The sequence below is a fragment of the Acidiphilium multivorum AIU301 genome (genome assembly GCF_000202835.1).
Lineage (GTDB): Bacteria > Pseudomonadota > Alphaproteobacteria > Acetobacterales > Acetobacteraceae > Acidiphilium > Acidiphilium multivorum.
In genome coordinates this window covers 1,092,794-1,550,369 of sequence record NC_015186.1, presented here as the reverse complement: position 1 = coordinate 1,550,369, position 457,576 = coordinate 1,092,794, and the positions used below count along the sequence as shown (strand labels likewise).

Annotated in this window: 406 protein-coding genes, 10 tRNA genes, 4 pseudogenes and 1 other annotated feature (1 of these 421 only partly in view); of the genes and pseudogenes, 208 read left to right on the top strand and 212 right to left on the bottom strand. The window is 68.3% G+C overall.

Translation table 11 applies throughout. The features are described from left to right. Positions 1-99 precede the first annotated feature (99 nt). The 10 genes from ACMV_RS06775 to ACMV_RS06730 all read right to left on the bottom strand — a co-directional run bounded on the left by ACMV_RS06775 (position 100) and on the right by ACMV_RS06730 (position 11,784). Entirely contained in the window at positions 100-1,356 is a 1,257-nt protein-coding gene (locus ACMV_RS06775; protein ID WP_013639947.1) for an ABC transporter substrate-binding protein, read from the bottom strand. 106 nt (positions 1,357-1,462) lie between these two features. Continuing rightward, on the bottom strand, positions 1,463-2,653 hold the full coding sequence (locus tag ACMV_RS06770; protein ID WP_007422033.1) for a hypothetical protein: 1,191 nt from the start codon (positions 2,651-2,653) through the stop codon (positions 1,463-1,465). A gap of 37 nt (positions 2,654-2,690) precedes the next feature. Continuing rightward, on the bottom strand, positions 2,691-3,800 hold the full coding sequence (gene aroC, locus ACMV_RS06765) for a chorismate synthase (RefSeq protein ID WP_007422034.1): 1,110 nt from the start codon (positions 3,798-3,800) through the stop codon (positions 2,691-2,693). Between the two features lie 74 nt (positions 3,801-3,874). Continuing rightward, positions 3,875-5,740 carry a sulfate adenylyltransferase subunit CysN gene (gene cysN, locus ACMV_RS06760; protein WP_007422035.1) on the bottom strand — a complete coding sequence of 622 codons (1,866 nt, stop codon included), beginning with the start codon at positions 5,738-5,740 and terminating at the stop codon, positions 3,875-3,877. Next, entirely contained in the window at positions 5,740-6,666 is a 927-nt protein-coding gene (gene cysD / locus ACMV_RS06755) for a sulfate adenylyltransferase subunit CysD (protein WP_007422036.1), read from the bottom strand. Before cysD ends, cysN begins: the two co-directional genes overlap by 1 nt. Positions 6,667-6,822: 156 nt before the next feature. Continuing rightward, on the bottom strand, positions 6,823-8,349 hold the full coding sequence (locus tag ACMV_RS06750) for a Do family serine endopeptidase (protein ID WP_011942157.1): 1,527 nt from the start codon (positions 8,347-8,349) through the stop codon (positions 6,823-6,825). 219 nt (positions 8,350-8,568) lie between these two features. Beyond that, complete coding sequence (locus tag ACMV_RS06745; RefSeq protein WP_011942156.1) at positions 8,569-9,276, bottom strand: pirin family protein; 708 nt, start codon at positions 9,274-9,276, stop codon at positions 8,569-8,571. Between the two features lie 80 nt (positions 9,277-9,356). Then, entirely contained in the window at positions 9,357-9,806 is a 450-nt protein-coding gene (locus ACMV_RS06740) for a MarR family winged helix-turn-helix transcriptional regulator (RefSeq protein WP_007423051.1), read from the bottom strand. Positions 9,807-9,818: 12 nt separating this feature from the next. After that, entirely contained in the window at positions 9,819-10,697 is an 879-nt protein-coding gene (locus tag ACMV_RS06735) for a universal stress protein (protein WP_013639946.1), read from the bottom strand. 46 nt (positions 10,698-10,743) lie between these two features. Then, positions 10,744-11,784: a rod shape-determining protein gene (locus ACMV_RS06730; protein WP_013639945.1), complete on the bottom strand. Its 1,041-nt coding sequence runs from the start codon at positions 11,782-11,784 to the stop codon at positions 10,744-10,746. A 275-nt stretch (positions 11,785-12,059) separates the two neighbouring features. Here ACMV_RS06730 and ACMV_RS06725 point away from each other — a divergent pair, with 275 nt between their 5' ends. After that, complete coding sequence (locus tag ACMV_RS06725; protein ID WP_048858383.1) at positions 12,060-12,314, top strand: YMGG-like glycine zipper-containing protein; 255 nt, start codon at positions 12,060-12,062, stop codon at positions 12,312-12,314. A gap of 65 nt (positions 12,315-12,379) precedes the next feature. Here the strand turns inward: ACMV_RS06725 and ndk are convergent, their stop codons facing one another. After that, entirely contained in the window at positions 12,380-12,802 is a 423-nt protein-coding gene (gene ndk / locus ACMV_RS06720) for a nucleoside-diphosphate kinase (RefSeq protein WP_011942152.1), read from the bottom strand. Between the two features lie 94 nt (positions 12,803-12,896). On the opposite strand from ndk, the gene ACMV_RS06715 reads away from it, so the two are divergent. After that, positions 12,897-14,765, top strand: coding sequence for an ABC-F family ATP-binding cassette domain-containing protein (locus ACMV_RS06715; protein ID WP_013639942.1), 1,869 nt, complete (start codon positions 12,897-12,899; stop codon positions 14,763-14,765). Positions 14,766-14,775: 10 nt separating this feature from the next. Here ACMV_RS06715 and ACMV_RS06710 read toward each other — a convergent pair whose 3' ends face one another. Beyond that, on the bottom strand, positions 14,776-16,026 hold the full coding sequence (locus ACMV_RS06710) for an AmpG family muropeptide MFS transporter (protein WP_013639941.1): 1,251 nt from the start codon (positions 16,024-16,026) through the stop codon (positions 14,776-14,778). 196 nt (positions 16,027-16,222) lie between these two features. Between ACMV_RS06710 and ACMV_RS06705 the strand changes: the two genes are divergently transcribed. Together ACMV_RS06705 and typA are read left to right on the top strand one after the other, a co-directional pair. Further along, entirely contained in the window at positions 16,223-16,705 is a 483-nt protein-coding gene (locus ACMV_RS06705) for a flagellar export chaperone FliS (RefSeq protein ID WP_013639940.1), read from the top strand. Positions 16,706-16,848: 143 nt separating this feature from the next. Next, on the top strand, positions 16,849-18,681 hold the full coding sequence (gene typA / locus ACMV_RS06700; protein WP_007422590.1) for a translational GTPase TypA: 1,833 nt from the start codon (positions 16,849-16,851) through the stop codon (positions 18,679-18,681). Between the two features lie 66 nt (positions 18,682-18,747). Here typA and ACMV_RS06695 read toward each other — a convergent pair whose 3' ends face one another. Genes ACMV_RS06695 through ACMV_RS06670 form a run of 6 tightly spaced genes read right to left on the bottom strand, consistent with a single transcriptional unit; the run spans position 18,748 to position 25,763 of the window. Continuing rightward, positions 18,748-19,572 carry an aldo/keto reductase gene (locus ACMV_RS06695; protein ID WP_007422591.1) on the bottom strand — a complete coding sequence of 275 codons (825 nt, stop codon included), beginning with the start codon at positions 19,570-19,572 and terminating at the stop codon, positions 18,748-18,750. 1 nt (position 19,573) lies between these two features. Further along, positions 19,574-20,620 carry a WD40 repeat domain-containing protein gene (locus ACMV_RS06690; protein WP_013639939.1) on the bottom strand — a complete coding sequence of 349 codons (1,047 nt, stop codon included), beginning with the start codon at positions 20,618-20,620 and terminating at the stop codon, positions 19,574-19,576. Beyond that, positions 20,617-21,579: a CobW family GTP-binding protein gene (locus ACMV_RS06685; RefSeq protein WP_007422593.1), complete on the bottom strand. Its 963-nt coding sequence runs from the start codon at positions 21,577-21,579 to the stop codon at positions 20,617-20,619. Before ACMV_RS06685 ends, ACMV_RS06690 begins: the two co-directional genes overlap by 4 nt. Next, positions 21,576-22,877, bottom strand: a complete 1,302-nt coding sequence (locus ACMV_RS06680) for an O-antigen ligase family protein (protein WP_013639938.1) — start codon at positions 22,875-22,877, stop codon at positions 21,576-21,578. Before ACMV_RS06680 ends, ACMV_RS06685 begins: the two co-directional genes overlap by 4 nt. Positions 22,878-22,884: 7 nt before the next feature. Then, positions 22,885-23,967, bottom strand: a complete 1,083-nt coding sequence (locus ACMV_RS06675; protein WP_013639937.1) for a glycosyltransferase family 4 protein — start codon at positions 23,965-23,967, stop codon at positions 22,885-22,887. Beyond that, a complete protein-coding gene (locus tag ACMV_RS06670; RefSeq protein WP_013639936.1) occupies positions 23,964-25,763 on the bottom strand; it encodes a PHA/PHB synthase family protein in 1,800 nt (599 codons plus the stop codon). Before ACMV_RS06670 ends, ACMV_RS06675 begins: the two co-directional genes overlap by 4 nt. A 62-nt stretch (positions 25,764-25,825) precedes the next feature. On the opposite strand from ACMV_RS06670, the gene ACMV_RS06665 reads away from it, so the two are divergent. From ACMV_RS06665 to ACMV_RS21465, 8 genes are all read left to right on the top strand, one after another. Then, entirely contained in the window at positions 25,826-26,479 is a 654-nt protein-coding gene (locus ACMV_RS06665; RefSeq protein WP_011942143.1) for an OmpA family protein, read from the top strand. After that, positions 26,476-27,687, top strand: a complete 1,212-nt coding sequence (locus ACMV_RS06660) for an LL-diaminopimelate aminotransferase (protein WP_007423251.1) — start codon at positions 26,476-26,478, stop codon at positions 27,685-27,687. Before ACMV_RS06665 ends, ACMV_RS06660 begins: the two co-directional genes overlap by 4 nt. Further along, positions 27,684-28,973: a homoserine dehydrogenase gene (locus ACMV_RS06655; RefSeq protein WP_007423250.1), complete on the top strand. Its 1,290-nt coding sequence runs from the start codon at positions 27,684-27,686 to the stop codon at positions 28,971-28,973. Before ACMV_RS06660 ends, ACMV_RS06655 begins: the two co-directional genes overlap by 4 nt. 30 nt (positions 28,974-29,003) lie before the next feature. Then, positions 29,004-29,990: a class II fructose-bisphosphatase gene (gene glpX / locus ACMV_RS06650; protein ID WP_007423249.1), complete on the top strand. Its 987-nt coding sequence runs from the start codon at positions 29,004-29,006 to the stop codon at positions 29,988-29,990. Beyond that, positions 29,975-31,759, top strand: a complete 1,785-nt coding sequence (gene recJ, locus ACMV_RS06645) for a single-stranded-DNA-specific exonuclease RecJ (protein ID WP_013639935.1) — start codon at positions 29,975-29,977, stop codon at positions 31,757-31,759. The genes glpX and recJ overlap by 16 nt, the downstream gene beginning before the upstream one ends. A gap of 37 nt (positions 31,760-31,796) precedes the next feature. Next, positions 31,797-31,872 (top strand) — tRNA-Glu (locus ACMV_RS06640). A gap of 605 nt (positions 31,873-32,477) precedes the next feature. Continuing rightward, positions 32,478-33,677: a glycosyltransferase gene (locus ACMV_RS21470; protein WP_231844499.1), complete on the top strand. Its 1,200-nt coding sequence runs from the start codon at positions 32,478-32,480 to the stop codon at positions 33,675-33,677. 78 nt (positions 33,678-33,755) lie between these two features. Then, entirely contained in the window at positions 33,756-34,637 is an 882-nt protein-coding gene (locus tag ACMV_RS21465) for a glycosyltransferase family 4 protein (protein WP_231844498.1), read from the top strand. Between the two features lie 155 nt (positions 34,638-34,792). Here ACMV_RS21465 and ACMV_RS06630 read toward each other — a convergent pair whose 3' ends face one another. From ACMV_RS06630 to ACMV_RS06615, 4 genes are all read right to left on the bottom strand, one after another. After that, a complete protein-coding gene (locus tag ACMV_RS06630) occupies positions 34,793-35,899 on the bottom strand; it encodes a hypothetical protein (RefSeq protein ID WP_007424375.1) in 1,107 nt (368 codons plus the stop codon). Positions 35,900-35,961: 62 nt separating this feature from the next. After that, positions 35,962-37,890: a glycosyltransferase gene (locus tag ACMV_RS06625; protein WP_011942138.1), complete on the bottom strand. Its 1,929-nt coding sequence runs from the start codon at positions 37,888-37,890 to the stop codon at positions 35,962-35,964. Between the two features lie 3 nt (positions 37,891-37,893). Continuing rightward, on the bottom strand, positions 37,894-38,709 hold the full coding sequence (locus tag ACMV_RS06620; RefSeq protein ID WP_011942137.1) for a hypothetical protein: 816 nt from the start codon (positions 38,707-38,709) through the stop codon (positions 37,894-37,896). After that, the gene (locus tag ACMV_RS06615) at positions 38,706-40,496 is read right to left on the bottom strand and encodes a cellulose biosynthesis cyclic di-GMP-binding regulatory protein BcsB (protein WP_231844497.1); all 1,791 of its coding nucleotides are present in this window, start codon (positions 40,494-40,496) and stop codon (positions 38,706-38,708) included. Before ACMV_RS06615 ends, ACMV_RS06620 begins: the two co-directional genes overlap by 4 nt. A 668-nt stretch (positions 40,497-41,164) precedes the next feature. On the opposite strand from ACMV_RS06615, the gene ACMV_RS21460 reads away from it, so the two are divergent. Both ACMV_RS21460 and ACMV_RS06610 read left to right on the top strand, forming a co-directional pair. Continuing rightward, positions 41,165-41,557 (top strand): PAS domain-containing protein, encoded by a 393-nt coding sequence (locus tag ACMV_RS21460; RefSeq protein WP_013639931.1) that lies wholly within the window; start codon positions 41,165-41,167, stop codon positions 41,555-41,557. A 6-nt stretch (positions 41,558-41,563) separates the two neighbouring features. Beyond that, positions 41,564-42,898 (top strand): methyl-accepting chemotaxis protein, encoded by a 1,335-nt coding sequence (locus tag ACMV_RS06610; protein ID WP_269447794.1) that lies wholly within the window; start codon positions 41,564-41,566, stop codon positions 42,896-42,898. Positions 42,899-43,047: 149 nt separating this feature from the next. Here ACMV_RS06610 and ACMV_RS06605 read toward each other — a convergent pair whose 3' ends face one another. The 4 genes and pseudogenes from ACMV_RS06605 to ACMV_RS06580 form a co-directional block, all read right to left on the bottom strand. Further along, entirely contained in the window at positions 43,048-44,781 is a 1,734-nt protein-coding gene (locus tag ACMV_RS06605) for an IS1634 family transposase (RefSeq protein ID WP_013634984.1), read from the bottom strand. A 273-nt stretch (positions 44,782-45,054) separates the two neighbouring features. Then, complete coding sequence (locus tag ACMV_RS06600; RefSeq protein ID WP_011930570.1) at positions 45,055-46,095, bottom strand: IS110 family RNA-guided transposase; 1,041 nt, start codon at positions 46,093-46,095, stop codon at positions 45,055-45,057. Between the two features lie 194 nt (positions 46,096-46,289). Next, positions 46,290-47,615 (bottom strand): annotated as a pseudogene (locus ACMV_RS19735) (IS3 family transposase). Further along, positions 47,166-47,282, bottom strand: a sequence feature (AL1L pseudoknot). (Overlaps the previous pseudogene by 117 nt.) Positions 47,616-47,802: 187 nt before the next feature. After that, positions 47,803-48,750 carry a LysR family transcriptional regulator gene (locus tag ACMV_RS06580; protein ID WP_013639927.1) on the bottom strand — a complete coding sequence of 316 codons (948 nt, stop codon included), beginning with the start codon at positions 48,748-48,750 and terminating at the stop codon, positions 47,803-47,805. Positions 48,751-48,878: 128 nt separating this feature from the next. Here ACMV_RS06580 and ACMV_RS06575 point away from each other — a divergent pair, with 128 nt between their 5' ends. Beyond that, positions 48,879-49,310 carry a DoxX family protein gene (locus ACMV_RS06575; RefSeq protein WP_011942129.1) on the top strand — a complete coding sequence of 144 codons (432 nt, stop codon included), beginning with the start codon at positions 48,879-48,881 and terminating at the stop codon, positions 49,308-49,310. Between the two features lie 341 nt (positions 49,311-49,651). On the opposite strand, the gene ACMV_RS06570 is transcribed toward ACMV_RS06575, so the two are convergent. Next, positions 49,652-50,692, bottom strand: coding sequence for an IS110 family RNA-guided transposase (locus tag ACMV_RS06570; RefSeq protein ID WP_011930570.1), 1,041 nt, complete (start codon positions 50,690-50,692; stop codon positions 49,652-49,654). A gap of 268 nt (positions 50,693-50,960) precedes the next feature. On the opposite strand from ACMV_RS06570, the gene ACMV_RS06565 reads away from it, so the two are divergent. From ACMV_RS06565 to ACMV_RS06555, 3 genes are all read left to right on the top strand, one after another. Further along, positions 50,961-51,389 carry a transposase gene (locus tag ACMV_RS06565; RefSeq protein WP_013639925.1) on the top strand — a complete coding sequence of 143 codons (429 nt, stop codon included), beginning with the start codon at positions 50,961-50,963 and terminating at the stop codon, positions 51,387-51,389. Further along, entirely contained in the window at positions 51,341-51,742 is a 402-nt protein-coding gene (locus ACMV_RS21150; protein ID WP_081479267.1) for an IS5 family transposase, read from the top strand. The genes ACMV_RS06565 and ACMV_RS21150 overlap by 49 nt, the downstream gene beginning before the upstream one ends. 152 nt (positions 51,743-51,894) lie before the next feature. After that, positions 51,895-52,536 (top strand): Imm5 family immunity protein, encoded by a 642-nt coding sequence (locus ACMV_RS06555; RefSeq protein ID WP_041664652.1) that lies wholly within the window; start codon positions 51,895-51,897, stop codon positions 52,534-52,536. 1 nt (position 52,537) lies between these two features. Here ACMV_RS06555 and ACMV_RS06550 read toward each other — a convergent pair whose 3' ends face one another. The 4 genes from ACMV_RS06550 to lepA all read right to left on the bottom strand — a co-directional run bounded on the left by ACMV_RS06550 (position 52,538) and on the right by lepA (position 56,343). Continuing rightward, positions 52,538-52,882 (bottom strand): Arm DNA-binding domain-containing protein, encoded by a 345-nt coding sequence (locus ACMV_RS06550; protein WP_013639922.1) that lies wholly within the window; start codon positions 52,880-52,882, stop codon positions 52,538-52,540. Between the two features lie 151 nt (positions 52,883-53,033). After that, positions 53,034-53,123: transfer RNA gene (locus tag ACMV_RS06545), tRNA-Ser, on the bottom strand. A gap of 53 nt (positions 53,124-53,176) precedes the next feature. Continuing rightward, positions 53,177-54,532: a DNA recombination protein RmuC gene (locus ACMV_RS06540; RefSeq protein WP_013639921.1), complete on the bottom strand. Its 1,356-nt coding sequence runs from the start codon at positions 54,530-54,532 to the stop codon at positions 53,177-53,179. Positions 54,533-54,537: 5 nt separating this feature from the next. Continuing rightward, complete coding sequence (gene lepA, locus ACMV_RS06535) at positions 54,538-56,343, bottom strand: translation elongation factor 4 (RefSeq protein ID WP_011942124.1); 1,806 nt, start codon at positions 56,341-56,343, stop codon at positions 54,538-54,540. A 265-nt stretch (positions 56,344-56,608) separates the two neighbouring features. Between lepA and ACMV_RS06530 the strand changes: the two genes are divergently transcribed. From ACMV_RS06530 to ACMV_RS06500, 7 genes are all read left to right on the top strand, one after another. Further along, positions 56,609-59,440, top strand: a complete 2,832-nt coding sequence (locus tag ACMV_RS06530; RefSeq protein WP_013639920.1) for a bifunctional transaldolase/phosoglucose isomerase — start codon at positions 56,609-56,611, stop codon at positions 59,438-59,440. 119 nt (positions 59,441-59,559) lie between these two features. Further along, on the top strand, positions 59,560-60,564 hold the full coding sequence (gene gnd / locus ACMV_RS06525) for a phosphogluconate dehydrogenase (NAD(+)-dependent, decarboxylating) (RefSeq protein ID WP_011942122.1): 1,005 nt from the start codon (positions 59,560-59,562) through the stop codon (positions 60,562-60,564). Then, positions 60,561-62,165, top strand: a complete 1,605-nt coding sequence (gene zwf, locus ACMV_RS06520) for a glucose-6-phosphate dehydrogenase (RefSeq protein ID WP_013639919.1) — start codon at positions 60,561-60,563, stop codon at positions 62,163-62,165. Before gnd ends, zwf begins: the two co-directional genes overlap by 4 nt. Next, on the top strand, positions 62,162-62,980 hold the full coding sequence (locus tag ACMV_RS06515) for a Cof-type HAD-IIB family hydrolase (RefSeq protein WP_013639918.1): 819 nt from the start codon (positions 62,162-62,164) through the stop codon (positions 62,978-62,980). The genes zwf and ACMV_RS06515 overlap by 4 nt, the downstream gene beginning before the upstream one ends. Continuing rightward, entirely contained in the window at positions 62,980-63,717 is a 738-nt protein-coding gene (gene pgl, locus ACMV_RS06510; protein ID WP_013639917.1) for a 6-phosphogluconolactonase, read from the top strand. The genes ACMV_RS06515 and pgl overlap by 1 nt, the downstream gene beginning before the upstream one ends. Before the next feature lie 14 nt (positions 63,718-63,731). Next, entirely contained in the window at positions 63,732-65,006 is a 1,275-nt protein-coding gene (rpiA, locus tag ACMV_RS06505; protein WP_013639916.1) for a ribose 5-phosphate isomerase A, read from the top strand. A gap of 15 nt (positions 65,007-65,021) precedes the next feature. Beyond that, the gene (locus ACMV_RS06500; protein WP_013639915.1) at positions 65,022-66,806 is read left to right on the top strand and encodes a glycoside hydrolase family 15 protein; all 1,785 of its coding nucleotides are present in this window, start codon (positions 65,022-65,024) and stop codon (positions 66,804-66,806) included. Between the two features lie 24 nt (positions 66,807-66,830). Here ACMV_RS06500 and ACMV_RS06495 read toward each other — a convergent pair whose 3' ends face one another. From ACMV_RS06495 to ACMV_RS06485, 3 genes are read right to left on the bottom strand one after another with little or no spacing between them, the layout of a single operon-like run. Beyond that, a complete protein-coding gene (locus ACMV_RS06495) occupies positions 66,831-67,892 on the bottom strand; it encodes an isocitrate/isopropylmalate dehydrogenase family protein (protein WP_013639914.1) in 1,062 nt (353 codons plus the stop codon). 31 nt (positions 67,893-67,923) lie between these two features. Then, a complete protein-coding gene (locus tag ACMV_RS06490) occupies positions 67,924-69,324 on the bottom strand; it encodes an MFS transporter (RefSeq protein WP_007421743.1) in 1,401 nt (466 codons plus the stop codon). Between the two features lie 60 nt (positions 69,325-69,384). Beyond that, positions 69,385-70,752, bottom strand: a complete 1,368-nt coding sequence (locus tag ACMV_RS06485; RefSeq protein ID WP_013639913.1) for an MmgE/PrpD family protein — start codon at positions 70,750-70,752, stop codon at positions 69,385-69,387. Positions 70,753-70,848: 96 nt separating this feature from the next. Here ACMV_RS06485 and ACMV_RS06480 point away from each other — a divergent pair, with 96 nt between their 5' ends. Both ACMV_RS06480 and ACMV_RS06475 read left to right on the top strand, forming a co-directional pair. Next, positions 70,849-71,556, top strand: a complete 708-nt coding sequence (locus tag ACMV_RS06480) for a GntR family transcriptional regulator (RefSeq protein WP_007421744.1) — start codon at positions 70,849-70,851, stop codon at positions 71,554-71,556. Positions 71,557-71,560: 4 nt separating this feature from the next. After that, on the top strand, positions 71,561-72,715 hold the full coding sequence (locus ACMV_RS06475; RefSeq protein WP_013639912.1) for a 2-methylaconitate cis-trans isomerase PrpF family protein: 1,155 nt from the start codon (positions 71,561-71,563) through the stop codon (positions 72,713-72,715). Positions 72,716-72,718: 3 nt separating this feature from the next. Here the strand turns inward: ACMV_RS06475 and ACMV_RS06470 are convergent, their stop codons facing one another. Continuing rightward, positions 72,719-73,366, bottom strand: coding sequence for a 2OG-Fe(II) oxygenase (locus ACMV_RS06470; protein WP_013639911.1), 648 nt, complete (start codon positions 73,364-73,366; stop codon positions 72,719-72,721). After that, positions 73,359-73,982 (bottom strand): 2OG-Fe(II) oxygenase family protein, encoded by a 624-nt coding sequence (locus tag ACMV_RS06465; protein WP_013639910.1) that lies wholly within the window; start codon positions 73,980-73,982, stop codon positions 73,359-73,361. Before ACMV_RS06465 ends, ACMV_RS06470 begins: the two co-directional genes overlap by 8 nt. A 412-nt stretch (positions 73,983-74,394) precedes the next feature. Between ACMV_RS06465 and ACMV_RS21145 the strand changes: the two genes are divergently transcribed. The 9 genes from ACMV_RS21145 to ACMV_RS06420 all read left to right on the top strand — a co-directional run bounded on the left by ACMV_RS21145 (position 74,395) and on the right by ACMV_RS06420 (position 86,840). Continuing rightward, positions 74,395-75,708: a beta strand repeat-containing protein gene (locus ACMV_RS21145; protein WP_172637325.1), complete on the top strand. Its 1,314-nt coding sequence runs from the start codon at positions 74,395-74,397 to the stop codon at positions 75,706-75,708. Positions 75,709-76,060: 352 nt separating this feature from the next. Next, a complete protein-coding gene (locus ACMV_RS06455; protein ID WP_013639908.1) occupies positions 76,061-77,263 on the top strand; it encodes an alkane 1-monooxygenase in 1,203 nt (400 codons plus the stop codon). Between the two features lie 3 nt (positions 77,264-77,266). Continuing rightward, the gene (locus ACMV_RS06450; RefSeq protein WP_013639907.1) at positions 77,267-78,337 is read left to right on the top strand and encodes a 2Fe-2S iron-sulfur cluster-binding protein; all 1,071 of its coding nucleotides are present in this window, start codon (positions 77,267-77,269) and stop codon (positions 78,335-78,337) included. Between the two features lie 32 nt (positions 78,338-78,369). After that, positions 78,370-80,946, top strand: a complete 2,577-nt coding sequence (locus ACMV_RS06445) for an acyl-CoA dehydrogenase (protein WP_013639906.1) — start codon at positions 78,370-78,372, stop codon at positions 80,944-80,946. Next, positions 80,946-82,346, top strand: coding sequence for a 3-oxoacyl-ACP reductase (locus tag ACMV_RS06440; RefSeq protein ID WP_041664651.1), 1,401 nt, complete (start codon positions 80,946-80,948; stop codon positions 82,344-82,346). Before ACMV_RS06445 ends, ACMV_RS06440 begins: the two co-directional genes overlap by 1 nt. 1 nt (position 82,347) lies before the next feature. After that, on the top strand, positions 82,348-83,280 hold the full coding sequence (locus ACMV_RS06435) for a MaoC family dehydratase (RefSeq protein WP_013639904.1): 933 nt from the start codon (positions 82,348-82,350) through the stop codon (positions 83,278-83,280). An 11-nt stretch (positions 83,281-83,291) separates the two neighbouring features. Continuing rightward, the gene (locus ACMV_RS06430) at positions 83,292-84,578 is read left to right on the top strand and encodes an acetyl-CoA C-acetyltransferase (RefSeq protein ID WP_013639903.1); all 1,287 of its coding nucleotides are present in this window, start codon (positions 83,292-83,294) and stop codon (positions 84,576-84,578) included. Positions 84,579-84,589: 11 nt separating this feature from the next. Beyond that, positions 84,590-86,308, top strand: a complete 1,719-nt coding sequence (locus ACMV_RS06425; RefSeq protein ID WP_013639902.1) for an AMP-binding protein — start codon at positions 84,590-84,592, stop codon at positions 86,306-86,308. Continuing rightward, a complete protein-coding gene (locus ACMV_RS06420; RefSeq protein WP_007424737.1) occupies positions 86,301-86,840 on the top strand; it encodes a DUF4442 domain-containing protein in 540 nt (179 codons plus the stop codon). Before ACMV_RS06425 ends, ACMV_RS06420 begins: the two co-directional genes overlap by 8 nt. Positions 86,841-86,855: 15 nt before the next feature. On the opposite strand, the gene ACMV_RS06415 is transcribed toward ACMV_RS06420, so the two are convergent. The 4 genes from ACMV_RS06415 to ACMV_RS06400 all read right to left on the bottom strand — a co-directional run bounded on the left by ACMV_RS06415 (position 86,856) and on the right by ACMV_RS06400 (position 92,366). Beyond that, positions 86,856-88,271 carry an aldehyde dehydrogenase family protein gene (locus tag ACMV_RS06415; RefSeq protein ID WP_007424736.1) on the bottom strand — a complete coding sequence of 472 codons (1,416 nt, stop codon included), beginning with the start codon at positions 88,269-88,271 and terminating at the stop codon, positions 86,856-86,858. 25 nt (positions 88,272-88,296) lie between these two features. Beyond that, positions 88,297-89,922: a GMC family oxidoreductase gene (locus ACMV_RS06410; protein ID WP_013639901.1), complete on the bottom strand. Its 1,626-nt coding sequence runs from the start codon at positions 89,920-89,922 to the stop codon at positions 88,297-88,299. Between the two features lie 114 nt (positions 89,923-90,036). Further along, positions 90,037-91,377, bottom strand: coding sequence for an OmpP1/FadL family transporter (locus ACMV_RS06405; protein ID WP_011942103.1), 1,341 nt, complete (start codon positions 91,375-91,377; stop codon positions 90,037-90,039). 422 nt (positions 91,378-91,799) lie between these two features. After that, positions 91,800-92,366, bottom strand: coding sequence for a YceI family protein (locus ACMV_RS06400; RefSeq protein WP_007424733.1), 567 nt, complete (start codon positions 92,364-92,366; stop codon positions 91,800-91,802). 518 nt (positions 92,367-92,884) lie between these two features. On the opposite strand from ACMV_RS06400, the gene ACMV_RS21455 reads away from it, so the two are divergent. Beyond that, on the top strand, positions 92,885-94,102 hold the full coding sequence (locus ACMV_RS21455) for a hypothetical protein (RefSeq protein WP_011942100.1): 1,218 nt from the start codon (positions 92,885-92,887) through the stop codon (positions 94,100-94,102). A 95-nt stretch (positions 94,103-94,197) separates the two neighbouring features. Next, on the top strand, positions 94,198-95,880 hold the full coding sequence (locus ACMV_RS06390; protein WP_013639899.1) for a ShlB/FhaC/HecB family hemolysin secretion/activation protein: 1,683 nt from the start codon (positions 94,198-94,200) through the stop codon (positions 95,878-95,880). A gap of 68 nt (positions 95,881-95,948) precedes the next feature. On the opposite strand, the gene ACMV_RS06385 is transcribed toward ACMV_RS06390, so the two are convergent. The 4 genes from ACMV_RS06385 to ACMV_RS06370 all read right to left on the bottom strand — a co-directional run bounded on the left by ACMV_RS06385 (position 95,949) and on the right by ACMV_RS06370 (position 99,493). Next, positions 95,949-96,146: a hypothetical protein gene (locus tag ACMV_RS06385; RefSeq protein ID WP_013639898.1), complete on the bottom strand. Its 198-nt coding sequence runs from the start codon at positions 96,144-96,146 to the stop codon at positions 95,949-95,951. Positions 96,147-96,278: 132 nt separating this feature from the next. Further along, positions 96,279-96,602, bottom strand: a complete 324-nt coding sequence (locus ACMV_RS06380; protein WP_007423579.1) for a hypothetical protein — start codon at positions 96,600-96,602, stop codon at positions 96,279-96,281. Between the two features lie 136 nt (positions 96,603-96,738). After that, positions 96,739-97,359: a hypothetical protein gene (locus ACMV_RS06375; RefSeq protein ID WP_013639897.1), complete on the bottom strand. Its 621-nt coding sequence runs from the start codon at positions 97,357-97,359 to the stop codon at positions 96,739-96,741. Positions 97,360-97,420: 61 nt separating this feature from the next. Beyond that, positions 97,421-99,493 carry an EAL domain-containing protein gene (locus ACMV_RS06370; RefSeq protein ID WP_007424656.1) on the bottom strand — a complete coding sequence of 691 codons (2,073 nt, stop codon included), beginning with the start codon at positions 99,491-99,493 and terminating at the stop codon, positions 97,421-97,423. A gap of 116 nt (positions 99,494-99,609) precedes the next feature. Between ACMV_RS06370 and ACMV_RS06365 the strand changes: the two genes are divergently transcribed. Continuing rightward, positions 99,610-99,798 carry a DUF6726 family protein gene (locus ACMV_RS06365; RefSeq protein ID WP_081479229.1) on the top strand — a complete coding sequence of 63 codons (189 nt, stop codon included), beginning with the start codon at positions 99,610-99,612 and terminating at the stop codon, positions 99,796-99,798. 104 nt (positions 99,799-99,902) lie between these two features. On the opposite strand, the gene ACMV_RS06360 is transcribed toward ACMV_RS06365, so the two are convergent. Further along, a complete protein-coding gene (locus ACMV_RS06360) occupies positions 99,903-102,071 on the bottom strand; it encodes a malate synthase G (protein ID WP_013639896.1) in 2,169 nt (722 codons plus the stop codon). Between the two features lie 190 nt (positions 102,072-102,261). Here ACMV_RS06360 and ACMV_RS06355 point away from each other — a divergent pair, with 190 nt between their 5' ends. Beyond that, positions 102,262-103,035, top strand: coding sequence for a ferredoxin--NADP reductase (locus tag ACMV_RS06355; RefSeq protein ID WP_007424659.1), 774 nt, complete (start codon positions 102,262-102,264; stop codon positions 103,033-103,035). An 80-nt stretch (positions 103,036-103,115) separates the two neighbouring features. On the opposite strand, the gene ACMV_RS06350 is transcribed toward ACMV_RS06355, so the two are convergent. Next, on the bottom strand, positions 103,116-103,379 hold the full coding sequence (locus ACMV_RS06350; RefSeq protein WP_013639895.1) for a hypothetical protein: 264 nt from the start codon (positions 103,377-103,379) through the stop codon (positions 103,116-103,118). A gap of 31 nt (positions 103,380-103,410) precedes the next feature. Here ACMV_RS06350 and ACMV_RS06345 point away from each other — a divergent pair, with 31 nt between their 5' ends. Next, on the top strand, positions 103,411-104,028 hold the full coding sequence (locus ACMV_RS06345) for a DUF6969 family protein (RefSeq protein WP_007424660.1): 618 nt from the start codon (positions 103,411-103,413) through the stop codon (positions 104,026-104,028). Between the two features lie 33 nt (positions 104,029-104,061). Here ACMV_RS06345 and kdsA read toward each other — a convergent pair whose 3' ends face one another. The 4 genes from kdsA to tpiA all read right to left on the bottom strand — a co-directional run bounded on the left by kdsA (position 104,062) and on the right by tpiA (position 107,938). After that, positions 104,062-104,889, bottom strand: coding sequence for a 3-deoxy-8-phosphooctulonate synthase (gene kdsA, locus ACMV_RS06340; RefSeq protein ID WP_007424661.1), 828 nt, complete (start codon positions 104,887-104,889; stop codon positions 104,062-104,064). Further along, positions 104,886-106,517, bottom strand: a complete 1,632-nt coding sequence (locus tag ACMV_RS06335; protein ID WP_007424662.1) for a CTP synthase — start codon at positions 106,515-106,517, stop codon at positions 104,886-104,888. The genes kdsA and ACMV_RS06335 overlap by 4 nt, the downstream gene beginning before the upstream one ends. A gap of 67 nt (positions 106,518-106,584) precedes the next feature. Further along, on the bottom strand, positions 106,585-107,067 hold the full coding sequence (gene secG / locus ACMV_RS21965; RefSeq protein ID WP_011942093.1) for a preprotein translocase subunit SecG: 483 nt from the start codon (positions 107,065-107,067) through the stop codon (positions 106,585-106,587). 109 nt (positions 107,068-107,176) lie between these two features. After that, positions 107,177-107,938, bottom strand: coding sequence for a triose-phosphate isomerase (tpiA, locus tag ACMV_RS06325; protein WP_011942092.1), 762 nt, complete (start codon positions 107,936-107,938; stop codon positions 107,177-107,179). 111 nt (positions 107,939-108,049) lie between these two features. On the opposite strand from tpiA, the gene ACMV_RS06320 reads away from it, so the two are divergent. Genes ACMV_RS06320 through ACMV_RS06295 form a run of 6 tightly spaced genes read left to right on the top strand, consistent with a single transcriptional unit; the run spans position 108,050 to position 115,591 of the window. Beyond that, positions 108,050-109,936, top strand: coding sequence for a peptidylprolyl isomerase (locus tag ACMV_RS06320; protein WP_013639894.1), 1,887 nt, complete (start codon positions 108,050-108,052; stop codon positions 109,934-109,936). A 10-nt stretch (positions 109,937-109,946) separates the two neighbouring features. Further along, complete coding sequence (gene trpE / locus ACMV_RS06315; RefSeq protein WP_013639893.1) at positions 109,947-111,461, top strand: anthranilate synthase component I; 1,515 nt, start codon at positions 109,947-109,949, stop codon at positions 111,459-111,461. Further along, on the top strand, positions 111,458-113,092 hold the full coding sequence (locus ACMV_RS06310; RefSeq protein WP_013639892.1) for a bifunctional anthranilate synthase component II/anthranilate phosphoribosyltransferase: 1,635 nt from the start codon (positions 111,458-111,460) through the stop codon (positions 113,090-113,092). Before trpE ends, ACMV_RS06310 begins: the two co-directional genes overlap by 4 nt. Positions 113,093-113,096: 4 nt before the next feature. Further along, positions 113,097-113,909 carry an indole-3-glycerol phosphate synthase TrpC gene (trpC, locus tag ACMV_RS06305; RefSeq protein ID WP_007423145.1) on the top strand — a complete coding sequence of 271 codons (813 nt, stop codon included), beginning with the start codon at positions 113,097-113,099 and terminating at the stop codon, positions 113,907-113,909. Then, positions 113,906-114,382: a cyclic pyranopterin monophosphate synthase MoaC gene (gene moaC, locus ACMV_RS06300; RefSeq protein ID WP_007423144.1), complete on the top strand. Its 477-nt coding sequence runs from the start codon at positions 113,906-113,908 to the stop codon at positions 114,380-114,382. The genes trpC and moaC overlap by 4 nt, the downstream gene beginning before the upstream one ends. Positions 114,383-114,385: 3 nt before the next feature. After that, positions 114,386-115,591, top strand: a complete 1,206-nt coding sequence (locus ACMV_RS06295) for a molybdopterin molybdotransferase MoeA (protein ID WP_013639891.1) — start codon at positions 114,386-114,388, stop codon at positions 115,589-115,591. Between the two features lie 89 nt (positions 115,592-115,680). Here ACMV_RS06295 and ACMV_RS06290 read toward each other — a convergent pair whose 3' ends face one another. The 4 genes from ACMV_RS06290 to rho all read right to left on the bottom strand — a co-directional run bounded on the left by ACMV_RS06290 (position 115,681) and on the right by rho (position 119,374). Then, positions 115,681-116,079: a DUF4149 domain-containing protein gene (locus tag ACMV_RS06290; RefSeq protein ID WP_007423740.1), complete on the bottom strand. Its 399-nt coding sequence runs from the start codon at positions 116,077-116,079 to the stop codon at positions 115,681-115,683. Between the two features lie 10 nt (positions 116,080-116,089). Beyond that, a complete protein-coding gene (ahcY, locus tag ACMV_RS06285; protein ID WP_011942088.1) occupies positions 116,090-117,397 on the bottom strand; it encodes an adenosylhomocysteinase in 1,308 nt (435 codons plus the stop codon). A 76-nt stretch (positions 117,398-117,473) separates the two neighbouring features. Then, positions 117,474-118,097 carry a LysE family translocator gene (locus ACMV_RS06280; RefSeq protein ID WP_011942087.1) on the bottom strand — a complete coding sequence of 208 codons (624 nt, stop codon included), beginning with the start codon at positions 118,095-118,097 and terminating at the stop codon, positions 117,474-117,476. A 2-nt stretch (positions 118,098-118,099) separates the two neighbouring features. After that, complete coding sequence (gene rho / locus ACMV_RS06275; RefSeq protein ID WP_007424843.1) at positions 118,100-119,374, bottom strand: transcription termination factor Rho; 1,275 nt, start codon at positions 119,372-119,374, stop codon at positions 118,100-118,102. A gap of 243 nt (positions 119,375-119,617) precedes the next feature. On the opposite strand from rho, the gene ACMV_RS06270 reads away from it, so the two are divergent. From ACMV_RS06270 to tldD, 3 genes are read left to right on the top strand one after another with little or no spacing between them, the layout of a single operon-like run. Then, entirely contained in the window at positions 119,618-120,721 is a 1,104-nt protein-coding gene (locus tag ACMV_RS06270) for a COX15/CtaA family protein (RefSeq protein ID WP_011942086.1), read from the top strand. Then, positions 120,718-121,794 carry a COX15/CtaA family protein gene (locus ACMV_RS06265; protein ID WP_013639890.1) on the top strand — a complete coding sequence of 359 codons (1,077 nt, stop codon included), beginning with the start codon at positions 120,718-120,720 and terminating at the stop codon, positions 121,792-121,794. The genes ACMV_RS06270 and ACMV_RS06265 overlap by 4 nt, the downstream gene beginning before the upstream one ends. Continuing rightward, positions 121,791-123,242, top strand: coding sequence for a metalloprotease TldD (gene tldD / locus ACMV_RS06260; protein WP_013639889.1), 1,452 nt, complete (start codon positions 121,791-121,793; stop codon positions 123,240-123,242). Before ACMV_RS06265 ends, tldD begins: the two co-directional genes overlap by 4 nt. 61 nt (positions 123,243-123,303) lie before the next feature. Here tldD and ACMV_RS06255 read toward each other — a convergent pair whose 3' ends face one another. The 3 genes from ACMV_RS06255 to tkt form a co-directional block, all read right to left on the bottom strand. Next, positions 123,304-124,497 carry a phosphoglycerate kinase gene (locus ACMV_RS06255; protein ID WP_011942083.1) on the bottom strand — a complete coding sequence of 398 codons (1,194 nt, stop codon included), beginning with the start codon at positions 124,495-124,497 and terminating at the stop codon, positions 123,304-123,306. Beyond that, positions 124,497-125,510 carry a type I glyceraldehyde-3-phosphate dehydrogenase gene (gene gap / locus ACMV_RS06250; protein WP_007424838.1) on the bottom strand — a complete coding sequence of 338 codons (1,014 nt, stop codon included), beginning with the start codon at positions 125,508-125,510 and terminating at the stop codon, positions 124,497-124,499. Before gap ends, ACMV_RS06255 begins: the two co-directional genes overlap by 1 nt. Positions 125,511-125,574: 64 nt before the next feature. Then, positions 125,575-127,608 carry a transketolase gene (gene tkt / locus ACMV_RS06245; protein WP_011942082.1) on the bottom strand — a complete coding sequence of 678 codons (2,034 nt, stop codon included), beginning with the start codon at positions 127,606-127,608 and terminating at the stop codon, positions 125,575-125,577. A gap of 279 nt (positions 127,609-127,887) precedes the next feature. Here tkt and ACMV_RS06240 point away from each other — a divergent pair, with 279 nt between their 5' ends. Beyond that, positions 127,888-129,639: an ABC transporter ATP-binding protein/permease gene (locus ACMV_RS06240; protein WP_013639888.1), complete on the top strand. Its 1,752-nt coding sequence runs from the start codon at positions 127,888-127,890 to the stop codon at positions 129,637-129,639. A 12-nt stretch (positions 129,640-129,651) separates the two neighbouring features. Here the strand turns inward: ACMV_RS06240 and ACMV_RS06235 are convergent, their stop codons facing one another. The 7 genes from ACMV_RS06235 to ACMV_RS06205 all read right to left on the bottom strand — a co-directional run bounded on the left by ACMV_RS06235 (position 129,652) and on the right by ACMV_RS06205 (position 139,685). Continuing rightward, positions 129,652-130,557, bottom strand: a complete 906-nt coding sequence (locus tag ACMV_RS06235) for a glycosyltransferase (RefSeq protein ID WP_007424835.1) — start codon at positions 130,555-130,557, stop codon at positions 129,652-129,654. After that, positions 130,554-131,459: a dTDP-4-dehydrorhamnose reductase gene (rfbD, locus tag ACMV_RS06230; protein ID WP_013639887.1), complete on the bottom strand. Its 906-nt coding sequence runs from the start codon at positions 131,457-131,459 to the stop codon at positions 130,554-130,556. Before rfbD ends, ACMV_RS06235 begins: the two co-directional genes overlap by 4 nt. A 1-nt stretch (position 131,460) precedes the next feature. Next, a complete protein-coding gene (gene rfbC, locus ACMV_RS06225) occupies positions 131,461-132,015 on the bottom strand; it encodes a dTDP-4-dehydrorhamnose 3,5-epimerase (protein ID WP_007424379.1) in 555 nt (184 codons plus the stop codon). Next, the gene (gene rfbA / locus ACMV_RS06220; protein WP_013639886.1) at positions 132,012-132,893 is read right to left on the bottom strand and encodes a glucose-1-phosphate thymidylyltransferase RfbA; all 882 of its coding nucleotides are present in this window, start codon (positions 132,891-132,893) and stop codon (positions 132,012-132,014) included. The genes rfbC and rfbA overlap by 4 nt, the downstream gene beginning before the upstream one ends. After that, entirely contained in the window at positions 132,890-133,945 is a 1,056-nt protein-coding gene (gene rfbB / locus ACMV_RS06215) for a dTDP-glucose 4,6-dehydratase (RefSeq protein ID WP_039888972.1), read from the bottom strand. The genes rfbA and rfbB overlap by 4 nt, the downstream gene beginning before the upstream one ends. A 337-nt stretch (positions 133,946-134,282) precedes the next feature. Beyond that, entirely contained in the window at positions 134,283-138,026 is a 3,744-nt protein-coding gene (locus tag ACMV_RS06210) for a glycoside hydrolase family 99-like domain-containing protein (RefSeq protein ID WP_013639884.1), read from the bottom strand. A 15-nt stretch (positions 138,027-138,041) separates the two neighbouring features. Further along, positions 138,042-139,685, bottom strand: coding sequence for an amidase (locus tag ACMV_RS06205; RefSeq protein WP_013639883.1), 1,644 nt, complete (start codon positions 139,683-139,685; stop codon positions 138,042-138,044). 74 nt (positions 139,686-139,759) lie between these two features. Between ACMV_RS06205 and ACMV_RS06200 the strand changes: the two genes are divergently transcribed. Further along, positions 139,760-140,941: an FAD-binding domain-containing protein gene (locus ACMV_RS06200; protein WP_013639882.1), complete on the top strand. Its 1,182-nt coding sequence runs from the start codon at positions 139,760-139,762 to the stop codon at positions 140,939-140,941. Between the two features lie 7 nt (positions 140,942-140,948). Here the strand turns inward: ACMV_RS06200 and ACMV_RS06195 are convergent, their stop codons facing one another. Continuing rightward, the gene (locus ACMV_RS06195) at positions 140,949-141,725 is read right to left on the bottom strand and encodes an SDR family oxidoreductase (protein ID WP_013639881.1); all 777 of its coding nucleotides are present in this window, start codon (positions 141,723-141,725) and stop codon (positions 140,949-140,951) included. A 118-nt stretch (positions 141,726-141,843) separates the two neighbouring features. On the opposite strand from ACMV_RS06195, the gene ACMV_RS06190 reads away from it, so the two are divergent. The 10 genes from ACMV_RS06190 (at position 141,844) to ACMV_RS06145 (ending at position 153,179) form a co-directional block, all read left to right on the top strand. Next, positions 141,844-143,484 carry a fatty acid--CoA ligase gene (locus ACMV_RS06190; protein ID WP_013639880.1) on the top strand — a complete coding sequence of 547 codons (1,641 nt, stop codon included), beginning with the start codon at positions 141,844-141,846 and terminating at the stop codon, positions 143,482-143,484. A gap of 124 nt (positions 143,485-143,608) precedes the next feature. Continuing rightward, positions 143,609-145,108, top strand: a complete 1,500-nt coding sequence (locus ACMV_RS06185; RefSeq protein WP_007424084.1) for an MmgE/PrpD family protein — start codon at positions 143,609-143,611, stop codon at positions 145,106-145,108. Between the two features lie 19 nt (positions 145,109-145,127). Then, on the top strand, positions 145,128-146,279 hold the full coding sequence (gene prpC / locus ACMV_RS06180; RefSeq protein WP_013639879.1) for a bifunctional 2-methylcitrate synthase/citrate synthase: 1,152 nt from the start codon (positions 145,128-145,130) through the stop codon (positions 146,277-146,279). 10 nt (positions 146,280-146,289) lie between these two features. Then, on the top strand, positions 146,290-147,204 hold the full coding sequence (prpB, locus tag ACMV_RS06175) for a methylisocitrate lyase (RefSeq protein WP_013639878.1): 915 nt from the start codon (positions 146,290-146,292) through the stop codon (positions 147,202-147,204). 27 nt (positions 147,205-147,231) lie between these two features. Beyond that, entirely contained in the window at positions 147,232-148,407 is a 1,176-nt protein-coding gene (locus ACMV_RS06170) for an acyl-CoA dehydrogenase family protein (RefSeq protein ID WP_013639877.1), read from the top strand. Then, positions 148,404-149,501 (top strand): enoyl-CoA hydratase/isomerase family protein, encoded by a 1,098-nt coding sequence (locus ACMV_RS06165; RefSeq protein WP_011941653.1) that lies wholly within the window; start codon positions 148,404-148,406, stop codon positions 149,499-149,501. Before ACMV_RS06170 ends, ACMV_RS06165 begins: the two co-directional genes overlap by 4 nt. A 75-nt stretch (positions 149,502-149,576) precedes the next feature. Then, a complete protein-coding gene (gene mmsB / locus ACMV_RS06160) occupies positions 149,577-150,476 on the top strand; it encodes a 3-hydroxyisobutyrate dehydrogenase (protein WP_013639876.1) in 900 nt (299 codons plus the stop codon). Positions 150,477-150,517: 41 nt separating this feature from the next. Next, complete coding sequence (locus tag ACMV_RS06155; protein WP_013639875.1) at positions 150,518-152,239, top strand: AMP-binding protein; 1,722 nt, start codon at positions 150,518-150,520, stop codon at positions 152,237-152,239. A gap of 35 nt (positions 152,240-152,274) precedes the next feature. Then, complete coding sequence (locus ACMV_RS06150; protein WP_013639874.1) at positions 152,275-153,042, top strand: SDR family NAD(P)-dependent oxidoreductase; 768 nt, start codon at positions 152,275-152,277, stop codon at positions 153,040-153,042. Positions 153,043-153,104: 62 nt separating this feature from the next. Then, positions 153,105-153,179, top strand: a tRNA-Val gene (locus ACMV_RS06145). 145 nt (positions 153,180-153,324) lie between these two features. On the opposite strand, the gene mutL is transcribed toward ACMV_RS06145, so the two are convergent. Continuing rightward, positions 153,325-155,073, bottom strand: a complete 1,749-nt coding sequence (mutL, locus tag ACMV_RS06140) for a DNA mismatch repair endonuclease MutL (RefSeq protein ID WP_007421838.1) — start codon at positions 155,071-155,073, stop codon at positions 153,325-153,327. Between the two features lie 59 nt (positions 155,074-155,132). On the opposite strand from mutL, the gene ACMV_RS06135 reads away from it, so the two are divergent. Continuing rightward, positions 155,133-156,041 carry an alpha/beta hydrolase gene (locus ACMV_RS06135; RefSeq protein WP_011941658.1) on the top strand — a complete coding sequence of 303 codons (909 nt, stop codon included), beginning with the start codon at positions 155,133-155,135 and terminating at the stop codon, positions 156,039-156,041. Here the strand turns inward: ACMV_RS06135 and ACMV_RS06130 are convergent. The 4 genes from ACMV_RS06130 to ileS form a co-directional block, all read right to left on the bottom strand. Continuing rightward, complete coding sequence (locus ACMV_RS06130; RefSeq protein WP_013639873.1) at positions 156,001-157,230, bottom strand: MFS transporter; 1,230 nt, start codon at positions 157,228-157,230, stop codon at positions 156,001-156,003. The two genes, ACMV_RS06135 and ACMV_RS06130, sit on opposite strands and share 41 nt — an antisense overlap. A 91-nt stretch (positions 157,231-157,321) precedes the next feature. Further along, positions 157,322-157,891, bottom strand: coding sequence for a DUF3035 domain-containing protein (locus ACMV_RS06125; protein WP_011941659.1), 570 nt, complete (start codon positions 157,889-157,891; stop codon positions 157,322-157,324). Further along, the gene (gene lspA, locus ACMV_RS06120; protein ID WP_013639872.1) at positions 157,888-158,421 is read right to left on the bottom strand and encodes a signal peptidase II; all 534 of its coding nucleotides are present in this window, start codon (positions 158,419-158,421) and stop codon (positions 157,888-157,890) included. The genes ACMV_RS06125 and lspA overlap by 4 nt, the downstream gene beginning before the upstream one ends. After that, the gene (gene ileS / locus ACMV_RS06115) at positions 158,418-161,246 is read right to left on the bottom strand and encodes an isoleucine--tRNA ligase (protein ID WP_013639871.1); all 2,829 of its coding nucleotides are present in this window, start codon (positions 161,244-161,246) and stop codon (positions 158,418-158,420) included. The genes lspA and ileS overlap by 4 nt, the downstream gene beginning before the upstream one ends. Before the next feature lie 249 nt (positions 161,247-161,495). Here ileS and ACMV_RS06110 point away from each other — a divergent pair, with 249 nt between their 5' ends. The 6 genes from ACMV_RS06110 to ACMV_RS06085 are packed head-to-tail and all read left to right on the top strand — an operon-like array spanning position 161,496 to position 167,362. Continuing rightward, positions 161,496-162,380 carry a protein-methionine-sulfoxide reductase heme-binding subunit MsrQ gene (locus ACMV_RS06110; protein ID WP_013639870.1) on the top strand — a complete coding sequence of 295 codons (885 nt, stop codon included), beginning with the start codon at positions 161,496-161,498 and terminating at the stop codon, positions 162,378-162,380. Between the two features lie 53 nt (positions 162,381-162,433). Further along, complete coding sequence (locus tag ACMV_RS06105) at positions 162,434-163,693, top strand: hypothetical protein (RefSeq protein ID WP_013639869.1); 1,260 nt, start codon at positions 162,434-162,436, stop codon at positions 163,691-163,693. Continuing rightward, entirely contained in the window at positions 163,690-165,003 is a 1,314-nt protein-coding gene (locus ACMV_RS06100) for a hypothetical protein (RefSeq protein ID WP_013639868.1), read from the top strand. The genes ACMV_RS06105 and ACMV_RS06100 overlap by 4 nt, the downstream gene beginning before the upstream one ends. Continuing rightward, entirely contained in the window at positions 165,000-166,283 is a 1,284-nt protein-coding gene (locus ACMV_RS06095; protein ID WP_013639867.1) for a Ni Fe-hydrogenase III large subunit, read from the top strand. Before ACMV_RS06100 ends, ACMV_RS06095 begins: the two co-directional genes overlap by 4 nt. Next, on the top strand, positions 166,276-166,770 hold the full coding sequence (locus ACMV_RS06090) for an NADH-quinone oxidoreductase subunit B family protein (RefSeq protein ID WP_013639866.1): 495 nt from the start codon (positions 166,276-166,278) through the stop codon (positions 166,768-166,770). The genes ACMV_RS06095 and ACMV_RS06090 overlap by 8 nt, the downstream gene beginning before the upstream one ends. Continuing rightward, positions 166,763-167,362 carry a ribonuclease HII gene (locus ACMV_RS06085; protein ID WP_013639865.1) on the top strand — a complete coding sequence of 200 codons (600 nt, stop codon included), beginning with the start codon at positions 166,763-166,765 and terminating at the stop codon, positions 167,360-167,362. The genes ACMV_RS06090 and ACMV_RS06085 overlap by 8 nt, the downstream gene beginning before the upstream one ends. 19 nt (positions 167,363-167,381) lie before the next feature. Here ACMV_RS06085 and ACMV_RS06080 read toward each other — a convergent pair whose 3' ends face one another. From ACMV_RS06080 to ACMV_RS06065, 4 genes are all read right to left on the bottom strand, one after another. Beyond that, a complete protein-coding gene (locus ACMV_RS06080; protein WP_007423156.1) occupies positions 167,382-167,675 on the bottom strand; it encodes a hypothetical protein in 294 nt (97 codons plus the stop codon). Positions 167,676-167,898: 223 nt separating this feature from the next. Continuing rightward, positions 167,899-169,683, bottom strand: a complete 1,785-nt coding sequence (locus ACMV_RS06075; protein ID WP_231844495.1) for a Hint domain-containing protein — start codon at positions 169,681-169,683, stop codon at positions 167,899-167,901. Positions 169,684-169,866: 183 nt separating this feature from the next. After that, complete coding sequence (locus ACMV_RS06070) at positions 169,867-170,730, bottom strand: prephenate dehydratase (protein WP_007423154.1); 864 nt, start codon at positions 170,728-170,730, stop codon at positions 169,867-169,869. Continuing rightward, positions 170,727-171,470 carry a 3-deoxy-manno-octulosonate cytidylyltransferase gene (locus tag ACMV_RS06065; protein ID WP_007423153.1) on the bottom strand — a complete coding sequence of 248 codons (744 nt, stop codon included), beginning with the start codon at positions 171,468-171,470 and terminating at the stop codon, positions 170,727-170,729. Before ACMV_RS06065 ends, ACMV_RS06070 begins: the two co-directional genes overlap by 4 nt. Positions 171,471-171,562: 92 nt before the next feature. Between ACMV_RS06065 and ACMV_RS06060 the strand changes: the two genes are divergently transcribed. From ACMV_RS06060 to ACMV_RS06050, 3 genes are read left to right on the top strand one after another with little or no spacing between them, the layout of a single operon-like run. Next, on the top strand, positions 171,563-172,987 hold the full coding sequence (locus ACMV_RS06060; protein ID WP_007423152.1) for a c-type cytochrome: 1,425 nt from the start codon (positions 171,563-171,565) through the stop codon (positions 172,985-172,987). Next, positions 172,984-173,754, top strand: coding sequence for an inositol monophosphatase family protein (locus ACMV_RS06055; RefSeq protein ID WP_007423151.1), 771 nt, complete (start codon positions 172,984-172,986; stop codon positions 173,752-173,754). The genes ACMV_RS06060 and ACMV_RS06055 overlap by 4 nt, the downstream gene beginning before the upstream one ends. Beyond that, on the top strand, positions 173,751-174,191 hold the full coding sequence (locus ACMV_RS06050) for a GNAT family N-acetyltransferase (protein ID WP_011941667.1): 441 nt from the start codon (positions 173,751-173,753) through the stop codon (positions 174,189-174,191). The genes ACMV_RS06055 and ACMV_RS06050 overlap by 4 nt, the downstream gene beginning before the upstream one ends. A 6-nt stretch (positions 174,192-174,197) precedes the next feature. Here the strand turns inward: ACMV_RS06050 and ACMV_RS06045 are convergent, their stop codons facing one another. From ACMV_RS06045 to ACMV_RS06015, 7 genes are read right to left on the bottom strand one after another with little or no spacing between them, the layout of a single operon-like run. Continuing rightward, positions 174,198-175,262, bottom strand: a complete 1,065-nt coding sequence (locus ACMV_RS06045) for a tartrate dehydrogenase (protein ID WP_013639863.1) — start codon at positions 175,260-175,262, stop codon at positions 174,198-174,200. Next, complete coding sequence (locus ACMV_RS06040; RefSeq protein WP_007423148.1) at positions 175,262-176,671, bottom strand: APC family permease; 1,410 nt, start codon at positions 176,669-176,671, stop codon at positions 175,262-175,264. The genes ACMV_RS06045 and ACMV_RS06040 overlap by 1 nt, the downstream gene beginning before the upstream one ends. 52 nt (positions 176,672-176,723) lie before the next feature. Next, positions 176,724-177,611 carry a lysophospholipid acyltransferase family protein gene (locus tag ACMV_RS06035; protein WP_007423147.1) on the bottom strand — a complete coding sequence of 296 codons (888 nt, stop codon included), beginning with the start codon at positions 177,609-177,611 and terminating at the stop codon, positions 176,724-176,726. Then, on the bottom strand, positions 177,608-178,555 hold the full coding sequence (gene lpxK / locus ACMV_RS06030; RefSeq protein WP_013639862.1) for a tetraacyldisaccharide 4'-kinase: 948 nt from the start codon (positions 178,553-178,555) through the stop codon (positions 177,608-177,610). The genes ACMV_RS06035 and lpxK overlap by 4 nt, the downstream gene beginning before the upstream one ends. Continuing rightward, complete coding sequence (locus ACMV_RS06025; RefSeq protein WP_013639861.1) at positions 178,555-179,793, bottom strand: 3-deoxy-D-manno-octulosonic acid transferase; 1,239 nt, start codon at positions 179,791-179,793, stop codon at positions 178,555-178,557. Before ACMV_RS06025 ends, lpxK begins: the two co-directional genes overlap by 1 nt. Beyond that, the gene (locus tag ACMV_RS06020) at positions 179,778-180,497 is read right to left on the bottom strand and encodes a lysophospholipid acyltransferase family protein (protein WP_049796628.1); all 720 of its coding nucleotides are present in this window, start codon (positions 180,495-180,497) and stop codon (positions 179,778-179,780) included. Before ACMV_RS06020 ends, ACMV_RS06025 begins: the two co-directional genes overlap by 16 nt. After that, positions 180,494-181,438: a LysR substrate-binding domain-containing protein gene (locus tag ACMV_RS06015; protein WP_013639859.1), complete on the bottom strand. Its 945-nt coding sequence runs from the start codon at positions 181,436-181,438 to the stop codon at positions 180,494-180,496. Before ACMV_RS06015 ends, ACMV_RS06020 begins: the two co-directional genes overlap by 4 nt. A 157-nt stretch (positions 181,439-181,595) precedes the next feature. Between ACMV_RS06015 and ACMV_RS06010 the strand changes: the two genes are divergently transcribed. The 12 genes from ACMV_RS06010 to ACMV_RS20790 all read left to right on the top strand — a co-directional run bounded on the left by ACMV_RS06010 (position 181,596) and on the right by ACMV_RS20790 (position 196,691). Further along, the gene (locus ACMV_RS06010) at positions 181,596-181,955 is read left to right on the top strand and encodes a DUF883 family protein (RefSeq protein WP_007422910.1); all 360 of its coding nucleotides are present in this window, start codon (positions 181,596-181,598) and stop codon (positions 181,953-181,955) included. A gap of 30 nt (positions 181,956-181,985) precedes the next feature. Then, positions 181,986-182,402 carry a hypothetical protein gene (locus ACMV_RS06005; RefSeq protein ID WP_011941673.1) on the top strand — a complete coding sequence of 139 codons (417 nt, stop codon included), beginning with the start codon at positions 181,986-181,988 and terminating at the stop codon, positions 182,400-182,402. 94 nt (positions 182,403-182,496) lie between these two features. Beyond that, a complete protein-coding gene (mreC, locus tag ACMV_RS06000) occupies positions 182,497-183,354 on the top strand; it encodes a rod shape-determining protein MreC (protein WP_007422912.1) in 858 nt (285 codons plus the stop codon). A gap of 19 nt (positions 183,355-183,373) precedes the next feature. Next, positions 183,374-183,901 carry a hypothetical protein gene (locus ACMV_RS05995; protein ID WP_007422913.1) on the top strand — a complete coding sequence of 176 codons (528 nt, stop codon included), beginning with the start codon at positions 183,374-183,376 and terminating at the stop codon, positions 183,899-183,901. A 7-nt stretch (positions 183,902-183,908) separates the two neighbouring features. Then, a complete protein-coding gene (gene mrdA / locus ACMV_RS05990) occupies positions 183,909-185,789 on the top strand; it encodes a penicillin-binding protein 2 (RefSeq protein ID WP_007422914.1) in 1,881 nt (626 codons plus the stop codon). Further along, positions 185,786-186,946, top strand: coding sequence for a rod shape-determining protein RodA (gene rodA / locus ACMV_RS05985; protein WP_007422915.1), 1,161 nt, complete (start codon positions 185,786-185,788; stop codon positions 186,944-186,946). The genes mrdA and rodA overlap by 4 nt, the downstream gene beginning before the upstream one ends. Positions 186,947-187,152: 206 nt before the next feature. Continuing rightward, complete coding sequence (hmpA, locus tag ACMV_RS05980; RefSeq protein WP_013639857.1) at positions 187,153-188,382, top strand: NO-inducible flavohemoprotein; 1,230 nt, start codon at positions 187,153-187,155, stop codon at positions 188,380-188,382. Positions 188,383-188,476: 94 nt separating this feature from the next. Further along, complete coding sequence (locus tag ACMV_RS05975; RefSeq protein ID WP_035185675.1) at positions 188,477-189,445, top strand: cyclase family protein; 969 nt, start codon at positions 188,477-188,479, stop codon at positions 189,443-189,445. A gap of 10 nt (positions 189,446-189,455) precedes the next feature. Next, positions 189,456-191,102 (top strand): class I adenylate-forming enzyme family protein, encoded by a 1,647-nt coding sequence (locus ACMV_RS05970; protein WP_013639855.1) that lies wholly within the window; start codon positions 189,456-189,458, stop codon positions 191,100-191,102. Between the two features lie 68 nt (positions 191,103-191,170). After that, a complete protein-coding gene (locus tag ACMV_RS05965) occupies positions 191,171-195,682 on the top strand; it encodes a Hint domain-containing protein (RefSeq protein ID WP_013639854.1) in 4,512 nt (1,503 codons plus the stop codon). 168 nt (positions 195,683-195,850) lie between these two features. Beyond that, a complete protein-coding gene (rpsD, locus tag ACMV_RS05960) occupies positions 195,851-196,465 on the top strand; it encodes a 30S ribosomal protein S4 (protein ID WP_007423933.1) in 615 nt (204 codons plus the stop codon). 82 nt (positions 196,466-196,547) lie between these two features. Further along, positions 196,548-196,691, top strand: a complete 144-nt coding sequence (locus ACMV_RS20790; protein ID WP_154653534.1) for a hypothetical protein — start codon at positions 196,548-196,550, stop codon at positions 196,689-196,691. Positions 196,692-196,760: 69 nt separating this feature from the next. Here the strand turns inward: ACMV_RS20790 and panB are convergent, their stop codons facing one another. Both panB and ACMV_RS05950 read right to left on the bottom strand, forming a co-directional pair. Further along, complete coding sequence (panB, locus tag ACMV_RS05955) at positions 196,761-197,573, bottom strand: 3-methyl-2-oxobutanoate hydroxymethyltransferase (protein ID WP_011941678.1); 813 nt, start codon at positions 197,571-197,573, stop codon at positions 196,761-196,763. 38 nt (positions 197,574-197,611) lie between these two features. Beyond that, complete coding sequence (locus tag ACMV_RS05950) at positions 197,612-198,235, bottom strand: carbonic anhydrase (protein ID WP_007423931.1); 624 nt, start codon at positions 198,233-198,235, stop codon at positions 197,612-197,614. A 390-nt stretch (positions 198,236-198,625) separates the two neighbouring features. Between ACMV_RS05950 and ACMV_RS05945 the strand changes: the two genes are divergently transcribed. From ACMV_RS05945 to ACMV_RS05895, 11 genes are all read left to right on the top strand, one after another. Continuing rightward, positions 198,626-199,468 (top strand): helix-turn-helix transcriptional regulator, encoded by an 843-nt coding sequence (locus ACMV_RS05945; RefSeq protein ID WP_013639853.1) that lies wholly within the window; start codon positions 198,626-198,628, stop codon positions 199,466-199,468. A gap of 205 nt (positions 199,469-199,673) precedes the next feature. After that, positions 199,674-202,556 carry a xanthine dehydrogenase family protein molybdopterin-binding subunit gene (locus tag ACMV_RS05940; protein ID WP_331429015.1) on the top strand — a complete coding sequence of 961 codons (2,883 nt, stop codon included), beginning with the start codon at positions 199,674-199,676 and terminating at the stop codon, positions 202,554-202,556. Then, positions 202,553-203,371, top strand: a complete 819-nt coding sequence (locus ACMV_RS05935; protein ID WP_013639851.1) for an FAD binding domain-containing protein — start codon at positions 202,553-202,555, stop codon at positions 203,369-203,371. The genes ACMV_RS05940 and ACMV_RS05935 overlap by 4 nt, the downstream gene beginning before the upstream one ends. Beyond that, positions 203,368-203,886, top strand: a complete 519-nt coding sequence (locus ACMV_RS05930; protein WP_007422483.1) for a (2Fe-2S)-binding protein — start codon at positions 203,368-203,370, stop codon at positions 203,884-203,886. The genes ACMV_RS05935 and ACMV_RS05930 overlap by 4 nt, the downstream gene beginning before the upstream one ends. Next, a complete protein-coding gene (locus ACMV_RS05925) occupies positions 203,879-205,432 on the top strand; it encodes an AMP-binding protein (RefSeq protein WP_007422484.1) in 1,554 nt (517 codons plus the stop codon). Before ACMV_RS05930 ends, ACMV_RS05925 begins: the two co-directional genes overlap by 8 nt. Then, positions 205,429-206,226, top strand: a complete 798-nt coding sequence (locus tag ACMV_RS05920) for an enoyl-CoA hydratase/isomerase family protein (RefSeq protein ID WP_011941683.1) — start codon at positions 205,429-205,431, stop codon at positions 206,224-206,226. The genes ACMV_RS05925 and ACMV_RS05920 overlap by 4 nt, the downstream gene beginning before the upstream one ends. Positions 206,227-206,350: 124 nt before the next feature. Then, positions 206,351-207,034: an OmpA family protein gene (locus ACMV_RS21910; protein WP_011941684.1), complete on the top strand. Its 684-nt coding sequence runs from the start codon at positions 206,351-206,353 to the stop codon at positions 207,032-207,034. Between the two features lie 12 nt (positions 207,035-207,046). Beyond that, positions 207,047-207,370 (top strand): putative quinol monooxygenase, encoded by a 324-nt coding sequence (locus ACMV_RS05910; RefSeq protein WP_013639849.1) that lies wholly within the window; start codon positions 207,047-207,049, stop codon positions 207,368-207,370. 83 nt (positions 207,371-207,453) lie between these two features. Beyond that, positions 207,454-207,915 (top strand): nuclear transport factor 2 family protein, encoded by a 462-nt coding sequence (locus ACMV_RS05905; protein ID WP_007423309.1) that lies wholly within the window; start codon positions 207,454-207,456, stop codon positions 207,913-207,915. Between the two features lie 15 nt (positions 207,916-207,930). Continuing rightward, positions 207,931-208,506, top strand: a complete 576-nt coding sequence (locus ACMV_RS05900) for a TetR/AcrR family transcriptional regulator (protein WP_013639848.1) — start codon at positions 207,931-207,933, stop codon at positions 208,504-208,506. A gap of 39 nt (positions 208,507-208,545) precedes the next feature. After that, positions 208,546-209,442 (top strand): LysR family transcriptional regulator, encoded by an 897-nt coding sequence (locus tag ACMV_RS05895; RefSeq protein ID WP_007423307.1) that lies wholly within the window; start codon positions 208,546-208,548, stop codon positions 209,440-209,442. A gap of 13 nt (positions 209,443-209,455) precedes the next feature. On the opposite strand, the gene ACMV_RS05890 is transcribed toward ACMV_RS05895, so the two are convergent. Continuing rightward, on the bottom strand, positions 209,456-210,853 hold the full coding sequence (locus ACMV_RS05890; protein WP_013639847.1) for an aminotransferase-like domain-containing protein: 1,398 nt from the start codon (positions 210,851-210,853) through the stop codon (positions 209,456-209,458). Positions 210,854-211,097: 244 nt separating this feature from the next. Between ACMV_RS05890 and ACMV_RS05885 the strand changes: the two genes are divergently transcribed. The 7 genes from ACMV_RS05885 to ACMV_RS05855 all read left to right on the top strand — a co-directional run bounded on the left by ACMV_RS05885 (position 211,098) and on the right by ACMV_RS05855 (position 216,959). After that, a complete protein-coding gene (locus ACMV_RS05885; RefSeq protein WP_231844494.1) occupies positions 211,098-211,550 on the top strand; it encodes a DUF983 domain-containing protein in 453 nt (150 codons plus the stop codon). Further along, on the top strand, positions 211,547-212,101 hold the full coding sequence (locus ACMV_RS05880; RefSeq protein ID WP_011941690.1) for an HPP family protein: 555 nt from the start codon (positions 211,547-211,549) through the stop codon (positions 212,099-212,101). The genes ACMV_RS05885 and ACMV_RS05880 overlap by 4 nt, the downstream gene beginning before the upstream one ends. 119 nt (positions 212,102-212,220) lie before the next feature. Next, on the top strand, positions 212,221-213,612 hold the full coding sequence (locus tag ACMV_RS05875) for a methyl-accepting chemotaxis protein (RefSeq protein ID WP_231844493.1): 1,392 nt from the start codon (positions 212,221-212,223) through the stop codon (positions 213,610-213,612). A gap of 55 nt (positions 213,613-213,667) precedes the next feature. Next, positions 213,668-214,345 (top strand): leucyl/phenylalanyl-tRNA--protein transferase, encoded by a 678-nt coding sequence (gene aat / locus ACMV_RS05870; RefSeq protein WP_007423019.1) that lies wholly within the window; start codon positions 213,668-213,670, stop codon positions 214,343-214,345. A 180-nt stretch (positions 214,346-214,525) separates the two neighbouring features. Further along, a complete protein-coding gene (locus ACMV_RS05865) occupies positions 214,526-215,365 on the top strand; it encodes an ABC transporter substrate-binding protein (protein WP_007423018.1) in 840 nt (279 codons plus the stop codon). A 5-nt stretch (positions 215,366-215,370) separates the two neighbouring features. Further along, positions 215,371-216,195, top strand: a complete 825-nt coding sequence (locus ACMV_RS05860) for an amino acid ABC transporter permease (protein WP_013639844.1) — start codon at positions 215,371-215,373, stop codon at positions 216,193-216,195. After that, on the top strand, positions 216,192-216,959 hold the full coding sequence (locus ACMV_RS05855; protein WP_013639843.1) for an amino acid ABC transporter ATP-binding protein: 768 nt from the start codon (positions 216,192-216,194) through the stop codon (positions 216,957-216,959). The genes ACMV_RS05860 and ACMV_RS05855 overlap by 4 nt, the downstream gene beginning before the upstream one ends. Positions 216,960-217,018: 59 nt before the next feature. On the opposite strand, the gene ACMV_RS05850 is transcribed toward ACMV_RS05855, so the two are convergent. From ACMV_RS05850 to ACMV_RS05835, 5 genes are all read right to left on the bottom strand, one after another. Further along, complete coding sequence (locus ACMV_RS05850; protein ID WP_013639842.1) at positions 217,019-218,056, bottom strand: carbohydrate kinase family protein; 1,038 nt, start codon at positions 218,054-218,056, stop codon at positions 217,019-217,021. 7 nt (positions 218,057-218,063) lie between these two features. Next, on the bottom strand, positions 218,064-219,050 hold the full coding sequence (locus ACMV_RS05845; RefSeq protein ID WP_007423014.1) for a beta/alpha barrel domain-containing protein: 987 nt from the start codon (positions 219,048-219,050) through the stop codon (positions 218,064-218,066). 281 nt (positions 219,051-219,331) lie between these two features. Next, the gene (locus ACMV_RS20785; protein ID WP_154653533.1) at positions 219,332-219,472 is read right to left on the bottom strand and encodes a hypothetical protein; all 141 of its coding nucleotides are present in this window, start codon (positions 219,470-219,472) and stop codon (positions 219,332-219,334) included. Next, positions 219,456-220,019, bottom strand: a complete 564-nt coding sequence (locus tag ACMV_RS05840) for a hypothetical protein (RefSeq protein WP_007423013.1) — start codon at positions 220,017-220,019, stop codon at positions 219,456-219,458. Before ACMV_RS05840 ends, ACMV_RS20785 begins: the two co-directional genes overlap by 17 nt. 80 nt (positions 220,020-220,099) lie before the next feature. Then, positions 220,100-220,324, bottom strand: coding sequence for a hypothetical protein (locus ACMV_RS05835; RefSeq protein WP_013639841.1), 225 nt, complete (start codon positions 220,322-220,324; stop codon positions 220,100-220,102). Between the two features lie 263 nt (positions 220,325-220,587). Here ACMV_RS05835 and ACMV_RS05830 point away from each other — a divergent pair, with 263 nt between their 5' ends. Further along, positions 220,588-221,517, top strand: coding sequence for a glycine betaine ABC transporter substrate-binding protein (locus ACMV_RS05830; RefSeq protein WP_013639840.1), 930 nt, complete (start codon positions 220,588-220,590; stop codon positions 221,515-221,517). A 51-nt stretch (positions 221,518-221,568) separates the two neighbouring features. Here the strand turns inward: ACMV_RS05830 and ACMV_RS05825 are convergent, their stop codons facing one another. The 9 genes from ACMV_RS05825 to ACMV_RS05790 all read right to left on the bottom strand — a co-directional run bounded on the left by ACMV_RS05825 (position 221,569) and on the right by ACMV_RS05790 (position 226,606). Continuing rightward, positions 221,569-222,681 (bottom strand): ShlB/FhaC/HecB family protein, encoded by a 1,113-nt coding sequence (locus ACMV_RS05825; RefSeq protein WP_013639839.1) that lies wholly within the window; start codon positions 222,679-222,681, stop codon positions 221,569-221,571. Between the two features lie 159 nt (positions 222,682-222,840). Next, positions 222,841-223,071 carry a hypothetical protein gene (locus ACMV_RS05820; protein WP_231295355.1) on the bottom strand — a complete coding sequence of 77 codons (231 nt, stop codon included), beginning with the start codon at positions 223,069-223,071 and terminating at the stop codon, positions 222,841-222,843. Continuing rightward, positions 223,068-223,190 (bottom strand): hypothetical protein, encoded by a 123-nt coding sequence (locus ACMV_RS21795; protein WP_256379477.1) that lies wholly within the window; start codon positions 223,188-223,190, stop codon positions 223,068-223,070. Before ACMV_RS21795 ends, ACMV_RS05820 begins: the two co-directional genes overlap by 4 nt. Continuing rightward, complete coding sequence (locus tag ACMV_RS05815) at positions 223,174-223,716, bottom strand: hypothetical protein (protein WP_007423126.1); 543 nt, start codon at positions 223,714-223,716, stop codon at positions 223,174-223,176. The genes ACMV_RS21795 and ACMV_RS05815 overlap by 17 nt, the downstream gene beginning before the upstream one ends. A gap of 702 nt (positions 223,717-224,418) precedes the next feature. Then, positions 224,419-224,495, bottom strand: a tRNA-Arg gene (locus ACMV_RS05810). Between the two features lie 52 nt (positions 224,496-224,547). Next, positions 224,548-224,859 carry an ETC complex I subunit gene (locus ACMV_RS05805; RefSeq protein WP_007423125.1) on the bottom strand — a complete coding sequence of 104 codons (312 nt, stop codon included), beginning with the start codon at positions 224,857-224,859 and terminating at the stop codon, positions 224,548-224,550. A 26-nt stretch (positions 224,860-224,885) separates the two neighbouring features. Then, positions 224,886-224,959: transfer RNA gene (locus tag ACMV_RS05800), tRNA-Pro, on the bottom strand. Positions 224,960-225,006: 47 nt separating this feature from the next. Next, positions 225,007-225,492 (bottom strand): DUF192 domain-containing protein, encoded by a 486-nt coding sequence (locus tag ACMV_RS05795; protein ID WP_013639837.1) that lies wholly within the window; start codon positions 225,490-225,492, stop codon positions 225,007-225,009. A 19-nt stretch (positions 225,493-225,511) separates the two neighbouring features. After that, positions 225,512-226,606, bottom strand: a complete 1,095-nt coding sequence (locus ACMV_RS05790; RefSeq protein ID WP_013639836.1) for an acetoin utilization protein AcuC — start codon at positions 226,604-226,606, stop codon at positions 225,512-225,514. Positions 226,607-226,651: 45 nt separating this feature from the next. On the opposite strand from ACMV_RS05790, the gene ACMV_RS05785 reads away from it, so the two are divergent. Beyond that, complete coding sequence (locus ACMV_RS05785) at positions 226,652-228,232, top strand: peptide chain release factor 3 (RefSeq protein WP_013639835.1); 1,581 nt, start codon at positions 226,652-226,654, stop codon at positions 228,230-228,232. A 404-nt stretch (positions 228,233-228,636) separates the two neighbouring features. Here the strand turns inward: ACMV_RS05785 and ACMV_RS05780 are convergent, their stop codons facing one another. The 4 genes from ACMV_RS05780 to ACMV_RS05765 all read right to left on the bottom strand — a co-directional run bounded on the left by ACMV_RS05780 (position 228,637) and on the right by ACMV_RS05765 (position 232,204). Next, on the bottom strand, positions 228,637-229,830 hold the full coding sequence (locus ACMV_RS05780) for an IS91 family transposase (protein ID WP_013639834.1): 1,194 nt from the start codon (positions 229,828-229,830) through the stop codon (positions 228,637-228,639). 4 nt (positions 229,831-229,834) lie between these two features. Beyond that, a complete protein-coding gene (locus ACMV_RS05775) occupies positions 229,835-230,692 on the bottom strand; it encodes a tyrosine-type recombinase/integrase (RefSeq protein ID WP_231295272.1) in 858 nt (285 codons plus the stop codon). 275 nt (positions 230,693-230,967) lie between these two features. After that, positions 230,968-231,384: a hypothetical protein gene (locus tag ACMV_RS05770; RefSeq protein ID WP_013639833.1), complete on the bottom strand. Its 417-nt coding sequence runs from the start codon at positions 231,382-231,384 to the stop codon at positions 230,968-230,970. Positions 231,385-231,508: 124 nt separating this feature from the next. Then, positions 231,509-232,204 carry a PEP-CTERM sorting domain-containing protein gene (locus ACMV_RS05765; protein ID WP_013639832.1) on the bottom strand — a complete coding sequence of 232 codons (696 nt, stop codon included), beginning with the start codon at positions 232,202-232,204 and terminating at the stop codon, positions 231,509-231,511. A gap of 314 nt (positions 232,205-232,518) precedes the next feature. Here ACMV_RS05765 and ACMV_RS05760 point away from each other — a divergent pair, with 314 nt between their 5' ends. The 7 genes from ACMV_RS05760 to kdpC all read left to right on the top strand — a co-directional run bounded on the left by ACMV_RS05760 (position 232,519) and on the right by kdpC (position 239,647). Continuing rightward, positions 232,519-233,136: a hypothetical protein gene (locus ACMV_RS05760; RefSeq protein ID WP_013639831.1), complete on the top strand. Its 618-nt coding sequence runs from the start codon at positions 232,519-232,521 to the stop codon at positions 233,134-233,136. A gap of 76 nt (positions 233,137-233,212) precedes the next feature. Then, positions 233,213-234,772 (top strand): lysine--tRNA ligase, encoded by a 1,560-nt coding sequence (locus tag ACMV_RS05755; RefSeq protein WP_007421354.1) that lies wholly within the window; start codon positions 233,213-233,215, stop codon positions 234,770-234,772. A gap of 152 nt (positions 234,773-234,924) precedes the next feature. Continuing rightward, on the top strand, positions 234,925-235,119 hold the full coding sequence (locus ACMV_RS21285) for a potassium-transporting ATPase subunit F (RefSeq protein WP_013639830.1): 195 nt from the start codon (positions 234,925-234,927) through the stop codon (positions 235,117-235,119). A gap of 5 nt (positions 235,120-235,124) precedes the next feature. Next, positions 235,125-235,265 carry a hypothetical protein gene (locus ACMV_RS20775; RefSeq protein WP_154653532.1) on the top strand — a complete coding sequence of 47 codons (141 nt, stop codon included), beginning with the start codon at positions 235,125-235,127 and terminating at the stop codon, positions 235,263-235,265. A 21-nt stretch (positions 235,266-235,286) separates the two neighbouring features. Then, positions 235,287-236,984, top strand: a complete 1,698-nt coding sequence (kdpA, locus tag ACMV_RS05750) for a potassium-transporting ATPase subunit KdpA (RefSeq protein ID WP_011941712.1) — start codon at positions 235,287-235,289, stop codon at positions 236,982-236,984. Between the two features lie 11 nt (positions 236,985-236,995). Continuing rightward, positions 236,996-239,032, top strand: coding sequence for a potassium-transporting ATPase subunit KdpB (kdpB, locus tag ACMV_RS05745; RefSeq protein WP_013639829.1), 2,037 nt, complete (start codon positions 236,996-236,998; stop codon positions 239,030-239,032). Positions 239,033-239,047: 15 nt separating this feature from the next. Continuing rightward, positions 239,048-239,647, top strand: a complete 600-nt coding sequence (gene kdpC, locus ACMV_RS05740; protein ID WP_007425088.1) for a potassium-transporting ATPase subunit KdpC — start codon at positions 239,048-239,050, stop codon at positions 239,645-239,647. A gap of 321 nt (positions 239,648-239,968) precedes the next feature. Here kdpC and ACMV_RS21140 read toward each other — a convergent pair whose 3' ends face one another. Further along, positions 239,969-240,286, bottom strand: coding sequence for a hypothetical protein (locus tag ACMV_RS21140; RefSeq protein ID WP_172637324.1), 318 nt, complete (start codon positions 240,284-240,286; stop codon positions 239,969-239,971). 477 nt (positions 240,287-240,763) lie between these two features. Between ACMV_RS21140 and ACMV_RS05735 the strand changes: the two genes are divergently transcribed. After that, on the top strand, positions 240,764-243,367 hold the full coding sequence (locus ACMV_RS05735) for a sensor histidine kinase (protein ID WP_013639826.1): 2,604 nt from the start codon (positions 240,764-240,766) through the stop codon (positions 243,365-243,367). Beyond that, on the top strand, positions 243,364-244,059 hold the full coding sequence (locus tag ACMV_RS05730) for a response regulator (RefSeq protein WP_013639825.1): 696 nt from the start codon (positions 243,364-243,366) through the stop codon (positions 244,057-244,059). Before ACMV_RS05735 ends, ACMV_RS05730 begins: the two co-directional genes overlap by 4 nt. Here ACMV_RS05730 and ACMV_RS05725 read toward each other — a convergent pair. Continuing rightward, positions 244,044-244,976 (bottom strand): LysR substrate-binding domain-containing protein, encoded by a 933-nt coding sequence (locus ACMV_RS05725; RefSeq protein WP_231844492.1) that lies wholly within the window; start codon positions 244,974-244,976, stop codon positions 244,044-244,046. The genes ACMV_RS05730 and ACMV_RS05725 overlap by 16 nt on opposite strands. A 76-nt stretch (positions 244,977-245,052) precedes the next feature. Here ACMV_RS05725 and ACMV_RS05720 point away from each other — a divergent pair, with 76 nt between their 5' ends. From ACMV_RS05720 to ACMV_RS05700, 5 genes are all read left to right on the top strand, one after another. After that, a complete protein-coding gene (locus ACMV_RS05720; RefSeq protein ID WP_011941720.1) occupies positions 245,053-245,802 on the top strand; it encodes an SDR family NAD(P)-dependent oxidoreductase in 750 nt (249 codons plus the stop codon). A gap of 29 nt (positions 245,803-245,831) precedes the next feature. Further along, positions 245,832-246,728 carry a transketolase gene (locus ACMV_RS05715; RefSeq protein WP_013639823.1) on the top strand — a complete coding sequence of 299 codons (897 nt, stop codon included), beginning with the start codon at positions 245,832-245,834 and terminating at the stop codon, positions 246,726-246,728. Continuing rightward, positions 246,728-247,732, top strand: coding sequence for a transketolase family protein (locus tag ACMV_RS05710; protein ID WP_011941722.1), 1,005 nt, complete (start codon positions 246,728-246,730; stop codon positions 247,730-247,732). Before ACMV_RS05715 ends, ACMV_RS05710 begins: the two co-directional genes overlap by 1 nt. A gap of 51 nt (positions 247,733-247,783) precedes the next feature. After that, positions 247,784-248,800, top strand: coding sequence for a TRAP transporter substrate-binding protein (locus ACMV_RS05705; protein WP_013639822.1), 1,017 nt, complete (start codon positions 247,784-247,786; stop codon positions 248,798-248,800). A gap of 157 nt (positions 248,801-248,957) precedes the next feature. Continuing rightward, positions 248,958-250,763 carry a TRAP transporter large permease gene (locus tag ACMV_RS05700; protein WP_231844491.1) on the top strand — a complete coding sequence of 602 codons (1,806 nt, stop codon included), beginning with the start codon at positions 248,958-248,960 and terminating at the stop codon, positions 250,761-250,763. A 9-nt stretch (positions 250,764-250,772) separates the two neighbouring features. Here ACMV_RS05700 and ACMV_RS05695 read toward each other — a convergent pair whose 3' ends face one another. The 3 genes from ACMV_RS05695 to ACMV_RS05685 are packed head-to-tail and all read right to left on the bottom strand — an operon-like array spanning position 250,773 to position 253,542. Beyond that, positions 250,773-251,522: a platelet-activating factor acetylhydrolase IB subunit gene (locus ACMV_RS05695; RefSeq protein ID WP_007422549.1), complete on the bottom strand. Its 750-nt coding sequence runs from the start codon at positions 251,520-251,522 to the stop codon at positions 250,773-250,775. Continuing rightward, entirely contained in the window at positions 251,519-252,694 is a 1,176-nt protein-coding gene (locus ACMV_RS05690) for an MFS transporter (RefSeq protein WP_013639820.1), read from the bottom strand. Before ACMV_RS05690 ends, ACMV_RS05695 begins: the two co-directional genes overlap by 4 nt. Continuing rightward, positions 252,694-253,542, bottom strand: coding sequence for an undecaprenyl-diphosphate phosphatase (locus tag ACMV_RS05685; protein ID WP_013639819.1), 849 nt, complete (start codon positions 253,540-253,542; stop codon positions 252,694-252,696). Before ACMV_RS05685 ends, ACMV_RS05690 begins: the two co-directional genes overlap by 1 nt. A gap of 277 nt (positions 253,543-253,819) precedes the next feature. On the opposite strand from ACMV_RS05685, the gene ACMV_RS05680 reads away from it, so the two are divergent. Next, entirely contained in the window at positions 253,820-254,863 is a 1,044-nt protein-coding gene (locus tag ACMV_RS05680) for a glycosyltransferase family 2 protein (protein ID WP_013639818.1), read from the top strand. Here the strand turns inward: ACMV_RS05680 and ACMV_RS05675 are convergent. Genes ACMV_RS05675 through ACMV_RS05665 form a run of 3 tightly spaced genes read right to left on the bottom strand, consistent with a single transcriptional unit; the run spans position 254,858 to position 257,830 of the window. Continuing rightward, positions 254,858-255,295 carry a SufE family protein gene (locus ACMV_RS05675; RefSeq protein WP_007422545.1) on the bottom strand — a complete coding sequence of 146 codons (438 nt, stop codon included), beginning with the start codon at positions 255,293-255,295 and terminating at the stop codon, positions 254,858-254,860. The genes ACMV_RS05680 and ACMV_RS05675 overlap by 6 nt on opposite strands. Continuing rightward, entirely contained in the window at positions 255,292-256,545 is a 1,254-nt protein-coding gene (tyrS, locus tag ACMV_RS05670) for a tyrosine--tRNA ligase (protein ID WP_011941729.1), read from the bottom strand. Before tyrS ends, ACMV_RS05675 begins: the two co-directional genes overlap by 4 nt. Before the next feature lie 43 nt (positions 256,546-256,588). After that, a complete protein-coding gene (locus tag ACMV_RS05665; RefSeq protein WP_231844490.1) occupies positions 256,589-257,830 on the bottom strand; it encodes a glycosyltransferase family 87 protein in 1,242 nt (413 codons plus the stop codon). Positions 257,831-257,928: 98 nt separating this feature from the next. Between ACMV_RS05665 and ACMV_RS05660 the strand changes: the two genes are divergently transcribed. Next, positions 257,929-259,005: an anhydro-N-acetylmuramic acid kinase gene (locus ACMV_RS05660; RefSeq protein WP_013639816.1), complete on the top strand. Its 1,077-nt coding sequence runs from the start codon at positions 257,929-257,931 to the stop codon at positions 259,003-259,005. A 12-nt stretch (positions 259,006-259,017) separates the two neighbouring features. Here the strand turns inward: ACMV_RS05660 and topA are convergent, their stop codons facing one another. The 6 genes from topA to ACMV_RS05630 are packed head-to-tail and all read right to left on the bottom strand — an operon-like array spanning position 259,018 to position 266,336. Continuing rightward, positions 259,018-261,693 carry a type I DNA topoisomerase gene (gene topA / locus ACMV_RS05655; protein WP_013639815.1) on the bottom strand — a complete coding sequence of 892 codons (2,676 nt, stop codon included), beginning with the start codon at positions 261,691-261,693 and terminating at the stop codon, positions 259,018-259,020. 18 nt (positions 261,694-261,711) lie between these two features. Continuing rightward, positions 261,712-262,833 (bottom strand): DNA-processing protein DprA, encoded by a 1,122-nt coding sequence (dprA, locus tag ACMV_RS05650; RefSeq protein WP_013639814.1) that lies wholly within the window; start codon positions 262,831-262,833, stop codon positions 261,712-261,714. After that, positions 262,830-263,408, bottom strand: coding sequence for a glycerol-3-phosphate 1-O-acyltransferase PlsY (plsY, locus tag ACMV_RS05645; RefSeq protein WP_007424319.1), 579 nt, complete (start codon positions 263,406-263,408; stop codon positions 262,830-262,832). Before plsY ends, dprA begins: the two co-directional genes overlap by 4 nt. Next, entirely contained in the window at positions 263,405-264,691 is a 1,287-nt protein-coding gene (locus tag ACMV_RS05640) for a dihydroorotase (protein ID WP_007424318.1), read from the bottom strand. The genes plsY and ACMV_RS05640 overlap by 4 nt, the downstream gene beginning before the upstream one ends. Continuing rightward, on the bottom strand, positions 264,684-265,619 hold the full coding sequence (locus ACMV_RS05635) for an aspartate carbamoyltransferase catalytic subunit (protein WP_013639813.1): 936 nt from the start codon (positions 265,617-265,619) through the stop codon (positions 264,684-264,686). Before ACMV_RS05635 ends, ACMV_RS05640 begins: the two co-directional genes overlap by 8 nt. 45 nt (positions 265,620-265,664) lie before the next feature. After that, positions 265,665-266,336, bottom strand: coding sequence for a S24 family peptidase (locus ACMV_RS05630; RefSeq protein WP_013639812.1), 672 nt, complete (start codon positions 266,334-266,336; stop codon positions 265,665-265,667). A 253-nt stretch (positions 266,337-266,589) separates the two neighbouring features. Between ACMV_RS05630 and ACMV_RS05625 the strand changes: the two genes are divergently transcribed. Next, positions 266,590-266,820, top strand: coding sequence for a hypothetical protein (locus tag ACMV_RS05625; protein ID WP_007424315.1), 231 nt, complete (start codon positions 266,590-266,592; stop codon positions 266,818-266,820). Between the two features lie 80 nt (positions 266,821-266,900). Continuing rightward, a complete protein-coding gene (locus ACMV_RS05620; RefSeq protein ID WP_013639811.1) occupies positions 266,901-267,701 on the top strand; it encodes a carbon-nitrogen hydrolase family protein in 801 nt (266 codons plus the stop codon). Between the two features lie 10 nt (positions 267,702-267,711). Here ACMV_RS05620 and ACMV_RS05615 read toward each other — a convergent pair whose 3' ends face one another. After that, positions 267,712-268,920: a DNA methyltransferase gene (locus ACMV_RS05615; protein ID WP_231844489.1), complete on the bottom strand. Its 1,209-nt coding sequence runs from the start codon at positions 268,918-268,920 to the stop codon at positions 267,712-267,714. A gap of 235 nt (positions 268,921-269,155) precedes the next feature. Between ACMV_RS05615 and ACMV_RS05610 the strand changes: the two genes are divergently transcribed. Then, positions 269,156-269,230: transfer RNA gene (locus ACMV_RS05610), tRNA-Thr, on the top strand. A gap of 271 nt (positions 269,231-269,501) precedes the next feature. Here the strand turns inward: ACMV_RS05610 and ACMV_RS05605 are convergent. The 3 genes from ACMV_RS05605 to ACMV_RS05595 all read right to left on the bottom strand — a co-directional run bounded on the left by ACMV_RS05605 (position 269,502) and on the right by ACMV_RS05595 (position 273,928). Beyond that, positions 269,502-270,518, bottom strand: coding sequence for a ribonucleotide-diphosphate reductase subunit beta (locus ACMV_RS05605; RefSeq protein WP_013639809.1), 1,017 nt, complete (start codon positions 270,516-270,518; stop codon positions 269,502-269,504). Between the two features lie 42 nt (positions 270,519-270,560). Further along, on the bottom strand, positions 270,561-272,447 hold the full coding sequence (locus ACMV_RS05600; protein WP_007424311.1) for a ribonucleoside-diphosphate reductase subunit alpha: 1,887 nt from the start codon (positions 272,445-272,447) through the stop codon (positions 270,561-270,563). 278 nt (positions 272,448-272,725) lie between these two features. Next, the gene (locus ACMV_RS05595; RefSeq protein WP_013639808.1) at positions 272,726-273,928 is read right to left on the bottom strand and encodes a pyridoxal phosphate-dependent aminotransferase; all 1,203 of its coding nucleotides are present in this window, start codon (positions 273,926-273,928) and stop codon (positions 272,726-272,728) included. A gap of 141 nt (positions 273,929-274,069) precedes the next feature. Between ACMV_RS05595 and ACMV_RS05590 the strand changes: the two genes are divergently transcribed. The 3 genes from ACMV_RS05590 (at position 274,070) to ACMV_RS05580 (ending at position 276,020) form a co-directional block, all read left to right on the top strand. Beyond that, positions 274,070-274,144: transfer RNA gene (locus ACMV_RS05590), tRNA-Gln, on the top strand. Between the two features lie 181 nt (positions 274,145-274,325). Further along, on the top strand, positions 274,326-275,207 hold the full coding sequence (locus tag ACMV_RS05585) for an ABC transporter permease (protein WP_007424309.1): 882 nt from the start codon (positions 274,326-274,328) through the stop codon (positions 275,205-275,207). 3 nt (positions 275,208-275,210) lie between these two features. Next, the gene (locus ACMV_RS05580) at positions 275,211-276,020 is read left to right on the top strand and encodes an ABC transporter ATP-binding protein (protein ID WP_007424308.1); all 810 of its coding nucleotides are present in this window, start codon (positions 275,211-275,213) and stop codon (positions 276,018-276,020) included. 57 nt (positions 276,021-276,077) lie between these two features. Here ACMV_RS05580 and ACMV_RS05575 read toward each other — a convergent pair whose 3' ends face one another. Genes ACMV_RS05575 through argH form a run of 4 tightly spaced genes read right to left on the bottom strand, consistent with a single transcriptional unit; the run spans position 276,078 to position 281,234 of the window. Further along, positions 276,078-278,381: a DUF4175 family protein gene (locus ACMV_RS05575; RefSeq protein WP_013639807.1), complete on the bottom strand. Its 2,304-nt coding sequence runs from the start codon at positions 278,379-278,381 to the stop codon at positions 276,078-276,080. Continuing rightward, positions 278,381-279,697 carry a diaminopimelate decarboxylase gene (gene lysA / locus ACMV_RS05570; protein ID WP_013639806.1) on the bottom strand — a complete coding sequence of 439 codons (1,317 nt, stop codon included), beginning with the start codon at positions 279,695-279,697 and terminating at the stop codon, positions 278,381-278,383. The genes ACMV_RS05575 and lysA overlap by 1 nt, the downstream gene beginning before the upstream one ends. Next, positions 279,694-279,822 (bottom strand): hypothetical protein, encoded by a 129-nt coding sequence (locus ACMV_RS21790; RefSeq protein ID WP_256363794.1) that lies wholly within the window; start codon positions 279,820-279,822, stop codon positions 279,694-279,696. The genes lysA and ACMV_RS21790 overlap by 4 nt, the downstream gene beginning before the upstream one ends. Beyond that, on the bottom strand, positions 279,819-281,234 hold the full coding sequence (argH, locus tag ACMV_RS05565; protein ID WP_011941745.1) for an argininosuccinate lyase: 1,416 nt from the start codon (positions 281,232-281,234) through the stop codon (positions 279,819-279,821). The genes ACMV_RS21790 and argH overlap by 4 nt, the downstream gene beginning before the upstream one ends. A 28-nt stretch (positions 281,235-281,262) precedes the next feature. On the opposite strand from argH, the gene ACMV_RS05560 reads away from it, so the two are divergent. The 4 genes from ACMV_RS05560 to ACMV_RS20590 all read left to right on the top strand — a co-directional run bounded on the left by ACMV_RS05560 (position 281,263) and on the right by ACMV_RS20590 (position 284,174). After that, positions 281,263-281,865: a TlpA family protein disulfide reductase gene (locus ACMV_RS05560; protein WP_011941746.1), complete on the top strand. Its 603-nt coding sequence runs from the start codon at positions 281,263-281,265 to the stop codon at positions 281,863-281,865. A gap of 75 nt (positions 281,866-281,940) precedes the next feature. Then, positions 281,941-283,170 carry an argininosuccinate synthase gene (locus tag ACMV_RS05555; protein WP_007423029.1) on the top strand — a complete coding sequence of 410 codons (1,230 nt, stop codon included), beginning with the start codon at positions 281,941-281,943 and terminating at the stop codon, positions 283,168-283,170. Positions 283,171-283,182: 12 nt separating this feature from the next. Continuing rightward, on the top strand, positions 283,183-283,572 hold the full coding sequence (locus ACMV_RS05550; RefSeq protein ID WP_007423030.1) for an energy transducer TonB family protein: 390 nt from the start codon (positions 283,183-283,185) through the stop codon (positions 283,570-283,572). Between the two features lie 74 nt (positions 283,573-283,646). After that, positions 283,647-284,174, top strand: a complete 528-nt coding sequence (locus ACMV_RS20590) for a YMGG-like glycine zipper-containing protein (protein ID WP_041665246.1) — start codon at positions 283,647-283,649, stop codon at positions 284,172-284,174. A 105-nt stretch (positions 284,175-284,279) separates the two neighbouring features. On the opposite strand, the gene der is transcribed toward ACMV_RS20590, so the two are convergent. From der to ACMV_RS05530, 3 genes are read right to left on the bottom strand one after another with little or no spacing between them, the layout of a single operon-like run. Beyond that, positions 284,280-285,635: a ribosome biogenesis GTPase Der gene (gene der / locus ACMV_RS05540; RefSeq protein WP_013639804.1), complete on the bottom strand. Its 1,356-nt coding sequence runs from the start codon at positions 285,633-285,635 to the stop codon at positions 284,280-284,282. Next, positions 285,632-286,978 carry a PQQ-like beta-propeller repeat protein gene (locus ACMV_RS05535; RefSeq protein ID WP_231295361.1) on the bottom strand — a complete coding sequence of 449 codons (1,347 nt, stop codon included), beginning with the start codon at positions 286,976-286,978 and terminating at the stop codon, positions 285,632-285,634. Before ACMV_RS05535 ends, der begins: the two co-directional genes overlap by 4 nt. Before the next feature lie 11 nt (positions 286,979-286,989). Then, entirely contained in the window at positions 286,990-287,658 is a 669-nt protein-coding gene (locus ACMV_RS05530) for a tetratricopeptide repeat protein (RefSeq protein WP_013639803.1), read from the bottom strand. Positions 287,659-287,806: 148 nt separating this feature from the next. On the opposite strand from ACMV_RS05530, the gene ACMV_RS05525 reads away from it, so the two are divergent. Next, complete coding sequence (locus tag ACMV_RS05525) at positions 287,807-288,160, top strand: hypothetical protein (RefSeq protein WP_013639802.1); 354 nt, start codon at positions 287,807-287,809, stop codon at positions 288,158-288,160. 157 nt (positions 288,161-288,317) lie between these two features. On the opposite strand, the gene rpsA is transcribed toward ACMV_RS05525, so the two are convergent. Then, positions 288,318-290,045 (bottom strand): 30S ribosomal protein S1, encoded by a 1,728-nt coding sequence (gene rpsA, locus ACMV_RS05520; protein WP_007423283.1) that lies wholly within the window; start codon positions 290,043-290,045, stop codon positions 288,318-288,320. Positions 290,046-290,348: 303 nt separating this feature from the next. On the opposite strand from rpsA, the gene ACMV_RS05515 reads away from it, so the two are divergent. Genes ACMV_RS05515 through ligA form a run of 3 tightly spaced genes read left to right on the top strand, consistent with a single transcriptional unit; the run spans position 290,349 to position 295,016 of the window. After that, entirely contained in the window at positions 290,349-291,272 is a 924-nt protein-coding gene (locus ACMV_RS05515; RefSeq protein WP_007423282.1) for an outer membrane protein assembly factor BamD, read from the top strand. A 19-nt stretch (positions 291,273-291,291) separates the two neighbouring features. Next, a complete protein-coding gene (gene recN / locus ACMV_RS05510) occupies positions 291,292-292,971 on the top strand; it encodes a DNA repair protein RecN (RefSeq protein ID WP_013639801.1) in 1,680 nt (559 codons plus the stop codon). Continuing rightward, positions 292,968-295,016, top strand: a complete 2,049-nt coding sequence (ligA, locus tag ACMV_RS05505; protein ID WP_013639800.1) for an NAD-dependent DNA ligase LigA — start codon at positions 292,968-292,970, stop codon at positions 295,014-295,016. Before recN ends, ligA begins: the two co-directional genes overlap by 4 nt. A gap of 39 nt (positions 295,017-295,055) precedes the next feature. Here ligA and dksA read toward each other — a convergent pair whose 3' ends face one another. Both dksA and ACMV_RS05495 read right to left on the bottom strand, forming a co-directional pair. Next, positions 295,056-295,472, bottom strand: a complete 417-nt coding sequence (gene dksA / locus ACMV_RS05500; protein WP_007421674.1) for an RNA polymerase-binding protein DksA — start codon at positions 295,470-295,472, stop codon at positions 295,056-295,058. Between the two features lie 121 nt (positions 295,473-295,593). Beyond that, positions 295,594-295,992, bottom strand: a complete 399-nt coding sequence (locus tag ACMV_RS05495) for a flagellar assembly protein FliX (protein ID WP_013639799.1) — start codon at positions 295,990-295,992, stop codon at positions 295,594-295,596. A 106-nt stretch (positions 295,993-296,098) separates the two neighbouring features. Between ACMV_RS05495 and ACMV_RS05490 the strand changes: the two genes are divergently transcribed. From ACMV_RS05490 to ACMV_RS05475, 4 genes are read left to right on the top strand one after another with little or no spacing between them, the layout of a single operon-like run. Next, positions 296,099-297,253 carry a flagellar basal body P-ring protein FlgI gene (locus tag ACMV_RS05490; RefSeq protein ID WP_013639798.1) on the top strand — a complete coding sequence of 385 codons (1,155 nt, stop codon included), beginning with the start codon at positions 296,099-296,101 and terminating at the stop codon, positions 297,251-297,253. Beyond that, entirely contained in the window at positions 297,250-297,663 is a 414-nt protein-coding gene (locus ACMV_RS05485) for a rod-binding protein (protein WP_011941756.1), read from the top strand. The genes ACMV_RS05490 and ACMV_RS05485 overlap by 4 nt, the downstream gene beginning before the upstream one ends. Next, positions 297,660-298,067, top strand: coding sequence for a hypothetical protein (locus tag ACMV_RS05480; RefSeq protein ID WP_013639797.1), 408 nt, complete (start codon positions 297,660-297,662; stop codon positions 298,065-298,067). Before ACMV_RS05485 ends, ACMV_RS05480 begins: the two co-directional genes overlap by 4 nt. A gap of 51 nt (positions 298,068-298,118) precedes the next feature. Further along, positions 298,119-299,132: a glycosyltransferase family 4 protein gene (locus tag ACMV_RS05475; RefSeq protein ID WP_013639796.1), complete on the top strand. Its 1,014-nt coding sequence runs from the start codon at positions 298,119-298,121 to the stop codon at positions 299,130-299,132. A 36-nt stretch (positions 299,133-299,168) separates the two neighbouring features. Here ACMV_RS05475 and ACMV_RS05470 read toward each other — a convergent pair whose 3' ends face one another. From ACMV_RS05470 to ACMV_RS05425, 10 genes are all read right to left on the bottom strand, one after another. Further along, positions 299,169-300,875: an ATP-binding protein gene (locus ACMV_RS05470; protein ID WP_013639795.1), complete on the bottom strand. Its 1,707-nt coding sequence runs from the start codon at positions 300,873-300,875 to the stop codon at positions 299,169-299,171. A 216-nt stretch (positions 300,876-301,091) separates the two neighbouring features. Beyond that, a complete protein-coding gene (locus ACMV_RS05465) occupies positions 301,092-301,724 on the bottom strand; it encodes a VC0807 family protein (protein ID WP_007421681.1) in 633 nt (210 codons plus the stop codon). Then, positions 301,721-303,646 (bottom strand): S9 family peptidase, encoded by a 1,926-nt coding sequence (locus ACMV_RS05460; protein ID WP_013639794.1) that lies wholly within the window; start codon positions 303,644-303,646, stop codon positions 301,721-301,723. The genes ACMV_RS05465 and ACMV_RS05460 overlap by 4 nt, the downstream gene beginning before the upstream one ends. Before the next feature lie 236 nt (positions 303,647-303,882). After that, a complete protein-coding gene (locus ACMV_RS05455) occupies positions 303,883-304,674 on the bottom strand; it encodes an ABC transporter permease (protein WP_013639793.1) in 792 nt (263 codons plus the stop codon). Next, positions 304,671-305,270 (bottom strand): ABC transporter ATP-binding protein, encoded by a 600-nt coding sequence (locus ACMV_RS05450; protein ID WP_013639792.1) that lies wholly within the window; start codon positions 305,268-305,270, stop codon positions 304,671-304,673. Before ACMV_RS05450 ends, ACMV_RS05455 begins: the two co-directional genes overlap by 4 nt. Positions 305,271-305,274: 4 nt before the next feature. Further along, a complete protein-coding gene (locus tag ACMV_RS05445) occupies positions 305,275-306,681 on the bottom strand; it encodes a dipeptidase (protein WP_013639791.1) in 1,407 nt (468 codons plus the stop codon). A gap of 65 nt (positions 306,682-306,746) precedes the next feature. Next, positions 306,747-307,034 (bottom strand): 4a-hydroxytetrahydrobiopterin dehydratase, encoded by a 288-nt coding sequence (locus ACMV_RS05440; protein WP_007421687.1) that lies wholly within the window; start codon positions 307,032-307,034, stop codon positions 306,747-306,749. Continuing rightward, a complete protein-coding gene (locus ACMV_RS05435) occupies positions 307,031-307,669 on the bottom strand; it encodes a uracil-DNA glycosylase family protein (RefSeq protein ID WP_085947336.1) in 639 nt (212 codons plus the stop codon). The genes ACMV_RS05440 and ACMV_RS05435 overlap by 4 nt, the downstream gene beginning before the upstream one ends. A 2-nt stretch (positions 307,670-307,671) precedes the next feature. After that, a complete protein-coding gene (locus ACMV_RS05430) occupies positions 307,672-308,331 on the bottom strand; it encodes a glutathione S-transferase family protein (protein WP_013639789.1) in 660 nt (219 codons plus the stop codon). A 9-nt stretch (positions 308,332-308,340) separates the two neighbouring features. Beyond that, on the bottom strand, positions 308,341-309,222 hold the full coding sequence (locus ACMV_RS05425; RefSeq protein WP_231295364.1) for an alpha/beta hydrolase: 882 nt from the start codon (positions 309,220-309,222) through the stop codon (positions 308,341-308,343). 205 nt (positions 309,223-309,427) lie between these two features. Between ACMV_RS05425 and ACMV_RS05420 the strand changes: the two genes are divergently transcribed. The 13 genes from ACMV_RS05420 to rpe all read left to right on the top strand — a co-directional run bounded on the left by ACMV_RS05420 (position 309,428) and on the right by rpe (position 321,500). Continuing rightward, positions 309,428-309,667, top strand: a complete 240-nt coding sequence (locus ACMV_RS05420) for a hypothetical protein (protein WP_013639787.1) — start codon at positions 309,428-309,430, stop codon at positions 309,665-309,667. 48 nt (positions 309,668-309,715) lie between these two features. Further along, positions 309,716-310,552 carry a dihydropteroate synthase gene (gene folP, locus ACMV_RS05415; protein WP_013639786.1) on the top strand — a complete coding sequence of 279 codons (837 nt, stop codon included), beginning with the start codon at positions 309,716-309,718 and terminating at the stop codon, positions 310,550-310,552. A gap of 75 nt (positions 310,553-310,627) precedes the next feature. Continuing rightward, complete coding sequence (glmM, locus tag ACMV_RS05410; RefSeq protein WP_011941804.1) at positions 310,628-311,998, top strand: phosphoglucosamine mutase; 1,371 nt, start codon at positions 310,628-310,630, stop codon at positions 311,996-311,998. Between the two features lie 8 nt (positions 311,999-312,006). After that, on the top strand, positions 312,007-312,825 hold the full coding sequence (gene thiD / locus ACMV_RS05405; protein ID WP_013639785.1) for a bifunctional hydroxymethylpyrimidine kinase/phosphomethylpyrimidine kinase: 819 nt from the start codon (positions 312,007-312,009) through the stop codon (positions 312,823-312,825). A 39-nt stretch (positions 312,826-312,864) separates the two neighbouring features. Continuing rightward, the gene (locus tag ACMV_RS05400; RefSeq protein ID WP_007422828.1) at positions 312,865-313,287 is read left to right on the top strand and encodes an organic hydroperoxide resistance protein; all 423 of its coding nucleotides are present in this window, start codon (positions 312,865-312,867) and stop codon (positions 313,285-313,287) included. 136 nt (positions 313,288-313,423) lie between these two features. Beyond that, a complete protein-coding gene (locus tag ACMV_RS05395) occupies positions 313,424-314,635 on the top strand; it encodes an AAA family ATPase (RefSeq protein ID WP_007422829.1) in 1,212 nt (403 codons plus the stop codon). A gap of 252 nt (positions 314,636-314,887) precedes the next feature. Next, a complete protein-coding gene (locus tag ACMV_RS05390; protein WP_013639784.1) occupies positions 314,888-315,955 on the top strand; it encodes a class 1 fructose-bisphosphatase in 1,068 nt (355 codons plus the stop codon). Continuing rightward, entirely contained in the window at positions 315,952-316,827 is an 876-nt protein-coding gene (locus ACMV_RS05385) for a phosphoribulokinase (protein ID WP_007422831.1), read from the top strand. The genes ACMV_RS05390 and ACMV_RS05385 overlap by 4 nt, the downstream gene beginning before the upstream one ends. Positions 316,828-316,875: 48 nt before the next feature. Then, positions 316,876-317,955 carry a class II fructose-bisphosphate aldolase gene (gene fba / locus ACMV_RS05380; RefSeq protein WP_011941806.1) on the top strand — a complete coding sequence of 360 codons (1,080 nt, stop codon included), beginning with the start codon at positions 316,876-316,878 and terminating at the stop codon, positions 317,953-317,955. A gap of 26 nt (positions 317,956-317,981) precedes the next feature. Then, positions 317,982-319,463, top strand: coding sequence for a form I ribulose bisphosphate carboxylase large subunit (locus ACMV_RS05375; protein ID WP_013639783.1), 1,482 nt, complete (start codon positions 317,982-317,984; stop codon positions 319,461-319,463). A gap of 12 nt (positions 319,464-319,475) precedes the next feature. Next, a complete protein-coding gene (locus ACMV_RS05370) occupies positions 319,476-319,904 on the top strand; it encodes a ribulose bisphosphate carboxylase small subunit (RefSeq protein WP_007422834.1) in 429 nt (142 codons plus the stop codon). An 11-nt stretch (positions 319,905-319,915) separates the two neighbouring features. Beyond that, positions 319,916-320,836, top strand: a complete 921-nt coding sequence (cbbX, locus tag ACMV_RS05365; protein WP_013639782.1) for a CbbX protein — start codon at positions 319,916-319,918, stop codon at positions 320,834-320,836. Next, the gene (gene rpe / locus ACMV_RS05360; RefSeq protein WP_013639781.1) at positions 320,823-321,500 is read left to right on the top strand and encodes a ribulose-phosphate 3-epimerase; all 678 of its coding nucleotides are present in this window, start codon (positions 320,823-320,825) and stop codon (positions 321,498-321,500) included. Before cbbX ends, rpe begins: the two co-directional genes overlap by 14 nt. Before the next feature lie 12 nt (positions 321,501-321,512). On the opposite strand, the gene ACMV_RS05355 is transcribed toward rpe, so the two are convergent. Beyond that, the gene (locus tag ACMV_RS05355) at positions 321,513-322,796 is read right to left on the bottom strand and encodes an amidohydrolase family protein (protein WP_013639780.1); all 1,284 of its coding nucleotides are present in this window, start codon (positions 322,794-322,796) and stop codon (positions 321,513-321,515) included. After that, positions 322,793-323,380, bottom strand: a complete 588-nt coding sequence (pdxH, locus tag ACMV_RS05350; RefSeq protein WP_007422839.1) for a pyridoxamine 5'-phosphate oxidase — start codon at positions 323,378-323,380, stop codon at positions 322,793-322,795. Before pdxH ends, ACMV_RS05355 begins: the two co-directional genes overlap by 4 nt. 102 nt (positions 323,381-323,482) lie before the next feature. Here pdxH and fabI point away from each other — a divergent pair, with 102 nt between their 5' ends. Then, the gene (gene fabI / locus ACMV_RS05345; RefSeq protein WP_007422838.1) at positions 323,483-324,319 is read left to right on the top strand and encodes an enoyl-ACP reductase FabI; all 837 of its coding nucleotides are present in this window, start codon (positions 323,483-323,485) and stop codon (positions 324,317-324,319) included. 46 nt (positions 324,320-324,365) lie between these two features. Here fabI and ACMV_RS05340 read toward each other — a convergent pair whose 3' ends face one another. The 4 genes from ACMV_RS05340 to ACMV_RS05325 are packed head-to-tail and all read right to left on the bottom strand — an operon-like array spanning position 324,366 to position 327,128. Further along, complete coding sequence (locus ACMV_RS05340) at positions 324,366-324,560, bottom strand: hypothetical protein (protein WP_007422840.1); 195 nt, start codon at positions 324,558-324,560, stop codon at positions 324,366-324,368. A gap of 54 nt (positions 324,561-324,614) precedes the next feature. Next, a complete protein-coding gene (locus ACMV_RS05335) occupies positions 324,615-325,379 on the bottom strand; it encodes an ABC transporter permease (protein ID WP_007422841.1) in 765 nt (254 codons plus the stop codon). Then, complete coding sequence (locus ACMV_RS05330; RefSeq protein WP_013639779.1) at positions 325,376-326,116, bottom strand: ABC transporter ATP-binding protein; 741 nt, start codon at positions 326,114-326,116, stop codon at positions 325,376-325,378. Before ACMV_RS05330 ends, ACMV_RS05335 begins: the two co-directional genes overlap by 4 nt. A gap of 1 nt (position 326,117) precedes the next feature. Continuing rightward, positions 326,118-327,128 (bottom strand): ABC transporter substrate-binding protein, encoded by a 1,011-nt coding sequence (locus ACMV_RS05325; protein WP_007422843.1) that lies wholly within the window; start codon positions 327,126-327,128, stop codon positions 326,118-326,120. Positions 327,129-327,200: 72 nt separating this feature from the next. On the opposite strand from ACMV_RS05325, the gene ACMV_RS05320 reads away from it, so the two are divergent. Then, positions 327,201-327,536 carry a DUF1491 family protein gene (locus ACMV_RS05320; RefSeq protein ID WP_007422844.1) on the top strand — a complete coding sequence of 112 codons (336 nt, stop codon included), beginning with the start codon at positions 327,201-327,203 and terminating at the stop codon, positions 327,534-327,536. A gap of 56 nt (positions 327,537-327,592) precedes the next feature. Here the strand turns inward: ACMV_RS05320 and ACMV_RS05315 are convergent, their stop codons facing one another. The 15 genes from ACMV_RS05315 to ACMV_RS05245 all read right to left on the bottom strand — a co-directional run bounded on the left by ACMV_RS05315 (position 327,593) and on the right by ACMV_RS05245 (position 342,893). After that, positions 327,593-328,417: a formate/nitrite transporter family protein gene (locus ACMV_RS05315; RefSeq protein WP_011941813.1), complete on the bottom strand. Its 825-nt coding sequence runs from the start codon at positions 328,415-328,417 to the stop codon at positions 327,593-327,595. Between the two features lie 241 nt (positions 328,418-328,658). Next, entirely contained in the window at positions 328,659-328,889 is a 231-nt protein-coding gene (locus ACMV_RS05310) for a formate dehydrogenase subunit delta (RefSeq protein ID WP_007422846.1), read from the bottom strand. Then, complete coding sequence (gene fdhD / locus ACMV_RS05305) at positions 328,879-329,706, bottom strand: formate dehydrogenase accessory sulfurtransferase FdhD (RefSeq protein ID WP_007422847.1); 828 nt, start codon at positions 329,704-329,706, stop codon at positions 328,879-328,881. The genes ACMV_RS05310 and fdhD overlap by 11 nt, the downstream gene beginning before the upstream one ends. Continuing rightward, a complete protein-coding gene (gene fdhF / locus ACMV_RS05300) occupies positions 329,703-332,543 on the bottom strand; it encodes a formate dehydrogenase subunit alpha (protein WP_011941814.1) in 2,841 nt (946 codons plus the stop codon). Before fdhF ends, fdhD begins: the two co-directional genes overlap by 4 nt. Positions 332,544-332,555: 12 nt before the next feature. Beyond that, complete coding sequence (locus ACMV_RS05295) at positions 332,556-334,106, bottom strand: formate dehydrogenase beta subunit (protein WP_007422849.1); 1,551 nt, start codon at positions 334,104-334,106, stop codon at positions 332,556-332,558. Beyond that, entirely contained in the window at positions 334,106-334,579 is a 474-nt protein-coding gene (locus tag ACMV_RS05290; RefSeq protein WP_011941815.1) for a formate dehydrogenase subunit gamma, read from the bottom strand. Before ACMV_RS05290 ends, ACMV_RS05295 begins: the two co-directional genes overlap by 1 nt. Positions 334,580-334,719: 140 nt before the next feature. Beyond that, a complete protein-coding gene (locus ACMV_RS05285; protein ID WP_007422852.1) occupies positions 334,720-335,619 on the bottom strand; it encodes a LysR family transcriptional regulator in 900 nt (299 codons plus the stop codon). Further along, the gene (locus ACMV_RS05280) at positions 335,616-336,689 is read right to left on the bottom strand and encodes an alcohol dehydrogenase (protein WP_007422851.1); all 1,074 of its coding nucleotides are present in this window, start codon (positions 336,687-336,689) and stop codon (positions 335,616-335,618) included. Before ACMV_RS05280 ends, ACMV_RS05285 begins: the two co-directional genes overlap by 4 nt. 83 nt (positions 336,690-336,772) lie before the next feature. Further along, positions 336,773-338,080: a bifunctional folylpolyglutamate synthase/dihydrofolate synthase gene (locus ACMV_RS05275; protein WP_013639778.1), complete on the bottom strand. Its 1,308-nt coding sequence runs from the start codon at positions 338,078-338,080 to the stop codon at positions 336,773-336,775. Then, positions 338,077-338,946, bottom strand: coding sequence for an acetyl-CoA carboxylase, carboxyltransferase subunit beta (gene accD / locus ACMV_RS05270; protein ID WP_007422854.1), 870 nt, complete (start codon positions 338,944-338,946; stop codon positions 338,077-338,079). Before accD ends, ACMV_RS05275 begins: the two co-directional genes overlap by 4 nt. A gap of 10 nt (positions 338,947-338,956) precedes the next feature. Next, positions 338,957-339,460: a hypothetical protein gene (locus ACMV_RS05265; RefSeq protein ID WP_007422855.1), complete on the bottom strand. Its 504-nt coding sequence runs from the start codon at positions 339,458-339,460 to the stop codon at positions 338,957-338,959. Between the two features lie 52 nt (positions 339,461-339,512). Further along, positions 339,513-340,253, bottom strand: coding sequence for a gamma-glutamyl-gamma-aminobutyrate hydrolase family protein (locus ACMV_RS05260; protein WP_013639777.1), 741 nt, complete (start codon positions 340,251-340,253; stop codon positions 339,513-339,515). Between the two features lie 21 nt (positions 340,254-340,274). Beyond that, entirely contained in the window at positions 340,275-341,489 is a 1,215-nt protein-coding gene (locus ACMV_RS05255) for a multidrug effflux MFS transporter (RefSeq protein ID WP_011941819.1), read from the bottom strand. A gap of 118 nt (positions 341,490-341,607) precedes the next feature. Beyond that, positions 341,608-341,997, bottom strand: a complete 390-nt coding sequence (locus tag ACMV_RS05250) for a YidH family protein (RefSeq protein ID WP_007422858.1) — start codon at positions 341,995-341,997, stop codon at positions 341,608-341,610. Then, positions 341,994-342,893, bottom strand: a complete 900-nt coding sequence (locus tag ACMV_RS05245) for a branched-chain amino acid aminotransferase (RefSeq protein ID WP_007422859.1) — start codon at positions 342,891-342,893, stop codon at positions 341,994-341,996. Before ACMV_RS05245 ends, ACMV_RS05250 begins: the two co-directional genes overlap by 4 nt. A gap of 207 nt (positions 342,894-343,100) precedes the next feature. Between ACMV_RS05245 and ACMV_RS05240 the strand changes: the two genes are divergently transcribed. From ACMV_RS05240 to ACMV_RS21785, 4 genes are all read left to right on the top strand, one after another. Beyond that, positions 343,101-343,619 (top strand): MarR family winged helix-turn-helix transcriptional regulator, encoded by a 519-nt coding sequence (locus ACMV_RS05240; RefSeq protein ID WP_007422860.1) that lies wholly within the window; start codon positions 343,101-343,103, stop codon positions 343,617-343,619. Further along, positions 343,616-344,311 carry a response regulator gene (locus ACMV_RS05235; RefSeq protein ID WP_011941820.1) on the top strand — a complete coding sequence of 232 codons (696 nt, stop codon included), beginning with the start codon at positions 343,616-343,618 and terminating at the stop codon, positions 344,309-344,311. The genes ACMV_RS05240 and ACMV_RS05235 overlap by 4 nt, the downstream gene beginning before the upstream one ends. Beyond that, positions 344,308-345,633, top strand: coding sequence for an ATP-binding protein (locus ACMV_RS05230; RefSeq protein WP_013639775.1), 1,326 nt, complete (start codon positions 344,308-344,310; stop codon positions 345,631-345,633). Before ACMV_RS05235 ends, ACMV_RS05230 begins: the two co-directional genes overlap by 4 nt. A 236-nt stretch (positions 345,634-345,869) precedes the next feature. Next, complete coding sequence (locus ACMV_RS21785; RefSeq protein ID WP_269447785.1) at positions 345,870-347,351, top strand: glycosyltransferase family 4 protein; 1,482 nt, start codon at positions 345,870-345,872, stop codon at positions 347,349-347,351. Here ACMV_RS21785 and ACMV_RS05220 read toward each other — a convergent pair. Further along, positions 347,308-348,015: an SIMPL domain-containing protein gene (locus ACMV_RS05220; protein WP_013639774.1), complete on the bottom strand. Its 708-nt coding sequence runs from the start codon at positions 348,013-348,015 to the stop codon at positions 347,308-347,310. The two genes, ACMV_RS21785 and ACMV_RS05220, sit on opposite strands and share 44 nt — an antisense overlap. Positions 348,016-348,279: 264 nt before the next feature. Between ACMV_RS05220 and ACMV_RS05215 the strand changes: the two genes are divergently transcribed. Continuing rightward, a complete protein-coding gene (locus ACMV_RS05215; protein WP_013639773.1) occupies positions 348,280-349,812 on the top strand; it encodes a DEAD/DEAH box helicase in 1,533 nt (510 codons plus the stop codon). Then, on the top strand, positions 349,809-351,035 hold the full coding sequence (locus ACMV_RS05210; protein ID WP_007423737.1) for an acyl-CoA dehydrogenase: 1,227 nt from the start codon (positions 349,809-349,811) through the stop codon (positions 351,033-351,035). The genes ACMV_RS05215 and ACMV_RS05210 overlap by 4 nt, the downstream gene beginning before the upstream one ends. Positions 351,036-351,087: 52 nt before the next feature. Here ACMV_RS05210 and ACMV_RS05205 read toward each other — a convergent pair whose 3' ends face one another. After that, a complete protein-coding gene (locus ACMV_RS05205) occupies positions 351,088-351,924 on the bottom strand; it encodes an N-acyl amino acid synthase FeeM domain-containing protein (protein ID WP_007423736.1) in 837 nt (278 codons plus the stop codon). A gap of 279 nt (positions 351,925-352,203) precedes the next feature. Here ACMV_RS05205 and ACMV_RS05200 point away from each other — a divergent pair, with 279 nt between their 5' ends. Genes ACMV_RS05200 through ACMV_RS05175 form a run of 6 tightly spaced genes read left to right on the top strand, consistent with a single transcriptional unit; the run spans position 352,204 to position 360,066 of the window. Next, positions 352,204-354,438, top strand: coding sequence for a putative bifunctional diguanylate cyclase/phosphodiesterase (locus tag ACMV_RS05200; RefSeq protein WP_148361047.1), 2,235 nt, complete (start codon positions 352,204-352,206; stop codon positions 354,436-354,438). A 51-nt stretch (positions 354,439-354,489) separates the two neighbouring features. Beyond that, a complete protein-coding gene (locus tag ACMV_RS05195; RefSeq protein ID WP_007423290.1) occupies positions 354,490-354,960 on the top strand; it encodes a GatB/YqeY domain-containing protein in 471 nt (156 codons plus the stop codon). Then, a complete protein-coding gene (dnaG, locus tag ACMV_RS05190) occupies positions 354,957-356,786 on the top strand; it encodes a DNA primase (protein WP_013639771.1) in 1,830 nt (609 codons plus the stop codon). Before ACMV_RS05195 ends, dnaG begins: the two co-directional genes overlap by 4 nt. Positions 356,787-356,828: 42 nt before the next feature. Then, on the top strand, positions 356,829-358,745 hold the full coding sequence (gene rpoD, locus ACMV_RS05185) for an RNA polymerase sigma factor RpoD (RefSeq protein WP_007423767.1): 1,917 nt from the start codon (positions 356,829-356,831) through the stop codon (positions 358,743-358,745). 9 nt (positions 358,746-358,754) lie between these two features. Further along, positions 358,755-359,354 carry a GNAT family N-acetyltransferase gene (locus ACMV_RS05180; RefSeq protein WP_013639770.1) on the top strand — a complete coding sequence of 200 codons (600 nt, stop codon included), beginning with the start codon at positions 358,755-358,757 and terminating at the stop codon, positions 359,352-359,354. Positions 359,355-359,391: 37 nt separating this feature from the next. Beyond that, a complete protein-coding gene (locus tag ACMV_RS05175; RefSeq protein ID WP_013639769.1) occupies positions 359,392-360,066 on the top strand; it encodes an RluA family pseudouridine synthase in 675 nt (224 codons plus the stop codon). On the opposite strand, the gene ACMV_RS05170 is transcribed toward ACMV_RS05175, so the two are convergent. Genes ACMV_RS05170 through ACMV_RS05160 form a run of 3 tightly spaced genes read right to left on the bottom strand, consistent with a single transcriptional unit; the run spans position 360,019 to position 363,686 of the window. Further along, positions 360,019-361,392, bottom strand: a complete 1,374-nt coding sequence (locus ACMV_RS05170) for an alpha,alpha-trehalose-phosphate synthase (UDP-forming) (RefSeq protein WP_013639768.1) — start codon at positions 361,390-361,392, stop codon at positions 360,019-360,021. The two genes, ACMV_RS05175 and ACMV_RS05170, sit on opposite strands and share 48 nt — an antisense overlap. Positions 361,393-361,394: 2 nt before the next feature. Then, the gene (gene otsB, locus ACMV_RS05165) at positions 361,395-362,144 is read right to left on the bottom strand and encodes a trehalose-phosphatase (RefSeq protein ID WP_231844488.1); all 750 of its coding nucleotides are present in this window, start codon (positions 362,142-362,144) and stop codon (positions 361,395-361,397) included. A 24-nt stretch (positions 362,145-362,168) separates the two neighbouring features. Continuing rightward, positions 362,169-363,686, bottom strand: a complete 1,518-nt coding sequence (locus ACMV_RS05160) for an ArnT family glycosyltransferase (RefSeq protein ID WP_013639766.1) — start codon at positions 363,684-363,686, stop codon at positions 362,169-362,171. Positions 363,687-363,806: 120 nt separating this feature from the next. On the opposite strand from ACMV_RS05160, the gene ACMV_RS05155 reads away from it, so the two are divergent. From ACMV_RS05155 to ACMV_RS05145, 3 genes are read left to right on the top strand one after another with little or no spacing between them, the layout of a single operon-like run. Further along, positions 363,807-364,451, top strand: coding sequence for an SCO family protein (locus ACMV_RS05155; protein ID WP_007424409.1), 645 nt, complete (start codon positions 363,807-363,809; stop codon positions 364,449-364,451). Next, positions 364,451-364,885: a copper chaperone PCu(A)C gene (locus ACMV_RS05150; RefSeq protein WP_007424407.1), complete on the top strand. Its 435-nt coding sequence runs from the start codon at positions 364,451-364,453 to the stop codon at positions 364,883-364,885. Before ACMV_RS05155 ends, ACMV_RS05150 begins: the two co-directional genes overlap by 1 nt. An 8-nt stretch (positions 364,886-364,893) precedes the next feature. Next, positions 364,894-365,274 (top strand): c-type cytochrome, encoded by a 381-nt coding sequence (locus ACMV_RS05145; protein ID WP_007424406.1) that lies wholly within the window; start codon positions 364,894-364,896, stop codon positions 365,272-365,274. 58 nt (positions 365,275-365,332) lie between these two features. On the opposite strand, the gene ACMV_RS05140 is transcribed toward ACMV_RS05145, so the two are convergent. The 4 genes from ACMV_RS05140 to gatC are packed head-to-tail and all read right to left on the bottom strand — an operon-like array spanning position 365,333 to position 369,244. Next, positions 365,333-366,022, bottom strand: a complete 690-nt coding sequence (locus tag ACMV_RS05140; RefSeq protein WP_013639765.1) for an SCO family protein — start codon at positions 366,020-366,022, stop codon at positions 365,333-365,335. Further along, the gene (gene gatB / locus ACMV_RS05135; protein ID WP_013639764.1) at positions 366,019-367,482 is read right to left on the bottom strand and encodes an Asp-tRNA(Asn)/Glu-tRNA(Gln) amidotransferase subunit GatB; all 1,464 of its coding nucleotides are present in this window, start codon (positions 367,480-367,482) and stop codon (positions 366,019-366,021) included. The genes ACMV_RS05140 and gatB overlap by 4 nt, the downstream gene beginning before the upstream one ends. Next, positions 367,479-368,960 carry an Asp-tRNA(Asn)/Glu-tRNA(Gln) amidotransferase subunit GatA gene (gatA, locus tag ACMV_RS05130; RefSeq protein ID WP_013639763.1) on the bottom strand — a complete coding sequence of 494 codons (1,482 nt, stop codon included), beginning with the start codon at positions 368,958-368,960 and terminating at the stop codon, positions 367,479-367,481. Before gatA ends, gatB begins: the two co-directional genes overlap by 4 nt. Beyond that, positions 368,957-369,244 carry an Asp-tRNA(Asn)/Glu-tRNA(Gln) amidotransferase subunit GatC gene (gene gatC / locus ACMV_RS05125; RefSeq protein ID WP_007424402.1) on the bottom strand — a complete coding sequence of 96 codons (288 nt, stop codon included), beginning with the start codon at positions 369,242-369,244 and terminating at the stop codon, positions 368,957-368,959. Before gatC ends, gatA begins: the two co-directional genes overlap by 4 nt. 46 nt (positions 369,245-369,290) lie before the next feature. Between gatC and ruvX the strand changes: the two genes are divergently transcribed. The 9 genes from ruvX (at position 369,291) to ACMV_RS20770 (ending at position 375,047) form a co-directional block, all read left to right on the top strand. Beyond that, the gene (gene ruvX / locus ACMV_RS05120; protein WP_013639762.1) at positions 369,291-369,767 is read left to right on the top strand and encodes a Holliday junction resolvase RuvX; all 477 of its coding nucleotides are present in this window, start codon (positions 369,291-369,293) and stop codon (positions 369,765-369,767) included. A 24-nt stretch (positions 369,768-369,791) separates the two neighbouring features. After that, positions 369,792-370,121, top strand: coding sequence for a hypothetical protein (locus ACMV_RS05115; RefSeq protein ID WP_013639761.1), 330 nt, complete (start codon positions 369,792-369,794; stop codon positions 370,119-370,121). Between the two features lie 24 nt (positions 370,122-370,145). After that, positions 370,146-370,904, top strand: coding sequence for a glycosyltransferase (locus ACMV_RS05110; RefSeq protein WP_013639760.1), 759 nt, complete (start codon positions 370,146-370,148; stop codon positions 370,902-370,904). A gap of 100 nt (positions 370,905-371,004) precedes the next feature. Next, complete coding sequence (locus ACMV_RS05105; protein ID WP_013639759.1) at positions 371,005-371,541, top strand: lysozyme; 537 nt, start codon at positions 371,005-371,007, stop codon at positions 371,539-371,541. A 335-nt stretch (positions 371,542-371,876) separates the two neighbouring features. Further along, positions 371,877-372,317 carry a hypothetical protein gene (locus tag ACMV_RS05100; protein WP_013639758.1) on the top strand — a complete coding sequence of 147 codons (441 nt, stop codon included), beginning with the start codon at positions 371,877-371,879 and terminating at the stop codon, positions 372,315-372,317. A gap of 10 nt (positions 372,318-372,327) precedes the next feature. After that, on the top strand, positions 372,328-372,468 hold the full coding sequence (locus ACMV_RS21440; protein ID WP_013639757.1) for a glycoside hydrolase family protein: 141 nt from the start codon (positions 372,328-372,330) through the stop codon (positions 372,466-372,468). Positions 372,469-372,977: 509 nt separating this feature from the next. After that, complete coding sequence (locus ACMV_RS05090; protein ID WP_011941839.1) at positions 372,978-373,520, top strand: hypothetical protein; 543 nt, start codon at positions 372,978-372,980, stop codon at positions 373,518-373,520. 719 nt (positions 373,521-374,239) lie between these two features. Further along, a complete protein-coding gene (locus ACMV_RS05085; protein ID WP_041664648.1) occupies positions 374,240-374,506 on the top strand; it encodes a hypothetical protein in 267 nt (88 codons plus the stop codon). 97 nt (positions 374,507-374,603) lie between these two features. Then, entirely contained in the window at positions 374,604-375,047 is a 444-nt protein-coding gene (locus ACMV_RS20770) for a hypothetical protein (protein ID WP_148361054.1), read from the top strand. 145 nt (positions 375,048-375,192) lie between these two features. On the opposite strand, the gene ACMV_RS05080 is transcribed toward ACMV_RS20770, so the two are convergent. Then, positions 375,193-376,581, bottom strand: coding sequence for an IS4 family transposase (locus ACMV_RS05080; protein WP_013639304.1), 1,389 nt, complete (start codon positions 376,579-376,581; stop codon positions 375,193-375,195). Between the two features lie 74 nt (positions 376,582-376,655). Between ACMV_RS05080 and ACMV_RS05075 the strand changes: the two genes are divergently transcribed. Continuing rightward, positions 376,656-377,246 (top strand): hypothetical protein, encoded by a 591-nt coding sequence (locus ACMV_RS05075; RefSeq protein ID WP_154653530.1) that lies wholly within the window; start codon positions 376,656-376,658, stop codon positions 377,244-377,246. 253 nt (positions 377,247-377,499) lie between these two features. Here ACMV_RS05075 and ACMV_RS05070 read toward each other — a convergent pair whose 3' ends face one another. Then, positions 377,500-379,509, bottom strand: a complete 2,010-nt coding sequence (locus ACMV_RS05070) for a phospholipase C (RefSeq protein WP_231844487.1) — start codon at positions 379,507-379,509, stop codon at positions 377,500-377,502. A gap of 138 nt (positions 379,510-379,647) precedes the next feature. Continuing rightward, the gene (locus ACMV_RS05065; RefSeq protein ID WP_013639751.1) at positions 379,648-380,046 is read right to left on the bottom strand and encodes a lytic transglycosylase domain-containing protein; all 399 of its coding nucleotides are present in this window, start codon (positions 380,044-380,046) and stop codon (positions 379,648-379,650) included. A gap of 80 nt (positions 380,047-380,126) precedes the next feature. Between ACMV_RS05065 and gspG the strand changes: the two genes are divergently transcribed. Continuing rightward, entirely contained in the window at positions 380,127-380,564 is a 438-nt protein-coding gene (gene gspG / locus ACMV_RS05060; protein WP_041664647.1) for a type II secretion system major pseudopilin GspG, read from the top strand. 7 nt (positions 380,565-380,571) lie between these two features. Here the strand turns inward: gspG and ACMV_RS05055 are convergent, their stop codons facing one another. The 10 genes from ACMV_RS05055 to ACMV_RS05010 all read right to left on the bottom strand — a co-directional run bounded on the left by ACMV_RS05055 (position 380,572) and on the right by ACMV_RS05010 (position 390,168). Beyond that, entirely contained in the window at positions 380,572-381,369 is a 798-nt protein-coding gene (locus ACMV_RS05055) for a type II secretion system protein GspK (protein ID WP_013639749.1), read from the bottom strand. A gap of 2 nt (positions 381,370-381,371) precedes the next feature. After that, the gene (gspD, locus tag ACMV_RS05050; protein ID WP_013639748.1) at positions 381,372-383,648 is read right to left on the bottom strand and encodes a type II secretion system secretin GspD; all 2,277 of its coding nucleotides are present in this window, start codon (positions 383,646-383,648) and stop codon (positions 381,372-381,374) included. Positions 383,649-383,671: 23 nt separating this feature from the next. Continuing rightward, the gene (locus ACMV_RS05045; RefSeq protein WP_013639747.1) at positions 383,672-384,181 is read right to left on the bottom strand and encodes a hypothetical protein; all 510 of its coding nucleotides are present in this window, start codon (positions 384,179-384,181) and stop codon (positions 383,672-383,674) included. Then, positions 384,178-384,777 carry a type II secretion system protein GspM gene (gene gspM / locus ACMV_RS05040; protein WP_013639746.1) on the bottom strand — a complete coding sequence of 200 codons (600 nt, stop codon included), beginning with the start codon at positions 384,775-384,777 and terminating at the stop codon, positions 384,178-384,180. Before gspM ends, ACMV_RS05045 begins: the two co-directional genes overlap by 4 nt. Then, complete coding sequence (locus tag ACMV_RS05035) at positions 384,764-385,762, bottom strand: PilN domain-containing protein (protein WP_013639745.1); 999 nt, start codon at positions 385,760-385,762, stop codon at positions 384,764-384,766. Before ACMV_RS05035 ends, gspM begins: the two co-directional genes overlap by 14 nt. A 103-nt stretch (positions 385,763-385,865) precedes the next feature. Then, positions 385,866-386,462 (bottom strand): prepilin-type N-terminal cleavage/methylation domain-containing protein, encoded by a 597-nt coding sequence (locus ACMV_RS05030; RefSeq protein ID WP_013639744.1) that lies wholly within the window; start codon positions 386,460-386,462, stop codon positions 385,866-385,868. Then, a complete protein-coding gene (locus ACMV_RS05025) occupies positions 386,459-386,827 on the bottom strand; it encodes a type II secretion system protein (protein WP_011941851.1) in 369 nt (122 codons plus the stop codon). Before ACMV_RS05025 ends, ACMV_RS05030 begins: the two co-directional genes overlap by 4 nt. Then, a complete protein-coding gene (locus tag ACMV_RS05020; RefSeq protein WP_013639743.1) occupies positions 386,811-387,278 on the bottom strand; it encodes a GspH/FimT family pseudopilin in 468 nt (155 codons plus the stop codon). Before ACMV_RS05020 ends, ACMV_RS05025 begins: the two co-directional genes overlap by 17 nt. Further along, entirely contained in the window at positions 387,262-388,482 is a 1,221-nt protein-coding gene (locus ACMV_RS05015) for a type II secretion system F family protein (protein ID WP_013639742.1), read from the bottom strand. Before ACMV_RS05015 ends, ACMV_RS05020 begins: the two co-directional genes overlap by 17 nt. 12 nt (positions 388,483-388,494) lie before the next feature. Next, positions 388,495-390,168 carry a GspE/PulE family protein gene (locus ACMV_RS05010; protein ID WP_013639741.1) on the bottom strand — a complete coding sequence of 558 codons (1,674 nt, stop codon included), beginning with the start codon at positions 390,166-390,168 and terminating at the stop codon, positions 388,495-388,497. A gap of 69 nt (positions 390,169-390,237) precedes the next feature. Between ACMV_RS05010 and ACMV_RS05005 the strand changes: the two genes are divergently transcribed. After that, positions 390,238-390,996 (top strand): prepilin peptidase, encoded by a 759-nt coding sequence (locus tag ACMV_RS05005; protein ID WP_013639740.1) that lies wholly within the window; start codon positions 390,238-390,240, stop codon positions 390,994-390,996. Positions 390,997-391,115: 119 nt separating this feature from the next. Continuing rightward, positions 391,116-393,956, top strand: a complete 2,841-nt coding sequence (locus tag ACMV_RS05000) for a bifunctional YncE family protein/alkaline phosphatase family protein (protein ID WP_231844486.1) — start codon at positions 391,116-391,118, stop codon at positions 393,954-393,956. Between the two features lie 281 nt (positions 393,957-394,237). Here ACMV_RS05000 and ACMV_RS04995 read toward each other — a convergent pair whose 3' ends face one another. The 8 genes from ACMV_RS04995 to ACMV_RS19695 all read right to left on the bottom strand — a co-directional run bounded on the left by ACMV_RS04995 (position 394,238) and on the right by ACMV_RS19695 (position 404,501). Then, positions 394,238-396,565: a TonB-dependent receptor gene (locus tag ACMV_RS04995; RefSeq protein WP_007421347.1), complete on the bottom strand. Its 2,328-nt coding sequence runs from the start codon at positions 396,563-396,565 to the stop codon at positions 394,238-394,240. A gap of 223 nt (positions 396,566-396,788) precedes the next feature. Next, positions 396,789-397,010: a hypothetical protein gene (locus ACMV_RS04990; protein ID WP_007421346.1), complete on the bottom strand. Its 222-nt coding sequence runs from the start codon at positions 397,008-397,010 to the stop codon at positions 396,789-396,791. Next, positions 397,007-397,585, bottom strand: coding sequence for a hypothetical protein (locus ACMV_RS04985; protein WP_007421345.1), 579 nt, complete (start codon positions 397,583-397,585; stop codon positions 397,007-397,009). Before ACMV_RS04985 ends, ACMV_RS04990 begins: the two co-directional genes overlap by 4 nt. A gap of 481 nt (positions 397,586-398,066) precedes the next feature. Then, positions 398,067-398,465 carry a type II toxin-antitoxin system VapC family toxin gene (locus tag ACMV_RS04980; RefSeq protein WP_041664645.1) on the bottom strand — a complete coding sequence of 133 codons (399 nt, stop codon included), beginning with the start codon at positions 398,463-398,465 and terminating at the stop codon, positions 398,067-398,069. Further along, on the bottom strand, positions 398,462-398,728 hold the full coding sequence (locus ACMV_RS04975; RefSeq protein ID WP_013639737.1) for an AbrB/MazE/SpoVT family DNA-binding domain-containing protein: 267 nt from the start codon (positions 398,726-398,728) through the stop codon (positions 398,462-398,464). The genes ACMV_RS04980 and ACMV_RS04975 overlap by 4 nt, the downstream gene beginning before the upstream one ends. A gap of 94 nt (positions 398,729-398,822) precedes the next feature. Further along, a complete protein-coding gene (gene dsr1 / locus ACMV_RS19700; RefSeq protein ID WP_081479228.1) occupies positions 398,823-402,638 on the bottom strand; it encodes an anti-phage defense-associated sirtuin Dsr1 in 3,816 nt (1,271 codons plus the stop codon). 16 nt (positions 402,639-402,654) lie between these two features. Then, positions 402,655-403,671 (bottom strand): IS1595-like element ISAcr1 family transposase, encoded by a 1,017-nt coding sequence (locus tag ACMV_RS04970; protein WP_007421341.1) that lies wholly within the window; start codon positions 403,669-403,671, stop codon positions 402,655-402,657. Between the two features lie 467 nt (positions 403,672-404,138). Continuing rightward, a complete protein-coding gene (locus ACMV_RS19695; protein ID WP_081479227.1) occupies positions 404,139-404,501 on the bottom strand; it encodes a plasmid mobilization protein in 363 nt (120 codons plus the stop codon). A 359-nt stretch (positions 404,502-404,860) separates the two neighbouring features. Here ACMV_RS19695 and ACMV_RS21135 point away from each other — a divergent pair, with 359 nt between their 5' ends. Further along, complete coding sequence (locus ACMV_RS21135) at positions 404,861-405,229, top strand: TraK family protein (RefSeq protein WP_158320255.1); 369 nt, start codon at positions 404,861-404,863, stop codon at positions 405,227-405,229. A gap of 161 nt (positions 405,230-405,390) precedes the next feature. Continuing rightward, positions 405,391-405,498, top strand: a pseudogene (locus ACMV_RS21130) (IS5/IS1182 family transposase); the annotation flags it as partial. Between the two features lie 63 nt (positions 405,499-405,561). Here ACMV_RS21130 and ACMV_RS04965 read toward each other — a convergent pair. The 5 genes and pseudogenes from ACMV_RS04965 to repC form a co-directional block, all read right to left on the bottom strand. Continuing rightward, the gene (locus ACMV_RS04965) at positions 405,562-405,813 is read right to left on the bottom strand and encodes a hypothetical protein (RefSeq protein ID WP_041664644.1); all 252 of its coding nucleotides are present in this window, start codon (positions 405,811-405,813) and stop codon (positions 405,562-405,564) included. A 270-nt stretch (positions 405,814-406,083) separates the two neighbouring features. Further along, complete coding sequence (locus ACMV_RS04960; protein ID WP_013639732.1) at positions 406,084-407,274, bottom strand: hypothetical protein; 1,191 nt, start codon at positions 407,272-407,274, stop codon at positions 406,084-406,086. Positions 407,275-407,592: 318 nt separating this feature from the next. Then, positions 407,593-408,033: pseudogene (locus ACMV_RS04955) on the bottom strand (IS5 family transposase); the annotation flags it as partial. Positions 408,034-408,424: 391 nt separating this feature from the next. After that, a complete protein-coding gene (locus tag ACMV_RS04950; protein ID WP_013639729.1) occupies positions 408,425-409,252 on the bottom strand; it encodes an IS5 family transposase in 828 nt (275 codons plus the stop codon). Positions 409,253-409,455: 203 nt separating this feature from the next. Next, positions 409,456-410,310, bottom strand: a complete 855-nt coding sequence (gene repC / locus ACMV_RS19690; RefSeq protein WP_013639728.1) for a replication protein C, IncQ-type — start codon at positions 410,308-410,310, stop codon at positions 409,456-409,458. Positions 410,311-410,681: 371 nt separating this feature from the next. On the opposite strand from repC, the gene ACMV_RS04945 reads away from it, so the two are divergent. Continuing rightward, complete coding sequence (locus tag ACMV_RS04945) at positions 410,682-411,953, top strand: IS256 family transposase (RefSeq protein ID WP_013639726.1); 1,272 nt, start codon at positions 410,682-410,684, stop codon at positions 411,951-411,953. 83 nt (positions 411,954-412,036) lie between these two features. Here the strand turns inward: ACMV_RS04945 and ACMV_RS19680 are convergent. After that, positions 412,037-412,573: pseudogene (locus ACMV_RS19680) on the bottom strand (AAA family ATPase); the annotation flags it as partial. Between the two features lie 3 nt (positions 412,574-412,576). Next, on the bottom strand, positions 412,577-412,717 hold the full coding sequence (locus ACMV_RS19675) for a helix-turn-helix transcriptional regulator (protein WP_456236367.1): 141 nt from the start codon (positions 412,715-412,717) through the stop codon (positions 412,577-412,579). 36 nt (positions 412,718-412,753) lie between these two features. Here ACMV_RS19675 and ACMV_RS21125 point away from each other — a divergent pair, with 36 nt between their 5' ends. Continuing rightward, entirely contained in the window at positions 412,754-412,897 is a 144-nt protein-coding gene (locus ACMV_RS21125) for a hypothetical protein (protein ID WP_172637312.1), read from the top strand. A 324-nt stretch (positions 412,898-413,221) separates the two neighbouring features. On the opposite strand, the gene ACMV_RS04940 is transcribed toward ACMV_RS21125, so the two are convergent. Then, on the bottom strand, positions 413,222-414,955 hold the full coding sequence (locus ACMV_RS04940) for an IS1634 family transposase (protein WP_013639724.1): 1,734 nt from the start codon (positions 414,953-414,955) through the stop codon (positions 413,222-413,224). A 273-nt stretch (positions 414,956-415,228) separates the two neighbouring features. Further along, the gene (locus ACMV_RS04935; RefSeq protein ID WP_011930570.1) at positions 415,229-416,269 is read right to left on the bottom strand and encodes an IS110 family RNA-guided transposase; all 1,041 of its coding nucleotides are present in this window, start codon (positions 416,267-416,269) and stop codon (positions 415,229-415,231) included. 426 nt (positions 416,270-416,695) lie between these two features. On the opposite strand from ACMV_RS04935, the gene ACMV_RS19665 reads away from it, so the two are divergent. Both ACMV_RS19665 and ACMV_RS20755 read left to right on the top strand, forming a co-directional pair. Continuing rightward, positions 416,696-417,642 (top strand): IS630 family transposase gene (locus ACMV_RS19665; protein ID WP_085947335.1). Its coding sequence is split into 2 segments (ribosomal slippage): positions 416,696-417,035 and positions 417,035-417,642, totalling 948 coding nucleotides; the frame shifts between segments, so codons are not numbered across the junction. A gap of 92 nt (positions 417,643-417,734) precedes the next feature. Continuing rightward, positions 417,735-418,262 (top strand): hypothetical protein, encoded by a 528-nt coding sequence (locus tag ACMV_RS20755; RefSeq protein ID WP_148360952.1) that lies wholly within the window; start codon positions 417,735-417,737, stop codon positions 418,260-418,262. Here the strand turns inward: ACMV_RS20755 and ACMV_RS04920 are convergent. The 8 genes from ACMV_RS04920 to gpmI all read right to left on the bottom strand — a co-directional run bounded on the left by ACMV_RS04920 (position 418,259) and on the right by gpmI (position 427,686). Further along, positions 418,259-419,473 carry a tyrosine-type recombinase/integrase gene (locus tag ACMV_RS04920; protein ID WP_013639720.1) on the bottom strand — a complete coding sequence of 405 codons (1,215 nt, stop codon included), beginning with the start codon at positions 419,471-419,473 and terminating at the stop codon, positions 418,259-418,261. The two genes, ACMV_RS20755 and ACMV_RS04920, sit on opposite strands and share 4 nt — an antisense overlap. Before the next feature lie 307 nt (positions 419,474-419,780). Beyond that, entirely contained in the window at positions 419,781-421,343 is a 1,563-nt protein-coding gene (gene guaA / locus ACMV_RS04915; protein WP_007424436.1) for a glutamine-hydrolyzing GMP synthase, read from the bottom strand. A gap of 72 nt (positions 421,344-421,415) precedes the next feature. Then, complete coding sequence (locus tag ACMV_RS04910; protein ID WP_011941859.1) at positions 421,416-422,081, bottom strand: dienelactone hydrolase family protein; 666 nt, start codon at positions 422,079-422,081, stop codon at positions 421,416-421,418. 2 nt (positions 422,082-422,083) lie between these two features. Further along, positions 422,084-422,578 carry an RNA pyrophosphohydrolase gene (locus tag ACMV_RS04905; RefSeq protein ID WP_007424438.1) on the bottom strand — a complete coding sequence of 165 codons (495 nt, stop codon included), beginning with the start codon at positions 422,576-422,578 and terminating at the stop codon, positions 422,084-422,086. Continuing rightward, a complete protein-coding gene (locus ACMV_RS04900) occupies positions 422,575-423,540 on the bottom strand; it encodes a divergent polysaccharide deacetylase family protein (RefSeq protein WP_013639718.1) in 966 nt (321 codons plus the stop codon). The genes ACMV_RS04905 and ACMV_RS04900 overlap by 4 nt, the downstream gene beginning before the upstream one ends. 4 nt (positions 423,541-423,544) lie before the next feature. Further along, positions 423,545-424,918 (bottom strand): S41 family peptidase, encoded by a 1,374-nt coding sequence (locus ACMV_RS04895; RefSeq protein ID WP_007424440.1) that lies wholly within the window; start codon positions 424,916-424,918, stop codon positions 423,545-423,547. Positions 424,919-424,990: 72 nt separating this feature from the next. Continuing rightward, a complete protein-coding gene (locus tag ACMV_RS04890; RefSeq protein WP_013639716.1) occupies positions 424,991-426,169 on the bottom strand; it encodes a murein hydrolase activator EnvC family protein in 1,179 nt (392 codons plus the stop codon). Then, the gene (gene gpmI, locus ACMV_RS04885; RefSeq protein ID WP_007422527.1) at positions 426,169-427,686 is read right to left on the bottom strand and encodes a 2,3-bisphosphoglycerate-independent phosphoglycerate mutase; all 1,518 of its coding nucleotides are present in this window, start codon (positions 427,684-427,686) and stop codon (positions 426,169-426,171) included. The genes ACMV_RS04890 and gpmI overlap by 1 nt, the downstream gene beginning before the upstream one ends. A gap of 96 nt (positions 427,687-427,782) precedes the next feature. On the opposite strand from gpmI, the gene ACMV_RS04880 reads away from it, so the two are divergent. Genes ACMV_RS04880 through ACMV_RS04870 form a run of 3 tightly spaced genes read left to right on the top strand, consistent with a single transcriptional unit; the run spans position 427,783 to position 430,558 of the window. Beyond that, positions 427,783-428,556 (top strand): TatD family hydrolase, encoded by a 774-nt coding sequence (locus ACMV_RS04880; RefSeq protein WP_013639715.1) that lies wholly within the window; start codon positions 427,783-427,785, stop codon positions 428,554-428,556. Then, positions 428,553-429,356 carry an MBL fold metallo-hydrolase gene (locus ACMV_RS04875; protein WP_007422526.1) on the top strand — a complete coding sequence of 268 codons (804 nt, stop codon included), beginning with the start codon at positions 428,553-428,555 and terminating at the stop codon, positions 429,354-429,356. Before ACMV_RS04880 ends, ACMV_RS04875 begins: the two co-directional genes overlap by 4 nt. Next, on the top strand, positions 429,353-430,558 hold the full coding sequence (locus ACMV_RS04870) for an aminopeptidase (RefSeq protein WP_013639714.1): 1,206 nt from the start codon (positions 429,353-429,355) through the stop codon (positions 430,556-430,558). Before ACMV_RS04875 ends, ACMV_RS04870 begins: the two co-directional genes overlap by 4 nt. 16 nt (positions 430,559-430,574) lie before the next feature. Here ACMV_RS04870 and ACMV_RS04865 read toward each other — a convergent pair whose 3' ends face one another. The 4 genes from ACMV_RS04865 to carA form a co-directional block, all read right to left on the bottom strand. Beyond that, entirely contained in the window at positions 430,575-431,771 is a 1,197-nt protein-coding gene (locus tag ACMV_RS04865) for a threonine ammonia-lyase (RefSeq protein ID WP_007422524.1), read from the bottom strand. Between the two features lie 4 nt (positions 431,772-431,775). Continuing rightward, on the bottom strand, positions 431,776-432,249 hold the full coding sequence (gene greA, locus ACMV_RS04860; RefSeq protein WP_007422523.1) for a transcription elongation factor GreA: 474 nt from the start codon (positions 432,247-432,249) through the stop codon (positions 431,776-431,778). A gap of 81 nt (positions 432,250-432,330) precedes the next feature. After that, positions 432,331-435,576 carry a carbamoyl-phosphate synthase large subunit gene (gene carB, locus ACMV_RS04855; RefSeq protein ID WP_011941866.1) on the bottom strand — a complete coding sequence of 1,082 codons (3,246 nt, stop codon included), beginning with the start codon at positions 435,574-435,576 and terminating at the stop codon, positions 432,331-432,333. Positions 435,577-435,578: 2 nt separating this feature from the next. Beyond that, entirely contained in the window at positions 435,579-436,922 is a 1,344-nt protein-coding gene (carA, locus tag ACMV_RS04850; protein WP_013639713.1) for a glutamine-hydrolyzing carbamoyl-phosphate synthase small subunit, read from the bottom strand. 134 nt (positions 436,923-437,056) lie between these two features. Here carA and mutS point away from each other — a divergent pair, with 134 nt between their 5' ends. From mutS to nuoG, 18 genes are all read left to right on the top strand, one after another. Beyond that, complete coding sequence (mutS, locus tag ACMV_RS04845) at positions 437,057-439,705, top strand: DNA mismatch repair protein MutS (RefSeq protein ID WP_013639712.1); 2,649 nt, start codon at positions 437,057-437,059, stop codon at positions 439,703-439,705. A 1-nt stretch (position 439,706) separates the two neighbouring features. After that, entirely contained in the window at positions 439,707-442,523 is a 2,817-nt protein-coding gene (locus ACMV_RS04840) for a [protein-PII] uridylyltransferase (RefSeq protein WP_013639711.1), read from the top strand. Positions 442,524-442,699: 176 nt separating this feature from the next. Continuing rightward, positions 442,700-444,664: an autotransporter domain-containing protein gene (locus ACMV_RS04835; protein WP_231844485.1), complete on the top strand. Its 1,965-nt coding sequence runs from the start codon at positions 442,700-442,702 to the stop codon at positions 444,662-444,664. Between the two features lie 117 nt (positions 444,665-444,781). Beyond that, a tRNA-Leu gene (locus tag ACMV_RS04830) sits at positions 444,782-444,863 on the top strand. Positions 444,864-444,930: 67 nt separating this feature from the next. Further along, entirely contained in the window at positions 444,931-446,253 is a 1,323-nt protein-coding gene (tig, locus tag ACMV_RS04825) for a trigger factor (RefSeq protein ID WP_013639709.1), read from the top strand. Positions 446,254-446,410: 157 nt separating this feature from the next. Beyond that, complete coding sequence (clpP, locus tag ACMV_RS04820) at positions 446,411-447,040, top strand: ATP-dependent Clp endopeptidase proteolytic subunit ClpP (RefSeq protein WP_007422419.1); 630 nt, start codon at positions 446,411-446,413, stop codon at positions 447,038-447,040. A gap of 144 nt (positions 447,041-447,184) precedes the next feature. Continuing rightward, on the top strand, positions 447,185-448,441 hold the full coding sequence (gene clpX, locus ACMV_RS04815; protein ID WP_011941871.1) for an ATP-dependent Clp protease ATP-binding subunit ClpX: 1,257 nt from the start codon (positions 447,185-447,187) through the stop codon (positions 448,439-448,441). Positions 448,442-448,576: 135 nt separating this feature from the next. Continuing rightward, positions 448,577-451,018 carry an endopeptidase La gene (gene lon, locus ACMV_RS04810; RefSeq protein WP_007422417.1) on the top strand — a complete coding sequence of 814 codons (2,442 nt, stop codon included), beginning with the start codon at positions 448,577-448,579 and terminating at the stop codon, positions 451,016-451,018. 193 nt (positions 451,019-451,211) lie between these two features. After that, on the top strand, positions 451,212-451,475 hold the full coding sequence (locus ACMV_RS04805; protein ID WP_007422416.1) for an HU family DNA-binding protein: 264 nt from the start codon (positions 451,212-451,214) through the stop codon (positions 451,473-451,475). Between the two features lie 78 nt (positions 451,476-451,553). Then, a tRNA-Val gene (locus tag ACMV_RS04800) sits at positions 451,554-451,625 on the top strand. A 325-nt stretch (positions 451,626-451,950) separates the two neighbouring features. Further along, positions 451,951-452,027: transfer RNA gene (locus tag ACMV_RS04795), tRNA-Asp, on the top strand. Positions 452,028-452,211: 184 nt separating this feature from the next. Continuing rightward, positions 452,212-452,577 (top strand): NADH-quinone oxidoreductase subunit A, encoded by a 366-nt coding sequence (locus tag ACMV_RS04790; RefSeq protein WP_007422415.1) that lies wholly within the window; start codon positions 452,212-452,214, stop codon positions 452,575-452,577. A 75-nt stretch (positions 452,578-452,652) separates the two neighbouring features. Continuing rightward, a complete protein-coding gene (locus tag ACMV_RS04785) occupies positions 452,653-453,213 on the top strand; it encodes a NuoB/complex I 20 kDa subunit family protein (protein ID WP_007422414.1) in 561 nt (186 codons plus the stop codon). After that, positions 453,206-453,847 carry an NADH-quinone oxidoreductase subunit C gene (locus ACMV_RS04780; RefSeq protein WP_007422413.1) on the top strand — a complete coding sequence of 214 codons (642 nt, stop codon included), beginning with the start codon at positions 453,206-453,208 and terminating at the stop codon, positions 453,845-453,847. The genes ACMV_RS04785 and ACMV_RS04780 overlap by 8 nt, the downstream gene beginning before the upstream one ends. Then, positions 453,844-455,064 carry an NADH-quinone oxidoreductase subunit D gene (locus ACMV_RS04775; RefSeq protein ID WP_011941872.1) on the top strand — a complete coding sequence of 407 codons (1,221 nt, stop codon included), beginning with the start codon at positions 453,844-453,846 and terminating at the stop codon, positions 455,062-455,064. The genes ACMV_RS04780 and ACMV_RS04775 overlap by 4 nt, the downstream gene beginning before the upstream one ends. Before the next feature lie 3 nt (positions 455,065-455,067). Further along, a complete protein-coding gene (locus ACMV_RS04770) occupies positions 455,068-455,679 on the top strand; it encodes a complex I 24 kDa subunit family protein (protein WP_007422411.1) in 612 nt (203 codons plus the stop codon). A gap of 1 nt (position 455,680) precedes the next feature. After that, on the top strand, positions 455,681-456,976 hold the full coding sequence (gene nuoF, locus ACMV_RS04765; protein WP_007422410.1) for an NADH-quinone oxidoreductase subunit NuoF: 1,296 nt from the start codon (positions 455,681-455,683) through the stop codon (positions 456,974-456,976). A gap of 67 nt (positions 456,977-457,043) precedes the next feature. Further along, a protein-coding gene (gene nuoG / locus ACMV_RS04760) for an NADH-quinone oxidoreductase subunit NuoG (protein WP_013639708.1) crosses the window boundary here: on the top strand, positions 457,044-457,576 show its 5' end (the start). 1,528 nt of this gene lie beyond the right edge of the window; the window shows 533 of its 2,061 coding nt (coding positions 1-533); the start codon lies at positions 457,044-457,046; its stop codon lies beyond the right edge, outside the window.

The following is a 457,576-nucleotide window of genomic DNA, read 5'->3' as shown; positions in this document are numbered from 1 at the left end:
GGCCCCGCGCCGCGAAGTCCAGACCGGGCGGCAGGAAAAACCCGCGGCCGGAGGATGGCCTCCGGCCGCGGGCCGTTCGGGTCTGGCCGGCGGGACGGGCTATTTCGAGCCCGGCAGCTTCACGAAGCTCGGGAATTTCGGCTTCGCGTTGGCGAGATCCGCCGGCCAGATGACCTTCTGCGTGCCGTCCTGCCACTGGACGTCGATCCACCGGACGTGGCCCTTGCCATAGACGATGCCGTTGGCGAAGCGCGCCTTCGGCCCGTTGAACTGCATCGGCCCCTCGGTGCCGACGCGGTCGGTCTTGGCCAGGGCGGCGACCAGCGGCCCCGCCTTGGTCGATTTCGCCCGTTCGATCGCGGCGGCGAGGGCGTACATCGCGTCATACGTGGTGAAGCCGGTATAGGCCGGCGAGGTGTGGAATTTCGCCTGGTAGGCCTTCATGAACGGCTGCGTCTTCGGCGTGATCGCCACCCCGGCGGCGGCCGGCGCGATGGTGATGACCCCCTGGGTTGCCCCGTTGGTCGCTTTCCAGAAGGTGGTCGAGGTTGCCTGCGAGCTGATGCCCATCAGCGGGATCGGCACGTTCTGCTCGGCCCACTGGGTGGTCGGCTTCACGCCGACATGGGCCCAGCCGGTGATGATCACGTCCGGGTGCATCGCCTCGATCTGCTGGTAGATCGGGGTGAAGTCCGAGGTGTTGGGCGCGAAGCGGATATCCTTCAGCACCTTGAGCCCGGCTTTCGGCAGGCATTTGTTGAAGCCGGCGTCGAGCGGCAGGGTCCAGGCGGCGTCCTCGCTCATGACGACCGCGGTCTTCATGTGGAGCTTGCCGACGAGGACGGATTTCGCCGCATCGCAGATGTTCTGCGCGAGTTCGCCGGAATTCAGGTTGGGCTCGAAGATGTATTTGTGCTGGGCGTAGTTGGCGTGCACGAATTCCGTGAGCTTGTTCGACGCGGCGCCGGTGATGAGGAACGGCTCGTGCATGCGCGCCGCCCAGGGTTCGAGCGCCAGGCCCACCTCGCTGGTGAAGTCGCCGACGATGGCGACCGCGTGGTCCTCCCTGACCATGCGCTGGAACGAGCGGATCGCGTCCGTCGTGGAATTGTGGTTGTCCTCGATGACGAGCTTGATCGGCCGCCCGTTCACGCCGCCCTTGGCGTTGATTTCCTCGGCGGCGAGGGTGGCGCCATCGGCGATGGAACGGCCGGGAATCGATCCGAGCCAGGCGGTGATGCCGACCACGATGGGCTTCGGCTTGGCGTGGGCCAGCAACGGGAGTGCCGTCAGCGCGGCGACGGCAAGGATGCCCACGGAGTTGCGCCGCACCCGGCGCACGGTTCCAGAACTCATGTTTCTCTCCCCATTATGGTGGCCGGTGCGGTGACCGGCACGGGGAGACTGGGCCGAAGGTGACCCTTTGACAACCCTTGGCGAGGATCGGACCCGCCGGGCGCGTTCAGCAAACCGAGAGCACGGCGGGGGCGAGGGCCGGCAGCTTGCCGGCGGGATGCGTCGGGTTGCGGAAGCGCAGCGCATCGGCACCGTCCACGGCGCAGAGTTCGATCCGCGAGGTGCAGGTGACGGCGACGACCGGCCTCGCCTCGGGGAAGGTGAGGAACTGCCTTGCCTCGCCCTCCAGCGCGAGCTGCTCGCGCAGGAGGCGCCATTCCAGCCGGTCGGTATCCTCGATGAACATCGCGAGGATGCCGGGGCGGGTGCCGGTCAGCCGCGACGGCGCCAGGGCGGCGAGGCGGTTGCGCATGGCCACCGCCACCTCGTTCTCGCTGCCGGCGCGGGCGGCGAGGACGAAGACGCCCTGGCCGTCGCCGGTGACGGCGAGATTGGCCTCGGGGCCGAATTCGTGGCGCAGGCGGTTCATCAGCCCGTTCTCGCTGGCCTGGGCGGCGGCGAGCATCAGCGGGTCGAGCCGGAGGACGGCGGCCTCGTCGTGATCCGAACGCCTGGCCGAGGCGAGCATGAAGTTGATCCGCCGGTGCAGTTCGGCGAGGGCCTCGGTGCCGTCGGTCCCCGCCTCGCGCAGGCCGCGGGGGAGGGTCATTTTCAGCAGGTAGCGGCCGGGATGCGCGGAGAGCCAGGTCTGCAGGTCGGGGTCGATCCGGTCCATCAGCCGCATCCAGGCGGCGCGATGCACGAGGCGGCCGGCCTCGGCGGAGAGCGTGTCGCAGGCGATTTCCACCGCCGCGCCCTCGCGCGTGGCCAGCAGGTCGAAGCTCGCGCCGTCCTCGAGCCCGGCGAAGGCGACCTCGAACCCCATCGCGCGGTGGCGCTCGGCGGTATCGTGCAGGTGGAGCAGCGGGATCAGCGTGCCGTCATCCTCCAGCGCCGCGGCGAGCGCGGCCTCGAAGCGGACGCGCCCGGCATCGTCGAGCCCGGCGGCGAGGGGTTCGAGCGCCGCGACACGGGCGGCGAGAACATGGTCCACCGGCGCGAGGGGCAGGTCGCGCGCGACTTTCTCCGCGGCGAATTCGGCGGCGTGGCGCAGGGCGACCAGCCGGCCGTAACGGGGGCTCGACGCCGCCTCGTCATGCAGGCGCTCGATGCGCGCCGCCCAGGATTTTCGGCCGGCACGCTCGATCAGGGCGTTGACCTGGGTCCGGATGCCGGCGGGCGCGCGTGAATTGTTCATGGACAAATCGTCTACCTCACGTCACGCCCGGCCGCTATCACTTTTTTGCCAGCGGCAGGCGCCCGGCGCCGGTTTCGCCGCACTGGGCGCGGTGCAGCAGCAGCTGGTCGGCCAGAACGCAGGCCATCATCGCCTCGCCGACCGGCACCGCGCGGATGCCGACGCAGGGATCGTGCCGGCCCTTGGTCTGGATATCGACCTCGTCGCCATCGGAATCGACGCTGTGGACCGGGGTTAGAATCGAGCTGGTTGGCTTCACCGCGAAGCGGACGATGACGGGCTGGCCGGTCGAGATGCCGCCGAGCACGCCGCCGGCATGGTTGGCGAGGAAGCGCACCGTGCCGTCCTCGTTCATCCGCATCTCGTCGGCGTTCTCCTCGCCGCGCAGGGCGGCGGCGGCGAAACCGTCGCCGATCTCGACACCCTTGACCGCGTTGATGCTCATCATCGCCGCGGCGAGATCGGCGTCCAGCTTGGCGTAGACCGGCGCGCCGAGGCCGGGGGAGAGGCCCTCGGCGACGACTTCCACCACGGCGCCGAGCGAGGAGCCGGCCTTGCGCACGGCGTCGAGCTCCTCGGCCCAGGCCTTCGCGGCCTCGGGGTCGGGGCAGAAGAAGGCGTTGCGGTCCACCTCGTCCCAGTCGAAGCGGGCGCGGTCGATCGCGTGCCGGCCCATCTGCACCAGCGCGCCGCGGATGCGCACGCGCTCGCCGAGGATCTTGCGGGCGATCGCGCCGGCGGCGACGCGCGTCGCCGTCTCCCGCGCCGAGGAGCGGCCGCCGCCGCGCGGATCGCGGACCCCGTATTTCCAGTGATAGGCGATGTCGGCATGGCCGGGGCGGAAACGGTCGGCGATGTTGGCGTAGTCCTGCGAGCGCTGGTCGGTGTTCTCGATCTGCAGGGCGACCGGCGTGCCGGTGGTGACACCGCCATGGACGCCGGAGAGGATGCGGACGATGTCCGGCTCGCGGCGCTGGGTGGTGAAGCGGGACTGGCCGGGCCGTCGGCGGTCGAGGAAGGGCTGGATGTCCGCTTCCGAGAGCGGGATGCGCGGCGGCACGCCGTCGACGACGCAGCCGATCGCGGGGCCGTGGCTTTCGCCCCAGGTGGTGACGCGGAAGAGATGGCCGAAACTGTTGTACGACATGCCGGCTTATAGGCGCCGGCGGCGGCTCTCGGCTAGTGTTCTCCGGCCGCGCGGGGCGGCCGGAGACGGGGCCGTCAGAGGCCGAGGCCGAGTTGCGGGCGCAGCGCGGCGAGGAGCGCTTCGGCCAGCGCGTCGGGGTCCGCCGTTGTGGTGCGCAGGTGGAATTCGGGCGCTTCCGGCGGTTCGTAGGGGCTGTCGATGCCGGTGAAGTTGCGGATCTCGCCGGCATCGGCCTTGCGGTAGAGGCCTTTCGGGTCGCGCTGGCGGCAGACCTCGATCGGCGTGTCGACGAAGACCTCGTGGAACAGGCCGGGCTCGACGAGTTCGCGCGCCATGTTGCGCTCGGCGCGGAAGGGCGAGATGAAGCTGACCAGCACGATCATGCCGGCATCGGCGAAGAGCTTCGCCACCTCGGCGACGCGGCGGATGTTCTCCACCCGGTCGGTATCGGTGAAGCCGAGGTCGCGGTTGAGGCCGTGGCGGACATTGTCGCCATCGAGCAGGTAGGTGTGCGCGCCGAGCAGGTGCAGCTTCGTCTCCAGCGCGTTGGCGATGGTCGACTTGCCGGAGCCGGACAGGCCGGTGAACCAGAGGATCGCCGGGCGGTGGCCGTTCAGCGCCTCGCGGGCGGCGCGGTCGATGGTCAGCGCCTGGCGGTGGATGTTGCTCGCGCGGCGCAGCGGATGGCGGATCATGCCGGCGGCGACGGTGGCGTTGGTCATCCGGTCGATCAGGATGAAGGCGCCGGTGCGCGGGTTCAGCGTGTAGGGATCGAAGGCGACCGGGGTGGCGAGGGCGACATTGACCGAGCCGACCTCGTTCAGCGTGAGCGAATCGGCGGCGAGTTCGTCGAAATTGTTGACGTTGACCTTGTGCTTGATGCGCGAGACGACGCCGGAGACCGTCGCGGTGCCGAGCTTGACGATATAGGGCCGGCCGGCGAAGAGCGGCGCCTCGGCCATCCAGACGAGGTCGGCGGCGAACTGGTCGGCGACGTCCGGCCGGGCGCCGGGACTGGCGAGCACGTCGCCGCGGGAGAGATCGACCTCGTCGGCGAGGGTGAGGGTGACGGCATCGCCGGCGCGGGCGGCGGGGCGGTCGCCATCGGCGGTGACGATGCGGGCGATGCGGGTGAGCTGGCCGGAGGCGGCGACCACCACCTCGTCGCCCGGCTTCACCTCGCCGCCGGCGAGCGTGCCGGCATAGCCGCGGAAATCGGCGTCCGGCCGGTTGACCCATTGCACGGGGAAGCGGAACGGCCCGGCGCCGGTGCCGCCGGGCTCGATGGTCTCCAGATGCTCGAGCAGGGTGGGGCCGTCATGCCAGGGCATGCGCGCGCTGCGATGGACGACGTTGTCGCCATGGCGGGCGGAGAGCGGGATCGGGGTGATCGTCTCGAAATGGAACCGCGCGGCGAGGGCGCGGAATTCCTCGGCGATGGCGTCGAAGCGCGCCTGGTCGAAGCCGATCAGGTCGATCTTGTTCACCGCGAGGACGACGTGGCGGATGCCGAGCAGGTCGGCGATGAAGGCGTGCCGGCGGGTCTGGGTCAGCAGGCCCTGGCTCGCGTCGACGAGCAGGATGGCGAGCTGCGCGGTGGAGGCGCCGGTGGCCATGTTGCGGGTATACTGTTCGTGGCCGGGCGTGTCGGCGATGATGAACTTGCGCCGCCTCGTCGCCATGAAACGGTAGGCGACGTCGATCGTGATGCCCTGCTCGCGCTCGGCCTCGAGCCCGTCGACGAGGAGGGCGTAGTCGATATTGGCGCCGTCGGTGCCGTATTTGCGCGAATCGCGTTCGAGGGCGGCGCGCTGGTCGTCGGGGATGTTGTCGGTGTCGAACAGCAGCCGGCCGATCAGGGTGGACTTGCCGTCATCGACCGAGCCGCAGGTCAGCAGGCGCAGCAGCGAGCGGGAGGCGGTCGTGCTCATCTCGTTCATCAGAAATATCCCTCGCGCTTCTTCTTTTCCATCGCCGCCGCATCGTCGTGGTCGATCAGCCTTCCCTGGCGCTCGGAGACGCGGGATTCGCGCATTTCGGCGAGCACCGCCTCGAGCGTTTCGGCATCGGACTCGATCGCGGCGGTGAGCGGGTAGCAGCCGAGCGTGCGGAAGCGGACCCTGCGCAGCTGCGGCACCTCGCCGGGGCGGAGGGGGAGGCGGTCGTCATCGACCATCAGGAGCTGGCCGCCGCGCTCGACCACCGGGCGCTCCTTCGCGAAATACAGCGGCACGACGGGGATGTTCTCGCGGGCGATGTAGTTCCAGATATCCGCCTCGGTCCAGTTGGAGAGCGGGAAGACGCGCATGGTCTGGCCGGGGGCGAGGCGGGTGTTGAACAGGTTCCAGATTTCCGGCCGCTGCGCCTTCGGGTCCCACCCGTGGCCGGCGGTGCGGACCGAGAAGATGCGCTCCTTGGCGCGGGATTTTTCCTCGTCGCGCCGGGCGCCGCCGAAGGCCGCGTCGAACTGCAGCTCGTCGAGCCCGGCCTTCAGCGTTTCGGTCTTCATCACCTGCGTGTAGGTCGAGGCGCCGTAGTCGAACGGGTTGACGCCGCGGGCGGCGGCCTCGGCGTTGTGGCGGACGATGAGGCGGAGGCCGAGGCGCCGCACCGTTTCGTCACGGAAACGGATCATCTCGCGGAATTTCCAGCCGGTATCGACATGCATCAGCGGGAAGGGCGGCTTCGCCGGGTAGAACGCCTTCATCGCCAGATGCAGCATCACCGAGCTGTCCTTGCCGATCGAATAGAGCATCACCGGGTTGCGGAACCCCGAAGCGGTTTCGCGGATGATCTCGATGCTTTCCGCCTCGAGCGCCGCGAGATCGGCATCGAGCGCGCCGGTTGCAATGTCGGTCATGGTCATGACGGCCCCGTTTCCGTAAGGAATATCCTTTCGAAAACAGAAACGCCTCCGGCCCGCAAGAGCCGGAGGCGAATTGAGCAGAAACCGGTTCCCGGCCGGGCCGCGGAGAGTATGCTGTGCCCCGCTTGCCCGGCCGGGCGGAAAAACGGTTCGCCCTTACTTGCCGGCCTTTTCCTTGGGCAGCGGCACCGCGACGAACAGGGCCTGGTTGCCGCGCATCACCCGCAGCGCGATCGCCTTCGCCTTCGCGGCTTCTGCCTTGCGGATCGCGGCGACCGCCTGGTCGGGGTTGTTCACCGTCATGCTGCCGACGCCGACGATGACGTCACCCGAGCGCAGCCCGGCCTCGTCGGCCGGGGAGTTCGGCGCGACATGGGCGATCAGCGCGCCCGAGACATTGTCCGGCAGGTTGAGCTGCTGACGGGCGGCATCGCTCAGCGGGGCGAGGGAGAGGCCGAGTTCCGGCTTGTGCATGGCCGGGCCGCTCTGGCTGCCGCCCGGCGCGAACGCCGCCTCGGCATTGGCCGGCATCTTCTCGACGCGCAGGTTCAGCTCGTGCGACGCGCCGCCGCGCAGATAGGTGATGCTGGCCTTGCCGTCCGGCTTGATGCCGGAGATGGCGAGGGCGAGTTCGCGCGGGTCGCGCACCATCTTGCCATCGACCTTGGTGATGATGTCGCCGGGCTTCAGGCCGGCCTTGGCCGCCGGCCCGTTCGGCATGGTCTCGGCGATCAGCGCGCCGTCGGCGCGGCCGTCATGCACGGGAACGCCCATGGCCTGGGCCATTTCCGGCGTGATCGTCTGCACCTGCACGCCGATGAAGCCGCGGGTGACGTGGCCGGACTTGATCAGCTCGTCGGCGATCCGCCTGACCATGTCGGAGGGGATCGAGAAGCCGATCCCGACCGAGCCGCCGGACGGCGTGAGGATCGCGGTGTTCACGCCGATGACCTCGCCGCGCTGGTTGAGCAGCGGGCCGCCGGAATTGCCCTCGTTGATCGGCGCGTCGATCTGGATGAAGCTGTCGTACTGGCCGTCGCCGATGTCGCGGCCGAGGGCGGAGACGACGCCGGTCGTCACCGTTTCGGCGAGGCCGAACGGGTTGCCGATCGCGATCACCCACTGGCCGGGCACGACCTTCGCCGAGTCGCCGAGCTGCAGGTAGGGGAAGGGCTTGTCGCGCTTGACCTTGAGCACCGCGAGATCGGTGCTCGGGTCGGTGCCGACGATCTTGGCCGGCAGCTTCGATCCGTCGGACAGCGTGACGAACACCGACTTCGCGTTCTTCACCACGTGATTGTTGGTCACGATGTAGCCGTCGGACGAGATGAAGAAGCCCGAGCCCTTGGCTTCCACGGCCTGGGGCTGCTGCGGCTGCGGAAAGGGGAAGGGGAAGGCGAAGGGCATGCCGGGCGGCATGCCGTTCTGCGCCTGCGTGTTGTCGGCCTGCTGGACCTTGAGATGCACGGTCACCGAGACGACCGCGGGGCTGACGTCCTTGACCAGGGGGGCGAAGCTCGGGATCGGCTTGAAGTCCTTCTGGACTTTCGACGTGGCGTCGAACGCCTTGTCGTTGGCGAAGGCGCTGTCGAGCGAAATCGCGGCAAGCGTGCCGCCGGCCAGCATGACGGCGGTGAGGGCAGCGAGCTGCCCGGGCCGGCGGCGGGCGAGGAACAGTTTCATTCAGTCTATCCTTCTTGTTCGGCCGGCGGCGCCGGCGGGAGATGGGCCGCCCCGCAAGGGGGCGCGAGATGCGCCGCCGGGAGCGTCGCAGCAGGCAGGGCGCCGATCCGATACAGTATCCATTCCGCAGGCGGGACAGTTCCCGAAATGGATCGATCGCCCGTATGCGGATATAGCGCGGTTCCTAAACAGCACTATCCCGGCCCCATGAAACTCGTTTCATTCTCGAACATCGACAAGGACGAGTTCCGTTTCTTCCGTGCCGGCCTCGATCACGATCGCGCGTTCCCCGCTCACCGCGACACCGTCGCGCGCGGCGGCGGCCCGCCCGTTGACGGTAACCGCGCCGGTGGCGGGGACGAGATAGGCCGCGCGGCCCGGCGCGATCTCGTGGGTCACGCGTTCGCCGGGCGCAAGACGCGCGGTGAGCACGGCGGCGTCCGCATGCAGGGGGAGCGCGCCGGCCTCGGCATCGCCGGCCCGGCCGCCGGCCAGCACGAGCAGGCCCGAGCCGGCCGCGCGCGGAAAGGCGCGCGTGGCCCAGCCGGGTTCGACGCCGCGGCGGTCCGGCATGATCCAGATCTGGAACAGGCGGGTGGGTTCGTCCTCGAGATTGTATTCGGCGTGGACGATGCCGGTGCCCGCATGCATCACCTGCACGTCGCCGGCGCGGGTGACGCCGCGATTGCCGAGATTGTCCTGATGGGTGATGGCGCCCTGGCGGATGAAGGTGACGATTTCCATGTCGCGATGCGGATGCGGGTCGAAGCCCGTCTGCGGCGCGACCTCGTCGTCGTTCCAGACGCGCAGCGCGCCCCAGCCCATGCGGGCGGGATCGCGATAGCTGCCGAAGCTGAAGTGGTGATGCGCGTTCAGCCATTCGTTGCGGAAACGGCCGATCGAGTCGAAGGGGCGGATGTCGATCATCGTCTTTCTCCTGCACGACCCACCGCGGTGAGGCGTGATATTATTCGATATCGAACGATATAGGCCGCCTCGACCGGCGTTCAATCCCCGGCCGCCGCCAGGCCGAGCCGGCGCAGCAGCGCATCGAGCGCCGCGAGATCCTTGCCGTCGAGCCCGCCCATCGCGGCGGCGATGTCGCCGGCGTGGCGGGGGAACAACTCCTCGATGAAGCGCCGGCCATCGGCGGTGAGGACGACCCGGACGCTGCGGCGGTCTTCCGGGCACTGGACGCGCTCGACAAGGCCGCGGCGGGCCAGCTTGTCGATCACGTCGGTCAGGTTGCCGGGGCTGGTGAGGAGCTTGCGGGTAAGGTCGCGCTGGGTGAGGGGGCCGAGATGCAGCAGCGCCTCGAGCACGCCGAGCTGGACATGGGTCAGGCCGGCGGCGGCCAGCCGCGCCTGCGTGCGGGCGAGAACGGCGTGGCTGGCCCGCATCAGCTTCACATAGGCCCGGACCGCCGCTTCCGTGGCCTCGTCCTCGACGCCGAACATCCGCGCGCCTGTCTACCGGTTCATCAGCACCGCCAGCCGCGCGTGCTCGAGGACATGCCGCGTCACGCCGCCGAGGATGAGCTGGCGGAGGCGGGAATGCGAATAGGCCCCCATGGCGAGCAGGTCGGCGCCGAATTCGGTGACGGCGGCGAGCAGGCCGGCGCCGGCGCTGCGGTCGATGGCGCGGAACTCGGTGATGTCCGCGGCGATGCCGTGCAGTTCGAGATAGCTGGCGAGCTGGTCGGCGGCGGGACCCTGGCGCTGATAGTCGTTCGAGTGGAAGATGCGGACCTGCTGCGCGCCGGAGAGCCAGGGCAGCACGGAGGCGACGGCCGAGGCGCTTTCCGCGGTGCCGTTCCAGGCGATCGCGATCCGGGAGCCGATCATCTCGGCCGGCTCGACCGGGGCGATCAGCGCCGGGCGGCCGGAATCGAACAGCACGGCGTGCAGCGCGTCGGCGGAGGCGACTTCCTCGGCCGATTTCGGATGCGGGACGACGATGAGATCGGACAGGCGCGCCTCGCTGGCGACGAGTTCCTCCTCGCGGCCGACGATCGAGCTGAACCAGGCACTGGCCTGGCCGACGGCGCCGCTGGCGTCGCGCACCGGCGCGCCGACGGCGATGCCGTGGGCCGCGGTTTCGGCGTCGAACAGCGCCGACAGCGCCCTGGCCTCGGTGTTGCCCTCCTTCTCGGTGGTCGCCATCATCTCCTCGATCATGGCGCCGGAGAGCCCTTCGCCCGCGAGGGGGGCCACATCGCGCGTGTCGGTGCGGACGTGAAGGGCGTGGACATGGGCCCGCCAGCGCGCCCCGAGCATCAGCGCCGTGCCGAGCGCGGCACGGGCGGAAGCGACGCCCGCGAGGGGCAGCAGGATCTTGCGGATCGCCATGTTCAGTTCCTCCAGACCGCTACGATGCACACCCCGGCGCCGGCGATCAATACATCGTCGACAGCACGGAGCGCAGACGCTTGAGTTCCTCGAGCGCGCGGCCGGTTCCCTTGGCGACGCATTGCAGGGCCTCGTCGGCGACGACGACCGGCAGGCCGGAGGCATCGCGCAGCACGTCGTCGAGGCCGCGGAGCAGCGCGCCGCCGCCGGTCAGCACGATTCCCTTGTCGACAATGTCGCCGGCGAGTTCGGGCGGCGTGTTCTCGAGGGCGACCTTCACGGTCTCGACGATCTGGCCGACCGGCTCGGCGAGGCTCTCGGCGATCTGCGCGCGGGTGACCCTGACCTCGCGCGGGACGCCGTTGATGAGATCGCGGCCCTTCACCTCGTGCCAGTCATTGTCGGTCAGCGGGTCGGCCCAGGCGGCGCCGATGTCGAGCTTGATCTTCTCGGCCGAGGATTCGCCGATCAGCAGGTTGTGGCCGCGGCGGAGGTAGGAAATGATCGCCTCGTCCATCTTGTCGCCGCCGACGCGGACCGAGCGGGCATAGACGATGCCGCCGAGCGAGATCACCGCGACCTCGGTGGTGCCGCCGCCGATGTCGACCACCATCGAGCCCGAGGGCTCGGTGACCGGCAGGCCGGCGCCGATCGCCGCGGCCATCGGCTCCTCGATCAGCAGCACCTTGCGCGCGCCGGCGCTCTCGGCACTTTCCTGGATGGCGCGGCGCTCGACCGCGGTGGAGCCGGAGGGGACGCAGACGATGATCAGCGGCGAGGCGAAGCCGCGCCGGTTGTGCACCTTGCGGATGAAGTGCTTGATCATCTCCTCCGCCACCTCGAAATCGGCGATCACGCCGTCGCGCAGCGGGCGGATGGCGGAGATGTTGCCCGGCGTGCGGCCGAGCATGTGCTTGGCCTCCTCGCCGACGGCAAGCACCTGCTTGCGCCCCTTCACCTCGGCGATCGCGACCACAGAGGGTTCATCAAGAACGATGCCGCGCCCCTTCACGTAGACGAGCGTGTTGGCGGTGCCCAAGTCGATGGCCATGTCGGCGGACATGAGCCCGAGAAGCCTGGAGAGCATGAAATCCTTTCCGCGCGGCCAGGCCGGGTTCGGGTGTGATCCCGGGCACTGGTTCCCAGTCAAGCAATGGTTCAACAACGTGGTCTGGTAACGCACCCTTCCGGGAGTGTCGATGCAGGGGCCGGATTACAGGCTGTAAACGCGGTTCACAAGGCTGCGGAGCGGCGATGCCACGAAGTCGCCCGATTGTCGCCGTTACAATGCCGACATGCGGGGGCCATGCAGTCGCAACGCGAAACCCTATATCGCTTGAAACAAAACAAGGAGATCCCGAAATGACTGTGAGATCGAAACAGGTGCTAATCGTTCCCGTGCTGCTCTCGGTGGTGGCGCTGGGGCTGGCGGGTTGCGGCTATACGCCCGGCCAGCGGGCTCTCTCTGGCGGCGCGATCGGCGCGGGCACCGGTGCGATCCTGGGGGCTGCGACGGGCGGCTCGGCGGCGACGGGCGCGCTGATCGGCGGCGCCGTGGGCGCGATCGGCGGCGCGGTGACCAATCCGAACCAGGTCAATCTCGGCCGCGCGCCCTGAGACCCGCGTGACCGCGGCATGAAAAAGGGGGCCCGAGGCCCCCTTTTTTGCATGTGCCGGTCAGATCAGCCGACGATCTCGACGCCGGCGAAGAAGAAGGCGATTTCCTGCGCCGCGGTGTCCGCCGCGTCGGAGCCGTGGACGGAGTTCGCCTCGATGTCCTCGGCGAATTCGGCGCGGATGGTGCCGGCCTCGGCCTTCCTGGGGTCGGTCGCGCCCATGATCGCGCGGTTGCGGGCCACGGCGTCGTCGCCTTCCAGAACCTGGACGACGACCGGACCCGAGGTCATGAAGCTGACCAGCCCGGCGAAGAACGGACGCTCCTTGTGGACGCCATAGAACGCCTCGGCCTGGTCCTTGGTCAGGCGGATGCGCTTCTGGGCGACGATGCGCAGACCCGCTTCCTCGAACTTCGCATTGATGCGGCCGGTGAGGTTGCGGCGCGTGGCGTCGGGCTTGATGATCGAGAGGGTGCGTTCGGTTGCCATGGGGAGCCTCGTGTCTGGAGTTGAGCCGTCGCGCGCGCCCTTACAGGGCCGGGCCGGGGTGGGCAAGTCCCGGCTTGTGCGATAGCAAGCGGCCATGAGCCTGTTGCGGATCGAAGACCTGTCCTTTTCCATCGCCGGCCGCGCCCTGCTGGAAGGGGCGGGGCTGGTCGTCGATCCCGGCCGCAAGGTCGGCCTGATCGGGCGCAACGGCGCTGGAAAATCCACACTTCTGAAGCTGATCGCCGGCACCCATGCGCCGGATGGCGGCAGCATCCGCCTGGCCAGCCGCGCGCGGCTCGGCACGGTGGCGCAGGAGGCGCCGGCCGGTTCGGTCACGCCCGCCGCCGTCGTGCTCGCCGCCGATACCGAGCGCGGCGCGCTGCTCGCCGAGGCCGCCAGCGCCGAACCCGAGCGGCTGGCGGCGATCCATGAGCGGCTGATCGCGATCGATGCTGAATCGGCGCCCGCGCGGGCCGGGGCGATTCTCGCCGGGCTCGGGTTCGACGAGGCGGCGCAGAACCGGCCGATGTCGAGCTTTTCGGGCGGGTGGCGGATGCGCGTCGCGCTCGCCGCCGCGCTGTTCGCCGCCCCCGACCTGCTGCTGCTCGACGAGCCGACCAACCATCTCGATCTCGAGGCGACGCTGTGGCTGGAGACCTGGCTCGCCCGCTTCCCCGGCGCGGTGCTGATGGTCTCGCACGACCGCGACCTGCTCGACCGCGCGGTGGACTCCATCGCCCATCTCGACCGCGGCAGGATCACGCTGACGCCGGGCGGCTTTGCCGAATTCGTCCGCATCCGCACCGAGCGGGCCGAGCAGCAGAACCGCGAGGCGGCGCGGATCGCCGCCCAGCGCGCCCACATGCAGGCCTTCGTCGACCGCTTCCGCGCCCAGGCGACCAAGGCGCGGCAGGCGCAGTCCCGCCTCAAGGCGCTGGCGCGGATGCCGGTGATCGACACGATCGTCGAGGACGCGCCGACGCGGTTCAGTTTCCCGGAACCGCGGCCGCTCTCGCCGCCGCTGCTCGCCCTCGACCGCGCGACGCTGGGCTATGACGGCAAGCCGGTGCTGCGCGAGGTGTCGCTGCGGATCGACATGGAGGACCGGATCGCCCTGCTCGGCGCCAATGGCAACGGCAAGTCGACCCTGGCCAAGGCGCTGGCCGGGCGGCTGGAGCCGATGGCGGGGACGTCGTTCCGCACGAGGGGCATCACCGTCGGCTATTTCGCGCAGCACCAGGAGGACGATCTCGACCTCGTGGACACGCCGCTCGGCCATCTCGCCCGCGCGCTGCCGAAGGCGACGGTGACGGAACTGCGCGCCCAGGCCGCGCGGTTCGGCCTCGACGCCGACCGGGTGGAGACGGTGGTCGGCCAGCTTTCCGGCGGCGAGAAGGCGCGGCTGCTGCTCGCCCTCGCCACGCGCGACGCGCCGCAGGTGCTGATCCTCGACGAGCCGACCAACCATCTCGACATCGATGCCCGCGAGGCGCTGGTGCGCGCGATCACCGATTTCGCCGGCGCGGTGGTGCTGGTGACCCATGACACGCATCTGCTCGACCTCGTGGCCGACCGGCTGCTGCTCGTCGCGGACGGGCGGGTTGCGGCCTATGACGACGATCTCGACTCCTATCGCCGGCTGATCACCCAGAAGCCGTCCGGCACCGCCGAGCGCAAGGCGGCGCCGGCGGCGAAGGACGACCGGCGGGCCCGCGCCGTCGCCCGCGAGGCGACCGCGCCGCTGCGCAAGGCCGCGCGCGACGCCGAGGCGGCGATCGGCCGGCTCGAGGCGGAGAAGCGGACGCTGATGGCGAAGCTGGCCGATGCCGGTTTCTATGCGCGGGCGAAGCCGGAGGAGATTTCGGCGATCAATATCCGCCTCGCCGCCATCGCCGGCGAGATCGAGGTCAAGGAGGCGGCCTGGCTGGAGGCCGAGGCGGCGCTGGAGGCGGCGGCGGGCTGACCGCCGCGGCTCATTCCGCGGCGAGGGCGGCCGGCGCGGGCGGATAGCGGCGCAGGATGTAGAGCATCACCGCCATCGCCGGCAGCGCCGAGATCACGGTGAATTCGTAGAAGGGCAGCCAGCCCATCGCATGGGCGAGGACGCCGGAGAAGCCGCCGATCGTGCGCAGGGCGAGGGCTGCGACCGAGGAGAGCAGGGCGTATTGCGTCGCGGTGTAGGCCTTGGTGCAGAGGCCGGAGAGATAGGTGATGAAGGCGGCATCGGCGATGCCTTCGGCGAAGCTCTCGGCGACGCTGGTCGCCAGCAGGATGTGCGGCAGATGCGGGTAGAGGCCGAGCAGCGGGTACAGAATCAGCGTGAGGGTCTGGAAGGCGCCGGCGGTGAGCAGGGCGCGGCCGACGCCGAGCCGGGCCACGGCGACGCCGCCGAGCGCCGTGCCGGCGAGGACGGCCACCAGCGAGGGCGGGCCGTTGGCGATGGCGATGGTCGCGCGGTCGAAGCCGAGATGGGTGTAGTAGGGCGCGAGCATCACCCCGGCCAGCGCCTCGCCGAGGCGGAACAGGATGACGAAGACGAGGATGATCCAGGCGCCCTCGCGGCTGAGGAAATCGGCGAGCGGGGCGATGACCGCCTCGCGGAAGCGGGCGCCGATCGAGACCGGCCCGCGCGCCGGCGGCGGGGCGGGTTCGGCGCAGGCCAGCGTTGCGGCGGCGCCGACGAGCTGGAGCGGCACCATCGCGAGGATCGCGACATGCCAGCCGGTGACGGTGGACAGGGCGATGACGCCGGAGCCGGAGATCAGCATCGCCGCGCGATAGCCCCAGACATAGCCGGCGGTGGCGGCGCCCTGCAGGTGCTGGGGGAAGAACTCGATCCGCCAGGTGTCGATCATGATGTCCTGGCTGGCCGAGAGGAAGGCGACGAGGCCGCCGGCCAGCAGGGTGGCGGCCAGGGCGTGCGCCGGGCGGGTGAGGGCGAGGGCGAGGACGGCGGCGGCGAGGCAGAGCTGGATCGGCAGCAGCCAGCCGCGCCTGCGGCCGAGCGCGCGGAAGGGGCGCGGCGGGCGGAACTGGTCGAGCGCCGGCGCCCAGAGGAACTTGAGCGAATAGGCGATGCCGAGATTGGCGGTGAAGCCGATCGCCTCCAGCGGCAGGTTGGCGCGGGCGAGCCAGAGCCGCAGCGTGAAGCCGGACAGGGCGAGCGGCAGGCCGGAGGAAAAGCCGAGCAGGCCGATCAGGGCGATGGCGCGAATCCGGTTCATGACGCCAATTGCCAGCGCTGCACCGGCTGCCGTCAAGCCGGGGGCGGGAATTCGTGACAACGGTTTAATCGTGCGGTGACGCGGGCATGGTTGCCCCGCGCCGTGCCGGACCCAAAGTTGCACGCCGGGACCGCTGTCGCGCGCCTGCGCGGCGGCGCGGTGCCGCAGGGGCGGCATTTCGAGGAAGGAGACCATCATGAAGACCGTTCTGCTGACTGGTTTTGCGCTGGCCCTGACGGGGGGCATGGCGCTCGCGCAGGCGCCGGCCCCGACCCGCATGGGCGGATCCGTGCCCTATGACGCCTCGGCCGGGACCTATCTCGGCATCGCCGGGCAGGCGGTCGCGGCGCATCAGGCGACGCGGGCGCGGGTCGCGCTCGGCCGGGCGGAGACGGACCTGCTGACCAACTCCTATGTGCAGGGCAGTGTGAACGGAGCGATCCGCACACCGGCGATCGATGCGGTGCGGCGGGCCCGCAGCGCCGTCGAGAGCGGCGACTACGAGCAGGCGCGCATGCTGATCCATCGGGCGATGACGATGATCGACCACCCGGCCGGCGCCGGCATGCCGATGCCCGCGCCGGGCGGCGGTTCGGCGATGCCGGCGCCGGGCGGCAGCGGAATGCCCGCGCATGGCGGCGAGCCGATGATGCCGGCGCCGGCACCCTCGGCACGATAGGCGCCGGGGCCGCGCTGGCCGGGCAGGGGGACGGCTTCGGCCGTCCCTTTTTCATCTCTTCATATCCCGTCTGCGTCACGAAGCTCGCTTTTGCACTGCAAAACGTGTAGAGGAGCCGCGTTGAACCCCGAAAGACCCGAATCATGACCGAGACCAAGCTGCGCAACGTGGCGATCATCGCCCATGTCGACCATGGCAAGACCACGCTCGTGGACAATCTTCTCAAGCAGTCCGGCTCGTTCGGCGCGCATCAGCAGGTGGCCGAGCGCGCGCTCGACCGCAACGACCTCGAGCGCGAGCGCGGCATCACCATCCTCGCGAAGTGCACCGCCGTGCAGTGGGGCGACGTGCGGATCAATATCGTCGACACGCCGGGCCATGCCGATTTCGGCGGCGAGGTCGAGCGCATCCTGAACATGGTGGACGGCGTGGTCGTCCTCGTCGATGCCGCCGAGGGCGTGCTGCCGCAGACCAAGTTCGTCGTCGGCAAGGCGCTGGCGCGCGGGCTGAAGCCGATCGTCGTCGTCAACAAGATCGACCGCCCGGATGCCCGCGCCGACGAGGTGCACAACGAGGTGTTCGACCTGTTCGCCGCCCTCGGCGCCAATGACGAGCAGCTCGATTTCCCGATGCTCTATGCCTCCGGCCGCCAGGGCTGGGCGACGCCGACGCTGGACGGGCCGCGCGAGAACCTCTCGCCGCTGTTCGACCTGATCGTGAGCCATGTGCCCGAGCCCGGCCTCGACGCCGACGCGCCGTTCGCCATGGTCGCGACCATCCTGGAGAGCGACAACTTCCTCGGCCGCGTGCTGACCGGCCGCGTCGAGCAGGGGCGGGCGACCGTGAACATGCCGGTGCGCGTCATCAGCTTCGACGGGCGCGCGGTGGAGACCGGGCGGCTGACCAAGCTGCTCGCCTTCCGCGGCCTGGAGCGCGTGCCGGTGGACGAGGTTTCGGCCGGGGACATCATCGCCGTGGCCGGCCTCAAGGAGGCGACCGTGCCGGATACGATCGGTGCCATGGAGATCGGCGCCGCGCTGCCGGCGATCCCGATCGACCCGCCGACGCTGTCGATGACCTTCCGCATCAATGACGGCCCGCTCGCGGGGCGCGAGGGCAAGAAGGTGACGTCGCGGCAGATCCGCGACCGGCTGTTCCGCGAGGCGGAGGGCAATGTCGCGATCCGCGTGACCGACTCCACCGAGACCGAGGCGTTCGAGGTGGCCGGGCGCGGCGAGTTGCAGCTCGGCGTGCTGATCGAGACGATGCGCCGCGAGGGCTTCGAGCTGACGATCGGCCGGCCGCGCGTGCTGACCCGTGACAACCCGGAGACGGGCGCGCGCGAGGAGCCGATGGAAGAGGTGCTGATCGACGTGGACGAGCCGTATTCCGGCGTCGTCGTCGAGAAGATGAGCCGGCGCAAGGGCGAGTTGCAGGATATCCGCCCCTCGGGCGGCGACAAGCAGCGGCTGACCTTCCACATCCCGAGCCGCGGGCTGATCGGCTATCACGGCGAGTTCCTGACTGATACGCGCGGCTCCGGCGTGATGAACCGGCATTTCATCGGTTACGGCCCGTGGAAGGGGACGATCGAGGGGCGGCGCAACGGTGCACTGATCGCCAATGCCGATGGCGAGAGCGTGCAATACGCGCTGTTCTACCTGCAGGAACGCGGCACGCTGTTCATCGGCGGCGGCGAGAAGGTTTACGAGGGCATGATCATCGGCGAGCACAGCCGGGAGAACGACCTCGACGTGAACCCGATCAAGGAGAAGAAGCTCACCAATATCCGCGCCGCGGGCAAGGACGACGCGCTGCTGCTGACGCCGCCGCGCCGGATGAGCCTGGAGCAGGCGATCGCCTATATCGAGGATGACGAGCTGGTGGAGGTGACGCCGGGCGCGGTGCGGCTGCGCAAGCGGCATCTCGATCCGCACGCGCGCAAGAAGGCCGAGCGGGCGTCCGACGCCGCCTGATCCGGCGGCGGTAGCCTTCAGAACGGGGTGAGGCCGGCCGGCGCGACAACGCCGGCCGGTTTTTTTTCAGTCCCAGTCCGGCGCGAAGGCCGGATCGACGAAGCGCTGGTTTTTCGGCAGGGCGGCGAGGGCGGCGCGGTCCTCGTCATCGAGGGTGATGGCGAGGGCGGCGAGGTTGGCGCGCTGGGTTTCCTCGCGCGCGGCCTTGGGGATTGCCGCGACACCGTCCTGGTCGAGCAGGTATTTGAGGGCGACCTGCGCCGGCGTTGCGCCATGTTTCGCGGCCACCTCCGCGAGCGCCGGATGGTCGCCGAGCCGGCCCTGGGCGAGCGGGCAATAGGCGGTGACGGTGATGCCGTGGGCCCGCGCGTAGTCGAGCACCGCGTCCTGCCCGAGCAGGACGTGATATTCCACCTGGTTGCAGGCGATCTCGGCGCCGATCGCCTCCACCGCCTGGCGCATCAGCGCGACGGTGAAGTTCGACACGCCGATATGCCGCACCAGGCCTTCATGTTTGAGATGCGCCATGGTGGCGAGGACCGCGGCGAGATTCATCGAGGGCGAGGGCCAGTGGATCAGGAAGAGGTTCACATGGTCGGTGCGCAGCTTGGCGAGGCTGGCCTCGATGGCGCGGCGCACGCCGTCCGGCGTGAGGTTTTCGTACCAGACCTTGGTGGTGAGGAAGATCTCGTCGCGCGGGATGCCGCTTTCGGCGAGGGCGGCGCCGACGGCCTCCTCGTTGCCGTACATCTCGGCGGTGTCGATATGGCGATAACCGAGCGCTAGCGCGCGGGTGACGGCGGCGGTGCAGTCGCGCCCGCTCATCCGCCAGGTGCCGAGACCGAGCTTGGGCATGGCGAGCGCGCCGCCGGTGATGGGCATGCTGGTCATGTCAGTCCTTTCGCGAGAAATCGATCAGGGCAAGAAAGCCGGACTCCGTGCCGAAGGCGAGATGGGCGCCGTTCGGACTCCAGCCGAGGGCGGAGACCGCGCCGCGCCCGGCGGCGGCGACGGGCAGGATGCGTTCGCGCGCGATGTCGGCCACGACGACCGAGCCGTCGGCGAAGCCGGCGGCGACGACCTCGTGCTGCGGATGGCAGGCGACGCGGCGGACCACCGTTTCGCCGGCGGCGAGTTCGAGCGGCGCCTTGCCCATCGGCCCGCCGCCGAAGAACGGCCAGATCACGATGGCCTCGGCGCCGGCGGTGGCGAGCCACTTGCCCGAGCGGGTGAAGTCGAGCGATTCGGGCTTTGTCGGGTAGCCGCTCATCCGCATGTGCTGGCCGTCGGGCAGTTTCCAGCCATGCAGCTCGTTTTCCTGCATGGTGGTGACCATCGCCTCGATATCGGGATGCAGGGCGATGGCGAGATGGCTGCCCTTCCATTCGAAGACCTGCGGCTTCGCGTTCTCGGAGCGCACGAACCAGAGCGAGGCGCCGTTGTAATGCGCGGCGGCGAGGCGGCGGTGCTTCGGATCGAGCGCCATGCCGGCGACGGTCGAGGGATGCGCGAGGGTGCGGAGTGTGGCGCCGGCGGCATCGAGCAGGTGGATCGTCTTGCCGACCGCGGCCGCCCGCAGCGGCGCCTTGCGGTCCGGCACGGTGAGAACGTGCTCGACCCATTTCATGCCGAAGCTGGCGAGTTCGGTGCTTTCGCCCGTTGCGGAATCGAGGCGTTTCAGCGCGCCGTCATCGCCGCCGGAGCAGAAGCCGCTTTGGTCGATATCCGGCGCGAGGGCGAGCACCGCGCCGTCGTGGCAGGCGTGTTCGGCGAAGTCGCCGCCGGCGAGGCCGCGCAGCACGATCCGCCCGTCACCGAGTCCGGCGGCGAGGGTGCCGCCGGCGCGGTCGAAGGCGAGGGCGGTGACGAACTCGGCGCAATCGTGAGAGACGCCGCGCACACGGAGCATCTCGTCCGCGTCGGTGACCATGCCGCTCATTCGGCGATGCAGCTTTCGAAGCCGCGGCGCAGCATCGGCCGGTTGAGATCGCGGCCGATGAAGACGATGCGGCTTTCGCGTTCCTCGCCATCCTTCCACGGGCGGATGAAATCGCCATCCGCCATCATGTGCACGGCCTGGAAGGCGAAGCGGCGATCCTCGCCGGCGAAGGCGAGGATGCCCTTGGTGCGCAGAATGTCCTGGCCCTGGGTGGCGAGGATGCCGCCGATCCAGGCGTTGAACAGCTCGGGGTCGAGCGGCTTCTTCACCGAGAGGCTGATGCTGCTCATGTGCTCGTCATGGGTGTGGGAATCCTCCTCGAGGAAATCCGGCACGGATTGCAGCACGCGGTCGAGGCTGAAGGCGTTGATGCCGAGCAGGCGGTCGGCCGGCACGTCGGCGCGGGTCGTGTGGTGGATCTGCGCGAAGCGGTTGATCGTGCGGATTCGCGCCTCGACATCGGCGAGTTCCTCCGGGGTGACGAGGTCGAGCTTGTTGAGCACGATGACGTCGGCGAAGGCGATCTGGTCCTCGGCTTCCGGCGCGTCGGCGAGGCGGGCGGGCAGGTTCTTCGCGTCGACCACCGTGACGATCGCGTCGAGCCTCGTCTTCGCCTTCACGTCCTCGTCGACGAAGAAGGTCTGCGCGACGGGGGCGGGGTTGGCGAGGCCGGTGGTCTCGACGATGATGCCGTCGAAGCGGTTGCGGCGCTTCATCAGCCCGCCGATGATGCGGATCAGATCGCCGCGCACGGTGCAGCAGATGCAGCCGTTGTTCATCTCGAAGACTTCCTCGTCGGTATCGACGACGAGGTCGTTGTCGACGCCGCGCTCGCCGAACTCGTTGATCACGACGGCGTATTTGCGGCCGTGATCCTCGGTGAGGATGCGGTTGAGCAGGGTGGTCTTGCCGGCACCGAGAAAGCCGGTGAGGACGGTGACGGGAACGAGATCGCTCATGCGGGAGATCCTGTCGTGGTGGGGCGTATCGTTGCTTCGGGATATAGGCAGGCGGGCTCGGGCGGACCAGAGCGCGGCAGGGCGAGGCCGAGGCCGAGCATGACGAAGAGCCAGCCCGCCATCGGCAGCACGGCGAAATTGTCGGTCGAGGCGAGCGGCCAGGCATAGGTCAGCACGCCGATGAAGGCGCCGAGCGCCATCGGCCGGCGCATGATTCCGCGGCCGAGTGCCAGCAGCCAGGCCGCGTTCATCGCGGCGAACAGCACGAGGCCGATCAGCCCGCCATCGAGGGCGGCCTGGAGATAGAAATTGTGCGGATGGATGTTGCAGGCGCCGCGCTTCAGGCTGGTCGGCCCGATGCCGAGCGCGGGGAGGCCGCGATCGAACCGCGGCTCGGGGCAGAAATCGCGGAAGCCGTTGAAGCCATAGCCGCGCAAGGGGGCGTGCTCGATCATCACCGTTGCCCGCGTGTAGAGTTCGCCATAGGGGCTTTTCGCGAAATGGCTGACCTGGCGGCCGGTCTCCAGCACCAGCTTGTCGAAACTGGGCGGCGAGACCAGTTTCAGCGCCGGGATCGCGAGCACGATCAGCACGCCGAGGCCGATCGCCGGCAGGCGGATCGGCCGGAAGGCGAGGGCGGTGACGGCGAGGCCCAGCAGCGCCAGCGCGAAGGGCATGCGCTGGCCGATCACCAGCGTTGTCGCGAAGCCGAGCCCGCCGACGGCGGCGGCCGCGAGTTTCGGCGCGGTGCCCCGCCGCGCGATCAGCGCCGCGATGACGGGCAGGGCGGTGAGAAACAGCAGGTGGCTGAACGGCGGGCCGGCGCGCGGCGCCCAGAACGGGCCGGTGAGCGCGCCGTCGCCCCAGCGGTGGTCGCCGAAGATGTTCACGCCGAAAATCTCCTGCTGCCAGCTTTGCAGCAGGATCCAGGCTTCGCAGGCGGCAAGGGCGAGCCAGAACCGGGTGCGCGCGGCCGGTGTATCGAGCACCCAGTGGCCGAGGGCGGCGGCGAGCACCAGCAGGCGGATCAGCACCAGCGCCTGGGTGAAGGATTTCCAGCCGCCCGGCCCGAGGCCGAGGGCGGGGATCGGCGTCGAGCAGATCATCACCGCGATCCACCAGAGGCAGCCGAACACGAACCAGGGCTGCCGCGCCCAGCGCCAGTCGCCGGTGCGGGCGGCGTGGACGAGGAACAGGATATCGACCGCGCCCATCGCCAATTCGGCGCCGGCGCGGGCGTAAAGCAGGCCAAACGGCAGGATCAGGGCGGCGATGAGGGCGGCGCGTTGCATGGTCATGCCCCGCTCATACCGGCGTTTCGGCGTCGCGCAACCGCTGCAGGCGGGCGGCGATGACGGGCGTGTCGAACAATTGCGCGCGGGCGCGGCCGGCGGCGGCGAGGCGGTCGCGGGCCGCGTCGTCGCCCGCCAGACGCAGGAAGGCGGCTTCCAGCGCGGCGGCGTCGCCGGGCGGCACCAGCAGCCCGGCCTCGCCCACCACTTCCGGCAGGCCGCCCGCCCGTGTCGCGACCAGGGTGGCGCCGGCCGCCATCGCCTCCAGCGCGGTCAGGCCGAAGGGTTCGGGCCAGCGGCTCGGGACCGCGACGATCGCGGCGCCGGCCATCGCCGCCAGAACCTCGTCGTGCGGCCGGTAGCCGTCCCAGGCGATGCCGGCGGCGCCGGCGCGGGCCCGCATCTCGCGCACGAACGGGGTTTCCGGACTGTCCGGCCCGAAGCGGTCGCCGCCGATGATGCGGGCGGACCAGCCGGGCAGGCGCGGCAGGGCAGCGGCGCTGGCGGCGATGAAATCGGCGATGCCCTTGCCCTCGACGATGCGGCCGGCGAACAGGATTTCGCGCCGCCGCGCATCGGGAGGTGCCGGCAGTTCGGCGAGGGTGAGCGGGTTGTGCAGCGTGACGAGGCGGGCGGTGTCGGCAAGGCCGGTCGCGTAGCGGGCGCGCAGATGATCGGAGACGCAGACCACGGCGTGCAGGCGGCGCAGCGTGCCCGCCCGCGCCGCCGGGCTGGTGAGGCCGCGCATCGTCGTCGGTTCGTTGTGCAGGAACAGCATCACCCGGCTACCGGGCAGCAGGCGCGCGGCAAGCCGGGCGAGGCGCGGCTGCTGGTGGATGTCGATGCTCGCCGGGCGGAGCCGCCGCAGCCGGCGCAGCACGCCGGCATTGTAGGCGAGCGGCGCGCGGAAGCGGACCGGATCGCAGGCAATGCCGGGAAAGCCCGGCTCCGCGCAGGCGGCGCCGATGACCGAGGCACCGGTGGCGGCCGCGAGCCGCCGGACGACCAGGGCGATCGCGCCGGCCCGGCCGGGGACAAAGGCTTCGCTGGCGGGCAGCACCATCGCGATGCCGCCGGCCGCATCCGGCTGGTTCAAGCCGATCGGACTTTCACGTAATCGCCGGGGGCATCGGCGAGGGCGGGGAGGGCGCCGTCGCCGGGTGTGCGGGCGGGAACCTCGCCGCGGCCCTGTGCGGCGATCCAGCGCTGCCAGTCCGGCCACCAGGAGCCGGCCACCTCGGTCGCGCCGGCGAACCAGTCCTCGGCGTTCGCCGGCAGGGTGGCGTTGACGAAATGGTTGTATTTGCCGCTGCCCGGCGGGTTGATCACGCCGGCGATATGGCCGGAGGCGGCGAGCACGAAGCGCTTCGGCCCGGCCATCAGCTGCGTCGCGCGGTAGGTGCTGGCCCAGGGGGCGATGTGGTCCTCGCGGCAGGAGAGGAAGTAGACCGGCACCTTGATCCGCCGGAGATCGACCGGCGTGCCGTCGAGGGTGATGGCGTCCGCCTGGCTCAGCAGGTTCCTCTGGTACATGTTGCGAAGATAGAACGAGTGCATCGCCGCCGGCATGCGGGTGGAATCGGAATTCCAGTAGAGCAGGTCGAAGGGGAAGGTCTCGTTGCCGAGCAGGTAGTTGTTGACCACGAAGCTCCAGATCAGGTCGTTCGAGCGGAGCATGTTGAAGGTGGTGGCCATCGCCGAGCCTTCGAGATAGCCGCGCCGGTTCATCCGGTCTTCCAGCGCGGCGAGCTGTTCCTCGTCGATGAAGACGCCGAGTTCGCCGACATCGGCGAAATCCGTCAGCGTGACGAGGAAGGTCGCGGACTTGATCCGGCTGTCGCGCCGGCGGGCCATCACCGCGAGGGTGGCGGCGAGCAGCGTGCCGCCGAGGCAGTAGCCGATCGCGTTCACCTGGCGCTCGCCGGTGGCCTGCTCGATCGCGTCGAGGGCGGCGAACACGCCGAGTTTCATGTAGTCGGCGAAATCCTTCTCGGCGAGGCGCTCGTCCGGGTTCACCCAGCTCGCGACGAAGACGGTGTGCCCCTGCTCGACGGCCCAGCGGATGAAGCTGTTCTTGGGGCGCAGGTCGAGGATGTAGAACTTGTTGATCCAGGGCGGGAAGATGACCAGCGGGGTCTTGTGCGCCGTCGTGGTCGCCGGGGCGTACTGGATCAGCTCCATCAGCTCGTTGCGGTAGACGACCTTGCCCGGCGTGACCGCGATGTTGCCGCCGACGCTGAAGGCCTCGGCGTCGGTCATGCGGATGTGCAGCTGGCCGCGCCCGGCCTCGAGATCGCGCAGCAGGTTCGACAGGCCGCGCAGCAGGTTTTCGCCGCCGGTCTCGGCGGTCTTGCGCAGGACCTGGGGGTTGGTCAGGGCGAAGTTCGACGGGCTCATCGCGTCGACGAACTGGCGCGCGTAGAAATCGACCTTCTGCGCCGTCTTCGGATCGAGCCCGTCGACGCGGCGGACCACATCCTGCACGAAGCGGGCCGAGAGCAGGTAGCTCTGGCGGATGAAGTCGAAGATCTCGTTTTCCTTCCATTCCTCGTGCTGGAAGCGCTTGTCGCGCGGGTCCGGCGGCACCACCGGCTGGGTCTCGATTCCCATGATGCGGCGGGTCGAGTGCTGCCAGAGCGTGACGTAATCCTGCCAGAAGCCGATCTGCGCCTCGATCAGCGACGCGGGATTGGCCATCAGCCGGGCCATCATCTCCATGAACGCGCTGCCGATGTTGAGCGGATCGATCGCGACATCGGCCTCGTGCTGGCGTTGCAGCCATTCGGCCACAATGCGCTGCGATCGGGCCGCGATATCGGCCATGGTGCGGGAAAAAGCGGCGGGATCGGGAAGGTTTGGGGCTTCCGTCCGCGGATTTTGCTGTTCGGCCATCGACGCTCCTTCCGGCTCCGGGATGCAGGCGCTAAGGTTGGTGGCGCAAGCGAGGAGCCGAAGTGACCTATAGCCAGATTCCGCCCACCCCTGAAACCCCGAGTCGAATCGTCGCCGTAATGGCCGCGCTCGCGGTGATCGCGCTGTCGGGCTGCGCGGCCTACAGCCCGGCGGCGCTGCTGCACCGCTACGAGGGCGGGGTGATCAGCTCGGGGCCGCCGCCCGCGCCGGGGCTCGATTCGCCCTGGCCGAACCTGGCTTCGGTGCCGCCGCGGCCGACATCGATTTCCCCCGCCGATCAGGCGGCGCTGCGCGGGCGGCTGGAGGCGGCGAATCGCGGCCAGAACCTCATGGCTGGCCATGAGCCGCCAGCCCCCGCCGCGGCGCCGCCGCCGCCTTCCGTGCCGCCGCTGCGTCTCGGCTTCCGGCCGCGCGAAGCCGTGCTGTCGCCGGCGCAGATCGCGCTGCTGGGCGCGTTCGCGGCGCGGCGCGCCGGGCGCCCCATTGCCGCAATCGGGTTTGCGCCAGGGCGTGATCCGGCCGGCTTGCGGCTCGCCCTTCTGCGCGCGACGGCGATCGCCAACGCGCTCGAGGTCGCCGGCGTGCCGGCGGCAGACATTCGCCTCGAAGCGCTCGCCAGCGGTCGCGGCGGTGCGGCACAGATGTTATACCCCCGCCACAAACCCACCACACCGGACGCTCAGGACCGATCATGACCGAGGAATTTCACCGCATCCGCCGCCTTCCACCCTATGTCTTCGCGGAGGTGAACCAGGCGAAGGCGGCCGCGCGCAACCGGCGCGAGGACATCATCGACCTCGGCATGGGCAATCCCGACAGCGCGACGCCGCCGCATATCGTGGCCAAGCTGGTCGAGACCGTGGCCGACCCGCGCAGCCACCGCTATTCCACCAGCAAGGGCATTCCCGGCCTGCGGCGCGCGCTTGCCGCGTATTACGACCGCCGCTTCGGCGTGAAGCTGAACCCGGAGACCGAGGTGATCGCCACACTCGGCTCGAAGGAGGGGCTGGCCAACCTCGCCAACGCGATCACCTCGCCGGGCGACACGATCCTGGTGCCCAACCCGTCCTACCCGATCCACCAGTTCGGCTTCATCATCGCCGGGGCCTCGGTGCGCTCGGTGCCGGCCACGCCGGATGACGAGATGCTGCGCGCGCTCGACCGCGCGGTGCGGCACTCGGTGCCGAAGCCGACCGCGCTGATCGTGAATTTTCCTTCAAATCCAACGGCGTATCTCGCGACGCTGGATTTCTACAAGGAAATCGTCGCGTTCGCCCGCAAGCACGAGATCTTCATCCTGTCCGATCTCGCCTATGCCGAGATCTATTTCGAGGGCGAGCCGCCGCCCTCGGTGCTGCAGGTCGAGGGGGCGAAGGACATCACGGTGGAATTCACCTCGATGTCGAAGACCTATTCGATGCCGGGCTGGCGCATGGGCTTCGCCGCCGGCAATCCGCGGCTGGTCGCGGCGCTCGCGCGCATGAAGTCCTATCTCGACTACGGCGCCTTCACGCCGATCCAGGTCGCGGCGACGGCGGCGCTGAACGGGCCGCAGGACTGCGTCGAGCAGATGCGCACGCTCTACCGCGAACGGCGCGACGTGCTGATCAAGGGACTCGCGCAGGCAGGCTGGGACGTGCCGAGCCCGGCGGGGTCGATGTTCGCCTGGGCGCCGATTCCGGAGCGCTTCGCGCATCTCGGCTCGGTCGATTTCGCGAAGCTGCTGCTGGAGCGCGCCAAGGTCGCGGTCGCGCCGGGGATCGGCTTCGGCGAGTATGGCGATGGCCATGTCCGCATCGCGCTCGTCGAAAATACCCATCGGCTCCGGCAGGCGGTGCGGAACATCCGCGCCTTCATGGCACCGGGCAATGCGCCCAACCAGCAGGAGAGCGTCTCGGCATGAATGGTGAACTGTCGGTCGGGATCGCCGGGCTGGGGACGGTCGGCGCCGGGGTCGTGCGGCTGTTGCAGGAGAATGCGGCGATCATCGCCGCGCGGGCCGGTCGGCCGGTGCGCGTGGTGGCGGTGTCCGCGCGGGACCGGACGCGGGATCGCGGGGTGTCGCTCGAGGGTATCCGCTGGGTCGAGGACCCGCTGGTGCTCGCCACCGATCCGGCCGTGGATGTCGTCGTCGAGCTGATCGGCGGTGCTTCAGGTGCCGCGCGGGACCTGGTCGAGGCGGCCCTGGCCGCGGGCAAGCCGGTGGTGACGGCGAACAAGGCGCTGATCGCGCAGGCGGGCGGCGACCTCGCGGGGTTGATCCGCGGCGGGCCGGGCATCCGCTTCGAGGCGGCGGTGGCGGGCGGCATTCCCGTCATCAAGGCGCTGCGCGAGGGGCTCGGCGCCAACCGGATCGCCAGCGTGTCCGGCATCTTCAACGGCACCTGCAACTACATGCTCACGCGGATGCGCGACGAGAAGATGGAGTTCGCCGACGTGCTCGCCGAGGCCCAGGCGCTCGGCTATGCCGAGGCCGACCCCTCGGCCGATATCGACGGGGTGGATACCGCCCACAAGCTGGCGATCCTCGCGGCCATCGCCTTCGGCCGCCAGGTGGATTTCGGGGCGGTGCATGTCGAGGGCATCCGCCGGATCAGCGCGGTGGATATCGCCTTCGCCGACGAGCTCGGCTACCGGATCAAGCTGCTCGGCATCGCCCGCGCGAGCGAGGCCGGAATCGAGACCCGCGTGCATCCGGCGATGGTGCCGGAGAACTCGGCGCTGGCGAAGGTGGATGGCGTGAACAACGCGGTCGTGATCAGCGGCGAGCCGGTGGGCGATATCGTGATCCAGGGGCGCGGCGCCGGGGCGGGGCCGACCGCCTCGGCCGTGGTGGCCGACCTGATCGACCTTGCCCGCGGCCGGCAGACGCCCATGCTCGGCATGGCGCCCGATGCGCTGCGCAGCGAGGCCTCGGTGCCGATGGCGGCGCATCGCGGGGCCTATTGCCTGCGGCTGATGGTGCTGGATCAGCCCGGCGTGATCGCCGATGTCACCGCGGTGCTGCGCGATCACGGCATCTCGCTGGAAACGATGCTCCAGCGCGGCCGCAGCCCGGGCGATGTGGTGCCGGTTGTGATCATCACCCATGAGACTGACGAGGCCGCGATGGCGGCGGCGCTGGTGCAGATCGCCGCACTGCCGGCGGTGCAGGAGCCGCCGGCGCTCATCCGCATCGAACAGGCCTGATCGACGCTCGACCCGCAGGAGACCGCGAAGATGGACAACGCCAAGACCCCGGCCCAGTCGGACCGTAACCTCGCCCTCGAACTCGTGCGCGTCACGGAAGCCGCCGCGCTCGCGGCCTCGGCCTGGATCGGCCGGGGCGACAAGAACAGCGCGGATGGGGCTGCCGTCGGCGCGATGCGCCAGGCGTTCAACGCGGTCGCGATCGACGGTGTCGTCGTGATCGGCGAGGGCGAGATGGACGAGGCGCCGATGCTCTATATCGGCGAACGCGTCGGCGCCGGCGGACCGGAGATGGACATCGCCGTCGATCCGCTCGAGGGCACGACCATCGCCGCCAAGGGCGCGCCGAACGCGATCGCGGTGATCGCGCTGGCGGAGCGCGGCAACTTCCTGCACGCGCCGGATATCTACATGGACAAGATCGCGGTTGGTCCCGATCTGCCCGAGGGGGTGGTGGCGCTGGATGCGCCGGTTGAGGAAAATCTCCGCAACCTCGCCCGCGCCAAGCGGTGCGACATTTCCGACCTGATGGTCTGCACGCTGGAGCGCGAGCGCCATGCCGAGCTGATCGCGCGGTGCCGCGAGGCCGGCGCGCGGATCACCCTGATCGGGGATGGCGACGTTTCGGGCGTGATCGCGGTGGCGCAACCCGAGGCCGGGATCGACATCTACATGGGCTCGGGCGGCGCGCCGGAGGGCGTTCTCGCCGCGGCCGCGCTGCGCTGCACCGGCGGGCAGATGCAGGGACGGCTGCTGTTCGAGGACAGCTCGCAGATCGACCGGGCGAAGGGCATGGGCATCGCCGATCCGTCGCGGCTCTACCAGGTTCACGAAATGGCGGCGGGCAACGTGATGTTCGCGGCGACCGGCGTGACCACCGGCCCGATGCTGCGCGGCGTGCGGCGGTATGCGACCGGCGCGGTGACGCACTCGATCGTGATGCGGTCGAAATCCGGCACCGTCCGCTATATCGAGGCGCATCACAACTTCCAGACCAAGCCGTGGACGCCGGCCTGAACGGGGCGGCGCCGGCTTTCGGGGTCGAACGCAGCCTGACCGGCCGGCGCTGGCTCTGGCGCCCGGCCGCGGACCGCACGGCGCAGGCCATCGCCCAGCGCTGCGGCGTGCCGGACGTGATCGGCCGGCTGCTCGCCGGGCGCGGCGTGATGCCCGATCATGCCGCGGATTTCCTCGAGCCGACGCTGCGCGCCTATCTGCCCGATCCCTCGGCGCTGACCGACATGGATGCCGCGGCGGCGCGGATCGCCGATTCAGTGCAGCGCGGCGCGACCATCGCGATCTTTGGCGATTACGATGTCGACGGCGCCTGTTCGGGCGCGCTCATGGCGCTGGGCCTTGGGGAACTTGGCGCGACGACCATCAATTACGTGCCGGATCGGCTCCGCGAGGGCTACGGGCCGAACGCGCCGGCGCTGCGGGCGCTTGCCGGGCAGGGGGCGGAACTGGTCGTCTGCGTCGATTGCGGAACGGCGGCGCATGAGGCGCTCGCGGCGCTCGACGGCCGGGCGGATGCCATCGTTCTCGACCATCACAAGAGCGAGGGGGCTCCGCCCGCCATCGTGGCGACGGTGAACCCGAACCGCGCTGACGATGCGTCGGGCCTCGGCAACGTTTGCGCGGCGACGATCAGCTTCCTCACCCTCGTCGCCGTGCAGCGCGAACTTCGCCGGCGGGGCTTCTTCGCGACGCGGCGCGAGATCGACCTGCTGTCGATGCTCGACCTCGTCGCGCTTGCGACGGTCTGCGACGTGATGCCGCTCACCGGCCTCAACCGCGCGCTGGTGACCCAGGGGCTGAAGGTGATGGCGCGGCGGGAACGGCCGGGAATCGCGGCATTGCTCGACGTCGCGCAGGTGAGGGAGGCGCCGGGCACGATGACCTGCGGCTTCGCGATCGGCCCGCGGATCAACGCCGCCGGCCGCATCGCCGAGGCGGATCTCGGGCTGCGCACGCTGCTCGCCGCCGAGCCGGCGACGGCGATGGTGCTGGCGCGCCGCCTCGACGAGATCAACCGCGAGCGCCAGGCGGTGGAGGCCGGGCTGCTGGACGAGGCGATGACCGACGCCGAGGCCCAGTTCGCCGCCGGCGCGCCGGTCGCGCTGGTTGCCGGCGAGCAATGGCATCCGGGCGTGGTCGGCATTGTCGCCGGCCGGATCAAGGAAACCTTCAACCGTCCGGCCCTGGTCGCGGGAATCGCGGAGGGCAGGGCGGTGGGTTCTGGCCGCTCGGTGCCGGGGGTCGATCTCGGCAGCGCGATCATCGCCGCGCGCGAGGCGGGGCTGCTGATCAAGGGCGGCGGCCACGCCATGGCCGCGGGTTTCACGGTGGAAGCCGGTCGGATCGAGGCGCTGCGCGGCTTCCTCGCAGAGCGGTTGGCGGTGGCCGCGACGCTGCCGGACGCGGCCGATCTGCCGATCGAGGGCATGGCGGCTGTCGGCGGGATCGACGAGGCGCTCGCCGCGGCGATCGGCCGCGTCGGGCCGTTCGGCGCCGGCAACGAGGAGCCGGTGTTCGTGGTGCCGCGGGCGCGGGTCCTGCGGGCGGACCGCATCGGCCGGAACGAGGCGACGATCCGCGCCTTCGTCGAGGGCGAGGCCGGTGGCCGGCTGAAGACGATCCTGTTCCGCGCCGGAGACGGCGACCTTGCGGCCGCGCTGGCCCGTCCGGGCGGCGCACCGCTCAATCTTGCAGGTCACATCCGCGCGGAACAATGGAATGGCAGAACCTCGGTCAGCCTGATCCTGATCGACGCCGCTCCCGCTTGACCTGCCCCCACCACTCGGCTACCCACACTTTCAGAAAGTCCCGTTCGTCTAGAGGCCTAGGACGTCGCCCTCTCACGGCGATAACAGGGGTTCGAATCCCCTACGGGACGCCACTTGCGATGGATCTGGGCACCGTCAATCGCACTGGGTTCATGATCCCACCCGATGGCTGCTGCCAGGGCTGAACGCCGACCGTCGATGCTCACGGTGCCGGTCTCCACCATGATTTCGCTGACGAACATCCGCAGATAGGCTTTAGATAGGCTTTCCGGAACGCCGGATCGTCGTTGTGCATCGCCTGTCTCATGACTGACCGGCCCCCAGCGCCAGACACTGCGCCGCCGCCAAGGCCGGAGGTGAAATTGCACCAACTTTCAACCCCGACCACTCAGTGGGGGCCGGTCATGTCTTCGAAAGCGAACTGAATCACAACCCGATAAAATCGCTCAACTATCTTTTTTGGTCCGGCTCTTGGGAACTGGAGACCCATGGTCGCTGGACCGGTGTGGCTGCGATCATCCCGGCGGGTGTGCTCGATGGTGCCACGGTCCTGGTTGGGTGAGTGGTGTCGCCGCCTATCCGATCACGGAGGACGACAAGCATTGCGATATCGATAACAGATAGTTAGTTCAAGTGAATTAGTGAATAACTAACGACACCCTCTCCTCCGAGAGGCGCGCCTATTATCGATATGCGTATTGATCATAAGGGGATTTTGATGGCTGATAGGAAGACGATCTGCCTGAACATGATCGTGAAAAACGAGATGGCCAATCTCGCGCGTTGTCTTGGCGCTGTTGCACCGTGGATTTCGGCTTGGGTTATCGGCGATACCGGCTCGACTGATGGGACGCAGGATTTTATCCGTTCGTTCTTTGCCGAGCGCGGCATTCCTGGTGAGTTGCATAGTTTTCCGTTCGAGAATTTCGCGCAGGCTCGCAACGAGGCGCTGGCACATGCTTATGCGACACCCATCGAGTACGATTATCTATTGCTGAATGATGCCGATAAGGAACTCGTCGTCGACGACCCCGACTTCCAGCAAAAACTCCAAGCCCCATGTTACGATTTGCTGCAGCATGCGGGCATCAGCTATTGGAATGCCCGACTTGTTCGCCGGAATGCCGGAGCGCTGTATCATGGTGTCACGCATGAGTATCTCGCCGTCGATGGCGATCGCCAGCGGCTTGATGGCGTGTGGTTCAAAGACCATGCAAGCGGCGCCAACCGCGTCGACAAATTTGAACGCGATATCCGGCTGCTGACCGAGGCGTTGGCCGATGATCCTGAGAACGCCCGTTATGTGTTCTATCTCGCCCAGAGCTACCGAGATGCCGGACGGTTGACTGAGGCCGTCGAGGCCTACGCCAAGCGGGCAACGATGGGCGGTGGGGATGAGGAAGCGTGGTATGCGCGGTTGCAGGAGGCCCGTTGTCTTCTCCGTCTCGGTGACGACGGCGGATTCGTGCGCCAATCGCTGGCCGCCTTCAGCCAACGCCCACACCGTGCAGAACCGCTGTACGATCTCGCGCGTTACCACCGGGAGCGCAGCCGAACCGAAGCGGCGGCGCTGTTTGCAGAACAAGGGATTGCGCTAGGATATCCTGACCGCGACACGCTGTTTATCGAGGATTACATTTTCGATTGGGGGCTGCGCGAGGAACTGTCGATTGCGGCGAATTATTCGCCCGGTCCAGCGCGTAAGGCGCGCGGTGCTGCGGCGTGCAACTGGCTTGCACAAAGCGCCGACGTTCCTGAACATGTGCGTTCCCTAGCCCAATACAATCTGCAATTTTATCCAAAGGCAGCGGACGAGGTGGCAGCGGACGGATCGCAGCGCGCCGCGACCATAGGCGACGGAAATAAAATCGACATACATCGTGACGTGGGTAGATCGCGGCTTTCGCCCACAGATTAAGCCGACGCCGTGCGGCAATTTCATCCTGTCACCTCAGCTGCTGATTCGAAAAAGTCTACATGGGTCCCGCAGACGCCAATGGCTGGGACTGAGTTGATGGTTGGTGGCCTGAAGCAACGGATGGCTCAGGAACTCGATCGCATCAACCTTCAAATCAACCACCCCGGCAGCGAAAAGGACTCCAGGCCGCGTGTGGTCTGGATACACCATGACGTCAACCAGGAATGGGTTCAATGGTGTTCAGACAAGGCGACTGTCGATTTGGTCGACTGTTTTGTTTTTGTCTCCCACTGGCAGCGTGAACAATATCTCAAGACATTCGGGCTACCGCCGGAACGTTGTGTGGTGCTGCGCAATGCGACTGACGTCAACGCATCGCCGCGGCGATGGGAAGCAGCTCCTGTTTGGCGTTGTGCTTATGCTAGCACGCCGTTCCGCGGTCTTTCCGTACTTCTCGACGCCTGGGAACACATCAACCCAGTCAATGCCGAACTGCACGTCTGGTCGTCCATGAAACTTTATCTTGGCGACGACGGCCCTTACAGCCATCTCTATGAACGAGCGCAAGCGTTATCAGGTGTGTTTTATCATGGTATCGTCCCTAATGCCGAACTACGCATGGCGCTTCGGGACATGCATTTTCTCACCTACCCCAGCACATTCGCGGAGACCTCATGCCTTGCGGTGATTGAAGCGATGGCTGCGGGCTGCCGGGTGATTTGCCCGTCGCTCGGCGCACTGCCAGAAACCACAAGCGGATTTGCGCACGTCTATCCTTGGACGGTTGACGCCAACGCACATGCAGCGACCTTTGCCGCAAAATTGCGCGAGGAATTTGATAATCCGTGGAACGGTCAGCCAGAGCGATCGCTCGCCCAGCAGGCTCATTTTGCCGAAGAGTACGATTGGTCACGCCGTGTATGCGAGTGGCGGCAATTGATTGAAAAATTGTGCAATTAATCAAACGAGACGACAACCTATTTGATAATTTTCTTGTGTTGTTAAGGTTATAAATGATGATGGAAATCTCAATCGTAACGGGCTTTTTTGATATAGGAAGGGGCGAATGGCTGGAAGGATCAGCAGACGATCATCAACACACGATCAATGGCCCCTTATGTCAGCAATATGTGGCGCAAGTGAGCAAGTCCGGAGTCCTGCCACAAAAGTGGCGCCGCCCATCCGAAGGATGTTCCGGCCAGTGACAGCAATACCCAGGCCGCTCGCTCGCCGTGGCGCAGGCTCGCTGTGGCGGTCCAGCTGGCGACCGCAGCCAGGCTGCAGGCAACGACGACGATTGGTGCGTCGAGGTGCCAGAAATATGTCGCCAGGGCGCCTGAAATCGGCGGCAGCAATAAGGCCGCAAGGGCCGTGGCCGGTTGGGTTTGCTCCCGCCGGTTGAGCCCGAGGCGCCAGATGATCAGCCAGCTTCTTGGCGCGATAGTTGCGCACATCAGCGCCAGCGCGACAAACGCTGCCGTGAACTGGCCGCCAAAAGAGGCCAACCAGGCGCTGTGAAGGACTTCCTGTGGAGCCGCCCCGTGCAGGATCGCGTTCCATACAGCGATCGCTTCGGCAGGCGGGCGCCCGAACATTGCACCGCTTAATATCATCGACGATACGACAATGAAGCCTGGCAGAAGTGCAATGGTGAATAGCGCGACCGCGGCGGAAATGCTGTTCATTTCGCGAAAGGCGAGGGGCAGCACGATTAATGTGGGCGCTACCCAGTAGATCGCATTTGGCCAGAGGACGAACATCGCGGCGACGCCAACTCCGAGCAGTATAAGTGCCCGCGTATCGGCGATCGCTTCGACGCGATCGATCGCCAGAATCAGGAGTCCCACCACGATCGTGTAAAAGATCATTGGTGCTCCGCTGGTCGCGATGATGACGATCACCGGGTTCGCGCTGGTGACAAGAATACCCGATGCCGCCAAACCTGGTGACCAACCGCGTTGTATGAGATCACGCGCCAGAAGCCCCTGCGCCAGAGCGGTGGCCGTTATTGTGATGACGACCATCGAGGATGGGCCGCATCCCGGTATCAGGTGCAGAAGATTGATCATCACAAACATCGGCCATTGCCCGGATAGCAACATCTGCGAGTTGGCGTGATTCCAGGACTCGCGCAGGGCGGGCTCGATCGCGCCGGCAAGCAGGAGCTTGTGGGCGGCCGCGGCGAACAACAAGAACGACGCCCCGCCGACGACCAGCGCCACTCGCCACGCACGCGTGACCAGGGGGCCGGAAGCGCGGACCTGGATGTGGTTTGCGCCGCTACTCACTGTGCCTCACTTCCCGTGGCGGAACCCGCCTTGAGGCTGGCAATGGTTTCCTGAGTGCGCGAGGACGTTCCGTGGGTTGTCTTTTCCCAATAATGAGGGTTGGTGATGAGTTGCAGGAGTGCCTTGTAGGCCGCCACGGAGTGCAATACCCAATAGGCAGGGGCAAGCAGTCCCCATGGAACCAACCCGTACCAGCGACGCTTCGCGACAGCGACGATATTGAAATACACGTACATCGCGTTGCCCACCATCAGATCGAACAGCGCAAGCACCAGAACGGGCCCCGGGAAGAAGCCGGCCACGGCCGATCGCCCAACGATGACCGAGACGAGAAACATGATCCAGAGCAACGGATTGATCAGCGCGGTCATCGGGGGGAAGCCGATGAACATATGGAAGCCGAGAAATCCGACCGGCCCCAGCCGCCGGTAAAGCTCGACCGGCCGGCGCATATGCACGAGCCATGTCTGCATATAGCCCTTGATCCATCGGCTGCGCTGGTTGATCCAGCTGTGCAGGACGCCGTTTGCTTCCTCGAATGTTGTGGAATTGACCACGGCCACCCGATAGCCAGCCTGCGTGAGGCGGATGCCAAGATCGGCATCCTCGGTGACGTTGTAGGGATCCCAGGCGCCGAGTTCGTGCAGCACCTCGGTTCGGAAGTGGTTCGACGTGCCGCCGAGGGGGATAGGTATGTTCAGCCGGTACAGGCCGGGCAGCAGATAGTCAAACCATTGGCTATACTCGAGTGTGAACATCCGGGTCAGGAAATTGTCATCACGGTTGAAATAGTTGAGCCGTGCCTGAACGCAGGCGACCTCGGGGCCGGAGGCATTGAACAGCGCGACAACCTTGCGCAGCTGGTCGGGTTCAGGGCTGTCCTCGGCGTCGAAAATCACGGTGTATTCGCCGCGCGCGAAGCGAAGCGCATAGTTGCACGCCTTTGGCTTGGTTTTCGGCTGGCTGTCCGGAACCCGGATGATCTCGAAAAGATCCTCAGCACCGAGGGCCTTTGCTGCCTCGATCGTCTCGGTGTCGCCGGCTTCGAGCACCAGTTTCACATCGAGCTTCGCCCGCGGATAATCGAGGCGTCGGATCGAATCGACCAGGATCGGCAATACTTCAGCCTCGCGATACATCGGAACAAGAACGGTGAAGACCGGGAGATCCCCGTCCTTGAGTGCGGCGAGTTCGCTCGCATTGACGGATATATCGGTCCGCCTCCCGCTTCCGACGATCGTGAGGACACCGCGGAACGCGAACAGGGACGCATACAGTGCGGAAACCGTCGCCATGATGCCGAGCAGCGTCAGGCGGGGGGCCAGGCCCAGGGCGAGCAGGAGCGCAAGACCAATCCCCACCGCGACGGTCTTCTGGCCCGCCGAAAGCGTGACTTTTGCCGAGAGTTCCGGATTCCGGTTGAACAGCGCCTCGCGCGCCGCTTCGCTCAATTCTGGATCAAATATCCGTTGAACGGCCCAGATCAAATCGAATTTCGACGTGATCACGAACTCGACGTGACAGCCCGGCATGCGTTCGCGCATGAGGGCGCGGATCGCAGGATCCTCGGGATTCAGGGTTGCGATCACCACAACGCCGTCCGGCTGGCGCCGCCAGGGAATAAACAGGTGACGCAGGTAAAGGTCATGCTCGGCTTCGGCAAGCAGCGTGTGATCGCACGGACTGGCCCGGAGATCGACAAGCGGCAAACCCGATGCGGCGGATAGTTCTCGTGCCCATCGCAAGCTGGTGACGCGATACATCGCGCTCAACACGTCTGGCAGACTGACGCGCCAGGCATAGGCGGTATGGATCGCCTCGTCCCGTTGCAAGGGGGTGACGCTGCCCGCTTGCACCAGGCGGTCGAGTGCTGCCAGATCGCGAGCGGAAGGCGGCCGCCATGGTGGCCGGCCCGAAGCGGGCATGCGTCAGAACCTCAGCCAAACGGCAAGAAAGCCAGCATTGCCGAGAGCGACGTTTCGCCCACCGGCGTCATGCCATAGGCCTGCCTGCACAGCGACATGATGAGTAAGGTCATGCACCACGGAAAACGCGACGCGGTAGAGATTGTAATCCGATCCGCCGGGCGCGGCCGTGCCGACGCTGATCGTGTTGAAGCCTTGCGCGAGCAATAACCAGCCTCGCCGAGGGCGAATACCGATCGTCCCGTCGGCACGGATCTGATCGGCCCAGCCATCGACTTCCATCCGATAGCCTGCTTCGAGATCGGTATAGCCGGACCAGCCACCGGGCAGGCGAAAGGCATGGCCAAACAGCACGCGGCCTTCATATTCGGCGCCTGGCTGGGCAAGAACGGGGGAGGCCGGACTTTGCACGCCGGGGATGCCCAGTTGCCCCTGTACCGAGATCACGTTCCATGCGTCGCGCCACACCGCATAGCGTGCCCAGAGGTTGAATTGCACGAAGCCGGTGGCCCCACGGGTGCCCGGCAGGTTCGACTGTATCACTTCCTGAGCCCTGGGTTGGAAACCCAGAGTCAATCGTGGAGTGAGCCCATATTCGATGTAGGGAGACAACTCATATTGCACATAGCGGCCTCGCCCGGCCGGCTGGCCGAACTGGCCATAGCCCTGGGTCGCCGCGTGATAGTCGCTGAACGTCTCGATCGCGAGCCAGTGCCCGACGGGCTCGGGCCAGGCACCCGCTCTGGCGGCGGATGTTGTTGCGGCGGTGCCGGCGATGACAAGCGCCGCCAGCCGCCATGCCGGCATTATTCTCCTCATCGACGGTGTCTCCGCCGCGCGAGAATCACGACGAGAGCGACAGCGATGAGCAACCAGATGACCGCAAAGAGCTCCCGACGCCAGGCCGCGACGATGCCCGCCACGCTGGCGACGGCAGAACCGTGGAAGTCCGCCCGGTATGTGGCCGTCTCGAAGGTCGCTGGCGGTCCCGATCCATCATAGAAGGCGATGTTACCATCGCCGGGCAACACAGCCTGAGCCAGGCTGGATCGTGGGCCGGGAGTCAACCACAGTCCCGGAACGCCCGTCTTGGTCGCGACCAGCTGGAGAACGGTCAATTTAGGAATATGCGGCAGCTCTATCGCTGCCGACCGGCCGGGAAGCGAAAGCTTTCGGGCGGCGTGCGGCGCCCGAGGTTGCGGCAGCGGCGCCTGTGCCACCACATCATCGGGCTTGTCAGCGATCAGCAGGAACGGACGGGTCGGTGGTCCGTTCGCGGCGATGACATTGATGGCGATCGGATTGACCTCATGGTTGCCCAGCAACTGCGCGACGAGCGGCAGGGTCGGGCCGAGTGCCGCCGCCGGCAGGTCGGTCAGCACGGGAACCGAGCCGCCGCCCGCAGGGGAAAACCCGTTAAACCTTGTCGGCCGGCGCGGGCCATTCCCCAGAACCAGTTCGGTATTGTTCATGAGGGTGAAGTCCACCCCTGCAGGCTGCGAGCACACTTCGGTGTGGCCAAGCCGGCTCAGTTGCAAGGTGACGGGCGCCCCTGCCGACAGAAGTCGCTGGGGCAGATCGATCCGCACATGGTCAAGCCTCACGGCGCCCCGAAAGGCTCGGCTCCAGACGACGTTGCCGCCCACCAGCAAGGTAACGGCCTCGGCGTCGCCTGGTGGAAGGGCGGCGCCTCTCCCCTCCAGAATTACGGCAGTGACGTGCCTGTTGACCGGCAGGGACGCCGGAACGAGAGGAATTGGCAAGGTTCTGGTGCCGGATACCGTCACCGTTTTCGAGGCGATGCCAAGCGCTCCGAGTGTGACAGCATCGGCCCCCTGACGTTTGGTGGCGGCGCTCGCCAGCGTCGCCGTGACGCCTGCCGAGCGAATGCCGGCGGTCAGTTGATCGGCCACCACGAGACCGCGCGCCGCGGCGGGCGAGCCGACGACGATCTGGGATTGACCATCGGTGCCGGTCTCGACGTTTGCCACATCGTGTTTCGGGTCATTGGATGGGTCGATCCGGATCGATGCGTCGGGCTGATCGGAGACGAACGGCGTGATTCCGCGCTCGACAAGCGCGGTGGACAGAATGAGCGCACTATCGATGTCGGCGAGGCTCGGCTGTGACGGCAGCGCGATCGTCACGGGTGTCGAAAGTCCGCGCCAAGCGGTTCCGACGCCTGCCTTGCCGCCGGATGGCGTGAAGCCGGTATTTGCGGCGATGCGGATCCATGTGCTTGCCGGAGAGCGGCCGCCGCAGTGACCGCGCCGGACCGGCGGCAGTGTCTCGATAAAGGTCAGGCGCAGAAAGGAGGATTGCCCTGTCACAAGCGAGGCCGGAATCGTGATGCGGATGGGCGAACCGGCGTCGCTGGCGGGAACGGTATCCACCGGCGTGCCATTGGCCTCGACGGTCAGCGCCGCACCGGCACCAAGTGTACTCGCAGCCATGAAACGCAGGGTCAGGTCGCCCCCGATGGCCCCCTGAGTGACCGGCATGAACACGCTGGCATGGAGGTGGTCACTCCTCAGGGTAATGCCCTGGGGAAATCCGAGATCCCGTATTGTGTTGGCATCTGCGATACCACAAACCAGATTGGGCATGAGGCCAACCATGGCCAGTATGGCACCGTAGAGGCATTTGGGCCGGAAGGAGCGGGGAGGCTGGGTTGGAGATTGTGTGCAGTTGACGCGTTCGTCGCGTAATCTCAAACTGATCACAGATTATTCCCACAAGACGATATTTTAAGACCAAAACATTAGCTGTCTAATTTAATATCTTTTTTATCAAAATGAGTAAAGCCTGATCGAGAATGTTGACTCGAAATTTGAACGTTTCTGGCTTCAATCATGATTTCGCAGCTATCCGCCGGCCTCGTCGCGCTGAACCGCGGCGTACGCGCTCACCCATCTCGAAGCTAAAGGGGTTCGGTGGCCGATCCACAACGCTGATGTTTGCGGCTTCGCGACGGTCCGAGACCAAAGAAACCGTTCGGAACATCTCGCCAGTGCGCCGGAACGGCTGCGCTGACAACCTCGATCTGGAACGCCTCCGATCCCATCGCATGTAGCGCCTTGTCTATTTGATAGTCGCGGCATCTTTGGCCGAATGACATGATAGTCAGCGTGCAGCATGAAAATATCAGATTCCGGTAATACATTGTTAAGGAGACCCGGATAGAAGTTTTATTTAATAAAATAGATCAATCAATAAAAATGGGAATTGTTTCGTGGTTATTGGGAAGCTACGTCAAATCTCTGACAAAAGCAGGATGTTTGATGCCATTGGAAACTCCTTCGGCATCATCGGTTTCAAACCCGACGGCACGATCATCGACGCCAACGACAGTTTTCTCCGTTTGATGGGCTACGGCGCCGCCGACATCATCGGGCGCCATCACCGTATTTTTGTAACCGTAACCGAGCGCGACAGCGCCGCCTACGGCGAGTTCTGGCAGCGCCTGCGCGGCGGCGCCTTCTGCTCCGGCGAGTTCCGCCGCATCGCCAAGTCCGGCCACGATGTCTGGCTCCGCGCCTCCTACGTCCCCGTCCGCAACCGCGCCGGCAAGGTCGCGAAGGTGGTCAAGGTCGCCCTCGACATCACCGCCGAGAAACGGGCCGCCGCCGAAAACGAAAGCATCCTCAACGCCATCGAGCGCTCCTAGGCCGTCATCAAGTTCGCGCTCGACGGCACCATCCTCGAAGCCAACGACAACTTCCTTCGCGTGATGGGTTACGCGCGCGACGAGATCGTGGGCCGCAAGCACAGCATGTTCGCTACACCAGCATACGCCGCCAGCCGCGAATACCAGGCCTTCTGGGAACGCCTGCGCCAGGGCGAATTCATTGCTGGTGATTTCGAGCGCGTGGGCAAGGGCGGCCGCCACGTCTGGCTCCAGGCCACCTACAACCCGGTCTACGACGCCGAGGGCAAGGTCACGAAGGTCGTCAAGTTCGCGGTCGACCTCACCGAACGCATGGCCGAGGTCGGCCTCGTCGGCGACGCCCTCGAACGCGTCTCCGAAGGTGATCTCACCGCCTCCGTCGACCGCCAGCTGATCCCCTCGCTCGACAAGCTCCGCATCGACTTCAACACCGCCGCCAGCCGCCTCGCCGAAAGCGTCAACGGCGTCCGCCAGAGCACCGACGAAATCAATCTCGGCGTCGCCGAAATCGCCGAAGCCGCCGAGGATCTCGCCCGCCGCACCGAACAGCAGGCCTCCACCCTGGAGGAAACCTCATCCGTGCTCGACAGCGTCACCACCGGCATCCGCCGCACCGCCGACAACGCCTCCAAGGCCGCCAGCGCCGTCGACGCCACCAACAACGCCGCCCGCAAGTCCCACGCCATCGTCGGCGAGGCCGTGGTCGCCATGAACCGCATCGAAACATCCGCCCGCGAAATCGACCAGATCATCGGCCTGATCGATGAAATGGCCTTCCAGACCAACCTCCTCGCCCTCAACGCCGGGGTCGAGGCCGCCCGCGCCGGCGATGCCGGGCGCGGCTTCGCCGTCGTCGCCTCCGAGGTCCGCGCCCTCGCGCACCGCTCCGCCGATGCCGCCAAATCCATCAAGCTGCTCATCGCCCGCTCCTCCGAACAGGTCGGCAACGGCGTCCGCCTCGTCGGCGAAACCGGCACGGCACTGGATACCATCCTCGGCCACGTCACCGACCTGCACGGCCTCGTCGGCGAAATCGCCACCGCCGCCGCCGAACAGGCCGGCAGCCTCGCCGAAATCAACGCCGCCACCGGCCAGATGAACCAGGCCGTCCAGCAGAACGCCGCCATGGTCGAGCAGACCTCCGCCGCCACCCACTCCCTGCGCGAGGAAATCAGCCGCCTCGCCGGCCGCGTCTCCGGCTTCCGCACCGCCCACGCCGCACCCGCCTACGCGGCACCCGCCCACGCGGCACCTGCCCACGCGGCACCGACAGCATCCGCCCCCATCGCCCCGGCCCGCACCCCGCCGCGCCGCGCGCGCCGCGTCGCCGAACCCGCCTGACCCGACAGGCCCGATCCCGCCCGGCCGGGGCCGGGCGGGGCCCCCCACTGGATGAGAGAAATTGCTCTTTACTTTAGTCTGAAGTTTTCACTGGTTTGAATGCAAACTCCCCGCATTTATCGACAACGTTTCTGATCAGGTTTTGACGGTTACTGGACACGCATGGGGTCGATCCCGATCAGGGCGAAGGCGGCGGTTTGCAGCGGCGTGGGGTTTGCCAGGGTGGTGAAGGTGGCGTTCGGGGCCTTGGGCAGGGCCGCGGTGTTCAGGGTCTGGGTGGCAAGATGCGCCATCAGGTCGGCGAAGCTTGAAATCGGCAGGTTCTGGTCGTTGCGGCGTCGCCCGCGCTTGCGATCGGCGGCCGGGGATGTCGATGCGGGGGCAACCGGCGATAAGCGTTCGGTCTCAGCTCCCGGGCGGTCGTGATCCTGGAACAGTAGGGGCTTGAGGGCGTCGCGCAGATGCCACTCGACGTAATAGGCCATCATGCAGAGAAAGACGTGGGCACGCACCCGCGGTGAGAGCCAGTGATGCACCGGGCGGATCGCGAGATCGACCGATTTGAGGGTCCGGAACGCCCGTTCCACCCGCGAAAGGTCCTTGTAGGCTGACACGGCTTCGGTCTCGCTCATGACGTCCGCGCTCACACTGGTGCGGATGACATAGATGCCGTCGAGGGCCGCCTCGCGCGCGATGCTGGCGGCGTTGCGCTGGAAATCGAAGCGGCTGGCGGTGATGGTGAGATCGAAATGCTTGGCCATCTTGCGCTGGTTGATCACCGCCCCCACCGCCAGCCCGATCGCGGCCTCGCCATGAAGAGGAGCGCGTTTGCGCCGTGTCGCATCCCGGATCCGCGCCAGTTCCGTCTCGGTGGCCACGAGCAGCGCCTCGCGCTTGCGCCGTCGTTCGGTCGCAAGGGCCGCGTTGCGACAGGCGATCAGCCGCTCGCCCGGATAATCGGGCGACGTGATCGCGGCGATATCGCGCTCGTCGAACAGCGACATCTGCAGCGGTCCCTCGGCAAGATCCTGGATCTGCCCCGCGCGCAGGCAGCTGATCCAGTCCAGCCCCGCCGGCTTGATCGTCTCGCGGATCCGCGCCGTGGTGATCATCCCGCGATCACCCACCAGGACGACGCGCTCGAGATGGAACCGCCGCTTGAGTTTCTCCACCTGCGCGGCGATCGTCGCCGGATCGGCGGTGTTGCCTTCGAACACTTCCACCGCGATCGGCCGCCCCTCGCGATCGCACAGCAGGCCATAGACGATCTGTGGCCGATCGGGCCGGTGATCGCGGCTGTATCCGTGGTGTGCCAGTTCGCAATGCCGGCCTTCGAGGTAGGATGAACTGACGTCGTAGAGCACCAGCGTGCCGTCGCGCAGATGGCGCCTTGCAAACTGCCGCTCGATCCGGCCCTGCTGCGCGCCCAGCCAGTCCAGTGCGGCGTAGATCTCGCGCTCTTCAATGGCGCCGAGTTCGAGGATCTCGCCGAGACTCGATGTCGCGGTCTGCGGGTTCAGACCGCGCAGGGTCGAGAGCTTCGAGCCCGGTGCGATCACCCGACCCGCGATCAGCGCCAGGGCAAGATCGCGCTCACGCGACGCCCTCCGGCCCAGCAGGCCGGGAATCTCAAGCTTGCGCATCATCCCGAGTGCCGCCGCCACATGACCGTGCGGCAGCGAGCGCCGGATCTCGAGTGCCTGATCGGCACCACCGACCACCGCGCCACCCGCGAGAAGCGCACGCAGCCCATCGATCAGCTCCGGCGGCATCTGGCTCAGATTGGCGATGGTGCGTTTATGAACCTTGCGACCCTCGCGGAAACTCTCCCGCAACAGCACGGCCGGCGCCGATCGGCCATTCGGAACCACGTCAATGAACATGGAGGCAGGGAACGTATGGCCCGCCCCGTCCGCAAGGGGTGATTTTCATCTGGCTCTAATCAGTCTGCTTCAACGTATCCGGTCTCGGGCTTCGAACCCGGCCAAGATGGAGATCCGCGCGGCCTGATCCTCATAATCACACCGGCCTCGGAGGCCGTTCACTGCGTCAGGTTTTCAAGCCGCCGTTCGACTGTCAGGCCATCTTCCTTTCACCTCACGCAGACATCGACTGCCCTTTCGCGCCCAACTGTGAGCGCTGTTCGGGCGATTCCGTCATGCGGCCGCAGCCGCCGCTTCGAATTGGGCGTCGTAATCGCAACCGTGCGCCAAAACGGCCCATGCAATCCGAGCCAGCTTCGCGGCCAGCGCGACTACGACCACGTTCTTATGCGCTCGATCGAGCAATCCCCGCGCCCAGCGGCCCAACGGCGTATCGCGTTCGACAAGATAAGGCAGCGCCGCTCGTGCGCCATGGATCAAGTTCTTCCGCAAATAACGATTGCCGCGTTTGCTGATGCCGAGCAGGCGCGGTTTTCCACCCGTTGTCATTTGCCGTGGAACGAGCCCCAGCCACGCCGCCATGTCCCGCCCACGTTTGAATGCATGCGCCTCGCCGACCGCCGCCGCCAGCGCCGTAGCGTTTATCGTTCCAATTCCTGGGATTTTGGTCAAACGTCGCACAGCCACGTCGTCACGAGCCAACTGAACGAACTCGGCGTCGAAGCCGGTGATCCTCTGGTCGAGTGAACGCCATTCCGCCCGAAGATCTTCGATCAACGTCCGGATGCGCGGGCTCAACGCGGCAAAACCGCCATCTTCGGCCAATGTCTCAAGCTCGGCTTCCAGTTTCCTCCGGCCTTGCGGAACGACGATCCCTCGCTCCAGCAGCAACGCCCGCAAGTGATTGATCAGCGCCGTCCGTTCCGAGACGAGGCGCTCCCGGGCTCGGTGCAAAGCCTGGAGATCAGATTGGTCCTGGCTCTTCACAGGCACGAAACGCATCGTTGGCCGCGTCGCAGCCTCTGCGATCGCCTCCGCGTCGAGATCATCGTTCTTCTGCGCCTTCACGTACGGACGGACATATTCCGGCGACATCAGCCGCACCTCGTGGCCCCGCGCGGCGAAAATCCGCCCGAGGTGATGAGCGCCGCAACATGCTTCCATTGCCACAATGCACGACCCAAGCTCGCCAACGAAACTTTCCAACGTTCCCCGCCGAAGTCTCCGCCTCAAAACAACCCGGCCGGCGGCGTCCATGCCCACCACGCTGCAAGAGTTCTTCCCAAGATCGATGCCGAGAATCATGATATCCATCGGTCTGCTCCTCTCTCCAAACCAGCGGCGATCCTACCAGATCGCCACGAGAGGGGCGGGCCATCCCATAATCACATACCGAGACGCGCCGCAAGCCCCATGTATGGACACAAACAGAATACAGAAAAACAGCGCTACGCAAGGAAATCCGCCATGTTCAGGTTATTCTGAAGTAAAAACTTCAGTTTAGTGACTTACAGTAAGCCGCGCGGGGTTTGCCGGAGGCCATTCGGGTTAAGCCAAGCGGCGATCTTCATCTGGTCGAGTGTGGCGAAATATCGTTGTTCGGCTTCGGCGGGCGGGATATTGCCGATCGGCTCGAGAAGGCGTCTGTGGTTGAGCCAGTCGACCCATTCGAGGGTTGCGAACTCGACGGCCTCCAACGATTTCCACGGCCCGCGACGACGGATGACCTCGGTCTTGTAGAGGCCGTTGATGCTCTCGGCGAGAGCGTTGTCCTAGCTATCGCCGACACTGCCGACGGACGGTTCGATGCCGGCCTCCATCAGGCGCTCGGTGTATTTGATCGAGACATACTGGCTGCCCCGGTCGCTATGATGGACGAGGCCGCCGCTACGTACCGGACGTCAGTCGTGAAGAGGCTGTTCCAGGGCATCGAGGACGAAACCGGCATGCGCCGTGCGGCTTACCCGCCAGCCGACGATACGCCGGGCGAATGTATCGATGACGAACGCCACATACACAAAGCCCTGCCAGGTCGCGACATAGGTGAAGTCGGAGACCCGGAGCATGTTCGGCGCCGGCGCCTGGAACTGGCGGTTGACGCGGTCCAGTGGGCAATGGGCCGTCTTGTCGCCGATCGTCGTCCTGACCGGCTTGCCGCGGACCGCGCCTTGTAATCCCATTGTGCGCATCAACCGCTCCACCGTGCGGCGGGCAACGGCGCATCCTTCCCGCCACAACTGCCGCCAGACCTTGCGCGCATCGTAGACCCCGAAATTCTCCGCGAACACGCGCCGAATATCCGCCGCAAGCGCCTCATCCCGCCGTGCGCGTTCTGACCGCCTCTCGCGGTTGGCCTGCTTCGCTACGTGCTCGTGGTCGGTCGATGGGGCGATCGGCAGCACCCTGCAGATCGGCTCGACCCCATAGGCCCCGCGGTGATCATCGATGAACGCAATCATGGCTTGAACCGGCGGTCGAGCTCCGCCTGGGCAAAATAGGCCGACGCCTTGCGCAGGATCTCATTCGCCTGGCGAAGCTCGCGGTTCTCGCGTTCCTGCGCCTTCAGCTTCGCAGATACTTCCGACGGAACACCAGGCGCACGGCCGCTGTCGCGATCCGCCTTCTGCACCCATTCACGCAGCGTATGAGGCGAGCAGCCAAACTTCGCCGCGATCGACAACATCGCCCCCTCCGCAGCATTCCACATTCCAAGGCAGGCGGAACCTTGGCTGCTTCGCCCAGCGCGACGGATGTTCGCCCTCGTGCTCCAGCACCATTCGCACCGCACGCTCGCGGACTTCAGCAGAAAACTTGTTCGTCGTCGGACTCGTCATGGCTCCATCCCATTTGGGAGTTGGAGCCTCCGGCAAACCCGGGGCGGTTCAGGTTGGTTGCCCGAATTCAAGCCAAGGCCGCGCCACTTGTCGTGCGTACCGCTTGTGCGCCTGTCCTGGCGCTGGAAGCTCGGCATCATAAAACCTCGGCACCCATCGCCTCGGCTGAATGGACGCTTGGTATCCGTCAGCAGGGATCGTCCGCCGAATTGTCAAACATTCGGCCAGAGGACCATGGGGCGTTTGCGAAGTGATGCCAGAGGAAGTCGATTACGGCGGTGACACGCGCTGGTCGTAAGCCGCTTGGTGGCGTGACGATATTCAAGGCGATGGGTGGCATCGACCAATCGGCCATCGCCACTTCGAGCCGGCCCGCGGCGATGTCCTCAGCCGCCATGAACTCCGGCTGCACCGCGAGCCCTCGTCCTGCCACCAGCATTGGCCTCAGCGCATCGGCGTTATTGACCCTCAGGGGGCCACCCGGAACAACATCGACCTCCTCGCCCGTCGCATGGCGGAAGTGCCATCGACTAGATGAGGGGAGATAGGCATAGCCAAGGCAGACATGTTTTGCGAGGTCGCCTGGATGTTCTGGCCGACCTCGCCTTTCGAAATATTCCGGTGCGCCAACCAATAGGCGGCGGACACGACAAACGCGACGGGTCCGCAGGGCTGAATCTGGAAGAGCCGCAATTCTGATCGCGATGTCGAACCCGCCACCAACCAGATCGACGACTTCATCGGCCAAATGTAGGTCGACCGAAAGTTCCGGATACGTTTCGAACAGTTCCGGGAGGAGCGGCGCCACGTGCGCAATCCCGAATGACATTGGCGCGGTCAGTCGGACCAGGCCACTAGGTGCAGTGGCTTGGTCCATCGCCTCCGTCTCCAGGGCCTCGCCTTCTGTCAGGATCCGGCCGGCGCTCCTGGCCGCGCGACGGCCGGCTTCGGTCAAGGAAAGGCGACGGGAGGTCCTGTTCAACAGCGCGGTGCCGATCCGTGCCTCGAGGCGGGAGATCGCCTTCGACACTGTCGGCTTCGAAATTCCCAGCTCACTAGCCGCTCGGGTGAAGGACCTGGTCTCAGCGACTTTGGCGAACAGCGCCCAGGCTTCTAGGTCGGGTAAACGACGCATGGCAATATCCAGAAATTATGAGTTTCGATTATTTCTCTTTTTTATCTCTTCTGCCAGGCAGATATTCGCCGCGTCAATACATCAACAACCGGCTCGCCCAACCGGCGGCCCAATCGCGGAGATCATCCATGGCTACTTTCGGTGCTGACAGAATTAAGAACGAGACCATCCTCGCCGCCCGGCTCCTCCTCGTCACGCTGTTTCTTGTCTTCGGGTGGAGCAAACTCACAAATTATGGTGGGACCGTCGCCTATATGGCGCAAACTGGGGTCCCCCTCCCGTCGCTTGCGGCACTTGTTGCGATTGCGGTGGAGTGCTTTGTGTCGAGCGCCATCGTGATCGGCCTCTTTACTCGGCCTCTCGCGCTGTTGATGGGAGTATACACCCTCGCCACCGGTTTCCTCGCCCATCATTACTGGACGATGACCGGTGCGGCACATTTCGAAAACGAGATTAATTTCTACAAGAACGTCAGCATCTTGGGAGGATTTCTGTTGCTCTACATCGTTGGAGCCGGCAGGTATTCGCTCGATGCAAAATTCGGCCTTGAAGTGAAGTGAGAGCCGGTCCGGCAATATCTTCGCCGAGCGATTTCAGTCCCGGCCATCGTGTATCTGTCCGTCTTCGCAAACGAACTGAACGTATGGCCCGCCCCGTCCGCAAGGGGTGATTTTCATCTGGCTCTAATCAGTCTGCTTCAACGTATCCGGTCTCGGGCTTCGAACCCGGCCAAGATGGAGATCCGCGCGGCCTGATCCTCATAATCACACCGGCCTCGGAGGCCGTTCACTGCGTCAGGTTTTCAAGCCGCCGTTCGACTGTCAGGCCATCTTCCTTTCACCTCACGCAGACATCGACTGCCCTTTCGCGCCCAACTGTGAGCGCTGTTCGGGCGATTCCGTCATGCGGCCGCAGCCGCCGCTTCGAATTGGGCGTCGTAATCGCAACCGTGCGCCAAAACGGCCCATGCAATCCGAGCCAGCTTCGCGGCCAGCGCGACTACGACCACGTTCTTATGCGCTCGATCGAGCAATCCCCGCGCCCAGCGGCCCAACGGCGTATCGCGTTCGACAAGATAAGGCAGCGCCGCTCGTGCGCCATGGATCAAGTTCTTCCGCAAATAACGATTGCCGCGTTTGCTGATGCCGAGCAGGCGCGGTTTTCCACCCGTTGTCATTTGCCGTGGAACGAGCCCCAGCCACGCCGCCATGTCCCGCCCACGTTTGAATGCATGCGCCTCGCCGACCGCCGCCGCCAGCGCCGTAGCGTTTATCGTTCCAATTCCTGGGATTTTGGTCAAACGTCGCACAGCCACGTCGTCACGAGCCAACTGAACGAACTCGGCGTCGAAGCCGGTGATCCTCTGGTCGAGTGAACGCCATTCCGCCCGAAGATCTTCGATCAACGTCCGGATGCGCGGGCTCAACGCGGCAAAACCGCCATCTTCGGCCAATGTCTCAAGCTCGGCTTCCAGTTTCCTCCGGCCTTGCGGAACGACGATCCCTCGCTCCAGCAGCAACGCCCGCAAGTGATTGATCAGCGCCGTCCGTTCCGAGACGAGGCGCTCCCGGGCTCGGTGCAAAGCCTGGAGATCAGATTGGTCCTGGCTCTTCACAGGCACGAAACGCATCGTTGGCCGCGTCGCAGCCTCTGCGATCGCCTCCGCGTCGAGATCATCGTTCTTCTGCGCCTTCACGTACGGACGGACATATTCCGGCGACATCAGCCGCACCTCGTGGCCCCGCGCGGCGAAAATCCGCCCGAGGTGATGAGCGCCGCAACATGCTTCCATTGCCACAATGCACGACCCAAGCTCGCCAACGAAACTTTCCAACGTTCCCCGCCGAAGTCTCCGCCTCAAAACAACCCGGCCGGCGGCGTCCATGCCCACCACGCTGCAAGAGTTCTTCCCAAGATCGATGCCGAGAATCATGATATCCATCGGTCTGCTCCTCTCTCCAAACCAGCGGCGATCCTACCAGATCGCCACGAGAGGGGCGGGCCATCCCATAATCACAATCCACTGAAATCGCTTAGCTACCTTTTGCGGTCTGGCTCCAAGCTGACCAATTCCAACGAAGCTGGAGAAGAGTGCCATAAAGTCGTCGATCACTAGGCCGTGTGGACGGAATCCCTGATATGAGGATTTGACCGATTCCCGAGCCGGGAATTGTTCGGATCACTGCGTGACCGGCAACGGAGGGTCGGGCATGCTGACGGGAATGACGGAACAGGATTGGTCTGTGGTGCTGAAGGTTTTTGACGCGGCCCAATCGAGCCGTGGCGAGCCGGGGCATGACGACCGGAAATTTCCGGAAGCGGTGCACTATTTCACTGTCCATAGCATCACGTGGCGGGCCCTGCCTGCGGAATTTGGCAAATGGAACAGCGTATGGAAGCGGTTCTGGCGGCTGAGCCGCTCCGGGGTGTTCGAGGCGTTCTTTCAGCTTCTCGCCGAATACAGCCAGACCGCGCATCTGGTGCAGTTTTTCGACAGCACAACGGCGCGCGCCCACGTCTCCGCCGCCGGGGCAAAAGGGGGCAGCAGGGCCAGGCCCTTGGCCGCTCGCGTGGCGGCTTCCCGACCAAAATTCACCTCAAGACCGATCTCGACGGCCACCCGCCCGACTTCCACCTGACCGGCGGCGAAGCCAGCGATACCACCGAGTTCGAGACCTCGCTCGATATCGGACCCGACATCCGTCCGCGTATCGTGGTGACCGACAAGGGCTACGACAGCCGCGCCAACCGAGTGGCAGCTCGCGCGCGCGGCATCACCCCGGTCATCCCGCGTCGCGAAAATTCCAAGGAAAGAGGCCAATTCTTCCCGAAGCGGTTATACCGCCGACGCGCACGCATCGAGCAGACGATCGGCAAACTCAAACGCTTCAAACGCATCGCCATGCGCTGCGACAAGACCGCAACCAGCTACGCCGCCTTCATCAGCTTCGCTTGCGCACTGATATTGGTTAAATCCGTCCACGCGACCTAACGAGCCCATCGGTGTTACAAAGCCGATGTGTTCCGACTCCGAACGTATTTTTCAAAGCTCGCGATGTCGAGCGGGGAAGGCCAGACGGTCACCGATCCGGACGGAACATGGACTTTCGGGGCTGATGGAACGATCACAGGCCGAAATCATGAATGGCGATTGCGAGGCATCAATTGACGAATTCTCTTACGCTCGCACGCAACATTGATATTGCCCGGCATGAGCTGGAAGCAAGCGGGCGCGTCAGCCTGCCTAGGAGGCGTGCGATCTGGCGCGCGATGTATCCCGATATCGAAACCAAACAAGGGCGCGATGTTGGCCATCGCCGACTTGTTCTGCTGGATATTCTCGCGGTCCAGCGCGTAATGCCGCTTTGGCGCGCGGTCTTTCCGACTGATAACTCGCCAGCTTTGATGCTGCGAATTGCTCTTGATACCGCCTTCGATCGTACGGATCCGGTACTGGCTGAAAAAACCCGCGATTCGCTTTATGTCGATATCGTCGAGAACCGGAGCTATGCGAAAGGTCAGGAGACGGCAATGTTTGTCGGCCATGCGGCTGCCAACACCATCATTACTGCCGTCTTCCAGGGGGTTCCGGATGCAGATGCCGAAATCGATGACGATGATCTCGATCCGGAAGGTTTCGAGCCGAGCATGCTTGCAGCCGCGGCGGAGGCCGGCGGATTACCCTGGTCCGAAGCCACCGACCGGAAAAAAGAACGCGCCTTCTGGGACTGGTATCTAGGGAGTGCCATCAGAAGAGCCTGTGAAATGACGGGAAACGAGGTTTAGCCTACCTTCCCAAATTAGTGTCGATGTCACGGATTATCGAACGACGACTCGTAGAAAACCGCTCATAATTGGCCGCCTCGGCGCGCAGTTGCCTGCGCACCAGCGAGGGATCGCGGCCGGCGCGCAGCCCGGCCCGGGCCTCGTCGCGCGCATCCCGCGCTGCGGAGAGCATCACCTCGGGGTAGGGGCCGATGCTGAGCAGCTTCTCCTTGCCGCCGATCTTGTAGCGGAAGCGCGAGAGCTTTCCTCCGGCGGGCGTGACCAGCAGGAACAAGCCATTGGAATCAAACATCTTGTACGGCTTGTCTCGGACCTGCGCCTTGCGGACGGCGATGTCGGTGAGCATACCCCTGCCTCCTGTCCCATACCCCACATCCGACCCCGAAGTGCCCCGGGATTGGGGGGTATCTCGTGAGACGGATTAGGACACCGTCGCGGAGGAAAGTGAAGAGATTTCAGGTGGTTGAGGCTGATTGAGATCGCGTGAAACGCGAAACTGGCGGAGGGAGTGGGATTCGAACCCACGGTACGTTTTCACGCACACACGCTTTCCAAGCGTGCGCCTTCGACCGCTCGGCCATCCCTCCGGCGCCGGGGCTTCATAGCCAACAACCGCGCCGGGCTCAAGCGGGGGGCAGCGTTATTCCTCGGCGGTGTCGAGGCCGAGCAGGGCAGGGGCTTGGGTGGGGTCGAGCTCGTCGATGTCGCGCAGCTTGCGGCCGACGGCGCGGATGCGGACCTGGGTGCTGTCGATCCCCTTCGAGAGCTGTTCGGCGCGTTTCGCCAGCGCCTCGATGCTCTCGCCGAGCTTGCCCCATTCGAGCTTCACCGCCGAGAGGATGCGGCCGATTTCGCCGGCGCGGCGCTCGAGCTGGACGGTGAAATGGCCAACCCGGATCGTGTGCAGCAAGGCGGGCAGCAGGCTCGGGCTCTGGATCAGCACCCGGTGCTCGCGCTGCACCTGCTCGACCAGGCCTGGAATCCGGGCGACCTCGGCGAACAGGCCTTCGCTCGGCAGATACAGGATCGCTATATCCGTGGTGCGCGGGGGGCGGATGTATTTCTGGGCGATCTTCTTCGCCTCGTCGCGGATGCGGGTGCTCAGCGCCCGCAGCGCCTGGGTTTCGCCGTCGCGGTCGCCTGCCTCGGCGGCGAGCAGCAGGCGGTCGTAATCCTCGGTCGGAAATTTCGCGTCGATCGGCAGCCAGACGGGCTGATCCCCCTCGCGCACCGGCATGCGCAGCGCGAATTCCACCGCCTCGGCGCCGTTCGGATCGGCGCGGAAATTGGCTTCGAACGTGCCGGGCGGCAGCGTGTCGTCCAGCGTCTGGCGGATCTGCGCCTCGCCCCAGCCGCCGCGCGATTTCACGTTGGCGAACAGCCGCTTGAGATCGCCCACCTGGGTGGCGACCGACTGCACCTGGCCGATCGCCTGCTGCACCTGGGCGAACTGCTCGGCCACGCGCTGGAAGCTCTCGCCGATTTTCTGCTCCAGTGCTGATTGCAGCTTCTCGTCCACCGCGGCGCGCATCGCGTCGAGCTTGGCCTCGTTGCCGGTGCGGATTTCATCGAGCTTCTGCTCGACGCGGCCGCGCAGCGCCTCCTGCCCCTCGCGCAGGGCCAGCGAGACGCCGGCGAGATCGCGGTTCATGCGATCGGTGAGCAGGGTCTGGCTCTCGGTCAGCCGGGCAATCGCGGCCATGGTCTCGCTGAGCCCCTGGGCGCGGCCGGCCTGTGCCGCCGATTCCGCCTCGGCCAGCTTGCCAGTGAGCAAAATGGACAGTTCGCTCATCGCGCCGTGCAGGCGCGCGAGCTGCTCGCCCTGCGCCCGCGCCCCGTCCTGCACGCGGTCGAACGCCTCGCGCAGCCCGGCGCGGGACTGTTCGGCGATCTCGCCGCGCAGGGCGGCGATCTGGCGGGATTGCAGGACCGCGAGGACGACGAGGATCGCGGCGCCAAGGGCGGCGATGGTGGCGGCGATGGCGGCGGGGAGCACTGGGCTCAGGCGTCCATCTTCAGCGCCGCGAGGAAGGCGGTCTGCGGGATTTCGACCTTGCCGAACTGGCGCATCCGCTTCTTGCCCTCCTTCTGCTTCTCCAGCAGCTTGCGCTTGCGGCTGATGTCGCCGCCATAGCACTTGGCGGTGACGTCCTTCGACAGCGCGCCGAGGGTTTCGCGGGCGATCACCCGGCCGCCGATCGCCGCCTGGATGGCGATCTTGAAGAGCTGCCGGGGGATCAGGTCCTTCAGCTTGGCGCAGATCGCGCGGCCGCGGGTGTCGGCGACGGAGCGATGGGCGATGAAGGCCAGCGCGTCCACCGGCTCCTGGTTGACCAGGATGGAGATCTTCACGAGGTCGCCCTCGACATAGTCGTCCATCTGGTAGTCGAAGCTGGCATAGCCGCGGCTGACCGATTTCAGCCGGTCATAGAAGTCGAACACCACCTCGTTGAGCGGCAGCCGGTAGACCGCCATGGCGCGGTTGCCGACATAGGTGAGGTCGACCTGCTGGCCGCGGCGCTCGTTGCAGAGGGTGAGGACGGCGCCGAGATAGTCGTCCGGCACCATGATGGTCGCGCGGATCCAGGGCTCCTCGATATGGTCGATGACCGAGCCGTCCGGCATGTCGGCCGGGTTGTGCAGCTCCATCATCTCGCCGCTGGTCTTGTAGAGCCGGTAGACCACCGAAGGGGCCGTCGCGATCAGGTCGAGATCGAATTCGCGCGACAGACGCTCCTGGATGATCTCGAGATGCAGCAGACCGAGAAAGCCGCAGCGGAAGCCGAAGCCGAGCGCCGCCGAGGTCTCGGCCTCGTAATGGAAGCTCGCATCATTGAGCCGCAGCTTGGCGAGGCTGTCGCGCAGCTTCTCGAAATCGTCGGCATCGACCGGGTAGAGCCCGCACCAGACCACCGGGATCGACGGCTTGAAGCCGGGCAGGGGTTCGGTGGCGGGGGCGCGGTCGTCGGTGATCGTGTCGCCCACGTTGCAGTCGGCCACCGTCTTGATGGCGGCGGTGATGTAGCCGATCTCGCCGGGGCCGAGATCGGCCTGCGGGGTGAGCTTGGGCGAGAAGGTGCCGACCTGGTCGATGGTGTGGACCGCGCCGGTCGACATCATGCGGACGCGCTGGCCCTTGCGCAGCCGCCCGTCGCGCACACGGACGAGGATGATCACGCCGAGATAGGAGTCATACCAGCTGTCGACCAGCATGGCCTTGAGCGGCGCCGTCTCGTCGCCCTTCGGCGGCGGCAGGCGGGTGACGAGCGCCTCCAGCACCGCCTCGATGTTGAGGCCGGTCTTGGCGGATATTTCCACCGCGTCCGACGCATCGAGCCCGATCACGTCCTCGATCTGCTGCTTCACCCGCTCGGGTTCGGCGGCCGGCAGGTCGATCTTGTTGAGCACGGGGACGATCTCGTGATTGGCGTCGATCGCCTGGTACACGTTCGCCAGCGTCTGCGCCTCCACGCCCTGCGAGGCGTCGACCACCAGCAGCGAGCCCTCGCAGGCGGCGAGCGAGCGGCTCACCTCATAGGCGAAGTCGACATGGCCGGGCGTGTCCATCAGGTTCAGGACGTAGGTCTTGCCGTCCTTCGCCTTGTAGTTGAGGCGCACGGTCTGCGCCTTGATGGTGATCCCGCGCTCCTTCTCGATGTCCATGTTGTCGAGCACCTGCTCGGTCATCTCGCGGGCGGAGAGCGCGCCGGTGGTCTGGATCAGCCGGTCGGCCAGGGTCGACTTGCCGTGGTCGATATGGGCGATGATTGAGAAGTTGCGGATCAGTTCGGTGGGGGTCGAGGTCATGCGCGCTGTTTAATCGAGATCGGGGCGAATGTCAGCTTCATTGCGCGGAAGGCGGCCCCGCTTCGATATGTCGGGTCCATCGTACCATTGAAAAGAACGATCGGTTGCGCCAAACCTGCCTTCAGTCACAGAACGGTGACAAGCCGAGACGGGACGTGACATCGGCGGCGGGCTTTCCCATCTCTCGACAGGATCGGCAAACAGCCGATAAGCCTGCTCCGGCACCGGACCGTCGTCCATCACGACCTGCGTTGAGGAGATCCGCATGAACCCCCTGAAACAACTCGCTGAAGCCGGGCAGGCGCCCTGGCTCGACTTCGTCCAGCGCGGCCTGATCGAGGGGGGAGAACTCGCCACCATGGTCGCGCGCGACGGGCTCAAGGGGGTCACCTCCAATCCGGCGATCTTCGAGAAGGCGATCGCCCATGCGCCGGAATACGGGGAGGCGTTCCAGCGCTTCGTCCGCGAGCGCGACTGCGCGCCAATGGAGATCTACGAACACCTGGCCATCGCCGACATCCAGGCCGCGGCGGACACGCTGGCGCCGGTCCATCGCGAAACCGGCGGTCGCGACGGCTTCATCAGCCTCGAGGTCTCGCCCTACCTCGCGAACGACACCCAGGGCACGATCGACGAGGCGCGCCGCCTGTGGGCCGCGGTCGACCGCCCGAACCTGATGATCAAGGTGCCGGCGACCTCGGCCGGAATCCCCGCGATCCACACCCTGATCGGCGAGGGGCTGTCGATCAACGTCACCCTGCTGTTCGCGGTGCCCCGCTACGAGGCGGTGGCGCAGGCCTATATCGCCGGCCTTGAGGATTATGCGGCAAAGGGCGGCGACGTGTCGAAGGTGGCGAGCGTCGCGAGCTTCTTCGTCAGCCGGATCGACACCGTGATCGACCGTGAATTGCAGGCGAGGATCGATGCCGGCGGCCCGGCCGGCATCCTGCAGCCGCTGCTCGGCCAGGCCGCGATCGCGAATGCCAAGCTCGCCTACGAGAGCTTCCGCAGGATTTTCGCGGGCAAGGCGTGGGAGGCGCTGGTCGCGAAGGGCGCGCAGGTGCAGCGCCTTCTCTGGGCCTCGACCGGCGTCAAGAATCCCGACTATCCGGACACGCTCTACGTCGAACGGCTGATCGGCCGCGACACGGTGAACACGATGCCGCCGGCCACGATGGACGCGTTCCGCGACCACGGCTCGGTCGTGCATGACGCCGTCGAACAGGATATCGAGGGCGCCTATGCCGCGCTGCATGCGATCGAGGAGCAGGGCATTTCGCTCGCGACCGTCACCCATGACCTGGTCGAGGATGGCGTGCGCCAGTTCGCCGAGGCGTTCGACAAGCTGCTCGGTGCGGTCGCCGAAAAGCGCGAGGCGCTGGTCACGGTGAACGCCGCGCGCATCGAGGCGCCCGAGGATATCGTCCACGCCGTGAACGAGGCCGCCGCCGGCTGGCGGGCGGATGGCGTGGTCCGGCGGCTCTGGGCCGGCGACGCCGCGGTCTGGACCGGCGCCGACGAAGCCGACTGGCTCGGCTGGCTCGACATCGTCGGGCAGGAGCACGCCCATGTCGGCACGCTGGTGCGCTTCGCCAACGCGATCCGCGAGGGCGGCTTCACCCATGTCGCCCTGCTCGGCATGGGCGGATCGAGCCTCGGGCCTGAAGTTCTCGCCACCAGTTTCGGCCGTCAGGCCGGCTGGCCGCACTTCCACATGCTCGACAGCACCGATCCCGCCCAGATCCGCGCGCTGGAGCGGAAGCTCGATCTGGCGAAGACGATGTTCATCGTCTCGTCGAAGTCCGGCAGCACGCTGGAGCCGAACATCATGCTCGCGCATTTCCGCGCCCGCATGATCGAGACCGCGGGCGAGGCGGCGTGGTCGCGGCACTTCACCGCGGTGACCGATCCGGGCTCCTCGCTCGAACAGGTCGCGAAGCACGAGCGTTTCGCGCATCTCTTCCATGGCGTGAAGTCGATCGGCGGGCGCTATTCCGTGCTGTCGAAGTTTGGCCTGGTGCCGGCGGCGGCGATGGGGATCGACGTGTCGGACTTCCTGGTCCGGACCTCCCACATGGTCGCCTCCTGCGCCGCGAGCGTGCCGGCGGATCGCAATCCCGGCGTGCGGCTCGGCCTCCTCCTCGGCACCGCGGCGACGCGGTTCGGCCGCGACAAGGTGACCATCGTGACCTCGCCGCGCATTGCCGGTCTCGGCGCCTGGCTCGAACAGCTCATCGCGGAATCGACCGGCAAGCAGGGGCGCGGACTCATCCCCGTGGATGGCGAGGCGCTCGGCGAGCCCGCCGCCTATGGCAAGGACCGCGTCTTCGCGCAGCTCGTGCTCAAGGGCGATGAGGACAAGGCTCAGGATGCGAAGCTCGCAGCACTCGCGAAAGCGGGGCATCCGGTGGTGCGGATCGTGCTCGATGACGTCGCCCAGATCGGTCAGGAATTCTTCCGCTGGGAGATGGCGACCGCGGTCGCCGGCGCCATCATCGGCATCAACCCGTTCGACCAGCCCGACGTCGAGGCGAGCAAGATCAAGACCCGCGCGTTGACCGATGCCTATGAGAAGGGCGCGCCCGTCGCCGCCCCCGATCCGGTGTTCCGCGAGAACGGCATCGCCGTCTACGCCGACCCGGCGAACGCCGAGGCGCTCGGCCGTCACAACACTTTGTCGGCCTGGCTGAAGCACCATTTCCAGCGCGCCCACGCGGGCGACTATATCGGCCTGCTCGCCTATATCGAACACACGCGGGCGCACGAGGCGAAGCTGGAGGCGATTCGCCTGCGGTTGCGCGATGCCCGCAAGGTCGCGACCTGTGTCGGCTTCGGCCCGCGCTTCCTGCACTCCACCGGGCAGGCCTACAAGGGTGGGCCGAACAGCGGCGTCTTCCTGCAGATCACTGCCGATGACGCGGCGGATTTCGCCGTGCCCGGCCACCGCTACAGTTTCGGCCAGGTGAAGGGGGCGCAGGCGGAGGGAGATCTCGGCGTTCTCGTCGAACGCGAACGCCGGGCCATCCGCGTTCACCTTGCCGAGGTGGACGCGGGGCTCGCCGAACTGGAGAAGGCCATCGACCACGCCTTCGCTTGAATCTTGCGGGCGCGCAGCTCCGCGCCCGACCGGAGACCATTGACGAGCGTCATGCCCGGCGGCCCCGCGTCGTGGGACCGTCAGCGGCATGGCGCGGCAACAGGAACGGAGACAGAGCCATGAAGATTGGTGTGATCGGCCTTGGCCGGATGGGCGCCAACATTGTCCGCCGGCTGATGCGAGACGGCCACGACTGTGTGGTTTTCGACAAATCGGCAGAATCCGTCGAAAAGCTCGAGAAGGAAGGGGCGACCGGCGTGCGCGATCTCGCAGGCCTCGTGAAGGCTCTGGAGCCACCGCGTTCGGTCTGGGTGATGCTTCCGGCCGGGCAGGTGACGAGCGAGACCGTCGACGCGCTCGGCGACCTTCTCGGGCAGGATGACGTGGTCATCGATGGCGGCAACAGCTTCTATCGCGACGATATCGCCCATGCCGCGCGGTTGAAACGCAAGGGCATCCATTTCGTCGATGTCGGTACCTCGGGCGGAGTCTGGGGGCTCGAACGCGGCTACTGCATGATGATCGGGGGCGACGACGCCATCGTCTGGCGGCTCGACCCCGTGTTTCGAACCCTGGCGCCGGGGCGTGGGGAAATCGAACCGACGCCGGGGCGCGAGGGACGGGACGAGCGTGCCGAGCTTGGCTACATCCATGCCGGCCCGAACGGCGCCGGGCATTTCGTGAAGATGGTGCACAACGGCATTGAATACGGGTTGATGCAGGCCTATGCGGAAGGCTTCGCGATCCTGCGCAACCGCTGCGCCGATGCGTTGCCCGAAGCCGAACGCTACGACCTCGATGTCGCCGACATTGCCGAGGTGTGGCGGCGCGGCAGCGTGATCTCGTCCTGGCTGCTCGACCTGACCGCCGCGGCACTGGCGCGCGACGGGGCGCTTTCCGACTACAGCGGCTATGTCGAGGATTCCGGCGAGGGACGCTGGACGATCAACGCCGCGATCGAGGAGGCGGTTCCGGCCGATGTGCTCACCGCCGCACTCTATGCGCGGTTCCGCTCCCGGCTCGATCATACGTTCGGCGAGAAGATCCTGTCTGCCATGCGACAGGGCTTCGGCGGTCATGTCGAGCAGGGACCGGCTGCTGCCAAGCAGGGAGGTGGCGCATGAACCTGCTGGCAAAACACCCGCTCCGGTCAGAGGCCGGATCCTCCGGCGCCGCCTCGGCCTCCCCCGCGGGCCCCTGCAGCGTCGTGATTTTCGGTGCCGCGGGGGATCTGACCAAGCGGCTGCTGGTGCCGGCGCTCTACAATCTTGCGAATACCGGCCTGGTGCCCGAGAAGTTCGGCCTGCTTGGCGCCGATATCGCCGACCTCGACGCAAAGCACTGGACCGGCTCGCTGCGCGAGATGCTGGAGAGCTTCGTCGGCGATCCGGAAGCCGAAGACCAGATCAAGCAAGTTGACGACGCCGCATGGGATCGCCTGACGGCGCATGCCGATTACGTTCAGGGTGATTTCACCAGGGACGAATTCTACGAAACCCTGAAGTCCCGCCTCGAAGCGATCGAAAATTCGCAAGGCACGGGCGGCAACCGGCTGTTCTACCTTGCGGTGGCCGACCGGTTCTTCGCACCGATCGTCGAGCATCTGGGCAAGGCCGGCCTCGTGACCGAGGATGAGTCGGGCGGGGGGACGTGGCGGCGGATCATCATCGAAAAGCCGTTCGGCCACGACCTTGCATCGGCTCAGGACCTGAACCGACGGCTTCTGAGCGTGGTCGACGAGCGGCAGATCTACCGGATCGACCATTTTCTTGGCAAGGAAACCGTTCAGAACATCATGGCGTTGCGGTTCGGCAACGGAATCTTTGATCCGCTCTGGAATCGCGATCGAATCGACCATGTGCAGATCACCGTCGCCGAGACGGTCGGCGTCGAGGGACGGGCGAAATTCTACGAGCAGGCCGGCGCGTTGCGCGACATGGTGCCGAACCACGTCTTCCAGCTCGTCGCCATGGTGGCGATGGAACCGCCGGTTGGTGTGCGGGCCGAGGCGATCCGCGACAAGAAGCTGGAACTCTTCTCCGCCATCCGCACCTTGCGTCCGGAGGATGCCGTGCGTGGCCAGTATGGCGCGGGCGAGGTGTCCGGCCAATCGGCGCGCGGCTATCGCGAGGAGCCAGGTGTTGCTGCGGACTCGAATACCGAAACCTATGTCGCGTTGCGGCTTGCCATCGACAACTGGCGCTGGGCCGGCGTGCCGTTCTACATTCGCACCGGCAAGCATCTTTCCGAGCGGATGACCGAAATCGCCATCCGTTTCCGCAAGCAGCCGCTTGCGCCGTTCCAGGGCGCATCGCTCGATGGCCTGCCGCCGAACTGGCTGGTTCTGCGCATCCAGCCCGATGAAGGCATCGCCATCGAGTTCGAGGTGAAGCAACCCGGCCAGACCATGCGGCTGGCGCCCGCCCGGATGCAGTTCAGATATCGTGACCGTTTCGAACCGGAACCGAACGTCGGCTACGAAACCCTTCTGTATGATTGCATGATCGGCGATCAGACCCTGTTCCAGCGGGCAGACATGGTCGAGGAGACGTGGCGTGTGGTCGGCCGTGTTCTGGAAGCCTGGGGCAGAGACCGAGCCGCCGATTTCCCGAACTACCGCAGCGGCAGCGCGGGACCGGATGCGGCGGACAAGCTGCTTGCGGATGATGAGCCGACGCGGCGCTGGCGACCGGTCGCGCTCGATCCGGCGGAGAGCGGGCAATGAGCCGCGCGGTCGATCTCGTGATTGCCGATGTCGATGGCACCCTGGTCACCAATGACAAGCGCCTGACGGCGGCGACGAAGCAGGCGGTCGATGCGCTTCGCGAGGCGGGCATCCGCTTCGCGATCACCAGCGGGCGGCCGCCGCGCGGCATGCGGATGCTGAGCGAACCGCTCGCCATCGACACGCCGCTGGCCGGGTTCAACGGTGGCGTGATGATGGCCCCCGATTTCAGCCGCGTCGTCGCCTCGCACGACCTGCAGGACGACGTGATCGGCAAGGCCATCGATCTGCTCGATGACCATGGCCTCGATGCCTGGGTCTACACGCATGATCGCTGGCTGGTCCGCGATGCCGCGGCGCCGCATGTCGATCGCGAACAGCGTACCGTCGCGTTCGAGCCGGAGACCGTCGAGCGCTACGATGTATCGTCTCTTCATGGCGTCGTGAAGATCGTCGGGGTGACCGATGACGCCGAGCGTATGAAATCCTGCCTTGCCGCCGCGCACAAGGCGTTCGGTGACGGCGTGACGGCGGACTGCTCGCAGCCCTATTATCTCGATATCACCAGCGCACATGCGAACAAGGGCGCGGTGGTGGATGCGATGTCGAGCGAGCTCGGCATCCCGCACGAGCGTATCGCGACCATCGGCGACATGCCGAACGATGTTGCCATGTTTGCCCGCAGCGGCCTTTCCATCGCGATGGGCAATGCCGATGACAGTGTCAAGCGGAAGGCGGATCATGCCACACGCGGCAATGAGGAAGATGGCTTTGCCGAAGCGATGATGCGCTTCGTGCTCGAGGGGAGACGCTGATGAAACCTGTGCGTGGCGAACTCGTCGTCGTGCCCGATGCGAAGGCCTTCGCCGAATACGGAGCGCGCCTCTTTGCGGAAGAGGCCGCCGCCGCGCGCGGCCGGTTCGTGGCCGGCCTCGCCGGCGGATCGACGCCGCGGGCATTGTACGAACGGCTGGCTGCTGCGCCCTGGCGCGACAGCATCGACTGGACACGCATCGATCTCGTTCTCGGCGATGAGCGGTTCGTCGCGCCGGATGACGACAAGAGCAATGTCCGAATGATCCGCGACGCCCTGACCGCGCATCTGCCGGCGGCGCCCCGCCTGCATCAGGTGCCGTTCGACGGGATGACGGTCGATCAGGCCGCCGCGGCATATCAGCGGGATCTGGCCGAGGTCCATGGCGCAGCGACTCTCGATCCTTCGAGGCCATTCTTTGATCTATGCCTGCTTGGCATGGGCGATGACGGTCATACCGCGTCACTTCTGCCCGGTCAGGACGATCTGCTCGGTGAACGGCAACGCTGGGTGATTCCGGTGACCAAGGGACGCCCGGAAGCGCGCGTCACGCTGACCTACCCGATCCTCGAAAGCGCGCGGGTCGTGGTGTTTCTCGTCTCCGGCGCCGGCAAGCGCGACATGCTCGATCGCGTCCTGAGCGGTTCGGATCGTGACGTGCCCGCCGCCCGCCTCAGGCCGGTCGGACGCCTGATCTGGCTCGCGGATCGCGATGCCGCCGGACGATGGGCGGACTGAAGGGGGCACATCGCATGGGAACCGATTTCGAAAATGGCAAGCGTGCGGCCGCGCGGCTGGCCGTCGGTCTCGTCGAATCCGGAATGCGCGTCGGCCTCGGCACGGGGTCAACCGCCGCCCATTTCATCGATCAGCTCGGCGCACGCGTCCGCGCCGAAGGGCTCGACATCGAATGCGTCGCGACATCCGATCTCACGGCAGCCAGGGCGGAGTTCCTCGGCCTGCGCCTCGTGCCGCTCGATGGTTCCCTCGATCTTGCGGTTGACGGAGCCGATGAGGTGGAGTTCGGAACGCTCCGCCTGATCAAGGGGCTGGGTGGTGCCCTGCTGCGGGAAAAGCTGGTGGCGCAATCGGCACGGCGCTTTGTCGTCATCGCCGACCGGAGCAAGCTGGTGACACGGCTCGGCGCGCATTCGAAACTGCCAGTCGAGATCGTCCGCCATGGCGCGGACCGCACCTGTGCCAGGCTCGCCGAACTGGATCTTGCGCCCGTTCTGCGCGCGAATGCCGGCAGTCCCTTCGTTTCGGATGGCGGCCACTTCATTGCCGATTGCACCATGCCGAAAGGCATCGTGCCCGAAGCCGTCGAGTCTGCCCTCCGCTCGATTGCCGGCGTTGTCGGCACCGGCCTCTTCCTGTCGGGTTCCGCCTGCGCGATCATTGGCTATCCCGATGGCTCGACCCGCCAGTTCGATGGCGACGCGGTCTCCGCGGCCGGCCTCGCACCCGCCGCGGCCACGCTGCGTTGCCTCGGCCTGCCGAAGCCGAACATTCCGCCACTGATCGCCGTGATGGGTGTTTCCGCATCCGGCAAATCCACGATCGGGCTTTTGCTGGCGGAACTTCTGGGCGTGCCGTTCTGCGATGGCGACGATCTGCATCCGGAGTCGAACCGGGAGAAAATGCGCTCCGGCCGTCCGCTCGACGATGAAGACAGGATGCCCTGGCTGCATCGCATCGCCATGCGCCTTGCGGAATGGCGGACGAGACGATGCGGCGGCGTCATTGTCAGCTCTCTTCTGACGCGGCGTTATCGCGATCTGGTGCGCGGCGGTGCTGGCCCGTTCACGCTGGTGCATCTCGATGGATCGCGCGATCTGCTGGCCGCGCGCATCGCCGCACGGCGCGGTCACTTCATGCCGGCATCCCTGCTCGACAGCCAGCTCGCGGCGCTCGAGCCGCCGCAGGCCGGAGAGGATGCGATTGTCGTCTCGATCGATGAGTCTCCCGTCGGCATCGTGCGGAGCATCATGTGGTCGCTGCAGGCTGGCCAGGTTTCAGCAAACTAGCGAGGGGAGGGCGCGATGAGCCTGAGAATCGAGGATTACGCAATCATCGGAGACCGGCAGACAGCGGCCCTTGTCGGCAAGGACGGCTCGATCGATTTTCTTTGTCTGCCACGGTTCGATTCCGATCCGTGCTTCGCGTCGCTGCTTGGAACGCGCGAGAACGGGCGGTGGCTGATCGCACCGGCTGCATCGCCCCTGCGGGTGGAGCGGCGTTACCGCCCCGAGACCCTTGTGCTTGAAACCGACTTTCATATCGATGACGGCGTGGTGCGGGTGACCGACTGCATGGTCCCCCACCCGCATGACACCACGCGGCTGGTCCGCATGGTGAGCGGCCTGTCCGGACGAGTGGAGATGCGGCTGGACATCGTGTTCAGATTCGGCTTCGGCCGCGTCGTACCCTGGGTGCAGCGGCTGCCCGGCCATGAAGGTTTCGTGGCGGTCGCCGGACCCGACATGGTCGTGGTCTGGGGCGACGTGCCGATGACCGGCCGCAATCAGCACACGGAAGCGCAATTCACAATCGAGGCGGGTGAGGAATTCCTGTTCGGCCTCGAATGGTTGCCCTCGCACAAGCGGGTGCCACATCGTTTCGATATGAAAATGGGAATCGAGCAGGCGTCAGACCGCTGGCGCAGCTGGGCGCAGCGCGCGCCGGTCAGTGGGCGCTGGGCCGAAATCGTGCGGCGGTCGCTCATCACGCTCAAGGCCCTGACACATTGGGAAACCGGCGGAATCATAGCGGCGGCGACGTCTTCGCTGCCCGAGCAACTCGGCGGCGAGCGCAACTGGGATTACCGGTTCTGCTGGCTGCGCGATGCGAGTTTCACACTCCAGGCGCTGATGAATGCGGGGCACCGGGACGAGGCACATGCGTGGTCGCGCTGGCTCGATCGTGCGATCGCCGGTGGTGCCGAGGACATCCAGATCATGTATGGCGTGGCCGGCGAGCGCCTTCTGACCGAACGCGAGATCGACTGGTTGCCAGGCTATGAAGGTTCAAAGCCGGTCCGTGCCGGCAATGCGGCCGCGGGCCAGCGTCAGCTCGACGTCTTCGGTGAACTGATGAATGCTCTCTATCAGGCACATGTCGGCGGGGTGCGGCGGGATGAGAACAGCTGGAACATCCGCCTCGTCCTGCTTGAAACCCTGGAGAAGATCTGGGCCGAGCCGGACGAGGGTATCTGGGAAGTGCGTGGCGGCCGCCAGCAATTCGTCCACTCCAAAGTGATGGCCTGGGTCGCGTTCGACCGGGCGATCCGCTCCGTCGAGGATTACGGCTACGACGGTCCGGTCGAACACTGGCGCGCGATCCGCCAGCAGATTCACGATCAGGTCTGCCAGAACGGCTTCGACGCGGAGATGAACAGCTTCGTTCAGGCCTATGGCTCGAAGGCGCTGGATGCGAGCCTGCTGCTGCTGCCGATCGTCGGCTTTCTACCGCCCGACGATCCGCGCATCATTGGCACCGTCGCCGCGATCGAACGGCATCTTCTGCAAGATGGATTCGTGCGCCGTTATGACACCGAAACAGGAAAGGATGGATTGACCGGCAATGAAGGTGTCTTTCTCGCGTGCAGTTTCTGGCTGGTCGACAATTACGTGATGATGGGCCGGCGCGCGGATGCCGAAGCCCTGTTCGAAAAGCTGGTGGCGTTGCGCAACGACGTCGGATTGTTCGCCGAGGAGTACGACACGGTCAACCGGCGACAGATCGGCAATTTCCCCCAGGCATTCACGCATGTTGCGCTCGTGAACGCAGCGCTCCGCCTGAGCGAGGAGGGGCAGGACGCCGGATAGCGCGCCCGCCCCCCGGGCGCGTGCTCAACTCTCGGTCATCGCCTCGATAATCGCCGAGCCCATGCCTGCGGTCGTCCCCTGACCTCCCAGATCGGGGGTCAGCGCGCGGCGCCCCTCGATCACGTTTGCCACGGCCTGCTCGATCAGGTGCGCCGCGGCGGTTGCCGCGGGTTCGGCATGGCGGCGGCCGAGCCAGTCGAGCAGCATCTGGCCTGACATGATCATTGCATAGGGATTGGCGATCCCGCGCCCTGCGATGTCAGGTGCGGAACCGTGTGTCGCCTGCGCCATCGCATGGCGCGGCCCGGCGCACAGGCCTGCCGCCATCCCGAGACCGCCGACCAGGCCGGCGGCCTCGTCGGTCAGGATGTCGCCGAACATGTTCGTGGTCACGACGACGTCGTAGCGCTGCGGGGTCATCACCAGGCGCATCGCAAACGTGTCGACGATTGCCTCGTCATAGGTCACATCGGGATATTCCGCCGCCAGCCTGCGACATTCCTCGGCGAACATGCCGCAACCGAGCTTGAACACGGTGTCCTTGTGCACGGCGGTCAGATGCCGGCGGCGCGCCCGTGCCAGTTCGAATGCCGCCCGCGCGACTTTCGATGACCCGTTCCGGGTGATGACCCGCACGGAGATCGTCACGTCCGGCGTTGGCCGAAACTCGCCCGAACCGGCGACGACGTTGCGGTCCGGCTGGAAGCCCTCGTTGTTTTCCCTGACGATGACGAGATCGACGCCCTGATGCAGGCAGGGCAGCGCGGCATGGGACTTCACCGGCCTGATATTCGCGAACAGGTCGAAATGCTTGCGCAGCAGCGGATGCGGGTTGATCGCCTCAGGTATCTTCGGATAGGCCATGTGCCCGATCGGGCCAAGCAGCCACCCATCCAGGGCGTCGAGCCGCTCGATGGTTCCGTCCGGCAGGGTGGAACCCAGGCTGTCAAGCGCCGCCCGGCCGATCGGGATATCCTGCCACTCGATCGCGAGCCCGGTCCGGGCCGCGGCGGCCTGCATGACCCTGACAGCCTCCGGCACGATTTCATGCCCGATATCGTCGCCGTTGAGTATGCCGATCTTCATTATCTCGATTGCCTTCTTTGCAGTTTTGGGTTCAGGGAGACAGGATTTCCAGGCTCTGCCCGTTCGTCCGCGGGCCGAACAGGCCGACCGAAAGGATGATCGCCAGCATGCCGAGGCCGATCATCACGAACACCCCGGCCGGGCCGAATCCCGCCAGCAGGTCGGCGACCCAGTAGCCGATGAAGATCGAACTCACGCGGCTCCAGGCGAAGGTAAAGCCCACGGCTCGCGCGCGGATGCGGGTTGGAAACAGCTCCGCCGCATAGGGATGGAAAATCGCGATCATCCAGTTGTTTCCGAGCGCGATCAGCGCGCCGCTGATGATCACCAGAGCCACCGTATGCGCGTGGACAAATGCGATGCCGCTCACGCCGATCAGCACCGCCGTGCCGACGAGCTGCCACTTGCGCTCGATCCGTTCCGCGAAGATCGTGCCGCAGATCGCGCCGACCGGCGCGAGCAGGACGATCATCGTCGTGTAGTAGAGCGAGTGGATGATCGTGAATCCCTGTTTGACCAGCAGCATCGGAACGAAGGCGGTAAACCCGAACACCGCGATGGTCTGCGCGAACTGGAAGATCGAGATCATCAGCGTGCGCGGCAGGTAGAAGGAGGAAAACATTTCGCTCCAGTGTCCGCTCGCGGCCGTCGCGTCGGGCACATCGGCGACGGGATCGGGCAGCTTCCTGCCGGTTTCCGCCTCGATCCTCGCCTCGATCGCCGCGACGACGCGGTCCGCCTCGTCGTAGCGGCCATGCACTTCGAGCCAGCGCGGCGATTCCGGAAGCCCGCGCTGAACGAACATGACCACCACGCCGCTGAGGGCGCCGATCGCCACCACCCAGCGCCAGCCGGCGATGCCGAACGGCGCCGCGGGAACCAGCATGGCCGCGAGGAAGGCCGCCACCGGTATCGCGGTGAGCACGAAGATGAACGACGCCGCCATGTAGCGCCCGCGGGCCGCGCGGGGCGTGAGCTCGGTCAGAAAGCTGTCATTGTTGATGAGCTGCATCCCGACCGCGAGGCCGGCGACGAAGCGCGCGGCATCAATCGCCGCGGGGTTCGACAGGAAGGCGATGGTCAGCTGCGCAAGCGAATAGACGGCCATGGAATAGACGAAGATCGCCCGCCGGCCGAACCGGTCGGAGATGAAGCCGAACCCGGCCGTGCTCAGCAGCATGCCGATGAAGAAGCTGGCGAGGAAGCTCGCAAACAGGTGCGGATCGAACATGCTGCCGGGCTTCGCGACGAAAATGCCCGCGCGCACGAGGCCGAGCGAGATGAAGCCCGGCATGAAGAGTTCATAGAACTCGAACCAGCCACCGGCCGCGATACGCCCGACCAGCCCGACCAGATGCCGCGATGGCGGCAGGCGGTCGATGCGCGCCAGCACGGTATGTCGCGCTGCCGTCCTGTCCAGAACCTGTTCCATGATCGTTTCCTCCTGTTCAAGCCTTGTTGTTCTTTTGCGCGGGCGCGAGAGGCGGAATCCCTAGCGGGTTGACGCCTCGGCAATGAGCGAGACGTCATCGAGCGCTTCGAGGCGCCAGCAGAGATCGATGAGCCGCCTGATCGCGTCGTCATCGAGGTGTGGTGCGGCAAGTCCGGTGAACTTGCGTTCAAGGTCGCGGTCGGACATCGGCCGCGCCAGGCTGCCGATCGCGTGGTCGATCCGGATCTCGGTCGTGGTGCCGTCGGTGCGGGTCAGCACCACCTGCGCCGCATCGGCCGGCATGGCGGTGTCGACCGTCGCGTTCACCCGGCCGCGCAGGGCCACGATGGCCGGATCGTTGACGGCGCGGTCGCTGAACTGCTCCTCGCCGCCATCGCCTTCGGTCAGCGCCACCGCGGCGGCATGATAGATGCTGAACTTGCCCTCGAGCCCGCTTTGCGGCGCGGTCTTGCCGGTCAGTTCCAGCACCAGCGGATGGACGCGCAGCGCGACCGAGCGGACGCTTCCCGCGTCCACGCCGTGCTCCTCGCGAAGCTGGATGCAGGCATCGATCACCGGATGCATCACGATGCCGCAGGCGAACGGCTTGTAGGTGTTGGCCAGGATCTCGAACTGTGACCCCAGCCCTTCGGTGATCTCGCGCGCGTCGTGCCGGGTGCTGAGGACGTTCATCCAGCCCCGCTTCGCCTCCAGCGCCTGCGGCGAACTCGTATAGCCCTTCGCGGCGAGCAGGGCCGCCGTCATGCCGTTCTGCGCCGCGCGGCCGGGATGGAAACTCTTGGTCATGCTGCCGAACATCTCGCGCAACCCGACCGGCTGGCTCGCCGCGATGCCGAGCGCCCAGGCCATCCGCTCGCCGTCGAGCCCGAGGATCCGCCCGATCGCGGCGGCCGCGCCGAAGGCGCCGACCGAGCCGGTGATATGCCAGCCGACATCGTAGTGCTCGGGATAGACGGCATTGCCGATCCGGCACTCCGCCTCGATGCCGACGACCAGCGCATTGACGAAATCGCGCCCCGAAATCGGCTGCACGCCCGCATAGGCCAGCAACGCGCTCGCGACCGGCCCGGCGGGATGGATCACGGTGCGCAGATGGGTGTCGTCGAAATCGAAGACATGCGAGCTGATCCCGTTGATCAGGCTGGCGTTCAGCGGATCGAGGCGCTCGGTGCGGCCGGCAACGACCGAGCGGCCCGGCCCGGCGAACGGCGAAAGCGCCGCGATCGCGGCATCGACGGCCTCGTGGCGGCAGCCGCCGATCGCGCAACCAAGCCAGTTGAGGAAGGTGCGGGCGGCTTCCTTGCGCACCGGCGCTGGCAGCGTCTCCGGCGATGCGGCGGCGGCGTATTCCGCCAGGATGCGGGTGACGGGGACCACCTTGCCGGCTGGTGGGGCGTGGTCGGGCATGCAGATCCTCCTTGGTGGTTGAATCGTAGTATTGTCGACAATCGACAATATGGCAACCTCTTGGCGAAACCCCGTCGGCACGGCAATAACGGACCCATGAACGCGCCCCTCAACCACCTGCGGATCCTCCAGACCCGGTCGGTCGCCGACCTGGTGCGGGAAGAAATCATCGGCCTGATCAAGCGCGGTGACCTCGTGGCCGGCGACAAGCTGAGCGAACAGAGCTTCGCCCAGCATTTCAACGTCAGCCGCGCGCCGATCCGCGAGGCATTCCGCGCGCTCGAGGAAGCGGGCCTTGTCAGGCTGGAGAAGAACCGCGGCGTGTTCGTCCGCGAGATCCGCGAGCCCGAGGCGCACGAACTCTACGAACTGCGCGCGACGCTCGATGAAATGGCCGGCCGCCAGCTCGCCCCGCGCGTCACCGGCGAGATCCTCTCCGAACTCGACGGCTGGCTCGCCCGCCTCGCCGATGCCGCGCGGGCCGGCGACATGGCCGCCTATTTCCCGTTGAACATCGGCTTTCACGACCGTCTGGTCGAGCTGACCGGCAATGCGACCCTGATCGAATTCTATCGCAAGCTGATCGACCGGATGCACCTGCTCCGCCGGCGCAATTTCGACGAGGGACAGGGCAGCGCCGGCTCGCAGGAGGAGCACCGCGCGATCGTCGCCGCCCTCGCGACGCGCCATCCCGACCGTGTGGCGGCGGCGATGCGCGCGCATGTCGAGAACGGCTATCGCCGGCTGACCGGCCAGGCGCTGGTCCCGGGTCCGGCATCCGCCGCGCCGGCGGCATCGGGCTGATCCGGTGGCGCTCCGGGCAATCCGCGCCGTGTTCATGCGCGGCGGCACCTCGAAGGCGCTGATCTTCCGCGCCGGCGATCTCCCCGCCGATCGGGCGGACTGGGCGCCGATCTTCCTCGCCGCGATGGGCTCGCCGGACCCGGCGATGCGCCAGCTCGACGGCATGGGCGGCGGCGTGTCCTCGCTGTCGAAATGCTGCGTCGTCGGCCCGCCGAGCCGGCCGGATGCGGATGTCGACTACACGTTCGCGCAGGTCGCGATCGACCGGCCGGAGGTCGATTACGCCAGCAATTGCGGCAACATGTCCTCGGCGATCGGCCCCTTCGCGGTGGATGAGGGGCTGGTCGCCCCGCCTGCGGGGAACGAGGCGGTGGTGCGCATCCACAACACCAATACCGGCAAGATCATCGTCGCCCGGTTCCCGATGGAAGATGGCCGCGCCGCGGTGACGGGTGACCTCGCGATCGACGGCGTCGCCGGCACCGGGGCACCGATCCGCCTCGATTTCACCGATCCCGGCGGTGCCGGCACCGGGCGCCTGCTGCCGACCGGCAACCTGACGGACCGGCTCGATGTGCCGGGCCTCGGGCCGCTGCGCGTCACCCTGATCGACGCCGCCAATCCCTGCGTGCTGGTCGCCGCCGCCGATCTCGGGATGACCGCGACCGAAACGCCGGCGGCGATGGAGCGCGACACCGCGCTGATCGCCGGGATCGAGGCGCTGCGGCGCGCGGCTTCGGTGCGGATGGGCCTGGCCGCCGATCTCGAGGCGGCGGCGCGGATCATCAGCGTGCCGAAAGTGGGCATTCTCGCGCCGCCGGCGGATGCGCCCGTCCTGTCAGGGGCGGTGCAGACGGCCGCGAGCGTCGACATTCTGGCGCGCATGATGTCGTCCGGCCAGCCGCATCGCGCGGTGCCGCTGACCGGCGCGCTCTGCCTCGCCGTGGCCTGCCGGCTGCCCGGCACCGTGGCGCATGACCTGGTCCGGCCGGGCGAGGCGGCCGATCCGGTGCGGGTCGGCCATCCTTCCGGCGCGATCCTCGTCGCCGCCGGCGTATCCTCAGGGCCGGACGGGCCCCGGGTCTCGCACGCCACCGTGTTCCGGACCGCGCGGCGGTTGTTCCAGGGCGAGGTGCTCCATGTCGGCCCGCGTTTGTAGGAGCTACGCCACCTTCCGGTCGGGGAAGGCGAGTTCGTGGCGCGAGCGCCAGTCCGGTGTCACGTAGTTCACGATCAGCGAGCGCCGCACCCCGCTGATCGGCCGCTGGCGGAACCCGTGCCAGGTGTTTTCGCCGGGGATGAAGATCAGCCCCGCGTTGCGACGGGCCGGGGCCGAGCCGACATATTCGTCGGGCGAGGCGAAGATGTCGGTGCCCCAGTCCTCGCCGGCCGGCGGATCGGCCAGATAGACCAGCATGGTGAAGAACTTGGCGCCGATATCGGTATGCGGTTCGAGCCAGAATCCATCGCGGTCCTGGCAGTATTCGATCCTCAGCAGGCTGCCGCCGAGATCAACGCCGCACATCGCCTCGATCGCCGCGATCGTGTCCGGCGCCTGCCACGCGGCCGCGAGCGCCCCGCAGACCGGATGCCGCGCCTGTTCCTCCGGCGCGAAGAAGCGGCGGGTGGAATTGTGCGTCTCCCGCCGCCCCGCCGTCTCGCCGATCTCGGGCGGCGGAAAGGGCAGGGCGAGGATGGCGCTCACGGCCTCGCCGGGCAGCACCTCGGCGAGCAGCCAGTGCCGGTAGGGTTCGGTGCGGGCATCGGCCCCCGCCAGCGCGCGGCGGATCGAGGCGGCGGCGTCAGACATGGCTCAGCACCCGCTTTGCCTGGGCCGAGAGCCGGTGACGCATCAGTTCGCGCTGTGCGGTCAGGCTCGATGTCATCCAGTTGATCATCACGTAGCGGCGCACGCCGACGAAGGGTTCGTGGCCGTGGAACGACCGGTCCGAGCGGCGGAACATCACCAGCGTGCCGAGCAGCGGCGGCACCTCGGCCAGCATGTCGTCAAGATTGTCCGGCCCGCGCAGCAGCCGCAGCCGGCCGCCTTCGGCTTCCCATGCCTCGTTGAAATAGAGCAGGGCGGTGATCAGCTTGGCCTCGCTGTCGGTATGGATGCGGCCGTCGCGCTCGCGGGCGCGGCCGCGCAGGGTGATCATGGTCGGCCGCCCGGTGAGATCGACGCCGAACTTCTCCGAGACGGCGGCGGTGATCTCCCTGCCCGTGAGCTCGTCGATCAGCGCCCGGAACAACGGCCCCGGATCGGTCGCCTCGAGCGGCAGAAGTCCCGGAACCTCGATCCGGGGAAAGTCCTGCAGCACGGCCCGCGCCTGCTCCCGGGCAATGAAATGCGGTGTCACCAGATACTGGAAGGGGGCTTCGGTGAGCGGTGTCGCCCGGAAGGCATCGAGATCGAGAATCGCCATGAAATCGTCATCCGCCAGATTTGACGTCCGGTTAGCCGGGCCCTCGGGCGGGTTCATTGACATGAATCAACACATGCCGGCGGCGGCCATCGCGCCAGGTGCCATCGTGAGTTGTGTCATTCATGCAGTCTGAAACCGAAAGGTGAAAAACGACCGCAAACATTGTGTCAAATTTTCAATCCTTGGTTGATGAAAACCGTCGTGAAGTAACCGTTGATACATAAAGTTCCGATAAATAATGCGATAGTGAAATTTTTTTGCTAATTGTCGCTAAAATTGAAACTAATTTCCGCCGGTCATGGTAAGCACACCTGCAGGGCGTGGCAGTTCAAATGTCATCGCCCGCCATCCGAACGCCCGGAAACAGGTGCGGGTCAGGATGAATTTGAACACGCGCGAGGAGTTTCTTTTAATGTCCATGTCCATTCGCAAGACGTTATCTTCGGCTCTGTTCTGCACGGTCTGCCTGGGTTCCGTGCTGGCGCTGGCCGGCTGCGGGTCCAGCGCGACCTCGCCTGCGGCGGGCGCCGTCACCGGGGCTGCCGGCAGCTCCACCGCGAGCGCGGGCGGCGGCTCGACCGGCGGCTCCGGCCTCGGCTCGGGCGGCGGTTCGACCGCGAGTTCCGGCGGCTCGGCGACCGGCGCCATCGCCACCACCAGTTCGGTATCGGGCGACGCGACGGGTGGTCTCGTCACCACGCTCGGCAATACGGTGTCGACGGTCGGCACCCAGCTGTCCTCGACCGGCTCGACCACGGGTGGCCCGCTCGGCGCGATCGTGGACGGTCTCGGCGGCACGGTGACCCAGACGGGCGACCTGCTGAGCGGCACCGGCTCGACCCTGACCACCAGCGGCCTCACCGGCCTGCCCGTCGTCGGGCCGACGGTCACCGGCGTCGCCGACGCGGTCGATCCCGTCACCAACGCGCTCGCCGATGTCACGGTCCTGAACACATCGACCGGTTCATCGACCGTGACTCCGCTGCTCAGCGCCAATGTGCTGAGCACGTCACCGCAGCCCAATGCCCCGGTTCAGGTCGGCGTGCTGTCGAACGGGCAGGTGGTTCAGCTCAAGGTAGGCTCGCTCAACACGGCGACGCTGCCGGTGGCCTCGACGCTGCTGGCGACGGCGAACCAGAGCCTGGGCGGCGCCGTCGGCGGCGGGGTGGACACGCTGGCCAATGGTGCCGGCAACGTGCCTGTGCTGGGCGGGGCGGTGAACGGCGCGCTGGTGACGGCGAGCAACGCGATCGGCGGCACGAGCACGCCGGGCGGCACGTCGCTTGGCCAGACGCTGACGAACCTGACGGGTTCGGTATCGGGCGCGCTCGGCACCGGTGCGGCGACGCTGACCGGCGCCACCGGCACGGCGGTCGGCTCGCTGCCCTCGACCTCGCCGCTGGGCGGCGTGACCGGCTCCGGCCTTGGCACGGTGACCGGCGTGGTCGGCCAGGTGATCAACACGGCGACCAGCGCCCTGCCGGTCGGCGGCTCGACCACCAGCGCCACCGGCGCGCTCGCGCCGATCACCGGCACGCTCGCCACGGCCACCAGCACCCTGCCCACGGGCGGTTCGACGACCGGCACGACCACCCTGTTGGCACCGGTGACCGGCGCGGTAACGGCGGTGACGGGCACGCTCTCCAGCGCCACGGGAACCACGGGCAGCACGAGCCCGCTTGCGCCCGTGACCGGCCTTCTGCCCGGTTTGACAAGCAAGCTGTAAGACCGCGTGAGGGGCGGCGCCGTCAGCGTCGCCGCCCCGGCCGGCTTCGTCATGCCGGCGCCATTCCTGAAGCCCGGCCTCTAGATCTCTCCGCGCCGGCGCATGCCTCTGCCGAGCGCGGCTGGCTGCGGCGATTTGCAGGTGATCCTCCGCGTCGTCGGCAGCGTGCCGGCCCGCAAATGTGCCGCGACAGGCACTGCTCCCGCAGCGCTCGGGGCAATCGTCATAAATTGATCAAAATCCCAAAAACAGGATTAATTCGCCTAAACTATCCAAAAAATAACTTGCATCAGGGCAAAACTATCGTTTACGTCAACGTGCTCTCCAAAACATAAACAGGAGCGTCCAGCCCATGCAAGCCACAGCAAGATCGCTTTCGATCACCGCCATCGCCGTCGTCTTCACCGCCCTGATGACATTGGGCGGGTGGCATTATTTCATTGCCGCGGCGATCATCACCGCCGTCTTCGTCGGTCTCGACCTCGTCGGCGGCATGGAACTTTCGGACCCCGTCTATCGCAACCCGACGCAGATGAACCTCCAGCTCTATCTCGTCCTGCCGCTGATGGTGGTCTACCTCGTCTTCTACGCCTGGTTCCTTGGCGGCTATCTCGGCATCCGCGGCGACACGCTGGGGCTCGGCCACGCCTATGCGGCGCTGACCGGCGTCGACCTGCTCGCCGCCCGCGCGCATGTCACCCTGATCGAGCTCGTCGTCGGCGCCTATGCGCTCGGCACGATCTGGGCGGGATTCGGCACCGTGGTCGGCCACGAACTCACGCACCGCACATGGAGCCGGCCGGCCATGCTGGTCGGCCGCTGGCTGCTGGCGCTCACCTCGGATGCGAGCTTCTCGATCGAGCATGTCTACGGACACCACGCCAATCTCGGCACGCCGAAGGACCCGGCCACCGCCTATCGCGGCGAATCCGTCTATCACTTCATCGTCCGCTCCACCCTCGGGCAGATCGCCGGCGCCTGGCACATCGAGGCGGCGCGGCTGAAGCGCCTCGGCCGACCGGTCTGGAGCCCGCGCAACCGCATGTTCACCGGCTGGCTGATGACCCTCGCCTATGCCGGACTTTTTCTCCTCTTCGCCGGCTGGGTCGGCGTCGCCGTCTTCTTCGCGACATCGCTGTTCGGCAAAAGCTATCTCGAGGCGGTCAACTACATCGAGCATTACGGCATCGTCCGCGTGCCGGGCGCGCCGATCGAACCGCGGCATTCGTGGAACTGCAACCATCGCGTCTCGTCCTGGCTGCTGTTCAACCTCACCCGCCACTCGCATCACCACGCCATGGGCGACAAGCCCTATTGGGAACTCCGCTCCTATCCGGACGCGCCGATGATGCCGTTCGGCTACCTGACGATGATCTATCTCGCGCTGGCGCCCTCGGTGTTCCGGCGCATCGTCCACCCGCTGGTGCTCGACTGGGACCGCCGCTACGCGATCCCCGCCGAATTCCCGCTGATCGAGGCGGCGAATGCCCGCAGCGGCGTGCCCGAGTTTGCCGCCTCGCGCGCGCATCTCGCCACCCTGGCCGCGGCGGAGTAACCGATGGGGCTGCTCGACCGTCTCTTCGGCGGCAGGCAGGGCGCGGCGAGCGTCCGCGTCCTGCCCGCGGATCTCAGCTTCGACGTGCCGCCGAAGCAGACCATCCTGCAGGCCGCGCTCGACCAGGGCATCGCCTATCCGCACAGCTGCCGTGTGGGCTCCTGCGGCACCTGCAAGACCAGGCTGGTCGAGGGCGAGGTGCGCGAACTCACCGACAAATCCTACCTCCTGACCGACGAGGAGATGCGCGCCGGCGTCATCCTCGCCTGCCAGTCGGTGCCGAAGGGCCCGGTCGTTCTCGAGAACGACCGGCTTTCCCTCGGCGGCCCCCGGCATGACGTGATCGCCGCCCGCGCCAGCATCGCAGCACTCGACCGCATGACGCCGGACATCATGCGCCTGTCGGTGACGCTCGATGCCCCGCTCGCCTACACCGCCGGCCAGTATGCCGAGCTGGCACGGCCCGGCGACGAGGCGCGGCAGTTCTCCTTCATCGACCCGCCCTCCGGCCCGGCGGCGACCACCGCCCGCTTCTTCATCCGCCACGTCCCCGGCGGCGCCTTCACCTCCTGGCTGTTCGAGGCGGCACGCCCCGGCGACACGCTCGACCTGCGCGGCCCGTTCGGCGATTTCTGGCTCCGCCCCGGCACCGCCCCCATCGTCGCCATCGCCGGCGGATCGGGGCTCGGCCCGGTCAAGGCGGTGCTCGAACAGGCGCGGGCCGACCGCGTGCCGCGCGACGCGATCCTGATTTTCGGCGTCCGCACCAGGGCCGATCTCTACGCGCTCGACGAGATTTCGCTTCTCACCCGCAGCTGGATTTCCCGTTTCACCTTCGTGCCGGTCCTCTCGGCCGAGCCGGCCGACTCGGACTGGTCCGGCGCGCGGGGCTTCGTGCACGAGCATCTCGCCGCGCTCGGCGTGGCACTCGCCGGCCATCAGGCCTATCTCTGCGGTCCGCCCGTGATGATCGACGCCGCACTGCCGGTGCTGCGCGCGGCGGGCATCGCGGCGGCCGACATTCACTACGACGCCTTCACCGACCGCTCGACCGGCGCGATCGCCGCCGCCTGAGCGACGGCGGCCCGGAAAGGGAGATTGACGACATGGACTTGATCACTGCCCTCTGGTGGCTCGCCGGCATCGCCGGCGCCGGCGCCCTCATTGCCGCGCGCCGCCCCGCGCGGCTGTTTCTTGCCGGCCTCGTGGCCTGGCTGGTCATCGGCTGGCTGATCGGCGCCGCCGGCTGGATCGCGAGCATCATCCTGCTGGTCGTCATCGGCGCGCCGGCGGCCCTGCTGTCGGCGACCGGCACCCGCCAGCGCCTGCTCAGCCGCCGCCTGCTGCCGGTGTTCCGCCGCATCATGCCGAAGATGAGCGAGACCGAGCGCAGCGCCATCGAGGCCGGCTCCGTCTGGTGGGATGCCGAGCTCTTCGCCGGCCGCCCCGACTGGTCGAAGCTGCTCGCCACCCCGAAGCCGGTGCTCAGCCCCGAGGAGCAATCCTTCCTCGATAACGAGACCGAGCGCCTCTGCGACCTCGCCAATGACTGGGACAGCACCCAGATCTGGCAGGACATGCCGCCCGCCGCCTGGGACTATGCCAAGGAAGCCGGCTTCCTCGGCATGATCATCCCCCGATCGTATGGCGGCAAGGGCTTCTCGGCACTCGCGCATTCCGCGGTGGTCACCAAGCTCGCCACCCGCTGCTCGGCCGCGGCGGTCTCGGTCATGGTGCCGAACTCCCTCGGCCCGGCCGAACTTCTCCTCCATTACGGCACCGAGGAGCAGAAGAACCACTATCTCCCGCGCCTCGCCCGCGGCGAGGACGTGCCCTGCTTCGCCCTCACCAACCCCTATGCCGGCTCCGACGCCGCCTCGATCACCGACACGGGCATCGTCGTCCGCCGCATGTGGGAAGGCCGCGAGACCCTCGGCTTCCTGGTCTCCTGCGACAAGCGCTACATCACCCTCGCCCCGGTCGCGACCGTGGTCGGCCTCGCCTTCCGCGTCCGCGACCCCGAAGGCCTGCTCGGCGACAATCCCGAGCCCGGCATCACCTGCGCGCTGATCCCGCGCGCGCATCCCGGCCTCGAGATCGGCCGTCGCCACTGGCCGCTCAACGCCGTCTTCCAGAACGGCCCGATCCGCGCGCACGAAATGTTCGTCCCGGTCGACATGGTCATCGGCGGCCATGCCCAGGTCGGCAAGGGCTGGCGCATGCTGATGGAATGCCTCGCCGCCGGCCGCGCCATCTCGCTGCCCTCCTCGGCCACCGGCGCGGCCAAGATCGCCACCAACGGCACCAGCGCCTATGCCGCCATCCGCCGCCAGTTCAACATGCCGGTCGGCCGGTTCGAGGCGATCGAGGAGCCGATGGGCCGCATGGGCGGCCACCTCTACGCCATGGACGCCACCCGCAAGCTCTCCACCGTCGCCATCGATATCGGCGAGAAGCCCTCGGTCATCTCCGCCATCGCCAAATACCACATGACCGAACGCGGCCGCATGGTGGTGGCCGATGCGATGGACATCGCCGGCGGCAAGGCCATCTGCATGGGCCCCGGCAACTTCCTCGCCCGCGCCTGGCAGCAGATCCCGATCGCGATCACGGTCGAGGGCGCGAACATCATGACCCGCAGCCTGATCATCTTCGGCCAGGGCGCGATCCGCTGCCATCCCTACATCCTCAGGCTGATGCACGCCGGCGCCGAGAGCGACGGCCGCAAGGCGCTGCGCGACTTCGACCGCGCCTTCTTCGGCTACATGGGCTTCGTCGCCAGCAACGCGCTGCGCGCCGGCCTCGCCGGTCTTGGCGTCCGCCGCCGCGCGCCGAAAGGTGCGGCGCCCGAACTCGCCCGCTACTACCGCGCGGCCGACCGTCTCTCCGTCGTCCTCGCCCTGTCGTCGGACATCGCGATGGCGACCCTCGGCGGCGCGCTCAAGCGCAAGGAAAGCGTCACCGCCCGCCTCGGCGACGTGCTGAGCCAGCTCTACATCCTCTCCGCCGTGCTCAAGCGCTACGAGGATGACGGCCGCCCCGGCGCCGACCTGCCGCTGGTCCACTGGGCCGCGCAGGACGCCCTGCACCGCGCCCACACCGCCCTGCGCGAGCTCTACGCGAACTACCCGATCCGCCCGGTCGGAATTGCGCTCCGCCTGCTGTGCTTCCCCTTCGGCGTGCCGGCCGCGGCACCCTCCGACCGCCTGCATGCCGAGATCTCCGCGCTCCTGCGCGAGATGGGGCCGACCCGCGCGCGTCTTTTCGAAGGTGCGTGGCAGCCGCGCCCGGACATCGAGCCGCTGCTCGGCGCCCTCGAACCCGCCGCGATGGCCTATCCGCGCATCGAGGCGATCGAGCGCCGCCTGAAGGACTCGATCCGCGCCGGCACCATCGGCCGCCTGCCGCAGGCCCTGCCGCTGCTCGTCGACTGGGCCGGCGAGGCGCGGCAGAAGGGCCTGATCGACGCGGAGGAGGCCGAACTGATCCGCACCTTCGCCGACAACGCGGCGAAGGTCATCGCGGTCGATGATTTCCCGCAGGATTTCGGCATGGCGGAAGCCCTGCAGACCCGCGCCGCCTACTGGGCCGAGCGCGATGGCGGCGAGGCGCCCGGCATCGCCCGGATCGGCAGGGGCGGCGCGAAGGCGCGGTCGTCGCGCGCACCGACGGCGGCCGAATGATGGCTGACCGCTACCTCGCCTTCGCCAACCGGCCGGTCGGCCGCTTCCTCACCGGCCGGCTGGGGCTGCCGCAGCCCCGTCCGCTGTTGCGCCACGCCGAGGGGCAGCCCGCGGTGATCGGCCCGGTCCTCGCCGGCTCCGCCCCCGGCGGCCGTCTCGCCGAGGCCGTGGTCGCGACCCTCGCCGGTACGCCGGCCGCGATGCTGTTCGAGGGCGATGCCGCCGACTGGCCGGGTCTCGCCGCCCGCCACGGCGTCATGGCGGCGCGCTTCCTGCCGGGGCAGAGCGGGCGCGCCGGTTCGGCGGTGTTCGATGCGACCGGTATCGCCGATCCGGCCGGGCTCGACGCGCTCTACACCTTCTTCCACCACTGCGTCCGCGAGATCGCGCCGGACGGCCGCATCGTCGTCCTCGGCGCGCCGCCGGAAACCTGCGCCGACGCCGATGCAAGGATTGCCCAGCGCGCCCTCGAAGGCTTCACCCGCTCGCTCGGCAAGGAGGCGCGGCGCAACATCGCGGTGCAGCTCGTCCGCGTCGCCGCCGATGCCGATGCCGCCGCGCTCGACAGCACGCTCCGCTTCTTCCTCTCCCGCCGCAGCGCCTATGTCTCGGGACAGGTCGTCCACGTCGCGGCGCCGGTCGTGGACCTGCCCGAAGCCGCGCCGCGCGCCCATCGGGGCCGCCGCGTTCTCGTCACCGGCGCCGCCCGCGGCATCGGTGCCGCCATCGCCGAAGCCTTCGCCCGCGAAGGGGCGAAGGTCGTCGCCCTCGACGTGCCCCAGGCCGGGGCCGACCTGCTGTCCCTCGCCCAGCGCCTCGGCGGCAGCCGCCTCGCCCTCGACATCACCGATCCCGCTTCGGATGCCGTGATCCTCGAGGACGCCGCGACCCATGGCGGCTACGACGTCGTCGTCCATAATGCCGGCATCACCCGCGACCGCACCATCGCCCGCATGAGCCGCGCCGAATGGGACCAGGTCATGCAGGTCAACCTGCTGGCCCCGCTGCGCATCACCGAAGCCCTGCTCGGCGCCGGCGCGCTCGGGCCCAACGGCCGCATCGTCGGCGTCTCCTCGATCGCCGGGATCGCCGGCAATCTCGGCCAGACCAACTATGCCGCGACCAAGGCCGGCGTGATCGGCATGGTCGATGCGCTCGCCCCGCGCCTTGCCGCGCGCGGAGCCACGATCAACGCCGTCGCCCCCGGCTTCATCGAGACCCGGATGACCGCCGCCATCCCCTTCGCCATCCGCGAGGCCGGACGGCGGATGAACGCGATGGGGCAGGGCGGCCTGCCGGAAGATGTCGCCGAGACCATCCTCTGGCTCGCCGAGCCGCGCAGCGCCGGGGTCAACGGCAACATCGTCCGCGTCTGCGGCCAGAGCCTGCTGGGCGCCTGAGATGGAGGCCTTCCCGATCCCGGCCGGCAACATCGCGCCCGCGCCGGACCCCGATCCCTGGCGCGCCGCGCCGCAGGAAACGCTGAAGGCCGTGCCCGCCGCCGGCGCCATCCGCCGCCGGGCCCTTGCCACGCTGCTCCGCCGCGGCGCCGCCGGCGCGCCCGATCCCGTGGTGCTCCGCCGCCGCGCCGTGATCGACGCCCGCCGCGCCCATGCCTACGCCGCGCTCTGCGGCTTCGGCGAGCGCTGTGGCATCCCGCCGACCTTTCCGCACCTCCTCGGCTTCCCGCTGCACATGGCGCTGCTGCTGCGCCCCGGTTTTCCTTTCCCGGTCATCGGCCTCGTGCATCTGGAAAACACCATCCGCCAGCACGTCCGCCTCGAGTCCGCAGACGCGCTGGAGATCGAGGCCCGCTTCGCCGGCTGGCTCGCCCACGACAAGGGGCAGGCCCTCGCGATCGACACCCGCGCGCTCCGTGCCGGCAGCCTCGTCTGGGAGAGCCGCAGCGTCTATCTCCGCCTCGGCGCGCGCGACATCCGGGGCCGCCCGCACCAGCCGGTGGCGACGCCGGATGTCCCGCTCTCCACGATGCTGCGGCTCGACCTGCCGGCCTCCCTCGGCCGGCGCTACGCCACGGTCTCGGGCGATGCCAACCCGATCCACACCTCGGCGGCGGCGGCGCGGCTGTTCGGCTTTCCCCGGCCGATCGCCCACGGCATGTGGAGCAAGGCCCGCGCCATCGCCGCCCTGCTGCCAAATGCCCCGGTCGAGACCCTCACCGCCGCGATCGCCTTCAAGACTCCCGCCTTCCTGCCCGGCGGCGCCTGCCTGATGGCCGGCCCGCCCGGCGGCACCCGCCTGATCGAACTGCGCGACCGGCGCGAGACGAAGCCGCATCTGCGCGGCACGCTCGCCTTCCGCGCCGCCGCCTGATGGAGACATCAATGCTCACCGCCCCCTCGCTCCGCCGCGTCGCGATCATCGGCGGCACGCGCATTCCCTTCGCCCGCGCCAACACCGCCTATGCCGAGGCCTCCAACCAGGACATGCTGACCGCCGCCCTGCAGGGCCTGGTCGACCGCTACCGCCTCGGCGGCGAACGGCTCGGCGAGGTCGTCGCCGGCGCCGTGCTCAAGCACAGCCGCGACTTCAACCTCACCCGCGAGGCGGTGCTCTCCACCACGCTCGGCCACGACACCCCGGCCTATGACATCCAGCAGGCCTGCGGCACCGGGCTCGAAGCGGCCCTGCTGGTCGCCAGCAAGATCGCCCTCGGCCAGATCGACGCCGGCATCGCCGGCGGGGTCGACACCACGTCCGACGCGCCGATCGCGCTCAACGAAAAGCTGCGCAAGCTGCTGCTCAAGGCCAATCGCGGCCGCACCACCGCCGAGAAGGTGAAAACCCTCGCCGGCATCCGCCCGTCCATGCTGCTCCGCCCGGCGCTGCCGCGCAACGCGGAGCCGCGCACCGGCCTGTCGATGGGCGAGCATTGCGAGCAGATGGCGAAACGCTGGCGCATCCCCCGCGCCGCCCAGGACGAGCTCACCGTCGCAAGTCATCGCAACCTCGCCGCCGCCTACGGGCGCGGCTTCTTCAACGATCTCATCGTGCCGTTTCGCGGCCTGACGAAGGACGGCAATCTCCGCCCCGACATCGACCCGGCGAAGCTCGCGGCGATGCCGCCGGTGTTCGACCGCAAGGGCGGCACCATGACCGCCGCCAACTCCACCCCGCTGACCGACGGCGCCGCCGTCGTCCTGCTCGCCTCCGAGGAGTGGGCGCGCGCGCGGAACCTGCCGATTCTCGCCTATCTGCGCGCCGGCGAGGCGGCGGCCGTCGATTTCGTCGATGGCGAGGAAGGCCTGCTGATGGCGCCCGCCTATGCCGTGCCGCGCCTGCTCGGCAAGCTCGGCCTCGCCCTGCAGGATTTCGATTTCTACGAAATCCACGAGGCTTTCGCCGCCCAGGTGCTCTCGACCCTGGCCGCCTGGGAAAGCCCCGATTACGCGCGCGACCGCCTCGGACTCGACGCCCCGCCAGGCGCCATCGACCGCGCGCGGCTCAACGTCAACGGCAGCTCGCTCGCCACCGGCCATCCCTTCGCCGCGACCGGCGGGCGGATTCTGGCGACGCTGGCGAAGATGCTGGCCGAAAAGGGCGCCGGGCGCGGCCTGATCTCGATCTGTGCCGCGGGCGGGCAGGGTGTCGTCGCAGTGGTGGAGCGCTGAGGGAAAGTGATATGACCGATACGATGCAGGACAATGTCCAAACCGACGGAATCTGGTTCGCCTCCTACCGCGAAGGGGTGCCGCACGACATTGGCGACGAGCTCGCGCGCACGCCGTCGCTCAACCACATGCTCGAAACCTGGGCGCGGACCTATGCCACGCGCGAGGCCTTCGTCAGCATCGGCACGCCGATGACCTACGCCGAAACCCACGCCCGCGCCCGCGCCTTCGCCGGCTTCCTGCAGGCGCGCGGAATCGCGAAGGGCGACCGCGTCGCGATCATGATGCCGAATTCCCTGCAATACCCGATCGCGGTGTTCGGCACGCTGCTCGCCGGCGGCACGGTGGTCAACGTCAACCCGCTCTACACGGCGCGGGAACTGAACCACCAGCTGCGCGACAGCGGCGCGAAACTCCTCGTCGTGTTCGAGAACTTCGCCCGCACCGCCGAACAGGGCCTCGCCGGCACGGCGGTCGAGACGGTGGTGCTCACCGGCATCGGCGACCTGCTCGGCGGCCTCAAGGGCCCGGCGCTGAACTTCGTCCTCCGCCACGTCCAGAAGGCGGTGCCGAAGCATGGGCTGCGCGCGCGGCGCTTCCGTGCCGCCCTGGCGGAGGGCCGCCGCGCCGGCCTGCGCCCGGTCGAGCTCGGCCACGAGGACATCGCCTTCCTGCAATACACGGGCGGGACCACCGGCGTCGCCAAGGGGGCGATGCTCACCCATCGCAACATCATCGCCAACGTGCTGCAGGCCTTCGCCTGGAATGGCGACCAGTTCCACGGCGAGGGCGTGAACAATCTCACGCTGCTGCCGCTCTATCACATCTTCTCACTCACCGTTAACCTGTTCATGTTCATGGCGCTGGGCGGGCGCAACGTGCTGATCGCCAATCCGCGCGACACCAAGCGGGTGATGGGCATCATCCGCAACGAGAAGTTCGAGGGCATGGCCGGCATCAACACGCTGTTCAACAGCTTTCTCGACAACGAGGATTTCCGCCGGCTCGACTTCTCGAAGCTGCGCCTCGTCATCGCCGGCGGTGCGGCGACGCAGGCCGAGGTCGCGAAGCGCTGGCAGGAGGTCACCGGCCGGCCGATCAGCGAGGGCTACGGGCTGACGGAGTGTTCGCCGATCGTCTGCACCAACCCGATCGATCTCGACCATCCCGAACGCATGAGCTTCAACGGCACCGTCGGCCTGCCGCTGCCCTCGACCGAGGTCCGGCTGCGCCGCACCGACGGCGCCTGGGCCGGCATCGGCGAGGCGGGCGAGGTCTGCGTGCGCGGCCCGCAGGTGATGCGCGGCTACTGGCAGCGCCCGGACGAGACCGCCCGGGTGCTCGATGCCGAGGGCTGGCTCGCCACCGGCGATATCGGCATCATGGACGAGCGCGGCTTCCTCCGCCTGGTCGACCGCGCGAAGGACATGATCCTGGTCTCCGGTTTCAACGTCTATCCCTCCGAGATCGAGGAAGTCGTGATGATGCATCCCGACGTAATCGAGGTCGCCGCCTTCGGCGTGCCGGACGCGGCCTCCGGCGAGCGCGTCAAGATCGTGGTCGTCCCGCGGTCCGACACCCTGACCGAGGCCGAGCTGCTCGCGCATTGCCGGCGCAACCTCACCGGCTACAAGATGCCCAAGATCGTCGAGTTCCGCCACGAGGAGCTGCCCAAGACGCCGGTCGGCAAGATCCTCCGCCGCGAATTGCGGGCCCAGCACGATGCCTGACGGCGCGCGTCCGCCGGGCGACGCGGCCGGGCAGGGGCCCGATCGCGGCACCCTGCTGCACCGCGTCGGCGTCACCCCCGGGCGGATGCGCTGGGGCATGAACCTCTACCCGCCCTACCTGTTCTCCGGCATCCGCATCGATTCCATCTCGGCGGACTGGCGCCACTGCCGTGCCCGCATCGTGCTGCGCTGGTACAACCGCAACGCCGTCGGCACGATCTTCGGCGGCACCCTCTTCGCCGTGACCGACGGCCCCTGGGCGCTGATGCTGATGCGCCTCCTCGGCCCCGACTACTATGTGTGGGACCGCGCCGCCGACATCGAATATGTCAGCCCCGGCCGCGGCACCGTCTTCACCGAGTTCGCGATCCCGCCGGAACGCGAGGCCGAAATACGAACCGCCGCCGCCGGTGGCGAAAAGGTCGAGCCCTGGTTCGGCAACGAGATCCGCGACGCCGCCGGCACCCTCGTCGCCCGCGCCCGCCGCCAGCTCTACGTGCGGCTGAAGCCCCGGGCGCGCCCGCTCTCCTGAGCGCGCCCGGCCCGCTCAGGCCAGCCGCAGCACCGATTTCACCATCATCCGCACCCGCTTCGTATAGGGCGGGAACAGCATCGGCGTCGCCGAGGCCACATCCCTCAGCACCGCCCGCTCGTGGCTGAAGGCGCGGAAGCCGTAGAACCCGTGCGCGTTGCCGATCCCCGAATTGTTCACCCCGCCGAAGGGCAGGTTGCCGTGCAGGAAGTGCAGCATCGTCGTGTTGATGCCCACCCCGCCCGACGAGGTCTCGCCGATCACCCGGTCGGTGAAGCGCCGGTCGCGCGCGAAGAGATAGAGCGCCAGCGGCTTCGGCGCCGCGTTGATCGCCTCGATCGGCTCGGCGGCGTCGCGGAAGCGGATCACCGGCAGCACCGGGCCGAAGATCTCCTCCTGCATCACCGCCGACTCCCGCGGCGCGCCGGAAACGAAGGCCGGCGCGATCAGCCGCCGCGCCCGGTCCGCCGCCCCGCCCTCGACAGTCGCGCCCCGGCCGCGCGCATCGTCGAGCAGGCGCAGGATGCGGTCGAAATGCCGCTCGTTGACGATCCGCCCGTAATCCGCCCCCGGCGCCGCGCCATACATCCGCGCCGTCTCCGCCCGCACCCGGCGCACCAGCTCGTCATGCACCGCCTCATGGGCATAGAGATGGTCTGGCGCGATGCAGGTCTGCCCGCAATTGGTGAACTTGCCCCAGGCGATCGCCTTCGCCGCCTTCGCGAGATCCGCTCCCGCATCGACGATGACGGGCGACTTGCCGCCAAGCTCCAGCGTCACCGAGCTCAGGTGCCGCGCCGCCGCCGTCATCACCACCTTGCCGATCGCCGGGCTGCCGGTGAAGAAGATGTGGTCGAACGGCAGGTCGAGCAGCGCGGTGGCGATCGCGGCGTCGCCCTCCCGCACCGCCACCTCGTCCGGCGCGAAGATCTCCGCGAGCATGGCGGCAAGCGCCGCCGAGGTCGCCGGCGCCATTTCCGAGGGTTTCAGGATCGCGGTATTCCCCGCCGCGATCGCCGAGGCCAGCGGCCCGAGCGCCAGGTTCACCGGATAGTTCCACGGCGAGATGATCAGGCACACGCCGCGCGGCTCGTGGCGAATTCGCGCCCGCGTGCCGAAGGTGGTCAGCGTCGGCGCCGCGCGCTGCGGCTTCATCCACGATTTCAGATGCCGCCGCGCGTGGCGGATTTCCGAAAGCACCGGCAGGATCTCCGACAGGTCGGCCTCCGCCTCGGGCTTGCCGAGATCTTCCTGCAGCGCGGCGTAAAGCCGGGGCCGCCAGGCCTGCACCGCCGCCTCCAGCGCCCGCAGCTTCGCGATCCGCGCCTCCGCGCCCGAACTGCGGAGCGCGATCGCCCGCGCCTGCTGGCGGGCGAACAGCGTATCCAGCCCCGCGACACCATCCGGCATCATCGTCTCGATCATGTCCATTCCCACTCTCCTTGCTTCGGTCGCTTCAGACCATTGCCGCCGCCGGCTCGTTGCGCTCGGCGCGGATGAACCCCGCCGCCTTCTCGCCGATCACCATGCAGGGCGCGTTGGTATTGCCGCCGATCAGGCGCGGCATGATCGAGGCATCGGCGACCCGCAGCCCGTCGATCCCCCGCACGCGCAACCGGTCGTCGACCACGGCCATCTCGTCCTGGCCCATCCGGCAGGTGCCCACCGGATGATAGATGGTTTCCGCCGAGGCGCGAATGAAATCGACCAGCGCCGCGTCGTCCTGGCGCGCCGGCCCCGGATCGATCTCCCGCCCGCCGCTGAGGGCGGCGATCGCCGGGCTCGCCATGATCCGCCGGCCGAGCTTCAGCCCCGCGAGCAGCTCGCCGAGGTCGTCGGCATGGCTGAGATAGGCGGGATCGATCACCGGCTCGGCGAACGGGTCGGCGGAGCGCAGCGTGATGCTGCCGCGGCTCTTCGGCCGCAACTGGCAGCAATGCAGCGTCATCCCGTGGCCCCAGACCGGCTTGCGCCCGTGGTCGCGCAGGATCGTCGGCAGGAAGTGGAACTGGATTTCCGGCCGCCGCGATTCCGGCGTCAGCCGCGCGAACCCGCCCGCCTCCGCCGCGTTGGACTGGAACATCCCGGTCCCCTTGCGGCGATACTCGAAGAACGCCGCAACCGCGCGCGGCAGCGTGTTGCCCGCCACCCCCACCGAATTGCCGCTCCGGTCGGGCACGATCACCGACACGTCGAGATGGTCCTGCAGGTTGGCGCCGACGCCCGGAAGCTCATGCGCGAGTTCCACCCCGGCCCGCGCCAGCGCCGCCCGCGGCCCGATGCCCGAGAGCATGAGCAGTTGCGGCGAGTTGATCGCCCCGCCGCACAGGATCACCTCCCGCCGCGCCCCGATCCGCCGCATCGCCCCGCCGATCCGCACCTCGACGCCCACAGCCCGCGTCCCTTCGAGCAGCACCCGCGCGACATGCGCGCCGGTCTCGATCCGCAGGTTCGCCCGCTGGCGTATCCCGTCGAGGAACGCGCGGGAGGCGGAAAACCGCTTTCCATCCCTCTGCGTCACCTGATACGGGCCAACGCCCTCCTGCACCGCGCCGTTGAAATCCGCATTCGCCGGCAGCCCGGCCTCGACGCCGGCGCGGACGAACGCCGCCCCCAGCGGATTCGGATTGCCGAGATCGGCGACATTGAGTTCCCCCGCATCGCCGTGGAACGCATCCGCCCCGCGCTCGTTGCGCTCCATCGCCCGGAAGAGGGGAAACACGTCGTCCCACCCCCAGCCCGGCGCGCCGAGATCCCGCCACTCGTCGTAATCCTCGGGATGGCCGCGCATGTAGATCATCGCATTGATCGACGACGACCCGCCCAGCGTCTTGCCGCGTGGCCAGTAGAGCCGCCGGCCGTTCAGTTCCGCCTGCGGCGCGGTGTAGTAATACCAGTTATAGGTCCTGAACCGCAGCAGGCCGACAATGCCGAGCGGCGTGTCGATCATGCGCGACTTGTCCGGCTTCCCGGCTTCCAGCAGGCAGACGCGGACCTGCGGATCGGCACTCAGCCGGTTGGCGATCACCGCACCGGCCGAGCCGGCGCCCACCACCACGTAATCGAAACTCTCGCTGCTCACGCCTTGATGTCTCCTCCGTTGATTGCGCCCGCCGCCGGCGGCGGGAGCCGTTGCGGCCGGCGGCGGGGCGGGATGTTTGCCATCCTCTGTGCGGGCACGAAACGTGCGGGTGGTTCAGAAACTCATGACCACGCCGGTCGAGAACACGTTGGCGCTCAGCGAATATGTGCCGTCCAGCGTGCCTGAATAGGTCGTCTGCGTTGTCCCGTTCGGTTGCAGGCCGACGCGGGTCTGGCTGATCGATCCGTTCTGGACGAAGATGTGCTGGTAGCCGGCCATCAGCGTCGCGTTCGGCAGCAGCCTGAAGCTCATGCCGGCGCTGAGCGAGGTGCGGTTCGCATCCGGCAGCAGATCCTGGCGGTATTTCGAAGTGACCGGGCTCTCGTCGTATCCGGCGCCCCCCATCAGCGTCAGCCGCTTCGTCGCCCGGTAATCGAAGCCGACGCCGACCGTCCAGCTGTTGCGGTAGTCGAACGGCGTATAGATCGCGCCATGGGTGAAATTCGCGGTCGACGGGTCGCTGATGATCAGCGACTGCTGCTGCGCCCAGTTGGTCCATTGGGCGCTGGCCATCACCGCGAGCCGCGGCGTCAGCCGCTGATAGACCCCGAAGGAGATCTGCTGCGGGAAGGTCCATTTGTCGGACGCGCTCGAGGCTGCGGGCGGCAGGCCGCCGAGCGAGGTCAGCAGCGAGTCCACCGCCGGCGGCACGATCGAGGGCAGCTGGATGCCGATCCGCTCGACGCCCTTCACGCTCTGGCTGATCCGCGAGCGGTAGTCGAGGCCGATCCGCGTGCCCGGCGCCGGGCGGTACATCACGCCGGCATTGTAGCCGAAGGCGTAGCTCTTGCCCGAGAACTGGCCGGCGGCGGGTTGCAGCACGCCGAGATTCTGGTCCAGGGCCAGGATGTTCTGGAAATAGTTGATCTCCGGACCGAAGCCGATCGAGAGGGTCCTGGTGATCGGAATCGCCAGCGACAGCCCGACCTGGATGGTGGTCAGCAGCGCCTCGGTGCCCTGATACTGGCCGACGAACCCGGGCCGATACTTGATCCGCCCGCCGATCGGCGTGGTGACCGAGAAGCCGAGCTTCATCCCGTGCGGCAGGCTGATGACGCCGAAACTCCCCGGCACCAGCGTGGATTCGACGAAGCCGGACGACGTGCCCTGGCCGAAATAGGGTTCATCGGTCCCGCTGAATTTCGATCTTATGTCGTAATAGTTGAAGGCGCCCTCGAACTGGTTGCCTTTCAGCATCACGAGTCCGGCCGGGTTGTAGAAGGCTGTCGAGGGCGTGGCGCTGACCGTCGCGCCGGCATAGGAGCGGGCGACCATTCCGGTGCTCTGATCGGCCAGGCCGAGCCCGGCCGCCTGCGCCAGACCGGGCACGGCGAGCGCAACGAGCAACGCGATCTGCGAGGAATTACGACAAATTAGAATTTTTCTTTCTTTCATTGACGATCTCCCAAAAAAGATATTTCCGTTTCATACCGTCAATTGACGTAATGGGCAACAACGAATCGTATGCTTGCCAGAACCGGCCGACCCATCGTCGTGCCAAGACATGCAAGGGCGGCAGAAAGTCACGCAAGCGGTGCCCGAAAGTAAAACCGAAGAATTCCGTGTCGAACGGGCAGCAAAGGAAAGCGCAACTCGCCTCCCGCAAGATGAATGTTTCGAAACGGTTCGTAACATGACAGCGCCTCCCGCAGCCCTCCGGCGTCAGGCCTTGCCGGAGCGGCGGCTGGCTGTGCCGGCATCTGTCATGCGCCGGCAGATGCGCGGGCCGATCATGCTCGGCCACGCGCCGTGTTACGGAAACAGCGGTCCCTTGCGGCCTGCTCGCGCAAGGCCGCGCGGGACTTCCGCGGGCCGGCTCAGTTCGCCGGCTTGGGCGGCTTGCCGGTCAGCGAGATGTCGTTCGTGACGGTGATCACTTTGCCGACCATCAGCTTCAATCCGTCGAGTCCCCAGTTGTAGCGGTCGAGTTTGCCGACCGAGTCGAATCCCACCAACTTGCCGTTAGCCATCCGCTCGGTGAGTTTCATGGCGAACGGATGGGTCTGCCCGTGCATGGTCAGCTTGCCGTCGAGTTCCGTGCCGTTCTTCGCGCAGTCGCCGATATAGCTCGTCTGCGGATACTGTTTCGGATCGAGGAATGCCTTCGACATGACCTGTCCCCGCACGATCGCGTTGGGCAGCGCGAGGCTGCTGGTCACGAACGTGACGTCGATGTGGCAGGTCTTCGCGGTGGGATCGAAGGTGAGCGTGCCGGAAAGCTGGCGATAGGTGCCGGTGATCGTGAACAGCACCGCGGTCGAGTGCGTCTGCGACAACATGTTGCCCGGCGTGAGTTGCAAGAGTTCGTTCCCCGCACGCGCCGTCCCGGCAGCTGCCATCATCCCGCCCAACGCGAGGGCAGCGCAAGCCGCGATCCGCTTCATGATTGTTTCCTCCATATATAACGATATGTGGCAAAACATGCCATATACGTAAAGGACAAACAACTCTTTTTAGATGGAATCCACATAAATTGAACAAATGTTAATAATCGTCATAACAATTCTCCGGAAAATACAATCGCTGACTGCACGTTATGCGGGTGCGCTAAAACCCTCGGTTGTCATTTTGTTATGAAATGGCTGGTCGTGTCCAGGGGCAGTTCGGAGGTCCACGTGCGGCCGCCGTTACGGAGGGCGGCTTGTGATGCGCCGGCTGGCGGCATGCCCACGATGACAGCCTAACCTGCTGAAATATAACGATATCAATTCGATATTTTTTACTTGGTCTGGAATTTTATTTCTTTTTTGGAAAAAGTTATGAAAATTGAAACCAATCCGCGCAGATCGTGGTATGATGTTTCATAAGGTGACAAAGTAGTTGTCGCCTGTGACATTCCGACTCCCCTGAGACGCGGGCTAACGGAATGGATTTTGAAAACGCGCGAGGAGTTTTTTTAACAATGAGCAAGTCTATACGGAAGGCGACGTCCAGGGCGCTGATGTGCACGGTCGGGCTCGGCTCCGCGCTGGCGCTGGCCGGCTGCGGTTCGAACGGCGGGTCGATGGCCAGCACGGGCGGCACCAGCGGCACGGGAGCCGGCGTTGTCAGCACGGCCAGCACGACCGCCGGAGCCGCCGCGGGCGCGCCGGTGAGCACGGCCGGCAACACGGTGGCCTCTGCGGGCACCCAGTTGTCGTCGCTCGGCACCAAGACCGGCGGCCCGGTCGGTTCGATCGTGAACGGTCTCGGTGGCACCGTCACCCAGACGGGCGACCTGCTGAGCAGCAACGGTTCGACGCTGAGCACCAGCGGCCTCACCGGCCTGCCCGTCGTCGGGCCGACGGTCGCCGGCGTCGCCGACGCGGTCGATCCCGTCAGCAACGCCCTCGCCAATGTCAGTGTGTTGAACACCTCGACGGGTTCGCCCAGCGTGACGCCGCTGATCAGCGCCAACGTGCTGAGCACGACGCCGCAGGCGAATTCCCCGGTGCAGGTCGGCGTGCTGTCGAACGGGCAGGTGGTTCAGCTCAAGGCGGGCTCGCTCAACACGGCGACGCTGCCGGTGGCCTCGACGCTGCTGGCGACGGCGAACCAGAGCCTGGGCGGCGCCGCCGGCGGCGGGGTGGACACGCTGGCCAACGGCGCCGGCAACGTGCCCGTGCTGGGCGGGGCGGTGAAGGGCGCGCTGGTGACGGCGAGCAACGCGATCGGCGGCACGAGCACGCCGGGCGGCACGTCGCTTGGCCAGACGCTGACGAACCTGACGGGTTCGGCATCGGGTGCGCTCGGCACCGGCGCGGCGACGCTGACCGGCGCCACCGGCACGGCGATCGGCTCGCTGCCCTCGACCTCGCCGCTGGGCGGCGTGACCGGCACCGGCCTTGGCACGGTGACCGGCGTGGTCGGCCAGGTGATCAACACGGCGACCGGCGCCCTGCCCACCGGCGGCTCGACCACCAGCGCCACCGGCGCGCTCGCGCCGCTCACCGGCACGCTCTCCACGGTGACCGGCGCGCTGCCCACCGGCGGCTCGACCGGCGGGGCCGCGACCGAACTGGCGCCGACCGCCAGCACGCTGACGAGCGCGCTGACCGGCGCGCTGGGGAGCGCCGGCGGCGGCTCAAGCCCGCTGGCGCCCGTGACAGGCGTCCTCTCGACAGCGACAAGCCAGCTCTAAGTCTGGAAGAGGGCGGCGGCGCAAGCTGCCGCCCTTGCTGTCTCTGCATGTGATCTGGGATCGGGCGGCTTGCGGACGGGACTGTGAGAACAAAAATGACGGGTACTTTCGGGGCGCGACGCGGGACCCGCGGCGCGGTTGGCCTTGGCGTGCCGGCGATACTGCTGCTGGCCGGCCTGGCACCGGCGGCGCGGGCGCAGCTGGCGCCGCATATCATCAACCAGAACGAGCTCGGGCAGAGCGTGCGGCTGCCCAACCTGGCGAAGGAGCAGGTGCCGAAGCAGAAGCCGCCGACGCCTTCGGTGTCGGGCATCTCGCCGTTCGTGCTGCGCGGGGTGCGGGTCGAGGGCGCCACGACGCTGCCGCCCGCCGCGGTGGCGGCGACCTGGCGGGGGATGGTCGGGCATCGCGTCGGCAGCGCGCAGCTTTCGGCGATCCTGATCGCGATCGGGCGGCTGTGCCAGCATCAGGGGCTGGCGCTCTATTCGGTGTCGCTGCCGCAGCAGAACTTCGCCGGCGGCCAGGTGGTCGTGCGGGTGATCGAGGGGCATGTCGGCGCGGTCACGATCGAGGGCAACACGAAGGGCGCGAGTCTCGGGCTGCTGAAGCATTACGCGGCGCGGATCGTCGCGGACCAGCCGCTGCACCGGGCGACGCTGGAGCGAAACCTGCTGCTGATGCAGTCGATTCCCGGCCTCAAGGTGGGCAGCGAGCTGCGGCCGATGCCGGGGCAGCCCGGGGTCGTGCGGCTGCTGCTGGGGATTCATCGCCGGACGGTGGAGGCGGGGTTCGACGTGAACAATGCCGGCGACCGCCAGCTCGACATCGTGCAGGGCACGGCGAACGTGACGGTGAACGGGCTGTTCCGCCAGGGCGAGCGCGACCAGCTGGTATTCGGCGCGCCGGCGAGGATCCGCCGCTACCAGTATTACGGGATCGTGCATCAGGAGCCGATCGGGACCAACGGGACGACCGTGACCGTCACGATGGGCGAGCTGATCACCCATCCGGTCGGGGCGATCAATTCGGGGACGGCGCAGATCGCGAGCGTGCGGCTGTCCGACCCGCTGATCTATACGCAGACCCGGCAGCTCGATGCCTCGGTGGAGGCGGACTACCTGAACAGCAACGAGGCGCTGCTCGGGCAGACGGCGGTCTCGGAGCGGACGCGGACGCTGCGGGAAGGGCTGATCTTCGCGCGGGCGGGGGACTGGAACGGGATCGACAGCGGGTCGTTCACGGTGAGCGAGGGGATCAACGCGCTGGGGGCGCGGCGCGGCAGCCTCGCCTATGGCGGGCCGGGCTTCACCAAGTTCGACGTGAGCCTGGTGCGGCTGCAGGCGCTGCCGAAATCGTTCTTCCTCACCGTGCGGGCCAACGCCCAGTACGCGCTGAACCATCTGCCGGGGAGCGAGCAGTTCCTGTTCGGCGGCAGCGAGTTCGGCCGGGCCTATCCGGCGGCGGTGATGGCGGGCGATAGCGGGATCGAGATGTCCGCCGAGCTGAGCCACAAGCTGCCCTTGCTCCAGCACGTCGCGCCGAAGCTGATCTCGGGGCTGGCGGCGTTCGGCTATGCCGACTGGGGCCGGATCTGGAACCGGCAGACGATCTACCAGTATCCGGTGGATACCGGCGCATCGGCCGGCGGTGGCGTGCGGATGCTGCTGCTGCGCCATTTCGAGCTGACGCTCGGCGCCGGCAACGAGCTGGTGAAGCCGCGCGAGGCGGCGAAGCTGGAGCGCTGGCGCTTCCTCTTCGCCGTCTCGGGCCGGTTCTGACCCCACGGCCCCGTCGCTAGGGCGGGGCCGGGATCGCGATCAGAGCATCATCTGATCGGATGGAGTGCTCAGTGCTGGGCTTCGAGCTGGTGGATCCGGTTCAGCTGATGCTGGAAGACCGCCCGGCCGCCGGACTGCGCGGATGAGGCCGAGGCGGAGGTCAGTTGCGCCTGGCCGGACGGGCCGGCGACATCCGCGCGGGCGGCGAGCGGCGCCAGGGCGGCCAGCATGGTCAGGGCGGTGACGGCGATTGCAAAAGTACGCATCGGAAAACTCCTTGTTCATGTCGCGGGGATCGATCCCCGCCTTGGTTCCGGAGGTGGCGATGCGGCGGCGGCGGCGGAACGTGCCGGTTCAGGCTAAGTCTCATGCCGTTTACGCATGGAACGGGGCGCGGGTCAGTGCCCGTCGTGGTCGTCGTCATGGTCGCCATCGTGGTCGCCGGCGCGATCTCCATCGTGATCGTCGTCGTCGAACCGGTCGTCATCGTCGGCATGCTCGTCGTCCGGGGCATAGTCCGGGTATTGATAGATGGGGCCGTAGGCCGGACCGTAGCCGGCGCCGTATCCGTAGGGCGCGCCGTAGCCGAAGGATGGCGGGGCATAATAGGCGGAGCCGCCATACGGCGCGCCGGCGGTCGTGGTGCAGCCGGCCAGGCCGAGGACGGCGATGCCGAGCGCGGCCAGGATGAGCGCGGGAGCGAAAGGCGCGATCCTGTCCATGTCCGGCAGATTGGTCCGGCGGGGGCGGAGTCCAGAGCCGCCACATCAATCCTGCTTGAGCGGACGCGCGGGGCCGGGTTGCGGAATTATATCGTTTTGTGAACGTAACGATAAGGGCGTGCCGGGATGCGGCTGCTCAGGCGCGAAACGCGGCGGCGCGGGACGGACGGAAGGGACGGCGGCGTGGCGGCCGCGGGCGCGAAACCGGCGCGGCTTCGGGCGGGTCTGGCTGTGGCCGAACCGCGGCCGGGCGGGGTGGGCGCAAAGGCGGCGCCGGGCGGGGCAGTCGCAGCGAAGGCGGCGGGCGGAGGCCGAGCAGGTGGCAGAGCGGGCGGAGCGCGCGGCCGGTGGCGGGGCGGGCTTCGAGCAGCGCCGCCATCTCCGGTTCGGCGAGAAGGTGGGCGAGTTGCGCCGTGACGCCGGCGAGTTCGGGCAGGGCGCGGCGCAGCCAGAACCGGCCGCGCGGCAGGGGGCGCGGTGTCGCGGGGCGTTTGGTGTCGGGCGCCGGGCGGCGCGGAGCGAAATTGCGGCAGCGCGGCGGCGCCGGGGGGCGGAGCAAAAGAATGGCGAAGCGGGCGGCGAGGCGGCGCAGCCGGGTCCAGACCAGCACGATCAGCGCGCCGGTCAGGCCGCGCGCCAGGCCCTTCGCCGCCAGCACCTCGCACAGCGCGGCGACGATCGCCTCGAGGCGGGCGGCCAGGGCAGCGCCGTCGGGATACAGGGCAGCGGCGTCGGGGTGTGGTGCTGCGGCGTCCATGCCAGCAGAGCACCACGAAGGGCGGGGGGTGGGCAAGACGAAGCCGGGCGCGGCCGGCGATTCAGCCGTCGCTGCCGGCTTCGGCCAGTTCGTCGAACCAGAGCAGGGTGAGTTCCTGGACGATGCGGCCGCGGATTTCCTCGTGCGAGGAAAACTCGCCGGCGAAATGGCGCTCGACCAGCGGGCCGACGCGGGCGGCGGCCTCGGGGCGGGCGCCGAGATAGGCGGCGATCCTCGCCTCGGCATCCACCGGGCCGAGGGCGCGGCGCTCGGACTGGGTCTGCTGCGCGCGCATGCACCAGCCGAGATAGGCGGCGAGGGCGCCGAGCGCGGTTTTCGGCGCGGTGACCTCCACCTTGTAGCGGAACCCGCGATGCCATTCGACGAGCCGGTCCAGCGGCATCGGCCGGGCGATGCCGTAGCCCTGGCCGTAATCGGCGCCGAGAATGGCGGCGGCCTCGACCATGCCGGCATTGGCGAGGCCCTCGACGGTCAGCTTCATGTCGAAGGAATGGGCGAGGCGGGTGAGGTAGAGGATGAATTCGAGCGCCCGTTCGGGGCGGTAGAGCGCGCTCTGCACCAGGGCCTGGTCGATCTTCACGTCGTCGAAGCCGAAGCGGTCGAGGCGGAGGAGGGAGCTGTGGCCGGAGCCGAGATCGTCCTCGGCGATGCGGATGCCGGCGTCGCGGATGCGGCGGAGGAAATCGTGCTGCACGGTTTCGTCCACCCCGAAATCGTGGCCCTCGAGGATTTCGAGCTGGATCTGGTGGGGCAGCAGGCCGTGCGCGCGCATCCTGGCGAACAGGATGTCGATGAAGCGGGGATCGCCCATGCCCTCGGCGGGGAAGTTCAGGGCGATGGTGACATCGGTGCCGAGGGCGGCGACCTCGCGGCAGGCCTTCGCTCCCTCGTCGAGCCCGATCGCGAAGAGGCGGAAGAGATCCTCCGAGCCGAAGGCGGGCATGAAATGCTTCGGCTCGACGATGGCGTCGTCCTCGCCGATCAGCCGGGCGAGGCCTTCGAGCTTGCGCAGGGCGCCGTCGTCGAGGTCGATGATCGGCTGGAAATGGAAGGTGACGCGGCCGGAATCGAGCAGGCGGCGGTAGCGCTGGCGCTCGTGCAGGGGGATGACCGGGGCGCGGCTGAAGCGCTGCACCGCGTGGCTCAGCATCTGCTGCAGATGGAGGAGGAAATTGTAGATGCGCGGGGCGGAGAAGAAGCGCGGCACCCCGGCATAGAGGCTGAGCAGGGCGATGGTGCGGTCGGCCTCGTTCAGGATCGGCACCGCGGCGCTGGAGCGGAAGCCGAGCTGGCGGCCCAGCTCGTGCCAGGGACGGTTTTCAGCCTCGATCGACCAGGCATCCGAGCAGATGATGCGGCTCTCGCGCCAGGCGCGGCCGCCGGGGCCGCGGCCGGCCTCGAGATCGGGGTCGATGCTGATCCGCGGCACCTCGCCGGACTCCATGGCCTGGTGGTAGCGCGGGCCGGCGGCGCCGGCGGAGGCCTCGATCTGCAGTTCGCCCTCATGGTCGACCCGGGCGAAGAAGGCGGAGACCGTGCCGGTGAAGCCGCCCAGCAGTTCGAGCACGCCGGTGACGAGGTCGTTGAAGTTGGTCGATTCGAGGGCGAGGGTCTCGCATTGCGCGAGGGAGGCGGCGATTTCGGCCTCCAGCTCCTCGTAGCCGGCGAACTGCTCGCGCAGGTCGGCGAAGATGCGGTGGCAGACGATCGCGGCGGCGGCCTCGCGCGCCTCGCTTTCGGGGACGGTGGCGCGGATCGCCTGCTGGAGATTGGATTGCAGGTGGCTGTAGAGCTGGATCAGCCAGCGCGGGCGGATGCCGAGCTGGCCGTGCAGGCGGCCGAGCCGGCGGGCGGTGGCGCGGTGATCGGCGTCGGTCAGGCGGTCCGAGAGGATGAAACCGACGTAATTCCGCAGTTTATTTTGCAGGCCGACAAATTCCGTGTCGCTGAGATGGCGCAGGGTTTCGGCCATGTCCGGTTCGTCGGCGAGGAATTTATAGAAATCATCGGCCATGTGGGCGGACAATGCTTCCGCGATCGGCCGGATGACCGCCAGATTTTGTTGTGCCGCATAATCATAGGCGAAAGCGGATCGATTTTGACTGGACACCATGACTGAAACATTAGCGTAACTAAATGAGAATGTCTCCACATTTCTGAGACACAATCTGCCGGTATGGACGCGGTAGGGTGGGAGTGGTTCAGTCTGGGGGGATGAGCACGAATGTGATGAAATGGATCGGGACGACGGCGCTGCTGGGTCTGGTGGCCGGGGCGCTGTCGGGATGTGGGCTGGTGGCGGCGCCGTGCCGGGTGACGTCGGCGGGGCTGAAGATCGTCCCGCTGGTCGGGCCGGTGGCGGCGGCGCCGACCGATACCTGCGCCAACGTGATCGACCCGACGCCGACGCGGAGCTGAGTTTCTGCTCCGTTCCGCCTGACACATTCCGCGGCCCGTGAGGGCGCGGGGAGTGCCGGCCGCCGCGCCCGGTGCGGACGCGGCGGCGGTGGAGGCGCGAAAAATCAGGCGGAGGCTTTGGCCTCGCGCCGGCGGTCGTGCAGGATGAACTCGGTGTAGCCGTTCGGCTGGGTGCGGCCCTTGAAGACGAGGTCGCACGCCGCCTGGAAGGCGACGCCGTCGAAGCCCGGGGCCATGTTGCGGTAGGCCGGGTCGCCGGCGTTCTGGCCATCGACCACCGCGGCCATGCGCTTCATCGTCTCCATCACCTGCGCCTCGGAGACGATGCCGTGGTGCAGCCAGTTGGCGATGTGCTGGGCGGAGATGCGAAGGGTGGCGCGGTCTTCCATCAGCGCGACGTTGTGGATGTCCGGCACCTTGGAGCAGCCGATGCCCTGGTCGATCCAGCGGACGACATAGCCGAGGATGCCCTGGGCGTTGTTGTCGAGCTCCTGCTGGATGTCCTCCGGCCGCCAGTTCGGGCGATCGGCCAGCGGGATGGTCAGCAGGTCGGCGAGGGAGCCCATCGGGCGGGCGGCGAGCTCGGCCTGGCGGGCGGCGACATCGACCATGTGGTAGTGCAGGGCGTGCAGCGTGGCCGCGGTGGGCGAGGGCACCCAGGCGGTGTTGGCGCCGGCGCGGGGGTGGCCGACCTTCTGTTCGAGCATCGCCGCCATCGCGTCGGGCGCGGCCCACATGCCCTTGCCGATCTGGGCGTGGCCGGGCAGGCCGCAGACGATGCCGATATCGACGTTGCGGTCCTCATAGGCCTTGATCCAGGGCGTGTTCCTGATCTCGTTCTTGCGGATCATCGGGCCGGCCTCGATCGAGGTGTGGATCTCGTCGCCGGTGCGGTCGAGGAAGCCGGTGTTGATGAAGAAGATGCGGCTGGCGGCGGCGGCGATGCAGGCCTTGAGATTGGCCGAGGTGCGGCGCTCCTCGTCCATGATGCCCATCTTCAGCGTGTCCGGCGCGAGGCCGAGCAGGGATTCGGTCGCGGCGAAGAGGCCGTTGGCGTAGGCGACCTCGTCGGCGCCGTGCATCTTCGGCTTGACGATGTAGACCGAGCCGGCGCGGGAGTTGCGCAGGCCGGCGGTGCGGCGGATGTCGTGCAGGCCGCAGAGGGAGGTGACCACGAGGTCGAGGATCGTCTCGGGGATCGGCTTGCCGGCGGCGTCGAGCACGGTGTCGGTATAGATGTGGTGGCCGACATTGCGGACCAGCATCAGCACGCGGCCGGGGAGGGTGAGGGTCGAGCCGTCCGGCGCGGTGTAGGCGCGGTCGGGGTTGAGGGCGCGGGTGAAGGTCTTGCCGCCCTTCTCGACCTGTTCGCTGAGCGTGCCGGCCATCAGGCCGAGCCAGTTGCGGTAGACCAGCACCTTGTCCTCGGCATCGACGGCGGCGACGCTGTCCTCGGCGTCCATGATCGTGCTGATCGCGGATTCGACGATGAGGTCGGCGACGCCGGCCTTGTCGGTGCGGCCGATCGGGCTGGTCGGGTCGATCGCGATCTCGACATGCAGGTTGTGGTGGCGGAGCAGGACGGCGGTGGGGGCGGCGGGCTCGCCGCGATAGCCGGCAAACTGGGCGGCGTGCTTCAGGCCGGTCTCGCCGCTTTCGAGCACGGCGGCGAGATGGCCGTTATGCACGCGCCAGGCGCGGACATCGGCGTGGCTGCCGGTGGCGAGCGGGAAATGATCGTCGAGGAAGGCGCGGCCGCGGGCGACGACGGCGGCGCCGCGCTGCGGGTTGTAGGCCTTGCCGCGCTCGAGGCCGCCGGACTCCGGAATCGCGTCGGTGCCGTAGAGCGCGTCGTAGAGGCTGCCCCAGCGGGCATTGGCGGCGTTCAGCGCGTAGCGGGCGTTCATCACCGGCACGACGAGCTGCGGGCCGGCGATGGCGGCGATTTCGGGATCGACGCGCTCGGAGGTGACCTTCACGTCGCCGGGCTCGGGCCTGAGGTAGCCGATCTCGCGCAGGAAGGCCTCGTAGGCGGCGGGGTCGACCGGCTGGCCGCGGCGGGAGCGGTGCCAGTCGTCGATCGCGGCCTGGAGACGGTCGCGCTCGGCGAGGAGCTCGGCGTTGCGGGGGGCGTGACGGGCGATGAGGCCGGCGAAACCCTGCCAGAAGGCGCCGGACTCGATCCCGGTGCCGGGCAGCGCCTCGGTCTCGATGAACTGGTGAAGCTCGGCGGCGACGCGCAGGCCCGCCGCGTCCACATAGGTCTGGCTCATGGGTTCGTCTCCTTGGTCTGCGCGGGTTTTGGCCAAAGCGGCCCTCCTTGTCGAGAGGGCGGCGAGGCCCGCTGCGCCGGCCGGGGCAGACTTGTGACGGGCGGGGTTGATATCGACCGCCCCGTCCGTAATTAAGTTGATCGATCAGGGCCGGCCGGCGGCCGCACGAGCGACGGAGTCTTCGCGACAGATGAGCGCCTTCAATACCGAGACCGTCACGCAGGTCCATCACTGGACGGACCGGCTGTTCAGCTTCACCGTGACGCGCGACCCGGCGTTCCGCTTCGTCGCCGGGCAGTTCACCATGATCGGGCTCGAGGTCGAGGGCAAGAAGCTGCTGCGCGCCTATTCGATGGCCAGCGCCAGCTATGACGACCATCTGGAATTCTTCAGCATCAAGGTGCCGGACGGGCCGCTGACCTCGCGGTTGCAGCACGTGAAGCCGGGCGACCCGGTGCTGGTGGGGCGCAAGCCGACCGGCACGCTGCTCGCCGACAACATGCACCCCGGCGAGCGGCTCTACCTGCTCGGCACCGGGACCGGGCTGGCGCCGTTCATGAGCATCATCCGCGAGCCGGACATCTACGAGCGGTTCCGCCAGGTGGTGCTGATCCATGGCTGCCGGCATGTCAGCGACCTCGCCTATGAGGAATACATCACCAAGATCCTGCCGGCGGACGAGTTCATCGGCGCGCAGGTCTCCAAGCAGCTGCTGTATTACCCGACGGTGACGCGCGAGCCGTTCCGGCATAACGGGCGGATCACCCAGATTCTCGAAACCGGCAATTTCGGGCCGGGGATCGACCTGCCGCCGCTCGGGCCGAAGGACGACCGGGTGATGCTGTGCGGCAGCCCCGCCTTCCTCGACGACATGACGACGCTGCTGGAAGTGCGCGGCTTCACCGAGGGCAGCTCGTCGCGGCCGGGCGAATACGTGATCGAGAAGGCCTTCGTCGAGAAATAGCGCGCCGCTTTGCGGTGCCGTGAATCCGCCTCCATCTGCCTTGACCGCGATGGGTTCCGCGCTACGTGCAGGGCACCTATTCAGAAGGAGGAATATCCGATGCCCGAACGCAAGACCATCAGCCGTGCCGCGCTGACCCTGGGCTCCGCCGTCGCCATCGCCGGGCTCGCCGCGGCGCTGCCGGCGCAGGCCGCCACCAGCGGCAGCGGCATGTGCTCCGGCGCGAAGGCCACGAAATCGTCGAAATCCGGCATGTCGAACGGGTCGGGCATGTCGAACGGATCCGACATGTCCAAGGGGTCGGGCATGTCGAACGGATCGGACATGTCCAAGGGATCGGACATGTCGAAATCCGGGAAGTGCTCGTCGAAATAGATGGATGACGCGCGGCTGCTGGCGGCGGCCGGGCTGGTCGCCGCGCTGCGCGAGGCCGAGGCGGGGGGCGGCAACCTGATCGCCGCCCTCGTCGGCGACGATCCCTTCGTCGCCTTCCGGCACTACCCGGAGGAGGATGCGTGGGACGAGGCGAGCCGGGCGCAGTTCTATTTCCACGCCCATGATTCCGGCACGCGCGCGGCGGAGGCCGGGCATATCCATTGCTTCCACCGGCCGGGCGGGCGGCATTCGGCGGCGGCGCCGCATCACCTCGTCGCCATCGTGCTCGATGCCACCGGGCGGCCGGCGGGGCTGTTCACCACCAATCGCTGGGTGACGGAGGAGGTTTTTCTCCCGGCGCCGGCGGCGCGGGCGGTGGCGGCGCGCTATGCGCCCTCCGGCGGGGACGTCGCCAGCCGGGTGGTGGCCGGGGTGTTCGGCCTGTATCGCGGCGAGATTATGCAGCTGCTGACGGAGCGGGATGCGGCGCTGGCGGAACGGCGGCGGCTGCGGCCGGACGCCGATCCGCTGGAGGACCGGGAGCTGGAGATCCTTTCGCACCGCGCCATCGACCTGGAGGCGACGCTGTCGGACCTGCGGCGCGGGTTGCCGGAATAGGGCTGCCCGAACAGGGGGCGGCGGAAGCCGGCGTCAGGCGGATTTGGCGAGACGGTCGAACTGTTGCAGCCGGGCGAGCAGGGCGGGCATCTCCGCCAGCCTGATCATGTTCGGCCCGTCGGAGGGTGCGTGGTCGGGGTCGGGATGGCACTCGATGAAGACCGCGGCGCAGCCGACCGCGAGCGCCGCGCGGGCGAGGATCGGGGCGAATTCGCGCTGGCCGCCCGAGGCGGTGCCCTGGCCGCCGGGCTGCTGGACCGAATGGGTCGCGTCGAACACCACCGGGTAGCCGGTCTGCGCCATGATCGGCAAGGCGCGCAGGTCGGAGACCAGGGTGTTGTAGCCGAAGGAGGCGCCGCGCTCGGTGAGCAGGATGCGCTCGTTGCCGGTGCTGGCGATCTTGGCGGCGACGTTGCGCATGTCCCACGGCGCCAGGAACTGGCCCTTCTTGACGTTGATCGCCCGCCCGGTATGGCCGGCGGCGAGCAGCAGGTCGGTCTGGCGGCAGAGGAAGGCGGGGATCTGCAGCACGTCCACCGCCTCGGCGGCGGGGGCGCACTGGGCGGCGTCGTGCACGTCGGTCAGCACGGGGATGCCGAATTTCGCCCGGATATCGGCGAGGATCTGCAACCCCTGCGCCATGCCGACGCCGCGGCCGGCGGTGAGCGAGGTGCGGTTGGCCTTGTCGTAGCTCGACTTGAAGATCAGGCCGATGCCGAGTTCGCGCGTCATCGCCGCGAGCGCGCCGGCGACCTCGCCCGCATGCTCCGCGCTCTCGATCTGGCAGGGGCCGGCGATGAGGGTGAAGGGCAGGTCGTTGCCGACGCGCAGCTCGCCGATCTCGACCGTCTTCATGATCATACCAGCCTCATCTGCTTGACCGCCGCCTCGATGAAGCCGGCGAAGAGCGGGTGCGGGTCGAAGGGTTTGGACTTCAGCTCGGGGTGGTACTGCACGCCGATGAACCAGGGATGGTCGGGGTATTCGACGATTTCCGGCAGCAGCCCGTCCGGCGAGAGGCCGGAGAAGCGCAGGCCGGCGGATTCCAGCCGCTCGCGGTAGTGGATGTTGACCTCGTAGCGGTGGCGGTGGCGTTCCTCGATCGTCGCGGCGTCGCCATAGACGGCGCGGACCAGGCTGCCCTCGACCAGGGTGGCGGCATAGGCGCCGAGGCGCATGGTGCCGCCGAGATCGCCCTCGGCGGCGCGGCGCTCGATCTCGTTGCCGCGGGCCCATTCGGTGAGCAGGCCGACCACCGGCACCTCGCAGGGGCCGAACTCGGTGGAGGAGGCGCCGGGCAGGCCGGCGAGGTTCCGCGCCGCCTCGATCACCGCCATCTGCATGCCGAAGCAGATGCCGAGGAAGGGGACGTGGCGCTCGCGGGCGAAGCGCACCGCCTCGATCTTGCCGCCGGTGCCGCGCTCACCGAAGCCGCCGGGGACGAGGATGCCGTGCACCCCGTCGAGCCGGGCGACGGCGCCGGGCTGCTCGAAGATTTCGGAATCGACCCAGTCGAGCCGGACCCGCACCCGGTTGGCGATGCCGCCATGGGTCAGCGCCTCGCCGAGCGACTTATAGGAGTCGAGCAGGTTGGTGTATTTGCCGACGACGGCGATGGTGACCTCGCCCTCGGGGTTGCGCACCGTCTCGACGATGCGGCGCCAGCGGCCGAGATCGGGCTCGGCATCGTGCGGCAGGCCGAAATGGCGGAGCACCTCGCGGTCGAGCCCGGCCTCGTGATAGGAGATCGGCACCTCGTAGATCGTGCCGACATCGAGGGCGGGGACCACCGCCTCGGGGCGGACATTGCAGAACAGCGCGATCTTGCGGCGCTCGCCCTCGGGGATCGGCCGGTCGCAGCGGCAGATCAGCATGTGCGGCTGGATGCCGACATTCAGCAGTTCCTTGACGGAATGCTGGGTCGGCTTGGTCTTCAGCTCGCCGGCGCTCGGGATGTAGGGCACCAGGGTGAGGTGGACGAACATCGCATCGTGCGGGCCGAGCTCGTTGCCGAGCTGGCGGATGGCTTCGAGGAAGGGAAGGCTCTCAATGTCGCCCACCGTGCCGCCGATCTCGACGAGGACGAAATCGAGCCCGGCGGTCTCGCGCAGGATCGCCTGCTTGATGGCGTCGGTGATGTGGGGGATGACCTGCACGGTGGCGCCGAGATAGTCGCCGCGGCGCTCGCGGGCGATGACCTCGGAATAGATGCGCCCGGTGGTCGCGTTGTCCGACTTGGTGGCGTGCACGCCGGTGAAGCGCTCGTAATGGCCGAGATCGAGATCGGTCTCGGCGCCGTCGTCGGTGACGAAGACCTCGCCGTGCTGGTACGGGCTCATCGTGCCCGGATCGACGTTGAGATAGGGGTCGAGCTTGCGCAGGCGGACCGAATAGCCGCGCGCCTGCAGCAGCGCGCCGAGGGAGGCGGAGGCGATACCCTTGCCGAGCGAGGAAACCACGCCGCCGGTGATGAACACATACCGGGTCATGGGCTTCCGCCATAGCAGAGGGCGGCGCGGTGCAAAACCCCGCGCCGGGCAGATGAGGGCGCGCGCATTACTGCCTTGTCGGCGCCGGGGCGCTCTGCGCGGGTTTCGACGGGGCCGGCACCGGCGAGGCGGGCTTCGGCGTCGCCGTATTCGGCGCGGCGGAATTCGGTGCGGCGGGGGCCGGCGCGGCGGGCGGGGTGGTCGCGGGCGTCGATTCGCCGGGGATGGGCGGCAGCGGGGCGAGCGGCGAGGCCGGGGCCGCCTTCTTCGCGGGGCTTGCCGGCGGCGGCGCGTTCAGGATCGATTCGGCCGAGCCGCCGCCGCCATGCCGGTAGAGCAGGGCGAGGACGAGCGAGAGCACCATGAACAGAGTCGCCAGCACCGCGGTGACGCGGGTGAGCAGGTTGGCGGTGCCGCGCCCGGTCATGAAGCTGCCCATGCCCTGGCTGGTGCCGAGGCCGAGGCCGCCGCCCTCGCTGCGCTGGATCAGCACGACGCCGATCAGGGCAATGGTGATGAACGCCTGGAGGACGAGCAGAACGGTGATCATGGGAGCGTGGCGGCCTTTCGGAGTGACGCGCGGGTTCTAGAGCATCAGCCCGCCGGATGGAACCATCCGGCGGGGCGGGGATGCCCGATTGTCGGGTCGACGGCGTCCTCTAGTCCCGCGCCGCGGCGGAGGCAATCGCCAGGAAGTCCTCTGCCTTGAGGCTGGCGCCGCCGACCAGGGCGCCGCCGACCTCGGGCAGGGCGAGCAGGGACGCGGCGTTCGAGGGCTTGACCGAGCCGCCGTAAAGGATCGGCATCGTCGCGCCGGCGGCGCCGAGCTGGCGGCGCAGGGCGGCGCGGATCGAGGCGTGCATCGCCGCGACGTCCTCCTCGGTGGGGGTGCGGCCGGTGCCGATCGCCCAGACCGGCTCGTAGGCGATGATGCCGGGGGCGACGACGCCGGGGACGGTCTGGCCGGCCAGCTCCTCCGGCAGGCTGCCGGCGAGCTGGGCGCGGACCACGGTTTCGGCCTCGCCGGAATCGCGCTCGGCCTCGGTTTCGCCGACGCAGATGATCGGGACCAGGCCGGCGGCGATCGCGGTGCGCGCCTTCTCGCGCACGGTCGCGGAGGATTCGGCGTGATCGGCGCGGCGCTCGGAATGGCCGAGGATGACATGGGTGGCGCCGAGCTCGGCCAGCAGGTCGGCCGAGAGGTCGCCGGTATGCGCGCCGGAGCGCTTCACCGCGCAGTCCTGCGCGCCGAGGGCGACCGGGGCGCCGTCGAGGGCGGCGCGCAGCGGGGCGATCAGCGGCGCCGGCGGGCAGACCAGCAGCTCCGCGCCCGGGGAGGCGGGACGCAGGGCGGCGGCATAGGCGGCAATGCCGGCGAGGGTGCCGTTCATCTTCCAGTTTCCGGCGATCAGCTGGGGCATGCGCTTGTCCTCCTGACGTGGCGCGACCGAGGTAGACGAGGCGGGGCCGGGTGGCAATCGGGCGCGCCCGTGGTAAGACGCGGCTTTCCCGCTGGATGAGGGTTCTGCCGCATGCTTTCGATGATCCGCCAACTGCTCGACAACTGGATCGTGCGCGCGTTTTTCGTCGTGCTGATCGGCGTGTTCGTGTTCTGGGGCGTCTCCAGCGTGGTGATGGGCATCGGCGCGTCCGACGCGATCGCGACGGTGGGCGGGCAGCCGATCAAGATCGAGGCGGTGAATGCCGCCTACCAGCGCACGCTGAACGCCTATGCGACGCAGAACAGCGGCCGCGAGCCGAGCAAGGGCGAGCGCCGGCTGTTCGCCGACCAGGCGCTGGGCACCGCGATCGACCGCGCGGCGATGGAGCTGGAGGCGCGACGGATGGGGGTGGTGGCACCGCCCGCGGCGATCCGCCAGCAGGTCTTCGCGATTCCGGCGTTCCACGGGCCGGACGGCAAGTTCGACAAGGCGACGTTCAACGCTGTGCTCGCCAACCACAACCTGACGCCGGCGGCGTTCATGGCGGAGATCGCCAGCGGGCTGAAGACGTCGCAGATCATCGATGCGGTGACCGCCGGGGTGAGCGCGCCGGCGCCGCTGGTGGACCAGATCTTCGCCTATGCCGCGCAGGAGCGGACGGTGCAGTTCGCGCAGCTGCCCTTCGCCGCCGCCAACCCGCCGCCGGCGCCGGCCGAGACCGTGCTGCGGCGCTACTGGCGGGATCATCCGGGGCGGTTCTCGACGCCGGCGCTGCGCGATGCGGACGTCGTCGTGCTCTCGCCGGCGCTGATCGCCAGGGGCGAGGCGGTGTCGCAGGCGGAGATCGCGGCGCAGTACCAGCAGGAGAAGGCGAAATTCGCGCAGACGCCGACGCGGACCGTCGAGATCATCACCGCGGAGGATGCGAAGAACGCCGCGGCGCTGGCCAAGGCGTGGAAGGGCGGGGCCGACTGGGCGGCGATGCAGAAGGCGGCCGCCGCGGCGACGGCCACCGCCATCGTCATGACCGACGCGAAGCCCTCCGACCTGCCCTCGGCCACGCTGGCCAAGGCGGCGTTCGCGGCGACGCCGGGCGAGGTTTCCGCGCCGGTGAAGGGGGCGCTCGGCACCTATGTGTTCAAGGTGACGAAGGCCGTCGCCGGCGGCGACAAGCCGCTCTCGGCGGTGGCGGACCAGATCCGCGCCGAGATCCAGCTGCGCAAGGCGCGCAACGTGGTGGACAACACGCTGAGCCACCTGCAGGACGCGCTGGCGGGCAGCACGGCGCTCGGCAAGCTGCCGGCGAGCCTGCATCTCGCCAAGGCGCGGGTGAGCGTGGACCGCGAGGGCATGACGGTGGACGGCAAGCCGGCGGGGATTCCCGGGCCGGCGGCGCTGCGGCAGGCGATCGTCAAGGCGATTTTCGCCACCGCGCCGGGCAACACCCCGCAGGCGGTGAGCGGGCCGGGCGACAGCTATTACGCCATCGCGGTGCACCGGATCATCAAGCCGGCGCTCAAGCCCTATGACAAGGTGAAGGCCGACGTGCTGGCCGACTGGACCGGCGCGCAGGTGGAGCGGCAGGAGGAGGTGGCGGCGGCGAAGCTGCTGACCGCGGTGAAGGGTGGCAAGACCCTGGCGGCGGCGGCCTCGGCGGCGGGGCTGACGGTGACGACCTCGGCGCCGATGACGCGCGCGAAGCCGGCCAAGGGCGTGCCGCCGCAGCTCGCCCAGGTGGCGTTCAGCCTGAAGAAGGGCGCGCCCACCATGGTGCAGACGCAGGAGGGCTTCGTCGTCGGCGTGGTGAGCGACATCGCCGAGCCGAAGCCGGGCAGCGATGCGGCGTTCCACCAGCGGGTGGCCGATTCGCTCGGCCAGTCGATGCAGGAAGACGTGCTGCAGACCTATGCCGCGGCGCTGCGCCAGCGCGACCATGTGAAGATCAACACGAAGCTGCTGAACCAGATCAGCAATTGAGGCCAGCGAGATGACATCCGAGACCGACCAGCACGCCCGTTTCCGCGCCGCCTACGATGCCGGGCGGGGCGCGCTGGCCTGGCGACTGCTCGCCGCCGACCTGATCACGCCGGTCGCCGCCTTCCTCAAGCTCGCGCACGGCACGGCGCATTCCTTCCTGCTCGAGAGCGTCGAGGGCGGGGCGGCGCGCGGGCGCTATTCGGTGATCGGCTTCGCGCCGGACCTGATCTGGCGGTGCGACCGCGGCCAGGTGAGCGTGAACCGCGACCCGGCGGCGGACGCGGAAGGCTACGCGGCCGATCCGCGCCCGGCCTTCGAGAGCCTGCGCGACCTGATCGCGGCGACGCGGCTCGACCTGCCGGACCACCTGCCGCCGATGACCGGCGGGCTGGTCGGCTATCTCGGCTATGACATGGTGCGGCTGATGGAGGAGCTGCCGGCGGTGAAGCCGGACGTGCTCGGGATTCCCGACGCCGTGCTGATGCGGCCGGGGGTGTTCGCGATTTTCGATTCGGTGCGCGACGAGATCACGCTGGCCGCACCGGTCTGGCCGCGCGCGGGGGTTTCGGCGGCGGAGGCCTGGAGCCTCGCGACCGGGCGGATCGAGGCGGCGATGGCGGCGCTCGACCGGCCGACGCCGGCGCTGCCCGGCCATGCCGCGCCGGCCGGGCCGGCGACCTCGAACATGAGCGAGGACGAGTTCCGCGCGATGGTGCTGCGGGGCAAGGACTACATCGCCGCCGGCGACGTGTTCCAGGTGGTGGCGAGCCAGCGCTTCGAGCAGGAATTCACGCTCCCGCCCTTCGCGCTGTATCGCTCGCTGCGGCGGATCAACCCGGCGCCGTTCCTGTTCTTCCTCGATTTCGGCGCCTATCAGGCGGTCGGCTCCAGCCCGGAGATCCTGGTGCGGCTGCGCGACGGCACGGTGACGATCCGCCCGCTGGCCGGCACGCGCCGGCGCGGGGCGACGCGCGCCGAGGACGAGGCGCTGGAGACCGAGCTGCTGGAGGACCCGAAGGAGCGCGCCGAGCACCTGATGCTGCTCGACCTCGCGCGCAACGATGTTGGCCGCGTCGCCGAGATCGGCTCGGTCAACGTGACCGAGAGCTTCGTGATCGAGCGGTTCTCGCACGTGATGCACATCTCCTCGAATGTCGAGGGCCGCATCCGGCCCGAGGCGGACGCGCTGGACGCGCTGATCGCCGGCTTCCCGGCGGGCACGCTCTCGGGCGCGCCGAAGGTGCGGGCGATGGAGATCATCGAGGAGTTCGAGCCCAGCCGGCGCGGGCTCTATGGCGGGTGCATCGGCTATTTCGCCGCCAACGGCACGATGGATACCTGCATCGCGCTGCGCACCGCGCTGATCAGGGACGGGCGGCTCTATGTCCAGGCCGGGGTCGGCATCGTCGCCGATTCCGACCCCGACGCCGAGCTCGCCGAGAGCCACGCCAAGGCGCGCGCGCTGTTCCGCGCCGCCGAGGATGCCGGCCAGTACGTCACCCCCAACGAGGCGCCGGCCCGATGATCCTGCTGATCGACAACTACGACAGTTTCACCTTCAACCTCGTCCAGTTCTTCGGCGATCTCGGGGCGGAATGCGCGGTGCACCGCAACGACCGGATCAGCGTGGAGGAGGCGCTGGCGATGCGGCCGGAGGCGATCGTGCTCTCGCCCGGGCCGTGCACGCCGAACGAGGCGGGGATCTGCCTCGACCTCATCGCGGCGGCGGCCGGCAAGGTGCCGATTCTCGGCGTCTGCCTCGGGCACCAGGCGATCGGCCAGGCCTTCGGCGGGCGGGTGGTGCGCGCGCCGGTGCCGATGCATGGCAAGATCTCGCCGATCCGGCACCAGGGCTCGGACGTGTTCGAGACGCTGCCCGACCCGTTCGAGGCGACGCGCTATCACTCGCTGATCGTGGAGCGCGAGGGGCTGCCGGAGACGCTGATCCCCACCGCCTTCACCGAGGACGGGCTGATCATGGGGCTGCGGCACCGCGACCTGCCGATCTTCGGCGTGCAGTTCCACCCCGAGAGCATCGCCACCGCGCACGGGCACACGCTGCTGCGCAACTTCCTCGGCATCGCCCGCGGGCGGAACCAGGGGCCGGGCGAGATCCTCGCCGATCTCAAGCCGGTGCTCGACCGGCTGGGGCGGGGCGAGACGATGTCCGAGGAGCTGGCCGAGGCGGCGTTCGGCGCGGTGATCGACGGCAAGGCGAATGACGCGCAGATCGCCGGGATGCTGATGGCGATGCGGGTGCGGCGCGAGACGGTGGCGGAGCTGACCGGCGCGGTGCGGGCGATGCGCGCGCGGATGCGGCCGATCGCGGCGCCGCCGGGGGCGATCGATGTCTGCGGCACCGGCGGCGACGGCGTGGGCACGCTCAACATCTCGACCGCGGTGACCTTCGTGCTCGCCGGCGCCGGCGTGCCGGTGGCCAAGCACGGCAACCGCGCGCTCTCCTCGCGCGCCGGGGCGGCGGATGTGCTGGCCGCGCTCGGCGTACCGGTGGAGCCGCCCTTCGAGAGCCTGGCGGCGATCCTGCGCGAGGCGGGCTGCGTGTTCCTCTACGCGCCGCGCCACCATGCCGGGCTGCGCCACGCCGCCGCGGCGCGGATCGCGCTCGGCACCCGCACGATCTTCAACCTGCTCGGGCCGCTCGCCAACCCGGCCTCGGTGAAGCGGCAGCTGGTGGGCGTGTTCGACCCCGCCTGGGCGCGGCCGATGGCGGAGACGCTGGCCGGGCTCGGCACCGAGCGGGCGATGGTGGTGCATGGCCAGGGGCTGGACGAGCTGACCATCGCCGGGGAGAGCCATGTCGTCTCGCTCGAGGGCGGGCGGATCGTCGAGATGAGGGTGAGCCCGGAGGATGCCGGGCTCGCCCGCGCGCCGCTGGAGGCGATCATCGGCGGCGATGCCGCGCACAACGCCGCGGCGCTGCGCGACCTGCTCGCCGGCGCGCCCGGCGCCTATCGCGACGCCGTGCTGCTGAACGCGGCGGCGGCGCTGATGGTGGCGGGACGGGCGGAAACCCTGCGCGAGGGCGCGGCGCTGGCGGCCCGCGCGATCGATGACGGTGCCGCGGCGGCGGCGCTGGAGCGGCTGCGCCGCGCCGGCGCCGGGCCGCAAGCGGCGACAACCCGGGAAATGGCCTGATCCGATGAACGACAAGATCGAACACGACGTGCTGAAGACGATCTGCGCCGACAAGCTGGCCGAGGTGGAGGCGGCGAAGGCGGAGACCGGGCTGGAGGAGATGCGCGCACGGGCGAAGGACACGCCGCCGCCGCGCGGCTTCGCCCGCGCGCTGATGGACGCCGCCGCCTCCGGGCGGACCGGGCTGATCGCCGAGATCAAGAAGGCGTCACCCTCGGCCGGGCTGATCCGCGCCGATTTCAACCCGGCGACGATCGCCCGCGCCTATCAGGAGGGCGGGGCGGTGTGCCTTTCGGTGCTGACCGACCGGAAATATTTCCAGGGCCAGCCCGCGCACCTGCAGGCGGCGCGCGAGGCGGTGGACCTGCCGGTGCTGCGCAAGGATTTCATCCTCGACGAGTGGCAGATCTACGAAAGCCGCGCGATGGGGGCGGACTGCATCCTGCTGATCATGGCGGCGCTGGGCGACGAGCAGGCGCGGGCCTTCGAGGAGCTGGCGAGCGCGCTCGACATGAGCGTGCTGGTCGAGGTGCATGACGAGGCGGAACTCGACCGCGCGCTCGGGCTGCAGGCCCGGCTGATCGGCATCAACAACCGCAATCTCAAGACGATGCAGACCGATATCGCGGTCTCCGAGCGGCTCGCCGGGCAGATTCCGCCGGAGCGTTTCGTGGTCGCGGAAAGCGGCATCCGCGACTATGACGACATCAAGCGGCTGAAGGCGGTGGGGGTGCAGGGCATCCTGGTCGGCGAGAGCCTGATGCGGCAGGACGACATCGTCGCCGCGACGCGCCGGCTGCTCGGGCTCGGGGCATGAGCCGCCTCACCCATATCGACGAGCGGGGGGCGGCGCGGATGGTCGACGTCTCCGGCAAGGCCGAGACGGCGCGGGAGGCGACCGCCGCCTGCCACGTGACGATGCGGGCGGAGACGCTGGCGCTGGTGACCGAAGGCACGGCGAAGAAGGGCGACGTGCTGGCGACGGCGCGGATCGCCGGGATCATGGCGGCGAAGCGGACCTCGGAGCTGATCCCGCTCTGCCATCCGCTGGCGATCGCTGGGGTGACGCTGGAGCTGGAGCCGGACGCGGCGCTGCCGGGCATCCGCATCGCGGCGACGGTGAAGACCACCGGGCCGACCGGGGTGGAGATGGAGGCGCTGACCGCTGCCTCGGTCGCGGCGCTGACGGTGTACGACATGCTGAAGGCGGCGGAGCGGGAGATGCGGATCGAGGGGTTGCGGGTGATCCGCAAGTCCGGCGGGAAATCGGGCGATTTCAGGCAGGAGTGAGCGATGATCAGCGTCGGCGAGGCACGGGAGCGGATTCTGGCGCTGCTGGCGCCGACGGGCGCCGAGATCGTGCCGCTGGCGGCGGCTGCGGGGCGGGTGCTGGCCGAGCCGGTGGTCGCACGGCTGACCCAGCCGCCGCATGACGTTTCGGCGATGGACGGGTTCGCGCTGCGCGCCGCCGATGGCGTGGCGGGGATGCGGCTGCGGGTGATCGGCGCGGCGCCGGCGGGGCACCCGTTCGCGGGCACGGTGGGGCCGGGCGAGGCGGTGCGGCTGTTCACCGGCAGCGTGGTGCCGGCGGGGGCGGACGCCATCGTCATCCAGGAGGATACCGAGCATGACGACGCCTCGGTGACGCTGCGCGAGGCGGCGCGGCCGGGGCGGCATATCCGCCGGGCGGGGCAGGATTTCGCCGCGGGCGAGACGCTGCTGGCGGCGGGGCGGGTGCTGGGCGCGCGCGATATCGGGCTGGCGGCGGCGGCGAACCATCCCTGGCTCGCGGTGCGGCGGCGGCCGGTGGTCGCGGTGCTGGCGACCGGCGACGAGATCGCCATGCCGGGCGAGCCGATTCCGCCGGGCGGGATCGTCAGCTCGAATTCGCACGCGCTGGCGGCCTATATCCGCGCGGCGGGCGGCGAGGCGGTGATCCTGCCGGTGGCGCCGGACGACCGCGCCGCGATCGGCGCGGCGGCGGCGGCGGCGGCGCGGGCCGACCTGCTGGTGACGACCGGGGGGGCGAGCGTCGGCGCGCATGACCTGGTGCAGGCGGGCTTGGCCGAGCGGGGGCTCGACGTCGATTTCTGGAAGATCGCGATGCGGCCGGGCAAGCCGCTGATGGCGGGGATGCTGGGCGGCGTGCCGGTGCTGGGACTGCCGGGGAATCCGGTGTCGGCGCTGGTCTGCGCGGTGCTGTTCCTTGGCCCCGCGATCGCGCGGCTGACCGGGCGGCCGGACGAGGCGCCGCCGACCGAGCCCGCGCGCTGCACCGTGGCGCTGGCGGCGAACGACCACCGGGCCGATCATCTGCGGGCGACGCTGGCGCGGGATGAGGCGGGCGGCTGGCGGGTGACGCCGTTCCCGGTGCAGGATTCGGCGATGCTGAGCCGGCTGGCGCAGGCCGATGCGCTGCTGCTGCGCGCGCCGGATGCGCCGGCCGAGCCGGAAGGGGCGATGGTGCGGGTGATCAGGCTCGACTCATGCGGGATGTGAGTGCCTGATCGGCTGGATCAGGAATTTCCCATAGGTAACTGATTTTTCGGAAAACCGGCCGGACCAGAAGTCCGGCCGAGGACGTTCGGTCAGCCGGCGAGGCCGGCGAGCAGCGCGAACACGATCACGAACTGGACGAGGTTGACCCAGACCGAGAGCCGGTGGCCGCGCTGGAAATCCACCTGGTTGCCGGCGTCGCGCACGGCGTTGAGGTGCGGCATCCATTCGAGCCAGAGCCAGAGGGTGATGCCGGTGACGATCACCGCCAGCAGCGCGTACCACGGATTGCCGCGGATCAGCAGGCCGATGGCGGCGAGCGCCGAGGTGACCGTGATGAACAGGTAGTAGCGCGGGAAGGCGGCCCGGATGAACGGGCCGGCCACGTCCGGCGGCAGTTTCGAGAAGACCAGCGGGGTCATCACCGCGCCGAAGAACAGCATGCCGCCGAACAGGGCGGCGAGCGCCATGACCGCGAGGAAGCTGCCCATCGTCGCCTCCTCAGTAGCGGTAGTCGTCGTGCTTGAAGGGCCCGGCGGTCTCGACGCCGATATACTCCGCCTGCGCCTTGCTCAGCTTCGTGAGCTTCGCGCCGACCTTCTCGAGGTGGAGGGCGGCGACCTTCTCGTCGAGATGCTTGGGCAGGACGTAGACCTTGCGCTCGTAGCGGCCGGCGGGGGCGTTCCACAGCTCGATCTGGGCGAGGACCTGGTTGGTGAAGCTCGCCGACATGACGAAGGAGGGATGGCCGGTGGCGTTGCCGAGATTGACCAGGCGGCCCTCGGAGAGGACGATCAGGCGCTTGCCGTCGGGGAAGACGACCTCGTCGACCTGCGGCTTCACGTTCTCCCACTTGTAGTTGCGCAGGCTCTCGATCTGGATCTCGGAGTCGAAATGGCCGATGTTGCAGACGATGGCGCGGTGCTTCATCGCCCGCATGTGGTCGGCGGTGATGACGTCGATATTGCCGGTGGCGGTGACGAAGATGTCGCCCTTCGGGGCGGCGTCGTCCATGGTGACGACCTCGTAGCCTTCCATCGCCGCCTGGAGGGCGCAGATCGGGTCGATCTCGGTGACCATCACGCGGCAGCCGGCGTTGCGCAGGCTGGCGGCCGAGCCCTTGCCGACATCGCCGAAGCCGGCGACGACGGCGACCTTGCCGGCCATCATCACGTCGGTGCCGCGGCGGATGCCGTCGACCAGGCTTTCGCGGCAGCCGTAGAGATTGTCGAATTTCGACTTGGTGACGCTGTCGTTCACGTTGATGGCGGGGCAGAGCAGCGAGCCGTCGCGCGCCATCTCGCGCAGGCGGTGCACGCCGGTGGTGGTCTCCTCGGAAATGCCGCGGATGTCGGCCAGCATCTCGGGGTATTTGTCGTGCATCAGCTTGGTGAGGTCGCCGCCGTCATCGAGGATCATGTTCGGCGTCCAGCCGTCCGGGCCGCGCACCGTCTGCTCGATGCACCACCAGAACTCCTCCTCGTTCATGCCCTTCCAGGCGAAGACCGGCACGCCGGCCGCGGCGACGCCGGCGGCGGCGTGGTCCTGGGTCGAGAAGATGTTGCAGGAGGACCAGCGGACGGTGGCGCCGAGCTCGATCAGGGTCTCGATCAGCACCGCGGTCTGGATCGTCATGTGCAGGCAGCCGGCGATGCGGGCGCCCTTGAGCGGCTTCGAGGCGCCGAATTCGCTGCGCAGCGCCATCAGGCCCGGCATCTCGGTTTCGGCCATCGAGATTTCCTTGCGGCCCCAGTCGGCAAGGGCGATGTCGCGGACCTTGTAATCCGTGGGCTGGCTGGCGTCGGGCATCGGGGGGTCTCCGTCTGAATTCCGGTCGGGATATAGGGGGTGGGCGGTTGTTTGCAAAAGGTTTCGGCGGCGCCTTCTAGACGGCGGCGCCGAGGATGCGCGCGCCGATCGCGATCAGCAGCGTGCCGACGGTGCGCTCGATCCACAGCCCGGCGCGGCGATAGGCGCGCTGGACGCGGGCGCGGGAGAACAGCAGGGTGACCAGGCAATACCAGGTGACTTCCTGCAACCCGACGATCGCGATCGCCGCGGCGCTGAGCCAGAGCGGGGTGTGGGCGGGCAGCAGGGCGACGAAGATGCTGGTGAAGAAGATCACGATCTTCGGGTTGCCGAGATTGAGCGCGGCACCGGTGGCGACGGCGCGCAGGAAGCCGGGGCTGCCGGATGGGGCGGCGAGGTCGAGTTCCGGGGGCGGGGCGCGCCAGGCGCTGATGCCGATCCAGACCAGATAGAGGCCGCCGGCGATCTGGATCGCCTCGTAGAGCGGGGCGAAGCGGGCCATGACGAGGGCGACGCCGAAGCAGGCGGCGGCGGCCCAGGTGGTGGCGGCGATGGCGACGCCGAGGCTGAGGCCGAAGCCCGCCGCCCTGCCGCGCCCCGCCGCCGCCCGGCTGACCAGCAGGAAGGCCGGGCCGGGGCTGATCATGCCGATGAAGTTGGCGAGCGCCAGTTCGGCCAGCGGCAGCGCGTAGGGCGACATGGTCAGGTGTTCATGGCCTCGAAGAAGTCGTTGTTGGTCTTGCTGTATTTGAGCTTGTCGAGCAGGAAGTCCATGGCCTCGCCGGGGCCCATCGGGTTCAGGATGCGGCGCAGCACCCACATCTTCGACAGGGTCGCGCGCTCGACCAGCAGCTCTTCCTTGCGGGTGCCGGACTTGGTGATGTCGATCGCCGGGAAGGTGCGCTTGTCGGAGAGCTTGCGGTCGAGGATGAGCTCGGAGTTGCCGGTGCCCTTGAACTCCTCGAAGATCACCTCGTCCATGCGGCTGCCGGTGTCGATCAGCGCGGTGGCGATGATGGTGAGCGAGCCGCCTTCCTCGATGTTGCGCGCGGCGCCGAAGAAGCGCTTGGGCTTCTGCAGGGCGTTGGCGTCGACGCCGCCGGTGAGCACCTTGCCCGAGGAGGGGACGACCGCGTTGTAGGCGCGGGCGAGGCGGGTGATCGAGTCGAGCAGGATCACCACGTCGCGCTTGTGCTCGACGAGGCGCTTGGCCTTTTCCAGCACCATCTCGGTGACCTGGACGTGGCGGGTGGCCGGCTCGTCGAAGGTGGAGGCGACGACCTCGCCCTTCACGGTGCGGGCCATGTCGGTCACTTCCTCGGGGCGCTCGTCGATCAGCAGGACGATGAGGAAGGCCTCGGGGTGGTTGGCCGAGATCGAGGTGGCGATGCTCTGCAGCATCACCGTCTTGCCGGTGCGCGGCGGGGCGACGATGAGGGCGCGCTGGCCCTTGCCGATCGGGGCGATGAGATCCATCACCCGGGCCGTGTAGTCCTTCTGCTGGCCCTTGGGCGGCGGCGGCGCGTCCTCGATCTCCATCTGCAGGCGCTGGTTGGGATAGAGCGGGGTGAGGTTGTCGAAATTGATGCGGTGGCGCACCGCGTCCGGCGCCTCGAAATTGATCGTGTCGACCTTCTGCAGCGAGAAATAGCGCTCGCCTTCCTTGGGCGCGCGGATCTCGCCGGCGACGGTGTCGCCGGTGCGCAGGCCGAAGCGGCGGATCTGCGCGGGGGAGACGTAGATGTCGTCCGGGCCGGGGAGGTAGTTGCTCTGCGGGCTGCGCAGGAAGCCGAACCCGTCGGGCAGGGTTTCCAGCGTGCCGTCGCCATGGATCGCCTGGTCGTTCTCGGCATAGGCCTTGAGAATGGCGAACATCATGTCCTGCTTGCGCAGCGACGACGCGTTTTCGACCTGAAGCTCCTCGGCGAGGCTGAGCAGGTCGGTGGGGGATTTGGCCTTGAGTTCGGCGAGCTTCATGGAGAATCCGGGACAGGATGAGCCCGTTCGGAAAAAGGGACGGGCGGGTGCGGAGAATTGTGGAGGGGCCCGTTGCGGGCCGGAAGCGGCGGGCGTGTCTGTCCCGCTCGACGATCAGATGGCGCAACTGGGGCGCGAGGTCAAGATTGCTCGATGGAACAAGGTGGGCGGGCGCGCGGGTTTACAAGCGGGGTTTCGGGTGCAAATCGGGGGGCAGGATCGGCAGAGTCGGGATTTGGACTGATGGCATCGCAATCGGTGGCGGGTATCGGCGGCAGGACGGCGGCGGGCGAGGCGCGGGCGGCGAGCCCGGAAAGCCGGCGGATGGTCGCGATCTGGCTGTTCGTCAGCTTCGCGCTGATCGTCGAGATGTTCGGGATCGGCGCCTATGTGCAGAACATGAACGCCGGCCTGTCGATCATGGCGTGGCAGCCGGTCTCGGGCGTGATCCCGCCGCTGACCCATGCGGCGTGGGAGCGGATGTTCGCGCTCTACAAGACGATTCCGCAATACAAGGAGCTCAATCGCGGCATGGACCTCGCCGGGTTCAAGGCGATCTTCTGGCCGGAATGGATCCACCGGATGTGGGGGCGGCTGCTCGGCTTCGACTTCGGCGTGCCGCTGGTCTGGTTCCTCTGGACCGGGCGGATCGAGCGGCGGCTGCGGCCCTGGCTGGTGACGCTGTTCGTCCTGGGCGGGGTGCAGGGGCTGATCGGCTGGTGGATGGTCGCCTCCGGCTTCCAGCCGGGGCTGACCGAGGTGTCGGTGTTCCGGCTCTCGGTGCATTACTGTTTCGCCACCCTGCTCGCCATCGCCGTGTTCGCCACCGCGCTGACCGTGCTGAAGCCGGCCGAGACGCGGCTGCCGCCGGAGGAGGCCGCGCGCTATGCGGGGGCGCGGCGGATGGCGATGGGCTCGATCGTGCTGATCTCGATCGCCATCGTGGCGGGGACGTTCCTCTCGGGCACGCATGCCTACACGATCGACAACACCTTCCCGCTGATGCAGGGGCGCTGGGTGCCGCCGGATTACGCGGCGCTGCACCCGTTCTGGAAGAATTTTTTCCTCAACAAGGCGGCGACGCAGTTCGACCACCGGCTGCTCGGCACGGTGGCGGCGGTGGGCGTGCTGGCGGCGGTGGTGGCGGCGATCCGCGCCGACCTGCCGGCGCGGGCGCGCGATGCGTTCCTGGTGATGGGCGCGCTGCTGATCGTGCAGTATATTCTCGGCGTGACCACGCTCGTCTCCAAGATTCTCGATATCGGCATCGTGCACCAGCTCAACGCGGTGCTGCTGCTGGCCGCCGCGGTGTGGGCCTGGTTCGAGCTGCGCGGGCGGCCGGCATGAGCGGTGCGGCGGCGCGGGGGGACCGGCTGGTCGGCACCTGGCTGCTCGTCATCTGCTTCATGATCTTCGGCATGGTGGTGGGCGGCGGCCATGCGCGGACGATCGGCGCGGGGTTCGTGATCCAGACCTGGCAGCCCTTCACCGGCATCGTCCCGCCGCTGACCCATGCCGCCTGGGAGCGCGCCTTCGGCCTCTACAAGGCGACGGCGCAGTATCAGGCGATGCAGCCGAAGATGACGCTGGGGCAGTTCCAGTCGCTCTACCTGCCGATGTTCCTCGACCGCGACTGGGGGCGGCTGATGGCGGTGGTGTTCCTGGTGCCGCTGGCGGCCTTCCGGCTGCGGGGGCGGATTTCGAACCGGCTGACCGCCTGGCTGCTGTTCCTGTTCGCGCTCGGCGCCGGCGAGGCGACGATGGGCTGGTACATGACCTACGAGGGCATGACGAGCCGCATCCTCCAGCCCTCGCCGCTGTATCTCGGGCCGCATTTCGTGCTGGCGATGCTGATCTTCACCGCCATGCTGTGGACGGCGCTGACGCTGCGCAACCCCGAGCCGGCGATTCTGCCGGGTCTTGCCCGGCTGCGCGGGCTGCTGAGCGTCTCGATCGGGCTGATCATCGCCACGATCGGGCTCGGCGCGCTGGTGGCGGCGAGCGGGGCGCTCAAGGTGTACAACACGTTTCCGCTGATGGACGGGCACGCGCTGCCGCCGCACGCGCTGGCGCTGCACCCGCTCTGGCTCAATTTCCTCGCCAACAAGGCGACGGTGCAGTTCGAGCACCGGGTGGCGGCGACGGTGACGGCGATCGTCGTCGTCGTTGCCGCGGCGATGGGGCTGCGCGCGCCGGTGGGGGCGAAGGCGCGCGACCTGTTCCTGCTCTTGGCCGGGCTGGTTTCGCTCCAATATATCCTGGGCATGAGCACGCTGGTCTCGGGCATGGCCGAACTCGGCTATGTGCACGAGTTGAACGCCGTGCTGCTGCTCGCCGCCTGCATCGCCTGCCGCCACGCGCTGCGCGGCGCGACGGCGGCGGTGCCGCTTCCCGTCTATGAGATGAAGGCCGCTGAATGATGTCCGACACGATGCAAGACATGCTCGCCACCGCCGACCGGCTGTTCCACGGCAATGACGGGCTCGACGTGATCGAGGCGCGGCGGGCCATCGCCCCCGTGCTGGAGGCCGCCGACGATGGCGAGCTGTTCCTGGAATATCGCGAATCGGAGGTGGTGAGCCTGGATGACGGGCGGATCCGCAACGCGAATTTCGACAGCCGGCGCGGCTTCGGCCTGCGCGCGGTGACCGGCGAGGCGGCGGTCTATGCCCATGCCGGGGAGATTTCCGACGCGGCCCTGGCGCGCGCGGTGGAGACGCTGCGGGCGGCGCGGCAGGGCGATGCCGGGACGGTGGCGGTGGCCCCCGCGGCGGCGACGCGCAGGCTCTATACCGGGCACAACCCGCTGGCGGAGATGCCCTTCGCGGCGCGGGCGGCGCTGCTCGGCGAGATCGACGCCTATGCCCGCGCCGCCGATCAGCGCGTGGTGCAGGTGATGGCGAGCCTGGCCGGCGAGTGGCAGGTGGTCGAGATCGTGCGGGCGGATGGGGTGCGCGTGGCCGATGTGCGGCCGCTGGTGGTGCTGCATGTGTCCGTGGTGATGGAGCAGGACGGGCGGCGCGAATCGGGCGGCCACGGCGCCGGCGGGCGCGCGACCTATGACGGGGTGACGGCGCCGGCCTTCTGGCGGGCGGCGGTGGACGAATCGATCCGCAAGGCGGCGCTGAACCTCGACAGCGTGCCGGCGCCGGCGGGCGAGATGCCGGTGGTGCTGGGCGCGGGCTGGCCGGGCATTCTGCTCCACGAGGCGATCGGGCATGGGCTGGAGGGCGATTTCAACCGCAAGAAGACCTCGGCCTTCGCCGGGCTGATGGGCAAGCGCGTCGGCTCGAAGGGGGTCACCGTGGTCGATGACGGCACGATCCCCGACCGGCGCGGCTCGCTCAGCGTGGATGACGAGGGGACGCCGAGCGGGCGCACCGTGCTGATCGAGGACGGCATCCTGACCGGCTACATGCAGGACCGGCAGAACGCGCGGCTGATGGGCATGGCGCCGACGGGCAACGGGCGGCGGCAGTCCTACGCGCATCTGCCGATGCCGCGGATGACCAACACCATCATGCTGGAGGGCGAGGCGAGCCGGGAGGACATGATCCGCTCGGTCAAGCGCGGCATCTATGCGGCGAATTTCGGCGGCGGGCAGGTGGACATCACCTCGGGCAAGTTCGTGTTCACCGCCTCGGAGGCCTACATGATCGAGGACGGGCGGGTCGGCGCGCCGGTGAAGGGGGCGACGCTGATCGGCAACGGGCCGGACGCGCTGACCCGGGTGGAGATGATCGGCAACGACCTCGAACTCGACCCCGGCATCGGCACCTGCGGCAAGAACGGGCAGGGCGTGCCGGTGGGCGTGGGGCAGCCGAGCATCCTGATCGGCGGGCTGACCGTGGGCGGCACCGCCTCCTGAAACGGCAACCGCCGGCCCGGGGGACCGGACCGGCGGCTTCTGGCGTGGCGCGTTGCGCGGATCAGCGCGGCGCGAGCGCTGCGACGCCCGGCAGGGTCTTGCCTTCCATCCATTCGAGAAAGGCGCCGCCGGCCGAGGAGACGTAGGTCAGGCGATCGGTGACGCCGGCGAGGCGGAGCGCCGCCACCGTGTCGCCGCCGCCGGCGACCGAGATCAGCCCGCCGGCCGTGGCTTCCGCCACCGCGATGGCGAGGCGCATGGTCGAGGTGTCGAAGGGCGGGGTCTCGAAGGCGCCGAGCGGGCCGTTCCAGATCAGCGTCTTCAGTTCCTTCACCGCCGCGATGATCGTCTCGGTGGTGGCGGGGCCGACATCGAGCGCCATCGCGTTCGCCGGCACCGCGTTCGCCGGCACGGTTTCGGTGGGCGGGTTCGGCGCGAAGGTTTCGCTGACCACGAAATCCGACGGCAGCAGGATGCGGCAGCCATGCGTCGCCGCCGATTCGACGATGGCGCGGGCGGTGTCGTGCAGGGCGGGTTCCTGCAGCGACTTGCCGAGTTCCGCACCCTGGGCGGCAAGGAAGGTGTTCGCCATCGCGCCGCCGATCACCAGCAGGTCGACCTTGGTGATCAGGTTGGTCAGCAGGTCGAGCTTGGTGGAGACTTTCGAGCCGCCGACGATGGCGCCGACCGGCCGCTTCGGGTGGCTGAGCGCGGCTTCGAGGGCGGCGAGTTCCGCCTGCATCAGCCGGCCGGCATAGGCGGGCAGCAGATGGGCGAGACCCTCGGTGGTGGCGTGGGCGCGGTGGGCGGCGGAGAAGGCGTCGTTGACGAAGATGTCGCCATTGGCGGCGATCGCCTTCGCCAGGGCAGGGTCGTTGCTCTCCTCGCCGGGATGGAAGCGGGTGTTCTCCAGCACGAGGATGTCGCCCTCCGCCATCGCGGCGACGGCGGCCTCGGCCTCGGGGCCGATGCAGTCAGCGGCGAAGGCGGTGGGCCGGCGCAGCACCGCGCCGAGCGCGGCGGCGACCGGGCGGAGCGACATGTCCGGCACGACCTTGCCCTTCGGCCGGTCGAAATGCGAGAGCACGATCACCTTCGCCCCCTTGCCGGCGAGTTCGACGATGGTCGGCGAGAGGCGCTCGATGCGGGTGAGGTCGGTGATCCGGCCGTCGCGCAGCGGGACGTTGAGGTCGGCGCGCACGAGGACGCGCTTTCCCCTGACATCGACCCCGTCGAGCGGGCGCCAGTCCGCCATCAGAGCGACCCGAACAGGGCGGCGGTGTCGCTCATCCGGTTCGAGAAGCCCCATTCATTGTCGTACCAGCCCATGACGCGGGTGAGCGCGTTGTCGATCACCGCGGTCTGCGGCGCGTCGAAGCTGCAGGAATAGGCGACGTGGTTGAAGTCGGCGCTGACCAGGGCCTCGGTCGAATAGTCGAGGATGCCCTTGAGCTTGCCCTCGGAAGCCGCCTTCATCGCCGCGTTGATCTCGTCCTTGCTGGCCTGCTTCTTCAGGTTCACGTCGAGCGAGACGAGCGAGACGTTCGGGGTGGGCACGCGGATCGCCGTGCCGTCGAGCTTGCCCTTCAGCTCGGGCAGGACGAGGCCGACGGCGCGGGCCGCACCCGTGGTGGTCGGGATCATCGAGAGGGCGGCGGCGCGGGCGCGGTGACGGTCCTTGTGCAGGGTGTCCACCGTCTTCTGGTCGCCGGTGTAGGAGTGGATGGTGACCATGTAGCCGCGCTCGATCCCGAAGGCCTCGTGCAGCACCATCGCCATCGGCGCGAGGCAGTTGGTGGTGCAGGAGGCGTTGGAGATGATCGTCATGTCCTTGGTCAGCGTGTGGTGGTTCACGCCGTAGACGATGGTGGCGTCCACCCCGTCGGCCGGGGCGGAGACCAGGACCTTGCGGGCGCCGGCCTCGATCAGCTTCGCCGCGGCGTCGCGCTTGGTGAACAGGCCGGTGCATTCCATCGCCACGTCGACGCCCTGCATCGGCACCTTCGCCGGGTCGCGCTCGGCGGAGACGCGGATCGGCGCGTAGGTGCGGCCGGCATTGGTGATGACGATGCTGTCGCCCTTCACCTCGACCGTGCCGGGGAAGCGGCCATGCACCGAGTCGTAGCGGAGCAGGTGGGCGTTGTCCTCGACGCTTCCGAGGTCGTTGATCAGGACGCATTCGACGTCGGAACGCCCGCTCTCGATCATCGCGCGCAGCACGAGGCGCCCGATGCGGCCGAATCCGTTGATCGCGACTTTGACGGTCATGTGAAGAAGTCTCCCTCGAAAACGTTCAGGTGAGCCGGAAGCGGTGGCGGTGTTGGCGGCGGGATTACAGCTTCGCCTTCACCGCCGCAACGACCGCCTCGGCGGTGATGCCGAAATGCTGGAACAGCTTCTGGTAGGGCGCGCTGGCGCCGAAGCCGTGCATGCCGATGAAGGTGCCGTCCGGCCCGAGCAGGCGTTCCCAGCCGAAGCCGACCGCGGCCTCGACGCCGACGCGCGGAGCCTCGCCCAGCACCTCGGTGCGGTAGCCGGGGTCCTGGCGTTCGAGCAGTTCGAAGCTCGGCACCGAGGCGACGGCGACGGTGATTCCCTCCGCCGCCAGCATCTCGCGCGCCTTGAGCGCGAGGGCGACTTCCGAGCCGGTGGCGAGGATGGTGGCGCGGCGCGGCCCCGCGGCCGGGGCGACGACATAGCCGCCGCGGGCGGAGAGGTTTTCAGCGCCGTGGTCGCGCGGCAGGGTCGGCATCGCCTGGCGGCTGAGCACGAGCAGGACCGGGCCGTCCTTGTGCTTCAGCGCGATGTCCCAGCATTCGGCGGTCTCCATCGCGTCGCCGGGGCGCAGCACGAGGACGTTGGGCATGGCGCGGAACGAGGCGAGGTGCTCGACCGGCTGGTGGGTCGGCCCGTCCTCGCCGAGGCCGATCGAATCGTGGGTGAGCACGAAGATCGAGCGGATGCGCATCAGCGCGGCGAGGCGGATGGCGGGGCGGCAATAGTCGGAGAAGATGAAGAACGTGCCGCCATAGGGGATCAGCCCGCCATGCAGGGCGAGGCCGTTCAGCGTCGTGCCCATGCCGTGCTCGCGCACGCCGAAATGGATGTAGCGGCCGGCGTGGTCCTTCGCCGTGAATACGCCCATCGACTTCACGAAGGTGTTGTTCGAGGGGGTGAGGTCGGCGGAGCCGCCGACCATTTCGGGGACCACGGGCACCACGGCGTCGAGCGCCATCTGGCTGGCCTGGCGGGTGGCGACGTTGGGCTTCTCGGCGGCGATCTTCTCGCGCAGGGCGGCCATCGCGGCGGTGTAGTCGGCCGGCAGGTCGCCGGCGAGGGCGGCATCGAAGGCGGCGCGCTGGTTGCTGGCGGCGTGGCGCTTCGTCCAGGCGCGGTGGGCGCCGGCGCTGCGCGATCCGGCCGCGCGCCAGGGGGCGAGGATGTCGTCCGGCACGGTGAAGGGCGGGGCGGTCCAGCCGAGCAGGGCCTTGGCGGCGGCGGCCTCGTCGGCGCCGAGGGGCGAGCCGTGGGTGGCCGGGGTGCCGGCCTTTTTCGGCGCGCCGAAGCCGATGATGGTGCGGCAGGCGATCAGCGTCGGCTTGCGGCTGCGCAGGGCGAAGCGGATGGCGGATTCGATCTGCTCGGGGTCGTGCCCGTCGATCCGGCGGGTGGCCCAGCCATAGCCGGCGAAGCGCTTCAGCACGTCGTCGGTCATCGCGATGTCGGTGCCGCCGTCGATCGAGATCGAGTTGTCGTCGTAGAAGACGGTGAGCTTGTCGAGGCCGAGATGGCCGGCGATGGCGCAGGCCTCGTGGGACACGCCCTCCATCATGTCGCCATCCGAGGCGATGACCCAGGTGCGGTGATCGACCAGGCCCTTGCCGAAGCGGGCGGCGAGCATGCGCTCGGCGAGGGCGAAGCCGGTCGCCGTCGAGATGCCCTGGCCGAGCGGGCCGGTGGTCATTTCGATGGCGGGATGCTCGATCCGCTCGGGATGGCCGGCGGCGCGGGCGCCGAGCTGGCGGAACTGGCGCAGATCGTCGATCGACATGCCCTCGTAGCCGGTGAGGTGCAGCAGCGCGTAGAGCAGCATCGAGCCGTGGCCGGCGGAGAGGATGAAGCGGTCGCGGTCGGGCCAGTGGGGATCGGCCGCGTCGAACTTCATGAACTTCGTCCACAGCACCGTCGCGACATCGGCCATGCCCATCGGCATGCCGGGATGGCCGGACTTCGCGGCCTCGACGCCGTCGATCGCGAGCGCGCGGACGGCGTTGGCAAGCCGGCGGGTCTCGGTCATCGGGCGGGCGAGGACCGCCTTCTGGCGCTCCAGCGCAATCTCGTTGCCGGCGGTGTCGCTACTGGCCATGTCATCCCTCCTGTTCGGGTCCCGGTCTTAAGACCCGCGCCCGGCATCGGCAAGTCAGCTTTGATTCATGCCCGTTAAGCATAATTAAGCCCGAAGGGACGCGCGTCATGTTCGGGAAGTTTGAAGCCGGGGCACGATGTTCAACCGCGGGACGGGCCGGCGCGCTCACGATGGCGCGAGAGCGGCGGGGCGTTCGGCGGATCGCGGCGCCGCCCCGGCTGGCCTTGCGGCGCCGGCGCCTATATGGGGGCGGGACGACAAGTGGATGCGGAGACAGAGATGGACGACGACCTCGCCCGGACCGGATTTTTTCACCGCCTGCTCTATGTGGCGACGCCGTTCTTTCGCTCGGAACAGCGGCTGGCGGCCTGGGGGCTGCTGGTCGTCAACGTCATCACCGTGCTGGTGATCGTGGCGATGAACTATGCGCTGACGGTCTGGAACGGCTCGTTCTTCGACGCGATGCAGCGCTACGACGTGGCGGAGATCTGGCGGCTGTTCGGCATCTTTCTCGGGCTGGCGGCGATGGTCGTGGTGATCAACACCGCGAGCCAGTATTTCGCGCAGATCTTCCAGATCCGCTGGCGGCGCTGGATGACCGGGCACATGGTCGATGGCTGGATGGACCGCGAGGCGCATTACCGGATGCAGCTCGACGACCGCGGCATCGACAATCCCGACCAGCGCATCTCCGACGACATCGACTTCTTCACCGGGCAGACGGTGAACCTGCCGCTGAGCGCGCTGCAATCGGTGGTGACGATCGTCTCGTTCTCGGTGATGCTGTGGCTGCTGAGCCGCAACCTGCGGCTGTTCGGCCTGTATATCCCCGGCCTGCTGCTGTGGATGAACCTGATCTACGCGATCGGCGGGACCTGGCTGATCCTGCTCATCGGCAAGCCGCTGTTCTGGCTGAACAACATCCAGCAGCGGGCGCAGGGCAATTTCCGCTTCGAGCTGATCCGGGTGCGGGACAATTCCGAGGCGATCGCCACCGCGCATAGCGGCGATGCGGAGGCGACGCGGCTGAAGCGGACCTTCGCGCCGGTGGTCGAGATCTTCTACCGCCGGGTCTACCGGACGGTGTTCGTCAATACCTTCAACTTCTCGTTCAACACGCTGGGCGGGCTGCTCGCCTTCGGCCTGGTGATCCCGTCCTATCTCGCCAAGCGGATCCTGATCGGCACGGTGTCGCAGACCAACAACGCGTTCGGCCAGACGCAGCAGGCCTTCGCGTTCATCCTCAACAATTTCAGCTCGATCGGGCAGGGCTATCTGTCGATCACCGAATGGCGCGCGGTGGTCGACCGTCTCTATACGCTGGAGGTGAGCCTGCGGCGGCATCACGCGGCGGCGACGGCGCCGCGCATCGCCTATGCGCGCGGGGACGAGGCGGGGCTCGCGATCGAGGGGCTGACGCTGACGCTGCCGGACGGGCGGAAGCTGCTGGAAGGGCTCGACATCGCGATCGGGCCGGGCGAGCGGGTGCTGATCAGCGGGCCGACCGGGTCGGGCAAGAGCACGCTAGTGCGCGCGATCGCGGGGATCTGGCCGTTCGGCGAGGGGCGGGTGACGATGCCCGCCGGCCGGGTGCTGTTCGTGCCGCAGCGGCCCTATCTGCCGAACGGAAAGCTGATCGAGAGCATCGCCTTCCCCTATGGCGAGGCGCTGGAGCCGGCGCGCGTCGCGGCGATGCTGGAGCGGGTCGGGCTCGGGCATCTCGCCGGGCGGCTGGAGGCCGAGCAGGCCTGGGACCGCGAACTGTCGCTCGGCGAACAGCAGCGGATCGGCTTCGCGCGCTGCGTGCTGCTGCGGCCGGAGGTGGTGATCCTGGACGAGGCGACCTCGTCGCTCGACGAGGATTACGAGGCGCGGATGTATCGCACGCTGCTCGACGAGCTGCCGGGGGTGACGCTGGTCAGCGTCGGGCACCGCTCCACCATCATCCGCTACCACGCGCGGCGGCTGCGGCTGACCGGGGATGGCGGCTGGCGGGTGGAGGCGCTGGCGGCGGAGACGCCGGCGGCCTGACCCGCGGCGGGATCAGCCGAGCACGAACCAGAGGCGGAAGAGCAGGTTTTCCAGCACCGTCTGCCGCGTCAGGCCGGGGCAGCGCATGGCGCTGAGGCGCGGCGCGAAGCCGCCCTCGAGCCCGGCGGAGATCCGCGCCAGATCGGCGCGGGCGGCGGCGGTGAGCAGGTCGCCATGCGCTTCGAGCTGGCGGACATGGCGTCGCATCATCGTCATGAAGATGTCGGGGCCGCGGCGGATCGCGCCGAGGGCGCGCGCCACGGTCGTGCGCGGCGAGCCGATCAGGTTGTCCTTGTGCTGGCGGTAGAGGACGACGGGCTCGGGGTCGATGGTGATGGCGCCGCCGCAGGCGCTGACGACGATGTAGCTCCACCAGTCATGCACGGTGCCGGAGGGGCCGGGGATGCGGTTGACCATGTCGGCGGCGGCGCGGTTCATCACCGCCGTGTTGCCGTGGACCACGTTCTGCGTGAGGCAGGCGGGAAAGCCGGGCTTGCGGGCGGGCAGGGCGGAGAGCTTGCGGCCCTGCAGCGCGGCATCGACCAGGTATTGCCGGGCGGTGTAGAGGCGTGCGCCCGCACCCGGGCCGCGCAGCGCCGCGCGGGCGCGGGCGAGTTTTTCCGGCAGCCAGACATCGTCCTGGTCGGCGAAGGCGATGAGTTCGGCGTCCCCCGCCTCGGCGAGCAGGGCGAGGAAGCTCTGGCCGGCGCCGAGATGGAAGCCGGAATGCGCCACCTCGACGCAGCGGCCGGCGCCGAGGCCTGCGGCGAAGCTGGCCATGATCTCGCGCGTGGAGTCGGAGGATCCGTCATCGCGCCAGAGGAGGCGCCAGTCCTGGTCGGTCTGCGCTGCGAAGCTTGCGAGCTGTTCGGGGAGGAAGCGCGTTCCGTTGAAGGTGGAGAGGAGGATGGTGATCACGGTGTTTCGTCCTGCGCGAGGATTGCGGGGACGATGCGGGCGGTGGCGTCTTTCCAGTGTGGGAGGGCGAGGGCGAAGGTTTGGCTGAGTTTTGTGGTGTCGAGGCGGGAGTCGGCGGGTCGGCGGGCTGGGGTGGGCCAGTCTGCGGTGGCGATGGGGATGATGTCGGGGTGTGGTGTGCCGTGGCGAGCGGCGAGGGCGAGGATTTCGGTGGCGAAGCCGTGCCATGAGGTGTCGCCGGCGCTGGTGGCGTGGAAGATGCCGGCGAAGCCGGGCTGCCAGCCTTCGGCGAGGATGCGAGCGGCGATGGCGAGGATGGCGTCGGCGAGGTCCTCGGCGGCGGTGGGGGTGCCGCGCTGGTCGGCGACGACGCGCAGCGCCGGCAGGCGGCGGGCGGCGGCGATCATGGTGCGGGCGAAGTTCTTGCCGGTGGCGGAGAAGACCCAGGCGGTGCGGAGGATGATGGCGTCGGCGCCGGCGGCGAGGATGGCTTCCTCGCCGGCGGCCTTGCTGTGGCCGTAGACGCCGAGCGGGGCGATCGGGTCGGTTTCGGTGTAGGGCGCGCCCTTGGTGCCGTCGAAGACGTAGTCGGTCGAGACGTGGATGAGGGGGATGCCGCGGCTGCGGCAGAGGGTGGCGAGGGTTGCGGGGCCGTCGCGGTTGGCGCGGAAGGCGGCGTCGGCGCTGGTCTCGGCGGCGTCGACGGCGGTCCAGGCGGCGGCGTTGACGACGAGGGCGGGATCGGCGGCGGCGAGGGCCCTGGCGATCGTTTCCGGGGCGTCGAAGTCGAAGCCGGGGCGGCCGATGGCGCGGGCGGGGAGCCCGGCGGCGGGCGCGCGGGCGGCGAGGGCGTGGCCGAGCTGGCCGCTCGCCCCGGTGATCAGGATCGGGCGGGGCGGCATGTCAGAGCCTGAACCAGGGTTCGGCCTCGGCCAGGCGGGGCAGGAGATTGTCCTTGTCGGAGAGGAGGGCGGTGCCGGCGGGGACGGGCCAGGGCAGGGCGAGATCGGGATCGTTCCAGATGACGCCGCGTTCGGAGGCTTTGTCGTAGGGGGCGGTGACCTTGTAGACGACCTCGGTATCGGGCTCGGTGGTGCAGAAGCCGTGCAGGAAGCCGGGCGGGATCCAGAGCTGGCGCCCGTTGGCGGCGGAGAGCTCGGCGGCGGCGTGGCGTCCGAAGCTGGGCGAGCCGTGGCGGATGTCGACGGCGACGTCCCAGATCGCGCCGCGGATGCAGCGGACGAGCTTGCCCTGGGCGAAGGGGGCGAGCTGGCAGTGCAGGCCGCGGATGGTTCCTGGGCGGGTGGAGGAGGAGTGGTTGTCCTGCACGAAGGTTTCGGTGAAGCCGAGGGCGGCGAGCCTTGCCTGGTTCCAGGTTTCGCTGAACCAGCCGCGGGAATCGGCGAAGCGGGGCGGGGTGATGAGCATGACGCCGGGCAGGTCGAGCGGCTCGATCATGCGGCCTCTCCGTCGGCGAGTTCGCGCAGGACGCGGCCGAGCTCGGTCTTGCCGAGGCGGGCGGCGTGGCGGCGCAGGGTGTCGGCGTCGATGAAGCCCATGCGGAAGGCGACTTCCTCGGGGCAGCCGACGAGCTGCCCCTGGCGGGCCTGGATGGTCTGCACGAAGGTTGCGGCCTGGAGCAGGGAGTCGGGGGTTCCGGCGTCGAGCCAGGCGGTGCCGCGGCCGAGGCGCTCGACGGCGAGGGAGCCGTCGTCGAGATAGAGGCGGTTGAGATCGGTGATCTCGAGCTCGCCGCGGGCGGAGGGTCGGATGCGGCGGGCGAATTCGGTGACCCGGCGGTCGTAGAAATAGAGGCCGGTGACCGCCCAGCTGGAGGCGGGGGCGGCGGGTTTCTCGACGATGTCGATGGCGCGGCCGGCATCGTCGAAGGTGACGACGCCGTAGCGCTCGGGATCGCGCACCTGGTAGGCGAAGACGGTGGCGCCGGCCTCCCGGCCGGCGGCCTGGCGCAGCGCGAGCGAGAGATGGTCGGCGTGGATGAGGTTGTCGCCGAGGGCGAGGGCGCAGGCCTCGCCGGCGAGCCAGTCCGCGCCGATCAGGAAGGCCTGGGCGAGACCGTCGGGCGAGGGCTGGGCGGCATAGCCGATGCGGATGCCGTATTGGCTGCCGTCGCCGAGCAGGCGGCGGAACTGGGGCAGGTCCTGCGGGGTGGAGATCAGCAGCAGGTCGCGGATGCCGGCGAGCAGCAGGGTCGACAGCGGATAGTAGACCATCGGCTTGTCGTAGACGGGGAGGAGCTGCTTCGAGGCGGCGAGGGTGGAGGGGTGCAGGCGGGTGCCGGAGCCGCCGGCGAGGATGATGCCCTTGCGGATCATGCGGCGGTACCGAGGCGCTGGCCGGCATAGCGGCGGGCGCGGATGGCGCGCCACCAGGTCTCGTTGGCGAGATACCAGTCGACGGTGCGGGCGAGTCCGGCCTCGAAATCGTGGGCGGCGCGCCAGGCGAGGGCGGCCTCGCTGCGGGCGGGGTCGATCTCGTAGCGGAAATCGTGGCCGGGGCGGTCGGCGACGAAGGTGATCAGCCGCTCGCGCGGGCCGGCGGGATCGGGGCGGCGGGCATCGAGCAGGCGGCAGATGGCGCGGACGACGTCGAGATTGGAGCGGGGCTGGCGGGCGCCGATGGCGTAGGTCTCGCCGGGCGTGCCGGTGAGGGCGATGGCGAGGAGCGCCTCGGCGTGGTCCTCGACGAAGAGCCAGTCGCGCAGGTTGGAGCCGTCGCCATAGACGGGCAGGGGCCGGCCCTCGAGGGCGTTGATGAGCACCAGCGGGATGAGTTTCTCGGGGAACTGCCAGGGGCCGTAATTGTTGGTGGTGTTGGAGACGATGGCGGGCAGGCCGTAGGTGTGCCGCCAGGCGCGGACGAGATGGTCCGAGGCGGCCTTGCTGGCGGCGTAGGGGCTGCGGGGGTCGTAGGGGGTGGTTTCGGTGAAGGGGGGATCGCCTTGTTCGAGGGCGCCGAACACCTCGTCGGTGGAGATGTGGTGGAAGCGGAAGCGGCGGCGGGCGGGCTCGTCCAGGGTGGCGAACCAGGCGCGGGCGGCCTCGAGCAGGACGAAGGTGCCGGTGATGTTGGTGTCGATGAAATCGCGCGGCCCGTCGATCGAGCGGTCGACATGGGATTCGGCGGCGAGATGCATGACGATGTCGGGCCGGTGCGCCTCGAAGACGGCGCGCATCGCCGCGGCATCGGCGATGTCGGCGCGGATCAGGCGATGGCGCGGATGCCCCAGCGCAGCGCCCAGCGCGTCCTCCGAGGCGGCGTAGGTCATCTTGTCGACGGTGACGACCTCGTGCGGCGTGCTCGCCACAAGCCGACGGACAACCGCAGAACCAATGAAGCCGCAGCCCCCGGTGATCAGAAATCGCAAGGTTGGATCAGGCATAATCTCAAAAAGAGCGGATCAGGAAATCTGCTTCGCGCAAGATGTTTGCAAATGCGGAACGTCGGAATCGTGTCGTGATGCGACGGGGACGGATGCGGCCCCTAACGCCAAAGTAATATAACAGCTTTGATAGCCGGAATCATCTCATGAATCGGCATCAAAACAGATTTATTTCATAGTTATTTACAGGGTTTTTCGTAAATCTTGAGTTTTTAATTAGAAACTAGAACTAACAATATAAATGATGTTAGATAGTATTTTCCTGATAAAATTTCACGAACGAAGAATCGATTGGAAAATAAAGACGTTCGCCGGGTTCGGCTCAGATCTTTTTACGGGTGCGCGGGGCGTGAGACAGGCTGAGCCGGGCGGCGAGGTCGTCGCGCCAGGCGCGCTGGGCGGCGCGGGCGGCATCGTCGAGGCCGAGGGTGTCGGCGGCGATCGCCTGCACCCGGGCGATCTCGGCGAGATGGGTCCGCCCGTCGAGCGAGGCGGTCGCTCCGCCCTCGTGCCGGCGGTGGACGTTCAGCGGCTCGGCGACCCAGACGACCGGGCCGGCGGCATGGGCGAGCAGGTCGATATAGAGCCGCCAGTCGCCGGCGAGGCGGAAGGTGGCCAGCTCGTCGCCGAGGCGGGCGAGGCTCGCGCGCAGCGCGTCGCGCCGGAACAGCACGGCGCTGACATTGAGGATGAGGTTGCGGGTGGCGAGGAAGCGGGTGGCGAAGTCGCGCGCATCGAGGGTCATCGTCGTCGCGAGGTCGGCGGCGCCGGATTCGGCATAATAGCGCCGGTAGTCCGGCATCAGGGTGCGGCCCTCGTCGTCCACCGCGCGGGAATCGGCGATCGCCATCACCGCGCCGGGCGCCGCGGCGAGGGCGGCGGCGAGGCGGGCGACGAAGCGGGGGGTGGTGTCGTCATCGGCCTCGGCGATCCAGACGAAGTCGCCGCGCGCGGACTCGGCGGCGCGGCGCCACTGGCCGAAGGGCGAGCCGCTGTTGCGTCGGGCGCGGCGCACCGCGAGGCTGCGCCGCCAGCCGGCGGCGGTTTCCCTGGCCACCGCCACCGAACCGTCGGTCGAGGCGTCGTCGAGCAGCGTCACCTCCTCGAGCGGGTAGGTCTGGCCGAAAATGCCGGCGAGGCGGCGGGGCAGGTGACGCTCGTAATTGTAGTTGGTGACGAAGCAGGAGACGCCGATCAGCCCGGGGCTGGCGAGGGCGAGCAGGCGGCGGGCATAGGCGGCGAAATCGAAGCGGGTTGCGGCCTCGGCGGCGATGCGGGGGCGGGCGGCGGCGAGTGCTTCATGGTCGAGCCGGGCGGCGATCGCGGCGGCGAAGGCGGCGACGTCGCCGGCGGGCACGCTCTCGCCCGCGCCGGTCTCGCGCAGCAGGTCGGGGATGCCGCCGGAGCCGGCGAAGGCGATGGCGGGCAGGCCGGCGGCCATCGCCTCGATCACCGTGGTGGGCAGCGGGTCCTCGCGCGAGGTGAGGGCGTAGAGGTCGGCGCCGCAATAGGCGGGGGCGACATCCTCGTCGAAGGGCAGCAGGTGGAAGCGGCCGGTGGCGCGGGCGGCCTCGATCTCGGCGCCGAGATAGTCGCGGATCCAGAGATGGGTCTCGCCGAGCCAGACGAAATGGATGTCCGGCCGGGCGGCGGCGAGCAGGCGGAAGGCCTGGAGGAAGAGGTCGAACCCCTTGCGCAGGTCGCCGAAGCCGACGCCGAGCACGGCGAAGGCATCCTCCGCGAGGCCGAGCCGGGCGCGGAAGCGGCGGCGGGCGGCGGCATCGAAGCGCACGCCCTGGTAGTTCCCCTGGGGGATGACATGGGCCGCGGGCGTGGCCTCGAGCGCGGCGCACAGCGCGTCGCGCACATGGGCCGAGGAAAACACGGTGGCGGCGGCGGCGCGCATCCCCTGGCGGGCGACGCCGCGCAGGGCGCGCTCCTCGACGAGGCGGGGCATCTCGTGGACCAGAAGGATGCTGCGCAGCCCGGCCTCGGCCAGCGGCCCGCAGGCCCGCGCCGAGGCGAGGCTGTTGACGATCGCCGCGGTGATGCCCTGGGCGCGGTAGGTAGCGACATGGTGCTGCAGCGCGGGTTCGTTGGGGGCGAGGTCGACGATGCCCTCGGCCTCGTAGTCGGGGACCAGATCGCCGCCGCCGAGCAGCAGGATGCGCGGCACGATGCCATGCTGGCGGCGCAGGGTGCGGGCGAGGTGGAGCAGCAGCATCTGCGCGCCGTGGGGCAGGGCGTCGTGCCCGACGAGGAGGAGGTTCTGCGCGTCCGCCGCATCGGCGCGGCCGGTGATGGCGCGGGCGGTGGCGTTGAGGAAGGCGGCGCCGAAATGCAGGTCGGGTTCGAGATAGGCGCCCTCGGCCCATTCGTTCCAGGCGTTGATGCAGACGATCGGCTCGCCATGGACCGGGGCGCGGCGGGCGCGCTCGATCAGCGCCGCGAGCCAGGCCTGGTAGGCGGCGGGCGTCGCCTCGTGCAGCACGACGCCGGCCCCCTCGCGCCGCGGGTCGTTGTCCCAGCCGGGGACGGCGGTGCGGATCAGCGGATAGGCGGGGTCGGGGTCGGCGAGGGAGGCGGCGACGATGTCGTCATAGCGGTAGACATCGGCCGAGAACGCGGGGTCGAACAGGTCGAGCGCGGTGTCGAGCTTGGGGGCGCCGACCACCAGCTTGTGCGGCGGGAATTCCACCGCGCCGTCGAGCCCGTGGCGGCGGGGGTCGTAGTCGTGGAAGCTCTGGGCCATGAAGAGCAGCGGGGTTTCGCCGTGGCGCTCGGCGAAGAGGCGGCGCCAGCGGGCGATGGTCGCGGGCGGATCGGAGATCAGGGCGGCGCGGTAGATCATCAGCAGCGGCCGGCCGTCGAGCCGGATGTAGCGCGGATCGGCGAAATGGCGGGCGAAGTCGTCGACCAGCGCGGCGTCGTCCTCCGGCCGGTAGTCCTGGGCGAGGAGGATCTCGCGTTCCAGCCCGTCCCACCGCCGGGTCCAGTTCTCGTTCGCCCACATCAGGCAGAAGGGCATGTCGAGCGCGGGATCGGCGAGGAAGCGCTCGACCGGCCGCTCCAGCAGGCGGCGGCGGTTGAACCAGTAGTAATAGAAGACGAAGCCGCCGAGCCCGGCCTCCTTCGCCATCGCGATCTGGCGGGGCATCACCGCGGGATCGTCGAGCGAGTAGAAGCCGAGATCGCGCGGGGCGCGGGGCTGGTAGTGGCCGGCGAAGCGCGGGGTGGCGCGGACGAGGTTGGTCCATTCGGTGAAGCCGGTGCCCCACCAGGCGTCGTTCTCGGGGATACGGTGGAATTGCGGCAGGTAATAGGCGAGCACGGTGGCGAGGCGGGGCGCGCCGGGCGGCAGGGGCTGGCGCGGCTCGAAGGCGGGGGCGGGGCGCGTGGCGGCGCGGATGGCGCCGGCGATCAGCCGCTCGCCGGCCGGCCGGCGCGGGTGGAAGCCGCCGCCGCGATGGGCGAGATAGTGCAGGAACGGATTGCCGCCGGCGATCTCGTCGGCATAGCGGGCGGCGTAGAAGCCGATGTCGAAATCCGGGCTCGGGTCGCGCCGCTCGGCGGCGCCGAAGGCGCAGAAATGCTCGAACGGATCGCTGCCGGCGGCGGCGACGTCGGGGTTGTTGTCGAGATACCATTGCGGGTCGAACAGCGGGACCGGGCTGACCTTGCCGGTGCGGCGGCGGGAGAGGAAATCGGCCGGCGCGTTGGCGCCATCGGGGATGCCATAGGTCTCGCGATACCAGCCGGCGTGGAACAGCGGCGAGGGGTCGCGGCCCTCGCGGTCGCCGAAATCGATGTAGTGGCGCAGCGGGTTGGCGCCGGAGGCGGCGATGTCGGGGTTGCGGGCGAGGTAGAAGGCGGGGTCGAAATAGGGGTTGGGGCGATGCCCGGCGCGCCAGCCGCGGCGGCAGAAATCGGTGAGCGGGTCGGTGCCGGCCGGCATGTCCTGCGCCTGCAGCGCGTAATGGCCGGGATCGAACAGGCCGCTCGGGCGGATCGCGGCGATGTCGCCGGCGAGGTCGGGGTCTTCGGCGGGGGGATGGGTCCGGGTCATGCGGCGCTCGGGTCCTTACGTGGCGCCGGTCAGGCCGTGCGGCGGGCGGAGGTCGAGCGCGCAGCGCCGGGCGAGGGCGTGGCCGAGGGCGAGCATCGGCGCCTCGTCGAACAGCCTGCCCCAGAGGCAGAGCGCGGCGGGGACGCGGCGCGCCGGGGCGTTGGCCGGGGCGTCGGCGGCGATGCCGGCGGAGGGGCGCGGCGGCGAGAGGGTGAAGCCGACCGGCAGGCAGAGGCAGGGATGGCCGGTGAAGGCGGCCAGCGTCGGCAGCGCGCCGACGCCGAAGGGCGCGGCGAGGAGATCGACCCCGGCGAGGAGGTCGCGCATCGCCATCATGCCGCGGCGGCGGAGCCGGTCGAGCTGGATGTGGTCGACCGCCGAGAGGAAGCGGGCGAGGCGGAACTGGTTGGGCCAGGCGGATTCGTCCTGGCGGGCGAGCAGGTCGTCGGCGCCGGAGAGGGTGAGCGGCTCGAAGCTCGCCGCCGCCTCGGCCATCAGCAGGGAGACCAGGCTTTCCCAGGGCAGCGCGGGCAGTTCGACCGGCACCGGGACGACGCCGAGGGCGCGGCAATGCTCGATCGCGGCGCGGGCGGCTTCCGCCGAGGGGTCGGCGAAATCGGCCGCCAGGATGCCGAGCCGCAGGCCTTCGGGGTCGCGCCCGGCATCGCCGCCGAAGGGGATGTCGAGGCTGGAGGGATCGTCGGGGTCGGCGCCGTTGAGGAGGGCGAGGATCAGCGCGGCGTCGCCGGCATCGCGGCAGAGCGGGCCGAGACGGTCGAGGCTCGGGCAGAGCGGCATCGTGCCGGTGCGGGCGATGCGGCCGAAGCTGGGGCGCAGGCCGACGGCGCCGCAGCGCGCGGCGGGGGCGACGATCGAGCCCAGGGTTTCGGTGCCGAGGGCGAAACCGCAGAGCCCGGCGGCGGCGGCGGCGGCGGAACCGGCGGAGGAGCCGGAGGCGCCTTCCTCCGTGTTCCACGGGTTGCGGGTGCGCCCGCCATGCCAGACATCGCCGTAGCCGAGCGCGCCGACGGTGGTCTTGCCGAGCAGCACGGCGCCGGCGGCGCGCAGGCGGCGGACCGCGACGGCATCCTGTTCCGGCAGGCGGCCGAGAAAGGGTTCGGCGCCGCGATCGGTGACGAGGCCGGCGGTGTCGATCAGGTCCTTGCAGCCCCAGGGCACGCCGTGCAGCGGGCCGGCCCAGTCGCCGCGGGCGGCGCGGGCGTCGAGTGCGGCGGCCTCGTCCAGCGCGGCGGGGTTGAGGCGGGCGAAGGCGCCGATCGCGGGATCGAGCCGGGCGATGCGGTCGAGGCAGATCGCGGCCAGGCGGGTCGCGGTGAGGTGCCCGGCGCGGACCCACGCCGCCTGAAGGCGGGCGGGGGCGAAGGCGATCGCCGCATCGTCGTCGCCGGGAAACGGGGCGTCGGCGGCGGGCAGGCGCAGCGGTGCCGCCGGCGGCGGCGCGAAGCCGGGGAGGCGCGGGTCGAACACGCAGGCGGGGGCCAGCCGCTCGTCGAGCGGGACGGCGCGGCGGGCGCGGGCCAGGTCGATCTGCGCCGCGAGGGCGCCGGCGAGCAGGTCGCGTTCCGGCCCGGTCTGGGCGATGCCGAGAACGCGCTCGGCGGCGGCGATGTCGGCGCTGGTCACGGCCTGTTTGTCCACCCAAACCTCCTGTCAGTCTGTTTGGCCGATCCGGCGGGCATTGCCAAGAGCGGCCGAGGCGCCATTTGCGGGGCATGGATGCCGAACCGATTCCCACCCGCGACGCCGGGCTCGACCGCCTTGCCGCCTTCCTGCCGCGCGCCGGGGCGGCTTATGCGGCGGGGCGGAATACCGATCCCGGACCGGAGCGGAAAGGGGCGGTCTCGCAGCTGTCGCCCTGGCTGCGGCACCGGCTGCTGACCGAGGCGGAGGTGGCGCGGGCGGCGTTCGCGGCGCATGGCGAGGCGGCCGCGAAATTCATCGAGGAGGTCGGCTGGCGGACCTACTGGAAGGGCTGGCTGGAGCAGCGGCCCGGCGTGTACGATCTCTATCGCGCCGGGCTGCGGCGGGCGGAGAACCGGCTCGCGACCGAGGAGGGGCTGCGGCGCGCGTTTCACGATGCCTGCGCCGGGCGGACCGGGATCGACTGTTTCGATTCCTGGGCGCGGGAGATCGTCGCGCGGAATTACCTGCACAACCATGCGCGGATGTGGTTCGCCTCGATCTGGATCTTCACGCTGCGGCTGCCCTGGGAACTCGGGGCGGATTTCTTTCTCCGCCACCTGCTGGATGGCGACATCGCCTCCAACACGCTGTCGTGGCGGTGGGTGGCGGGGCTGCACACGCCGGGCAAGCACTATCTCGCGCGGGCGGAGAACATCGCGCGCTTCACCGGCGGGCGGTTCGATCCGCGCGGGCTGCTCGACGAGGCGGCGGAACCGCTCACCGAGGCGGTGCGGCCGCGGCCGGCGCTTCCGCCGCAATTCGATCCGCCGCCTTCGGGCGAGGTCGTGCTGCTGCTGCACGAGGAGGATTGCGCGGCGGAGACGCTCGATCTTGCCGGCTGCACGGTGCGGGCGGTGGCGGCGGTGGCGATGCCCGAGGCGCGGGCGCGCGGCGGCGTGGCGCCGGCGGTGGCGGGCTTCGCCCATGGCGCGCTGGTGGATGCGATGGGACGGGCGGCGGCGCGATTCGGCGTCCGGCCGGTGCTGCTGGAAGTGGACGATCTCGCCGGCTGGGCGGCGGCGCACCGGCTGAAGGTGGTGACCGCGCATCCGCCCATCGGGCCCGTCGCGCAGGCGCTGGCGGCGGCGGATGTGGGGGCGGTGCGGGTCGCCCGCGCCTGGGACCGCGCCTTGTGGCCGCATGCGGGGCGCGGGTTCTTCGGCTTCCGCCCCCGGATCGGCGACGCGGTGGCCGCCGCGTCCGGGGGCTGAGCGCGGGTCAGATCACGCCGGAGCCGCCATCGACCGCGAGGATCTGGCCGGTGATGTGGCCGGAGGCGGCGGAGCAGAAGAGCAGGGCGGCGCCCTTCAGGTCGGCGTCGTTGCCGAGCTTGTTCATCGGCGTCTTCGCCAGGATCTTTTCCTCGAACTGGCCGAGGATGCCGCGCGTCATCTTCGAGGGGAAGAAGCCGGGGGCGAGCGCGTTCACCGTGATGTTGTGCGGGCCCCATTCGGCGGCGAGCGCGCGGGTCATGTTCACCACCGCGCCCTTCGAGGTGTTGTAGGGGATGGTGCCGGTGATGTCCGGGTGATGGCCGCGAAGCCCGGCGATCGAGGCGATGTTGAGCACCTTGCCGGACTTGCGGGGGATCATCGAGCGTGCGGCGATCGCCTGGGTGAGGAAGAACAGGTTGTTGACGTTGAGGTTCATCACCCGCGCCCAGGCCTCGGGCGTGACGTCGACCGCCGGGGCACCCCAGGTGGCGCCGGCATTGTTCACCAGGATGTCGACCGGGCCCGAGGCCAGCACGGCGTCGGCCAGCGTCTTCGGGCCGTCGTCCCGGCCGAGGTCGCTGACATGGGCGGTGGCGGCGATGCCGAGGCCGGCGAGGTGCTTCACCGCCTCGTCCAGCTCGTCCTCCTTGCGGGCGGAGATCGCGATGGTGGCGCCGAACTCGCCGAGCGCCTCGGCGATCTGCAGGCCGAGGCCGCGCGAGCCGCCGGTGATCAGGGCGCGCTTGCCGGTCAGGTCGAACAGGGATTTCAACGCGGTCATTCGGGTTTCCTCATCGTTGCTGGCCCGTTCCGGGCGGGGTTGACGGGCGCGATACGCGCCTATCCTATGGTGCACAAGCCCCCGTGCCAACGGGGACGCGACCTGGAGGAGACGAGACATGACCGAGGTGACGGAACCGTTCCGCTACCGGCTGCTGATCGGGCAGCTGCTGAAGATGCCGATCGCGCAGGCGAGCCGGCGCGAGATCGTCTATCGCGGCGACACGCGGCTGACCTATCCGCAATTCGCCGCCCGCGTGCACCGCTTCGGCGGCGTGCTGCGCGACCTCGGCGCCGGGATGGGCACGCGCGTCGCCTTCATGGACTGGGACAGCCACCGCTACCTCGAAGCCTATTTCGCGGTGCCGATGGCGGGTGCTGTGCTGATGATGGTGAACATCCGCCTCAGCCCGGAGCAGATCGCCTACACGATCGATCATTCCGGCGCGGAAATCCTGTTCGTGCACGCGGATTTCCTGCCGGTGCTGGCGGCGATCCGCGAGCGGCTGCCGAAGCTGCGCCAGGTGGTGCTGATCCGCGACGACGATATCGCCGTGCCGGAGGGCTTCGCCGGGGAGTATGAAACGATGCTGGCGGCGACGGCGCCGCTCGACGCGTTTCCGGAATTCGACGAGGACACGCTGGCGACGACCTTCTACACGACGGGGACGACCGGCCTGCCCAAGGGGGTGATGTTCACCCACCGGCAGCTCGTGCTGCACACGCTGATGGTGCTGACCGGAATCAACATGTCCGGGCTGAATGGCGGGCTGTCGCGCGAGGACGTCTACATGCCGCTGACGCCGATGTTCCACGTTCACGCGTGGGGCTTTCCCTACGCGGCGACGATGCTGGGGATGCAGCAGGTCTATGTCGGGCGGTTCCTGCCGGAGGTGGTGCTGCGGCTGCTGGTCGAGGAGCGGGTGACGGTGTCGCACTGCGTGCCGACGATCATGCACATGATCCTGAACGCGCCGGCGGCGAAGGCGATCGACCTGTCGCGCTGGCGGGTGGTGATCGGCGGCTCGGCGCTGCCGCGGCCGCTCTGCGAGCAGGCGCTGGCGCGGGGGATCGACATCTTCGCCGGCTACGGCATGTCGGAGACCTGCCCGGTGATGACGCTGGCGCAGCTGCGCGGCGACATTCTCGACGGGCTGCCCGATCGCGCCGAGGCGGAGATCGGCTACCGGATGGCGGCTGGCCTGCCGGGGCCGCTGGTCGAGGTCCGGATCGTGGACGAGGCGATGAACGATGTGCCGCATGACGGCAAGTCGGTCGGGGAGGTGGTGACGCGCACCCCGGCGCTGACGCCGGGCTATGCCGGCAACCCGGAGGCCTCGGCGGCGCTCTGGCGGGGCGGGTGGCTGCATACCGGGGATATCGGCACGATCGACGCCGACGGGTATCTGCGCATCGTCGACCGGGTGAAGGACGTGATCAAGACCGGCGGCGAGTGGATCTCCTCGATCGGGCTGGAGGAGATCCTGCTCACCCATCCGGCGGTGTCGGAGGCGGCGGTGGTGGGGGTCGCGGACGAGCGCTGGGGCGAGCGGCCGGTGGCCTTCGTCGTGCTGCGCGCGGGGATGGAGGCCGACGAGGCGGCGCTGCGCGGCCATGTGCAGGCGCGGGCGGATGCCGGCGCGATCTCGCGCTACGCGGTGCCGGACCGGGTGCATCTGGTCGAGACCCTTGACAAGACCTCGGTCGGCAAGCTGGACAAGAAGGCGATGCGCGCGCGCGCCACCGGAGGGGCGGCGTGAGTTCGCAGACTTCGCAATTCGCCGTCCCGGCTTCGATCCAACTTGCCGCAATTCGCTTGTGACTGCGAAGTCCAGCGGCTATTGCGGGGCCAAACCACCTTCAGCAACCACGAGCGCAACCGCCATGAAACTTCACGAAGTCCGTGTTCATCCATCCAAATCCCTGCTCAAGCGGGACGACCAGCTGGCGTGGAAGATCGCCGGCGTGGCGGCGGACAAGGTGGCCGTCGACAAGGACGTGACGGCGATGATCATCAACCGGATCATCGACAACGCGGCGGTGGCGGTGGCCTCGGTCAATCGCGGGCCGGTGGTCTCGGCCCGGGCGATGGCGCTCGGCCATGCGAAGCGCGGCGGGGCGACGGTGTTCGGCCTGCCGGCGCGCAAGACGGTGAGCCCGGAATGGGCGGCCTGGGCGAACGGCACGGCGGTGCGCGAGCTCGATTACCACGACACCTTCCTCGCCGCCGACTATTCGCACCCGGGCGACAACATTCCGCCGATCCTCGCGGTGGGCCAGGTGATGGAGCGCTCCGGGCGCGACCTGATCCGCGGCATCGCGACGGGGTATGAGATCCAGATCAACCTCGTGCGGGCGATCTGCCTGCACGAATGGAAGAAGGACCATATCGCGCATCTCGCCCCGGCGCAGGCGGCGGGCATCGGCGCGCTGCTCGGGCTGAAGCAGGAGACGATCTTCCAGGCGGTGCAGCAGGCGGTGCATGTCAGCTTCACCACGCGGCAGAGCCGCAAGGGCGAGATCAGCTCGTGGAAGGCGTTCGCGCCCGCCCATGCCGGCAAGCTCGCGATCGAGGCGGTGGACCGGGCGATGCGCGGCGAGGGCGCGCCGAGCCCGATCTATGAGGGCGAGGACAGCGTGATCGCCTGGATGCTGGGCGGCAAGGATGCCGTCTATCACGTGCCGCTGCCGGGCAAGGGCGAGGCCAAGCGCGCGATCATGGACAGCTACACCAAGGAGCACTCGGCCGAATACCAGAGCCAGGCGCTGATCGACCTCGCCTTCCGGATGCGCGAGCAGATCGAGAATTTCGACGCGATCGAGAAGATCACCATCCACACCTCGCACCACACCCATTACGTGATCGGAACGGGGGCGAACGACCCGCAGAAGATGGACCCGAAGGCGAGCCGCGAGACGCTCGACCATTCGATCATGTACATCTTCGCGGTCGCGCTGCAGGACGGCACCTGGCACCATGTCGACAGCTACGCGCCGAAGCGGGCGCGGCGGGCGGACACGGTGGCGCTGTGGCACAAGATCGAGACCGCCGAGGACCCGGAGTGGACGCGCCGCTACCACGCCACCGATCCGGCCGAGAAGGCGTTCGGCGGGCGCGTCGAGATCCGGTTCAAGGATGGCAGCACGCTGGTCGACGAGCTGGCGGTGGCGAACGCGCATTCGCTGGGCGCGCATCCGTTCGAGCGGGCCGATTACATCCGCAAGTTCGAGACGCTGACCGACGGCATCATCTCGCCGCGCGAGGCCGCCCGCTTCCTCGAGGCGGTGCAGGAACTGCCGCGCCTGCCGGCCGGTGAGCTCGACCGGCTGAACGTCGCCCTGCCCGCGGGCGCGCTGCTCGAGGGCAAGCCGGGCATCTTCTGAGACGCAAGGAGCAGACAACATGAGCGAGACCACGACGGCGCCGAAGCCGAAGAAGTCGGTCGCCCTTTCGGGGGTTGCCGCGGGGAACACGGCGCTGTGCAGCGTCGGCCGCAGCGGCAACGACCTGCATTACCGCGGCTACGACATTCTCGACATCGCCGAGACGTGCAGCTTCGAGGAAATCGCGCATCTGCTGATCCACGGCACGCTGCCGAACGCGGCGGAGCTTTCGGCCTATCTCGCGAAGCTGCAGGCGCTGCGCGGGCTGCCGGATGCGGTGCGCAAGGTGCTGGAGGCGCTGCCGGCCGCCGCCCACCCGATGGACGTGATGCGCAGCGGCGTCTCCGCCCTGGGCTGCGTGCTGCCGGAGGCGCACGACCACAACCCGGCCGGCGCGCGCGACGTGGCGGACCGGCTGATCGCCTCGCTCGGCTCGATGCTGCTCTACTGGTATCACTACAGCGCCAACGGGCGGCGCATCGATGTCGAGACCGACGACGAGTCGATCGGCGCGCATTTCCTGCACCTGCTGCACGGGCGCCGGCCGGTGGATGCCTGGGTGCGGGCGATGCACACCTCGCTCATTCTGTACGCGGAACATGAATTCAACGCCTCGACCTTCGCTTCGCGCGTCGTCGCCGGCACGGGGTCGGACATCTACTCGGCGATCACCGCCGGCATCGGCGCGCTGCGCGGGCCGAAGCATGGCGGCGCCAACGAGTTCGCCTTCGAGGTGCAGAAGCGCTACGCCGACCCCGACGAGGCGGAGGCGGATATTCGCCGGCGGATCGAGGCGCGCGAGGTGATCATCGGTTTCGGCCATCCGGTCTATACCATCGCCGATCCGCGCAACGTGGTGATCAAGCGCGTCGCCCGCTCGCTCTCGGAGCAGGCGGGATCGATGAAGATGTTCAACATCGCCGAGCGGATCGAGAGCGTCATGCACGACGCGAAGCGGATGTTCCCGAATCTCGACTGGTTCTCGGCCGTGTCGTACCACATGATGGGCGTGCCGACCGCGATGTTCACGCCGCTCTTCGTGATCGCGCGGACCACCGGCTGGAGCGCGCATGTGATGGAGCAGCGCGCCGACAACAAGATCATCCGTCCCTCGGCCAGCTATGTGGGGCCGGAGGATCGCAAGTTCGTGCCGCTCGACAAGCGCGGCTGAGGAGGGTTCGATGAGCTATCTGCAAGCATCCGGCCTGCCGGATCGACCCGCCGGGCTGCGCTTTCGCGAACTGGTGGAACGTGGGCCGATCGTGCAGATTCCGGGCGCGCATAACGGGCTCGCCGGGCGGCAGGCGATGCGGGCCGGGTTCGAGGCGTGCTACCTTTCCGGGGCGGCGATGACCGCCTCGATGGGGCTGCCGGATCTCGGCATCATCACCGTCGACGAGGTGTGCTTCTTCGTCCGCCAGGTGGCGCGGGCCTCGGGCCTGCCTGTGCTGGTCGATGGCGATACCGGCTATGGCGAGGCGCTCAACGTGATGCACATGGTGCGCAGCTTCGAGGATGCCGGGGCGGGTGCCGTGCATATCGAGGACCAGCTGCTGCCGAAGAAATGCGGCCACCTGAACGACAAGAAGCTCGCCGATGCGCGCGACATGGCGGCGAAGGTGGCGGCGGCGGCGCATGCGCGGCGGAACCTCTACATCATCGCGCGCACCGATGCCGCGGCGAGCGAGGGGATGGACGGCGCGGTGGCGCGGGCGAAGATGTATGTCGAGGCCGGGGCCGACGCGATTTTCCCCGAAGCGCTCTACAACGCCGAGATGTTCCGCGAATTCGCCCGTCGGATGCCGGGCGTGCCGCTGCTCGCCAACATGACCGAGTTCGGCCGCACGCCGTTCTTCACCGCCGCCGAGTTCGAGGAGATGGGCTACCGGATGGTGATCTGGCCGGTGACCTCGCTGCGGGTTTCGGCGAAGGCGGTGGAAAATCTCTACGCCGCGATCCGGCGCGATGGTGGTGCGCAGAATTGCGTCGAGGCGATGCAGACGCGCGCCGAGCTCTACGAGACCATCGACTATGCCGGGTTCGAGGCGCTGGATGCGACGATCGTCAAGACCGTCGTGCCGGCGCCGATCGGCTGACGGAGACGCCGCTTTCGGGAGGAAGAGATGAACGCCACGACGCCATCCGACGCAACGCCGCAATTCGCGCTCGACGAGGCGCAGCGCGCGATTGCCGAGATGGCGCGCGGCTTCGCCGACGAGCGGCTGGCGCCGCACGCGCTGGAGTGGGACGCGGCGCGGCACTTTCCTCTCGACGTGATCCGCGAGGGCGCAGCCCTCGGCATGGGCGGGATCTATGTGCGCGAGGAGAGCGGCGGGTCGGGACTGACGCGGCTCGACGCGGCGCTGATCTTCGAGGCGCTGGCGACCGGCTGCCCGGCGGTTTCGGCCTACATGTCGATCCACAACATGGTGGCGTGGATGGTCGACCGGTTTGGTGACGACGCGCAGCGCCGGGACGTGTTGCCGGCGCTGGTGAGCATGGAGCATCTCGCCAGCTACTGCCTGACCGAGCCGGGGGCGGGATCGGACGCGGCGGCGCTGAAGACGAAGGCCGTGCGCGATGGCGACGATTACGTGCTCGACGGCGTCAAGCAGTTCATCTCGGGCGCGGGCGCGACCGACCTTTATCTGGTGATGGCGCGCAGCGGCGGCGCCGGGCCGCGCGGGATTTCCTCGTTCCTGGTGCCGAAGGATGCGAAGGGGCTTGGCTTCGGCGCCAACGAGCGGAAGATGGGCTGGAACGCGCAGCCGACGCGCCAGGTGGTGTTCGAATCCTGCCGCATTCCCGCACGGTTCCGGCTCGGCGCCGAAGGCGAGGGGTTCCGCATCGCGATGAGCGGGCTCGATGGCGGGCGGGTGAATATCGGCGCCTGTTCTCTCGGCGGCGCGCAGGCGGCGCTGGAGAAGGCGCAGCGCTACATGGGCGAGCGCGAGGCGTTCGGCCGGCGGCTGGAGGATTTCCAGGCGTTGCAGTTCCGGCTTGCCGACATGGCGACCGAGCTGGAGGCGGCGCGGCTCTTCCTGTGGTCCGCCGCGGCTTCACTCGACCGCGGCGAGGCGGACACGACCCGGCGCTGCGCGATGGCGAAGCGGATCGCCACCGATACGGGTTTCGAAGTCGCCAACAATGCGCTGCAACTGTTCGGCGGCTACGGCTATCTCGCCGAATACGGCATCGAGAAGATCGTGCGCGATCTGCGGGTGCACCAGATTCTGGAAGGGACGAACGAAATCATGAGACTGATCGTCGCGCGCGGCCTCATCGGGCGGAACGCATGAGCGGGGAGACGACCGCGGATGTCGAGATCCGGATCGAGGGCAGGGTCGGCCGGATCAGCCTGAACCGGCCGCGGGCGCTGAACGCGCTGACGCACGACATGGAAGTGGCGATCGACGCGGCGCTGCTGCGCTGGGCGGACGATCCTTCCGTCGCCTTCGTGATGGTGGACGGGCGCGGCGAGCGCGGGCTGTGCGCGGGCGGCGATATCCGCGCGCTGTACGACGCGGCGAAGAGCGGCGGCGAACGCCTCGCCTTTCCATTCTTTGGCGACGAATACAGGATGAACGCGCATATCGCGAATTATCCGAAGCCCTTCGTCGCGCTGATGGACGGGATCGTGATGGGCGGCGGCGTCGGCATTTCGGCGCACGGGTCGCACCGCATCGTCACCGAGCGGACGATGCTGGCGATGCCGGAGGTCGGCATCGGCTTCGTGCCGGATGTCGGCGGCACTTTCCTGCTCGGGCGGATGCCGGGCGAGACCGGCATTCACGCCGCACTCACCGCGCACCGGATGACCGGCGCCGATGCGGTGTCCTGCGGCATCGCCGATCATTACGTGGAAAGCCGGCATCTGCCGGCGCTGACGGCGGCGCTGGCGGCGCTGGTGGATGGCGCTGATGTCGATGACTGCATCGCCGCCTTCGCGACGCCGGCGCCGGACTCGCCGCTGCTCGCCGAGCGCGCCTGGATCGACGATTGCTACAAGGCGCCGACGGCCGAGGCGATCGTCGCGGCGCTGGAGGCGCATGCCGAACCGGCGGCGCGCGAGGCGGCGGCGACGATCAGGCGGATGTCGCCGACCTCGGTGAAGCTCAGCCTGCGCCTCGTGCGCGCGGCGCGGGGCGATGCGAAGGTGGAAACCGCGATCGACCGCGAGTTCCGCGTCGCGGTGCGCTGCGTCGCCGCGCATGATTTCGTCGAGGGCGTGCGGGCGCAGCTCGTCGACAAGGACCGCAATCCGCGCTGGCAGCCGGCGACGCTCGATGGCGTGGATGATGAAGCGCTCGATGCCTATTTCGCGCCGCTCGGCGCCGATGAGCTGGGGCTCGACGCACTAGAGCACTTTCCGATCCTTTCGGATCGGATGTAGTGCTCTATCATATTGATAATTAGAGCATCTTTATCCGATCGGATGATGCTCTAACGCACTGACAGGAGGATACGCATGGCACGGATCGGATTCATCGGCCTGGGCAACATGGGCGGCCCGATGGCCGCCAATCTGGTCCGCGCGGGCCATGCGGTGCTCGGCTTCGACACCGTGCCGGCGGCGCGCGAGGCGGCGGCGGCGGCGGGTGTGACGATCGTGTCGCTTGCCGCCGAGGCGGCGCGCGACGCGGATGCGGTGATCACCATGTTGCCCTCCGGCCCGATCGTGCGCGCGGTCTATGAGGCGGCGGACGGCATCCTGCCGGCGGCGCGGGCCGGCACGCTGTTCATCGACTGCTCGACCATCGATGTCGACTCCGCCCGCGCCGCGCATGCGATGGCGGCGGGACGGGGGATGCTCTCGCTCGATGCGCCGGTCTCCGGCGGGGTGGGCGGTGCCAGCGCCGGGACGCTGACCTTCATGGCCGGCGGCAGCGCCGAGGCGTTCGAGCGCGGCGAGCCGCTGCTGGCGGCGATGGGCCGGCGCATCGTGCATTGCGGCGGCGCCGGGGCCGGGCAGGCGGCGAAGATCTGCAACAACATGATCCTCGGCATCTCGATGATCGCGGTGAGCGAGGCCTTCGCGCTGGCCGACCGGCTGGGGCTCGACCGGCAGAAACTGTTCGACGTGGCCTCCACCGCCTCGGGCCAGTGCTGGTCGCTGACCTCGTATTGCCCGGTGCCGGGACCGGTGCCGGCGAGCCCGGCCAATCACGAATACCGGCCGGGCTTCGCCGCCGCGCTGATGCTGAAGGATCTCGGTCTCGCGATGGAGGCGGCGGCGGCGACCGGCACCGAGACCGCGCTCGGCCGCCATGCGCGCGACATCTACGCCGCGTTCGCCGAATCAGGGCATGGCGGCGAGGATTTTTCCGCGATCTTCCGGGCGATCTCGGCGGCGTCGAAACCCGCCTGAGCGGCGCGGGAGGCGCGGAACCAGAAAAAAAGGAAACGTCCATGACCGACTTCATCGCCGCGCGGCAGTTCCTTCTCGACCACCGGACCGATCTTGCCGCCGCCTCCGCCGGATTCCGCTGGCCGGAGGCGCGGGATTTCAACTGGGCGCTCGACTGGTTCGATGCGCATCTCGCCCGCGATGCCGGCAGCGCGCGGCGCCCGGCGCTGTGGATCGCCGATCCGGCGGGCGGGGAGGATGTGCGGCTGAGCTTCGCCGAATTGTCGGCCCGGTCGAACCGGACGGCGAATTTCCTGCGCGCCCGGGGCGTGCGGCGGGGCGACCGGCTGATCCTGCTGCTCGGCAATATCGTGCCGTTGTGGGAGGTGATGCTGGCGGCGATCAAGCTCGGCGCGGTGGTGATTCCGGCAACGACGCTGCTGACGCCCGAGGAGTTGCAGGACCGGGTGGAGCGCGGGGCGGCGCGTTTCGTGGTGACGACGGCGGACCAGGCGGCGAAGTTCGACGCTGTGGCCGGCACGTTCCAGCGGATCGCGATCGGCGGCGCGCCGGATGGGTGGACGCCCTACGCGCCCGAGGGCGAGAGCGCGGATTTCACGCCGGACGGACCGACCCGGGCGGATGATCCGCTGCTGCTCTATTTCACCTCGGGCACCACGGCGAAGCCGAAACTCGTTCTGCATTCGCATTATTCCTATTCGGTCGGCAGTCTCTCGACGATGTACTGGATCGGGTTGCGGCCGGGGGATGTGCATCTGAACATTTCCTCGCCGGGCTGGGCGAAGCATGCCTGGAGCAGTTTCTTCGCGCCCTGGAACGCGGGGGCGACGGTGTTCATCGTCAACCAGCCGCGCTTCGAGGCGAAGGCGCTGCTCGATACGCTGGTCCGCTGCGGGGTGACGACGCTGTGCGCGCCGCCGACGGTCTGGCGGCTGCTGATCCAGAACGATCTCGCGCAATGGAAGGTGGCGCTGCGCGAGCTGGCCTGCGCCGGCGAGCCGCTGAACGCCGAGATCATCGACCGGGTGCGGGCGATGTGGGGGCTGACGATCCGCGACGGCTACGGCCAGACCGAGACGACCGCGCAGATCGGCAATTCGCCCGGCCAGGCGGTGAAGCCGGGGTCGATGGGCCGGCCGCTGCCGGGCTACCGCATCGCCATACTCGACCAGGCGAACGATTCGGTGACCGAGGGCGAGGTGGCGCTGCCGCTTGGCGCGGCGCGGCCGGCCGGGCTGATGCGCGGCTATGTCGACGCCGAGACCGGCGCGCTGCGCGGCACCGACGGCGCCTATTACCGGACCGGCGATGTCGCGCAGATCGACGCCGACGGCTATCTCACCTTCGTCGGCCGGGCGGATGACGTGTTCAAGTCGTCGGATTACCGGATCAGCCCGTTCGAGCTGGAGAGCGTGCTGATCGAGCACGGAAGCGTCGCCGAGGCGGCGGTGGTGCCGAAGCCGGACGAGATCCGCCTTTCGGTGCCGGTCGCCTATGTCGCGCTGGTGCCGGGGGCGGCGGCGGACCGGGCCACGGCGCTGTCGATCTTCCGGCATGCGCGGGCGCGGCTGGCGCCGTTCAAGCGGGTGCGGGAGATCGTGTTCGTCACCGACCTGCCGAAGACGATTTCGGGGAAGATCCGGCGTGTGCAGTTGCGGCGCGGCGAGGCGGGCGGCGAGGCCGGGCTGGCGGGCGAGGTGGTGCGCTTCGCCGAGAGCGCGTTTCCGGAGCTGGCCTCGGGCGAGGGCGGCGGCCCGGCGTGATGGCGCGCCGGGCAATCTGACGGGGCGGAGCAAAAATGGACATTCGCGACAAGGTGTTTCTGGTCACCGGCGGCGGCTCCGGGCTTGGCGCCGCCGCGGCGCGGGCGCTGGTGGCGGAGGGCGGGCGCGTGGTGCTGGCGGATGTGGCCGAGGCGCCGGGCATGGCGCTCGCGGCCGAACTCGGCGCCGCCGCGCGATTCGTGCGGACCGATGTGACGGATGCCGGCCAGGCGGAGGCCGCGGTGGCGGCGGCGCGGGCGGCGTTCGGCGGGCTGCACGGGCTGGTGAACTGCGCCGGAATCGTGCTGGGCGAGAAGGTGCTGGGGCGCGAGGGACCGGCCTCGCTCGAGCGGTTCGCGCGGGTGATTTCGGTGAACCTCATCGGCACGTTCAACATGATCCGGCTCGCCGCCGCGGCGATGGCGGAAGGTGCGCCGGATGAGGGCGGCGAGCGCGGGGTGATCGTGAACACCGCCTCGATCGCGGCGTTCGACGGGCAGATCGGCCAGGCCGCGTATGCCGCCTCGAAGGCCGGGGTGGCCGGCATGACGCTGCCGCTGGCGCGGGAACTGGCGCGCAGCGGCATCCGGGTGATGACGATCGCGCCCGGCGTGTTCGAAACCCCGATGATGGCCGGCCTGCCGGACGAGGCGCAGTGCGCGCTCGGCGCCGCCGTGCCGTTTCCGCCGCGGCTCGGGCGGCCGGCGGAATACGCCGCGCTGGTGTGCCATATCATCGGGAACACCATGCTGAACGGCGAGACGATCCGGCTCGACGGCGCGCTACGGATGGCGCCGCGCTGACCGGCTCCGGCCCTCTTGCATCGCGGGGCGGCGGCCTGTAATACCCGTCGCACCGCAACGGCGGGCGCGTAGCTCAGCGGGAGAGCACTGCCTTGACATGGCAGGGGTCACAGGTTCAATCCCTGTCGCGCCCACCACACAAATTCCTGAAATCACACCGTTTTTTGAGTGGCATCACGGTCATGAACCGTGGGCTTGGGCCTCGTAGCAACCAGACAGCTACCGGACAAAGCCACGTTTTCAGCGGGTGCAGGCCGTTCGGGAAGAACGATCTGGATGGTCTCAGCCGGCCCGGCCGAACATCCGCTCCAGATCGCCCCGGCTCAGCCGCAGCACCGTGGGCCGCCCGTGCGGGCAGGTTTGGGCGAGGGGGGTCGTCTCCATCGCCCGCAACAGCGCCTCCATCTCGGCGAACGCCAGCCGCCGCCCCGCCCGCACCGAACGGTGGCACGCCATGCGGATCAGCACCGCGTCCAGCTTCGCTTCCAGCGCCGTCGCCGTCCCGCTCTCCGCCAGCGTGTCCGCCACATCCCGCGCCAGCGCGGCCGGGTCGGCCTTGGCCAGCGCGGCCGGCACCGCCCGCACCAGCACCGCCCCCGGCCCGAACGCCTCGATCTCCAGCCCCAGCCCCGCCAGCCGCTCCGCCGCCCCCAGCAGCCGCGCGATATCCTCCGCCGGCAGCTCCACCACCGAAGGCGCCAGCAGCGCCTGCGCCGGAATCGCCCCCGAATCCCGCTCCGCCCGCAGCCTGATCTCGGTCAGCCGCTCATGCGCCGCGTGCTGGTCCACCAGCACCAGCGTCCCGTCCCCGCTCTGCGCGAGAATATACGTGTCGAACACCTGCGCGATCGGCGTCCCCAGCGGATAGTCCGGCCGCGATTCGGGCAGAACCTCCGGCGCCACCCGCGCCGGCGGCAAATCCAGCCCGCGCAACTCCGCCTCCGCGAACCCCCGCGCCGCCCGGCTCTCCGCCTGCGGATACCGCGGCATCGGCGAGGAAGCCGCCCAGCTCGTCCGCGGCATCGACACCGAGGGGGCCGCCGCCAGGTCCGCCGGGGTCGCCAGCGCCCGCTGCACCGCCCCGATCATCAGCGACCGCACCGCGTCGGGTGCTGCGAACCGCAGCTCCGCCTTCGCCGGATGCACGTTCACATCCAGCATCTCCGCCGGAATCTCCAGCCACAGCGCCGCCAGCGGATGCCGCCCCGCCGGAATCCGCTCCCGATACGCGAGCCGCAGCGCCATCCGCAGCAGCGGGTCCCGCACCGGCCGCCCGTTCACCACCATGTGCTGGTGCCGCGCCGCCGCCCGCGTCAGGCTCGCCGGCGAGATGAACCCCCGCAGCGCCACCTCTTCGCGAACCGCCTCGATCTCCAGCAGCTTCTCCGCATCCGCCCGCCCATAGATCGCCGCCACCCGCTCCCGCCGGTCTTGCGGCGGCAGGTCGAAACTCGCCGCCCCGTCGATCGTCAGCGAAAACCCCACCGCAGGCGCCGCCAGCGCCAGGTGCCGGACCGCATCGGCGCAGGACCCCGCCTCGGCGCCGGCGCTGCGCAGGAATTTCCGCCGCGCCGGCGTCGCGTGGAACAGGTCCTCGACGGTCACGCAGGTCCCGACCGGCCCGGCCACCGGCTCGACCTCGCGGACGGCCCCGCCATCGACCACGATCCTGGCCGCCGAATCCTGCCCCGCCGGGCGGGAGGTTACGGTCAGCCGTCCGGCCGCCCCGATCGACGGCAACGCCTCGCCCCGGAACCCCAGCGTGGCGATCCGGACCAGCGCCTCGTCGGTCAGTTTCGATGTGGCGTGCCGTTCGATCGCCAGCGGCAGTTCGGCCTCGGGAATCCCGTGACCGTCATCGGTCACCTCGATCCGGCCGATCCCGCCGCCCTCGATCGTCACCCCGATCCGTCGTGCCCCGGCATCGAGCGCGTTCTCCACCAGTTCCTTGACCGCGGCGGCCGGCCGTTCGATGACCTCGCCGGCGGCAATCCGGTTGATCGTGGTCGGGTCTAGGCGGCGGATCGGCATGGCCCCATCTTACAGCAACAAGCCTCTTCCGCCATGCACCCGGAGCCCGACACAGACCCATGGCCAGCCTCGCAGCCCACCTGATCAATCCGGTCCTGCGTGTGCAGGTCAAGCGCAAGCTCGCCCGCGCGACCGATGCCGAGTCGCTCCGCAAGGCGTTCCGCTCGCCGATGCCGACCCCGCGCGGCGTGCGATATACCCCCTCGATCATCGGCGGCGTGCCGGGCGAATGGGTCGAGCCCGCCTTCGGCGCCCCGCCGGCGATGACCGTGCTTTACCTGCATGGCGGCGGCTATGTCGTCTGCTCCGCCGAGTCGCACCGCCCGGTCACCGGCGGCCTCGCGCGCCGGGGCCTGCGTGTCTTCGCCGCCGATTACCGCCTCGCCCCGGCGCATCCCTTTCCCGCCGCCGTCGATGACGGCTTCGCCGCCTTCCGCGGGCTCGTCGCGCAGGGGCACGATCCGGCGAGCCTCGCCATCGCCGGCGATTCGGCGGGCGGCGGCCTCGCGCTCGCGGTGGCGTTGCGGGTCCGCGAGGCGGGCATGGCGATGCCGGCGCGGCTGGTGCTGTTCTCGCCCTGGACCGACCTTGCCGGCACCGGCCGCAGCGCGGTCGAGAACCGGCGGTGCGACCCGATGATCCAGGGCGGCCGGATCGCCGAGGGCGCGCGCCCCTATCTCGCCGGCACCGATCCGTACAATCCGTTCGCCTCGCCGCTCTACGCCGATCTCGCCGGCCTGCCGCCGATGCTGGTCCATGTCGGCGCGCGGGAGGTGCTGCTCGACGATTCGGTGCGGCTGCACGAGAAGGCGCTGGCCGCCGGCGTCGATAGCCTGCTCCGGATCTGGCCCGTCGTGCCGCATGCCTGGCCGATCTTCCAGGCGATCCTGCCCGAGGGGCGCGCGGCGCTCGACGAGAGCGCCGCCTTCATCCGTGGTGCCGCGCCGCCGCCCGCCGCACTTCGTTGATGCCGAAATAGGTCAGGGCGAGCAGCGGCAGCACCCCGCCGACGATGGCGACCAGCGTCCAGCCGCCGCGGATCAGCAGGTCGCTCGCCACCGCCGAGCCGGCGGCGCCGCCGAGGAAGAAGGCGGTCATGTAGGCGCCGTTCAGCCGGGCCCGCCGCTCGGGGGCAAGGGCGTAGATCGCCCGCTGGCCGAACAGGTTGTTGGCCTGCACGCCGAAATCGAGCAGCACGCCGGCGCCGGCGAGGAGGACGACGCTGTGGATGGCGGCGCCATAGCCCGAGATCAGGAAGGAGAGGGCGATCAGCGCCAGCGCGGTCGCGGTGCCGGGGCGGCCGTATCCGGCATCGGCCAGCCGCCCGGCGATCGGCGCGGCGGCGGCGCCGGCGGCGCCGACCAGGGCGAAGATCGCGATGCCGAACTGGGTGTAGTGGAATTCATGCAGCAGCAGCAGCGGCGCCGCCGTCCAGTACAGGGTGAAGGCGGCGAAGGCGCAGGTCTGGTAGGCGGCGCGGCGGCGCAGCATCGGCTCGGTGCGGTAGAGGCCGAGCATCGAGACGATCAGCTCGCCATAGTGATGATCGAGCTTCGGCGTGACGCGCGGCAGCTTGAGCCGCAGCAGGACCGCCAGCAGCGCGATGCCCGCCGCCGAAATGCCGAACACCGCCCGCCAGCCGGCGAGCCAGGCGACGAAGCTCGCCATCGGCCGGGCGAGCAGGATGCCGAGCAGCAGCCCGGCCATCACATTGCCCACCACGCGGCCGCGGATGGCATCGGGCGTCAGCGAGGCGATCATCGGCACCATGATCTGCACCGCCGCGGAGCTGACGCCGATCAGCAGCGAGGCGGCGAGGAAGCTCGTGCCGTTCCAGGCGATGGCGGCGAGGCCGAGGGCGATGGCGGAGGCGCCGACCATGCGCGCGATCAGCTTGCGGTTCTCCAGCAGGTCGCCCAGCGGCACCAGCAGCAGCAGGCCGGCGGCGTAGCCGAGCTGCGTCAGCGTCACCAGCAGGCTCGCGACCTGCGCCGGCAGGCCGATATCCGGCGCGATCGTGCCGACCAGAGGCTGGACGTAATAGATGTTGGCGACGACCGCGCCGGTCGCGACCGCGAACAGCGTGGTCAGCGCGGAGGAGGGGGCGGCATCGGTCTTCGCGACGGCGGCCGGGGACGCGGTGATACATTCCGACATGAAAGCCGATATGCCCTTCGCAGGCCTGTGTTCAACCGCCGAGGCGATGCCGGCCAGCCATGAGCGCCAGCCCCTTGCCGGCGCCGCCGACTCAGAACAGGTCGAGGAACCGGCCGACAACGCCCTTCTGCGCCTGGCCCGGCGCGGTCGCCGGCGTCGTGCCCTTCGTTGCCGGCTCGCCGAGGGCGGCGTTTTCCTGCAGGCGCTTCTGCTCGGCCGGCGCGTTGACCACCTTGGCGCCCTTCGACGAGCTGCCGAAGGACATCAGCGAGCCGACGAAACCGGGGCTGCGGCTTTCCTGTTCGGCGTCATGGTTGATCGTCGCGCGGATATTGGCCGGCGGCGTCGGCCCGGCCTGTTCGAGCAGCGCCTGCTGCGCCGGGCCCATCGTGGTGCTGGCGTTCTGCAGGGCGCTCTGCGGCGAGAGGATGCTCTGCGCCTCGGTCGAGGAGGAGACCTGCTGGGGCCGCGGCTCGCCGGGCACGGGGGTGGGCAGGGCCTGGAGATCCGGCGGCATCGACAGCGGAGCCTCGGTACCGACATCGAACGCGTTGGGGGGCGTGACCGTCAGCCCGAAGGTCTTCGACGGATTGCTGCATCCGGCCAGCAGCAGCGGGCCGAGCAGCAGGAACGGAAGGGTCGCGCGCGATGAACGGATCATGGCGCTTCCTTATCCTCGCGCGCGGGAGGCGGCAAGTGACCGGCGCGGTCGCGGCTGAACAGGCTTTCGATGATCAGCGCGGCGACGCCGCCATCGATCGCGGCGTCGGCGAGGTTGAAGACGTACCAATGCAGGTTGCCGATATGGACATCGACGAAATCGACCACCGCGCCGTAGGCGATTCGCGAGATGACGTTGCCGGCGGCGCCGCCGATGATGGCGCCGAGGCCGAGCGCCGCGAGCAGCGAGGGGGTGCGCCAGAGCCAGACCGAGAGCCCGGCGATGGCGGCGATCGCGACCGCGATCAGCAGCAGCCGCGCGTCGTCGCCGGCCAGGATGCCGAAGGTGACGCCGTGGTTCCAGACCATGGTGAAGTTCAGCACCGGCAGGACCGGCACGCTGCCCTTCCGCGGCAGGTCGAGTCCGTAGAGGATCCAGGCCTTCGAGGCCTGGTCGATGGCCAGCACCGCCAGCGCCATCAGCGCGCCGAGCGTGCGGCGGCTTGCGTTACCGCGAGATGCGCCGGTCATTCGACATACGCGCAGCAGCGGCGGCACAGGCCGGGATGCGCGGGGTTGCCGCCGACCTCGGGCAGCACCTTCCAGCAGCGCTCGCATTTCTCCCCGGGGGCGATCTCCACCACCGGCTCGGCGCGCAGCGGGGCGCTGGCGCCGGCGCCTGCGGGCTCGGCGGCGATCTCGGTTTCCGCCGCCGAGGTGATCATGATCTCCGCCCAGTCCGCCGCGCGCAGGGCTTCCGGCGCATCGACCGCGAAGGTCAGGACGATCTTCGCCTGCAGCGAGGCGGCGATGTCGCCGTTGCGGCGGGCCTCCTCGATCCGCGCATTGGCGATGCGGCGCACCGCGCGGATCCCGGTCCAGGCCTCGTCCAGCGCGTCGTCGCGCCAGGCGGCGGGAAGCTCGGGGAACTGCGCGAGATGCACGCAGGCCTCCTCGCCATGGCGGGCGCGCCAGGCCTCGTCGGCGGTGAAGGGCAGGACGGGGGCGAGCCAGGTGGCGAGGCAGCGGAACAGGATGTCGAGCACGGTGCGGCAGGCGCGCCGCGTCTCGCTCTGGGCGACGAGCCGTCCCTCGGCATCGAGCCGGACGTCGCAATAGAGCGCGTCCTTGCGGATGTCGAAATAGAAGGCGGAGAGGTCGTTGTTGCAGAACTGGTGGATCGCCGGATAGACGCCGGTCCAGTCATGCGTCTCGACGGCGCGGCGCAGCATCGCGTCGAGCCGGGAGAGGCGGTGCAGCACGTAGCGCTCGAGGTCGGGCATGTCGGCGGCCGGCATCGCCTCGGCCTCGGTGAAGCCGTCCAGCCCGCCGAGGACCCAGCGCAGCGTGTTGCGGATGCGGCGGTAGAGATCGGCCTGCTGCTTGAGGATGTCCTTGCCGATGCGCAGGTCGTTGTGGATGTCGGAGTTCATCACCCACAGGCGCAGGATGTCGGCGCCGTACTGGTCGATCACCTGCTGCGGCGCGGTGACGTTGCCGAGCGATTTCGACATCTTGCGGCCCTGCTCGTCGAGCACGAAGCCGTCGGTGACGATGGCCTTGAAGGGCGCGGTGCCGCGGGTGCCGACCGCTTCCAGCAGCGAGGCCTGGAACCAGCCGCGATGCTGGTCCGAGCCTTCGAGATAGAGATCCGCCGGCCAGGGCATGCCGCGCGCCTCCAGCACGAAGGCGTGGGTCGAGCCGCTCTCGAACCAGACATCGACGATGTCGAAGACCTGCTCGAAATCGGCGGGATCGTGGTCCGGCCCGAGGAAGTCGGCGGCGGGGCGGGCATACCAGGCATCGGCGCCCTCGGCCTCGAACAGGGCGCGGGTGCGGGCGAAGACCGCCGGATCGGTCAGGATCGACTTGTCGTCGCGGCGGACGAAGATCGCGATCGGCACGCCCCAGGCGCGCTGGCGGGAGATGCACCAGTCCGGCCGCGCCTCGACCATCGAGCGGATGCGGTTGCGGCCCTGGTCGGGGACGAAGGCGGTGCGGTCGAGCGCCTCCAGCGCGTGGGCGCGGATCGCCTCCTCGCCGTCCATCCGGATGAACCAGTTGGGCCGGGCGAGATAGATCAGCGGCGCCTTGGAGCGCCAGGAATGCGGATAGGAGTGGAGGAATTCCTCGCGCCGGAGCAGGGCGCCGGCCGCGGTGAGCGCGGCGCAGACCGGGTCCGCCGCCTTGTAGACGTGCAGGCCGGCGAAGAGCGGCACGTCGGCGGCGTAGGTGCCGTCGTCGTTCACCGTTTCCGGCACCGCGATGCCGTGGGCGCGGCAGAGGAAGAAATCGTCCTCGCCATGCGCGGGCGCCATGTGGACGAAGCCGGTGCCGGCCTCGGTGGTGACGAAGTCGCCGAGCAGGAGCGGGACATCGTAGTCATAGCCCTGGCCGCGCAGCGGGTGGGCGCAGACGAGGGCGCCGAGATCCTTGCCGCGCAGCGTCTGCTCGACCTCGTGCGCGGTGATGCCGGTTTCGGCGGCGAAGGCGTCGAGCAGTTCGGCGGCGACGACGAGGCGCTCGCCCTTGCGGGCGAGGCTGTGCTCGGTGGCATCGGCGATGCGGATCACGACATAGTCGAACTCCGGCCCGGCGGCGAGGGCGCGGTTGCCGGGGATGGTCCAGGGGGTCGTCGTCCAGATCACGATCGCGGCACCGTCGAGATCGCCGCCGACGACGGGGAAGCGCACCCAGATCGCAGTGTCCCGCCGGTCCTGATACTCGACCTCGGCCTCGGCCAAAGCGGTCTTCTCGACCGGGCTCCACATCACCGGCCGCAGCCCGCGATAGAGCGCGCCGGAGGCGGCGAATTTGTGGATTTCCGCGGCGATCGCCGCTTCGGAGGCGAAATCCATCGTGGCGTAGCGGTTCGCCCAGTCGCCCTCGACGCCGAGGCGCTTGAACTCCTCGGCCTGCACGTCGAGCCAGTGCTGGGCGTAGTCGCGGCATTCGCGGCGGAATTCGAGGATCGGCACCTCGTCCTTGTTCTTGCCGGCCTTGCGGTAGCCTTCCTCGACCTTCCACTCGATCGGCAGGCCGTGGCAGTCCCAGCCGGGGACGTAGTTGGCGTCGAACCCGGCCATCTGGCGGGCGCGGTTGATCAGGTCCTTGTGGATCTTGTTCAGCGCGTGGCCGATATGCAGGTTGCCGTTCGCATAGGGCGGGCCGTCATGCAGGATGAAGGGCGTGCGGCCGGCGGCATCGGCGCGCAGCCGGCCGAACAGGCCCATCGCCTCCCAGCGGGCCAGCGCCTCGGGCTCGCGCTTCGGCAGGTCCCCGCGCATCGGAAAGCCGGTTCGCGGCAGGAAGACGGTGGCGCGGTAGTCACGCGGGCTGGACGGCAGGTCGTTCATCGAAAAGGCTCCGGCGGAGGAAAGGACAGGCGTGCGATCCCGGCCCTAGATCAGGACCGGGCGGCGAATTCGCGGGACCAGGCAGGCGGCGCGCCGTGCGGATGTCATGGCGAGAGGTTATGCGAGCCGCCACCCCGAACGGTCAAGCGCGGAATGTTGAACGGAATTTTGCTCTCATCCGCATCCGGATGGGGGTGGCGAGGCGAATTCAGGGCATATTTCTGCTCCCACGCCGGAATCCGAGCCGCCATGCCGAATGCCGCCCCGCAAGCTGAAGTCCGCGTTCGCCCGAAACGCCAGGCCCGCGTCTTCGGCGCGCCCTGGCGCACGCCGGCCGGGCGGTTTTCCTGGCTGAAGACGATTGCCCTCGCGCTCTGCACCGCGCCGGCGGCCTATATGCTGTGGGAGCGGCAAACCGGACATCTCGGCGGACGGCCGACGCATGAGCTGATGCTGCAGACCGGGTTCTGGGCGATCCGCTTCCTGCTGCTCGGCCTCGCCATCACACCGGCGCGGGCGGTGTTCGACTGGATGCGGCTGGCGATGTTGCGGCGAATGCTGGGCCTCGCGGCGGCATTCTACACCTTCGCGCATGTGATCCTGTATGCGGCGGATGAGGGATATGCCATCGGATTCGTTTTGAATCAGATGTTTACGGTGTTTTACCTCATCCTCGGTACCATCGCGACGATCGGGCTTGTGGCGCTGGCCGCGACCTCGACCGATGCGGCGATGGCGCGGCTGGGGCGGCGGTGGAAGGCGCTGCACCGGCTGGTCTATCCGATCGCCGCGCTCTCGATCTGGCATTTCTTCCTCACCCAGAAGATCGACGTCTCGGCGGCGATGGTGCCGTTCGGCCTGTTCGTCTGGCTGATGCTCTGGCGCCTGGCGCCGCCGGGGTTCCGGCGCTCGCTGGCCGGCATTCTCGTCCTCGCCCTCGGTGCCGTGGCGATCACCGCCGGCGGCGAGGCGGGATGGTATGCGCTCAATTCCGGGATCGATCCGTGGCGCGTGCTCGATGCCAATCTCTCGACCGCGCGGATCAGCCCGGCGGCGTTCGTCGCGGCCGATCTCGCGCTGCTGGCGGTGCTGGTGGCCGCGCGGCGGTTGCAGCGCCACGCGGCTCCGGGCTGAACGGTCACATCCACGACATACCCGACTCGGCCGGGCCCTGCTAGCAAGGGGACATGGCACGCCCCGCGCCCCGTCCGCTCGCGCGACTGTCGTCGATCGCGCCCGTTCCTGCTGCCGGCCTGGCGCTGGCCGGGGCGGTGCTGGCGCTGGGGGGCGCGGTCGTGCTGACCGGCCGGCTGGCGGTCTCGGTGCCGGAACTCGGTCCGGCGGGCGGGCTGGCGCTGGCCGTCGATCCGGGCCGGGCGGGCCTCATCGCCGCCGTGCTGGCAGGGGGCGCCGCCGGCCTGCTGGCGGCGCCGGGTCTGGGCGTTTCCGCGGTGCTGATGCTCGCCGGCCTCATCGCAATTCTCGCCAACAATCTCTACACGCTTGTTTTTGCGGCATTGATCGTGGGGTTCCTGGCCGCTCGCCACCGCGCCGCGGCACCCGCTGCGCTGGCGGTGCTGCCAGCGACGCTGCTCGCGGTGGCGGAGACGCTCGGGCAGCCCGGCATCCTGCTGGTGGCCGGAGCGGCGCTGTTCCCGGCCGGCTATCTCCTCGCCGCGCTGGGCGGGGATCTGCTCCGCTTCGCCCAGGGCGCGGCGCTTGGCCTTGCCGGGCTGGCGCTGATGGCGGCCGGGCTCGGCGATGCCGGGGCGATGCGGCTTGCGCTGGAGACCGGCGCGCTGGCGGCGCCGGCGCTGGCGCTTGCGGCGTCGCGGATCGAGGACGTGACGGGTTCGCGCGCGCCGGACTGGCTGGGCGGGCTGGCGCGCGGTATGCCCGGCTTCGCGCTGTGTTTCGGCGGTGCGGCGTTCTGGGCGAGCCTGCTGCCGCCGGGACCGGGCTTCGTCGCGTTTCAGGGCGTGTTCGCGGCAGCGCTGCGGGCCGGCTGGCCGGGCGCGCTGGCCGCCATCGCCCTTGCCGGCGGTTTCGCGCTGGCCGGGTTCGGTTCGGTGGGGCTCTTCGCGCTGGTCTGCCTCGGCCGGCCGCGCAGCCTGCGCGCCGCCGCCGCCGAGGATCTGCCGCGCCGTGATCTCGTCGCGCTCGGTCTGCCGGCCGCCGCCGCCGCCGCGCTTGCCCTCGTCACCGCGCCGTTCCTGCTCCTGATCCCGCTCGGCGTGCTGCTGGGGCTGTGGCGCTGGAGCCTGCGCGCCGGGCCGATCGAGGCGCCGGCCTTCGAGGACGGGTTCGCCCGGCCGCCCGCATGGTTGCCGTTCGGCGATCCGGTCACGCAGATGAACGCGACGGGATTTGCCGCGCCGCTGCGGGGGGCCGCATCGTGGTTCGTCCGGCGGGTCCGGATCTCGCGCCGGGGCTGGCGGCGGCCATGAGCCCGGCGCTGCTCGCAAGCCGGACCATCGCGACCGGGATGAACATGGCGCTGCTGGCGGGGTTCGCGGTGCTGCTCGAATGCGCCCGCGCCCGGCTGGCGGGGCAGCTGGCCGGGGCGCCAGGTGTCACCTTCGCGCAGCCCTTGCGCGATCTCCGCCGCCTTGCGCGAAAGCGCCGCATCCGCCCTGCCTTTGCCTCGCCGCTGCACGGCATCTGGCCGCTGGCCGCCTTGGCGGCGACGGTCATGGTGATCGTCGTCATCCCCGGTTTCGCGGCCGGGCAACTGACCGCCGGGCGCGCCGGCCCGGCGCTGTTCATCGGCCTGCTCGCGCTCGGGCGGGCGATGCGGGTGATGGCGGGGATCGACGCCGGGGCGGCCATGCCCGGCCTCGCCGCCGCCCGGCTGGCCGCATCCGGCCTCGGCGCCGATCTCGCCTGGCTGCTCGCCTTTGCCGCGCTCGCCGCCGCGCCGCGCGGGACGACGCCGGAAGCCGTTCTCGCGGTGCTCGGGGTGTTGCTGACCTGGCCCGGTTCCGCGCCGGTGCCGGGCGATTATGCGGGGCCGGACCGCGCGGTCTTCGTTGTCGAAGCCATGCTGCGCCGGGCCGCTGCCCTTGCGCTGCTGGTCGCCCTCGTCGCGCCGCCCGGCCTCGCGCATGCCACGGCACCGCTGGGCTGGCCGGAGGGTATCGCGGTCTATGCCGCGAAGCTCCTGATCGCGGCGGCGGTCCTGGGGGCGCTGCGGCTGGTCCTGCCGCGCGGCGCGCCGCGGACCGGGATCGTCCTCGCGCTGGCGGCGCTGGGGGTGGCCCTGCTGGGTGGGGTGGCGCCGGATCGGCTCGGCCTCGCGGCGGGGCTGCTCGGCGTGATCGGAGGTGCGATCCTGCTCTGGCGGCGCTGGCCGGCGGAGGAGGCGCTCGCGCTGCTGCAGGGCGGCGCGGCGATGGTCGGGTTCGGGCTGGGCGATGTGAAGGGGGCGATCACGATTCTCGTGGGTGTGGCGCTCGGGCGGGTCGCCGTCGCGCTATCCGGCGCGGGCGGGTTGCGGATCTGGGCGATCGCGGCGCTGGCCGGCCTGCCGCCTTTCGGCGTGTTCGCCGGCGATTTCCGCATCGTTGGCGCGGCCGCTTCCCTGTCGCCGCTGCTGGCCGCGTCCCTCGTCGCGCTGATCGGCGCGGGCGGCGCGCGCGCGCTGACGGCACCCGCGCCACCCGGCGCGGAGAGCGTGCCGATGCGCGGGGCGGCCGTGCTCGGCCTGCTCGTCCTGATGGTGGTGCTCGGGGCGGCGCCGGTGGCGGGGCTGCAATGAGGGACGCCGAGATCGCCGGCCTGCTGGCCGCATCCACGGTCGAGCCCTGCGGCGGGGCGGCGCTGCATCTGCTGACGCCGGCGGACTGGCAGCACCTCGCGACGCTGGTGGATCCGGCGGATTTCGCCGGCCTGTTCGTGGCCGATGGCCGCGCCCATGCGCTGTTCTTCCGCGCCGCGCCGCTGCTGGTCGCGGTGACGCTGGCGGACAAGGCGTTTCCCGCCCTGTCCCCGTCCATTCCCGCCGCTTCCTGGTTCGAGCGGCTGGCCGCCGAGCGCGATGGCGCGATCGCGACGGGCGCGGCCGACACGCGACCGGCCGTCCGCCACGGCGAGGGCGACGCCGCCTGGCCGCGCTTCGCCGAACCGGCGGGCGAGGGGGCGTTTCAGGTCGGTCAGGGGCCGGTTTCGGGGCTGATCGCCCGGCCGGTTCATCGCCGCTTCACCATCGAGGCGGGACGGATCGTCCGGCTCGAGCATCGGCACGGCTATGCCCATCGCGATGTCGCCGCGCTGCTGCACGGCAAGTCGCCGCGCGCGGCCGCGCGTTTCGCGGCGCGCCTGGCCGGCGATGCCGTGGTCGCGCACGCGCTCGCCTTCGCCCGCGCGGCCGAGGCAGCGGGCGACGGCGCCGCCCCGCCCCGCGCCGCGGCGTTGCGCGCCGCGATGCTGGAGATCGAGCAGGTGACGGCGCATCTGCTCGCGCTGGCGGGGACGCTGGACATCGCCGGTCATGCCGGCCTTGCCGCGCGGCTGGGCCGGGCGCGGGACGATATCGCCGCCGCCGTCGCGGTGCTGTTCGGCCACCGGCTGATGATGGATGTCGTCATTCCCGGCGGGATCGATGTCGATGCCCGGATGGAGGCGCTGCCGGCGCTGGCCTCGGCCCTGAACGATGCGGCGGCGGCGGCGCGGCGGATCGGCGGGTTCGGGGTGCGCCACGCCCTCGGGCCGGCTTCGGCGCTGGCGCGGGAGCGGGCGCGGGCCATCATCGCCCTCGCGCCCGGCATCGCGCCCGCGATCGACGCCGCGCCGGCGGGGGAGATCGTCGCGCCGCTGCCGCCGGTGAGCGCCCGCGGACTCGGCTCCGCCGCTTCCGCCCGGGGCATGGTGCATCACTGGGTGAAGCTGCATGACGGGCAGATTGCCGCCGCCGCGCTGATCGATCCCGCCGCGGGGCGGTTCCGCGCGCTGGAGGATGCGGCCGTCGGGCTGGAAATGGAGGCGTTCGCCATGCTGGCCGAATGTTACGCGCTGCCGCCGGGGGCGATCGATGGATGAGGATGATCCCGTCCGGGTGCTGAGCGCCCGGCTGGCGGCCTCCGGCCAGGCGCTGCTCGGCCGCAGCCTTGCGGTGCGGCATGTCGATGCCGGCAGTTGCGGCGGCTGCGAGATCGAGATCGCGGCCTGCCGCCGGCTGCGCGGCGGCATGGCGGCGCAGGGAATCGCGATGGTGGAGGATCTTCGCGCCGCCGATATCCTGCTCGTCACCGGGGTGGCGACGCGCAACCTGGCCGAGGCGGTGCGCAAGAGCCTCGCCGGGATGGCGCCGCCGCGCTTCGTCGTCGCTGCCGGCGACTGCGCGCTCGATGGCGGCGTGTTCAAGGGCGTGCCGGCGGTTCTCGGCGGTGTGCAGGCGGTGATTCCGGTGGATCTGCTGATTGCCGGCTGCCCGCCCGCGCCACGGCAGATCCTCGCGGGGCTGGTTGCGCTGGTCGAGGCGAATGCGCGCGAACCTCGCCGGGCGCGGGTCGAGCCGCATGCCTGATTTCAGCCGCGAGCTTGCGCTGGGCGGCGTGGTGGCCGGCGTGGACGAGGTGGGGCGCGGGCCGCTCGCCGGGCCGGTCGTGGCGGCGGCGGCGATCCTGCCCGCCGACCTGCCGCCGGAGATCGCGGCACTGATCGATGATTCGAAACGTCTTTCGCCGGCGCGGCGGGAGGCGGCGCTGGCCGCGCTGATCGAGTCTGGCGCCGCGATCTCGGCGGCGGCGGCCTCCGTCGCGGAGATCGCGCGGCTCAATATCCTGCAGGCGAGCCTGCTGGCGATGCGGCGGGCGGTGGCGCGCCTGGCGGTTCGGCCGGATCATGTGCTGGTCGACGGGCAGGTGGCGCCGGATCTGCCGATGCCTTGCACGCCGGTGGTGGGCGGCGACGGGCTTTCGCTCTCGATCGCGGCGGCCTCGATCGCGGCGAAACTGGTGCGCGACCGGGCGATGAGCCGGCTCGACCGGCGCTATCCGGGATATGGGTGGGCGCGGAATTCAGGGTATGCAACGAAGACGCATCGAGACGCCATCCTGGGTCTCGGCATTACCCCGCATCACCGGCGGGGATTCGGACCGCTGCTGCCGCCGGCCTGAGCGGCGCGGGCGGGCCCGGTCAGCCGTATTTCCGCTCCGGGTGGCGCAGGTGCCAGAGCCGCTCATGCGCGGCGACGAGGCTTTCGATGCTCTTGCGCCGGTTCGCGTCCGGATGGATCGAGCGCCGGGTCAGCAACCGCTCCAGGATCGCCAGCAAATCCTCGGCGATCTCGTAATCGTCCTGGTCGCAGGCATGGTGAAAGGCGATGAGAATCTTGTCCGACAGGCGGCGGCTGTACCGCGTCGGCGAACGCTCGGTCTTACCGGCATCTTCCGTGGTCAAATCGGGGGCGTCGGTGTCGGTGAGGGCCATTGCAGCGATTCCTGTCATTCCTAAGAGTATATTACCAAATAGTAATCGAAATTCAAAACTTTTTTATGATCTAAATCAAATTGAGTAAAAAAAATTCACCCTTTGTGATGTTCGTAAGCGAGAATCAGCAGGTTGCGAAGCTGAAATTTGGACGAGGCGGTCTCCGAAAAAGTTAATATTACATTAAAGATTGAACATCTCACCGGCTGCGACGATTCCTATGCTATCCGCCGGCCCGCTGCCAGAGGCGCGGGAAGGCTTCGAGGCAGACACGGATGCGCCGAGCCTGGCGTGGCAGCATGATTTCGCCACGGCCATTGGTCCATCTTGCCGCGTCGCCTGACGCACGATTGTGAAAGCCCTGGACAGCACAGTTGTCGAGCTCAATCTCGCCGAGGTCGGTCTGCAGCGCGGCGAGGGCGACGCCGAGCGTGCGCCGGTCATCGGACGCGGGATCGACGCAGGCCGGCACGAAACACGATGACCGGAGAATGGCCCTGCCGTCATGCCCGGAAGGGAGGGACAGCCAGTCCGCGGTTTCGACGGGCAGGATCACGCCTCCTGTCCACAGCGCGGCGTCCCGGACGGTGCCGACCCGGAAGCCCTCGGACAGCGCGCGATGATGCAGCTGCTGCCGCACCGCGAGGAGCGCCGGCCCGCCGGTGCAGAGCGGCGCGCAGGCATCCCGGTCCCAGCGGAGATCGCGGACCGGCCAGGCCTGCGCCGTGGTGAAGCCGGCGCGGTTGCCGGTGTCGAGGTAGCTCTCGCATGGCGCGCCCTCGGCCAGGATCACGTCGTGCCGGGCCAGTTCGACATGGTAGTAGGTGATGGCGAGGCAGGCCTCGTCCTGCGTGATGGTCGCGCCGTTGACGAGGAACTTGGCGGGAATCAGGAGGTTGTCGAACCAGACCGCGTGATCGGGCGAAAGCCGCAGGCGGCGGGCGGGGACGCCGTCGGCCATCGATCCGGGCGCGAAGCAGACCGGTTTCACCTTCTCGGGCGCCGGGTGCATCGCGAGATCGAGCGTGCGCGAACCGGTCCAGATGACGGGCACGAGCTTTCCATCGGCCGTGACGACCTCGTCGCCGGCGGCGAGGGTTTCGACCGGGCGAAGCCCCTGGCGGGTCAGGATAAGGGTGCCGCGCGCGAAACAGGGGGGATCGTAGGCGCCGCCGCTGATCGTCGTTCCGCCGGAGCCGGTCTCGACATGGAAGCCGGCCGCGTCCCGGAGCACGAACTGCCCGTCGACATGGCCGGTGGCGTCGATGAGGCTCACGGTATCGCCGGTCTCGCGGACCTCGCCGTTGCGCAGCGTCGGCAGGACGATCGTGTCGCCGGGCGCGAGGTCGGCGATCGTGACGCCACGGCCGAGATAGGGATCGTCGAGCGTCAGCGTCCCGCCGCCGGGGCCGAACAGGAAGATCTGGCCGGCGACGCCGTCGGCCAGCAGGGCGGAGGCGCCGCCGCTCAGGGCGATCAGTCCGCCGCCTTGCACGGCGCCGCCCTCGACGGCGAGCGTGCCCGCGGCAATGTCGACGGTGCCCCGATTGTCGAATGCCGTGCCGCCGATCTCGACCAGCGCGCCGGCGCCGATATCGATCGTGCCGTCATTGCCGAAGCTGGGCGGAGCCGCGCCGGGCAACCCGGTCAGGGCGCCGAGATCGACCACGACATTGAGCGTCGCGTCGCAGGCGAGCGAGATGGTCCCCATGCCGACGGCGGAATCATAGGCGAACAGGTCGGCGGCGGCGGCGACGTCGAGCCAGGAGTTTCGCCCCAGGGCAACCGCGCCGCCGTTGCCGACCAGCCCGGCCGCGTCCGCGCCACCCTCCAGGCGGATGGCGGTCTCGATCGTCATGGTCGGGTCGATCGAGGCGAAGAGCCCGACGATCTCGGCGGTGACGCCGGCGGAGGGAACGGTGCCGCCGCTCCAGTTGCCGGCCGCGCCCCAGTCGGCGGACGGGGTGGTGTCCGGCCGGAAGAACTCTGTCGTCGGGTGGTCCGCCATCGCGCATCTCCAACGGCCCGGCCCGGTCATCATGAGCCGGCGGCCGCCAAGGAGGCGTGGTTTTTACGCCCGAATTTAAAGGCGCGTTAGCAGAACTGTTCCGTCATGACAAACGAAATATGGCTCGATTTTCGGAAAAATCCTGAAATTGACGAATATTTTCCGATTTTTCCACCAGAGGTTTCAATCCGCGGCGGGCCCGGTCGCGCGCTGCTGGAGGCGGAACGGCGCCGCCGGATACACGCCGAGGATGCGGATTTCGCGCGAGAAGAAATCGAGCTCCTCGAGGGCGAGGCGCACGTGGCGCTGTTCGGGGTGGCCGTCGATCTCGCTCAGGAACTGGGTGGCGGCGAACTGGCCGCCGACCATGTAGCTCTCCAGCCGCGTCATGTTCACCGAGTTGGTGGCGAAGCCGCCGAGCGCCTTGTAGAGCGCGGCCGGCACGTTGCGCACGCGGAAGACGAAACAGGTGATCAGGTCCGCCTGGTCCGGCGGCGGCAGGCGGGGCGTGCGGGCCATGACGTAGAAGCGGGTGGTGTTGTGCGCCGCGTCCTCGACGTTGCGGCGGAGGATGTCGAGCCCGTAGATCTCGGCCGCGAGGGAGGAGGCGATCGCGGCGCGGGTGGGATCGTTCCAGCGGGCGACGAGTTCGGCCGAGCCGGCGGTATCCGCCTCGACCACGGCCTGGGCCCCGAGCTCGCGGATCAGCGCGCGCACCTGGCCGAGGGCGACGGCATGGGAATGCACCTGACGGATGCCGGCGAGGCTGGCGCCCCGCGGCGCCAGCAGGCAGTGCTCCACCCGCTGGAAATGCTCCGCGATGATCGAAAGCCCGGACTCGGGCAGCAGGGCGTGCATGTCCGGCACCCGGCCGGCGAGCGAGTTCTCGGTCGGCAGCATGGCGAATTCGGCCTCGCCGGTCTTCACCGCCTCGATCGCCGCCTCGAAGGTCTGGCAGGGCAGGGTGGCCATGCCGGGATAGGCGGTGCGGCAGGCGAGGTCGGAATAGGCGCCGGGCGCGCCCTGGAAGGCGATTCGGGTTGTCATGCGGCAAGGTTCCTGCGGGCGCGGTCGAGGTCTTCCGGGGTATCGACCCCGAACGGGGCCCGGTCAATCCGCGCCGCGCCGATCCGCATCCCGAGTTCGAGGGCGCGGAGCTGTTCGAGCTTTTCGCGCAGTTCGAGCGGCGAGGGCGGTGCCGCGACGAAACGGTCGAGTGCCGCGCGGCGATAGGCGTAGACGCCGACATGGTGCCAGAGCGGTCCCGGCCCCGAGGGGATCGGGTTGCGCGAGAAATAGAGCGCGGGGGCGGCGATCCCCTCGCCGAAGCCGCAGGCCGCCTTGACCACCGAGGGGGAGGCGGCCTCTTCCGCCGTGGTGACGGGGGCGACGAGGGTGGCGATGTCGAAGCCCGGATCGTCGAGCACGGCGATCAGGGTGCGCAGCGATTCGGGCGGGAAGCCCGGAAGATCGCCCTGGAGATTCACCACGATGTCATGAACGCAAGCCGGGTCGATCGTGGCGAGGGCGGCGTGGATCCGGTCCGATCCGCTCGGCAGGTCGGGGTCGGTCAGCACCGCGGTGCCGCCGGCCGCGCGGACGGCGTCGGCGATCGCGGATTCGGCGCAGGCCACCGCGACCGGGCCGATCGCCGCTTCCCCGGCGCGGCGGAGGACATGGACAATCATCGGAATTCCGCCGATATCGGCGAGGGGCTTGCCGGGCAGGCGGGTCGAGCCGAGCCGTGCCGGGATCAGAACGATGGGAGCCGGAATGTCTGCCTCCATGAAGGTCGCATGGCGAACGCGACTGTTATCGCTTGTCGCACTTTCCTAAATCGCTATACATCCGTCCGTAAAGCTTTGGAGGGACCGCGCTTATGAGTGATCAGAACCACCCGTCTTCCGGACACGGCGGCAAGGGCCGCGACCCGCTGCTGCTGAACAAGATTGCCGGTGGCATTCTCTCGGCCGGGCTCCTGGTCTGGATCGCGATCCATATCGCTGGCGTGATGACCGGCGAGAAGGAGGTCAAGAAGCCGGTCATCAAGACCGCCGAGGCGCCCGTCGCGGCCAAGACCAGCGGCATTCCCTCCATCGACGGGCTGATCGTCAAGGCCGACGTGAAGAAGGGCGAGGCCTTCGTGCAGCAGCAATGCGCGGCCTGCCACACGCTGAACAAGGGCGGCGCGGCCGGCGTGGGGCCGAATCTCTACGGCGTCATGGGCGAGCCGATGTTCAAGAAGGCCGGCTATACCTTCTCCGGCGCGGTGACGAAGGCCGCCTCCGGCGTGTGGACCTACCAGAAGATGAACGAGTGGCTGGATGACCCGCAGAAATTCGCGCCGGGCACCCGCATGGGCTACACGGGCATCAAGAACGACAATGTCCGCGCCGACGCGATCGCCTATCTGCGCACCCTCTCGGACAACCCGATCCCGCTGCCCAAGCCGGGCGCCGGCGGTTCGGCCGTCGCCTCGAAGGGGGCGGCGCCAGCGGGCCTCGATTCGGGCGCGCCGGTGATCACCACGCTTTATGCCAGCGCCGATGCCAGCAAGGGCGAGGCCTTCTTCCAGCAGCAATGCTCGGCCTGCCACACGGTCACCAAGGGCGGGGCGAACGGCGTCGGGCCGAACCTTTACGGTGTCGTCGGCGCGCCGATGTTCGCCAAGGCCGGCTACACCTTCTCCGGCGCGGCGAAGAAGCATGCCGACGGCAAGTGGACGCCGCACGAGCTCGACGAATGGCTCTACGCGCCGACGAAGGCGGTGCCGGGCACGCACATGGCCTATCCGGGCATCAAGAACAACCAGACCCGGGCGGATGTGATCGCCTATCTCAACAAGCAGTCCGACCATCCGGTGAACCTCGCCGCCGCTGCGGGCCCCGCCGCGACGACGGCGACGGCCGCCGGTGCGGCGCCGACCGGGCTCGATTCCAGCGCGCCTTCGGTCAAGACGCTGCTGGCCAGCGCCGCGCCGGCCAAGGGCCAGGCGATGTTCCAGCAGCAGTGCTCGGCCTGCCATTCGATCAACAAGGGCGGTGCCAACGGCGTCGGCCCCAATCTCTACGGCGTGGTCGGCGCGAAAATGTTCGCGGCGGCGGGCTACAGCTTCTCCTCGGCCGCGAAGAAGCATGCGACCGGCGACTGGACCGCGCATGAGCTGAACGAGTGGCTCTACGATCCGATGAAGGCGGTGCCGGGCACGCACATGGCCTATCCGGGCATCAAGAACAACGTCGCCCGCGCCAACATGATCGCCTATCTCAACCAGCAGTCCGACCATCCCGAAACCTTCAAATGAGCTTTGATCCGGTCGCCGTGGCCTCGGCCGCGGCGGATGCCTCGGGGGCGGTGATCCGCGCGCATTTCCGCGCGCGGATCGACGTCGATACCAAGGCGGATGCCAGTCCGGTGACGCTGGCGGATCGCGGCGCCGAAGCCGCGATCCGCCGCGTTCTGGCCGAACGCTGCCCGGACCATGCCGTGATCGGCGAGGAGATGGGCGGCAAGGCAGGCGGGCGCTTCACCTGGGTGATCGACCCGATCGATGGCACGCGCGCCTTCATCACCGGCCGGCCGGTCTTCGCCACGCTGATCGCGCTGCTGGAGCATGGACGGCCGGTGCTCGGCCTGATTGACCAGCCGGTGCTCGGCGAGCGGTGGCTGGCCCATGAGGGCGTGCTGCGCTTTTCCGGCCCGCATGGCGGCGCGCCGGGAACGCGGGCGGTGGCGTCGCTGGCGGAGGCGGAGCTTTCCTGCACCTCGCCCGAGATGTTCACCGAGGCGCAGTTCGGCGGCTTTCGCCGCCTTGCCGGCGCCTGCCGCAGGGTGACCTATGGCGGTGATGCCTATGGCTACGGGTTGCTGGCGCTCGGGCAGATCGACGTCGTCGCCGAGGCCGATCTCAAGCCCTGGGACTGGTCGGCGCTGGCGCCGGTGATCGAGGCGGCGGGCGGGGCGATGACCGACTGGCGGGGCGCTGAGCTCACGCTGGAGAGCGACGGCACCGCGCTGGCGCTCGGCAATCCCGCCCTGCTCGGCGATGCCGTGGCGCTGCTCGGCGGATGACGCCGGCGATCGTCCATCTCACCGCGCGCTCGGACGACCTGGCCGAATGGCTCGGCCGGGGCGAGACGCTGCACCGGGTGCTTCGCCCGCAGCTTCCGGCCGACTACGAAGGCGCGATGCGCACGATCCTGGCCGAGGGGGCCGAGATGGCGCTGCTGCACGAGGCGGCGGTGCCGCGCGCGCTGGCGGTGTTCCGCGCCTTTCACGACACGGCGAACGGCTATCGGTTCTATATCGACGATCTCGTCACCGATCCCGACTGCCGCAGCGCCGGGCATGGCGCTGCCCTGCTCGGCTGGTGCGAGGCGGAGGCGCGCCAGCGCGGCTGCGACCGCCTGACGCTCGAATCCGGCACCCACCGCGAGCGGGCGCACCGGTTCTATTTCCGCGAGGGCCTCGCGATCACCCTGTTCGGCTTCGCCAAGCCGCTCCGCTGAGCGGGATCAGACCGCGGCGGTGATGGCCGCGGCGAGATCGTCCATCTTCGCGGTGCCGCCGAGATCGGGCGTGCGCGGCGAGGCGGGATCGCCGAGGGCGGTCTCGATCGCGCGGAGGACCAGGGCCGCGGCCTCGGCCTCGCCGAGATGATCGAGCATCATCGCGCCGGCCCAGATCGCGCCCACCGGATTGGCGATGCGCTGGCCGAAGATGTCGGGGGCCGAGCCGTGCACCGGCTCGAACATCGAGGGGAACTTCTTCTCCGGGTTGAGATTGGCCGAGGGGGCGACGGCGATCGTGCCGGTCACGCCGGGGCCGAGGTCTGAAAGGATGTCCCCGAACAGGTTCGAGCCGACCACCACGTCGAACCGCTCCGGGCTCATCACGAAGCGCGCCGCGAGGATGTCGATATGGTACTGGTCGGCGCGGATCTCGGGGTATTCGGCGCCGATCGCGGCGAAGCGCTCGTCCCAGAACGGCATCGAGTGGAAGATCCCGTTCGACTTGGTCGCCGAGGTGACGTGCGGGCGGCCGAGGCGGCGGGCGAGGTCGAAGGCGTAGCGCAGGATGCGGTCGGTGCCGGCGCGGGTGAAGATCGCGGTCTGCTCGACGAACTCGCGCTCGGTGCCGGCGAACATCCGCCCGCCGATCTGGCTGTATTCGCCCTCGACATTCTCGCGCACCACCCAGAAATCGATGTCGCCGGGCTTCTTGTTGGCGAGCGGGCAGGGCACGCCGGGCAGCAGGCGGACCGGGCGGAGGTTCACATACTGGTCGAACTCGCGGCGGATCGGGATCAGCAGGCCCCAGAGGGAGATGTGGTCCGGCACGCCGGGATAGCCGACCGCGCCGAGAAAGATCGCGTCATGGTCGGCGAGGCGGGCGATGCCGTCTTCCGGCATCATCCGCCCGGTGGCCTTCCAGGTTTCGCAGCTCCAGTCGAAATCGCGCCAGTCGAGCGTGAAGCCGCAGGCGGAAGCCGCACGGTCGAGGACCGTGCGGGCCGCCGGGATCACCTCGCGACCGATGCCGTCACCCTCGATGACGGCGATGCGGTGGCGACGCGACATCAGTATTCCTCGTCGGCGACGTAGGAGCCGATCTTCTGCACGAGATCGGGATCGCGCTTCGCGAGCGACAGGCCGTAGATGATCGAGAGGATCAGCACGCCGAGCGCCGCCCAGGGATAGATGTTGTAGGGGTAGGGCTGGCCCGGCTGGATCAGGCCCCAGAGCGGGAACAGCATCAGGACCGTGCCGACGATGGGGATCAGCGCGTGCTTGACCGGGTTGAACTCGTTGCGGTGATGGCGGAGCATGTAGACCGGCAGCGCGATGTTGGTGACGAGATAGGTGAGGATCACCGGGATCGTGCCGAGCGAGCCGGTCTCGCCGAAGAGATCGACCGGCTTGATGTTCCAGCCGAAGAAGATGACGATGCCGAGGGCCACGAGCACATAGCTCCACATCGCGACGAAGGGCGTGCGGTGCTGCGGGTGGATCTTGCCGAAGAAGCGCGGCAGCAGCCCCTCGCGGCCGGAGCTGAACAGGATGCGCGCCTGGCTGTTGGTCAGGCCCAGCAGCGAGGAGAAGATGCTGGTGACGCCGGCGAGATAGGCGATGATCAGGAACGATGCCGCCGAGGCCTTGAACGCGTCGACGAAGGGAATGTCCGCCTTGCCGATCGCGGTCGCGTTGTTGTGGAAGGCGATTTCGGTGGCGTAGGCGAGGAACATGTAGAGGATGCCGATCGACAGCGTGCCGATGATCAGCGCGCGCGGGATGTTGCGCCGCGCGTCGCGGGTTTCCTCGGCCAGGGTTGCCGAGTTCTCCCAGCCGATGAAGAGGTAGATCGCGATCGGGAAGCCGAGGCCGATGCCCTTGAGCCCGCCGGAGAGGTGGCTCCACTCGAACGGCGCGAGGCTGAGATGGCCGGCATTGACCACCAGCATGGTGATCGCGCCGATCAGCAGCAGCGCCAGTTCGAAATAGAAGAACACGGCGGCCCAGGTGGTCGAGAGGGCGACGCCGCGCGAGACCAGGATGCCGACCAGGCCGGTTTCGAGCAGGCTGAGCAGCTGCCAGGGAATGTTCAGGCCGAGGAACAGCTTCAGCGTGTCATGCGCCCAGCCGCCGGAGATCACCACCACCGAGGAGGCGGCGACGACATAGCCGAACACCACGAAGATCGAGGCCGCCGCCCCTGCCGCCGGGCCGAACGCCATGCCGATGAAGGTGACGAAGGAGCCGGTCGAGGGCCGGTATTTCGAGAATTCGGCGAGGGTGTTGGTCAGGAACAGCACGACCACCATGGCGACGAGGATGGTGAGCGGGGCGGCGACGCCGGCACCGCTGACGATCAGCCCGAAGCCGAAGAAGAAACTCATCGCCGGCGCGATGTTGGCGAGCGTCGAGGCGACGATCTGGGGCAGGCCCAGCGCGTCGCGCTTCAGTCGATGATGCGAACCCAGAACAGACATGATGGCTCCCGGTTTTGATTATTGTGCGTTCATATTACCCGACAGGGGGACGTTAGGCCACCGGCTTTGGCCAGCGCCGGTGCAGCCAGAGCCACTGGCCGGGACGCTGGCGCACCCAGCGCTCGATCGTCGCGTTCATCCAGGCGGTGCCGGCGGCGATGTCGGCCTCGCGGTCGTCGGTGACCTCGATCCGGTGCAGCTTCTCGAAGACGATGCGGATGCGCGCCGGGCCGATGCGTTCCGCGCGCACCGGCAGGATCGGGCAGCGGAACTTGCGGGCGAAGACGGCCAGCGCCGGGGCGGTCATCGCGTCGATTCCGAACAGCGGCGAGGCGATGCCGTCGTTCAGCTTCTGGTCCATCAGCATGCCGAGAATGCCGCCGCGCACCAGATGGGCATAGGAGCCGCGCGCGCCGGCGGCGCCCTTGGCGAACATGGTGACCGGCTCGCCGGTGGCCTGCTCGCGCAGGTCGAGGATCAGGCGGTCGACCGCCGGGTTGGCAGCGGCGCGGTAGAAGAAGGCGAGCCTGACGCCGAGCCGGTGCAGCACCGGCGGGATCAGCTCCCAGTTGCCGAAATGCGCGGTGAAGATGAGCGCCGGGCCGCCCTGCGCGGCGAGGGCCAGGCAATGCTCGCGGCCGACGATCTCGTAGCCGGGGCCGGCATCGGTTTCGCGCAGGGCGGCGAGATGCGGGAATTCGCCGGCGGTGCGGGCGAGGCTCTCCCACACCTCGCGGATGATGCGGCGGCGCGCGGCCTCGTCGAGTTCCGGCATGGCGCGGCGGAGATTCTGATCGGCGACGCGCGAGGTGGGGATCAGCGGGCCGATGCCGCGGCCGAGCGCGCCGGCGAGGTTGCTCGCGGCACGCGGGCCAAGGGCGCGGAAGATGCCGAGGAAGGCGCGTGCCGCGGTGGTTTCGATCTTGTGCAGGAGGCTCATGTCAGGAACCGATCAAGCGCGGCCGGGTCGTCGAAGGCAAGCCCCGCCTCGATCACCGCGCAGCGTGCGCGGAATGCCGGCGGCAGTTTCACCGCGTCCTTCGCGGTGGTGGCGAGGCGGGCGCCGAGGCGGCTTGCCTCGGCGTCGAGCCGGGCGAGATCGGCCGGGCGATAGGCGTGATGGTCGGGGAAGGGCAGCGTGCCGGCGATCTCGGCGCCGGCATCGCTGAGTGATTCGAAGAATTTCTCCGGCCGGCCGATCCCGGCGAAGCCGAGCACGCGGGCGCCGGCGAGCTGCCCGGCATCGGTGACGAGGCGGGCGGTGAGCACGGGCAGGGATGGCGGCAGCGCGGCGCGGGCGCCGGTGCGGTCGGCGCCGATCAGCACCGCCGCGGCGCAGCGCCGGGCGGCTGCTTCGACCGGCTCGCGCAGCGGCCCTGCCGGCAGCAGCCGCCCGTTGCCGAAGCCGGCCCCGCCATCGATGACGAGAAACGACGCGGTTTTCACCGGATCGGGGTTCTGCAGCCCGTCATCCATGACGATGGCGGTCGCGCCGGCGGCGACCGCGAAGGCGGCGCCGGCCGCGCGGTCGCGGGCGACGATGGTCGGCGCGGTCGCGGCGAGGAGCAGCGCCTCGTCGCCCACCTCGGCGGCGCCGTGCCGGGCGGGGTCGACCCGCAGCGGCCCGGCGAGGCGCCCGCCATGCCCGCGGGTGAGGGCGAAGACCGTCTCGCCCCGGTCGGCGAGGTGGGCGAGCAGGTGCCGCGCGAGGATGGTCTTGCCGGCGCCGCCGACCCCGGCATTGCCGGCGCAGAAGACGCGCGCGCCGGAGCGGAATCCCGGCCGGGCGACGCGCCGGGCGGTCAGCGCGCGCGTGATCGCGCCGAGCGGGGCGAGGAGCGGCGCCGGGAAGGCGTCGGTGGTCCAGAAGGCGGGGGCGCGCATCAGGGAGCCTCGTCGAGAACGGTGCGGGCCAGCCGGGCGGGCAGGCCGGCGAGCCCGGCGCAGGCGGCGCGGCCGGATGCGGCCATCGTCGCGCGGCGGGCGGGATCGTCGAGCAGGGCGGCGACGGCGGGGGCGAGGTCGTCCGGCCCGGCCAGATCGGCGAGGGCGCCGGCCGCGCGCAGCGTCGCGGCGGCTTCGGCGAAATTCGCCAGATGCGGGCCGCTGAGCACCGGGCAGCCGAGCTGCGCCGCCTCGATCATGTTGTGGCCGCCAATGGGGACCAGCGAGCCGCCGATGAAGGAAACGGCGGCGAGACGGTAGAACAGGCCGAGTTCGCCCAGCGTGTCGGCGATGTAGAGCCCGCCGGCGGCGGGCGCCTCGCCGCGCGAGCGCCGGGAAACGGGCAGATCGCCGGCGAGACCGGCGATGGCGTCGGCGCGTTCGGGATGGCGCGGCGCGATGATGGTGACGAGGCCGGGCCGGGTTTCGCGCAGAATGCGATGCGCGGCGATCACCGGCGCATCCTCGCCCGGATGGGTGCTGGCGGCGAGGACGAACGGGCCGGCTGCGGCGGCGGCGAGTGCGGCGCGGGCGGCGGGATCGTCCGGCAGGTCGGGGGCGGCGAATTTCAGGTTGCCCCAGGTCTCGACGCGGGTGAGGCCGAGGCCGCGCAGCGAAGCGGCATCCGGCGCCGATTGCGCGGCGATCAGCCGGAACCCGCCGAACAGGGCGCGGGCGAGGCCGGGCGCGCGGCGCCAGCGCGCGGCGCTGCGGGCGGAGAGGCGGGCGTTGAACAGGAAGCGGGGGATGCGCCGCGCGTCGAGCCCGGCGAGCAGGTTCGGCCAGATCTCGGATTCGAGGAACACCGCCGCGTCCGGCCGCCAATGGTCGAGAAAGCGCGTGGCATGGGCGGCGACGTCGAGCGGGACGAACTGGTGCAGCGCCCGCGCCCGCGATTCGGCAAGGGCGGCGGCGGTGCGGGTGCCGGTGGTCAGCAGCACGGTTGCGCGGTCGGCCAGGGCGTCGATCATGCCGAGGGCGGACATCGTCTCGCCCATGCTGGCGGCATGGACCCAGACGAGCCGGCCCGGCGGCCGCGCCAGCCCGGCGATGCCGTAGCGCTCCGGCAGGCGGGCGGCGATTTCCTTGCCGCGCCGCGCCCGCCGCGCCAGCCAGAACGGCAGCAGCGGGGCGATGCCGGCGGTGGCGAGGCGATAGGCGGTCAGGCCTGCCGGCATCGCGCGAGCGCCTCGTCCAGCGTGCGGCTCATCTCGGCCTCGATCTGCGGCAGCGCGGTTGCCCAGTCGTCCCGGGAGACGGCGATCGGCGCCGAGGCGACCAGCGCGCCGCGGCCGAAGGGCAAAGGCAGGCGCATCGAATCCCAGCTGTCGAGCCGGAAGGCGTGGCTGGTGGCCGCACCGGCGCAGAAGACCGGCGCGCCGGTCAGCGCCGCGAGCTGGGCGACACCCGCCGCCGCCCGCCGCCGCGGGCCGCGCGGGCCGTCCGGCGTGATCACGACCGGATGCCCGGCGCGCACCAGCCGGGCGAGTTCCAGCAGCCCCGCCGCGCCGCCGCGCGACGAGGAGGCCGAGATCGCCTCGAGCCCGAAGCGGCGCAGCGCGTTGACCACGAGCTGGCCGTCGCGGTGGCGGCTCGCCAGCATGTAGGCCGTCGGCGCATCCGCCGGGCGGCGCAGGGCGTGCATCGCCGCGGGCATCGAGGGCAGGCATTCGTGCCAGCAGGCGACGATCGCCGGCGCGCCGCCGCGGAGCACGTCGATGAAGGCATCGGCATCGATCCGCCAGCGCGTCGTCCGCAGGCTGAAGCCGAGGGCGGCGCCGACCATCGCGCCGATCCTGGCCTGGATGGCGGGCGACTGGGTGCGGGACTTGAAGGCGCGGATCATCGCGGTGGCGGTAGCACCTGCCGGGGCGTGCGTCATCCTTGTGCCGGGGCATGGGTGCAGGGCGGCCGGTTCGCGGCAAGCTGGCCGGCGAGATCGCGGAAGGCCGCCTCGCGAGGGTCCGATGCCCGCCAGGCCAGCACGATCGTGCGGCCCGCATCCGGATCGTCGAGCCGGCGGCAGACGACGAGGTCGCGCAGTTCCGGGCGGGCGGAGACGGCGAGTTCCGGCAGCAGGGAATAGCCCTCGCCGGCGGCGATCATCTGCCATAGCGTTTCAAGCCCGGTGGCGTGGCGCGTCACCGGCTTCGCGTCGCACAGCGACAGCGCGTGGTCGCGCAGGCAATGGCCCTCTTCCAGCAGCAGGAGATCCTGCGTCGGCAGGTCGTCGAGCACCAGCCGGCGCAGTCCGGCGAGCGCGTGGCCGGGCGGGGCGGCGAGCTGGAATGGCTCGAAGAAGAGCGGCGCGGCGCTGAAATGTCCGCGTGGCACGGGGGCGGCGAGCAGCACCATGTCGAGCGCGCCCTCGGCGAGGCGGTCGAGCAGGCGCGCGGTGCGTCCCTCGGCGAGGCGGAGCGACAGGCCCGGCCGCGTTACGCGCAGCAGCCGGAGCACGAAGGGGAGATAATAGGGCCCGAGCGTCTCGATCGCGCCCAGGCCGACCGTGCCGGCGAGCCCCTGCGGCTGTTCATGCGAAAGGCTGAGCAGATGTCGCGCTTCGGCCATCACCCGTTCGATCTGGGCCAGCAGCGTGACGCCGGCCGAGGTCAGCGTCACCCGGCGGCGGGTCCGCTCGAACAGGGTGACGCCGAGAATGGCCTCGAGCTTGCGGATCTGCTCGGACAGCGCCGGCTGGGACACGCCGCAGCGTTCCGCCGCCTGGCCGAAATGACGGAGTTCGGCGACGGCCTGGGCATATTCGAGATCGCGGAGCGAGAGCCCGGCGAGGGATCGGGGCAGGTCGGGGTGCGGAGACGCCATCGCGGTCGTGTAATCGCAATTTCCGAATGACGGAAGCTTGAGTATCGAGATTGCCTATCGGGAGCCGGACGAGTCCGGCCTGGCCGCTTGAAGCGCCCGGCGCGGCTTCCCATTCCTGAATCATCGATCACGTCGAATAGCGCGAAAGGAGGCCGGGATGGCGGACTGGAATGCAAGGCGGAAAGAGGCGGCGGACATGCTGGGAAGCGAATTCGGCCGCTTCCAGCACGAGTTCGACGATCTGCGCACCAGGCTGGGCCGCCTTGCCGGCGAGGCCGCGCGCGATTTCGGCGACGGACCGCAGAAGCTGACGGAACTGCGCGGCGCGCTCGATGGCCGGCTGGCGGTGATCGAGCGCGAACTCGATGCGCTGAGCCGCGACCTGCGCCTGCAGGGCGGGGCGGTGACCGGGCGGATCGGGCAGTCGGTGCGGGAGAAGCCGCTGGCGGCGCTGGCCGTCGCCGCAGGGCTCGGGTTCGTCGCGGCGCATCTGTTTCGCCGGCGCCGCGCGCGGTGACCCGCGTGCCGCCCCCGGCGGGGCGCTGACGTGCTGCGCTTCCTGACCGAACTCTTCTTCGACGGCGCGACCATGCGGCGGCTCGGCCTGAGGGTCGGGCTCGGCGTTGCCGCCATCGTCGTGCTGCTGATCGGGCTGGTGTTCCTGCTCGTCGCCGCCGAACAGGCGGTGGCCGCGGCGATCGGTCCGGTTTACGCGCCGCTCGTGTTCGCCGGAGCCTGTGTTCTGCTCTCCGCCCTGCTGTATGGGATCGGCACCTATGCCTGGCGCAGCCGGCCGCGGCCGCTTGCCGCCGCGGCGCGGGCCGGGGTGGTGCGCGAGGGGTTGGCGGTGTTCGCCGCGCTGTTGCGGCGTGAGCCGGCGAGACTGGTCTTCGCGGGGCTCGTCCTCGGGGCGCTGGCCGAATACCTGCAAAAACGCGAGGACAAACCCGACGAAAATTCGTGATTCGCGGGGAAAGGGAAAACCCGTTCTTGGACTCGGGCTGCGATTGGCGTAAGACGATCCGCATCGTATCCCTTTGCTAAGCGGAGCTTGCCGCATGCTGCGGCTGTCCATGCCTGTCAGAACAGCTCTCTCGCGGCTGACCCTTCCCGTGATGCTGATGATGTCGCTTGCGCTGGTTCTGGCCGGGCGGGCGGATCGCCGTCTCGGCGTGTTCCTCCGCACCCAGGTCGATGACGCGCTTGCGCCGCTCTACCGGGCCGCGGCGGCGCCTGTCCGCGCGGTCGAGACCGATCGCGGCGCGGTCGGCACATGGTTCGACCTGCGCGCGCGGAACGCGGCGCTGCGGGTCCAGAATCACGAATTGCGGCGGTGGCGGGCCGTCGCCCTGGCGCTCGAGGCGCAGAACGAGGCGCTGAAATCCCAGTTGCACTATGTGCCGACGCCGACGCCGAGCTTCTTCACCGCCCGCGTCATTGCCGATCTCGGCGGGCTTTATGCGCGTTCGGTGATGGTGACGCTGCCGCGCCACCCCGGCGATGTCCGCGACGCGGTGGCCATGGACGGCGCCGGCGTGGTCGGCCGGGTGATCGAGGCCGGGTCGCGTTCCGCCCGCGTCCTGCTGATCACCGACCTGAACAGCAAGGTGCCCGTCGCGATCGGGCGGGACGGCGAGCGGGCGATCATGGTCGGGCAGAATACCGCGTCGCCGCGGCTGCTGTACTGGACGCCGGGAAAGCCGCCGCGCGAGGGGGCGATCGTGCTGACCAGCGCCGTCGGCGGCATTTTCCCGAACGGGCTGCCGGTCGGCATCGTCCATTACGCCGGACGGAACGACCCGGAGGTGGTGCCGTTCGCCCGGCTCGACAGTCTGCGGGTCCTGCGCATTTTCGAGTACGGCACCGGCGGCTCGACCGATGTGGCGTCCAACGCAACGATCGCCAAGGCGCGGTGACCCGAAGGCGGGTCCATCGATGATCGACTTCATGGATCTCTGGCGCGCGCTCGACCGGGCGGCGCGCCACATGCTGCCGACTGCGGCGATCGTCGTGGTGATGGTGCTGCTGGCCCTGCCGGGGCTGCTGCCGGCCCAGGCGGAACTGCGCGCCGGGTTCGTCATGTCGTCGGTATTCTTCTGGACGCTGTATCGCCCCGGCGCGTTGCCGGCGCCGGTGGTCGCGCTGATCGGCGTCCTGCTCGGGCTGCTGGGCAACGTGCCGCTCGGCGTCTGGTCGGTCCTGCTGCTGCTGGAACAGGCGGCGGTGGGAATGTCCCGCCGCCTCCTGCTCAGGCAGGGTTTCATGCTGGTCTGGCTGGCCTTCGCCGGCTGCGTCGCGATTGTCGTCGCACTGGAATGGGTGATCCGCGCGACGCTCGATCTCACGCTGCTGCCCATCGCGCCCGCGCTGATGGAGGCGGGGATCAGCATTCTGTTCTATCCGCTGGTGGCGGTGCCGCTGTCGCGCGCGCATGCCGGCCCGGCCGCGCCGGAACAGGCCTGAGGCGGGCATGAAGCGCGAACGCCAGTTGCGGCCGATCTTCACCCGCCGGGCCCTGCTGCTCGGGGCGGCGGAACTCGGCGTGTTCGGCCTGCTCGGCCTGCGGCTGTATCGGATGCAGGTGCTGGAGCATGGACGATACGCCACGCTGGCCAAGCACAACTCGATCAACGAACGCCTGGTCGCCCCGTTGCGCGGGCTGATCACCGATCGCTACGGCACCGTCCTCGCCGGCAACAAGCGGCACTGGCGGGCGATGTTCATGATGATCGAGGCGCCGGACCCGCGGGCGGTGGTCGAGCGGTTTTCGCGCATCGTCGGCCTCGATGCGGGCGAAACCGCCCGGATCATGCGCGATCTGGTCGGAAAGCCGCATTACATCCCGTTGCTTCTGAAAGATTATCTCGACTGGAACGACATGGCGCGGATCGAGGTGAACGCGACCGATCTGCCGGGGGTGTTCGTCGATGTCGGCGCATCGCGGGTCTATCCGTTCGGCGCGCAGCTGGCTCATCTCATCGGCTATGTCGCCCGCCCCACCCAGAAGGAAGCCGCCTCCGATCCCGTTCTCGCGCTGCCGGGGATGCGGATCGGCCGCGCCGGCGTCGAGCGGGTGCGCGACGACGTGCTGCGGGGGACGCCCGGGATCGTGCAGACCGAGGTGAACGTGCACGGATCGGTCGTCCGCGTGCTCGACCGCGACAACGGGGTGCAGGGCCGGACGGTGCAGACCACGCTCGACGCCGGGCTGCAGACGATCGCGGCGCAGCGGCTGAGCGGGCAGTCCGGCGCGGCCGTGATGATCGACACGATCAACGGCGAGCTCCTCGCCATGGCGAGCCAGCCGAGTTTCGATCCGTCGCTCTTCGACACGGGCGTTCCCGAATCGGTGTGGAAATCCTGGATGTCGGACCCGCGCCACCCGATGAGCGACCGGGCGACCAGGGGGCTTTACGCGCCCGGCTCGACCTTCAAGCCCTGCGCCGCGCTCGCGGCGCTGCAATGCGGCGCGATCACGCCGGACACGACCTTCTTCTGTCCCGGCTACCTCAAGCTCGGCGATCATGTCTTCTACTGCTGGGATCATTACGGCCACGGCCATGTCAACGTGGTCAGCGCCCTGCAGCAGAGTTGCGACGTGTTCTTCTATCACGTCGCCCTGGCGGTCGGGATCGACCGGATCGCGGCGATGGGGCGGCGCCTCGGGCTGATCGGCAAGCTGCCGCTGGGGCTGCCCGCCGTCTCCGAGGGGTTTCTGCCGACGACCGCCTGGGCGCGGAAGCGCCGGCTGGTCTGGACCAAGGGCAACACCGTCATCCAGGGGATCGGGCAGGGCTATACCCAGGTGACGCCGCTTGGCCTTGCGACCATGACGGCGCGGATCGCCACCGGGCGGGCGGTGGAGCCGCATATCGCGCGCGGGATCGGGCATGATCTGCTGCACGAGGACATGCCGGATCGCTGGCCGCATCTCGGCCTTGACGAGCGTGGCCTTGCCGCGGTCCGCCAGGGCATGTTCGATGTGGTGAACACGCCGAAGGGCACGGGCTATGCCTCGCGCCTCGCCCTGCCGGGCGTGTTCATGGCGGGCAAGACCGGCACGGCGCAGGTGCACGACAATACCCAGGCCGAGGAAAAGGCCAATCTGGACGACGCGACGCTGCCCTGGAAGTTCCGGCCCAACGCCTTCTTCATCGCCTTTGCGCCCGTGCACGCCCCCCGCGTCGCCGTGGCGGTGGCGGTCGAGCACGGCAACGAGGGCGCGTCGGCATCGGCGCCGATCGCCCGTGACCTGGTCACCGCCGCATTGACCCGGGACCTGACCGCGGCACCGCCGGGAACCGTGATCGAGGCGCCGCAGGCGAAGCTCGTCGGGGAGGGGCCGGCATGAACACGCTGCTGACCGACAAGACCTACAAGCCCTATTACGAGCGCGGCACCGGCATCGCCGCCAAGCTGCTGCGGGTGAACTGGCTGTTCGTTCTCGCATGCTGCGCGGTGGCGGGGATCGGCTATGCGGCGCTCTATTCGGCGGCCGGCGGCCACGGCCAGCCCTATGCCACGCCGCAGATCGAGCGTTTCTTCGCCGCGCTGATCATGATGATCGCGATCGCGATGGTCGATATCCGGCTGATCGCGAAACTCGCCTGGCCGCTTTACGGGGTGGGCGTGCTGCTGCTGGTCGCGGTGTGGAAATTCGGCCATGTGGGGCTTGGCGCCAAGCGCTGGCTCGACCTCGGTGGCGTGCACGTGCAGCCCTCCGAGCTGATGAAGCTGTTCCTCGCCATGGCGCTGGCATCGTGGTTCCACCGGGCCAGCCACGAACGGGTCGGCAATCCGCTCTTCCTCATCCCCCCGGCGCTCGCGATCCTTGTTCCCGCCGGGCTGATCCTCAAGGAACCCAATCTCGGCACCGCCGTGATCACCATGAGCATCGGCGGCGCGGTGATGCTCGGCGCCGGCGTGCGCTGGTGGAAATTCGCGATCGTGATCGGGCTCGTCGCGGTCATCGCGCCCTTCGCCTATCATCACCTGCACGGCTACCAGAAGGAACGGATCCTCACCTTCCTCCATCCCGGGCGCGATCCGCTCGGTGCGGGGTACAACATCATCCAGTCGAAGATCGCGCTCGGCTCGGGCGGCATGTGGGGGCAGGGGTTCCTGCACGGCTCGCAGAACCAGCTCAACTTCCTGCCCGAGAAGCAGACCGATTTCGTCTTCACCATCATCGCCGAGGAATTCGGCTTCGCCGGGTCGCTCGTGCTGGTGTCCATCCTGCTCTCGATGGTGGCGATGGCGACCTATACGGCCCTGCGCTGCGGGCACCAGTTCGGCCGGCTGGTGGCGCTCGGCATCTCGACGAACCTGTTCCTCTACTGTTTCGTCAATCTCGCGATGGTGATGGGCCTCATCCCGGTGGGGGGCGTGCCGCTGCCGCTGGTCTCCTATGGCGGCTCGGCGCTGACCGCGGTGATGTTGGCATTCGGCGTTCTCATGTCGGTGCACGTGCATCGCGACGTCGAGTTCGAGACCGCCGACGCCGATTAGGCCGCGCCCGAAGGCCGCGCGGCCGGATGGCTTCCTGAATCGAAAATGCGTTGCTCACGCGCGGGCCGGCCTGTCGAGGCCGGGTCGCGCATGGGTGGTTCTCAAAACAGGTATTGGTAATACCGAATTCGGTTCCGCATAAAACCTGCACCGAGAATACACCTTTAAGACGGTAACCATCCTCCGGCTGCAGAAAGAGATTGCCCATGCCCGCTCCGCTTTCCGACCGCACGATTGCCCTGATCAAGGCCACGGTGCCCGCGCTCGACCAGCACGGCCTTGCCATTACCCGCCGGATGTACGAGCTGATGTTTCGCAACCCGGCGATCGCCGAGCTGTTCAACCAGTCGCATCAGGATGCGGCCGGCGCGCAGCCGAAGGCGCTGGCCGGCGCCGTGCTGGCCTATGCGCGGCATATCGACAATCTCGCGCCGATGGCCGGCGCGGTCGAGCGGATCGCGCAGAAGCATGTCGCGCTGAACATCCTGCCCGAGCATTATCCGCATGTCGCGACCGCGCTGCTCGCCGCGATCGGCGACGTGCTGGGCGATGCCGCGACCGACGAGGTCCTCGCCGCCTGGGGCGAGGCCTACTGGTTCCTCGCCGAGCTGCTGATCGGCCGCGAGGCCGCGATCTATCGCGATCTCGCCGCCGCACCCGGCGGCTGGAACGGCTGGCGGGATTTCGCGGTCGAGGAGGTCGTGGAAGAAAGCAGCGTCATTCGGTCGTTCACGCTGGTGCCGGCCGATGGCGGGACGGTGGTGCGCCATCGCCCCGGCCAGTATCTCGGCTTCGCCTTCGACCTGCCGGGCACCGGCAAGCAGCGGCGCAATTATTCGATTTCCTGCGCGCCGAACGACCGTGCCTATCGCATCAGCGTCAAGCGCGAGAAGATGGGCCGGATCTCCAACTGGCTGCACGATCACGCCGTGCCCGGCACCATCCTGCGCGTGGCCGCGCCGGCGGGCGACTTCTTCCTCGATCCCGCGTCGACGGCACCGGTCGCCCTGGTCAGCGGCGGCGTCGGCCTCACGCCGATGGTCAGCATGCTGGAGACCATCGTGGCGGCGTTGCCGGAGCGGCCGACCTTCTGGGTGCATGGCGCGCTGAACGGCCGCGTCCATGCCATGCGCGAGCATGTCCGCGCGCTGGAGGCGCGGGCGCCCGGCGTCTCGACCACGACGTTCTACGCCGAGCCCGCCGAGGAGGACCGGCCGGGCATCGACTACGATCGCGAAGGGTTCGTCACCGCCGCCTTCCTGCACGCGCACGTGCCGGCGGACACGGTGTTCCATGTCTGCGGTCCGAAGCCCTTCATGCGCGCGGTGATCGGCGGGCTCGCCGGGCTCGGCGTGCCGGAAGAGTGGCTGCGCTTCGAGTTCTTCGGCCCGGCGGACGAACATCCGGCCGCGGTGTTCCAGACGGAAACAGCCTGAGCCCGGCAGTCTCGCTGCCTCTTGTGCCGCCCGGATGCGCGTTGCAGGATGCGCCCGGGCGGCAACGATCCGCCCCATCATGGAGGAAACGAAGATGGCCGGATCACTGCGCGCCGAGATTCCCGTCACCGAACTGCTGAAGGACGATCCGAAGAACTGGGGCCGCTGGGGGCCGGACGACGAGGTCGGCGGCCTCAACTTCCTCACCAGCCAGGAGGTGCTGCGCGGCGTGCAGTCGGTGAAGCAGGGCAAGACCTTCACCCTGCAGATCCAGATGTGCCACCCCAAGGGCGACCCGGTCTGGCCCGGCCGCAAGGACCCGGTGCGGATCAACGTGATGGACAAGGGCCATTACATGTGCGGCAAGGGGCCGGTCTTCCCCGGCCACGCCGAATACGCCGACGACGTGCTGTTCATGTATCTCCAGGGCTCGACGCAGTATGACGCGCTCGGCCATGTCTGGTGCGACGACACGCTCTACAACGGCTATGACGCGCGCACCACCGCGGGCGGCATGACCAAGGCCAGCGTGCTGCCGATCGCCGAGCGCGGCATCGTCGGCCGCGGCATCCTGATCGACATGGCCCGCCATCGCGGCAAGCCCTGGCTGGAACGCGCCGAGACCTTCACCCACGAAGACCTCATGGCGGCGGCCGAGAAGCAGGGCACCAGGATCGAGAAGCACGACATCCTGATCATCCGCACCGGCTGGATCGGCTCCTACTACAAGCGCGAGAAGGACGAGTTCTACAAGGATTTCATGGAGCCGGGCCTGACCTACTCGAAGGAACTGGTGAAATGGTTCCACGAGATGGAGATTCCCAATCTCGTCACCGACACGATCGCCAACGAGATCACCGCCGACCCGGTCTCCGGCGTGGTGCTGCCGCTGCACAACGCGCTGATGCGCAATCTCGGCGTCACCTTCACCGAGATCGCCGCCCTCGACGACCTCGCCGATGATTGCGCGAAGGACGGGCAGTGGACCTTCCTCTACACCGCCGCACCGCTCAAGGTCGTCAACGGCACCGGCGCGCCGGTGAACCCCGTCGTGATCAAGTAAGGACGCCTGGATGAGCATCTACGACGAGAAACCCTGGCTCGCGCTCTACGACGCGGGCCAGCCCGCCGAGATCGTGCCCGAGTTCACCGATGCGCTGGTGATGTTCCGCGCCGCCGTGGCGCGGGCGCCGCAGGCGCCGGCCATTCTCTATTTCGACGGCCGGATCAGCTATGCCGAGCTCGACCGGCTGAGCGACGGTCTGGCCGGCTATCTCGCGGCGCACGGCTTCGGCGCGGGCGACCGGCTGGCGGTCTACCTGCAGAACGTGCCGCAATTCGTCATCGCCATTCTCGGCGCCTGGAAGGCGGGGGGAATCGCGGTGGCGGTGAACCCGATGAACCGGGCGCGGGAGATCGGCATCCTGTTCGCCGACTGCACGCCGAAGGCGGTCGTCTGCCACGACACCACCTTCGAGGAGACGGTGGGCGCGCTGGAGCCGGGCCTGCGGCCGCAGATCGTGCTGACCACCTCGGCGCTCGCCTTCCAGACCCGCAACGACAGGCGCCTCTTCGCCGCGACGCGGCGCGTGGCCTGCGCCGGCACGGTCGATTTCGAGGCGGCGATCGCGGCGGGCGGGGCGCTGCCGCCGGCGCCATCCTACAAGCCGGACGACATCGCCTTCCTCGTCTACACCTCGGGGACGACGGGCGTGCCCAAGGGGGCGATGAACACCCACGGCAACGTCACCTTCAACGCCCAGACCTATCGCGACTGGATCGGGCTGGGCGAGGGCGCGCCGATCCTCGGCATCGCGCCGCTGTTCCACATCACCGGGCTGATCGGCCATATCGCCGCCGCCTTCATCACCGCCTCCCCGCTGATCCTCGCCTATCGCTTCGAGCCGGGCGTGATGCTCGACGCGATCGAGGAACACAAGGCGGCGTTCACCATCGGCGCCATCACCGCCTTCATCGCGATGATGAACCATCCGGACGCGGCCCCCGCCAAGCTCGCCTCGATGACCAGGATCTACTCCGGCGGCGCGCCGATTCCGCCCAGCGTGGTCACCGCCTTCCGCGAGACGTTCGGCCATTACATCCATAACGGATACGGGCTGACCGAGACCAACTCGCCCACGCATGTGGTGCCGCTCTCGCGCGAGGCGCCGGTCGATCCGGCCTCGGGCGCGCTGTCGATCGGGGTGCCGGCCTACAACACCATCTCCTGGATCTGCGACGACGAGGGGCGGGAACTGCCGGTGGGCGAGGTCGGCGAGATCGTCAGCCAGGGGCCGATGATCGTGCCGGGCTACTGGAACAAGCCGGACAAGACCGCCGAGGCGATCCGCAACGGCCGGTTCCATACCGGCGATGTCGGCTTCATGGACAAGGACGGCTGGTTCTACCTGGTCGACCGCAAGAAGGACATGATCAACGCCGCCGGCTACAAGGTCTGGCCGCGCGAGGTGGAGGACGTGCTCTATACCCATCCCGCCGTGCGCGAGGCGGCGGTGGTGGGTGTGGCCGACTCCTATCGCGGCGAGACGGTGAAGGCCGTGATCAGCCTGCGGCCCGGCACCAGCGCGACACAGGAGGAGATCATCGCCTTCTGCAAGGAGCGCATGGCCGCCTACAAATATCCCCGCACGGTGGAGATCATCGACGACCTGCCCAAGACCGTGACCGGCAAGATCCTGCGCCGGGAACTTCGCGGTTAAGGCGAAATTCCCCGGTTGAACTACTTTAGGTAGAATAATATCATGCCGCCCTTACCTTGGAGGGCGGCATGTCGGGCACGTTCCAGATTATCGGGCCGGATGCGATCGGGCTGATCGACGGGTTGGCGCTGTCCTCGGTTGCGGGCGTGCCGCCTTGCGGCTTCACCCTGGGCGGGCTGGCGGCGGGGGCCCCGGCGAGCGTCACCCTGTCGGGTGCCTACGCATTTTCCGCCAGCAGCGCGGGCGGGGCGACGGTTGCGCTGGGCAGTAACGCGATCACCATCAGCGGCACCGCAACGCAGGTGAACGATGCGCTGGCGAGCCTCGCCATCGGCGCCTCGGCGAGCGGGACCGGCACGCTCGGCGTCAGCGCCACCAGCGGCGGGACGACGCTGGCGACGACCATCGCGGTGCAGGCCTTTGCCGATTCGCCGCCCGCCTTCGTCGCGCCGCCGGCGAGTCTGCCGCTCACCGCCGGCGTCGCGCAGACGCTCGGCCTCGCCATCGCCGACGATCCGGCCGCGCTGCTGGCGGGCTTCGGGCTGGCCGCCGAGACGCTCGCGGTCAGCCTGATCGCGAGTTCCGGCGCGCTGCTGCTCGATGCCGCCGCCCATAACGATGTCGGCGTTGCCGGGAACGGCACCGGCATGCTGGTGCTCACCGCCGCGTCCGGCGATCTCGCCGGCCTGCGCGCCGCGCTCGACGCGGTGCGGCTCGATGCTACCGCGGCCGGCACGCTCGAATACGTGCTCCGCCAGACCGGCGGCCCGCTGCCCGATGCCGTCACCTCCGGCAGCCTGAGTTTCTCCGTCACCGGTTCGGCGGCGACGGGCGGCGAGAGCTGGAACGGCGGCAACGGCGACTGGCAGACCGCGGCGGACTGGTCCGGCGCGCAGGTGCCGGGACCGGGGACCGACATCACGATCGGCAACGGCGCGGTGCTCGGCGGATACGGTCTCGGCGCGGTGCTCGACGTGGCGGCCGGCGCGTCGGTCGCGCTCGCGGGGGCGTTCGGCGTTGCGGTGGCGACGCTCGCCAGCGGTGCGACGGCCGCGATCGGCGGCGCGTTGTCGATCGCCGGCGGGCTCTCGCTCGACTCCTCCACCCTCGTCGCCGGCGCGGCGGGCGCGCTGGAGGCCGCCGGCGTCACGCTGTCCTCCGGCGCGGCGCTGGCGGCGTTCGGCGCGCTGTCGATCGACGGGCTCGATGCCGCGGGCGCGGCGCTGCTGCCGGGTGGCGGCACGCTGGGCGGGCCGATCGGCATTCCTGGCGGCGGCGTGGTCGATTTCGCCGGCACGCTCGAGGCCGACGGCGCGGCGCCGAACACCGGGTACAATGCCATCTCGCTTGCCGCCGGCGGCACGCTCGAGGGCGCGGGCCTGCTGATGGCCGGCAATTTCAGCGAGGCGGAAACCATCGTCGGCCCGGGCACGATTCTCGCCCTCGGCCCGGCGCCGCTCAGCATCGCCGCCGGCAGCATCGGCGGTTCGATCGATCTCGCCATCGCGCCGGGGGCGGTGCTGGAGCTCGGCGCCGTGCAGCCGCTCTACGGCGTGTTCAACGCCACGCCGGTCACCGTCGGCGCCGATGCCACGATCAGCTTCGCGCCGGGCGCCAGCGCGGGGCAGGACGGCACCGGGTATGCCAGCACCCTGGGCGAGCAGGGCGGCGTCCTCGTGCTCGACGACCCGACGGATTTCGCCGCCACGCTCGCCGGCTTCCGCCCCGGCGACCGCATCGCCTTTCCCACCCTCACCAACCTGTCGGTCTTCAATGTGTCCCCGACTTCGTTCGAGGTGGCCGGCGTCGTCATCGGCAATACCGCGCAGAGCGAGATCGTCACCATCCATGCCAGCCTGGCCGCCGGCGTGTCGCCGGTGGTGGAGACGGATTCGGCCGGCGATCAGGTGATCGGCCTGCGGGCGAGCAGCGCCGCGCTCACCCTGAACGACGTGCCGGCCGCCGGCGCCTCGATCGAGGCGGTGAACGGCATCGCCACGCCGATCATCGGCCTCGGCCTGCTGGTGCCGAGCGACGGCTCCGCCGGGCTGCAACTGACCGTCAGCGCGAGCCATGGGCAGATCGCCACCGGCGGCGGCGCGGCCGTGGGGTCGCTGGTGCTCTCGGCCGCCAACGCGCTCGACCTGAACGCGGAACTCGCGGCGCTCGACTATACCGCGCCGGCGGGCGGCACGGGCGATGTGCTGAACTTCACCGGCGGCACCGGGCTCGCCGGCCTGAGTGCCGCGATCGGCATCGCGATCGCCCCCGCCGGCACGCTCGACTTCACCGGCGCCAATGGCGGCCTGTTCAATGCCGGGTCGTCATGGCAGGGCGGCGCGCCGCCGGCCAATGGCGATGTCGCGCTGCTCGGCCCCCATGCCGGCGCGCCGCTGCTGGTCGAGGGGCCGGGGGTCGCCGGCACCGTGTCGGTTGCCGGAGCCTATGATTTCGCCGGCACGTTCGATCTGCCCGCGAGCGGCGCCGCGCTCGATATCGGCGCCGGCGGCTTCGCCCTGTTCGACGCCAATGCGGCGGCGACGCTCGGCGACGGCGCGCTGGTCGGCGACGCGCAGGGGACTGGCACCCTGGGCATCGCCGGCACTCTCGATGCGGCGGGAACGATCGATGTCGGCGGCGCGGCAGTATCGGGCAATGACGTCCTTGAGGTGACCGGCAGCCTCGCCGCCGCCGGGCTTGCCCTCGGCACCGCTGCCCCCGGCACGTTCGAGCTGGGTGGCACGGCATCCTTCGGCGCTTCGGCGCTGGGCACCGGCGCCCTGCTGCGCGAAGCCGGCACCGCCTCGCTCGCGCTGGGCAGCCTCACGCTCGCCGGCGGCATCGTCTCGCTCGGCAACGCGGCGAGCCTGTCGCTCGGCTCGGCGACGATCACCGCGGGCGATCTCGCGCTCGCGGATGCGAGCCGCCTGGCCGGCACCGGCGGAATCGACCTCGCGGGCGGCACGTTCAGCATCGGCGGACTGGCGGCGGCGTCGTTCGGCACGGGCGGATTCGGGTTGGGCGGCGGCGGGGCGCTGCTGCTCGATGGCACGCTGACGGCCGGCAGCCTGGCGGAGTCGGGGCGTGCGGCGCTGGATGGCGGCACGCTCTCGCTCGCCGGCAGCGCCTCGCTCGCCGCGGGGGCGACGCTGGCCCTGGCCCAGGGCGCATTGCGGGCGGCCTCGCTGACGATCGGTTCCGGCGCCGAACTCTCGGGCTACGGGCTGATCGGCACGTTCGGCGCGCCCGGCCTCATCCCGATCGACGCCGCCGACGCGCTCGCCGCGTCGGGCGGCACGCTGGTGCTCGGCGGCGCGCTCGCCGGCGGCGCGACCATCGATCCCGGCGCGGCGCTCGACCTCGCCGGCCCGGCCACGGGCGGCACCGTCTCCTTCGCCGGCGCCGACGGCATCCTGACGATCAACGACGTCGCCGCCATGGCCGATCCGGTGGTGAACATGGCATCCGGCGACGCGATCGACCTGATCGGCGTCGCCCCCTCGCTGGTCGGCTATGCGGGCGGCACGCTCACCGCGAGCGGGCGCGGCGCGTTCGGCCTCGCCGAGGCCGCGGGGCAGGCGGCGATCGCCATCGCCGCGGATGGGTACGGCGGCAGCTATGTCACCGTCGGCGGCGCCATGCCCTGCTTTGCCCGCGGCACCAGGCTGCTGACGGCGGAGGGCTACCGCCCGGTTGAGACCCTGCGGCCCGGCGACCGGCTGGTCACCGAGGACGGCACGGCGGAGCCGGTCGTCTGGATCGGCTGGCGCAGCATCGACCTGTCGCGCGATCCCGCCGCCGCGCTGCTGCATCCGGTCGTCATCACGCCCGGCGCGTTCGGGCCCTGCATGCCGTCGCATCCTCTCACCCTCTCGCCGCTGCATGCGGTGTATGCCGATGGCGTGCTGGTGCCGGCGACGCTGCTGGTCAACGAGGCGACCATCCTGCACGACTCCTCACGCTTCGCCGTGACCTATTATCATGTCGAACTGGCCCGGCACGCGGTGATCCGGGCGGAGAACCTGCCCTGCGAGACCTATCGCGACGATGGCAACCGCGACCGCTTCGCCGCCGCCCTCGGCCTGCCGGGCGCGCCGGCGGACTCGTGCCGGCCGGTCGTCACCACCGGCCCGGCGCTGCGCCGGGTGCGCGCGCGGCTGCATCGCCGCGCCCTCGAACTCGACTACCAGATCGTCCACGGCGCCGTGGTCGAGGCGCTGGTGGAGGATGACGCGCCGCCGGTGCAGCCGCGCCGGGGTGCGGGGCGGCTCGACTTCACGCTGCCGGCGCCGGCAGCGAGGCTGGTGCTGCGCGCGCGCGTCTCGCGGCCCGCCTATACCGATCCCGCGTCGGAGGACCGGCGGCGGCTCGGCATCTGCGCCGCCGCGCTGGAAGCCGACGGCGTGCGCCTGCCGGTCTGGCACGGTGCGGGCTGGTACCGCCCGGACGAGGGCGATCGCGGGATGTGGAGCGGCGGGACCGCGGAACTGCTGCTCGACCGCCCGGCACGGCGGATCAGCCTCGATCTTGTCGGCAGCGTGCCGCGCTGGGTGCGGGACCCGGCGGCGCTCGCGCTCTGAGCCGCCGCGGATTTGACATTTGGTGGCCGCCTCTCTATGCGGACCGGCATGGCCGGGAACGTGGACGCACCTTCGGGGTGCGCGCCCGTTCCGTCGCGCATGCGCGGCGGAACCTACCGGTGCAACATCAGCGGCACGTCCGCGTCAACAAGAAGGAGTGCGGCACGCATGACCAAGCGTACCGAAAGCAAGTACAAGATCAACCGCCGCCTTGGCGTGAACCTCTGGGGCCGGCCGAAATCCCCGATCAACAAGCGCGAATACGGCCCCGGCCAGCATGGCCAGCGCCGCAAGAAGCCGTCCGACTTCGGCGTGCAGCTGATGGCGAAGCAGAAGCTTCGCGGCTATTACGGCAATATCAGCGAGAAGCAGTTCTACAAGTATTACGAGGAGGCGGTGCGCCGCCGGGGCGACACCTCCGAGAACCTGATCGAGCTGCTCGAGCGCCGGCTCGATGCGGTGGTCTATCGCATGAAGTTCGCGATCACCCCGTTCGCCGCGCGCCAGTTCGTCAGCCACGGCCACGTTCTCGTCAACGGCCGCCGCGTCAACATCTCGTCGTACCAGGTGCGTGACGGCGATGTCGTCGAGGTGCGCGAGAAGTCGAAGCAGCTCGCCATGGTGCTCGACTCGGTGCAGAGCGCCGAGCGCGACGTGCCGGAATATATCGAGGTCGACCACCGCGCGATGAAGGGCACCTTCGCCCGCGCGCCGAAGCTGGCCGACGTTCCCTATCCGGTGCAGATGGAACCCAACCTGGTTGTCGAGTTCTACTCGCGCTGACCCTGCTTCCGGTTTGAAGTCTCGGGGCCTATATCCGCATCGGGTATGGGCCCCGTTTCGTTTTGGCACAAGGAGAGGCGGCATGAACACGACGAAGCGCATCATCGGCCTGGCCCTCGCGCTGGCGCTGGCCGGCAGCCTGGCCGGCTGCGGCCTGTTCGGGTCCGGCGGCGGCGCGGCGGGTTCCGGCAAGACCTATATCGAGATCCCGCAGCAGGGCCGCTGAACCGGCCGCCAATCGCCCGGTTCCGCTCCTGCCCGCCGGATCGGAGGATCCCGGCCGGCTGTTCGAGGCCTATTCGGCGGGCGGGAAGATGCCGGTGCGGACCTCTTCGGCATAGGCGCCGATCGCCTCGCGCACCATCCGCGCCCCGTCGGCATACACCTTGGCGAAGCCCGGAACATAGCCGCCGGTCAGCCCCAGCACGTCGTGCATCACCAGGATCTGCGCGTCGGTCCCGTTGCCGGCGCCGATGCCGATGGTGGGCACGCGCACCCGCCTGGTGATCTCGGCGCCGAGTCCGGCCGGGATCGCTTCCATCAGCACCATCCGCGCGCCGGCCTCGGCGAGGGCGGCGGCGTCCTCGATCATTCGCGCCGCCGCGTCCTCGGTCTTGCCCTGCTTGCGGAAGCCGCCGAGCTGGCGGACATGCTGCGGCGTCAGACCGATATGCGCGCAGACGGGCACGGCGCGGGCGGAGAGGAAGCCGACGGTCTCGACCATCGCCGCCCCGCCCTCGAGCTTGACGATGTCCGCCCCCGCCTTGAGCAACTGGGCGGCGCTCGCGAAGGCCTGGGCAGGGCCGGCCTCGAAACTGCCGAAGGGCAGGTCGGCCATGATCAGGCAGGCGGGCGCGCCGCGCGCGACCATGCCGGTGTGATAGACCATCTGCTCCAGCGTCACCCGCAGCGTGTCGCGCTCGCCCTGGACGGTCATTCCCAGCGAATCGCCGATCAGGATGCCGTCGATCCCGGCGGCCTCGGCGAGTTTCGCGAACGGATAATCATAGGCGGTGATCAGCGCGCGGCGCTCGCCGTTGCGCTTCGCGCGTTCCCACGATCCGATCGATTTGCGGTCGGCCTTCCGATCTGCCGTTTCCATCGCCATGCCTTTCTGTGCTGGGGCGTGCCTGCGCGCGCTCGGGCTCAGCCCGCGCCCTCGGTGATCAGCCGCTCGCCCTCCGCCGTCACCTCGCGCAGCGTGCCGCTCGGAACGTCGAAATAGAAGCCATAGACGCCGAGTTCGCCCGCGTTGTGCGCGGAGGCGATCCAGGGGAAGGTCATGAGATTCTCGAGCGAGACCCGCACGCTTTCGATTTCGGCGCGGCGGGCGGCTTCCACCGGGTCATCGGCGAAGCGCACGGCGCGCTTGCGGGCGGGTTCGGCGATCCGCACCCAGTTCGCCACGAAGTCGCGCGCCTCGGGCGGGGGTTCGTGCAGCAGCGCCGCGATGCCGCCGCAGGAGGAATGGCCGATCACCGCGATGCGCCGCACCCGCAGCACCCGCACCGCGAATTCCAGCGCCGCCGAGGTGCCGTGATTGGCGGTGTCCGGCGCATAGGGCGGCACCAGATTGGCGATATTGCGCACCGTGAACACGTCGCCGGGCGCGCAGTCGAAGATCATCTCCGGCGCGACGCGGGAATCGCAGCAGGCGATCGCCAGCGTGTGCGGCTTCTGCCCGTCGCGCGCCAGGGCCTCCAGGGTTTCCCGCTGCGCCGGCCAGCGCGCCGCGCGGAACCGTCGATACCCTGCCAGAAGCTCTTCCATCCGGGCCCCTCCTCAAGACAGCGTTCCGCTTATCATCCATGCCGCGCTGCGGCAAACATCGTCTCATATCATGACGCGGCGTGGCCGCCTTCGCCGTCCCGACGGAAAGACGCCTGGTCCTGGACGGCCCATCATCGACCGGTTTTCCCCATCTGCGTTCGCGGCTCTCCGAAATGGCGTCTGCACCTCATCGACACCCTGGCAGATCGCACCCTGGCAGATCGGGGGCCGCATCCGCTGTGGACATCGCGGACCGCTGGCGTCATCGCGTCGCGCCGGGCCTCGCGCCGTTGACAGGCGAGGGGCGATCGAGAAACTGGCGCGCGTGAAACTTTCATCATGGCCCATGATCGGTTGCGGTCGCGGCGCCCGTTTCGAGGAGGGCTGAACGTGTCGCGTGCGCTGCGGATCGCCCATGGCGACTTTGGCCGGGTCGCCTTGCTCGACATGGACCGCAGCCTGGTGCGCCATGCCCATCCGCATTGCCACGTCCTGCTCAAGCTGGGCGGGGACGACACGAGGTTCGCGGTCGGTTCGAGCCTGGCGCCGCTGACCGATGACCTTGCCGTGCTGGTGAACGCCTGGGAGCCGCATGCCTATGTGCACGATCCATCGCGGCGCAATGCGCTGATTCTGGCGCTGTATATCGACCCGTCCTGGCTCCGGCTGGTGCAGGCGGACCGGATCGCGCCGGGAGCGCCGGGATTTTTCCCCGCCTCGGCGGGCCGCATCGATGCCGGCATCCGCCGGCTGGCCCACGATCTCGCCGACGCGATGGTCGACCCGACGATGCAGGCGGCGGCGCGCGAGGCCCTGCTCTCCGAGTTGATGATTCGCGTCGTCGCGCGCTTCGGGTCCTGGCGGGACCGGCGGGCGATGCTGATCGAGGCGGCCGGCCGCGCCTCGATCGACCATCGGGTGCGCCGCTCGATCGACGCGATGAGGGCTGATCCCGGCGGCGTGCCGGGGATGGAGCGTATGGCCCGGGAGGCCGGCCTGTCGCGCGCGCATTTCTTCCGGCTGTTCGAGCGCTCGACCGGCGTGACGCCGCTGGTCTTCCTCAACATGCTGCGGGTCGAGCGCGCGGTCGCCGCCGTGATGAAGGCGGATGAGAGCCTCGCCGGGATCGGCGAGCGCCTCGGCTTCGGCGCGCCCGCGCAATTCAGCCGCTTTTTCCGCGACCATGTCAGCGTCGCGCCGCGAGAGTTCCGCGCCGTGCTCCGCTCCGCCTGACGGCCGATTTTGAGATGATTTGCAAAGTCGCGTGACGCGATGCGGTCGCCAGCCGCGGTCTCGCGGCGCTAGTCTCCGGCCGAGATGAGTGCCGCGATCGCGGCGCCAGGAGGAAACAGGCATGGACACGCAGGCCCGGAAGTCGCTCGGTCGTTCGCTCCCGCGGAACGAGGATGCCCCCCTGCTGACGGGGCGGTGACGTTTCATCGACGATCTGCCGGTCGGCCCGGCAACGGCGCATGCCGCCATCCTGCGCTCGCCCCACCCTCACGCCGCGATCGAGGAGATCGATGTCCGGGAGGCGCTGGCGATTCCCGGCGTCTTTGCCGTGATCACCGGCGAGGATCTCGTGCCGGTCACCGGCGCGCTGGTCGCGAGCGTGCGCGTGCCGGCGGAGGCGCGGGTGATGGCAACCGACCGCGTGCGCTACGTGGGCGAGCCGGTCGCCGTCGCCATCGCCGCCGATCGCTACATCGCCGAGGACGCGCTGGACGCCGTCAGGGTGCGCTACCGCCTGCTCGACCCCGTCGTCGATCCCGAGGCGGCGCTTGCGCCCGGCGCGCCGGTGCTGCACGAGGCGGTCGGGGGGAACCTGCTGAACGAGCGGCATTTTTCCTATGGCGATCCGGATGCGGCGTTCGCGGCGGCGGCGCGCCGGATCACCGTCGTCGCGCGCTATCCGCGCAACACCGGCGCGCCGATGGAAACCTATGGCGTGATCGCGACCTATGACGCGCACGGCGATTCCTACGACGTGCAGGCCAATTTCCAGGGGCCGTTCAGCATCCACGCCGTGCTGGCGCGCGCGCTCAACGTGCCGGGCAACCGCTTGCGGTTGCGGATGCCGCCGGACTCCGGCGGCAGTTTCGGCGTCAAGCAGGGGGTGGCGCCCTATGTCGTGCTGATGGCCGCCTGCGCCCGGCTGACCGGGCGCCAGGTGAAATGGATCGAAGACCGGATGGAGCATCTCGCCGCGTCGGTGTCGGCGACCAACCGGGTGACGCGCCTCGACGCCGCCGTCGACGCCGAGGGGCGGATCCTCGCGCTGGACTGGGACCAGCTGGAAGACTGCGGCGCCTATCTGCGCGCCCCGGAACCCGCGACGCTTTATCGCATGCACGGCAACATGACCGGGGCCTATGACATCCGCAACCTGCGCATCCGCAACCGGGTGGTGGCGACCAACAAGACGCCGACCGGCCTCGTGCGCGGCTTCGGCGGTCCGCAGGTCTACTATCCGCTGGAGCGGCTGATGCAGCGGATCGCGGTGGAGCTCGGGCTCGATCCGGTCGAGGTGGTGCGGCGAAACCTGATTCCGGCCGGCGCCTTTCCCTATCGCACGGCAACCGGCGCGCTGTACGATTCCGGCGATTACCGCGGCGCGTTCGACCGCGCGCTGGACGCCGGAGGATACGCCTCGCTGCTCGAACGGCGCGCCGCGGCCAGGGCGGCCGGGAGGCTGTACGGCATCGGGCTCGCCGTGGTGGTCGAGCCCAGCGTCTCCAACATGGGCTATGTCTCGACGGTGCTGACGCCGGAGGAACGGCGCCGCGCCGGGCCCAAGAACGGCGCGCAGGCCAGCGCGACGGTGGCGCTCGACCCGCTCGGCGGCGTTTCGGTCCATGTCGCCTCGGTGCCGCAGGGGCAGGGGCACCGGACCGTGCTCGCCCAGGTCGTGGCCGACGAGTTCGGCCTCGATCCGGCGGACATCATGGTGGTGACCGACCTCGATACCGCCAGGGATGCCTGGTCGATCGCCTCCGGCAATTATTCCAGCCGCTTCGCGCCGGCGGTCGCGGGCACGGCGGCGCTCGCGGCGCGGCGGCTGCGGGCCCGGCTTGCGGCGGTCGCCGCCGGACAGCTCAACGTGCAGGTCGGCGAGGTCCGCTTCGCCGGAGGCCGGATCTTCGCCGCGGGCAATCCCGGCAACGGCGTCTCCTTCGGCCGCATCGCCGCCGCCGGCCACTGGGCGCCCGGGACGATCGATGCCGAACTCGGCCAGACGCTGCGCGAGACCGTATTCTGGACACCGCCCGAACTCGCCGCGCCCAATGATGCGGACGAGGTGAATTCCTCGCTCTGCCACGGCTTCATCTTCGATTTCTGTGGCGTCGAGATCGAGCGGGCGACGGGCCGGGTGCGGATCGACCGCTACGTGACCATGCATGATTGCGGCACGATCCTGCATCCCGCGATGGTCGACGGGCAGATCCGCGGCGGGTTCGCGCAGGGGCTCGGCGCGGCGCTGCTGGAGGAGCTGGCCTATGGCGACGACGGCGCGTTCATCTCGGGCACCTTCGCCGACTACATGCTGCCCTACGCGACCGAGGTGCCGCCGATCGAGATCCTGCACGAGGAAACGCCATCCCCCTTCACGCCGCTCGGCGCCAAGGGGGTCGGCGAGGGGAACTGCATGTCCACGCCGGTCTGCATCGCCAATGCGGTGGCCGACGCGCTGGGCGTTGCCGAACTCCATCTGCCACTGACCCCCTCGCGGCTGCGCGCCCTGCTCGGCGAGGCGGAGCCGCCCCCCGCGAACCGTCCCGCAGGCCCTGTCGCCGGCGAGGAGCCGCGTGCGGGCGCACGGCTTTTGCGCGGAAGCGGGGATACGTCCGTCGGCGCGCCGCCCGCCACGATCTGGGCCATTCTGCTCGATCCGGACGAACTTGCCGCCCTCATCCCCGGCGCGCATGGCGTGCGGCGCGTCGGCGCCGACGGGTTCGCCGCCGAGGTGACGCTGGGCGTCGGGCCGGTGAGGGGGCGTTACAGCGCGTCGATCCGGCTTTCCGGTCTCGATGAGCCGCGGGAGGCGACGCTGTCCGGCACGATCGAGGGGGCGCTGGGGGGCGGTTCCGGCAGCGGCCGGGTCCGGCTCCTGCCCGAGGGCGCGGGCGGCACGCGGATCGAATACGAGTACGAGGTGCGGATCGGCGGCCGGGTCGCCGCGGCGGGGGACCGGCTGCTGGCGGGGGCGAGCCGGGTCGTCATCGGCGCCTTCTTCGAGGCGCTGGCGCGCCGCGCCGGCGGGGCGCCCACGCGGCCGGGCTTCTGGAAACGGCTGCTGCGCATGCTGGGAGCCGGCCGATGAAGCCCGCGCCGTTCGCCTATTGCCGCGCGGGGACGCTGGATGAGGCGCTGGACGCGCTGCGGACCCACGGGGCCGATGCGCGCGTGCTGGCCGGAGGACAGTCGCTGGTCGCGATGCTGAACATGCGGCTGGCCCGGCCGCAGGTTCTGGTCGACATCATGCGGATCGGCGCGCTGGCCGAGGTGCGCCACGCGGGCGGGCAGCTTCGGATCGGCGCCGGGGTGCGGCAGGCGGCGCTGCTGGCGCGGCCCGGGCTGGCCGGCGAGGCGCCGCTGCTCGGTCTCGCGCTTCCCTGGGTCGGCCATTACCAGACGCGCGCGCGCGGCACCGTTTGCGGCTCGGTCGCCCATGCCGATCCGAGCGCTGAAATTCCGCTCTGCCTGCTGGCCCTCGACGGCGCGGTGCATCTTCGCAGCGCGGCGGGCGCGCGCGTGATCGGCGCCGCCGACTTCTTCCTCGGCACGATGCAGACCGCACGGCGTGACGACGAGCTGATCGAGGCGGTCAGCCTGCCGGATGCCTTGTCCGGGCGGCGCTGCGGCTTTGCCGAAATCGGCCGCCGGCATGGCGATTTCGCCATCGTCGCGGCGGCGGCGGTCGCGACGGCTGAGGGCGTGCGCCTCGCGATCGGCGGCGTCGCCGACCGGCCGGTGCTGCGCCTGCTGCCCCGCATCGGCGGCACGGCGCTCGACGACGCCCTGAACGACATCGCGTGGTCGCTCGATGCGAGGGCGGATTTCCACGCCGACGCGCGCTACCGGCGCGACCTGGTCCGCCATCTCGGCCGACAGGTCATCGGGGAGGCCCTGGCATGACGATCCTGACCGCCGACGAACGTCACGAGATCCGCTTCACCCTGAACGGGCGCGAGGTGGTCGCCGCCGCGTCGCCGCGCACCTCGCTCGCCGACCTGCTGCGGCACGGATTGGGGGCGACCGGAACGCATGTCGGCTGCGAGCACGGCGTCTGCGGCGCCTGCACGGTGCAGATCGACGGCGCGCCGGCGCGGGCCTGCCTGACCCTTGCGCTGCAGGTCGAGGGCTGCGCGGTGCGGACGGTGGAAGGCCTGGCGCCGCGGGCGGGACGGCTCGGCGTGCTGCAGGAGGCGTTCCGCCGCCATCATGCGCTGCAATGCGGGTTTTGCACCGCCGGCATCCTGATGTCGCTCGATGCCTTCCTGCGCGCCGCGCCCGACCCGACGCCGGAGGCCGTGCGGGAGGTCGTCGGCGGCCATCTCTGCCGCTGCACCGGCTATGCGCCGATCGTCGCGGCGGCGCTCGATGCCGCCGCATCCCTGCGCGGCGCGGCGGGGGAGGGCGGCGATGTTTGATCTCGCCACGAGCTTCCGCGCGAGTGCGGCCCGCGACCCCTCGGCGATCGCCATCGTCGATGAGGGCGTCCGCCTCTCCTATCGGGACTGGCTCTCCAGGATCGAGGCGGTGGCGCGCGGCCTCGCGGCGCTGGGCTTGCGGCCGGGGGAGCGGATCGTCACGGCGCTGCAGAACCGCTGGGAGGCGGCGACGCTGCATTGGGCCTGCCAGTTCGCCGGGCTGGTGATCACCCCGGTCAACTGGCGGATGACCGGCGACGAACTCGGCTTCGTGGTGGAGAATGCCGGCGCGCGGGCGCTGGTGACCGAGCCGGTGTCGCACGCGGCCGGTGACGCGGTGGACGCCGCCGGCCTGCTCCGGATCGGCGTGGATAACGCCGCATCGGCCGGGATCGGCTTCCGCGATCTCGCCGGCGATGGCGCGCTGCCGGACGTCTCCGCGGACGCGCTGTCGCTGATGCTCTACACCTCCGGCACGACCGGGCAGCCCAAGGGCGTTCCGCGCCGCCACCGCACCGAGCGCGCCGCGGCGATTGCCCATGTCGCGCAGAACCTCTACCGCGCCGGCGAACGCACCCTGGGCGTGATGCCGCTCTATCACACCATGGGCGTGCGCTCGCTGCTCGCCATGTCGCTCATCGGCGGCTGCTTCGTCTGCCTGCCGCGGTTCGATCCGGCGCGCGCGCTCGGCCTGATCGAGCGGGAGCGGATCACCAATCTCTACCTGGTGCCGACGCTGTATCACGACCTGCTGAACCATCCGGCCTTTGCCGCGCACGACGTGTCCTCGGTCCGCAAGCTCGGCTTCGCCGGCGCCTCGATGACCGACGGGCTGCTGCGGGCGCTCGACGGCGCATTCCGTCCGGACCTGTTCGTCAACCATTACGGCTCGTCGGAGATCTACACCTTCGCGATCGACCAGGATGCCGTGCGCAAGCCCGGTTCGGCGGGGCGGGCCGGGATCAACCAGCGTCTGCGCGTCGTGCGGATCGGCCCCGGCGATCCGGACGCGCAGGTCGCCCAGGGGCAGGAGGGCGAGATCATCGCCGATGCCGCGAGCGACGAGGCGTTCGAGGGCTACTGGCGGCGGCCGGACGCCGACGCGCGCGCCTTCCGCGGCGGCTGGTATTTCACCGGCGACACCGGATATCTCGACGCGGAGGGCGACCTCTTCGTCACCGGCCGGGTCGATGACATGATCATCACCGGCGGGGAGAACGTGTCGCCCGTCGAGATCGAGAGCTGCCTGTCGCTGCATCCCGCGGTGTCCGAGGTCGCGGTCGCCGGGCTGGCGGACGAGCGCTGGGGCCGGATCGTCGCGGCCTTCGTGAAATGCCGCGCCCCGGTGGCCGCGGAAACGCTCGATGCGCATTGCATCGCCTCGGGCCTCGCGCGGTTCAAGCGCCCCCGGCGCTATGTCTTCGTGACGGAGCTGCCGAAATCGCCCGTCGGCAAGCTGCTGCGGCGCAAGCTGGTCGCCGGCGACTACGCCCTCGATCCATCGTGCCTCTCCGGGCCATCCACCTCCAGGGAACCGAATCCATGACCGACCAGCCTGATCCCCGCCTCGCCCGCCTCGACGGTTTCCGCGTCGAGATCGACGCCGACCGCGCGCGCGCGGACATCGTCCTCGCCCGGCCGCCGATGAACACGATCTCGATGCCGCAGCGCGACCAGTTGCGCCACGCCTTCGAAGCCCTCGACGAGGACGGGCGGGTGAGGGTCATCGTGCTGCGGGCGGATGGCGAGCATTTTTCCTCGGGCGGCTATATCCGCGGCTTTCTCGAGGCATCGCCCGAGCATGTCTCGAAACTGGCATGGAACATCGCCGCGCCGGCACGCTGCTCGAAGCCGGTGATCGCCGCGAACCGCGGCTACACCTTCGGCGTCGGCTTCGAGATCTCGCTGGCCTGCGATTTCCGCATCGTCTCCGAGACCTGCCAATACGCGCTTCCCGAGCAGAAGCTCGGCCAGATCCCCGGTTCCGGCGGCTCGGCGCGCCTGCAGAAGATCGTGGGGATCACCCGGACGAAGGACATCGTCATGCGGTCGCGGCGCATCTCCGCCCGCCAGGCGCTGGACTGGGGCATCGCCACCGAATGCGTGCCCGATGACGGCCTCGAGGCCGCCGTCGACGCGCTGGTGGACGAGCTTCGCGCCTTCGCCCCGCTGGCGCAGCGAACCGCGAAGCGGCTGCTGAACGAGACGGAGGACGCCCTGCTGACGACCGCGATCGAACTCGAGGGGCATTGCTACAGCCGGCTGCGCCAGTCCGATGATTTCCGGGAGGGTGTCGAGGCCTTCCACGAAAAGCGCAAGCCGAATTTCACCGGAAGCTGACGTCTTGCTTGCGGAAGAATCCGGAGGCAGAAAGACAAGGGAAGTCCGGCGCGGGGCGAATTTCCCCGCTTGCCGGGCGGCCTCGCTGACATTCAAGAACAGACATTCCGGAGCGCCGAAACCAATGATCCGATCCGTCAACCGAGCCGCCGCCGCGGCGATGTGCGTCGCCATGCTCGCCGGCTGCAGCCAGCAATACGCCGCGAACAATCCGGGGGCCACGAGTGCCGCGACGGGGGCCGGACTCGGGGCCGCGGGCGGCGCGCTGATCGGCGCGCTGGCGAGCGGCGGCCAGGCCCGCGGCACCGTCATCGGCGCGCTGGGCGGCGCTGCGGCCGGCGCGCTCGGCGGCTATCTCTGGAACCAGCATCTCGAGGCGCAGAAGCAGGCGCTGCAGCGCACCGCGCAGGGAACCGGCGTGCAGGTCAGCCAGACCGCCGACAACCGGCTGAAGCTGAACGTGCCGGCCGATGCCGGCTTCGCCACCGGCAGCGCGACGCTGAACCCCCGCCTCTACCCGATCCTCGACCAGCTCGGCCAGGGCCTGCAGCAGAACCCGACCGAGACGGTGCAGATCATCGGCTATACCGACAGCACCGGCTCGAACGCGATCAACTACCCGCTGTCGGACAATCGCGCCGCGAGCGTCAAGACCTATCTCGTCTCGCGCGGGATCAGCGGGCAGCGCATCGCCACGCGCGGCATGGGGCCGCAGGATCCGGTCGCCAGCAACGCGACGGCCGCCGGGCGCGCCGCCAACCGGCGGGTCGACATCTATGTCGCCTTTCCGCCGCAGCCGGCCGGCTGAGCGGCGCGCCGCATGAGCGAAGAGTCCCGACGCTTCCTCGCCCTCGTGGGCAGCTATCGGCTGGCCCCGGAGGATGCGCCGGCCTTCGCCGAGATCGCGCGGCGCTGCGTCGCCCTCACCGTGGTCAAGCCGGGCTGCCTGTATTTCACCATCGCCGAGGACGTTTCGGTGCCCGGACTCTTTCATCTCTCGGAGGGATGGGCTGACCGGGCCGCGCTCGATGCGCATCTCTCCAGCGCCGATTTCGCGGCGATCCTGGCGGAGGCCGGGCGGTTGCGCGTTCTCGGCCGCACCGCCTTCGTGGCGGAGGCGAGCGGCCGGCGGTCCCTGTTCTGACCGCCCGGCACGGCCGGGGGGTTGCGCGATCCCGTCTGTACCGATAGGTATTGAGAATACCAATCGGTACAGGAGAGACGCGGATGAGCATCATCGCCCCACCCTTCACGCGGGACAGCGCGATCCGGAAGGTTCGCCTCGCGGAGGACGGCTGGAACGGCCGTGACCCGGAAAAGGTCGCGCTGGCCTACACGCCCGACAGCCGCTGGCGGAACCGCGCCGAATTCGTCAGCGGCCGGGCGGAAATCGTCGCCTTCCTGACCCGCAAATGGGCGAAGGAGCTCGACTATCGCCTGATCAAGGAATTATGGGCCTTCGGCGAGGACCGCATCGCCGTCCGCTATGCCTATGAATGGCACGACGACAGCGGCAACTGGTTCCGCTCCTACGGCAACGAGAACTGGGAATTCGACGCCGCCGGGCTGATGCGGCGGCGCTTCGCCTGCATCAACGACCTGCCGATCGCCCCGGCCGAGCGCAAGTTCCACTGGCCGCTCGGGCGCCGCCCGGATGATCATCCGGGCCTGTCCGATCTCGGGCTCTGAGCCGGCGGCGCGGCCATGCGGACGATCAACCAGCGCGCCGACGTCGTGCCGCTGCTGGGCGAGGTGTTCCGCGAGTTCGGCTACGAGGGCGCCTCGCTGAGCCGGATCACCGGGCGGACGGGCCTTGGCAAGGGCAGCCTCTACCACTTCTTTCCCGGCGGCAAGGAGGAGATGGCGCAGGCGGTGCTCGCCGATGTGGACGCCTGGTTCGAGCGCCACGTCTTCGCGCCGCTGCGCGACGAGGCGCCCGAGGTTGCGCCCGGGGCGGCCATCGAGGGGATGTGGGATGCCGTGACCGCCTATTTCCGGTCCGGCGCGCGGATCTGCCTGGTCGGCGCCTTCGCGCTCGACGGCACGCGGGACCGGTTCGCCGATGCCGTCTCCGGATATTTCGTCCGGTGGATCGCGGCGTTGCGCGACGCGCTGGTGCGGCGGGGCTGGGCGCCGGCCGAGGCCGCCGCCCGCGCCGAGGAGGCCGTGCTCGGCATCCAGGGCGCCCTCGTGCTGGCGCGGGCGACCGGCGATCAGGCGGTGTTCGTCCGGGCGATCGAACGGCTGCGGCTCCGGCTGCGGCCGGCGGCGCAATCGTGACATGACAGTTTCGCGCCGGCGCGGTAGGGTTTCGCGGTCATGAAGGACATCGCCGCGCTGAAGCTCTACACACGGGTCGCGCGCCTCGGCAGTTTTTCGGCGGCGGGCAGGGAGAGCGGCATGTCGCAGCCGCAGGTCTCGCGCATGATCGCCGAACTCGAACAGGAACTCGGCGCCAGGCTGCTGTCGAGGACGACGCGGGCGGTGGTGCCGACCGAGGCCGGCAAGGCGTTCCTCCTCCGCATCGAGGCCATTCTCGCCGCGCTCGACGAGGCCGGCCAGAGCGTGCGCGAGGGCGGCGAGTTCCACGGCATGCTGCGGCTCAGCATGCCGACGAGTTTCGGCATCCATGTCGCGATTCCGCGCCTCGCCGATTTCGCGGCCCGGCATTCGCGGCTGCAGATCCACCTCGAACTCGACGACCGGCGGCAGGACCTGGTGCGCGAGGCCGTGGATGTCGCGATCCGGATCGGCACGCTGCCGGATTCGGCGAGTGCCACCGCCCGGCAGATCGCGCTGGTCTCCCGGGTGATCGTGGCCTCGCCGGCCTACCTGGCCGCGAATGGCGCGCCGGCGCGGCCCGAGGATCTGGCGGGCCACCGGATCATCGGCGGCGCCGCCGCCACCAACCCCCTGGCCTGGACCTTCGAGCGCGACGGCGAGCGCATCGCGGCACGGGTGCAGCCGCAGTTCACCACCAACGAGAACGAGGGGGCGATCGTCGCCGCCATCGCCGGGCTCGGCATCACCTCGACCGGCGAATGGGATTGCCGGCGGGCGCTGGATGATGGCTCCCTCGTCCGCCTGCTGACGGACTGGACGATGGCCGATGTGCCCGTCCACGCCTATTTCCCGATGGGCCGGAACACCCGCGCCGCGGCGCGCGCGCTGATCGACCATCTGCGCGAGGGGATCGCGGCGGACGGGCGGGGCTGATCCGCCGTGCCGATCAGACGATGATGTCGGCCAGCGGCGGCGGCGCGGCGAGTGCCGCGGCGACGGCCTCCAGGCTGGTGCGCAGCGCCTCGCGCGTGGCCGGCGCGCCGAGGCCGAGGCGCACCGCCTCCGGCGCGGTGCCGGCGGCGAAGGCGTCGCTGCCGACGGCGCCGATCCCGGCCGAGCGCAGACGGTCGATGAAGGCGCTGCGGGTCCAGGGCGGGTCGAGGGGCAGCCAGGCGTGAAACGCGTCCTCGGCGGTGCGCAGGCCCGCCTCCGGCAACAGCGCGCGCAGGATCTGCCGGCGCGAAGCGGTTTCCCGGCGGATCGCCTCGCGCACCGCCTCCGCCGTGCCGTCCCCGATCCAGCGCGTCGCGATCGCCGCCGTCAGCGGCGAGGCCATCGACGTGGTCGCCCGGATCGCGGCGGCAAGCCGGTGCGCGGCCGCGGCGTCGGGCGGGACGACATAGGCGAGGCGCAGCGCCGGGGACAGCGATTTCGCCACCCCCGCGATGTAATAGGACAGGGAGGGCGCGAAGGTGGCGAGCGGCGGCGGCGCGCTGCGCGGCAGCATGCCATAGGCGTCGTCCTCGACGATCGCGATGCCCTGCGCCGTCGCGATGGCGGCGATCGCGGCGCGGCGGTCCGGGGGCATCGTCGCGGTCGTGGGGTTGTGCAGGGTCGGCGTGCAGTAGAGCAGCTTCGGCCGGTGCGCGCGGCAGGCGGCCTCGAAGGCGTCGGGCAGCAGCCCGTCCGCATCCATGGCGACCGGCACCAGGCGAAGGCCGCGATGGGCGGCCAGCGCGCGGAAGCCCGGATAGGTGAGATCCTCGACGCAGACGGCATCGCCAGGCGCGGCGAGCAGGCCGGCGATCGCGAGCAACGCGCCCTGCGCGCCGGGGCAGAGCAGCACGCGCTCGGGCGGCAACGGGCCCATCCGGTCACGCAGCCAGTGCGCGCCGGCGGCGCGGTCGGCCATGGCGCCGCCGATATCCTGATAGCGCAGCAGCAGGTCGAGCCCGGCCTCCGCCCCGAGCGCCGTGACATCCCGCCAGAGGCGCGCCGCCAGCGCGGGATCGTCGAAGCACGGCGGCAGGTTCATGCTCATGTCGATCAGGCCGCCGGCGGTGGCGGCCGCGCGCGGCGGCGGGATAATCCTGACATAGGTGCCGAGCCCCACCCGGCCCTCGATCAGCCCGCGGCGCGCGGCCTCGGCATAGGCGCGGGTGACGGTCGTGAAATCGATCCCGATCGCGGCGGCGAGGCGGCGCTGGGTCGGCAGGCGGTCGCCCGGCTTCAGGGCGCCGGACCGGATATCGGCCTCCAGCGCCGCGGCGATCGCGAGATAGATCGGCCCGTCCGGCTTGCGGATGTCCGGCAGCCAGGCGGGGGGCGTGTCACGGTCCGTCATGGTCCGGCTCTCGTTCCATATATATGTATCCCCGCTTTCTTACCCCCGCCCGTGGCCTGAGGCAATCGCGGCGTCCCTTATCTTCTGCCATGCCGCGCTGGCGGGCCTTCCTCGGGTCATGCGGGAATCGCCGTGCTGCTGCCGGCATCTCCGCGTTGGTTCCCGGCAGGAAAGCATATATATGCCAATCCATCGATATTGCATGGACGATTGCCATAGCGAGATCCATGCGGCGGAGACAGACATGACCCAGCTGACGGAACCGGCGGCGAGCGCCCCCGGCATGGCGCGGCGGCCCCGCGCGCGACTCGATGTGCCGTGGACCACCGTGCTCGGGCGCGGCCTGGCGATGCGCTGCCCCTCCTGCGGCGAGCGCCCGGCATTCGACGGATACCTGCATGTGCGGCCGCATTGCGAGGCGTGCGGCGCGCCGCTCGGCCGGGTGCCGTGCGACGACGCGCCGCCCTACCTGACGCTCGTCGTCGTGCTGCATGTCGTCGTCGCGGCCGCGGTCATCCTCGACCGCGGCGGCAGGATGCCGTCCTCGACGCTGCTCGAAATCTTCCTGCCGCTGACCCTGGCGCTGATCCTCCTGCTGCTGAGGCCGATCAAGGGAGCGACGCTGGGCGTGCTGCTCAAGGTCGGCATCCTCCGGCCGGCGCCGGCGGCGACGGGCGCGGGTAGCGCGGGCGCGTGACGTTCGCGCGGCGCGGCGGGTTCGCCTCGCTCGGTGCCATCACGCGGCAATGGGGCGCGCCGCACCGCCCGCCGCTGCCCGGCATCGTCTGGATCGGCGGGCTGCTCTCGGCGCTGGCCTGGCTCGGCGGCCGCCATCTCGGCCTGTTGCTGATCCCGCCCTTCGCCGCCACCATGACGATCGTGCTGTGCCTGCCGGATGCCGCGGTGGCGCAGCCTTTCGCGGTGATCGCCGGCTCGACCCTCGGCACGCTGATCGGCACCGCCGCGGCGGCCGGACTGGGCCCCGGGCCGCAGACCGCGGCGCTCGCCGCGGTGGCGGCGCTGGCGGTGCTGCCCCGGCTGCGGGCCTATCATCCGCCCGGCGTGGCGCTCGCGCTCTATCCCGCGCTGCTGCATCCGGGGCCGTGGTTCGCCGCCGCGGTGGTGCTGCCCTTCACCCTCGCGGTGGTGGCTTCGGCGTCGCTGCTGAGCCGGTGGGTGGCATCCTGGCCGGCCTATCCGCTGCCGCTGCGCCCGCGCCAGAGGTGCATCGCGCGCATCGCGAGGTAAGGTTTCATTAATGATAGTGCTCTAGCCCGGGCGGCGAACCAGCTTGCCATGGGGTGCCGCCGACCGTGTTCAGCATCAGGAAATCCAAAGACGCTCTGCCGCTCTCGAAGGATGCGGGCATGTTGCTTGCCGCGCTGCAACAGATCAGCGTTCCGCTGTTCGTGCTCGGGCGCGACGGCGCCGTGGTGTTCTGGAATCCCGCCTGCGCCGAACTGACCGGCCTTGCCGCCGCCGAGGTGATCGGCACGAAGGAGCACTGGAAGGGATTTTACCCGGCGCCGCGCCCGTGCATGGCGGATCTCGTGCTGTCGGGCAATGGCGGGCAGGCCGGCCAGCTCTACGCGCAGAACAGCGGCGGGCAGGACGGCCGGATGAGCGCCGAGAACTGGTGCGACATGCCGTTGACCGGCCGCAGGCGCTATCTCGGAATCGATGCCGGGCCGATCCGCGATGCGGAGGGGAACACGGTGTTCGTGGTCGAGACGCTCAAGGACATGACCTCGGCGAAGCAGGCGGAACTGGACCTCGCCGCCGAGCGCGAGCGGGTGATGGGCGCGCAGGCCGCCGTCGTCACCGCGATCGCCGACGGGCTGCGGAACCTCTCGGCGGGAATCCTGACGTTCCGGATCACCAGGGCCCTGCCGGCGGAGTATGAAACGCTGCGGGTCGATTTCAACAACTCCATCGAGAAGCTGCAGCGAACCCTGTCGCGCATCGACCAGGACGCGCAGCACGTCCTGGCGGCGACCGACGAGATCGCCCGCGCCTCGGGCGACCTGTCGCAGCGGACGGAACGGCAGGCGGCGAGCCTCGAACAGACGGCCGCCGCCGTCGAGCAGATCACCGCAACGGTCCGCACCACGGCGCAGGGCGCGGCCGAGGCGGGGGCGGCGGTCAGCCAGGCGGAGGCGACGGCGCGGCATTCGGCCACGGTCGTCGAGGACACCGTGGCGGCGATGAACCGGATCGAGACCTCCTCGAACAAGATCACCAACATCATCGGCATCATCGACGAGATCGCCTTCCAGACCAATCTCCTGGCGCTCAATGCCGGGGTCGAGGCGGCGCGCGCCGGCGATGCCGGGCGGGGCTTCGCCGTCGTCGCCACCGAGGTCCGCGCCCTGGCGCAGCGCTCGGCCGACGCGGCGCGGGAGATCAAGTCGCTCATCCTCGCGGCGTCCGGCGAGGTCAAGGCCGGGGTGAACCTCGTCGACGAGACCGGCAAGGCGCTGCAGCGGATCGGCGGGGAAATCGGCACCCTGAGCCGCCTGATGGGCGACATCACCGCCTCGGCGCGGGAACAGGCGACCGGGCTCGCCGAGGTGAACGCCGCCATCAGCGAGATGGACCATGTGACGCAGCAGAACGCGGCGATGGCCGAGCAGGCGACCGCCGGCTGCCGCAACCTCTCCGAGAAGGCGTCGCGGCTGTCCGGCCTCGTGGGCGAATTCCGGATCCGCCAGCCGGGCGAAGCGGCCCCGGCCGGCGCGGACGCGATGCACGCCGCCTGAGCAGCGCCGCTGCCGGGCCGGTTGTCCGCCCCCGCGTTTCGGACCATCATCGGCCATGGACTCGCCACGTTTCGAACTGACGGCGGACATCCTGCTGCGCGCCTATCGGTTCGGCCTGTTTCCGATGGCCGAGCGGCGGAATGCGGCGGACCTGCATTTCCTCGATCCCGAGCGGCGGGGCGTGCTGCCGCTGGAGGCGTTCCACCTGCCGCGCCGGCTCGCGCGCACGCTGCGGAACACGAGCCTCGACATCGTCTCCGACCGGGATTTTCCCGCGCTGATCGCCGCCTGCGCCGCACGCCGGCCGGTGCGGCCGGAGACCTGGATCAACGAGGAGATCGAGCGCCTCTTCGTCGACCTGCACCGGCGCGGCCATGCGCACAGCGTCGAGGTCTGGCAGGGCGGGGAACTCGTCGGCGGGTTGTATGGCTTGGCGATCGGCGGCGCCTTTTTCGGCGAGAGCATGGTCTCGCTCGTGCGGGATGCCTCGAAGCTCGCGCTGGTGCACCTCGTGGCGCGGCTGCGGCTGGGCGGGTTTTCATTGCTGGACACGCAGTTCCTGACCGCGCACCTGGCCCGGTTCGGCGCGTTCGAGATCGGCCGCGCCGCGTATCACGCGCGCCTTGCCGAGGCGGTGGCGCGGCCGGCGCGCTGGATCGCCGATCCGGCGCCCGCCGTCATCGAGGCCGAGATCGCCCGCCTGCGGCTCGCGGAGACCGACACCGAAGGGTGACAAGGCGCCGGCCGCCACCAATCCGGGCCTCGGCCCTCCCTTCCGGCCGGGCCGGGAGCGGTCTATCCTGCCATGCTGCGGTCATGCATGGACCGCCGAAGCGGGAACCGCCATAAGGGCCATTAACGGGTGCGAACCCGAAACAGCAAGACACGATCACAGGAAGAACGGGAGACGGACATGTTGCGTGCGGCAATCAGCAAACTGTCGGCAAGACGGCGTGGGGCGAGGCTGGCGGCCGCCGGCGCCGCGGTCCTGCTGGCGCTGCCGGCGGCGGCGTCCGGCGCCGTCCCGAACGGCATCAAGCTCGTCAATCCGGGTCACCTGACGATCTGCACCCATCTGTCCTACAAGCCCTTCGAGTATATCAACAAGGACGGCAAGGTCGTCGGTTTCGATGTCGACATGCTGGATCTGCTGGCGAAGCGGCTGGGCGTGAAGACCCGGATCATCAGCATCGACTGGAACCAGGTGACCTCCGGCGCGGTGTTCGCCGCCAATCGCTGCGATGTCGCGATGGGCGCGGAGACGATCACGCCGGAACGCGCCAAGGCGGTGCTGTTCTCCGATCCGTATTTCGACGCGACGCAGGTTCTCCTGGCCAAGAAGGGCTCCGGCGTGCACGGCCTGGCCAGCCTCAAGGGCAAGCGGTTCGGCGTGCAGGTCAACACCACCGGGCAGATCTACGCCGACAAGCGGGCCGCCAAATTCGGCTACACCACGGTCATCTTTCCCGACCTGATCGCCGAGGCCTCGGCCGTCAGCGTCGGCGCCGTCGCGGCGGCGATCAACGATAACGGCCCGATGTACGAATACGCCAGGACGCATCCCGACACCCATGTGGTGGCCGAGTTCGATACCGGCGAGCACTACGGATTCGCGTTCAAGAAGAACAGCGCCAACGCGACCCGGCTGGCCGGCGTGCTGAACACCGTCCTCGCCAAGGCCAAGAGCGACGGCGAATACAACAAGATCTTCAAGACGTGGTTCGGCCAGATCCCGCAGGACGTCAAACAGTAAGGCGGATGAGCGGCGACGCCGACCGGCCGGCGGCGCGCCGGCGCGCAAGCCCGCGGCTGCGGGCGAGGCGGTCCAGGATGGCGCAATACGCCATTCTGGCCATCGTTCTCGCGCTGGCGGCCGAGTTCGCCAAGTGGCGCGAGATCGGACGCACCTTCTTCGAGCCGCGGCTGATCGAATTCACGATTCTCCACGGCCTCGCCAACGCGCTGCTGAACACCGCGCTCTATACGGCCGGCGCGTTCGTACTCGGCCTCGTGCTCGGCCTCGTGCTGGCGCTGATGCGGCTGTCCCCGGTCGCGCCCTATCGCTGGCTGGCGACGGTCTATATCGAATTCTTCCGCGGCCTGCCCTCGCTTGTCGTGTTCATCGCGTTTTCGCTGCTGCCGCTGGCCTTTTCCGGACTGACGATCCCGTGGTCGCCCTACGGCACGGTCTGGGTCGCGCTCGGCGTCGTCGGCAGCGCCTACATGGCGGAGACGATGCGCGCCGGCATCCAGGCCGTGCCGAAAGGCCAGGTCGAGGCGGCGCGCTCGCTCGGCATGTCCTCGGCGCAGGCGATGCGCAAGATCGTGCTGATGCAGGCGCTGCGGCTCATGGTGCCGCCGCTGACGAACGAGCTGATCATGCTCATCAAGGATTCGTCGCTGGTGTTCGTGGTCGGGCTGTCGGCCGGGCAGTTCGATCTGACGGAATTCGGGCGGTCCACGGCCAATACCAACGTCAACATCACGCCGCTCGTGGTGGCCGGGCTCGGCTACCTGCTGATCACGCTGCCGCTGTCGATGCTGGTGCGGCGGATGGAGGTATCGCGGGTGACGGGAGCATGAGCGGCGTCGATCCAGGCCGGACGGTTGTGAAGATCGAAGGGCTGCACAAGCGATTCGGCCAGAACCATGTGCTGAGGGGAATCGATTTCAGCGTCGCGCGGGGCGAGGTGGTGTGCATCATCGGCCCGTCGGGGTCGGGCAAGTCGACGCTGCTGCGCTGCATCAACCTGCTCGAACGGCCGCAGCAGGGCCGGCTCGAGGTCAATGGCGAGAACCTGCTCGACCCGGATTGCGACATCGATGCGGCACGCCGGCACATCGGCATGGTGTTCCAGCAGTTCAACCTCTTTCCGCATCACACCGCGCTGGAGAACTGCATCGTCGCGCCGATGACGGTGCTGCGCCTGACGCGGGCGGCGGCGGAGGCGACGGCCCGCGCCAATCTCGAGCGCGTCGGCCTCGCCGACAAGCTCGGCGCCTATCCCGCCCAGTTGTCCGGCGGCCAGCAGCAGCGGGTGGCGATCGCCCGGGCGCTGTCGATGGAGCCGGCGCTGATGCTGTTCGACGAACCGACCTCGGCACTCGATCCCGAACTCGTGGGCGAGGTGCTGACCGCGATGCGGCGACTGGCCGAGGCCGGCATGACGATGATCGTCGTGACCCATGAAATGGCGTTCGCCCGCGAGGTGGCCGATCGGGTCGTGTTCATGGATGCCGGCACGATCATCGAGCAGGGGCCGCCGGACTCGGTGATCGGCGCGCCGCGCGAGGCGCGGACGCAGAGCTTCCTGCGCCGCGTTCTGAACCCGGTTCACCTCGACTAGAGCATCATCCGATCCTTCTGGATCGGATGTAGTGCTCTATCTTGTTGATAATCAGAGCATCAGCCGAGACCGGTCAGCTCCTCCCGCCATCCCCACCGGCACGCGATGTCGAGGCAGTCCTGCCAGGTTTCGATCGCATCGGTCGTGCCGATGCTGCGCAGCGAGACGGCCGCCGCGGCGTGGGCGAGGGCGAGGGCGCGCGCGGTCTCCCAGCCCTCGTGAAAACCGTAGAGAAAACCTGAGGCGAACGCGTCGCCGGCACCATTGGCGCCGGCGATCTCCGCCTCCGGCACGCGGACCGACGCCTTCGCGGCAACCGTTCCGTCGCGCGCGACCGCGATGGCGCCGCGCGGGAAATGCACGGCCACGAGCCGCATCGCGCCGCTGGCCAGAACCGCGCGCGCGGCGCGCAGGCACGCCGCCGTGTCGGTCTCTCCATGGTCGCATGTCGCCATGCCGGCGATCGCGCCGATCTCGACGTCGTTGACCACCAGCAGATCGAGTTCCGGCAGGCAGGGCCGCACCAGCGCGGCGAGGCGTTCGGCCGGAACGCTGCACAGTTCGAGATTCGTCAGCAGCCCGGCCCGCCGCGCCTTGCGCAGGGTCGCGACCCAGCCGTTCGCGGCGTCGCCCCAGGCGCCGTCCATCCGCGCGTGGATGCCGGGCAGGCCGAGATGCAGGATGCGGCCGCTGGTGGCGGCGAAGTCGAAATGATCGGGGGTGAGCGCATCGGCGGCGCCGGCCCGGAAGATGTGCGTCCGCCGTCCGCTCCGGCGCGAGGTGTAGGCGTCGGTGAACTGCGTCGGCGCACCCGCGACGACGGTGAGCCCGGTTGCGTCGATGCCGTGCGCCGCGGCCGCGGCATGCAGCAGGCGGCCGTTTTCGTCATCGCCCACCACGCCGATGGTCTCCACGGGCATGCCGGCGTCGAGCCGCCGGATGCCGAGGGCGAGGTTGCACGCCGAGCCGCCGCCGCGCGCCTGTTCCTCCAGGATTTCGACGAGGCCGTCCTCGCCCGGCCAGAACTCGACCACACGGTTGCGGTCGACGCACCAGGTCCCGCCGGTGACGAAGCCACGTCGCGCCATGTCGCTCATGGGCGCGTCAGTGCTGCCTGAGGGGGGCTTCCGTGATCAGCAGGTCGTCGGCGAGCGGGCGCGTCGGCGCGATCCCCTGTGCCTGCAGCGTGCCGTGATAGGCCTTCACCGCCTCCTCCGGCGAGACCGCGCCGCTGGCGACCTCGCGCATCAGCGACACTATGGCGAGCGGATCCTCGGCGAGGTTGATCTTGCGGCCGAACAGCGCGACGCGCGCGCCGTACCGTTCCGCCTGGTGCAGCAGTTCGAACGTGTCGCGCGTGGTGCCGGCGCTGCCGCCGAGCACGCCGACGATCAGCGACGGATCGTACGACGCCAGCTCCTCGAGCGCTTTCGGGCCGTTATAGGGGATCTTGAGGAATTGCGGCCGGTCCGCCTGCATCACGCCGGCGAGGCAGCGATGAATGCAGTCATTGACGTAGAAGGGGATCTGTTCCGGGTCGATGCCGCAGGCGATGTTCGGGTTGAACACTTCGAGGAAATAGGTGAAGCCGGCCGCCCGCGCATCGGCGCGGAACGCGGCGAACGCGTCCAGCGCGGCGAGGTCGGTCTCGATATCGTTGCAGAACGTCATCGAATACAGGCCGAGATCGGTGAGGCGCGCGGCCTGGGCGAGGTCGGCGGTGCGGAACGGACGCGACGCCGCAAGGTGATAGGTGGCGCCGCGCATCCGCCAGATGTCGGTCGTGTCGTTCGCGCGGATGGCGGGTTTCACCGCGCTGCCGGCGAACGTGCCCTGCGCCGCCAGCACTTCGAGGTTGGAGGCCGAGACGAGCATGATATCGACGATGTCCTGCGCGACGATCGCCCTGACCTGGTCGAGGAACTCGGCCCTGGTGCGGTGGCGGGTCCAGCTGCCGTCGCGCTCGCGCTTCGGCCCCGCCGCGGTGATGCTCGGTCCCATGTCGCCGTCCTTCGCATCGGCGATGATGAAGTCGCTGGGCCGGTACTTCCCCGCGCGGATCCGGGCGAGCTTGGCATCGAGGCGGGTCATCGTGGCTCCTGCTGGTTGGCCGGGATCAAGTTGCAGCGATCGTCCGGCCACCCTCTGCGCCGCATCGGCTCGGTGCGGCGCGGCAATGACCGGCGTCGGCCATGCTATTGCGCGCCGGGGGGCGAGACAAGCCGAGCCGCCCCGTATGTTCCGGCGCCTTCGCCTCCCGAAACCTCTCTAGAGCATCATCCGATCAGATGGAGTCATCTGATCGGATAAAGATGCTCTGGTTATCAACAAGATAGAGCACGACATCCGATCCATCAGGATCGGAACGTGCTCTACACCCGCAGCGCGAGCAGCAGCATCAGCGCGGCCACCACGAGGGGGACCAGCCCGAACACCCATACCGGCAGCTCGCCGCCTTCCTTTCGCGGCGGCGTCCGCGGCGAATCCCGCCGGCTCTCAGTTGGTCGAGGCATGGTGCTGTCCCGTCTCCGTGCTGTCCGCATCGCCGCGCAGCGGCCGTCCCGTCCACGCGATCGCGCAGATCTTCCTGCTCAGCGCATGGGCCTTGGTGAATCCGTCAAGGCTGAAGGCCGTTGTGGCCACGCCGTGCCGCCCGGTATCGACGCCCAGATACACCCGCTTGTACGCCTTCAGATCATGGATGACCGGCCTTGCCGCCGGCGCGAAGGCGATGGCGCCGCGCGTGCGGAAGCGGACCCGCCGCGGGCCGATTCGCACCGCCGGGTCGGCCGGCGCCGCCGCGAGCCCGTCGATGGCGGTCTCCGCCGCATGGCCGCGATGTTCCGCCACGATCAGCACGAGGCGCCGCCCGCTCCGTCCCTTCATGGGGCCCCAGACCGGGTAAGTCGCCGCGTAGCACACTTCATGCCGTCCCCGGCCGTCCCTGAGCACCATCCAGTGTCCGATCTCGGAGACGAAATGCGGGCGCCCCGCCGCCATGGCGCGAGCACCCGCTCCGAACCCCAAGACGATCAGGCAGATCGCGGCTTCCGTCCTCATGTCCCAGATGTCGCAGCACGGCGACGCCGCTCAAGGCAACGTCGCGTGATGCGCGGAAATGTGACGGGCGCCGCGCCCGATCATTCGTTGCCGCTGTTGCCGACCACCTTGTGCGCGAACGGCGCGTTCACCACCGGCTGCGACGGCCCGGTGAACGACGGGTAGGCCTGCCCGATCACGCCGGGAGGGGTCTGCGCGGTGATCGGCTGGGCCGGCATGTCGGGGATGCCCATGCCGGCAAGGGCGGTGCCGGAGACACCCAGCAGAGCGGCGGCCGCCACGGAAGCGATGATGGTCTTTTTCATTGTCAGTCTCCTGAACTTTCCGGATGTCCCGGCCTCACGACGGGGCCGTCTCATCCGCGATGTCCAGGATGTAGGCCTGTCGGATTCATCGTCCTAGAGCGATCGGGGAATAGGTTTGATAACTGCCGGAGATGAATCAACCCCCGCCTTCGCGCCGCCGCCGGGCACGGTTGCGTGATCGCGCGCCCCGCCCGCTTGGCAGGCCGCCTGCGGGCCGATAGCAGCAACCGGCGGGCCGCGCCCCGCTTGATGATGAGGAAACCATGCTTGCACGAACCCTGCGACTGTCCGCCCTTTGCGCCGCCGCCATCGCGATCGCCCCGGCCCCGGCGCGGGCGCAGCCGCCAGCCGCCTGCCGCACGATCCGCCTCGGCCATGGCGGATGGCTCGACAACCAGGTGCAGAACGCCGTCTTCGGCGCCATCGTGGCACCCTTCGGCTACCAGGTGAGGATCGAGCCCGCCCGCCTCAAGACGATCTACCATCGCCTCGCCGACGGCCGGCTCGACGTCTACCTGCAGGACTGGCGGCCCGATAACTGGATGTCATCGGTCACCGCGATCCGGGATTCCGATGTCGCCCGCAAGCGCATCGCCGTCGCCGGGACCGACCTGTCCGGCGCCCGCCACACCCTCGCGGTGCCGGCCTATCTCTACCGCGCCGGCCTGAAGGACTTCGCGGACATCCACAAGTTCGCCGGCCAGCTCGACCACACGATCTACGGCATCGAGCCCGACAATGTCGGTGACCGTCAGCTGCTGTCGATGATCCGCCACAACACCGACGGCCTCGGCGGCTTCCACCTCGTGCAGGCCGGCGCCGGCGGCATGCTGCGGGCGCTGGCGGCGAAGATCCGCCACCACGAGCCGATCCTGTTCCTCGGCTGGCAGCCCGACGCGATGAACGTCGAATACCGCATCCGCTACCTCGGCGGCGGCGCCGCCGCCTTCGGCCACGACCAGGGGGCGGCGCGAAGCCTGATCCTGACGCGCGCCGGCTACGCCGCGCAATGCCCCGCCATCGGCGGCCTGCTGCACCGCTTCCGCCTGCCGGTCCGGGCGGAAAGCCGCATGATGTATGACATCCAGGTCAAGCGCGAGGCCGTCGGGCCGGTCGCCGCGGCATGGATCGCCGCGCATCCGGCCTGGCTGAAGCGGATGCGCGCGCCACTCGCCTCTCCCGCGCGCGGCTGACCCGAGGCGGCTGACCCGAGGCGGCCGGGCCGGGCAGGGCAGGGGGCCGGCTCAGAACACCAGCGAGACCGCGAACCGTCCGAACGGGCGGTTGCGCGGCCCGTTGCCCGCGTTCAGCCGTTCCCAGCCGAGATCGGCATCGATCGACACCCGGCGGAACAGCCGCGAGCGCATCTCGACCCCCGCCGCCGTCATCATCGCGCGGCTGCCGGGCATCCCGGCGCCGGCCGGCTGCGCGGTGCGCGCGACATTCCAGAACACGCCGCCGCGCAGCATCCGCAGGCCGCCCGCCGCCCCGAGCGGAAACACCGCCTGCTGCCCGGCCAGCACGCCGCGGCTCGCCGGCGAAATCGGCGCGAGGGCCGGATCGGCGCTGGCGAGATCGCCGAGGCTGACGCGATCGGCATTGAACAGCAGGCCGTTGCCGTACTGGTCGCAAAACGCCGTGGTCAGCACGGCGCCCGCCGGCAGGGCGGTGCTGCGCGTCAGCGTCAGCCGGCCATAGGCGAAATCGGAGCGGGCGAGCCCCGGCGCGGCGGGGTCGAACCCGGCGCTGCCGCGCCCCAGCATCACCGTGCCGGCGAGGCTCGTCGTCCCGCCGCCATCGTGCCGCCGCCCGGCGCAGCGCAGCAGAACGTCGCGCTGCCGCCCACCGCCCGGCGCGAGCCAGACCGGCCCATACCCGAACCCGATATCCGACCGTTGCAGCCGCGCCCGCAGCGTTCCGCCCCAGGTGGCGCCGCGCCAGCGATAGGAAACGCCGGTCGTCATGGCGTAGCCGGCATCCGTCCTGTCCCCCTGGCGCCGCCGCGCCAGCCCGCCAGACACGCTGAGGCGCTCCCCGCCATCGCCGATGACGGTGTCGGTCAGCGTCGTCTCTTCATAGGCGCCGTAGGCGCGGTCATCGATGCCGTAGCTGACCTGCTGCCGGGCCCCGAACGGCGAGGTCAGGGTGAAGCCGTCATTGCCGCTGGCCGCATCCGCCGAATCGCGGGTGAAGCGCAGCCCGTCCGGCCGCGCGGGCATCGCCGCCGCCTCGGCCAGCACCGCCGAGCCCGACCAGGCGGCCGCCGCGGCCGGCCGCGCGTGGCCGATCACGGCCGCCGCCAGCAGGGCAGGCAGCAGCCACGGCCGGCGCGCCGGAGCGGCACAGGAAATCGTCATGGGCGAGCAACATTCGAACAAATCAGGAATGCATGATGTCTATATTATGGCGCCGCCGCCCGCAAGGGCGTTCCTCGCCCCGCCCTGGCGCCTCGCGGCGCGCCGCATGCCGGCCCGCTCCGTGATCGCCGGACCATCGTCCGACCGGAAAAGGATAACCTATTTATCAACGGGATAGAGCCCCGCATGCGATGCGGACGCGCCGGAGACCGCCCTGATCAGCAGGGCGAGATCGACAAGGGCGATCGCGCCGAGCAGGACGACCGTCAGCGCCATCAGCGGACGATCGTAGAGCACGACGCTTTTCGCGCTGATCCATTCGATCAGGGCGCGGAGACGGTGCCGCGGCGACGCCATCGCCTGATCGCCTCCCTCGGTGCGGACGTTCATGCCGGCCCGGCCCCGATCCTGCCGTGCCCGGCCATCGGCAAGGTCCGTCGTGTCGTCCCGATGCGCGTCATCGGCGTGCCGCGCCACGCCCGGCCGGCGGCATCAGTCTTCCCGGGCATGATCCATGATCTCCAGGCGGATCTGCACGCGGCCATCCGCCCTTTCGCACACCCGTCGCGCATAGGCATTCTGCTCGATGGAGACCGCCTTGCCGTTCACCAGCAGGAACCGGCCGCTGATCGGCTGGAACTGAAACCGGTCGATTTCCTTCCTGTTTATATATACGTCTTTTATGATATTTGAACTGTATGACATGTCGACAATGAAGCGGCATACCCGTGCCGAGATTTTGGAAATCAATATGCTGTAATGATTTATATTGTTTGAATTTACTGCAATATAAAGATGGCCATTATGGCTGTCCTGACTTTCGGCCGTATGTATGAATTGCCCCGTGTTGAATTCGGCATAATGAATGGCCTGATTGAAATACATCAGGCTCTTCTTGTTATTGAAACGGTAATTGGAAAGAAAGGAAATCCGGTTGACGTATGTATATTTTGCAAACGCCAGAATAAATCCGGACACCACCAGGCCAACGGCAAATCCAAACAGGACCCATTTTACGCGATAGACTATCGTCATCTCCGACCTCATTTTTGTTTATGGTTTTTATGATTTTTGTCGGAAAACTAGTCACAAATGATCAACAAAAAATTAACGGCTGTCTCTATAACTATCTCTTATCTCGTAATTAATACTTTCCTTATTTTTGTGTCTTTTGTCGCCCTTGTCGCGAATGCCCCTTGCACGGCCGCCCTTCGCGTGCGTGCGCATCGGGCCGGCGCGCTTCCCTGCCTGCCGTCGCGAACGGAACCGCGTTCGCTCCCGCACTTCGTTGCCACAGGGTGCTGCCGCCGTCACGGCCTTGCGCACCGGCCATCGGCCGGCGCGATGCGTAACCGTCTGTATCAAAATATAAACAATGATCACATTTTAATGAGACTAGTTGTAATTAATTAACCGATGTGTCATGAAAAATCATTAATCGACATGTAATTAGACGATCGAATTTCAGGACCCCTTTCTTTCAACGGCCTTGGTTTCAGAGATCCGCGTTCAGGGAGATCATTTCTGACGGTAAGCCCCGGAGAGATCCGGGGCTTTTTTTTTGCAACGCCGCAGCGGCCGCGCCGTTCCCGGCGCCGCGCACCCGGATACGGGCGGCGCAAACAATCGCATATCCGCACGAAGTTGGCCGTCTCGCGGCCCGCGAACTGTGCCCCGCAAGGCACGATGACGGAGCAGGGCAGGGGGATGAAACCTCACGCAACCCGTTGATAGAACTGGCGACCCTGGCGTGACTCGAACACGCAACCACCCGCTTAGAAGGCGGGTGCTCTATCCAGTTGAGCTACAGGGCCGTGCGGCGGCGAACATCGCCCAATTCGCCGCCGAATGCCAGACCGGGCCGCCTCAGTGCGTCCAGTTCGCCCGCCGGTCCGCGCGGAAATTGTCGGCATAGGCCTTGGGCCGCCGGTGCCGCTCGGTCGGGATCTCGAGATCGAAGGCGATGCCATGCTTCTCCGCATAGGCGATGGCCTCCTCGCGGGTCGCGAAGCTCAGCCGCACCTGGCTCGCCATCATGTCGCCGCTGCCGGTCCAGCCCATCAGCGGGTCGATCCGCTTCGCCATCGCCGGCTCGAACTCCAGCACCCATTCCCTCGTCTTCGCCCAGCCGGACTGCATGGCGGATTTCGGCGGCAGATAGATGCGGGCGCGATTCATGCGGCATTCCTCTCGGTCGGTCCGTCTCGGGGCGCCCGGATTCGAACCGGGGGCCTCTTGTACCCAAAACAAGCGCGCTACCAGGCTGCGCCACGCCCCGCACGGACGCTTGCTACTACAGCGCCTCCAAGGTGCGAGGCAAGCGCCTCACTTGTCGTCGCCGAATTGCGGCCCGATCACCTTGTCCCCGACATCGATGTCGTCCTTCGCGGTGATCCCGCCCTGCAATTCGATCGTCGCCGCCACCTTCACATGGCTGGAAATGATCCGCAGGCTCTGCGGCACCGTCTCGTTGGCGATATGCCGGATCGTCCCGTGCGGCCCGACGAACACCATGTCCAGCGGCACCAGCGTGTTCTTCATCCACATCTCGGACACCTGCGGCGGGTTCCACGGAAAGATCATCCCCTCGTCCGCCGCCACGCTCTTGCGGAACATCAGCCCGATTTCCTGCTGCTTCGGCGTCAGCGCCTTCTCCACCGTGAAGGTGAACCGCTTGCCGTGCTGGTTGACGATGGTGATCGTCTCGGTCGGCAGCTTCGCCTGCGGCCCGGTGATCGCCGCCGCGGCCACCCCGACGGCCGATCCGCCAGCAATCCCGGCCGCAAGGCAAATTCCCATCCAGCGTCTCATCGTCCTGCTCCTTGTTGCGTCACGCGGCGAGGCGGCGCACCTCGTCCCGCACCAGGCCCGCCTGCGGCGGATCGTCGAGGCGGGTGAGCCAGTGCGCCGGCCTCGGCCGCGACTGCCCGCGGAAATAGCTGATTCCCGCCAGCACGTCCAAGGCCGCCGGCGGCAGCGTCTCCGGCACCGCGTGCCCGTTCAGCACGCCCCACAACCCCGCCCAGGCCCGCCCGAGCGCATACGGGTTATACCCGCCACCCCCGAGCACGATCAGCCGCGGCGCCAGCCCGCGGATCGCCTCCAGCGCCGCCCACAACCCCCGGTTCGACAGCGCCAGCCGGCTCATCGGATCATCCGCCAGCGCATCCGCCCCCGGCAGGAACACGATCCCCTCCGGCCGCGCCGCCGCGATCGCCGGCACGATCCGCGCCTCCATCAGGAACGCCAGCTCCGCGTCGCAGAACCCCTCCGGCACGGCAAAATTGAACACCCCCGCCGCCGCGTCGCTCGTCCCCCCCGTCCGCGGCCACCGCCCCGCCTCATGCACGCTGATCGTCGTCACTCGCCCATCGCGCGCGAACGCCGCCTCCACCCCATCGCCGTGATGCGCGTCGAGATCGAGATAGACCAGCCGCTCCAGCCCGAGGTCGAGCCACTCCATCAGCGCCAGCACCGCGTCGTTGATATAGCAGAACCCGCTCGCCCGCGCCGGCCAGGCATGATGGTTCCCCGCCGCCGGCACATGCGCGACCCCGCCCTCCGCCGTCAGCCGTGCCGCCAGCATCGCGCCCCCCGCCGAGGTCGCCGGCCGCCGATACACCGCGCGATGCAACGGATTCCCCTCCGCCCCGATGCCGAACCGCGCCCGCGCCTCCGCCGGCACCTCCTGCGTCCGCTCCGCCGCCTCCAGCGCGTCGAGATAGGCCGGATCGTGAAACCGCTCCAGCGCCGCCCGCCCCGCCACCGGCGCCGTCCGATACTGCCCCGCCGCCAGCCACCCCATCGCCCGGATCAGATCCTCCGCCACCGGCGCCCTCATCGTCGCCAGTGGATGCGGCGGCGCCGCGATCGCCGCCCGATACACCTCCGCCCCGATCAGCACCGCCTTGCGCGTCCCGCTCATCCGCCTTGCCTACCCATCAAGCCCCGCCGTTGCTATAGGCTGGGCATGAGTGACGAATTGACAACGCTCGCGCAGGACGCTTCCCCCGCCAGCACCGGCGCCTTCCCCCGCCGCACCTTCGCGATCATCTCCCACCCCGACGCCGGCAAGACCACCCTCACCGAGAAGCTCCTCCTCTTCGGCGGCGCCATCCGCGAGGCCGGCATGGTCAAGGCCCGCCGCGAGCGCCGCAACACCCGCTCGGACTGGATGGCCATCGAACGCCAGCGCGGCATCTCCGTCACCTCCTCGGTCATGACCTTCACCTGGCACGACGTCGTCTTCAACCTGCTCGACACGCCAGGCCACCAGGACTTCTCCGAAGACACCTACCGCACCCTCACCGCGGTCGACGCCGCCGTCATGGTCATCGACGCCGCCCGCGGCATCGAGGCCCAGACCCTCAAGCTCTTCGAGGTCTGCCGCCTGCGCGACATCCCGATCATCACCTTCGTCAACAAGATCGACCGCGAAGGCCAGGACCCGTTTTCGCTCCTCGACGAAATCGCGAACACCCTGGCGCTCGACGTCTGCCCCCTCGTCTGGCCCGTCGGCATGGGCGGCCTCTTCCGCGGCTGCTGGGACATCCGCGCCAACCGCCCCATCGGCCGCGTCGCCCCGGATGGCGAACCCGCCGAACCCGTCACCATCCCCGACGACCAGATGGCCGACCTGCGCGATGCCGTCGAACTCGCCGGCGCCTACCCCGCCTTCGACCGCGAAGCCTTCCTCGCCGGCCACCTCACCCCCGTCGTCTTCGGCACCGCGCTGAAGGATTACGGCGTCCTCGAACTCCTCTCCCTCCTCGCCGAACACGCCCCGCCGCCCACCACCCAGCGCGCCGAACCCCACCCCGTCCGCGCGGATCAAAAATCCGTCACCGGCTTCGTCTTCAAGGTCCAGGCCAACATGGACCCCAACCACCGCGACCGCATCGCCTTCACCCGCATCTGCTCGGGCCGCTTCCAGCGCGGCATGAAACTGCTCCACGTCCGCACCGGCAAGCCGATGGCCATCCAGGCCCCGATCTTCTTCTTCGCCCAGGACCGCTCCCTCGCCGAGGAAGCCTTCCCCGGCGACATCATCGGCATCCCCAACCACGGCTCGCTGCGCGTGGGCGACACGCTGACCGAAGGCGAAACCCTCCGCTTCACCGGCATCCCGAGCTTCGCCCCCGAAATCCTCCGCCGCGTCGTCCTGACCGACCCGATGAAAGCCAAGCAGCTCCGCCGCGCCCTCGAAGACCTCGCCGAGGAAGGTGTCGCCCAGGTCTTCCGCCCGATGCTGGGTGCTGACTGGATCGTCGGCGTCGTCGGCGCCCTCCAGCTCGACGTCCTGCAAGCCCGCATCGACGCCGAATACAAGATCCCCATCCGCTTCGAACCCGCCCCCTACGTCACCGCCCGCTGGATTTCCTGCCCCGACCCCAAGCGCCTGAAAGACTTCATCGAAGCCAACCAGTCCACCCTCGGCCACGACCGCGACGACTCCCCCGTCTTCCTCGCCCGCGACACCTTCTCGCTCCGCTTCACCGCCGAACGCTGGCCCGAAATCACATTCGCCACCACCCACCAATCCGCCTCATAGTTTTGCACCTCCCCCGGCTGCGCCGGGGGAGGAGAATTAAAGCGCTCGAATAGCGGTAAGCGAGCCAGACGCGACATAAGCAGCGTGCCGGTAAAGTCCTCTGTGGTGAAGGTTTTCGGATGCCTGCGGGCGTACGAAAACCGCCCAAGCACGAACCCGCGGTGAGCGGGCGCTAGTCTATGGGGAATTTGATTTTCGGCTGAGGCTGGGGATGGTTGCGTGGTCCCTGAGTAGGGGCCGGCGTGGAGTCTGGTTCCGCCATTGGCGGCTGGCACGGCGATTTCGCGTTCTGGGATGATGGTTGAGAGTGATTATGGGATCGCGGGTGATAGGCTTGGGCACAAGGGGAAGCGTTGACCGAAGCGCGGTTGCTGCGGTGTGCGTGTAGTTCGATCGGCGCCGGGTCACGATGAATTTCTCCCGGTTGACGTCGTGGGACACGGCGGCGCCCTGGGCTGACACCAGCGGGCGAACGTCTCGACGATGACCATGTGGCCGCCGCAGCAGGGGCACGGCGGACGAACATCGCGAGGCTCATCGGGCTCATCGTTGTTGGAGGGCGGCGCGGCGGCGAGGAGTTCTCGGGCGCGCACGAGATTGGGTTTGCGCGCCGTGGCGGAGAGCAAGCCGTAGTGGCGGATGCGGTGGAAGCCGCGTGGCAGGACGTGGATCAGAAAGCGGCGGATGAACTCGTCGGCGGCGAGCGTCATAGCCTGGTGGCGGTCGGCGCCATCGCGACGATAATCCTTGTAGCGGAAGATGACGCTGGCTTCGTCAAAGGCGAGCAGCCGCCGGTTCGAGATGGCGATGCGGTGGGTATAGCGCGAGAGATAGGCAAGCACCGCTGCGGGGCCGCTGAAGGGCGGCTTAGCGTAAACCACCCAGCGTTTGCTGCGGACCGGCGAGAGGTGGCGCAGAAAGGTGCGCCGGTCGGCGAGTGGTGCGAGGTCGCCAAAGAAGGCAAGCCGTCCTTGATCGTGGAGCGCGATCAGGCCGGTGATGAACAGGCGGCGGAACAACTTGCCCAGGACGCGCACCGGCACGAGGAAGGCCGGCCGCGAGGAGATCCAGCGCTCACCGTCGAGCGAGATGCCGCCGCCCGGCACGATCATGTGCACGTGTGGGTGGTGGGTCAGTGCCGACCCCCATGTATGGAGCACGGCGGTGATGCCGATCCGTGCGCCCAGATGCCGGGGATCGGCGGCAATCGTCAGCATCGTCTTGGCCGCGGCGTGGAACAGCAGGTCATAGACGGCAGCCTTGTTGTGGAAGGCGATGTCGGCGATCGCGGCCGGCACGGTGAAGACGACATGGAAATATCCAACCGGCAGCAGGTCGGCCTCGCGCGCGGCGAGCCAGGTGCGCGCGGCGGCACCCTGGCACTTTGGGCAGTGCCGGTTGCGGCAGCTGTTATAAGCGATCCGTCGATGGCCGCAGTCCTCGCAGGCTTCGACATGACCGCCCAGGGCGGCGGTGCGGCAATTCTCGATCGCCGACATGACCTTGAGCTGATGCAGGCTCAGCTGCCCGGCATGGCTGGCCCGATAAGCGGGGCCGGCGACGCGGAAGATATCGGCGACCTCGAGCGAGGCGTCCACCGCCTCAGCCGGTGGATGCCTTGCCCTCCATCAGTGACGCCAAACGCTCGAGTGGACTGGTGACCGAGCGTATCGTCTTGGTCGCCACACGCGCGTAGAGCGCGGTCGTATCGAGCTTGCTGTGCCCCAGCAGCACCTGGATCACGCGGATATCGACGTCCTGCTCCAGAAGATGGGTCGCGAAGCTATGGCGCAGCGTGTGGGGCGAGACCCGCTTCCGGATCCCGGCCGCTTCCGCGGCCTCATGAACCGCGCGGTTGATCTGTCGCGTCGAGACCGGATCGGCGGCACTGCGTCCGGGGAACAGCCAGCCATGGGGCAGCATGACGCCACGGCGTTTGCCTTCCGTCCACCACAACCGCAACAGGGCGAGCAGCTGGGGTGAAAGCATGGCGTTGCGGTCCTTGCGGCCCTTGCCCTGCTCGACCCTGATCAGCATCCGCGTGCTGTCGATATCGTCGACCTTGAGGCTTGCCACCTCCGACACGCGCAGGCCGGCGCCATAGGCGGTACCGAGAATGGCCTTGTACTTGATGCCGGGGGCAGCCTCGAGCAGCCGGCCGACCTCATCGACACTCAGCACATCCGGCAATTTGCGAGGCGAGCGCGCCAAGACCAGGCGCCGCGACAGGTCCGGCCGATCGAGCGTCACCGTGAAGAAAAACCGTAGCGCCGAAACCGAGCAGTTGATCGTCGGCGGTTGCACCCCGCTCTCGTGCTGGTGAACCTGAAAGCGACGGATATCCTCAGCTGTCGCCGTGTCCGGCGGCCGCCTGAGGAATGCCGCGAAGCTCTGAACAAAGCGAATATAGTCCCGCTGCGTGGCCGATCGCAGGCCGCGCATCGCCATATCTTCGAGCATGCGCTGCCGGAGCGCGCTGACAGGCCGTTCGATAGGTGAAACTGGCATCGGAGGTTCCTCTTAAAATGAAGGGAACCCCATGCTGAGAAGCCTACCGCCCCGCGCTCAAGACCTCATCGAAATGTGCCGCTTCAACCCCAGCCCTATTCCCGCGAAGCGGGTTCGTGCATGGGCGCTAAGCAGAAGCTCATAACACCAATCGTCAATGACCGATTTATCGCTACCAACGACTATCTGATCCCGCATCAAACCTTACAACGCAGAGCGATACCGCCTTACCGCCCGCAATAACTGAAAATAAGATACCCTGAAATTGACCGCTGATCGTATTCGACGTCGATCTCTCCCCACGGAAATGTCGCCGGCAGCTTCCGTTGCAGCCTTGTCTCCATCTCCGCCTTGAGCGCTGCGGTCCATTGCTGCTCATACTCAGGATCGACCGTGAGCCAGGTTCGATCCGTGATCCGCGACAGCGACGCCCGTATCAGCCGCCCATCGGTGAAATACACGACCGCAATCCAATCCCGCCCCTCGAACGAGACAGGCTTCAGCACATACGACCGGTGCGGATCGTTGCGGACAAACTCCCGCGCACCCGCCCCGCACGGCGACGCCCGGAACGCCGCCTCCGTCAGCCCCGGCCCGATCCGCTCCGTCGCGGAAATCGGAACAATGCCCGCCTCCAGCGTCATGGCCCCCACCGTAATCGTCCCGCCCACCAAATGGTGGCGCGGAAACCCGCCGCAACGCCAAACGCAAACGGCCGGATCGGTAATCTCCGATCCGGCCGCGCTCAGGCGCTCGGTGGCGCGATCGTCAGGCCTTGCGGCGCCGACGCGTGCTGATCAGCCCGAGGCCGAGAAGACCGGTCCCCAGCAGCGCGAGCGAGCCGGGCTCCGGAACCTTCGTCGCGTCCATGGTCAGCTGCGCCGGCGCGCCATTGGCCTCCACATAAAGAATCTGGAACGCCCCGGTCGGCAGGCTGTAGCTGTAGGGGTTGGTGGCGGTCTGCGGGTTCGCCTGGCCGGCAACCAGTTTCGTCAGGTTGTCGGTGTAAAGGCTCGACCCATCGTCGCTGTTGATCGAACCGGCATAGATCGGCTGGGAGAGATATCCCTGGATTTCAAAGACGGTCGTCAGATTAAACCCGCTCGAGCTCATCTTGGTATTGAGAGTCGTTGCGCCGTTGAAGAATGTGACGGAGGACAGGGTGCCGCCGTACTGCAGGAAGCTCTGAATATTGCCATACCCGTTATTGGCGCCTGACCCCTGATACAGGTTGAGAGGGCCCGTATAGGTGAGGTTCGCGATCTTGTCGTTGCTATTGTTGAAAATCGTGTTGCTCGTATTGGCGAGCTGCGACGGATCGGTGCTCGAACCGGGGTTGGGATTGTATCCCTGCCACACGGTGATGTTGTACGTCCCGCTGACCGGCGTCGCATGGGCCGTGGCCACGCCCGCGAGGCTGATCGCGCCGCAGGCCACAGCCCCGAGCAGGGCAGCCCTGAGCATCCCCGACCCGTTCCGTTTGTGTTGCATCCGTTTATTCCTTTGCCTGTGGGACCAAAATGTCCCGGTCTCGTTCGTGAAGCGGCCTGGCGGCGCCAATGCCAACGTTCGTTTCGAGAGCAAAAATCATGCCGACAAAATAAAATAAATGATTTCAATGGGATAAAGTTTCGGTCGCCGCAATGTGTAAAGTTTTCCGACACTTTGTCCGGAGACGACATCGAAAAAGCCGGGAGCCGTCCCGAAATCCGGCAGGCGGCTGATCCGCCGGCGCAACCTCCTTGCCCACCCCCGGCCGGTCATGCTTGTTAGCGGGAATGACGGCCGCCGCCCCCGCATCGCCCGGCTTCCTGCTCCGCTTCGCCGGCTTCATCGCCGCGCTCTGCGCCTGCGTCGCGGCGGAGGGCGTGCGCCACCGGCGCGGCAGCCTCACCATCCTCGCCTGGACCCGCCTGCGCCGCCTCTGCGCCCGCCTCGAAGCCCTTGCCACCAGGCCGCGAGCCCCGGCGCGCCGCCGCCCCGGCCGCCCCGGCCGCTCCGGCCCGCCGCACGGTCTCCCGCGCGCCCATGGCTGGCTCCGCCGCGCCTTTCCCGCCACCGCATCCCTCGCCCCGCAACTCCGCGCCCTGCTCGATGCGCCGGACATGCAGGCCTTCATCGCCGCCACCCCCGCCGCCGGCCGCATCCTCCGCCCGCTCTGCCACACCATCGGCATCGCCCCGCCGCCCGCCCTCGCGCTGCCGCCGAAACCGCGCCCACCCCGCGCCGCACAAATGGCCGCAACGCCCGACCCGCCGCCCGATCCGGCACCCGGCCCGGCGCCCGGCCCGACGCCCCATCCGCCGCCGCCCGAACGCCCCGGCGCGCCGCGCGGCGCCGTCTGGCTCCGCCCGCCCGATCCCCCGCTCCGAACCCGCTTCTTTCCCCGGTCCTGACAAGCCGGCGCGCTTGCGCGCCCGGCCCCCGACCCATGCGTTTGACCCGGTCGCCCGCCGACCCTAAACGCAAATCATGACAAAGTCCGAAGCCGATACCCCCACGAGCTGGCCCTTCCGCGAAGCCGAACGCGTCGTCCATCGCCTGCACAAATCGGGGAAATCCACGGCCCTGTTCGAAACCGGCTACGGCCCCTCCGGCCTGCCGCATATCGGCACCTTCATGGAGGTCGCCCGCACCTCCTGGATCAGGCTCGCCTTCACCAGGCTCACCGGCCTGCCCTCGAAGCTGCTCGCCTTCTCCGATGACATGGACGCCCTGCGCAAAGTCCCCGGCAACGTCCCGCAACAGGACATGCTCCGCGAGTTCATCGGCCAGCCGCTCACCCGCGTGCCCGACCCCTTCGGCACCCACCCGAGCTTCGGCGCCCACAACAACGCCCGCCTGCAAGCCTTCCTCGATTCCTTCGGTTTCGAATACGAATTCGCCTCCTCCACCGAATACTACACCTCCGGCCGCTTCAACGACGCCCTCCGCGCCGTGGCGGCCAAGCACGATGTCATCCGCGACATCATCCGCCCCACCCTCGGCCCCGAGCGCCGGGCCACCTACTCGCCCATCCTCCCGCTGCACCCGCGCACCGGCCAGGTCATGCAGGTCGCCATCGACGAGGTCGATGTCGATGCGGCGAGCGTCACCTGGCGCGATCCCGAAACCGGCATCCTCCACGAAACCTCGATCCTCGATGGCGGCGCCAAGCTGCAATGGAAGGCCGACTGGGCGATGCGCTGGTTCGCCCTCGGCGTGGACTACGAAATGTCCGGCAAGGACCTGATCGATTCCGTCCGCCTCTCCAGCGCCATCGTCCGCGCCCTGGGCGGCGAGCCCCCCGAGAGCTTCACCTACGAACTCTTCCTCGACGAGCACGGCCAGAAGATCAGCAAGTCGAAGGGCAACGGCCTCTCGGTCGAGGAATGGCTGACCTACGCCCCGGCCGAAAGCCTCGGTCAGTTCATGTTCGCCTCGCCCCAGCGGGCCAAGCGCCTGTATTTCGACGTGATTCCCCGTGCCACCGACGAATACCTCGCCAACCAGGACAATCTCCGCGAGGGCAAGGGCAGGGCGGAGGACAATCCCGCCTGGTTCATCCATGGCGGCGAGATCCCCACGGCCTCCAGCAGTCCGATCCCCTTCGCCATGCTTCTCAACCTCGCCTCGGTGGTCAACGCCGAAACCCCCGACCTGCTCTGGGGCTTCATCCGGGCCTACCGGCCGGAAGCGTCCCCGGAATCGGCCCCCTTCCTCGCCCGCCTGGTCGATTTCGCGGTGCGCTACTATCAGGACTTCATCAAGCCCGCGAAACAGTATCGCAGCCCTACCGAGCTGGAACGCACGGCCCTGCTCGACCTCGCCGACGGTCTGAAATCCATCCCCGACAACGCCGATGCCGAGGCCCTGCAGAACCTGCTCTACGATGTCGGCAAGCGCCATCCCTTCGCCAGCCTGCGGGAGTGGTTCGGCTGCCTCTACCAGGTCCTGCTCGGCCAGACCGAGGGCCCCCGCTTCGGCGGCTTCATCGCGCTTTACGGCATCGCCCCCACCATCGCCCTGATCGAACAGGGCCTCGCCCGCTGACCCTTCGCCGCGCGGGCGGCCAAAACCACCCGCGCGGCCCGGATCTATACATTTTCTATACATTCCAGCCGGAATTTGGTCTGGAATCTTTACGATCCTGCCAGCCATTATCCCGAACACAGTCAGTCGCCTGATCGTCAGGCGCATTCGGGATGACCCATCATGGCGGACCTTCTTACGCTCGTTCTTGCCTTCGCGATCTTCGGCCTCTTCCTGCTCTACGTGAACGCCTGCGAGAAGATCTGACGAAAGCCGGATCGATGATCGACCTCATTCTCTCCGGCATCGCCGCCCTGCTGATCCTCGTCTATCTCGTCTGGGCCCTCCTGCGGCCCGAGGATTTCTGAACGCCATGCATGTGGCGGCAAACATCTCCGGCCTGATCGCCGATGCCCTGATCTGCATCGGCAGTGCCCTCGCCATCGTCCTCGTCATCCTGTGGATGTGGCAGGTGGCACGCCAGGTTCTTCACCGGCATCCCCCCGAACAATAGCGTCTCCGAACGGAAACCCCCATGACCTTGCACGGAATAGGGTTCATCGCCCTCGCGCTCGCCCTCGTCTTCGGCGCGGCCTTTCCGCTGGGCGCCTATCTCGCCCGACTTTATCGCGGCGAGCTGCGATTCCTCGCGGCGATCGAAGCGCCGATCTATCGCCTTTGCGGCATTGATCCCCAGCGCCAGATGGCCTGGGGCGCCTATGCGGTGGGCCTGCTGTTGCTCAGCCTGATCCACTTCCTGCTGCTCTACGCGATTCTCCGGCTCCAGTATTTCCTGCCCTTCAACCCCGAACACATCAGGGGCATGAGTCCGAAGCTCGCCTTCAACACGGCAGTCTCCTTCACCACCAATACCAACTGGCAGGCCTACGCGCCCGAGAGCCAGATTTCCTATGGCGCGCAGATGTTCGGCCTCGCGGTGCATAATTTTCTCTCCGCGGCAGCCGGGCTTGCCGCGGCGGCGGCGCTCATGCGCGCCTTCGCGGGCGGCGGCATTCGCACGCTCGGCAATTTCTACGTCGATCTCGTCCGGATCACCCTGTATCTCCTGCTGCCGATCGCCGTAGTCGCCGCACTGTTCCTGATCGGCTCCGGCGTGCCGATGACGCTTGCTCCCTATGCCCATGTCCATGCCCTCGCGGGCGGGATGCAGACCATCGCCCGCGGGCCGGTGGCGTTGCAGGAGGCGATCAAGGAACTGGGCACCAACGGCGGTGGGTTCTTCAACGCCAACTCGGCGCATCCGTTCGAAAATCCGACGGCCTGGACGAACCTTCTGGAAATCTGGCTCATCCTGGTCATCGGCTTCGCGCTGCCGATCGCCTTCGGCCATGTGGCGGGGCGGCGGCGCGACGGGCGGGCGCTGTTCGCCGTGATGGCGGTGATCCTCGCGTGCGGCATGGTGGGCGCCTATGCGGCGGAGGCGGCGAACAATCCGATCCTCGTCCATGCCGGCCTCGCGGCGCATCCCGGCAACATGGTGGGCAAGGAGGTGCGCTTCGGCGTGGCGCAGTCGACCACGTTCAACATCGCGGCGACCGGGACCTCGACCGGCGCGGTCAATTCGTTCACCGACAGCTATCTCCCGCTCGGCGGGCTGACGGCCCTGTTCATGATGCAACTGGGCGAGATCGCACCCGGCGGCGTCGGCTCGGGGCTTTACGGCATCGTTCTCTTCGCGCTGCTCGCGGTGTTCGTCGCGGGGCTGATGGTCGGCCGGACGCCGGAATATCTCGGCAAGAAGATCGAGGCGCGGGAGATGAAGCTCGCGATGCTGGCAATTCTGGTGCAGACCCTGTTCATCCTGGCCGGAGCGGGTTTCTCGCTGCTGACCAAATCGGGGCTGGCATCGCTTGCCAATGCGGGGCCGCACGGTCTCTCCGAAATGCTCTATGGCTGGACTTCGGCCACCGAAAATAACGGCAGCGCCTTTGCGGGCCTTTCGGCCAACACGATGCTGCTCGATTACGGGCTGGGCCTCGCCATGCTGTTCGGCCGGTTCGCGGTGATGATCCCGGTGCTCGCGATCGCCGGATCGCTCGGCGCCAAGCCGAGGCTGCCGCATTCGGAGGGCACGTTTCCGACCGATGGGCCTCTGTTCATCGGCCTGCTGATCGGCGTCATCGTCATCCTGGTCGGGCTGCAGTTCATGCCGGCCGACCTGCTCGGCCCGATCGTCGAACATTACCTGCTGCTCGCCGGCAAGACCTTCTGAGGAGCGCTGACATGTCCCGCAAAGCCGAGACGATCGGGCTGTTCGATCGCGATATCCTGATCCGCGCGATACGCGATGCCTTCGCCAAGATGAACCCGCGGACGCTGATCCGCAATCCGGTGATCTTCGTGACCGAGATCATCGCCCTGCTGACGACGTTCGTCGGCATTCGCGAAATGGTTTCAGGCCAAGCCTGGGCTTTCTCGATCGTCATCGCGATCTGGCTGTGGATCACGGTGCTGTTCGCGACCTTCGCCGAGGCGGTCGCGGAAGGGCGCGGACGGGTGCGGGCCGAGAGCCTGCGGCGGGCGCGCAGCGACACGATGGCGAAGCGGCTGGATGATCCGGCGGATCGCGCCGCGTTCACCCTGGTGCCGGCGCCGCAGTTGCGGCGGGAGGATCTCGTGCTCGTCGAGGCCGGGGACCTGGTTCCCGCCGATGGGGAAATCGTCGAGGGTATCGCGAGCGTCAACGAAAGTGCGGTGACCGGCGAGTCCGCTCCCGTCATCCGCGAGGCGGGCGGCGACCGCTCGGCGGTGACGGGCGGCACCGAGCTCGTGTCGGACTGGCTGGTCGTCCGCGTCACCTCCGAGCCGGGCTCGAGCTTTCTCGACCGGATGATCGCCCTGGTCGAGGGGGCGGCGCGGCGGAAGACGCCCAACGAGATCGCGCTCGACATCCTGCTCGCCGGCTTGACCATCGTGTTCGTGATCGTGGTCGTCACGCTGCCCGGCTTCGCAGCCTATTCGCACACGCGGCTCGGCATCGCCGAACTCGCGGCGCTGTTCGTCTGCCTGATCCCGACCACGATCGGCGGTCTGCTCTCGGCGATCGGCATCGCCGGGATGGACCGGCTGGTGCGCTTCAACGTGATCGCGACCTCGGGCCGCGCCGTCGAGGCGGCCGGCGATGTCGACACGCTGCTGCTCGACAAGACCGGGACCATCACCTTCGGCAACCGCATGGCCTCTGCGTTCCATCCGGTGCCGGGTGTGGATGTGCGGCGCATGGCCGAGGCCGCCGCCTGCGCCTCGCTCGGCGACGAGACGCCGGAGGGGCGGTCGATCGTGCGGCTGGCGCGGGAGGAATTCGGCGTCGATCCGGTGCTGCCGGACGGGGCGGAAATCGTGAAGTTCAGCGCGAACACAAGGCTTTCGGGCATCGATGCCGGCGAGCGGCACTGGCGCAAGGGGGCCGTGGACTCGATCCTCGACCTGGTGGGCGGCGCCGCGCCGGACGCCTTCGGCGCGGCGGTGGACCGCATCGCGCGCGCCGGCGGCACGCCGCTCGGCCTGATGGCAGAGGGCGCGCTGCTCGGCGTCATCGAGCTGAAGGACATCGTCAAGCCGGGGATCCGGGAGCGGTTCGAGGCGCTGCGGCGGATCGGCATCCGCACCGTCATGGTCACCGGAGATAACAGGGTGACAGCGAGCGTGATCGCCGCCGAGGCCGGTGTGGACGACGTGATCGCGCAGGCGACGCCGGAGGACAAGCTCGGCTATATCCGCAAGGCGCAGGCCGAGGGACGGCTGGTCGCGATGTGCGGCGACGGCACCAACGACGCGCCGGCGCTGGCGCAGGCTGATGTCGGTGTCGCGATGCAGACCGGCACGCAGGCGGCGCGCGAGGCGGGCAACATGGTCGATCTCGACAGCGATCCGACCAAGCTGATCGAGATCGTCCAGATCGGCAAGCAGCTGCTGATCACCCGTGGCGCGCTGACGACGTTCTCGATCGCCAACGACATCGCGAAATACTTCGCGATCCTGCCGGCGATCTTCGCAGCGAGCTACCCGCAGCTCGGCGCCCTCAACATCATGGCCCTGGCCTCGCCGGAAAGCGCCATTCTCTCGGCGGTGATCTTCAATGCGCTGGTCATCGTCGTGCTGGTGCCGCTGGCGTTGCGCGGCGTTGCCTTCCGGCCGATGGGGGCGGCGGCGCTGCTGCGGCGCAACCTGCTGATCTACGGGCTTGGCGGCATCGTCACGCCGTTCGTCGGGATCAAGGTGATCGACCTGATCCTGAACAGTTTCCACATCTTCAGCTGATCGAGCGAGACCGTCATGTTGCGCGAACTCCGCCCCGCGTTTTCCCTTGTCGTCCTCTTCACCCTGCTGCTCGGACTGGCAGCACCGCTGGCCGTGACCGGGCTGGCGCAGCTCGTCTTTCCCTTCGAGGCGAATGGCAGCCTGATCCGGGTTCATGGACAGGCGGTCGGCTCGGCGCTGATCGGGCAGGATTTCCGGGGGGCGCAATGGTTCCATTCCCGTCCCTCGGCGCTGACGGGGACGAATGCGAAAGGCCAGACCATACCCACGCCCTATGACGCCTCGGAATCCGGCGCGTCCAATCTCGGGCCGACCAGCAAGGCGCTCGTCGCCCATGTCACCGCGCGGATCGCCGCCTATCGCAAGGCCTATGGTCCGGGGCCGGTGCCGGATGATGCGGCGACCTCGTCGGGGTCGGGGCTCGATCCGGACATTTCGCTGGCGAACGCGCTGCGGCAGGCGCCCGCGGTGGCGCGGGCGCGGGGAATGCCGGCGGCGACGGTCGAGCGCCTGGTGCGCCGCCTCGCGGTGCGGCCGGCGTTCGGCGTGATCGGCACCGCGCATGTCGACGTGCTGCGGCTGAACCTCGCTTTGGCCAGAAACAGCCAGAAATGACGGATTTCATGCTGCGATGCCGGATAAACGGAAAGCCGCCGTGGGCAAGAAAAGACATCAGATGCCGCACGTTCATTCGCTGGAAGTTGTGCCACGTATAACGATGCGGCTTTTCACGGTCTGGGCCATCATGTGGTTGATGGTATTTTCGATAGTCATATTTTATTTGATGAATAGGAAAATTGGCATAGGAGAAAAAAATTTACTGGAGTCAAGCATTTTGCCATGGATTATTGTTTCATCGTCGATATTGATGAGATTGCTTTCGTTGAAAAGGCATATCAACACAAAATTTTTTTCTGATTATCTTTTCAGGATCGTTCAGCCATTTATTTCCATTATGGTTATCGAATATTCAATTTTATTTTTGACAAAATATAAGCCGATTTTTGTTGAAATATTTATTTGCTCGACGGTGTCCATCCTGACAATCATAATAAGTCTTGTTTCTTTAATACTGTTATCATTTTTTTCTTTCAAATTATACGGCGCCGAGCTTCCCAATCCATGGGAGTGATAAATCGAGATCAAATCGTATCGTTCTGGTTGTCGATAAAGGGCTGAATTTTGTTCCTTGGTAAAGCTTGCAAGGCAGCCGCGAAGCAAGAGCCTGAAGGAGGCATCATGATTCGCCACCATTCCGCAGCAGCGCCCCGCCGGCGCAACCTCAACCGGCTGATCGCCGCCTCGTCCGGCGCGGGGCTCTTCACCGATTACGCATTCGGCAAAGGCCCTGCTCGCCGGGCGGATGGGTCGAGTATTTCAGTTCGAACGGCTCCGGGCGCAACCAGGTCACCCGCGTGGTCGAGGCCGGTGTGTTGTTCCGATTCCGCCCTCGGCACAATCGCGGAAAAATGGTGATCAGCAAATCACGTGTCCGGCGGCTATTATCCAGGCTTTGGAACATCATTGTTGCGGCTTGGAGAGAATCGCGCCATCCGCTTTAACCGAGCTGCGTATATTTACCCGCGGCGCGTGGAAACAGGACGTTTGAGCATTTTTGTGAGTATCGATACTCAGGTTGAACCTCACCCTGGCGGGGCGCCGGACGGCGTCAGGCGGCGGGGACCGGCGCCGGGGCTTGCGCGCCTGCCGGAGATGGCGTGATCATCCCGCATGGGATCCGCATCGCCAGAGAACCGGCCCGACCCGGACGCGCTGCTCGCCCGCGCGAACAGTGACGGGCGCGGGCAGCTCAAGATTTTCCTCGGCGCGGCCCCAGGGGTCGGCAAGACGTGGGAAATGCTGGCCGCGGCGCGGCGGCGCTTCGAGACGGGAACGGATGTCGTCGTCGGCCTGGTCGAGACGCACGGGCGCGCCGAAACGGCGGAACAGCTCGCCGACCTGCCGGTGCTGCCGCGGCGGATCGTGCCCTATCGCGGCCGGCTGCTGGAGGAATTCGATCTCGATGCCGCGCTGAAGCGGCGGCCGGCGCTGCTGCTGGTCGACGAGCTTGCGCATGCCAACGCGCCGGGCCTGCGCCATGCCAAGCGCTGGCAGGACGTCGCGGCGCTGCTGGAGGCGGGGATCAATGTCTGGACCACGCTGAACGTCCAGCATCTCGAAAGCCTGAACGACCAGGTGGCGCGGATTACCGGTATCCGGGTGGCGGAAACGCTGCCCGACACGGTGCTCGGCCTTGCCGACGACATCGAGCTGATCGACCTGCCGCCGGAGGAATTGCGGACGCGGCTGAAGCAGGGGCTGGTCTACCGGCCGGATGTCGCGCGGCGGGCGCTGGGCGGCTTCTTCCGGCCGGGGAATCTCGCCGCGCTGCGCGAGATGGCGCTGCGGCGGGTGGCGCAGCATGTCGATCGCGACATCGCCGCCTATATGCGCGCGCAGGCGATCGCAGGTCCCTGGCCTGCGGCGGAGCGGGTGATGGCGGTGGTCGAGGCCGGCGAGGCGGCGGAGCAGGTGGTGCGGCACGCCTCCCGGCTGGCCGAGGCGCTGCGCGCGCCGTTCTTCGCCTTCCATGCCGAGCGGGCGGCGACCGGCATGGCCGTGCAACCGGCGCTCGATCTCGCGATCCAGCTTGGCGGCACCGTCGAGACGACGACAAACGCGGATGTGTTCGCCGCCCTGCTCGATGCGGCGGCGCGGCAGAACGTCGCGCATATCGTGATCGCGCGCGGCCGTGGTCGGTGGCGGTGGCGGCGCGGACTCGCCTCGCGGCTTGCGCGGGGCGCGCGGGCCTATGCGCTGCATGTGGTTCCCGATCCCGCGGCGAGCCGGCCGGCGCCGCCGCATCGCGCGCCGCCGCCGAAGCTGATGCCTTTCGGTATCAGCCTCGGCATCATGATCCTGACGACGATCGGCGGGTTCGCCTTGCGCGGCGTGCTGCCGGCCGAGGCGATGGGGTATGTTTTCACCGCGATCGTCGTCGGCATGGCGAGCCTGTATGGCCGCAGCGTCGGCATCTTCGCGGCGCTGACCGGCTTCGTGCTGTGGAATTTCTTCTTTCTCCCGCCGATCTACACGCTTTCGGTGACCAACCCGCGGGACGTGACCGCGCTGTTCGCGTTTCTCGTCGTCGGCGTGCTGACCGGCTCGCTGGCAGGGCGGGTGCGGGCGGAGGCGGAGACCGCGCGCACGCGGATCGAGGCGCTGCGGCGGATCACGCTGTTCGGCCGCGCGCTGGCGCAGGTTTCGGACGAGGCGGGGCTGGCCGCGGTGGTGGAAGCGGAGGCGCGGGCGCTGGCCGGCGAGGCGGTGCTGCTCCTCGCACGGGACGACGGGCTGCCCCGCGCCGGCGGGTTCGACGAGGCGGCGGTGGCGGCGGCGGAATTCGCCTGGCGCAATCGCGTGGCCACCGGCATGGGCACGACGACGCTGCCCGCATCGGCCTGGCGGTTCCAGCCGCTGGCGACCGAGGCAGGGGCGATCGGCGTGCTCGGCGTGCGGCCCGAGACCCCCCCGGCCGAGCCGGTGATCCAGACGCTCAGCGCGCTCGCCGACCAGGCCGCGCTGGCCGCCGAACGGCTGCGGCTGGCCACCAGCGCGGCGGAGGCGCGGGCGCATGAGTCGACGCAGCGCCTGCGCACGGCGCTGCTCTCCTCGCTCTCGCACGACCTGCGCACGCCGCTGACCGCGATCCGCGGCGCGGCCGAGACGCTGGCGGAAGCGGATGGCGAGCTGCCGGAAGCGACGCGGCGCGACCTGCTGGCCAGCATCGTCGAGGATGTCGGGCGGATGACGCGGTTTCTCGCCAACATCACCGGGATGGCGCGGATCGAGACGGGCGAGATCGTTGCCCGGCACGAGAAGGTGGATCTTGCGCCGGTGGTGGAACACGCGGTGGCGCGGGTGAAGGAGGCGTTCCACACCGCGGTCAACATTCCCGAAGACGCGGCCACGGTGCGCGCCGATCCGGCGCTGCTGGAACAGGTGCTGGTCAATCTGCTGGAGAACGCGGTGAAATACGGGCCCGAGGGCGGGGCGATCTCGGTGTTCGCGCGGCGCGCGGGGGACAGCGTCGTGCTGTCGGTCGCCGATGAGGGGGTGGGAATTCCGCCCGAGGATCTGCCGCATGTGTTCGACAGCTTCTTCCGGGTGGTGCGGGGCGACCGCGTGGCGCCCGGCACGGGGCTGGGGCTGGCGATCGCGCGGGCCTTCGTCGAGGCGATGGGCGGGACGATCGCCGCCGAGAGCCCGCGGCGCGACCTGCCGGCGGACGGGCTGCCGGGAACGATCATCCGCGTGGAGCTGCCGGTGCCATGACCGAGGCGAAGCGGATCGAGACCGGCCGCGTGCTGGTGGTGGATGACGAGCCGCAGATCCACCGCTTCCTCAAGCCGGCGCTGGAGGCGGCGGGATATGTCGTGCTGCGGGCGGAGCGGGGGGCGGAGGCGTTGCGGCTGGCGGCGACGATGGTGCCGGACGTGATCCTGCTCGATCTCGGCCTGCCCGATCTCGACGGCCAGGACGTGATCGTGAAGCTGCGGGAATTCTCGGATGTGCCGGTGATCGTGCTTTCGGCGCGGGACCAGGAGGCGCAGAAGATCGCGGCGTTCGACGCGGGAGCGAACGACTATGTCGAGAAACCCTTCGGCCTCGGCGAGCTGCTCGCGCGCATCCGCAACGCCTTCCGCCTGATCGCGACCGGGCAGGGGGTGCCGACCGAGGCGATCGAGATCGACGGGCTGCGGATCGACGAGGCGGCCCGCAGCGTCAGCCTCGACGGCGCCGAGATCCATTTCACCAAGACCGAATTCCGGATCCTGGCGGCGCTGGCGCGGCATCGCGGCAAGCTGGTGACGCATGACGACATCCTGCGTGCCGGCTGGGGCGGGGTGCATGACTCCGACCGCACCTACATCCGCATCTATATCCGCAACATCCGCCAGAAACTCGGGACGTTCGCGGACCGGCACATCAGGACGCGGCCGGGGCTCGGTTATATCTTCGAGTGAGGCGATGCGGCGAGTTCCTGCTGCAGCCAGGCGGAAAATCGCGAGATCAGCGGATTGGCCTGGCTGGGCTGCGGATAGACGAGGAAATGCGCGAGATAATGCAGGTCGACCGAGCGTCCCCGCAGCGGGGCCACCAGCCGGCCGCCGGCGATCTCGCGTTCGGCCAGCCTGGTTGATTCGAGGGCGACACCGAGTCCGTCGGCCGCCATGCTGATGGCGAGGAAGCTGCGGTCGAAGCGCAGGCCGTGCGGCGCCGGCGTGCTCAGCCCGTTGGCGGCGAACCAGTCGGGCCAGCGCAGCATCTTGTTGTCGCTGTGGATCAGCGTTTCCTGCACCAGATCGGCCGGGCTCGTGATCCGCGCCGCAAGCGCGGGCGCGCAGAGCGGTGTCACGGTTTCCTCGCCGAGGGAAATCCGCACCATGCCGGGCATGACCCGCGCGGTCGGCGCCGCCGCGTAGACGATGTCGGCGTCGAAGGCGCCGTCGCTGAAGCGGGCATAGTCGGTACTCGCGGCGATGCGCACCTCGACCTGCGGGTTCGCCGCGAGAAAGCGTTGCAGCCGCGGCGCGAGCCACTGGGTCGCGAAGCTCGGCGCGACATGCAGGCGCAACAGGCGCGGCGCGCGGGTGGAGACGGCCTGCATGCCCCGCCGCAGCGTGTCGAACGCCTCCGCGACATGGCGCATCAGCGTCTGTCCCTCGGTGGTCATCTCGATCGTCCTGGCCTGTCGCAGGAACAGCCGGACGCCGAGCAGGTCTTCGAGCTTGCGGATCGCGTGGCTCACCGCGCTCGGCGTCAGGTTGAGTTCGGCGGCGGCGGCGCGGAAGGAGCCGGTTCGCCCGGCGGCCTCGAAGGCGCGCAGCATGGACAGCGGAATGGTGTTCAGCATGGCGAAACACAGATGAACCAGATTCACCGATTTATGCAAATTATCCTTTTGAAATTTCATTCGTCAGGCGCTTTTCTCCGTTTCGGATACACGGAGGAAACGCATGCTGCTCAAGGGCAAGACCGCAGTCATATCTGGTGGCGCGAGCAAGAAGGGGATCGGCCTCGCGACCGCACGGCTGTTCGCCGAACATGGCGCGCGGGTCGCCATTCTCGATCTCGATCAGGAGGCTTCCGACGAGGCAGCGGCGTCGCTCGGCGCCGGGCATCTCGGCGTGGCCTGCGACGTCACCGACCGCGCGGCCTGCGATGAGGCGGCGCGCCGGGTGATCGGCGCGTTCGGCCAGGCCGACATCCTGATCAACAATGCCGGCATCACCGAACCGTTGCGGCTGCTGGAGATCGAGGCGCGGAACTGGGAGCGGGTGATCGACGTCAACCTCACCGGCGTGTTCCATCTCAGCCAGGCGTTTTTGCCGCATATGAGCGCGCGTGGCAGCGGCTCGATCGCGTGCATGTCGTCGGTTTCGGCGCAGCGCGGCGGCGGGATTTTCGGCGGGCCGCACTATTCGGCGGCGAAGGCCGGCGTGCTCGGCCTCGCCAAGGCGATGGCGCGCGAGTTCGGCCCCGCCGGCATCCGCGTGAATTCGGTGACGCCCGGGCTGATCCAGACCGAGATCACCGGCGGCAAGCTGACCGACGAGATGCGCGCCGAGATCCTGAAGGGGATTCCGATCGGCCGGCTCGGAACCGCCGAGGACGTGGCGCGGATCTTCCTGTTCCTCGCCTCCGATCTCTCCGCCTATGTCACGGGCGCGGTGATCGACGTCAATGGCGGCATGCTGATCCACTGATCCAGAAACAGCGCCGGGAATTCTGCCCCATGTCTTCCACCAAACAGGTCTTGTCCCCGGAAGCCCGCAATGGCGGCTTCCCCCATGCCGGCTCGAACGTTTCGCTGCGCGAGCGGGCCTATCGCATCCGCCGGCACGCGCTGCGGATGGGCGAAGTGCAGGGGCAGGGCTATATCGCGCAGGCGCTCGGCATCGCCGATGTGCTCGCGGTGTCCTATTTCCATGCGCTGCGCTACCGGCCGGACGACGTGCACTGGGAGGGGCGCGACCGCTTCCTGCTGTCGATCGGCCATTATGCGATCGCGCTTTACGCGGCGCTGATCGAGGCGGGGATTCTGCCCGAGAGCGAGATCGAGTCCTATGGCGCCGACGAGAGCCGCCTGCCGATGTCGGGCATGGCCGCCTACACGCCGGGCATGGAGATCACCGGCGGCTCGCTCGGCCACGGCGTCGGCATCGCGGTCGGCATGGCGCTCGGCCTGAAGCGGAAAAAATCGGACGCCTTCGTCTACACGCTGTTCTCCGACGGCGAGCTGAACGAGGGCTCGATCTGGGAAGGCGTGATGGGGGCGGCGCACTGGCAGCTCGACAACCTCATCGGCATCGTCGATGTCAATGACCAGCAGGCGGACGGACCGTCCTCGGCGATGTCGTCGCGCGAGCCGCTGCACGAACGCTTCCGCGCCTTCGGCTGGCATACCCAGCGCGTGGACGGCAACGACATCGACGCCGTGGTCGCCGCTTTCGACGCCGCGCGCGCCGCGAAAGTCGCCGCGCCGCGCATCGTGATCTGCGATACCCAGATGGCGAAGGGCGTGCCCTTCCTCGAAACCCGCGAGCGTAACCACTTCCTCCGCGTCGAGGCCGAGGAATGGCAGCAGGCGATCGACCTGCTCGACGGCAATTTCAGCGCAAAGGCCCCGTGATGAGCACCGCACAGACCAGGGCGCCGAAGACGCGCCTGACCACATCGGCGATGATCGCCTCGATCGCCGCACCCGGCCAGCGCACCGCGCCGGCGCCGTTCGGCAACGCGCTCGTCGAACTGGCGAAGATGCGCCCCGAGATCGTCGGGCTGACCGCAGATCTCGCGAAATATACCGACCTGCACATTTTCGCGAAGGCCTATCCGGAGCGTTTCTACCAGATGGGCATGGCCGAGCAGCTGCTGATGTCGGCCGCCGCCGGCCTCGCGCGCGAGGGGGCGCTGCCCTTCGTGACGACCTATGCCGTGTTCGCCGCCCGCCGCGCCTATGACTTCATCTGCATGGCGATCGCCGAAGAACGGCTCAACGTGAAGATCGTCTGCGCCCTGCCGGGCCTGACCTCCGGCTACGGGCCGAGCCATCAGGCGACCGAGGACATCGCGATCTTCCGCGGCATGCCGAATCTCACCATCGTCGATCCGGCCGATGCGCACGAGATCGCGCAGGCGACACCGGCGATCGCGGCGCATGACGGGCCGGTCTACATGCGGCTGCTGCGCGGCAACGTGCCGCTGATCCTCGACGAATATGGCTACACGTTCGAGCTGGGGAAGGCCAAGACGATCCGGACAGGCAACGATGTTCTGGTGATCTCGACCGGGCTTGCCACGATGCGCGCGTTGCAGGCGGCCGAGATGCTGGAGGCGGACCGCATCGGCGTCGAGGTGCTGCACGCGGCGACGATCAAGCCGCTCGATCTTGAGACGATCCTCGCCGCCGCCGGCAAGGGCGGGCGTCTCGTCGTCGTCGCCGAGAACCACACGGTGGTCGGCGGGCTCGGCGAGGCGGTGGCGGCCGGGATGCTGCGCGCCGGCATCGCGCCCCGGTTCCGGCAGATCGGCCTGCCGGACGAGTTTCTCGCGGCCGGCGCGCTGCCGACGCTGCACGACCGCTACGGCATCTCGGCCGAAGCGATGGCGCGGCAGATCAGGGCGTGGCTCTGAGATGAAAACGTCGAGGTAATGGCTGCATCATTTCAAAAGGAGGAAACAACGATGAGCAATAACACGATCCGGCGGCGCACGCTGCTGGCGGGGGCGGCATCCGTGCCGGCCTTCGCGATCCTGACCCGCAGGGGCGATGCGGCGCAGTTTCGCTGGAAGATGGCCACCGGCCAGGAGCCGACCCATCCGGTGAACATCCGCGCGGCGCAGGCGATCAAGGCGATCCGCGAGGCGACCCATGGCGGGCTCGAGATCAAGCTCTACCCCGCGGCGCAGCTCGGCACCGACAAGCAGCTGATCGCGCAGACCAGGCTCGGCGGGATCCAGATCATGAACATGGCCAGTTCCATTCTGGCAACGACGATTCCGGCGGCCGGCATCGTCAATATCGGTTACGCGTTCCTCACGCCGAAGGATGTGTGGGCGGCGGTCGACGGTCCGCTCGGCGCCTATATCGCGAAGAAGATCGACGCGCACGGCATGCACCAGATCGGGCCGAGTTGGGAAAACGGATTCCGCAACGTCACCTCCGGCACGAAGCCTGTGAGGACGCCGGCGGATCTGCACAATTTCAAGATCCGCGTGCCGCCGGCGCCAATCCTCTCGTCCATGTTCGCCGCGTTTGGTGCTGCGCCGACGGCGATCGATTTCAGCGAGGTCTATACCTCGCTCGAAAATCACGTGGTGGATGGCCAGGAAAATCCGCTGCCGATCATCTACACGGCGAAGCTCTATGACGTGCAGAAATATCTCAGCATGACCCGGCACGCCTGGGACGGCTACCTGATCATCGGCAACAAGCCGGCCTTCGCGCGGCTGCCGGCGAAATGGCAGGACATCGTGACCGAGGAATTCGGCAAGGCGGGGCATGCGGAGCGGCAGGATATCGCCGATCTCGGCAACGCGCTGAAATCGAAGCTCGCGGCGAAGGGAATGACCGTTCTCGATGTCGACAAGGCGGCGTTCCGCAGCGTGCTCGGCAAGACGAAATACTATCCGCACTGGAAGCAGAAATTCGGCGCCGAGGCGTGGGGCCTGCTTGAAAAGACGGCGGGCCCGCTGGAATAAGGCCGCACCCGCCGGCGGACGGTTGGGTGAGGCTCCCGAACCGTCCGCCATGCGGGCAGCTGAAACGCGACGACAAGAACAGACGGCGCCGCGCGAGCGGAACGACCGGGGGAGAGAAACGATGCAGGCATGTTCTGCAACCATGGCGTCCGGCAGGATGCGCCGCCCGGTTGCGAGGATCGCCGATGCAGCACTGGATGGCGCTGGTGTCGTGCTGCTGGCGGTGGAGGTGCTGGTGCTGTTCGCCGGCATCATCGCGCGCACGGTGTTCATCCATCCGCTCATCTGGTCGACGGAATTCGCGAGGCTGGTGTTCGTCTGGCTCACCATGATCGGCGCCGCGATCGCGGTGCGCGACGACCGGCACATGCGGATGACGGCGCTGGTGCACAGCCTGCCGGCGCACTGGCAGGCCCGGTTCCGGGCCGGGGCGGATGTGATCCAGCTCGCTTCCGTGCTGGCGATGATCGGGCCGAGCCTCGTCTTCCTTCAGGTCGAGCAATTGTCCTCGCTGTCGCAGCTCGGTATTTCCAGCGCCTGGGAAGCGGCGGGGCTGGTGGCCGGCTTCGCGCTGATCGCGCTCTATCTGCTGCGCGACCTGTTCGCGCATCGGGGCGGGGATTTCTGGCGCGGCGCAGTGGGTGCGGCGGTCATCGTCGGGGCGGCGTGGCTGGCCGGCCGGGCCCTGGCCGCCGACACGCTGGCGGAGGTGATCTTCGTTTTCATCGCGATGCTGTTCGCGACCGTGCTGGCCGGCGTGCCGATCGCCTTCGCCTTCGGCTTCTGCTCCACCTTCTACCTGATGGTCACGCAGGGCGCGCCGCTCGCCGTGATGGCGAGCCAGGTGGAGCAGGGCACCTCCTCGATCATCCTGCTCGCGGTGCCGCTGTTCGTGCTGCTTGGCGGGCTGCTGACCGTCACCCGGCTCGCGCCGGCGATGATGCGGTTCCTCACCGAGCTGATCGGCCCGGTGAAGGGCGGGCTGTTCTATGTGCTGATCGGCGGCATCCTGCTCGTCTCCGGCATCTCCGGGGCGAAGACGGCCGATCTCGCCGCCGTCGCGCCGATCGTGGTGCCCGAGATGAAGCGGCAGAAGATCGACGAGGGGCACATACTCTCCGTCGTCTCGTGCTGCGGCGCGATGGCGGAGACGATACCGCCCTCGATCGTGCTGATCATCATCGGCGCGGTCACCGGAACCTCGATTTCCGCGCTGTTCGCCGCGGGGCTGATGCCGGCCATCCTGCTGGCGGTCATCCTGGCGCTGCTCTCGCGCATCTGGGCGGGGGCTGATGCGGCGGCCGCGGCGCCGCGTGTGCCGGCGCGGCGGGTCCTGCGGAGCTTCCTCCACGGCCTGCCCGCGCTGGCGCTGCCCTTCGTGATCCGCTTCGCCGTGATCGACGGCATCGCCACCGCGACCGAGGTCGCCACCATCGGCACCGTCTATGCGATCGTGCTCGGGGTCGTGTTTTATGGCGGATTCCGGCCGGCGGCGCTGTATGACTGCGCGGCGAAGGCGGTCGGGCTGTCGGGGGCGATCATGTTCATCATCGCGGTGGCGACCGCGATGAGCTGGACGCTGACGCAGTCCGGCTTCGCGGACGACATCACCCGGCTGATGCTGGCCCTGCCGGGCGGGCGCTACGGCTTCCTGCTGGGCTCGATTTTCCTGATGATCGTGCTCGGCAGCATTCTCGAGGGCATCCCGATCCTGGTGCTGTTCGGGCCGATCCTGTTTCCGATCGCCCGCACGCTGCATATCGGCGATGTGCGCTATGGCATCATCGTCATCCTTGCCATGGGTATCGGCCTGTTCGCGCCGCCGTTCGGGCTTGGCTATTACGCCGCCGGGATCATGACCGACATCGACCCGAACCGGGCCCTGAAGACCATCTGGGGCTATCTCGCCGCGCTGGTCTTGGGCCTGCTGGCGATCGCCTTCGTTCCCTGGGGCGCGCTCTGAGCCGGGCGGTCAGCGCATCAGGCGGGTGATCGTCGGCTGCAACGCGGCGGCGATCCGGCGCATGCCCTCGGCATCGGGGTGCAGGGCGGGCTCGGGCGGGTGCATGCGCGGGTCGACATAGAGCGCGGGGTCGGCGCGGCCATCGACCTCCAGCACGTGGCCGACATTGCGGAACGTCACCAGGCGGCTACCGGCATAGCGGCGGGCGAGATCGGCATTGATGATCCGCGTCTGCGCGCTGATCCACGCCGAGCGGATCGAGGGCAGGATGCCGAGCAGCAGCACATGCGCGCCGGGGACGTGGCGGTGCAGGTCGCGCACCACCTCCTCGATTCCCGGCACCGTCTGGTCCGCGCCCCAATGGGTGCGGCCGAGATTGTTGGCGCCGATCAGCAGCACGACGAGCCTGGGATGCAGGCCGGCGAATTCGCCATGGTCGATCCGCCAGATCACGCTCGCCGTGGTGTCGCCGATCAGGCCGAAATTCAGCGCATCGTAGCGTCCGTAATAGTGGCGCCAGATCGGCAGGATCTGCTGGTAGGGGTGCGGGCCCTCGCGGTGCCAGTATTCGGTGATCGAATCGCCGAGCCAGACCAGCCTGGCGTCCGGATGCTCGCGCGCCTCCTGCTTGGTGTGCTCGAAGCGGTGCCGCCACCAGGGCAGGTCCATCCGCCCGATCGGCACGGCGGCGAGATTGACATGGGCCTGGGCGGTGAATGGCACCAGCAGTGCCAGCAGCAGGCAGAGGCGACGGATCATGCGGACCTCGAAGGATCGTGGCGTCCGAAGACGCGGGGGTAGATGAACAGATAGGCGCCCTGGAACAGGCCGGCGAGCAGGAAGGGGGCTGCGAGGGCGCCGGACTCGAACAGCACGCCGGCCAGCGCCGGGGCGATGCCGCGCGGCAGCAGCACCGAGATCGTGTTGACGCTGGCGGCAAGCCCCCGCCGCTCGCCGCGCACGAGGCCGAGGGCGACCGCCTGGCGCGCCCCGGCGGTGCCGCGGTTGAAGGCCGAGCGCAGGGCATAGACGACCAGTGCCACGCCGAAACTCGGCGAGAAGGGCAGGGCGAACAGGCTGACCAGCCCGATGCCGCGCATCAGCACCACCGCGCGCACCGTGCCGAGCCGCCGGGTCAGCCGCCCGGTGGTCAGCGCGGCGATGCCGGCGGCGGCGAAGGCGATGGCGAGCGCCGGGCCGATGGCGGAAGCCCCCGCATGGTAGCGGGCGGCGAACCACCAGGAGATGAACGGGCCGGACAGGCCGATCCCGGTGCCGTTGAGGATATTGAGACCGGCGAGCTTCCAGAGCAGGCTGTTCTCCGCCTTCGAGACGGCTTCGTGCCCCTCCGTCCGGGCTGCGGCCTCACGCGGCGGATCGGGGGTGAGGGCGAGCAGCATTGTGGCGATGAGCGAGGCCGCGAGCGGCAGGACGAACATCGGCCGCGACGCGCCGATCAGCCCGGCGAGCACGGCGCCGATGCCCATGCCGAAAAACCCGATCGCGGTGTTGATCGACAGGACGGTGCCGAACTCCCGCTTCTCGATCAGGCCGGACAGCCAGGATTGTTCCGCCGGCGCGAAGGGGCCGGCCGAGCCGTTGGCGCCGCGGCCGAAGCCGCCGATCACCGCGGCGAAGGCGAGCGGCAGCGTCGCCTGGGTGAGCAGGCCGATCAGGGCGGCGAGGACCGAGATCGCCTCGTAGACGAGGACGAAGCGCTTGCGGCCGAAGCGGTCGCTCGCCGGGCCGACCAGCGTCGTCACCGCGACGGCGAACAGGATCGACAGGGCGAAGACGACGCCGAGGAACGCCGCACTCCAGCCGAGTTTGGTGACATAGAGCGCGAAATCGACCACCAGCGCTCCCTGGGCGATGCTGCGCGCCCCGCGCGCGCCCATCAGCCGGACGATGTCGGGGCGCGCCGTTGCCATCAGGCGCCGAACGGGATCAGGATCAGGCTCAGCGTGCCGAACAGGGCGCAATAGGCGGCGAAGGGGCCGAGGGCCCAGCGGTCGTGATTGCGGAAATAGCGCATCAGGAACGCGGTCGAGAGATAGGCCACCACACCGGCGACGATGGCGGCGAGCACGGCGGTGCCGAACATGCCGCGCGCGGCGGCGGCGTGGTGCAGCAGATGCGGCACCTCGACCACGGCGGCGCCGGCGATGACCGGGGTGGCCATCAGGAAGGCGAAGCGGGCGGCGGCCTCGTGGTCGAGCCCGCGGGTCAGGCCGCCGACGATCGCCGAGCCCGAGCGCGACAGGCCGGGCAGGAAGGCGAGGCACTGGAACAGGCCGATGATGACGGCGTCGCGCAGCGTCATCTGGCCGATGCCGAACCCGTTGCCGGCGCGGCGCCGGCGCAGCCGTTCGCCGATCACCAGCACCGCGCCGTTGGCGATGAGGAAGGCGGCGGCGATCTCGGGGCTGGCGAAGAGGTGCTGGATCGGCTTCTTCAGCGCGAAGCCGATGACCACGGCGGGCAGGGTGGCGACGACGAGGCGCAGCAGCAGGCCGCGCTGGGCATCGACCTCGCCCGGCGCGCCGCGGCCGAGCAGGCCGGCGAGCATCGCCCACCATTCGCGCCAGAAATAGAGCAGCAGCGCCGTCGCGGTGCCGACATGCAGAAGCACGACGAAGGGCAGGAACGAGGGCGAGGCCTGGTCGATCGGCCAGTGCAGCAGGGCGGGGACGATCACCACATGGCCGAGGCTGGAGACGGGGAACAACTCGGTCGCCCCTTGCAGGATGGCGAAGAGGACGGCGATCAGCGGGGTCATGGCGGCTCCGGCGGTTATGCGTGCCGCCTCACTTGGCAAACAAGCGCGGCGAAGGCAACGCATCGCGGCGCGGCCCCGCCGGACGGCGACAGGACAATGACCCGCCGTTCCACGCGTTAACGCGTTGCTCATGATTTCATGGCAGGGTCTTCCGGCGACCGACCAAGCCGTCATAGGCGGGGCCGGGCGATGGAACCGAGCGGGCGCCGCGCGGAAACAGTTTGCCGCTGCCCGATTTTGCCGTTAGCATCCGGTAGCGACGAGGGCCGTGCGGACAATGTCTGAATTTTCGGATATTCCCCAGATTTTACAGGATTTGAGACGGCGCGGGACTCGGGCTGCGTCAGAAAAAAGGCGCGGCATGTCAGCGACGGGATGGCCGGTGACGGTTTCCGTCGTGGTGCCGTTTCACAACGAGGCCGAGAATGTCGTCCCGCTGTTCGACCGGCTCGCCGCCGTGCTCGATGGTCTCGGCGAGGACTGGGAACTGGTCTGCGTGAACGATGGCAGCCGCGATGCCACGCTTGCGGCGCTGCAGCGCATCGCCGCGCGCGACGGGCGGGTGCGGGTGATCGACCTGTCGCGCAATTTCGGCAAGGAGGCGGCGTTGACCGCGGGACTCGACCATGCGCGCGGCGCGGTGGCGATTCCGCTCGACGCCGACCTGCAGGACCCGCCCGAGGTGATTCCGGCGCTGCTCGCGAAATGGCGCGAGGGCTACGATGTGGTGAACGCCACACGCGCCTCGCGCGAGGGCGACGGCGCGGTGAAGCGCTTCACCGCCCATATGTTCTACCGGGTGATGAACCGGTTGAGCGATGTGCCGATCCCGCGCGATACCGGGGATTTCCGGCTGATCGCCCGGCCGGCGCTGGAGGCGCTGAAGCGGCTGCCGGAGCGGCGGCGGTTCATGAAGGGGCTGTTCGCCTGGATCGGCTTCCGCACCGCGACCATCACCTATCACCGCGCCCCGCGCCATGCCGGGCGGACGACGTGGAATTACTGGAAATTGTGGAATTTCGCGCTGGAGGGGGTGACCTCGTTTTCCAGCGCGCCGCTGCGGCTGGCGTCCTATCTCGGCTTCGCCGTCTCGGTCTTCGCGTTCGTCTATGCGGCGGTGACGATCTTTCGCAAGCTGGCCTACGGCAACCCGGTGCAGGGCTATCCCTCGCTGCTGGTCGCCATCCTGTTCCTCGGCGGGGTGCAGCTCATCGCCCTCGGGATGATCGGCGAATATCTCGGCCGGCTCTACGAGGAGAGCAAGCAGCGGCCGCTCTATATCGTGCGCGAGATCAGCGGCGGCAGCGCGCCGGACTTATGAGGCGGCGAAGCGCTGGATGCGTTCGGCCATCGCCGCGACACCGTTGCCGCGATTGCCGGACAGGGCGCCGATCAGCCCCCATTCCTTGAGGAAGACCGGCGGTGTTTCGCGGATTTCCGCGGGCGTGCGGCCGGAATAGACCTGCAGCAGCATGGCGACGAGGCCGCTGACGATGGCGGCGTCCGACGCGCCAGCGAAATAGAGTTTCCCGCCTTCCAGCTTCGGCTCCAGCCAGACCCGGCTCTGGCAGCCGGGCACCAGCCGGTCGTCGGTCTTCAGAGCCTCGGGGAAGGCGGGCAGCGACTGGCCGAGTTCGATGATGAACTGGTAGCGGTCCATCCAGTCATCGAACAGGAACAGCTCGTCGTGCAGGGCGGCGATCGCCGCGGCGGCGCTCTCCTGCGCGGGGGTGACGAAGGGCGGCGCGCTCATGCCGGGCGCACCAGGCGGTGGTGCTTCTTGCCGGCCGAGAGCTTGGCCGCGCCGTCGATCACGTCGGCGAGGGTGATCGTGTGCGCCTCGTCGGCGATCGGGGCGTCGTTCAGCCGCGCGCCGCCGCCGCGGATCAGCCGGCGCGCCTCGCCATTGCTGGCGGCGAGCCCGGCTTTCACCAGCAGGGCGAAGGCGGGAATGCCGGCTTCAAGCTCGGCGGCGGGGATGTCGATCCCCGGCAGGGTTTCCGCCGCCTCGCCGCCCTCGAAGGTGCGGCGCGCGGTCTCCGCGGCTTCCTCGGCCACCGCGCGCCCGTGGCAGAGCGCGGTCGCCTCGGTGGCGAGGATCTTCTTCGCCTCGTTGATCTCGGCCCCTTGCAGCGCCTCCAGCCGGGCGATCTCGTCGAGCGGCAGGTCGGTGAACAGGCGGAGGAAGCGGCCGACATCGGCATCCTCGGTGTTGCGCCAGAACTGCCAGTAGTCGAACGGGCTGCGCCTCGCGGCCGAGAGCCAGACGGCGCCGGCGGCGGTCTTGCCCATCTTCGCGCCCGAGGCGGTGGTGATCAGCGGCGCGGTCAGGCCATAGACCTGCTTGCCGTCAGTGCGGCGGACGAGGTCGATGCCCTGGACGATGTTGCCCCACTGGTCCGACCCGCCCATTTGCAGCACCACGCCGTAGCGGCGGTTCAGCTCGCGGAAATCGTAGGCCTGCAGGATCGAGTAGTTGAATTCGAGGAAGGTGAGGCCCTGCTCGCGTTCCAGCCGCGAGCGGACCGAGTCGAAGGACAGCATGCGGTTGACGCTGAAATGCACGCCGACCTCGCGCAGCAGGTCGATATAGCCGAGCGTGTCCAGCCAGTCGGCATTGTTGACCATGATGGCGTCGGACGGGCCCTCGCCGAAGCGCAGATAGGCGGCGATGTTGTCGCGGATGCCGGCCATGTTGAGCGCGATCTGCTCCTCGGTGAGGAGCTGGCGGGCTTCCTCGCGGAAGGAGGGGTCGCCGATGCGGGTGGTGCCGCCGCCGAGGATGGCGACCGGCTTGTGCCCGTGCTTCTGCAGCAGGCGGAGCATCATGATCTGGATCATGTGGCCGACATGCAGGCTGTCGGCCGTGCAGTCGAAGCCGATATAGCCGGCGATGGGGCCGGCGCGCATCGCCTCGCGCAGCCCCTCGGTGTCGGTGCACTGGAAGATGTAGCCGCGCGCTTCTGCCTCGTGCAGGAAATCGCCGGGATCGGTCATGAGCATGGTTCCGCCGTGATCGGGGTGGCCGCAATCGGCCCGTTGGTCTTCAGATCGGCGCGGGGTAGCACGCGGGGGCCGGCGTGCCAATTCCGCCGGGCGCGCGGGCGGCCCGCAGGGCGCCGAGCAGGATGACGAGCGGCGCGATCTCGACATGCAGCACCCGCGCGATCACCGGGCCGAGCGCGGGCCAGAGCCAGAGCAGCGCGTCGGCGACGCCGGGGCCGCCGCGCCGCCAGGCGAGCCAGGCGACCATGACGGAAAGCCCCGTCATGTCGTTGGCATAGGCATAGGGGGTCACGAGCAGCGTGAGGCAGACGGTGAGCGCGGCGCGCGCCACCGGGTCGGCCTCCTTGCGGCGCCAGGCATGCCAGCACCAGATCGAGGCCGCCAGCGCCGAGACGCCCTGGCAGAGGCCGGCAAGGCCGACCGGGGCACCGAGGCTGCGGGCCATCCAGAACACCGAGACGCCGCTGGTTTCGTAGACCGAGGGGAAGGGCGCGATCAGATGGGCATGGGCGACCGCCATTCCCTGCCGGAGGAAGGCCGGCCAGATCGCCGGGCCGGCGACGAGGGTGACCGCGGCGGCGAGGGCCGCGGTGACCGCGATGCCGACGGCAAGGCCGCGCCATTCCCCCCGCGCCACGAGCACGACCGGCCCGAGCAGGCCGGCCTGGGGCTTCAGCGAGATCAGGCCGAACAGCCCGCCCGCCACGTCCGGCCGGCGGGAGACCGCCATCAGCGCCGCGATGAAGGCGCTGCCGGCGATCGGGCCGAACTCGCCGATCGAAATGCCGGTGAGCGAGGCGGCGCTCAGCAGCCCGGCGGCGATCACCGGCCACGGCGCGCCGGCGCGGCGCAGCAGGGGAATGCAGGGCAGCGAGATCAGCAATGTCCACGCCAGGAGCCCGGCGGCGGGGCCGAAGGGCAGGAGCGGCAGCGTCGTCAGCAGGGACGGAGGCGGGTAGAAATACTGCATGTAGGATGGCAGGCCCGGGCCGAATTGCGCGGTGGACCAGGCGGCGAACCAGGCGGGGTCGTAGATCCGCGCCGCCTCGGCGGTGGCGGCAATGTGCCCGGCCGGCCAGAAGGCGAAGAAATCGCTGTGCAGATGCCGCGCGGTGACGGGCGCGCCATGGGCGAGGCTATCGGCGATGACCGCCGCGAGATGGAAGACGGGGCGGAACAGGTTGAGCCAGGTCACCGCCGCGAGGCCGAGCACGAACCAGGGCACGACCGTCCACCGGTCGATCACCGGGCGGAAGCTGCCATGAGTCCTGTCTGGTTCCACGCCCGGTTCCTTGCTCCGCTGCTTGTCAACCCCGCGCGCGGGGCGGATAAGCGAGACATGCCCGAAACTGGTTTCCATAACGCTAAGAGGGAGCGGGAATGCACGCCATCGGCCTGATGAGCGGCACCTCGCTCGATGGGGTCGATGCGGCGGTGATCGAGACCGACGGCGAGCGGGTGTTCGGCACCGGGCGATCCGCCACGCTGTTCTACGAGGACGGACTGCGCGCCCGGCTGCGCGCCCTGCTCGATGCAGCACCCGGGCTCGCGCCCGACGATCCTGAACTGCGCAGCCTCGACTGGCTGCTGGCGGACCGGCATGCCGAGGCGGTGGCGATGGTGGCAAGCCGGGCCGATGTGGTGGGGTTTCACGGCCAGACCATCCTGCACGACCCGGATCGGCGGCGGACCTGGCAGATCGGCGATGCGGCGCATCTCGCGCACAAGACGCGGCTGCCCGTGGTGCATGACTTCCGCAGCGCCGATGTCGCCGCCGGCGGACAGGGCGCGCCGCTGGCGCCGCTGTTCCACGCCGCCCTCGCCGAGGCGCTGGAGAAGCCGCTGCTGGTGGTCAATATCGGCGGGGTCGCCAACATCACCTGGCTCGGCCCGACGGGCGAGGTGCTCGCCTGCGACACCGGCCCCGGCAACGGCCCGCTGGATGACTGGGTGCGGCTGCATACCGGCGCCGCCTTCGACGCCGACGGCGCGCTGGCCGCCGCCGGGCGGGTCGATCAGGCGCGGCTGACGCGATTGATGGACGATCCCTGGTTCGCCCGGCCGGCGCCGAAATCGCTTGACCGGCTGCAGTTCTCGGCGCGCGTCGCCGCGGCGACGGAGGGCTTGTCCGCCGCGGACGGGGCGGCGCTGCTCGTCGCCTTCACCGCGGCGGCGATTGCGGCGGCCCCGCTGCCCGCGCCGCCGCGTCGCGTGCTGGTCGCAGGCGGCGGGCGGCACAACGCGGCGATCATGGACGCGCTGCGCCGGCACTTCGCCGCCCCGGTCGAGCCGGTCGAGGCGGTGGGCTGGGATGGCGATGCGCTGGAGGCGCAGTGTTTCGGGTTTCTCGCGGTGCGCGCGCTACGCGGGCTGCCGCTCTCGTTGCCGGAGACGACCGGCGTGCCCGCGCCGCTCGCGGGCGGGCGGATCGTCCGGCCCGGCCCGGCTGCGGAATAGGAAGCGGGCGGCTCAGCCGCCGGAGCGGGCGGTCTTCCGGGCGGCGGGCTTTGCCTTGGCGGCGGCGGCCTTCGGCTTCGCGGCGGCGGCTTTCGGCTTGGCGGCAGCTTTCGCCTTCGCGGGTCTGGCGGCTTTCGGCGCCGCCGCGTCCTTCGGCTTTGCTGCGGGTTTTGCGCCCTTGCGGCCGCGCGGCGCCAGCGTCTTGCCCTTCTCGGCGAGCAGGGCGACCGCCTCGTCAAGCGTCACCGCGCCGAGTTCGCTGCCGCGCGGCAGGGTCGCCACCGTCTTGCCATGCTGGACATAGGGGCCGAACCGGCCCTTGCGCGCGGTCACGCTCTCGCCGTCCTTCGGGTGCGGGCCGAGATCGCGGATGCCTTCCTGCTTCTTCGCCAGCACCATCACCGCGCGGTTGAGGCCGACGGCGAGCACGTCGTCATCCTTGTCGAGCGAGGCGAAGATGGGGCCCATCTTCACATAGGGGCCGAACCGGCCGATGCCGGCCTGGATTTCCTGTTTCGTTTCCGGATGCACGCCGATCACGCGCGGCAGCGAGAGCAGGCCGATCGCCTGCTCCAGCGTGATCGTCTCGCCGCTCATGCCGCGTGGCAGGGCGGCGCGGCGGGGCTTCGCCTTCTTGTCCTCCGGGTCCGGCTCGCCGAGCTGGACATAGAGGCCATAGGGGCCGCGCCGCAGCGTGACGGGGATGCCCTCGGCGTTCTCGCCGAGCAGCTTCATGCCGTCGCGCAGCTGGTCGCCCTCGTCCTCGCCGCCCTCGACGGCGAGGCGGCGGGTATACTGGCATTCGGGATAGTTCGAGCAGCCGATGAAGGCGCCGAAGCGGCCGAGCCGCAGGCCGAGCCGGCCGGTGCCGCAGGCCTGGCAGACGCGTGGATCGGATCCGTCCTCGCGGGCGGGGAAGAAATGCGGGCCGAGCTCCTCGTCCAGCGCATCGATCACGTCGGAGATCTTGAGATCCTTGATCTGCTCGACGGCGCCGGAGAAATCGGCCCAGAAATCCCGCATCACCGACCGCCAGTCGAGCCGTCCGTCGGAGACCTCGTCGAGCTTCTCCTCGAGATCGGCGGTGAAGCCGGTCTCGACATAGCGGCCGAAGAAGCTGACCAGGAAGGCGGTGACCAGCCGGCCGCGATCCTCGGGGATGAAGCGGCGGTTTTCCATCCGCACATAGTTGCGCTCGCGCAGCACGGTGAGAATCGAGGCGTAGGTCGAGGGGCGGCCGATGCCGAGCTCTTCCATGCGCTTGACCAGGGTGGCCTCGGAATAGCGCGGCGGCGGCTGGGTGAAATGCTGCTCGGCGGTGACCGGCCCGCTGGCGAGCGGGTCGGATTTCGCCATCGGCGGCAGCAGCCTCGCGGTTTCGTCCTCCGGGTCCTCGTCCATCCCCTCGCGGTAGAGCTTGAGGAAGCCGTCGAAGGCGAGGATCGAGCCGGTGGCGCGCAGGGTGGTGCCGGCGGCATCGGCAAGCTCGACCGTGGTCTGGTCAAGCTCGGCCGACTGCATCTGCGAGGCGAGGGCGCGCTTGTAGATCAGCTCGTAGAGCCGCGCCTGCTCGGGCGAGAGGTGGCGGGCGGCGCGCTCGGGGGTGAGGGTGAAATCGGTCGGGCGGATCGCCTCGTGGGCCTCCTGCGCGTTCTTCGCCTTCGACTGGTATTCGCGCGGGGCGGCGGGCAGGTAGTTCGCGCCGAACGCGTCCTTCACCTGCTGGCGGGCGGCGGTGATCGCCTCGCGCGCCATCTGCACGCCGTCGGTACGCATGTAGGTGATCAGGCCGACCGTCTCGCCGCCGATCTCCACACCCTCGTAGAGCTGCTGGGCGGTGCGCATGATGGCCTGCGCCGTCATGTGCAGCTTGCGCGAGGCGTCCTGCTGCAGGGTCGAGGTGGTGAAGGGCGGCGGCGGGTTGCGGCGAACGCGCTTCTTCTCGATCGAGACGACGCTGAAGGCGCCACGCTCGACCGCCGCCTTCGCCGCATCGGCCGCCGCCTTGTCCGCGAGGTCGAACTGGTCGAGCTTGCGGCCGTCGAGATGGGTGAGGCGGGCGCGGAACGGCGCGCCGGCGGGGGTGCGGAACTCGGCCTCGATCGTCCAGTATTCGCGCGGGCGGAACAGCTCGATTTCGGCCTCGCGCTCGCAGATCAGCCGCAGCGCGACCGACTGCACGCGTCCGGCGCTCTTGCTGCCGGGCAGCTTGCGCCAGAGCACCGGCGAGAGGGTGAAGCCGACCAGATAGTCGAGCGCGCGGCGGGCGAGATAGGCCTCGATCAGCGGGGTGTCGAGGTCGCGCGGGGCGCGGAGGGCGGCCTGCACCGCCGATTTGGTGACCTCGTTGAAGGTGATGCGGCGGACCTGCTTGCCCTTGAGCACGTTGCGCGCCTCGAGCATGGCGCGGACATGCCAGGAGATCGCCTCGCCCTCGCGGTCGGGGTCGGTGGCGAGGTAGAGCGTGTCCGCCCCTTTCAGCGCCTTGGCGATGGCCGCGACCTGGCGGTCGCCGCGGGCGTCCTCCTCCCAGGACATCGCGAAATCCTCGTCCGGGCGGACCGAGCCGTCCTTCGGCGGCAGGTCGCGGACATGGCCGAAGGAGGCGAGAACGGTGAATCCGTCGCCGAGATACTTGTTGATCGTCTTGGCCTTGGCGGGGGATTCAACGACGACGATGGCATTCATGTAAGCGCGGTATCCCGTTCAGCACTCGGAGAGCAGACAGACCCGGTTGCCCGGCAGGGTTTCGATCCGGCCGGCAAGTTCGAGCTCGGTCAGCACGGCGGTCAAGGCCGATGTGGAGAACTGGCAGTGCCTTGCCAGTTCGTCAACACTGACGGGGCTTGCGGAAAGCAGCCGGGGGATTTCGCTTCGGGCGCGGTCGAGTTCGTCGCCGGTCTCCGGCGCCGCGTCGGGCGGCTCGCCGAGGCCGGGTGGCGGGGCGGCGATTCGCGCGTCGGGGAACAGCGCGCCGGGCCGGTCGGGCAGGTTGGCGAGGATGTCGGCGGCGGATTCGGCGAGCCAGGCGCCCTGGCGGATCAGGTCATTGCCGCCGCGGGCGCGTGGGTCGAGCGGCGAGCCGGGCACGGCAAAGAGCTCGCGGCCATAGTCCAGCGCGTAGCGGGCGGTCAGCAGGCTGCCGGAGCGCAGCGCCGCCTCGATGACGACGACGCCGAGGGCAAGCCCGGCGATGATGCGGTTGCGCTTGGGGAAATGCCGGGCGAGCGGGGCGGTGCCGGGCGGCGCCTCGGCCACCACCGCGCCGGCCTCGGCGATGTGGGCCTGCAGGTCGCGGTGCTCGGGCGGATAGACCACGTCGAGCCCGCCGGGGATGGCGGCGATGGTGGTGCCCTCGCGCAGCGCCGCCTCGTGCGCCGCGGCGTCGATCCCGCGGGCGAGGCCGGAGGCCACCGGATGGCCGGCGGCGGCGAGCTCGCCGGCGATGTCCGCGGCGATCCGCCGTCCGTTGGCGGAGGCGTTGCGCGCGCCGACCACGGCGACCACCGGCCGATGGAGCAGGGCGACATCGCCCTTCACCGCGATGACCGGCGGCGCATCCGGCAGCAGGGCGAGCAGCGGCGGATAGTCGGCATCGCCGAGGAAGATCAGGCGGGCGCCGAGCGCCTCGTGCCGGTCGAGCTCGCGACGGATTTCGGCCGGCGGGGGAATCCGCAGGTTGCCCCGCCGTCCGACCTGGCGGGCGAGGGCGGGCAGCGCGTCCAGAGCCTCCCCGGGGCTGGCGAAGCGCTCGCGCAGGCGGCGGAAGGTCCGGGGCCCCACTCCCTCCGTGCGGATCAGGCGCAGAAGGGTGGCCTTGTCGCTCACGCCGAGAGCCTGATCCTCGGCTCGGTGCCGGCGCGCAGCCGCGCGATGTTGGCCCGATGCTTGAAGACGACGAGGGCGGCGATGGCGAGGGCAACCAGCGCCGCATGGCCGCGCCCGGCGAGCAGGGCGAGCAGCGGGGCGGCGGCGAAGGCGGTCAGCGCGGCGAGGGAGGAAATCTTCCGCCAGAACGCCATGGCGAGCCAGATCAGGCAGCAGGCGGCGCCGACCGGGAAGGCGAGGGCGAGCAGCACGCCGAGGCCGGTCGCCACCCCCTTGCCACCGCGAAAGCCGAGCCAGACCGGGTAGAGATGGCCGATCACCGCGAACAGCGCGGCGAGATCGGCGGCGGCGCTGCCGGCATGGCGGGCGAGCAGCACGGCGACGGCGCCCTTGCCGCCATCGAGCAGCAGGGTCAGCGCGGCGAGGCTCTTGCGCCCGGTGCGCAGCACGTTGGTCGCACCGATATTGCCCGAGCCGATCCGCCGCACATCGCCGAGCCCGGCCGCACGGGTGAGCAGCAGGCCGAACGGGATGGAGCCGAGCAGGTAGCCGAGCAGGGCGTAGGGCGCGATCATCCGTGCACCCGCCGCCCGGCCTTCCACGTGCCGGTGACCACACCCTCGACCGGCCGTCCGTCGAAGGGCGTGTTCTGCGCCTTGCCGGGCAGGGCGCCGGCCTCGATCCGCCAGGGGCGCTCGGGGGCGAAGAGGCAGAGATCGGCCGGCGCACCGCGGGCGATGCGCCCGGCATCCAGCCCGAACAGCCGCGCCGGCCGGTCGGTCAGCAGGGAGAGTGCCGCGATCAGCCCGAGCCCGCCGGACTGCACCTGCGCCAGCGTGATCGCGAGCAGCGTGGCGAGGCCGGCGCCGCCGGGCGCGGCCTCGGCGAAGGGCAGGCGCTTGTCGTCGGCGTCGCGCGGCTGGTGGTCGGAGACCACGGCGTCGATCGTGCCATCGGCCAAAGCGGCGCAGACGGCGAGGCGGTCGGCCTCGCTGCGCAGCGGCGGCGAGAGCTTCGCATAGGTGCGGAAATCGCCGATCGCGTTCTCGTTGAGGTCGAAATAGGGCGGCGCGGTGTCGCAGGTGATCGCGAGGCCCCGGCGTTTCGCGCCACGGATCAGGTCGAGCGCCTCGCCGGTCGAGACATGGGCGAAATGCACCGCGCCGCCGGTGAGTTCGGCGAGACGGATGTCGCGGGCGACCATCATCGCCTCGGCGCAGGCAGGGATTCCGGGCAGGCCCATCAGCGTCGCCCGCGCCCCGGCGGTCGCCGCACCGCCGGCGGCTAGGCTCGGCTCCTCGGGATGCTGGACGATCATGGCGCCGAAGCCGCGCGCATAGGACAGGGCGCGGCGCATCAGCCCGGCCGGGCCGATCGCCCGCGCGCCATCGGAGAAGGCGACCGCGCCGGCCGCGCGCAGCAGGCCGTATTCGGCGATCATCTCGCCCTTGCAGCCGCGCGTCGCCGCGCCGTAGGGGGCGATGGTGAGCCGCCCGGTCGCAGCCCCGGCGCCAGCCAGGGCGCGGACCAGCGCCGGGTCGTCGGTGGCGGGGATATTGTCCGGCAGCACGGCGATGGTGGTGATGCCGGCGGCATTGGCCGCCTCGGCGGCGGTGGCGATGGTCTCGCGGTATTCGTAGCCGGGCTCGCCGAGCGAGGCGCGGGCATCGACCAGGCCGGGGCAGAGGATCTGCTCGGCGGCATCGATCATCACCGCGCCGTCCGGCCGGCCGAGACCGGCGCCGAAATCGGCGATGACGCCGTCGCGGACCAGCAGGTCGCCCACCGCGTCGTGGCCGGTGGCGGGATCGACGATCCGCGCGCCGCGGATCAGCGTGTCGGGGGGCGTGTCATGCATGGGCGAGCGCCGTCCGGGCCAGCACGTCGAGCACCGCCATGCGGATGGCGACGCCCATCTCCACCTGCTCGCGGATCACCGAGCGGGTGGCGTCGTCGGCGACCTGGCTGTCGATCTCGACGCCGCGATTCATCGGGCCGGGATGCATCACCAGCGCGTCCGGCTTCGCCATCGCGAGCTTGGCGGCGTCGAGCCCGTAGAAGGTGAAGAACTCGCGCGCGCTGGGGATCAGCCCGGCGCTCATCCGCTCGGTCTGCAACCGCAGCGCCATCACGATATCGGCGTCGCGCAGGCCCTCGCGCATGTCATGGAAGACGGTGGCGCCGAACTGGTCGATGCCGGAGGGGATCAGCGTCGGCGGGCCGACGACGCGCACCCGGCTGCCCATCGCGGTGAGCAGCAGCAGGTTCGAGCGGGCGACGCGGGAATGCGCGATATCGCCGCAGATGGCGACGGTGAGGCCCGCGAGCGTGCCCTTGCTGCGGCGGATCGTCAGCGCGTCGAGCAGCGCCTGGGTCGGGTGCTCGTGCATGCCGTCGCCGGCGTTGATCACCGCCGCATCCACCTTCTGGGCGAGCAGGGCGGGCGCGCCGGAGGCCTTGTGGCGGACCACCAGCAGGTCGCAGTTCATCGCGTTCAGCGTCGCCGCGGTGTCGAGCAGGGTCTCGCCCTTGGAGACCGAGGAGGTCGAGACCGACATGTTGATCACATCGGCGCCGAGCCGCTTGCCGGCGAGCTCGAAGCTCGTGCGGGTGCGGGTGGAATCCTCGAAGAACAGGTTGATCAGCGTCCGGCCGCGCAGCACGTCCCGCCGCGTCTTGCCCGACCGGTTGAGCAGCACGTAGCTCTCGGCGAGGTCGAGCAGGGCGGAAATGTCGCGCGGGTGGAGCCCTTCGATTCCCAGGAGATGGCGCGTCGGCAACCGCATGACGGTCTCCTTACAGCCCCGCCGCGCCGGCGGGAAGAGCGCTTCCTACTGGCTGGCCCAGACGATGCGGTGAAGGGCGCCGATCTCCTCGGTCATGAAGCCGCGGGGCGGGTAGGCGGGATTGAAGCAGCCGAGATCGACCCGGGAGACGGTGCGGCGCAGCAACTGCCGGGCCATCACCTCGCCACCGGCGGTACGGATGACGACACGGTCGCCGGTGCGCACGGGGGACGCGGGCGAGACCACGATGATGTCGCCATCGCGATAGACGGGGTCCATCGAATCGCCCTGGATGGTGAGCGCGAAGGCGTGCGGATCGCCGGCGATCCCGGCATCGCCGACGGGCAGGGCGATGCGGTCCCAGCCGCCGCCGGTCGGGTTGCCGCCCTCGTCGAAGAACCCGCCCTGGCCGGCCTGCGCGAGGCTGGCCAGCGGCACGGTGCGCACCGCCGGCCGGCGCGGGCGGCTGGTGCCGGCCGGCGTCGTGCTTCTGCCGCCGACCAGGGCGGCGAAGGCCTCGATGCCGATGCTGCTGGCCGAGAGAATCTTGGCGATGCTCTCGGTCGAGGGCCAGCGCAGCCGGCCATCCGGCGTGCGGCGCTTCGAGGGATTGAAGCTGGTGGGGTCGAGCCCGGCGCTGCGGGCAAGGGCGGAAGCCGACAGCCCCCGTTGCGCCGCCAGCGCGTCAATCGCCCGCCAGATATCTTCGTGCTGCATCGTCTTGTTCTTAACGGATTTATGGGTCTTTGAAAGAAAAAATTAAGGAAAACCATGAGTTAACGCTTGCGGCGGATACAACCTCTGGTTAGTATGTTCTTGTTTCGTTCTCATGGAGCTGTCGCGATGATCTTCGCCCCGTCAGAACCGCTGAGTCCAGATGCGAAACAGAATTGGAGAATGACCGGCGAACAGGAAAAAAATTCCGGAACCGCCGGAAAGATCCGAGCCCGCTTTCAGAAGGAGACATGAAATGACTTTGACCCTGCGCAACCTTTCCGTCCTCGCCTACGCCAACGGCTTCACCCTCTGGCACTATCGCGCAGGCAACGAGGCGCTTTCCGTCCTTGAGGATGACGGGTTCTTCGGCCCGGCCGCCGACCTGATCGCGCCGGGGGACATCGTGATGGCCTCCGGTTCCCAGGGCGCGCGGATGGGTGCGATCGCCCGCCGTGGCGACCACCTCGTGCTGGCGCCGATATAGGCCGCGGCCCAAAGGGCCTGCCCGCGCCGCCCGAACGATGGACAATTGCCTCGGCGGCGCGGCGGGCCTATCCCTGTTGCATGACCGTGAACATTGCCATCTGCCAGACCGAGGGCCGTTTCGCCGATCCCGAAGCGGGGCACACCCTGCTCGGCGAGGAGGCGCGGGCCGCCGCCGCCGCCGGCGCGGATCTTCTGGTGCTCCCGGAACTGTTCCTGACCGGATACAATCTCGGCGCGGCGCGTGCGCGGGAGCTGGCGCTGGATCCGGAAGGGGAGCAAATCGGCCGGGCGAGGGCACTCGCGGCCGAGGTCGGCATCGCGCTGTGCTTCGGCTTCCCCGAGCGTGTGGGCGACGGGGTCGCGAACAGCGCGATCCTGATCGACGAGGCCGGCGGCGCGCGGCTGATCTATCGAAAGGTGCACCTGTTCGGGGATCTCGACCGCGGGATGTTCGCGCTACGGGGGGATGGATTTCCGGTTGTCGCCTGGCGGGGGCTGAGCCTGGGCCTCGCGATCTGCTATGACATCGAATTCCCCGAGACGGCGCGGATGATGGCGCTGGCGGGAGCCGACCTGATCCTGGTGCCCACGGCGCTGATGCCGCCTTATTACGTTGTGGCGGATTCGCTGGTCCCCGCCCGGGCCTATGAAAACCAGGTCTACATCGCCTATGCCAATCATTGCGGCGGCGAGCCGGGGATCGACTATATCGGCCATTCCTCGATCTGCGGGCCGGACGGCGCGGTGCTGGCCAAAGCGGGCGCCGGCCCGACGCGACTGATGGCGCGGATCGATCCCGGACACCTCGCCGAAGTGCGCCGCCGCGATCCGTTGCTGGCCGACCGGCGGCCGGTGCTCTACGGGACGATCGCGGGCTGAGGCGGGCCGTTCAGAGCCGGCGGAGCATGACGATCCGGTTGGAATTGGTTCCCCGCGTGCCGTTGCTGACGCCCCAGCAATTCGAGGTCTTGGTGAAGGTCTGAAGGTTGACCAGCACGCCAAGCCGTTGAAAGGGCAGGCCATCCGCCGCTTGCCAGACGCGCTTTTCGAGCAGCACCCGGCCGCGCCGCACCTCGCCCACCTCGAAGGCGACATGGCCGCCCGGCCGCACGAGCCGGGCCAGTTCGGCGAGCACGCGGCGCACCATTTCCGTCCAGGCGGCTTCGCTCCGGTGCAGGTCGATTGCGACCGCGCCGGGATCGATCCCGGCGAACCAGCAGCGCAGCCAGTTGTCGGCCGCATAGTCCACGACATCGAGAAACGGCGGCGAGGTGACGACCAGGGCGACCGAGCGCGCGGCCAGGCCCGGAACATGCCAGGCCGGACCGGTGTGCAGGCCAGGCGCGCCACAGGCGGGAACGGTGCCGTCGCGCAGCAGGGATTTCGATTTCCGGAGGATGAGGGCGGCGATGTCGCGCTCGGGTGGGGCGAGGCCCAGCCTTTCGTTAATCCGACGCTGCGCCGTGACGGACACGGCCTGGTTGGGCGGCATCGAGCGGCCGGAGAAGAAGCCGGGGGAGTGGCCGGTGAGCCGGTTGATCGCGACCATGCGAATCCAGTCGGCGACCGGATCGGGCCGCACGGCGCCCAGCGGGGCGCGTTCGGCGAGCCAGTCCCGCAGCGCCTCGAGGCGGGCGAGGGTCATGGGATGGTAGAAGGCCAGCAGGTCGTCGCGACGGATTTTCCCGAGCGCCCAGTCCACGCTGCGCAGCGAATCGGCGATATCATGCAGATCGATCGGCCGCAGCCGGGGGCGGCACATCAGCGCGGCAAGCGGATTGATGTCGTTGCCGGCGGCCCGGCGCTGCATCAGCGCCGCCTGCACCAGCGTTGTGCCACGGCCCATGAAGGGGTCGAACACGAGATCGCCCGGGGCAGTGAGGCGGGAAATGAAGAAGGCCGGAAGCTGTGGCTTGAAGCAGGCCCGGTAGGAAATCTCGTGGATCGCGTGGGCCTGGCGCTGGCCGGACGTCCAGAACGCGTTGATGAAATAATCGATCCCGTCCGCGCGTTCGTGGCGTGTTATGCCGTCGAAATCACGGAAGTCGAGAATTCCGTCGATGAGCGTCCGGTCGGGAAAAGGCTTCGGCAATGTCATGTTCAAGATGTCCATGAAGCCCACGGATCACTTCAGACGTGGTGAAAATCTGCGTCTTCCGGATTTCAGGTGTTCATGATCTGGCATTTGGCGAGGGCTTCTGTCCGTGGTCGCTTTTCGTGCCGCATGCAATACTGAAGCAATAGTCTTCAGCCTCCGAAGCCCGCCGGCTGGCCACCGAAGGGCACTTGACCGGAAGCCTGAACCCGGCAAAACACGGCTATTCAGACAGAACGCCGGGTTAGCACAGCGGTAGTGCAGCGGTTTTGTAAACCGAAGGTCGGGGGTTCAAATCCCTCACCCGGCACCAGCTTTTCGGACAGCGTGGGCGTCTCGACAAGGTAGGCCGCGCCTGAATCGGCGCTGCGCCCATGGCCGTGGCCGGGGCTCGGTTTCGCCCCTTCGGCGAACGGTCATGATGCATGAGACAACATCGAATTGGCCTTGAGATCGGACCATCCGACGGGGCGGTCGATAGTAACCCGGTGAGGACATGCCTCACCGGGAGATTTTTTCATGTCAGGGGGAGAGTGTTCCGGTTCGGCCCGTCTGTCTGCCCGAATGTCCCGAACACGATTTCATCATGACCAAACCTCGTCCCAGGAGCCGGCCGTCGAGGCCTTGCTGTATTCGGTCGCGCGGTTCTCGAAGAAGTTCGTGTGCTCGACGGCGTTGAGCATCTCGTCGAGCCAGGGAAGCGGATTCTTGTCGACATGGAAGAGCGGGTTGAGTCCGAGCTGGAGCAGACGGCGATCCGCGATATAGCGGATGTAGCGCTTCACCTCTTCGGCGGTCAGCCCCTCGACGGCGCCGAACTCGAAGGCGAGGTCGATGAAGGCATCCTCGTGATCGACGATGGTGGCGCAGCAGAGATAGATCTCGCGCCGCAGTTCCTCGGTCCAGATTTCCGGGTTCTCGGCGACGAAGGTACGGAACAGCTTGATCACCGAGTTGCAGTGCAGGCTCTCGTCGCGCACCGACCAGGAGACGATCTGGCCCATCCCCTTCATCTTGTTGAAGCGCGGGAAGTTCAGCAGGATCGCGAAGGAGGCGAAGAGCTGCAGCCCTTCGGTGAAGGCGCCGAAAGCGGCCAGCGTCTTGGCGATCTCGTGCTTCGAGTCGACGCTGAATTCCTGCATGTAGTCATACTTGTCCTTCATCTCCTTGTATTTGAGGAAGGCCGAGTATTCGACTTCGGGCATGCCGATCGTGTCGAGCAGGTGCGAATAGGCGGCGATATGGATCGTCTCGATGTTCGAGAAGGCCGACAGCATCATCAGCACTTCCGTCGGTTTGAACACCTGGCTGTAGTGCTTCATGTAGCAGTTGTTCACCTCGACATCCGCCTGGGTGAAGAAGCGGAAGATCTGGGTGAGCAGGTTGCGCTCGCCGGGGGTGAGGTTGCGGTGCCAGTCCTTCACGTCGTCCGCGAGGGGAACTTCCTCCGGCAGCCAGTGGACGCGCTGCTGGGTCAGCCATGCCTCGTAGGCCCAGGGGTAGCGGAACGGCTTGTAGACCGGGTTTTCCGTGAGCAAGTCGAAATGCGCGGGGGTTTCGACCGGGATGGGCGCGGCGGTATCGGCGGTGGTGACGGACATTCAGGCAGATCCTCGGAAAGACGTGGGAACGCGGCGGCCGGACTACTGGCAGGCCAGGCATTCCTCGTAATTGGTCGTGCTTGCGGCGGCGGCAACCAGCGGTGCCGGGGCCGGCGCGGTGCGGTTGGCGGCGTCGCCGTGCTCGTGGCGCTGCACCTTCTCGCTCACCGTGTCAGCGCGCTGGATCGAGAGAGAGCGGCAGTAATAGAGCGACTTCACGCCCTTCTTCCATGCCTGGAAATGGATCTGGTGCAGATCCCGCTTGTGGACATTTGCCGGCAGGAAAACGTTGATCGACTGGCTCTGGCAGATATACGGCGTGCGGTCGGCGGCGTGTTCGATCACCCAGCGCTGGTCGAGTTCGAAGGCGGTCTTGAAGACGGCCTTCTCGTCGTCGGTGAGAAAATCGAGATGCTGTACCGAGCCCTTGCTGACGGTGATGTTCGACCAGGTTTCCTCATCGTCGCGGCCCTTGGCGGCGAGGAGCTGCTGCAGGTGGCGGTTGCGCACCGAGAAACTGCCGGACAGGGTTTTCTGCAGGAAGACATTGGCGGCGATCGGCTCGATGCCGGGGCTCGAATTGCCGGCGATGATCGAGATCGAGGCGGTCGGCGCGATCGCCATCTTGTGCGAGAAGCGCTCCATCACGCCGTATTCGGCGGCGTCGGGGCAGGGGCCGCGTTCCTCGGCGAGCTTGCGCGAGGCGGCATCGGCGCCGGCGCGGATATGCCGGAAGATGCGGATGTTCCACGCCTTCGCCATCGCGCTCTCGAACGGAATGTTGAGCGACTGCAGCAGCGAGTGGAACCCCATCACGCCGAGGCCGACCGAGCGCTCGCGCATCGCGGCGTATTTGGCGCGGGCCATCGAGTCCGGCGCGCTATCGATGAAATCCTGCAAGACGTTGTCGAGGAAGCGCATCACGTCCTCGATGAACTGCGGATTGTCGTGCCATTCGAGCCATGTCTCGAGATTGATCGATGACAGGCAGCAGACGGCGGTGCGCTGCTGGCCGTGATGATCAAGGCCGGTGGGCAGGGTGATCTCGGCGCAGAGATTGGAGGTCTTTACCTCGAGGCCGGCGAGCTTGTGGTGCTCGGGCCGCGCGTTGTTCACGTGGTCGGCGAAGATGATGTAGGGCTCGCCGGTCTCGATCCTGGCGGTCAGGATGCGGATCCAGAGCGAGCGGGCGGAGACGGAGCGGACATGCGCGCCGTCCTTGGGCGAGGTGAGGGCCCACATCTCGTCCGCCTCCACGGCGCGCATGAACGCGTCGGAGACCAGGATGCCGTGATGCAGGTTGAGCGCCTTGCGGTTCGGATCGCCGCCGGTGGGGCGGCGGATCTCGATGAATTCCTCGACCTCCGGATGGGAAATCGGCAGGTAGACGGCGGCCGAACCACGGCGCAGCGAGCCCTGGCTGATCGCCAGCGTCAGGCTGTCCATCACCCGGATGAAGGGAACGACGCCCGAGGTCTTGCCGTTCTGGCCGACCTTCTCGCCGATCGAGCGCAGGTTGCCCCAATAGGAGCCGATGCCGCCGCCCTTGGAGGCGAGCCAGACATTCTCGTTCCAGAGATCGACGATGCCTTCCAGGCTGTCCGACGCCTCGTTGAGGAAGCAGGAGATCGGCAGGCCGCGCTTGGTGCCGCCGTTCGACAGCACCGGGGTCGCCGGCATGAACCAGAGCTTGCTGATGTAGTCGTAGAGCCGCTGGGCGTGCTCGGCGTCGTCGCCATAATAGGAGGCGACGCGGGCGAACAGGTCCTGATAGCTTTCGCCCGGCATCAGATAGCGGTCGTTCAGCGTCGCGCGGCCGAATTCGGTGAGCAGCGAATCGCGCGAGCGGTCGATCCTGATCTGATAACCCCCACGGATCTGCACATCGGTGTCGAGCAATGCGGGTTCGGGTCGGTTGATCGCGTTCATTGCAGTGGGGGCTCCCGTCGTTTCGGCGAAGCACATAACAACATATTGGGTAGGCATCGCGCAATCGCCACTAGATCAAGTTAATCCAAAAAAATCTCTTGCGCCGAGTCGGGCCCGGACGGTCTTATGTGTTCGTTGTTTGTTCTTATGCTAGACTTATGGCGCCGGCCCGGCAAGCGGGTGGCCGCACAATGCCGAATCGACGCAAAGGCCCGCGCGATCTGCATCGCGCGGGCCTGAAAAACCGTGGGGCGGTCGGGAGAGGCGGAAGCCGCGGTTCAGCGCAGCCCCTGGCAGAAGGTCTGGATGCGGGTGCAGGCGTCGCGCAGCGCCTCGGTCGAGGTCGCGTAGCTGACCCGGAAATAGCCGGGATAGATGAAGGCGCTGCCATGCACGGCCGCGACTCCCTGCTCTTCCAGCAGCGCCGTGACGAAGGCCTCGTCATCGACGATTTTTGTTCCGCCCGCCGAGGTCTTGCCGAGGCAGCCGGCGATCGAGGGGAAGACGTAGAACGCGCCCTCGGGCTTCGAGCAGGTGATGCCCGGGGCCTCGTTGAGCATCGCGACCACGAGATCCCGCCGCTCGCGATAGGCGGCGCGCATCACGTCGATCGCGTCCTCCGGGCCTTCCAGCGCGGCGAGGGCCGCGGCCTGGCTGACCGAGGAGGTGTTCGAGGTCGACTGGCTCTGCAGCTTGTCCATCGCCTTGATGAGCTGGACCGGCGCGCCGCAGAAGCCGATTCGCCAGCCGGTCATCGCATAGGCCTTGGAGCAGCCGTTCATCGTCACCGTGCGCTCGCGCAGCTTCGGCTCGACGCCGACGATGGTGGCCGGAGCAAAGCCGTCATAGACGAGCTTCTCGTAGATGTCGTCGGTGAACACCCAGATGTCGGGGTGGCGCAGCAGCACGTCGCAGATCGGGCGGAGGTCTTCCGCCGAATAGGCCGCCCCGGTCGGGTTCGAAGGCGAGTTCAGCATCAGCCACTTGGTCTTCGGCGTGATCGCCGCCTCGAGATCCTCGGCGCGCAGCTTGAAGCCGTTGTTCTGGCTGCAGGGGACGAAGACCGGCTTGCCCTCGGCGAGCTGGACGATGTCCGGATAGCTGACCCAGCACGGTGTCGGGATGATCACCTCGTCGCCGGCCTCGACGGTGGCGAGCATGGCGTTGAAGATGACCTGCTTGCCGCCGGTCGAGACGATGATCTCCTGCGGCGTGTAGTCGATCCCGTTGTCGCGCTTGAATTTCGCGGCGACGGCCTTGCGCAGCGCCATGGTGCCGGCGACGTCGGTATACTTGGTCTCGCCCGCCTCTATCGCGGCGATGGCGGCGCGCTTGATGTGGTCCGGCGTGTCGAAATCAGGCTCGCCGGCGGAGAGGCTGATGATGTCGCGGCCCTCGGCCTTGAGCTGGCGCGCCTTGGTCGAAATGGCGATCGTCTGGCTCGGGCTGATCCGGTTCAGGCGTGCGGCGATCAGGTTCATGTGCGATGCTCCCCGTGACAACGGCCCCGATGTAACCGAACTGCCGCGCGATGAACATGGCCCTGATGCGCGGGCCGGCACGAACTCCGCTCATGACGGGGCTTGCCGAGCGGGCGCCGACGCCATATCAACCGGGTCGAATGGGGTGTAGCCAAGCGGTAAGGCAGCGGATTTTGATTCCGCCATGCGGAGGTTCGAATCCTCCCACCCCAGCCAGGCCACGACGCGGCCTGGGCTCCGGGGATCAAACCTCAGGGAGATGAATGATATGTATCTGATTCTTAATCGGATTTGACACTATATGCTTTCTGGCGGGCTATCAGGCATCCGCTGATTCGGATATTCACGGCCGGCCCGGGCCATCGCGCCCCCTGTCGGCAGGAGCAGTGATTTCGACATGAACGACACGACACCGGCCGCGCCGGCGCTGAGCACGTTTCGCAAACAATCGCATTTCACCCTGTCGGCCGATCGCGGCTGGGGCCAGCGCGTGCGACTGGCTTCGACCGATCTGGTCGAGGGAGCAAAGCTCTGGCGCCTGATCTGGACGCTCGCCTTCTACGACATCAAGCTCCGCTATCGCGGCTCGGCGCTGGGGCCGTTCTGGCTGACCATCTCCACCGGCGTCCAGGTGGCGGCAATGGCCTTTCTCTACGGCGTGCTCTTCCGCACCGACATCCACACCTACCTGCCGTATCTCGCCATCTCGATGGTGCTCTGGACGTATCTCAACACCCTGATCTCCGAGGGCAGCACCTGCTTCTCCCAGAGCGACACGCTGATCAAGGGCACGCGGATGCCCTTCGTCGTGCATGCGGCGCGCAACGTGGTGCGCAACACGATCGTGCTCGCCCATAACCTGATCGTCATCGTCGTCGTCTTCGCGATCATGGACGTGCATCAGAGCCTGTATTCGCTGCTCGCCATCCCGGCGCTCGCCTTGTGGATGATCGACGCCGTCGCGATCTCGCTGCTGATGGGCGCGCTCTGCGCCCGCTTCCGCGACCTGCCGCAGATCATCCTGTCGGTCATGCAGATCGCCTTCTTCATCACGCCGGTGATCTGGTATGCGAAGGTGCTGAACAGCCATCCGCTCGGCAAGCTGCTCATCGAGTTCAACCCCTTCTACCCGATCCTCGAAATTCTCAGGGCGCCGCTGCTTGGCACGCCGATCAGCCTGCAGATCGGCCTCGAGGCCGTGTTCGTGTCCGCCCTTCTGGTCCTGCTCGCCGCGGTCGGCTTCGCCCGCATGCGCGGCCGCGTGGCATACTGGGTGTAAGCCATGACCCATCTGACCGCGTTCAACATTTCCGTCGACTTTCCGCTCTATCACGCGGAAAGCCGGTCGCTGAAGAAGACCCTGATCGGCCATGCCTCGTCGCGTTTCGCGCGGGACCAGCGTAGCCGGCCGGTCGTGCAGGCGCTGCGCAACATCTCCTTCTCGCTGAGGTCGGGAGACCGGCTCGGCCTGATCGGCTCGAACGGCTCGGGCAAGACCACGCTGCTGCGCGCGCTTTCCGGAATCTACCAGCCGACGGTCGGGTCGCTTTCGATGGAAGGGCGGCTGACCTCGCTGCTCGATCCCGGCCAGGGGATGAACCCCGACCTCACCGGGCGCGAGAACATCCGCCTGCGTGGCCAGTATCTCGGCCTCGCGCGTCCCGAAATCGACCGGCTCGAGGCGGATGTCGAGGATTTCTCCGAACTCGCCCAGTTCCTCGACCTGCCGGTGCGCAACTATTCCTCGGGCATGGTGGTGCGCCTCGCCTTCGCGATGGCGACGGCGTTTCCCCCCGAGATCCTGCTGATGGACGAATGGATCCTCGCCGGCGACGCCGCCTTCATGGAAAAGGCGAAGGACCGCGTCGAGGGCATGGTGCGCCATGCGGAGGTGCTTGTCCTCGCCAGTCACAGCGCCTCGATCCTCGTGGAGTGGTGCAACCGTCTGCTCTGGCTCGATGGCGGGCAGATCCGCGCCGACGGGCCGCCGATGAAGATCCTCGCCGACTACCTGCCGCCGCAGCAATACGAGGAATTGGTCGCCGCGCATGGCGAGACCGGGAGTTCCCGCCGCCTGCCCCGAAAGGACTGACCGGCCGGAAGCGGCCTTCGGCGCTCCGCCCCTCCCGCCTCCGGTCGGGGCAGGGCGTCATTCGCCGCCGAGCAGCCTGCCGTAATAGCGATGCGCTTCGGGCGGCAGGCCGGGCGCGGCGTCGCGCCGGATCAGTTCGCCCTGGATCCGCCTGGCGTCGGAATGCGCGCCGGCCTTGCCGATGCTGACCGTGCTGTCGTTCTGGTTGCCGAACTCGCCCGCGCCGCCGGCGGCATGCTGGCCGAGGCCCGAAGGCCCGCCGCCCGGCATCGCCGCCTTGCCGGGCATCGTCGCGAGGGCGTTCTGTGCCTGTTGCAGCGCCGCGATCGCTGCCCGCTCGCCGGACAGCCCGGCCCGCATGTCGCCCGCGCGGAGCGCGTTCCCGGCGCTCGCCATCGCCTGCTGGCCATGACCGAGTTGCGCCTGCCCCGGCAGTCCCGCGCCCGCCATGGCTCTGGCGGCGGATGAAAGCTGGCGGCGCAGCGCATCCTGCCGCCCGGCCAGCCCCGCCGACGGACTCGACTCTGGAATTGCCGCCTGGTTGCCGAACCTGGGCACCGTTGCCCGCTGCGCCGTCTGGTCCATCAGCCGCGCCTCCTGGCGCATGATGGAGGCGAGATGACGCGCCGCCTCCTGCTGCCGCTGCGCCGCCTGCGACTCCGAACGGGCGCTCGGGTTCTGCATCCGGTCGAGCATCTGCCGGAGTTTCGCCAGGTCCTGCCGGGCCCGGGCCGTTTCGCCCGCCGCCAGTTCGTTCTCGATCCGGTGGGCCAGACGGTCGATGGCGCTCCTCCGCGCGGCGGCGCGGGCGTCCGGCGTGCCGTGCGCGGCCTGCCTTGCCTGCATGGCGCGGTCGAGGCGCGATATCAGCCGTTCGATTGTCTGCCGGTCGGCCGGATGGCCGGCGAGGCCGCGCTTCAGCGCCTGGCGCAGTGCCTGGGCGGCTTCATCAAATTTCTGCACCGCCTTGTAGGTCGCGCCGAGTTCGGCGCGCTGGACGAGCATCCAGAGGCTGGCCTGGGCCTGGGCGTAATCCGGCGTTGCCGGCCCGAAGCCGGCGGCGAAGCGCGCGAGTGCCTTGCGCGTGCCGGGCGTAAGCGGACCCGGCGGCGCCGCGGCGAGCGCGCGGAGTCGCGCCGCGAGCACCGTGCGCCCCGGCGTGCCGAGCGCGAGGTCGTGCCGGAGGACCTCGATCGCCCGCGCGACCTGATTGTGCAGGGCGGGGGCGGGGAGTTGGAACCGCGCGGGCGAGGAGGTGCCGGTCTGGCCGTCGCGGTTCACGGCGGCCAGCGTGCCGTCCACCATCATGCCGGCGAGTGGGCTGGCGAGCAGATCAAGCCGGGCGCTGCCGGCGAATGAGGCCGCGTGCGCGGGGGGCGCTGGCAGGGCGGCATGGTCGGGCACCGCGCCCGGCGCATCCACGGGCGCCATGTCGAGGCCGAGGGCGGTGAGGCCGTAGCGGCTGGTGCCGCGCCAGGCGAGGGCCACATGCTGCCCATCACCGGCCGGCCCGGGTGGGGCGGCGAAGCCGATCCGCGGCGGGGTCGGCTCGATCACCGTGATCCGGTACCGCGCGATGCGGTTCCAGAACGGCCCGATCGTCAGCGTCGCCGTATGGTCGAGCCGGAGGCGGGCGCGGAAGCTGCCGGTCGCGATATTCGTGAAATCGAGCGCCTTGCCGGCGATCCGCGCGGCTGGCGCGGCGCTGCCCGCGCCGGTGACGACGACCGACAGGGTCGAGCCCGCGAGCGCGCGGACCTTGCCGGTTCCGGCGCCGATCAGGCGCGGCGTGGTTCCGGCCCAGCGCGGCGGGGTGATCCAGGCCTGCACGCCAAGGCCGGGGCGGGCGAAGGGCGAGGTGAAATCGACACTGGCCGCAAGCCGTGGCCCGGCCTGCGATCCGGCGGCGATCCACGCGGCGATCAGGCCGAGCAGGAGCAGGAAGCGCAGCGCGAACGGATCATGCGCCGCGAAATCCGGCCGCGGCAGGCCGACCCTTGCGGTGGCGAGCGAACGGTCGAGCCGGGCGCGGTGCGCATCCCAGAGCGGCATCGCGCCGGCCAGCGCCGGTTCGTCGCCAAGGGCGGCGAGCGGGCGGTGCGGCAGGCGGGAATCGCGCTCGATGCGGCGGTCGGCGGCCTCGGGCGCGGGCGGGCGATAGCGCCGGATCGCGTGGCGGAGCGCGAAGGCAAGGGCGATCAGGCCGGCGAGATCCGCCTTCCAGCCGCCGAATCCGGCGAGGCCGACGATGAGGAACACCGCGATCACGCAAGCGGGCAGCATCGCGGCAATGGCGACGGCCTCGATCGCCAGCACGCGGCGCGCCCGCCGCCGCAGCCGGGCGAGGCGCGCCGCCGGCATTACCGGCGCGGCGGCACGATCTCGTCGCGCCAGAGTTCATCCAGCGCCTGGCGCCGGCGGATCAGCTGCGGCGCGCCGTCGGCGATCATCACCTGGGCGGCGAAGGGGCGGCCGTTATAGGTGCTGCTCATCGTCGCGCCATAGGCCCCGGCATCGAGCAGCGCGACCAGCGCGCCGGGGGCAAGTTCTGGCAGGTCGTGGGTGCCGAAACGGTCGCTGCTCTCGCAGACCGGACCGACCACCTCGGCCGGCGCCGGGGCGCCCGCGGCATCGGCGGCGCCGACCGGGACGATGCCGTGCCGCGCGCCATAGAGCGCCGGGCGAATCAGGTCGTTCATCCCGGCATCGAGCACGACGAACCGTTCCGCTCCGGCGCGCTTGACGAGCGTCACGCGGGCGAGCAGCACGCCGGCCGGGCCGACGAGCCAGCGGCCGGGTTCGACGATCAGCTCCAGATCGTGGCCGCCGAGCACGCGGCGGACCATCGCCGCCTGCGCCGCGAAGGGGAAGGCGGTGCCATCGTCATAGGGAATGCCGAAGCCGCCGCCGAGGTCGAGGCGGCGCACCGCGAGCCCCTCGCCGCGCAGCGCCCCGATCAGGCCGAGCACGCGCCGGTAAGCCGCCTCGAAGGCGGCGGGCGCGAAGATCTGGCTGCCGATATGGGTGGAAAACCCGACCGCCTCGATGCCCGGCAGCGCCGCGGCATGGCGATACAGCGCGCCCGCGTCATCGAAGCCGATGCCGAACTTGTCGCCCTTCCGGCCGGTGCTGATCTTGTCGTGCCCGCCGGCGGCGACATCCGGGTTCACCCGCAGCGCGACCGGTGCGGCAACTCCCATCGCCGCGGCGATGCCGGAGATCATCTCCAGCTCCTCGGCGCTTTCGACATTGAGCTGGCCGATGCCGGCGGCGAGCGCGCGGCGCAGCTCGTCCTCCCGCTTGCCCACGCCGGAGAACACCATCGCCCCCGGCGCGATCCCGGCGGCCTCGGCGCGGGCGAATTCGCCGGCACTGGTCACGTCCGCCCCGGCGCCGCCGGCCCGCACCAGGCCGAGGATCGCGAGGTGGTCGTTCGCCTTCACGGCGTAGCGGATCGCCGGCGCCAGCCCCTCGCCGGCGAAGGCCGCGCGCAGGGCGGCGAGCCGCCCCTCGATCGTCGCGGCGCTGTAGACCCAGGTGGGCGTGCCGTGGGCGGCGGCGATGGACGCGAGCGGCACGTCATCGAGGCACAGCCCGTCCATCGCGTGGAACGAAAGGTTCGGCCGGGCGGCGACGAGACGGTGCCAGGCCTGGTCGCGGGTGAGGGCGTTCATCATTCGGAGGGATATTGATGCGGGTAGATCACCTGGCTCGCCGGGCCGGGCGGCGAGGGCGCGCCGGCCCGGCCGCAGGCGGCGAGAGCGGCGCAGGCGAGCAGGACGAGCAGCAGCGAGCGGGTCATGCCAGCGTCTCCTGCCAGCGCGCGGCGGCGCGGGCGACATTGTCGGGCGCGGTGCCGCCGAGGGTGCGGCGGGCGGCGACCGAGGCCTCGATGGTCAGCACATCATACACCGCCTCGGTGATCCGCGGCTCGACCTCCTGCATGACCGAGAGCGGCAGGGCGACGAGCTCGAGCCCGCGCGACTCGGCCTCGCTCACGATCCGGCCGGTGACGTGATGGGCGGTGCGGAAGGGCAGGCCGAGATCGCGCACGAGATAGTCTGCAAGATCGGTCGCGGTCGAGAAATCGGCGCCGGCCACGGATCGCATCCGCAGCACGTCCGGCATCATGTCGCGCACCATGCCGGTCATCGCGGCGAGGCAGAGTTCGGCGGCATCGGCGGCGTCGAACACCGGCTCCTTGTCCTCCTGCATGTCCTTCGCATAGGCGAGCGGCAGGCCCTTCATCACCGCGAGCAGGCCGGTGAGCGCCCCGAAGATCCGCCCGGCCTTGGCGCGGGCGAGTTCGGCGGCGTCCGGGTTGCGCTTCTGCGGCATAATCGACGAGCCGGTGGTATAGGCGTCGGACAGCCGGATGAAGCGATAGGGCGCGCTGGTCCAGATGATGATCTCCTCGGCGAAACGCGAAAGATGCATCGCGAGGATGGAGAGGGCGGAGAGGAATTCAAGCGCGAAGTCGCGGTCCGAGACCGAATCGAGCGAATTCGCGGTCGGCCGGTCGAAGCCGAGGGCGGCGGCGGTCATGCTGCGGTCGATCGGGAAGGTGGTGCCGGCGAGGGCGGCCGCGCCGAGCGGGCATTCGTTCAGCCGCCGGCGCGCATCGGCGAGGCGGCCGCGGTCGCGCGACAGCATCTCGACATAGGCGAGCAGGTGATGCCCGAGCGTCACCGGCTGGGCGGTCTGCAGATGGGTGAAGCCAGGCATGATGGTGGCCGCGTGTTCGGCCGCGCGGTCGGCCAGCGCGCGCATCAGCTCGCGCACCTGGCCGTCGAGACTGTCGATCGCGTTGCGCACCCAGAGGCGGAAATCGGTCGCCACCTGGTCGTTGCGGCTGCGCGCGGTGTGCAGCCGGCGCCCGGCCTCGCCGATGCGCGCGACCAGCCAGGCCTCGATATTGGTGTGGATGTCCTCGAGCGCGGGATCGAAGGTGAACGACCCCTCGGCGATCGCCTCGGCGATCTCGGCGAGTCCGGCGCGGATCGCCGCCTCGTCCTCGGCGGAGATGATTCCCATCGCGGCGAGCATGCCGGCATGGGCGAGGCTGCCTTCGATATCCTCCCGCCAGAGCCGCTGATCGAACCCGATCGAGGCATTGATCGCCTGCATCACGGATGCGGGACCGGCGGCAAATCGTCCGCCCCATTGCAGGCGGGATGGTTGCGTTCCGGCCTGATCGGCACCAGAATTCGTCATATTCGGTTTGGAAGAGGTATCGGCGGTCATGCGTTTCGGGCTTTCTCGGCGGCAGTTCGCGGCTCTGGGTGCGGGTCTTGTGCTGCCTGACTTAACTTCGCTCGCCGGGATCGGCAAATCCGCCGAGGCGATGGAGCTGCCGGATGTCGCCCCCAATCTCGACGTGACCGTGCCGCAGCCGCTGCCGGACTTCCACTTCCTCGATGCGTTCGGCCGGCGGCTGACGCTGGCCCATTTCCGCGGCGAGGGGCTGGTGGTGAATTTCTGGGCGACCTGGTGCCCGCCCTGCCGCGCCGAACTGCCCACGCTGGTCGCCCTCAATCCGCGGATCCGGGGCGATGGCATCCGCGTGCTGCCGATCTCCGTGGACAGCCAGGGGATCAAGGCGGTGCGACCCTATTACGCGAAGCACCACATCACCGGCGTGCCGATCCTGCTCGACCCGAGTTCGAGCGCGCTCGACGCGTTCGACGTGAACGGGATTCCCTTCACCGTGATCGTCGACCGCAAGGGGCAGATGGTCGCCTCCCTCCAGGGGGCGGGTGACTGGAACACGCCGGCGACGATCGCGCAGCTGCGCAAGCTGATCGGGCCGAAGCCGGCGGCGGCCTCAGGCACCACGGCGACCTGATCCGCCGCGCCGGCTCTTGCCCCGCCGCGATCCGGCTGATAGGCCGCGCGTGAGGTAGAACCGGGACAGAGAACGATGGCTGAAAACAGCGTGAAGAAAGTTGTGCTGGCCTATTCGGGCGGGCTCGATACGAGTGTCATTCTCCGCTGGCTGCAGACCGAGCGCGGGGCGGAGGTCGTCACCTTCACCGCCGATCTCGGCCAGGGCGAGGAACTTGAGCCGGCGCGGCGCAAGGCCGAGATGTTCGGCGTCAAGGAAATCTTCGTCGAGGACCTGCGCGAAACCTTCGTGAAGGATTTCGTCTTCCCGATGTTCCGCGCCAACGCGCTCTACGAGGGCCAGTACCTGCTGGGCACCTCGATCGCCCGGCCGCTGATCGCGCAGCGGCAGATCGAGATCGCCGAGGCGGTTGGCGCGGACGCCGTGGCGCATGGCGCGACCGGCAAGGGCAACGACCAGGTCCGCTTCGAACTGGCCTATTACGCGCTGAAGCCGGATGTGAAGGTCGTCGCCCCCTGGCGCGAGTGGAACCTGACGAGCCGCACCAAGCTGCTCGAATTCGCCGAGGCGCACCAGATTCCCATCGCCAAGGACAAGCGCGGCGAGGCGCCCTTCTCGGTCGATGCCAACCTGCTGCACTCCTCCTCCGAGGGCAAGATCCTCGAAGACCCCGCGCAGGCGCCGGACGAGATCGTCTACCAGCGCACCATCAGCCCCGAGGCGGCGCCGGACGTGGTGACGGAAATCAGCATCGATTTCGCGCAGGGCGACGCGGTGGCCCTGAACGGCGTGGCGCTCTCGCCGGCCACGCTGCTGACCAGGCTCAACGAGCTTGGCCGCGACAATGGCATCGGCCGGCTCGACCTCGTCGAGAACCGTTTCGTCGGCATGAAGTCGCGCGGCGTCTACGAAACGCCGGGCGGCACGATCCTGCTCGCGGCGCATCGCGCCATCGAGAGCATCACGCTCGACCGCGAGGCGGCGCATCTGAAGGACAGCCTGATGCCGCGCTATGCCGAGCTGATCTACAACGGCTTCTGGTTCAGCCCGGAGCGGCGGATGCTGCAGGCGCTGATCGACGCCAGCCAGAACTCCGTCACCGGCCGCGTGCGCCTGAAGCTCTACAAGGGCAACGTGATCGTCGCCGGCCGCGAAAGCCCCAACTCGCTCTACTCGGCGCGGATGGTCACTTTCGAGGATGACGAGGGCGCCTACAACCAGCAGGACGCGGCGGGGTTCATCAAGCTGAACGCCCTGCGCCTGCGCCTCGGCGGCGCCATCGGCCGGCGCGGCGGCGCGCTGTAAGGCATCCGGGTGATGGATCGGCGGTTCCGGCCCTTCGCCCGTCTTGCCGCCGCCGGCGGCCTTGCCCTGCTGCTCGCGGCCGGGGCGTTTGCCGCGCCGGCGCAGCACCCTATCGACGCCAGGACCCGCGCCGCGCTCGACCGCGAGGCGCATGCCCTGCTGCGGCAGAAGGGCGTCACCCATGTCGGTTTCTACGGGTTCACCATCGATCCGGCCGGGCATGTGACGAGCGCCTGGGTCGTGCGGTCCGCCGGCAATCCCCGGCTGGACGAGGCCGCGCTGGCCATGATCCGCAAGGCGATCCTGAAGCGCCGGCCAGCGGGCGCGCCGGCCCGGATGCAGTTCGTCATCCCGATCGAATTCCGCCGCCACGGCGCGCCGGTCGCGCCGTCTGCTCCATAATCGCCATATTTCGACCATGGCCGGGCCATGTTGCCCGGCTATCCGGATGGTGCGTACGAATGGAGGACCACAGCATGCAACAGATCCTTTCGACCCGCGCGCTCCGGCGTGCCGGCCTTGGCGTGGCGGTGATCGCCTCGGCGCTGGCGCTCGCCGGTTGCACCAATCCCTATGATCCGGGCCAGCGCGCTCTCGGCGGCGCCGCGATCGGCGCCGGCGCCGGTGCCGCGATCGGTGCCGCGACCGGCGGCAGCCCGGCGACCGGCGCGCTGATCGGTGGTGCCGTGGGGGCCGCGGGCGGCGCGCTGACAACCCCGTCCCCGCCGCCGCCGCCGCCGCCCGGCTATTACCGCAACGGCCAACCGGGATATGGCCAGGGCGGATACGATCGCCAGTACTACAATTCCGGCCGTCGCCCCGAGGACCGGCGCGACATGAACCGGTACCCCGACCAGCAGCAAGGCGGCTATTACGGCAACGGCTATCCCGGCGGATCGTATCAGCAGGGCGGCCAATACCAGTATCAGAACGGCAACCAGGGCGGCCCCTATCAGGGAAGCCCGTATGATCAGGGCAATGGCTACCCGAACGGCCAGTATTAGGGCAATTTTCCGATCCTTACGGATCGGATGATGCACTGGTGTCCTGCGCCTGAAATTCGTGGGTGAATTTCAGATTCGGGACACTAGCGGCATGCGCCGGCCCGGTTACTCGTCGGCGTAGGGGTTCTTGGTGCCGCGCAACGCGAGGCGGATCGGCGTGCCTTCGAGGCCGAACCGCTCGCGCAGCGAATTGACGAGGTAGCGCTGGTAGCTGTCGGGCGTGAGTTCCGCCCTGGTGCCGAACACCGCGAAGCTGGGCGGCCGCGCCTTGACCTGGGTGATATAGCGCAGCTTGAGCCGGCGCCCCTCGACCAGCGGCGGCGGGAAGCGTTCCAGCGCGCCCTCGAACCAGCGGTTGAGTGCGGAGGTGGTGACCCGCGTGTTCCAGATGCGGTCCGCCTCGCGCACCGCCGGCAGCAGTTTCTTGACACCCTCGCCGGTCTCGCCCGAGAGCGGCACCAGCGTGATCCCCTTCATCTGCGAGAGCGAGTGTTCCATCCGTTCGAGAATCGCGCGGCGGGTGCGGTCGCGGTCTTCCACCAGGTCCCACTTGGTCAGCGCGATGACGCAGGCGCGGCCCTCGCGCTCGATCAGCCGGGCAATGGTGAAATCCTGGTCGTGCAGCCCCTCATGCGCATCGATCGCGAGCACCACCGTATCGGCGAATTTCAGCGCCTCGATCGTCGATGAGGTGGAGAGTTTCTCCAGCCCCGCCTCGACCCGCGCGCGCCGGCGCAGCCCGGCGGTGTCGAACAGCCGATAGCGCCGCCCGGCCGAATCGGTCAGTTCGGCGGCGATCGCATCGCGGGTCAGGCCGGGTTCCGGGCCGGTGATCACCCGCTGCTCGCCCAGCAGCCGGTTCATCAGGGTCGACTTTCCGGCATTCGGCCGCCCGACGATGGCGAGGTGCATCGGCCGTTCGCCATCCTCATCCTCGACCTCGTCCGTCTCGGGCAGCGCCTCGATGATGCGGTCGATCAGGTCGGACACGCCCTCGTTATGCTCGGCGGATACCGCCACCGGCTCGCCGAGGCCGAGTTCATAGGCCTCCAGCGCCGCGTTGCTGCCGCCGCGCCCCTCCGCCTTGTTGGCGACGACAATCACCGGCTTGCCCGCCCGGCGCAGCCAGGCGGCGAAATGCCGGTCCTCCGGCAGCAGGCCGGCGCGGGCGTCGAACACGAACAGCACGAGATCCGCCTCGTCCACCGCCGTCCCGGTCGAGGCGCGCATCCGGCCCGGCAGCGTGTCCGGCGGCGCTTCCTCAAGCCCTGCGGTGTCGATCAGCTGGACCTTCACCCCGGCAAGCTCGCCCCAGGCTTCCTTGCGGTCACGCGTAACCCCCGGCTCGTCGGCGACGAGCGCGATGCGCTTGCCCGCCAGCCTGTTGAACAGGGTGGATTTGCCGACATTCGGCCGCCCGCAGATCGCGACCCGCGGGGTGCGGGCAGGGGAGGTGGTCATCGATAGGCGGTCAGCACCGCGTTGCGGGTCAGCGCGAACAGCGTTCCCGCGGCGGCGATCGGGGCAAGATCGGCCTCTCCGTCGAGCGCGAGGCCGGCGGCGAGCGGAGTGGTCAGCCGGCCCGTCGCGGCATCGACCACGATCATCCGCTTGTCGGAACCGGTCAGGACCAGGCCGGCGCCGGCGGCGAGCGGGCCATGCCACGAAATCGGCTGCTTGTGCCGCTTCGGATCGCCATAGGCCGGCAGTTCGGTCACCCACGCGACGGCGCCGTCAGCGACATGGATCGCGGCGAGGCGCTGGTTTTCCGTCAGCAGGAACAGCCAGTCGCCGGCGACGGCCGGGGTCTCGCTGCCGCCCGCGCTGATCCCCCAGATGCGCCGTCCCGAATGCAGGTCGAACGCGACGGTGGTGCCCGCGAGGCCGGTGGCGATCGCCAGACCCCCGGCGATCACAGGGCTCGCCACGATGCTGGACACGTCGAGCGGATTGGTCTGGTCATACCCGGCCGCGAGGCTCTGCTCCCAGACGGCGGAGCCGCCGGTCGCGTTCACGCCGGCGAACACGCCCGAGCCGAAACCGGCGACGACGATGCCATCCTGATAGGCCGGCGTGCCGGCGCCGAACATCGAGCCGCCCGAGCCGTTGCCGGTGGGGAAGCGCCAGGCAAAGTCGCCGGTCTTCGCATCGAAGGCCTGTAGCGTGTCGTCGAGCATGATGACGAAGATCAGCCCGCCGCCAAGGCCTGGCGCCGAGCGGAACGGCTGGTCGAGCGTCTTGGTCCAGCGCGGCTTGCCGCTGGCCGGATCGAGGGCCAGGAGCTGGCTGAAGCCGGACGCGACGTAGAGCGTGGTGCCGTCCGCCGCCAGCCCGCCGCCATAGGCGAAGCTGTTGTCGTGCTTCGGGCGCATGGGGTGGCGCCAGAGCCGCTGGCCGCTGGCGATCGAATGGGCTTCGACCACGCCAAGCGCATCCATCGTGAACACGCGCCCGCCGGCGGCGACCGGGGCGGCGTGCAGCGTGCGGCGATAGGTGGCTCCGGCGCCGACATCCCGGCGCCATGCCATGGTCAGCCGCGCGGGCAGGGCGCTGACGCCGGCATCATGCGCGGCATTGGCGCCCGCCTGACCCCAGACCGCGTGGCTGCGCGGCGCCGGCAGCGTCACCGCGGGCGCGCCGCTGGAGACGGAAAGCGGATTGTGCGGCGGCAGGACCGGGATCTTGCGGCCCGGAACCGGCGGCTTCACTGCCTTCGAAAACAGGCTGCATCCGGTGAGCAGCGCCATCGAGGAGAGCAGCGCGCCGCGCCGCCCGAGAGTGGAAAGGGCGCGAAGGTCGGTCATGGTGCGGCTTGTCATCCGTTCAGTTTCGCGATCAGGCCCTGGGCGAGGTTCCGCAGGTTGGGCGGCGAGGCGGGATCGGCGCTCACCTCTTCGAGCAGGCCATGCGCCGACTTCGTCTTGCCGGCCTTCATGTCGAGCAGGGCGAGGTCGAGCTGCGCGAGCGGCTGCCATGGGTTGCCCGGCTTGTTGAGGGTCGCGAGCCGGGCACGCACATCGGCATCCGGTTTCACGCCCATCTCGTGCTGGGCGAGGAGGAGGAGCGCGAGATCGTGGACCGGCGGCGTGGCGCCGCTGTTGGGCGCCGCGACCGCCGCCCAGAGCTGGCCCGCCGTCTTGAGGTCGCCGGCCTGGGCGTAGAGCGCGGCGGCGCGCAGCCGGGCGAGGTTGGCATAGCCGGCGGGGGCGGTGCCGGCGAAATCGACCAGCCGTTTCGCATCGCCAATGTCGCCCGATTTGGTCAGCCCGGCTTCCTGCTGGCCGATCTGGCTGGTCAGGGTCACGTAGCGGTCCGCCGCCTTCAGGTCCTGCTGATGGCGATGCCATTGCCACGCCTTCCAGCCGCCGATCGCGAGCAGCACGAAGGCGGCCGCCCCGGCCAGCGCGCCGGCATAGCGCATGAGGAACTCGCGGGTGCGCTCGGCACGCAGGTCTTCGGCAACTTCGTCGAAAATATCGGGCACGCTGGCTCTCGCTCGTTTCGCGCAGGGGGCGGGGCCGCCACGCGCAGAGTGGATCGGGTCGGTCGGGCGGACCATAGCCGCGCGCGGGGCGTTGGGCAACGTAACCAGGTCTTCATTTTTTCATGCCATTCTGCCGCCGATGCGACGAATGCTTGCCCTGTTCTGTGTGATCCCGCTTGCCGGTTGCGGTATCGGCACTGGCGCGACCGTGGCCGCCAACGTGGTCACGCTGACCACGATCCATCGGACGGTGCCGGATGCGGTAGTGTCTCTGATATCCGGACGCAACTGCTCGATGGTCCGGCTCGATGAGCAGAAGAGCTACTGCGTGCCGAAATACGTGCCGCCGCCGCCGCCGCCCTATTGCACGCAGACGCTCGGGGATCCCGAGTGCTGGGCCGATCCGGAAAAGCTGCCCGATCACGCGCCGCAGATCGCCGAAGGTCCCTACAAGCTGACGACCCCCGCGCAGATCGCCAGCGCCGAGGGCCGTTGGCCCTGACATTGCGACCCGGGACTCCGGGTCCGCCGCTTCCCGGGGCCGGTGCGGCGCAACGGGCGGAGTCCAGGCCCGATCGACCTTGCTGCATCCATCACGCCGAAACAACAAACGCCGCCCGTGAGGGCGGCGTTTGCCAGTCTTGGCCGGTCGTGCCGGTTCAGTTTTCGCTCTGAGCCTGCTGGTTGCGGCGGCGGATGGCGGCACCGAGGATGTCGCCGAGCGAGGCGCCCGAGTCGGAGGAGCCGTAATCGGCCATGGCCTGCTTCTCCTCGTCGATCTCCTTGCCCTTGACCGTGAGCTGCAGCTTGCGCGCGGCGCGGTCGACGGCGGTGATCTTGGCGTCGATCTTCTCGCCGACGGCGAACTTCTCCGGCCGCTGGTCCGACTTGTCGCGCGCCAGCTCGGCGCGGCGGATGAAGCCGGTGAGCACGTCGTCCACCTTCACCTCGAGCCCGTTCGACTGCACGGCGGTGATCACGCAGGTCACGATCATGCCCTTGTGGACACGGTCGAGCACGCCGGCGGCGGGATCTTCCTCGAGCTGCTTCACGCCGAGGCTGATGCGCTCCTTCTCGACATCGACGTCGAGAACCTTCGCCTTGACCATCTCGCCCTTGTTGAACTTGGCCATGGCGAGTTCGCCCGGCTCGTCCCAGGACAGGTCGGACATGTGGACCATGCCGTCGATGTCCGGCGCGAGGCCGATGAACAGGCCGAACTCGGTGATGTTGCGGATCTCGCCCTCGACGATCGAGCCGACGGGGTGTTCGTCGAGGAACTGCTCCCACGGGTTGCGCTGGACCTGCTTGAGGCCGAGCGAGATGCGGCGCTTGCCGGCATCCACGTCGAGCACCATGACCTCGACTTCCTGGCTCGTCGCCACGATCTTGCCCGGATGCGCGTTCTTCTTGGTCCACGACATCTCGGAGACGTGCACGAGACCCTCGACGCCCGGCTCCAGCTCCACGAAGGCGCCGTAGTCGGTGATGTTGGTGACCCGGCCGGTGACCTTGATTCCCGGCGGATACTTGACATCCACACCTTCCCACGGATCGGTCTCGAGCTGCTTCATGCCGAGGCTGATGCGCTGGGTGTCGGGGTTGAAGCGGATCACCTGCACGCGCACCGGCTGGCCGATGGTCAGCGCCTCGGCCGGGTGGTTGATGCGGCGCCAGGCGATGTCGGTCACATGCAGCAGGCCATCGACGCCGCCGAGATCGACGAACGCGCCGTAATCGGTGATGTTCTTGACCACACCGTCGAGGATCTGGCCTTCCTTGAGGCCCTGGATCAGCTCGCTGCGCTGTTCCGCCCGGGTTTCCTCGAGCACCGCGCGGCGCGAGACCACGATGTTGCCGCGCGCGCGGTCCATCTTGAGGATCTGGAACGGCTGCTGCACGCCCATCAGCGGGGTGACGTCGCGCACCGGGCGGATATCGACCTGGCTGCCCGGCAGGAACGCGGTGGCGCCGCCGAGATCGACGGTGAAGCCGCCCTTGACGCGGCCGTGGATCACGCCGTTGACCCGCGCCTGCTGCTCATAGGCGCGCTCCAGCGCCGTCCAGGCCTCTTCGCGCCGCGCCTTCTCGCGCGACAGGACGATCGAGCCGTCCTTGTCCTCGTAGCGCTCGATATAGAGGTCGAACGTGTCGCCGGACTTGATCTCCTGCGCGCCGAATTCCTTCAGCGGCACGCGACCTTCGCTCTTCAGCCCGACATCGACGACGACGTAATCGTCATCGATCCGCGAGACCCGGCCGGAAACGACCGAGCCCTCGAAGCCGGTATTGCTGCCGAGCGTGCTGTCGAGCAGCGCGGCGAAGTCCTCTGTACCGGTGGTGTGATCAGCGCCCTGCGAGCGCATGGCAGTTGCGGTTGAACCCATGAAGCGGTTTAAATCCTTGAAACGAGGCCAAAAAGCGGCCGGTTTGGTTTGCGCGCCACGCCGTATGTCCGATCATCGTGGCCACGTCTGCCCGGCTTTGCCGGGTGGGGTTGAGGGGTATCGCCTGGCCGCATCCGCCGGAAAGGGACGCCGCAATGACGACAGGCCGCATGCACCTCGCCCGCGGCTGTGGCCGGGGATAGGCCTTTTTACCTTGTTTTGCAAGCATTCCGGCGCGATTCCACGGTCCCGCCGCGGCCGGAGGCTTCGCGCCGCCGAATGACATGCTATAAGCCCGCCCCGATGACGCACTCGCAGACTCCGGCTCGGCCGGCCCCGTTCCTTCCCCCGCAGGCGCGGAAGCGCCCGCGACGCGCCGGCGCGCTGTCGGCCCTGGTCCTGCTGATGCCGCTGGCTCTGGGCGGCTGCGGCCTGTTCGGCGGCGGAGCCAAGACCGGCACCTCAAGCGGTCACGACGGCGCGGACAAGACCTTGTCCAAGCCGCTCAAGCCGGCTTCGGCCCTCTATGCCGACGGCATCGCCTATCTCCACAAGGGCGAGAACAAGAAGGCGGCGCGGACCTTCGGCGAGATCGAGGTCAACTACCCCTATTCGACCTGGGCGAGCCATGCCGAACTGCTGCAGGGCTACGCGGAATACCGCGAGCAGAATTTCGATTCGGCGGTCAGCGCGCTCAACCGGTTCATCGAGCTCCATCCGGCCAGCCCGGAAGCCGCCTACGCCTATTATCTGAAGGCGCTCTGCTTCTACGAGCAGATCGAGGACGTGCAGCGCGACCAGACCTTCACCCTCGAGGCCGCGCAGGCCCTGCAGGACGTGATATCGCGCTTCCCCGACAGCGCCTATGCGCGCGATGCGCGGATCAAGCTCCGGCTGGTCGAGAATCGCCTGGCCGGGCACCAGATGGAGGTCGGCCGGTTCTACCAGCGGCAGAATCTCTATGCCGCCGCGATCAGCCGCTACCAGGTGGTGGTCCAGCAATACCAGACGACGACCTTCGTCCCCGAGGCGCTCGACCGGCTGGTGGAGTGCTATCTCGATCTCGGGCTGGTCAAGGAAGCGCGCCGGAATGCCGCCGTGCTCGGCTACAACTATCCCGGCTCGCGGTGGTACCGGAATGCCTATGCCACGCTCCGCAGCCACGGGCTTCTGAACGGTGCGGTGAAGCCGAAGGCCTCGGGCGGGTTCCTTTTCGGCCTGCTCTGAACGGAGGCGCGCCGGGGTCATGCTCATAGCGCTCTCCATCCGCGACGTGATCCTGATCGACCGGCTCGATATCGGCTTCGAGCCCGGGCTGACCGTCTTCACCGGCGAGACCGGCGCGGGCAAGTCGATCCTGCTCGATTCGCTCGGCCTCGCGCTCGGCGACCGTGCCGATGCCGGATTGGTGCGGGCCGAGGCGAAACAGGCGGTCGTCACCGCGTCGTTCGCCGTGGCCGCCGGCCATCCGGCGCAGGCCCTGCTGGCCGACCAGGGAATCGACGCCGGCGATGAAATCCTGCTGCGGCGGATCGTGACGCGCGACGGCAAGTCCCGCGCCCTGGTGAACGACCAGCCGGTCAGCGTCGCCCTGCTGCGCCGGGCTGCCGACCTGCTGATCGAGATCCAGGGCCAGCATGCCCAGATCGGGCTGACCGATCCGGCGACCCAGCGCGACATGCTGGACGAATTCGGCGTCGATCCCGCCCTGCGCGAGACGGTCGCCTCGCTGTTCGCCTCGTGGCGCGCCGCCGAGGCCGCCCGGGCGGATGCCGAGGCGGCGCTCGAATCGGCGCGGCGCGACGAGGATTTCCTGCGCCACGCGGTCGAGGAACTCTCCGCCCTGGCGCCGCGCGCGGGCGAGGACGAGGAACTCGCGGCTGCGAGGCAGCATCTTCAGGGCGCCGAACGGCGGGCCGAGGCGATCGGCAGCGCGCTCGCCGAACTCACCCCGCGCGAGCGCCGCTCCGCCGGTCCCGCGGCAACGCTGCGCGCCGCCGCCCGCGCGCTCGCCCGCATCGCGGAAGCCGATCAGGGGCCGTCCATCGGCCCGGCGCTCGCCGCGATCGAACGGGCCGAGGAAGCGCTCGCCGAGGCCGAAACCCTGCTCTCCCGCGCCGTCTCGGAGGCCGAGGCCGACCCGCGCGGCCTCGAGGCGATCGAGGAACGGCTGTTCGCCCTGCGCGGCATGGCGCGGAAACACGCGGTTCCGGTCGTCGAACTGCCGGCGTTGCTGGAAACCTTCGCCGCAAGGCTCGCCACGCTCGATGCCGGCACCGAGGAACTCGCCCGCGCCGAGGCCGCGAGCCGCGCCGCCCGCACTGCCTATCGCGAGGCGGCCGCCGCCCTCAGCGAGGCCCGCAGCACCGCGGCGGAACGGCTGGCCGCGGCGGTGGCGCGGGAACTCGCGCCGCTCAAGCTCGATCGCGCGCGGTTCGTCGTCTCCCGCACCGACCTGCCGGAGGCGCAATGGAACGCGCGCGGCGCGGACACCGTGCGCTTCCTCGTCGCGACCAATCCGGGCAGCGCGCCCGGCGCGCTCGACAAGGTGGCGTCCGGCGGCGAACTGTCGCGCCTGCTGCTGGCGCTCAATGTGGTGCTTGCCGGCGAATCGCCGGTCGGCGCGCTGATTTTCGACGAGGTGGACAGCGGCATCGGCGGCGCCACCGCGGCCGCGGTGGGCGAGCGCCTCGCCCGGATCGCCCGCGAGACGCAGGTTCTGGTGGTGACCCATTCGCCGCAGGTCGCCGCCCGCGCCGATGTGCATTTCCAGGTCAGCAAGGCCAGCGGCCGCGACCGGGCGCGCACCACCGTGACACGACTCGACACCACCGCCCGCCAGGAGGAAATCGCCCGCATGCTCGCCGGGGAAACCATCACCGACGCCGCCCGCGACGCGGCGCGCAGCCTCATGGCCGGATCGTGACGAGTCCCACGGGCGGCGGGCCGGAACCGGCCAACCCGAAGGCACGCCTGGCCGAACTGATCGAGCGGCTCGCCGCCGCCGATGCCGCCTATTATCGCGACGATGCGCCGATCATGGACGATGCGGCCTATGACGCGTTGCGCCGCGAAGCCGCGTCCCTGCGCGCCGCGCATCCCGATCTCGCCGCCGCCCTCGACCAGGTCGGCACGACCCCGTCCGGCGCGTTCGGCAAGGTGCGCCACCGCATTCCCATGCTCTCTCTCGACAACGTGTTCGAGCCCGCGGATTTTGTCGAATTCTGCGCCAGCATCCGCCGCTTCCTCGGCCTCGGCACGGCCCCGCTCGCCTTCGTGGCCGAACCCAAGATCGACGGTCTGTCGATCTCGCTGACCTACGAGAACCGCCGCTTCGTGCGTGGCGCGACGCGCGGCGACGGCACCGAGGGCGAGGACGTCACCGAAAACCTCCGCACGCTGCGCGAACTCCCCGCAACCCTGCCGGACGACGCGCCCGATTTCATCGAGATCCGCGGCGAGGTCTACATGACCAAGACGGATTTCATCGCGCTCAACCAGGGCCAGGCGCGCCAGTTCGCCAATCCGCGCAATGCGGCGGCCGGCAGCCTGCGCCAGCTCGACCCTGCGGTCACCGCGTCCCGCCGGCTGTCGCTCTTCGCCTATGCGCGCGGGGCGTCGAGCGAAGCGGTGGGCGAGACCCATTGGGACTATCTCGCGACGCTGCGGCGCTGGGGCTTCCCGGTGAACCCGCTGGCGGAGCGGGTGAGCGAGGCGGCCGCGGAACCCTTCCAGCGCTCCATCGGCGAGCGCCGCGCCGGGCTCGACTACGACATCGACGGCGTCGTCTATAAAATCGACGACCTCGCCCTGCAGGAACGCCTCGGCTTCGCCGGCCGGGCGCCGCGCTGGGCGGTGGCCTGGAAATTCCCCGCCGAACGGGCGCTGACCACGCTGCGCGGGATCGACATCCAGGTCGGCCGCACCGGCGCGCTCACCCCCCGCGCCCGGCTCGACCCGGTGAATGTCGGCGGCGTGCTGGTCAGCCACGCGACCCTGCACAACGAGGACGAGATCGCCCGCAAGGACGTGCGCATTGGCGACACGGTCGAACTCCAGCGCGCCGGCGACGTGATCCCGCAGATCCTCCGCGCCCTGCCCGAGCGCCGCCCGGCCGACTCGGTGCCCTTCGTCTTCCCCGATCACTGCCCGGCCTGCGGCGCGCTGGCGATCCGCCCAGCCGGCGAGGTGGTGCGCCGCTGCACCGGCGGGCTGAGCTGCCCGGCCCAGGTGGTCGAGCGCCTGATCCATTTCTGCTCTCGCCTCGCCTTCGACATCGAGGGCATGGGCGAAAAGACGGTCCAGGAGTTCCACGGCCTCGGCTGGCTCGAAAGCCCGGCGGACATTTTTACCCTCCGCGACCGCGAGGCCGCGATCGCGGCGCTGGAGGGCTGGGGCGAGGTCTCGGCGCGCAAGCTGATCGCCGCGATCGACGCCCGCCGGCGGATTTCCCTCGCGCGCTTCATCTACGCGCTCGGCATAAGGCGGATCGGCGAGCAGAACGCGAAGCTGCTGGCGCGGCACTATTCATCCTATGCCGTGTGGCGGCGGCAGATGGAGGAGGCGGGCGTGATCGGTTCCGACGCGCGGCTGGAACTCGGTTCGATTTCCGGGATCGGCCCATCGATCGCCGAGGAACTCGCCGGTTTCTTCGCCGAACCGCATAACCGCGACCTGCTCGACCGCCTGGTGCCGATACTGACCATCGAGGACGAGGTCGCGGCGGCGGGCGGGGCGCTCGCCGGCAAGACGATCGTTTTCACCGGCACCCTCGAGTCGCTCACCCGCCCGGAGGCCAAGGCGCGGGCGGAGGCGCTGGGGGCCAGGGTGACCGAGTCCGTCTCGAAGAAGACCGACTTCGTGGTGGTGGGCGCGGACGCCGGCTCGAAGGCCGCGAAAGCAACCAGCCTCGGCGTGACCGTCCTCAGCGAGGCGGAATTCCGATCTCTCGCGGGGCTTCCGCCCGGTTGAACGCCGGCGCGGTCACCGCGTCGGCGTTCAAAGCATCCGTCAGTCGTCCCGCTGGATCCGCTCCTGCCGCTCGTGGCGTTCCTGCGCCTCGATCGACAGTGTGGCGATCGGCCGTGCCATCAGCCGTTTCAGGCCGATCGGCTCGCCGGTTTCCTCGCAATAGCCATAAGTGCCGTTTTCGATCCGGGCGAGTGCCTGGTCGATCTTGCCGATCAGCTTGCGGGCGCGGTCCCGGGTGCGCAATTCGAGGGCCCGGTCGGTTTCGACGCTGGCCCGGTCGGTAATGTCGGGTTCGAGAATGCCGCCCTCGGACAGGCTGGCGAGGGTTCCGTTGGCTTCCATCAGCAGGTCGTGCCGCCAGCGAAGCAGCTTCTGGCGGAAAAATTCGACCTGCATCGGATTCATGAACTCTTCATCCTCGCTCGGCGAATAGTCCGGTGCAAGAGTAATTAACATTAATGTCAGTTCCTCCAACGCACGAGCCTCTGATCCAGTCGATGAGAGGCCGCAGGTGGCCGGCTTATAGCCGCGCGGCAATCGGACGCCAAGGCCACGAAGGGAGCAATTCACCGTATGGTCACAACCTTTCGTGGCGGGCGAGTTCCACTCTCGCGCGCAGCCTGATGGCGCCGATGACGGTCTGCAGCGCCGGATCGGCGGGACGGGGCATGTTCTCGATCATCTGGCGCAGCGCGTCGAGATCCGGCCGGGCGCCGCCGAGCAGCGCGGCCTGGAGCGCGGCGAGCGATCCGAGCGTCTGTTCGCCGGCCCTGTGCGCGGCGCGGTCGCGCCGGACCGGTCCGTCCTCGTCCTGCAGGCTGATCAGCCCGGCCATGTCCACCGGCGCGACCGCGATGGCGGCCTGCTGGCTCTGGGTCGTGATCGTGAAGCCGCCGCCTGCCGCAGCGGCGGGACCGGTCCTGCCGCCAATGCCGCCGACCGGCCCGCTGCCGCGCAGCCCTGAAACTCTCGTCATTCAACTCTCCATCCGAAGCCGCCGCCTCACAAAATTTCTGATAGCTGCAAATTGTTAACTTTTTGCTGCGAAAGTCCTGTGCAGTGACCAAAATGATCGCGCCAGGATGACCCGAAATTTCTTTGTAATCTGCTGCAGCGGCCAGCATCGCTGGCGGGCGGTTCTGCTGATCGCCTGGGCGGCGGTCTGCATCCTTGTCCAGTGCATGCGCCCGGCATTTTCCGAGGTCCGGATCAAGGATATCACCGACATACAGGGGATACGAGACAACCAGCTGATCGGCTACGGCCTCGTCGTCGGCCTCAGAGGTACCGGCGACTCGCTGAACAACTCGATCTTCACGCGCCAGTCGCTCATCGGCATGCTCGAACGGCTCGGCGTGAACACGCAGAACCAGGCCCAGAACCTGCAGACCAAGGACATCGCGGCCGTCATGGTCACGGCGAACCTGCCGGCTTTCGCCCATAGCGGCGAGACGATCGACGTCACGGTGTCGGCGATGGGCGATGCGACGGATCTGACCGGCGGCACGCTGCTGGTGACCCCGCTGCTCGGCGCCGATGGCCGGGTCTATGCCGTCGCCCAGGGTTCGCTGGTCACCGGAGCCATCCAGGCCGCGGGGGCGAACGCATCCTTCACGCAGGGCGTGCCTACGGTCGGCCGGATCACGAACGGCGCCATCGTCGAGCGTTCGGTCAGCTTCAAGCTGGCTTCCGAGAAGACGCCGAAACTCGAGCTCCGCAACCCCGATTTCACGACCGCGATGCGTATTTCGCGTGTCATCGACGAGCGTCTTGGTCCGGGGATTGCAACGGTGGACGATCCGCGCACGATCACCCTTGATCTCAAGGGGCGCAATGTCGTCAGCGATCTGGCCGAGATCGAGGATCTGCGCGTTCAGCCGTCTACGCCTGCGGTCGTCGTCGTCGACGAGGCGACCGGCACCATCGTGATGGGTGCGAATGTGCGGATCAGCACCGTCGCCATCGACGAGGGGAACATCACCGTCACGGTGAAGAACACCCCGGTTGTCAGCCAGCCCAATCCGCTCGCCGGCGGCACCACCGTCGCGACATCGCAGACCTCGATTTCCGTGAAGAAGGACAGGGGGAAGAAGATGGATATCGTGCACGGCAATATCAGCCTGCAGCAACTGGTTTCGAGCCTGAATTCGCTGGGTGTCGCACCGCACGACATGATCAGCATCCTCCAGGCGATCAAGGCGGCCGGCGCCCTGCAGGCACGGCTGGTCGTGCAATGACCGTGGGCTCCGTATCCGGTCTGCCTCTCGGTGCGGCGCTCGATTCGCTCACCAAGCCGCAGGCCGCGCCGCTTCCCCGGGCCGGCCAGTCGCCCCAGGGCAGTGCCGAAATCGTGAAGGCCGCCCATCATTTCGAGGCGATGGCGATCGCCCAGCTGCTCAAGCCGATGTTTTCCTCCGTCGGCTCGGCGCAGGCGCCATTCGGCGGCGGCTCGGTCGAGAAATCGTTCCGGCCCTTCTTCATCGACGCGATCGCGAAGTCGATCGAGGCGCGGGGCGGCCTCGGCCTGGCTCCGATGATCGAACGCGCGCTCGAGGCGGACCAGCAGAAGGCGAAAATGTCATCCGGCGCGACGTCGCACGGCGCGGCGTCTCCGGCGCCCTCCTCATCGACAGGATCAGGTTCATGAACAACGACACATCACCGGGTAGTGCAATCGAAGCCGCCGAGGCCCTGGCCGCGATCCTGGAAGAGGAAAACCGCAGCCTCTCGATTCAGGATTTTGCCGTGAGCGCGGCGCTTGCCGAGGCCAAGCGCGCGGCGATCGGCCGCCTGGAGGCCGCCCTGGATCTCGGCGTCGCCGGGAAACCGCGCGACGGCCGGCGGGTCGAGGCGGTGCAGCAGCGCCTGGACGCGGCGGCGGCGGCCAACGGGAAATTGCTGCGCCAGGCGATCGAGACGCAGCAACGGGTGATCCAGACGGTCATGCAGGCGCTCGATACGAGCCGCGCGGCCGGTGAGCCGTTGCAGCCCTATGGCCAGGAGGGCGCGGCGCGGCCGACCGCCCCCGTCGCGCTCGTCCTGCGGGCCTGATCTCACCGCCGATCTCTGGCCAGATCGGGGTGCCTGTGGCATCCCGGTTCCATGAAGCTGGTGCTGATCACAGAAGCCCCGTTCAAATCCGTGACGGGCGCATCGTTCTACCACCGCCGCCTGCTCGCTGCCTGGGGGGAACTGGGGGGAAGTTCGGAGGTTCACGCGCTGGATGCGCCGGTCGCATCCTCATTCGCTGAGCGGATGGATGCCGGGGCGCTCGTGCTTGTGGAAGGTGCGGCCTTCGAATTTGCGCGTGATGCGATTCCCGCGCTGCAGGCGCGCGGGGCGATTGCCCTCATCCACCATCCGACAGCCCTGGAGCCGGGCACGCCGGAGGACCGTCGGCAGGCGCTCAAGGCATTCGAGCGTCAGGTCCTGCCCGGTTTCAGCCGCGTCATCGCCGCGAGCGATCCGATCGCCGACAGGCTGTCGGCCGAATTCGGCGTCATCCGCGAACGGATCACGGTGCTGGTTCCCGGGACCGACCGCTATCCATGCCGTACATTGAGCCCGGTCCCGCCCGACGGCAGCCCCTGCACGCTGCTGGCCCTCGGAACCCTGACATACCGCAAGGGGCACGACATTCTGCTCCGCGCGCTTGCGACGCTGCACGATCTCGACTGGCGGCTGGTCCTGGCGGGAGAGCCGCGCGATCCGGATTATGCCGCGGGGCTCGACCGTCTTTCCGCCGATCTCGGCATTGCCGGGCGCGTTGAACGGCGCGGGCCGCTCACCGGCGGCGCGCTCGATGATGCCTGGTCGGAGGCGGACATGTTCGCGCTGGCGACGCGCTTCGAGGGATTCGGCATGGCGATTGCCGAGGCGATGGCGCGCGGCTTGCCCGTCGCCATCTGCGACGGCGGCGCGGCCGGCCAGCTCGTGCCCACCGGGGCCGGCATCGTCGCCCCGGTTGATGACGTCGCCCAGCTCGGCAAGGCGCTGCGCCGCCTGGTCTTCAGCCCGGCGCTGAGGGCGCAGATGGGCGCCATTGCCTGGAAACATGCTGGCGGCCTGCCGAACTGGCCGGATCAGGCAAGGGCCCTGCGCGCGCTCGCCGGCTGAAACCGCCGGATCGACGATTTCCCGAGGAGCGTCCGGTCAGCCCATGCTTCGGGGCGGTGTCGCCGTCCGGCTATGGGCCAGCAACAGGCCGACCTGCGTGTTAAGGCAGCCGAACGAGAAGGGCTTTCGCAGCATCGCGGTGGGCGCGCTGTCGAACGGCGGTCCGGACGATGTGGTTTCGTCCAGCCCGGTCACGAAAAGAAGGGGCAGTTCGGGGCGGTCGGCGCGCGCGGCAAGGGCCAGTTGCCGTCCATTCATGGCGCCGGGCAGCCCGATATCGGCGATCAGCAGATCGATATCCGGCTCCGCGCGAAGGATCGCGAGGGCGGCTTCCGCGTCCGCGGCCATCCGCACGGAAAATCCCTGTTCGCGGAGCATGTCGGCGAGCAGCGTGCGCAGGCCCGGCTCATCATCGACGACGAGGATGAGGCCGGAGGTTTCGTCCCATCGCATGTCGGGCGCCGGCGCCGGAGCGTCTGATGTTTCTGTGGCGCCGGAAAGCTGGTTGCAGGGAATGAACAGACTGATCTTCGTGCCCCTGCCGGCCTCGCTGGCAAGTTCGATGTGCCCGCCCGACTGCTTGATGAAACCATACACCATCGACAGGCCGAGCCCGGTGCCCTGGCCTGCGGGCTTGGTGGTGAAGAACGGCTCGAAGACGCGGTCCTTGACGTCTTCCGACATGCCGCAGCCGGTATCCGTGATGGTCAGCCGGACATAGTCGCCTTCCGTGTGCGTCTGGCCGCGGGCGGGTGCTACCAGCGTGGCATTGCTCGCCTCGATCGTGAGCCTGCCGCCTTCCGGCATCGCGTCGCGTGCGTTGATGGCGAGGTTCAGCAGCGCGTTCTCCAGCTGGTTGCGATCGCAGAAGCCGGCGCGGAGATCCGGCGGGTAGAGCGTTTGCACCTCGATGGCCGGCCCCACGGTCCGGTCGATCAGTTCGTGCAGGTCGTCGAGCAGCGTCGCCACCGAGATGGCGGCGGGCGCCAGGGCTTGCCGGCGCGCGAAGGTCAGCAGCCGCTGGGTCAGGCCGGCGGCCCGGCTCGCGGCGCTGCGCGCGCCATCGAGATAGGACATCGCGGACGCGTGGTCGCCCTGCTCGATCCGCGTCGCCAGCATGTCGAGATTGCCAAGAATCCCGGTGAGAAGATTGTTGAAGTCGTGCGAAATACCGCCCGTCAGCTGGCCGATCGCCTCCATTTTCATCGACTGCCGCAACGCGGTCTCGACCTCCTCGCGCTCGCGCACCTGGTTCGTCGTTTCCGTCAGGGCGGCGTGCACCCCGTCGATCCGGCCGTCGGCGTCGAGAATCGGCGTATAGGACAGGCTGAGCCAGATCTGCTCGGGGCTGTCGCCACGGTCGGACACCAGGCTGTAATCGTGCAGCACCACCGTCTCGCCCGCGTGGACACGGGCGAGAATGTCGCGGATGAAGCGCTTCATGCGCGGGTTCGCCTGCGCCGCCGGCTGCCCGAGGCTGCCGGGATGATGCCGGCCAAGCAGCGCGGCGCAGGCGTCGTTGTAGATCAGGATGCCCTCGGGGCCCCACATTGTCGCGATGGCGATGTCCGAGCGGCAGATCAGCTGCACGGTCCGCCGCCGGATTGCCGACCAGGTATCGATCGGGCCGAGCGGTGTCGCGGCCCAGTCAAAACCGGCGATCATGGCGGGCATGAACGCTTCGGGCGCCGGATCGGTCGCACCGGCCTGCGCCAGCGTCAGCGGGATCGAAGTCTCAGCCACCGTCGGTTGTCTCCAGCCCGCGGCCGGGAACCGGCGTCCCGCGCGGTCACATCATTGCCGTGGCGAGGTCGCCCTCCGCCGCATTTTTGCCCCGTTCCGTCACAAGCCCGGCACTCGCAGTCTGTCGGTAAAACAAGATTTGGTTAAAACTCATACGGACTTGATACATGTCCAATATATGAATGTAATGTCATGAATTTTAAATGTAGGTAGGTCTCATCCTTCCAGAAGTCCAGCCTTTTCCGCGGAACGGCCATAGAGGAAGGTCCACAGCATCAGCAGCCCGATGGTCACGTAGCCGACGATCGGCCCGACGATGAGAAACCGGCCGACCGGCAGCGAAAACACCAGCACGCTGCGCACGGCCGTCTCCACCACCAGCCCGATGCCCCAGACGATCGTCATCACCGTCATCACCCGCCGGAAGCCCGGCTGGTGGCGATAGGATTCGAATTCCGCGCTGTCCTCGGCCGATTGCCGCTTCAGGCTGGCGCTGGCGAGCACATAGATCAGCGGCCGGCGGATCAGCGCCGAGACGATGAAGATGAAGCCGATCAGTCCGGTGACTAGCGATTCCCGCATCAGCAGCAGCTTGGGCGAACCGCCGAGCGCGAACCCGGCGAGCGAGAGCGCGATGCCGCCGAGCACCATGACCGAGATCGCGTCGACCCGCCGGTGGCGGGCGAACTCGACGAGGCTCCAGACGATCGGCGGCGCCGCCGAGGCCATGATCGCGTGGATCTCGCCGATATGCGGCTTGCTGAAATGATAGACGGTCCAGGGCAGCAGGAAATTGAACAGGATTTCCAGCGCCATCATGACGCGCTTGCGGGTGACGATGCCCTTCATGGCAGGATCTCCGCCCCTTCGAGGAGTTGCGCCGTCGACCGGCCGATCTCTTCCGCCGCCAACGCTTCCGCCCGCCCGCCGAGATGGGCGGCGAGGAAATGCTCGGTGATCGCGTTGAAGGCGATGCTGTTCTCCGGCCGCGCGAAACCGTGCCCCTCGTCGGGGAACAGGACGTAGGTCACCGCGATCCCCTTCGCCTTCAGCGCCGCCACCATCTGGTCGGACTCGGCCTGCTTCACCCGCGGGTCGTTCGCCCCCTGGCCGATCAGCAGCGGCCGGGCGAGGCGCGCGGCCTGGTGCACTGGCGAGCGCTCGCGCAGCAGCGCCGCGCCCTCCGGCGTCGCCGGGTCGCCGAGCGCGCGGGTGAAGATGCTGCGCCCCGCCTCCCAATAGGGCGGAATCGTCGCGAGCAGGGTTTCGAGATTGGACGGACCGACGATGTCCACCCCGCAGGCATAGCGCTCCGGATTCCGGGTCATCGCGGCGAGCGTCGCATACCCGCCATAGGACCCGCCCATGATGGCGATCCGGCTTGGATCGGCGATGCCCTGGCCGATCGCCCAGTCCACCGCATCGAGCAGGTCGTCATCCATCGCCCGGCCCCATTCGCGGTCGCCGGCATTGAGGAACGCCTTGCCGAACCCGGTCGAGGCCCGGAAATTGACCGACAGCACGGCATAGCCCCGGTTGGCCAGCCACTGGTGATACGGGTTGAACCCGAAGGAATCCCGCGCCCACGGCCCACCATGCACCAGCAGCACCAGCGGCCGCGGCGCCGATCCCCCATCCGCCGGCAGGGTGAGGTACGACACGAGGGACAGCCCGTCCCGTGCGGCGATCACCACCGGGCGCATCGGTGCGAGCGGGGCGTCGGCAAGGTCGGGCCTTGTGTCGTAGAGCTTCTCCAGCGCCCGCGTCTTCCGGTCATACAGCCAGGCCACGCCTGGGGCGGTGTCCGAGGCGGCGCCGACGATCCAGAACCGGTCGTCCTCGCTGCGCGACTGGATGCCCCAATCGCCGATCCCGGCGGCATCGAGCGCGTCGAGATCCGGCTGGATCGCGGGATCGAGCGCCACGTAGCGGTTGCGCTCGTAATTCACGCCATAGGCGAGCGGCGTGTTCTCGTGCAGCCGGACGATGATCTCGCCGATATCCGCCCGCGCATCCTCGGCGAGCATGGTGGCCTCGCCGGTCTCGAGGTCGAGGCGGAACAGCGCGGCGGTATCGCGCCCGGCGCTGCTCAGCATCAGCGTCGCCCGCCCATCGGCGGTGAACAGGCCAAGCACGCCCGAGGTCATCGCGTCTTCCGGCGCGAAACGCATGAACGGCGCCCAGCCGCCGGCGCCATCCGGGCGCAGCACCGTCTGGCTGCCGTCGCCCTCCAGCCGCGCGGCGAGGCGCAGGGCGAAATCCTCGTCCACATCGAAGCCGGCGAGGCCGGGATTTTCCGCGATCATCGTCGACCGCCCGGTCGCGATCTCGATCCGGTAGAGATCCGGCCATTGCGGGTCGCGCGCGTTGTGGCTGACCACCGCCTCGCCGGGATGGCGGGGGGAGAGCTTGACGATGCTCGCCTGGATCGGGCCGTGCGGCGTCAGGTCGCGCATCGCCCCGGTCTCGCGGTCGACGGCGTGGAGATGGAAATTCTCGTCCCCGTCATTGTCCTTGACCACGAGAAGATGCCGCCCGTCATGCGCCCAGGCATAGCCCGGAATGCCGCGCCGCCGCTCGTCGGTCAGCGGCCGCGCCGCGTCGATCCGCCCGCGCGGGGCGACGAAGAGGTTCATCACCCCGTTGCGCGGCGCGAGAAAGGCGATCGTGCCGCCATCGGGGCTGATCTGCGCGCCCGCCCGGCGCGGATTGCCGAACAGGGCGGCGCGCGGAATGAGGGGCAGGGCGGTGGTGTCTGTCGTGCGGTCCATGCGGACTTCCTATCGGAGATCGCGTCGCGGCGAAACCGCCGCGCCCCGTCAGGGCGGCGAAACCGCCGCGCCCCGTCAGGGCGGCGAAACCGCCGCGCCCCGTCAGGGCGGCGAAACCGCCGCGCCCCGTCAGGGCGGCGAAACCGCCGCGCCCCGCCAGCGCGGCGAAACCGCCGCGCCCCGTCAGGGCGGCGAAACCGCCGCGCCCGGTCAGTGCGGCGAAACCGCGCCCCGTTTCAGTGCAGCCGGTCGAGCCGCAGCCGCTCGCGCCCGTCGGTCAGCCGCCGCGCCGCGAAATAGGCCGCGCCCACGGCGGCGATGCCGGTCGCCCCGGCGAGCAGGAACATCAGCATGATCTGGTATTTCACCGCCGAAACCGGCGACAGCCCGGCGAGGATCTGCCCGGTCATGATGCCCGGCAGCGTCACCAGCCCGGCGGCGGACATGGTGTTGACGATCGGCAGCATCCCCCGGCGCACCGCCTCGCGGATCAACGGGCGCATCGCGTCGCGGAACGTCGCCCCGAGGGCGAGCTGCGCCTCGATCGCGGCGCGCTCGCGCGTCACCGCCGAGAGCAGCGCGTCGAGCGAGAGCGAGGCGGCGTTGAGCGCGTTGCCAAGCATGATCCCGGCGAGCGGAATGGCATAGCGCGCCGCATACCACGGTTCCGGGCGGATCGCGGTGGCCAGCGCGAAGATCGCGGTGATGAAGGTGGCCAGCGCCACCGCCGAAAGCCCGGCGATCTGGTTGCCGTAGCGCGCGAGCCGCCGCTCCGGCCGTGCCGCGACCTCGCGCCCCGCGATCGCGACCATCAGCAGGATGATGCCGAGCGTGAGCAGCGGCGCCTCGGCGGCGAACACGAAGCGGAGCAAAAACCCGATCAGCAGGAGTTGCACGGCGCAGCGCGCCGCCGCGACCAGCAATTGCCGGTGCAGCCTGAGGCCGAGCAGCACCGAGGCCAGCGCGTCGACCAGCACGAGCGAGGCGGCGATCAGCAGATCCGCCGGGGTCAGGTCGATCGGGGTCATGCGAGGTTCAGCCGCCCGCCTTCGAGATGCATCCGCTGCGCGCCAAGGCGCTGGGCCTGTTCCTCGTCATGCGTCACCATCACGATCGCGGTGCCGGCGGCAAGCCGCAGCGCCAGCAGCTTCTCGACCAGCACCGTCGCCTTCGGATCGAGCGCGCCGGTCGGCTCGTCGAGCAGCAGCACGTCGGGCCGGGGCAGGATGGTGCGGATCAGCGCGAGGCGCATCCGCTCGCCGGTCGAAAGCCGGTGGATCTTCTGGTCGAGCAGCGCCGGCGCCAGGGCAAGCTGCGGCATCATCTCCGCCGCCGCCGCGCGGTCGGGGAAATGGGCGGCAGCCGTCTCGTGCCACCAGCCCGGCTCGGCCGGCAGATAGGCGACGCGCCGGCGCCAGGACGGCGCCGGCATCGCCGCGCGGTCCGCCCCGCCGAGCGCGACCCGCCCCTCATGCGGGTCGAGATCGGCGATCATCCGCAGCAGCACCGACTTGCCCGCCCCGGACGGGCCGGTGATCGCCACCGCCTCGCCGCGCCCGAGCGCGAGGTCGAACGGCCCGCCCGCGGCCCCGCGCAGGCCGGCCGCCACCAGGAATGACGCCACCGCCTCAGCCGGCGAAGGCGGCAAGCATCCGCGCCTCGGCCCGCATGCCGCGATGGAAGCAGCGCATTTCGAATTTCTCGTTCGGGCTGTGGATGCAGTCATCGTCCAGCCCGAAGCCGACCAGCAGCGTCTTCAACCCGAGCTGCCGCTCGAACGCCTCGACCACCGGAATCGACGCGCCGCATCCGGCGAGCACCGGCTTGCGGCCGAATTCCTGCTCCAGCGCCGCCCGCGCCGCGCGGACGAATGGCAGGTCGACCGGCACGACCAGCCCGGCCGAGGCGCCATGCACCTCGAAACGCGCCTTCGCATCCGGCAGCAGCCGCGCGTTGACGAATTCCTTGAATCCCTCGACCACCTTCGCCGGGTCCTGGCCCGGCACCAGGCGGAAGGTGAGCTTGGCGCCGGCCTCGGCGGGAATCACCGTCTTGGTGCCCTCGCCCTGATAGCCGCCGAAAATGCCGTTGATCTCGGCGGTCGGCCGCGCCCAGTTCTGCTCCAGCACCGAAAACCCGCGCTCGCCGCTCGCCCGGGCGAGGCCGATGCCGCCGAGCCAGGCGGCCTCGTCGAACCCCGTCGCCCGCCAGGAGGCGAGCACGTCCGCCGGAATATCGAGGATGCCGTCATAGAAGCCCGGAATCCGGATCCGCCCGTCGGCGTCGAACAGGTCGCCGAGAATGCGGGTCAGCGCGCGGATCGGGTTGAGCGCCGGCCCGCCGAACAGGCCGGAATGCAGGTCGCGGTCCGGCCCCGAAATCCGCACCTCCACCGCCGCGAGCCCGCGCAGGCTGGTGGTGATCGCCGGCGTCTGCCGGTCCCACATGTTGGTGTCGGCGACGAGCACGAAATCGGCCTTCAGCGCGTCGCGCTCGGCCTCGAGCATGGCGGCGAGCGAGGGGCTGCCGCACTCCTCCTCGCCCTCCAGCAGCACGGTGAGGTTCACCGGCAGGCCGCCCGTCACGTCGAGCCAGGCGCGCACCGCCTCCAGCACCATCATCACCTGGCCCTTGTCGTCCACCGCGCCGCGGGCGACCACGCGCGGGCCTTCCGGATGGTCCACAAGCTGCGGGTCGAACGGATCGCTGTGCCAGAGGTCCAGCGGATCGGCGGGCTGCACGTCGTAATGCCCGTAATACAGCACGGTCGGCGCATCCGGCCCGGCCTTGTGATGCGTCGCGATCACGCCGGGCAGGCCCCTGGTCTCCGACAGCCGTGCGGCGAATCCCATCCCCGCGAGCAGGTCGCGCATATGTGAAGCGGCGCGCAGGCAATCCGCCCGGTGCGGCGAGGTTTCGGTCAGCCCCTGCGCGCTGATCGAGGGAATCCGCAACAGCTCGAACCAGCGCCCGCGCGCGCTGTCGAGATGGGCGTCGATATGGGCGAGAACGTCGTCGATCCTGCTGGTGCTCATCGAATGTCCCTCTGTTGGCGGCACGACGATAGGGGAGGGCGGCGTGCCGGAAAAGACAGCGGCGCTCAAGCCAGCCCGTCGATCGCCTCCGCGAGGCGGATATCGCGCGCCGAAAGCCCCCCCGCGTCATGGGTCGACAGCAGGATCGTCACGCGATTGTAGACATTCGACCATTCCGGGTGATGGTCGTGCTTCTCCGCGAGCAGCGCCACCCGCGTCATGAACGCGAAGGCCTCGGAGAAATCGGCGAAGGCGAAGCGCCGTTCGATCGCGTCGCGGTCCTTCGCCAGCGACCATTCCGGCAAGAGGTCGACAAGGGCGGCGCGTTCGGCATCGGTCAGGCGGGGGATCATGTCGTGTCTCCTTGCTCCGAGAGGGCGGCGGCGAAGGCGGCGCGCAGGGCGGGGATCACCTCGGTCTCGAACCAGGGCCGCCGCGCCGCCCAGGCCCGTGTCCGCCAGGAGGGATGCGGCAGCGGAAACCGCGAGGGCAGATAGGCTGCGAACCCCCGCACCCGCTCCTCCATCGCCCCCTTGCCGAGATGATAGAGAATCGCGTGGCTGCCGACCAGCAGCGTGAGGCGGATCGCCGGCATCGCCGCGCGCAGCCGCCCCTGCCAGAGCCTGCCGCATTCCGGCCGCGGCGGGGCGTCGCCGCCGCGCGCCAGCCGTCCCGGATAGCACAGCCCCATCGGCACGATCGCGATCCGGCTTTCGTCGTAGAACGTGGCCCGGTCGATGCCGAGCCAGTCGCGCAGCCGGTCGCCCGAGGGATCGTTCCAGGGAATCCCGCTCGCGTGAACCTTCGTCCCCGGCGCCTGCCCGACGATCAGCACGCGCGCCGTGGCCGAGATGCGGAACACCGGGCGCGGGCCCAGCGGCAACGACGCGGCGCAGACCGTGCAGGCCCGCGCCGCCGCGGCGACGTCGTCGATCGTCTCGCCCGCCGTCGCGCCGGCCCCGCCCGCCACGACGGGGTCGGGGATCATGGTCACGTCTCGTATCGGGCGATCTTCCAGTCGTCCGGCTCCGCGGCGGCGTCCCGGTACCAGGCATCGACCAGCTCATGCGCCCGAATGGCGGCGAGATAGGCTTCGGTCGTCGCCGTGACCTTCGGCCGGTAGGTCAGCAGCCGCGAGACCACCGGCGCATACATCGCATCCGCCCCGGTCAGCGCCGCGCCGAACAGGAACGGCCCGCCGGCGCCGAAGCGCTTGCGCGTCTCCGCCCAGATCGCCTCGATCCGGTCGAGATCGGCGCGCACCGCCGGCGCCGGCTCGGCGGGCTCCAGCGTGCGCGTGCAGTTCATCGGCATGGCGAGGCGGAGTTCGCGGAATCCGCCATGCATCTCGGCGGCGATGGCGCGCGCATGGGCGCGGGCGATGCGCGCCGCCGGCCAGATCTGCGGCGCGATCTCGGCGCAATACTCGATGATGGCGAGACTGTCCCAGACCCGCGCCCCCTCGTGTTCGAGGAACGGCACCATGCCCGAGGCCGAGACGGCCTTGACCGCCGGCGTGTGCCCGCCCGCCAGCGGGATCACCCGCTCCTCCACCGCGAGGCCGGCAAGGCGCACGGCCAGCCACCCGCGCAACGACCACGAGGAATAGCGGCGGCTGCCGATATAGAGGACCGATGAGTTGTCATTCATGATTGACGATTAGCCCGGATGCAGCCGCCCCGCCATATCGGGCGCCCGTCCGCCGGTATCGCGCGCCCCGCCCGGCGGCGCCGCGGTGCGGCCGATGAACGAGGCGATATCCCGCCAGACCGGCGGCATCAGCCCGAAGCTCGGCAGCACCGAGAGCAGCAGCCGGACATGCGAGAGCCGTTCGTAAATCCGCGTGTCCACCGTCGCGCCGGCCTCGCGCAGCCGGGCCGCCAGCGCCGCCGTGTTGGCCGGCGCCACCAGCCGGTCCCGCGCGCCGGTGATCAGCAGCGACGGCGGGGCGGCGGGGCTCACATGGCTGATCGGCTGACAGACCGGATCATCGGCGAAGCGGTCGAAGATGCGGCGATAGACCGGCCCGGTCATCGGCAGGAAATCATACGGCCCCGCGAGCCCGATGGCGCCGGCGAGCGCCGACGGCGTCACCCCCTCGGCGCCGAGATACCCTTCCGCCAGAGCGAGCATCATCGCGAGATAGGCCCCGGCGGAGTGCCCGGCGACGAACACCGCCCGGCCATCGCCGCCGAATTGCCACGCATGGCGGAGCATGAAGGCGGTCGCCCGTGCCGCGTCGTGAATGAACGCCGGGTAGCGGACCTCCGGGTAGAGCCGGTAGTCGGGCACCGCGACGACCAGGCCGAGCCGGGCCAGCGCGCGGCCGAGAAACGCATATTCGCCCCGCGCGCCGGTCTGCCACGAGCCGCCATAGAAGAATACGACGACGGGCAGAAGGCCGCCGCCCGCGCGGGCCGGCCGATGGATGTCGAGCCGGTCGCGCGTCCCGTCGCCGAACGCGACATCCCGTGTCGTGACCGTGCCGAACCGCGGCACAGCGCGGTTCAGCAGGTCGATCGGCGTCGGCAATGCTGTCATGTAACGGATATGGCGGGCCGTTTCTGCCCGGCAATATATGCCGGTCCGGCAAAATCTGCCGTCCGCGGACGGCGTCCATCCCGCATTCGCGCCGGAACACCGCCGGGAAATCTGGCACGCGAGATGCATCCACATCCGTCGAGGGCTTCGGGCGGACGGGCGCAGTCCCGCCGGCCGCGCACCCGGCCACGAAAGGAGTTCGCGCATGATCATCCACAATCTCGCCGCCGCGGCGCAGCCCATCGCCTATGCCGGCGGCATCGCGTCGTCGCACCGTCCCGGATTCGGCGCCACGCTGCAGGCGACGCTCGCCAGCCTGCAGGCAACGCAGGCCGGCACCTCCGCCGTCCTCAACGGCATCGGCCCGGCCCAGGCGCTGCCCGGCGCCCAGAGCAGCACCACGCACCATCACCACCAGGCGCCGACGATCCCTGGCCTCGGCTAATCGAAGGGCGGATTTGGCCGAAGCCGCGTTTGCGGCTAATCGGCCCGCATGACTGACGTCGCCGCATCCGGCTGGGCGGGGTTCGACCTCGCCCGGCCCCTCGTCATGGGCATCCTGAACGCCACGCCCGACAGTTTTTCGGGCGGCGGCGCGACGCAAGGCCCCTCGGCCCTGATCGAAACCGGGCTCGCCATGCGCGCGGCCGGCGCCGCGATCATCGATGTCGGCGGCGAAAGCACCCGCCCCGGCGCCGCCGTGGTGCCGCCCGACATCGAGATCGCCCGCATTGTGCCGGTCATCGGCGGCCTCGCCCGGGACGGCGCGACCGTCTCGGTCGACACGCGGAACGCCGCCACCATGCGCGCCGCCCTCGATGCCGGGGCGCGCATCGTCAACGACGTCTCCGGCCTCCGCCACGATCCCGCCGCCGCGCCGCTGGTCGCCGCCGCCGCCTGCCCCGTCATCCTGATGCACATGCGCGGCACCCCGGCGACGATGAGCGCGCAGGCGGTCTATAACGATGTCGTCGCCGATGTCCTCGCCGAACTCGCGGCCACCCGCGACGCCGCCCTTGCCGCCGGCATCGCGCCCGCCGCCATCGCGCTCGATCCCGGTTTCGGCTTCACCAAGCGCGGCGCGCAGAACGTGGCGCTGCTGCGCGCCCTGCCATCCTTCCGCGCGCTCGGCCATCCGGTCCTCGCCGGCGTCTCGCGCAAGCGCTTCATCGGCGAACTCGCCGGCGAGCCCGACCCCGCCCGCCGCGATCCCGGCTCCATCGCCGCCGCCCTGTTCGCGGCGGGGCGGGGGGCGGCGATCATCCGCGTCCACGACGTGCCCGGCACGGTGCAGGCGCTGCGCGTCTGGCAGGCCCTCGCCGATGCCTGACTGGACCGTGAGGCCGTCTCTTGGGATATTGGGCGCGCCGGCCCGGCCCACGCCACAGCAAGGTTTCGATCCGCGATGAACCAGATCCAGCCCCGCCCCAAACGCCGCCTGTTCGGCACCGACGGCATCCGCGGCCGCGCCAACACCGCGCCGATGACCGCCGAAATCGCGCTCCGCCTCGGCCAGGCGGCCGGCCTGCTGTTCACCCGCGGCGATCACCGCCACCGGGTCATCATCGGCAAGGACACCCGCCTGTCCGGCTACATGCTCGAACCGGCGCTCACCGCCGGCTTCATCGGCGCCGGAATGGACGTGACCCTCGCCGGCCCGCTGCCCACCCCGGCCATCGCCATGCTCACCCGCAGCCTGCGCGCCGATCTCGGCGTGGTCATCTCGGCCTCGCACAACCCGTTCGAGGATAACGGCATCAAGCTGTTCGGCCCGGACGGCGCCAAGCTGTCCGACGAGACGGAAGCCGAGATCGAGGCGCTGATGGAGGAGGATCTCTCCGGCCGGCTCGCCGCCCCGTCGGCGCTCGGCCGGGCGATGCGCCTGGTCGACGCCGCGGGCCGCTACGTCGAATCCGCGAAGTCGAGCCTGCCGCGCGGGCTGCGGCTCGACGGCCTGCGCGTCGTCCTCGATTGCGCCAATGGCGCCGCCTACAAGGTGGCGCCGGCGGCGCTGTGGGAACTCGGCGCCGAGGTCATCACCCTCGGCGTCAGCCCCGACGGCTTCAACATCAACCACGAATGCGGCTCGACCGTCCCCTCCGCCCTGTCGGCGGCGGTGGTCAAACACCGCGCCGATCTCGGCATCGCGCTCGACGGCGACGCCGACCGCGTGATCCTCGCCGACGAGCGCGGCCGGATCATCGACGGCGACCAGGTGCTGGCGCTGATCGCCCGCGCCTTCCAGGCCGATGGCCGCCTGTCGGGCAGCGGCATCGTCGCCACCGTGATGTCCAATCTCGGGCTGGAGCGATATCTCGGCGGCCTCGGCCTCGCCCTGCACCGCACCCCGGTGGGCGATCGCTACGTTGCCGAACACATGCGCGCGCACGGTCTCAATCTCGGCGGCGAGCAGTCCGGCCACGTCATCCTCGCGGATTTCGCCACCACCGGCGACGGGCTGATCGCAGCCCTCCAGGTGCTGGCGGTGCTGGTGCGCGAGGGGCGGCCGGCGAGCGAGGTGTGCCGCCTGTTCACGCCGCTGCCGCAACTGCTGCGCAATGTCCGCTACAGCGGCGCCTCGCCATTGCTCTCGCCCGCCGTCACGGCGGCGGCGGCGGCGGCGGAGGCAAGGCTCGCCGGCATCGGCCGCCTGCTGCTGCGCGCCTCCGGCACCGAGCCGCTGATCCGCGTGATGGCCGAGGGCGAGGACGAGCAGCTCGTCGCCGCCGTGGTCGACGAGCTCTGCGCCGTGATCGAGGCGGAATCGGCCGGCTGAGCGCGGCGATGGACTGGTTCCGGGTTCTCGCCATCGGCGGCTCGGACAGCGGCGGCGGCGCCGGCATCGAGGCCGACGTCAAGACGATCACCGCCCTGGGCGGCTACGCGATGACCGCGATCACCGCCGTCACCGCGCAGGACACCACCGGCATCGCCGCGATCGCCCCGGTGCCGCCCGATCTCGTCGCCCGGTCGATCCGCATGGTCGTGGCCGATCTCGGGGTCGATGCCATCAAGCTCGGCATGCTCGGCAGCGCCGGGACGGCCGAGGAAGTCTCCCTGGCGATCGCCGCCGCGGCGCCGGCCGCGCCTCTGGTGCTCGACCCCGTCCTCGCCTCGACCAGCGGCACCGCGCTGGCGGGGGAGGGCGCGCTCGCCATCATCCGCGACCGTCTGCTGCCCCGCTCCACGCTGGTGACGCCCAATCGCGACGAGGCGGCAACCCTCGCCGGCCTCGCCATCGATTCGCACGAGGATGCGATCCGCGCCGGCCGCGCGCTCTGCCGCCTCGGCGCCCGAGCCGTCCTGCTGAAGGGCGGCCATTTCGACGGCGATCCGGTCATCGACCGCCTGATCGCCGGCGACGACGTCGTGACCTTCGCCCATCCCCGCATCGCGACGCGCCACACCCACGGCACCGGCTGTACCCTGGCCAGCGCGATCGCCTGCGGCCTCGCGCGCGGCCTCGATCTCCGGGCCGCGATCGAGGCCGCCGAAGCGTTCCTCCACGCCGCCCTGCGCGCCGCCCCGGGGTTCGGCCGCGGCCACGGTCCGCTCGGCCATGCCCGCGCCGCCGCGCTCTTGCAGGATCGTCCGCCGGCATGATCTAGAATTCCGTCACTGATCGAGGAGGAAGTTCCTGCCATGAAAACACTGTATCACGGGCGCGGCCACGCGACCGGCGGCCGCACCGGCCATGCCGAAACCAGCGACGGCCGCCTCAAGGTCGATCTCAGCACGCCGAAGGAACTCGGCGGCGATGGCGGGCAGGGCACCAATCCGGAACAGCTCTTTGCCATCGGCTATTCAGCCTGTTTCCTCGGCGCGCTGAAATTCGTCGCCAATCAGGCGAAGGTGAAGATCCCCGAGGATGCGAAGGTGAATGCCGAGATCGGCATCGGCCCGCGCGACGACGGCACCGGGTTCGGGATCACGGCGCACCTGACCGTGACCATCCCGGGCATGGACCGCGCGCAGGCCGAGGACCTGGTGCGCAAGGCCGAGATCGTCTGTCCCTACGCGCATGCGACGCGCGGCAATATCGACAGCAGATTCGCCGTTGCCTGAAAGGCTTTCTTAAACTTTTCCGGCTATCCGGGTGCCATGCAGTCAGTGTTGCCCATGGCACCCGTGAGCGGGCCTGCCGCAGCCGGACGCCCCGCCGGGCGCTGCGGTTGCGTGCCGGCGGCGACCCCTCGTCGCCATGGATAACCCGTCGCTCAAGCCGGCCGAAGAGCCGGGGAACGATCTCGGCGCGCGGATCGACCAGCTCACGGTCCTGAGCTTCGTTGCCGATGCGGCGACCGAGCAGGTGATACGCGACGGGCTGGGCGACCTGGCCCAGACGGGCATCCAGAACACGGCGGACATTCGCCGCGGCAATCTGAAGGCCGCCATCGCCGCCCTCGCGAAAGTCCCGACGCCGCAAATCGTCGTCGTCGACATCGGCAAGGACGAGCGGCCGATGCACGCCCTGCTCGAACTCTGCGATGTCATCGAACCGTCGGTCTCCCTGCTGGTGATCGGCGAGGTCGACGATGTCGATCTCTACCGCAACATCATCCGGCGGGTCGGCGCGATCGACTACCTGTTCAAGCCGATCACCCGCGAGCTTGTCGCCCGCCATTTCGCCTCGCTGATCACCCGAAATTCGCCGGTCGCCGACCTGACGCGAGGCGGCCGGGTCATTTCCGTCACCGGCGCGCGCGGCGGGGTCGGCGGCAGCACCATCGCCGCCGCGCTGGCCTGGTATCTGGGCGTCGAGTCGAACCGTCACACCCTGCTGCTCGATGCCGATCCGTTCATCGGCACGGCACAGGACTGGTTCGGGGTCGAATTCAAACCCTCGTTCCAGACCCTTCTGCAGGATGCCGGAGATGACCCGGGTGCTGCCGTCGCGGGCGCGGTCCGGCCGGTCCGGAACCGGTTGCATGTCCTGGGCTCCCCGCCCGATCTCGCCTGCCAGCCGGCCGCCTCCGCCGGCGCCGCCCGGCGGATCATCGATGCGATCCGCATGCGCTTCAACTTCGTGATCGTCGACCTGCCGTTCCTGCCGATCCAGCAGCACCGGGAACTGCTCGAACTCGCCCATCACCGCATCATCGTTCTCGACCCGAGCATCGCGAGCCTGCGCGATACGGTGCGCCTGATCGCCGCGTCCAGCACGCCGGGCCAGCCGCAGCGGCCGACGATCTTCCTGAACCGCGAAGGCGCGGCCGGCGGCCTGCGTCGCAAGCACATCGAGGATGCGCTCAAGCGCAAGGTCGATCTCAGCCTCCCCGAACTGCCCAAACTCTTCACCAGCCTCGGCGCGCAGGAACGCTTCGCCGGTGTGCCCAAGGGGCCGCTCGGCCGCCTGATCGAAGACCTGGCCCGCGAAGCGGGCTTCGAGCGCGGACGCAACGCCGCCGCCTGACCGCCTGACGCAGCGCGTCGGCCACGGGCCGAGCCTGCCACAATCCACCCCGATATCGCGCCTTCACCGCTGCCCGCAGAAGGCTGTCATGCGCGGTGCATTAAATTCGGCAAAAAAACATACAAAGAAAATTTATCTTTACTTAGCTTAATTTCGTCTGCCAGTCTGATTTCCGCGATGCTGAGACAGCGCGGGGGCACGAGACCGGACAGCACGAGCCACAAGGTGGTGCGCCATTGAGGAGGAAACGAAATGAGCGACGCTCTGAGGCTCGATACCTGTCTTGACCAGATCGCCAGCCAGCTTCCCGCACTGACCGCTTCATGCCGCGTCGTCGAGGCGCTGGCCGGCGCCGCGAGACAGATCGCCCATCTGCTGGCCCGCGGCCCGCTCTCCGGCGATCTCGGCGCCGTCATCGGCGAGTCGCTCGACGGCGACGGCCAGAAGGCGCTTGATGCGATAACCCACGCCCTGGTGCGCGAGGCCGTCATCGCTTCCGGCGCCGCCGCCTTCGCCTCCGAGGAAGCGGCCGCGCCGGAATGGCTCGATCCGGCGGGCGAGGTCGCCGTCGCGGTCGACCCGCTCGACGGCTCGTCGAACATCGACACGCTGGCGCCGGTCGGAACGATCTTTTCCATCCTGCCCGCCCGGCATGCCAGCGGCGCCGATCCCGCAAGCCCGTTCCTGCAGACCGGGCGGCGCCAGCTCGCGGCCGGCTTCTTCATCTATGGCCCCCGCACCGCGCTCGCCGTGACGTTCGGCAACGGCACCCGCATCTTCACGCTCGATCCCGTCTCCGGCGCCTTTCTCGCGCCGGCCCCGCCGGCCACCGTGCCCGCCGCAACCCGCGAATACGCCATCAACGGATCCAATCTCCGCCACTGGGAAGAACCAATCCGCGACTACATCGTCGAGCTGAAGCAGGGCCGGAACGGTCCGCGCGGCATCGATTTCAACACCCGCTGGCTGGCCTCCATGGTGGGCGATGCGTTCCGCATCCTCGGCCGCGGCGGCATCTATCTCTACCCGGCGGACGAACGGCAAGGCTACGAGGCCGGAAGGCTGCGACTGGTCTATGAAGCGAACCCCATCGCCTTCCTCATGGAGCAGGCCGGCGCCTCCGCGACCGATGGCCGCATCCCGATCCTCGACCTCCAGCCGGCCCACATCCATCAACGCTGCCCGCTCGTCTTCGGCTCGGCCGATGAAGTCCGCCGCGTCGCCCAGGCCTATGAAAGGGCAGGGCAGCCTTCCTCGCCGCTGTTCCGCCGGCGTTCGCTGTTCCGTTCCACCTCGAACGTGGCGGAACTGTTCGCATGAGCCAGCGCCATCCCATCATCTCCGTCACCGGTTCCTCCGGCGCGGGCACCACCTCGGTGCGCAACGTGTTCGAACAGATCTTCCGCCGCGAGAAGATCACCGCCGCGCATATCGAGGGCGATGCGTTTCACCGCTACGATCGTGCGGAGATGAAAACGAAAATGGCCGAGGCGGAAGCTGCGGGAAACCGCCATTTCAGCCATTTCAGCCCGGAGACGAATCTCCTCGCCGAGCTCGCGGCAACCTTCGAGAGCTACGCCGCGACCGGCACCGGACAATACCGGCACTACATCCACGACCAGGATGAAGCCGAACGCTACGGCGGCACGCCCGGCACCTTCACGCCCTGGGAGGACCTGCCGGCGCCGACCGACATTCTCCTGTATGAAGGCCTGCACGGCGCCGTCAGGCATGGCGACATCGATACCGGGCGCCATGCCGACGTGAAGATCGGCGTCGTTCCCGTGATCAATCTCGAATGGATCCAGAAAATCCACCGCGACCGCGCGGCCCGCCGCTATTCCACCGAGGCGGTGATGGACACGATCCTGCGGCGGATGCCGGACTACGTGCACTACATCTGCCCGCAATTCACCGAGACGGACATCAACTTCCAGCGCGTGCCCACGGTCGACACCTCCAACCCCTTCATCGCCCGCTGGATCCCGACCGCCGATGAATCGATCGTGGTCATCCGCTTCCGCGATCCGCACGGCATCGACTTCCCCTATCTCCTCGCCATGCTGCACGGCAGTTTCATGTCTCGCGCGAACTCGATCGCGGTACCCGGAAACAAGTTCGATCTCGCCATGCAGCTCATTCTCACCCCGATCATCATGCAACTGATGGACCGGAAAAGGCGGGCGCAATGAACCCGCCCCCGACACGCCCAGGCGGCTGGCCCCGGAAAGGAAACTGACATGGCACGCATAACATTGCGTCAGCTACTCGATCATGCGGCGGAACGCGGATATGGCGTTCCCGCCTTCAACATCAACAACATGGAACAGGTGATCGCGATCATGGAGGCCGCCGCGTCCTGCGATGCGCCGGTCATCCTCCAGGCCTCGCGCGGCGCCCGGTCCTATGCCGGCGACCGGATGCTGGCGAAGATGATCGAGGCGGCGGAGGCCGAGCACCCGCAGATTCCCATCTGCCTGCACCAGGACCACGGCAACGACGAGGCGACCTGCCTGTCGGCGATCCAGCACGGGTTCACCAGCGTGATGATGGACGGCTCGCTGATGGCCGACGCAAGAACCCCCGCCGACTACGACTACAATGTCGCCATCACCGCCCGCGTCACCGACATGGCGCATCGCGTCGGCGTTTCGGTCGAGGGCGAGCTCGGCGTGCTCGGCAGTCTCGAAACCGGCACCGGTGCGGCCGAGGACGGTCACGGCGCCGAGGGCACGCTCTCCCACGACCAGCTCCTGACCGACCCCGACCAGGCGGTTGCCTTCGTGCGTGCCACGAAGGTCGACGCGCTGGCGGTCGCCATGGGAACCTCCCACGGCGCCTACAAGTTTTCCCGCAAGCCGGATGGCGCGATTCTCGCGATGCACGTCATCCGCGCCATCAACGAGCGCATGCCCGAACTCCATCTCGTCATGCACGGCTCGTCCTCGGTCCCGCAGGACCTGCAGGAGGCCTTCAACCGCCACGGCGGCGAGATGCCGCAGACCTGGGGCGTGCCCGTCGAGGAAATCCTCCTCGGCATTCGTCACGGCGTGCGCAAGGTGAATATCGACACCGATTGCCGCCTCGCCATGGCCGCCGCCATCCGCAAGGTCGCCACCGGGAACCGCGCGGAATTCGACCCCCGCCAGTTCATGAAGCCCGCCATCGCGGCACTGCGCGATCTCTGCCGCTCGCGCTTCCAGGCCTTCGGCACCGCCGGGCAGGCCTCGCGAATCAAACCGCAGCCCCTCGCCGCGATGGCCAGGCAATACGCATCCGGCGCCCTCGATCCCGTGATCGATGTCGGCCGCGCCGCTTGATGACATCAGAAGACGGAGTCCGCATCATGGATACGCCAACCCCTAACATCACCAACGAGGCCCTGACGGTGCGCGGCAAGGAGCGCTACAGGTCGGGCGTTCTCGAATACCGCAAGATGGGCTACTGGGAACCCGACTACGAACCGAAGATCACCGATGTCATCTCGCTGTTCCGCATCACCCCGCAGGATGGCGTCGATCCGGTGGAGGCGGCGGCGGCGGTCGCCGGCGAAAGCTCGACGGCGACCTGGACCGTCGTCTGGACAGACCGGCTGACGGCCTGTGAGAAATACCGGGCCAAGGCCTACCGGGTCGATCCGGTGCCCAATGCGCCCGGCCAGTATTTCGCCTATATCGCCTACGATCTCGCGTTGTTCGAGCCGGGCTCGATCGCCAACCTCACCGCCTCGATCATCGGCAACGTGTTCGGCTTCAAGCCGCTCAAGGCGCTGCGGCTCGAGGACATGCGGCTGCCCGTCGCCTATGTGAAGACGTTCGACGGCCCGGCGACCGGCATCGTCGTCGAACGCGAACGGCTCGACAAGTTCGGCCGCCCCCTGCTCGGCGCGACGGTGAAGCCGAAGCTCGGCCTCTCGGGGCGCAATTACGGCCGCGTCGTCTACGAGGCGCTGAAGGGCGGCCTCGACTTCACCAAGGATGACGAGAACATCAACTCGCAGCCCTTCATGCACTGGCGCGACCGGTTTCTCTACTGCATGGAAGCGGTGAACAAGGCGCAGGCCGCGACCGGCGAGGTCAAGGGCACATACCTGAACGTGACCGCCGGCACGATGGAGGACATGTACGAACGCGCGTCCTTCGCCCACGAGCTCGGCTCGACCATCATCATGATCGATCTCGTCATCGGCTACACGGCGATCCAGTCGATGTCGAAATGGGCCCGCAAGCACGACATGATCCTGCACCTGCATCGCGCCGGCCACGGCACCTACACCCGCCACAAGACGCATGGCGTCAGCTTCCGGGTGATCTCCAAGTGGATGCGGCTCGCCGGCGTCGATCACATCCACGCCGGCACCGTGGTCGGCAAGCTCGAGGGCGATCCGCTCACCACCCGCGGCTTCTACGATATCCTGCGCGAGGACTACAACGAAACCCGTTACGAACACGGCATCTTCTTCGATCAGGACTGGGCCGGCACGCGCAAGGTCATGCCGGTCGCCTCGGGCGGCATCCATGCCGGGCAGATGCACCAGCTCCTCCATCATCTCGGCGAGGATGTCGTCCTGCAATTCGGCGGCGGCACGATCGGCCATCCGCAGGGCATCGCCGCCGGGGCGATGGCGAACCGCGTGGCGCTGGAAGCGATGATCCTCGCCCGCAACGAAGGGCGCGACTATCTCGCCGAAGGTCCGCAGATCCTCAACGACGCCGCGCGCCACTGCCTGCCGCTACGCCAGGCGCTCGATACCTGGGGCGAGGTGACGTTCAACTACGCCTCGACCGACACGCCCGATTTCGCCCCCACCGCGATGCCGGCCTACTGACGGAGCGTTATCATGAGACTGACCCAGGGCTGCTTTTCGTTTCTTCCCGATCTGACCGATGAACAGATCAGCCGCCAGATCCAGTACTGCCTCGACAAGGGCTGGGCGGTGAACCTCGAATATACCGACGACCCGCACCCGCGGAATACCTACTGGGAAATGTGGGGCCTGCCGATGTTCGACATCCGCGATGCCAAGGCGATCATGTCCGAACTCGCGGACTGCCGGCGGATTCACGATGATTGCTATATCCGCCTCTCGGCGTTCGACGCCACCAACACATGGGAGTCGCTCCGCATTTCCTTCATCGTGCAGCGGCCGAAGGACGAACCCGGCTTCATGCTGACACGGAGCGAGGCCGCCGGCCGCACCATGCGCTACGAAACCCGCGCCTATGTCGTCCAGAAACCCGAAGGCGCGCGCTATGGAAATTCCGGGTGAGGGAGGGGGGCATGCCGGATACGATGGCGGGCGCGCCCGCCGCGGGCGAGATGATCGATCTCCGCGCCGAATTCGACGGCGCCGGGATCGGCGATGTGCTCGCGGCGCTGGACCGCGACCTTGTCGGGCTCCGTCCTGTCAAGGCGCGGATCCGCGAGATCGCCTCCCTCCTGCTCATCGAGCGGGTCAGGCAGAAATGCGGCTTCGCGACCGAGGCGCCGACGCTGCACATGTCCTTCACCGGCAATCCCGGCACCGGCAAGACGACGGTTGCCCTCCGCATGGCGAACATTCTCAAGGCTCTGGGATTCGTCAGGCAGGGCCAGCTGATTTCGGTCACCCGCGATGACCTGGTCGGCCAGTATATCGGGCACACCGCGCCGAAGACGAAGGAGATCCTCAAGAAGGCCATCGGCGGCGTGCTGTTCATCGACGAGGCCTATTACCTCTACCGCCCCGACAACGAGCGGGACTACGGGCAGGAGGCGATCGAGATTCTCCTGCAGGTAATGGAGAACCAGCGCGAGGACCTCGTCGTGATCCTCGCCGGCTATGCCGACCGGATGGAGAATTTCTTCACCCTCAATCCCGGTTTCCGCTCGCGCATCGCGCACCACATCGATTTTCCCGATTACGAGAACGACGAGCTGCTGGCGATCAGCGACACGATGCTGGCCCGCCAGCATTACCGCTTCTCGCCCGAGGCCCGCGCCGTCATGGACCGCTACATCGCCCGGCGTCGCACGCAGCCCTATTTCTCCAACGCCCGCTCGGTGCGCAACGCGCTCGATCGCGCGCGCCTGCGCCAGGCGAACCGGCTGATGACGGCGACCTCGCCCATCCCGAAAGACGCGCTGACGATCATCGAACCCGACGATCTGCTGGCCAGCCGCGTCTTCCGCGCGGAGGAAAAAGCCGATGCCGGCGCCTGACAGGTTGCTGATCGCGCCGTCGATCCTCTCGGCCGATTTCGCCACCCTCGGCGCGGAGGCGCGCGCCGTCATCGAGGCCGGGGCCGACTGGGTGCATATCGACGTGATGGACGGGCATTTCGTCCCCAACCTCACCTTCGGCCCCCCGGTCATCGGCGCCGTGCGCAAGCACGTCGATGCCGTGTTCGATGTCCATCTGATGATCGCGCCGGTCGATCCCTTCATCGATGCCTTCGTCGAGGCCGGCGCCGACATCATCACCGTCCATGCCGAAGCCTGCCCGCATCTCGACCGCACCGTGCAGTCCATCCGCGCGCGCGGCTGCCTGGCCGGCGTCGCGCTCTGCCCGGCCACGCCGGAAGCGGCGCTGTCCTACGTGCTCGACGCGGTCGACCTCGTGCTGGTGATGACGGTCAATCCCGGCTTCGGCGGCCAGACCTTCCTGCGATCGCAACTGCCGAAGATCCGCCGGATCCGCGAGATGATCGCGGGGCGCGACATCCGCCTCGAACTCGATGGCGGCATCACGCCGGAGACCGCGCCGGATGCCGTGGCGGCGGGGGCGGATGTGCTGGTCGCCGGCTCCTCGGTCTTTCGCGGCGGCAGGGCGGCCTATGCGGCGAATATCGCGGCGCTGCGGGCAGGGGGGATGGCCCTTGCCTGACGCCGCCGCGCCTCACCCCGCCGCGCGGAAGCGAACCTCCATCGCCTCGTCGCCGAGGCGAAGCCGGCTGACGCGCGCCGGCGATTCGGCGATCGCGATCCCGCCGCGGATCACCGCGCGCCGCGCGGCGCGGGTGCGGATCGCCTCGATCGGATCGCCGGCATCGAGCAGCACCAGATCGCCCCGGCATCCGGGGGCGATGCCGTAACCCTCCAGCCCCACCGCCCGCGCCGCGTTTACCGTAACGGCATCGAAACAGGAACGCATCGCGTCCACGCCGGTCATCTGCGCGACGTGAAGTCCCATCGATGCCACCTCCAGCATGTCGTGCGTGCCGAGCGGATACCACGGGTCCATCACGCAATCATGCCCGAAGGCGACATTCACCCCCGCCGCCATTAGCTCCGGCACGCGCGTCATGCCCCGCCGCTTCGGATAGGTGTCGTGCCGTCCCTGCAACGTGATATTGATCAGCGGATTGGCGATCGCGGAAACCCCGGCCTCGGCGATCAGCGGAATCAGCTTGCTCGCGTAATAATTATCCATCGAGTGCATCGAGGTGAGATGCGATCCGGCAACGCGCCCCTGCATCCCGTGCCGCACGGTCTCCGCCGCCAGCGTCTCGATATGGCGCGACAGCGGATCGTCGCTCTCGTCGCAATGCATGTCGACCATCATCCCGGCCTCGGCGGCGATGGCCATCAGCTGGCGCACGCTCTCCGCCCCGTCCGCCATGGTCCGCTCGAAATGCGGAATCCCGCCGATCACGTCGATCCCCATCGCCATCGCCCGGCGCAGGTTCTCGGCCGAACGCGGATAGCGCAGCCAGCCATCCTGCGGAAAGGCGACGAGCTGGATGGTGATCCACGGCGCCATCTCCGCCCGCAGCGCGGTCAGCGCCTCCACCGCGAGCAGCCGGTCGTCGCAGATATCGACATGCGAGCGGATCGCCCCGATCCCCTGCGCGATCGACCAGGTGCAGAGCCGCTTCGCCCGCGCATGGATGGCCTCCACGGTCAGGTCCGGCTTGAGCTCGCCCCAGAGGGCGATGCCCTCCAGCAGCGTGCCGCTGCGGTTCAGCCGCGGCAGCCCGAGCGACAGCGTCGAATCGAGGTGCAGATGCGAATCGACGAAGGGTGGCGCGACCAGATCCCCCGCCGCGTCGATCACCGCCGGCGCGGCCGCCTCCGGAAGACCGGGGCCGACCGTCTCGATCACGCCGCCGCGGATCAGGATGTCGACCCCCCGCCGCCCATCCGGCAGCGCCGCGTTGCGGATGAGCAGGTCGCCCGTCACGGGAACAGTCTCGTCGCCGACCAGGCGTCGCCGGTGCGGGTGAACACCGCGCGGTCGTGCAGGCGGAAGTCCCGGTCCTGCCAGAACTCGATCGAATCGGGCATCACATGCCAGCCGGACCAGTGCGGCGGGCGCGGGATCGGCCCGTCGCCATACCGCGCGGTCACCTCAGCGAGCCGCCGTTCGAGTTCGGCCCGCTCGCCGAGCGGGCGCGACTGGTCCGAGGCCCAGGCCCCGAGCCGCGAAATCCGCGGCCGGCTGTCGAAATAGGCATCCGCCTCGTCGTCCGAAACCGCGCGGCACCGCCCCTCGATGCGGATCTGCCGGCGCAGCGACTTCCAGTGGAACAGCAGCGACACATCCGGATTCGCGCGGATCTCGAGCGATTTCCGGCTCTCCAGGTTTGTATAAAAAACAAATCCGGCCTCATCCCACGATTTCAGCAGCACGATCCGCGCCGAAGGCCGGCCGTCCGGCGTCGCCGTCGCCAGCGTCATCGCATTGGGATCGTTCGGTTCCGCCGCCTCGGCGTCCTGCATCCAGGCGGCGAAAAGCTGGAACGGATCGGCACTGATATCGATCATCGGTTGCTCTCTCTTCCGTGTCGCAATATTTGATAGTCCAAGCCGCCGCACGCCACCACCCCGGCACGGCCGGCCGAGACACGACAGACTGGAGCCCCCGACATGCAGGAATCCGCACAGACCTACCCGCTGACCGGCACGCTGATGCGTGGCAAGCGGGGCGTCATCATGGGGGTTGCGAACAACCGCTCGATCGCCTGGGCCATCGCCCAGGCGGTGGCCGCGCAGGGCGGCGAACTCGCCTTCACCTATCAGGGCGACGCGCTGGAGAAGCGCATCCGCCCGCTGGCCGAAAGCGTGCAGTCCGATCTCGTCATCCCCTGCGACGTCACCGACGATGCGGCGCTCGACGATGCCTTCGCCGCCGTCGCCGACCGCTGGGGCGAGATCGACTTCCTCGTCCACGCCATCGGCTTCGCCGACAAGCAGTTCCTGCGCGGCCGCTATGCCGATACGCCGCGCGCCGCCTTCCTCCAGGCGATGGACATTTCCTGCTTCTCCTTCACCGCGGCCGCGCAGCGCGCCTCGGCGCTGATGAAGCGGGGCGGAGCGATGGTCACGCTCACCTATCTCGGCGCCGAGCGCGTCACCCCCCACTACAACGTGATGGGTGTGGCCAAGGCCGCGCTCGAATCCTCGGTGCGCTACCTCGCCGCCGATCTCGGGCGCGACGCGATCCGGGTGAACGGCCTGTCCGCCGGCCCGATCAAGACGCTCGCCGCCTCCGGCATCGGCGATTTCAGCTACATCCTGAAATGGAACCAGCTCAACGCGCCGCTCGAGCGCAACGTGGCGCTCGAGGAAGTCGGCGCCTCCGGGCTCTATCTGCTGTCGGATCTCTCGCGCGGCGTCACCGGCGAGATCCACCACGTCGATTGCGGCTATCACATCGTCGGCATGAAGAACCCGATGGCGCCGGATATCGACGCCGTCGAGTAACCGAGGCCGCAGGCGGCGTCAGATCGGCCCCGCGCCGGGGCCGACGTCAGATGGGCTTGTGCGCCCGGTCGATCAGCCGCCTGAGCAGGCCGGGCTTTTTCTCCGGCCGCGGTGCCGTGGCCGAGGCCGCCTCGGCGGCCCGGCGTTCCTTGGTCTTCAGCCAGTCCTCAAGGCTCATATTGGCCTTGGCGGCGCGCTTGCGTTCGTAGTCGGTCTGGGCGTCGGTCATCTTGCGGGTCATGCGCGCGCCTGTGCCAGAACCCGCGATCCGTATCAAGCGCCCCGCGCGTGCATCTCAGCCTCCGGCGCCGAAGCGGCGCAGCATCCGCCGCTCGAAGGCGCCGAGCGCGGCATAGATCCCGATCCCGGTGACGGCCAGCAACATCAGCGCGGCGAACATGCGCGGAATCTCCAGCCGGTAGCCCGACTCCAGGATTCGCCCGGCCAGCCCGCCGGCAAACCCGCCCGAACTCGCGACGAACTCCGCCACCACCGCGCCCACCAGCGCCAGCGTGCCGGCAATCCGCAGCCCGGCGAGGAAGAAGGGCAGGGCGGAAGGCAGCCGCAGCAGCGCCAGCGTCTGCCATCGGCTCGCCCCGTTCAGCCGGAACAGGTCGGCGAGCTCCGGCGGCGTCGCCGCCAGCCCCGCCGCGGTGTTCGACAGCACCGGGAAGAACGCGACGATGGTGGCGCACACCACCATGGCGGCGAATTGCTGATGCACCCAGATGATGATCAGCGGCGCTATGGCGACCACCGGCGTCACCTGCAACACCACCGCCCAGGGCTGGATCGCCGCCCGCGCCAGCCGGCTCGCCGCCATCGCCAGCGCCAGCGCCATGCCGAGCAGCGCCGCCGCCAGCAGCGCCGCCCCCGTCACGGCGAGGGTCGAGACCAGCGAGAGCAGCAGCGACGCCCGGTCCGCCCAGAACGCCGCGACGATCGCCGCCGGCCCCGGCAGCACATAGGGCGGCACCCGCAAGCCGATCACCAGCCCCTGCCACAGCCCCAGCGCCGCGAGGCCGAAGACCACCGGCGCCCATCGCTCGGCGCGGCTCATGACGGCATCACCGCGCGCAGCGTCTCCGTCACCTCGCGCACCAGCGCGGCATAGGCCGGGTCCGTCCGCCGGTCCCCGCCCTCGGCGAGCGGGCTGGCAATCTCCGCGGCAATCCGCCCCGGTCGCGGCGTCATCACCACGATGCGCGAGGCGAGATACGCCGCCTCGTAGATCGAATGGGTCACGAACACGATCGTGCTGCCCGTCTCCCGCCACAGTGCCAGCAAATCGTCCTGCAAGCGGTTGCGGGTAAACTCGTCCAGCGCGGCGAAGGGCTCGTCCATCAGCAGCAGACGCGGCCGCGAGACCAGCGCCCGCGCGATCGCGACGCGCATCCGCATCCCGCCCGACAGCGCCGCCGGCTTCGCCTCCTCGAACCCCGCAAGCCCGAGCCGCGCCAGCAACTCACGCACCGACGCCGCGCCGTCCTCGAAGCGCCGTCCGGCGAGGCGGAGCGGCAGGTGCACGTTTCGCGCCGCGCTCGCCCAGGGCAGCAGCGTGGCGTCCTGGAACACGAAGCCGATCTCGCCCGCGCCGGGTGCGGCACCGCCCTCCCAGACCAGCCGCCCCGCATCTGGTGCGTCGAGCCCGGCGAGCAGCCGCAGCAGCGTCGACTTGCCGCAGCCCGAAGGCCCGAGCAGGGCGACGAACTCGCCCCGCCCGATCGCCGCGTCGATCCCGGCGAGCGCGACCGTCACCGCCCCGAACCGCCGCGTCACCTGTTCCAGCCGCACCATCTCAGCGCGCGGCCGCTTTCCCCTTCGGCAGGAACCGCAACGTATAGGCCTTGCGATAGTCGAAATGCGCCGGATACAGGCCGGCCGCGCGCATCTGCTCGTAGAAGCCCTTCCACCGCGCATCGGTCATCCCGCCGATCCCGATCTTCGCCGTGGTGGCATCCTCCACCACCTGATGCGCCTTGAGCTGGTCATAGCCGAATTTCAGCAGCGCCGGCGTCATGTCCGGATTGGCCTTGCGGATCAGCGCGAAGGCCGGCGCCGGATTGCCGTCGAGATAGGATTTCCACCCCTCGGCCGACGCCTCGATGAAGCGGCGCACCACCGAAGGGTCGGTCTTCGCCAGCTTGCGCGAGGTCGCGATCAGCTCGCCATACCCGTCGAACCCCGCCTGGTCGAGCCGCAGCACCACCGGGAAATGCCCGGTCTTCTGCTTCACGAGGAACGGCTCCGAGGTCAGAAATCCCTGCACCACCAGGTCCTTGCTGGTGAAGAACGGGGCGAGGCTGAAATCGTAGGGGCGGATCTGGCTGTCGCTGTAGCCGTATTTCTTCTTCAGGAAGAGCCACCAGCCCGCCCGCGTATCCGCCGAAATCGCGATCGGCTTGCCCTTCAGCGCGGCGAAACTGTCCTCGCCGGCGCCGCGATGGGCGATCAGCACGTCGATATCCTTCTGGAAGAACGCGGCGACCGCGACGAAGGGAATCTTCTGCTGCACGAAATTGAAGGCGAGGAAGCTGTTCGAGGTGATATCGAAATCGAGCCGCCCGGCGAGCAGCAGCTGCGCGTTGTTCACCTGCGGCCCGCCCTCGCGGATCGTCACGTCGAGGCCATATTTGCGGTAGATGCCGTCCGCCACCGCCTGATAGAAGCCGCCATATTCGGCCTCGGCCACCCAGTCGAGACCGAACGTGACCTTTTGCAGCTTCGGCGGCGATGCGGCATGGGCCAGCGCCGGTGATATGCAGAGCAGCGCGGCAAGCAGTCGAGGCAAGGAGCGAAACCAGTCCATGAGCTTATCCCCGTCGGTTTTCGTTAGTCATTATCAACAGAGTTCGGTGCGGTCGTCGATAGGTCAAGCCCGGTGAGCGAACCCCGCGTCAAGGCCGGCATCTGGGTGCAGATGGCGCTGCGGCTCGGCGCCGCCGATGGCCGGCCCGGCATGCTGCTGCACCGGGGCGACGAGGATGCCGGCGGCGTGCTGGTGCTGCTGCGCGGCCGGATGGGGGTGGTGATATTGAGCCAGACGCGCGATGCCCTCGGCCGCCCCGCCTGGCTGCGCGCCACCGGCCCCGACCCGGTCGACGATGCGCGGGCCGATGCCTATGTCGAGAAGCAACTCCGCTTCGACCCCGATCTCTGGGTCGTCGAGTTCGAGGCGCCCGATTACCTGCCGCCCTTCGAGGGCACGATCCTCTGAACCGAAAAGGGCCGCGCCCACCGGCACGGCCCTTCCCATCGGTCAGGCGGAACGTCTTACTCCGCCGGCGCCGGCGACAGCACCGGTTCAGGCGCCGCCGTCGCGCCATGCGCGACATAGAGACCGAACGCGGTGATCACCACGGCGCCGACGATGTTGCCGAGCGTCACCGGGATTTCGTTCCAGATCCACCACTGCGAGATCGACACCTTCGCGCCGAGCATGATGCCGCAGGGAATGACGAACATGTTCACCACGCAGTGCTCGAACCCCTGCGCGACGAAGGCCATGATCGGCATGTACATCGCGAAGATCTTGCCGATGACCGAGCGCGAGACCAGCGCCATCACCGCGCCGAGGCTGACCATCCAGTTGCAGACGACGCCCTTGGAGAAGGCGGTCATCCAGCCGGCGGCGCCGGCCTTCATGTACGGGATCGTCTTGAGGGCGGCGATCGCGGCAATCTTCGCGCCGATCGGATCGGCCGCCGCGGTGAAGAACTTGGTATCGATCGCGGCGAAAAGTGCGGCATAGAGCAGGCTGCCGATCAGGTTGCCGACATAGACGAGCACCAGCCCGCTCACGATGCTGCCGAAGCTCAGGCGCCCGGCCATGCCGGCATAGGGCAGCAGCGCCGCATTGCCGGTGAACAGTTCGAGGCCGAGCAGAACCAGCAGGATGAAGCCGACCGGGAAGAACATCGCGCTGACCACCAGATTGCCGGTGGCGACCAGGGCGGAGACGAACAGCGTCGTCGTGAAGCCGAGAAACAGGCCGGAGAGAATGCCGGTGACGAGAATGGTCCTGGCCGGCAGGTTCCCCTTGGCGGCGCCCGCCTCCATCATCGCCGCCGCCAGGGCAGACGGTTTCAACCAATCCATTTTTTCGCTCCATGTGCTTGGACCGGAGCGAGATAACCGAGCTGTAATCTCAGGTCAACACGATTTAGTGATCAAAAGTCAAAATCTGTCTGCCTTTCAATAACGCTTCCGGCTTCGTCTTGTATTTCGCGGGGTCAACACTAGCGGCTCCGCCGCCGAATTCGGCGGAGTGCTTGTCGTATCAAAAAAATGATTTACTAAGCCCGCCGCGCGAGGCACTGATGCAAAGATTGAGACAGGTTCAGGCGGCTTCGCTGGCGAGCCGGTCCACCGCGGCGGCGGCGTTTTCCGTCAGCCCTTCGCCGCCGCGGGCGCGGAAGGCGATGATCTTCGCCCGCATGCGCGGGTCCCAGAACTTGCGGATATGGTTCTCGATCCCGGCCACGGCCTCGCCGTCCGCCGTGGTGTTGAAGAAGGTGGCGATCTGGTTCGCCATGTAGACGAGCTTGCGGTCCTGGTCTTCAGGCGACATGTCTGGAGGCTCCGAAACAGATGCGTGTCTGGTGGGTAAAGACTTCAAATCCGTCCTCGCGCGCGACGGCGACGAGCGTGATCCCGGCCTCGTCGGCGGCGCGGATCGCGTGCGCGCTCGGCACCGACACGGCGACGATCACCGGCGCGCCGGCGACCGCGCATTTCTGGATCAGTTCGATCGAGACCCGGCTGGTCATGAGCACGACGCCACTGCCCGCGGACCGGCCGGCGCCGGCCAGCGCGCCGATCACCTTGTCGAGCGCGTTGTGCCGGCCGACATCCTCGCGCACCAGCACCGAACCGTCCGCCGGGTCGAGAAATCCGGCGGCGTGAATGGCACGGGTCTGGCGGTTCAGCTCCTGCTGCATCGCCATCGCCCGCATCCCGCGCATCACCGCCTCGGCCGAGATCGTCAGCCCCGAGCCGACCCGCGGAATCGCCCGCGTCGCCTCGGCGAGGCTTTCCAGCCCGCACAGGCCGCAGCCGAGCGCCCCGGCCATGTGCCGCCGCCGCCGCGCCAGGCGATCGGCGACATCGGTGCCGACGCGCATCCGGCACTCGATCCCCTGATCGACGGTCACGAGTTCGCAGTCGAGCAGATCGGCCGCCCGGTCGACGATGCCTTCCGACAGGCTGAACCCCGTCGCGAAATCCCGCAGATCGCGCGGCGTCGCCATCATGACCGCGTAGCCAACCCGGTTGTAGCTCAGCGCGATAGCGGTTTCTTCCGGAACCTGCCGCGATCCCGCGCTGACCTCGCCGTGGTGGAACGCGGTCGTCGCCACGCGGACGACCGGTTCGAACAGCCTGGTCATTCGGCCGGCGTGGCCTCGATCTGCCGGGTCCTGCGACCGAGATCCGCATAGGTCTGCTGCGACTCGGTCGGCCCGTTCGACGGCGAGACCTGCACCGCCGTCACCTTGTATTCGGGGCAGTTCGTCGCCCAGTCCGAATAGTCGGTGGTGACGATGTTCGCGAGCGTCATCGGGTGGTGGAAGGTGGTGTAGACCACCCCCGGCGCGACCCGGTCGGTCACCTTCGCCCGGAGCGAGGTCTCGCCCGCCCGGCTGGCCACCTTGACCCACGCCCCGTCATTGATCCCGCGCTGCTCGGCATCGTGCGGATGGATCTCCAGCAGGTCCTCCTCGTGCCAGGCGGTGTTCGCCGTGCGCCGCGTCTGCGCGCCGACATTGTATTGCGACAGGATGCGCCCGGTGGTCAGCAGCAGCGGGAAGCGCGGCCCGGTCTTCTCGTCGGTCGCCACGTATTCGGTCACGAAGAACCGCCCCTGGCCGCGGACGAAGCCGCCCACATGCATCACCGGCGTCCCCTCCGGCGCCTTCTCGTTGCACGGCCACTGCACCGAGCCCTGCCGTTCCAGCAGGTCGAACGACACGCCCGCGAAGCTCGGCGTCAGCCGTGCGATCTCGTCCATGATCTCCGACGGATGCGCGTAGTTCATGTCGTAGCCCAGCGCCTTGGCGATCAGCTGGGTCACCTCCCAGTCCTCGTAGCCGTTCTTCGGCGTCATCACCTTGCGCACGAGCTGGATGCGCCGCTCGGCATTGGTGAAGGTGCCGTTCTTCTCCAGGAAAGTCGAGCCCGGCAGGAACACATGGGCGAACTGCGCCGTCTCGTTCAGGAACAGATCCTGCACGACGACGCATTCCATCGCCGCGAGCCCGGCGGTGACATGCTTGATGTCCGGGTCGGACTGCGCGATGTCCTCGCCCTGGATGTAAAGCCCCTTGAACGTGCCATCCACCGCGGCGTCGAGCATGTTCGGAATCCGCAGCCCCGGCTCGGCATCGAGCGAAACGCCCCAATCCACCTCGAAGGCCTGCCGGACCTCCGGGGTCGAGACATGGCGGTAGCCGCTGAACTCGTGCGGGAAGCTGCCCATGTCGCAGCTGCCCTGCACGTTGTTCTGCCCGCGCAGCGGGTTCACGCCGACGCCGACACGCCCGATATTGCCGGTCGCCATCGCGAGATTGGCGAGCGCCATCACCGCCGTCGTGCCCTGGCTGTGTTCGGTCACGCCCAGCCCGTAATAGATCGCGGCATTCCCGCCCTTGGCGTAGAGCCGTGCCGCCGCGCGCACGAGTTGCGGATCGACGCCCGTGGTCGCCGCCAGCGCCTCGGGGCTGTTCCGCTCCGCCGCGGCGAATTCCGCCCACAGCGTGAACGCGTCGAGATCGCAGCGCTCGCGCACGAAGGCCTCGTCATAGAGGTGCTCGGTGACGATCACATGGGCGAGGGCGGTCAGCATCGCGACATTGGTGCCCGGCCGCAGCGGCAGGTGATACGCCGCCTCGACATGCGGGGTGCGGACGAGGTCGATCCGCCGCGGATCGATCACGATCAGCTTCGCCCCCTCGCGCAGCCGCTTCTTCATCCGCGAGCCGAACACCGGGTGGCCGTCGGTCGGGTTGGCGCCGATCAGCAGGATCACGTCCGCCTGCTCGACGCTGTCGAAATCCTGCGTCCCCGCCGAGGTGCCGAAGGTCTGCGACAGGCCATAGCCGGTCGGCGAGTGGCACACCCGCGCGCAGGTATCGACATTGTTGTTGCCGAAGGCGGCGCGGACCAGCTTCTGCACCAGGAAGGTCTCCTCGTTGGTGCAGCGCGACGAGGTGATGCCGCCGATCGAGCCCTTGCCATAAGTCGCCTGGATGCGCCTGAACTCCGACGCCACGTGGCTGATCGCCTCGTCCCACGACACTTCCCGCCACGGATCGGAGATCTTCGCCCGGATCATCGGCCTGGTGATCCGGTCCTGATGCGTCGCATAGCCCCAGGCGAAGCGCCCCTTCACGCAGGAATGGCCATGATTCGCCTTGCCATCCTTGTAGGGCACCATGCGCACGAGTTCCTCGCCGCGCATCTCCGCCTTGAACGAGCAGCCCACGCCGCAATAGGCGCAGGTCGTCACCACCGAATGCTCCGGCTGGCCGATCTCGACGACGGATGTCTCCATCAGCGTCGCGGTCGGGCAGGCCTGCACGCAGGCGCCGCAGGACACGCACTCGGACTCGAAGAAGCTCTCCTCCATCCCCGGCGAAACCTTGGAGTCGAAACCGCGCCCGGCGATGGTCAGCGCGAAGGTGCCCTGCACCTCCTCGCAGGCCCGCACGCAGCGCGAGCAGACGATGCACTTGGCCGGGTCGAACTGGAAATACGGGTTGGAGACGTCCTTGGCCGAGTCGAGATGGTTCTCGCCCTCATAGCCATAGCGCACCTCCCGCAGCCCGACCGCGCCGGCCATGTCCTGCAACTCGCAATTGCCATTGGCCGAGCAGGTCAGGCAGTCCAGCGGATGGTCGGAGATGTAAAGCTCCATCACCCCGCGGCGCAGCTTGCCGAGCCGCTCGTTCTGGGTATGGACCACCATGCCCTCCGCCACCGGCGTGGTGCAGGAGGCCGGCGTGCCCGCGCGCCCCTCGATTTCCACGAGGCAGAGCCGGCACGAGCCGAAACTGTCCAGCATGTCGGTGGCGCAGAGCTTGGGGATCTGCGTGCCGATCTCCATCGCCGCCCGCATGACCGACGTGCCTTCCGGCACGCTGACCTTCACCCCGTCGATCGTCAGGGTAACGAGCGCCGCGGCGTTGCTGGCCTTGGTGCCGTAGTCGATTTCATGGACGAGACCCATGGCGGTTCTCCTTCACTCAGCCGCGGCGGGGAGTTTCGGCGCGCGAAACTCTTCCGGGAAATGGTTGATGGCGGACAGCACCGGATACGGCGTGAAGCCGCCCAGCGCGCAGAGCGAGCCGAACTTCATCGTCTCGCAGAGGTCGCGCACGAGGGCGAGATTCGTCTCCGGCTCGATCCCGGCGCGGATGCGGTCGAACGTCTCCACCCCGCGCGTCGAGCCGATGCGGCAGGGCGTGCACTTGCCGCAGGATTCGAGGGCGCAGAACTCCATCGCGAACCGGGCCATCTGGGCCATGTCGGCAGTGTCGTCGAAAACCACAAGCCCGCCATGGCCGATCAGCCCGTCGCGCTTGGCGAAGGCCTCGTAATCATAGGGCGTGTCGAACATCGAGACCGGGAAATAGGCGCCCAGCGGCCCGCCCGCCTGCACCGCCTTCACCGGCCGGCCCGAGGCGGTGCCGCCGCCAATGTCGTTCACCAGCTCGCCCAGCGTCACGCCGAAGGCGCATTCGAACAGCCCGCCATGCTTCACGTTGCCGGCGAGCTGCACCGGCATCGTCCCGCGCGAGCGGCCATAGCCCATCTCGGCATAGCGCTTCGCCCCCTCGGCCAGGATGAACGGCACGCTCGCCAGGCTGATCGTGTTGTTGATGATGGTCGGCCGGCCGAACAGCCCCTCGATCGCCGGCAGCGGCGGCTTCGGCCGCACCTGCCCGCGCTTGCCCTCCAGGCTCTCCAGCAGCGAGGTCTCCTCGCCGCACACATAGGCCCCGGCGCCGACCCGCACCTCGAGGTCGAAATCATGCGCGCTGCCGTTGATCCCCTTGCCGAGATAGCCGGCGCGCTCCGCGATCTCGATCGCCCGGCGCATCATTCGGATCGCCAGCGGATATTCCGAACGGATATAGACATAGCCCTTCGTCGCGCCGACCGCGACGCCGGCGATCGTCATGCCCTCGATCAGCATGAACGGATCGGCTTCCATGATCAGCCGGTCGGCGAAGGTGCCGGAATCGCCCTCGTCGGCGTTGCAGACGACATATTTGCGGTCCGCCGGCGCGCGCGCCACGGTCTCCCATTTGATCCCGGTCGGGAACCCCGCGCCGCCGCGCCCGCGCAGCCCGCTCTCCTTCACCGCGGCGACGGTCGCCGCCGGCCCGATCGAGAGCGCCGCCTCCAGCCCCTTGTAACCGCCATGATGGCGGTAATCCTCGAGCGAGAGCGGATCGATGATCCCGGCGCGGCCGAAGGTGAAGCGCGTCTGCCTCGCGAGGAAGGGAATCTCCTCGACATGGCCGACGCATTTTTCATGCGGCGCGCCGTCGAAGAAGCGGGCCTCGAACAGCCCCGCCACGTCGGCGTCCCCGATGTTCCGGTAGCCGATCCGCCCCGACGCGGTGGCGACCTCGACCAGCGGCTCCAGCCAGAACAGCCCGCGCGAGCCGTTGCGCACGATCGTCACCGGAATGTTGCGCGCCCGCGCCTCGGCCTCGATCGCCGCGGCCACCCGGTTCGCCCCGACCGCCACGGCGGCCATGTCCTGCGGCACGAAAATCTTCATCACGCGGCCTCCGCGACCAGGGCTTCAAGGGTGGCGGCATCCGCCCGTCCCACCGGCTCGTCGTCGAACAGCGCGCTCGGCGCCGTGGCGCACAGGCCAAGGCAATACACCGCCTCGACGGTGATCCGCCCGTCCGGCGTGGTGCCGCCCCATTCGAGCCCGAGCGCGTCCAGCAGGCGGCGCGCATTCGCCTCCGACCCCATCGACTGGCAGGCCTCCGCCCGGCACAGCTTCAGCACGTGGCGGCCCGCCGGCGCGCGGCGGAAATCGTGGTAGAAGCTGATCACGCCATGCACCTCGGCGCGGGTGATGTTGAGCATGTCGGCGATCAGCGGCTCGGCCTCGCGCGGGATGAAGCCGAAATTCTCCTGCAGCGCGTGAAGGATCGGCAGCAGCGGCCCTTCCTCGCCCAGGTAATCCCGGATCACGGCGCGGGCGGCCTCGTCATTCCATTCAGCGGGCTTTGGGTCCATTCCGACAGTCCTGTTTCCTCGCTCGGCCGGGATGACCGAACCTCCTGCTTAAATCGGGCAGGTTAATCTTTCGTGTGCATTATCCACATGATCTTCCCGCAAACAAGCCAAAACCCGGATTGTTTGATAGAGCGCGTCTATCAAGCTAGGGTGGCTTGACCCCGCGCCAGTCCTTCCGCGACGTTCACCAGCGCCGCCACCAGCGGCGACACGGGCTCGCGGTTCGGCAGCACCAGCCCGACCGCGTGAACCTCCTCCGGCTCCACGATCGGAATCGCCCGCAGCCTTGGCGTCAGCCCGAAGATCTGTGCCAGCTTCTCCGGCAGCACGCAGGCCCAGCGCCCGGTCTGCACATGGCTGACCAGCACGACGATCGAGTTGCTCTCCAGCGTCGGCCGCAGCTCGGTCCCGGCATTGCGCAGCAGCCGGTCGAGGATCCGCCGGTTCTGCATGTCCGGCGTCAGCAGGCAGAGCGGAATCTGGCCGACCTCCGCCCAGCTCACCTGCTCGCGCCGGCCGAGCGGCGCGTCCGCCGCGGTCAGCAGCCGGTAGCGCTCGTCATAGAGCGGCACCACCCGGTTCTTCCCGATCGGCTCGTTGTCGATATAGGTCACCCCCGCATCGACCTCGAAATTGTCGAGCCGTCGCAGCACCTCGTTCGACGTGCAGGACTGGATCGAGAACCGCACCGCCTCGTGCTGCCGGCGATACGGCGTGGTCAGTTCCGTGATGGTGGCGAGCGCGGTCGGAATCGCGGCGATCCGCAGCAGCCCGTTGAGCCCGCGCTTGAGGGCGCGGATATCGGCGCGCATGGCATGCATGTCGCCGACGATCCGCCGCGCCCATTCGAGCACCCGCTCGCCTTCCGGAGTGAACCCCTGGAACCGCGACGAGCGCTCGACCAGCGGCATCCCCAGCGCCTCCTCGAGCGAGCGGATGCCCGCCGAGAAGGTGGGCTGGGTCACGCCGCAGCTTTCGGCGCCGCGGCCGAAATGCTCCTCCCGCGCCAGCGCGAGCAGGTATTCGAGCTTGTCGATCACGCGCCGTCGGCCACCAGCACCAGCCGCCCGGTCACATCCCCGGCCTTGAGCCGGTGGATCGCCGCGTCCGCCTCGCGCTGCGGCACGGTCTCGATCTGTAGCTTCGGCAGCGCCCCGCCCTGGGCGAGATCCACCAGCTCGCGCAGATCGCCCGGCGTGCCGACGAAGCTGCCCTGCAACGTCAGCGCCCGCATCGGCATGAAGGGCAGGGGTATGTTCAGCTCGCCGCCGAACAGCCCGACCATGATCAGCTTGCCGCCCTTGGCCAGCGCCGCATGCGCCGCCTTCGCCGTGCCCGAGCCGTTGACGAGGTCGATGATCGCCTCCGGCTGCCCGCCGCACGCCGCGATGATCGCCTTGTGCAGCGCCGGGTCGTTGCCGTCCACCACCGCGGTGGCCCCCGCCGCCAGCGCCGCCTCGCGCTTCCTCGCACTGGTATCGACGCTGACGATCGCCTTGTGCCCGAGCGCGCGCAGCACCGCGATCGCCGAAAGCCCGAGCCCGCCCGCGCCGATCAGCACCACCGGCGTGTCCGCCGGCAGCGGCATCACCTTGCGGATCGCGGCATAGACCGTGATGCCCGAACACGCATAGGTCGCCGCCAGCGCGGGATCGAGATCGCCGGGATCGACCAGGTGCCCCGCATGCGCCGCGATCACATGGGTCGCGTAGCCGCCATGCTGGTAGATGCCGAGCGAGCGCTGCTTGGCGCAGAGATTGTCCTCGCCCGCCTTGCACCGCGCGCATTCGCCGCAGCCGACCCAGGGATACACGATCCGCACATCCCCCACCTTCACCCCGCTCGCCTCCGGCCCGAGCTTCACCACCCGGCCGACGATCTCGTGGCCGAGCGCCAGCGGCAGCGTGATCCCGCGCTGCACGATCTCGTAGCGCCCGGCGCTGCCGAGGTCGTAATACCCGTCCCAGAGATGCAGGTCGGAATGGCAGACGCCGCAATGCGTCACCTCCAGCAAGATCTCCCGCCCCGTCGGCTCCGGCATCGGCAGGTCGATTTCCTTCAGCGGCGCCCCGTTCTCGACAACGGCCCAGGCTTTCATCGTGGCGGACATTCCGGTCTCCCTTTTTGCTCCGCGCGAGTATCGGGTGGATCGCGCGGTTCAGGCAAGCCGGGCAGGCCGGAAGGCGAGGGGGATCAGCCCTGCGCCGGCGCCGCTTCCTGCCGTGCCAGGATCACCCCGGCGAGATAGAGCGAGCCGCAGACCAGCACCCGCTTCGGCGTCCCGTCCGCGGCGAGGCGCCGCAGCGCGGCCTCCACATCCGGCCCCGCCGTCGCGACCCCGCCCGACGCCTCGATGATCGCCTCGACGGGCAGGGCCAGGTGCTGCCCCGGCTCGACCACCGCCTGCACCGATGCCGCCTGCGGCAGCAGGATGCGCAGAAACTCCGCCACGTCCTTGGCCTGCTTCATCCCGACGACGAGATGCGTCGGCCCCTCCCAGCCGGCCAGAACCTCGGCCAGCGCCTGCGCCCCGCCCGGATTGTGCGCGCCGTCGAGCCAGAGTTCCGAGCCCGCCGGCAGCAACGAGGCCAAGGGCGGCCCAAGGCGCTGCAACCGCGCCGGCCATTCCGCCGCCGCCATGCCGCGCGCGAAGGCGGCCTGGTCGAGCCCGAACCCGCCGGCGCGCAGGGCGGCGATGGCGATGCCGGCATTGTCGAACTGGTGCGCGCCGGGCAGGGCGGGGCGGGGCAGCTCCAGCCGCCCCTCCTCGTCCTCATACACCGCGCCCTCGCCCTGCTTCATGATCCGCCACTGCCGCCCGCGCGCGGCGAGCGGCACCCCGGCCGCCTTCGCCCGCGACTCCAGCACGGCCAGCACGTCCGGCGTCTGGAACCCGGTCACGGCCCGGCTGCCCGGCTTCATGATCCCGGCCTTCTCGGCGGCGATCACGGTTTCCGTCTCGCCGAGGAACTCGCGGTGATCGAGCGAGATCGCGGTGATCGCGGCGGCGGCGGGCGGCGGGATCACGTTGGTCGCATCGAAGGTGCCGCCGAGCCCCACCTCGATGATCGCGATCTCCGCCGGCCGTGCCGCGAACAGCACGAAGGCGGCGGCGGTGATCGCCTCGAACACGGTGATCGGCGCGGCGTCGTTCACCCGCTCGACCTCGTCGAGTGCTGCGTCCAGCTCGTCGTCGCTCACCAGCGCGCCGGCAAGCCGGATGCGCTCGTTGAACCGCACGAGATGCGGCGAGGTATAGACATGCGCCCGCAGCCCCGCCGCCTCGGCCATGCCGCGCAGGAAGGCGCAGACGCTGCCCTTGCCGTTGGTCCCGGCGACATGGATGGTCGGCGGCAGCCGCCGCTCCGGATGGCCGAGGGCTTCGAGCAGCCGCTCCAGCCGTTCCAGCCGCAGGTCGATCAGCCGCGGATAGAGCGCGTGCAGCCGCTCGATCCGCGCGTCGATCCGGCTCGGTGCCGGGGCCGGCGCCGCCCCGCTCACGCCGCCTCTGCGTCCGGCCGCCCCACCTTCAGCAGGCCGAGCAGCCGCCCGAGTGTCGCCGCCAGCTCGCCGCGCGCGAGCACCATGTCGACCATGCCGTGTTCGAGCAGGTATTCGGCGCGCTGGAAGCCTTCGGGCAGCTTCTCGCGGATCGTCTCCTCGATCACCCGCGCCCCGGCGAAGCCGATCAGCGCGTTCGGCTCGGCGATCTGGATATCGCCCAGCATCGCGAACGAGGCGGTCACCCCGCCGGTGGTCGGGTCGGTCAGCACGACGATATAGGGCAGCCCCGCCTCGCGGACCATCTGCACGGCGATGGTGGTGCGCGGCATCTGCATCAGGCTCACCGGCCCTTCCTGCATCCGCGCCCCGCCCGAGGCGGTGAAGACGATCAGCGCCGCCTTCTGCAGCACCGCGAGCCGGGCGGCGGTGACCAGCGCCTCGCCCATCGCCGCGCCCATCGAGCCGCCCATGAAGCGGAAATCCATCGCCGCGACCACGGCCCGGTGCCCGCCCACCGTGCCATGCGCCACCAGCACGGCGTCCTCCATGCCGGTCTTCCGGCGCGCGTCGGCCAGGCGGTCGGGATATTTCTTGCGGTCATGGAACTTCAGCGGATCGGCCGGCACCTTGGGCAGGTCGATCCTCTGGAACGCGCCGCCATCGAAGGTCCAGGCCAGCCGCTCGGCCGCCGTCGCCCGCATGTGGTGCCCGCAATGCGGACAGACCTTCAGGTTGTTCTCGAGTTCGCGGTGAAAGATCATCTGCTGGCAGGCGCTGCACTGATGCCAGAGATTGTCCGGCGCCTCCTTGCGGCCCAGCAGGGTGCGGATGCGCGGGCGGACGAATTCGGAAAGCCAGTTCATGTCGGGCCGGTCAGAAAATGCTGTTGATCAGGTCGTCGCCGAGGCCGAACCCGGCCCCCATCGCGATCGCCCGGCCGAAGCCCGAATTCAGGAACCCGCCGAGCAGCCCGCCGCCCTGCTGCTGCGGATAGGCCGGCGGATAGCCCTGCTGCGGATAACCCTGCTGCGGGTATTGGGGCGGCGGCGGCGGATACGGCGCCTGCTGCGGCGCCCCCCAGGGCTGGGACGCTGGCTGGGCGGCCGGCTGCGTCTGCGGCACCGAGGCGGCGGGCACCGCCGCCGGCTGGTTGGCCACGAAATTGTGAAGCGCCTGGAGCAGCCCGCCGACCTGATTCTGCTCCGCCTGGATCGCGAGCGCGACCTCGCGCAGGTCGAGCAGCCATTCCCGCGCGTCCTGGTTCCCGGCGTCGCGCGCCGCCTGCAGCTTCTGCGCCAGCGCCTTCAGCTGGCCGGCGGTCTGCTGCGCCTGGGCCTGCAACTGGTCGTATTGCGAATCGATCGTCTGGATATCCATGGCCTCGGTCCTTCCGCGTAAGCCCCCCATATAGAAGCTGCGTCCCGAAAAGTCAGGCCGCCGCGCGCCCGCCGCGCCAGGTCCGGCACGCCTCGCCGAAGGCGGCGAACAGCCGCTGCCGGTCCGGCGCCTCCATCACCGCCCATTCCGGGTGCCACTGCACGGCGATGGCGAAGCCCGCCGCCCCCTCGACCCGCACCGCCTCGATCGTCCCGTCCGGCGCCACCGCCTCCACCGTGAGCCCCGGCGCCAGCCGGTCGATCGCCTGGCCGTGCAGCGAATTCACCATGATCGTCTCCGCCCCGCAGATATGCCGCAGCGCGCCGCTCAGCCGCACCTCGTGCTTGAGCGCCATCTGCTCGGCCCTCGTGCCGTTGCCGGCGCGGTGATCGAGCCGCCCCGGCAGGGTGTGGACCTGCTGGTGCAGCGTGCCGCCGAGGGCGACGTTGAGCTCCTGCAACCCGCGGCAGATGCCGAGCACCGGCATCCCGCGGGCGAGGGCGGCGCGGATCAGCGGCAGCGTCGTCGCGTCGCGGTCGGCGTCGTGCGCGTCCGGCGTCTCGTCATTGGCGACGCCGTAGCGTGCCGGCATCACGTTGCTCGGGCTGCCGTTGAACAGGATGCCGTCCAGCCGGTCGAGCACGGCGATCATCTTCTCGCCTTCCGGCGGGATCAGCAGCGGCAGGGCGTCGCTCGCCGCGATCACCGCCTCGCCGTAGCGCGCCGGGGTGGCGTGCTGGTGGTGGTTGCCGATGAACTTGGTGCAGGCGGGAATGCCGATGATGCTGGGCATGTTGTCCTCGTCAGGGGCGTGTCAGGTCAGGCGTTGGGGTCGGAAGGCGGCGGCGAGTGCGGCGAGCACCGCGCAGGCGAACATGGCGAAGGCCATCGGCCGGGCGGTGCCGTCGGCGAAGGCGCCGACCAGCGCGCCGGTGATCGCCCCGCCGAGATACTGCCAGGTGCCGAGCAGGGCCGAGGCCGAGCCCGCATGCGCCTGGTGCCGCGAGAGGGCGGCGACCAGCGAGCTCGGCAGGCTGAGCCCGTAGCTCGCCTGGCAGATGAACAGGCCGGCGATGATCGGCAGCGGCCCGCCGCCGCGCAGCGCCGCCGCCACCAGCACGATCGTGCCGCACACCAGCGCCGCGACCGCGGCGGAAATCACCGGCCGCAGCCCCGCCCGCGCCACGAGATGCGGGTTCCACTGGTTGAACCCGATATAGATCGCCGCGTTCAGCCCGAACAGCAGCGCATAGGAAATCGGGTCCCAGTGGAACTCGCCGATGAACACGGCCGGCGTGCCGGCGAGATAGGCGAACAGCGCGCCGATCGCGAAGGTCCCGGTCAGCGCATGGGTCAGGAAGCCGCGCTCGGCGGAAATCTGCCCGTAGCGGATGATGATGGTGCGGAACCCCACCGTGCTGCGCCGCGCGAGCGGCAGCGTGTCCGGCAGCCGGAACCACACCAGCCCGATCGCGACGATCCCGTAGAGCGTCGCCAGCGCGAAAATCCACCGCCACGAGCCGAACGCGATCACCGCGCTGCCGAGAATGGGGGCGATGATCGGCGCCACGCCCATCACCAGCATCAGCCGCGAGAACAGCAGCGCCGCCGCCGGCCCGTCGGCGATGTCGCGCACCATCGCCCGCGGCACCACCACCGCGGCCGAACCGCCGAAGGCGGCCACCAGCCGGAACGCCGAGAGCGAGGCCGTGTTCCACGCCAGCGCGCAACCGATCGAGGCGAGGGTGTAGAGCGCGAGCCCGAGCAGGATCGGCAACCGCCGCCCGGCCCGGTCCGAGAACGGCCCCTGCGTCATCTGCCCCGCGGCGAGCCCGGCGAAATACGCCGCGAGCGTCAGCCCCGGCCCGGCCGGGTCGTGGAACTGCCGCGCGATGGTCGGGAAGGCGGGAAGATACATGTCGACCGATACCGGCCCGATCGCGATCAGGAATCCGAGCAGCAGCGGCAGGCGCCGGCTGGTCGCCAGATCCGGCGCATCGGCGGCAACGGCGCTTTGTGCGGATGACATTGCCTCACCATAACCCGGCCGCGAATCCCGGCAAACGCCCCGCCGGCGCAATCCTGCCGGGCGTCGGCGATCTGGATCAGCCCGCCCCGCGCAGGGGGCAGCCCGCCCCGCGCAGGGATCAGCCCGTCCCGTGCAGGATCGTCGCCGCGAGATAGACGGCAAGCCCGACCCCGAGGGCGACGATCATCCCCGCCAGCGCGAGGTCGAGCCGGTCGCTCTCCGGCGCGCGGGCGTCCTCGTCGATGATCGCGCGCCGGTTGCCGACGAATCGCAGCATCGCCGCCGCCACCATCATCGCGCCGGCGACGATCAGCGCGATCCCCACCGCGTCGGACGCGAGCGTCCCCGAGACGGTGAACTTCCGCCCCAGCGACTGCCCGGCGACCTGGAGAAAGAGGTTGAAGCGTTCGACCAGGAAGCCGAACGCCATCACCGCGATCGCGGTGCGCACCCAGGCGAGGAAGGTGCGCTCGTTCGCCGCGTGGTCGCTGAACCGCGGAACGGTCACGCCGCCCGCTTGGCCACCTCTTCCGGCGACATGTGGACGAGCGCGGTATAGTCCGCGATCAGCGTCTCGGTGATCTTCCCCGGCGTGAAGGTCAGCTCGCCGATCTGGCGCACCGGCGTCACCTCGGCGGCGGTGCCGGCGAGGAACACCTCGCTCGCCTTCGCCATCTCCTCGGGCTTGATGTGCCGCTCATGCACCGGAATCTGCCGCGCGCGGGCCAGCGCCATCACCGTGCGGCGGGTAATGCCGTCGAGGAAGCAGTCCGGCGTCGGCGTGTGCAGTTCGCCGTCGATCGCGAAGAAGATGTTCGCCCCCGTCGCCTCGGCGACATGCCCGTCGAGGGTGAGCATCAGCGCGTCGTTGAACCCCTCCGCCTCGGCCGCGTGCTTCGAGAGCGTGCCGATCATGTAGAGCCCGGCGGCCTTCGAGGCGGTCGGCGCGGTGCGCGGATCGGGCCGGCGCCACGGCGCCATGCCGAGGGTGATGCCCTTCATCCGGTCGTTGCCGAACAGGTTCGGCCACGGCCAGGCGGCGATGGCGAGGTGGATCTTGGTCTGCTGGGCGGAAACCGCGAGCATCTCCGAGCCGCGCCAGGCGATCGGGCGGATATAGGCGTCGGTCAGCCCGTTCGCCTTCAGCACCTCGTTGCAGGCGGCGTCGATCGCATCGGCGCTGAAGGGAATGTCGAAGCCGAGCAGCTTGCCCGACTGGATCAGCCGGTTGGTATGGTCGCGCAGGCGGAAGATGTTCCCGCCATACGACCGCTCGCCCTCGAAGACGGCGGAGGCGTAATGCAGCCCGTGCGTCAGCACGTGCAGCTTGGCGTCCCGCCAGGGGCGCAGCTCGCCGTCCCACCAGATCATGCCGTCGCGGTCGTCAAACGGAATCAGACTCATCGCCTCGCGTCCTCTTTCATGTCGGTCCCCTCTGCCGAGGAACCCGGAACCATAATTTGTCCGCGGCCGATGGCCAAGCGATGATTGCCGGAGAGCAGGATTGACGTTTTGGCGGCGGTTGCGGCCCGCCCGCGCAACGGTTCTTGCAGGAAAGCCATAAATCCTGTCTTATCACAGCGTCCCCGCTTCAGTATGGGCAAGGGAGCCATGCACGAAAAACCATCCCAGCCCGGCACGGCCGCCGGCCTCCTGTTCCTGCGCGAGGAAGAGCTTCGCCTCGCCCAGGACATGATCTTCTTCGCCAACCGCGACCTCGTGGCCGCGGCCGACGCCATCCTTGCGGAAATCGGCTTCGGTCGCGCGCATCACCGGACGCTGCATTTCATCGGCCGCAATCCCGGCCTGCCGGTGGGCGAGCTGCTTCACATTCTCGGGATCGCCAAGCAGAGTCTCGCCCGCGTCCTCGGCCCGCTGATCCGCGACGGCTATGTCGAGCAGACCCCCGGCCGGGCGGATCGCCGCCAGCGCCTGCTCAGCCTCACCCCGGCGGGTGCCGCGCTGGAGCGCAAGCTCTTCGAGGCCCAGCGCGAGCGCCTGATCGCCGCCTTCCGCGAGGCCGGCGGCCCCGCCGTCGAGGGCTTCCGCAAGGTGTTGCGCGGCATGATGAAGGAAGAGGCCCGCGCCTATCTCGACCGGGCCGAGGCCGCGCGCAACGCGCGCCGATGAGCGCCACCGCCGCCCACATCCTGCTGGTCGACGACGATGCCCGCCTGCGCGCGCTGATGCAGCGCTACCTCGTCGAGAACGGCTTCCGCGTCACCGTCGCCGAGAGCGCCGCCGCCGCGCGCGAGACCCTGCGCGTGGTCGACCCCGACATGATGGTGCTCGATGTCATGATGCCCGAGGAAACCGGGCTCGAACTGATCGAGTCGCTGCGCGCCGACCGCGCGCCGGACCTGCCGATCCTGCTGCTCACCGCCCGCGGCGCGCCGGAGGACCGCATCGCCGGCTTCGAGGCGGGGGCGGACGACTATCTCGGCAAGCCGTTCGACCCGCGCGAGCTGCTGCTGCGCATCCGCGCCATGCTCCGCCGCGCCGCCCCGCCGGCGCAGGCGGCCGGCCCGGTCCGGCTTGGTGCGGCGAGCTTCGATCCCGCCCGCGGCGAGCTTTCCACCGAGCGCGGCCCGGTCCGCCTCACGGGTGGCGAGGCGAGCCTGCTCGCCGTGCTCGCCGCCCGCGCCCACGAGGTCCTCTCGCGCGAGGCGCTGGCCGAGATCCTCGGCATGGACGAGGCCGGCGAACGCGCGATCGACGTGCAGGTGACCCGCCTGCGCCGCAAGATCGAGCCCGACCCGCGCGAGCCGCGCTACCTGCAGACCGTGCGCGGCCGCGGCTACGTCCTCAAGCCGGGTCCATGAGGCTCGCCCCGCGCGGTCTCGAGCCCGACCGCGTGCTGCGCAAGATCCTGCCGCGCAGCCTGTTCGGCCGCACCCTGCTGATCGTGATCCTGCCGCTGATCCTGCTCGAGGGCGTCGCGCTACAGATCTTCTACGGCAGCCATCTCGACGTGCTCTCCCGCCGCCTCGCCGGCAGCGTCGCCGGCGAGATCGCCTTCGTGCTCGACCAGGCCGCCCTGCACCCCGCCAGCAGCGCGCGGATCTTCGCCCATGCCGGGCAGCGCTTCCAGTTCCGCTTCCATTTCCACGCGGGAGAAACACTCACCCCGCGCGGCCTGCCCCATGTCTTCGGCCCGGTGGATACCGACCTCGCCCGCGCCCTCCGCCGCGACCTCAACCGGAAATTCTCCCTGGTCTGGAACGGCCCGCCGGGGATGATCCGCGTCGATGTCCAGCTCGCAACCGGGGTGATGACGGTCGACGTGCCGCGCAAGCGCCTCTATGTCGGCGCGCTCTACATCTTCTTCGCCTGGCTCGCCGGCGTCACCATCCTGCTGCTCGGCATCGCCATCCTGTTCCTGCGCAACCAGGTCCGCGCCATCCGCCGGCTCGCCCTCGCCGCCGAGGCCTTCGGCATGGGGCGCGATCCCGGCCCGATCCGCCCCGAGGGCGCGATCGAGGTCCGCCGCGCCGCCACCGCCTTCAACCGCATGCAGGACCGCATCCGCCGCTTCCTCACCCAGCGCACCGCGATGCTCGCCGGCGTCTCGCACGACCTGCGCACCCCGCTCACCCGGCTGCGCCTCGCCATCGCCATGCTGCCGCCCGACATCGCCGACACCGACGGCATGAACGACGACGTGACGGAAATGGAGCGGCTGATCGGCCTCTACCTCACCTTCGCCCGCGGCGAGGGCACCGAGCAGCCCCAGCCGACCGACATCGCCCTGCTGATCGAGGATCTCGCCGCCCGCGCCGCGCGCGGCGGCGCCGCCATCGCGCTCGACCTCGCGCACCTGCCGCAGGCGGTGGTCCGGCCGGAGGCGATGCGCCGGGCGCTGTCCAACCTGCTCGACAACGCGGCCCGCCACGCCCACCGCATCGTCGTCGCGGCGGCGCCGGAAGGCGGGCAGATGCTGCGGATCGTCATCGACGACGATGGTCCCGGCATCCCCGCCGAGCGTCGCGAGCAGATGCTGCGTCCCTTCGAAAGCGGCTCGGCCGCCGGCACCGGCCTCGGCCTCGCCATCGCCCGCGACATCGTCGCGGCCCATGGCGGCACGCTCCGCCTCGATACCAGCCCGCTCGGCGGCCTGCGGGTGGCGATCACGATCCCGCTCTGACCCGCCGCCGTCCGGCACGGCATGGCAACGATATGGCCGGAAGCTATGCCAAAATTTAACCTCAATGGGCGTGCACCCTCAACCTGCGCGTGTCATATGTTGCGTCGCAAACACATTGTCGCCGGGATTGGCGGTTACGCCCAAGCCGATCGGAACGACGGATTCGACGAGGAACGCCGTTCAAATGCCCAACCGCGTGTTCTTTTCGCGTCTTCTTTTGAGGTAGCAGCGCATTGTTGATCTGGCTGGATCTTGAGAACCTGATCCGACATGTCGAATCCGGGCACCGCCCCAGCGGTATCCAGCGGGTGACGTTCGAACTCTCCGCATCCCTGGTGGCCGCCGGCGGCGGCGCGGTCCGGGTCTGCCGCCATGCCCGCGCCCCTCATGGTTTCGTCGAGCTCGACTGGGCGGATGTCGAGGCCCGGCTCGCCGCGCTGATGACGCGCGATGCGCCCGCCCGGCGCGAGGCGCCGTCCCCGCGCGAACGGCCGGAAGCGGCCGGCGCGCTGCGCCGGGCCTTCCGCCGCCTGCCGGACGAGATGCGGATCCCGGCCCACGCGGTCTGCCAGGCGGAGCACGAGGCCGCGCGGGGACTCCGGTCCGCCGGGGCCGCCCAGCTGAAGGCGATGCGCGGCCTGGCCGCCGTCGCCGCGGGCGGCTGGCGCCTGGCCGCCGCCGCCGTGCGCCTCCGCGTCCTGCCGCGCCGGCGCGACGTGCGCGTGCCGGACGCTTTCGCTCCTCCGGTCGCCTTCGCCGCCGGCGACGTGCTGCTGGCCATCGGCGCCACCTGGCCGTTCCCCGACTATGCCGCCCGGATCGACGCCGCCCGCCGCGACGGCGTGCGCTTCGCCCCCTTCGTCTACGACCTGGTTCCCGCCCTGTTCCCCGAATGGTCGGCCCGCTCCACCACCACCGGCTTCCGCACCTGGATGGAGACGGTGCTGCCCCAGGCCGACCGCCTGTTCACCATCTCCCACGCCACGCGCCGGGCCCTGCGCGATCATGCGAAGCGCGCCGGCCTGCCGATCCCGGAGGCGATTCCCGTGCCGGTCGGCGCGCATTTCCCCCGCAAGGCCGATCCCGATGCGGCGCCCCTGCACCCGCGCCCCTACGTGCTGTTCGTCTCCACCATCGAACCGCGGAAGAACCATGCCGGCATGCTGCGCCTCTGGCGCGAGATGATCATGCAGGAAAAGCCGGACCTCGTGCCCGACCTCATCCTCGCCGGCCGCATCGGCTGGATGTCGCAGGATTTCATCACCCAGTGCGAGAATGCCGGCTGGCTCGGCGGCAAGCTGCGCCTGATCGAAAGCCCGACCGACGCCGAGCTGGCGATCCTCTACCGCGACTGCCTGTTCACGATCTATCCCTCCTTCTACGAGGGCTGGGGCCTGCCGGTCACCGAGAGTCTCGGCTTCGGCAAGCCGGTCGTCGCCTCCAACACCGCCGCGATTCCCGAGGCGGGCGGGCGCTTCTGTATCTATTTCGATCCCAACGACCTCGGCGACGCCCGCCGCGCGATCAGCGGCCTCGTGCGCAATCCCTCCCGCCGCGCCGGGCTCGAGGCCGACATCGCGCGCAATTACCGCCCGCCCTCCTGGCCGGACGCGGCGCGCCTGATCCTCGACGTGCTGGCCGACGACGCCGTCGACCTGCCCGCCGCACCCGCCGTCATTTCGCTGCCGGCACCAGCTCTATCGTCGCCGACAGGCTGACCCGCTCCTCGATCGCCGCCGGCCGCGCCACCGGCGAGGCCGCGCGCCCCGCCACCATGAGGCCGCCGAACACCGGGCGAACCGGCGGGCCGTCCACCTGCACGGTGCGGATCGTGCCGACCGTCTCGCCGAGCGAACGCGCCACCGCCTGCGCCTCGGCCCGCAGCCGCCGCACCGCATCGCCGATCGCGCGCTCCCGCGTCGCCGCCGCCGTCGCGGCGCTCAGCCGGCCGTCGAGCGACTGCAGGCGCGCGCCCGCGTGCTGGAGCTGCCCGATCAGCCCGCGCAGCCCCGCCGCCGCCGGCGCGCCCGGCGCCGCGTCGCAGGAGAGGCTCAGCTCCTGCCGCGCGATCCACGCGGTCCGCTTCGCGTCCGTCGGGGTCACGAAATAGCTCCCGGTCGTCGCGCGGACGCCGGCCACCCCGTCCGCCGCGTGCAGCGCCGCCGCCATCGCCCGGTTTTCCCTCTCCTGCGCCGCCGCCGCGTCCGGCGCCTCGCCGACGATCTCGAGCGTCGCCGCCGTCGCATCCGGCAGATGCCGCGCGCTGCCGGTCACCGAGAGGGTGAGGGTGGTCGCGCCTTGCCGGTGCGGTGCCGCGGTTGCGGCGAGCGGTGCCGCGAGCAGGGCGGCGCCCAGCGGGAGAAGCGCGGTGAATCGGGCCATGGATGTCTCCTTCCGGGCAGTGCCGTCGTGCCGTCCGCGGCCGCTCCGGCGCGGGCGGGGCGGCCAGCCTAACACGCCCCCGGCGTTCCGGGCAGGCCGCGCGCCAGCCCGCCATTCACTTGACTTTTCGGCGGTCAGAACGGATATCAACGATCTCGGGGCAGACGCAACTGCGCCCCCGTCTCGCGTCTGGCCGCTCCGCAACGAATCGGGAGCGAGCGGATGCGGGCACTCCTGCTCCTCTTGTCCGAATTGGTCTGAATATTGTCCGAGTCCAAGGATTTCGTGCCGCACCCACAGGAAGACGCCGCCGCCGAGGCTGCCGAAACGCCGCCCGCCTCCGGCTTCGCGTCGCTCGGCCTGTCCGAGCCGATCCTCAAGGCCCTTGAGGAAAAGGGCTATCTGAACCCGACCCCGATCCAGGAACAGGCGATCCCGACCGTGCTCATGGGGCGGGACGTTCTCGGCTGCGCGCAGACCGGCACCGGCAAGACCGCGAGCTTCACCCTGCCGATGCTCGACATTCTCTCCGGCTCCCGCGCCCGGGCGCGGATGCCGCGCTCCCTCATCCTCGAGCCGACGCGCGAGCTCGCCCTCCAGGTCGCCGAGAATTTCGTCCAGTACGGCAAGCACCTGAAGCTCAACCATGCGCTGCTGATCGGCGGCGAGAGCATGGGCGAGCAGCGCGACGTGCTGACCCGCGGGGTCGACGTGCTGATCGCCACCCCCGGCCGCCTGATCGACATCTTCGAGCGCGGCGGCCTGCTGCTGTCGGACGTGCGGGTGCTGGTGATCGACGAGGCCGACCGCATGCTCGACATGGGGTTCATCCCCGATATCGAGCGGATCGTCTCCCTCCTGCCAACCATGCGGCAGACGCTCTTTTTCTCCGCCACCATGGCCCCGGAGATCCGCCGCCTGGCCGACGCGTTCCTCTCGAACCCGAAGCAGATCACCGTCTCCCGCCCGGCCACCGTCGCCACCACGATCACCGAAGGCCTGTCGCTGGTCGCCACGCACGACAAGCGCGAGGCCCTGCGCCGGCTGATCCGCACCGAGGACGTGCAGAACGCGCTCGTCTTCTGCAACCGCAAGCGCGATGTCGACATTCTCTGCAAGTCGCTGACGCGGCACAAATTCTCGGCCGGCATGCTGCATGGCGACATGCCGCAATCCGCCCGCTTCGCGACCCTCGAGCGCTTCAAGGCCGGCGAGATCCGCCTGCTGGTCTGCTCCGACGTCGCCGCCCGCGGCATCGATATCGGCGGCCTGTCGCATGTCTTCAATTTCGACGTCCCGCACCACGCCGAGGATTACGTCCACCGCATCGGCCGCACCGGACGGGCGGGAATGCAGGGCCGCGCCCTGACCCTGGCCACGCCGGCCGACCGCGCCGCGGTCGACGCGATCGAATTGCTGATCGGCCACCCGATTCCCCGCCTCGCCGTGGACGGTCTCGATCCCGTCGAGTGGGAGGAGGCCGAGTCCAGGGGCCGCCGCCGGGGCGGCAAGCCCGCCGCCAAGGCCGCGCCGCCGGCGAAGAAGGCGCCCAAGCCGGCCGCCCGCGCCGAGACCCCGCCCGCCGCCGAGGAACAGCCCGTCCCCCGCCGCAGCAGGGAGCCGGGCAACCGCCGCGGCGGCCGCGAGGATGCCGGCCCGCGCGAGCCGGTCGTCGGCTTCGGCGATGATATTCCGGCCTTCATGCAGATCCGCCGCCGCGCCCGCCCGGCGGCCGGACCGGATACCGACGGGCAGGACGGAAAAGACCAGAACGAGGATACGGAAATCGCCGCATGAACGAGATGAAACGGGTCGTGGAAACCGGCGCGCACAAGCCGGCCGGCAAGGGCAGCTTCACGCCATTCGAGTGGGACGACGCCCTTCACCTTGACACGCAGCTGACGGAAGACGAGCGCGCCATCCGCGATGCGGCGCATGAATACTGTCAAAACAAGCTCTTCCCGCGCGTTCTTAAAGGTTTCCGCGAAGAAACCTTCGACCGTTCGATCATGTCCGAAATGGGCGAGATGGGCTTTCTCGGCGCCACCCTCTCCACACATGGCTGCGCCGACGTCTCCTACGTCGCCTACGGGCTGATCGCCCGCGAGGTCGAGCGCGTCGATTCCGGCTACCGCTCGGCCTTCTCGGTGCAGTCCTCGCTGGTGATGTACCCGATCTACGCCTTCGGGTCGGAGGCGCAGAAGGACAAGTACCTGCCGAAGCTGCGCGCCGGCGAATGGGTCGGCTGCTTCGGCCTCACCGAGCCCGATGCCGGCTCCGATCCGGGCTCGATGCGCACCCGCGCGAAGAAGGTCGATGGCGGCTACATCCTGAACGGCTCGAAGACCTGGATCAGCAACTCGCCGATCGCCGATGTCTGCCTGGTCTGGGCCAAGGACGACGAGGGCGTGATCCGCGGCTTCCTCGTCGACCGCGGCTCCAAGGGCCTGGAGACGCCGAAGATCGAGGGCAAGTTCTCGCTCCGCGCCTCGGTCACCGGCATGATCATGCTCTCGGACGTCTTCGTCCCCGAGGATCACATGCTGCCCGGCGTGAAGGGGCTGCGCGGCCCGTTCTCCTGCCTCAACAACGCGCGCTACGGCATCGCCTGGGGCGCGCTGGGGGCCGCCGAGTTCTGCTGGCACGCCGCCCGGCAATACACGCTGGATCGCAAGATGTTCGGCCGCCCGCTGGCCGCGACCCAGCTCGTGCAGAAGAAGCTGGCCGACATGCAGACCGAGATCACGCTCGGCCTGCAGGGCGCGCTGCGCCTCGGCCGCCTCCTCGATGCCGGCGAGGCCGCGCCGGAAATGATCTCGCTGATGAAGCGCAACAATTGCGGCAAGTCGCTCGACATCGCCCGCCTCGCGCGCGACATGCACGGCGGCAACGGCATCGTCGACGAGTACCATGTCATCCGCCACATGGTGAATCTCGAAACCGTCAACACCTACGAGGGCGCGCACGACGTCCACGCGCTGATCCTCGGCCGCGCCCAGACCGGCCTGTCCGCGTTCTGAGCGTCCTCCCGCCGGCGCCGGCCCTGCTGCGCGGCGCCGCCGGGTGGTCCACCTACCCTATGGTTGCCGCCACGGCGCCGAGCCCCTGCGGGATAGGCGCCCCGGCCAAGATCTGATTCACGACCAGATCTTTGCGCGACGCGACCCGTTCGCCGAATACCGGCACGGGTTGCCCGGTTACCAACCCGAGATAGGTGTCGTCGGAGAGCGAAATCTCGGCGAGCGACATAAGCTTGCCTGGAATCCCGCGATGCTCGTTGGTCTTGCAGCCCATCAGCACGGTCTGCACGTCGAGCCCGGGATAGTCGCGTGCCGGAGCGATCTCGCAGAAGCCCATTCGCCGATAGAAGGGCGCGTGATTGACCGTCACCGCCGCGAATATAATCTCGGCGCGGAAATGCAGGATCAGGTAGCCGACAATATGGTAAAGTCCCATCAGGAGAGTTATGTCGCGCGCATGATGCGGGCTGCACGCGAGCCGCGTGATCTCGACCGCCCGCGGCCTCCGGCCGCCCGCTGCCAGCCCGTCGAGGCAGGTGTCGATCTCGTCGCGGAACATCGCCGCGGCGGGCAGATCGCCAGGCCGGTCGTTGCCGTCGCAATGGCCGAGCATGCAGACCCGCACCGACGCCGCGGGCTCTCCATGGTTGTAAAGAACCACCGTCTTGCTCAGCGGAGACTCGTCATAAGTATCGGAAAACAGCGCCTCGCTGCGCGGCGCAAGATAGCCGGCGGCGACATAGGCCTCGTATCGCAATGCCAGGGCTTCGCGAAACGTCTCGTCGTCGTCGATAACGAGGCGGGCCGTCACGCTGTCGGACCGGCGGGCCGGGAGAGGAGCGCTCTCCGTCGTCCGTAAAAATTGATGTCCGAGGATCGAGCCGTCCATAGGGATCTCCTTTGTGAACAAGCGGGCAACAATGCTTTATCCGCTCTGAACGCTTAACAGATCAGTGGTGATTCCTTTGTTCCATCAATGGAAAATTTCCGGTAAACCTTGCTTTGATCATGCTGGCGAGTACCCGTGAACAAGCAGCAACAATCGTTGGTTCAAATAATTAAACAATCGCGTCTATATAATGCGGTCTGGGCCACGGATGTTGTCCCGGAACAGCTTGTTGCACCGATCGCCATTGAAGGGCTCGAACTCCGGATCAGGCTGACGCGCGTGGCCAGCATTGCCGGGCTGCTGGTCGCCGGCGCCATTGCGATCGATTTCGGCGCGACGACCCGACGGCCGGCGGTGCTCGCCGCCTTTCTGTTGCTTCAACTGACCTATGTCGCGCTATTCTGTTTCACTGTGGCATGGCCTCTGGTGCGCCGCCGGGTTGCCGGGTTTGATCGCGCACGCGTCCTGTTCAACCGCCTCCTGTTCGCGCTGGGCGTCTTCTGGGCGGCCTATCTGATCCTGCTGATGCGGGCATCAGGGCCGGCTAGTCAGGCTCTCATCCTGAGCATCATGTGTGGCCTGATCTCGACGACGATCGCCGCCGGCCCGCTCTCCTCGACCCTCGCTTTCTGGACGCCGCTGACGGCCGGCGCCTTCATCGCCCTAAATGTCTCGCATGATCTCTGGCGGCCGGTATTTGTCGTTTCAGTGGCGATCTACTCCGCCTTCGTCTTCTTCACGATGGTCGCCGTCAACCGCCGCATGCTCGAACGCAGCGTCAACGCCCTCGAGCTCAAGCGCACCAGCGAGACGATCCAGATGCTGCTGCGCGATTTCGAGGAGAACGCGAGCGACTGGCTCTGGGAGACCGACGCGGCGCTGAACCTCGTTCATCCCTCGGCGCGGCTCGCCGAGGTGGCGCACCGCCCGGCCGGCGAAATCCGCGGCAACCTGTTCGATTTCATGGCCGGAACCGACGCCGCCCTGGCCAGCCCGGCGGATCCGGCCATCGATCCCTATGCCGAGCTCCGCCGGCAGATCCGCATGCGCCGCCCGTTCCGCGATCTGGTGGTGCCGGTCTCGGCCGCGGGCGAGCGGCGCTGGTGGTCGCTGACCGGCAAGCCGACGCTCGATCACGAGGGCGCCTTCGCCGGCTATCGCGGCGTCGGCTCGGATGTCACGGCCATGCAGCGCTCCCGCCAGCGCATCGACTTCCTCGCTCAGCACGACACGCTGACCGAGCTGATCAACCGCGCCGCCTTCGGCGTGCTGCTCGACCGCGCGCTCGCCCCCGGCAATGCCTGCGGCGCGGCGCTGCTCTATCTCGACCTCGACCAGTTCAAGGCGGTGAACGACAGCTACGGCCACGGCCTGGGCGACATCCTGCTGCGCGCCGTCGCCAGCCGGCTGCGCAACGCCATCCGCGAAACCGACACCGCCGCCCGCCTCGGCGGCGACGAATTCGCCGTGCTGCTGCCCTCGAACAGCCGGATCGACGCCACCGCGATGGCCGACCGCATCATCGAGCGCCTGTCGCGCCCCTACCGGTTCGACGGCGTCTCAGTCGAGATCGGGGTGAGCATCGGCATCGCGCTCGCCCCCGCCGATGGCGACCGCCAGGACCTGCTGTTCCGCAACGCCGACCTCGCACTCTACCGAGCCAAGAACGACGGCCGCGGCACCTGGCGCCTGTTCGACCAGGCGATGGACCGCCAGGTCCAGAACCAGCGCAGCCTGCGCCGCGACATCAAGCGCGCCCTGCACGACGGGCAGCTCTTCGTCGAATACCAGCCCGTCGTCTGCCTGCGCACCCGCCGCATCCGCTCCGTCGAGGCGCTGGTCCGCTGGCGGCATCCGCAGCGCGGCATCATCGGGCCGGAGGATTTCATCGCCATCGCCGAGCGCTGCGGCCTGATCGGCGCCGTCACCCGCCACGTCCTGACCGAGGCCGCCTCGCTGGCCATCCGCCTGCCGTCCTCGGTCTCGGTCGCGATCAACCTCTCGGCGCTGCACCTGCGCGAGGCCCTGCTGTTCGACCAGCTCTCGGCGGTGATCTCCACCTCCGGCCTCGCCCCCGAGCGCGTCGAGTTCGAGGTGACCGAGACCGCGCTGCTGACCACGGACGACCGCACGATCGACAATCTGCGCCGCCTGCGCCGCTTCGGCTGCCGCATCGCGATCGACGATTTCGGCACCGGCTTCGCCTCGCTCTCCACGCTGCGCTCCTTCCCCTTCGACCGGCTCAAGATCGACCGCAGCTTCATCCACGAACTCGGCCGCGCCGAGAACGGCGAGCGGATCGTCAAGGCGATCGTCGAATTCGGCCAGACCCTCGGCCTGCTGATCACCGTCGAGGGCGTCGAAACCGAGGAACACGCCGCGATGCTTTACGGCTATCGCGACATCGATGCGCAGGGCTACCTCTTCTCCCCGCCCGTCTCCGGGGATAGGATAGTGGCCATCACGGGTTCGGGCGTCGCGACGATCGCGCCGGCCGAACCGGCGACCATGTGAGCCGCCGCCCGCCCCGGGGCGGGCGGCCTTCAGCCCTGTTCGGAGACAGCCATGACGACCAGCCCCCTGCGCGGCCGCATCCTCGATGACCTGAAGGCGGCGATGCGCGCGCGCGATGCGCTGCGCGTCTCCACGCTGCGCATGGTCTCGGCCAAGCTGAAGGACGCCGACATCGCCGCCCGCCCGCGCGGCATCGAGGCGATCGCCGAGCCCGACATCGTCGCCCTGCTGCGCGGCATGGTGAAATCCCGCCGCGAATCCGAGGCGCAGTACCGCGCCGGCAACCGCCCCGACCTCGCCGACCAGGAAGCCGGCGAAATCGCCATCATCGAGGGCTACCTGCCGCAAACCCTCGCCGGCGCCGCGCTGGATGACGCCATCGCCGCCGCCATCGCCGCCACCGGCGCGTCCGGCCCGAAGGAGATGGGCGCCGTCATCGCCGCGCTGAAGGCGGCGCACGGCCCGGCGCTCGACATGGCCGCCGCCTCGGCGGCGGTGAAGGCGAAGCTGGCCGGCGGATGAGCCTGCCGCCCCATTTTCTCGACGAACTGCGCCACCGCACGCCGCTCGCCCCCCTGGTCGCCCGCCGCGTGCGGCTCGAGCGCGCCGGCCGCGACCAGAAGGGCTGCTGCCCGTTCCACAACGAGAAATCCCCGTCCTTCTACGTCTACGACGATCACTACCACTGCTTCGGCTGCGGCGCGCATGGCGACGCCATCAGCTTCGTCATGCAGAGCGAGGGGGCGAGCTTCATCGAGGCGGTCGAGCGCCTCGCCGCCGAGGCCGGGCTCGAGGTGCCGAAGCCGAGCCCCGCCGCCGCCGAGGCCGCGAAGCGCGAGGCCGAGCTGGCGGATGTTCTGGAAGCCGCCGCCGCCGAATACCGCCGCCGCCTCGCGCTGCCCGAGGGCGAGGCCGCCCGCGCCTATCTCGCCGCCCGCGGCCTCGATGCGCCGACCATCGCCCGCTTCGGCCTCGGCTGGTCGGGCGAGGGCAGGGGGTCGCTGCGCGCGGCGCTCGCCCGCCAGGGCATCGCCGAATCCCGCCTCGTCGAGGCCGGGCTGATGAAACAGGGCGAGCGCGGCGCGGTCGACTATTTCTACGGCCGCGTGATGTTCCCCATCCGCGACCGCGCCGGCCGCATGGTCAGCTTCGGCGGCCGCCTGCTCGGCGACGGCCAGCCGAAATACCTCAACGGCCCCGAAACCGCGCTCTTCTCCAAGCGCCGCACCCTCTACGGGATCGACACCGCCCGCCCCGCCATCCGCGCCGGCGCCGCGCTGATCGTGGTCGAGGGCTACATGGACGTGATCGCGCTCGCCGCCGCCGGTTTCGAGGGCGCCGTCGCCCCGCTCGGCACCGCCCTCACCGAATCCCATCTCGAGGAACTCTGGCGCCTCTCGCCGCGCCCCATCCTCTGCCTCGATGGCGACGCCGCCGGCCGCCGCGCCGCCCTGCGCGCCATCGAGCTCGCCCTGAAGCAGCTCACCCCCGATCGCGGCCTCGCGGTGCTGACCCTGCCCGGCGCCGACGACCCCGACAGTTTCATCCGCCGCGAGGGAGCCGCCGCCTTCGCCGCCCGCCTCGCCGCCGTGCCCTCGCTGGCCGACACGCTCTACCTCCTGCTGGCCGAAAGCGCCGACCAGGCCACCCCCGAGGGCCGCGCCGCCCTGCGCCACCGGCTCGAGGAGGTCGCCCGCACCATCGAGGACAAGGCGCTGGCCGGCGAATACCGCGGCGCGCTGCTCGACCGTTTCTTCGCCGCCCGGCGCGGCCGGCAGGCCGCCGGGCGCGCCCCTGGCCGCGCTCCAGACCGCGCCTCGGGCCGCGCCCCCGCCGGCGCGCCGCCCCGCCCGCTCGGCCTGCCGCGCCCGTCCATCGACCCCTCGGTCGCCCGGCTGCGCCGCGCCCGGATGCTGACCGGACTCCTGATCGCCCATCCCGACCTGCTGCCGGCGCTGGAGGAGGCCTTCGGCCTGCTCGCCCTGCCGGATGACTGCGCCCGCCTGCGCGCGGCGATGAGCGTCTGGCTCGCCACCGCCGAAGCCCTTGACTCGGCGCTCCTCCTCAACCATCTCGCTCAGTCAGGTTTGCGTGAGGCGGCGGAACTCGCCCTGTCCGTCCTGCCGCGGCGGGGCCGCGGCAAGGAGACGGCAGGCGAAGCCCTGGAGTCGCTCTGGTATGGCATCTACGGGCTGATGAATCTGGACTGGCTGCGGCAACAATGCGAGGAACAGCGGATCAGGTTCGAGCAGGACCCCACGCCCGAAAACAACAACCGTCTGCGGGCCCTCGTCGAAGCGCGCTATCGCGCCGAGCGGGGCGAAGCGGACCTCGAAGCACCAACTTGAGCGCGCGCCCCCCGCGTCGCTGCCCTGGAGATTGATACACTGATGGCGACCAAACAAGCTGCTCCCGCCGAGACCGCCGCGCCCGAGGCCGAGGCGGACACCGCGACGCTCGACATCCAGTCGGCCTCGGTCAAGCGCCTGATCGCCCGCGGCAAGGAGCGGGGCTACATCACCTTCGACGAGCTGAACGCCGTCCTGCCCTCCGAGCAGAACAGCTCCGAGCAGATCGAGGACGTGATGTCGATGCTCAGCGAAATGGGCATCCAGGTGGTCGAGGGCGAGGAAGGCGAGGAGGCGGAAACCGCCGGCCGCGCCGAGAAGGACGAGGAGGCCGCCGAGGACGAGGAGGCCGCCTCCGGCAATATCAGCGAATCGAGCGGCAGCCGCACCGACGATCCCGTCCGCATGTACCTGCGCGAGATGGGCACGGTCGAGCTGCTCTCGCGCGAGGGCGAGATCGCCATCGCCAAGCGCATCGAGGCCGGGCGCGACATGATGATCGGCGGGCTCTGCGAAAGCCCGCTGACCTTCCGCGCGATCATCTCGTGGCACGAATCCCTCAAGGACGGGAAGATGCTGCTGCGCGACGTGATCGACCTCGAGGCCACCCAGGGCGGCGGCGATGGCGGCTTCAACCCCTCCGCCGCGGTCCCCGAGGAACCCGAGGAGGACGAGGAGGGCGAATCGAGCGGCCTCTCGCTCTCCGCCGTCGAGGAGAAGCTCAAGCCCGAGGTGTTCGAGACCTTCACCGAGGTCGAGAAGCTCTACGAGAAGTTCATGAAGCTCCAGCACAAGCGGCTGGAGGCGCTGAACGCCGGCGAGGAAATGGCCTCCCGCTCGGAGAAGACCTACGAGAAGCTGCGCGACGAGCTGGTGGCCAAGGTCGAGCAGGTCAGCCTGCACAACAACCGCATCGAGGAGCTGGTCATCCAGCTCAAGGAGCTGAACCAGCGCCTGAACGGGCTGGAAGGCCAGATGCTGCGCCTCGCCGAGGGCTGCAAGATCACCCGCGACGACTTTCTCGACGCCTATCGCGGCCGCGAGATGGACCCCACCTGGCTCGACGACGTGGCGAAACGCCCCGGCAAGGGCTGGAAGGTCTTCGTCGAGCGCTACGGCACCCAGGTCACCGAGCTGCGCGCCCAGATCGGCCGCATCGCCGCCGAGGCGCAGCTGCCGATCGAGGAATTCCGCCGCGTCTATTCCACCGTCTCGCGCGGCGAGCGCGACTCCACCCGCGCCAAGAAGGAAATGATCGAGGCCAATCTCCGCCTCGTCATCTCCATCGCCAAGAAATACACCAATCGCGGCCTGCAATTCCTCGACCTGATCCAGGAAGGCAATATCGGCCTGATGAAGGCGGTGGACAAATTCGAATACCGCCGCGGCTACAAGTTCTCGACCTACGCCACCTGGTGGATCCGCCAGGCGATCACCCGCTCGATCGCCGACCAGGCGCGCACCATCCGCATCCCGGTCCACATGATCGAGACGATCAACAAGCTGGTCCGCACCTCGCGGCAGATGCTGCACGAGATCGGCCGCGAGCCCACGCCCGAGGAACTGGCCGAGAAGCTCGGCATGCCGCTCGAGAAGGTGCGCAAGGTGCTCAAGATCGCCAAGGAGCCGATCTCCCTCGAAACCCCGATCGGCGACGAGGAAGACAGCCATCTCGGCGACTTCATCGAGGACAAGAACGCGATCATCCCGCTCGATGCCGCGGTTCATGCCAACCTGCGCGAGGCCGCAACGCGCGTCCTCTCCTCGCTCACCCCGCGCGAGGAGCGCGTGCTGCGCATGCGCTTCGGCATCGGCATGAACACCGACCACACGCTGGAAGAGGTCGGCCAGCAGTTCAACGTCACCCGCGAGCGCATCCGCCAGATCGAGGCGAAGGCCCTGCGCAAGCTCAAGCACCCCTCGCGCAGCCGCAAGCTCAGGAGCTTCCTCGAGGACTGAGGCGCCGCCATGCTCGAATACGCCCGTGTCCGTCCCGGCGAGCCGTTCGACCGCGTTCAGGTCACGGTGACGTTCCTTCGCATGGACCGTCACCCGCCGCGGACCTGGCCGGCCCTGCCGCCCGGCGCGGCGATCGAGTATGTGCCGCACATGGATGTCGCGACCTATCGCGACCTCTACGACCGTGTCGGCCAGCCCTGGCTGTGGTGGCTGCGGCGGATCATGCCGGATGCGATGCTCGCCCGCCACCTGGCCGATCCGGCGGTCGCCATCCACGTGCTCCGCGTCGATGGCGCGGTCGCCGGCTTCTTCGAGCTCGACGCGACCCCCTGGCCGGACGTCAATCTCAGCTATTTCGGCCTGCTGCCGGAGGCGATCGGCCGCGGCCTCGGCTTCGCCCTGCTGGGGGCGGCGATCGAGCAGGTCTTCGCCGGCCCGGTCCGCGGCATGACGGTCAACACCTGCACGGCGGACCATCCGCGCGCCCTGCCCAACTATCTGCGCGCCGGCTTCCGCATCGTCCGCCGCATCGACGAGATGTGGGACATTCCCCGCCGGCTCGGCTTCGAGGTGCCGGACCATCTCCGCCCCGCCCAGCGCCCGGCCTGATTCCGTGTCCCCCGGCCGTGCCGCGCCCGGGAACGGCATGATCGACCCGGTCATCCTGTACCACTCGACCCATCTCGTGGTGATCGACAAGCCGGCCGGCCTGCCCAGCCATCGCGGCCGCGGCGGCGGGCCGAGCGTGGAGGACTGGTTTCCCCGCTGGCGGCGCGGCGCCGACGGTCCCTGGCTGGTCCACCGGCTCGATGCCGACACCGCCGGCTGCCTCGCCATCGCCCGGCGCAAGACCACGCTGGTCGCCCTGCAGCGCGCCTTCGCGCAGCGCCGGGTCGGCAAGACCTACTGGGCGATCGTCGAGGGCGTGCCGGCGGCGGCGCACGGCACGATCGAGCTGGCGCTGGCCCGCCGCACCGTTCCCGGCGGCTGGCGCGTCGCGCCCGATCCGCGCGGCGATCCCGCCATCACCGACTGGCGGTGCCTCGTGGCGGGGCAGGGCAGGGCGCTGCTCGAGCTGCGCCCGCGCACCGGCCGCACCCATCAGCTGCGCGTCCATTGCGCCGAATCCGGCTTCCCCATTGTTGGCGACCCGCTCTACGGCGCCGAAGCCGGCGGCATGTGCCTGCTCGCCCGCGCGCTCGCCCTGCCGCTCGCCCCGCCGGTCGCCGTCACCGCCGCCCTGCCGGCGCATTTCCGGGCGGCGGCGGCGGCCTCAGCGCTCGACCTGGCGCAGCTGGTCGAGGAACGCCCGGCAGAATGAGGCGGCGGTCCGCTCGCGGATCTTGGCCAGCAGCGCCGCATGCCGCGCGACGCGCTCCTCCGGCGGCATCAGCAGCGCCGTGTGCATCGCATCCGCCACCTGGTCGGCGTCATACGGGTTGACGATCAGCGCCTCGGTCAGGTCCTCCGCCGCCCCGGCGAAGCGCGAGAGCACCAGCACGCCGGGGTCCGCCGGGTCCTGCGCGGCGATGTATTCCTTCGCCACCAGGTTCATGCCGTCGCGCAGCGGCGTGACCAGCCCGATGCTGGCGATCCGGTAGAACCCGGCGATCGTGGTGCGGTTCACCGCCCGCGTCATGTAGCGCACGGGCGTCCAGTCGAAATCCGAATAGGCGCCGTTGATCTCGCCCGCCTGCCGGTCCAGCTCCCGCCGCAGCGACTGGTACCGGTCGACATCCTCGCGCGAGCGCGCGGCGATCTGCAACAGGCTGATCCGGCGCAGATGCTCGGGGTGGCGCAGGAACAGCCGGCCGAAGGCGGCGAAGCGAAGGGGCAGCCCCTTGGTATAGTCCAGCCGGTCCACCCCGATCGCCAGCGCGCGCCCCACCAGGCTGGAGATCAGCCGCCGCGTCTCGGTCATGCCCGCCGCCCGCCGCGCCGCCCGGGCGAACCCCTCGACATCGATGCCCACCGGCGTCACCGTCGTCATGGTGCGGTGCCCGTTATGGACGAAGCCGTCCTCGCCCACGCGCTGCATCTCCATGCAGGACGCCGCCGATTCCAGGAAATTCAACCGGTCGCCATGCGTCTGGAAGCCGACCAGATCGGCCGCCGCCATCGCCCGCACCAGATGCTCCGCCTCCGGCAGCACGTGCAGCACCGCCGGCGGCACGAACGGGATATGCACGAACAGCCCGATCCGGTTCTTCACCCCCAGCCGGCGCAGCGCCTCCGCCAGGGTCAGGAGCTGGTAGTCATGGATCCAGATCACGTCATCGGGCTGCAGCAGCGGCGCCAGCCGGGCGGCGAACAGGTCGTTCACCGCGACATACCCCTCGTAATCGTCCCGCCGGTAATCGATCAGCCCGGTCCGGTAATGCAGCAGCGGCCACAGCGCGCCGTTCGAGAAGCCGACATAGAAGCGGCGATAATCCGTCTCGCCGAGATCCACCGTCGCATAGGTGATGCCCTGATGTTCGCTCACGCTCGCCCGGTCCGAATTCGCACCGCCCCGCCGGCCCGACCAGCCGAACCAGAGCGAGCCGGGGATCATCGCGTCCTCCAGCGCCACGGCCAGCCCGCCGGCCTTCGCGCCCTTGTCGGTCGGCAGCGACACCCGGTTCGAAACGACGACGAGCCGCCCCATCCTCACACCCTCCCCGGCGCCAGCGCGCTGCCCAGCCAGGCCAGCACCGCGGCCGGCGTGCCGTCGAAATCGCGGTGAACGTGCAGCCCGTGCCCGCCCAGCGCCGCCGCCGCCGCGATCGCCTCCTCGTCGGTCACATCGTCGCCGACGAAGACCGGCACGCGCCCGGCGAAAGGCGGCCGCGCCATGAACCATTCCAGCGCGCGCCCCTTGCCCGCGCCGCGCGGGCGGATCTCCCAGGCCATGTTCGCCGCCAGCCGCTCGACCTCCGGCGCCTCCGCGATCATCGCGCCGATCATCGCGCCCAGCGCCGGCCCCGCCTCGGGTGACGCCCGGTAATGCGCGACCAGCGAGGCCGATTTCGCCTCGATCCGCACGCCCGGATGCGCCGCCGCCGCCGCCTCCAGGGCCGCCCGCCAGGCCGCGCGGTTGGCCGTCTGCCGCACCGGATGATGGATTCGCCCCGCCGCGTCGCGCAGCACGAACCCGTGCTCGGCGCCGGCGGGGAAGGGGGCCGCGGTCACCGCGTCGATCTGCGCGAGCGACCGCCCCGAGAGTATCGCCAGCGCCCCGTCGCGCTGCGCCGCGAGCCCGCGCAGCATCGCCCCCAGCCCGGCGGGCACCGCCACCTCTTCCGCCGTCGGGGCAAACTCCAGCAACGTGCCGTCCAGATCGAGGAACAGCGCGTGATCGCGCGTCAGCTTCGGTCCCATCCGGGAGAAATGGGCATGGCTGATGCCCCGATCAACCAAGGAAGCCGGTCCGGCGGCGGAAGCCTACCGCCGCGCCCCCGGCCACGACATCAGGTGATGCCCCAGCAGCATCGGAATCCGCAGCAGCACATGGCCGTCATGGACGATGTCGATCGGCGGCTCCACGGTGATCGAGCGGAACCGCGGCGCATACCGCGTCTCGATCGCCGCGACCGATCCCGGCATCGCCGCGATCAGGATATTTTCGCCGATCAGCGATTGCGGCGGCGTGACCACGCCGAACTCGTGCGGATCGCCCTCGAACACCGTCATCCGCATGCTCGGCCCCACCGCATAGGCGATCTTCCCGGCATCGAACCAGCGCAGCGCGGCGAGCGCCAGCCCCGGCTGGTCGAACTGCCCGCGCGCCTTCAGCGCCGTGCGGAAGCTGGTCCAGTCGATCGCCTGCAACGTGGGGGACTTGCCGGGCGGAAACATCGAATCGAACCCCGGCACGATGCTGAACCGCACCTGCAGGGCGATGAACAGCGCCGCCGCCACCAGCAGCGCCGCCGTTCCCTTCGCCGCCCGGCCGATCCACAGCCGCATCGTCCCCGCCTGCCGCACTACCCAGTCGCCGAGCAGCGGGAACAGCATCAGGTAGCCCGGCGCCGCCCAGTGGAACAAAATCTTGCGCGACGACCACAGCCCGATCACCGAGAACAGCACCACCGGCACCACGCCCAGCCAGGCCAGCAGCCGCGCCCGCCGGTCGCTCCCCCGCAGCCCGCCGATCATCAGCGCCACCATCGGCACGAAGATCCAGGGGGCCACGAACAGCGCCTCGCCGCCCCAGATCGCGAAGGGCCGCAGCGGATGCAGCCCGAACCCGGTCGCCCGGTCGCCCTGATAGCCGAACGACGCCCAGCCGTTCAGCGCGTTCCAGATCACCACCGGCGAGAACACCACCGCCGCCAGCACGCAGGCCACCCACGGCCCCGGCGTCGCCAGCGCCCGCCGCGCCCGCGCATCCACCAGCATGAACAGCAGCGCCCCCGCCATCACCAGCACGGCATTGTATTTCGAGGTCATCGCGAGGCCGATCAGGATGCCCGCCAGCGGCCAGAAATCCGCATCCGGCGTGGCCTCCATCTCCGGCCGCGCGATTCCCAGCGCCCGCGCCAGCGCCCAGGCGGCGCCGACGAGGAAGAAGTCGAGCGGCCCGTCCGGCAGCACCCAGGTGCCGAAGGCGAGCGAGAACACCGGCGAGATGTTCAGCCCGATCACCGCCCACAGCCCCGCCGCCGGCGAGAACAGCCGCCGTGTCAGCCCGTACATCAGCCCGCCCGTCGCCGCGAACATCGCGATGAACGGCAGCCGCACGATGAACGGCGAGTGCAGCCCGGTCAGCCGCTGGATGCCGAGTTCCATCCACCACGAGATCGGCGGATGGTCGAAATACGAAAGCTGGAACGTGTGCGCGGCGGCGACCATGTAGCTCTCGTCGATCCCGAGCCCCATGCCGGCGGCGAGGACGAGCCGCGCCAGCGTCGCGGCGAGAATGACGAGCAGCGCCGCGCTGCCCGGTTTCATCTGCTTCATGACCGCACCGCATGGGCGAGGCGTGCCGGCCGGTCAAGCGCCGCCGCCCCGGTCTCACGCGAGCCTGACTTGCCGGGTGCCGAATCCCGCCCTAACACCGGCGCCACACGGAGGTTCACGATGTCACGACAAGCCCTCGACCGCCGCACCATGCTCGGCCTCTCCGGCCTCGCACTCGGCGGCCTCGCCCTGCGCTCCGCCTGGGCCGACAGCGCCCCCGCCGGCCCGGCCATCGTCCCGCTCGAAGGCCATCTCCCGCCGCTCGCCTTCCGCATGGAGGATGTCGAAACCGGCCGCCCCGTCACCGAAGCGGCCTTTCGCGGCCATCCGGTGATCCTCTATTTCGGCTTCACCCGCTGCCCGGATACCTGCCCGCTGACCATGCAGAACGCGGCGAAGCTCGTCACCCTGCTGGGCAAGGACGGCCCGGACCTGCGGGTCGCCTTCGTCACCATCGACCTCGCCTACGACACGCAAGCCCGCCTGAAGGCGTACGTCGCGAAATTCGGCAAGCCGCCGGTCTTCACCGGCCTGCGCGGCACTCCGGCGGAACTCAAGGCGGCGGCAAAGCGCTTCGGCGTCTATTACCGCGCCCCCACCGGCCCCGATTCGCCCGATCCCGAATCCGCCATCCGCCACAGCAGCGCCACCTATCTCTTCGGGCCGGACGGCCGCGCCGTCGCCCTGCTCGCCAGCTTCCCCACCTCGCGGCCCGACCTGCCGGCGGTCGCCGCCCTCATCCGCAAGACCATGGACAGATCCTGATGCGCCGCGTCCTCGCCGCCCTCGCGTGCCTCCTGCTTCCCGCGGCCGCTTCCGCCGCCCCCGCCGTCACGGCGCAGGGCGGCTGGTTCCGCTACCTGCTGCCGCAGATCCCGGCCGGCGGCTTCGTCACCCTCACCAACGCGGGCGACACGGCGGCGGTGCTGACCGGCGCCAGCTCCCCCGCCTGCGGCAGCGCGATGCTGCACCGCAGCCTCAACCGCAGCGGGATGGACATGATGATCGACGTGAACTCCATCACCATCCCCGCCCACGGCACGTTCCGCTTCGCCCCCGGCGACTACCACATCATGTGCATGAAGCCGCGCATGACGGTGGGGACGACGGCGGACGTCACGCTCCGCTTCCGCAACGCGCCGGACCTGACCGTGCCCTTCACCGTCTACGGCGCCGACGGGCGCCCCACGGGCCAGTAAGACCCCCCGTGTCGCATCTCCGCCCGGCGCTGCTCGCCGCCCTGCTGCTGCTGCCAACTCTCGCTCCCGCCGCCCTCCCGCCCCAAGGCACAGCAGCGGGCACAGCAGCGGGCAACGCGGCGCGGGGCAAAGACATCGTCGCCCACGGCACGGCGAACGGGGTGCTGCCCTGCATGGTCTGTCACGGCACCGATCTCGCCGGCAACCCGGCCATCGGCGCCCCGCGCCTCGCCGGCCTGCCGCAAGCCACCACGCTCGCCGCCCTGGCCGCCATCGCCGCCGGGAAACAGGGGAAAAACTACGTGATGCGCAACATCGCCCACGCGCTCACCGGGGCCGACCGCGCCGACATCGCCGCGTATCTCGCCTCCCTGCCGGAAGCGGACTGACCGGCCCGCCCGCGTCGGAAGAGCGTGCGTCCCGATCCCTGCGGACCGGGCCGGCGCGTCAGCCGAGCCGCGCCAGCCAGCCGGCCAGACTGCCGGGCTTGCTCCGGCTCACCGCCTCGATATCGGCGGCCAGCGCCTTGTAGTCCGGGTGCCGCGTCAGCCCGAGATCGGGAATGATGAACCGCGCCCGTCCCTTCGGGTCGAACACGTAGACCAGCGCCGAATGCACCACCTGGTATTTCTGCGGATCGGGCGAGGGGTGCACCGAGGCCACCACCCGATAGCGCCGCGTCAGCCGGTAGATCTGGTCCGGCGTGCCCCGCAGGCCGAGGAAGTGGCTGTCGAACAGCGCCACATATTTCGCCAGCACCGCATCCGTGTCCCGCTTCGGATCGATGGTGACGAACAGGAACACCACCTTCTTCGCCGCCGGACCGAGCGCGCGGAACAGCATGTGCAGCTTGTAGAGCGTGTCGGGGCAGACATCCGGGCAGTTGGTATAGCCGAAATAGAGCAGCACCGTCCGGCCGCGGAAATCCCGGGCGGTGACGGTCTTTCCCGTCTCCGCCTCGGTCATGGTGAAGTCGAGCGGCGGCACCAGCCCGCTCACCTCCACCACCCCGCCCTTGCCGAGCGGCACGCCGCTCAGCGCCTCCGGCCCGGAATTCGCGGCAAAGGCATTCGCGGCGAAGGCCGGGGTCAGGGCGAGGCCGGCAGCGAGCAGCAGGGCGGCGAGGGCGCGGATCATGCGCCCGGCTCGCCGATCTTCCGCTTCAGCGCCTCGTTCACCAGCGCCGGGTTGCCCTTGCCCTGCATCGCCTTCATCACCTGGCCGACGAAGAAGCCGAACAGCTTGTCCTTCCCCGCCTTGTATTCGGCGAGCTTGTCGGCGTTGGCGGCAATCACCTTGTCGATCGCCTCGTCGATCGCGCCGGTATCCGTCACCTGCTTCAGCCCGCGCGCCTCGACGATCGCGCCCGCCGCATCGCCGGTGTCGAACATCAGCTCCAGCACCTCCTTGGCGATCTTGCCGTTGATCGTCTTGTCGGTGATCAGGTCGAGCAGCTCGCCGAGCCGGGCCGCGTTCACCGGCGAGGTCTCGATGCTCGTCCCGGTGCGGTTGAGATGGGCGAAGAAATCGCCGAGCATCCAGTTCGCCACCAGCTTCGCATCGCGCCCGGCGGCGACGGTCTCGAAGAAATCCGCCGTCACCTGCTCCATCACGAAGATCGACGCCTCATAGCGCGACAGGCCAAAGTCGCGCATCAGCCGCGCCCGCTTCGCATCCGGCAGCTCCGGCAGCGTCGCCTTCAGCGACTCCACCCACTCCTCCTCCAGCACCAGCGGCAGCAGGTCCGGCTCGGGGAAATAGCGGTAGTCGTGCGCGTCCTCCTTGCTCCGCATCGAGCGGGTCACGCCGCGCGCCGGCTCGAACAGCCGCGTCTCCTGATCCACCGTCCCGCCCGCTTCCCAGATCTCGATCTGCCGCTTCGCCTCCGCCTCGATCGCCTGCATCACGAAGCGGATCGAGTTGACGTTCTTGATCTCGCAGCGGGTGCGGAACGGCTCGCCATGCTTGCGCACCGACACGTTGACGTCCGCCCGCATCGAGCCCTCGTCCATGTTGCCGTCGCAGGTGCCGAGATAGCGCAGGATGGTGCGCAGCTTGCGCAGATACGCGCCGGCCTCTTCCGGCGAGCGCATGTCCGGCTCGCTGACGATCTCCATCAGCGCGACACCCGAGCGGTTGAGGTCGATCAGCGACTTGCTCGGATGCTGGTCATGCATCGACTTGCCGGCATCCTGCTCCAGATGCAGCCGCGTGATCCCGATCGTCCGCGTCTCGCCCGAGTCCAGCTCGATCTCGATCGCCCCGGCGCCCACGATCGGATGCTCGTACTGGCTGATCTGATAGCCCTGCGGCAGGTCCGCGTAGAAATAGTTTTTCCGGTCGAACCGCGAGACGAGGTTGATATGCGCGGCCAGCCCCAGCCCGGTGCGCACCGCCTGCGCCACGCATTCGCGGTTGATCACCGGCAGCATCCCCGGAAACCCGGCGTCGACGAAGCTCACCTGGCTGTTCGGTTCGGCGCCGAAGGCCGTCGCCGCCCCGCTGAACAGCTTCGAGCGCGAGATCACCTGGGCATGGACCTCAAGCCCGATCACCAGCTCCCACGCGCCGGTCGTCCCCTCGATCACGTAGCTCATGCCGCGCCTCCCGCCATCACGCCCGGCCGGTGCGCGAACCCCGCCGCCCGCTCCAGCACGGACGAGACGGCGAACACCGTCTCCTCGTCGAAATGCCGCCCGATCACCTGCAAGCCGAGCGGCAGCCCGGCCGCATCCAGCCCCGCCGGCACGCTCATCCCCGGCACGCCGGCGAGCGAGGCCGGCACCGTGAACACGTCGTTGAGATACATCGTCACCGGATCGTCCATCTTCTCGCCCAGCGCGAACGCCGCCGAGGGTGCGGTCGGCGTCAGCAGCGCGTCCACCTTCCCGAACGCCTCCTGGAAATCCCGCAGGATCAGCGCCCGCACCTTCTGCGCCTTGAGGTAATACGCGTCGTAATACCCGGCCGAGAGCACGTAGGTCCCGATCATGATCCGCCGCTTCACCTCCTCGCCGAACCCCGCCGCCCGCGTGCGCTCGTAAAGATCGATCAGGTCCTTGCCCTCGACCCGCGCGCCGAACCGCACCCCGTCATACCGCGCGAGGTTGGACGACGCCTCGGCGGGTGCGACGATGTAATACACCGGCAGTCCGTATTTCGTGTGCGGCAGCGAAACGTCGACGATCTCCGCGCCCTCGCGCTTCAGCCAGTCGATCCCGTCCTGCCACAGCTTCTCGATCTCCCGCGGCATGCCCTCCACGCGATACTCCGCCGGAATCCCGATCCGGAGCCCCTTCACCCCGCGCCCGCACGCCGCCCGGAAATCCGGCACCGCCCGCTCCGCCGAGGTCGAATCCCTCGGATCGAACCCGCTCATCTCGCGCAGCAGAATGGCGCAATCCTCCACCGTCCGCGCCATCGGCCCCGCCTGGTCCAGCGACGAGGCGAACGCGATGATCCCGAACCGCGAGCACCGCCCATAGGTCGGCTTGATCCCGGCGATCCCGCTGAACGCCGCCGGCTGGCGGATCGACCCGCCGGTATCCGTCCCCGTCGCCCCCATCGCCATCCGTGCCGCCACCGCCGCCGCCGACCCGCCGGACGATCCGCCCGGCACGAGCTTCGCGCCATCCGCCCGCTGCCACGGATTCTCCACCGGCCCGTAGCCCGACGTGATGTTCGACGATCCCATCGCGAACTCGTCGAGATTGGCCTTGCCCAGCATCACCGCCCCGGCCGCCTTCAGCTTGCCCGACACCGTGCTCTCATACGGCGGCACGAACGGCTCCAGGATCCTCGATCCCGCCGTCGTCCGCACCCCCTCGGTGCAGAACAGGTCCTTCATCGCGATCGGAATCCCCGCAAGGGCAGGGGCCTCGCCCTTCGCCCGCGCATCATCCGCCGCCCGCGCCTGCTCCAGCGCCAGCTCCGGCGTCGTCGTGATGAACGCGTTCAGCCGCGGGTTGAGCGCCTCGACCGCCGCCACATGCGCCTCGGCCAGCTCCACCGCCGAAACCTTTTTCGCCGCCAGCGCGTCCAGCGCCGCGGCGATCGTCATATCCATCAGGCTCATTCCACCACCTTCGGCACCGCGAAGAAATCGCCGATCCGCTCCGGCGCGTTCGCCAGCACGCGGTCCGGATACCGCCCGTCCGTCACCTCGTCCTCCCGCATCCTGAGCGCCATCTGCGCCCCGCCCGAAAGCGGCGCGACCCCCTCCACATCCACTTCCGCCAATTGTTCCACATAGCCGAGAATCGCGTTGAGTTCGCCGGCGAGCCGCGGCACCGCGTCCTCATCCAGCCGGATACGGGCGAGTTTCGCGATGCGGCGCACCGTCGCGTGATCGAGAGACATGACTGATCCCTTGGGTTTCTGAGCGCGCTGGACCATAAACGCGCGCATGACACTGTTCAACCTGACCGACCTCGCCTCAACCCTGCCGCGCAACGCAAGGCTGATCGGCCTCGACCCCGGATCGAAGATCATCGGCATCGCCCTCTCCGATGTCGGCCGCCGCCTCGCCACCCCCTATGGCGCGATGAAGCGCGGCAAGCTCGCCGATTCCGCCGCCACCATTCTCGACATCGCCCGCAAGGAAGGCGCCGCCGCCCTGATCATCGGCCTGCCCCTCTCGATGGACGGCTCGATCGGCCCCGCCGCCCAGGCCGCGCGCGACTGGGCGCACGCCATCGCCCGCGAAACCGGCCTTCCCGTCGCGATGATGGACGAACGCCTCTCCTCCGCCGCCGTCAACCGCGCCCTCATCGAGGCGGACGTCACCCGCGCCAAACGCGCCGGACGGGTCGACGCCGCCGCCGCCTCCTACATGCTCCAGGGCGCGCTCGACCTGCTGAACGAACCCCGCCCCGAGGAATGACCCCCGAACAATAATCCCCCCACCGTGAACCAAGCCGCCATCCTCGCCCTCCTCGCCGCCGCCGCCACCCTCGAAGTCGGCGGCGACGCCCTGATGCGCGCCGCCCTCCACCACCACGGCCTCGCCCGCGCCCCCTTCCTCGCCGCCGGCATCCTCGTCCTCGCCGCCTACGGCCTCGTGGTGAATCTCGGCCCGTGGGATTTCGGCCGCGTCCTCGGCATCTACGTCGTCCTCTTCTTCCTCGTCGCCCAGCTGGTGAACTGGCTCGGCTTCGGCCTCCGCCCATCCCCCGCCATCCTGCTCGGCGGGGCCCTCATCTGCGCCGGCGGCCTGGTCATGACCCTCTGGCGATAACCCTCCGGCGATGACGCTCCGGCGATGACCCTCCGCGCCCACATGTTCTGGCACGGCGACCCGCCCCGCCGCCTCGAACGCCTCGCCATGCGCAGCTTCCTCGCCCAGGGCTACGCGCTGACGGTCTGGACCTACACCCCCCAGCCCAGCCTCCCGCCCGGCGCCACCCGGGCCGACGCCGCCGAAATCCTCCCCCAATCCGCCCTCTTCACCAACCGCCGCGGCTCAATCGCCAGCTTCACCGACTGGTTCCGCTACCTCGTCCTCTCCCGCCACGGCGGCCTCTGGACCGATTCCGACGTCATTGCGCTCCGCCCCGCCTCCGCTCTCCCGGCGCAAAAATTCCTCGTCACCCAATGGGAATGGTTCCACCGCCGCCTCCGCCCGCGCGGCTGGAAAATCACCCTCAACAACAACGTCATCTTCAACCCCGCCCCCACGAAGGGCGACCTGGTCGACCTCGCCCTCGCCCTCGCCGAACGCTTCCCCAAGGACGCGATCGACTGGGGCGAACTCGGCCCCGACCTGCTGACCGCGCTTTCGCGCCAACACCCCGCCCACGGCTACGCCATCATGCCGCCCGGCTTCGCCAACCCGATCGGCTACTGGCAAAGCCCCACCGCCCTGCTGCGCCCCAACCCGCCCCGCCTGAAGCCCGAAACCGCCTTCCTCCACGCCTATGGCGAAATGTGGCGCCGCGCCGGCATCTCCCCCGACGCCCCGTTCCCCCCCGGCAGCCTCCTCGCCACCCTCGCCACAACTTTCGGCGAGCCCAACCCCTGATCCCGCGCCGCGCCCGTTACCACGACGTTATTGAACGTTAGTCTTTCTCACCCTCCCGCCATCATGGCACCTTCGCCGGATGCCGCAGGAGAGCGAGACAATGCCCGACACCACCCCCCCGAACACCGCCGCGCCAATCACCGGCCCGTCCCCGACAACCGCATCCCCGCCCGACATCCTCACCCTCGTGATCGAAACCTTCATCATCCCCTTCGAAGGCTTTTCTCCCACCCCCTACCGCGACGCCGCCGGCACCTGGACCATCGGCTACGGCTCCACGCGCGACGACACCGGCTGCCCCGTCACCCAGGCGACCCCGCCCATCACCCGCGCCACCGCCGAAGCCCTCGCCCGGCGCGACCTCGCCTCCGCCCGCCAGACCGTCACCCACGCCGTCACCGTCCCCCTGACCACCAACCAGCAGGCCGCCCTCATCGACTTCGTCTACAACCTCGGCGCCGGCAATTTCCTCCGCTCCACCCTGCTCCGCCTCCTGAACAACGGCGACTACAAAGCCGCCGCCGCCCAGTTCCCCCGCTGGGACCTCGCCAACGGAATCCCGCTCCCCGGCCTCCGGCGGCGACGCGAGGCGGAGGCGGCATTTTTCTCCTCCGTTACGGCGGTGGGGGAGGGGTAGGGGGGACGTTGCGGTTAGGGAGAGTTGCGAATGTGTGATTTGGGCCGGAAGCAAAAGGCCCGTTATGGGGCGGTGACTCGCAGAAAGCCGACACCGCCTGACCGCCCATCTTTCCCAAAGTCAGATATCCATATCTATCAACGCGCTATCGTCTCCGGGTGTCACGTAAATCCTGAATCACGCTCCATTCGTTGGCTTGCTCCGGGCATGCAAGCACGTTATCCGTAATAAAACGCATGGATACTGCCAGCCAAGACGACGACAGAAAGCGGCCCTACCTCCCGCCCAGGCGGGCGGTCAATTTCTGCTCTGCTGGGTTCGCGGGAACTTTGTTAATGGCCCCGCTCGTCCTGGTGCTCGATGTTTTGTATTTTTTATTTGGTGATAATGGTCTGAACGTCTTCATGCCGGATGGCCTGCCCGTCGGCCCAGTCATTCTGTCGATCGCTTTCGCGATATTCGGCGTAACCTATGTGCGAAAAGTGTATGTTTACGGAACCGTCAAATGGATACGGCGGTTCCGGCACGTGGCAACTTTATCGTCGCTTTTCGTATGGCTGCTGCTGCTTTGGAATGTTTGGCAACTCGTCCGCGCGCCCAATCAAGATGTGTTTGCATCATATCTGATATTTGTCGGCATGCTGGGTGTGGCCTTGGGACTCTCCGGTTTGATGTTATGGACCATCAATAGATATCGTTGGTACGATCCCAATTCCACGCCGGACGAATGGGAACTGCCGGAAGCCATCGCGCAGCAGAACAAACCGGGCGGCTGATAATCTTTCCTTGATCGAGGATGCGCGACGCCGGGCGGTACGGATCGACGTCGTCTACAACCGCGGCGCCGGCAATTTCCTCCGCCCCACCCGGTTCCGCCTCCTGAACAACGGCGACGACAAAGCCGCCGCCGCCCAGTTCCCCCGCTGAAACCTCGCCAACGGGATTCCGCTCCCCGGTCTCAGGCGGCGACGCGAGGTGGAGGCGGCAGTTTTCCCCTCCGTTACGGCGGTGGGGGAGGGGTAGAGGTGTTGCAGTTAGGGAGAGTTGCGAATGTGTGATTTGGGCCGGGAGCGGAATGGCGGGTTACGGGTCCCGACCAGAGAAGAGCCGCCGTTCAGGCGAGGGTCGGCGCTGGTGCAAATCGACCCAACTCGGACGCCGGGGGTCTGAGATCTCAATCCCGAAACCGGACGTTGCAAAGCGAGGGTGGGAACCGGACGTACATCATCACCGCCAGGCGGATGACCTCGGGGCTCGTCTTGAAGTAGCGGAACGGGGAGCGTTGCGTCACGATCGGACGCTACGCGACCGCTTTGTTCGCCTCAAGTCACGTTCTTTTGACAGAGCCTGCCCTTAAGTTAACGCGGCAACGCAGGTATTTCGTTAGACAAAGCCATAACAACACGGCTACCTTCACCGTGGCGCAGGAGGCACCCATGGCGATTCTTGAAATTACGTCGGATCAGCTTAGACAAATCGGCTATTACAAAATGATGCGGACATTCCTGATGTTTCCACGCAAGGGATGGCACATCCGTGTGGACCACAAGCCGGTCAATCAAAGAGGTGACCATTCCCTACAGCTTAAAAATTCAAAGGGTAAACTGACCGATAATCGGGGCTACAAAATCAGGAGTTTCCATATCAAGCGCGACAATAACTCGTCCTTTATCAGTGAAATCGAGGGGAATTATTTCGGCAAGAAGATCGTCATCGAAGATTCGAAATATGTCTATTTCGTCTATGCGGGCGGCGGCGTGTGGCAGCCGATCTGGGGATACGGCAAGTTAGAAGAAAAACACAAAGGCGAGACAATCTGGCGCCCCGACAATACCGAGATCGATATTGATACCTGGGGCTTCGCTTGCAAAAATGCACGCTGGTTCCTGGACCAAATGACAAAAGCAACTAAATGCGAACACGGACTCGCCTGCGGCCCGATCCGTGGCGCCCAGGCGCATCTCTTCTCACAGCTCTGAGAGGCGCTTGGCCGGCACAGCATCGTAACCGTTCGTGGCGACTCTAGCCCAGCCCGAAGGCACAAGCCGCCTGATAGGTGATGAACGCGGCCCCATAGGCCAGCGCCCGCATGTGAGCAAAAACGGTGTTGTCAGTTTAATGCGAACTGGTCTCCGGTGGGGCAGGGGAGGCGCCGCTTATTCGGCGCAAAGGCCGCGCCACTCGGCAAGGGCGGCAGCGCGGTCTGACTTGAAAAGGGAGCGAGTGGAGAGGGATCGTTAGTGGTTGAAGACGGAGGCATGAACGGAGGCGAATTTCTGCAGACTTCGCATCCGCCGAAACCGCAGCATCGCCCGCTGGCATCTTCGAAATAACTGGTCTAATTTCGCCGGGCGATCAACTTGCTTCCGGTGAATGTCGGGTTTCGTGCCTTCCTCCCCCAAAATCGGACGGTTGGCTTTCCACCCAGGCCGGCCGACCAGTTGGGCGACCAGTGGGGCGACCACGGGTGTCGGCTTCGGAGCATGTCCCCAGGAAGGCCGGGCGACCGGGATGGGCGCATTACTGACCTAATATACCATCGCCGCAACGCCCGTGGCAGTCGATCGGTCGCGTTGAATACCGGCAACCAGACGCGCCTCGCCCATCCGCAGACTTGGATTGCCAAACAAACCAGTGCGGGAGCAAAACTAACAAATATTCTTGCCCACCCCCACCCCCTCATGGGACTTTTGCGCCCGTGACCACCCCAACCCCCCCATCCCCCGGTCTTTTGCTCCGCCCGCGCTTCGACGCCTTCATCGAGGCGCTCTGCGCCCATATCGCGGGGGAGGGCGCGAAACGCCGCATCGCCGGGCCGCTCATCATCCTCATCTGGCAGCGCCTCCGCCGCCTCGCCGCCCGCTTCGCCCGCCTCGTCGCCACCCCGCTCCGCCCCCTTCAGAAGAGGAATGGAGAGCCGGTGCCGCTGTACAAAACAACTGGAACGGCGACGGCGCCTACGTGACTTCACCAAGTGATGGCCTGAAAGGATGGATAGGGCCGGCTGCTCCTCAGCCCTCCAGCGATGGCGTTAACGTGTTGCCAGGAAACGCTATGCAGGTGTGGTTGCCGGAAGGAAGCGCCAGCCGATCAGCGCCAGTGCCGACGCCCTGGAATACCGGAGGACTGTAGCCGTGCCACCCTATGAAATTTTAATCCAACGGCTCAAGACGATTAAGCAATTGATATTGAAAACTATTGACTCGGCTAAACCCTACGGTGTGGCCATGAGCTGCGTCGAATACCTTGATTTACTGATTAATCGGATTGAGACGATAAGAATACAAAACGACTTTTCTGACCAGCGCAGCCGGTCGCTGAGGTTTAGTGCGCTATGGGATGTCGTCCAAATGGCTAGACCATTATGTGATGCGGCAGATTGGTCAAATCATCCCGCTGTCCGGGACATGATCAATTCCACAAGTGACTACGCCTATAGAATGGTTGAAGATTATGACCTTTGGGTTTTTCCAAAAAAGGCCTCTCATGATCCCGATCGCGCCTGACAGAGGTGGCTGGCTAAATTCGCGTTGAACACTGGCAACCCGACGCGCCTCGCCCATCCGCAGGCTTGGATTGCCAAACACACAAGTGCGGGAGCAAAACTAACAAATATCCTTGCCCACCCCCACCCCCTCATGGCTACGGGATTCACGGATTTGACTGAGCTGCGATGAAGAAGCCTGTGGCCATAGAAGCGAAGCGTGCCCACCCTGCGCGCATGGTCTTTGGTCCTGGCGGCTTGTAGTAGCAATTCCAGCCGCCGAGGCGGGCGATGATCCAGGCGAGCCATGCGAGGGATCGGGGTGGATGGGGGTTTTTCTGTCGCGGCGTCTTGCCTTCGAGAGTGGGGGCAATGGCATCGGCGGCCGGGAGTAATCCGGGATCGATGACATCGGTTGCCGGCCGGTTGCTGCCGTCGCGGGCATCGACGAGTTGTACGGTGCGGGTCGCAGCGGCGAGGCCGATCAGGGCCAGCTTGAACAGCCGTCCGGCATCTTGCATCTGGGTTTCTTCAAGCCTGAGACCGTCACTTTTCAAAGACCGGAACACTTCCTCGATTCTCCATCTCAGCCGGTAGAGGCGTACGATTTCGGCGGCACCGTCTGCGTCGATGGTCTCGATCGTGGTCAGCAGGCGCCACAAGAGCGGGACGCTTTCGCCATTCCCGTCAACCTCGCGCGCCTCGACCATGGTCAGGGACAGATGCTCTGGCCCTTCCGTGTCGCTGGCATGGCGCGGCCTGCGGATCGTCACTGTTCCAGCCCGCAGCGCCACGGTTGCGATCCGTGCGGCGACGCCGGTGCGCGAGGGGGCGACACGAACCGAGGTCCGGGTCAGTTCGGGCCAGGCTGCCGGGGCGGTGAACAGGCGGCGACCGTCATCCAGAACACGATCCTGGGCGGCACGGACGATCAGGTCGACCGATGCCGGACGCCTGGCAAAGCCCGCATAGATGTCACTCTCGCGGTCGGCCACGACCACGACCGAGGCGGCACCGCTCAGACGCCCGGCGGCGCGCGCAGCACCGTCCAGCCACCGCATGCTCTCCTTGTCTTCCAGCGCCCGCTCGCGTGCAGGGGTCGCATCGAACTCATCCGAACGGGTCCAGATCTTCGCGTCCACCAGGCCGAGCACCGCCTCCGTCTCACTGTCGATGGCGATCACCGGATGCAGGAAAAATCCCGCCGATACCCCATCACCGGCCGGTCCAAGCCCACGGCGACGCGCCTCACGGCCGGAAAAATTGATCTCCGTCGTGTCCTGCGCGGCCACAATCCGACGCCCCCGGCAGGCAGCGGCCGTGCGATCCGCCAGCGTCTCCACCATCTCCGCACACGTGACCGACGGGGCTGACAGGAAGCGATGGATCGCAATCTCCCGCGCTCGTGTGCCACCAAGCTTGCGGATGACCAGAGACCCGGTCTCCACCACCCGTTCAACCAGCGTGCTGCCCATCGCCGCACGTCGCGCATCTCCGAAGTAACCCAAATCTCCAGCACGTAACGCCACCATCTTCTCCATCAGCCTCAAAATCATGGAGAATCAGGCGCAAGCTACCTGCGCAAGTAAAATCCGTGAATGCCGTAGCCCCTCATGGGACTCTCGCTCCCGTGACCACCCCAACCCCCACATCCCCCGGTCTTTTGCTCCTCCCCCGCTTCGACGCCTTCATCGAGGCGCTCTGCGCCCATATCGCGGGGGAGGGCGCAAAACGCCGCATCGCCGGGCCGCTCATCATCCTCATCTGGCAGCGCCTCCGCCGCCTCGCCGCCCGCTTCGCCCGCCTCGTCGCCACCCCGCCCCGGGCGCGCGCCACCCGGCCCGCCGGCCGCTCCGGCCCGCCGCACACCCTCCCGCGCGCCTTCGGCTGGCTCGCCCGTCTCATCCCCGGCACCGCCTCCGTCGCCGCCCAGTTCCGCGCTTTGCTCGACACGCCGGACATGGCCGCCCTCATCGCCGCCACCCCCGAAGCCGGGCGCATCCTCCGCCCGCTCTGCCACACGCTCGGCATCCGCCCGCCCGCACCGCTCCGCCGCCCACGCCAGCCCCGCCGTGCGCCACCGCCCGAAACACCGTCCCCCGAGCTACCCCCACGCCCCGAACCGCCGGCGCACCATCTTGCGCCGCCGCCAAACCCCGCCTGGCCCCGCGCCCCCGGCGCCACCCGCTTCAACCCGCCCCGCCGCGAAAAACCTGCCTGACGCCGCATCGCCCCGCCGCGCCATCAACGTTCTGGATTCAAAACAAAACGCCGGCCCGGCCGGTCGGCGCCGTGGCGACCGGGGGGCCGGAACAAAAACATCCCGGCGCATGGCCATGCGCCGGGATGTCTCGCGAAGGCGTCGGTTGATCAGAGCATCATCCGATCAGATGGAGTCATCTGATCGGATAAAGATGCTCTGTTTATCAACAGGATAGAGCACGACATCCGATCCGAAAGGATCGGAACGTGCTCTAGACGCCGGGATTGGTGCTCGGCAGCGGATTGAAGTCGGACGGCACCGATGTGCGGATACCCTTGGCCACATCGGTCGGGACGATGTGATCCGCCTGGCAGCCATTGCCGCCATACTGCGGCAGCGACATGATCGCCTTGTTCGGGATCATCGCATAGCTCGCCGGCAGCGGTGCCGCCCGGCCGGTCAGCCGTGCCGGATCGAAGGCGCCCATCAGATCGCCGACATAGGGGGTCAGCGCATCGGCCGGGCCGATATTCGCCTCGCCGAATTCCTTCTCGCCATCGGCGCGGCCCTTCAGCTCGTCCGGCAGCAAGGCGAGCGGCGTCAGGCCGAACAACTCGTCGACGAACTTCACCACCGAGGACTGGCTGCCGTCCTGATGGTCCACCTCATGCGTCCGTGCATAGGGCGAAATCAGGATCAGCGGCACGCGCGGGCCGAACTTGAACACCTGCTTGTCCGGACCGTTGACGATGACCGGCGGCGGCACATGGTCGTAATCGCCTTCGGAATCGTCCCAGGTGATGATGATCGCGGCATGCTTCCAGTATTTGCTCTTCGCGATCGCGTTCACCGCCTTCGCCACCATCGCCTCGCTGATCTGGGCGTCAGAATAGGCCGGGTGGTCGTCATCGCCGAGGAAGTTGGCACGCGCGGCGGCAACCGGATTGTCCGGCGTCAGGCCGAAAATGTTCTGGAAACCGCCCTTGACGTAGAACACGCCGCCGGCGGCCGGCAGGGTGCCGCCCTTGAGCGCCGTGAACAGGTCGCCGAGCCCGTGCAGGTTGGCGCGTTCATCCGGGTTGTTGGCGACGTAGCCGAAATATTGCGGGCCGTTATGGTGGGTGATGTAGGAGGCATGGGTGCCGTTGGCATCCACCGGGTTGGCCGGATCGGTCGGTTCGTGGTCGTAGCCTTCCTCATACCAGCCCCAGTTGACCTGCTTGTGGCCGGACCGGGTCAGGTAGGAGATGTCGTCATGAATGTCGGCAAGGTCGCCGGCGGCATCGCTGTCGTGACGGGTGATCGCGGTGGCATTGCGGCCCATCGTGTTGATCGCGATGGAGGCGTAGGTCTGGTTGAGCTGTACGCCATAGGTATAGGCGGACCCGCCGAAATCCCCCGCATTGACCGGCACGTTGGGCGTCTTGTTCGGGTCGAGCGGCGAGCCCCAGAGCGGATCGTTGTCATCCATCACCGGCTCGCCGGCACCCGCCTCCGTCACCTTGAGGCCGTGTGGGTTGGTCGCGGTCGGCCCGGTTGCCGGATCGAACGTGCTGAACGCCTCGTTCGGATGCAGGGCCCACTGGGTCAGGCCGGTCTGGGCGGCGAAGATCGACAGGTTACCCGGCGTCGACGGGCCGGTGATGTCCTGGAAGACATGGTCGAACAGCACGAAGCGGTCGGCATAGCGCCAGAGGAAGGGCACCGTATCGCAATCCTCGTAGGCCATCGCGAGCTCGCCGAACTGCTTCGCCTTCAGCGAGGGATTGCCGGTCGGCGAATATTTCAGCTCCTCGGTGACGGCGAACTTGTCCATCAGCGGCTTGCCGGCGACGACGTCCATCTTGGCGGCGATGCGGGCGTGCGAATGGTCGATATCGTCGGTGTCCCACGCATACTGCTTCGGCCCGATGCGGAAGGGCGAGATGGTGCCGACGGTGCCATCGGTGTTGACCAGCGTCTGCACGAAGCCGGGGGTCTTCGCGGCCGGCTGCGAATAAAGTCCGTCAGCACCGGGGAAGGTGCCGAAATAGGAGTCGAACGAGCGGTTCTCCTGATACAGCACGAAGACATACTTGATCTTCTTGCGGACGAGCTGGACGAGCTGCGCATGGGTGAGGTGGAAGCGGTGGCGGCGATGTTCGCCATGCTCGCCCTGCTCACGGCCGCCATTGTGCCAGGCCTCGCGGTCCATCAGCCCGGCGACGAAGGCGTGGGTATCGTCCGGACGGTTGAAGGCGAGGCGCCCGTCTTGCTCGGCCAGTGCCGGCTGGATGGTCATGCTCAGCGCGCAAAGTGCTGAACAAGCCATTGCCAAAGCTCGTTTCATAATTCGCTCCACACGAAATGTTTACCTCGCGCGGATATATACAGATCAAATTTCCCGATTTCGTGATAGTTCCGTTGCAAGAATGTGAAATTAACGCGGACCGAACATCCGTTGTGCCATCGCTATTGCCCGCGCCCGATAGGCGGCGTTCAAGCGCGGCGTGGCCGAATGGTAGTCGCCGATGCCCTGCATAAGGTTGCCCGCGCGGTCGATGTCAGTGCGCAGGATGAAGGCGGCGGCGGCAATATTGAAACACGGATCGTCGATCAGGCGTCGTCGCGTTTCGCGTGCGCCAAGCCGTGCCCGGCGGGCGATCGTATCGAGCCAGACACTGTTCACCTGCATCGGCCCATAATCCGCGGTGCCATTGGAATCCGGGCGAACGAGCCCGACATGTCCCCCCTCGATCCGCGCGATCACCGGCAGGACGCGAGGCGGAAGATGATAGACCGAAGCTGCAAGAATCATGCAGCGCAACAGCGAGGTCATCGTGATATCTCCGTGAAATCGTCATCGTGCTCGCCGCCGTCGCTGGCGCTTGCGCCACCCTCTCGGATACTCACGCGTTCATGAACGCAAAGGCAGAACGCGCTGACGGTGAGGGCGGCTACACGCTGCTCGAGCTTCTCGTGGTTATCGTCATTCTCGGACTTCTGATCGCGCTTGTCGGCCCCGCCCTGCTCAGTCAGCTCGGCCGGGCCAAGGCGAGCATCGCCGAACAGTCGATCGAGCGGATCGGCTCGGTGCTCGACCTGTTCAAGCTCGATGTCGGCAGCTACCCGACGACCGATCAGGGGTTGCAGGCGCTGATCGCCAAGCCGGCCGGGGTGAGCGGCTGGCACGGTCCGTACCTGAAGCAGACCACGCTGCCGCGCGACCCGTGGGGGCATCGGTTCGTCTATCAGGCGCCCTCGGCACGGCCGGGGCTTGCGTATGATTTGTGCTCGAAAGGGCCGAAGGACGTGACCGCGGCGCCGGGTGCGCCGGGGTTGATCTGCAACCGCTGAGGCGGGTTCAGCCACAGCGCGCATCCGACCAGTCCAGCACGATATAGGGCGCATCGACATTCGCGGGTGTCAGGCGGATGGTCGCACAGCGCTCGGCACGGGCGAGGCCCGGCCCGGTGGCCACCGCCTCGATCCGCACCACCGGCGGGCCGCTCACTTGCCCGCCCGGCAGGTCGATCCGCCCCGCCAGCCCCACCGCCGCGCGCACCGCCGGATCCGCCGTCGCGAGGTCGGGCAAGGCGGGGGCGTAGAGCGAGAGATGCGGGCGCAGCCGGGCGAGCAGGCCCGGCGTCATCCCCGGCAGGCTGGCAAGCTCGGCGAGGCTGCGGAACGGCGCCTGCGGCGGACCTTCGGCGCTGCCGGCGGCGCGGTAGCGGGCGACGAGGGCGGCGAGGCGGGCGGGCGCGAGGGCGGGATCGCGCGCCTCGACCAGGGTTTCGGCGAGGCTGCGGGCCGGTGCGGCCGCCATGCCGCCGACGCGGAACAGCGCTTCCAGCAGGGGGGCGGGTGCGGTGTCGGGGTTGATCCGGCCGGCGACGCCGCTGGTGGCAAGACGGACATGCGATGCGCCGATCCGCACATCCCGCGGCGCCGGGCCGCCGGCATCGAGCCGGGCGACGGCGAGCCACACGCCGCCGTCGGCCGCCGCCGCCGCCGCCGCCGCGTCGCGCAGGTTGCCGGCGATCGCCATCTGCTGGCGGGCGGCGACCAGCAGCCGGGTGACGAGGAAGCCGAACAGCACCAGCACCGCCAGCACGATCAGCAGCGCGAAGCCGCGGTCGTCGTGCCGGCGGGGCCGCGCCATGCTCAGTGCAGCCCGAGACGCCGGCGCAGCGCCGCTTGCGGATCGGCCGATCCGTCCATCGGCAGGCCGTTGAGTTCGGCGGGCACGTTGGCGGCGTTGGGCAGCGCCTGTTCGAGGTCGCTTGTCAGCGCCGCAGCATCGGTCGCGTCGTGGACGACATGCGGGGTGATCAGCACCAGCAGCTCCTGCCGCGCGCGGCTGTTGTCCTGCGTGCCGAAGAGCGGGCCGAGCAGCGGCACGTCCTTGAGGAAGGGCAGGCCGGAATTGCCGCGCTGGACATTGTCGGTGATCAGCCCGGCGAGGCCGATCGTCTGCCCGTCATGCACGACGACGCTGGAGGAGACGGCGCGTTCGGAGAAGGTCGGCGAGTTCAGCCCCTGGGTGGTGACCGAAGGGGCGACGTTGCTCACCTGTTGCGAGACCGTGAGCGCCACCAGCCCGTCGCTGGAGATATGGGGGGTGATCTGCAGGATCACGCCGGTTTCCTGGTAGTTCACCGAGTTGATGACCGGCGCGCCGGTAGTCAGCGTGCTCTGCGAGGTCTGCGATAGATAGGGCACGAGATTGCCGACCAGCAGGTTCGCGGTGCGGCCGTTCTGCACGAGGAGCTGCGGCGAGGAGAGCACCTGCACCTGGGTGACCGATTGCAGGGCGGAGATCGCGAGCGGCGCGCCGTCGCTGCCATGGCCGGCGAGGACGAAGCCGGGGAAGCTCTGGTTCAGCGCGGCGGTGGTGCCGGTGCTGAGCACCGCGTTGATGCCGCCGGACTTGAAGAAGAACTGGGTGCCGTATTTCAGCGCGCCGTTGAGATCGACCTCGGCGATCGTCGCGTCGATCTCGACTTCCAGCGGCTCGATGTCGAGCTTGCGGAGCATCGCCTCGACCGAGGCGTTTTCCGAGGCGTCCGCCCGCACCAGGATCGCGTTCTGGCGGGGATCGGCGATGATCCTGAGGCCGCTTGAATCGCCGCCGCCGCCGGCGCTGCCGCCGAGCGGACCGAGGAGCGGGTTGCTCGCGGCCGCGTGAGACGATGGGGGTGATGCGGCGGGCGAGGCGGCGGGGGATGCGAGGCCTGCGCCGAGACCGGAGGCGGTGCCGCTGCTGGTGCCGGGGGCGGCGCCGAGCCCGGCGGTGGTGCCGGTGCCGGAGGTGCCGGCCGCGTTGCCCACCAACCCGCCCGATCCCATCAGCGTCTGCGCCGAGACGCCGGGGGCGGTGTTGCCCGTGGTGTCCGACGCCGAGGGCTGGGCCGTCACGTCGTTGGGGGTGAAGGCTTCCTGCAACACCTCGGCGACGTCCCCGGCGCGGCTGTTGCGCAGGTAATAGACGTGCCAGGCCCGGTGCGTCGCCGCTTCCTGCCGGGCGAGGGTGCGGTAGACCCGGTCCGCCGCGCGGATGGCGGCGCCGGAGGGGGCGATCACCAGAACGGCGCCGATGCGCACCAGCGGGACCACCTTGACCACGCCGCCCGCCTTGCCGGCGTGCAGCGCCTGGGTCAGGGCGGTGGCGAAATCGCGCGCGTTGGCGCCGGTGGCGGGGTAGAGCGCGTAGGACTGGCCGGCGAGGGCATCGACGTCGAAGGCGCGGATCAGCGCGAGCAGGGTGGCGCGGACCTGCGGATCGCCTTCGACGATGAGGGCGTTGCGGTCCGGCTCGGCGATCACCTTTCCGCCCTTGCCGACATAGGGTTGCAGCACGGCGGCGAGATGCGCCGCGCTGACATGGGTGAGGGTGACGACGCTTGATCCGTCGAGCCCCGGCGCGGTGGCGAGGGCGGCGGCCGCCTTGTCGGCCGGGACGACCTGGTAGAGCCCGTTGCTGCGGATGAGGGCGGCGTGGTTCTGCGCGAGCAGGGTTTGCAGCGTCGGGATCAGGGCGGAGGCGGGGATGTCGTGCGCGGTGCGCAGCGTCGCCTTGCCCTGCACCGCCGGGTCGATCGTGTAGGTGACGTGCAGCATGTTGCCGAGGATCTGGGCGACGACGGCGCGGATGTCGGTATCGGCGAAGTCGAGCGAGACATCGCCGCTGCCGGCGGGTAGCGGCGCACCGGGGGCGCTTGCGGGCGGCGCGTGGCCGGGGCTCGCGGTGATCGCGCCGGTGACGGGTGGGGTGGCGATCACGGCGTCGGCGCGGCCCGGAATGGTGGCGGTGGGGGGGGCCGATGTCGCGGCGGGTGCGGGGGCGAGCAGGCGGGTGGCGCTGGGCGGCAGCGGGCGTGGGGTGCACCCGGCGAGCAGGGCGGCTGCCGCGAGGACGCCGGCATGGACACGGGCGCGCATGGTTTCGCTCGATCTCCTGGGATTTATCGGGGGCCGGGATGGACAAGGATGCCGGCTTCGGCGGCCGGCTTCGGCATGGTGGCGGGCGGTGCCGCGCCGGTCTCGTGGGCGAAGCGCGGCACGAGGCGGAGCCGGCCGCGCGGGCCCTCCAGCAGCACCGCGCGCCGGCCGATCCGCACGATGCGGTAGCCGCCGAGACGCCCACCCTCGCCGAGCAGGACCGGCTTGCCGGATGAGCGCGCGAAGATCGCCAGCCGCACCGCATCGCCGCGCAGGATGCCGGACAGCCGGGGCATGGAGGTGGCTGCGGTGCTGGCGTCGGCGACGGGGCGGCGGTCGGGGCGGAACAGGGGGCGGGCGAGAATCTGCGCCATGGCGGCGGTGGGACGCGCGCGGCGCGGGGCCGCCGCCGGGAGCGCGCGCGCCGGCGCCGGGGCGACCTGCGGCGCCGGCATCGGCGCCAGCGCCAGCGCGGCGGCGGTTGCGGCCAGCGCCAGCACGAGACCGCCGAGGCCGAGCCGTGCGCCGATCATCGCGCCGCCTTCGCGATGCGGAAGCCCGAGACGGTGAAGCTCGCGTGCAGCGGCAGGTCGGCGCCGGTGGCGGGCGCGCCGGTTGCGTGCAGGTCGAGCCGGTTGACGAGCATGCGCGGTGTCGCGGCACCGAGCGCGTCGAGAAAGCCGATCAGCGCGGGGTAGGTGGCCGTCATCGAGATCCGCAGACGAATTCGTTCGACGCTGCCGAGGCTGACCGGCGGGAGCAGCTCGGCGCTGTCCAGCCCGATCCGGTGTGTCGCGGCGAGGGACTGCACCGCGCCCTGCAACCGCGCGCCGGCGATGGCGGCGGAGCCGCCGGGGAGATAGGCGTTGCGCCCGGCGCCGGGGCGGCCCCGTGCGGCCATGCGCCGCAGCGCCGGCAGTTCGGCGACGAGACGCCGCTCATGCGCGAGCAGCGTGCTTACGGTGGCAACGCGCGTGCTGAGGCCGCGATACCAGGCGAGGCCGGGGCGGATGACGCCGAATCCGAGCACGGCGAGCAGCGCCGCCGAGATCGCGAGCGCGAGCGCCTGGCCGGCGCGGCCGTCCGGCAGGTCGCGCGGGAGCTGTGCCATCGCGTCAGCCCGCTTCATCGTCGCGCAGCCGCACCCGGATCGAGAACACATCGCCGCCGCCGTTGAGCGACCGCGTGACCGGGGCGGCGAAGGCCGGATCGGCGAAATGCGGATCGGCGGCGAGCCGGGCGACGAGGCCGGCGGCGTTGGGGGATTCGCCGTCGAGCGTCGCCACCCGGTCGCGCAGGGAGAGATCGGTCAGATAGCTGCGGTCCGGCAGGGCGCGGGTGAGGGCGGAGAGCATCAGCAGCGTGTCGCCCTCGCGCGCTGCCTCGGCGCCGAGCGCGGCGCGGAAGCGGTCTTCTGCGGCGAGGCGGCCGCGCAGAGCCTCGGCAAGGCGGAGCCGCGGGGCGAGCGCGGCGCGCGCGGCATCGAGCCGGTGCAGGGCGAGCGCCTGGCGCGCCGGCGGGATGGCGAGGCACAGCACGGCGAGGCCAGCGGCGAGCAGGGCGAGCGCCGGGGGGACGCGGCTTTGCCGCCGGGCGCCAGGCAGCGCGAAGACGGCCTCGCCCTCGGCGCTGGCGGCCTCGATCCGCACGGCGGCGAGCCCGGCCTCGTCGAGCGCGGCGAGAAGATCGGCGATCCAGGCGCGGGGCAGCACGGCGAGCCGGACATGCAGCAGGCCCTGCGCGTTGTCGCGCGCGAGGATCTCGTGGGTGACCAGCACCTCGTCGGCGGTGAAGGGGGTCAGGCGGTCGATCTCGAAGGCGAGTGCCGCCGCGAGGTCGCGCCGCGCGGCGGCGGGGAGGGTGACGCGGCGGATCAGCGCGCCGGCGCCGCGCAGCCGCAGCACCACCGGCCGGATCACCGCGCTCCGCCGCATCTGGCCCAGCCGGCCGAGCGCGCGGGCGCCACCGCGCCCTTCCTGCGTGATCTCGGCGGCTTCCGGGGGCGCGCCGGCGGCGGCGGTGACGGTCATCGCCGCATCCTGCCCGGCCGGACGCCGCAGCGCGCCAGGCACCAGCGACCGCAGGCTTGCGATATACCAATGAAGGAAATCCATTGATGTTCTGGTTACGCGACTCAAGAAAAATTGAAAATTAAGGTTTCGTGTCACTCGATGCTGGCGTTGCCGGCGCGTGCCGCCGCGGCGCGCGGCCGCGCGCCTATCCGCCGGCGGCGAAGGGGGCGCGCCAGGGGGCGGCGATCAGGTCCGGCCAGGGGCGCTGCCCGGCGGCGGGGAGGATGCGCAGCCGGATGAGGCGCGGCAGCGCGCCTGCCGGCCCGGCCTCGTGCCAGGCGGGCGGCGCGCCCGGGCGCGCGGCCCACCAGTAACGCAGCTCGATCGCGGCGATGTGGCGGGCGAGGATTTCGACATGGGCCGCGCCGGCCCGCGCCGCCTGCGGGTCGAGCGGCGGGCCGGTCGGCGCCGGCCGCCAGGCGAGGACGAGATCGCCGGACCGGGTGACGCCGATCTCGGCGAAGACGAGGCGATTCGACAGCGCGGCGGCGCGCGGCAGGGTGGTGACGAGGGCGAGGGTGTGCGGCGTCCCTGGCGGCTGGCCCGGACGGGCCTGGGCGATCAGCCGGCGCAGGGCGCGGAAGGTGGCCAGCCGGTCGGACGTGGCGGCGATCGTCGCGGTGGTGCGGCGATAGGTCGCGATGCCGAAATGGCTGGCCTGGGCGAGCCCCGCGAGCAGCAGGCCGAGCACGACCAGCGCGACCAGCATCTCCAGCAGGGTGAAGCCGGCCTCACGCCTCATGGCGGTGCGACGCGGATGGTCACCAGCGTCACCGTCCGTCCGGCGCGGCCCCAGCGCTCGCTGACCGACAGGCGCAGCGCCCGCAGCGGCGCGCCCTTCGCCACCGGCAGCGGCGCTGCCTCCTCGCGGTAGCGGAAGCCGCCGCCATCCTGCCCGGTGCGGACGTAGTGGCCGCGCGGCGCGAAGGCGGCGAGGGCGGCGAGGCGGGACTGCGCGCGTTCCACCGCCGCCGCCTCGCGCCCGCCGATGGCGACGCCCGCCGCGCCATCGAAGGCGGCGCGGTAGAGCACCGCGACCGCCAGCGCCGCGATGACGAAGGCGACCAGGGTTTCGAGCAGGATGAAGCCGCTATCGTGCCGGGACATCGGTGCTGATCCGTCCGGTCAGCCAGTCCACCGCCACGAGCGCCCGCGCGGCGCCGCGCGCGAGCAGCACCTGTCCTCCGGTCGCGCTGCCATCGGGGGAGAAGACGATCCGCCCCCAGCCGCGCGCGACCGGGCCGTGAAAGGCGATGGCGAGGCCGCGCGGCAGCCGCCCCGAAGCGATGGGGCCGACCCAGCGCCCGTCCGCCGGCTCGATCGCGAAGGTGGCGGGCCGGCCGGTGGCGATCGCGACGGCGCGGGCGGTGCGCAGCGCCCCGGCGAGGGTGGCGGCGGCGGTTGCGGGGCCCTGGCCGATGCGCCGCCAGGGTGCCGCATTGGCGGCGAGCGTGAGGGCGAGGCCGAGAATGACGACGACGACGAGCAGTTCGAGCAGCGTGTAGCCGCGATCGTCAGGCGCGGGCTCAGTGGGCGCGGGCTCAGTGGGCGAGGGCATCGAGACCGAGCATGGCCAGCAGCAGCGAGGCGACGATGAAGCCGATCGCGCCGCCCATCACGATGGTGATGGCGGGAACCAGCAGCGAGACTAGCTTCTGCACGCCGAGCCGCGCGCGCTCCTCGTGGACCGCGGCGGCCCGCAGCGCCATGCGGCCGAGCTGGCCGGTTTCCTCGCCGAGGCGGAGCAACTGCACCGTGCGCTCCGGCATCAGCCGTGCGGCGGCGAGACCGGCGGCGAGGCCCTTGCCGTGCCGCGCCGCATCCGCCGCCGTGGCGATGGCAAGGGCGGCGGCGCGGTTGCCGATCACGTTCTGCACGATCGCCATCGCCGGGACGAGGGCGACGCCATTGCCGAGCAGCGTGCCGAGCGTGCGGGTGAAGCGGGCCGCCAGCGCCTCGCGCAGCAGGGCGCCGAGCAGCGGCAGGCGGAGGACCAGACGGTCGAACCGCAGGCGCGGGGCGGGGCGGGCGAGCAGCAGGCGGATGCCGGGAATGGCGAGGGCGAACAGCGCCAGCGCATAGGGCCAGGACGCGGCGCAGGCCTGGCCGATCGTGAGCAGCAGGCGCGTGGTGGCGGGCAGGGGGACGCCGTTTTCGGCAAAGATCGGCACGAATTCGGGCAGCACGTTGGTGAGCAGGAAGACGATCGCGCCGGTCGCGGCGAGGGCGAGCAGGGCGGGGTAGGTGAGGCCGGCGATCATCGCGGCGCGCAGCGAGCGGTTGCGCTCGAGCAGTTCGGCGAGGTCTTCGAGCGTCGCGGCGAGGGCGCCGGACTCCTCGCCGGCGCGCACCAGCCCCACATAGAAAGGCGGGAAGCTGTGCGGCTCGTGGCCGAGCGCGCGCCAGAGGGCGGCGCCGTCGCGCACCTTGTCGCAGATCGCGAGGATGATGGCGCGGACGCGCGGGGTGGCGGCGGTGCCGGCGGCGAAACGCAAGGCGCGTTCGAGGTCGAGCCCGGCGCCGAGCATCGCGGCGAGTTCGCGGGTGAAATCGGCCAGCGCGTCGGCGCCGAGGCGGGGGGCGCCGCCGATGTCGCGGTTGAGCAGGGCGAGCAGGAAGGCGCCGCGGCGCGGGGCGGCGCCGAGCAGGATCAGGCCGCGGCGCTTGATTGTCTCGATCGCCTCGGCCTCGCTCGCCGCGTCGATGGCGAGGCGGGCGGGGGCGCCGGCGCGGTCGATCACCCGGAAGACGAAATCAGGCATGGTGGCGCAACATCATGCGAGCAGGCTTTCGGCGAGCGAGGTTTCGCCGGCCAGCACCGCATCGCGCGCGGCGTCCGCCAGGCTGCGCAGGCCGGCGACGCGGGCCAGCTCCGCCTCGCCGGCGCCGGCGGCGAGATGGGCGGCAAGCTCGGCGTTGGGAGTGAGGAATTCGGCGATCGCCATGCGGCCGCGATAGCCGGTGTTGCGGCATTCGGGGCAGCCGGCGGGATGGCTGAGCGGCGTGCCGGCGGCGATGCCGAGTTGCGCCGCCTCGGCCGGGCTTGCCGGCGCGGTTCGCCGGCAGGCGGGGCAGAGCCGGCGGATCAGCCGCTGGGCGAGCACGCCGCGCAGCACCGAGGCGACGAGATAGGGTTCGAGCCCCATGTCGCGCAGGCGGGTCATGGTCGCGACCGCCGAATTGGTGTGCAGCGTCGAGAGCACGAGATGGCCGGTCAGCGCGGCGCGGACGGCGATCTGCGCGGTTTCGAGGTCGCGGATTTCGCCGACCATGATCACGTTCGGGTCCTGCCGGAGGATGGCGCGGAGGAGCTGGGCGAAATCGAGCCCGATCTGCGGCTTGACCTGGCTCTGGCTGATGCCGGCGAGGCGGTATTCGATCGGGTCCTCGATGGTGACGATCTTGCGGCTGGCGCGGTCGAGGCCGAGCAGGGCGGTGTAGAGCGTCGTCGTCTTGCCGCTGCCGGTCGGGCCGGTGACGAGGACGATGCCGTTGGGTGCCGCGAGTGCGGCGCGGAAGGCGGCGACGATGGCGGGGTCGAGGCCGAGCGCGCCGAACTCGAAGGTCATCGCGCTGCGGTCGAGCACGCGGATGGCGATGGTCTCGCCATGCATCGTCGGGATCGAGGAGACGCGGAAATCGACCTCGTGGCCACGCACCGGCAGGCGGATGCGGCCATCCTGCGGCAGGCGGCGCTCGCCGATGTCGAGCCGCGCCATGATCTTGACCCGCGAGACGATGGCCGGCGCCATCGCCGCCGGGTGGGTTTCCGCCTCGACCAGCGCGCCGTCGTGACGGTAGCGGACGCGCAGGCGGTCTTCCTCGGGCTCGATATGGATGTCCGACGCGCGGGTTTCGACCGCGCGGGCGATGAGCTGGTTGACCAGGCGGATCACCGGCGCCTCGCTGGCGAGATCGCGCAGGCGTTCGGCATCCGCCTCGCTCGGCGCCGCCTCCTCGGCCACCGCATCGGCCGCCGCCGTCTCGCCGGGATCGGGGTAGAGCCGGTCGAGCGCGGCATCGAGGTCGATCGGCACGGCGACGGCGCGGCGCACCGCGCAGCCGGTGGCCGCCGCCACCGCGCCGGCGGCGAAGCCATCGAACGGATCGACCATCGCGAGGTCGAGCACGCCCTCGGCCACGGCCAGCGGCAGCACCCGCGCATCGCGCAGGAAGCGCGGGCGCAGCCGCGTGGGCAGCACCGGCTCCGCGGGATAGGCGTCCGGCGCCAGCACGGCGAGACCGAGGGCGGCGGCGGCGGCCTCGGCGAGGCTGCGCTCGCCGATCAGCCCGAGGCGGACCAGTGAAGCGCCGAGGCCGAGCCCGGTTTCCGCCGCCAGCGCCCGCGCCCGCGCGATGCCGAGGGAATCGACCAGCCCGGCCCGCAGCAGCGCCGTGCCGATGGCTGAACCGTCCTCATCCGGGCGCGTGGCGGCGTGATCGAGCATCGCATGTCTCTCGCGGAAACGTGTTTTTTACCTTATGCCCGAGCAAGCCGCCGCCGGAGCCGAAAACATATGACAGTTCAGGGAAATATTCTGGTTGCCGGCACCATTCTGGCATCACCCTTCATCGGCTCGTTCATCGGCACGCTGGTCGAGGACCTGCCGCGCGGCCTTCTGCTCGCGCGGCGGCGCTCGCGCTGCGATGCCTGCGCCACGCCGCTCGGCGCCGCCGACCTGGTGCCGCTGGCGAGCTTCCTGTTGCGCCGCGGGCGCTGCGCGCATTGCGGTGCCGCGATCCCGCGCCGGCTGCTGCTGATCGAGCTGGCGACGCTGCTGCTGGCGGTCGTTATCGCCGTGCTGGATCCGGCGGGGCCGCGCGTGCCGCTCGATTTCGCCTTCGCGGCGACGCTGCTGGCCGCGGCGCTGATCGATCTCGACTGCCTGCGGCTGCCCGACGCGCTAACCCTGCCACTGCTGCTGGCCGGGCTGGTCGTGACCGCGCTGCGGCAGCCTGAGGCGCTGCCGGCGCACGCGGCAGGCGCGGCGCTGGGCTATCTCGGCTTCACCGGGCTGCGCCTGCTCTGGCGGCGGCTGCGCGGGATCGACGCGCTGGGTGCGGGGGATGCGAAGCTGCTCGCGGCCGGCGCCGCCTGGCTGCCGCCCGCCGCCCTGCCCTGGGCGGTGGTGATCGCAGGGATTGCCGGGCTTGCCGGGTTCGCCGCCTGGGCTGTGCTGCGCGCGGAGGCCGGCGGCGCGCCGCTCGCGCGGCAGAAGCTGCCGTTCGGCCCCGCGCTGGCTTTCGGCCTGCTGGTGGTGCGGCTTGCGGCATGAATTGTCATCAAAGAAACATCAATCAATAACACACGAAAATTTTATTGCACGTAAAGTTGATCGTGTCGGGCGGCAAATATCGTCCGCGCTGATGTTCATTCTCAGACATGGAGATACCGATGCACGCCAGAATGGCGGCCACGGCTTTGCGTACTCTTTTGCTTGCGGGTTCGGCGATGATCGCCGTCGCGGCGACCACGGGTTCAGGGCGCGCTGCCCCGGCGACCATCACCTCCAGCGGTCAGTATCTGACGCCGGCGGCGGCGCCGGGAGCGGTGTTCACCGCCCTCAATCCCGGCCTTGCCGACAATCCGTCCTATGTCGCCGGGCAGGCGATCAGCACCGCCGTCAGCCCCGATGGCAAGACGCTGCTGGTGCTGACGAGCGGTTATAACCTCGTGAACGACGCGAGCGGCAAGGTGATCCCGGCGGATTCGGAAGAGTATGTCTTTGTCTATGACATCTCGAACGACAAGCCGGTGCAGAAGCAGGTCCTCAAGGTGCCGAACACCTGGGCCGGCATCTCGTTCAGCCCGGATGGCCAGCATTTCTACGTCTCGGGCGGCGTTGACGACGACGTTCACACCTATGCGCTCGGCGCCAGCGGCTGGGCCGAAATCGGCACGCCGTTCGCGCTCGGTCATGCGGCGGTCGCGGGCAATCCGCTGAGCCAGGGTGGCGTCGGCTTCCTGGTAAAGCCGCAGGCGGCGGGCCTTGCCACCACGGCGGACGGCAAGTCGCTGCTGGTCGCCAATTTCTATAACGACAGCCTGTCGATCGTGCCGCTGTCGGGCGGCGTTCCCGGCGGAGCGGCGACCGAGGTGCAGCTGCGCCCCGGCGTGATCAACGCCGCGCAGGATGGCGTTGCGGGCGGCGAATATCCGTTCTGGGTCGTCGCCAACGGCAATCCGACCGCCTATGTCTCGAGCGAGCGGGATCGCGAGGTCGATGTCGTCTCGCTGACCGGCACGCCGCAGGTGACCGCGCGCATCAAGGTTGCGGGCAATCCGAACCGGATGGTGCTGAGTGCCGACGGCAAGTATCTCTACGTCGCGTGCGATAACGAGGCGGATGTCGAGGTGATTTCCACCGCGTCCAACACGGTGGTGGACACGATCCGCACCACCGCGCCGTCGTCTTATGTGGGCATGCCGAAATATTTCCACGGCACCGCGCCGAACTCGCTCGCCTTGTCGCGGGACGGCACGCGGCTCTACGTGACCAATGGCGGCACCAACTCGGTCGCGGTGATCGCGCTCAACACGGCGAAGCCGGAAGTCATCGGCCTGCTGCCGACTGGGTATTATCCGAACAGCGTCAGCGTCAGCCCCGATGGCAAGATGCTGTATGTGGTCAACGGGAAGAGCATGCCGGGGCCCAATCCGTGCAACGAGAAGCTCGCGGCCGACGTGCCGGCGAGTTGCACGCCGCTGCAGCACTATAACCAGTATATCCTCCAGCTTTCCAAGGCCGGCTTCCTGACGATGCCGGTGCCGGCGACCGAGGAGATGGAGGAACTGACGCGGCTCGTTGCGCACAACAACCATTTCTCGTTCCACGAGAGCGCGCGCGACCGCTCGATGATGGCGTTCCTGCACCGCCACATCAAGCACATCATCTACATCATCCGCGAGAACCGCACCTATGACCAGATCCTCGGCGATCTCGGCGAGGGCAATGGCGATCCGGCGCTGGCGGAGTTCGGCAAGACCTATACGCCGAACGTGCATCGCGTCGCGTGGAACTTCGTCGATCTCGACAATTTCTACGATACCGCCGAGGTGAGCGGCAATGGCTGGCCCTGGAGCACCTCGGCCCGCGAGTCCGATTACGGCACCAAGGCGCTGCCGGTGAACTATGCCGGGCGTGGCCTGTCGTATGACTGGGAGGGCACCAACCGGAACGTCAATGTCGGCATCGCATCGCTCGCCGGCCGCAAGGCGGCCAACCCGCTCTATCCGGACGATCCCAACCTGCTGCCCGGCACCGGCAACGTCGCCGCGCCGGATGGGCCGCACGGCCAGGTGCAGCGGGGCTATCTGTGGGATGCGGCGCTGCGCGCGGGGCTGAGCATCTGCAATTACGGCTTCTTCATCGATCTCGGCCGCTACAACCTCTCGGGCGCGCTGGCGAAATACGGCATCCCCGAGATCAACGACGCCTACGCCCAGAAGATCAAGGTCGCCTATGCGACCAACCCCGACCTCGCGCCTTATACCGATCCGTATTTCCGCGGGTTCGACAACACGATCGCCGATTACTACCGCGAGCAGGAATGGAGCCGCGAGTTCACCAACTATGTGCGCCACCACGACCTGCCTTCGCTCGAACTGGTGCGGCTGATGCATGACCACACCGGCAACTTCACCACCGCGCAGAACGGCGTGAACACGCCGGGCCTGCAGATTGCCGACAACGACTATGCGGTGGGCAAGCTGATCCAGACCGTCGCGCATTCGCCCTATGCTTCCTCGACCCTGATCTTCATCGTCGAGGACGACGCGCAGGACGGGCCGGATCATGTCGACGGGCATCGCAGCGAGGCCTTCGTGGTTGGGCCCTATGTGCGCCATCATGCCGTGGTTTCGGCGCGCTACAGCACGGTGAACATGATCCGCACGATGGAGGACATTCTCGGCATCGGGCCGATGACGCTGAACGACGCCTATGAACGGCCGATGACGGCGGTCTTCAGCCGCGACGACCGGAAGTGGACCTTCAACGCCGCCGTGCCGCAGCCGCTGAGCGCGACGACGTTGCCGATCAAGGCGCAGACGCAGGACGAGCCGGAGTGGCAGCCGCTGCACAACGCCGCCTGGTGGGCGAAGAAGACCAAGGGGTATGACTGGCGCAAGGAAGACGCCATCCCTGCCGTCGCCTACGACCACATCCTCTGGGAGGGCATGATGCCCGGCAAGCCCTATCCGACCGAGCGCAACGGCCGCGACTATTCGCGGTAACGCCTGAACCCGGGGTGGCGGCCGCTGCGCCGCCGCCCTGACCCGGCGACGACGCAACCGGCCGGAGCAGCGCGCTCCGGCCGGCTTTCTTGTGGGTGGCGGTGGCCGGTCGGGCGGAGAGGCCCGACCCAAGGCAGGGTTTGGCTGGCGCTGCGGCGTCCGGCCGGGTGCCGGATGTCCGGCCTATTCCGGCCGGGCCGGGTCGCGGGCTGACGCCGGCCGCAAAAAATCCGCCCCGATCCTGCCGGACCGAGGCGGGGTTGCGGGAGAGAAGAGGCGGATCAGAACGTCATCCTGACGCCGCCATAGCCGGCGATCGGGCGGCCGGGATTGGCGGTGCGCGGATCGGTGACGCCGCCGGGGACGAAATTCCACGGCACGTCGGAGACCGGGCCGAACCCGCCATAGGTCTGGTAGGAGCGGTTTGTCACGTTATCGACCATGGCGAAGACGGTGACGCGCGGAGTGAGCTTGTAGGAGGCATAGACGTTGAACACCGCGTAGCCGCCAACGGGCTTCGTCAGGTTCGCCTCGTCGCCGAAGCGGTACTGGCTCGATTGCAGGATCGCGGTGGTGCCGAGCAGCAGACGTTCGGTAAGCTGGTAGGACAGATCGATCGTGCCGCGATTGGCCGGGATGCCGGGGATGCGGTCGCCGGGGACGACGTGGATCTCGCCGTTCGCATCGGCGGCGGGGTTGGAGGGGCTGTTCAGTGTCAGCGCGTTCTGGAACGTCGCGTCGATATGCGCGAAGCCGAGGCGCAGGTTCAGCCGTGGCGTCGCGTAGACGAGATTGGCCTCGATTCCCTGACGGCGCGTGTTGCCGCTGTTGGTGTAGTATTGGAGATTGGGGTTGTAGAGGGTCGACTGATAAATGATGTCATCGTGAACGTCGGTGCGGAAAAGGTCGACGTTCCAGCGCAGCGTGCCGCCGGCGAAGCGGGCGAGGTGGAAGCGGGCGCCGAGTTCGAAGGTGCGGGCGACGACCTGTTTCAGGTTCGGATCGCCGACGAAGAAGTTCAGCAGCGAGCACGGGTTGGCGGCGCTGGCGCAGGAGAGTTCGGTTGGCGTCGGGTTGCGGTTAGTCTCGTCGACGCTGCCATAGAGGTCGAGCGTCTTGAGCGCGTGCCAGGTCAGGCCGATTTGCGGGTTGAACCGGTCATAGGCGTGATGGCCGGAGACCGGGCCGCCGAGCTTGTCCGCGAGGTCGATCTCGGCATTGTTGAAGCGCCCGGCGAGGGTGAGGTCGAGCCGGGGCGCGAGGGTGAAGACGTCGTTGAAGAAGAGGCCGAAATAGCGCGTCGTCGTGGCGACCTGCACCGGGTTGACGCCATCGGCCGGCTGGTCGACCGTCACCCCCGGGCCGATGAAGAGATGGGTCACCGGTGTGATGCCGCCGATCTGGGTGAAGGCGTTGAACATCGTGTTCGAGCCGTCGAAGCTCGCGCCGATCGTCAGGTGGTTGGGGTGGCGCAGCAGCCGGCTGTCGTTGATGAGCTGTACCGAGGCGCCATAGGCCTGCTGGTCGATCCCTTCATTGACGAGGCCGGAATAGATCCCGCCATTGAGAAAGTCGGGCACCGCCGCACCGCCACGCGTCGTCACCACGTCGCTCGTGCCGGCGTTGCAGAGGATGCCGGGCTGGCCGGGGCAGGCGGCGAGTTCTTCCGTCACGCCGTTCGGCAGGCGCTGCGAGAGATCGGCGAAATAGGCCAGCGCGTCGAGCGCGGTGTCGCCGTTCAGCGCGTAGCGCGCGGTGGCGCGGGTGGCGATGTATTTGTTGTAGACGGTGTTGGGGCCGGAGAAGATGCTGGCGATATCGTAGTTCAGCGCCTGCACCGGGGTTGCGCCGGGATTGCCGAGCGCGTTGTCGGCGGCGATGACGCCGAGATGCAGTTCGGTGCGCGCGTTGCGCCAGCCGAGATCGGCATAGATCCGGGCGAGGCGGGAGGTCTGGGTCTGGCGGAAGCCGGAATCGTGGATCACGTCGGCGGCGAGATAGGCGGCGGTGCCGCCATGATGCACGCCGTATTCGAGGCTGCCCGCCATCCTGCCATAGGAGCCGCCGGAGAGCGTGACCACGCCGCCCGGCGCGGTGAAGCCGTTCTTGAGCGTGACATCGAGCGCGCCGCCGAGCGCGTTCAGCCCGAAGGCGGGGTTGGCCGGCTGGAGGCTGGCGCTGCGGATCGCCTCGGGCGGGATCAGGTCCCAGTTCACCGTGTCGCCGAACGGATCGTTGAAGCGCATGCCGTCGAGATAGACGGCGACGCCCTCCGCCGTGCCGGTGACCGGCGAGGCGGTGAAGCCGTGGAAGTTGATGTCCGGCTGGAACGAGTTGCCATCGACATCGTTGATCGAGGCGCTCGGCACCGCGGCGAGGATGGCGCCGGTCAGGCTCGGAATCCCGGTGCGGTCGATCTCGGCCGGGCCGAGCACATGGGTGGCCTGGGGCAGCCTGTCGCGGCTGATCGCCGAGCCGGGCAGGGGGGTTGCGGCGATGACGTTAACGCGTGGCACCCGCACGATGGATGCGGAAGGCACGACCTGGGCAAGGGCCGCCGGCGCGAAGGCGCCGAGCAAAGGGAGGCAGAACGTCAGGCGGCGGATCATGCGGTGGCACTCCGATGTCTGCGACAATCCGAATGATCCGGGCGCATCTCGCCGGTCAGTCGGGATGGCGATGGAACGGTGAAGACCGCACCGCCACCTCCTCCGCGATTCCGGGACGCGGCAGCACGTCAATCAATTTTTAGTTATCAGCCCGTACCTGTGCCAGCACTGAGCGCGTCACGCACAGCGAATATAATTAATTCTTCACTCGGATCGCCGCGGCTCAGCCATCGTGGACGTCCAACGCAGATGGCGTCCGCTTATGGAATGCCTCGAAGAACCGTGCAGGGGAGACAGGGAGCTGATAGCCCACGCGGCAATGCGCGGTATCGTTCGCGGCGGGGTAGTCCTTGAAGGCGTTGAGCAGGAAAATGATGCGCTCCATGGCATCGGCATATTCTTCCTCGACGCGAGGTCCGATGATCTCAGGAGATATGGGGATCATGGACATGCTCCTCTATTGCCAAAGCTGACTGCCGATGGGGGGAGTGAAACCTGAGAACCGCCGCCGGTCATGAGCAGCTTTCCTTCATCCACGCCACCCGCGCCATTATCAGCCCCCGGCACAGCTTGCACCGCCGCGACAACCACGAATATCCCTGCCAGCAGGGCCAGGTTTTGCCGGGTGATGAAAGCCTCGAACTGCGCCCGCGCGGCGGCACCCAGATGGGCGGGCACGGTCTGGAACATGGCGATGATCTTATGCCGGATGGTCCATTGCGCCACGGGCATTGCCACCGGTGGCGGGGCAGGTGAGGCTGCCGGGGCCATCGCGTCCGTGCCCAACGTCCACACGTCCTGAAGCCAGAAGGGCGCGAGCATGGTGCTTTGCGCCTCACGCCGCAGCCAGTCCAGCAGTTGCCGGTCGGTTAGCCTGCTGCCGCCGCCGCCCAGCAGGATGTTGTAGAGATCCCGAATCTGAGCGGCGCAGTGCCAATCGAGTTTACGGAGGTTGTTAAGTTCATAAGCCCGCGCGCCACGCCCAAAATACCAGTTTTGGTAGATCTGAAACCGCCGCATGGAAAGGACTCACCGCTTTGCGGACGAATCAGCAGCGTTCCGGTGGGCAACCGAATCTTCAGGAACGGATGCGGCGGGAAGTAGCTGAACGTTTCCGGTGTCCGCTTTTGTTCCGCATCGGTGCTCATGACGAAGTCGTGTCATGGCGCTACCCGAGGCTCAATCAATCGTTATTTGGAGCGGATTTTAGTTAGGCGTGCAGCGTGAATCTTCGATGCGATGCCGGTGCCAATCGCTCGAATATGGTATCGATACAGGTCTCAGCGGCGCGCTCTTCGAATACGAGGAACCGAGCCATTGATGATGCGGATCATATCGTGGTCGCACTATAATTCCGAAATCGAAACAGATGGTTGCGCTTCGACCCTACTCCCACTCGATTGTTGATTATACAAAAAAACCCTTTAAAATCAATACCATTATAAGAGCACATTCGTGGATACCACGAAAAATACCACGTTCAACCAAAGCGGCCCGTCTTTTAGGTCAGTAGCTGGGCGGCCTCGCCCTGATCGGATAGCAGCGTGACCGCCTTCTTGTCGAAGGACACGAAGGTTTCGCCGCCGAGCCACTTGCCCTCATGCGCCATGATGCCATCGGCGAAGTCGCCGCCCGCTTCCAGCAGTGCAAGCCCGGCCTCCACGGCGGGGCGATTCATGACTACATTGCCCGTATTAAGTAACGCCTGAATGGCGGTTGAAACATCCCCTCTCGGCAGCTTAGCGCCCTGTCGCAATATCCAGACCAACTCACATAGCGACGGCAGTGAAACGGCGATCAGTGTTGCACTGCTGAGCATCTCTCGGGCCCTACGACACTGAGCGGCGTCGTCTTGCAGGATCGCGCGCGCCAGCACGTTGGTGTCGGCGGTGATCTTCATTTCTCGTCCAGTCGCCCAGCCCAGCCCGCCGCTGTGATGTCGTTCATGTCCTCAATCGTCAGCGGATTCTTCAGCTTCACTTTGCCGTCGAGGGCATGGAGAAAGCCCTCAATCGTACCGGTTGGCCGCGCGGCGCGTACCCGCAACTCACCACCCGGGAGCTTCTCAAACTCGACGCGTTCCCCCGGCTCGACACCGAGGTGCTGAAGCAGGTCTCGCTTGAGCGTAACCTGTCCTTTCACTGTGACCGCCAGCGATGCCATTGCTCCCTCCGAAATCACATCCCAAAAGTAAGGCAAATTTTCATTACCGTCAAGGTCTACCTTGCCGAAGTTTAGGGGAATGTGAAACGCCGCTTCACCCCCCCCACCTTCTGGAAGCCTCTTGAAGCCTCAGATATTGGGTATCTAGTGCCAAGTTGGGGGCGGTGAGAATTATCTCGTTCAAACACTGCCCTAGTTCCTGAGACAACCACTGTTGGTCAGAGACTATAATATTTAGCAACCGCAATGCACAGGCAGGGTGCTGCCGACACAAACCGGATTTGTGTAGCAAACCTATGACATAGTGCGGATATGCTACCGGCTGTAACCAATGCTGCACAGCATCCAATGCGGAGGGGAATTCGTCTCGGGCGGCAATGACCAAACGGGTTAAAGATTCGGCAATTCTCGGGCTAGCAAGTTCGCGTGACTTAGGCCAAATTTGCTGCCAAAATGGGAGCAAACGATTTCTCCAATAGTCCTCGCGTTGACCTGCCGCACCCTCTAGCGCCTGAGTGAGTGCTTGAGCGGATCTCTCCAACCCTTCTGGAGGCAGCGCACCTATTGCAGATCGAAACTCTTCCACCGAATACCCTTGGGTCGGACCCAACGCCGCATATGTCAAGAAGGCGGCAAACTGCTGCCGGTGTTCGCCGAGCTCGACATAATGATTGGCGGTCTCCAAAAGCTGTGGTTTGAAGGCTATCAACAAAGGCTGGTATAGCCGAGGAGACCAAAGGAAGCCTTCCCATAGAGCCCTTGCTTCGGCAGACGAACCCCAGGCAAAAAGCGGCAGCAGACATCGCTCGGTCCAAGGGCGATCAACGCGGAAAAGCGCGATCAGATGCGAAGCCAGCAGCACCCGTCCGTGACGGAACCGGTCAACCTGAACGTCACAGATTTGTGTTAGCAAAGGAGCAATATCTGGTGAAAGAAGATCGTTGTCGTTCGGTCCGCGTTTAAGCCAAAGGTTGATCAAGGCCTGCGTGACATGCCCGACTGGATGATTGATCGCCTCGGTGACGGGCTGGCCAATCGGTTCGCCATTGCGCGTAATTCCAGTATCCGCCTCTAGTGGTAGAGCCAGCACACGGCGACATAGGTCCAACAAGATACCCTCGTGGCCGTCTATCGCCTTGGATGTGGCTTCCATCCACCACGTTACGGCGTGGATAATCTCCTGAATTACTGCATCAGGTAAGGCTCCGACCACCGGCGCAGCGTAACGCCAGGAGCGCGATATCATGCGTTCTTCGGACCAAGTCTGCAATGCCTCTCGCCACCGTTCGGTAGGCCACACGCCTTCTCGTGCCAGATCACAAAGCGCATATAGACTATTCATGAAGTGGGTGCGGCAGACATCGCGCCATTTATCCTCATAGAGCGGCCTCTGCTCAGGCAAGGGCTTTTTCAGCCACTGCACAAGGTCACGCCGCTTTCGGGGAGCAATGTCGGTGTTCCGACTTTCTTCGAAATCAGGATCGCCTGTGCCACTCATCCAGTGAGAGAACTCATCGCGCTCATCTGTTGCTAACCGCCACTCAGGGTTGGTTGTAGAAAGCTGTGTTAATTTTGCTGCCGCAGAATCCCCTAGAACGAGGCCCGAGGAGTTCAATTTGGCCAGATGTAGCCAAATGGAGTGGGCCAACAAATTTTTCCACCGTTCTGGATCCAGATCCTCTCTGTACATTTTGCGCGGAGGGCCCGCCAAGATAGCTGCTTCCAGACGTTCCTGGTCGGCTCCCCCTAATTGTCGCCCCTTCAAAACGATGAGTCTAAGCACCTCCCGCTGCGTATCTGTGGACCATAGCCACCATGTGCCATCTGCCAATAACCAATCCACCCACTGTGAGGATGTGATGCGATCATCTTGGCTGGCCGCAAACAGTGCCAATCGTTTGAAGGTTGGATACGGCAGCCCGAACCAAGTCAGAGCAAGACTCGTGGCTTGACTGCCATTGCTACCGCTTAGAACCGCCGACCACGCATCGCGCAGCATTTCGATCAAGATTACCCATTCCCGGAACCCCCGATTCTGCCAGTGCTGCGCAATCGACGGCAGATCCCAATGAGATCGATCGTTTCGGTCGTCAGCCTCGCCTAGTTCACGTAAGAGATCAAGCGCATCACGCAACAACTGCTGGAAATCCTGAAGCAAGTTTGGAAGGGCGGATATCCAGTGTTCCCCCCCAAGGTCGCGTAGAGCGGTATGCACGTCGTCACCAGCCAATACTAATTCCCAATCCACAAGCTGCCTCAGCCTTGTGGGTTCATCAGCTTCTCCGTCTTCAACACTCCAAGGAAACGGCTTACTCAGGGCCACTCTAGGAGACAGTAGATCGCGCAACTCAAGGCGCAGGGTTGCGGTCAATCCTTCTCGCTTCAGTTTTCCTAGCCAGCGGTAGATCGTGGAATCCCGACTACGTAACTTTACTCGATCACTTAACAGTAGGCGCCATAGATTACGCATCAAAGGGGTGGGAATGGCATTTGGAGCTTGTGAACGAATTTCATCCAGTTCGACAGTCCTACCGTTATGTTCCCTATCCGCAAATTCATTGAGTGCATTCTCAACCATCAAAGCCCAACGGTTATTCAGGTGACCGCCATGCTGCGCAATCCAAATTACTAGCCTAGGATCATTCAGATGGCGCAAAAGCCATCGCGCCAGATGAAACATTGTATTATCCCACTGGCTTCCAGCGGCACCGCCGTCAACTAGCGCCATCGACGGGGCACGGTCATACGGTGCTGGCCGCCGAATCAGGCTGAAACGAAGTTCATTGTCTACATTGATACGAGGAGGAACGTCGAACCGTAGCAAGTCTCCAAACGTAAAACGCCTATCTGAAAATGCCTCCAGCAGCCAATCCAATGACGGAACGGGATTAAATTCTGCAAATTGCTTTGCTGGCAAACCAGATTTATCCGACAATGCCCAAAGCATCCGACCAACGAAATCGTCCTGCTTTGTGCTCGCCAACGGGCGGGCGATGGCGTATTCGACAACGATACGCTCCTTGCCGCGTACACCATCGCGGTAGGTGTTTGCCCAAGCGCGTAGGGTCTTGTGCAGATAGGCGTGATGCCGATGTTCACGGTAGAGGATGGGCGTGACGTTCTTTGCCTTCCATTCGCTGGCGCGGTCGACCTCCTTGCTTTTCGAATAACTGCCGAAGGCAAACATTTCCGGCGGAGATTCTCCCAGTAGACGGTCAGCGGCCAACGCATCCATCATGTAGCGCAACACGGGATCGTTGATGCTGTATCCAACGAAGCAGACGGTAAAGTTGCGGAACAACTCGCTTACGAAACGAGCTGCCCAGCGTTCTGTCAGGTAGGCCAACCCAAAGTCCCCGCTGGAGACCACGAGCCGATCCAGATCGCCTGCCGTTGCCGTAATAGGCAACAGACCGTGCAGATACACCAGACCGTCCCATCGGGTCTTCGGCACGGGGAGTAGAGGAGCCTTGAAGTCTGGAAACAACAGCGATTTCGCCGCCCTGACTTCCTCGAACAGACGGTCGAAGTTGGTTGTGATGAGTCGTGTGCGGCCCTCGCGATTCTGCGCCAGCGTCAGTAGGGCTTCGTGTGTGGCCGTCGCATTCGGGGCCGAGAGGTTGGGCGTCAGGATCGTCGCCAGTTCAGTGCGCACCATTCCTCGACCGCCGACGACATCCCCTTCCAACAGGCCAATGGCGGTGTCGAACTGCCCGGCCTTGATCGCAGACTGCTGAACCAGATTGGGCGTGATCGAAAGGGCTTGATAGAGCCTGTCCACCAGACCGGAAAAGCCGGGCAACCCTGCCGGATAAGAAATTCCTGCTCCACAGAAAAACACCACACGACCTTCTTCGTGCGCCTGCAAAAGTGCATCGGGGACGTCGGGGCCGTTGGTAATGAATTGCACCTTGCCTATCCGGTTGTTACCCACACCCACTAAATGTAGGGTGTGTCCATTCCCCGGAATAAAGCTCGTCAAAGGTTGGTGCGGCTGCCCTACCCGCGATTCCGAGCAGCGAGCGGAACGCGTTGAAGGGATAGAGGCGCCGGTTGAACCGAAACGTGAATTCATTGAGGTAGGCTTGTAGATGTTTGGCGCTGACCCCGTGATGGATGCCGTTGATCCAGGTCTTCAGGTTGGTAAAGACCAAGTGGACGATCGGCAGGAATTCTTCTGCCACCTCCGGGTCGCCGCATTCGGCGATTGCATGGTGGTCGAACCCGCGCCTTCCGAGACCGGCATAGCCGCTCCAGTCGTCGGTAACGATCAGCGATCCGGGAGCAACGGCGTTTTCGACGAATCCGCAGAGCGAATTGGCGCTACGGTCGGGGACAACAGCGAGACGAACGCGTCCCGCGTAGCGACCGTCTTTCCGATTGTCGAGCTTGGTTCCCGGTTTCCGGTGGCGCACCTCCACGGCACAGGCGACGAGAACCTTGTGATGGACACCCCGTCCATCGCCTCGGGTTCGTCCTCCAACCCACGTTTCATCCACTTCGACGTGTTCTTGCGGCGTGTCGCCAATCTTGTCGCGCTCGGGGCGCACCATCCCGGCGCGCAGCTTATGAAGGATGCCGAAGGCGGTCTCGTAGCGCGACAGGCCGAGTTGCCGCTGAAATTGGACGGCCGACATTCCGGGCGTCTGGCTGGCGATCAAGTAAGCCGCCCAGAACCAAGTCGACAGCGGCGTGTGACTGCGTTCCATAACGGTCCCAGCCATCAGGCTTACGTCTTTGCGACAGGCCCGGCAGCGCAGAACGCCCGGGCGCGCCTCGAAACGGAACGGCTCGCCAACGACGCCGCACCTTGGGCAGGCGAACCCTCCATTCCAGCGGGCGCTTTCGAGATAGGCGGCACAGGCCGCGTCGTTCGGGAAAATACGCTGGAATTCCGGCAGAGACTGCGGGAACGGCAGGTCTTCACGGGCCAGGACATCCATGCCCAACACTAGATCTAGTAGGTATGGGAGTCAACCGGATAGGCAAGAATTGCACTTACAGGCTCCCGGCAAACACTTGATGCACTATTGCTATGCTGTGATCAAAATCTTGCAGGATGACCTGCGGGTCCAGATGCTGATCCGCTGTAAAGACCCGTTTATAACCGATCCGCTGATTCATTAACACAGCCAGGAAATAGAAAACTTTATGAGAATATTAACTCGCTAAGTGAACCTCGACTAGCCCCGGCTAACTGCTTTGATCTGTCCAGAAAACCACCGTTTGTTAGACACCTGCGTGCGCGGAGCGGATGCGCAGCTTCACGCCCAAATTTCGAGATCCAAATTTTTAAATAAATTAGTGGATTTTCTATCGAAATCTGAATTAATCTATTTGTATAGAATTCAGATTAAAAATATTGTGGCATTTCAAATCTGTAGAATTTTCAGTGAAATAGCATTTTACATCACCGACGTACCGCTTTCATGAGTGTGGTTACTTCATTTTGTAGAGCCCGAAAATCGATTAGCAGGCGTTCCACTTCCTCCCGCCTACTCAATTTATCCTGTCCATCGACTAGCCACCATTTGAGAAGGCCTGCGACACGGCCAAGGTCGCCGTTCACCTTGGCTAAATCACGCACCGCATCGAGGTCGTACACTGATTTAATCCGGTGATGCAGGCCAGCGGCGCGAAGGTAGGCCGATAGCGACAAGCCGGCCTCATCCGCTCTGGCGGCTATCTCACCACGCTCTACCGGCGTCACCCAGACCTCTATCCGATCTCCCCGCGGCCTCCCTCCACGCTTCCCTTTTGTATCGCCGGTCATGCGCTTAATCCTCCTTTCGTGTCTGTCGCGGCAGCGGGCGTGTGCCTCGCAGAGCAAGATTCCGTCGAGCCGAAGGCGAGTAAGGGAAGGTGTTGGGCCGGTGCGTGCGTCAGCGCGTACCGGTGCTACACACATCTTGCCTCCAGATATGTCATACATACAATAAAAAATAGTGCTAAATGATATAAATAGGGGGTGGAAAAAAACATATAATTCAATCTTACGCAAAATTGCTCAAATTTACGCGAAATAGGTGATATATATTTGATTTAATAATATTCGATAGCAACAATTATTCCTATTTTGTACTAAATGGTATATATGTAATTTGAAAACCAAAAACTGTTCTGGAGATAAAAGTGCAAAACTCATCAAACGCTTCAAAGCGTCGAGGTAACGGCCGGGTCGCCTTTCTTGCAAGGCGGGAGCAGTTCGAAAAATTGTTGGTAGCAGGTCATACCCAGATTTCATTGTACGAATGCCATGCCAATGAGCTTGGCGTCACTTACAGCCAGTTCAGTCGATATGTACGCACCTACATCCTGAAAGACCGCCTTTCCTTAATGCCGCATTCTACGGCACCCCAGTCCACACTCACGCCTTTGGTGAAAGCGGTGCCTCCAATTCAGCCAAATATGCAGTCGTCTGCTCGGCAACCCCACACAAAGCCAGCTTTCGTCCCATCTCCAACGGGTAGCGGGTTCGATGCATTCTTCGGAAGAAAATAATCCGCCCCAACGCAGCACCGAAATTTAACACAAGTGTTTCCCAGTGCTGCCAGTCATCCACCCTCCCAGTTTCCCCTCTTTCAGAGCCGAACCTCAAAGGATACTTGAGCGATTTCAGCGGGTTGTGATCCAGTTCGTTTGCGGAGATGAACAGAGATACAATGGCCTTGACTGAAATTGCTCGGCAACGATTTTTCTGTCTCGGATTTTGGTGCGCAAGCGACCTCACCGACGCCGAATGGGCCTTGATCGAACCATTCATGCCCTTGCTTTCGCAGAATTGGTGGCTTGCTCGCTGTCCCCCCCGCCCCGCCCGGTGGGACAGCCTCCTGTCAACCCTTCCAGAGCCCGAGCCGGCGCGCCAACCGTTCCGCCCGCTCGTAGATATAGGCCGCGGCTTCCTCCTCGGAGGGCCATTCCCGGTAGTTCCGCTTGCTGCCGCGCTCGCTGAAATAGGTGAACCACTTGCCGTCAACCTGCTCGATGCCATCGATCTCGCCGCCGCCGAGGCTGCCGTGCGTGTAGAGACCGCCGTCCTCGACGCCGTGAGCGCTGAGGCGCGCCTTCATCTCGCTGACCTTCATCTGGACCTCCCCTAGCGAACTCGCTGCAAGTAACCAGGACGGACGAGATCGCCAACCGACATGTCCGTCTTGTATTGTCCACCGTCCCGTCCGGCGCCTCGAACACCGCATCGCCGGTCGCCTCCGCCCCGCCAAACCTGATCCTGATCGGCATTTCTGGCCCGAAATAGCGCCCGAAGCGCCTGTCATCGCCCGGGCCGAACGTCCATTGCCCTGACATATAGGTTGCAGGCCGGACCGGCACGACAACCACGCGGCGCGGTTCAGACCTCAGTCCGCCAGCAGGTTCGCCACGCCGCCGAAGCCAGGCACCGCCCGCAGCGCCACCAGCGCCAGCATCAGCCCGCCGAGGAGCAGGACCATGATCGGCCGCAGCATCGTCGCGGCCGCCTGCGGCACGACAATCCCGATGCCGCCGACTGCGATGTGGAAGCCGATCGCCGCATAAAGCCCGGCGAGGCCGATCTCGCCAAGTCCGAGCCCCAGCGCCGCCAGCCGGAATGTCAGCTTTCCCGCCGGCGTGCCGAGCGGCATGAAGAACATCGCCGGAATGAACGCGAGCGCGAGCAGCAGTAGGAGCACCAGTTCGTTCGCTCCCAGCGCTGCGCGCAGGGACGCGACGCTGTCCACTCCTGGCAGGGCTAGGAACGCCCCAAGCGCGGTGAAGTCGATAATGAACAGGCAAGGCAGGGCCAGCAGCCCGGCTGCCGCGAAAGCCGGCGCCGGCACCAGCCGGGCAGGGGGGAAGATGGCCCGCAGTGTCGCCATGCGATCCGTCGCCGGCTCCGGCGGGCCATCCGTCGCCCCCGTGGCGCCGGCCGCGGCGCGCTGGCCGATCCCAGCGGCAAGGCAGAAGGCCAGCAGAGCCTGCCAGGGCGCGACCGGCGCCAGCGCCAGCGCGCCCAGCCACAGCAGTCCGGCACACGCCGCCATCGCCGTCTGGCGCGCCCGCCACGCCGCGACGAACGGCAATGTCAGCGCCACCGCCATCGGCGTCGCCTGTTTCGGCGGGCCGTCCGTCGACATCGCCGTCCCGTCGATCCCCGGCATCGCCTCCCATGTCTCGATCGGCGCGGCAGGGTCGAGCCAGCGCAGCGAGACCAGCGCCCGCCAGATCACATACAGCCCCGGCGTCGCAAGGATGCTGACCGGCGCGGTGAGAAACAGGTCCCCGGCGCTGTCCGCCCCCGCATGCAGCGCGAGCAGCAGCAGGATCGCCAGCGGCACGTGCAGCACCAGCAGGGCGCGCAGTAGGATGCGATAGCCGCTCAGCGCGAGCGTCGCCCGGCCATCGAGGAATTGCAGCGGAAAGCAACAATAGATGATGCCAAGCGCGATCCCCACGACAGGCAGCAGCCCGCCCGCGCCCGGATCGCCGATCCATGCCGCGAGCCCACCCAGCGTGCCGAGATCCGCGGTGATCAGGCAGAAGAAGATCGCGTTGAGCCCGCTGATCCCCACCGGCAGCGTCGAGGGCTCGGCCGGCCTGCGTCTCCCGGTCTTACCCCCGGCTTTGGCATACGCCGCTTTCGCGTCCCCGCGCTTCCTGCCGCTCGGCCCGGGAGGCGCCGCCCGCGCCACGCTATCGCCCCGCCGGCACACGGCGGCACGCGCCGATCTTCGCGCTGAAATTGCCTCGTGGCGCCGCACCGCCTGAACGCCCAGACGGCATCAGGAGGCGACCCACCCAACTCGCCTGCCGTGACCAGAAATTCTGGATGTCCTGGTTGAAATACACCACGGCAACCTGGGGGTCCACGAAGGTCGCCGGAAGGTTGCGACGATGTTGCGCTTGCGTCCCTTGATCTTCTTTCCGGCATCGAACCCGCGCGGCCCGCCGGCTTCGGTGGTCTTGACCGACTGGCTGTCGATCACGCCGGCTGTGGGCGACGCCTCGCGTCCGGCTATCTCCCGCGCCTGCATGACCAGGACGTGATTGATGCGATCGAACGTGCCGTCGCGACAGAAGCGGTAGAAATAGCCCTGCACAGTGGTGAACGGCGCGAATTCCTTCGGGATCTGCCGCCACTGGCAACCGGTCGACAGCATGTAGAAGATGGCCTCCACAATCCTTCGCAGCACCACCGTCCGGGGCCGGCCTCGATGCGGCGGCAAGGGCATGAATGGTTCGATCAAGGCCCATTCGGCGTCGGTGAGGTCGCTTGCGTCGCGCAACCACGCAGAGAAGTATCGTTGCCGAGCAATTTCAGTCAAGGCCATTGTGTCTCCGTTCGTCTTAGCAAACGTACTGAATCATAACCCGCTGAAATCGAACAATTATATTTTGTGATCCAGCTCTCAGGCTGCATCAATCCTCCGATCCACAGAACTGGTAATATTAGGTTGAGTTGAAACAATTATTCAGTGATTTAGTCTGGAAGTAATTATACTTATTATTTTAATAGTTTTATTTTTTAATAAATACCATTCGTGATCCAAGTTATATATTTGGTATCTAGATTCGCTGATTGAAATTTGAAGATTTTTATTTTGGTTTATATTGAACCTGAGGTCGAAAGCCGATTGATGCTGGAAGGGCAGCGCCATGAAGGCGCTGCGCTTCGGGCGCCTCATAGATTTTCTTAGAGCCCGAATCTGAATGGTAGTGTGGCTATCTGTGACGGGCGATTTTTCGTGTGATCAGGCGGATATGTGCGAGGAAGAGCCATGCGGTGGCGCTGATAACGGTGGCTTCGAAATCCTTTGCGAGGCGCCGGCATCTGCCGAGCCAGGCAAAGGTTCTCTCTACCACCCAACGTCGCGGCAGAAGTTCGAACCCGCTGGCGGCGTCGGAGCGCTTGACGATCTGTATGGTCCATTTGCCGATTTTGGCGAGGCGTCCATTGAGTTTGGGACCGGCATAGCCGCCGTCGGCGAATACGTGCCGCAACCAGGGATACAGGGATTTGACGGATTTGAGCACGTCGGGCGCCCCATCCCGATCCTGAATACCGGCATGATGAACGATCGCACCGACGAGGTGGCCGATTGTATCGGTGACGATGTGGCGCTTGCGTCCCTTGATCTTCTTTCCGGCATCGAACCCGCGCGGCCCGCCAGCCTCGGTGGTCTTGACCGACTGGCTGTCGATCACACCGGCTGTGGGAGACGCCTCTCGTCCGGCTATTTCCCGCGCCTGCATGACCAAGACGTGATTGATGCGATCGAACGTGCCGTCGCGACAGAAGCGGTAGAAATAGCCCTGCACAGTGGTGAACGGCGCGAATTCCTTCGGGATCTGCCGCCACTGGCAACCGGTCGACAGCATGTAGAAGATGGCCTCCACAATCCTTCGCAGTGCCACCGTTCGGGGCCTGCCTCGATGCGGCGGCAAGGGCATGAATGGTTCGATCAAGGCCCATTCGGCGTCGGTGAGGTCGCTTGCGTAGCGCAATCCGGCCCGGCAATATCGTTGCCGAGCGGTTTCAGTCCAAGCCATTGCGAATCCGTCTGTTGTTGCAAACCGACAGAATCACAACCTACTGAAATCGCTCAACTATCTTTTTCGGTCCGGCTCTTAGATAAATCTTAGAAGGGTTTTCAAAACTGGTAGTAAGATGTTGTTATAAAACTCTTTTTCGATGTTGAGAGGGGACAGTTACCGTGGGATTTGGGGACAGTTACCGTGGGATTTGGGGACAGTTACCGTGGGGCTGGATGCGGAGGGCGGCGATCGGACGGCCGACGGATTTCCCATTTATGTTTGGCGTACTCGTCCACTGCCCATCCCAATGAAGTTAGCTCCGTGAGCGCTTTTCGGGCTTTTGGGCGTCGTTTCTTCATAGTCTCGGCGCAAGCGTCATCAGGCCAAGCGTAACTGCAAAGCGTGTCCAGGGTAACGCGCCCGATTTTTCCGGGGTCAATCCAACCGCATAAGCGCTGATGAATGAGGCGGGCAGGGTCCGTTTGTAACGCCCGAACTTCATCCATATCGATTCGGACATGTTGCCCACGTCCCATGACTGCTTCGGCAATTAATGGGTTCAGCGCCACATGCAGTTTGCAGTGCTGCTCATCAGAGACATACCCAGACAGTAAGCGAAATCCCTGACGTTGTTTGCCATTTTGAATTATCACAGATACCTTCCAGAGCCGTTCAATACAGTCCCTGACAGGCTTAGTGTCTTTGCAGTTTGCATAGCCAATTTCACGACACAGCGCCTGATAGCTGCCCATAATTACCAATGCATTCTGTTGGACAGCTTCCCACTTGGGTTCGAGGAGCAGACGTAGCTGTTGCCCTTCTTTGGTCCGAGGCATGGGGGATAAAACGAGTCCCGCTGGCCCGGCCATTGCCACGAGGCCTTGCAAGATACGTAGGTCATCTGCGCCCAGGGGCTCTGGTCCGCTGAACTCAATGCTCTTGCCGGTGCCGTAGTCATATATGACATGCAATTTTTCGCGTCTGCGGTCGCCACGCTTGAGACTGCGGAATAGCCCCGGTGCAAGACAGTGACCTCGGTCGTGGCAGGCATGGGTCAGATCATGCGCACCCACGCCATACCTTCCTATTACTCTCTTGCGTTGCCTCGAAAAGTTTCACAGGCAACAGAACTCCGCCGCTCCGACGCTGATACCAGCGATCAAGAGGAGTTGCGTCATAGTTTTGCTTGGAAACCCCGAACCGAACAAAATGGCCTCGGCGGTCGTTGCCAATAGGCTTTCGGTCATCGGGGAGGTCACTTAGACATTCGGACTCTTTCTCGGTCATCTTTGCGACAAAGCCGCACCACCGGGCATTGTCGATCAGTGCCGATGCACCCCGCGCCGCCGGGCTATGGCTGAAAATAGGTGATGAGGTTTGAGAAGGCGGCGTATCGTGGCGGGTGTCCAAGCCTGCCAGAACCTCCCTGAGGAGCGATACGCCTATGAACGAGAATAGCACGATCACCTCCTTTCATCAGCCTGGTTCGATCATGGACCCGTTGACGGACATTGCCCGTGAGGGCGCGCGGCAGATGCTGATGGCAGCCCTGAAGGCCGAGGCGGCAAGTTTCGTTGCCCAGTTCAGCGAGGAACTCTTGCCCGACGGCCGGCAGCGTGTTGTCCGGCACGGCGCCGGACCGGAACGGGCGGTGCAGACCGGGATCGGACCGATCCCGGTGCAGCGGCCGAAGGTGCGTGACCGCGCGCCGGGCGTGTCGGCGGAGACGAGGATCCGCTTCACCTCGGCGATCCTGCCGCGCTGGGCACGCCGCTCGAAAAGCCTCGATGCCCTGTTGCCCGTGCTGTATCTGCGCGGCGTCTCCACCGGCGATTTCCAGGAGGCGCTGACGGCGTTGCTCGGGGCGGACGCGCCGAACCTGTCGCCGGCGGTGATTTCCCGCCTCACGGCAGGCTGGCAGGAGGAGTATGATCGTTGGCAGCGCCGCGATCTCTCGGCGCGCCGCTATGTCTATGTCTGGGCCGACGGCGTCTACCTGCAGGCCAGGATGGAGCCGCAGGCCGAGTGCATGCTGGTGATCATCGGGGCGACACCGGAAGGCCGGAAGGAGCTTCTGGGCTTTCAGGTCGGCTTCCGCGAGAGCGCGCAGAGCTGGCGCGAACTGCTGGTCGATCTCAAGGCTCGAGGGCTTGCCGTGCCGCCCGAACTGGCCGTCGGCGACGGCGCACTTGGGTTCTGGAAGGCGCTGGACGAGGTGTTCCCCGGCACCCGCCATCAGCGCTGCTGGTTCCACAAGATCGCCAACGTGCTCAACCACTTTCCGAAATCCATGCAGCCAGCGGTGGCAGCCGACCTGCGCGAAATCTCGCACGCTGAAACCCGCGCCGCCGCCCTGGCGGCGATCGACACCTTCAAGGCGAAATATGCCGCCAAGTATCAGCGCGGTGTCGCCTGTCTGACCAAGGACACCGAGGTTCTGCTGGCCTTCTATGACTACCCGGCCGAACATTGGGAGCATCTGCGTACCTCGAACCCGATCGAGAGCGTCTTCGCCACCGTTCGTCACCGCACGGTCCGGACCAAAGGCGCGTTATCGCAGAAGACCGCCAAGCTAATGGTCTTCACCTTGATCCGGGCCGCTTCGAAGAAATGGCGCAAGCTCAACGGCACCAGCCAGTTGCCACGCGTCATCGAAGGCGTCAGATTCAACGACGGCGTCGCACAATCCGACGCCACCCAGAGCCGCGCCGCCTGATCACGCCGCGTCACCCAAATTCCGCCATAGCTCCGCGCCGCCTGTTGTTGGTCGGTTTGAAATTCTCGGGCGCTCCCTTTGCTGACATGATGCAAGTACAGGATCGCTGCTCCAGTGCTGGAAGCGACGTGTTCCAGTGTGCCAACAAGCCGGGCCATGTCGCCATTGCTATTCTCGTCCAAACAGTGGATTCGGCTTAGCGTGTCCAGAACGATAAGCCGGGCATCGCCGCAGAAATCGATGATCCGAGCAAGGTGCCGACTGTCCATCACGTTCATACGCTGTCCCATGATTGGCTCAAGCGTGAGGTTTTCCATGATGATTTCGCGCGCCTGCCGGACCAAGTGCTTGCCGATGGCATGAACCCTACACACGAGCGCGGCCGGCGGATCTTCTCCAGCCAGATAGATTACGCGGCCAGTGTGAGTAGGGTTGAGCCCCACGAGATCGCCACCAGCACTACTGCACGCGATGGACATCGCAGCTTCCAATGCCCAAAAGCTCTTGCCCGTGGCTCCCGGAGCTACAAGCGCACCGACTGTTCCTGCAAGAAAGCCAGGCCAGATAAAGTCCAGTGTAGGCGGCTCGCTTTCGAATGCCGTCTGTAAGTCAATTACCACGGATCACGTCCTTGAGCCGGGGCTGATTGCATGAATGCTCGAGGACTTACGAGCTTCAATCCAGTCCTCAATCTCAGCCAAGTCCCAAGCGACATTTCTGCTGGTGAGCACAATCCGGCGAGGAAATTCCCCTCGTTGCTCCATGTTGAAAATCGTGCGCTCAGCCAGAGGAATCATTGCATGAAGCTGGCGGCGATTGATGAGAGTTCTATTCGTCGTTACGGGCACGATTTGGTCTCCTTAAGCATTTGCAAGCATGTGCTTGAAGATGCCCAGCACTGCCGATTGCATCGACCGAATAATTGGCTATTTTGGTTGACATGAAATCTTTTCCGTTCATCCGAGTCTGGGAGGGATGTGATCTAAATATCGCGAAAGCCGTCCGGCAGTTTCAGGATCGCTGGTCACCGTACTCCGCAGCCTCGCGGGGCAAACGCATCGACCGTCTGATAAAAGAACTCATTGATCCAGCGGTCGCCAGTTATGCGACATCGAGTCCACAACGGTATTTGAGCTACATACCCGGCGCTGGCGGTGTCGTGCCGCTCAGTGAAATCGTTGGCCTTGTAGGATTAAACTGAAGTTTTCACTAATTTGAATGCAAACTCCCTGCATTTATCGACAAACTTTCTGATTTGATTTTGCCGCTTACTGGACACGCATGGGGTCGATCCCGATCAGGTCGAAGGCGGCGGCTTGCAGTGGCGTGGGCTTTGCCAGGGTGGTGAAGGTGGCATTCGGCGCCTTGGGCAGGGCTGCGGTGTTCAGGGTCTGGGTCGCGAGATGCGCCATCAGGTCGCTGAAGCTCGAAATCGGCAGGTTCTGGTCGTTGCGGCGTCGCCCGCGCTTGTGATCGGCGGCCGGGGATGTCGATGCGGGGGCAACCGGCGATGTGCGTCCGGCCTCGGCCCCAGGCCGGTTGTGATCCTGGAACAGCAGAGGCTTGAGGGCGTCGCGCAGATGCCACTCGACGTAATAGGCCATCATGCAGAGAAAGACGTGGGCACGCACCCGCGGTGAGAGCCAGTGATGCACCGGGCGGATCGCGAGATCGACCGATTTGAGGGTCCGGAACGCCCGTTCCACCCGCGAAAGGTCCTTGTAGGCTGACACGGCTTCGGTCTCGCTCATGACGTCCGCGCTCACACTGGTGCGGATGACATAGATGCCGTCGAGGGCCGCCTCGCGCGCGATGCTGGCGGCGTTGCGCTGGAAATCGAAGCGGCTGGCGGTGATGGTGAGATCGAAATGCTTGGCCATCTTGCGCTGGTTGATCACCGCCCCCACCGCCAGCCCGATCGCGGCCTCGCCATGAAGAGGAGCGCGTTTGCGCCGTGTCGCATCCCGGATCCGCGCCAGTTCCGTCTCGGTAGCCACGAGCAGCGCCTCGCGCTTGCGCCGTCGTTCGGTCGCCAGGGCGGCGTTGCGACAGGCGATCAGCCGCTCGCCCGGATAATCGGGCGACGTGATCGCGGCGATATCGCGCTCGTCGAATAGCGACATCTGCAGCGCTCCCTCGGCAAGATCCTGGATCTGCCCCGCGCGCAGGCAGCTGATCCAGTCCAGCCCCGCCGGCTTGATCGTCTCGCGGATCCGCGCCGTGGTGATCATCCCGCGATCACCCACCAGGACGACGCGCTCGAGATGGAACCGCCGCTTGAGCTTCTCCACCTGGGCGGCGACCGTGGCCGGATCGGCGGTGTTGCCTTCGAACACTTCCACTGCGATCGGCCGCCCCTCGCGATCGCACAGCAGACCATAGACGATCTGCGGCCGATCGGGCCGGTGATCCCGGCTGTATCCGTGGTGTGCCAGTTCGCAATGCCGGCCTTCGAGGTAGGATGAACTGACGTCGTAGAGCACCAACGTGCCGTCGCGCAGATGGCGCCTTGCAAACTGCCGCTCGATCCGGCCCTGCTGCGCGCCCAGCCAGTCCAGTGCGGCGTAGATCTCGCGCTCTTCAATGGCGCCGAGCTCGAGGATCTCGCCGAGGCTGGTCGTTGCGGTCTGCGGGTTCAGCCCGCGCAGGGTCGAGAGCTTCGAGCCCGGTGCGATCACCCGGCCCGCAATCAGCGCCAGGGCGAGATTGCGCTCGCGCGACTCCCTCCGGCCCAGCAGGCGGGGAATCTCAAGCTTGCGCATCATCCCGAGTGCCGCCGCCACATGACCGTGCGGCAGCGAGCGCCGGATCTCGAGTGCCTGATCGGCACCACCGACCACCGCGCCACCCGCGAGAAGCGCACGCAGCCCATCGATCAGCTCCGGCGGCATCTGGCTCAGATTGGCGATGGTGCGTTTATGAACCTTGCGACCCTCGCGGAAACTCTCCCGCAACAGCACGGCCGGCGCCGATCGGCCATTCGGAACCACGTCAATGAACATGGAGGCAGGGAACGTATGGCCCGCCCCGTCCGCAAGGGGTGATTTTCATCTGGCTCTAATCAGTCTGCTTCAACGTATCCGGTCTCGGGCTTCGAACCCGGCCAAGATGGAGATCCGCGCGGCCTGATCCTCATAATCACACCGGCCTCGGAGGCCGTTCACTGCGTCAGGTTTTCAAGCCGCCGTTCGACTGTCAGGCCATCTTCCTTTCACCTCACGCAGACATCGACTGCCCTTTCGCGCCCAACTGTGAGCGCTGTTCGGGCGATTCCGTCATGCGGCCGCAGCCGCCGCTTCGAATTGGGCGTCGTAATCGCAACCGTGCGCCAAAACGGCCCATGCAATCCGAGCCAGCTTCGCGGCCAGCGCGACTACGACCACGTTCTTATGCGCTCGATCGAGCAATCCCCGCGCCCAGCGGCCCAACGGCGTATCGCGTTCGACAAGATAAGGCAGCGCCGCTCGTGCGCCATGGATCAAGTTCTTCCGCAAATAACGATTGCCGCGTTTGCTGATGCCGAGCAGGCGCGGTTTTCCACCCGTTGTCATTTGCCGTGGAACGAGCCCCAGCCACGCCGCCATGTCCCGCCCACGTTTGAATGCATGCGCCTCGCCGACCGCCGCCGCCAGCGCCGTAGCGTTTATCGTTCCAATTCCTGGGATTTTGGTCAAACGTCGCACAGCCACGTCGTCACGAGCCAACTGAACGAACTCGGCGTCGAAGCCGGTGATCCTCTGGTCGAGTGAACGCCATTCCGCCCGAAGATCTTCGATCAACGTCCGGATGCGCGGGCTCAACGCGGCAAAACCGCCATCTTCGGCCAATGTCTCAAGCTCGGCTTCCAGTTTCCTCCGGCCTTGCGGAACGACGATCCCTCGCTCCAGCAGCAACGCCCGCAAGTGATTGATCAGCGCCGTCCGTTCCGAGACGAGGCGCTCCCGGGCTCGGTGCAAAGCCTGGAGATCAGATTGGTCCTGGCTCTTCACAGGCACGAAACGCATCGTTGGCCGCGTCGCAGCCTCTGCGATCGCCTCCGCGTCGAGATCATCGTTCTTCTGCGCCTTCACGTACGGACGGACATATTCCGGCGACATCAGCCGCACCTCGTGGCCCCGCGCGGCGAAAATCCGCCCGAGGTGATGAGCGCCGCAACATGCTTCCATTGCCACAATGCACGACCCAAGCTCGCCAACGAAACTTTCCAACGTTCCCCGCCGAAGTCTCCGCCTCAAAACAACCCGGCCGGCGGCGTCCATGCCCACCACGCTGCAAGAGTTCTTCCCAAGATCGATGCCGAGAATCATGATATCCATCGGTCTGCTCCTCTCTCCAAACCAGCGGCGATACTACCCGATCGCCACGAGAGGGGCGGGCCATCCCATAATCACAGACCGAGGCGCGCCGCAAGCCCCATGTATGGACACAAACAGAATACAGAAAAACAGCGCTACGCAAGGAAATCCGCCATGTTCAGGTTATTCTGAAGTAAAAACTTCGGATTAAATTCGACGGCTCGCTTGCAACGACAATTGCTTAGAGCGTTTGTCTCTGCACAGGCAGAGAAATCTGAGAGAGATCAACAATTTGTTGCCACACTCGAAACATTGCTGGACTTGATTCGATCTTGCGCCCGAAAGCCGCCCTTTAGAGCGGCTTTCGACCGGTCTGAATCGCGAGGGGATTCCCATTGGCGTTGATTTCTGATTCAGAATCCGTGCTGGTGAAGGAGGCCGGCATGGATGGGCCAACCACTATCGATGGATCTTCGTCGGCGGCTTTTGGCGGCGATTGATGAGGGGATGAGTTGCCGGGCAGCGGCAGCCCGCTTTGGGGTGGCGCCGGCGACGGCAATCCGCTGGCGAGCGCAGCGTCGCGATACCGGCAGCTTTGCTCCGAAGCCTCAGGGTGGCGACACGCGCTCACGTCGGGTTGAGGAACGGCGGGCGGACATTCTCGCAATCTGGGAAACGCGTAAGGACATCTCGCTTGCAGAGCTGCGCCTGGCGCTGATCGAGGTCGGCTTGCACGTCTCGGTGGCCGGGCTTCACCGCTTCTTCATCCGCCGCGGCATGACGCGTAAAAAAAGACTGGCCACGCCATCGAGCAGGATCGCCCCGATATCCTGAAACAGCGCCAGGACTGGTTCGATAGCCAGTTCGATCTGGACCCGGATCGCCTCGTCTTTATCGACGAAACCTGGACCGCCACCAACATGACCCGCAGCCATGGCCGCTGCGCCAGGGGCGAACGTCTGCGGATGGGCTTCCCACACGGTCACCGCAAGACCACCACGTTGGTGGCGGGGCTGCGCATGACCGGGATGGTCGCGCCGATGGTGCTGGACGGCCCCATCAACGGCGACTGGTTCGAGGCATATGTCACCAAAGTTCTCACACCCGAACTGCGGCCCGGCGACGTGGTCATCATGGACAATCTGTCGAGCCACAAGCGTGACGCGGTGCGTGAACGGATCGAAGCGGCCGGCGCAACCCTGCGCTTCCTCCCGCCCTATAGTCCCGACTTCAATCCGATCGAGAAGGCGTTCGCGCGCCTCAAGGCCATCCTCAGAAAGATCGGAGAGCGAACCGTCTCCGGCCTATGGGACCTGATCGGCAGGCTCGTCGACAGCTTCCAGCACCGCGAATGCGCCAACTACTTCAGCTCATGCGGATATGACCCGGACTGATCGAAATACGCTCTAAGTCCAAGATAAGAGACACGCGCTTAAACGGCAGGCGCGCACAAGAATTCTGTCGTCTTTGTGGTGCGCCCGCTGAGTTGACAGATTTTATACTTGGGAACGACAACGCCAAGAGAGACGATCCGGAGGACAAACTGCGCCTAAGCAGTTTGTACTGCACAGACCATCGCCCCCAATTGCCGAACGGCGAATGGAACCTTGCTTATCGAAAAGCAAAGCGGTCAATTATGCATTTCGACAAGGAGTTGGCCAGACTCACGAAACAATCAGGAAACTTGGACAAAGTAAAAGTGCAATCTGGTGATCCGTTAGTTGATCTCTACATCTATCACTATGTCCACAAATACGGTCTTACTCCCGGAGATGAGGCAGAGCTTCGCAATCATGCGCGGAGGATGGCAGACGGAAAATTGTCGGATCGCAAAAAGCAAATGGTCATGCTGCTACACTACAGAATCAGCCAGGCGGACGCCGCACGAAGGCTGGGCATTGAACGTCAAGCTGTTTTCAAGGCTTTGACGGCGCTTCCATCTGAGTTCCATCAGCTGCCCAACCTTTCCGGTTTTTCTGTCTATTTTTTGACGTCAACTGAAAATACCCATTAACTCAGTCGCTCCGCCATCGATGGCCGCTTCGTCCATTCGTCGATCATGTCTGCCCAATCTTGGAGCATCGCTGACCGTTGCTCGCGGTATTCAGCCTTGTTATAGACGGCTCGCACGCCCCGCTGCTCGTGCGCGAGGCATTTTTCGATCCAATCGGTATTGTAGCCAGCCTCGTGCAGTAATGTGCTGGCCGTCCGCCGCAAATCGTGCGGTCCAAACTTGGCGAGATGCTTTCCCTCTTTTTGTGCAAGGCGGTATGTCAGCGTCAGCACCTGGTTGAGCGTGGCGCGGCTCATAGGTAGGTCGGAGTCGTACCGCGACGGCAGCACATACTCCGAGCCGCCCGCGAAGGTTTTCAGGGCAATGAAAATATCCAGCGCCTGCCTCGACAGGAACACCAGATGAGGCGTACGGCGCTTCATGCGCTCCTTTGGGATCGTCCAAAGGGCCTGGCTGAAGTTGATCTCGCTCCACGTCGCATCGGTCAATTCACGCTTGCGGACCATTGTAAGCAACAACAGCTTGGCTGCTGCCCGGATAGATGGTGTCGTGCCAATGCGTTCCATATACTGATACATCAGGCCGATTTCGTCGGTCGTCAGTGCACGGTCGCGCGGCTCGAATTTGGCGATGCTCGTCGGACGCACCAGTTCCGCCGGGTTCTCGACCTTCTGGCCGCGCTCGATGGCCCATCGATAGACCTGCAATACCACCTCTCGGGCATGCACAGCCGTTGCGGGGGCGCCCCGCTCCACGATGGCGTCGGTCAACGCGCGCAAGTCTTCGTGTGTAATCTCGACCAGCTTTTGGTTGCCGAATTTGGGCTTCAATTCGCGCTCATACACCGAGCGGCGCATGTCGCGCGTTGAATCGGCCATCTGGTAGCCCCGCAGCCATTTTTCCGACCACGCTCCGAACGTCTCCGCATCCTTGATGCGAGCCTTATCCCGCGCCTTCTCCTTCGATGGTGACTTCCCTGCGGCGATCATCTTCTTGGCTTCGTTTAGCCGTTCACGGGCCTCCGCGAGAGTAATGCCACCAACACCATAGCGGCCAAAGGTGACGGTCTCTTGCCTGCCGTGGATCGCGTAGTTGTAGCGGAATGAGATCGAACCGGCAGGCGTGACGGCCGCATAGAGGCCGTCACGGTCATTCACTTTGTAGAGCTTATCCTGCGGCTTCAGATTGCGCAGCTTGGTATCGGTCAGCACAGCTCGCCTCCATATTTGCCACTCGATACCATGATTTCATCATAGGCTCTTGAATAAATAAAACCAAATAAAATCAGAAATTTAAGCGATTTCCATACCATGATGACCTTCGCTGGCGCACATGGTATCCCGAGCAATTGGTGGTATCGGCAACTACAAATACCACAGGATGTGCCATGAAAAAATAGTGCTTGGCGCTGCCAGAGGGTGCCAGACGATGCAAGGTTGGGATACGAAAAGGCCGTTTCTTACAAGGTCTTATCGTTGATTTTGTGCCGGGCGGTGCCAGCCTATGCCAGACGCGGGATCATTCCCACTCTATGGTGCCGGGCGGCTTGCTGGTGATGTCATAGGTGACGCGGTTGATGCCGCGCACTTCGTTGACGATCCGCCCGGCGACACGCGTCAGGAAGCTCATGTCAAACGGGTAGACGTCGGCTGTCATTCCGTCAGTGCTGGTGACGGCGCGCAGGGCGCAGGCGAAGTCGTAGGTGCGGCCGTCGCCCATCACGCCGACGCTGCGCACCGGTAGCAGGGCCACGAAGGCCTGCCAGATCGCGTCATACAGGCCGGCATTGCGGATTTCCTCGAGATAGATCGCATCTGCCTTCTGCAGGATGCGGACCTTCTCGCGGTCGACCGGGCCGGGGATGCGGATGGCAAGGCCGGGGCCGGGGAAGGGATGGCGGCCGACGATGGTCTCGGGCAGCCCCAGCTCGCGGCCGAGTTCGCGCACCTCGTCCTTGAAGAGTTCGCGCAGCGGCTCGACCAGTTTCATCCGCATCCGGTCGGGCAGGCCGCCGACATTGTGGTGCGACTTGATGACGGCGCTGGGCCCGCCGCGAGCGGAGACGCTTTCGATCACGTCCGGATACAGCGTGCCCTGGGCGAGGAAATCGGCGCCGCCGAGATTCTTCGCCTCTTCCTCGAACACCTCGATGAACAGGCGGCCGATCGTCTTGCGCTTCACCTCCGGATCGGTGACGCCCTCGAGAGCCGCGAAGAACAGGTCCGATGCGTCTCGATGCACCAGTCGTATGTTGAAGCGGTCGCGGAAGACGCGCACGACCTCGTCCGCCTCGCCGGCGCGGAGCAGGCCGTGATCGACGAAGATGCAGACGAGCTGGTCGCCGATCGCCTCGTGGATCAGGGCCGCCGCGACCGAGGAATCGACGCCGCCGGACAGGCCGCAGATCACCCGCCCGGTGCCGACCTGGGCGCGGATCGCATCGCGCGCGGTCTCGCGGAAATTCGCCATCGTCCAGCCGCCCGCAAGGCCGCAGACCTTGTGCGCGAAATTCGCGAGCAGGCGGGCGCCGTCCGGCGTGTGGACGACCTCGGGATGGAACTGCACGCCGTAGATGCGCCGCGCATCGTCGGCGATGGCGGCGAAGGGCGCGCCTTCGCTCACCGCCACCGCGCGGAAGCCGGGCGGCAGCGCGGTCACCCGGTCGCCATGGCTCATCCAGACCTGGGCGCGCTGGCCCCTGGCCCAGACGCCCTCGAACAACGCGCAGTCCGCGGTGACGTCGATGAAGGCGCGGCCGAACTCGCGATGGTCCGACCCTTCCACCGCGCCGCCCAGCGCATCGCAGATCGCCTGCTCGCCGTAGCAGATGCCGAGCACCGGCACGCCGGCGCCGAACACGTCGGCCGGGGGCTTCGGCGCGACCTCCTCGATCACGCTCGCCGGGCCGCCGGAAAGGATGATGCCCTTCGGCGCAAAAGCCGCCATGCGCGCCGGATCGGCGTCGAATGGCCAGATTTCGCAATAGACGCCGGTCTCGCGCAGGCGGCGCGCGATCAGCTGCGTCACCTGGCTGCCGAAATCGAGGATGAGGATGCGGTCTGCGGAGGGTGCGTCGGACATGCCGCCTCAACAGCACGCCACGCGGCCGGGTTCAATCCCTCCGGGCCGCGCGGCGCTCACGGCTGCCGCCCGTCAGACGACGTGTTCGGCGAAGAAGGCGAGGCTGCGATGCTCGGCGATCTCGTTGGCGCGGGGGTTGAAGCTCGGCCGGTCGTGGCAGCCGAAGCCATGCTCGGCACCCGGGTAGACGAAAATTCCGACATCCGGCTGCGCCTTGCGGATCGACTCGACATCCGCCAGCGGAATGCCCTTGTCCTCGGCGCCGAAATGCAGCTGCACCGGGCAGTTCGGCTTTTCCGACCTTGTGGCGGCGATGCCGCCGCCATACCAGCCGATCGCCGCCTTGAAGCTCTTGCTCCGTGTCGCCCCCCACCAGGCGATGGTGCCGCCCCAGCAATAGCCGATGATCCCCGTGGGCCGCGGCGAAAGGGCGGCGGCCGAGGCCTCGATGTCGCGCATCACGGCCTCGTCGGTGATCTCGGCGCGGAGGGCGAGGCCCTTGTCGCGCCCGGCGGCGTCGTAGCCGAGTTCGACGCCGCGCTCGACCCGGTCGAACAGCGCCGGGGTGACGACCCGGTAGCCGAACGAGGCCAGGTGATCGGAGATCTGCCGCATGTGCGAATTCACGCCGAAGATTTCCTGCACGATCACGATGCCTCGCTGCGAGGCGGTGTCGCCGGCGGCATAGGCCTGGAATTTGTGCCCGCAGGAGGCGGTCAGGTTGATCATCTCACCCATCGTCATGCTCCGTCCGTTTTGGCGAACCGCGCGAAATCCCGCGCGAGGCGCTCGTAAATAGGTCGCTTGAAAGGCACCGCCAGCGCCGGGATGGAGGAAAGCTCCGTCCATCGCCATTCATCGAATTCGGGATGCGCGTGGGCGTCGAGGCGGATCATGTCGTCGGTGCCGAGAAAGCGCAGCGCGAACCACCTTTGCCGCTGCCCGCGATGCCGCGCGCCGAATTTCGCCACCACGTCAGGCGGGAAATCATAGCTGAGCCATTCGGGGATTTCGCCGAGCAGCTCGACCGCGGTGGTGCCGATCTCCTCGTCCAGCTCGCGCAGCACGGCGGCGGCCGGATCTTCGTCGCCGTCGATCCCGCCCTGCGGCAGCTGCCACTGATAGGCGGCGTCGGGGCCGAGATCGGCCCGGCGCGCGACCAGGATCTTGCCCGCGCGACTGAACAGCGCGGCGCCGACATTGCTCCGGTAGGGCAGGGCGGTCGCGCCGGTCATTGCGCGCCCCGTGCCGCGACCAGCGCGCTGACCGGAACGAGGACCAGGCCGTCCGCCTTCAGCCCCTGGCACCACTGGGCGAGCACGGCGATGTCATCCGCGGTGGGCGAGGATATCACGCCGAGCGCGCTGCCGCTCGCAACCGCCGTCGCCGCCAGCCGCTTCAGCGCCGCGCGCTGTTCGTCGACGCTCATTTCGGGATGGATCACCACGTCCGCCACCCGTCCGGGAACGCCGGAGGGCACGCCGCTGCCCTGCGATGCCGTGACAAGAAGGAGGCCCGTCGGGCGCAGCTGCTTGCCGAGCCAGTGGCGGTTCAGCAACTGGGTGAGATAGGTCTCGTCGACCGACATGCCGATCTCGTCGGTGACGCCCACATAGCCGGCACTTCGCGACAGCGCCCAGTCGAGGTGCTTGAGGTTGACCGGATCGAGTTCCGAGCCGCGCAACGCCTCGTCACCCTCGGTGATGGCGGGCTCGCGATCGGTCTGCATCGGAATGCCCATCAGGGTCTCGTGCCCGGCGGCACGGGCGGCCGCGACCACCGAACGCAGGTGCGGTCCATACGGCGTGAGCGCGAGCGAGACGGCGGGCGGCAGCGAGCGGATGGCATCGCGGCTCGCCTGCCGAGCCTCGCCGATGCCGCCCATCATTACCGCCACGGGATGCAGACCTTGCGGCACCGGGACCGGCGCCGCGGCCGCGTAATAACGCATCGGCGTCATCCCGTCTGGCGCCGGATGCGGAATCTTCCAGGCCGGGTTGGCTTTCGATGCGACCAGCAGCGCCGGGTTGGGAGGCGGGATCGCGCTGCCGCTGCGATGCAGGACCGGGCCGGTGAGCATGGCCGTGTCGTGGTCTGGCGGGCCGATTACCTGCAGCACGACCGCGCCGATCAGCGCAGCGGCGGCGACTCCGGCCCAGAACAGCTTGACCGAACGCGCAATCCGGAACGGCGGCATTGTCTCAGTGCGCCACATCCGCCTGGCTGGCGCCAACCCGGTTTGTTGCCATGGCGCGGACCAGCTTCAGCGCCATCTGGAGCTGGTAGTCGGTGTTCGGGTGCTTCGGCTCGAATTTCGGCCAGCTGGCCGGCGGCCGTGGCGCGATCGTCTTCGCGACGGCCGGCAGCACCAGCTTCGGCGGCAGGATCGGCGCCTTCAGGCCCGAGGGGTTGCGGAAGGCGTGCGGCATGTTCGACTCGCGAATCTTCGGGAAATGATCCTTCGGATTGTTCGTCTCGTGCACGACGAGGTCGGGCTCGACGCCGTAATCCTGCAGCGACTTGCCGGAGGGCGTGTAGTAGAGCGCCGTGGTCATTCGCAGCGCGCCGTGGCCGGGGATGGTGAAGATGGTCTGCACCGAGCCCTTGCCGAAGGTGCGGGTGCCCATCACCACCGCGCGGCGGTTCTGCTGGAGTGCCGCGCTGACGATTTCCGCCGCCGAGGCGGTGCCGGAATTCACCAGCACGACGATCGGCTTGCCGCCGGTGATGTCGCCGTCATGGGCGTACCAGACCTGATCGTCGGACTGGTGCCGGCCATGGGTTGAGACGATCTCGCCGGTGTTGAGGAAATCATCGGCCACGGCGATGCCCTGGTCGAGCAGACCGCCGGGATTGTTGCGAAGGTCGAGGATATAGGCGTCCACCTTGCCGTGGCTTTCGGCCTTGAGCTTCGCCACGCCGCGGCGAATGTCGCGATTCGCGTTCTCGGAGAAGCTGGCGAGGCGCAGATAGCCGACATCGCCGTAAAGCGCCGTCTTGACCGCGTGGACATGGATGATCGCGCGGGTCAGGGTGACGTGCACCGGCTTGTCGACGCCGGGGCGCTTGATCGTGATATCGATCTTGCTGCCGGCCGGGCCGCGCATCCGGTCGACCGCCTTGTCCAGCGTCACGCCGACCATCGGTTTGCCGTCGATCGCCACGATCAGATCGCCGGGCTTGATTCCGGCCTTGGCGGCCGGTGTGCCGTCGATGGGGGTGATCACCTTGATGAAGCCGCCCGCCTCGGTCACCTCGATGCCGAGCCCGCCGAATTGGCCGGAGGTCTCGGCCTTCATGTCCTTGTACTGCTGGGCGTTCATGTAGGCGCTGTGCGGGTCGAGCCCCGTCAGCATGCCGTTCATCGCATCGTAGATCAGCTTTTTCGAGGGTTCGGGCACCACGTAGTCGGCCCGGATCCGCTGGAAGATGTTCTCGAACAGACCCAGCTGGCGATAGGTCTCGTCGCTCTGGCGAACGCCGGCCAGGGCATCATGCACCGCGGGCGCCACCATGCCGACGCCGATGCCGACCGCGAACGTGGCCGTGATCAACAGAGAGGTCCTCAACTTCATACGCGCCATCCTCATCATCTCTGCCACCAATAGTGCGGCTGGGCCGGAAGTCCAGAGCCGGCCGCCATGGTTTCAGCGTTCCCCCGGCCCGGAACCGAATCGTGACGCCGGGTCGACCGCCTTCCCGTCGTGCCGCAGCTCGACATAGAGGCGCGGCTGGTTTCCCGGATTGTGCACATCGAATGCCGGCATCCGTCCGACGGGCTGGCCGGGCTCGACATGCTGGCCTACCGATACATCGAACTGCTGGAACCCCGCCATCACGAAATCGTATCCGCCGCCGCAGTCGATGATCATCAGCTTGCCATAGCTGGCGAAGGGCTTCGCGAACACCACGTTGCCGCCGCACGTGGCGCTGACCACGGCGCCGGGAGCCGCGGCGAAGGTATCGCCGGTGGCCGGGCCGGTGGCCGTGGCGCTGGCGAAGGCACGGACCAGCTTGCCGGCGACCGGCGCGCCGGCAAGCGCTTTCGGTGTTGCCGGTGCGATGCGCGCGGCGGCTTCCTGCCGCGCCGCGGCGGCGCGGGCGCGCTCGAGGCGGGAGATGACGCCGACGAGGTCATGCGCCTGTCCGGCCGCCGCGGCGGCTTTCCGGGCCTCGGCCTGGCGTTGCAGGGATGCGCGGCTTTCCGCGGCCCCGACCGCGGCAATGGCCGCCCGCAGCGCCGCGTCGCCCGCCTTCTGGCGGGCCACCGCCGCCACCATCCGTGCCTTCTGTCCGGCCAGTTCCACCGCAAGCTTCCGATAGCGCCGCCGCGCCGCCCGCAGCGCCCGGGCGCGGGCGGCGATCTGCCGCGTGATTCCCTGCATCGCCAGCGCGCCCTCGGCCGCCTTGCCGGGCGCCGCACCGGACGCGATCAGGGTCGCCGCCGGGTGCAAGGCGAGGCGGGTGATGAGCGGCAGGAGCGGCGCGATGGCGGCCGAATCGGCATCGAGTTCCGCCTTGGCCGCCTGCGTTTTCGTGGTGAGGTCGGCGAGGCGGGCGACGACCTGCGCTGTCTTGTCCTCGGTGGCGCGCAACGCGGCGTTGGCGGTGATTTCCTGGGCCAGCAGGGCTTTCCGACGCGCTGCCGCCATGGCCTCCGCCCTTGCCGCCGCCGCCGCCGCCGCTCGATGGCGTTGCGCTGCCGCGTTCGCCTGATCGAGCCGGCTGCGCGCCGTGCCGAGCTGGTCGGCCCGCGCCGCGCCGGCGGCGAGTGCTGCGACCAACAGCGCGGCAGTCGCGGCGAGGCGGCGCGCGGCCAGTGGCATCAGGCGCCGATCAGGCTCCGGCCGGTCATCGCTTCCGGCTGGGGAAGCCCGAGCAGGGCGAGAAGCGTCGGCGCGAGATCGGCGAGCCGGCCGTCATGCAGTTTCGCATCCGCCGGCCCGCCGGTCAGCAGCACCGGCACGCGGTTGAGCGTGTGCGCGGTGTGCGGGCCGCCGGTTTCGGGATCGCGCATCATCTCGCAATTGCCGTGATCGGCGGTGACGATCATCGCGCCGCCCTGGGCGCGGATCGCCGCCTCGATCCGGCCGAGTCCGGCATCGACGGTCTCCACCGCCTTGATCGCGGCGGGCAGCGAGCCGGTATGGCCCACCATGTCCGGGTTGGCGAAATTCAGGACGATGAGGTCGAAGCGGCCGGATTCGATGGCGGCGACGACCTTGTCGGTCAGTTCCGGCGCCGACATTTCCGGCTGCAGGTCGTAGGTCGCGACCTTGGGCGAGGCGACGAGGATGCGCTCCTCGCCCTCGAACGGCGTCTCCCGCCCGCCGTTCAGGAAGTAGGTGACGTGCGGGTATTTCTCGGTTTCCGCCGCGCGCAGCTGGCGCTTGCCGGCGCGGGCGACCACCTCGCCGAGCAGGTCGTCCATCCTCTGCGGCGGGAACAGCGTGTGCATGAAATGCGCGAGATCGTCGGAATAGGTCACCATGCCGAGCGCGGCGGCGAACCGGATATGCCGGGCGTGCTCGAAGCCGTCGAAGCCAGGATCGAGCAGGGCGGAGAGGATCTCGCGCACGCGGTCGGCGCGGAAATTGGCGCAGAGCAAGCCGTCGCCGTCGCGCATGCCCTCGTAGTCGCCGATCACGACCGGCTTGACGAACTCGTCCGTCACCCCCTCCGCATGGCTTGCCTTCACCGCGGCGACCGGATCGTCGGCATGGCTGCCCTTGCCCTCGGTGAACAGGTCGAAGGCGAGGCGGACGCGCTCCCAGCGGTTGTCGCGGTCCATCGCGTAATATCGGCCGATCACGGTCGCGATCTCCGCCCCTTTCGGCAGCGCGTCGCGCAGCCAGGCGAGGCAGTCCGGCGCGCTTTCCGGCGCCGTGTCCCGCCCGTCGGTGATGGCGTGGACGAAGACGGGAATGCCGGCCTGCGCGACCGCGCCGGCAAGGGCTGCGACATGGCGCTGATGCGCGTGCACCCCGCCCGGAGAGACGAGGCCGAGCAGATGGCAGGCACCACCCGATTCGCGCAGCGCGTCCACAAAGCGGCGCAGGTCGGCGTTCTCGGCCAGCGAGCCGTCCTCGATCGCGCTGTCGATCCGGGGCAGTTCCTGCATGACCACCCGGCCGGCGCCGATATTGGTGTGGCCCACCTCGGAATTGCCGATCTGACCCTCGGGCAGGCCGACATCGCGGCCGCAGGCGCTGAGGAAGGCGTGCGGCGACTCCCGCCAGAGACGGTCGAAATGCGGCGTGTTCGCCAGGGCCACGGCGTTGTCGGCGCGGTCCTCGCGCCAGCCGAACCCGTCGAGTATCGTCAGCATCACCGGCCTGGTCATCGCACTCTCCCTCATCTGCCGCCCGCAGATGGACAGAGGCGCTTGCGCGGGTCAAGCGCGGTTCCGATCCGGCGCCGGCACCTCTATATAGGCCGGATGCTGATCGATTCTCATTGCCATCTCGACTACTTCACCGAGGCCGAGCGTCCCGCCGTCATCGCCCGCGCGCACGAGGCCGGGGTCGGGCGGATGGTGACCATCGGCACCTCGATGCGCCAGTCGGAAACCGCGATCGCCATCGCCGAGAGCGATCCCAGCGTGTTCGCCTGCATCGGCGTGCATCCGCACAATGCCGGCGGCGATGCGGGCGTGCCCAGCCCGGAGGCGATCGCCGAGATGACGCTGCATCCCCGGGTGATCGGCATCGGCGAATCCGGGCTCGACTATTTCTACGACAAGGCGCCGCGCGCGGTTCAGGCGGAGAATTTCCGCGCCCATATCCGCGCGGCGCAGATGACCGGCCTGCCTCTTGCCATCCATGCCCGCGACGCGGATGACGACGTCGCCACCATGCTGGAGGACGAGCACGCGAAGGCGCCATTCCTGTTCCTGCTGCATTGTTTTTCCTCGGGCCGGGGGCTGGCCGAGCGGGCGCTGGCGATTGGCGGGTTCCTTTCCTTCTCCGGCATCCTGACCTTCCCGAAATCGGCGGAACTGCGCGAGATCGCGCGCGACATTCCGCGCGAGCGGCTGCTGGTGGAAACCGACTCGCCCTATCTCGCCCCGGTGCCGTTCCGCGGCAAGCGCAACGAGCCGGCGCACACCGTCCACACCGCCAGGGTGCTGGCGGAGGTGAAGGGCATGGGAATGGCCGAGATGGCCGATCTCACCACCGCGAATTTTCGCCGCCTGTTCGTCAAGGCTTCATGAGGTTCACGCTCACGCTGCTCGGCACCGGCGGCTCGGCCGGGCTGCCGCAGATCGGCGGCCCGGATGGCGGCGGCGACTGGGGGCAATGCGATCCGGCGGAGCCGCGCAACCGCCGCACCCGCGCGAGCGTGGTCTTCAGCGCCGCCGACGGGCAGCGCATCCTGGTCGATACCGCGCCGGAAATCCGCCTGCAGCTTACCGACAACCGGATCGACCGGATCGACGCGGTGATCATCACCCATCCGCACGCCGACCATATCGCCGGGCTCGACGACATCCGCATCCTCAACCGTCTCCGCGGCACGCCGATCGACGCCTATACGGACGAGCGCACCTGGGCGGAGCTGCGCCAGCGGTTCGACTACGCGTTCCGGCCCTGGGAGCCGCCCGGCTTCTTCCGCCCGGTGCTGCGCACCCACACGATCCTGCCCGGCGAGACCAGGACCATCGCCGGCCTGCCGGTGCGCTTTATCCGGCAGGATCACGGCTTCATTCCCTCGCTCGGGCTGCGCGTCGGCAATGTCGCCTACTGCCCGGACGTGGTGCGCTTCACGCCCGACCAGTTCGCCTTGCTGGAGGGGGTGGACACCTGGATCATCGACTGTTTCACACGGCGCGGACCGCACCCGACACATGCCCATCTCGACCAGGTGATCGAATGGGCGACGGCGCTGCGCCCGCGCCGCACCATCCTGACCCATATGGGGCTCGACATGGATTACCGCACGCTGTGCGACACGCTGCCCGCCGGCTTCGAGCCCGCGTTTGACGGCATGATCATCGAGGGAGACGCACCATGACGCATGAAGAGAAACTCGACCGGCTGGCCGAGGTCGCCGTCCGCATCGGCGTCAACGTGCAGACCGGCCAGGAGCTGATCGTCAACGCGCCGATCGAGGCGCGCGACCTGGTGGACCGGATCGCGACCCATGCCTATCGCGCCGGCGCGGCGCTGGTGATCCCCTTCTTCGCGGACGACCTGATCCAGCGTGCCCGGTTCCGCGAGGCGAGCGAGGACAGTTTCGATTTCGCGCCGGCCTGGCTGTACGAGGGGGTGGCGAAGTCGATCGACGAGGGCGCGGCGATGCTGACCGTGGTCGGCACCGACCCGATGCTGCTCGCGGATTGCGACCCGGCGCGGATCGGCCGCGCCCAGCGCGCGATGGCGCGGGCGATGAAGCCGGTGCGCGGCTTGATCAGCGGTTTCGCCACCAACTGGTCGATCCTGTCCTTCGCAACACCGGGCTGGGCGAAATCGGTCTTCCCCGGCGATCCCGACCCGGCCGCGCGTCTGTGGGATGCGATCTTCGAGGTCTGCCGAATCAACGAGGCCGATCCGGTTGCCGCCTGGCATGCCCATGTCGCGACCCTGCGGGCGCGGTGCGACGCGCTGAACGCCCGCCGCTTTGCCGCGCTGCGCTTCAGCGGGCCCGGCACCGACCTGGAAGTCGGCCTGGCCGACGGGCATCTCTGGGCGGGCGGGTCCGCGACATCGAAGGATGGCACCGCCTGCATGCCGAACATGCCGACCGAGGAAGTGTTCACCATGCCGCATCGCGAGCGGGTGAACGGCAGGGTGCGGGCGAGCAAGCCGCTCGTGCATGGCGGCGCGCTGATCGAGGACATCGAGGTGCGGTTCGAGGCGGGGCGGATCGTCGAGGCGAAGGCGAGGCGGGGCGAGGACGTGTTCCGCGCCCTGATCGCGACCGACGAGGGGGCGAGCCGCCTCGGCGAGGTGGCGCTGGTGCCGGATGCCTCCCCGGTATCGCGCTCGGGGCTGATCTTCCGCAACACGCTATTCGACGAGAACGCGGCGAGCCACATCGCGCTCGGCCAGGCGCTGGCGCTGAACATGGAAGGCGGTTGCGATGCCGCCCGCGGCGCCAACGAAAGCCTCATCCATGTCGACTGGATGATCGGCTCGGCGCTGATGGACGTCGATGGCGTGAACGCCGACGGCACCATCACGCCGGTGATGCGCGGCGGCGCCTTCGTGATCTGAGCGCCGGCTGGCGCGATCAGAGCCGGCGGACGGTGTAGGCGGCTTCCAGCGCCTCGGTGATCGAGCGGCCATGGGCGGCGTCGCGCGCCTCGAACATCACTTCGAGATGCGCGGCCTGCACGGTCGGCGAGGCGAACTGGCGCTGGTGCACGACCTCGATGATGTTGCCGCCCTGATCGCCGATGCGGGCGGCGATGTCGGCCAGCACGCCGGGACGGTCCGGGATTTCCATCAGCACCTTAACGATCCGCCCGTCGCGCATCAGGTTGCGCAGCAGCGTGTTGGCGAGGACGCGGGTGTCGATATTGCCGCCGCAGATCGGCAGGGCGAGCCGGCGGCCGGCGAAGCGCTGCGGGAAGGTCAGCACCGCGGCGAGGGCGGCGGCGCCGGCGCCCTCGGCGACGATCTTGCCGCTCTCGGCCAGCATCGCGATCGCCTGCTCGACCGCCGCTTCCGGCACGACCAGAACCTCGACCTCGTGTTCCTTCAGCAGCGCGAGCGGCAGCTGGCCGATATCGCGCACCGCGATGCCCTCGGCGATGGTCGCGCCGCCGACCTTGACCTCCTGGCCCGCGAGCGCCTGGGCAAAGCCGGCATAGCTTTCGACCTCGACGCCGAGGATCTCGACGCCGGGGCGCAGCGCCCGCGCCGCCACCGCGCAGCCGGAGATGAAACCGCCGCCGCCGGTCGGGATCACCAGCGCGTCGAGATCCGGCAGGTCATGGATCACCTCGAGGGCGAGCGTGCCCTGGCCGGCGATCACGTCCGCGTCGTCGTAGGGGTGGACGAAGACCAGGCCTTCGCGGGCGGCGAGTTCATGGGCGTGGGCGGCGGCCTCGGCGAGGGTTTCGCCGTGCAGCACCACCTGCGCGCCCCAGGCCCGGGTGCGGGTGACCTTCGTGGTCGGGGTGAAGCGCGGCATCACGATGGTGGCGCGGATGCCGGCGAGCTGGGCGTGGCGCGCCACCGCCTGGGCGTGATTGCCGGCCGACATCGCGATCACGCCGGACTTGCGCTCGGCCTCCGTCAGCAGGGCGATGCGGTTTGCCGCCCCCCGTTCCTTGAAGGCGCCGGTGGCCTGCAGGTTCTCGAGCTTGAGATGGATGTCCGCACCGGTCGCGCGCGAGAGCGCGTCGGCGCGGACCAGCGGCGTGCGCAGCACCGCGCCGGCGATCCGGCCGGCCGCCGCCTCGATATCGGCGAGGGTGACCAAGGCCTCAGCCGAACCGGACGGCGAGGATCTCGTAGCTGCGGTCGCCGCCGGGGGCGGGCACCGAAACGGTGTCTCCCGGCTTCTTGCCGATCAGCGACTTGGCCAGCGGCGAGGTGACGGAAATCCGCCCGGCCTTGATGTCCGCCTCGTGGACGCCGACGATCTGGTAGGTGACTTCCTTGTCGCTCTCCTCGTCGATCAACTCGACATGGGCGCCGAACTTCACCGTGTCGCCCGACAGGGTGGACGGATCGATCACCTCGGCGGCGGAAATGATTTCCTCGAGTTCGGCGATCCGACCCTCGATGAAGGACTGGCGCTCGCGCGCGGAATGGTATTCCGCGTTTTCCGACAGGTCGCCGTGGCTGCGGGCCTCGGCAATCGCCCGAATGATCGCCGGCCGCTCCTCGGACTTGAGGTGGCGCAGCTCGGCTTCGAGATTCTGCAGTCCGGGCCCGGTCATCGGGAATTTTTGCACGGCAGTTCCTTCAGTCAGGTTAAGCCAACAGGCGTAAGGATGAGCGAAAAAGTCGCGGGCCGGAGGAATCCGGCGCCACGATCATCGGAACGATTGCGGAAAATACGACTGAAGCGGCGCGACTTCAAGGCTGCCCGCGGCAAGGGCGGCGATGGCGTGCGAGGCCGCCCGCGCGCCGGCGATGGTCGTGTAGTGCGGCACGCCGTGGTTCAGCGCCTGGCGGCGGATGTCGAAACTGTCCGCCACGGTCTGCGCGCCGGAGGCGGTGTTGATCACCAGCTGAACCTCGCCGGAGCGGATCGAGTCGACGCAGTGCGGCCGGCCCTCCAGCACCTTGTTCACCGCCCGCGCGGCGATGCCGGCTTCGGAAAGATGCGCGGCGGTGCCACGGGTCGCCATGATCTCGAAGCCGAGATCGACGAAGCGGCGGGCGATCGCGAGGATCGCCGGCTTGTCGGAATCCCGCACCGAGAGGAACACCGTGCCCGCCTGCGGCAGCTTCACCCCGGCGCCAAGCTGGGCCTTGGCGAAGGCGCGGGCGAAGCTGACATCCAGCCCCATCACCTCGCCGGTAGACTTCATCTCGGGGCCCAGCAGCACGTCGACGCCGGAGAAGCGGGCGAAGGGGAACACCGCTTCCTTCACCGCAACGTGACTGCGCATCACGCTGTCGTCCAGCCCGAAGGAGGCCAGCGCCTCGCCGGCCATCACCCGCGCGCCGATCTTCGCCACCGGTACGCCGGTCGCCTTGGCGACGAAGGGCACGGTGCGCGAGGCGCGCGGATTGACCTCCAGCACGTAGACGTTCTCGCCCTGGATCGCGAACTGCACGTTCATCAGCCCGATAACATTGAGCGCCTTCGCCATCGCCTCGGTCTCGGCGCGCAGTTCGGCGACGATGGCGGGCGAGAGCGAATAGGGCGGCAGCGAGCAGGCGGAGTCGCCGGAATGGATGCCGGCCTCCTCGATATGCTCCATCACGCCGGCGACGTAGACGCTCTGGCCGTCCGCGATGCAGTCGACATCGACCTCGATCGCATCGTTCAGGTAGCGGTCGATCAGCACCGGGTTGGTGCCGGAGACCACCACCGCCTCGCGCATGTAGCGGCGCAGGCTGGCGAGGTCGTAGACGATTTCCATCGCCCGGCCGCCGAGCACGTAGGAGGGGCGGATGACGACGGGGAAGCCGATCCGCTCGACGATCGCTTCCGCCTGCTCGGCCGAGCGGGCCAGCCCGTTTTCCGGCTGGCGCAGGCCGAGCGAGCGCAACAGGTCGTGGAAGCGCTCGCGGTCCTCCGCGGCATCGATCGCGTCGGCCGAGGTGCCGAGGATCGGGATGCCGGCCTCGGCGAGGGCCTGGCTGAGCTTGAGCGGCGTCTGCCCGCCATACTGCACGATGCAGCCGAGCAGCGTGCCGCGCTCCTGCTCGCGGCGGAGCAGGGAGAGCACGTCCTCGGCGAAGAGAGGCTCGAAATAGAGGCGGTCGGAGGTGTCGTAGTCGGTCGAGACGGTTTCGGGGTTGCAGTTGACCATGATGGTCTCGAACCCCGCCTCGCGCAGCGCATAGGCGGCGTGGACGCAGCAATAGTCGAACTCGATGCCCTGGCCGATCCGGTTCGGGCCGCCGCCGAGAATGACGACCTTGCGCCGCTCGCTCGGCTCCGCCTCGCAGACCGGCGCGCCGAAGCCGCCTTCATAGGTCGCGAACATATAAGAGGTCGCCGAGGCGAATTCGCCGCCGGTGCTGTCGATCCGGCGATAGACCGGGGTGACGCCGAGGGCGAGGCGCGCCTTGCTCACATCCGCCTCACTCCGGCCGGTAAGGGCGGCGAGGCGGCGGTCGGAGAACCCCAGCGCCTTGAGCGCGCGCATGCCGAGCTCGTCGCCGGGCAGGCCCTCCGCGGCGACGCGGCGTTCGGCCTCGACGATGTCCTCCATCTGGCGGAGGAACCAGGGGTCGAACTTGCAGGCGGCGTGGATTTCCTCGACCGAGAGGCCGGCGCGCAGCGCCTCGGCGGCGATCAGCAGCCGGTCGGGTCGCGGGGTGGAGAGCGCGGCGCGGAAGGCATCGCGTGTGCCGTCACCCGGCTTCTCGACCGGATCGAGCCCGGCGAGGCCGGTCTCCAGGCTGCGCAGCCCCTTTTGCAGCGCCTCGGGGAAGGAGCGGCCGATCGCCATCGCCTCGCCGACCGACTTCATCGAGGTGGTCAGCAGCGCCGGCGTGCCGGGGAACTTCTCGAAGGTGAAGCGCGGGATCTTGATGACGACGTAGTCGATCGTCGGCTCGAAGCTCGCCGGGGTGACTCGGGTGATGTCGTTGCGCAGCTCGTCGAGCGTGTAGCCGACGGCGAGCTTCGCCGCGATCTTGGCGATGGGAAAGCCGGTCGCCTTCGAGGCCAGCGCCGAGGAGCGGGAGACGCGGGGGTTCATCTCGATGATGACCATGCGCCCGTCGGCCGGATTGATGCCGAACTGCACGTTCGAACCGCCGGTATCGACGCCGATCTTGCGCAGACAGGCGATCGAGGCGTCGCGCATCAGCTGGTATTCGCGGTCGGTCAGGGTCAGCGCGGGGGCGACCGTGACGGAGTCGCCGGTGTGCACGCCCATCGGGTCGATGTTCTCGATCGAGCAGACGATGATGCAGTTGTCCGCTTGGTCGCGGACCACCTCCATCTCGTATTCCTTCCAGCCGAGCACGCTTTCCTCGATCAGCACCTCGGTGGTCGGCGAGGCGTCGAGCCCGCCGGCGACGATTTCGAGGAATTCCTCGCGGTTGTAGGCGATGCCGCCGCCGGTGCCGCCGAGGGTGAAGGAGGGGCGGATCACCGCCGGCAGGCCAACCAGGTCGAGTGCTGCGCGCGCCTCGTCCATTGTATGGGCGATGGCGCTGCGCGGGCTCTCGATGCCGATCTCGGCCATCGCGTCGCGGAATTTCAGCCGGTCCTCGGCGCGGTCGATCACCTCGGCGCGGGCGCCGATCAGCTCGACGCCGTGCTTCTCAAGCGTGCCGGCCTTGGCGAGCGCCATCGCGGTGTTCAGCGCCGTCTGCCCGCCCATGGTGGGCAGCACCGCATCCGGCCGTTCCTTGATGATGATCTTCTCGACCATCTCCGGCGTGATCGGCTCGATATAGGTGGCATCCGCCAGTTCGGGATCGGTCATAATCGTGGCGGGATTGGAGTTCACCAGGATCACCCGGTAGCCCTCCTCGCGCAGCGCCTTGCAGGCCTGGGCACCGGAATAGTCGAACTCGCAGGCCTGGCCGATGACGATGGGCCCGGCGCCGATGATCAGGATCGATTTGATGTCTGTGCGTTTCGGCATGGTCAGCCCTCCATCATCGCGACAAAGCGCCGGAACAGGTGATTGGCATCCGACGGGCCAGGGCTGGCCTCGGGGTGATATTGCACGGAGAAGCAGTTCTTCGCCGGGCAGGCGATGCCCTCGTTCGAACCATCGAACAGGGAGCGATGGGTAACCGTCACGCCGTCGGGCAGGCTGGCCTCATCCACCGCAAAGCCATGATTCTGGCTGGTGATCTCGACCTTGCCGGTGGCAAGCTCCTGCACCGGCTGGTTGGCGCCGCGATGGCCGCGGGCGAGCTTGTAGGTCTTCGCGCCAAGCGTGTGGGCGAGGAGCTGGTGGCCGAGGCAGATGCCGAAGAGCGGCTTGCCGGCATCGAGCACGCCGCGGATCGCCGCCACGGCGTATTCGGCCGTCGCCGCCGGGTCGCCGGGGCCGTTGGAGAGGAACACGCCATCAGGCTGATGACGGAGGATATCCTCGGCCGAGGCGGTGGCGGGGACGACGATGACCCGGCAGCCGGCGCTCGCGAGGTTGCGGAGGATGTTGCGCTTCGCGCCGTAATCTACGGCAACTACAGTAAATTTCGGCGCGTTCTGCCGGCCGAACCCGTGCGCGCGGTCCCACAGCGTCTCGGTCCATTCGTAGCTCTGGGTGCAGGAGACCTCGCGCGCGAGGTCCATGCCCTCGAGCCCCGGCCAGGCGCGGGCCCGCTCGACCAGGGCGGGGATGTCGAAGCGGCCGTCCTCGGGATAGGCGATCAGCGCGTTGGGCGGGCCGTCGTCGCGGATGGTGCGGGTGAGGGCGCGGGTGTCGACTCCGGCGATGCCCGGCAGGCCCATGCGGCGGCACCAGGCGGCCAGCCCCTCGGCGGCGCGCCAGTTCGACGGACGGGTGATGTCGCGGTTGATCACGAGGCCGCGGGCGAAACTCGTGTTCGCCTCGATATCCTCGGGATTGGCGCCGACATTGCCGATATGCGGGAAGGTGAAGGTGATGATCTGCCCGGCGAAGGACGGATCGGTCAGGGTTTCCTGATAGCCGGTCATGCCGGTGGAGAAGCAGAGTTCCGCCGGCTCGCCGGTGGAATGCGCGCCGAAGCCGCGTCCCCAGAACACGCGGCCGTCGCCCAATACCAGCGCCGCGGTTGCGCCCTCCGGTTTCGTGGTTTCGGATTCCATTGCAATGTCTCCTGAAAGATCGGCCAGGGACAGGCCGGTCGCGGCAATCACCGCCGGCCAGTGCCGTGCCGGAATCGCCCCGGCGCTGCGCCACTTGCGCACGGCCTCGGTCGAAACCTGGGTCAGCCGGGCTGCCGCGTCGGCGCCGCCCAGCAGGTCGATGATCTCGTCTGTCGTCTTGGGCATGACGGTCTCATGCCGGATTTTTTCTCCGAATTCAACCGGACTTCTCCTGATCGGAGGATGGTCGGAAATTATTTCCGCCACGACATTTTGCCGCGCTCTTCCGCGCGTGCCCGGTCCTCGGCTAGACAGATGGGATGAATTCCGACCGCGCCGCCGGCGCAACCCCCGCGATGGCGCAGTGGTTCCAGGCCAAGGCCGACTATCCGGACGCGTTGATCTTCTTCCGGATGGGCGATTTCTACGAACTGTTCTTCGAGGATGCCGAAGCGGCCTCGGCGGCGCTCGACATCGCGCTGACCGCGCGCGGCACCCATCAGGGCGAGCCGATCGCGATGTGCGGCGTGCCGGTCTCGCAGCGCGATACCTATCTGACCCGGCTGATCCGGCGGGGATTCCGTGTCGCGGTGGCCGAGCAGGTCGAGGCGCCGGAGGCGGCGAAGGCGCGGGGCGGCAAGGCGCTGATCGAGCGCGCCGTGGTCCGGCTCATCACCCCCGGCACGATCACCGAGGAGGCGCTGCTCGATCAGGGCCGCGCCAGCCTGCTGCTCGCGCTGGTGCCCCGGGCGGGGCGGATCGGCGCCGCCTGGCTCGATGTCTCGACCGCGTCGTTCGAGACCGCCGACCTTGCGGGGGGCGAACTGGCTGCGCTGCTCGGCCGGCTGGACCCGGCGGAAATTCTTTCCGGAGCGGATATCGAGCTTGGGGCGCATGAAGGCCGGCGCACCGATCCCGGCCCGCCGCCGGCGGCGGAGCTTGCCCGGCGCGATCTCGCCCGGCTGTTCGATGTTGCCTCGCTCGACGCCTTTGGCGCCTTCACCGATCAGGAGGCGCAGGCGGCGGCGGTGGCGCTGCGCTATGTCGAGCGCAGCCAGGCCGGGACGTTGCCGCGCATCGCCCGCCCGGTGCGCGCGGGCGAGACCGGCCTGATGGCGATGGATGCCGCGACCCGCGCCAGCCTCGACCTGCTGCGCACGGCCGATGGCGGCGAGGCCGGCAGCCTGTTCGGCGCGGTGCGGCGCACGGTGACCGCCGCGGGCGCGCGGATGCTCGCCGGCTGGATCGCCGCGCCGCTGGATGCGATCGGCCCGCTGCGGGCACGGCAGGCCGGCTGGCAGAGCCTGCTCGACGCCCCGGGGACGCTCGCCGCCCTGCGAACGTCGCTGCGCGGCGCGCCGGATCTTGCCCGCGCGCTCGCGCGGCTCGGCCTGGCGGGGCGGAAGGCGGGCCGGCTGTCGCCGCGCGATCTGGGCCAGGTGCGGGATTCGCTCGCCGCCGCGCGCGCGGTGGCCGAGGGGCTGGCGCCTGCGGTTGCCGCCGATCCCGCGCATCCGTTGGCGGATGACCTCGCGAAGCTCGCCGCCGGGCCGGAACTGGGGCCGCTGCTGGAGGCCGCGCTGGTCGAAACACCGCCGGCGCGGATTGGGGATGCGCCGGCGATCCGCGCGGGGTTCGACGGCGAACTCGACGGCGAGCGCCGGCTCCGCGACGATACGCGGCAGGTGATTGCGGCGCTGCAGACCGAGCTTGCCTCGCGCTATGGCGTCGCCAGCCTCAAGGTGCGGCACCACAGCCAGCTCGGCTATGTGCTGGAGGCGCCAGCCGCGGCAGTCGAGGCGCTGCGGGCGTTTCCGGAGCTGATCCTGCGGCAGGGGCTGGCCTCGGCGGCGCGGTTCACCCACCCCGAACTGTCGGACCTCGACCGGCGGATCGCCGAGGCGCATGAGCGGGCGGCGGCGCGGGAGGCGCTGGTGCTTGACCATCTGCTCGCCGCGGTGATGCGCGAGGAGGCGGCGCTGGCGGAATGCGCGGCGGCGCTGGCGCGGCTCGATGCGCTGCAATCGGCGGCGACGCTGGCCGAAAGCGGGCGCTGGTGTGCCCCTGAGCTTTCCGAGGATGCGGCGTTCAGCATCATCGCCGGGCGGCATCCGGTGGTCGAGGCGGCGCTGCCCGCGGGGACGCGCTTCATCGCCAACGATGCCGACCTCTCGCCCGAGCGGCGGCTGATGCTGCTGACCGGGCCGAACATGGCCGGAAAGTCCACCTTCCTGCGGCAGAACGCGCTGGTCATCATTCTCGCCCAGGCCGGGCTGCCGGTGCCGGCGGAGCAGGCGCGGATCGGGCTGGTGGACCGGCTGTTCTCCCGCGTGGGTGCTGCCGACGACCTCGCCGCCGGGCGCTCGACCTTCATGGTCGAGATGATCGAGACCGCGTCCATCCTCAACCAGGCGGGGCCGCGCAGCTTCGTCATCATCGACGAGATCGGCCGCGGCACCGGCACGCGGGACGGGCTCGCGATCGCCCAGGCGGTGCTGGAGGCGCTGCACGGCTCCATTCGCTGCCGCAGCATCTTCGCCACGCATTTCCACGACCTGGTGCAGCTTGGCGCGGCGCTGCCGCGGCTGCGGCCCTGCACGATGCGGGTGAAGTCGTGGCGGGGCAGCGTCGTGTTCCTGCACGAGGTGATCGAGGGGGCGGCGGAGCGGAGCTGGGGCGTGCATGTCGCGAAGCTGGCCGGGCTGCCGGAGCCGGTGATCCGCCGGGCCGATGCGCTGCTGCGCGCGGCCGAGCGCGGCGGCGGCGAGGCGGGAGCGCTGCCGCTGTTCGCCGCGGCGGGCGAGGATCCGGCGCCGCCTGCGGAACTGCCGGCGGCGGATGGCTGGCATGCGGCGCTCGCGGAGGCCGATCCGGACCAGCTTTCGCCGCGCGCGGCGCTGGAGCTGATTTATGCGTGGCGGCGAAAGTTCCTTGGCGACAGGGCGGATGGCGCGGTAGAGAAGCAGTAACATGTCGAACACCACCCAGCCGCCGCGCGACGTTCCGCCCGCCATGCCGGCAGCCGTGATCCCGCCACCGCCGAAGGAGGCGGTGATCGGCCGCCCCGATATCGGCGCCGAGCTGGCGCGCCTTTTGCCGCGCGGCGCGCCGCCGCCGCGGGAGACGGCGCTCGGCATCTTCCGCCGCCAGCTGGCGCGGCTGCAGACCCATGTGCAGACCCGGTTCGAACGCGGCGACATGTCTGGCCTCGCTGCCGCGCGCCTGCTCTCGGGCCTGATGGACGAGTTCATCGCGGCGCTGATCGGCTATTCGATCGACCTGCTGCCGGTGGAGCCCGGCGACCGGCTCGCCGTCGCGGCGACCGGCGGCTATGGCCGCGCCACGCTCGCGCCGTTCAGCGATATCGACCTGCTGTTCCTCACCGACAACGAACCCTCGGCGCGGATCCAGCGGGCTGTGGAGTTCATCCTGTATTTCCTCTGGGACCTCGGGCTGAAGGTGGGCCACGCCACGCGATCGACCGCCGATTGTCTGACCGAGGCGCAGGGTGACAGCACGATCCGCACCTCGCTGCTCGATGCCCGCTGCATCGCCGGCGACCGGCCGCTGTTCGCGCATTTCCAGCAGGCCTTCCGACAGGATTGCGCCGCCGGCAGCCCGGCCGGCTATATCGCCGCGAAGCAGGCCGAACGCGCCGCCCGCCACAAGCGCTTCGGCGACACGCCGTTCATGGTCGAGCCCAACATCAAGGAGGGCAAGGGCGGGCTGCGCGACCTGCAGACGCTCTACTGGCTCGCCCGCTACGTGTTCGGCACCTTCGCGATGACCGAGCTGGTCGGCCCCGGCGCGCCCGGCGGCGGCATTCTCAGCGCCACCGAGGCGCGCGCCTGCAAGCGGGCCTGGGACTATCTCTGGACCGTGCGCTTTCACCTGCACTATGTCGCCGGCCGCGCCGAGGAGCGGCTGACCTTCGACCTGCAGCCGGTGATCGGCGCGCGCATGGGTTATACGCGGCATGGGCGGCAGGATGGCGTCGAGCGGTTCATGCGCCACTACTTCCTGGTGGTGCGCGAGGTTGCGCGGGTGACCGGCGTTCTCGAACCCGCCGTGGTGCGCGCGGCGCTCGGACCGCCCGCGATCGCGCCGGCGACCGACGCGGCGCTGCTGGACGCCGGTTTCGTGCTGGCGGACGGCAAGATCCTGTTCGTCGCCGGCCGCGAGCCGATGGCCGAGCCGATCCAGTTGCTGCGCATCCTCCAGGTGGCGCGCGACCGGGGGCTGAAACTGCATCCGCTCGCGCTCCGCGCGATGATCCGCGGCGCGCGGCGCACCGCGGAGTTGCGCACGGATCCGCAGGCGGCCTCGCTGTTTCTCGACCTGCTCTGCGGCAACGACGATCCGCGGCAGGACGGCGCGCAATGGCTCGCGATCCTCAACGAAACCGGTGCGCTGGGGCGCTACCTGCCCGACTGGCGGCGGATCGTCGGCCAGATGCAGTTCGATTCCTATCATGTCTACACGGTCGACATGCACACGATCCACGCGATCGGGGTGCTGAATGCGATCGAGCGCGGTGAGCTTTCGGAAATCGTGCCGGTGGCCAGCGGATTGGCGCATCACGTGCAGTCGCGCCGGGCGCTCTATGTCGCGCTGCTTCTGCATGACATCGCGAAGGGCAGGGGGGGCGACCATTCGGAGATCGGCGCGGAACTGGCGCTGACCATCGGCCCCGCGCTCGGGCTCGAACCGGAGGAGACCGAGATGGTCTCCTGGCTGGTGCTGCATCATCTGCTGCTCAGCCAGACGGCGTTTTCACGCGACATCGACGATCCGAAAACGATCCTCGACCTCGCCGATGTCGTGCAGTCGCCCGAGCGGCTGCGGCTGCTGCTGATCCTGACGGTGTCGGACATCCGCGCCGTCTCGCCCAAGGTGTGGAACGGCTGGAAGGCGACGCTGCTGCGCGAGATCTATGCCCGCGTCGCCGAGGTGCTGGAGGGCGGGCTTGCGACCACCGAGCGCGATGTCCGCGTTGCCCGCGTCAAGCAGATGGTCGCGGAGCTGCTCGCCGACTGGCCGGACGCCGACCGCGAGGAATTCCTCAACATGGGGTATCCGGGCTACTGGCTCGGCTTCGACCCCGAAAGCATCGCCCGCCACGGGCGGATGATCCGCGATGCCCGCCATCGCGACGTGCCGCTGACCGTCGCCGCCGCGCCGCTGCCGGCGCGGTCGGTCACCGAGGTCGTGGTCTATACCGCCGACCATGCGGGGCTGTTCAGCCGCATCGCCGGTGCCCTCGCGGTCGCCGGGGCGACGATCGTCGATGCGCGGATCCACACGCTGACCGATGGCATGGCGCTCGACACGTTCTGGATCCAGGACGCCGGCGGCGGTTCGCTAGAGGCGCCGCACCGGCTGGCGAAGATTTCCGCCGTGATCGAACAGGTGCTCTCGGGCCGGCTGCGGCTGGCGACCGAGATCGAGAAGGCGGCGAACAGCGTCGTCGGCGGGCGGATGCGGGCGATCCACGTGCCGCCGCGCGTCGTCGTCGACAACAGCGCCTCGAACCGGCACACCGTTATTGAAGTGAACGGCCGCGACCGGCCGGGCCTGCTGCACGACGTCACCGCCGCCATCACCTCGCAGGGGCTGCAGATCGCCTCGGCGCATATCACCACCTACGGGGTTCGCGCCGTCGACGTGTTCTACGTGAAGGATGTGTTCGGCCTGAAGGTGCAGAACGAGCGCAAGCTCGCGCAGCTTCGCAGCGCGCTGATCGAGGCGCTGGCCGGGCGGCCGCACGAGGTGACCGCCGCGTCCTGAACGGCAGCCCCAGCCACTTTATCCGCGACGGAATTATCTGGCTCACGAAAGCCTCGCACACGAGATTTTTGTTTGACCGGGTTGTTTCGTCTGCGGCATAGATACTCCCTATTGGGAAATATCCTGTCGAAACCGGCCTGAATGAGCCGGATGCGGGATGAACAATGGGGAGCGAAATGACATTCGAGACATGCGTTCGGAGACTGGCGATAGGCGCGCTCGCGGCCGGGTTCATCGGGCTGGCGCCGGCGAGGGCGCAGGCGCCGGGCAGTCTTTACGTGTTCGGCGACAGCCTGAGCGATAATGGCAACATTCCGCGGCTGACCGGCGTTCCCTATCCGGGGCCGCCCTATGTCGGCTTCCGGTTCTCGAACGGGCCGGTCTGGGCGGAATACCTGCCCGGGCTGACCGGGCTGAATTTCAAGCCCTCCAACGACTATGCGGTGGGCGGCGCCTTTGCCGGGCCGCTGGTGGTCAATGGCGTGACCTACAACAATCTCGTCAATTTCCCGTCGACCTTGCTTCCCGGCCTGCCGAACGAATTGCAGGAAATCCAGGGCTTTGCCGCATCGGGCGGGCATTTTTCGCCTTCCGATGTGGTGGGGATCTGGATCGGCGGGAATAATTATTTCGCCACCGAGACGCTGGTCGGGGCGGACCCGGCGAATGCGCAGCAGATCGTCAGCCAGAACGTGAGCACCGTGCTCGCCCAGACCGGGCAGGCGATCGGGCAGGTGGCCGCGCTCGGCGCGCGGCAGGTCGTGCTGCAGAATCTCGTGCCCTTCGGCAATGTGCCGACGGTGAACGGCACGCCGCAACTCGTAGCCCTCGGCGACCAGATCATCGCCGCGCATAATGCGGGGCTCGCGACCCTGGCGGGGCAGCTGCATGCCTCGCTCGGGATCAACATCCTCCTGATCAACCAGCAGCAGATCTTCTCCGAGATCAGCGCCAATCCGGCTGCCTATGGCTTCACCAACGTGACCGACGCCTGCTTCGCCTCGGCAAGTTCCGCCTGCGCCTATGCGCCGGCCTCGGTGCAGAACCAGTATCTCTGGTGGAACGTGCACCCGACCACGCACGGGCACCAGGTGATCGCCGAATATGTCGCGAGCGCGCTGAACGGGTTCCAGTCGCTGTCCGTGCCGGCACGGCTGCTCGATGCCGGCGCCGCGGCCTTCGCGCAGACGATTGGCGCGAGGATGGACGCGCTGCGCCACGGCGCCGGGGGGCTGACAGTCGATCTCGCCGGCGGGCCGATGCTGGCCGATACGGCGGCGGGCGATACCGGGCCGATGGAGATGCCGGGCAATGGGCACGCGCTGTCGGTTTTCGTGGCCGGCGGCTACGGGTTCGGCGCGCGGGCGGCGGCGCCGGGCAGCCTCGGCTTCCATGACCAGATCGGCACGGTGACCGCCGGCGCGGATTACCGCTTCACCCGCCATCTCGCCGCCGGCCTCGCGTTCGGATATGCGCGGGAAAGCGCGACGGTGAACGGGGGCGAGCGCCTGGATGCCGATGCCTACCAGTTTGCCGCCTATCTCGCCGCGCATAGCCGCCACCTCTATCTCGACGCCCAGCTCGATTACGGCCTCGACCGGTTCGGCCGGATCAGCCGGCCGGGCGTGCTGGCGCCGATCACCGCCTCGCCCCGCGGCCATACGCTCGGCGCCACAATACAGGCGGGCTATGTGCTGCATCGCGGTGTCGTAGCGTTCGGCCCGACAGTGGGGCTGGATGCGACCGAAGCGCATGTCGACCCGTATACCGAGCAGGGCGACCCGGCGTTGACCATGGCGGTCGGCGGCCAGGATTTCGGGCGCGTGCTGTTCGGCGCCGGGCTTGCGGCTTCGGCGCGGGTCAGGCTGGGCGGTGTCGCGATTCGGCCGCATGGCTCGATCGGCATGCAGGCCTCGATCGCCGGTGCGCCGGGGCAGTTCGCCAGCGTCTTCACCGACGAGCCGCTGGTCGGCCTGACCACGACCTATCCGCAGCTGTCGACGATGTGGGGCGTGGCCGATGCCGGTGTCACGGCGCGGCTCGCCGGCAGGCTTTCGGCAACGGTCGACCTTGCGACGACCTTCGCGCGCCGCGCCGGCGAGCAGCGGATGGTCAGCGCCGGGCTGCGCTGGCGCTTCTGAGCAACGGGCGCGCACGCAGTTTGCCGTCCTCGCTTGTCGCGGACGGCAAAGCGCGCTAGTCCGCGCCGACCGGCCATGCGCGGAATTGAACGCGCTTGGCCTGCTGGTCCGGTTCGGGCGGGCGTGGTGGAACTGGTAGACACGCCAGATTTAGGTTCTGGTGGCGCGAGCCATGGGGGTTCAAGTCCCTCCGCCCGCAGACGGGGTCGATCTGCCGTGCCCGCACGGCGCGTGGGAAATGGCGTAACGTAAGGATTGGTTTGGACATGCAGGTTACCGAAACCCTCACCGAGGGGCTGAAGCGCGGCTTTACCGTCGTCGTGCCGGGCAGCGATCTGAGCGAGAAGCGCGAGAAGCGCCTCGCCGAGCTGTCGAAGACGATGCAGATGCCGGGGTTCCGCCCGGGCAAGGTGCCGCTGTCGATGGTGCGCAAGCGCTTCGGCGACGCGGTGGCCGCCGAGGTGATGGAAGCTTCGGTGAACGAGGCGACCGAACGGATGATCAATGACCGCAGCCTGCGCCCGGCGGTGCAGCCGAAGGTCGAGGTCGTCCGTGCCGAACCCGATTCCGACCTCGAATTCACCGTCGAGCTCGAAGTGCTGCCGGAGGTGACGATTCCGGACCTGAAGGCGATCAGCCTGACCCGGCCGAAGGCGCCGGTGACCGAGGCGGAGATCGACGAGGCGATCGCGCGCTTCGCCGAGCAGCGCGCCGAGACCGAGGTGGTCACGGAAGACCGCCCGGCGGCAACCGGCGATATCCTCACCGTCGATTTCCTCGGCAAGCGCGATGGCGTGCCCTTCGAAGGCGGTGCCGGCACCGACACCGATATCGAGCTGGGCGGCTCGGGCTTCATTCCCGGCTTCGCCGAGCAGATGGAGGGCATGAAGGCCGGCGAGACGAAGGTGATCACCGTGACCTTCCCCGAGCAGTACCACGCCGCCGATCTGGCCGGGAAGGAAGCGACGTTCGACATCACCGCCAAGGCGCTGAAGCGGCGCGTGGCGCCGGTGATCGACGACGCGTTCGCCGAGGCCAACGGCTTCGAGAACCTCACCGAGTTCCGCAAGTTCTTCGCCGACCGGCTGGAACAGTCCCGCGCCGGCGCCTCACGGCTGAAGGTCAAGCGCGCGCTGCTCGACAAGCTGGCCGAGCAGGCCGATTTCCCGGCGCCGGCCTCGCTGGTCGACGCCGAGTTCGCCGAGATCTGGCGGCAGGTCGAGGCCGAGAAGCAGGCTGGCCGCCTCGATGAGGAGGACGCCGGCAAGGACGAGGAGACGCTGCGCGCCGACTACCGCGCGATCGCGGAACGCCGTGTGCGGCTGGGCCTGCTGGTGGCCGAGATCGGCCGCACCAACAACGTGCAGATCACCGAGCAGGACATGCGCCGCGCAATGATCGCCGAGATGCAGCAGTTCCCCGGCCAGGAAAAGATGATCATGGAGTTCTACCAGAAGAACCCGCGCGCGCTGGACCGGCTGCGCGGGCCGATCTTCGAGGACAAGGTTGTCGACTACGCGCTGGAACTCGCGACCGTGACCGACGAGGAGGTTTCGGCCGAGGCCCTGTTCGCCGACACCGACGACTGATCTCTTTTTCACCCGGGGGTGGACGCCGCCCTGTTCCCGGCTCATCTTAGACGTCTGTGGGCGCGGCGCCGGCCGTGATTCGGCGGCGGCCGCGCCCGACAGGACACGATTTCATGCGGGTGCGGTGCGTCCGGCCCCGACTTGGAGACAGATGCCGATGGATCGCGATCCCACCGAGATCTACATGAACAGCCTCGTGCCCATGGTGGTCGAGCAGACCGCGCGGGGCGAGCGCTCCTATGACATCTTTTCGCGCTTGCTGAAGGAGCGGATCATCTTCCTCACCGGTCCGGTCTATGACCAGGTCGGCTCGCTGATCGCGGCCCAGCTGCTGTTCCTCGAAAGCGAGAACCCGTCGAAGGAGATCGCCTTCTACATCAACAGCCCGGGTGGCGTCGTCTCCGCCGGCCTCGCGATCTACGACACGATGCAATACATCAAGTCGCCGGTCTCGACCGTCTGCATCGGCCAGGCGGCCTCGATGGGCAGCCTGCTGCTCGCCGCCGGCGAGAAGGGCAAGCGCTTCGCCCTGCCGAATTCACGGATCATGGTGCACCAGCCCTCGGGCGGGGCGCAGGGCCAGGCTTCGGATATCGAAATCCAGGCCCGCGAGATCCTGACCTTGCGGCGGCGGCTGAACGATATCTATGTTACTCATACCGGCCAGTCGCTCGAGGCGATCGAGCAGGCGCTGGAGCGCGACCGCTTCATGTCGGCCAACGAGGCGCAGGAATTCGGCCTGGTCGACGAGGTTGTGGAAAAGAAGCCGGCCAAGGACTCGAAGTAAGGCAGGGTCTGGCGCCGCGTTCCCCGGAAGCCGACCCGGGAATGCGGCGCAATGACCGTAATGCTTGTGCCGGCGGGACATGGGGTTTAATCTCGGTCCCCTGATTGATGCGCCGCCGCCTCCGGCGGCGCGGCTGGAGCATAGATGAGCACGAAGTCCGGAGACTCGAAGAACACCCTGTATTGCTCGTTTTGCGGCAAGTCGCAGCACGAAGTGGTCAAGCTGATCGCGGGGCCGACGGTATTCATCTGCAATGAATGCGTCGAACTCTGCATGGACATCATTCGCGAGGATAACCGGACGCACCTCGTGAAAACGCGCGACGGCGTGCCGACGCCCCGCGAAATCTGCAAGGTGCTGGACGATTACGTGATCGGGCAGGATCACGCCAAGCGGATTCTCAGTGTTGCCGTGCACAACCACTACAAGCGGCTGGCGCACGCGCAGAAGAACAACGACATCGAGATCGCGAAGTCGAACATCATGCTGGTCGGGCCCACCGGCTCGGGCAAGACGCTGCTCGCCCAGACGCTGGCCCGGATTCTCGACGTGCCGTTCACCATGGCGGACGCGACGACCCTGACCGAGGCGGGATATGTTGGCGAGGATGTCGAGAACATCATCCTCAAGCTGCTGCAGGCCGCGGATTACAATGTCGAGCGGGCGCAGCGCGGCATCGTCTATATCGACGAGGTCGACAAGATCAGCCGCAAGTCCGACAACCCCTCGATCACGCGCGACGTATCCGGCGAGGGCGTGCAGCAGGCGCTGCTCAAGATCATGGAAGGGACGGTGGCCTCGGTGCCGCCGCAGGGCGGGCGGAAGCATCCGCAACAGGAGTTCCTCCAGGTTGATACCACCAACATCCTCTTCATCTGCGGCGGCGCGTTCGCCGGGCTGGAGAAGATCATCGCACAGCGTGGCAAGGGGTCGGGAATCGGCTTCGGCGCCGATGTGCGCGACCCGACGGAGCAGCGCACCGGCGCGATCCTGCGCGAAGTCGAGCCCGAGGATCTGCTGAAGTTCGGCCTGATCCCCGAATTCATTGGCCGTCTGCCCGTCGTTGCGACGCTCGAGGACCTCGACGAGGCGGCGCTGATCGAGATCCTCACCAAGCCGAAGAACGCGCTTGTCAAGCAATACGGCCGCCTTTTCGAAATGGAGGGCGTGAAGCTCAACTTCACCGAAGACGCGCTGAAAGTGGTCGCCGCCCGTGCGATCCAGCGCAAGACCGGGGCGCGTGGCCTGCGGTCGATCATGGAAAACATCCTGCTCGAGACGATGTTCGACCTCCCGGGCCTCGACTCGGTCGAAGAGGTCGTGATCAACGGCGAAGTAGCCGAGGGGCGGGCAAATCCGCTTTTCCTGCATGGCAAGGAACGCGCTGAAACCGGTTCCTGAGGGAGCCGGCCCGGTCGTGCCGCGGGATTGCGGCGCACCGGGGGCCGCCCAATATACCGAACGTGGCCGGATCGCCCGGCACCGCGCCCTGTGCCGCTTTCGGGCAGGGCGCGCCGCTTATCGAAAGGTAGTCTGATGTCAGAGACCGACCCGAAGAAACCCAAAACCGCCCTTGTCGCGGTGCCGCAGGACGGCGAGACGCTGGCGGTGCTGCCGCTGCGCGACATCGTCGTGTTTCCGCACATGATCGTGCCGCTCTTCGTCGGCCGCGAGAAGTCGGTTCGCGCCCTCGAAGGGGTGATGAAGGACGACAAGCAGATCCTGCTGGTGGCCCAGAAGAACGCGCAGCAGGACGACCCGTCCGCCAACGATATCTACGATGTCGGCACGATTTCGACCGTTCTGCAACTACTCAGGCTACCGGACGGAACGGTGAAGGTGCTGGTCGAAGGCGTGCGCCGGGCCCGAATCACGAAGTTCCACGAGGTGGACAGTCATTTCGAGGTGACGGCTCAGCCGCTGGACGAGATCGTGACCGGGGGCAAGGAACTCGAGGGTCTGGCCCGCGGGGTCGTGTCGCAGTTCGAGCAGTACATCAAGCTCAACAAGAAGATCGCACCGGAAGTTCTCGTTTCGATCAACCAGATCGACGACCCGTCGAAGCTTGCCGATACGATCGCCAGCCATCTCGGCCTGAAGATCGCCGACAAGCAGGAATTGCTGGAAACAGGATCCGTCACCGAGCGGCTGGAGCGCGTCTTCGCGCACATGGAAGCCGAAATCGGCGTGCTGCAGGTGGAAAAGCGCATCCGCAACCGCGTGAAGCGGCAGATGGAGAAGACGCAGCGCGAATACTACCTGAACGAGCAGCTCAAGGCGATTCAGAAGGAGTTGGGCGAGGGCGAGGAAGGCAAGGACGAGACCGCGGAACTCGAGGAGAAGATCCGCACCACCAAGCTCTCCAAGGAAGCGCGCGACAAGGCCATGGCCGAGCTCAAGAAGCTCAGGACGATGAGCCCGATGAGTGCCGAGGCGACGGTGGTGCGCAACTATCTCGACTGGCTGCTCGGCATTCCCTGGAAGAAGCGCGCCAAGATCAAGAACGACGTGATCGAGGCCGAGCGCGTGCTCGACGCCGACCATTATGGCCTCGACAAGGTCAAGGAGCGGATCATCGAGTATCTGGCCGTGCAGTCGCGTAGCCCGAAGCTCAAGGGGCCGATCCTCTGCCTCGTCGGCCCGCCCGGCGTGGGCAAGACCTCCCTCGGCAAGTCGATCGCTAAGGCGACGGGACGCAATTTCGTGCGGATGTCGCTCGGCGGAATGCGCGACGAGGCTGAAATCCGCGGCCACCGCCGGACCTATATCGGCTCGATGCCCGGCAAGATCATCCAGGGCATGAAGAAGGCGAAGACGTCGAATCCGCTGTTCCTGCTCGACGAGATCGACAAGCTCGGTGCTGACTGGAGGGGCGATCCGACCTCGGCCCTGCTCGAAGTGCTGGACCCCGAGCAGAACGGCACGTTCAACGATCATTACCTCGAGGTCGATTACGACCTGTCGGACGTGATGTTCGTGACGACCGCGAACTCGCTGCGGATGCCGCAGCCGCTGCTTGACCGCATGGAGATCATTCGCATCCCCGGCTACACCGAGGACGAGAAGATCGAGATCGCGAAGCGGCACCTGATCGGCAAGCAGGCCGAGGCGCACGGGCTCAAGGACGGCGAGTGGAGCGTTTCGGACGATGCGGTTCGCGAGCTGATCCGCACCTATACCCGTGAGGCCGGGGTGCGTAACCTCGAGCGCGAGATCGCCAACCTCGCCCGCAAGGCGGTGAAGGAAATCGTCACGAAGAAGGTGACCAAGGTCGCGATCACCAAGAAGAACATCGAGAAGTTCGCCGGCGTGCCGCGGTTCCGCTTCGGCGAGACCGAGGCGGAGGATATGGTCGGCGTCGTCACCGGCCTGGCGTGGACCGAGGTGGGCGGCGAGATCCTGACCATCGAGAGCGTGCTGCTGCCCGGCAAGGGCAATGTGAAGCAGACCGGCAAGCTCGGCGACGTCATGCAGGAGAGCGTCTCGGCGGCGATTTCCTACATCCGCTCGCGGGCGATCAGTTTCGGCATCAAGCCGCCGATCTTCGAGAAGCGGGACATTCACGTCCACGTGCCCGAAGGCGCGACGCCGAAGGACGGTCCCTCGGCGGGCATCGCAATGGCGACCTCCATCGTCTCGGTGCTCACCGGAATCCCGGTGCGCAAGGATATCGCCATGACCGGCGAAATCACGCTGCGCGGCCGGGTGCTGCCGATCGGTGGGCTCAAGGAGAAGCTGCTGGCCGCGCTCAGGGCCGGCATCACCACCGTGCTGATCCCGAAGGACAACCAGAAGGATCTCGCGGAGATTCCCGAGAACGTGAAGAAATCGCTCAAGATCATTCCGGTCTCGCATGTCGACGAGGTGATCGCCGAGGCGCTGGTGCGCAAACCCGAGCCGATCGAGTGGGAGGAGCCGGTGGAACCGGTCGCCGCCCGCCCGGCGGATGAGGCGGCGGGCGCCGTTCTGCCGCATTAAGGTGCCTCGCCGTCATCGTCGTGGCATGAATTGATGTTTCGGGGCCGGTTTTCCGCTTGTCTTCGTTGACGGGAGGAAACCGGCCCCTTTAGTGTGCGGCGCCTGACGGATTGCCCGGATGGAACCCGATTCGGATGGTTCCGGCCGTTTTTAATTCCGTTTTCACCAACTGGGAGACTGACCCGTGAACAAAATGGATCTCGTCGCAGACGTTGCGGAGAAGACCGACCTTTCGAAAGCCAAGGCCACCGAGGTAGTGGATGCGGTGTTCGCCGCCATCGAGGAGGCTCTGAAGCGCAAGGAAGAGGTGCGCCTGGTCGGTTTCGGCACGTTCGGCACGGCCGAGCGCAAGGCGGCAACCGGCCGCAACCCGCGCACCGGCGAGGAAATCCAGATCGCGGCCTCGACCTCGGTCCGGTTCAAGCCGGGCAAGAGCCTCAAGGATGCCGTGAACTGAAGCTGATGCGGGCCGGATTATCCGGCCCGATTGGATGACCGCAGGTCTGCCGGTATGCCGGACCAGCCTGCGGATTCCGGGCGGTTAGCTCAGAGGTAGAGCGTCTCGTTTACACCGAGAGGGTCGGCGGTTCGATCCCGTCACCGCCCATTGGTTCCGCGACTTCCGCGAAGAACGCGAATCAGTCGCGCCGATTCGATCCCGGTGCCGCCGGTCGACTTAATCCAGACGCATAGCAGAATCGCGTAAATACCTGCCGGAGCGGAATTTTTCTTCCGCCGCCGCGTGCAGCCTTGGGCAGACGTCGACGGGAAGCCGCGCAGGACAGGTTTTGCCTCAATCCGGCCATCGTGTTGCCATCGCCGGCGGGTGGGATTTTTGCGCCGCCACACGCCCATGGGCGGGCGATCTTCCGATGCGCGCGATCCGGGTGCTTGACGCATCCCGGCCGCCGCTATAGGGAGGTGCCCACAACGCGGGTGTAGCTCAGTTGGTTAGAGCGCCGGCCTGTCACGCCGGAGGTCGCGGGTTCGAGCCCCGTCACTCGCGCCATTGCGCTGATCGACACAGATATCCAGTGCCATCAGTCATGGAAGAACATGAGAGGATGCGCTCTTTATCGTCCGGACCCGCATGGGGTCTCCGGCGATTTAGTCGTATCGTCTGGCACGCCGAGAGCAGGGCGGACGGTCTGCCGCCAGGTGGACAACACTGATGCGTAACGGGGGCAATCGCGATGCAGTCGGATCTGTCGGTCTACTTCCCCATCCTGGTGTTCATCGGTATCGCAGCTCTGCTCGGCGCGGCGTTCATCATCGGATCGCTCGTCGTCGCACGGCAAAATCCCTATGGCGAAAAGCTCAGCGCCTATGAATGCGGTTTCGCACCGTTCAGCGACGCGAGGCGCAAGTTCGATGTGCGCTATTATCTCGTTGCGATCCTTTTCATCATTTTCGACGTCGAGATCGCGTTCCTGTTTCCCTGGGCGGTGAGCCTTTCACGAATCGGGGCGTTGGGGTTCTGGTCGATGATGGGGTTTCTGGCAATTCTGGTCGTCGGATTTATCTATGAATGGCGCAAGGGCGCGCTCGACTGGGAGTAGCCCGGACCACCGGCGCCCGACCCGGACGAAACGAGTGACAAACCGGCCGCAAGTGGCCCAAGCGGAAGGCATGACATGAACGCCGTGCAGCAACCCGACATTGCCTGGAATCGCGATCATCTGGACCCCGGCGCCGAACAGGAAGCGGTCATTCGCGGCATTACCGGCGAGATCGCCGGCAAGGGGTTCGTGGTCGCCAATCTCGACCGCCTGGTGAACTGGGCGCGAACCGGCAGCCTCTGGCCGATGACGTTCGGCCTTGCGTGCTGTGCCGTCGAGATGATCCACGCCTACATGCCGCGCTGGGATCTCGACCGATTCGGTATCATCCCCCGGAACTCCCCGCGGCAGAGCGATGTGATGATTGTCGCCGGCACGCTGACCAACAAGATGGCGCCGGCACTGCGCAAGGTCTACGACCAGATGCCCGAGCCGCGCTGGGTCATCTCCATGGGAAGCTGTGCGAATGGCGGCGGGTACTATCACTACTCTTACTCCGTGGTGCGGGGGTGCGACCGGATCGTGCCGGTGGACATCTACGTGCCGGGCTGTCCTCCCACGGCGGAGGCGCTGGTCTATGGCATCACCCAGTTGCAGAAGAAGATCCGCCGGACGGGGACCATTTTCCGTGAGTGAAGACAACCAGACCGAAGCGCCCGCACCCGAGGCCCCGGCCGACCCGTTCGGCGACCTGCTGCGCGCCATCGACGGCGTCACTGATGTCGTGCTGGAACGCGATGAGCGGATCATTGCCGTCGACCGCGCTGCGCTGGCGGCGGTGATGCGCACCCTGCGCGACAACCCGCAATTCGCCTTCGAACAGTGCATGGATGTCTGCGGCGTCGACTGGCCGGAGCGGGCCGAGCGGTTCGACGTGGTCTATAACCTTCTGTCCGTGACCCGAAACGACCGGTTGCGCGTGATCGTCACCACGGACGAGACCGCGCCGGTGCCGAGCGTCAGCGACATCTGGCCCGGGGTGACCTGGTGGGAGCGCGAAGTGTTCGACCTGTTCGGCGTGAGCTTCGACGGGCTGGTCGATCACCGGCGGATTCTCACCGATAACGGTTTCGAGGGGCATCCGATGCGCAAGGATTTCCCGCTGACCGGCCATGTCGAACTCCGGTACGACGAGGAGCAGAAGCGCGTGGTCTACGACAAGGTCGCGTTGACGCAGGAATTCCGCAATTTCGATTTCCTCTCGCCCTGGGAGGCGATGACCACGCTCCCCGGCGACGAGAAGGCCACCCGCGGAGGGTCTGACGCATGAGCGGCGGGATGCAGAACGGCACACAAGAGACCGAGCGCCGTGTGATCGACATCAACGACCGTCATACGGTCAATGTCGGCCCGCAGCACCCGGCGACGCATGGCGTGCTGCGCCTGATCATGGAGCTTGAGGGCGAGACGGTGACGCGCGCCGATCCGCATATCGGCCTGCTGCATCGCGGCACAGAGAAGCTGATCGAATACAAGTCATACCTCCAGGCGGTGCCGTATTTCGACCGGCTCGATTACGTCAGCCCGATGTGCTGCGAGCACGCCTTCGCCCTCGCGACCGAGCGGCTGCTCGGCGTGAAGGTGCCGGAACGGGCGCAGTGGATCCGCGTGCTGTTTGCCGAGATTACCCGTATTCTCAATCATTTGCTGAACGCCGTTCACTTGGCGCTGGACATCGGCGCACAGTCTCCAAGCCTTTGGGGCTATGAGGAGCGGGAGAAACTGCTGACCTTTCACGAGGCGGTATCGGGCGCGCGCTTCCATGCGAACTATTTCCGTCCCGGCGGGGTTTCGAAGGACATGCCGACGGGTCTTGCCGAGCAGATCTGGGAATGGAGCGAGAAGTTTCCGAAATTCCTCGACGATCTGCAGAGCCTGCTGAACGAGAACCGGATTTTCCGCCAGCGCCTCGTCGATATTGGGGTGATTTCGGCGGAGGACGCGCTGGCGATGGGGTTCTCGGGTCCCAATCTGCGCGCCTCGGGGATTGCCTGGGACCTGCGGCGCGCGCAACCCTACGACAAGTACGACGAGGTGGATTTCGACATTCCCGTCGGCCGGCACGGCGATTCGTTCGACCGATATCTCGTGCGGATCCGCGAGATGGCCGAGAGCCTGAAGATCATCCGTCAGGCGCTGAAGGCGATGCCGGAAGGGCCGATCAAGGTGCAGGACCACAAGATCACGCCGCCGAAACGCGCCGAGATGAAGCGCTCGATGGAAGCGCTGATCCATCACTTCAAGCTCTATACCGAGGGCTATCATGTGCCAGCCGGCACGACCTACACCGCTGTGGAAGCTCCGAAGGGGGAATTCGGGGTCTATCTCGTTGCCGATGGCAGCAACCGGCCCTATCGGTGCAAGATCCGCGCGACCGGATTTTCCCATCTGCAGGCGATGAATCTGATGTCGAAAGGCCATCTCCTCGCCGATGCGATCGCCGTGCTCGGCTCGATCGACATCGTGTTCGGGGAAGTGGATCGCTGAAAGATGAACGACATGACGGAACCGGCTTTCAGCTTCGATGAGACGAGCGAGGCGCTGATCCCCTCGATCATCGCGAAATATCCCGAGGGCAGGCAGGCGAGTGCGGTAATGCCGCTGCTCGATCTCGCCCAGCGGCAGATGGCGCGGCAGACGGGACATGCCTGGGTGCCGCGCACGGCGATGGACGTGATTGCGGCGCGCCTCTCGATGCCGCCGATGCGGGTCTATGAAGTCGCCACATTCTACACGATGTTCCACACCAAGCCGGTGGGAAAATTCCATCTCCAGGTCTGCACCACAACGCCGTGCTGGCTGCGCGGGTCGGATGAGGTGATGTCGGCCTGCCGCAAGGCCGCCGAGGCGGATGGCGAGACGTTCAGCATCGAGGAGGTCGAGTGCCTCGGGTGCTGCGTGAACGCGCCGGTGGTGCAGGTGAATGACGACGTCTACGAGGATCTCGACGGGCCGCGCACCGAGGCGCTGCTGGAGCGGTTGCGCGCCGGCGACGTGCCGCCGGCGGGCTCGACGATCGGGCGGCAGGCCTCGGCGCCGGAAGGCGGACCGACCACGCTGTTCGGCGTCGGGGGCACCAAGCCCGTGAGCGGAGCGGAATGAGATGCTGAGCGATCGCGACCGGATCTATACCAATCTTTACGGCCTGCATGACTGGCGCCTCGCCGGCGCCCGGGCGCGCGGCGACTGGGACGGCACGAAGGACATCCTCGCCCGCGGGCGGGATGCGATCATCGAGGAAATCAAGTCCTCGGGCCTGCGTGGCCGCGGCGGCGCCGGCTTCCCGACCGGGATGAAATGGTCCTTCATGCCGAAGGAGACAGATGGACGGCCGAGCTATCTCGTCATCAACGCCGATGAGAGCGAACCCGGCACGTGCAAGGACCGCGACATCCTGCGCCACGAACCGCACAAGCTGGTGGAAGGCGCGCTGATCGCCGGATTCGCCATGGGCGCGCACCGGGCGTTCATCTATGTCCGTGGCGAATACTACAATGAATACAAGAATTTGCAGGCCGCCGTTGACGAGGCGCGCGAAGCCGGATTGCTCGGTGACGATGCTTGCGGGTCGGGCTGGGCCTTTGACATCACCGTGCATCGCGGGGCGGGCGCCTATATCTGCGGCGAGGAATCGGCGCTGATCGAGAGCATCGAGGGCAAGAAGGGCCTGCCGCGCATGAAGCCGCCCTTTCCGGCGGCGCTCGGCCTCTATGGCTGCCCGACCACTGTGAACAATGTCGAGACCATTGCAGGGGTCGCGACCATCATGCGGCGAGGGGCGGCCTGGTTTTCCGCGCTCGGCCGGCCGAAGAATTCCGGCACCAAGATCTTCTGCATTTCCGGCCATGTGAACAGGCCGTGCAATGTGGAAGAGGAACTCGGCATTCCGCTGCGCGAGTTGATCGAGAAGCATGCCGGCGGCGTGCGGGGCGGGTGGGACAACCTTCAGGCGGTGATACCCGGCGGATCGTCGGTGCACATGATTCCGAAATCGGTCTGCGACACGGTGCTGATGGATTACGACAGCCTGCGCGAGCAGCGCACCGGCCTCGGCACCGCGGCGGTGATCGTGATGGACAAGTCGACCGACCTGATCCGGGCGATCGCGCGGCTCGCGGCGTTCTACAAGCATGAGAGTTGCGGCCAGTGCACGCCCTGCCGCGAGGGCACCGGCTGGATGATGCGGATGATGTATCGCCTGGTCGAGGGGCGGGCGGAAATCGCCGATATCGACCTGCTGGAACAGGTCACGAAACAGGTGGAAGGCCATACGATCTGCCCGCTCGGCGACGCGGCGGCCTGGCCGATCCAGGGTCTGCTGCGGCATTTCCGGCCAGTGGTCGAGCAGCGGATCGCCGATTACAAGGCGCGCACGGCATCGCGCCTCGCGGCGGAATGACGGAGGGGACGATGCGGCACGAGACGATGGACGGCGCCGCGCGCGCCACGAGCGGGGTGCGGATCTGATGCCGAAAGTGACGGTGGACGGACTCGAGATCGAGGTTCCGAACGGATACACGGTGCTGCAGGCCTGCGAGGAAGCGGGCAAGGAAATCCCTCGCTTCTGCTACCATGAGCGGCTGTCGATCGCCGGCAACTGCCGCATGTGCCTCGTGGAAGTCGAGAAGATGCCGAAGCCGGTCGCCTCCTGCGGGCAGCCGGTGGGCGAGGGCATGGTCATCCATACCGACAGCGAGAAGGTCCGCGAGGCGCGGCGTGGGGTGATGGAGTTCCTGCTCATCAACCATCCGCTCGACTGCCCGATCTGTGATCAGGGCGGCGAGTGCGACCTGCAGGACGAGGCGATGGGCTATGGGCGCGACCATACCCGTTACGACGGCAACAAGCGGGCGGTGACCGACAAGTATCTCGGCCCGCTCGTCAAGACGGTGATGACGCGCTGCATTCACTGCACCCGCTGCGTCCGCTTCATGGCCGAGGTCGCCGGCGTGCCGGAACTCGGCGCGGTGCAGCGCGGCGAGCACATGGAAATCACCAA

Coding starts and splice junctions, on each gene's coding strand:
- ACMV_RS06775 (WP_013639947.1), bottom strand. CDS start 1,356: ATGAGTTCTGGAACCGTGCGCCGGGTGCGGCGCAACTCCGTGGGCATC.
- ACMV_RS06770 (WP_007422033.1), bottom strand. CDS start 2,653: ATGAACAATTCACGCGCGCCCGCCGGCATCCGGACCCAGGTCAACGCC.
- aroC (WP_007422034.1), bottom strand. CDS start 3,800: ATGTCGTACAACAGTTTCGGCCATCTCTTCCGCGTCACCACCTGGGGC.
- cysN (WP_007422035.1), bottom strand. CDS start 5,740: ATGAACGAGATGAGCACGACCGCCTCCCGCTCGCTGCTGCGCCTGCTG.
- cysD (WP_007422036.1), bottom strand. CDS start 6,666: ATGACCATGACCGACATTGCAACCGGCGCGCTCGATGCCGATCTCGCG.
- ACMV_RS06750 (WP_011942157.1), bottom strand. CDS start 8,349: ATGAAACTGTTCCTCGCCCGCCGCCGGCCCGGGCAGCTCGCTGCCCTC.
- ACMV_RS06745 (WP_011942156.1), bottom strand. CDS start 9,276: ATGATCGACATCCGCCCCTTCGACTCGATCGGCCGTTTCCGCAACGAA.
- ACMV_RS06740 (WP_007423051.1), bottom strand. CDS start 9,806: ATGTTCGGCGTCGAGGACGAGGCCACGGAAGCGGCGGTCCGGGCCTAT.
- ACMV_RS06735 (WP_013639946.1), bottom strand. CDS start 10,697: ATGGCGATCCGCAAGATCCTGCTGCCCCTCGCGGGCGTCGCTTCCGCC.
- ACMV_RS06730 (WP_013639945.1), bottom strand. CDS start 11,784: ATGCTCTCCAGGCTTCTCGGGCTCATGTCCGCCGACATGGCCATCGAC.
- ACMV_RS06725 (WP_048858383.1), top strand. CDS start 12,060: ATGACTGTGAGATCGAAACAGGTGCTAATCGTTCCCGTGCTGCTCTCG.
- ndk (WP_011942152.1), bottom strand. CDS start 12,802: ATGGCAACCGAACGCACCCTCTCGATCATCAAGCCCGACGCCACGCGC.
- ACMV_RS06715 (WP_013639942.1), top strand. CDS start 12,897: ATGAGCCTGTTGCGGATCGAAGACCTGTCCTTTTCCATCGCCGGCCGC.
- ACMV_RS06710 (WP_013639941.1), bottom strand. CDS start 16,026: ATGAACCGGATTCGCGCCATCGCCCTGATCGGCCTGCTCGGCTTTTCC.
- ACMV_RS06705 (WP_013639940.1), top strand. CDS start 16,223: ATGAAGACCGTTCTGCTGACTGGTTTTGCGCTGGCCCTGACGGGGGGC.
- typA (WP_007422590.1), top strand. CDS start 16,849: ATGACCGAGACCAAGCTGCGCAACGTGGCGATCATCGCCCATGTCGAC.
- ACMV_RS06695 (WP_007422591.1), bottom strand. CDS start 19,572: ATGACCAGCATGCCCATCACCGGCGGCGCGCTCGCCATGCCCAAGCTC.
- ACMV_RS06690 (WP_013639939.1), bottom strand. CDS start 20,620: ATGAGCGGCATGGTCACCGACGCGGACGAGATGCTCCGTGTGCGCGGC.
- ACMV_RS06685 (WP_007422593.1), bottom strand. CDS start 21,579: ATGAGCGATCTCGTTCCCGTCACCGTCCTCACCGGCTTTCTCGGTGCC.
- ACMV_RS06680 (WP_013639938.1), bottom strand. CDS start 22,877: ATGACCATGCAACGCGCCGCCCTCATCGCCGCCCTGATCCTGCCGTTT.
- ACMV_RS06670 (WP_013639936.1), bottom strand. CDS start 25,763: ATGGCCGAACAGCAAAATCCGCGGACGGAAGCCCCAAACCTTCCCGAT.
- ACMV_RS06660 (WP_007423251.1), top strand. CDS start 26,476: ATGACCGAGGAATTTCACCGCATCCGCCGCCTTCCACCCTATGTCTTC.
- ACMV_RS06655 (WP_007423250.1), top strand. CDS start 27,684: ATGAATGGTGAACTGTCGGTCGGGATCGCCGGGCTGGGGACGGTCGGC.
- glpX (WP_007423249.1), top strand. CDS start 29,004: ATGGACAACGCCAAGACCCCGGCCCAGTCGGACCGTAACCTCGCCCTC.
- ACMV_RS21470 (WP_231844499.1), top strand. CDS start 32,478: ATGGCTGATAGGAAGACGATCTGCCTGAACATGATCGTGAAAAACGAG.
- ACMV_RS21465 (WP_231844498.1), top strand. CDS start 33,756: ATGGCTGGGACTGAGTTGATGGTTGGTGGCCTGAAGCAACGGATGGCT.
- ACMV_RS06625 (WP_011942138.1), bottom strand. CDS start 37,890: ATGCCCGCTTCGGGCCGGCCACCATGGCGGCCGCCTTCCGCTCGCGAT.
- ACMV_RS06620 (WP_011942137.1), bottom strand. CDS start 38,709: ATGAGGAGAATAATGCCGGCATGGCGGCTGGCGGCGCTTGTCATCGCC.
- ACMV_RS06615 (WP_231844497.1), bottom strand. CDS start 40,496: ATGCCCAATCTGGTTTGTGGTATCGCAGATGCCAACACAATACGGGAT.
- ACMV_RS21460 (WP_013639931.1), top strand. CDS start 41,165: ATGTTTGATGCCATTGGAAACTCCTTCGGCATCATCGGTTTCAAACCC.
- ACMV_RS06605 (WP_013634984.1), bottom strand. CDS start 44,781: ATGTTCATTGACGTGGTTCCGAATGGCCGATCGGCGCCGGCCGTGCTG.
- ACMV_RS06600 (WP_011930570.1), bottom strand. CDS start 46,095: ATGGATATCATGATTCTCGGCATCGATCTTGGGAAGAACTCTTGCAGC.
- ACMV_RS06580 (WP_013639927.1), bottom strand. CDS start 48,750: ATGCGTCGTTTACCCGACCTAGAAGCCTGGGCGCTGTTCGCCAAAGTC.
- ACMV_RS06575 (WP_011942129.1), top strand. CDS start 48,879: ATGGCTACTTTCGGTGCTGACAGAATTAAGAACGAGACCATCCTCGCC.
- ACMV_RS06570 (WP_011930570.1), bottom strand. CDS start 50,692: ATGGATATCATGATTCTCGGCATCGATCTTGGGAAGAACTCTTGCAGC.
- ACMV_RS06565 (WP_013639925.1), top strand. CDS start 50,961: ATGCTGACGGGAATGACGGAACAGGATTGGTCTGTGGTGCTGAAGGTT.
- ACMV_RS06555 (WP_041664652.1), top strand. CDS start 51,895: ATGGCGATTGCGAGGCATCAATTGACGAATTCTCTTACGCTCGCACGC.
- ACMV_RS06550 (WP_013639922.1), bottom strand. CDS start 52,882: ATGCTCACCGACATCGCCGTCCGCAAGGCGCAGGTCCGAGACAAGCCG.
- lepA (WP_011942124.1), bottom strand. CDS start 56,343: ATGACCTCGACCCCCACCGAACTGATCCGCAACTTCTCAATCATCGCC.
- ACMV_RS06530 (WP_013639920.1), top strand. CDS start 56,609: ATGAACCCCCTGAAACAACTCGCTGAAGCCGGGCAGGCGCCCTGGCTC.
- gnd (WP_011942122.1), top strand. CDS start 59,560: ATGAAGATTGGTGTGATCGGCCTTGGCCGGATGGGCGCCAACATTGTC.
- zwf (WP_013639919.1), top strand. CDS start 60,561: ATGAACCTGCTGGCAAAACACCCGCTCCGGTCAGAGGCCGGATCCTCC.
- ACMV_RS06515 (WP_013639918.1), top strand. CDS start 62,162: ATGAGCCGCGCGGTCGATCTCGTGATTGCCGATGTCGATGGCACCCTG.
- pgl (WP_013639917.1), top strand. CDS start 62,980: ATGAAACCTGTGCGTGGCGAACTCGTCGTCGTGCCCGATGCGAAGGCC.
- rpiA (WP_013639916.1), top strand. CDS start 63,732: ATGGGAACCGATTTCGAAAATGGCAAGCGTGCGGCCGCGCGGCTGGCC.
- ACMV_RS06500 (WP_013639915.1), top strand. CDS start 65,022: ATGAGCCTGAGAATCGAGGATTACGCAATCATCGGAGACCGGCAGACA.
- ACMV_RS06495 (WP_013639914.1), bottom strand. CDS start 67,892: ATGAAGATCGGCATACTCAACGGCGACGATATCGGGCATGAAATCGTG.
- ACMV_RS06490 (WP_007421743.1), bottom strand. CDS start 69,324: ATGGAACAGGTTCTGGACAGGACGGCAGCGCGACATACCGTGCTGGCG.
- ACMV_RS06485 (WP_013639913.1), bottom strand. CDS start 70,752: ATGCCCGACCACGCCCCACCAGCCGGCAAGGTGGTCCCCGTCACCCGC.
- ACMV_RS06480 (WP_007421744.1), top strand. CDS start 70,849: ATGAACGCGCCCCTCAACCACCTGCGGATCCTCCAGACCCGGTCGGTC.
- ACMV_RS06470 (WP_013639911.1), bottom strand. CDS start 73,366: ATGTCTGACGCCGCCGCCTCGATCCGCCGCGCGCTGGCGGGGGCCGAT.
- ACMV_RS06465 (WP_013639910.1), bottom strand. CDS start 73,982: ATGGCGATTCTCGATCTCGATGCCTTCCGGGCGACACCGCTCACCGAA.
- ACMV_RS21145 (WP_172637325.1), top strand. CDS start 74,395: ATGTCCATGTCCATTCGCAAGACGTTATCTTCGGCTCTGTTCTGCACG.
- ACMV_RS06455 (WP_013639908.1), top strand. CDS start 76,061: ATGCAAGCCACAGCAAGATCGCTTTCGATCACCGCCATCGCCGTCGTC.
- ACMV_RS06450 (WP_013639907.1), top strand. CDS start 77,267: ATGGGGCTGCTCGACCGTCTCTTCGGCGGCAGGCAGGGCGCGGCGAGC.
- ACMV_RS06445 (WP_013639906.1), top strand. CDS start 78,370: ATGGACTTGATCACTGCCCTCTGGTGGCTCGCCGGCATCGCCGGCGCC.
- ACMV_RS06440 (WP_041664651.1), top strand. CDS start 80,946: ATGGCTGACCGCTACCTCGCCTTCGCCAACCGGCCGGTCGGCCGCTTC.
- ACMV_RS06435 (WP_013639904.1), top strand. CDS start 82,348: ATGGAGGCCTTCCCGATCCCGGCCGGCAACATCGCGCCCGCGCCGGAC.
- ACMV_RS06430 (WP_013639903.1), top strand. CDS start 83,292: ATGCTCACCGCCCCCTCGCTCCGCCGCGTCGCGATCATCGGCGGCACG.
- ACMV_RS06425 (WP_013639902.1), top strand. CDS start 84,590: ATGACCGATACGATGCAGGACAATGTCCAAACCGACGGAATCTGGTTC.
- ACMV_RS06420 (WP_007424737.1), top strand. CDS start 86,301: ATGCCTGACGGCGCGCGTCCGCCGGGCGACGCGGCCGGGCAGGGGCCC.
- ACMV_RS06415 (WP_007424736.1), bottom strand. CDS start 88,271: ATGGACATGATCGAGACGATGATGCCGGATGGTGTCGCGGGGCTGGAT.
- ACMV_RS06405 (WP_011942103.1), bottom strand. CDS start 91,377: ATGAAAGAAAGAAAAATTCTAATTTGTCGTAATTCCTCGCAGATCGCG.
- ACMV_RS06400 (WP_007424733.1), bottom strand. CDS start 92,366: ATGAAGCGGATCGCGGCTTGCGCTGCCCTCGCGTTGGGCGGGATGATG.
- ACMV_RS21455 (WP_011942100.1), top strand. CDS start 92,885: ATGAGCAAGTCTATACGGAAGGCGACGTCCAGGGCGCTGATGTGCACG.
- ACMV_RS06390 (WP_013639899.1), top strand. CDS start 94,198: ATGACGGGTACTTTCGGGGCGCGACGCGGGACCCGCGGCGCGGTTGGC.
- ACMV_RS06385 (WP_013639898.1), bottom strand. CDS start 96,146: ATGCGTACTTTTGCAATCGCCGTCACCGCCCTGACCATGCTGGCCGCC.
- ACMV_RS06380 (WP_007423579.1), bottom strand. CDS start 96,602: ATGGACAGGATCGCGCCTTTCGCTCCCGCGCTCATCCTGGCCGCGCTC.
- ACMV_RS06375 (WP_013639897.1), bottom strand. CDS start 97,359: ATGGACGCCGCAGCACCACACCCCGACGCCGCTGCCCTGTATCCCGAC.
- ACMV_RS06370 (WP_007424656.1), bottom strand. CDS start 99,493: ATGGTGTCCAGTCAAAATCGATCCGCTTTCGCCTATGATTATGCGGCA.
- ACMV_RS06365 (WP_081479229.1), top strand. CDS start 99,610: ATGAAATGGATCGGGACGACGGCGCTGCTGGGTCTGGTGGCCGGGGCG.
- ACMV_RS06360 (WP_013639896.1), bottom strand. CDS start 102,071: ATGAGCCAGACCTATGTGGACGCGGCGGGCCTGCGCGTCGCCGCCGAG.
- ACMV_RS06355 (WP_007424659.1), top strand. CDS start 102,262: ATGAGCGCCTTCAATACCGAGACCGTCACGCAGGTCCATCACTGGACG.
- ACMV_RS06350 (WP_013639895.1), bottom strand. CDS start 103,379: ATGTCCGATCCCTTGGACATGTCCGATCCGTTCGACATGCCCGACCCC.
- ACMV_RS06345 (WP_007424660.1), top strand. CDS start 103,411: ATGGATGACGCGCGGCTGCTGGCGGCGGCCGGGCTGGTCGCCGCGCTG.
- kdsA (WP_007424661.1), bottom strand. CDS start 104,889: ATGATCATGAAGACGGTCGAGATCGGCGAGCTGCGCGTCGGCAACGAC.
- ACMV_RS06335 (WP_007424662.1), bottom strand. CDS start 106,517: ATGACCCGGTATGTGTTCATCACCGGCGGCGTGGTTTCCTCGCTCGGC.
- secG (WP_011942093.1), bottom strand. CDS start 107,067: ATGATCACCGTTCTGCTCGTCCTCCAGGCGTTCATCACCATTGCCCTG.
- tpiA (WP_011942092.1), bottom strand. CDS start 107,938: ATGCCCCAGCTGATCGCCGGAAACTGGAAGATGAACGGCACCCTCGCC.
- ACMV_RS06320 (WP_013639894.1), top strand. CDS start 108,050: ATGCTTTCGATGATCCGCCAACTGCTCGACAACTGGATCGTGCGCGCG.
- trpE (WP_013639893.1), top strand. CDS start 109,947: ATGACATCCGAGACCGACCAGCACGCCCGTTTCCGCGCCGCCTACGAT.
- ACMV_RS06310 (WP_013639892.1), top strand. CDS start 111,458: ATGATCCTGCTGATCGACAACTACGACAGTTTCACCTTCAACCTCGTC.
- trpC (WP_007423145.1), top strand. CDS start 113,097: ATGAACGACAAGATCGAACACGACGTGCTGAAGACGATCTGCGCCGAC.
- moaC (WP_007423144.1), top strand. CDS start 113,906: ATGAGCCGCCTCACCCATATCGACGAGCGGGGGGCGGCGCGGATGGTC.
- ACMV_RS06295 (WP_013639891.1), top strand. CDS start 114,386: ATGATCAGCGTCGGCGAGGCACGGGAGCGGATTCTGGCGCTGCTGGCG.
- ACMV_RS06290 (WP_007423740.1), bottom strand. CDS start 116,079: ATGGGCAGCTTCCTCGCGGTCATGGCGCTCGCCGCCCTGTTCGGCGGC.
- ahcY (WP_011942088.1), bottom strand. CDS start 117,397: ATGCCCGACGCCAGCCAGCCCACGGATTACAAGGTCCGCGACATCGCC.
- ACMV_RS06280 (WP_011942087.1), bottom strand. CDS start 118,097: ATGTCGCCCTACGCGCTGCCGCTGGCCGAACTGGCGCTCGCCAACTTC.
- rho (WP_007424843.1), bottom strand. CDS start 119,374: ATGAAGCTCGCCGAACTCAAGGCCAAATCCCCCACCGACCTGCTCAGC.
- ACMV_RS06270 (WP_011942086.1), top strand. CDS start 119,618: ATGGCATCGCAATCGGTGGCGGGTATCGGCGGCAGGACGGCGGCGGGC.
- ACMV_RS06265 (WP_013639890.1), top strand. CDS start 120,718: ATGAGCGGTGCGGCGGCGCGGGGGGACCGGCTGGTCGGCACCTGGCTG.
- tldD (WP_013639889.1), top strand. CDS start 121,791: ATGATGTCCGACACGATGCAAGACATGCTCGCCACCGCCGACCGGCTG.
- ACMV_RS06255 (WP_011942083.1), bottom strand. CDS start 124,497: ATGGCGGACTGGCGCCCGCTCGACGGGGTCGATGTCAGGGGAAAGCGC.
- gap (WP_007424838.1), bottom strand. CDS start 125,510: ATGACCGTCAAAGTCGCGATCAACGGATTCGGCCGCATCGGGCGCCTC.
- tkt (WP_011942082.1), bottom strand. CDS start 127,608: ATGGCCAGTAGCGACACCGCCGGCAACGAGATTGCGCTGGAGCGCCAG.
- ACMV_RS06240 (WP_013639888.1), top strand. CDS start 127,888: ATGGACGACGACCTCGCCCGGACCGGATTTTTTCACCGCCTGCTCTAT.
- rfbD (WP_013639887.1), bottom strand. CDS start 131,459: ATGCCGCCCCGCCCGATCCTGATCACCGGGGCGAGCGGCCAGCTCGGC.
- rfbC (WP_007424379.1), bottom strand. CDS start 132,015: ATGATCGAGCCGCTCGACCTGCCCGGCGTCATGCTCATCACCCCGCCC.
- rfbA (WP_013639886.1), bottom strand. CDS start 132,893: ATGATCCGCAAGGGCATCATCCTCGCCGGCGGCTCCGGCACCCGCCTG.
- ACMV_RS06210 (WP_013639884.1), bottom strand. CDS start 138,026: ATGACCCGGACCCATCCCCCCGCCGAAGACCCCGACCTCGCCGGCGAC.
- ACMV_RS06200 (WP_013639882.1), top strand. CDS start 139,760: ATGGATGCCGAACCGATTCCCACCCGCGACGCCGGGCTCGACCGCCTT.
- ACMV_RS06195 (WP_013639881.1), bottom strand. CDS start 141,725: ATGACCGCGTTGAAATCCCTGTTCGACCTGACCGGCAAGCGCGCCCTG.
- ACMV_RS06190 (WP_013639880.1), top strand. CDS start 141,844: ATGACCGAGGTGACGGAACCGTTCCGCTACCGGCTGCTGATCGGGCAG.
- ACMV_RS06185 (WP_007424084.1), top strand. CDS start 143,609: ATGAAACTTCACGAAGTCCGTGTTCATCCATCCAAATCCCTGCTCAAG.
- prpC (WP_013639879.1), top strand. CDS start 145,128: ATGAGCGAGACCACGACGGCGCCGAAGCCGAAGAAGTCGGTCGCCCTT.
- prpB (WP_013639878.1), top strand. CDS start 146,290: ATGAGCTATCTGCAAGCATCCGGCCTGCCGGATCGACCCGCCGGGCTG.
- ACMV_RS06170 (WP_013639877.1), top strand. CDS start 147,232: ATGAACGCCACGACGCCATCCGACGCAACGCCGCAATTCGCGCTCGAC.
- ACMV_RS06165 (WP_011941653.1), top strand. CDS start 148,404: ATGAGCGGGGAGACGACCGCGGATGTCGAGATCCGGATCGAGGGCAGG.
- mmsB (WP_013639876.1), top strand. CDS start 149,577: ATGGCACGGATCGGATTCATCGGCCTGGGCAACATGGGCGGCCCGATG.
- ACMV_RS06155 (WP_013639875.1), top strand. CDS start 150,518: ATGACCGACTTCATCGCCGCGCGGCAGTTCCTTCTCGACCACCGGACC.
- ACMV_RS06150 (WP_013639874.1), top strand. CDS start 152,275: ATGGACATTCGCGACAAGGTGTTTCTGGTCACCGGCGGCGGCTCCGGG.
- mutL (WP_007421838.1), bottom strand. CDS start 155,073: ATGCCGATCCGCCGCCTAGACCCGACCACGATCAACCGGATTGCCGCC.
- ACMV_RS06135 (WP_011941658.1), top strand. CDS start 155,133: ATGGCCAGCCTCGCAGCCCACCTGATCAATCCGGTCCTGCGTGTGCAG.
- ACMV_RS06130 (WP_013639873.1), bottom strand. CDS start 157,230: ATGTCGGAATGTATCACCGCGTCCCCGGCCGCCGTCGCGAAGACCGAT.
- ACMV_RS06125 (WP_011941659.1), bottom strand. CDS start 157,891: ATGATCCGTTCATCGCGCGCGACCCTTCCGTTCCTGCTGCTCGGCCCG.
- lspA (WP_013639872.1), bottom strand. CDS start 158,421: ATGACCGGCGCATCTCGCGGTAACGCAAGCCGCCGCACGCTCGGCGCG.
- ileS (WP_013639871.1), bottom strand. CDS start 161,246: ATGAACGACCTGCCGTCCAGCCCGCGTGACTACCGCGCCACCGTCTTC.
- ACMV_RS06110 (WP_013639870.1), top strand. CDS start 161,496: ATGCCGAATGCCGCCCCGCAAGCTGAAGTCCGCGTTCGCCCGAAACGC.
- ACMV_RS06105 (WP_013639869.1), top strand. CDS start 162,434: ATGGCACGCCCCGCGCCCCGTCCGCTCGCGCGACTGTCGTCGATCGCG.
- ACMV_RS06100 (WP_013639868.1), top strand. CDS start 163,690: ATGAGCCCGGCGCTGCTCGCAAGCCGGACCATCGCGACCGGGATGAAC.
- ACMV_RS06095 (WP_013639867.1), top strand. CDS start 165,000: ATGAGGGACGCCGAGATCGCCGGCCTGCTGGCCGCATCCACGGTCGAG.
- ACMV_RS06090 (WP_013639866.1), top strand. CDS start 166,276: ATGGATGAGGATGATCCCGTCCGGGTGCTGAGCGCCCGGCTGGCGGCC.
- ACMV_RS06085 (WP_013639865.1), top strand. CDS start 166,763: ATGCCTGATTTCAGCCGCGAGCTTGCGCTGGGCGGCGTGGTGGCCGGC.
- ACMV_RS06080 (WP_007423156.1), bottom strand. CDS start 167,675: ATGGCCCTCACCGACACCGACGCCCCCGATTTGACCACGGAAGATGCC.
- ACMV_RS06075 (WP_231844495.1), bottom strand. CDS start 169,683: ATGGCGGACCACCCGACGACAGAGTTCTTCCGGCCGGACACCACCCCG.
- ACMV_RS06070 (WP_007423154.1), bottom strand. CDS start 170,730: ATGACAACCCGAATCGCCTTCCAGGGCGCGCCCGGCGCCTATTCCGAC.
- ACMV_RS06065 (WP_007423153.1), bottom strand. CDS start 171,470: ATGGAGGCAGACATTCCGGCTCCCATCGTTCTGATCCCGGCACGGCTC.
- ACMV_RS06060 (WP_007423152.1), top strand. CDS start 171,563: ATGAGTGATCAGAACCACCCGTCTTCCGGACACGGCGGCAAGGGCCGC.
- ACMV_RS06055 (WP_007423151.1), top strand. CDS start 172,984: ATGAGCTTTGATCCGGTCGCCGTGGCCTCGGCCGCGGCGGATGCCTCG.
- ACMV_RS06050 (WP_011941667.1), top strand. CDS start 173,751: ATGACGCCGGCGATCGTCCATCTCACCGCGCGCTCGGACGACCTGGCC.
- ACMV_RS06045 (WP_013639863.1), bottom strand. CDS start 175,262: ATGTCGCGTCGCCACCGCATCGCCGTCATCGAGGGTGACGGCATCGGT.
- ACMV_RS06040 (WP_007423148.1), bottom strand. CDS start 176,671: ATGTCTGTTCTGGGTTCGCATCATCGACTGAAGCGCGACGCGCTGGGC.
- ACMV_RS06035 (WP_007423147.1), bottom strand. CDS start 177,611: ATGAGCCTCCTGCACAAGATCGAAACCACCGCGGCACGCGCCTTCCTC.
- lpxK (WP_013639862.1), bottom strand. CDS start 178,555: ATGCGCGCCCCCGCCTTCTGGACCACCGACGCCTTCCCGGCGCCGCTC.
- ACMV_RS06025 (WP_013639861.1), bottom strand. CDS start 179,793: ATGCCGGCAGGCCTGACCGCCTATCGCCTCGCCACCGCCGGCATCGCC.
- ACMV_RS06020 (WP_049796628.1), bottom strand. CDS start 180,497: ATGACGCACGCCCCGGCAGGTGCTACCGCCACCGCGATGATCCGCGCC.
- ACMV_RS06015 (WP_013639859.1), bottom strand. CDS start 181,438: ATGGCGTCTCCGCACCCCGACCTGCCCCGATCCCTCGCCGGGCTCTCG.
- ACMV_RS06010 (WP_007422910.1), top strand. CDS start 181,596: ATGGCGGACTGGAATGCAAGGCGGAAAGAGGCGGCGGACATGCTGGGA.
- mreC (WP_007422912.1), top strand. CDS start 182,497: ATGCTGCGGCTGTCCATGCCTGTCAGAACAGCTCTCTCGCGGCTGACC.
- ACMV_RS05995 (WP_007422913.1), top strand. CDS start 183,374: ATGATCGACTTCATGGATCTCTGGCGCGCGCTCGACCGGGCGGCGCGC.
- mrdA (WP_007422914.1), top strand. CDS start 183,909: ATGAAGCGCGAACGCCAGTTGCGGCCGATCTTCACCCGCCGGGCCCTG.
- rodA (WP_007422915.1), top strand. CDS start 185,786: ATGAACACGCTGCTGACCGACAAGACCTACAAGCCCTATTACGAGCGC.
- hmpA (WP_013639857.1), top strand. CDS start 187,153: ATGCCCGCTCCGCTTTCCGACCGCACGATTGCCCTGATCAAGGCCACG.
- ACMV_RS05975 (WP_035185675.1), top strand. CDS start 188,477: ATGGCCGGATCACTGCGCGCCGAGATTCCCGTCACCGAACTGCTGAAG.
- ACMV_RS05970 (WP_013639855.1), top strand. CDS start 189,456: ATGAGCATCTACGACGAGAAACCCTGGCTCGCGCTCTACGACGCGGGC.
- ACMV_RS05965 (WP_013639854.1), top strand. CDS start 191,171: ATGTCGGGCACGTTCCAGATTATCGGGCCGGATGCGATCGGGCTGATC.
- rpsD (WP_007423933.1), top strand. CDS start 195,851: ATGACCAAGCGTACCGAAAGCAAGTACAAGATCAACCGCCGCCTTGGC.
- ACMV_RS20790 (WP_154653534.1), top strand. CDS start 196,548: ATGAACACGACGAAGCGCATCATCGGCCTGGCCCTCGCGCTGGCGCTG.
- panB (WP_011941678.1), bottom strand. CDS start 197,573: ATGGCGATGGAAACGGCAGATCGGAAGGCCGACCGCAAATCGATCGGA.
- ACMV_RS05950 (WP_007423931.1), bottom strand. CDS start 198,235: ATGGAAGAGCTTCTGGCAGGGTATCGACGGTTCCGCGCGGCGCGCTGG.
- ACMV_RS05935 (WP_013639851.1), top strand. CDS start 202,553: ATGAAGCCCGCGCCGTTCGCCTATTGCCGCGCGGGGACGCTGGATGAG.
- ACMV_RS05930 (WP_007422483.1), top strand. CDS start 203,368: ATGACGATCCTGACCGCCGACGAACGTCACGAGATCCGCTTCACCCTG.
- ACMV_RS05925 (WP_007422484.1), top strand. CDS start 203,879: ATGTTTGATCTCGCCACGAGCTTCCGCGCGAGTGCGGCCCGCGACCCC.
- ACMV_RS05920 (WP_011941683.1), top strand. CDS start 205,429: ATGACCGACCAGCCTGATCCCCGCCTCGCCCGCCTCGACGGTTTCCGC.
- ACMV_RS21910 (WP_011941684.1), top strand. CDS start 206,351: ATGATCCGATCCGTCAACCGAGCCGCCGCCGCGGCGATGTGCGTCGCC.
- ACMV_RS05910 (WP_013639849.1), top strand. CDS start 207,047: ATGAGCGAAGAGTCCCGACGCTTCCTCGCCCTCGTGGGCAGCTATCGG.
- ACMV_RS05905 (WP_007423309.1), top strand. CDS start 207,454: ATGAGCATCATCGCCCCACCCTTCACGCGGGACAGCGCGATCCGGAAG.
- ACMV_RS05900 (WP_013639848.1), top strand. CDS start 207,931: ATGCGGACGATCAACCAGCGCGCCGACGTCGTGCCGCTGCTGGGCGAG.
- ACMV_RS05895 (WP_007423307.1), top strand. CDS start 208,546: ATGAAGGACATCGCCGCGCTGAAGCTCTACACACGGGTCGCGCGCCTC.
- ACMV_RS05890 (WP_013639847.1), bottom strand. CDS start 210,853: ATGACGGACCGTGACACGCCCCCCGCCTGGCTGCCGGACATCCGCAAG.
- ACMV_RS05885 (WP_231844494.1), top strand. CDS start 211,098: ATGACCCAGCTGACGGAACCGGCGGCGAGCGCCCCCGGCATGGCGCGG.
- ACMV_RS05875 (WP_231844493.1), top strand. CDS start 212,221: ATGTTGCTTGCCGCGCTGCAACAGATCAGCGTTCCGCTGTTCGTGCTC.
- aat (WP_007423019.1), top strand. CDS start 213,668: ATGGACTCGCCACGTTTCGAACTGACGGCGGACATCCTGCTGCGCGCC.
- ACMV_RS05865 (WP_007423018.1), top strand. CDS start 214,526: ATGTTGCGTGCGGCAATCAGCAAACTGTCGGCAAGACGGCGTGGGGCG.
- ACMV_RS05860 (WP_013639844.1), top strand. CDS start 215,371: ATGAGCGGCGACGCCGACCGGCCGGCGGCGCGCCGGCGCGCAAGCCCG.
- ACMV_RS05855 (WP_013639843.1), top strand. CDS start 216,192: ATGAGCGGCGTCGATCCAGGCCGGACGGTTGTGAAGATCGAAGGGCTG.
- ACMV_RS05850 (WP_013639842.1), bottom strand. CDS start 218,056: ATGAGCGACATGGCGCGACGTGGCTTCGTCACCGGCGGGACCTGGTGC.
- ACMV_RS05845 (WP_007423014.1), bottom strand. CDS start 219,050: ATGACCCGCCTCGATGCCAAGCTCGCCCGGATCCGCGCGGGGAAGTAC.
- ACMV_RS20785 (WP_154653533.1), bottom strand. CDS start 219,472: ATGCCTCGACCAACTGAGAGCCGGCGGGATTCGCCGCGGACGCCGCCG.
- ACMV_RS05840 (WP_007423013.1), bottom strand. CDS start 220,019: ATGAGGACGGAAGCCGCGATCTGCCTGATCGTCTTGGGGTTCGGAGCG.
- ACMV_RS05835 (WP_013639841.1), bottom strand. CDS start 220,324: ATGAAAAAGACCATCATCGCTTCCGTGGCGGCCGCCGCTCTGCTGGGT.
- ACMV_RS05830 (WP_013639840.1), top strand. CDS start 220,588: ATGCTTGCACGAACCCTGCGACTGTCCGCCCTTTGCGCCGCCGCCATC.
- ACMV_RS05825 (WP_013639839.1), bottom strand. CDS start 222,681: ATGACGATTTCCTGTGCCGCTCCGGCGCGCCGGCCGTGGCTGCTGCCT.
- ACMV_RS05820 (WP_231295355.1), bottom strand. CDS start 223,071: ATGAACGTCCGCACCGAGGGAGGCGATCAGGCGATGGCGTCGCCGCGG.
- ACMV_RS21795 (WP_256379477.1), bottom strand. CDS start 223,190: ATGCCCGGGAAGACTGATGCCGCCGGCCGGGCGTGGCGCGGCACGCCG.
- ACMV_RS05815 (WP_007423126.1), bottom strand. CDS start 223,716: ATGACGATAGTCTATCGCGTAAAATGGGTCCTGTTTGGATTTGCCGTT.
- ACMV_RS05805 (WP_007423125.1), bottom strand. CDS start 224,859: ATGAATCGCGCCCGCATCTATCTGCCGCCGAAATCCGCCATGCAGTCC.
- ACMV_RS05795 (WP_013639837.1), bottom strand. CDS start 225,492: ATGAGACGCTGGATGGGAATTTGCCTTGCGGCCGGGATTGCTGGCGGA.
- ACMV_RS05790 (WP_013639836.1), bottom strand. CDS start 226,606: ATGAGCGGGACGCGCAAGGCGGTGCTGATCGGGGCGGAGGTGTATCGG.
- ACMV_RS05785 (WP_013639835.1), top strand. CDS start 226,652: ATGAGTGACGAATTGACAACGCTCGCGCAGGACGCTTCCCCCGCCAGC.
- ACMV_RS05775 (WP_231295272.1), bottom strand. CDS start 230,692: ATGCTCGAAGATATGGCGATGCGCGGCCTGCGATCGGCCACGCAGCGG.
- ACMV_RS05770 (WP_013639833.1), bottom strand. CDS start 231,384: ATGACGCTGGAGGCGGGCATTGTTCCGATTTCCGCGACGGAGCGGATC.
- ACMV_RS05765 (WP_013639832.1), bottom strand. CDS start 232,204: ATGCTCAGGGCTGCCCTGCTCGGGGCTGTGGCCTGCGGCGCGATCAGC.
- ACMV_RS05760 (WP_013639831.1), top strand. CDS start 232,519: ATGACGGCCGCCGCCCCCGCATCGCCCGGCTTCCTGCTCCGCTTCGCC.
- ACMV_RS05755 (WP_007421354.1), top strand. CDS start 233,213: ATGACAAAGTCCGAAGCCGATACCCCCACGAGCTGGCCCTTCCGCGAA.
- ACMV_RS21285 (WP_013639830.1), top strand. CDS start 234,925: ATGACCCATCATGGCGGACCTTCTTACGCTCGTTCTTGCCTTCGCGAT.
- ACMV_RS20775 (WP_154653532.1), top strand. CDS start 235,125: ATGCATGTGGCGGCAAACATCTCCGGCCTGATCGCCGATGCCCTGATC.
- kdpA (WP_011941712.1), top strand. CDS start 235,287: ATGACCTTGCACGGAATAGGGTTCATCGCCCTCGCGCTCGCCCTCGTC.
- kdpB (WP_013639829.1), top strand. CDS start 236,996: ATGTCCCGCAAAGCCGAGACGATCGGGCTGTTCGATCGCGATATCCTG.
- kdpC (WP_007425088.1), top strand. CDS start 239,048: ATGTTGCGCGAACTCCGCCCCGCGTTTTCCCTTGTCGTCCTCTTCACC.
- ACMV_RS21140 (WP_172637324.1), bottom strand. CDS start 240,286: ATGGTGGCGAATCATGATGCCTCCTTCAGGCTCTTGCTTCGCGGCTGC.
- ACMV_RS05735 (WP_013639826.1), top strand. CDS start 240,764: ATGGGATCCGCATCGCCAGAGAACCGGCCCGACCCGGACGCGCTGCTC.
- ACMV_RS05730 (WP_013639825.1), top strand. CDS start 243,364: ATGACCGAGGCGAAGCGGATCGAGACCGGCCGCGTGCTGGTGGTGGAT.
- ACMV_RS05720 (WP_011941720.1), top strand. CDS start 245,053: ATGCTGCTCAAGGGCAAGACCGCAGTCATATCTGGTGGCGCGAGCAAG.
- ACMV_RS05715 (WP_013639823.1), top strand. CDS start 245,832: ATGTCTTCCACCAAACAGGTCTTGTCCCCGGAAGCCCGCAATGGCGGC.
- ACMV_RS05710 (WP_011941722.1), top strand. CDS start 246,728: ATGAGCACCGCACAGACCAGGGCGCCGAAGACGCGCCTGACCACATCG.
- ACMV_RS05705 (WP_013639822.1), top strand. CDS start 247,784: ATGAGCAATAACACGATCCGGCGGCGCACGCTGCTGGCGGGGGCGGCA.
- ACMV_RS05700 (WP_231844491.1), top strand. CDS start 248,958: ATGCGCCGCCCGGTTGCGAGGATCGCCGATGCAGCACTGGATGGCGCT.
- ACMV_RS05695 (WP_007422549.1), bottom strand. CDS start 251,522: ATGATCCGTCGCCTCTGCCTGCTGCTGGCACTGCTGGTGCCATTCACC.
- ACMV_RS05690 (WP_013639820.1), bottom strand. CDS start 252,694: ATGGCAACGGCGCGCCCCGACATCGTCCGGCTGATGGGCGCGCGCGGG.
- ACMV_RS05685 (WP_013639819.1), bottom strand. CDS start 253,542: ATGACCCCGCTGATCGCCGTCCTCTTCGCCATCCTGCAAGGGGCGACC.
- ACMV_RS05680 (WP_013639818.1), top strand. CDS start 253,820: ATGTCTGAATTTTCGGATATTCCCCAGATTTTACAGGATTTGAGACGG.
- ACMV_RS05675 (WP_007422545.1), bottom strand. CDS start 255,295: ATGAGCGCGCCGCCCTTCGTCACCCCCGCGCAGGAGAGCGCCGCCGCG.
- tyrS (WP_011941729.1), bottom strand. CDS start 256,545: ATGCTCATGACCGATCCCGGCGATTTCCTGCACGAGGCAGAAGCGCGC.
- ACMV_RS05660 (WP_013639816.1), top strand. CDS start 257,929: ATGCACGCCATCGGCCTGATGAGCGGCACCTCGCTCGATGGGGTCGAT.
- topA (WP_013639815.1), bottom strand. CDS start 261,693: ATGAATGCCATCGTCGTCGTTGAATCCCCCGCCAAGGCCAAGACGATC.
- plsY (WP_007424319.1), bottom strand. CDS start 263,408: ATGATCGCGCCCTACGCCCTGCTCGGCTACCTGCTCGGCTCCATCCCG.
- ACMV_RS05640 (WP_007424318.1), bottom strand. CDS start 264,691: ATGCATGACACGCCCCCCGACACGCTGATCCGCGGCGCGCGGATCGTC.
- ACMV_RS05635 (WP_013639813.1), bottom strand. CDS start 265,619: ATGCGGTTGCCGACGCGCCATCTCCTGGGAATCGAAGGGCTCCACCCG.
- ACMV_RS05630 (WP_013639812.1), bottom strand. CDS start 266,336: ATGCAGCACGAAGATATCTGGCGGGCGATTGACGCGCTGGCGGCGCAA.
- ACMV_RS05625 (WP_007424315.1), top strand. CDS start 266,590: ATGACTTTGACCCTGCGCAACCTTTCCGTCCTCGCCTACGCCAACGGC.
- ACMV_RS05620 (WP_013639811.1), top strand. CDS start 266,901: ATGACCGTGAACATTGCCATCTGCCAGACCGAGGGCCGTTTCGCCGAT.
- ACMV_RS05615 (WP_231844489.1), bottom strand. CDS start 268,920: ATGACATTGCCGAAGCCTTTTCCCGACCGGACGCTCATCGACGGAATT.
- ACMV_RS05605 (WP_013639809.1), bottom strand. CDS start 270,518: ATGTCCGTCACCACCGCCGATACCGCCGCGCCCATCCCGGTCGAAACC.
- ACMV_RS05600 (WP_007424311.1), bottom strand. CDS start 272,447: ATGAACGCGATCAACCGACCCGAACCCGCATTGCTCGACACCGATGTG.
- ACMV_RS05595 (WP_013639808.1), bottom strand. CDS start 273,928: ATGAACCTGATCGCCGCACGCCTGAACCGGATCAGCCCGAGCCAGACG.
- ACMV_RS05585 (WP_007424309.1), top strand. CDS start 274,326: ATGAACGACACGACACCGGCCGCGCCGGCGCTGAGCACGTTTCGCAAA.
- ACMV_RS05580 (WP_007424308.1), top strand. CDS start 275,211: ATGACCCATCTGACCGCGTTCAACATTTCCGTCGACTTTCCGCTCTAT.
- ACMV_RS05575 (WP_013639807.1), bottom strand. CDS start 278,381: ATGCCGGCGGCGCGCCTCGCCCGGCTGCGGCGGCGGGCGCGCCGCGTG.
- lysA (WP_013639806.1), bottom strand. CDS start 279,697: ATGATGAACGCCCTCACCCGCGACCAGGCCTGGCACCGTCTCGTCGCC.
- ACMV_RS21790 (WP_256363794.1), bottom strand. CDS start 279,822: ATGACCCGCTCGCTGCTGCTCGTCCTGCTCGCCTGCGCCGCTCTCGCC.
- argH (WP_011941745.1), bottom strand. CDS start 281,234: ATGACGAATTCTGGTGCCGATCAGGCCGGAACGCAACCATCCCGCCTG.
- ACMV_RS05560 (WP_011941746.1), top strand. CDS start 281,263: ATGCGTTTCGGGCTTTCTCGGCGGCAGTTCGCGGCTCTGGGTGCGGGT.
- ACMV_RS05555 (WP_007423029.1), top strand. CDS start 281,941: ATGGCTGAAAACAGCGTGAAGAAAGTTGTGCTGGCCTATTCGGGCGGG.
- ACMV_RS05550 (WP_007423030.1), top strand. CDS start 283,183: ATGGATCGGCGGTTCCGGCCCTTCGCCCGTCTTGCCGCCGCCGGCGGC.
- ACMV_RS20590 (WP_041665246.1), top strand. CDS start 283,647: ATGCAACAGATCCTTTCGACCCGCGCGCTCCGGCGTGCCGGCCTTGGC.
- der (WP_013639804.1), bottom strand. CDS start 285,635: ATGACCACCTCCCCTGCCCGCACCCCGCGGGTCGCGATCTGCGGGCGG.
- ACMV_RS05535 (WP_231295361.1), bottom strand. CDS start 286,978: ATGACCGACCTTCGCGCCCTTTCCACTCTCGGGCGGCGCGGCGCGCTG.
- ACMV_RS05525 (WP_013639802.1), top strand. CDS start 287,807: ATGCTTGCCCTGTTCTGTGTGATCCCGCTTGCCGGTTGCGGTATCGGC.
- rpsA (WP_007423283.1), bottom strand. CDS start 290,045: ATGGGTTCAACCGCAACTGCCATGCGCTCGCAGGGCGCTGATCACACC.
- ACMV_RS05515 (WP_007423282.1), top strand. CDS start 290,349: ATGACGCACTCGCAGACTCCGGCTCGGCCGGCCCCGTTCCTTCCCCCG.
- recN (WP_013639801.1), top strand. CDS start 291,292: ATGCTCATAGCGCTCTCCATCCGCGACGTGATCCTGATCGACCGGCTC.
- dksA (WP_007421674.1), bottom strand. CDS start 295,472: ATGTTAATTACTCTTGCACCGGACTATTCGCCGAGCGAGGATGAAGAG.
- ACMV_RS05495 (WP_013639799.1), bottom strand. CDS start 295,992: ATGACGAGAGTTTCAGGGCTGCGCGGCAGCGGGCCGGTCGGCGGCATT.
- ACMV_RS05490 (WP_013639798.1), top strand. CDS start 296,099: ATGACCCGAAATTTCTTTGTAATCTGCTGCAGCGGCCAGCATCGCTGG.
- ACMV_RS05485 (WP_011941756.1), top strand. CDS start 297,250: ATGACCGTGGGCTCCGTATCCGGTCTGCCTCTCGGTGCGGCGCTCGAT.
- ACMV_RS05480 (WP_013639797.1), top strand. CDS start 297,660: ATGAACAACGACACATCACCGGGTAGTGCAATCGAAGCCGCCGAGGCC.
- ACMV_RS05475 (WP_013639796.1), top strand. CDS start 298,119: ATGAAGCTGGTGCTGATCACAGAAGCCCCGTTCAAATCCGTGACGGGC.
- ACMV_RS05465 (WP_007421681.1), bottom strand. CDS start 301,724: ATGAAGGGCATCGTCACCCGCAAGCGCGTCATGATGGCGCTGGAAATC.
- ACMV_RS05460 (WP_013639794.1), bottom strand. CDS start 303,646: ATGGACCGCACGACAGACACCACCGCCCTGCCCCTCATTCCGCGCGCC.
- ACMV_RS05455 (WP_013639793.1), bottom strand. CDS start 304,674: ATGACCCCGATCGACCTGACCCCGGCGGATCTGCTGATCGCCGCCTCG.
- ACMV_RS05445 (WP_013639791.1), bottom strand. CDS start 306,681: ATGAGCACCAGCAGGATCGACGACGTTCTCGCCCATATCGACGCCCAT.
- ACMV_RS05440 (WP_007421687.1), bottom strand. CDS start 307,034: ATGATCCCCCGCCTGACCGATGCCGAACGCGCCGCCCTTGTCGACCTC.
- ACMV_RS05435 (WP_085947336.1), bottom strand. CDS start 307,669: ATGATCCCCGACCCCGTCGTGGCGGGCGGGGCCGGCGCGACGGCGGGC.
- ACMV_RS05430 (WP_013639789.1), bottom strand. CDS start 308,331: ATGAATGACAACTCATCGGTCCTCTATATCGGCAGCCGCCGCTATTCC.
- ACMV_RS05425 (WP_231295364.1), bottom strand. CDS start 309,222: ATGACAGCATTGCCGACGCCGATCGACCTGCTGAACCGCGCTGTGCCG.
- ACMV_RS05420 (WP_013639787.1), top strand. CDS start 309,428: ATGATCATCCACAATCTCGCCGCCGCGGCGCAGCCCATCGCCTATGCC.
- folP (WP_013639786.1), top strand. CDS start 309,716: ATGACTGACGTCGCCGCATCCGGCTGGGCGGGGTTCGACCTCGCCCGG.
- glmM (WP_011941804.1), top strand. CDS start 310,628: ATGAACCAGATCCAGCCCCGCCCCAAACGCCGCCTGTTCGGCACCGAC.
- thiD (WP_013639785.1), top strand. CDS start 312,007: ATGGACTGGTTCCGGGTTCTCGCCATCGGCGGCTCGGACAGCGGCGGC.
- ACMV_RS05400 (WP_007422828.1), top strand. CDS start 312,865: ATGAAAACACTGTATCACGGGCGCGGCCACGCGACCGGCGGCCGCACC.
- ACMV_RS05395 (WP_007422829.1), top strand. CDS start 313,424: ATGGATAACCCGTCGCTCAAGCCGGCCGAAGAGCCGGGGAACGATCTC.
- ACMV_RS05390 (WP_013639784.1), top strand. CDS start 314,888: ATGAGCGACGCTCTGAGGCTCGATACCTGTCTTGACCAGATCGCCAGC.
- ACMV_RS05385 (WP_007422831.1), top strand. CDS start 315,952: ATGAGCCAGCGCCATCCCATCATCTCCGTCACCGGTTCCTCCGGCGCG.
- fba (WP_011941806.1), top strand. CDS start 316,876: ATGGCACGCATAACATTGCGTCAGCTACTCGATCATGCGGCGGAACGC.
- ACMV_RS05375 (WP_013639783.1), top strand. CDS start 317,982: ATGGATACGCCAACCCCTAACATCACCAACGAGGCCCTGACGGTGCGC.
- ACMV_RS05370 (WP_007422834.1), top strand. CDS start 319,476: ATGAGACTGACCCAGGGCTGCTTTTCGTTTCTTCCCGATCTGACCGAT.
- cbbX (WP_013639782.1), top strand. CDS start 319,916: ATGCCGGATACGATGGCGGGCGCGCCCGCCGCGGGCGAGATGATCGAT.
- rpe (WP_013639781.1), top strand. CDS start 320,823: ATGCCGGCGCCTGACAGGTTGCTGATCGCGCCGTCGATCCTCTCGGCC.
- pdxH (WP_007422839.1), bottom strand. CDS start 323,380: ATGATCGATATCAGTGCCGATCCGTTCCAGCTTTTCGCCGCCTGGATG.
- fabI (WP_007422838.1), top strand. CDS start 323,483: ATGCAGGAATCCGCACAGACCTACCCGCTGACCGGCACGCTGATGCGT.
- ACMV_RS05340 (WP_007422840.1), bottom strand. CDS start 324,560: ATGACCCGCAAGATGACCGACGCCCAGACCGACTACGAACGCAAGCGC.
- ACMV_RS05335 (WP_007422841.1), bottom strand. CDS start 325,379: ATGAGCCGCGCCGAGCGATGGGCGCCGGTGGTCTTCGGCCTCGCGGCG.
- ACMV_RS05330 (WP_013639779.1), bottom strand. CDS start 326,116: ATGGTGCGGCTGGAACAGGTGACGCGGCGGTTCGGGGCGGTGACGGTC.
- ACMV_RS05325 (WP_007422843.1), bottom strand. CDS start 327,128: ATGGACTGGTTTCGCTCCTTGCCTCGACTGCTTGCCGCGCTGCTCTGC.
- ACMV_RS05315 (WP_011941813.1), bottom strand. CDS start 328,417: ATGGATTGGTTGAAACCGTCTGCCCTGGCGGCGGCGATGATGGAGGCG.
- ACMV_RS05310 (WP_007422846.1), bottom strand. CDS start 328,889: ATGTCGCCTGAAGACCAGGACCGCAAGCTCGTCTACATGGCGAACCAG.
- fdhD (WP_007422847.1), bottom strand. CDS start 329,706: ATGACCAGGCTGTTCGAACCGGTCGTCCGCGTGGCGACGACCGCGTTC.
- fdhF (WP_011941814.1), bottom strand. CDS start 332,543: ATGGGTCTCGTCCATGAAATCGACTACGGCACCAAGGCCAGCAACGCC.
- ACMV_RS05295 (WP_007422849.1), bottom strand. CDS start 334,106: ATGAAGATTTTCGTGCCGCAGGACATGGCCGCCGTGGCGGTCGGGGCG.
- ACMV_RS05290 (WP_011941815.1), bottom strand. CDS start 334,579: ATGGACCCAAAGCCCGCTGAATGGAATGACGAGGCCGCCCGCGCCGTG.
- ACMV_RS05280 (WP_007422851.1), bottom strand. CDS start 336,689: ATGTCCGCCACGATGAAAGCCTGGGCCGTTGTCGAGAACGGGGCGCCG.
- accD (WP_007422854.1), bottom strand. CDS start 338,946: ATGAACTGGCTTTCCGAATTCGTCCGCCCGCGCATCCGCACCCTGCTG.
- ACMV_RS05265 (WP_007422855.1), bottom strand. CDS start 339,460: ATGGATATCCAGACGATCGATTCGCAATACGACCAGTTGCAGGCCCAG.
- ACMV_RS05260 (WP_013639777.1), bottom strand. CDS start 340,253: ATGCCCAGCATCATCGGCATTCCCGCCTGCACCAAGTTCATCGGCAAC.
- ACMV_RS05255 (WP_011941819.1), bottom strand. CDS start 341,489: ATGTCATCCGCACAAAGCGCCGTTGCCGCCGATGCGCCGGATCTGGCG.
- ACMV_RS05245 (WP_007422859.1), bottom strand. CDS start 342,893: ATGAGTCTGATTCCGTTTGACGACCGCGACGGCATGATCTGGTGGGAC.
- ACMV_RS05240 (WP_007422860.1), top strand. CDS start 343,101: ATGCACGAAAAACCATCCCAGCCCGGCACGGCCGCCGGCCTCCTGTTC.
- ACMV_RS05235 (WP_011941820.1), top strand. CDS start 343,616: ATGAGCGCCACCGCCGCCCACATCCTGCTGGTCGACGACGATGCCCGC.
- ACMV_RS05230 (WP_013639775.1), top strand. CDS start 344,308: ATGAGGCTCGCCCCGCGCGGTCTCGAGCCCGACCGCGTGCTGCGCAAG.
- ACMV_RS05220 (WP_013639774.1), bottom strand. CDS start 348,015: ATGGCCCGATTCACCGCGCTTCTCCCGCTGGGCGCCGCCCTGCTCGCG.
- ACMV_RS05210 (WP_007423737.1), top strand. CDS start 349,809: ATGAACGAGATGAAACGGGTCGTGGAAACCGGCGCGCACAAGCCGGCC.
- ACMV_RS05205 (WP_007423736.1), bottom strand. CDS start 351,924: ATGGACGGCTCGATCCTCGGACATCAATTTTTACGGACGACGGAGAGC.
- ACMV_RS05195 (WP_007423290.1), top strand. CDS start 354,490: ATGACGACCAGCCCCCTGCGCGGCCGCATCCTCGATGACCTGAAGGCG.
- dnaG (WP_013639771.1), top strand. CDS start 354,957: ATGAGCCTGCCGCCCCATTTTCTCGACGAACTGCGCCACCGCACGCCG.
- rpoD (WP_007423767.1), top strand. CDS start 356,829: ATGGCGACCAAACAAGCTGCTCCCGCCGAGACCGCCGCGCCCGAGGCC.
- ACMV_RS05180 (WP_013639770.1), top strand. CDS start 358,755: ATGCTCGAATACGCCCGTGTCCGTCCCGGCGAGCCGTTCGACCGCGTT.
- ACMV_RS05175 (WP_013639769.1), top strand. CDS start 359,392: ATGATCGACCCGGTCATCCTGTACCACTCGACCCATCTCGTGGTGATC.
- ACMV_RS05170 (WP_013639768.1), bottom strand. CDS start 361,392: ATGGGGCGGCTCGTCGTCGTTTCGAACCGGGTGTCGCTGCCGACCGAC.
- ACMV_RS05160 (WP_013639766.1), bottom strand. CDS start 363,686: ATGAAGCAGATGAAACCGGGCAGCGCGGCGCTGCTCGTCATTCTCGCC.
- ACMV_RS05155 (WP_007424409.1), top strand. CDS start 363,807: ATGTCACGACAAGCCCTCGACCGCCGCACCATGCTCGGCCTCTCCGGC.
- ACMV_RS05150 (WP_007424407.1), top strand. CDS start 364,451: ATGCGCCGCGTCCTCGCCGCCCTCGCGTGCCTCCTGCTTCCCGCGGCC.
- ACMV_RS05140 (WP_013639765.1), bottom strand. CDS start 366,022: ATGATCCGCGCCCTCGCCGCCCTGCTGCTCGCTGCCGGCCTCGCCCTG.
- gatB (WP_013639764.1), bottom strand. CDS start 367,482: ATGAGCTACGTGATCGAGGGGACGACCGGCGCGTGGGAGCTGGTGATC.
- gatA (WP_013639763.1), bottom strand. CDS start 368,960: ATGAGCCTGATGGATATGACGATCGCCGCGGCGCTGGACGCGCTGGCG.
- gatC (WP_007424402.1), bottom strand. CDS start 369,244: ATGTCTCTCGATCACGCGACGGTGCGCCGCATCGCGAAACTCGCCCGT.
- ruvX (WP_013639762.1), top strand. CDS start 369,291: ATGACACTGTTCAACCTGACCGACCTCGCCTCAACCCTGCCGCGCAAC.
- ACMV_RS05110 (WP_013639760.1), top strand. CDS start 370,146: ATGACCCTCCGCGCCCACATGTTCTGGCACGGCGACCCGCCCCGCCGC.
- ACMV_RS05105 (WP_013639759.1), top strand. CDS start 371,005: ATGCCCGACACCACCCCCCCGAACACCGCCGCGCCAATCACCGGCCCG.
- ACMV_RS05100 (WP_013639758.1), top strand. CDS start 371,877: ATGGCCCCGCTCGTCCTGGTGCTCGATGTTTTGTATTTTTTATTTGGT.
- ACMV_RS05090 (WP_011941839.1), top strand. CDS start 372,978: ATGGCGATTCTTGAAATTACGTCGGATCAGCTTAGACAAATCGGCTAT.
- ACMV_RS05080 (WP_013639304.1), bottom strand. CDS start 376,581: ATGATTTTGAGGCTGATGGAGAAGATGGTGGCGTTACGTGCTGGAGAT.
- ACMV_RS05070 (WP_231844487.1), bottom strand. CDS start 379,509: ATGACCATCCAGCCGGCACTGGCCGAGCAAGACGGGCGCCTCGCCTTC.
- ACMV_RS05065 (WP_013639751.1), bottom strand. CDS start 380,046: ATGACCTCGCTGTTGCGCTGCATGATTCTTGCAGCTTCGGTCTATCAT.
- gspG (WP_041664647.1), top strand. CDS start 380,127: ATGAACGCAAAGGCAGAACGCGCTGACGGTGAGGGCGGCTACACGCTG.
- ACMV_RS05055 (WP_013639749.1), bottom strand. CDS start 381,369: ATGGCGCGGCCCCGCCGGCACGACGACCGCGGCTTCGCGCTGCTGATC.
- gspD (WP_013639748.1), bottom strand. CDS start 383,648: ATGCGCGCCCGTGTCCATGCCGGCGTCCTCGCGGCAGCCGCCCTGCTC.
- ACMV_RS05045 (WP_013639747.1), bottom strand. CDS start 384,181: ATGATCGGCGCACGGCTCGGCCTCGGCGGTCTCGTGCTGGCGCTGGCC.
- gspM (WP_013639746.1), bottom strand. CDS start 384,777: ATGAAGCGGGCTGACGCGATGGCACAGCTCCCGCGCGACCTGCCGGAC.
- ACMV_RS05035 (WP_013639745.1), bottom strand. CDS start 385,762: ATGGATTTCCTTCATTGGTATATCGCAAGCCTGCGGTCGCTGGTGCCT.
- ACMV_RS05030 (WP_013639744.1), bottom strand. CDS start 386,462: ATGAGGCGTGAGGCCGGCTTCACCCTGCTGGAGATGCTGGTCGCGCTG.
- ACMV_RS05025 (WP_011941851.1), bottom strand. CDS start 386,827: ATGTCCCGGCACGATAGCGGCTTCATCCTGCTCGAAACCCTGGTCGCC.
- ACMV_RS05020 (WP_013639743.1), bottom strand. CDS start 387,278: ATGCCCTCGCCCACTGAGCCCGCGCCCACTGAGCCCGCGCCTGACGAT.
- ACMV_RS05015 (WP_013639742.1), bottom strand. CDS start 388,482: ATGCCTGATTTCGTCTTCCGGGTGATCGACCGCGCCGGCGCCCCCGCC.
- ACMV_RS05010 (WP_013639741.1), bottom strand. CDS start 390,168: ATGCTCGATCACGCCGCCACGCGCCCGGATGAGGACGGTTCAGCCATC.
- ACMV_RS05005 (WP_013639740.1), top strand. CDS start 390,238: ATGACAGTTCAGGGAAATATTCTGGTTGCCGGCACCATTCTGGCATCA.
- ACMV_RS05000 (WP_231844486.1), top strand. CDS start 391,116: ATGCACGCCAGAATGGCGGCCACGGCTTTGCGTACTCTTTTGCTTGCG.
- ACMV_RS04995 (WP_007421347.1), bottom strand. CDS start 396,565: ATGATCCGCCGCCTGACGTTCTGCCTCCCTTTGCTCGGCGCCTTCGCG.
- ACMV_RS04990 (WP_007421346.1), bottom strand. CDS start 397,010: ATGATCCCCATATCTCCTGAGATCATCGGACCTCGCGTCGAGGAAGAA.
- ACMV_RS04985 (WP_007421345.1), bottom strand. CDS start 397,585: ATGCGGCGGTTTCAGATCTACCAAAACTGGTATTTTGGGCGTGGCGCG.
- ACMV_RS04980 (WP_041664645.1), bottom strand. CDS start 398,465: ATGAAGATCACCGCCGACACCAACGTGCTGGCGCGCGCGATCCTGCAA.
- ACMV_RS04975 (WP_013639737.1), bottom strand. CDS start 398,728: ATGGCATCGCTGGCGGTCACAGTGAAAGGACAGGTTACGCTCAAGCGA.
- ACMV_RS04970 (WP_007421341.1), bottom strand. CDS start 403,671: ATGGATGTCCTGGCCCGTGAAGACCTGCCGTTCCCGCAGTCTCTGCCG.
- ACMV_RS19695 (WP_081479227.1), bottom strand. CDS start 404,501: ATGACCGGCGATACAAAAGGGAAGCGTGGAGGGAGGCCGCGGGGAGAT.
- ACMV_RS04965 (WP_041664644.1), bottom strand. CDS start 405,813: ATGAAGGTCAGCGAGATGAAGGCGCGCCTCAGCGCTCACGGCGTCGAG.
- ACMV_RS04950 (WP_013639729.1), bottom strand. CDS start 409,252: ATGGCTTGGACTGAAACCGCTCGGCAACGATATTGCCGGGCCGGATTG.
- ACMV_RS04945 (WP_013639726.1), top strand. CDS start 410,682: ATGAACGAGAATAGCACGATCACCTCCTTTCATCAGCCTGGTTCGATC.
- ACMV_RS19675 (WP_456236367.1), bottom strand. CDS start 412,717: ATGGAGCAACGAGGGGAATTTCCTCGCCGGATTGTGCTCACCAGCAGA.
- ACMV_RS21125 (WP_172637312.1), top strand. CDS start 412,754: ATGAAGCTGGCGGCGATTGATGAGAGTTCTATTCGTCGTTACGGGCAC.
- ACMV_RS04940 (WP_013639724.1), bottom strand. CDS start 414,955: ATGTTCATTGACGTGGTTCCGAATGGCCGATCGGCGCCGGCCGTGCTG.
- ACMV_RS04935 (WP_011930570.1), bottom strand. CDS start 416,269: ATGGATATCATGATTCTCGGCATCGATCTTGGGAAGAACTCTTGCAGC.
- guaA (WP_007424436.1), bottom strand. CDS start 421,343: ATGTCCGACGCACCCTCCGCAGACCGCATCCTCATCCTCGATTTCGGC.
- ACMV_RS04910 (WP_011941859.1), bottom strand. CDS start 422,081: ATGGGTGAGATGATCAACCTGACCGCCTCCTGCGGGCACAAATTCCAG.
- ACMV_RS04905 (WP_007424438.1), bottom strand. CDS start 422,578: ATGACCGGCGCGACCGCCCTGCCCTACCGGAGCAATGTCGGCGCCGCG.
- ACMV_RS04900 (WP_013639718.1), bottom strand. CDS start 423,540: ATGCCGCCGTTCCGGATTGCGCGTTCGGTCAAGCTGTTCTGGGCCGGA.
- ACMV_RS04895 (WP_007424440.1), bottom strand. CDS start 424,918: ATGAAGTTGAGGACCTCTCTGTTGATCACGGCCACGTTCGCGGTCGGC.
- ACMV_RS04890 (WP_013639716.1), bottom strand. CDS start 426,169: ATGCCACTGGCCGCGCGCCGCCTCGCCGCGACTGCCGCGCTGTTGGTC.
- gpmI (WP_007422527.1), bottom strand. CDS start 427,686: ATGACCAGGCCGGTGATGCTGACGATACTCGACGGGTTCGGCTGGCGC.
- ACMV_RS04880 (WP_013639715.1), top strand. CDS start 427,783: ATGCTGATCGATTCTCATTGCCATCTCGACTACTTCACCGAGGCCGAG.
- ACMV_RS04875 (WP_007422526.1), top strand. CDS start 428,553: ATGAGGTTCACGCTCACGCTGCTCGGCACCGGCGGCTCGGCCGGGCTG.
- ACMV_RS04870 (WP_013639714.1), top strand. CDS start 429,353: ATGACGCATGAAGAGAAACTCGACCGGCTGGCCGAGGTCGCCGTCCGC.
- carB (WP_011941866.1), bottom strand. CDS start 435,576: ATGCCGAAACGCACAGACATCAAATCGATCCTGATCATCGGCGCCGGG.
- carA (WP_013639713.1), bottom strand. CDS start 436,922: ATGCCCAAGACGACAGACGAGATCATCGACCTGCTGGGCGGCGCCGAC.
- mutS (WP_013639712.1), top strand. CDS start 437,057: ATGAATTCCGACCGCGCCGCCGGCGCAACCCCCGCGATGGCGCAGTGG.
- ACMV_RS04840 (WP_013639711.1), top strand. CDS start 439,707: ATGTCGAACACCACCCAGCCGCCGCGCGACGTTCCGCCCGCCATGCCG.
- ACMV_RS04835 (WP_231844485.1), top strand. CDS start 442,700: ATGACATTCGAGACATGCGTTCGGAGACTGGCGATAGGCGCGCTCGCG.
- tig (WP_013639709.1), top strand. CDS start 444,931: ATGCAGGTTACCGAAACCCTCACCGAGGGGCTGAAGCGCGGCTTTACC.
- clpP (WP_007422419.1), top strand. CDS start 446,411: ATGGATCGCGATCCCACCGAGATCTACATGAACAGCCTCGTGCCCATG.
- clpX (WP_011941871.1), top strand. CDS start 447,185: ATGAGCACGAAGTCCGGAGACTCGAAGAACACCCTGTATTGCTCGTTT.
- lon (WP_007422417.1), top strand. CDS start 448,577: ATGTCAGAGACCGACCCGAAGAAACCCAAAACCGCCCTTGTCGCGGTG.
- ACMV_RS04805 (WP_007422416.1), top strand. CDS start 451,212: ATGGATCTCGTCGCAGACGTTGCGGAGAAGACCGACCTTTCGAAAGCC.
- ACMV_RS04790 (WP_007422415.1), top strand. CDS start 452,212: ATGCAGTCGGATCTGTCGGTCTACTTCCCCATCCTGGTGTTCATCGGT.
- ACMV_RS04785 (WP_007422414.1), top strand. CDS start 452,653: ATGAACGCCGTGCAGCAACCCGACATTGCCTGGAATCGCGATCATCTG.
- ACMV_RS04775 (WP_011941872.1), top strand. CDS start 453,844: ATGAGCGGCGGGATGCAGAACGGCACACAAGAGACCGAGCGCCGTGTG.
- ACMV_RS04770 (WP_007422411.1), top strand. CDS start 455,068: ATGAACGACATGACGGAACCGGCTTTCAGCTTCGATGAGACGAGCGAG.
- nuoF (WP_007422410.1), top strand. CDS start 455,681: ATGCTGAGCGATCGCGACCGGATCTATACCAATCTTTACGGCCTGCAT.